This is a genomic window from Streptomyces sp. NPDC002787, from assembly GCF_053592095.1.
In genome coordinates, this window is record NZ_JBSFVC010000006.1 from 1 (window position 1) to 329,531 (window position 329,531).

Here is a 329,531-nt window from a genome sequence, read left to right on the forward strand (position 1 = left end):
GGCCGGGCCCGGCCCGTTTCCGCCCGCGGCGCACCCCGCCCGCGGGCGCCGTTCGGCCCAGCCGTCGCGGGGTGCTGTCGTACTGGCGGCAGTACCTGGCGATCTCGCCCTTCTACCTGATCTTCACCGCGTTCTCCTTCGTGCCCGTCTTCTATTCGCTGTACCTGTCCTTCCAGCGCTACGACGGTCTGGGCACCAAGCAGTTCGTGGGTCTGCAGCAGTACGAGTTCCTCTGGAACGACCCGGTCTTCTGGCTGTCGATCCGCAACACCCTGCTGATCTGGGTGCTGTCCACGGTTCCCACGCTGTTCGGCGCCCTGGTGCTGGCGACGCTGCTGCACTCGGTACGCCGCTTCAAGGGCTTCTACCGCATCGCCCTGTACGTACCGAACGTCACCTCGATCGTCGCCGTGGCGATCTTCTTCGGCGCGGTGTTCAGCAACAACTTCGGTCTGGTCAACGCGATCCTGGGCACGGTCGGCATCGAACCCGTCCCGTGGCTGAGCAATCCGTGGCTGATCAAGGTCGTGATCGCGGCCCTGATGACCTGGATGTGGACCGGCTACAACATGATCATCTACCTGGCCGGCCTCCAGGCCATCCCGCAGTCGATCTACGAAGCGGCCAAGGTGGACGGCGCCGGACCGGTCCGCACCTTCTTCCAGATCACCATTCCGGTCATGCGGCCGATCATCCTGTTCACCGTCGTCATCTCGACGATCAACGGTCTGCAGAGCTTCAGTGAGCCTCAGGTGCTCTTCGCCAGCAACGCCGCCAACGCCAACCTCGGCGGCCCCGGCCAGGCGGGTCTGACCACGCTGCTGTACTTCTACCAGTCCGCCTTCCTCGACAACGACTACGGCTACGGCGCGGCCATCGTGTGGGCCTTCTTCGTACTGATCATCGTGCTCGTCGTCATCAACTGGCGCATCGTGCAACGAGGGAGGAAGTCATGACGACAGCCGCCACCCCATCGCCGACCACGGCCCCGAGGCGGCGGCTGCGGCGCCCCAAGGGCCTGACCGCGCACATCCTCCTCGCCCTGGCCGTCCTGATCTCGGTCTTCCCGTTCCTGTGGACGATCGTGATGGCGACCAACACCACCAAGGACATCTACCAGAGCCCGCCGAAGCTGACCTTCGGCTCGCATCTGATGGAGAACATCCGGAACGTGCTCGACACCATCGACTTCTTCGGGTCGATGCTCAACACACTCGTCGTCGCGTGTGTGACCACGGTCCTGGTGCTGTTCATCGACTCCTTGGCGGCCTTCGCCTTCGCCAAGTTCGACTTCCCCGGGCGCAAGCTGCTCTTCGGCACGCTGCTGGTGTTCATGATGCTGCCGCTCCAGCTGGCCGTCCTGCCGCAGTTCATCCTGATGTCCGAGATCGGCTGGGTCGGCATGCTCAAGGCGCTGGTCTGGCCCGCCCTCGCCAACGCCTTCGGCATCTTCTGGCTGCGCCAGTACATCGAGAACGGTGTGCCCGACGAACTGCTCGACGCGGCGCGCATCGACGGCGCCGGGTTCTTCCGTCAGTACTGGAACGTCGCCCTGCCGATGATCAAGCCCGCGCTGTCCTTCCTCGCCATCTACGTCTTCGTCAACGCCTGGAACGACTACGTCTGGCCGCTCATCGTGCTCACCAACCCCGACCACGTCACGCTCCAGGTCGAGCTGGCCCAGCTCAACGTCGGCCACCAGACCGACTACAGCATGGTCATGGCCGGAGTGCTGATGGCCGCCGTCCCCCTGGTCATCGTCTTCAGCATCTTCGCGCGCGGGTTCATCGCGGGCGCCACCGAAGGCGCCGTGCAGGGCAGCTGAGTCCGTGTCGAGAGAGGGGTTCGCCGTGGTGGATGCCGTCGGCGCGGGACGGCCGGGGCGTGGCCGGGTGCTCGTGGTCGGTATGGACGGGGTGCGCTACGACCTGCTGACGCGCTCGCCCTTCACGGCACCCGTCCTGCACGGCCTGATGGCGGCGGGCGCCCACGGCAGCAGCCTGCTGCCGTACGGCGAGGTGGACGGTCAGGCCGAGGACGGGCCGTCCACCAGCATGGCCTACACCGACTCCGGCCCCGGCTGGTCGAGTGTGCTGACCGGGGTGTGGCCCGACCGTCACGGGGTGACCGGCAACGACTTCACCGGCGCCGACTACTCCCGCCACCCCGACTTCCTCAGCCGGGCCGTCACCGCGCGGCCCGGTCTGCGCGCGGCGGCCGCGGTGTCCTGGCCGGAACTGGTCGACCGCGGCACCCTCGGCCCCGCCATCGGCGACCGCGTGCGGTACGACGGCGAGACCGACGGCTACGAGAGCGCGGACCGTCTCGTCGCCGACACCGTGGTGCGGTGGCTCACCGAGGAGGATTTGGACGTCGTGTTCGCGTACTTCGGCGCCACCGACGAGGCAGGCCACGCCACGGGCCCCCGCAGCCCGGCCTACGACCGGGCCCTGCTCGCCCAGGACGCCCACCTCGGGCGGCTGCTGGACGCGATCGGGGCCCGGCGCTCCGGCCCCGCCCGAGCGGACGAGCACTGGACGGTGCTGGTCACCACGGACCACGGACATCTCGACGCCGGCGGCCACGGGGGCGACACGCGTGCCGAGCGAGAGGTCTTCGTCGTCCTCGCCGAGCCCGGAACACCGGGAGCCCCCGGAACCCTCGTTTCGCCCGGAGCGCCCGGAGCGCCCGGCGGCGGCCGGCTGGACACGCCCCGTCTCATCGACATCGCCCCCACCGTCCTGGACCGTCTCGGCATCCCCGTCGACCTCTCCTGGGGCCTGCGGGGCCGCATCCTGCCCCGGCCGACCACGTCCTCCCCGTCACCACCGACTTCGGAACGGTCATGACCGACGCACTCTTCGCCCTGCGCCCCTGGGAATCACCCGAAGTGACCTCCTGGAGGCGACTGCCCATGAACGCCGTCGACCGGCGCGACCGGGCGCTGTCGCTCGACGGCCGTTGGCGGTTCCAGCTGCTGCCGTCGCCCGACGGGGCGCCCGGCCCCGGCTGGTCCTGGGCACACCTCCCCGGCTCCTGGACCCTCCAGGTGGCGGAGGACCCACCGCGGTACACCAATGTCCGTATGCCGTGGGCTCAGTTCCCGCCGGGGTCCCCGGCCGAGAACCCGACCGGCGTGTACGAGCGGGAGATCGGCATACCCGCCGAGTGGGCCGGCCGCCGGATCGTCCTGCACGTCGGCGCCGCCGAGAGCGTGCTGCTCGTCCATGTGGACGGACAGCCGGCCGGCATCTCCAAGGACTCCCATCTGGCCGCCGAGTTCGACCTCTCCGGCCTGGTCCGCCCCGGCGAGAAGGCCACCGTGCGGCTCACGGTGGTGAAGTGGTCCGACGCCTCGCACATCGAGGACCAGGACCAGTGGTGGCTCGGCGGGATCACCCGCTCGGTGCTGCTGTACGCCACCGATCCGCTGTATCTCGCCGACGTGACCGTGCGGGCGCGCTGTGACGGGGAGCTGCGGGTGGACTGCCGGGTGCGCTCGGCGGCGGGGACGGGCGCACTGCCGGAGGGCTGGTACGTCAGCGGGGAGCTGGACGGCCTGGCCCTGGTCCAGGACACCGGGTTCGACCGGCTCAACGCCGAGGACGAGCGGGTCTCCGACTTCCTCGGCGAGGCCCGCATGGGGACGGTCGTCCCCGACGTACGGACCTGGAACGCCGAGACCCCCGAGCTGTACGACCTCACCGTGCGTCTCCACCGCGCCGACGGCACGGTCGCCGACACCTCCCACCACCGGGTCGGCTTCCGCGAGGTCGAGATCCGCGGCCGGGACCTGCTGGTCAACGGGGAGCGGGTCTACCTGCGGGGCGTGAACCGGCACGACTTCCATCCGCTGACGGGGCGGACGGTGTCGCGGGAGGACATGCGCGCGGACCTGCTGACGCTGAAGCGGTTCGGCTTCAACGCGATCCGTACCGCGCACTACCCGAACGATCCGGGCCTGTACGACCTCGCGGACGAACTCGGCTTCTACGTGGTCGACGAGGCGGACATCGAGTCGCACGACCACGCCCATGAGATCGCCGACGACCCGCGCTATCTCAACGCCTTCGTCGACCGCGTCTCCCGCATGGCCCTGCGGGACAAGAACCATCCCTCGGTCATCGTCTGGTCGCTGGGCAACGAGTCCGACTACGGCGCGGGCCACGACGCGGCGGCCGGCTGGCTGCGGCGCCACGACCCGACGCGGCCGGTGCAGTACGAGGGCGCCGCGAAGCTGGACTGGGCGGCCACCGACGACGCCTCCGACATCGCCTGCCCGATGTACGCGCCCATCGAGGACTGTGTGGCGCACGCGCTGTCGGGTGAACAGACGAGGCCGCTGATCCAGTGCGAGTACTCGCACGCCATGGGCAACAGCAACGGCACCCTGGCCGACATGTGGGCCGCCATCGAGGCAACCCCAGGTCTTCAGGGCGGGTTCATCTGGGAGTTCTGGGACCACGGCATCCTCCAGCGTGTGAACGACGGACGACCGGCCGGGCGTGGGGGCACCGGGCTGTACGAGAACGGTGTCGCGGGCCCCGGCCTGCGCTGGGCCTACGGCGGCGACTTCGGCGAGACGATCCACGACGGCGCCTTCATCGCCGACGGGGTCGTCTTCCCCGACCGCACGCCCAAGCCGGTGATGTTCGAGCACCGCGAGATCGCCGCCCCGGTGCGGCTGTCCGTGGAGGGCGAGGGCACCTGGCGGGTGCTGCGGGTGCACAACCGGCAGCACTTCCGCGATCTGTCGTGGCTGGCCGCCGAGTGGGAGTTCGCGGCGGCCGACGGCGGCACATGGACGGTTCCGGCCCAGCTGCCCGCCGTACCGCCCGGCGGCTCGGCCGTCATCGACCGGCCCGAGGTGCTCGAGGGGGCCGGCGAGATCTGGCTGACGCTGCGGGTGACGACGGCCGCCGACGAGCCCTGGGCACCACGCGGCACCGAGGTGTGCTGCCCGCAGGTGCAGTGGTACGAGGCGGACGAGGGCGAGCCGGTGGTGGGTGCCGAGGGCGACCTCGGACACATTCCTCCGCCGGAGACGGACGAGGACGGGCTGCTGCTGCATCCGCTGCTCGCCTCCCCGCCGGGCCTGAGCCTGTGGCGGGCGCCGACCGACAACGACGTCCTCGGCGGCATGGCCGAACGCTGGCGCGAGCTGGGCCTGGACCGCGCCGAGCGCGAGCCCGTCTCCGTGGAGCGCAAGGGTTCCACCGTGCGGGTCCGGTCGCGCTGGCTGACGGGGGCCGGGGCCGTCGAGCACGAGCAGACGTTCACGGCGCTGGTGGACGGCCGGGTGCTCGTCGAGGAGACCGCCGTCCTGCCCGAGGAGCTGACGGACGTGGCCCGCGTCGGCACGGTGTTCGAGACCGTCGACGGCTTGGACCGCCTCGCCTGGTACGGGCAGGGCCCGTGGGAGAGCTACCCGGACCGGGCGGCCTGGGCGCCCGTCGGCCACCACTCGGCCACCGTCGACGCGTTGTTCACCCCTTATCTGCGGCCGCAGGAGAGCGGGGGCCGGCACGGTGTACGGCACTTCACGCTCAGCAGCGACCGGCACGCCCTGGGCGTACGGCTGGACCGGCCCCGGCAGGTCTCGGTGACCCGCCATCGCGCCGCCGACCTGGCCGCCGCCGCGCACCACGACGAACTGGTGCCCCGGCCGGGGTGCGTGGTGCACATCGACGCGGCGCACCGAGGGCTCGGGACCGCGTCCTGCGGGCCCGACACCTCGCCCGCGTATCTCGTCCCGCCGGGTGTCCACCGCTGGTCGTGGACGCTGCGCGCGCTCTGAACCACCAACCCTTTCTACGGAGTCACTGTGTGCACCTCGCGCGAACCTGGGCAGGAGTCTGCCCAGGCCCACTCGGGCAGACGTAACTTCCTCCGTGCCACGGCCCTGCTGGGCGCGGCGGCGACGGTCACGCTGCCCACCGCCGCGCAGGCGGCGCCGAAGCGCTGGAAGCCCGATCCCACGAGCCGCCGGTTCACGCTCGCCGTCATGCCCGACACCCAGTATCTGTTCGACGGGCCGAGCATCGACAAGGCGCCCGTCGAGGCGTCGCTGCGCTATCTGCTGGAGCACGGCCGGGACGAGAACATCGTGTTCCTGTCCCATCTCGGGGACCTCACCCAGAACGGCACCGAGGAGGAGACCTCGGCGATCGGCGAGGCCTTCCGGCTGCTCGACCGCAAGGGCGTCGGCTACAGCGTCCTCGCGGGCAACCACGACGTGCGCTCCTCCACCGACGACCAGCGGGGCTCGACCCCGTACCTGGACGTCTTCGGACCCGCCCGTTTCAAGGGGGCGCCGGCCTTCGGGGGCGCCTCCCCGGACGGCTACAACTCCTTCCACCTCTTCGAGGCGGGAGGCCGGCAGTGGATGGTGCTCGCCCTGGACTGGCGGCTGTCCGCGAAGGGCTTCGCCTGGGCGAAGGACGTGCTGGCCCGGCACCCGAGGACGCCCGTGGTGCTCACCACGCACGAACTGGTCGACGGGGACGACTCCCTCTCGGCATACGGGCAGAAGCTGTGGGACCAGCTGATCAGGGACCACGACCAGATCTTCCTGACCCTCAACGGGCACTACTGGCCGGCGGCGCGCGCCACGCGGAAGAACAGCGCCGACAACGATGTCCACCTGCACCTCACGAACTACCAGAACCGGTACTTCGGCGGCGCGGCCATGATCCGTCTCTACCGCTTCGACCTCGACCGGAACACCATCGACGTGGAGACGATCTCCCCGTGGATCCTGGGACGGGCCGCCGAGGGGCTCAACGAGCTGGAGCGGCAGGAGAGCGAACTCTCCGGCGACGCCGACCGGTTCACGGTCGGGATCGACTTCGAGAAGCGGTTCGCCGGCTTCGCGCCGGTGCCCGCGCGTCCGGCCCGCCCCGTGTCGAAGATGCTGGTGCCCGGCACGGTCGCGTACTGGCGTTTCGACGGGCAGGAGGACGGATCGGCCGTCAGCGGTACGATCCGTGACCGCTCCGGGCGCGGCAACGACCTCACGCTGGTCACGGTCGGCGGGGGCACGCTCACCTGGTCCGCCGACCACCACCCGGACCAGCCCGGCCACGGCAGCCTGGAGTTCCACGGCGGCAAGCCCCCGCTGAAGGGCGCCTATCTGCGGACGGTCGACGGGGCGCCCCTCAACTCGGCGACGTTCGAGAGCGGTTACACCATCGAGGCGTTCTACCGGCTGCCCGCCGACTGGAACCCGTCGAACCACGCCTGGGCCGGCATCCTCGGCCGCACGGGCACGGGCGGCGCGGCGGGCAAGACCGCCGACGACCCGGACGAGCCGCTCGCCACGCTGTCGCTGTCGAACGACCGGGAGCCGCAGTGGGCGGTGCGCCCGCTCAACCAGCAGGGCATCGCGACCAACTGGGGCCAGGAGACCCCACTGGAGACGTGGTGGCACCTCGCGGTCGTCAACGACGGGAAGCACACCACGCTCTACGTCCAGGGCTGCCCGGTCGTCCGCAACCCGAAGGCCACGGCCGTCGGGCTCACCTCCGTCGGCCTGCCCTGGATCCTCGGCGGCTACGAGTACGCGGGGAAGATCGACCAGATCCTGCACGGACGCCTCGGCGACGCCCGCGTCGTCGAGCGGGCGCTGCCCGTCAAGTCGTTCATGAACCACTGAGACGCGAAGGAACCCCACAGATCATGTCCGACCTGTCCGGCACGCACGAGCGGCAGCAGCTGCCCGCCTGGGCCGATCCGTCCGTCTCCCCCGCCGCCCTCGACGCGCAGGGCGTGTCGCGCCGTGGACTCCTGCGTGGCGCGGGCCTGTTCGGCGCCGCCTTCGCGATGGGCGCCACAAGCGCTCTGACGGCACCGGCCTCCGCCGGTTCACGGCACTACGGTGGCGAGGACCCGCGTCTCGCCTACCTCGTCGGCGACCACCACATCCACACCGTCTACAGCCACGACGCCAAGTACACGTTCTCCCAACTGGCCGCCGCGGGCGCGAAGTACGGCCTGGACTGGATGGTGTTCACCGAGCACTCCAACTTCGGGCACGCCGACTTCGGGGCCGCGCTGGAGCACAAGGAGATCCTCAGGGCCCGGGCCGAGAACCCGCGCCAGCTGATCTTCCAGGGCCTGGAGTGGTACATCCCGGCCGCCGAGCACTGCACGGTCTTCGCCACCCCCGGCCCGCACGAGGTCGACCTCCTCACCCGCTTCGAGCGCGCCTACGACGGCAAGCTGCTCGGCTACACGGACGGCTCCGTGGGCGGGGCGGACACCGCCCGCAACGAGGCGCACGCCGTCAAGGCCATCAAGTGGCTCGCCCAGCAACGCCGTTCGGGCTACGTCGACGATGTACTGGTCCTCGCCAACCACCCGCTGCGCCTCGGCATCGACTCCCCGCACGAGATGCGTGGCTGGCGGGACGCGGCCCCAGAGATCATGATCGGCATGGAGGGCGCGCCCGGCGCCCAGGGCGCGGCGATCCCCGGCTGGCGGGGGGCGACCTCGATGCGCGGCGAGTACGAGAACAAGCCGTCGGCCCAGTCCTGGCCGGGGTATCCGGCGGAGGCGTACCTCACGTACGGCGGCTTCGACTGGTCGACGGCGACCGTGGGCGGCCTCTGGGACGCGATGCTGGCCGAGGGGAAGCTGTTCTCGATCACGACCAACTCGGACGCCCACCGGATCGTCTTCGACACCTGGAAGAACGGCGACTGGCCGGCCGGGCAGAACTTCGACAACACCGGCAAGCTGCCCGACCCGGTGAACACCGACACCCCGCAGCCCGGCAGCGACTTCTGGCCCGGCCAGTTCAGCCGCACCCATGTGGGCGTCACCCGGTACGGCTATCGCTCGGTGATGGCCGGCCTGCGGGCGGGCCGTGTCTGGGTGGACCACGGCCATCTGCTGGACGGCCTCGACGTCCGGGTGAAGCGCGATCGCGACCATGGGCGCGGGGTCACCCTGGGCGGCCGACTGCGGGTCCGCAAGGGCGAGAAGCTCACCCTGAACGTGACGGTGACGACCGCCTCCCGCGCCAACCCCCAGGGAATCCTGCCCGGGTTGGCCCATGTCGACGTGATCCGGGGCGCGGTGCGCGGCCCGGTGGCCGACCGGGACGCCTGGCAGGCCCCCGACACCAAGGTCGTCCACACCAAGGACGTGAGCGGCCGCGAGGGCACGTACACCCTGCGCATCCCGATCACCGCCGGGAACGAGTCCTTCTACCTCCGCCTGCGCGGCAGCGACGGCAAGCGCAACGGGGCGGGGTACCTGGGCGCGTCCATCGACCCGCACGGTCCGATCCCGCACGCGCCGGGTGACGGGGACCCGTGGGAGGACACCTGGTTCTACTCCAACCCGGTTTTCGTGGACGTGAGTTGATCAGCGGGGTCGCCCCTGGGGGCGCGTGAGCACCAGGATCGTCCAGGGGCGCGGGGTACCGCGCGACCGGCCACGACCGGTCCGCGGTCCCCCGCGCGCCTCCGCCTCTACGGCGAGGGGGACGGACTCCCACTGAACGCCCGGTCGCAGTGGGGCCAGTCGCCGAAGTCCCGGTCCTCGCTCCACAACCGCTTCGCCGCGCGGATGTTCCACTCCGGGTCGAGCGCCTCGCGCGGCGTGCCGCCCAGCTCCCTCAGCCGGGCGTCGGAGATCTGGAACAGGCCCCAGTTCCGGGTGCCGTTGGTGTTCGGGAGGATGTGCAGCGGGTCGAGGAAGGACTGGCAGTCGGCGATCGCCACCGCGCGGTCCGGTGCCTCGGTGAACACCTCGCGGATGCGCCGCCGCACCTCGTCCGGGGTCCAGGTGCGCATACGTGCCCCGGACTCGTACAGCGCCTTCTTGGTGGTGTCGCCGACCACCCCGTTGGGCGGTTCGATCCCCGCCATCACCTGGAAGGCGGTCACGCGGCGCAGCGTCTGCGGTCCGAAGTCGCCGTCCACCCCGATCACCGCACCCTTGGCGTGCAGCAGCCGCTGCACCTCGCGTACGCAGGTGTCGTGCTGGCCCATGGCCACCACCTCCCGGCAGGTGGAGGTGAAGAGCGGCCGGGTGTCCTTCTGCCGCGGTTCGCCGGTCTCCTTGCCCGTACCGCCCTCGCTTCCCTCGGCGGACCCGAGCGACGGCAGGGTCCAGGCCATCCCGCCGAGAAACAGCACGGCCAGACCGACGGCCACGGCGACGCGTTTCCGCCGTCGGCTCCACCCGGCGGTCCCGGAGTCGTGCGGGGGCTCCGAGAACTCGACGACCGGTTCCGGCGGGGCGTCCTCCCGCTCCGGCGGCGGCGTCGACTCCGTGGGTTGCGCGGGTTGCATGGGTTCCGGTTCTCGGGCGGCGTCCGCCACGGCCCACAGCCGGTGCAGCGTCCGTAGCTCCTCCGGTGTGGCGCCGCAGGCCACCGCGAGGCGGTGGACGGTGCCGTAGTCCTGCGGTACCGAACTGCCCAGGCAGTAGCGGTGCACACTGGACCCACTCGTTCCGGCCTTCGCGGCGAGCGCCGCGTAACTGAGTCCCGATCGCTCCTTGAGCGAGCGCAGACAGGCGGCGAACCGCTCGGACTCCGTGCACGCAGACACGGGCGTCCCCCCTTTTTTCACTTGCTGCCGTGCTGAACGGCGGCGCCGCACGTGGTCGGACGGCGGCGCTGTGTGTACGGAGATGAGAGGGCGCTCCCCCTGGATCCCCCGATCCCCGCGCCCGAGCACACTGTGCCAGAAACAGACGGCCGGAACCCCGCCAACTCCGGCCACTTGTATAACGGATCGCTGACGACCGTCTCCGTGACGCCCCCAACGCCGCCCCAAACACCGCCCCGGCGCCGCCCCAGCGCCGTCCCACCGGCGTCCCAACGGCAGGGAGATGCCGCAGGCCGGTCGTGACACGGCCGTCCCAGCGTCCCACCAGCACGGAATGCCTTGTACCGCCCAATCGCCGCTTGCCAACCTCGGGCCGTCCCAGAACGAACCACCCCCTGTGAGGAGACACGCCAGTGGCCCGTTTCGTGCCCCAGATCCTGCGCAACCGTCCGATGGCCGCCGCTGTGATGAGCGTCGCGGCGGTCGCGGCCTTCGCCCTGCCGACCTCCACCGCCCACGCGGCCCCCACCGCGGTCGACTGCGCGTCCGGGAACGTCTGCTTCTGGACCGGTGCCAACTTCACCGGCCAGAAGTGCAGCTGGAGCGACGCCGACCCGGACTGGCGGTCCGGCGACATCCGGTGTTCCTGGTCGGCCACGCACAACGTGAAGTCCGTCTGGAACGCGGGTACGTCCTCCAGCTTCACCGGCGTCGTCTACTACAAGGGCGCCAACCAGGACGAGGACGACCGCGCCGGCTGCACCCGCCAGCAGCACGGCGGCAACCTGGCCGGCACGTACAAGCTCCGCTCGCACAAGTGGACCACGGGCCGCTGCGGCTAGGCCGAACACCCGTAGGGCGGAGCACCTTTCGGGGTGCTCCGCCCTACGGCGTTCTCACGGTTCCACGGCGCTCAGGGGCTCTCAGACCCTCAGGGCGGCTCAGGCGCTCAAGGCCTCTCAGGCGTAGAACCGGGACAGGCTCTGCAGCACCGCCGCCGGCTTGGGCGCGCCCTCGATCTCGATCGTGCCGTCGACGGTGATCTGCACCCCGCCCGGTACGTCCTCCACCGAGGCCAGCCTGCCGACCAGGCGGATCTTGGAGCCGACCTTCACCGGGGACGGGAAACGCACCTTGTTCAGACCGTAGTTGACCTTCGTCGACACGCCCTCGACATCCAGCAGCTCCGTGAAGAGCGGGATGAACAGCGACAGGGTCAGGTACCCGTGGGCGATCGGCGCGCCGAAGGGGCCCTCCGCCGCCTTCTCCGGGTCGACGTGGATCCACTGGTGGTCCCCGGTCGCATCGGCGAACGTGTTGATGCGCTCCTGGGTGACCTCGATCCACTCGCTGGCGCCGAGGTCGCTGCCGGCGAGCTTCTTGAGCTCGTCGATGCCGTTCACGGTGATGCTCATATGACGTTCCTTAGCTAAGAGTTGGTGCCGTAGCGCTTGCGCACCCGGGCCTTGAGGAGCTTTCCGGAGGCGGTGCGGGGAAGCTCGTCCGCGATCACCACCGACTTCGGGATCTTGTACTTGGCGAGCCGCCCGGCCAGCGAGGCCAGCACCTCGTCGGCGTCCAGGGCACAGCCCTCCCGGGGCACGACGACCGCACGCGGCACCTCGCCCCACTTGTCGTCGGGGATGCCGATGACCGCGCACTCGACGATGTCGGGGTGGGCGAGGAGCTGGTCCTCGATCTCGGCGGGGTAGATGTTCTCGCCCCCGGAGATGATCATGTCCTTGATGCGGTCGACGATGAAGACATAGCCGTCCTCGTCGACGCGGGCCGCGTCCCCGCTGCGGAACCAGCCGTCGGCGAACACCGCGGCCGTCTCCTCGGGCAGCCCCCAGTACCCGGGCATGACGTGCGGTCCACGGACCACGACCTCGCCGGGCTCGTCGACGTCGACCGGTGTCATGTCTGGCCGTACGACCCGCACATCGCTGAAGAAGTGCGGTACGCCCGCCGATCCGGCCTTGCTCACCGCGTGCTCGGCGTCGAGGAAGAGCGTGCCGGGGGCCGCCTCCGTCATGCCGTAGCCCTGGAGGAAGGTGAGCCCGCGCTCCTGGAACCTGGCGATGAGCGGGGTCGGCACCGGGGAGCCGCCGCAGGACAGCATCCGCAGCGACGACAGGTCGGCGTCGGCCCAGCGCGGGTGCCGGGCGATCTGGTCGAACATGGTCGGCACGCCGAACATGAAGGTGATCCGGTGCCGTTCGATCAGGTCGAAGGTGGCCTCCGGGACGAACGCCTCGACCAGGACGCAGGTGCCGCCCTTGAGCAGCACGGGCAGGGTGAGCATGTTCAGCCCGGCCGTGTGGAACAACGGGGCGGAGACCAGGGCGCGTTCGTCGGTGATGATGTCCTGGTCGACGAGCACGTTGACGGCGTTCCAGATGATGTTGCCGTGTGTGAGCATCGCGCCCTTGGGGCGGCCGGTCGTCCCCGAGGTGTACATGATGATGCAGGTGTCGTCGGCGGTGACGGGCTGGTCGATCGGCTCCGCCTCGGCCCCCGCGAGCAGCGCCTCGTACTCCGGGCCGGCCTCCACGAACGTACGGACGTCGGTGTCGCCCGGCAGTCCGGCGACGAGCCCGGTGAACCCGGACGCGTACACCAGCGCCTTGGCCCCGGAGTCCGCCAGCTGGTAGGCGATCTCCGGGCCCGCGAGGCGGGTGTTGAGCGGGACGAAGACCGCGCCGAGGGTGCCGGCGGCGAACAGCGTCTCCAGGTACGAGGGGTGGTTGGGCCCCAGGTAGGCGATGCGGTCGCCTCGGCGTACGCCGGAGGCGCGCAGGGCGTGGGCGAGGCGCGTGGTGCGCTCGTACAGCTCCGCGTAGGTGATGCTCGTGTCACCGTGGATCAGGGCGGTACGCCCGGGGGTCTTGCGGGCCCGGCGGGCGGGCCACGACCCCAGTCCCTCATTGCGCATGTCTGTGCCCCTGTCCGTCATTGCACATGGGGTGTGTCCCTCACGGTTTCCTCATGGCGTCGTCATGGCTTCGTCAGTCCGAGCAGCCGGGCGGCGTTCTCCTTCAGGATCTTCGGCTTGACCTCGTCCTTGATCGACAGCTTCTCGAAGTCGGCGAGCCAGCGGTCGGGGGTGAGGACGGGGTAGTCGGAGCCGAAGAGCACCTTGTCCTTGAGGAGCGTGTTCGCGTACTGCACGAGCTGCGGCGGGAAGTACTTCGGCGACCAGCCGGACAGGTCGATGTGCACGCCCGGCTTGTGCGTGGCCACCGCCAGCGCCTCGTCCTGCCAGGGGAAGGAGGGGTGCGCCAGGATGATCTTGAGGTGCGGGAAGTCGGCGGCGACGTCGTCCACGTGCAGCGGGTTGGAGTACTTCAGGCGGATGCCGCCGCCGCCCGGGACGCCCGCGCCGATGCCCGTCTGCCCCGTGTGGAACAGGGCGATGGTGCCCGTCTCCTCGATGACCTCGTACAGGGCGTACGCCACCGCTCGGTCGTTGGGGAAGAAGCCCTGGACGCTGGGGTGGAACTTGAAGCCCCTCACCCCGTACTCCTCGACCAGGCGGCGGGCCTGCTTGACGCCGGTCTTGCCGCGGAAGGGGTCGATGGAGGCGAAGGGGATCAGCACGTCCGCGTTGGCGGCGGCCGCCTCGGCGACCTCCTCGTTGGGGACGGGCTCGGTGCCGGTCGCGGACTCGGCGTCCACCGTGAAGATCACGGCGGCCATCTTCCGCTCGCGGTAGTAGGCGGCCGTCTCCTCCAGGGTGGGCTTCCGCTTGCCCTCGACCTTGAAGTACGCGGAGGAGGCGTCGTGCAGTTCGTCGTCCAGCGACGAGGTGCCCTTCTTGGACGACACCTCCGCGTGGGTGTGGACGTCGATCGCGACGAGTTCCTCGACGTTCATGGAGGGGGTCATCACGCCTCCGGGATCTTCGGGGCGGGGACACCCACGGTCTCGGGCTCGGCGCCCAGCGAGGTCGGCCAGACGTCGGCGAGGGCCTCGGGGGTCCAGCCGCCGTTCGCGTACGCCGTCTTGATCTCCTGCGGATGTGACCAGAGTGCCACCTTGTCGCCGCCGATGCCGATGGCCTGGCCGGTGACACCGCGCGCCGCCTCGGAGGCGAGGAACGGGATCAGGGCCGCGCAGTCCTCGGGGGTGCCGAAGCCCTCGCCCTTGCGCAGGAAGTCCGGGAACGGCTTGCCCTCGCGCAGGGCCTGCACGTACGGGGCGAAGACCGGGATGGTCTCGGTCATGGCGGTGGCGGCGACCGGGATGATCGCGTTGACGGTGATGTTCACGCGGCCCAGCTCCATCGCCCAGGTGCGGGCGAAGGCGGCGATGCCGGCCTTGGCGGCGGCGTAGTTCGTCTGGCCGAAGTTCCCGCGCTGGCCGGCCGGGGAGCCGACGAGGATCAGGGAGCCGCCCTCCCCCTGCTCGCGCATGCGGATCGCGGCGGCGCGGGCGCAGGTGAAGGTGCCCTTGAGGTGGGTGGTGATCACCGCGTCGAAGTCGTCGTCGGACATCTTCCAGAGCACCTTGTCGCGGAGGATGCCCGCGTTGGTGACGAGGATGTCGAGCCGCCCGTACTCCTCCACCGCGCGGCCCACGAGCCGGTCGGCGGCCTCGGTCGTGCCGACCGCGGCGACCTCGGCCACGGCCTTGCCGCCCGCCTCGGTGATGGACTTCACGGCCGCCTCGGCCACGGCCTCGTCGATGTCGTTGACGACGACGGAGGCGCCGGCGGCGGCGAGGGCCTGTGCGTAGGCCAGGCCGAGGCCACGGCCACTGCCCGTGACGACGGCGACCTTGCCGGTGAGATCGATGCTGGGCACGAGTGGGTCCCTTCGAGAGACTGAGCGGCTACGAAATCGAAGTTAAGAGCAATAGTTGTTGACGTCAATAGTTGTTGTTCCCCGGGCGTTGCGTCATGCTGGGAGCAGTACGCACGCGCCGCCCCTCGAACCGGGGCCTCGACCAGGGAGCCCGCCATCGCCGGCCAGCAGACGCAGGACGCCGCCTCGATCGACGCGCACGAACCGTGGATGCGCGGGCTGCACGCGGACACGGGCTATCTGCTGTACCGCCTGGGGCTGCGGTCGGGACAGCTGTTCAACTCGTCCCTGCAGGAGTCGGGCCTGCGGCTGCGCCACTACGCGGTGCTGCGTTTCCTCGCCACGTCGCCGGGCGCGCTGCAGCGGGAGCTGAGCGCGTCGCTCGGTTACGACCCGAGCGCGATCGTCGGTCTGGTGGACGACCTGGAGAAGCTGGGTTTCGCGGAGCGACGCCCCTCCCCCGCCGACCGCCGCAGCCGGATCATCGTCCTGACCGAGGACGGACGGTCCTTCCTGCGGGACACCGACGAGGCCGGGCAGCGCGTCACGAACGAGTTGCTGGAGCCCCTCGACGCCACCGAGCGCGACACGCTCCATGCGCTGCTGCAGAAGGTCGCCGAGGCCGGACTGGGGTGACGCCATGCCGATGACCACCGACGCGCTGCCGTCGCCGGGGGCCGCACCCCGGCGGACCGCGCCCCCGGGAGCCGCACCCCGGGAGAGCGCGCCACCGGGCACCACCCGCTCCGCCCCCGACCGGCTCCTCGCCGTGCTGGCCGCCTTCGACCACGACCACCCGGCGCTCTCCCTGACGGAGATCAGCCGCCGCGCCGGGCTGACGCTCACCACGGCCCACCGGCTGGTCGGCGCGCTCACCGAGTGGGGCGCCCTGGAGCGGGACACGTCCGGGGTCTACCACGTCGGGCTCCGCCTCTGGGAGCTCGCGGCCCTCGCCCCGCGCGGACTCGCGCTGCGGCAGATCGCGATGCCGTACCTGGAGGACCTGTACGAGGCGACGCACGAGAACGTGCAGCTGGCGGTCCGCGACGGAGACGAGGTCGTCTACATCGAGTGGCTCTCCGGGCGCTCGGCCGTCGGCGTCCACATCCGGGTCGGCGGCCGCTGGCCGCTGCACGCCACGGGGGTGGGTCTGGCGCTCCTCGCGTACGGCGACGCTTCGTCCCAGGAGATCTACTGTCAGGGGCCGTTGGCCTCCTTCACCCCGTACACCATCACCGACGGGCCCCGGTTGCGCCGTGTGCTCGCCGAGGTGCGGCGCTCGGGGGTGGCGGTGAGCAGTCGTCAGGTCACCGAGGACGCGCTCTCGGTGGCGGCCCCGGTGCGTGGTGCGGGCGGGGCCGTGGTCGCCGCCGTGTCGGTCGTGGTGCCCCACGCGGGCGCCCAGGTACCGGTGTTGACCCCGGCGGTCCAGGTGGCGGCACGCGGGATCTCCCGCGCCCTGGGCTGGCAGCCGGACGAACACCGGCGCGGGTCGCTGATTCCTGGCCGGGGCACTTCTCCTTCTTGAACGACGACTGCGTCTGCTCGATCGCCGACGAGACGACTGCCCCTGCTCGCTCGCCGACGCCGGTGTCAGGTGATCGGCCGGCGTGAGCGTCCGCTTCTCGCCGGCGCTCGGCGCTACCTCGTCGCCAGCGTCTGTGCCGCGTACGTCACCGCCGTGCCCGCGTACGTGGCCGTGCCCCGCGCGGTGAGCCAGCCCTGCTCGGCGTCGACGGCGGGGGTGACCTCCCAGCGGGCCGAGAACCGTCCGCCGGAGCGGATGCGGTCCGTGGTGACCGCGTCGAGGTTGCGCACCTGCCAGCTGTTCGGCGCGGTGAGGGCGAGCCGCGCGGCCGTCCAGGGGCGGGCGGAGCCGTTGGCGAAGGTGGCGGTGACGAGGAACCTCCCGTTCCTCCGGGCCACTTGGAGGGTGACTCCGTAGGGCTTGCGCCGGTAGTCGTCCACCCACGAGGACCGCATCAGCCGGACCAGCGCGTCGGCCTGGGCGGGCCGCGCCGCCGCGAGGTCGTGCTGCTCGCCGGGGTCACGGGCGAGGTCGTACAGCTCGACCTCCCACCGGCTGTCGGGGGCCGACCGGTCCTGGCCGGGCGCGAACCGCACCGCCTTGAGGTCGCCGTGCCGCACCGCCTCCGCCAGACGCCGCGTACGGCCCCCGTCGACCCGGTCGGCGCGCGGGGTGACGCCGCTGTGGTTGCGGTAGAAGTACAGGTGGTCGTGGCGGGCGGCCTCGGCGTCACCGGCACGCAGCAGCGGTGCCAGGGAGAGCCCGTCGATGTCCGACGGGGCGGGCGCGCCGGCGAGTTCGGCGAGGGTCGGCAGCAGATCGATCAGCGGGGTCGGCCGGTCGGTGGTGCCGACGGGGACGCGCTGCGGGGACCAGGCGATGAGGGGGACGCGGATGCCGCCCTCGTACAGGTTGCGCTTGTAGCCGCGCAGCGGGCCGTTGCCGTCGAAGAAGTCGGGGTCGGTGCCGCCCTCCTCGTGCGGGCCGTTGTCGCTGGTGACGAGGACGACGGTGCGCCGGTCGATGCCGTGCGCCTTGAGCCGGTCCACGATGGTGCCGACCAGGGTGTCCAGGCCGGTGACCTGGGCCGCGTGGGCCTTGTCGGGGCGGGACCAGGGCTCGTCGGCGTACGCGCCGAGCTGCGGGGCGAGGCTCGGGGCGTGCGGCACGGTCGGGGCGAGGAAGAGCAGGAACGGCTCGTCCTTGTGGGCGTCGACGAAGCCGAGGGCGCGCTCCTCGATGAGGTCGGGGGCGTAGACCTCGCGGGCGCCGTCCCGGTTCTCGGGGATGTCCTGCTTCTCGCCGTTGTCCCAGAGGTACGTCGGGTAGTACTGGTGCGCGTGCTTGTGCGTCAGGTAGCCGTAGAACGTCTCGAAGCCACGGGAGTTGGGGTGGCTCGGCTGGTGGGGCTTCTCGGGGCCGAAGCCCCACTTGCCGATGAGGGCGGTGCGGTAGCCGAGGGCGCGCAGGGCCTCCGCGAAGGTGAAGTCCCGCTCGGTGAGCGCGCCCTGACCGCCGGGGCCCCAGGGGTTCTCGCGGACGGTGGCATGACCGCTGTGCAGCCCCGTGAGGAAGGAGCAGCGGGAGGGGGCGCAGACCGGGGCGGCGGAGTAGGCGTCGGTGAAGCGCAGTCCCTCGGCGGCCAGGGCGTCCAGGCGGGGGGTGTCGATGAGCTGCTGGCCGTAGGAGCCGAGTTCGCCGTAGCCGAGGTCGTCGGCGAGGACGACCACGAAGTTCAGCCGCTGCGAGGGGGTCCGGGCGGCGGGCACGACCGGCGCGGACGGCCGGCTCACCTCCGGGGCGCCGGTTTCCCGGACACCGGCCTTGCGCCCCTCGTGCGCGACACATCCGGCCGCCGCCCCGGTCACGCCGACGGCGGCGGTCCCGGCGAGAAAACGACGACGGCTGGGCATGCGGACTCCTGGATTGATGATCGGTGGGCGGGCCTGATCCGATGGTGGACGGGGCACTCGGAGCAAAACCATGCACAGGGCATGAACACCTTGTTGCGGCTGGTCATGGAGGCCGCGGGTGATCAACTGTGCGCCCCCCGACCCTAGAGAGGGGGAATGCGGGGTTCTGGTTCCACCGAGATCAAACGATCTTGCCAGAAGTCCGTGCCACGCCTCGCACCGGCCCCGGGATTCCCGGGGCCGGTGCGGTGGTGCCGCCGGTTCGGCAGCGGTGTCGATATCCAGTTGATATGCGGCCGTTACGGCTGTTACAGCCGTTGCGGTTGTTACCGCCGTTACGGCTGTGCCGTCGGGTTCAGGCCGACAGGCCCTCGTAGACGGCCGCGAGGACCATGAACGCCCGGTCGTCGCCGAGGCCGCCGTCGTCGATCATCTGGTTCATCACATACGCCACGGACATCCGGGCGTCGAGGTCGACCAGGACGATCGAGCCGCCCCAGCCGCCCCAGAAACAGGTGCGGGGGTTGGGCAGTTGGCCGCCGTTCAGGCCGTACCCCATGCCGTACCGCATCGGCACGCGCAGAACGCTGTCCGTGCCGTCGAACTGCTCCTCCAGGGCCCGTTCACACCCCTTCTCCGACAGCAGCCGCACCCCACGGGCCGCTCCGCCCGAGGCCAGCAGCGACTGCACGGCCGCGACCGAGCGGGCGTTGCCGTGGCCGTTCGCGGCCGGGATCTCGGCGCGCCGCCAGGCGGTCGTGTTGGCGATGCCGTCCGGCAGGTCCGGGTTGGGCGGCGGACCGCCACGGGGCGGGGAGGAGGGCGGCTCGAGGACCGGCGCGACGCGGTGGTCGTGCTCGGCGGCGAGCCCGACGTGGAAGTCGGCGCCCAGCGGGCCGGTGACCTCCTCGGCGAGGAAGGTGCCCAGGGTGCGGCCGGTGACCCGGCGGACGAGCTCCCCGAGCAGATACCCCTGGGTGACCGCGTGGTAGCCGGCCTCGGTGCCGGGCTCCCAGGCGGGGGTCTGCGCGGCGAGCCGGGAGGTGACCGTGGGCCAGTCGTACAGGTCCTCCAGCGTCGTCGGCGCGTCGAAGCGGGGCAGGCCGGCCGTGTGTGACAGCACATGACTGACGCGCACGTCCTCCTTGCCCGCCGCGGCGAACTCGGGCCAGTAAGCGGCCACCGGCGCGCTCAGGTCCAGCTCGCCCCGGTCGGCGAGCATCAGCACGCACAGGGCCGTCATCGTCTTGGTCGTGGACCAGACGTGGGTGATGGTGTCCCGCTCCCAGGGTGTGGTGCGCTCCGCGTCGGCGTACCCGCCCCACAGGTCGACCACCGGCTCGCCGTCCACGTACACGGCGACCGAGGCCCCCACGTCCTTGTCGTCCAGCGAAGCCGCCAGCGCCTCGCGCACCGGGGCGAAACGGTCCGTGCACGTGCCGTGAGTCTGCGCCATGGGGCGAAGCTAGCGGTTGCCCGGGAGCCGGGCCATCGAATAAACACCGGTCCCGTGACGGCAGTCGTTTCAACGCCGAGGACAGGCCGACTCCCTTCATGTGCGTCATCGTGGTGAGCGAGGCATGGACGCTGAGGACCGCGATGTCCCCGTCCGGTGGTGAGGCTGCCGAGCACTCCCAGGACGAGGTCGGCGTGCTCGGCGCTGCGGGCCCGCGTGGCGGCGATGGCCTCGGCGGAACGCGACAGCTTCCACGTCTCGTCGTGGTGCGAGGGCCGCGTATCGGTCTCCGGGATGGCCGGAAACGCGGCGTTCGCCGCGATGACCTGCTCGGCGGCGCGCCGGACGACATCGGTGACGGCCGGATTCCGTGAGAGGTCGCCAGGTCGGTGGCCTTCCGGAAGACCGGGCCGTGCTCATGGCCCGGATTGCGGCGTTCATCGAGATCCGAAACGGTGATGAACAGCTCGGGTGAGCGGACCGTCGACGCACCGGCGGGCCTCGACGGCCGGCACCGGTCCTGGGCGGGCCGGTGGGCCGGAAGCGTTCTCCAGGGCCCTTGGTCCGACGCCCCTTCCCGTATCCCCTAGGCTGATCCGCCGCAGCTGCCGGACGAATTCAGAGCGTGGTGGGAAATGCCGCTGAGGGACGACGATCCCACCGTCATAGGCGAGTACGTCCTGGAGGACCGGCTCGGCTCCGGTGGCATGGGAGTCGTCTATCTCGCCCGGTCGGCGTCGGGGCGGCTGGTCGCGCTCAAGCTGGTGCACTCCCAGTACCGCGACGACGAGGAGTTCCGCTCCCGGTTCCGGCAGGAGGTCGCGGCGGCGCGCCGGGTGAGCGGCGCGTTCACCACCCCCGTCGTGGATGCCGACCCCGAGGCCGTCCGGCCCTGGATGGCGACGCAGTACGTGCCGGGGCCGACGCTCGCCGATCTGGTGCGTGACGAGGGCCCGTTGGGCATGGCCCGGGTCCGGGGTCTCGCGCTCGGGCTCGTCGAGGCGCTGCGGGACATCCATCGGGTGGGTGTCGTGCACCGGGACCTGAAGCCGGGGAACGTCCTGATGGCCGAGGACGGTCCGCGCGTCATCGACTTCGGCATCTCGCGGGCCGTCGACAACCTGCCCCTCACCGTGACCGGGCGGGTGATCGGCACACCGCCGTTCATGTCGCCGGAGCAGTTGCGCTCGCCGAGGGACGTCACCGAGGCCTCGGACGTGTTCTCCCTGGGGTCGCTGCTGGTGTACGCGGCCAGCGGGCACAGCCCGTTCAAGGCCGAGAGCCCGTATCTGGCGGGCTACCAGGTCATGTTCGAGTCCCCGAAGCTGGACGCGGTGCCCGAGCCGTTGCGGAGCGTCGCCGAGCGCTGCCTGGACAAGGACCCGGCGGGCCGCCCGGACCTCGCCGAACTGCACCGCCTGTTCCTGGAGTTGCCCGCCTCGTCCGACACCGGCCACCTCGTCGCCGGCCCGGCACCCGGGCCGCTCGACCGGCCCACGGACCTCGGGCGCACAGACGCCGGACGGGCGGACGACAGGACCGCGAACGACCTACCGGCGGACAACAGGACCGCGAACGACCGACCGGCTGACGGTCGACCGGCTGACCGCCGCGGCGCGCGCCGCCGCGTCAAACGGCAGCTGCTCCTCGTCGGCCTCGGCGCCGCCGTCACCGTCTCCGCGCTGGGCGCCGCGCTGCTCGTGTACGCGCAGGCCGAGGACAGCACGACGTCGTCCGGCACCGACACCGCGGTCGACTACCGCTCCGTGTCGCTCCCCAAGGGCTGGCAGCCGTGGCGCACACCGCTGCGGGCCGACAGCGGCCTCCCCTCCGAGTACGTTCCGATCAACTACGGCGAAACGGGGTGCCGGACGGACGGGACGGACCTGTACTGCGGCGGTACGGGCTTCGTCGTCGCGAAGGTGGACGCCGCCACCGGGGAGCCGGGGTGGCGGTACGGCACCCTGCCGCAGACCGCCCGGCCCATCGGCGTGCGCGACGGCCTGGTCTTCGTCTACACGGAACCCGACACCACCCAGCGGCGCTTGGTGGCCCTGGACACCCGGACCGGGAAGGAGCGGTGGACCCGGTCCATCAGTGCGAGCGAGGCGGCCCCGCTCTACGACGGCGGCATCCTCACCCTCACGCCCGACCACCGGCAGGTGGTCGCCCACTCCACGGCGGGCGACGAGCTGTGGCGCTCGCCCGTGCCCGGAGCGGTCAACTGCGTTCCCTCGGCGCTCGGCGAGGCCCCGTACGCACTGTGCTGGAAGGGCGACGACTTCCTCGACACCCGCCCGTTCACGCTCGTACGGCTCGATCCGGACGACGGCGCGCGGCGGGAGCTCGCCGCGCTGCCCAAGAAGTCGCTCGCCCTGGGCGCCGTCGACGGACGGCCGCTGTTCCTCAAGGCGCAGACCACCGAAGAGGTGTACCAGGCGGGGTACGAGCGGCCGTACGACGCGTTCCTGCGGGTGGACCCGGACACCGGCGAGACCACCCGGATCCCGCTCGAGCGGGCGTTGCGCGGCGCGGCGACGCTCGTGGACGGGGTCGTGTACTTCGTGCGGACCAACGGGTCGGTCACCGCCGTGTCGGCGACGAGCGGCAAGGAGCTGTGGGAACGGACCACCGACATGGAGAACCTGTCCGCTCCGGTGGTGTCGGCGGCCCGCGACGAGATCTACTTCGCCAACCGGTTCGGCCGGCTGCTGGCCCTGGACAGCGGCACGGGCGCCGAGTTGTGGCGTACGGACGCGCTGGACGACCCGGGGGACATCGCGGCCGAGACGCCGCCCCGTGTCCTGCTCGTGGACGACGCGATCGTGGCGACGGCCGGGGACACGGCGTTCTCCGTACGCCCGGACGAGCCGAAGGCCCGGCCATCCGCGTCCGCCGCCGGGGACTGACCGTCACCGGCGGGGACCCGACCGGTCGTCGCCTCGCCGCCTCGGGGCACCGCCGGGATCGGCCGATCTTCACATCGTGAACTCGCCCCCGCCATACGGACTTTCTCCGCTTTAACTCTTGACGACCGCAGCGCCGGAGCGCACATTGACCGCACGCTCTTCTTCTGAGAGCGCTCTCAGGACGGGACTCCACGGAGCGCTCCCCCACCCGCGCACTTCACTCCGTACACCCGAAGAGGCCGCAATGAGTGAAACCTCCGGCACACCCCGCAGACGTCGCCCGCTCCGGCGCGTGTTCCTCGCCATGGCCGCCGCGGTGGCGCTGGCCACGGCCTGGACGACGACCGCCGAGGGCGCCGCCCCCACACCGCCCGCCGGCTGGACCCAGGTCTTCGTCGACGACTTCAACGGCACCGCCGGCACCGGCGTCAACACCTCCAACTGGCAGTACGCAACCGGCACTTCGTATCCGGGCGGCCCCGCCAACTGGGGCACCGGCGAGGTCGAGACGATGACGAACAGCACCAGCAACGTCTCGCTCGACGGCAACGGCAATCTGCGGATCACCCCGCTGCGTGACTCGGCGGGCAGGTGGACCTCGGGCCGTATCGAGACCAACCGCACCGACTTCCAGCCCCCGGCGGGCGGCAAGCTGCGGGTCGAGTCCCGGCTCCAGATGCCGAACGTCACGGGCACGGCCGCCGAGGGCTACTGGCCCGCGTTCTGGATGCTGGGCGCGCCCTACCGGGGCAACTACCAGAACTGGCCGAGCGTGGGCGAGCTGGACATCATGGAGAACGTCCAGGGCCGCAACCAGGTCTGGGCCACGATGCACTGCGGCACCAACCCGGGCGGCCCGTGCAACGAGACGACCGGCATCGGCAACTCCACCGCGTGCCCCAACACGACCTGCCAGTCGGGCTTCCACACCTACACCATGGAGTGGGACCGCTCGGTGACCCCGGAGACCATCCGGTTCTTCGTCGACGGCACCCGGTTCCACTCGGTCAACGCGAGCCAGGTGGACGCGACGACCTGGAACAACGCCACCAACCACGGCTTCTTCATCATCCTCAACGTGGCGATGGGCGGCGCCTTCCCCGACGCGTTCGGCGGTGGCCTGGACGGCGACACCCGATCCGGTGTCCCCATGGTCGTCGACTATGTGCAGGTACTGTCGGCAGCCGGGGGCACCACCACTCCGCCCCCGACGGGCACCCGTGACGCGTACAGCGCGATCCAGGCCGAGTCGTACAACAGCCAGAGCGGCACCCTCACCGAGAGCACGACCGACACCGGCGGCGGCCAGAACATCGGCTCGCTCGCCAACGGCGACTGGGCGCTGTTCCAGAACGTCGACTTCGGCTCCACGGCCGCCACCCAGTTCGTCGCCCGGGTGGCCTCCGGCGCGGGCGCCGGGGTGAGCGGCCTGGTCGAGGTCAGACTCGACAGCCGTACGAGCACACCGGTCGGGAGTTTCTCCCTCGCCAACACCGGGGGCTGGCAGTCCTGGCGGACGGTGCCCGCGAACATCAGCGGGGTCACCGGCACCCATGACGTCTATCTGACCTTCACGAGCGGCCAGCCGCAGGACTTCGTGAATGTGAACTGGTTCAACTTCGGCCGCTGAGCGGCACGTCGGCACTGTCGCCGAGGGGCTTCGCGCACGCGCGCGGAGCCCCTCGGCGCGTTCCCGCCCGGAGGGTCACCGCAGCTCCGCCCGGAACGCCGCCGGGGCCGTCCCGGTGTGCAGCTGGAAGAACTTGGAGAAGTTCGCGGCGTCGGGGAAACCGACGGCCACACCGACGCGGCCGATCGGCAGGTCCGTGTGGGCCAGCAGGCGTTTGGCCTCCAGGACGACCCGTTTGTCTATGAAGCCCTTGGGTGTCTCGCCGGTCGCGGCGCGGACCGCGCGGACGAGCGTGCGGCGGGAGCAGCCGAGGGCGTCGGCGTACGCGCTGACACTGTGGTTGGTGGGGAAGCCCTGTTCGACGGCGTCCCGGAAACGGGTGAAGGTGGTGTCGTCGGGCCGGCTCGCCGGCGCGGCCGACGCCGCCGCGAGATGGGCGAGCCGCAGCAGAAAGGCCGTCAGGGTGTGCCGCAGCACGGCGGTGTGCAGGCTGGGCGGCAGGGTGATGGTGTCGACGTACTCACGTTCCAGCTGGGCCAACGAGGCGCGCAGGCCCGCCAGTTGGGCCTTGTCGGGGTGGAGCAGGGGCGGCAGGTCGTAGCGGTAGAGGCCGGTCGCCTCGACGGTCGCGCGGGGCAGGAAGCCCGGTTGCATGGTGAGGACGGTCCCGCGGTACTCGGTGACGCGTGAGAAGCGATGCACCTGCCCCGGGCGGATCCACAGCAGTTCGCCCGCGCCCACCTCGTACTCGGTGAAGTCGATCATGTGGCGGACCGGGCCGCCGTCGAACAGCATCACCGCGTGGAAGTCGATGCGGTGGACCCCTTCCAGAGGAATGTCCGCACGCCAGGGTCCTCGGTCGTCCATCGGGCCGACCTGCACACCGACGCCGGAGAGGCTGCGGTCGACGGGGAACGGGAAGGTTCTGATCCGGTCGCCGTCTCGGGCGTCTGTGTCCGTCATGTTCTCGCTGCCACCTCGTCGGTGTCCCAGTTTCACCGAAGGCTGGCACACCACCACCTTCCCCGACAAAAGTCGGACTTTTACTTTTGAAGACCCCAGAGCATTTCCGCCGTCTCTCTCGAGGACTTCTTGAAGATGAACTGGACAGAACTCGACCGGCGCGCCGTCGACACCGCCCGACTGCTGGCCGCCGACGCCGTACAGAAGGCCGGCAACGGCCATCCGGGAACGGCGATGAGCCTCGCGCCCGCCGCGTACACGCTCTTTCAGAAAGTGATGCGTCACGATCCCGCCGATCCCGAGTGGACCGGCCGGGACCGCTTCGTCCTCTCCCCCGGTCACACCTCGCTGACCCTCTACACGCAGCTCTTCCTCGCCGGGTACGAACTGGGGCTGGACGACCTCAAGGCGTTCCGCACCCATGGCTCGAAGACGCCGGGCCACCCCGAGTACGGTCACACCGCCGGGGTCGAGACCACCACCGGCCCGCTGGGCCAGGGTGTCGCCAACGCCGTCGGCATGGCGATGGCCACCCGCTACGAGCGCGGTCTGTTCGACCCGGACGCTCCCGAGGGGACGTCCCCGTTCGACCACACCGTCTGGGCGATCGTCTCCGACGGCGACCTGGAGGAGGGCATCTCCGCCGAGGCCTCCTCGCTGGCGGGCCACCAGAAGCTCGGCAACCTCGTCTTCCTGTACGACGACAACCACATCTCCATCGAGGGCGACACGGCCACCGCGTTCTCCGAGGACGTGCTGAAGCGGTACGAGGCGTACGGCTGGCACGTGCAGCGGATCGAACCCGCGTTCAACGGCAACATCGATGTACACGCCCTGTACGACGCGCTGCTGACGGCGCGGGAGGAGACCTCGCGTCCCTCGATCATCGCGATGCGCACGATCATCGCCTGGCCGGCCCCGAACGCCCAGAACACCGAGGCCTCGCACGGCTCGGCGCTCGGTGAGGACGAGGTCGCGGCGACCAAGCGGGTCCTCGGCTTCGACGCGGACAGGACCTTCGAGGTCGCGGACGACGTCCTCGCCCACACGCGGCGGGCCCTGGACCGGGGCGCGGAGGCGCACGCCGCCTGGGACAAGCGGATCGCCGAGTGGCGGGCCGCCGCCCCCGAACGGGCCAGGCTCTTCGACCGGATGGTCGCGGGCCGGCTGCCCGAGGGCTGGGAGCAGGCGCTGCCCGTCTTCGAGGAGGGCACGTCCGTCGCGACCCGGGCCGCGTCCGGCAAGGTGCTCCAGGCGCTCGGCGCGGTCCTCCCCGAGCTGTGGGGCGGCTCCGCCGACCTCGCCGGCTCGAACAACACGACCATCGACAAGACATCGTCCTTCCTCCCGGCGGACAACCCGCTCCCGGAGGCCGACCCGTACGGCCGGACCATCCACTTCGGCATCCGTGAGCACGCCATGGCCGCCGAGATGAACGGCATCGCCCTGCACGGCAACACGCGTGTCTACGGCGGCACGTTCCTGGTCTTCTCCGACTACATGCGCAACGCCGTACGGCTCTCCGCGCTGATGCAGCTCCCGGTGACCTACGTCTGGACGCACGACTCCATCGGTCTCGGCGAGGACGGCCCCACCCATCAGCCGGTCGAACACCTGGCCTCCCTGCGGGCCATCCCCGGGCTGAACATCGTCCGCCCGGCCGACGCCAACGAGACCGCGATCGCCTGGGCCGAGATCCTCGAGCGGCACGCCACGAAGCCGGCCCCGCACGGGCTGGCGCTGACGCGCCAGGGCGTGCCGACCTACGAGCCCAACCCCCTGGCTGCCAAGGGCGGTTACGTCCTGCGGGAGGCCTCGGCCGGAACCCCGGACGTCATCCTGATCGCCACGGGCTCGGAGGTGCACCTGGCCGTCGCCGCGCGCGAGCGGCTGGAGGCCGAGGGGGTGGGGACGCGGGTGGTGTCGATGCCGTCGGTGGAGTGGTTCGAGGAACAGTCGCGCGACTACCGCGAGAGCGTGCTGCCGCCGTCCGTGAAGGCCCGCGTGGCGGTCGAGGCGGGGATCGGTCTGACCTGGTACCGGTACGTCGGTGACCACGGCCGCATCGTCTCGCTGGAGCACTTCGGCGCCTCCGCCGACGCGAAGACCCTGTTCGCCGAGTACGGCTTCACCCCCGAGAACGTCGTCACCGCCGCGAGGGAATCACTCCGCTCCGTCCGCGGTTGATGCGAGCGCCTGAAGGAAGATGATCATTGTGACCACCGAACCGACCGTGACGACCACCGTCACGGAACCCCTGAAGCGCCTCTCCGACGAGGGCGTCTCCGTCTGGCTGGACGACCTCTCCCGCGAGCGCATCACCTCCGGCAACCTCGCGCGGCTCGTCGAGGAGAGGCATGTCGTCGGCGTGACCACCAACCCGTCCATCTTCCAGGCCGCCATCGGCTCCGGACAGGGCTACGAGGACCAGCTCGCCGACCTCGCCCTGCGCGGCGTGACGGTCGACGAGGCCGTACGGATGATGACGACCGCCGACGTCCGCGCCGCCGCCGACGTCCTGCGCCCGGTGTACGACGCGACGGCGGGGCGGGACGGCCGGGTGTCCATCGAGGTCGACCCCCGGCTGGCCCACGACACGGCGGCGACGGTCGCCGAGGCCAAGCAGCTCGCCTGGCTCGTCGACCGCCCGAACGTGATGATCAAGATCCCGGCGACGAAGGCCGGTCTCCCGGCGATCACCGAGGTCATCGGGCTCGGCATCAGCGTCAACGTCACGCTGATCTTCTCGCTGGAGCGCCACCACGAGGTGATGCACGCCTATCTGGCGGGCCTGGAGAAGGCGCAGTCGGCGGGCCTGGACCTGTCCGCCATCCACTCCGTCGCCTCCTTCTTCGTCTCCCGCGTCGACAGCGAGGTCGACAAGCGGCTCACCCTGCTGGGCACCGACGAGGCCCTCGCCCTCCGAGGCCGCGCGGCCCTCGCCAACGCCCGGCTCGCCTACGAGGCGTACGAAGAGGTGTTCGGCCAGGCCGACAACTCGGCCCACCCCGGCAGCCGCTGGACCGCCCTCGCCGGGGCCCGGGCCAACAAGCAGCGTCCACTGTGGGCCTCGACCGGCGTGAAGGACCCGGCCTACAAGGACACGCTCTACGTGGACGAACTGGTCGCGCCGGGCACCGTCAACACGATGCCGCAGGCCACGCTCGACGCGACCGCGGATCACGGCGTCATCCAGGGGAACTCGGTGAGCGGCGGCTACGCACAGGCCCGCGCCGACCTCGCGGCCGTGGAGGCGCTCGGCGTCTCCTACGACGAGGTCGTGCGGCTGCTGGAGAACGAGGGCGTCGCCAAGTTCGAGGCGGCGTGGCAGGACCTGCTGGACGTGGTGGCGAAGTCCTTGAACAGCAAGGGAGTTGATGGGGAATGACCGCCGAGTGGCTCAACCCGCTCCGGGACGCGCGCGACCGCCGGCTCCCGAGGATCGCGGGCCCGTCCGGGCTCGTCATCTTCGGGGTGACCGGTGACCTGTCTCGCAAGAAGCTGATGCCGGCCGTGTACGACCTGGCCAACCGGGGTCTGCTGCCGCCGGGTTTCTCCCTCGTCGGTTTCGCCCGCCGGGACTGGGAGGACGAGGACTTCGCGCAGATCGTGCACGACGCGGTCCGTGAGCACGCCCGCACCGAGTTCCGCGAGGAGGTCTGGCAGCAGCTCGCCGAGGGGATGCGGTTCATCCCGGGCGACTTCGGCGACGACGAGGCGTTCAAGCGGCTCCGCGAGTCGGTCGAGGAGCTGGACGCCTCCCGGGGCACGGGCGGCAACTTCGCGTTCTATCTCTCCGTACCGCCGAAGTTCTTCCCGAAGGTCGTCAAGCAGCTCAAGAAGCACGGGCTGGCCAGTCCGCCCGAGGGCTCCTGGCGGCGGGCGGTCATCGAAAAGCCGTTCGGCCACGACCTGGCGAGCGCGTGCGAGCTGAACGCGGTCGTGCACGACGTGTTCGACCCGGAGCAGGTCTTCCGCATCGATCACTACCTGGGCAAGGAGACCGTCCAGAACATCCTGGCGCTGCGCTTCGCCAACCAGATGTACGAGCCCATCTGGAACCGGAGTTACGTCGACCACGTGCAGATCACGATGGCCGAGGACATCGGCATCGGCGGTCGCGCCGGGTACTACGACGGCATCGGCTCGGCCCGTGACGTCATCCAGAACCACCTGCTCCAACTGCTGGCCCTGACCGCCATGGAGGAACCGGCCGCGTTCGACGCCGAGTCCCTGCTGGCCGAGAAGCTCAAGGCGCTCAAGGCGGTGCGGCTGCCGGAGGACCTGGGCCGGCACACCGTGCGTGGCCAGTACGCGGCCGGCTGGCAGGGCGGCGAGCGGGTGCTCGGCTATCTGGAGGAGGAAGGCATCGACCGTTCCTCCACCACGGACACGTACGCGGCGATCAAGCTGGGCATCGACAACCGCCGTTGGGCGGGTGTCCCCTTCTACCTGCGCACGGGCAAGCGCCTCGGCCGCCGGGTCACCGAGATCGCGGTCGTCTTCCAGCGCGCCCCGCACTCCCCGTTCGACTCCACGGCCACCGAGGAGCTGGGGCAGAACGCGATCGTCATCCGGGTGCAGCCGGACGAGGGGATGACCGTGCGCTTCGGTTCGAAGGTGCCGGGTACCTCGATGGAGATCCGGGACGTCACCATGGACTTCGCGTACGGCGAGTCGTTCACGGAGTCCAGCCCGGAGGCGTACGAACGGCTGATCCTGGATGTGCTGCTCGGCGACGCCAACCTCTTCCCCCGCCACCAGGAGGTGGAGGAGTCCTGGAAGATCCTCGACCCGATCGAGGAGTACTGGGCCAAGCAGGGCAGGCCCGCGCAGTACGCCTCGGGCAGTTGGGGCCCCGAGGAAGCGGACGAGATGCTCGCACGAGACGGACGGAGCTGGCGCAGGCCATGAAATTCGACCTGACGGACACCACGGCAAGCAAGATCAACAAGGCCCTGGTGCAGGGCCGCCGGGCCATCGGCACGCCCGCCGTGGGCATGGTCCTCACGATGGTGATCGTGACGGACGAGGAGAACGCGTACGACTCGATCAAGGCGGCCGAGGAGGCCTCGCACGAGCACCCCTCGCGCACCCTGGTCGTCATCAAGCGGCACGCCCGCACCCCGAAGGACCGCACGAAGTCGCATCTGGACGCCGAGGTGCGGGTCGGCGCCGACGCGGGCACCGGCGAGACGGTCGTGCTGCGGACGTACGGCGAGGTGTCCGACCACGCCGACTCAGTGGTCCTGCCGCTGCTGCTGCCGGACGCGCCCGTCGTCGTCTGGTGGCCGGTGGACGCGCCGGAGCACCCGGCGAAGGACCCGCTGGGCGCGCTCGCCCAGCGCCGGATCACCGACATGTACGCCGTGGAGACCCCGCTCGCCGCGCTCGAACAGCGGGTCGCCTCCTACACCCCCGGGGACACCGACCTCGCCTGGACCCGGCTGACGCCCTGGCGTTCGATGCTGGCGGCCGCCCTCGACCAGGCCAAGGAGACCATCACCTCGGCCGCCGTGGAGAGCGAGGCCGACAACCCGAGCGCCGAACTGCTGGCGCGCTGGCTGGAGGCCCGCCTCGGCGTCTGCGTCGAGCGCGTCCTGACCGCCGGGCCCGTCGTGACGGGTGTGCGGCTCGGCACCGCGAAGGGCGAGATCGTCATCGACCGCCCCGAGGGCCCGCTCGCCACGCTCACCCTGCCGGGCCAGCCGTCCCGCACCCTCGCCCTGAAGGTGCGCGCCACCTCCGAGCTGATCGCGGAGGAGCTGCGGCGCCTGGACGCCGACGAGATGTACGCCGTCGCCCTGCGCGGCGGCGAGGGCGACGGGGAGGCGGCCGCGTGACTGACACGCCCCGGCTCGACCGGCGCCCCGAGTGGGCGGAGTTGGAGGACCATCGCGCGGGCCCGCTGCTCCAGCCGGACCTGCGCGAGCTGTTCGCGACGGACCCCGGTCGGGCGGAACGGTACGTCGTCCGGGTCGGCGATCTCCGCGTCGACTACTCCAAGCACCTCGTCACCGACGAGACCCTCGCCCTCCTCCAGGAACTGGCCGTCGCCACCGACGTGTTCGGGCTGCGGGACGCCATGTTCCGCGGCGAGCGCATCAATGTCACGGAGGACCGGGCCGTCCTCCACACCGCGCTGCGCGCCCCCCGTGACGCGGTCGTCGAGGTGGACGGCGAGAACGTGGTGCCGAAGGTGCACGCCGTCCTCGACCAGATGGCCGCCTTCGCCGACCGGGTCCGCTCCGGCGACTGGACCGGCCACACCGGACGCCGTATCCGCAACGTCGTCAACATCGGCATCGGCGGCTCCGACCTGGGCCCGGCGATGGCGTACGAGGCGCTGCGGGCGTACACGGACCGGGCGCTGACCGTGCGGTTCGTGTCGAACGTGGACGGGGCCGACCTGCACGAGGCGGTCCGGGACCTGGATCCGGCCGAGACGTTGTTCGTCGTGGCGTCCAAGACCTTCACCACGATCGAGACGATCACCAACGCCACCTCGGCGCGTTCCTGGCTGCTGGCCGGGCTCGGCGGGGAGGACAAGGCGGTGGCGAAGCACTTCGTGGCGCTGTCGACGAACGCCGGGAAGGTCGCCGAGTTCGGCATCGACCCGGACAACATGTTCGCGTTCTGGGACTGGGTCGGCGGACGCTACTCCTTCGACTCCGCGATCGGTCTGTCGCTGATGATCGCGATCGGCCCGGAGCGGTTCCAGGAGATGCTCGACGGCTTCCGGGTCGTCGACGAGCACTTCCGTACGGCACCCGCCGAGGCCAACGCACCACTGCTACTGGGCCTGTTGGGGGTCTGGTACAACGACTTCTTCCACGCCCAGGCACACGCCGTACTGCCGTACTCGCACTATCTCTCCCAGTTCACGGCCTATCTGCAGCAGTTGGACATGGAGTCGAACGGCAAGTCCGTGGACCGGTCCGGCCAACCGGTCAACTGGCAGACGGGTCCGGTCGTCTGGGGTACGCCGGGCACCAACGGGCAGCACGCGTACTACCAGTTGCTCCACCAGGGCACCAGGCTGATCCCGGCCGACCTCATCGGTTTCGCCCGCCCGGTCGCCGAGCTCGCTCCCGAACTCGCCGCACAGCACGACCTGTTGATGGCCAACCTCTTCGCGCAGGGCCAGGCACTGGCCTTCGGCAAGACGGCGGAGGAGGTACGGGCGGAGGGGGTGCCCGAGGAGCAGGTGCCGCACCGCACGTTCCGTGGCAACCGGCCGACGACGACGATCCTGGCGCCGGAGCTGACCCCGTCGGTACTGGGCCAGCTGATCGCGCTGTACGAGCACAAGGTGTTCGTCCAGGGCGCGATCTGGGACATCGACTCCTTCGACCAGTGGGGTGTCGAGCTGGGCAAGGTCCTCGCCAGGCGGGTGGAGCCCGCTCTGACCGAGGGCGCCGACGTGCCCGGGCTCGATCCCTCGACGGCCGCGCTGGTGGCCGCCTATCGCACCCTTCGAAACGTTCGTGACGCTCAGGGAGAAGTGAACTGACATGACCGCGATGCAGCTGGGCCTGATCGGTCTCGGCAAGATGGGCGGCAACATGCGCGAGCGGATCCGCCGCGCCGGCCACACCGTCGTCGGCTACGACCGCAACCCCGACGTCTCCGACGTGGGCAGCCTGGCCGAACTGGTCGAGCGCCTCGACGGACCGCGCACGATCTGGGTGATGGTCCCCGCCGGCGGCGCCACCCAGTCCGTCATCGACGAGCTGGCGGAACTGCTGTCGCCCGGTGACACCGTCGTCGACGGCGGCAACTCCCGCTGGACGGACGACGAGAAGCACGCCGCCGAGCTGGGCGAGAAGGGCATCGGCTTCGTCGACGCGGGCGTCTCCGGTGGTGTGTGGGGCCTGAAGAACGGCTACGCCCTGATGGTCGGCGGCGACAAGGAGCACGTGGAGCGGCTCCAGCCGATCTTCGAGGCGCTCAAGCCGGAGGGGCCGTACGGCTATGTGCACGCCGGCAAGGTCGGCGCCGGGCACTTCTCCAAGATGGTCCACAACGGCATCGAGTACGCCATGATGCAGGCCTACGCCGAGGGGTGGGAGCTGCTGGAGACCGTGGACTCCGTCACGGACGTCCGCGAGGTCTTCCGCTCCTGGCAGGACGGCACCGTCATCCGCTCGTGGCTGCTCGACCTCGCCGTCAACGCTCTCGACGAGGACGAGCACCTGAAGAAGCTGCGCGGCTACGCCGAGGACTCCGGCGAGGGGCGGTGGACGGTCGAGGCCGCCATCGACCACGCCGTGCCGCTGCCGGCGATCACGGCGTCACTGTTCTCCCGCTTCGCCTCGCGTCAGGACGACTCGCCGCAGATGAAGATGATCGCGGCGCTCCGGAACCAGTTCGGGGGGCACGCGGTGGAGTCCTCGAAGTAGGGGCCCGCCGCCCTTGCTCCTGCTCCGCCCTCACTCCTGCTCCTCCCCTCGTCTCCGGAACCCGCCTCAGCCCCTCGCCCCCGTCGTTCGCGTCCCTGGAGCGGCGGGGGCGAGACGTACCTCCGGTGCTAACGGTCGTGGTCGTGGTCCTGGCCGGCGTCGTGCCGGTCGTACATCGGCGTGTCGATCGTCGGTGACCAGCCCTACGGCCGGTGCGGGGACGACATCGCTCGGGTCGCGTTGGCCTCCGCCTCGCGTTCGAAGCGGTCGGACGGGTCCGAGACCTTGAGGCCGGAGCCGTTGTCGGTGCCGGCGACGGGGCCCTGACGCTGCTGGATCACATGGGTCAGTTCATGGGCGAGAGTGTGTTTGTCGCCCCCGCCGTCGCCGATGACGATGTGGCTGCCGGAGGTGTAGGCGCGGGCGCCGATCTCGGCGGCGGACATCCGGGCGGCGCTGTCGTCATGGACGCGGACGTCGGAGAAGTCGGCGCCGAGCCGGGACTCCATGTCGGCGCGGACGTCGTCGTCGAGGGGACGGCCCGGAGTGCTCAGGACACCGGGCACGGTGGAACGCTGCACGGCGGGCTGTTCGGCCTGCTGATGACCGCACCCCTGGCCGTGCTCGTGCTGTTCCTGGGCGAAGGGGTGGCCGGACCGGCGCAGCATCTGCACGACGGCCGCGTTGCCCACGGCACCCTGCAGGGCGAGTAGTCCCGGCAGCGCCCCCGGCTGCCGCCGCGCGGCCGCTGTCTGCCGCGGGACGGCCGGAGCGCGGCCCGGGCTCTTCTCGTCACCTGTTCTGCCGTGGCCTGGGGTGCGCACAGAGAGCCCTTCCCGTGATCGACGTCTTGCCTTCCCTGCATACAGGGGCACCGGTGTGCGGGGCGAGGTCCGCGCGTGCAGGGCTCGATGACCGATCGGGCAACCCGGCGCTCCGGGACGAGGCACCCTCAAGCGCCCGCCAGCGAGGCGGTGAACATGTCGCGGTGAGTGACGAGCCAGTTCTCGACGCGCTCCCAGCGGGCCCAGCCGCCGCGCTCCGCCAGGACGCGGCGGTAGACGGGGTCGCCCTCGGCCACACGCCTGGCGACGAAGGCGCGGCAGACCTCCGTGGCCTGTTCGACGACACCGGGCAGGGCGGCGCGGTCCCGCGCGGAGAGGCCGTAGCTGTCGGCGAGGACGCGCAGCCGTCGGGGCACGTCCAGTCCGCCGCCGGGATAGAGCGCGGCCGTGGATTCGGGGTCGAGCATCGGGATCCAGTAGCGGGCCGCCATGGCCACGTCCCAGAGCGGGCGGCCCGGCGCGGCCAGGTCGAAGTCGATCAGGGCGACGGCACGGCCGGCACGGAAGACGACGTTGTCCGGGCAGACGTCGTTGTGGCAGAGGATCGGTCCGCCCTCGGGGTCGGCCAGGTCCCGGGGCCAGTCGGCGCGGGTGTCGACCGGGAGGCCCGCGCTCACCGAGTGCAGGCGGCGCAGCAGGGTCCCCACGGACGCGAGGGCGGTCTCCGTCAGCGACCAGGGCGGGAACGGCGGCAGCGCCACGTCACCGGGCACGAAGGTCAGGTGCTCACGACCGTCCGGTGTGAGCCCGACGGGAACCGGCGCCCCGTCGAACCCGTGCCGCCGCAGCGCGCGGAGGTGGTCGTGCAGGGCGGGGGCCGTACGCGGCGCGGGCCGGTCGACGAGAGGACCCCGCCGGAAGACCGCGCCGGCGTTCACCGAGCCCCCGATCAGCGCTTCGCCACCGTCCGGAAGGTCCGGCGTCCCACTCCCAGCCGTCATGCCGGTCACGGTACTCCCGGGCCCCGAACGGGTCCCTGAGATGGCGGAATACGTGATTCATCCGCATTATTGTCAGATGTGTACATGGCGTGAACTGTCGCTGTGGCCAGAACCCCGCCGCCGGTAGCGTGCGGCCCCTGTCCCGTATGCACTTCGCATGCATTCCGTACGCATCCGTACGCGTCCGTACGAAGGAAACGCCGATGGCCGAGACCGGGCAGCACGATCAGCGGTACGAGCGATACGAGCGGTACGACGGCGGCAGCCCCGAGGCCGAGCGGCTCGTGTTCGAGCGGCTGGCACGGGAGCTGATGGAGGTCCAGGTCAGGAACCGGCGGGCCGGGGGTGGCGGGATCGCGCGGGCGTTCCACGCGAAGGCTCCGCTGGGGGTGGAGAACGCGCGGCTGCGGTTCCACGACGATCTGCCGGTCGCGCTGCGGGTCGGCTTCGCACAGCCCGGCGCGGACTATCCGGCGACGGTCCGGCTGTCCAACGCGAGCGGCATCAGGCAGGGCGACGGCTCGCCCGATCTGCGGGGCGCGGCGGTGCGGGTACAGGTGTCGGAGAGCGAGAGCCATGATCTGCTGGCAACCAGCTATCCGGTCTCGCACGCGAGCGACGCGCGGGAGTTCGTGGCGTTCGCCAAGGCCATGGCGGGTGCGCGCAGTCCGCTCCAGAAGGCCTTCGGGCTGTTCGTGAAGCTGCCGCTGGCGGTGGGGCTGAAAACGGCGACACGTATGCGGCGGAACGTACAGGACGCGACCCGACGGACCGTCAACTCGCTGGCCAATGAGACCTATTGGAGTCGTGGGGCGATTCTGTGGGGCGATGCGGGGCCCGTGCGGTATCTGTTGCGGCCCGCGCCGGGCACCCCGACGGCGGCCGAGCCCGACCGCCGGGACCCGGACTTCCTCAACCGTGAGCTGGCACGACGGCTCGGGCAGGCGGACGTGGCGTTCGACCTGTGTGTCCAGCGGTACGTGGACGAACGGCGCACACCGATCGAGGACGCGGCGGTGGAGTGGAAGGACGCGGTGGCGCCGGCGGTGCCGATCGCCCGGCTCACCATTCCCGCCCAGGAACTCGACGGCGCCGAGGCACGCGCGGCGGCACAGCGGATCGAGGAGCTGACGTTCAACCCCTGGTACACGACCGACGAGTTCCGGCCACTGGGGAACATCAACCGGGCGCGGAAGGCCGGATACCAGGCGGGCGGGGCACACCGTCTCGGGCTGCGCTTCGTCACCGCGGAACCCCTGCGCAACAGGGTGCTCGGCCGTCTCGTGGGTCCCGCCTTCGAGCTGCTGAACCGTGTCGTGCCGTGGCACCGGCTGCCGTTGTCGCTGAGCCTGCTGAACCTGGTGTTCCTGCGCAGGGTCCTGCGCAAGCTGAACCTGATCGACGCCGAGGTGCCCGAGGCGCCGCCCAGGGCCCAGCCGGTGCCGGAGCCGATCCCGGAGCGGCTGCGCACGGAGCGGTCGTACGACGGGACGTACAACGATCTGTCGGCGCCGAGGATGGGCGCGGTGGGCGCCGCCTTCGGGCGGAACCTGAAGCCGGACTACCGGCCCGATCTCTTCGACACCCCGAACCCGGTCACGGTCAGCAGGCAGCTGCTGTACCGGGAGAACTTCGTGCCGGCGACCTCGCTCAATGTGCTGGCGGCGGCGTGGATCCAGTTCCAGGTGCACGACTGGGTCAACCACCGGCGGTACAAGACCGGCGACCGCAGTGTGGAGGTACCGCTGCCGCCCGGCTACGACGGTGACTGGCGGAACGTACCCGGCGGGCCGACGGAGCGCGTGATGCGGTTCGCGGAGAACGAGGGCATCGAGGTGCCCGGCCGGCCGCCGATCCTCTTCGCCAACTCCGCCTCGCACTGGTGGGACGGCTCCGAGGTGTACGGCGAGAACGAGCGGACCGCGCGGTTCCTGCGCGAACCGGACGGGGGCGCGAAACTCCGTCTGGAGGACGGCCATCTGCCGGGCGGGTCCAACGGCATTCCGCTCACCGGATTCAACGAGAGCTGGTGGATGGGGCTCAGCGCGATGCACACGCTGTTCGCGCGGGAGCACAACGCGGTGTGTGACGCGCTGCGCGCCGAGTACCCGTCGATGAGCGAGGAGAAGGTCTACCACACGGCGCGGCTCGTGGTGTCCGCGCTGATCGCGAAGATCCACACGGTGGAGTGGACGCCGGCGATCCTCGCCACCGAGGCGATCGATCTCGCGCTGAACACCAACTGGTCGGGTCCGCCCAGGAACTGGCTGAACCAGCTGGGCCTGTGGCTGTTCGAGGCGCACTCGCTGACCGGCATCCCGAAGACGCTGCCGGACCACCACACGGCGCCGTACTCGCTGACCGAGGACTTCACGACCGTCTACCGCATGCATCCGCTGATCCCGGACGACTTCGAGCTGCGCGAGCACCAGTTCGGGCGGCGGCTGGAGACGGTGGGCTTCCTGGACATCCAGGGCGGGGCCGCCGAGTCGCAGATCCGCAAGACGGGGCTGGCGAACTCTCTGTACTCGTTCGGGATCTCCCACCCGGGCGCGATCACCCTCCACAACTTCCCGCGCTCGCTGCAGCGCTTCGAACGCGACGGGGAGATCGTCGATCTGTCGGTTGTCGACCTCGTCCGGACCCGCAGGCGGGGCGTGCCCCGCTACAACGACTTCCGGGCCGGGCTGCACAGGGGGCGCATCCGTTCCTTCGAGGAGCTGACCGAGAACCCTCGGACGCTGGCGCGGCTGAAGGACGTCTACCGGGACGTCGACGAGATCGACACCGTGGTCGGGCTGTTCGCGGAGAACCCGCCGGAGGGCTTCGGGTTCAGCGACACCGCGTTCCGCATCTTCGTCCTGATGGCCAGCCGGCGCCTGCAGAGCGACCGGTTCCTGACCGTCGACTACCGGCCGGAGGTCTACACACCGCTCGGTATCGACTGGGTCGAGAAGGGCGGCATGAACTCCGTCGTCCTGCGCCACTGCCCGGAGCTGGCACCGCTCCTGCCGCGCGACGCGAGCGCGTTCGCGCCGTGGCGGACGGTGCGCACGACGGGCAACGGCGGTACGAGCGACGGCGGTACGAGCAACAGCGGTACGAGCGACGGCGGTACCAGCAACAGCGGTACGAGCGACGGCGGTTCACCATGACGCCGTGACACACGACCCGGGGGTGTGGCACACCGCCGGGTCCGAACCACAACGGGGGAAAGCGAATGACGTTCACCGACAACCACTCCGAGCTGCCCGGAACCGGGGAGCTGTCCGCGACACCCGGCGCCGGCGAGCAACTCACGGTGCAGGAGCCGCCGCCCGGCACGGCCGGTGCCGCCACCCACCCGGGCCTCGCCGACCTCTTCGCGCGCCCGCTGCTCCAGACCGTGTGGCGGCGCCGTACGCACCGGGTGAGCCGTGGCGCCAAGGTGTCCGCCGGGACCATGACCTACACGTCCCGCAACGCGGTGCGGCCCCTCTCCGAGCTGGAGGAGGCGGTGCTGATCGCGATCACCGGCACGACGGGGCTGACGATGCCCGACCGGCCCTTCGAGGACCCGGACAACGGCACGCCCATCATGTCCAAGCCCAACCTGACGATGGCGGGCCGCACCGCGGGGAGCCCGGACAACGCGCAGGGCACCCACTTCTTCCTCGTCAACGACACGGGCACCTACTTCCTGCGCAGGCTCGAACCGGCCCCGCAGGAGCCGTTCGACGCCGAGACCCTGACGGCGCGGGCGGACCGGGCGAAGGTCAAGGTCCTGGACCACCGCCTCGACGTCCCGCCCGGCAAGCGGGACTTCCCGGCCTACCTCGACTCCAACCGCTTCCTGTCCAACCTCCCCGGAACGACGCTGCTGTTCCCGGTCGTCGACCTCTCCCATCAGTACGTCAACGCGCTGATGTATCTGCTCACGCAACCGGACGGGGCCCGGCCCACCCTCGTGGACGACCGCAACTTCTACCGTGCCGCCGGTGTGAGGAAGTGGGTCAGGAACGGCTTCCTCAACGGGGATCTGAAGCTGCCCCTCGGCGCCCTCGGCCCGATGCGCACCCAGATCGAGGCGGACCTGCTCCTGCAGAACCTGATGCTCACGGCCGAGGCGATGGGCCTGGGCGCCTGGATCCACGCCACCATCAACCCGCAGATCGCCCTGGGCGACCCGAAGTTCTCCCGGGCGTACGGCAGGATGCTCGGCTTCGACTTCGTCACCCCGCGCTGGCGCCCGGCCGACATCTGGCGCTGGCACATCCCCCTGCCGAAGTACGCCGAGGTGCGCTCGCACCCGGTCCGGCTCCCCTCCCCCGACGGCGGCGCCCCGCTGATCGCCGCGGCGTGCCCGCCCGTGTTCGGGAGCATGTCGGAGGCCGTGGGGACGATCGTGCAGGAGAAGTTCGGCAGCAACGGCGTCTACACCGACCGGGACGTCTTCGCGCGGATCTACCGGGAGGACTACGGGCAGCGCTATCTCACCGAGGCCAGTGAGTACGACGAGCGGGTGATCGAGTGCGCCCGTGACATCTGCGAGTACATCCACCGCACGCACGGCCGGTTCCCCGCCCACACCGACGCGATCCATGTCCCGGGTGTGTGGCTCCAGGTCCATCACGTGGAGAACGAGTACTACGAGCGGTTCTTCACCAACGGGCTCACGGACGCGCACCGGGCGCACGCCGAGGCCTGGGGTCACTAGCGGAGGCCGGGGTCAGCCGGGGTCCGGCCCGGCCGGGAACGGGGGGCCGGATCCCGGCGGTTGACAGGTACAAGCGTTCCGGGTGAGATTCCCGGTGATGGTGATCAACGATCTGACGGCGGCCGAGCGGCAGGTGTGGGACGCCTTTCCGCTGGGCGGGGCGGTGGACTTCAGGGCCGCCGCGGACGAGGACGCGGCGGACGGCGCCGGCTGGGGCCCCGAGCGGACCGTACGGGCCCGGGTGCTGCGGGCGTTACTGCTCACCGCTCCCCAGGAGGAGGGCGAGGTCGCCGCCCTCAAGATCGCGGGTGCCAGGATCACCGGCGGACTGGAACTGAAGTACGCGACGGTCGACAGCGTCGTACGGCTGAGCGACTGCCACTTCGACGAGGTTCCCGACTTCTCGGGCGCGCAGTTCACCTACCTCAACCTGACCAAGTCCGTGCTGCCCGGCCTGCGTTCGGCGCGGGTGCGGGTCGACGGCGGGCTGCGGCTGACGGAATGCCGGTTCCGGGGGCCGGTGAGGCTGACCGGGGCGCAGATCTCCGGGACCCTGTTCATGGAGCGGGCCGAGTTCACCGCGCCGGACGCCGAGCCCGCGCTGCGGCTCAACCAGGCGGACATCGGGGAGGAGTTGTGCGCCCCCGGGCTGCGCGCGCACGGCGAGGTCCGGCTCGGCGGGGCCCATGTCGCCGGCGCGGTCGACCTGAGGCGGGCGCGGCTGCACCGGCCCGGCGGCACCGCTCTCAGTGCGGAGACGCTGGCCACCGAGTCCGATGTGGTGCTGCGGCACGCGGACGTGCGCGGCCGGGCCGAGTTGCGTGGCGCCCGGGTGGGCGGCCGGCTGGAGCTGTCCTATGCACGGCTGTCGAACGCCGGTGGTACGGCGCTGCGAGTGAGCAGTTGCGTCATCAGCGAACTCTGGCTGCGCAAGGGCCCTCCGCTGGAGGGCGTGCTCAACATGCGCCGCGCCCAGATAGAGGTGCTGTTCGTGGAGCCGGACATGCTGCCGGATCAGGTCCTCCTGAACAGCCTCGCCTATACCTCCCTCATCCCGCACGAGCCCGCCCAGCGGCGACTGCCCATGCTGGAGCGGGACGGGGACGCGTATCTTCCGTACTCCTACGAGCAGTTGACCGCCGCGTACCGCAGGATCGGCGACGACGACGCGGCCCGGCGCGTCCAGCTCGCCAAGCAGCGCCGCCATCGTTCCACCCTCCGCTGGCACGGGCGGCTGTGGGGCTACGCGCAGGACGCCACCGTCGGCTACGGCTTCCGTCCGCTGCGCGCGGCGATCTGGCTGCTGTCGCTGATGGCGGTGGGTTCGGTGGCGTACGCGGTGCGGACGCCGAGCCCGCTCAAGGCGGACGAGGCACCGGACTTCAACCCGGTCGTCTACACCCTCGACCTGCTCCTCCCGATCATCGACTTCGGGCAGGAGCGGGCGTACGCGCCCGAGGGCTGGTCCCAGTGGCTGTCGTACGTCCTCGTCATCACCGGCTGGATCCTCGCGACGACGGTCGTCACGGGTGTGACCCGAACAGTCAGCCGCCAGTAGGCAGGTCGACTCCCCTCATCTGACCGGCCGCCCGACGTGCTGGGCGGCGAGCCGCACGGGGGCGTTCTGTGCGCCGTAGCCCTGGTAGTGGCCGTCCCGCTGGACGAGTTCGAAGAAGACGCGGCCGACGGTCTCGGTGTAGCAGTGGCGGAACTCGCCGTCCGCGTCACGGTCGTAGAGGACGCCGAGTTCGCGGTACGCCTCCAGCTCGCCGTCGGCGAACTCGAACCGGGCGGCCAAGTCGTCGTAGTAGTTCGCGGGGACGGCCAGCAGGCGGCCCCCGGCCGCGCGGAAGGCACGGGCGGCGGCGACCACGTCGTCCGTGGCGAGGGCGATGTGCTGGTCGCGGGCGATGTCGTCGGTCGGGGCGGGGCCGACGCTGAGGGCGATACGGACGCTGCCGTCCTCGTTGGTCACCGGCCGGCTGCGGAACAGGCCGTAGGGGTCGGCGACGTCGACGCTGTCGCTGGCGTGGAGGCTGAGCACCGTGCGGTGGAAGAGGGCCGCCTCGTCGAACTGGTGCCAGGGCTGGGTCAGGGCGAGGTGGTCGACGCGGTGGACGTGGCCCGCGGCCTCCGGGTGTGCCACGGGCCGGAAGTCCCCGGTCCAGCTGGGGAGTTCGGGGCGGTTTGTGGCGCAGAAGAAGAGCTCCGTGCCGTCGGGCGCGGCGACCGCGTCGAGCGGCGCGTCCTCGGCGGCGCGGCGGCGCGGCAGGACCGGGGCCAGCAGGGCCTCGGCCCGGCGGGCGGCGCCGGCCGGGTCCGGTGACTCCAGTCCGATCGCGGCGAGCTGGGTGCCGTCGCGTCGCGCGGCCGGCCCGGTGTTGACCAGCACCCGCGCCTCGCCCTGCTGCCACAGGTCCACCGGCTTGCTGCGGTGCCGGGCGGTCCGTGCGAAGCCGAGTGCGCCGAGCAGTGCGCCCACCGGTTCGGCGTCCGGCGTGACGAGTTCGGCGAAGGCGACGCCCGTGGGCACCACGCGCTCCGGCAGCGCGGCGATGCCCGCCGCCTCCTGGAGCATCAGCAGCGAGCGGTGGGCGTCCACGGCGGTGGGGCCGGCCTCGGCCTGCCGGAAGACGTCGTTGAACACCTCCAGCGACAGCGGCCCGTCGTATCCGGCCGCCATGACGTGCTTGACCAGTCCGGTGACATCGAAGCCGCCCTGGCCCGGGAAGCACCGGTAGTGGCGGCTCCACTGGAGCACGTCCATCGCCATCAGCGGCGCGTCGGCGAGCTGGAGGAAGAAGATCTTCTCGCCGGGGATGTTTTCGATGCCCTTGAGGTCGGAGCCCCGGGCCAGGATGTGGAAGCTGTCCAGGCAGGTGCCGAGCGCGGGATGGTCGGCCGCCTCCACGATGCGCCACGCGTGGTCGTACGTGCTGACGTGCCGCCCCCAGGCCAGCGCCTCGTACGCGACCCGAACGCCGAACTCCTGTGCGAGATCGGCCAGTTTGCGCAGGTGATACGCGGCGAGCGCGTCGTCGTCCTCGGCGAGGGGGTGGACGGTGGAGCAGACGAGAACGGTGTCGACGCCGAGCCGGCCCATCAGCTCGAACTTGTGCCGGGCACGCCACAGATTGCTGTCGAACACCTCCGCCGGCACGGCCTCGATGTCCCGCATCGGCTGGTAGAGATCGATGCTCAGCCCCAGGTCCGCACAGCGAGCCCGGATCTCCTCAGGAGGGAGAGGGCTGGCGAGCAGATCGTTCTCGAAGATCTCCACCCCGTCGAAGCCGGCCCGCGCGGCGGCCGTGAGCTTCTCGGTGAGGGACCCACTGAGGGAGACGGTGGCGATGGACGTACGCATGGGGAGCTCCTTCAAACCGACTCGCGCCCTGGTTCTTTCAGGGGCGCCGGGAACTGCGCGATCAGCCACAGACGACCCGCGGCCGACATACCTGACAGGCACTCGCGGCGCTTAGTTGCGAACACCGGCAACCCCAGCCAACTCGGCGATGTCGGCCAACATCCGCGAAGCGTCCGGCTCACGCCCGGTGAACAGGCGGAACGCGTCGACGGCCTGGAACACCGCCATCCCTCCCCCGTCCAGCGTGGCGCAGCCAACCGCCCTCGCGGCCCGCAGCAGCTCCGTTTCCAGCGGCCGGTACACCACCTCCGCCACCCACAGCCCGGGCCGCAGCGACTCCGCGGCGAAGGGCAGCCCGGGGTGCGCCGCCATCCCCGTCGGCGTCGCGTGGACGACCCCGTCTGCCGCGCCCAGCAGCGCCGGCAGCGCGTCCGGTGTCGCCGCGGCGGCCCGCCCCGGACCGAAGTGCCGGTTGAGGGAGGCGGCGAGGTCGGTGGCCCGGTCGGGCATCGCGTCGACGACGGTGACGTGCTCCGCGCCGAGCGTGAGCGTGGCGTGGGCGACGGCCGCGCCCGCGCCCCCGGCGCCCAGCTGCACCACCTTCTCCAGCGGGGCGTCGGGCAGCCCGCGCGCGAAGGACGCGGCGAAGCCGGTGACGTCCGTGTTGTGGCCGATGGCGCGGCCGTCCTCGAAGACGACGGTGTTGACCGCGCCGAGCGCGGCGGCCTGCGGGGCGAGCCCGTCGAGGTGGTCGATGACGAGCTGCTTGCACGGGTGGGTGATGTTCAGCCCGTCGAAGCCCAGGTCGCGCGCGGCGCGCACAAGATCGCCGACCGCCTCCGGCCCGACTCCGAGGTCGTCGATGTCGATCAGCCGGTACAGATAGCGCAGACCCTGCCGGTCGGCCTCCCGCTCGTGCAGGGCGGGGCTGAGCGAGGGCCCGATGCCTGAGCCGACGAGGCCGACGAGATACGAGTCCTTGGCCACGGCGGCCCTCCCGGAGGCTCTAATGTACGAACTAGTACGTTACTAATAGCAGCCGCCCCCTCCCAAGGGAAGACCGCCGCCGCAGCTCCTAGAATCACGGGCACCGGCCGCACTCGCCCGAAGGAACCCGATGACCAGCGTCGAAGAACCGGCACGACCGAACGGGCGCATCCGTGACGCCGCCCGCACCAAGGCCGAGATCCTCGACGTCGCGACCACCGAGTTCGCCCGCTCCGGGTTCGCCGGGGCCCGGGTCGACGAGATCGCCGCCCGGACCCGCACCACGAAGCGGATGATCTATTACTACTTCGGCGGCAAGGAGCAGCTCTTCACCGCCGTGCTGGAGCGGGCGTACTCCGTGATCCGGCAGACGGAGCAGGAGCTGGACGTCGAGCATCTGGACCCGGTCGCGGCCATCCGCCGGCTGGCCGAGGTGACGTTCGACCACCACGAGGCCCACCCCGACTTCATCCGCCTGGTCAGCATCGAGAACATCCACGAGGCCGAGCACATCGCCTCCTCCGAGATGCTCGGCAAGATCGGTTCGCCCGCGCTGGACGTGATCCGCCGGATCCTGGAGTCGGGGCAGAAGTCGGGACTCTTCACGGCGGACGTGGACGCCGTCGACCTGCACGCGATGATCAGCGCCTTCTGTTTCTTCCGGGTCTCCAACCGGCACACCTTCGGCGCCCTCTTCGGCCGCGACCTGGTCGACCCGGGCCGGCGGGAGCACTACCGCCAGATGCTCGGCGACATGGTGATCGCCTACCTGACGGCGGACCGCGCGACGGACTGAGACGCCGTCGGCGGGGCGTACCGTCGCGGCCGGGTCTCGGTCGGATCACGCCGGGGAGATCGTCCGGCAGCACCCCTTGACACCCGGGAAACGTGAGCGCAACATCCGTAGCCAACCGCTACTAACTATCCAGTGCGTTAATTAGCCGGGTAGCTCCCGGCACGGCCGCCCCATCACCCCCGGGGGTCCGGCTCCCCTCCCCCCGCTGCCCCCGTTTCCGCCTTGCCTTCCTCCGCTTCACTCCCCTCTCATGGGTGAGATCCCTCGAAGGAGCACGCCGTGTCCGTCCCCGCCGCACCGCCCGGCCAGCCCAAGAAGGCCGCCACGGCCGCCTGGATCGGCAGCGCCCTGGAGTACTACGACTTCTTCATCTACGGCAGCGCCGCCGCCCTGATCTTCCCGACGGTCTTCTTCGACGAGTCCGACCCGGCCACCGCGACCCTGCTGTCGCTGGCCACGTTCGGTGTCGCGTACGCGGCGCGGCCGATCGGCGCGCTGTTCCTCGGGCACTACGGCGACCGGCTGGGCCGCAAGAAGATCATGGTCTTCACGCTGATCCTGATGGGGCTGTCGACGTTCCTCATCGGCTGTCTGCCCACCCGCGACCAGGTCGGCACGCTCGCCCCGGTCCTCCTGGTGATCTGCCGTGTACTGCAGGGCATCTCGGCGGCCGGCGAGCAGGCCAGCGCGAACTCCATGACGCTGGAGCACGCGCCGTCGCACCGGCGCGGCTTCTTCACCAGTTTCACCCTCAGCGGCACACAGGGCGGGCAGCTGCTCGCCACCCTGGTCTTCATCCCGATCGCCGCGCTCCCCGAGGACCAGCTGCTGTCCTGGGGCTGGCGGGTCCCGTTCTGGATGAGCATCGCGGTCGCCGTCGTCGGTTACGTCATCCGCCGCACGCTGGACGAGACGCCGGCCTTCACCCAGCAGAGCGAGTCCGAGGGCGTCGCCAAGCTCCCGCTGGCCATCCTGCTGCGCGAGCACTGGGCGGACGTGCTCCGGGTGATCGCGGGCGCGCTGGTCGCCTCCGTCTCCACGATCTTCACCGTGTGGGCGCTGGCGTACGGCACGAGCGAGTCGGTCGGCCTGTCCCGTTCCTCGATGCTGTGGGTGGGCGCGCTCGCCAACCTGGTCGCACTCGCCGCGATCCCGCTGTGGGCCACGCTGTCCGACCGCATCGGCCGCCGCCCGGTGTTCCTGATCGGCGCGGCCGGCAGCGCGGTGATGATGTTCGTGTACCTGTGGGCGATCTCCACCGGCGCCTACCCGCTGGTCCTGATCCTCGGCATCGTCACCTTCGGTGTCGTCTACAGCGCGGCGAACGGCATCTGGCCCTCCTTCTACGGCGAGATGTTCTCCACCCGGGTGCGGCTGTCCGGTATGGCCATCGGCACGCAGATCGGCTTCGCCATCGCCGGTTTCGCCGTGACCTTCGCCGCGCAGATCGCCGGCCCGGACGGCGACGACTGGTTCGCCGTGGCCCTCTTCACCACGGCCCTCTGCCTCCCGCCCGTCCTCGCCGCCCTCACCGCCCGCGAGACCCACAAGATCCCCACCGAACTGCTCGGCGTGCGCACCCCGGGCGAGAAGAACGACCGGGAGCGTGTGGCGGCCTGAGCCACGACCGGCGATCCGACCGGGCCCCCGGACATCCCGTGCGATGTCCGGGGACTCGTGCGTGGCGCGCCCATGCCGCCCTGATGCGGATCCGGGTGGCGTTCACCATGGCACCGCACGTGTTCAACCGGGGAGCCGAGCGCTCGCTCCCCGGCCGGGCCGCCTCGGCGAACCCGTGAGAGGAAGCCGTGCGCACCGACTTCGATCCGGCCCTCGCCGCGGGAGCGCAGGGCATCGAACGGCTGCGCGCCCGCTCCCTCGCCCTCTCATGCGGCCACCTGCCCGGATGCGGCCGGCACCCCGCGCCCAGGCATCCGACCCCGCGGCGAAAGGGCTCGCGGGCCGGAGGCATGATGGCCGCACCATCGCGACAGGGCGGTGCTGCCGACAGGGGTCAGGGGGACGAATGAAGCGCGGTGAGGACCCGTACAGAGCCACCCGGCCCCCGTGGGAGGGGTGGCCCACGGCCGAGACCAGTCGGCGGCGCTGGCGGATCGCCCTCATCGTTCCGCTCGTCGGCGCGGCCGGGTGCGGGCTGCTCTTCCTGCTGAGCTTGGGAGCGATGGCCCTGCTGCTCATCGTGAGCCGGCTGTCGGTCCCGATTCCGGACGGCGAGCCCCTGGCCCTGAGCACCACCGAGGTCACTGGCACCTGGGTGGACGAGCAGGGCGGGCGTCTGGTGCTCAAGGAGGACGGGAAGTTCACCTCGGCCGGGATCTGCGGCGACTTCAGCGACGACGACTTCAATGCCACCGCCGCGCCGGACCCGGGCGCGGGCACCTGGGAACACGACGTCTGGGACGACATCGACACGGGCGAACCGGCGTCGGAGGTCCACATCACGTTCACGCCCAGCGAGCTGTCGACCGTGTACGAGGCCCGGGGCACGTCGAAGAATCCCGTCCTGTGGATGTACATCGGCGACCCCGACAGCGGGGATCTCTGCGTACTGGAGAAGGCCGCCGAGTAGCGCCGCGCGGCAGCATCAGGGCCCCTGCGCCCCCACGCACACACAACAGCCGAGGGCGATCGGACGGCCTGCTTCGTCTCCCCGAGTACAAGGTCCCCGAGTACAAGGGTAGACACTGTCTACCCACTCCTGGTAGACAGTGTCTATGGGCGAGCGCAACACGGGGCTACGGTCCCGGCTGGTGGACGTCGGGGTCGAGCTGGTGACGGCGGAGGGCGTGCAGGCGCTGTCACTGCGGGAGATCGCGCGGCGGGCGGGCGTGTCGCACGGGGCGCCGCGCCGCTACTTCCCGACCCACCTCGAGCTGCTGTCGGCCATCGCACGCCGGGGCTTCGAGGAACTGGCCGGCCGTGGTGTCGCGGCGGTCGGGGACGGCACGGCGAGCCCGCGTGAGCAGATCGCGACGCTGGGGCGCGTGTACCTCGACTTCGCGCTCACCAACCGGGGCATGCACGAACTGATGTTCCGTCACGATCTGCTGGAGAGCAACGGGTTGCGGCTTCGGGACGCCAGTCTGCCGATGTTCTCCCTCCTCGTGGAGCTCGTCGGGCGGGCCCGGCCCGACGCCGACGCGCGGCTCGTCGCGGGCGCGCTGCTGGCGAACCTCTACGGCATCGCCCAGCTGTGGACCTGGGGCAGTCTCCAACTCACCACGGGCGCCGTCGACTTCGCACCCCTGCTGCGCGCGGCACTGGACGCGCACCTCGGGAGTGAGGGGCGATGAGGGCCCTCACGAAGCCGACCGACGTCGGGCGGGGCGGGCCGATATCCGCGCCGCACCGCCGGCTCACCCTCGCCAACAGCGTGCTCGGTGCCGTGCTCGTCGCCCTCGACGGAACGGTGCTGACGATCGCTCAGCCAACCCTGCGACGCGACCTCGACGCATCCCTCACCGAGGTGCAGTGGACCAGCACCGGGTATCTGATCGCGGTGGCGGGGCTGTTGGTGTTCGCGGGGCGGCTCGGAGACCGGTTCGGCCATCAACGGGTGTTCGCCCTGGGGGTTTTGGGGTTCGGAGCCGCCTCCGCCGGTATCGGGTTCGCGCCCGATGTGGGCTGGGTGATCGGGTTGCGGATCGTCCAGGGCGTCTTCGGCGCGCTGCTGCAGCCCGCCACGCTCGGGATGCTGCGGGCCGCGTTCCCGCCCGACCGGCTGGGGATGCCCATCGCGCTGCGGACCAGCGCCATCGGGGTGGCGGTCGCGGTGGGGCCGCTGGTCGGCGGTGTGCTCGTCGCCCAGTTCGGCTGGCGAGCGGTGTTCTTCCTCAACGTCGTACCGGCGCTGGTCATGGGCCTGCTGACGCTGACCGTACGCGCCCCGGAGACGGCGGCGGAGGTGGAGACGGAGACGGCACCGGCACCGGCACCGGCACCGGGAGCGACGGCGGCCGGGCAGCCGGGGCACAAGGGCACGGTGGGGCACCCGTCCTCCACCCGCCTCGACCTGCCCGGCGCCGCGCTGCTCGCCGTCGCCCTCGCGGCCCTCGTGCACACGCTCGTCGGGGTGCCTGAGCCGGGCTGGACCGCGACCGGTGTGCTCGGCCTGCTCATCGCCGCCGGAGCGGCCTGTGTGCTCGTACGCCATGAACGGCGTACCCCGGACCCGCTGTTGCCGCCCGCCGTGCGGGGTTCGGCGACGGTGAGGGCCGCGCTGGGGGTGCTGGTGGTCGCGTCGGCGGCGATGTTCGGCGCGCTGTTCGTGTGCAGCTTCGTTCTCCAGGACGTACTGGGCCTGGATCCGCTGCGCACGAGCCTCGTCGCGCTGCCTGGCGGCGTGATGATGGTGCTCGGCGCACCGCTGTCCGCCGTACTGCTGCGCCGGTGGGGCGCCCGCCCGACGGCCGTGACGGGGACGGCGCTGCTGACCGCCGGTGTGCTGACGCTGTCCCGGATCGGACCGGGGTCCTCGTCGGTCACGATCGGGGGCGGGTTCCTGCTGCTGGGCGCCGGTTTCAGTGCGCTGATGGTCACGGCGACCGCCGTCGTCGTGCGGCATGCGCCGCCCGAGTCGGCGGGGGTGGTCGGCGGGCTCCAGCAGACGGCGATGAACGTCGGCCCGACGCTGGGTGTGGCCGCCGCGACCACGCTCGTGCCGCTCGGTACGGGCCCCGCGCTGCTGCTCCTGGCCGGCGTGGCCGCGCTCGGTGCGCCTCTTGCCCTACGAATGCCCCGACCCGCCCACCCCGCGAGGGATGGAACGCGATCAGTACGGAACGATGAAAACAAGGATGAACGCGAGCCGTAACCCGGGCCACCGGAGGAGAACCACCATGGAACGACTGCGCCAAGAGGTCGAGCCGCGCGAGGCCGGCCTCGACCCGAAGACCCTGGCCCGTCTGGACGACCACCTCGCCCTTCAGGTCGACGGCGGTCGACTGCCCGGCTATCTGCTGTCCCTCGCCCGCGGGGGTCGCGTCGCCCACCTCACGACGTACGGGCAGCGCGACCGCGAAGCTCAACTCCCCGTCGAGGCCGACACGTTGTGGCGCGTTTACTCGATGACGAAGCCGGTCACCTCGGTCGCCGCACTGATACTGATCGAGGAGGGCCGGCTGTCCCTCTCGGACCCGGTCTCCCGCCACCTCCCGGAGTTCGCCGAGCCGCGTGTGTACGAGTCCGGTGAGGGCGCCGACGTCCGGACCCGCCCGGCCGAGCAGCCGATCCTCGTCCGCCATCTGATGACCCACACCTCGGGCCTGACCTTCGGCTTCTACTACAGCCACCCCGTCGACGCGCTCTACCGCGACGCGGGCCTGGAGAACTCCGTGCGGCCGGGCGCCGACCTGGCCCAGACGTGCGCGGAGTACGCGAGGCTGCCGCTGCAGTTCGAGCCGGGCTCGCAGTGGAACTACTCGGTCTCCACCAACGTCCTCGGCCGGATCGTCGAGGTGGTGTCGGGGCAGGCCCTCGACGAGTTCTTCGCGGAGCGGATCCTCGGGCCGCTCGGCATGACGGACGCGGGCTTCCAGGTCACCCCCGAACAGGCGGGCAGACTGGCCGAGTTGTACGGCGAGCAGGAGGACGGTTCGATCGCACCCGTCCCCGGGCTCCCCCTCCGAGGACGCCCGCGCTTCCTGTCCGGCAGCGGCGGCATGGTCGCCGGCGCCCGGGACTACCACCGCTTCGCCGAGTTCCTGCGCCGCCGCGGCGAACTCGACGGCGTACGGCTCCTCTCCCCCGAGTCCGTCGACATGATGGCCACCAACCAGCTGCCGGGCGGCGTCGACATCCACACCCACGGCAGCGCGTTCCATCGGCAGCCGGGCAACGTGGGCGTCGGCTTCGGGCTCGGGGTCTCGGTGGTGATCGACCCCGAGGTGACCGAGTGCCCGTCCTCCCTCGGTACGTTCGGCTGGACCGGGGCCGCCACCACGATCTTCTGGGTGGACCCGCGCCGCGATCTGACGGTTCAGTTCATGACACAGGTACGGCGGCGGTCGTCTTTCTCCGTCTATCCGGAGCTGAAGCGGCTGGTGCACGAAGCCGTGGTGGACTGACGGGGATGACGCGGCCGCGGGTTGGTCGGGTCTGCGCGTCGAAGGCCCCGGTGGCTGTCACACGCCGCCGGATCGCTCTTCGCCCGCCCCCTGCTCGGCTGCGGAGGCCGCCCCCGCGACCGTCCACGTCGCCATGCCCCACAGGGAGAGCGCGGACATGAGGCCCACCACGAGGCGAACGGTGTCGTCCGGGCCGTTCATGAGCCGGACGGTCATGCCCGCCGCCCCGGAAGCTACCAACAGGGCCGCCGGTATGCGCAGTCGGGGCTGCTCGAACACCGCCGCCAACGGGAGGAAGTGGAGCCCGACGACGACCGCGATCAGCGGGGGAACGAGCACCGGCGCCCCGGCCTGACGGCAGACGGCGACGACGGCGATGATCAGCAGCCACTGAAGACCGTTGATCTGGTTGAACCGCCGGCGTCGGGCAGCGGGGAACGCCCCCTGCGCCGACGGGGGAAGGAACCGGCGCGCGGCGAGCATCAGCCCCACCGCGGCGACGCAGCCGACTATGACCAGGACCAGCCGTGTCACCCCGTCGAACGCGCTCGACCCGAGCAGCCACCAGCCGAGCCCGAACAACGCGAAGAACCCCACCCCTGACTTGAACATGATCGAAATCCTAGGCGGAAGAGCAGCCCGGCGGTCCGGCAATGCTCACCTTGCCCCAGGGCCCTCGTCGACTGACGTCCTCAGCCACCGCCGTTGCTCGCCCGGTCCTCGCCCTTGTCGTGCCGCAGCCCGAACTCCGTACCGTCGTCTGACAGTTCGGTGAGCCATGCCTCGGATCGCTCGGCCGTCTCCGCCGAGCGGAGGAGACCCGCCGGCAGGGAGCCGTCCAGGAGGTGTCCCACGCCGAGTGCGAGGGGGCGGGACACCAGGCGGGCCATGGCGCTCTCCTGCTCCGTGCCGACCGCGTCGAGGAGGTAGCGGCCGGACCACCGCTCACCCGGGCCGGCGTGTACGTCGAGGGAGACGGCCAGGACGACTCGGTCGCGGTCGGACTCGGTGGTCGGGTAGCGGGCCGCCAGCTCCCCGGCCAGGGCGGCGATGCGCTGGTCGTCGTCGCGTTCGAGTTCGGCGAAGACGGGGGCCCAGGCGGTGAGCCAGCCGTCGAGGCGGAGGGTGCCGCGGACGAACGTGCGGGGTTTCCAGGCCGGGGGAAGGCCGTACTGGGCGACGAAGGGGACGCTGTCGCGGTTGGGGTAGGCCTCGAAGGTCTCGCCGTCGATGACGTGGGGGCGGGTCGCCGTCCAGGGGCGGGCGGCCGTCGTCTCGGCGCCGTCCTCGATGTAACGGGCCGGTGCGCGCAGGGCGTTGAGCACGCCGGCCGGTGCCCAGCTGAAGCGGTACCTGAAGTCGTTGGGGACGGCGGGGACACCGCCGCAGTACGAGGTCAGGGTGTACGAGGCGGGCGTCCCGGCCCCGATCGCCTCCGTCGCGCGAGCGATCAGGCTGTGCGCGAAGAGGTGGTCGATGCCCGGGTCCAGGCCCGCCTCGGTGAGGACGGTGACACCCGCCGCCTCAGCCGCCGGCACCTGCTCCAGGACCGCGTCCGAGACATAGCTGGAGCAGGCGAAGTGGGCCCGCGCCCCGACGCACGCCCCGAGCAGCGGAGCGTGGTCCGGGGCCGGGAGCATCGACACGACCACGTCTCCCGGGGTGAGTTCCGCCGCGAGCGCGGACAGCGTGTACGCACGGGGCTCGGCGCGGCCCGTCAGGCCCAGTGCGGCCAGGGCCCGCTCGGCCCGCTCCTCGGTGCGGTGCCACAGCCGTACGCGGGCGGCGGCGTCGCACAGCGCCGCCAGACCGCTGCCCGTGGACAGGCCGGCGCCGACCCAGTGGACGGTGCCGCTCGCGGGGACCACCTCGGTCATCGGGCAACTACCTTTCCGTGAGGCCCAGTTGATCGCTCACTTGACGGAACATGTCCAGGCAGCGGCCCCAGGCCCCGCCGGTCTCGAAGTCCAGCAGCTGCGGCAGCAGTGCGGCGGAGAAGTCGGTGCTCGCCTCCCGGGGCAGCAGGGAGGGAAGGTTGTCGATGGCGATGAGATCGAGCGGGGGGTGTTCGCGCAGCCGCCGTACGGGGTGGTCCCACTCCGTGGCCGTGTCGTAGAAGGGCAGCACATTCATGGGTGAGCCGACGTCGACGGTGACGTCGGAGATCGTCGTGAGCCGGCGGTCCGGTGCGTCGAGGTCCTTGTCCGTCAGGAAGGGCGGGACCGGGCTGGTCGTAAGGACGGTGTTGACCATCAACTCGTGGCCCAGCAGGGCGGGTCGGTCCAGATCGCGGGTCTCGGCCAGGTCCCAGCAGGTGGGCTCGACACCCGCCTCGCCGAGCGCCACGCGCGCCCCCCGGCCGCTGCGGCCGAGGGCGCCGATCACCAACGCGGTCAAGTCGCCGCTGGACGTGCGGAGTTCGGCCTCCATGGCCTCCTTGGACGTGGGCTGGAGAGGGCTCCGCAGGGCGCCCCGGTGATGGAGCACAGCCAGGGCCGCGCCCAGATATCCCGCCCAGAAGCCGAAGGCGGCGAGCCTGCGACCCTGGTCGTCCACCAGGTACTCCAGGTCGAGCAGCGCCCCGCCCCCGGCGGCGAACCTGCGCAGCAGCGTCTCGGCGCCGGGCTGCCCCTTGTAGGCATGCCCGAAAAAGATGTGACGGTGCGCCAACTCAGCGGGTACGTCCGGAAGTTCCTTGAGGCCCACGATCACCGCCTGCGCAGACGCCGACACCCACGAGCCGGGGTCGGCGATCTGGCACCCCGCCTCCTCGTACGCCTCCACGGGGAAGATCCGCTGCGGGGAGTCCTCGACGGTGATCCGTACTCCGCTCTCGACGAGCCGCCGGGCGTCGGACGGCACGATCGGGGTGCGGCGTTCGGTGGTACGGGTCTCGTGGCGGAGCCACAAGTGGAGTTCGGTCATACGAGGTTGGCCTCCGGGCGCAGGGAGTCGGCCGTGAACCGGTCGACGCTCAGCGGGCTGATGTCGACGAAGGGTACGCGCCCGAGGTACAGGTCGCGGACCACCTCGCCGACCGCCGGGCCCTGGAGGAACCCGTGGCCGGAGAACCCGGTCGCGTACAGGAAGCGGGAGCACGAACCGGCCTCGCCGATCAGGGCGTTGTGGTCCGGTGTGATCTCGTACAGGCCCGCCCAGCCGCCCGTGCGGCGCAGGTCGAGCAGGGCGGGGGCGCGGCGCTCCATGGCCTCGTACAGGCGGGGGATCCAGCGGTCGTGGGTGTCGGTGGCGAAACCGGGCCGCTCGTCCGGGTCGGACATGCCGACGAGCAGGCCGGGGCCCTCGGTGTGGAAGTAGAGGCTGCTGGTGAAGTCGATCGTCATGGGGAGGTGGGGCGGGAGGCCGGGGACCGGTTCCGTGACGGCGATCTGGCGGCGCAGGGGTTCCACCGGGAGGTCCACGCCGATCATGGCGCCGATCGACCGGGACCAGGCGCCGGCCGCGCAGACGACGGTGTCGGTGACGATACGGCCCTTGCTGGTGACCACGGCGGTGATCGTGTCCCGCCAGGTCTCGATGCCCAGGACCTCGCAGTTGCGCAGCACGGTCGCCCCGTGGCGGCGGGCCCCGGCGGCGTAGCCGTGGACGACGGACTCGGGGGTGCAGTGCCCGTCGTCGGGTGAGAACGCGGCGGCGAGCAGGCCCTCGGTGGAGATCAGCGGGGAGAGCCGCTGGGCCTCGGCGGGGTCGAGCATACGGCTGGGCACACCCAGGTCGTTCTGGAGCTGCACGCCGGCCTCGAACTGGGCGACCTCGTCGGGGGTCGTCAGGAGGAAGAGGTAGCCGACCCGGTGGAGTCCGATGTCGTGGCCCAGCTCCTGTTTGAAGCGGCCGAACGCCTCCAGGCTGCGGGCGCCGAGCTGGATGTTGAGCTCGTCGGAGAACTGCGCGCGGACCCCGCCGGCGGCCCTCGCGGTCGATCCGGAGGCCAGTTCGTCGCGTTCGACGAGGACGACGTCGTCCACTCCGGCGGCCGCCAGATGGTAGGCGATGCTCGTCCCGATGACGCCACCGCCGATGACGACGACCCGTGCGCTGCGGATCACGAACGCTCCCTTCGTCCGACCGTGGTCGGATGGCCCGACGGAGTCAGATCTTCCACCCCAGGCGAACGTTCATGCGGAGCACCTCTGAGGACGAGCGCGCGGCGGGCGCGGCGGCCGGTGCAGAAAGCCGAAAGTCGCCTCCCGACGGCCGCCGCGCGAACCCCGGCGCGCTCAGGACGAGTGGACCACCGCGTCCAGGTGCGGCAGGTAATGATCGAGCCGCTCGCGCTTGGTGCGCAGGTAGGTGATGTTGTCCTCGCACGGCGTGATCAGCAGCGGCACCTGCTCGGAGACCTTGATGCCGTGTCGCAGCAGCGCCTCCCGCTTGCGCGGGTTGTTCGACATCAGCCGGACCGACCGTACACCCAGGTCGTGCAGCATCTCGGCCGCCACCCGGTAGTCGCGGGCGTCCACCGGCAGACCGAGGGCGAGGTTCGCCTCGACCGTGTCCAGGCCCTCTGCCTGGAGCTTCATCGCCTGCAGCTTGGCGAGCAGGCCGATGCCGCGTCCCTCGTGGCCGCGCAGATAGACGAGAATGCCGCGTCCCTCGGCGACTATGGCCCTGAGCGCGCTGTCGAGCTGTTCGCCGCATTCGCAGTGCTGGGAACCGAACGCGTCACCCGTCAGGCACTCCGAGTGCAGCCGGATGAGAATTCCCTCACCCCCGCTGATGTCGCCGTACACCAGCGCCACTTGTTCCTCGCCGCGGTCCTGGTCGAGATAACCTACGGCCTCGAAGTCGCCGTAGGTCGTGGGCAGGGGGGCGTTCACCACGCGTACGGCGCCGGAGGACTGGGCATTCGCGCCGAGTACGCCAACATTTTCTGTCATGATCTGGTTCCTATCTGGTGAGTCCTGACGTCATGCGAAAATGACGGAGCATCAGCAGAGACGAAAGGCCGTGAAAGATGAGCAGTTCGAGTCTTGTACCGACGGACACCACCGCGGACGTCCGCGCGCGGGGGGAGGAGGCCGGCCGGCAGGTCGCGGTGCTTCCGGTCGGCAGCTACGAGCAGCACGGCCCGTATCTGCCGCTGGCCACGGACACGCTTGTCGCCTGCGCCATAGCCCGGGAGATAGCCGCCGCGTATCCGGTGCACCTCCTGCCGCCCGTGACCATCGCCTGCTCGCACGAGCACGCGGCCTGGCCGGGTACCGTCAGCATCTCCGCGACGACCCTGCACGCGATGGTGCGGGACATCGCCGCTTCGCTGCGCCGGTCGGGGGTCGAGGCGCTGGTGGTGGTGAACGGACATGGTGGGAATTATGTTCTGGGCAATGTCGTCCAGGAATCCACCGCGGAGGGACATCGAATGGCGCTTTTCCCGGCGATGGAGGACTGGGACGCCGCGCGCGAACGGGCGGGCGTACAGACCTCGTTGCTCAGTGATATGCATGCGGGAGAAATAGAGACCTCCATACTTCTGCATTGCCATCCCGAATTGGTCCGGCCCGGTCACGAGACCACCGATTTCCTTGCCGACGACCGCCGTCATCTCCTCTCCCTCGGTATGTCGGCCTACACCGATTCCGGTGTCATCGGCCGTCCGTCGCTGGCGTCCGCCGCGAAGGGAAAGGAGTTGCTGGCGGGGTTCGTCCATTCCTTCGGGGCGTACTTCTCGTTGGTCACCTCGGACGCCTGGAACGAGGGAAGGGTTCCGGCGGAGCTGCCCCCGGCACCCGCCTCGTCGGTCGCACCCGCCTCGTCCGTCGACTGACGGCGCGCCCTCAGGCCGCCGTACCAGCGTCCGACGAGCACGAGGGCACCCGGCAGGGCGGCGGCGAAGCTGAGCACGCCGTAGACGACGGCGACGGTCAGCCCCTGGGAGGCGCCCAGGCCGGCGGCGCCGAAGGACCAGGCGGTGACGCCTTCCCGGGGGCCCCAGCCGCCGACGTTGAGCGGCAGGCTCATGGCGATCAGGGCCAGCAGCGCGAGGGGCAGCAGCTCCAGCGGGGTCGCGGCGGAACCGGCGACGCGTGCGGCGAGCAGGAACATCGCCACGTAGCCGGCGAGCACCGCCACGGACGAGATCAGTACGGCGGGTCCGCTGTCGCGGTTGAGCAGCGCGCCACGTGCCTCGGTGAGCACCGCCCGGACCCGGGTGCCCCGGTTCCGCCTCGTGCTCGGCCTGCGGCCCATCCGGACCGCCGCCCAGATCGCCAGCGCGCCCAGCGCGGCGAGCACCGTCACACCCGCCGCGTGGCGGGTCTGTTCCAACACCGGGGACGGCAGCACCAGCAGGACCGTTACGCCCACGACGGCCAGCACCAACTGGCCCGCGGTCCGCTCGATCACCACCGCCCGCACGCCTCGGCCCATGTCACCGGAGCTCTGTCCGTGCCGCACCGCCCGGTGCACGTCACCGAGGACACCGCCGGGCAGCGCCGCGTTGAGGAACAGCGCCCGGTAGTAGTCCGCGACGGCCGGCCCGAGGGGCAGCACGAGGCCGAGCGCCCGGGTCACCGCACACCAGCGCCACGCGCTGAACACCGTGGTCAGCACGCCGATCCCGACGGCCGCGGCCAACGTCCCGCCGTCGATCCGGCGCAGTCCGTCGACGAACACGCCGGTGCCCATCCGCCAGAAGACGACAGCGAGGATGACCGTTCCGGCAAGCGTCCCGAAGTGGGTGCGCAGGGCGCGGATGACCTTGGTGGTGTAGCGGGGGCGGGTCTCGGCGGGGGCCTCCGGCGAGGGGCCGGCCGACGCCGCTGAGGCGGTACGACGGTCCGGCGCCGCTCCGCAACCGGCGTCCGGGACCGCCCCGCGCGGGTCCGTGCTCGGCACCGCCGCGGCGGTCACCGGCTCGGCCGCCACCGGCTCACGCGAGCCCGCGCCCGGCGTGAGCGCGCGTACGCCCGCCCGGGCCACGGGCGCGCTCGCCTTCACGCGGGCCCGGACGCCTCGTGGGCGTACCCGTATGCGGTCCCCGGTCAGCGGTGGGTGTGCCTCGACCGCCTCCTCCACCGGCGCCGTCATGAGGCTCCGCCCGTGGGCCGGGGCAGAGCCAACAGGTCGCTGTGGTGGACGACGACGCGGAGCTCGCCGGCCGCGTTGGCCTGAAGGCGGTCGCGGAGGTAGGCCTCGGCGCGCTCGGTGAGTTCGGGGCGCTGCTGGCAGGCGGCGCCGACCCAGCCCCGTAGCCACTCCTCGGTGAGTGCGGTGTGCCGGGTGTCGAGCCGCCAGGGGCTCGGGTGGACGCGGACCGTGGCGCCCTGCTGGGCGAAGGCCTCGCAGGCCACGGTGATCGCGTCGGGGCCGAGCAGCTCGCTCGCGCGCTGGTGGGCGTTGAACGCCTCGGCGATCTCGGCGTCCATCGGGTGCGCGGGGACGAGGTCCACGCGGCCCACGACCGAGAGCGTCAGCAGCGCGGGGACCCCGGCGCCCGCGCAGGCCGCCGCGAGCGCCTCGATCTCCTCGCGGGTGAGGACGTCGAGCAGCGCGGACGCGGTGACCAGCGAGGCACCCGCCAGATCGTCCGCCGTCAGCCGCCCGATGTCGCCGCGCCGTGTGGCGACCGTGACGGGGCTGCCGTCGCCGGCCGCGCGGGGCGCCCGCGCGGTGGCCAGCCGCAGCAGGTTCGGGTCCTGGTCGTGCAGCACCCACCGCTGGGCACCGTCCAGCCGGGGCGCGAGCCAGCGGCCCATCGAACCCGTGCCACAGCCCAGGTCGTGGATGACCAGCCCGGTGGCCCGCCCCGGCAGGTTCGCGAGGCGGATGCGCAGCGGGTCGAGCAGATCCACCGCGCGGGCGTCGGCGTCGGCGCTCTCGCGCAACTCCAGCCACTGCGGGGCGTACTGGTGCCCCTCGGGCGCCGGCGTGTCTCCGCCGCGCCCCGCCATGCTCAGCACCGCGCCGGAAGCGGACGCGACCGCACCCCCCGCCGCCGCGGCGGCGGACGCCCCCGCCGTTGCAGCGGTCGCACCCGCAGGCAGGGGCCCACCAGCGGACAAGGGCCCACCAGCGGACAGGGATCCACCGGACAGAGACCCATCAGCAGACGTGGTCATATCGGCAGAAGTGGTCATGCGGCCCTCCGAGGTTCGTGCCGCAGCCGGCCCAGAACATGGGCGAGGCTACGGGCCGTGGTCGCCCACCCGTCCAGCGCGGCCCGGCGCCCGCGCGCCGCGGCCTTCAGCCGACGCCGTACGTCGGCCTCCCCGAACCAGCCGCGCAGCTCCGCCGCGATGGCCGCGGGGTTCTCCGGCGGTACGAGGATGCCGGGCACCCCGCCGTCGGGAGCGCGGCCGACGGCCTCGGGGAGACCGCCGACGTCCGTGGCCAGGACGGGGATTCCGCGCGCGAGGGCCTCGGTGACCGCCATGCCGTACGTCTCGGCGTAGGAGGTGAGGACCATGAGGTCGGCGGCGGCGTAGCTCGCGTCGAGTTCCGCGCCGGCCTGCGGTCCGGCGAGGTGGAACCGGTCCTCCAGGCCGAACTTCGCGATCAGCGTGCGGATGTGCTCGACGTACTCGGGTTCTTGGTCGAGGCCGCCCACCAGCACGCAGCTCCAGCGCAGTTCGGTGACGGTCGCGAGGGCCTCCACCAGCCGGTGCTGCCCCTTCCGGGGGGTGACGGCGGCCACGCACAGCAGCCGGGAGACGCCGTCGGTGCCGGAGGCGAGGGGCGCGATGTCGGCGCCGGGGGCGGCGACATGGACCAGCTCGGGGGCGAGGCCGTGGTGGGACACGAGTCTGCGGACGGCCCACTCGCTGGTCGCGATCACGGCGGACACGCCTCGCAGGGTGGTGCGTTCCTTGGCGTCGAGTTCGGCCGCGAGGTCGGGCTCCAGGCCCGTCTCGTCGCCGAGCGGCAGGTGGACCAGCACCGCCAGGCACAGCCGTTCGGCCTCGGGGAGGACGATCTCGGGGACCCCGCAGGCGACCAGACCATCGAGCAGGACGACCGTGCCGTCGGGGAGCTCGCGCAGCGTACGGGCGAGTTCGGCGCGTGCCGTCTCGTCCGGGCTCGGCCAGCTGCCGTCGATGGCGTGCTTGTGCACCTGCCAGCCGAAGCCGGGCAGATCGAGGCAGATCCGCCGGTCGTAGGCGTTGCCGCCGCTGGGCCGGGCCAGGTCGTCGACGCCGCCCGGCATCACGAAGTGCACGGAGCGCAGTGACATGGGGACGATCGCGGCGTGCTTCAGTGCCGCGTTCTGCACGGGCACATAGCCGAGCCTCACTTGCTCTCCCCCGTCGGGCTGGACGGCGATGCCGTTGGGCTGGACGGCGGTACCGGCTGCCTGGGCGGCGATACCGGCTGCCTGGGCGGTGGTGCCGACGGCCACCCGGTCGATGGTCACGTCGGTCACAGGGCACGCTCGTAACTCGCCCAGGCGATGTGCGACTCGTGCAGGGTGACCGTGATGCCCGCGATGCCCTTGGCGTTCTCGCCGAGGGCGCCCTTGTGGATCCGCTCCGCGAGACGGTCCGCGATCACCTTGGCCAGGAACTCGGTCGAGGTGTTCGTGTTGGCGAAGTCGGGCTCGTTGTCGAGGTTGCGGTAGTTCAACTCGCTCACCACGGCACCGAGCTCCTGCGTGGCCAGCCCGATGTCTACGACGATGTTGTCGTCGTCCAGTTCGGCGCGCCGGAAGGTGGCGTCCACGAGGAAAGTGGCGCCGTGGAGGCGCTGCGCGGGTCCGAAGACCTCCCCGCGGAAGCTGTGGGCGATCATGATGTGATCGCGGACGGTGATGCTGAACAACGGACGACCCTCCAGTGCGGTACGTCTGCCCCCGGGCCGGGGCATGCCGTGTAGTACGGCTGCTCCCTACCCGTTGTTCAGCCGAGTTTTCCGGTTTCTTCGGAGGTCAGCGTTCCGTTCGGGCAGTTCAGGGACGGGCGGGGCGAACCGGAACGCTCAACTCCCTGCCTCACGCGGCTTCGTAGCGCACCCGGTGGCACATCCCCGGCAGCTCTCCGCTCGCGAGCTTGGGCAGAACGTCCGGGAGCTCCTCGAAGGCGCACTCTCCGGTGACGAGCGCGTCGAAGCGGGCGTCGGCGAGGAGTTCGAGGGCGAGCGACAGCCGGTCCGCGTACGTACGTCCGACGCGTCCGGCCGGGGAGACGGTTCCCACCTGGCTGCTGCGGATGGTGAGCCGGCGCGAGTGGAAGGCCTCGCCGAGCGGCAGGGCGATCCGGCGGTCGCCGTACCAGCTCAGTTCGATGACCGTGCCCTCGGCGGCGAGCAGTTCGAGGGACCGGACGAGCCCCTGCTCGCTGGCGCTGGCGTGCACGACGAGGTCGCACTCCCCCAGCGCCTCCTCGGGCAGCGCGAAGTCGACGCCGAGCGCCCGGGCGATCTCAGCGCGCGCCGGGTCGGCGTCGACGAGCTGGACCCTGACTCCCGGGTAGCGGGCGAGCAGCGCGGCGACCGAGCAGCCGACCATGCCGCCGCCCACGACGGCGATCCGGTCACCGATGAGGGGCGCGGCGTCCCACAGGGCGTTGACGGCGGTCTCCACGGTCCCGGCCAGGACGGCACGCGCCGCCGGGACGGACTCCGGCACGACGGTGACGGCGCTCACAGGAACGACGTAGCGGCTCTGGTGTGGATACAGGCAGAAGACGGTCCTGCCGACCAGTGCGTCCGGCCCCTCTTCCACCCGACCCACGCTGAGATAGCCGTACTTCACGGGGGCGGGGAAGTCGCCCTCCTGGAAGGGCGCGCGCATCGTCGCGCGCTGGTTCTCGGGCACTCGGCCCTGGAACACGAGGGTCTCGGTGCCCCGGCTGACTCCTGAGTACAGCGCGCGGACGAGGACCTCGCCGTCGGCGGGTGTGGCGAGGATCTCCTCGCGGATCTCGCCCTGTCCGGGGGAGCGTAGCCAGAAGGCGTTGGCTGTCGGTTTCATGTGCGTCTCCGTGAACGGTCGAGCGGTTCGCCACGTACGCAGCGGTGGGAGTCGCGGACACGGTACGCGGCGATGATCCACTTGTCACACGTTCGGAAGGTATGCGGTGGCCCTGATCAACACATACGACGGCCGGCTGTTGCTCTCGGAGACGACGGTGGGCGCGGGCGCCCAGGTGCTGCTCCTCGCCTTCCTGGGCACGGCGATCGGACTGGGCCCGGCGGGCTGGCTGACCGGGCTGGCCTTCGGGCTCGCGACCTGGGCCGTCCTCAACCGCGCCCTGCTGCGCACCCGGACCCGCACCTTCGGCCCCGCCAACCGCGTCACCCTCGGCCGGGCGATACTCGTCGGCGCCGTCACGGCCCTGGTCGCCGACTCCTTCCAGAGCTCGCCGCCCGTCTCTCTCTTCGTCGGCCTGACCGCCGTGGCGCTGATCCTCGACGGCGTCGACGGCAAGGTGGCCCGCCGCACGGGCACGTCGACCGCGCTGGGCGCCCGCTTCGACATGGAGGTCGACGCCTTCCTGATCCTGGTGCTCAGCGTGTACGTCTCGATGTCGATGGGCCCGTGGGTGCTGCTGATCGGTCTCATGCGGTACGTCTTCGTCGCCGCCGCCAAGGCCCTGCCGTGGCTGAACAACTCCCTCCCGCACAGCATGGCCCGCAAGACGGTCGCCGCCGTTCAGGGCGTCTTCCTGCTGGTCGCCGCCTCCGACCTGCTGCCGTACGCGGCGAGCTTCGGCCTGGTCGCGCTGGCGCTGGGCTCGCTGCTCTGGTCGTTCGGGCGGGACATCGCCTGGCTGTTCCGCAACCGGGAGGGCCGGGTAGAGCGGACGGCCACGGCCGCTGCCACCGCCACGGTGACCGCCACCGCGCCGGTGACCGTCGACGAGACGATGACCGTGGCCGTCGAGGCCCCGGTCGAGCGTCGTGCCGCCGAACTCGTCACCAGCTGACGGGTGGGCCGGCCTGCTTCGGCCCATCGCGTGCGGGGCCCGGCTCAGGGGCCCCGCACGCGTATGAGGGCAGCCCCACGAGGGAGTCAGCGGTCCTACGAGAAAGTCAGCGGTCCTACGAGGGATTCAGCAGTCCTAGGAGGGAGCCAGCGCTACGAGGGATTCAGCGGACGGTGAGGACGATCTTCCCGGTCGTCCGGTCGGTCTCCCCGTGGGCGTGCGCCTCGGCCGCCTCGGCGAGGGGGAAGGTCGCGTCGACGAGAGCACGCAGCTGCCCCTTCTCCGCCAGCTCGGCGATGGCCCGCATCCCCGCGTGGTCCGCCTCGACGAGCATCGGCTCCAGCCGTACGCCCAGTTCGGCGGCCCGCCTCACGTCGTCCTCGTATCCGTGCGGGAGGATCGTGACGAGGACGCCGCCCGCGCGCAGGACCTCCAGGGAACGGCTGCGGACATCACCGGAGAGGGTGTCCAGGACCACGTCCACGTCGGAGACAACCGTCGCGAAGTCCGTGGTCCGGTAGTCGATCACCTCGTCGGCCCCCAGCTCGCGCAGCAGTTCGTGCTTGCCGGCGCTGGCGGTGCCGATGACGTACGCGCCGCGCGCCTTGGCGATCTGCACGGCGAGATGGCCCACTCCCCCGGCGGCGGCGTGGATCAGGACGCGCTGCCCCTGCCGTACGTAGGCGGTGTCGACGAGCGCCTGGTACGCGGTGAGCGCGGCCAGCGGCAGGGCGCCGGCCCGGACGTGGTCGATGTTCGACGGCTTGCGGGCGAAGGCCCGGGCCGGACCGGTGGCGTACTCGGCGTACGCGCCCGCGCCGTGCGGATAGGGCAGCATCCCGAACACCTCGTCGCCCGGCTTGAAGAGGGTGACCCCGAGGCCGACCTCCTCGACGACCCCGGACACGTCCCAGCCGAGCACGGGCAGCGGCTCGGGGCGCCACAGTCCGAAGGCGCGGTTCTTCCAGTCGGTCGGGTTGACGCCGGCCGCGTGCACCCGGACGAGGATCTCGCTCAACCCCGGTGCGGGACGCGGCATTTCGGCCTCCTTCAACACCTCCGGGCCGCCGAACGCGTCCTGGGTCATCGCCCGCATGGTCGTGCCGGCGCCAGTGCTGCTCTCGTTGGTCTCAGTCATGCCGACCAGCCTGCTGGGGACCCACGTCCACGACAATGGCACGATAGCCATCATTCGATGGGATCGTGCCACATCTCGTGGCACACTCACCCCATGACGTCAGCGCACCGCGTGGTGGTCCTCGCCCTCGACGGGGTCTACCCCTTCGAACTCGGCGTGCCGAGCCGTATCTTCGACGTGACCGACGGCCTGTACGAGGTGCTGACCTGCACCGCGGACGGGCGCCCGGTGCGTTCGGCGGCCGACTTCGCCATCGCCGTCGACCACGGCCCCGAGGTACTGTCCACGGCCGACACCGTGATCGTCGCCTCGTTCGGCCTCTCACCGGCGGCGGCGAAGCTGATGTCGGCCGAGCTGCCGGAGCCCGTGGCGGCGGCGCTCGCCCGGATCCGGCCCGGCACCCGGCTCGTGTCCATCTGCACCGGGGCTTTCGTCCTGGCCGCGGCCGGGCTGCTGGACGGCCGGCCCGCCACCACGCACTGGGCGCTGGCCGACGCGTTCCGGAGCCGCTTCCCGAAGGTGCACCTGGACCCGGACGTGCTGTTCGTCGACGACGGCGAAGTCCTCACCTCGGCCGGCGCCGCCTCCGGCATCGACCTCTGTCTGCACCTCGTGCGCGAGGACCACGGCAGCGAGGTCGCCAACCGGGTGGCCCGCCGCTGTGTGGTGCCGCCCTGGCGGGAGGGCGGCCAGGCCCAGTACATCGAGCAGCCCGTCCCCCCGGCCCCGGCGAACGGCACCGCCGCCACCCGGCAGTGGGCCCTCGAACGCCTCGACGCCCCGCTCGCCCTGGCCGACCTCGCACAGCACGCCCGGATGAGCCTGCGCACCTTCGCCCGCCGCTTCAACGACGAGGTCGGCATGAGCCCCGGCCGCTGGATCGTCCAGCAACGCGTGGCCCGCGCCCGTCACCTCCTGGAGTCCACCGACCTCCCGGTCGACGAGATCGCCGGCCATGTGGGCTTCGCCACGGGGACGTCGCTCCGCCAGCATCTGCACGCGGCGATCGGTGTGTCGCCGCTGACGTACCGGCGTACGTTCCGGACGGGAAGCTGACGGACGCGGCTCGGCTACCCGGGGGGCGCGGCGCCCGGCGGCATGTTGTACGGCGTCACCACCTGGATCGCCGACGGCAGGGACGGACCCTCGTCGGGAAGGGCGTGGTGGGCACGCATGATCGTCTGACAGGCGCGGCGCACGTCCTGGCGGAGGTCGTGGTGGAGCACGGCGGAGAGGCGGTGTTCGCGCAGCAGCCGGGTGTTGTCGTGGTCCAGGTCGTGGGCGACGAAGACGTGCGGCTGCCGGCCGAGTGCGGCGAAGGCGTCGAGGGTCGCGGTGTTGCCGCCGCCGATCGAGTAGACGGCACCGATACCCGGCTCCCGCTTCAGCGCGTCGAGGACGAGGTCCCGCTGGGTGGCGTCGAGCCCGTCGCTGTCGGTGACCTCGACAAGCGTCCGCGCCGGCGCGACGGTCCGCATCACACTCCGGAACCCCATCTCGCGCTCCTCCTCGTTGCGGTAGAAGCTGCGGCTGATCGTCACCAGCACGGCGCCCGGCCGGTCGCCGAGCCACTGCCGGAGCAGATACGCGGCGGTCGCCCCGGCGGCCCGGTTGTCTATCCCCACGTACGCGCTGCGCGGGCTGCCCGGCAGGTCCGTCACGAAGGTGACCACCGGAACCCCGGCCGCGACCAGCCGTTCGACGGCGGCGGTGACCTCCGGGACGTCGGGCGCCTTGAGGATCACGCCCTGCGAGCCGCGCCGTCCGATCCGGTCGAGGACCCGGACCATCTCCGAGGCGGAACCGGTCTCCCGGAAGTGGAAACGGGACCGTACGACGGCCGGGTGCAGGGACGGCAGCTCGGCCTCCAGCGCCTCCCGGACCGCCGTGGAGAACCGGTCCGGGGTCTGCATCACGATGTCGACCATGAACGTACGGCCGCCGATGCGCACCTGTGTCCGCTGCCGGTCCAGGTCCTTGACGGCCTGGTGCACCTCGAGGGCGGTGCTCTCGCGCACTCCGCCCCGGCCGTTGAGGACCCGGTCGACCGTGGCCTGGCTCAGCCCGGCCTGACGGGCGATCTCGCGGATCGTGTAGGGGTGTGCCATGGCGGTGCGTCCTGGGTCTCGACGGTGGTCCGGGCGGTCGGTCGGATGATGGGTTTTTGATGGTCTGCTGCGGGTTGTACGAGGGGCTTCGCGCCCCAAGACTGACAGAGGCGAGGGCGCGGCGGAAGCTCCCGCGACCGGGCCGTCGACGGATCGGCGGCACCTGCCGGAACCGCACCCGACCCCCGCACCCGCACCCGCCGGAGCCGCAGCCGCCGCGCTGACCGACTGAAAGGAACTCCCCCACATGGCACTACTGGAGGACAAGGTCGTCCTCGTCAACGGCGGCAGCCAGGGCGTCGGCGCGGGCATCGTCCGGGCGGCCCTGCGCGAGGGCGCGACCGTCGCGTTCACGGGCCGTCGCGCCGAGGTCGGCGAGAAGCTCGCGGCGGACACCGGCGCCACGTTCCTGCGGGCGGACCTGACGGATCCGGCGCAGGTGCGCGGCGTGGTGGAGCAGGTGATCACGGCCCACGGCCGGGTCGACAGCCTCGTCAACGCGGCGGGCCTGACCTCCCGCGGCTCGCTCCTCGACACCTCCCCCGACCTGTTCGACGCGCACATCGCGATCAACCTGCGCGCTCCCTTCTTCGCGATGCAGGCCGTGGTCGAGCACCTGGTGGCCCGTGAGGCGCCCGGCACGATCGTCAACATCGGCTCCAACTGCGCGCACGGCGGCCCGCCGCACCTGGCCCCGTACTCCGCCGCGAAGGCCGGCCTCGCGGGCCTGACCCGCAACGCGGCCCACGCCCACCGCTGGGACCGCGTCCGGATCAACGACCTCAACATCGGCTGGACGGAGACCGAGGGCGAGGACGCGATCCAGCGGGAGTTCCACGGCGCGGGAGACGACTGGCGCGAGCGCGCCGCCGAGCGCCTGCCGATGGGAAAGCTCGGCCAGGTCGACGAGATCGCCGACTTCGTGACCTTCCTGCTGTCCGACCGCAGCGGTGTGGTGACCGGCTCGGTGATCGACTGGGACCAGAACGTCCTGGGCACCTCGGACTGACAGCCCCTGAACCGCTCTTATCCTTCTCCTCCCGCACATCCGAAAGGGACACTCGATCATGCGCATTGGCATCCTGGGGCTGGGCCGCATCGGCGCCTTCCACGCCGGGACCCTGGCCGGGCTCGACGTCGTGGAACAGCTGGTGGTCTCGGACCCGGTGGCCGCGGCCGCCGCCTCCGCCGCCGAGAAGTTCGGCGCCACCGTGGCCGACTCGCCCGAGGCCGTGTTCGCCTCCGGGATCGACGGTGTCGTGATCACCGCCGCGACGGACGCGCACCCGGGGCTGATCCTCGCCGCCGTCGAGGCGGGCATCCCGGTGTTCTGCGAGAAGCCGGTGGCCAAGACGGTCGAGGAGAGCCTCGCCGTGCTGCACGCGGTGCGCGACAGCGGCATCGAGGCCCAGATCGGATACAACCGCCGCTTCGACGCGGGCTGTGTGACCGCCCGCGAGGCCGTCCTCAGCGGCGAGCTGGGCACGCTGCACACCGTACGGTCGACCACCCTCGACCCCGCCCCGCCGCCGGCGGCCTACGTCGCGGTGTCGGGCGGCATCTTCCGGGACTGCGCGGTGCACGACTTCGACGTGGTGCGCTGGGTGACGGGCCGCGAGGTCGTCGAGGTGTACGCGACGGGCGGCAACAAGGGAGCGGAGTACATCAAGGAGGCCGGTGACGTCGACACGGCGTCCGCGCTCCTCACCTTCGACGACGGCACCATCGGGGTCGTCTCCAACACCCGTCACAACGCCCGGGGTTACGACGTCCGTCTGGAGGTCCACGGCATGAAGGACAGCATCGCCGCCGGCCTCGACACCCAGCTCCCGCTGCGCTCCGCCGAGCCGGGCGTCACCTTCCCCTCCGGTGTCCCGCACACCTTCTTCATGGACCGCTTCGCCCCCGCCTACCGCGCCGAACTCACCGCCTTCACCGAGGTCGTCGCCGGCACCCGCACCTCCCCGTGCACGGTCGCGGATGCCCTGGAGGCCAGCTGGATCGCCGAGGCGGCCACGCTGTCGGTCGCCGAGCACCGGCCGGTGCGGCTGGAGGAGGTACGAAAGGAAGCCGCCTGAGTGCCCCCGGGGCGCCCGGCATCCCCGGCGCCCCGCCTCCCGACCGCCTCACGGCCTTCCCACCGCCCCGGCCGTCCCACCGCCTCGCGCCCCGGTGATCCCGAAGGCATCAGTCGGAGCGCCGGGACGCTGGGGCGGATCTACGCTGGGAAGCAGCCGCTGGAAACCAGCCCTGACGGGTACGGCTGTCCGGACGGAGGCGTGGCGCGTGGAAAAGGCCGACCAGCAGGATGCCCCCACTGCCGCTGTCGTCGTGGACCCGGACGGCCTGGTCAGCGGCTGGAGCGAGGGGGGCCGGCTGCTGCTGGGCTGGACGGCGAAGGACACCGTCGGCCGCCCCGTGATCGATCTGCTGGTCGATCCCCCGCCACCCGGCTTCCCCGAGGGCTACGGCGCCGGCCCCGACCCCACGGGGTTCATCCCCCTGCGCCACCGGGACGGTTCCACGGTGGACGCCGTGGTGACGGCTCACCCGCTGCTCGGTACCGATGGACAGACGCTGGGCCACGTGGTGACCGTTCAGCGCTGGGGACGCCGCCCGGTGATCGCCGACCGGGCCTTCGAGCAGTCTCCCTTCGCTCTGGGCGTCTACGACCCTGAGCTGCGGTTCCTGTGGATCAACGCCTCCTCGGGCCGGGTGATCGCGCACTCCGAGGAGCAAGTGCTCGGCAAGAAGTACCGCGAGGTGCTTCCCGAATTCGACCGCACGCTGTTTCCCGAAAGGGACGACAAGCCCTACACCGACGCGCTCGCCGAAGTGGCGAGGACGGGCGCGTCCACGCGTCTCATCACCGTCTTCCGCCCTCGCGGCAGTGACTACGCCAATGCCTGGGCCACCAGCATCTGGCCCGTCCGAGATGCCGAGGGCAGGGTCCGCGCGATCGCCAACTGGGGATTCGACATGAGCGCCGAGTACTGGGCTCGGCAACGCCTGCTCATCCTCAACAAGGCCAGCGGCGGCATCGGCCGGACCCTCGACGTGATCGGCACCGCCCAGGAACTGGCCAGGACCCCGGTGCCGGGATTCGTCGACCTCGTCAGCGTGGATCTCTTCGACGAGGTGCTGCGCGGAGAGGAACCGCCCTCCCTGTCCGCGTTCACCCCCGGCGAGACCATCGCGCTCAGCCGTGCCGCCCAGCACAGCGCGCAGGACGACACCGACCGGGCTCCCGGACCCACGGAACCGGTCAGCCACGCTGCCGGTTCCGTCGCCGCCCGCTGCATGGCCACCGGCACGTCCACCGTCGAGCTCGCCGCTGACCCCGGCCAGGGCGGCGAGTGGGCCTTCGGGCCCGGCCTCGCCGCCGACCCGGCCCACTGGCCACCGGGCAACCCCGTGATCGACACCTCCCTCGCCGTGCACGGGCTGACCGGCCGGATCACCGTGCCGCTCCGGGCCCGCGGCGCGCTGCTCGGCGTCGTCGCCTTCTCCCGCAGCGACCGGCCCGAGGCCTTCACCGCCGACGACCTGATCCTCGCCGAGGAGCTGACCGCCAAGGCGGCCGTGGCCATCGACAACGCCCGCCGGTACTCGCGCGAGCGCACGACCGCACTGACCCTGCAACGCAGTCTGCTGCCGCAGGGGCTGCCGAACCAGGAGGCGGTCGAGGTGGCATCCCGCTACCTGCCCGGCGGGACCGGCGCGGAAGTGGGCGGTGACTGGTTCGACGTCATTCCGCTGTCCGGCGCCCGGGTCGCCCTCGTCGTCGGCGATGTCGTCGGTCACGGCCTGCACGCCTCGGCCAGCATGGGCCGGCTGCGCACGGCGGTCCGCACCCTCGCCGACGTGGACCTGCCGCCGGACGAGCTGCTGACCCACCTGGACGACCTGGTCCTCCACCTCGGCAGCGACCTCCAGCCCGCCGGCCACTTCCAGCCGACCGGCGAGTCCGGGGCCACCTGCCTGTACACCGTCTACGACCCTGTCTCCCGACGCTTCACGCTGGCGAGCGCCGGCCATCCGCTGCCGCTGATCATCTCCCCGGACGGCACGAGGGCCCCGGTTCCGGCCACGCCGGGGCCGCCGCTCGGCATCGGCGGGCTGCCTTTCGAGACGACCGAGCTGGAGCTTGCCGAGGGCAGCCTGCTCGCCCTCTACACCGACGGACTGGTGCAGAGCCGCGAGCGCGACGTCGACCTGGGGTCCGCCGAACTGCTGCACGTACTGAACCGGTCGGCCACCTCGCTGGAGGCCCTCTGCGACACGGTGATGGACACCATGCTCCCCGATCGCCGCACCGACGACGCCGCCCTGCTGCTCGCTCGCACCCACGCGCTGGATCCCCGCCACGTGGCCGACTGGGAGGTCGAACCGGACCCCGCGCAGGTGCCGCGCATCAGGAAGTTCGCCGTCGACCAGGTGGACGCCTGGGGGCTGGAGGAAGCGTCGTTCGTCACCGAACTGGTCGTCAGTGAGCTGGTCACCAACGCCATCAGATACGGCGAGCCACCGATCAGGCTGCGGCTGATCCGTGACACGGCTCTGATCTGCGAGGTCTCCGACGCCAGCAACACGGCCCCGCATCTGCGCCGGGCCCGCGCCTTCGACGAGGGCGGCCGGGGCCTGTTGCTCGTCGCCCAGCTCACCCAGGGGTGGGGGACCCGGCACAGCGGAGACGGCAAGACGATCTGGTGCGCCCAGACCCTCCCAGAGCCCGAGCACGACCACGAGCCCGAGCACGAGCCGCGATGAGATCCAGCCGGACGGGCCGCCGGCCGGCACCGCGGTGTCAGGCGCTGGAGCGGGTGACCAGGCGGGTGGGCAGGATCAGCGGGGTGGGGTCCTGTCCATTGATGAGAGCGACGAGCATGCGCGCCATCTCGCGTCCCAAGGCCGTGATGGGCTGGTGGACGGTGGTGAGCGGCGGATCGGCGATCCGGGCCACGGCCAGGTCGTCGAAACCGACCACGGAGACATCGTCGGGGACCAGCCGGCCGGCCTCACGCAAGGTGCGCAGCGCCCCCGCCCCCATGTTGTCGTTGGCGGCGAACACGCCGTCCAGATCGGGGTGTTCCGCCAGCAGTGCGGCCATGGCGGCGGCTCCGCTGGGCTCGGTGAAGTCCCCTTCCGTCGGCGGGAACGGATCGAGGCCGGCCGCCAGCATGGCGTCCCGGTAGCCGCGGTACCGGGCGCGCCCCACCTCGGTGTCCAGACGCCCGCAGATCGCGGCCACACGAGTCCGGCCGTGTGAGACCAGGTACTCGGTCGCCTCCCGCGCTCCGCCGGCGTTGTCGACGTCCACGTACCAGCGGGGTGCCGACCCGACCGGCCGTCCCCCGAACACGACGGGCATCTGCGCCTCCTCGGCCATCCGGGCCAGCGGATCGTCCTGGCGCAGCGCCATCAGCATGACGCCGTCGGCGCCCTTGCAGCGGAGCAGTTCCTCCACCCGTTCGCGGCCCCGGTCGGTAGCGGCCAGGCACAGCATCAGATGCAGGTCGGCCTCTTCCAGAGCGGCCGACGCCCCCACGATCACCTGGGCGAAGAACGGATCCGCGAAGACCGACGGGTCTTCTCCCGAGACGACCAGGGCGGCCGCTCCCGTCTGACGGGTGGCCAGAGCGCGGGCGGTCGGATTGGGTACGTAGCCGAGCTGCCGGACGGCCCGTTCGACCGCTTCGCGTTTCAGACGGCTGACGTGCGGTGCGTTGTTGAGGGCACGGGAGGCCACGGAACGCGAGACGCCGGCGAGTGCGGCCACGGCGTCGAGCGTGGGCTGCCGACGCGGCAGGTCCTCCGCCATGACCACGAGCCTCCCCTTCTCCGGCCGAAAACCGGGAGCGCTTCCAATTGTAAAAACCGTATAGCCTCGACTTCGCCATGTACAGGGCGAGGTTCACGCCACGACTATTGACAGTTCTACCAGCGAGCCAGACGATACCGACCACACCCCGAAGGTTCCCCAGCGCTACTGGAAGCGCTTCCAGTGGGAGCGCTCCCACCAGCCTGGGGGAGCACGCCGTACCACCGCACTTCCTCAGCCCGTCGCCCGCTCGGGACGAGAGCGGGCGACGCATCCCTGCCAGGAAACCGAGGTACAGTCATGCGCCGCAGACTCCGCGCCCTGGTGGCAGCGCTCGTCGCTCTGCCGCTGGCGATCGCCGCCGCACCGTCCGCCCACGCGGCCGACCCGACCACCATGACCAGCGGGTTCTACGTGGACCCCGACTCCAGCCCGAAGAGGTGGGTCGCCGCCAACCCCGGCGACGGCCGGGCGTCCGCGATCAACGCCTCCATCGCCAACACCCCGATGGCCCGCTGGTTCGGCTCCTGGAGCGGCGCCATCGGCACCGCCACGGGCTCGTACACGGGTGCCGCGGACAGCCGGGACAAGCTGCCCCTCCTCGTCGCGTACAACATCTACAACCGCGACTACTGCGGCGGGCACTCCGCGGGCGGGGCCGCCTCGCCGTCCGCCTACGCGAACTGGATCTCCCAGTTCGCCGGCGGGATCGCCCACCGCCCGGCCGTCGTCATCCTCGAACCGGACTCCCTCGGGGACTACGGCTGCATGAACCAGGCTCAGATCGCCGAACGTCAGAGCATGCTCATGGGTGCTCTCTCCCAGTTCAGCCGCCAGGCCCCCAACACCTGGGTCTATCTCGACGCCGGCAACCCCGCCTGGGCGGACGCGGGGACCATGGCCCGGCGCCTCCACGAAGCAGGGCTCCGTCAGGCCCGCGGCTTCTCGCTGAACGTCTCCAACTACCTCACCACCGCCGAGAACACCGCCTACGGCAACGCCGTCAACAGCCAGCTCAGCGCCCGCTACGGCTACACGAAGCCGTTCGTGGTGGACACCAGCCGCAACGGCAACGGCTCCAACGGCCAGTGGTGCAACCCCTCGGGCCGGCGCATCGGGCCCGCCACCCAACTGGGCGGAGGCGCCGAGATGCTCTTGTGGATCAAGACCCCGGGCGAGTCCGACGGCAACTGCGGCGTCGGATCCGGCTCCTCGGCCGGACAGTTCCTCCCCGAGGTCGCCTACAAGATGATCTACGGCTACTGATCCGGAACTCCCGTGGCCCGGTACCTCCACGCCCCGTGACCGGGCCACGGGCGCCGTCCGGATCAGGGAGAGGTCTCCTCCAGCTTCTCGAAGAAGAACTCGTGCTTGAGGAAGGAGACGTCGTACTCGTGACCGGCCTGGGGCGGCAGCAGCGGGGAGGCCTGGAAGAGGCGCCACCCGTCGTGCAGCGCGGCGAGCCCGGTGGGGTAGGGCGGTTCGTCACTGTCACCGGCCGTCGGGCGGGTCCGGCCGGTCCCGTCATAGCGGGACCAGCCCACGACCGGGGAGTCGAGCGCCGACGTCGAGAGATAGAGCACCAGAACCTGCTGCCTCATGCGTGACTCCTCAGGGCCGGCCGGTTGCTGACGCGCGTGACCCAGTACTCGACGTCGAACGAGTCGTCACCGGTCAGGGCCCGCCACAGCAGGACCCGGTTGTAGATCTCCAGCCGGCCGGTGGCCTGCTCGTACCACGGGAAGTGGGTGTTGAGCTCCGCGGTGACGGCCGGCTCGTGCAGGTCGGCGGTGTCCCAGAGGCGCACCTGCGGCACGGTCGGGTTGAGGCGGAGTTTGTACATGTAGCGGCGGCGCGCGGTGTCGTTGCGACGGCCGCCGTGCCAGATGCCGTGGTGCACGAGGACGACGGTGCCCGCCGGGCAGGTCAGCCGTGTCTGCCCCCGGAGGTTCTGGACGCGGCCGATGTCCGTCTCGTTGATCCTGCGCAGATGGCTGCCGGGCACGCTGAGGGTGCCGCCCATCTCGGCGGTCACCTCGTGCGGGTAGTACATGAGCTGGATGTCGAAGGCGTCCGGCCGTACGTCGATGATCGCGTCCGCGTGGAGGTCCTGAGCGTGGCCCTCGTGGGGTTCGCGGACGTGCACGGCGTGGTGGTCCACGGTCGGTCCGGGTCCGACCAGACTCTCCACGGCACCGGCGACGACCGGCAGTTCGAGCAGCGCGTGGACGAAGGTGTCGGGCGCGAACGCCGCGCTCAGCGGGGTGCCGTACGGCACTCCCGGCAGGCCCTCGGCCAGCGCAGCGACGGCCCGTTCGTTGATGTTCCGTGGCACCACCCCGTCCAGGCGCAGGAATCCCTGCGCGACGAAGCGGGCCACCTGAACCGAGGTCAGGAGGTGCTTGCTGGTTGGCATACGACGAACCTACGGACCACACCCCGCCCTGTAGTGGGCTGAAATCTTCCTGTGGTGGTCCATTTCCGCGACCGGTGCGGCCGGTGCGCGCCCCCGAACGGGAGGCGCCCACCGCCGTGGACTACGCGGACTACGCGGTGAGGTCCGCCTGTCGGTGTCCCTGGTGGCCTCGTGTCCCACGGACCCCCCTCGTCGGCCACTGCCTCGTCGTAGTCGTTGCCCATACCGCCGCCCGTCATCCGCGGCCACCTCCGGTCTTCGTGCGCTGTGGCCCCATGCTCCGACGGCACCCAGCGTGAGGGGAAGGTGTGCGTACTGTCCACAGAATGTGCCCGTACGCTGACGCAGCGTACGGGCCGGGTGACGCTCGTACCGGTGGCCGCCCCCCGACGGTCACCGGCACGAGGCTGTCAGGTGATGGGAGGCACGTCCTTGCAGTCGGGTACGCCCGCCAGCCAGGCCGGGCCCTTGATGTAGATGTTGGTGACCCAGGCCCGGTAGTCCGGCAGGTAGGACCAGACGTCGTTCTCGTAGCCCTCCGCCCTGACCAACTCCGCGTGCTTCTGGCAGTACACGCGGATGGTGGTCGAGTACGGGAAGGCGTAGACGCGGTCGGCCCCGAGGCTGGGCAGGGCCTTGGTCCAGACGCCGGTGCCCCACGTCTGGTGGATGTGGCCGGTGGGTTCGCCGGTGTTGACGCGGACGGCGCCGAAGTAGGTGCTGCCCAGGCGGACGTCACTCACCATCAGCTTGGTGCCGGACTGCCTGGCCTCGACCATCTTGCCCGCGCCGAGGTAGATGGCGATGTGCTGCATGTCCTTGGAGTCCTTGCCGTAGGCGAGGAGATCGCCGGGCAGCAGCGGGGCGAGGCCCTGGGCGGCGGTGAAGCGGGCTGCGGCGCGGTGCGTGTAGAACTGCTGGCTGGCCACGCCGTTGAGGATGTCCCTGCCACCGGTGGCCTGGGCGTACGCGTACCGGACCAGGCCGGAGCAGTCGAACCCGCGCCGCTCGGGGTCGTGTTCGCTGGCGGGGTCGGTGGGATCGACCTGCCCGTAGGTGGCCCCGGGTGTGGCCCCGTGGCCGCCGCCCCAGGTGTACCAGGTGCCCGCGGCGACCTCGGCGCAGGCGGCGGCGATCGCCCGCTCGGCGGCGGCGGAGGCGCCGGACGCGAGGGGGCGGCAGTCGCCGGCGGCGGGGGCGGCGGGTGCCGCCGAGGCCGTGGACACCGGCGCCCAGAAGAGCAGCGCCATGAGGGCGATCAGTGTGCGGATGACATTGGTCCGGCTCACCATGCCGGAACCCCCGTTTCCTGTAGGTCTCTTCGGTCTCGTCGGTCTCGAACGAACTCGTGCGGTCGGGCAGCAGCCTGGCCGACCACCACCCCGCTCGTCGAGATCCGGGTGTAGCCCCGTCCCACCGGGCAACGGGAAACACTTGGGAAACCCGTTCCGAGCAGGGCGGTTGCCGAACGGTCCGCACAGCCCCCGCGTGTCGCTCAGCCACGCCCGCACGTCGGCGGGTCCGCCGGGACGGGAACCCCGGGCAGCAGTGCCGCGCGCTCCTCGGGGCCGATGTCGGCGCGCAACCGGCAGATGTCCGCCAGCCGGGCGCCGGGGTCGAGGTCCCACAGCCGTACGGTGCCGTCGGTGCTGCTGCTGGCCACGGTCCGCCCGTCGGGGGCGAAGTCCACGCCCCACACCGCGTTCGTATGACCGGTGAGCGTCGCCCACGGCCGCCGTCCGGCGACGTCCCACAGGCGTACCGTGCGGTCGTTGCCACTGCTGACGAGGGTGCGGCCGTCCGGGCTGAAGTCCACACCGCGCACCGCGCCCGAGTGGCCGGTCAGCGCGGTCTCGAAGCGGCGCTGCCGGACGTCCCACAGGCGTATGGTCCCGTCGTTGCCGCTGCTCGCGAGGGTACGGCCGTCCGGGCTGAAGGCCACGCCCCGCACGGCGCCCGAGTGGCCGGTCAGCGCGGCGAGTTCGCGATGCGAGACGACGTCCCACAGCCGTACGGTCAGGTCGTCGCCGGCACCGGCGAGGGTGCGGCCGTCGGGGCTGAACGCGACATCGTTGACGAAGTCCTTGTGGCCGCCGAGGACGGCGAGTCGTCGGCGCTCCGCCACGTCCCACAGGCGCACCGTGTGGTCGGCGCCCGCCGACGCGAGGGTCCGCCCGTCGGGCGAGAAGGAGACGGAGAAGACCTGTCCGCTGTGTCCGGTCAGCTTCTTCAGCGCCTTGCGCTCCGCGACGTCCCACAGCCGGACCGTGCCGTCGGATCCGGCCGACGCGAGGGTCCGCCCATCGGGCGAGAAGGCCACCGAGAACACGGTCTCGGTGTGCCCCTCCAGCGCTGCCACGAGGGCGTGCGTCCGCGCGTCCCACAGCCGTACGGTGTGGTCGGCGTCGGCGGTGGCCAGCAGTTTCCCGTCGGGGCTGTAGGCGGTCTGCCAGACCTCCGTGAACGGACGCGACGTCAGGACCGCCCCGCTCAGGTCCCACAGCACGGCGGACTGGTCGAACCCGGCCGTGGCCAGCAGGGCGCCGTCGGAGGTGACGGCCACCCCCAGGACGTAGTCGGTGTGTCCGGCGAGGACCAGGGTCTGCCGGCCGCTGCGCACGTCCCACAGCCGGGTCGTCCCATCGCCGACCGCGCCGATGACCGTCTCCCCGTCCGGGGTGAAGGTGACGTCGTTGATGTCGTCGCTGCTTCCCGTGAACGTGTCGGTCAGCCGTCTGTCGTCGACGTCCCACAGCCGTACGGTCCGGTCGACGCCTGCGGAGGCCACCGTGTTCCCGTCGGGCGAGAAGGCGACGCCCAGCACTTCGTCGGCGTGCCCGGCGAGGGCGTCGACGAACCGGGCCCGGTCGGTGTCCCACAGCCGTACGGCCCGGTCGCCGCCGGCAGAGGCGAGCGTCCGCCCGTCGGGGGCGTACGCCAGCGTGTTGATGTCGCCCTTGTGCCCGGGGAGGGTCGCGGTGAGCCGGGGGCTGGAACCGGTGTCCCACAGCTGGACGGTCCCGTCGGCGGCGGCGATCGCGAGTCCGCCGCCGCGCGGGTCGAAGGCGACCGCCCGCGCGCCCTTCGTGGCGTCGGAGAGCGCCGCCGTCCGCCGGTGTCCGGCGGTGCTCCACAGGGTCACGGGCCCGTCGGTGGACGTGATCGCGACCGTACGGCCGTCCGCGTCGAAGGCCACCGAGCGCACGCGTCCCGGCACCCGGAACCGGGCGAGGACGCGGTGGCCGTCGGCCGTGCTGCGCAGGACGACCGTGCCGTCGGAACTGCCCGTCGCGAGGCTTCGGTCGTCGGGCGCGAAGGCGACGGCGTTGACCGGGCCGCGGTGCCCGTCGATGCGGGCGGAGAAAGGCTGTGACTGGGTGCTCAGCAGGGCGCCGCGGGCCTCGGCGGTGGGGGCGGTCCGGTAGGCCTCCTCCGCGAGGAGCATCGACGCCTCCGGGCGGCCCCCGGCGAGGGACACGGAGCGCGCGGCGAGGGCCTGGGAACGGGCGACACGTTCCTGGTCGAGGGCACCCTCGCGCTGCTGGTAGGCGAGACCTCCGGCGGTGACGGCCAGGCCCAGCAGTACGGCGAGGGTGGCCAGCATGGACTGACGCAGCCGTACCTGTCGTCTGGCCTGTCTGCGGCGCCCGTCCTCCTCGGCCTGGCTGGCCCTCAGGAAGGCCTCCTCGTCGGGCCCGAGCCTGCTCCAGCCGTCCGACTCCTCGGCCCACGCCGTCACGGTGTCGAGGCGGTTGCCCCGGTACAGGGCGGACGGGTCGCGCCGCTCGCGCTCCCATTCACCGGCCGCGTGCGAGAGCTGCTGGTGCAGCAGGAGGCCCGCCCGGTCGGCATGGATCCAGCCGCGGAGCCGGGGCCAGGCGTGCAGCAGCGCCTCGTGGGTGATCTCGACGGTGTCGCTGTCCATGGTGATGAGCCGGGCCCGGACGAAGGCGTCGAGCGCGGCGGCGGCCCCGTCCGCGTCGCCGAGCCGCGCCATCAGGGCGTCCCGGCTCATCCGGCGGCGGGTCGCTCCGGCCCCGTCCATGACGAGCACCAGCCGGGACAGGATGCGTCGGAGCGTCTTCTGCTCGGCGGGATACAGCCGCGCGAACACGTTCTCCGCGGTGCGGGCGACCGCCCCCTGGATTCCGCCGGCCCGTTCGTACCCGTCGACGGTCAGCGCGGAGTCCCGCCGCCGCTGCCAGGTGGCGAGCAGTGCGTGGGAGACGAGGGGGAGCGCGCCGGAGGGTGTCTCGTCGGAGCCGACCGCGGCACGACCGGGGCCCGTGTCCGGGTCGTCGCGGAGTCCCGCGTCCCGTAACAGCAGCGGGACCAGACCGGGTTCGAGGGTGAGGCCCGCGAGCTCCGCCGGGCGGGTGATGGACTCCCGTAGTTCCGCCACGGTCATCGGGGAGAGGACGAACAGTCCGTCGGTGAGGACGGGGGCGAGCTCGGGCAGGCCCAGACAGCTGCCGGTGAAGTCGGCGCGGACACCGAGCACCACGACGGCGGGCGGGTGCGGACTCGCCGTCGGCCGGGAGGTGGCGAGGGCGCACAGCACGCGGGCGAAGGAGCGGCGTTCGCCCTCGTCCGCGCAGAGCGTGAACAGTTCCTCGAACTGGTCGACGATCAGGACCGGTCGGGCCGGTGGGGGCCGTCGCTCCCCGGGGGCCCGTGGCGAGGCGTCCGCCCCGGCCCGTACGGCGCCGAGCAGGGCGTACGGGTCGTCCCGTACCTCGTCGGCGGTGACCCCGAGGTCGCTGCCCAGCACCTTCGCGGTGCGTTCCAGCAGTTCGTCCAGGGGGCGCGCGGTGGGGGTGAGCTGGACCACCGGCCAGCGGTCGGCACCCGGCATGGGGAGGTCGCCGCGTCTGAGCGCGGGGACGAGACCGGCGTTGAGCAGGGACGACTTGCCCGCGCCGGACGGGGCGGCGAGCAACAGCGGTCCGCTGCCCACCCTTTCGAAGACCCGTTCCACCAGTGCGGCCGTGGCCTGCTCGCGGCCGAAGAACCACTCCCCGTCCTCAGGGGTGAACGCCGACAGGCCGCGGTAGGGGCAGGTCTCGGCGGGCTGGTGCGCGGCGGCGTCGGGCCCCGGGTCGCCGTCGTCGCGCGGCGGCGCCTGCCGCACCAGCCGCAGCAACTCCCCGTCAGCGCCCAGCACTTGGTCGCACAGCCGGGCGACATCGACGGTCGGCCGCTTGGCGCCGGTCTCGATCTTGCTGAGGTAGCCCTTGCTGTAGTGGGTCCGGCGGGCGAGATCGGTGAGCGACATTCCGCGTTCCTGCCGGAGCCGCCGAAGTTGTGCCGGGAAGGACAGCGTGGTCGGCGCGTCCCGGTCCCGTCCGTGGTGAGGGTCTGTCTGCTGTCCGTGCAGCGGGTCCCCCAAGGTGTCCCCCAAGGCAGTGCGGCCGTGAGACGGCGGAAACCCAGGTTACTGCCGGGTCGGCGGGGGCGGCCAAGCCTTTCACCCGGAGTGGCGAAAACGCCGACGTCCGGAACCGCGGGCAGCCGGTTCCGGACGTCGTCAGGCGGACGCTCTCCGTGGCACTACGGACGGAGGACGATCGAGTTGATGGGCGTGAGGTTGCGGTAGAACGCGTGCCCCGCCGGAATGGTCTCGATGCAGTCGCCACCGTTGTACTGCTTGCACAGGTCCGCGAGGGCGCCGTCGTACTGGTTGTTGTAGACCCAGTGGTACCCGACCTGGTTGCTCAGGTTGTGGGCCTTGTAGCTGTAGTACACGTTGGTCGGGTGCGGGTTGTCGCGCGGTTCGACGCCCTGGCCGTAGATGCAGACCGCGCCGTACGGGCAGCCGTCCCAGGTGTCGGCCGGCTTGGCCTCGGCCGAGCCGCTGAGCGCCACCACCGCGGCCACGGACGTCAGGAACGCGGCGGCGCCGCGGAACATGTTGCGCATGTTTCCCCCTTGCTGGTTCTCACTGTTGCCGGGTCTCACTGTCGCCGGGTCTCCCTGGCCGTTGACTCCGAAGCCAGGATCGCCATCTCGCGTACCGGGATCGACGGGTTTCCTGTTGCCCTCCGGGAGTGCGGGTGGGAAACACGATGTGACCAGGGGCGTTTCGGGACGGGAGGCAACCCCGAGGGGTGGTCCACCAGGGCGCGGGGAGAGGCACAGCAACGCCACAGGGACCCCCAAGCGGAATCACCCTTCGCAGAAACCCCTGCGTGATCCATTGACGTGCACATACCCCCCTCCTATCTTCTGACCGAAGATCCGCACGATGTACGACATGCCGAACAAAACAACATCCTCACGCCTCAGGGCAGTTCACGCAGAAATGGGACGAGCGTTGAACAGAACCCTCAGGGCGGTCCTCGCCCTCCTCACCTCGGTGGCCGCCCTCCTGGGGCTCACCACCGCCTTCGCCGGCCCGGCTGGAGCCGCCCATCCGCCGGCGGGACAGGCGACGCGGTACACCATGACGGCGTTCACCAACAGCAGCGAGTCGAACATGTACGTCTACGACTCGCCGGACGCCACCGGGTTCACCCTGCGGAAGGGCCCGGCGTACACCCCGCCCTCCGGCCTGATCCGCGACCCCAGCATCTTCAAGCACACGGACGGCTACTACTACCTGACGTACACCACCCGCACCTGGTCGGCGCTGTCCACCACCATCGGCTTCGCCCGCTCCACCGACCGCCTCAACTGGACCTTCCTGTACGACTACACGGTCCCGATCAGCGGGCTGCAGCGCGCCTGGGCGCCGGAGTGGTTCGTCGACACCAACGGCAGCGTCAACATCATCCTGTCGGCGTCCGTAGCGGCCGACGGTGAGTGGATCTTCAAGCCGTACAAGCTGACGGCGACGAACTCCTCCCTCACCGCCTGGTCCGCGCCGACCGTGCTGTCCGGGATCAGCCCGAACTACATCGACACCTTCATCGTCAAGGTCGGCTCCACGTACCACGCGTTCACCAAGAACGAGACGACGAAGTACATCGAGTACGCCACCGCCTCCAGCCTGACCGGTCCGTACACCTTCCAGAAGACGGGCAACTGGGCGGGCTTCGGGTCCGGCATGGAGGGCCCGGCGCTCGTCCAGCTCGACAACGGCGGCTGGCGGATCTACTACGACGCCTACGGCGCCGGGCAGTACTGGTACAGCGACAGCTACGACAACTTCGCCACCTGGTCGACCCCGACCCAGCTCCCGGGCCTCACCGGCTTCGTCCGCCACCTGACCGTCCTGAAGGAGACCGTGTCCGGCGGCGTCACCCTGCCGACCAACACCACCCGGTCCCTGCAGTCCGTCAACTACCCGGGCCGCTACGCCGTGGTCCGCTCCGACAGCCTCGGCTACGTCGACCCGGTGACGTCCTCCAGCACGACCGCCGTCAAGCAGAGCGCGACCTTCACGATCGTGCCCGGCCTCGCCGACGCCAACTGCTACTCCTTCCGCGACTCCTCGGGCCGCTATCTCCGCCACTGGGACTACCGGATCCGCTTCGCCTCGGACGACGGCACGACCGTCTTCGACAAGGACGCCACGTACTGCGCCCGTCCGGGCACGACCTCCGGCTCCGTCCGCCTGGAGTCGTACAACTACCCGGGCCGCTACATCCGCCACTACAACTACGAACTCCGCGTGGACGTGTACCAGGCCACGGACGCCTTCCGCGCCGACAGCTCCTTCACCGCGGTGAGCCCCTGGGCCTAGCCGCACCATGCGAAGCCCCCGCGCCCCTGTTCTTCAGGGGCGCGGGGAATCGCGCGAGAAGCCCCACCGGACCCGCACCCGAAAATGCTCCGAAGCGGGGGCGAGAACTCCCCCGGTCACCGACCGTTGGTCACCGCACCCGGCGCCGGGGCGTACCCCGCGGGCCGCGTGGTGAACGTCCCGCGCCCCTGCGTGCGGCTGCGCAGACGCGTCGCGTACCCGAACAACTCCGCCAGCGGCACGGTCGCGCTGATCACCACCGAGCCCGCCCGGGGCACGGAGTCCGAGACCCGGCCCCGGCGCGCCGCGAGGTCACCGAGCACCCCACCCACGGCGTCCGAGGGCACCGTGACGGTGACGTCGGCGACGGGCTCAAGGAGACCCATCACCCCGCTCCGCAGCGCTTCCCGCAGCGCGAGCCGCCCGGCCGTGCGGAACGCCATCTCCGAGGAGTCCTTGGAGTGGGTCGCCCCGTCGGTCAGCGTGACGCTCAGCCCGGTCACCGGGTGACCGCCGAGCGGCCCCTCGGCGAGGGCGTCACGACAGCCGGCCTCGACCGCGCGGACGTACTCCTGCGGCACCCGGCCACCGACGACGGTGGACCGGAAGACGAACCCGGTGGGAGCGGCACCGTCGCCGGTCGCCTCCAAGGGCGCCACGTCGAGGACGACATGGGCGAACTGCCCCGCCCCGCCGTCCTGTTTGACGTGCCGGAAGACCAGCCCGGACACCCCACGCACGACCGTCTCGCGATACGCCACCCGAGGCCTCCCGACGGCGACCTCCAGGCCCTGGGTCCGCCGGATCTTCTCCACCGCCACCTCCAGATGCAGTTCGCCCATGCCGGACAGCACGGTCTGGCCCGTCTCGGGGTCGGTCCGTACGACCAGCGACGGGTCCTCCTCGGCCAGCCGCGCCAGGGCCGTCGCCAGCCGGTCGGTGTCGGTGCTCCTGCGTGCCTCGACAGCCACCGACACCACGGGGTCGGCGACGGACGGGGGTTCGAGGAGCAGCGGCGCGGCAGGAGCGCACAGGGTGGTGCCCGCGCGGGCGGACTTCAGTCCGACCACCGCGACGATGTCCCCGGCCACCGCCCGGTCCAGTTCGGCATGCCGGTCGGCCTGGACCCGCAGGATCCGACCGATCCGCTCGGTGCGCCGCGTGCCCGCGTCCAGCACGGTGTCCCCCTTCCGGATCGTTCCCGAGTACAGCCGCAGGTAGGTCAGTCGTCCCGTGGCCGTGGCGCTCACCTTGAACGCCAGGGCCGCGACCGGCGCCCGGTCGTCGGCGGCCCGCTCCTGTTCCGTACCGTCGTGCGAGCCGCGTACGGCCGGTACGTCCAGCGGTGACGGCAGATACGCCACGACCGCGTCGAGCAACGGTTCGATGCCCCGGTTGCGGTAGGCGGAGCCACACAGGACGACCACGCCCTCACCGGTGCGGGTCAGGTCGCGCAGGGCGGAGGCGAGGGTCCGCGCGGAGAGCGTGGACTCGGCGCAGAACTCCTCCAGCGCCAGGGGATGCAGTTCCGCCACCGTCTCCTCCAGCCGCCGTCGGCGTCGCTCCGCCTCGTCCCGCAGGGCGTCCGGCACCGGTCCATCCTCGGCCGCGTCGCCGCCGTCCGCCCAGACCAGCGCCCGCATGCGCAGCAGATCGACGACTCCGGTGAACCCGTCCTCCGTGCCGATCGGCAACTGCACCACCAGCGGCGCCGGATGAAGCCGCTGCCGGATGGACTCGACGGCCGTGTCGAGGTCGGCGCCCGCGCGGTCGAGCTTGTTGACGAAGGCGATCCTCGGTACGCCGTGCCGGTCGGCCTGCCGCCACACCGACTCGCTCTGCGGCTCTACGCCCGCGACCGCGTCGAACACGGCGATCGCGCCGTCGAGCACCCTGAGCGAGCGCTCCACCTCGTCGGCGAAGTCGACGTGGCCCGGTGTGTCGATCAGGTTGATCCGGTGGCCGTCCCAGGCGCAGCTCACCGCCGCCGCGAAGATCGTGATCCCGCGATCGCGCTCCTGCGGGTCGAAGTCGGTGACGGTCGTGCCGTCGTGGACCTCACCCCGCTTGTGCGTGGTCCCGGTGGCGTACAGGAACCGCTCGGTGACGGTGGTCTTGCCGGCGTCGACGTGGGCGAGGATGCCCAGGTTGCGGACGGTGGTCAGCGGGTTGTGGACGGTGCTGCGCATGGCCCGTGGCCTTTCAGCTGAGCTGTTTCAGGGCAGCGCGATTCCCGTGCGGTGGCGAGGGCCGGGGGCGACGAGGGCATGGCGAGGACGGAGGTGTCCCTCCGTCACAGGCGCGTGGGACTCGGCGTCAGGCGTGCGTCGTCACGGGCATCCGGTACCGGCCGCGCAGCGGGCACCGGACGGACGAGGACACGAGGATCACCTCGTACAGGGAACGGGGAACGACGACAGCGGTGCGGTCACACACGGCCGGGCTCCCCTCTCTCGTCACTTGGTGGGGCGAGTCTAGGAAGAGCGGTGGGACGGGCGCACCGCATTTTCGGCACCACGTGCGCAGTGCGACCCAGTCGACAGCGTCGGCTGAGCCGTAGCGCTCGGCGTACGCCGGTCGGCGCGGTGCAACAGCAGCAGCGCGCTCGCCGCGGCGGCGAACTCGCCGGCGGAGAGGCCGAACCAGACGCCGTGCGTGCCCCAGACCAGGCCGAACACAACAACGAGGGGCGCCTTCAGCAGGATCAGGGAGCCGATGGTCAGGAGGTAGGCGGGCAGCGGGCGCCCCAGGGCCTGGAAATAGGCCGCGGTCAGCGGGGCGATACCGATGACGATCCCGCCGACAGCGATGACGCACAGCGCGAACCTGGCCTCCTCGGCGGCTCCGCCGCCGCTGACGAAGACACCGACGAGCGGTTCGGCGAGCACCGTCAGCAGGATCGCTGTGGCCGCGCCGTAGACGAGCGAGGCCCGCAGCGCGAGCGCCCGCGTGCGCGCCACTCGGGCGTCCAGGCCGCGCCCGGCGTTGTAGCTGACGATGGGCTGCAGCCCTTGTCCCATGCCTGTGTGCGGCATCACGGCGAAGGTCTGCAGGCGGGAGCAGACGACGTACGCGGTCAGCGCTACCGCTCCCCCGGTCACCGCGAGGGTGCCATTGACCAGCACGGCGAGCACGGTGAGGCCGATGTTGGCCAGGAAGGACGGCAGCCCGATGCCGACCAGTGTGCGCAGGGTCGCGGTGTGGGGGCGCAGGTCGGCGAGGCGGACGCGGTACGGCCGCTCGCGCCGCAGGAAGAAGAACCACCAGCTCATCACGGTGGATACGGCCTGTCCGCCGACGGTGCCCAGGGCGGCTCCGCTCACCCCGAGGTCGAGGACGAAGATCAGCAGCGGGTCGAGGATGATCTGCACCACGAGGGCGCCGATCCACATCCGGGTGGAGAACCCGATCCGGCCCTCGGCGCGCACCAGGCTGGAGAACCCGGTGAAGGACAGTGACCCGCACAGCAGGATCACCGCGTACTGCCGGGCGTACTCGTGCAGTGGGCCGCGCGCGCCGAGCACGTCGAGGAGCGGGTCGATGAAGACCAGCCCGGCCACGGTGGTGGCGGCGGCGGTGACCCAGAACAGCGTGAAGGCGTTGCCCGCCGCGCGGGCGGCCGCGCGTTCGTCGCCCGCGCCCAGCGCGCGGGAGACCAGCATCGCGCCGCCGGCGCCCACGGTGGTGGACACGGCTCCGAGCAGAAGCACCAGCGGGGCGACGAGGTTGACCGCGGCCATCGCCTGATCGCCGACCCCGTGGCTGACGAACCAGGCGTTCGTCAGGGCGTAGAAACCGAACATGCCGACGGACGCGACGGTCTGGACGCAGTTCTCCCACAGCAGCCTGCCCACCGGGCGGGTCGCCATACGGCCCGCGGCATCCTCGGCCGCGGCCGGCGCGGCCTCCAGCGTTTGCGAGCGCTTCGAGGGGCTCTTCACGCCCAGCAGGAAACCACGCGCCTGATCGGTTCAACCACCGTGCGGATCACCGCGGATCTTCCCTGACCACGTTGATTCCCCTCGCGGAAGACCCGGGTGCGGAACTCCGTCCTGGTGCTACCGTCCGATCATGCTTCGGGCGGAGGATTGATGGAGAGCATCACCAAGAACCGGCAGCCCGTTGAGGCGCTTCGCACCATGGTCGCCCGCGCCTACGGCCCGCAGGAGGTGTGCGACGCGGGTGAGGACTGGGTCAGCGAACTGAGCGACGGCTGGTTCAACGTGGCCTACCGGATCCGGCTGCGCTCCGGCGCGCGAGTCGTCCTCAAGGTCGCGCCGCCACCGGATGTCGAGGTCATGACCTACGAGCGGGGCGCCATGGCCACCGAACTGGCGGCGCTGCGGCTGATCCGGCAGCACACGAAGGTTCCCGTGCCGGAGGTCGACTTCGCCGATCAGAGCCATGAGGTGTGCGACGCCGACTACTTCTTCATGACGTACATAGATGCGGACAACCTCCACGTCATCAGGGACACCCTGACCGGAGCGGAGATCGACGCGTACGACGAGGCGCTCGGCGCGATCACCCGCGAGCTCAACACCATCCCCGGTGCCGCCTTCGGCCCGCTGGCCGGGCCGGGCGAGAGCACGTGGCGCGCGGCCTTCGTGCGGATGGTCGAGGAGGTGCTGGGCGACGGCGAGCGACGCGGCGTCGATCTGCCCCACGGCTACGACACGATCCGCGAAGTCGTGGCCGCCCACGCCGATTCGCTGGACGAGGTGACCGAGCCCCGGTTCGTCGAGTGGGACCTGTGGCCGGGCAACTGCATGGTGCGTGACGGCCGGATCGCGGCGATCGTCGACCACGAGCGCGCGTTCTACGGTGATCCGCTGATGGAATTCGGCTTCACCGGGAGTGAGTCGGGCGCGTTCGGGGACGCCACGGCCTTCATCCGCGGCTACGGCCACCGGCCGTTCACCACCGCCGAGCGGACCCGCCGACGGCTGTACAACCTTCACCTCGCGCTGATCCAGATCATCGAGACGGACTTCCGGGCACACGCCGGCACCGAGCAGTACGACTGGGCGTGCGAGCACCTGCGGGAGACGATGGTCCTGTTGGGCGAGTAACCCGATGATCCCGTTCACGACGAAAAACCGGCGAGTCAGAAGACTCAGCCGGTGATTCGTCAGCGCTTCGGGCGATCTCGCGAATGCCCCGCTATGTTGCAATGTGTCCGAGGGGGGACTTGAACCCCCACGCCCGATAAAGGGCACTAGCACCTCAAGCTAGCGCGTCTGCCATTCCGCCACCCGGACTAGGTGTCTGTCGCCTTGCCAGGGGTGTTCCCCGCGGCGACATGGACAACAATACCAAGGTTTCGGGGTGCCCTTCACCTGCATATCCGGGCCTCGGGCGGGGCCGTGCGGGCCTCGACGGGCAGGTCCGCACGGCCTCACCGGGGGTGATCGGAGGGTCACGATCCGGCCAGGTCAGGCCAGGGACGGCATGAGGTGGTACTCGGGGAAGTTCCCCGGCAGCCGCTCCCCCGCCGGGCCGCGGGTGACCGCCTTGACGAGCAGTTCCCCGCCGACGAAGGCGCCCCGCCAGGACGCGCCGAAGCCGCCGAAGAGCTCCTCGCGGTCGCCGCGTGAGCGGGGCTTCCCGTGGCCGACCTTGAACGCCCGGATCTGGGGTGCCAGCCGCTCGTACGTCGCCCGGTCGTCGGTGGACAGGGTGGCGACGAGCGCGCCGTTCGAGGCGTTCATGGCGGCGAGCAGTTCGGCTTCGGTGTCGACCAGGACGATCGTGTCGACCGGCCCGAAGGGTTCCGCGTGGTGGAGCGGGGAGGACGGTGGCGGGTTCAGGAGGGTGACGGGCTGGACGTACGCGCCGGTGTCCTGGCCCGGCAGGAAGCGCGCGTCGGAGAGCCTGCCCCGGTGCAGGGGGACGGCGCCCCGGTCGACGGCCTCGGCGACCTGGTCGGTCAGCTCCTTGGCCTTGGCGGCGTTGATGACGGGCCCGAAGTCCAGCCGCGGGTACGGATCGTCGGGGTGCTCCACGGCCAGCGGGTGGCCGACCCTGAGGGTGCGCACGGCCGGGAGGTACGCCGCCAGGAACTCGTCGAACAGCTCACGCTGGACGACGAAGCGCGGGTACGCCGTACAGCGCTGTTTGCCGTAGTCGAAGAGCTTGGGGATGACGGCGGTCAGGGCGTCCCAGTCGGTGTGGTGCCAGATGCCCCAGGTGTTGAGCCCCTCCTGTTCCAGTACGTGGCGTTTGCCGAGGTCGGCGACGGCCGTGGCGACCGCGGCACCGGTGTCTCGGCCGCCGACGAAGGAGACGCAGCCGATCTCGGGGGCTCGCACGAGCGCCTCCGACAGCTCCCCTCCGCTGCCGCTGACGAGGGTGACGGGGATGCCTTCGCGCGCGGCGAGCGCACTGGCCAGGGTGAGGCAGGCGACGCCGCCGTCGGTCGGGGCCTTGGCGATGACCGCGTTGCCCGCGAGCGCCTGGACCAGCATCGCGTGGACGAGCACGCTCATCGGGTAGTTCCAGCTGGCGATGTTGGAGACGGGGCCGTCGAGCGGGACGCGCCCCTCGATCATGGGCTCGATGCCGTCGACGTACCAGCGGACGCCGTCGATGGCCCGGTCCACGTCGGCCCGGGCGAGCCGCCAGGGCTTGCCGATCTCCCAGACCAGGAGCAGGGCGAGCAGTTCGCGGTGCTGGGTGAGGGCGTCGAGGGTGGCGGCGACCCGGGCGCGGCGTTCGTCGAGGGGGACGTGCCGCCAGGCGCGGTGCTGGTCGAGGGAGGCCCGTACCGCCTGGTGCGCGGTGGCGCCGTCCAGGCGGGGCGGGCCCGCGACGGGGCTGCCGTCGACGGGGCTGGTGGCGGGAAGGGCCCGGCCGTCGGCCTGCCAGGAGCGGTTCCAGAGGTTGAGGACGCGGTCGTCCCGGAAGGCCTCGGGGGCGACGGCGAGACAGCGCTGCCAGGCGTCGGTCCAGGCGGTGCCGGATTTGAGGGTGAGGGTGGATGCCATGTCACGCACTGCCTTCCAGGGCTGCCAGCACCAGCCGGGCCGTTTCGGTGGGGGTGCTCCCGACCCGGACTCCGACCGCTTCCAGCGCCTCCTTCTTGGCCTGCGCCGTACCGGAGGAGCCGGAGACGATGGCGCCCGCGTGTCCCATCGCCCTGCCCTCGGGCGCGGTGAACCCGGCGATGTAGCCGACGACGGGCTTGGTGACGTGGTCGCGGACGTACGCGGCTGCCCGTTCCTCGGCGTCGCCGCCGATCTCGCCGATGAGGACGATCAGTTCGGTGTCCGGGTCGTCCTGGAAGGCGGCCAGGCAGTCGATGTGGGTGGTGCCGACGACGGGGTCGCCGCCGATGCCGACACATGTGGAGAAGCCGATGTCCCGCAACTCGTACATGAGTTGGTAGGTGAGGGTGCCGGACTTGGAGACCAGGCCGATGCGGCCCGGCTTGGTGATGTCGGCGGGGATGATGCCCGCGTTGGACTGACCGGGGGTGATCAGCCCGGGGCAGTTGGGGCCGAGGATCCGGGTGCCCTTCGATTCTGCGTACGCGGTGAAGGCGACGGAGTCGTGGACGGGGATGCCCTCGGTGATGACGACGGCCAGACCGATACCGGCGTCGGCGGCCTCGACGACGGCCGCCTTGGCGAAGGCGGGCGGGACGAAGACGACGCTGACGTCGGCGCCGGTGACCTCGATGCCCTCGGCGACCGAGCCGAAGACGGGGACGACCCGCTCGTCGAAGTCGACCGTCCGGCCCGCCTTGCGGGGGTTGACGCCGCCGACGACGTTCGTGCCGGCCGCGAGCATGCGGCGGGTGTGCTTCATGCCCTCGCCGCCGGTCATGCCCTGGACGAGGACCTTGCTCTCCTTGGTGAGGTAGATGGCCATGTCCGGGCTCCTCAGATCGCGTGGGCGAGGTCGGCGGCGCGGCGCGCGGCGCCGTCCATGGTGGTGGCCTGGTGGACCAGGGGGTGGTCGCGGTCGTCGAGGATGGCCCGGCCGCGTGCGGCGTTGTTGCCGTCGAGGCGGACGACCAGCGGTTTGGTCAACTGGACGCTGTCCAGGGCCCGCACGATGCCGCTCGCGACCGCGTCGCAGGCGGTGATCCCGCCGAAGACGTTGACGAGGACGGATTTCACGGCCGGGTCGGAGAGGATGACGGAGAGGCCGTCGGCCATGATCTGGGCGGAGGCGCCGCCGCCGATGTCGAGGAAGTTGGCGGGGCGGGCGCCGCAGCCCGCGACCACGTCGAGGGTCGACATGACGAGTCCTGCGCCGTTGCCGATGACGCCGACCTCGCCGTCCAGTTTCACGTAGTTGAGGCCTTTGGCGGCGGCCGCCGACTCCAGCGGGTCGTCGTGCGCGAAGTCCTCGTCGCCCAGGCGCGTCTGCCGGAAGCCCGCGTTGTCGTCCAGGGTGACCTTGCCGTCGAGGGCCAGGATCCGGCCCTGTGCGGTACGGACGAGGGGGTTCACCTCGACGAGGAGGGCGTCCTCGCGGGTCAGCACCTCCCAGAGCCGCATGAGGACGTCGACGGTCTGCGGGGGCAGACCGGCCGCCTCGGCGATCTCGGACGCCTTCGCCGAGGTGACGCCCTCGGTGGGATCGATGGGGATGCGGGCCACGGCCTCGGGCCTGGTGGCCGCCACCTCCTCGATCTCCATGCCACCCTCGGCCGAGGCGATGGCGAGGAAGCGGCCGGCGGCGCGGTCGAGGACGTAGGAGACGTAGAACTCGCTCTCGATGGCTACCGGTTCGGCGATCATCACCTTGCCGACGCTGTGGCCCTTGATGTTCATGCCGAGGATCTGTCGTGCCGTCAGTTCGGTGGCGGCGGGGTCCGCGGCGAGCTTCACCCCACCCGCCTTGCCGCGTCCTCCGGTCTTCACCTGTGCCTTGACGACGACGCGTCCGCCCAGCCTGCGGGCGATCTCGCGGGCCGCCTTGGGCGAGTCCGTGACCTCGGCCCGTGGCACCGGGATGCCGTGTTCCTCGAAGAGTTCCCTTGCCTGGTGCTCGAAAAGGTCCATTCCGGCTCCTGACTCAAAAGTGCCGCACGCCCCCTGGACACCACCCACCGGATGCGGGATAACAAGCTTCATACAGTATTCGTCGACTGTATGCAATCAACCGCGAGAGCGTTCCAACCCCTACGAAGACGCCTACGAAGGGACAGGACTTCGCCATGCCCGACGGCAACAGCCAGGACCTCATTTCCGGTGGTCATCTCGTCGCGAAGGCACTCAAAGCGGAGGGTGTGGAGGTCATCTACACCCTGTGCGGCGGCCACATCATCGACATCTACGACGGCTGCGTCGACGAAGGCATCGAGGTCGTCGACGTACGCCACGAGCAGGTCGCCGCCCACGCCGCCGACGGCTACGCCCGGATCACCGGCAAGCCCGGCTGCGCGGTCGTCACCGCCGGCCCCGGTACGACCGACGCCGTGACCGGTGTCGCCAACGCCTTCCGCGCGGAGTCCCCGATGCTCCTGATCGGCGGCCAGGGCGCGCACACCCAGCACAAGATGGGGTCCCTCCAGGATCTGCCGCACGTCGACATGATGACGCCCATCACCAAGTTCGCGGCGACCGTCCCGGACACCGCCCGCGCCGCCGACATGGTGTCGATGGCGTTCCGCGAGTGCTACCACGGCGCCCCCGGCCCCTCCTTCCTGGAGATCCCGCGCGACGTCCTCGACGCCAAGGTCCCCGTGGAGAAGGCACGCGTACCGAAGGCGGGCGCCTACCGTGCCTCGACCCGCTCGGCCGGCGACCCGGAAGCCGTCGAGAAGCTCGCCGACCTGCTCGTGCACGCCGAGAAGCCCGCGATCCTGCTGGGCAGCCAGGTGTGGACCACACGCGGCACCGAGTCCGCCATCGAACTGGTGCGCACGCTCAACATCCCGGCCTACATGAACGGCGCCGGCCGCGGCACCCTGCCCCCCGGCGACCCGCACCACTTCCAGCTCTCCCGCCGGTACGCCTTCTCCAACGCCGACGTCATCGTCATCGTCGGTACGCCCTTCGACTTCCGCATGGGCTACGGCAAGCGGCTGTCGCAGGACGCGACCGTCGTGCAGATCGACCTCGACTACCGGACCGTCGGCAAGAACCGCGACATCGACCTCGGGATCGTCGGCGACGCCGGACTGATCCTGAAGTCGGTGACCGAGGCGGCCTCCGGGCGCCTCAACGGGGGCGCGTCGAAGCGCAAGGAGTGGCTCGACGAACTGCGCGCCGCCGAGCAGACCGCCATCGAGAAGCGGCTGCCCAGCCTGAAGTCCGACGCCTCGCCGATCCACCCGTACCGGCTGGTCAGTGAGATCAACGACTTCCTCACCGAGGACTCCCTCTACATCGGCGACGGCGGCGACATCGTCACCTTCTCCGGCCAGGTCGTGCAGCCCAAGTCACCCGGGCACTGGATGGACCCGGGCCCCCTCGGCACGCTCGGCGTCGGCGTCCCCTTCGTGCTGGCCGCCAAGCAGGCGCGACCCGACAAGGAAGTCGTGGCCCTCTTCGGCGACGGCGCGTTCTCCCTCACCGGCTGGGACTTCGAGACCCTCGTCCGCTACAACCTCCCCTTCGTCGGGATCATCGGCAACAACTCCTCCATGAACCAGATCCGCTACGGCCAGAAGGCCAAGTACGGCGAGGAACGCGAGCGGATCGGCAACACCCTCGGCGACGTCCACTACGACAAGTTCGCCCAGATGCTGGGCGGTTACGGCGAGGAGGTCCGCGACCCCGCCGACATCGGCCCCGCGCTGCGGCGCGCCCGTGAGTCGGGCAAGCCGTCGCTCATCAACGTCTGGGTCGACCCGGACGCGTACGCCCCCGGAACCATGAACCAGACGATGTACAAGTGAGGTGACCTCGGCATGACCAAGGCTCTCGAAGGCATCCGCGTCCTCGACATGACGCACGTCCAGTCCGGCCCGTCCGCCACCCAGCTGCTCGCCTGGCTCGGCGCGGACGTGGTGAAGCTGGAGGCGCCGAGCGGGGACATCACGCGCAAGCAGCTGCGCGACCTCCCGGACGTCGACTCCCTCTACTTCACGATGCTCAACTGCAACAAGCGGAGCATCACCCTCAACACCAAGACCGAGCGCGGCAAGGAGATCCTCACCGAGCTGATCCGGCGCTCCGACGTCATGGTCGAGAACTTCGGACCCGGCGCGGTCGACCGTATGGGCTTCACCTGGGACCGCGTCCAGGAGATCAATCCGCGTATCGTCTATGCCTCCATCAAGGGGTTCGGTGACGGTCCGTACACCAACTTCAAGGCGTACGAGGTCGTCGCGCAGGCCATGGGCGGGTCGATGGCGACCACCGGCTTCGAGGACGGGCCGCCGCTGGCGACGGGGGCCCAGATCGGGGACTCGGGCACGGGCATCCATGCCGTGGCGGGGATTCTCGCGGCGCTGTACCAGCGGGAGAACACCGGGCGCGGCCAGCGGGTCAACGTGGCCATGCAGCACGCCGTCCTCAACCTCTGTCGGGTGAAGCTGAGGGACCAGCAGCGGCTGGCACATGGCCCGCTCCGTGAATATCCCAACGACGACTTCGGCGACGAGGTCCCCAGGTCCGGAAACGCGTCGGGCGGCGGCCAGCCCGGCTGGGCCGTCAAGTGCGCGCCTGGCGGCCCGAACGACTACGTGTACGTCATCGTGCAGCCCGTCGGCTGGCAGCCCCTCAGCGAACTCATCGGCCGGCCGGAGCTCGCGGACGACCCCGAGTGGGCGACGCCGGAGGCCCGGCTCCCCAAGCTCAACAAGATGTTCCAGCTCATCGAGGAGTGGTCGTCCACGCTCCCCAAATGGGAGGTGCTGGAGCGGCTGAACGCCCACAACATCCCGTGCGGGCCGATCCTCTCCACCAAGGAGATCATCGAGGACGAGTCCCTGGTCTCCAACGAGATGGTCGTCACCGTGCCGCACCCCGAGCGCGGTGAGTTCGTGACCGTCGGCAGTCCGCTGAAGCTGTCCGACTCCCCTGTGGACGTGACCAGTTCACCCCTGCTCGGCGAGCACAACGAAGAGGTCTACGTCGGCGAGCTGGGGCTCGGCGACGAGGAGCTGCGCCTGCTCAAGTCGAACGGAGTGATCTGATTGATGGCCGAAGACCGGGGCTTGCGGGTGCGTGCGCTCCTCGACGCCGTACGGGCCGAGGGCCGGAGCGCGCTGACCGCCCCCGAGGGCAAGGTGATCGCCGACGCGTACGGGATCGCCGTACCGGGCGAGGAGTTGGCGCGGGACGTCGACGAGGCGGTGTCGTACGCGGCGCGCTTCGGCGGGCCGGTGGTGATGAAGATCGTCTCGCCGGACATCCTGCACAAGACCGACGCCGGCGGGGTGATCGTCGGGGTCGAGGGAGCGGCCGATGTGAGGGCCGCGTTCCATCAGATCGTCGACAACGCGCGCGCGTACGCGTCCGATGCGCGGATAGAGGGCGTCCAGGTGCAGGAGCTGCTGCCGAAGGGGCAGGAGGTCATCGTCGGCGCGGTGACGGACCCGACGTTCGGGAAGGTCGTCGCGTTCGGGCTCGGCGGGGTGCTGGTCGAGGTCCTCAAGGACGTGACCTTCCGGCTGGCGCCGGTCGACGCGGACGAGGCGCTCTCCATGCTGAACTCGATCCGCGCGGCGGAGATCCTGCACGGGGTGCGGGGGGCGGCCGCCGTGGACCGGTGGGCGATCGCCGAGCAGATCCGCCGGGTCTCCGAACTGGTCGCGGACTTCCCGGAGATCGCCGAGGTGGACCTCAACCCGGTGATCGCCACCCCGGAGGGCGCGGTCGCGGCGGACATCCGGGTGATCCTCGCGGAGTCGGTGCCCAAGCCCCGGCGCACCTACACGCGCGAGGAGATCCTCACGTCGATGCGCCGGCTGATGCAGCCCTCGTCCGTCGCCGTGATCGGGGCCTCCAACGAGCAGGGCAAGATCGGCAACTCGGTGATGCGCAACCTGATCGACGGCGGCTTCGCCGGGGAGATCCATCCGGTGAACCCCAGGGCCGATGACATTCTGGGCCGCAAGGCGTACAAGAGTGTCACGGACGTACCGGGTGAGGTGGATGTGGCGGTCTTCGCGATCCCCGCCAAGTTCGTGGCCTCGGCGCTGGAGGAGGTGGGTCGCAAGGGCATCCCCAACGCCGTGCTGATCCCGTCGGGCTTCGCGGAGACCGGCGAGCACGAACTCCAGGACGAGATCGTGGCGATCGCCGAGCGGCACGGCGTCCGGCTGCTGGGGCCGAACATCTACGGCTACTACTCGACCTGGCAGGACCTCTGCGCCACGTTCTGCACGCCGTACGACGTCAAGGGCGGGGTCGCGCTGACCTCGCAGTCCGGCGGTATCGGGATGGCCATCCTGGGCTTCGCGCGCACCACGAAGACGGGTGTGTCGGCGATCGTCGGGCTCGGCAACAAGTCGGACCTGGACGAGGACGACCTGCTGACGTGGTTCGGCGAGGACCCGCACACCGAGTGCATCGCGATGCACCTGGAGGACCTGAAGGACGGGCGCGCCTTCGTGGAGGCCGCGCGGGCGACCGTCCCGAAGAAGCCGGTCGTGGTTCTGAAGGCGGGCCGTACGGCGGCCGGGGCGAAGGCGGCGGGCTCGCACACGGGCGCGCTGGCGGGCGACGACGCCGTGTACGAGGACATCCTGAAGCAGGCCGGTGTCATCCGGGTGCCCGGACTGAACGAGATGCTGGAGTACGCGCGCGCGTTGCCGGTGCTTCCGGCTCCCCAGGGCGACAACGTCGTGATCATCACCGGCGCGGGCGGCAGCGGCGTACTGCTGTCCGATGCCGTCACCGACAACGGGCTGACGCTGATGGAGATCCCTCCGGATCTGGACGCGTCGTTCCGGAAGTTCATCCCGCCCTTCGGTGCCGCCGGCAACCCGGTCGACATCACCGGGGGCGAACCGCCGTCGACATACGAGGCGACGATCCGGCTGGGGCTCGAGGACCCGCGCATCCACGCCCTCGTCCTCGGCTACTGGCACACGATCGTCACCCCGCCCATGGTGTTCGCCGAGCTGACCGCGCGCGTGGTGGCCGAGTTCCGGGAGAGGGGCGTCGAGAAGCCGGTCGTCGCGTCGCTGGCGGGCGACGTCGAGGTGGAGGAGGCCTGCCAGTACCTCTTCGAGCATGGGGTCGTGGCCTACCCGTACACGACCGAGAAGCCGGTGGCGGTGCTGGGCGCCAAGTATCGCTGGGCGCGGGCGGCGGGGCTGTTGTGACGCGGGCGCACGCCGTGGAAGCGGCTGTTGGGGGGCGATCGATGAGCTGAGCGACGGCTCGAACCACGGGGCCTGCGGCGACCGCTCACCGCGGGCCCCGGCGCATAGAAGCACGGACAGGGGGCGCTGGCCAGACTTCTTCCACGCGGAGGGTTCGATCGACATGGCAACAACTGACATCTCCACATCCGTCCCCTACAGGGAGGTGACGGACGCCAACGGCCGGATGTACCGGATCGGCGAGTCCGACCTGGACATCATGGGACGCAAACGCAAGTGGATGGTCATCCTGCCGTGGGTGGGCATGATGGGCATCAGCTCGGCGGAGTACGCGTTCGCGTCCGCCGAGGAGACCCTGCACACCGCGCACAGCTGGAGCAACCAGCACATCTTCTGGATGCTCGGCGTGTGGGTGTTCTTCCAGGCCGCCGTGGCCTTCCCGGCCGGGAAGCTCCGCGAGAGCGGCAAACTGCCCGCCCGCTGGGCGATGATGCTGGGCGCCGTCGGCACCCTGCTCGGCTATGTGTCCCTCGCGTTCGCGCCGCATGTCGTCGTCGCGTACGTCGGGTTCGGCATGTTCAGCGGCATGGGCGCGGGCATGGTGTACGCGACCTGCGTGAACATGGTCGGCAAGTGGTATCCGGAGCGCAAGGGCGGCAAGACCGGCTTCGTCAACGGCGGCTTCGCCTACGGTTCGGTGCCCTTCGTGTTCATCTTCACCGGGTACATGGACCTGACGAACTTCCGCTGGGTGCTCGTGTCCGTCGGTGTGTTCCTCGCGGCGGTCGTCGCCGTGGCCGGTTACTTCTTCCAGGACCCGCCGAAGAACTGGTGGCCTGCCGAGGTCGACCCCCTGCGCAAGCCGGACGACCCGCGCGCGCGGCGCGCGCTGGAGAAGAACCCGCCGGCCGTGAAGCAGTACACGCCGAGCGAGGCTTGGCGGACGGGCCGCGTCGCGCTGATGTGGTTCTGTCTGCTGTGCACCTCGGGTGTGAACATCTTCGGCATCGCCTTCCAGGTGCCGTTCGGCAACGAGGCCGGCTTCGCGGGCGGGATCGTGGCCACGGCCATGTCCCTGAAGGCGATCGTCAACGGCACCGGACGCGGCGTCATCGGCTGGCTCTCCGACCGCTACGGCCGCAAGCAGTGTCTGATCTTCGTCTGCATCGTGCTGGGCCTGTCCCAGTACGGCATCCTCTGGTCCGGCAACATCGGCAACCTGCCGCTGTTCCTGGTGTTCTCCAGCATCTCCGGGTTCGGCGGCGGCGCCATCTTCCCGATGTTCGCGGCGATGACCGCGGACTACTTCGGCGAGAACAACAACGCCTCCAACTACGGTCTCGTCTACAGCTCCAAGCTGGTCTCCGGTCTGCTCGGGTCCGGCATGGGCGCCGTGGTCGTGGGCGCCTGGGACTACGCGGGCGCCTTCGTGCTCGCCGGCTCCATCTCGCTGTTCGCCGGGTTCGTGGCGATCTTCCTGCACCCGCCGGGGCGGCCCCGCGCCCGGCGCATCGCTCCCAACCCCCGTCCGCTCGGTGACGAAGTGGCCTGACGCCTCCGCTTACGGCAGCAGGCGGCCGCCCCTTGGTCTCGCACCACGGGGCGGCCGCCTGCTGCCGTTGTCCGGTGTCTGCGGTCAGCACTTCTCCCGCAGGGAGTGCAGGTGCTCGCTGGAGCGGCGGGCGAAGGTGAAGGACTCGGTGGGGTTGTCGTGTTCGGCCTGCCAGTGGTGGGCGAGGCGGTGGCCCTTGAGGCGGGTGACGGCCGAGATGAACTTCTGGTAGTCGATATCACCGTCGCCGACGTCCACCATGCGGTAGCCGAACGGGTTCGACGGGTCGCTCTCGCCGTCCTTCACGTGGAAGAGCGGGTAGCGGTCGGGGCGCTTGAGGACGTAGTCGAGGGGCTCGAACGGCGCGGATGTTCCATCGGGCCGCTTCGAGAAACGGAACTGGGCCACGTAAGCCCAGAAGATGTCCATCTCCAGGTAGACGAGGCGCGGGTCGGTCTCCTTGAGCAGCACGTCGTAGAGGCGGACCTTGGGGTTGTCGGTGGCGAAGGAGAACTCCTCGGAGTGGTTGTGCTGGTAGAACTTCATGCCGCGCGCCTTGGCCGCCGCACCGTAGGTGTTGAACTCCTCGGCGGCCCGCTTCATCGCGTCGACGGTCATGCCGTAGCGGAAGGGGCCGGCGGCGGTGCCGATGTGCTTGAGGCCGAGCGCCTGGGCGTCGTCGAGGACCTTGTTCAGGTTCTGGGCGAAGGTGTACGCGTTCGGGTCGTTGGCGTAGTAGCCGACGTGGCTGCCGATCGGGGTGAGGCCGTGGTTGCGGGCGAGGCGCTTGAGCTGGGCGAGCGTGATCGGCCCCGCCGAGCCCTGGGTGTAGCCGGCGAACTCGACCTCGTCGTAGCCGTGCTTCTCCAGCTCGGCGAAGACGGGGGCGAAGCCGAGGGTGGAGACCTTGTCGCGCAGGCTGTAGAGCTGGATGCCGAGCCGGCCGGGCGGGAGGACGGGGCGGCCCCTGCCCTTGCCCGCGGTGGTGGCCTCGGTGGCGGTGGCGGCCTGGGCCGGGGCGACCGCGCCCAACAGGGCGGCGACGGTGGCCCCGGCGGCCACGCCGAGCATGCCTCGTCTGCTGAGGCGGTGGGTGAGTTCGGGATCCGGCTGGTGCGTGCGGCTCATGTCTGGAACTCCTCTGGGTGGGAGGGCGTTGTCAGTGGTGAGTGCTTCACTTGTGACCAGTGAGGACTTCTGGCAGGTCAGGTGAGACCGGCCAGTCGAAGCAGCAGTGCTTTCACATCGGTGGCCGCCACGCGGTCGCCGACAGCGCGGGGGGTGGAGCAGATGATGAGCGGACCGTCGTCGTCGCTCGCGGGAAGGCGGCCGTGGCTGCCGCGAATAGGTGAGGGATCCAGCGGCACGACCGCCATGCGGTAGCGCAGGCCGAGTTTCTTGCGGGCCAGTGCCGTCGCCGCCTTGAGCTTCACATACGGGTCGAGCGGATCCATGAACAGCTCGACCGGGTCGTAGCCGGGTTTGCGGTGGATCTCGACGAGTCGTGCGAAGTCGGGCGCGCGGTCGTCGTCGAGCCAGTAGTAGTACGTGAACCAGGCGTCCGGCTCCGCGACGGCGACGAGCTCGCCGGAGCGCGGATGGTCGAGGTGATGGGCCTTCTTGCCCTCGTCGTCGAGGAGTTGGTCGATCCCGGACAGGTCCGCGAGGGCCTCCCTGGTCGCTTCCAGGTCCTCGGGGCGGCGCACATAGACATGGGCGATCTGGTGGTCGGCGACCGCGAAAGCCCTGGAGGCCATCGGGTCGAGGTACTCCATGCCGTCCTGTGTGTGCACATCGAGAAGGCCCGCACGGCGCAGGGCGCGGTTGATGTCGACGGGGCGCTCGGCGCGGGTGATGCCGTACTCGGAGAGCGCGACGACGGTACGGCCTTCCGCCCGGGCGTCGTCGAGCAGGGGCGCCACGGCCCGGTCGAGGTCGGCGGCCGCTTTCAGGGAGCGCGGGTCGTCGGGGCCGTGGCGCTGCAGGTCGTAGTCGAGGTGAGGGAGGTAGCACAGGGCCAGGTCCGGCCGGCGGGTGCGGATGATGTGGCGGGTCGCGTCGATGATCCAGCGGCTGGAGACGAGGTCCGCGCCGGGGCCCCAGAAGTGGAACAGGGGGAAGGTGCCGAGTTTCGCGGTGAGTTCGTCGTGCAGGGCCGGGGGCCGGGTGTAGCAGTCGGGTTCCTTGCGGCCGTCGGAGTAGTAGATCGGACGGGGGGTGACGGTGATGTCGGTGTCGGCGCCCATGGCGTACCACCAGCAGATGTTGGCGACCGTGTAGCCGGGGTGCGCGCGGCGGGCGGCGTCCCACAGTTTGTCCCCGGCGACGAGACCGTTGTGCTGGCGCCACAGCAGGACGTCGCCGAGTTCACGGAAGTACCAGCCGTTGCCGACGATGCCGTGCTCGGCGGGGAGCGTGCCGGTCAGGAAGGTGGACTGGGCTGCGCAGGTGACGGCGGGCAGGACGGTGCCGAGCGGGGCACGGGAGCCGGACTGGCCGAGGGCCTTGAGGTGGGGCATGTGGTCGAGGAGACGGGGGGTGAGGCCGACGACGTCCAGGACGAGAAGAGGGGTGGGCCCGATCTCGGGTCGGGGATGCGCGGCAGCTCTGTCCTGGCTCACGGCAGCTCCTTGAGTCCGAGGTCCGTCAACAGGTCGCGGGCGAGGGCGAGTTCGGCTGCGATGCCGTCGGCGAGCTGGGCCCGGGTGCTGGGGCGCAGCTCGGTCGGCAGGGCCTGCCAGGTGTAGGTCTCGACCTCGAGGTGGCGGGTGAGGGGGCGGGTGCCGCCGACCAGGCGGGTGAGGGCTGCTTTGAGTACCGGGAGCGTGGAGGTGAGGGGTGCGGCGGGGGCCGCGTGGAGGGGGACGTGGAAGTGGGCGCGCCAGGGTGAGGCGTCGGGGAGGGCGTCGCCCTTGAGGGCCTCGCCGAGGTCGTCGGTGCCGCGCAGGCCGGCGGCGGTGGAGGTGCGGGTCTGGTGCAGGAAGCGGGGTTCGTCGAAGGCGGCGAGGGCTTCGCGGACCTCGGGGAGGTGGGGGTGTTCGGCATGCAGGGCGGCCGAGAGCTGGGATTTCACGATGGGGACGCGGGCCTGTGTGAGCGCGTCCAGGGCGGTGTGCGGGTCTTCGAAGGAGGTGGCGAGGTGGCAGGTGTCGACGCAGACGCCGATGCGTTCGTGGCCGATGTCGGTCAGCGGGCCGATGGCGTCGGCGGTGGTCTCGACGGTGCAGCCGGGTTCGGGTTCCAGGCCGATGCGGATGGAGCGGCCGGTCAGCTCGGCCACGGCGTCGAGGCGTTCGGCGAGGGTGAGCAGAGCCGTGCGGGCCCGGGCGGCGCGGGTGTCGTCGTAGGCCGTGCGCCAGGCCAGGGGCAGGGTCGAGACGGTGCCCTCGGTGATGTCGTCGGGGAGGAGCCGGGCGAGGACGCGGGCGAGGGAGGTGGTGTGGTCGAGGCGTTCCGGGTCGGCCCAGTCGGGCTGGTAGACGCGGTACTTGACCTCCTCGGAGCCGAAGCCCTGATAGGGGAAGCCGTTGAGCGTGACCACTTCGAGGCCGCGCCGGTCGAGTTCGGTGCGCAGGCCGCGCAGGGCGGAGGGGTCGGTCACCAGGGCGTCGGCGGCGTCCTTGGCCAGCCAGAGGCCGATGCCGAGGCGGTCGCGGCCGAGACGGCGGCGTACGGGTTCGCAGTGGTCGCGCAGTTGGGCGAGGACGCCGTCGAGGGTCTCGGCCGGGTGGACGTTGGTGCAGTAGGCGAGGTGGACGGTGGAGCCGTCGGGGTGGCGGAAGCGCATGGGTCACTCACCGCCGCGCAGGATGCTGTTGCCCTCGTGGGTCGGGTCCGTCGCGGTGACGTCGAGGGCGAGACGGCCGCTGAGCCCGTAGAAGGCGACCGGGTTGCGCCACAGCACCAGGTCGACGTCGTCCTCGTCGAACCCTGCGGCGAGCAGGGCGTCGGCGACCCTGCGGGTCTTGAGGGGGTCGCTTCTGCCCCAGTCGGCGGCGGAGTTGACGAGCACCTTCTCCGTGCCGAACGCCTTGATGACGGCGACCATGCGCTCCTCGTCCATCTTGGTGTCCGGGTAGACGGAGAAGCCGAGCCAGGCGCCGCTGTCCTTGGCCTCCTTGACGGTGGTCTCGTTGAGGTGGTCGAGCAGCACCCGCTCGACGGGCAGCGCGGAGGTCCGTACGGCGTCGAGGGTGCGGCGCAGACCGGCGAGCTTGTCCCGGTGCGGGGTGTGCACCAGGGCGGGCAGTCCGTGGTCGGCGGCCAGTTGCAACTGGTGCTCCAAGGCACGGTCCTCGGCCGGGGTCATGGAGTCGTAGCCGATCTCGCCGACGGCCACGACGCGGTCCTTGAGCAGGTAGCGGGGGAGGTGGTCCAGGACGGGCGTGCACCGCGCGTCGTTCGCCTCCTTGGGGTTGAGGGCGAGGGCGCAGTGGTGGGCGATGCCGTACTGGGCGGCGCGGAAGGGTTCCCAGCCCAGCAGGGAGTCGAAGTAGTCGATGAACGAGGCGGGAGAGGTGCGGGGCTGCCCCAGCCAGAAGGCCGGCTCCACGACCGCGCGGACGCCCGCCTCGTGCATCGCCTCGTAGTCGTCGGTGGTGCGTGACGTCATGTGGATGTGGGGGTCGAAGATGCGCATCAGGACTCCTTGCCGTGGATGCCGTCTATGCCGCGGATGCCGTCGATGCCGTCGATGCCGTCGACGCGGGGATCGTCGGCCGGTGGGGGCGCGGTCAGGGCCAGGACGCGGTACAGGTCCTCGGGTACGGGACGGCCCGCGGCGGTGCGTTCCTCTGCGTAGTCGCCGAGCATGCGGGCGAGTTCGCCGTCGCCGTGGGCCCGGCGGGCGAGATCGGTGATCTCCTCGACGCGCACACCGGTGAACAGGCACTTGAGGACGGCGTGCCGCCACGGGTGCGGGGGCAGGTGGCGGGCGGCGTACGGGCCGAGGGCGGCGGTGACGAGGCGGGTGTCGTTGGTGCGCAGGGCGTCCTCGACGAGGTGCAGGGCGCCGGGGCCGGGCACGAGGTGGGGCAGGGCGTGCAGGACGGCCCGGCGCTCGTCGGCGCTGCCCTGGCGGTAGACCCGGGTGAGGGCGTCGGTGTCGGCGCGGGCCGCGTGCAGGATCAGGACGCGGGCGGCGTCGGCGTGTTCGGTACCGCAGCGCCGGCCCGCCTCGGCGAGCCGTAGCTCCCAGACGGAGATGGGCCCGTGGGTGCCCGGACTCTCGGCGGCCTCGTCGAGGGCCCGGCCCAGCCAGGCTCGGGCGGCGTCAGCGAGGTGGGCGTTGAGGTGGCCGCGCAGGTCGGCGGGGGCGGCGAGCGCCGGGTGGGCGGGGCGGGCCGTCGGGTCGGCCGGGGTGCCGTGGTGGATCACGAGATGCTCCCGGTGGCGGCCGTGCGGCCGGCCGTTCGGTGGAGGAAGGAGAGGGACTGTTCGGCGAAGTGGGGGCCGGTGTGGGAGTGGCGGGGCAGTTCGACGACGGTCAGGGCCCGGTAGCCGATGGCGGCGAGGGTTTCGAGGACGGGTGGGAAGTCGATCTCGCCGTCGCCCAGGGGCAGGTGTTCGTGGACGCCTCGCCGCATGTCCTCGATCTGGACATGCCGGAGCCAGGGCGCGGCGGCGCGGACGCAGTCGACGGGAGGGAGGGGTTCGAGGCACTGGCAGTGGCCGATGTCGAGGGTCAGACCGAGTGCGGTGGGGCTGTCGAGGGCCTCGCGGAGGCGGTGGAAGTCGGCGAGCGTGGCGAGGAGGTGACCGGGTTCGGGTTCGATCGCGAGGGGGACGCCGGCGGCGGTGGCGGCGTCGAGGACGGGGGTGAGCGCGTCGGGGAGGCGCTTCCAGGCGGTGTCGTCGTCCGTGGTGGACGGGGTGACTCCGCTGAAGCAGTGCACGGCGTGCGCGCCGAGGTCGGCGGCGACCCGCACCGCCCGGAGGAGCAGGTCGGCCCGGCGGGCGCGGTCGTCCGGGTCGGGGTCCAGGAGGGTCGGGCCGTGTTTGCGGCGCGGGTCCAGCACGTAGCGGGCTCCGGTCTCCACGGTGACGGTCAGGCCGAGGGCGTCCAGCCTCCGGGCGAGCCGCCGCGTGCGGGCCGCGAGGTCGGGGGCCAGCGGGTCGAGATGCATGTGGTCGAGGGTCAGACCGACGCCGTCGTAGCCGAGGTCGGCGAGGAGGGTGAGCGCGTCGTCGAGACGGAGGTCAGCGAGGCCGTTGGTGCCGTAGCCGAAGGAGAGCTTCGGGAGGGGTGGCTGGGGATTCATGCCGGGCTCGCCTTCGAGAGCCCTGCTTCCACCGGTCCTGCTTCCACCGGTCCCACTTCCACCGGTCCCACTTCCGAAGGCCCCGCCCCCGAAGGCCTCGCTTCCACCAGTCCCGCCTCCACCGGTCCCGCTTCCGAAGGCCCCGACTCCGGCCCGCCCCCGTCGACGCCATGTCTCAGCCGCTCCGCGAACCCCGCCAGCGCCGTGTACTGCTCCCCCAGGGACGACGGGGCCTCGCCCACCGGGTCCTTGAAGTAGAAGGCCAGTTCGGTCAGGGGGCCGGAGAGGCCTGCCTCGTGGGCGCGGGCCAGGAGGCGGGCGAGGTCCAGGACCAGCGGGGCGGCGAGGGCGGAGTCGCAGCCCTGCCACGTGGTCTGGAGGACCATCCGCGTGCCGAGGAAGCCGTCGAAGGCGATGTGGTCCCAGGCGGTCTTCCAGTCGCCGAGGGCGGGGACGTCGTCGATGTGGGTCTCGCCCTCGGGGATGGCCCCCAGGGTGTCGGTCAGGACCCGCTCCTTGCCGGCGTTCTTGGCAGCGGCGGCGGCCGGGTCGGCGAGGGCGGCACCGTCACCACCGCCGAGGAGATTGGTGCCGGACCAGGCCCGGACGGGCAGCGCCCGTTGGGCGAACATCGGCCCCAGGACGGACCGGAGCAGGGTCTGCCCGGTCTTGCCGTCACGGCCGGCGTACGGAAGGCCGGAAGTGGTGGCGAGGGGAGCGAGGCTCGGGTGGTGCAGGCCGGCCGAGGGGGTGAAGTTGACGTAGGAGCAGCCCGCGCGCAGGGCCGCCGCCGCGTAGAGGGAGCTGGGTGGCAGGGCGGCACCGGTCGGCACGGGTTCCGTGGAGGCGACGTTCACGACCACGGCCCGGGTCAGGTTCCGGCGTCGTACGAAGTCCTGGATGTCGGCGGCGAAGGAGGAGATCAGTTCGTCGGGGTTCCCGGTGTCGCCCGGGAACGGGCTGCCGGGCCTGATCTCCCTGTCCGCGGCGACCAGTTCGGAGGTGATCGCCGCGGGGAGGTCATGGGGCAGGACGCCGCCGGCCGCCAGGGCCTCGGCGCGTTTGGGCAGGGGGCAGTCGGTCGTGTCGTGGCCGCCGAAGACGAGGGAGGAGAGCGGAGGGAGAGCCGAGTCTGCGAAGAGGGAGGTTTCCGTGACCATGCCCGTGGGGGCGTGCAGGCCCGCCGTGATGGCCGCGCAGCCCGCGACGACGGTGGTGGCGACGGAACCGCGTGCTCCGATCAGCCAGACCCCGACGCTCGGAGGGGAAACGGACACGGACGCGGACTCGGACCCGGACACGGATGCGGACGCGGACATGGGCAGCCTCCTTGTCGAGCGGGTGATGCGGAAAAGGGACCCTCCGAGGGGAAGGTGAAGACGGCGGGCGGGAGTCCGGCGTCCCCCGCCCGCCGCCGCTCAGTCGCCCGGCGGCGAGTCCGCCCCACGGGCGGCTCGCGCGGGCAGTTCCTTGATCCGGATGTCCCGGAAGGACACCTGGTCGGCAGCGCCGTGGTTCTGGATGCCGAGGTGACCGTCGCGCAGGCTCCGTACCGGATCGGTGTTGGTGAAATCGTTGATCCGCACGCCGTTGAGCCAGACGCGGAGGCGCTCGCCCTCCACGCGGATCTCGTACGTGTTCCACTCCCCCGGCGGGTTCAGGGCGCGGTCGCGCTTCCTGATGTCGGCGGAGCGGAAGCCGTAGACGGACCCCGTGGTCCTCTCGGGTACGTCCGTGGCGTCGATCTGGATCTCGTAGCCGTTGTTCACGGCCGACCAGGGGTCGTCCGAGGGCGGGAAGCCTACGAACACACCGGAGTTGTCGTCGCCCGAGGCACTGGACATCTTCCAGTCGAGCTTCAGGGAGTACGACCCGAAGCTTCGGCCGGCGTACCAGAGCATCCCCATGCCGCCGGCCGACGTCAGCGTGCCGTCCTCGCCGAGTTCGAAGGAGCCCGGGCCCGCCTGCCGCCAGCCCTCCAACGAGGTTCCGTCGAAGAGCGGCCGGTAGCCGTTCTCCGGTCGGCAGTCGGCCTGGGCCTCGCCGATCGCCCACCGGATGCCGCCCAACAGGTGCTGCCGGAAGGCGGGTTCGGCGAAGGACTCCTTGGTGTGGCCGCCGCCGGTGTAGAAGGCGCGGCCGCCCTGGTAGTTCTGGCACCAGGCGATGGGATGGTCGCCGTTCATGGTGCCGCCGCTGTACGACGACTCGTCGAGCGAGGCGAGGACATGGGCCCGCTCACGGGGGTTGGAGCGGTAGTTGTACCACTCGTCCGTGCGGTTCCAGGTCTTGCCCAGACCGGCCGTTGCCGGGTGGGCGTGGTCCTCGACGTCGACCGTGGCGGGCTGGATCGCGGGGTGCGACTGGAAGTAGGCGCCCGCGAGTCCGCCGTAGAAGGCCCAGTCGTACTCGGTGTCGGCGGCCGCGTGGATACCCACATAGGCGCCTCCGCGCTTGATGTACCTCTCGAACGCGCCCTGTTGGGCGGGGTTCAGGACATCGCCCGTGGTCGATAGGAACACCACGGCGTCGTAGCGGCCGAGGTTGCGTGCGGTGAAGGCGCCGGCGTCCTCCGTGGCGTCGACGGCGAAGCCGTGGGCGGCGCCCAGTTCCCGTACGGCCGCGATGCCCTCGGGGATCGAGTCGTGGCGGAAGCCGGCGGTCTTGGAGAAGACCAGCACCCGGTGCCCGTCGGAGCCGCCCGCCTTGCCGGAGCCGCCCGCCTCATCCGAGACGGCCGGTCCCGACACGCAGCCGATCACCAGGGCGGCGCCTCCTACGGCCGCCCACGTGCGTCCCTTCGTTCGCATGGCGCCCCCTCACCTCGTCGTGAACGTGAAGTCGTCCACGTCGAACAGGCCACCGGAGCCGGTCCCCTTGAACACCAGATAGAGCGTGGTGGTGCCGCGCGGAGCACGGGAGAGGTTCGCGGTGACGTCCTGGAAGTTGTCCCAGCCGCCGGTCACCGGCACGGTCGTACTGCCGAGGAGACGGCCGGTCGGAGAGCCCGCGCGGACCTCCAGCTTGCCGCCGGCGCCCCCGGAGGAGATGCGCGCGGTGAGCTTCGTGGCGTTGGAGAGGACGTACGGCTCGAAGGAGATCCAGTCGCCGTTGGAGATGTCGCCGACGGTCTTGCCGCCGTGGGCGGTGTCCTTCGACTGCACCGCGATGCCGGAGGAGTCGCCGTAGTGCTCGGCCTGGCGGTGCTTGGGCTGGACCACGTTCTGGTCGTGGGTGGTCAGCGGGGCCTGGCCGCCGCCTCCGCCGTCGGTGTACTCGGCGTCGAACACCCCGAAGATGTTGGCGTTCTCGTCGTGGCCGCCGTCGGCGCTGGTCTGGATGGTGCCGGTGCAGCCGTTGGCGGAGGTGACCGGGTGGCCGTGGCTGTCGTGGCCGAGGACGAAGGTGACCTTGACCTTGGAGCAGTCGATCGGGCGGCCGTCCTCCGGGTCGCTGACCTTCACCTTGAACGGCACGGCGTCACCGAAGGCGAACAGCTGCCCGTCCTGCGGGAGTTCCAGCGTCACCTTGGGCGCGGTGTTGCCGACGACGATCCGCACGCTCGCGCTGCCGGTGCGGCCGGAGGGGTCCTTCGCGGTCACCGTCGCCGTGTAGGTGCCGTTCTTCTTGTAGGTGTGCGTCGGGTTCGCCGCCGTGGTCGTGCCGCCGTCGCCGAAGTCCCAGCTGTAGGTGAGGGCGTCGCCGTCCTGGTCGCTGCTGCCCTTGGAGGAGAAGCGGACCTTCAGTTTCGCCTGACCCGAGGTGCGGTCGGCGGCGGCAGCGGCGACCGGGGAGTGGCCGTCGGTGGCGTTCTCGATGCGGTACAGGGCGGAGTGTTCGTCGCCGCCGAACCAGGAGATGCCGTAGTCGAGGACGTACAGCGCGCCGTCCGGGCCGAAGGCCATGTCCATGATCTGGGTGCCGGTCCACGGGACGTTGTTGATCGACTGCACGGTGCCGTCGGCGTCGCTCGTGATCCGCTTGATCCAGCGGCGGCCGAACTCACCGGCGAAGAAGTCCCCGTCGTACGCCTCCGGGAACTTCACCGGGGAGTCGAGCGAGGCGTCGTAGTGGTAGACCGGGCCGCCCATCGGGGACTCGGAGCCGTCGCCGAACTCCGGGACGGAGGCCCCGTTGTAGGGGATCCAGGCGGGCTCGGCGGGCGGCAGCTCGGTGAGGCCGGTGTTGTTCGGCGAGGTGTTCTTCGGGGCCGCGCAGTCGAAGGCCGCGCCCGAGGTGCCGGTGGCGAAGTCGTAGTCGACGTAGGCGTCGTTGTTTCCGGTGCAGTAGGGCCAGCCGAAGTTGCCGGGCTTGGTCACACGGGCGAACTCGACCTGTCCGGCCGGGCCGCGCGAGGGATCGGCGGCGCCGGCGTCGGGGCCGTACTCGCCGACGTAGAGGATGCCGGTCTTCTTGTCGACGCTGAAGCGGAACGGGTTGCGCAAGCCCATCGCGTAGATCTCGGGGCGCGTCTTGTCCGTGCCCGGCGCGAAGAGGTTGCCTTCGGGGACGGTGTACGAGCCGTCGGCGTTGACCTTGATGCGCAGGATCTTGCCGCGCAGGTCGTGGGTGTTGCCCGAGGTGCGCTGGGCATCGAAGGCCGGGTTGCGGTTGGCCCGCTCGTCGATGGGGGTGAAGCCGTCCGACTGGAACGGGTTGCTGTCGTCGCCCGTCGACAGGTACAGGTTGCCCGCCGCGTCGAAGTCGATGTCGCCGCCGACGTGGCAGCAGATGCCCCGGGAGGCCGGGACGTCGAGGATCTTCGTCTCGCTGGCCTTGTCCAGGGTGCCGTCGGTCTTCAGGACGAAGCGGGAGAGCCGGTTGACGCCGTCGAAGGGCGCGAAGTCGGCGGCGGTGCCCGTCTCGGGAGCGTCACCGGCCGGGGTGTTCAGCGGGGGCGCGTAGTACAGGTAGATGAAACGGTTGTCGGCGAAGGCCGGGTCGACGCCGATGCCCTGGAGGCCCTCCTCGTCGTGGCTGTAGACGTCGAGCTTGCCGGCGAGCTTGGTGTTGCCGGCCGCGTCGGTCAGGCGGAGTTCGCCGTCGCGCGAGGTGTGCAGAACCGAGCGGTCCGGGAGGACGGCGAGCGACATGGGCTCGCCGACCTCCGGTTCGCCCTTGGCGAGGGTGACCTGCTGGAAGTCCTCGGCGGCAGCGGCAGCGCTCTTCGGCTCGGCGTCGGCCGCGCCCGCCGCGGGCGCGGTGAGCGAGAGCGAGGCGCCCGCGAGCAGCAGACCGGTCAGCAGGGCGATCGGCCCGCGCAGCCTGCGGCGTCTGAAGGGGCTGGTGCGGCTGGTGGGGTGTCTGTGGTCGTCGTACGGGTGCACGAAAGGCCTCCAGTAAGGGGCTGGTCGTACGGAGGTGTACGGGTGTGTGCGGTACGCCGGGGTGCGCCGTCACCCCGGAAGACACAAGGGGGCCGTAGGGCCCGAGGTCCTGTCCGGCGGATGAAGCCCTGGTCGTTGCTGCCGAACTAGTCGCTGCCGCCGAACTAGTCGTTGCCGCCGAACTAGTCGTTGCCGCCGAACGCCGCGTCGAACGAGGCCGACGGCGGTTCGAAGTCGAACGCCTTGAGGCGGGTGAGGGCCTCGGGGGCGCCCTGGAGCCGGTCCATGCCGGCGTCCTCCCACTCGACGGAGATCGGGCCCTGGTAGTCGATCGAGCGGAGCATGCGGAAGACGTCCTCCCAGGGCACGTCGCCGTGCCCGGCCGACACGAAGTCCCAGCCCCGGCGCGGGTCGCCCCAGGGCAGGTGCGAGCCGAGGCGGCCGTTGCGGCCGTCGAGCCGCTTGCGGGCCTCCTTGCAGTCGACGTGGTAGATCCGGTCGCGGAAGTCCCACAGGAAGCCGACCGGGTCGAGGTCCTGCCACACGAAGTGCGAGGGGTCGAAGTTCAGGCCGAAGGCCGGCCGACGGTCAACCGCCTCCAGGGCGCGCTGGGTCGTCCAGTAGTCGTAGGCGATCTCGCTCGGGTGGACCTCGTGGGCGAACCGCACGCCCTGTGCGTCGAAGACGTCGAGGATCGGGTTCCAGCGCATCGCGAAGTCGTCGTAGCCGCGCTCGATCATCGACTCGGGGGCGGGCGGGAACATGGCGACCAGATGCCAGATGGCGGAGCCGGTGAAGCCGATGACGGTGTCGACGCCGAAGGCGGAAGCGGCGCCTGCGGTGTCGGCCATCTCCTTGGCGGCGCGCTGCCGTACGCCCTCGGGCTCGCCGTCGCCCCAGATACGGGCGGGCAGGATGGCCCGGTGGCGTTCGTCGATGATGGCGTCGCACACGGCCTGGCCCACCAGGTGGTTGGAGATGGCCCAGCACTTCAGGCCGTACTTGTCCAGGAGTTGGTGGCGGGAGTCGATGTACGACGAGTCGGCGAGGGCCTTGTCGACCTCGAAGTGGTCGCCCCAGCAGGCGAGTTCGAGGCCGTCGTAGCCGAAGTCGCGGGCGAGGCGGCAGACCTCTTCGAGGGGCAGGTCGGCCCACTGGCCGGTGAAGAGCGTGAAGTTGCGCGGCATTGCCGTGGCCTCCTCGGACCGGAGTCAGACCGCTGTCGGGGTGTGGGTGGGGGTGTAGACGGAGTTCTTCTCGGCGCTCTCCTCGACCGCCGCGAGCACCCGCTGCACCTGGAGGCCGTCCGCGAAGGACGGCTCGGGTCGCCGGCCCGCCGCTACGGCGTGGACCAGGTCACGGGCCTGGTGGACGAAGGTGTGCTCGTAGCCGAGGCCGTGGCCCGGCGGCCACCAGGCGTCCAGGTAGGGGTGGTCGGGCTCGGTGACGAGGATGCGGCGGAAGCCGGCGTGGCTGCCGGGTTCGGTGTGGTCGTGGTAGGCGAGTTCGTTGAGCCGTTCCAGGTCGAAGGCCAAAGAGCCGCGCTCACCGTTGAGTTCGATGCGCAGGGCGTTCTTGCGGCCGGTGGCGAAACGGGTGGCTTCGAAGGAGGCGACGGCACCGGAGGCGAAGCGGCCGGTGAACAGCGCGGTGTCGTCGACGGTGACCGCGCCGCGCCCGGCCGTGCCGCCGGAGGACGCCAGACCGCCGGCCGCACCTGCGGGCAGGGGTCGTTCCCGTACGAAGGTCTCCATCAGCGCGGACACGCCGATCACCGGCTCCCCCGCCAGGTACTGCGCGAGGTCGACGATGTGGGCGCCCAGGTCGCCGAGCGCCCCGGAGCCGGCCAACTCCTTGCGCAGCCGCCAGGTGAGCGGGAACTCGGGGTCCACGAGCCAGTCCTGAAGGTACGTCACCCGGACGTGGCGCAGGGCTCCCAGTCGCCCTTCGGCGACCATGCGGCGGGCGAGCGTGGTGGCGGGCACCCGACGGTAGTTGAAGCCGACCATCGCCAACTTACCGTTCGCATACGCCTCTTCGGCCGCCGTTGTCATCGCCTCGGCCTCCGCGACCGTGTTGGCGAGGGGCTTCTCGCAGAGCACGTGCTTGCCGGCGGCCAGCGCGGCCAGCGCGATCTCGGCGTGGCTGTCGCCGGGGGTGCAGATGTCGACGAGGTCGATGTCGTCCCGGGCGATCAGCGCCCGCCAGTCGGTCTCGGTCGCCGCCCAGCCGTGCCGGTCCGCCATCGCGCGCACCGCGTCGCCGTCCCGTCCGCACACCGCGGCGAGGACCGGGCTGAGCGGCAGATCGAAGACACGGCCCGCGGTGCGCCAGCCCTGGGAGTGCGCGGCGCCCATGAAGGCATAGCCGATCATCCCGACCCGTAGCGGCGGCCTGCCGAGCCCGCCGGCGAGTCCCGCGGGCCAGGACACGGCACGAGGTCCGGCACCGGGCGGCGCCACCTCGACCCCGACCCCGGCCCGGCTTCCGGGCCCGGCCGTGATCCCGGCTCCCGCCGCGCCTCCGGTGGGCGGGGTTCCGGGACCGGCACCGGGGCCGGGCGCGTCGGCCGTCCGGACCGCGGCCGTCGTCGAGGCTCGGGCCTCGGTTCCGGCCGTCCCCCCGGCCTCGGCTCGGGTGCCGGCCTCGGCCCCGACCGCCGCGTCGGGCCCCGGCGCTCCTGACTCCTCCGCCTCGGCCTGGTCGGGCTGCTGCGGCTGTCCCATGCGTGTGTCCTCCTCGTGGTCGCGGCGCGGTGGGGGGTCGGACCTGACTCCGTTTCCGGGGGCTTCGCGCTCCGGTCCTCGGTCCCGGTGCCGGGTCCTCGATCCTCCGGCGCCAGATCCTCGGTCCGCGGTGCTCGATCCCCGCGCCCGGTACTCGTTCTCGGTCAGGCCCGTCCGGCGGGAGCCGTCACTTGAAGCCGGTGGGCATGTACTGGTCGACGTTGTCCTTGTCGACGACGGCCGAGTACAGCGTCAGCGAGGCCGGGATCTCGAACTCGGCGAGGCCGCCGACCCCCTTGCCCTGGCCGAGGGCGCGGGCGAGGTCGATCGCGGAGGCGGCCATGGTCGGCGGATAGAGGACGGTGGCCTTCAGTACGCCGTCGTCCTTCTTGATGGCCTGGAACGCGGAGAGCGCTCCCGCGCCGCCGACCATCAGGAAGTCGTCGCGCCCGGCCTGTTCGATCGCGCGCAGGGCGCCGACGCCCTGGTCGTCGTCGTGGTTCCACAGGGCGTCGAAGCTCGACTGCGCCTGGAGGAGCTGGGCCATCTTGGCCTGCCCGGACTCCACCGTGAACTCGGCGGCCTGCCGGGCCACCTTCTTGATGTTCGGGTAGTTCTTCAGCGCGTCGTCGAAGCCCTTGGTGCGCTGCTGGGTCAGCTCCAGGTTGTCGAGCCCGGCGAGCTCGATGACGCGGGCGTCGCCCTTGTCCTTGAGCTGCTCGCCGATGTAGTGCCCGGCGTTGAGGCCCATGCCGTAGTTGTCGCCACCGATCCAGCAGCGGTACGCCTGCGGGGAGTTGAAGATCCGGTCGAGGTTGACGACGGGGATGCCCGCGCGCATCGCCTTGAGGCCGACCTGGGTGAGCGCCTTGCCGTCGGCGGGCAGCACCACCAGCACGTCGACCTTCTTGTTGATGAGGGTCTCTATCTGGCCGATCTGCTGGGCGGTGTCGTTGGACCCCTCGGTGATCTCCAGGGTGACGTCCTCGTACCGCTCCGCGCGGCTCTTGGCGTTCTGGTTGATCGCGTTGAGCCAGCCGTGGTCGGCCTGCGGTCCGGCGAAGCCGATGGTGACCGCCTTGCCCGGCTTGTCGTCGGCGGCCGGCTGCTCGTTGGCGGCCGAGTCGTCCCCTGTTTCGCTGGGTTCGTTGCTGGTGCAACCGGCGAGGAGGGCGCCGGCCGAGACGGCGGCGGTCCCGAAGAGCAGTCCTCTACGGCTGGTGAACTGTGACATGGCGGTGGACCTTTCCGGTTGCGGCTCTTCCCGTCGGCTCTTCGGTGTGTCAGGTCGTGCTTGCCGTACGTCGCTGGACCAGGACCGCGGCGACGATGATCGCGCCCTTGGCGATCTGCTGGACATCGCTCTGCAGGTTGTTGAGCGCGAAGATGTTGGTGATCGTGGTGAAGATCAGGACCCCGAGGACGGAGCCGGTGATGGTGCCCCGGCCGCCGCTGAGCAGGGTGCCGCCGATGATCGCCGCCGCGATGGCGTCGAGTTCGTAGAGGTTGCCGTTGGTGTTCTGGCCCGAGCCGGACAGCACGATCAGCAGGAACGCGGCGATGCCGCAGCACAGTCCGGAGAGCAGATAGAGGTACAGCCGCTGCCGGCGGACGTCGATGCCCGCGAGCCGGGCGGCCTCCGCGTTGCCGCCGACGGCGACCGTGCGCCGGCCGAAGGTCGTGCGGTTCAGCACGAGCCAGCCGATGATCGTCACGAGTGCGAAGACCAGGACGAGGGGCGGGATGCCGAGGATGTAGGCGTCGCGCTCGCCGAGGTCCAGGATGGCGTCGACCGTGACGACCTGGGTGCTGCCGTCGGTGATCTGCAGGGCGAGTCCGCGGGCCGAGGCGAGCATGGCGAGGGTGGCGATGAAGGGGACCATGCCGCCGTACGCGATGAGCAGCCCGTTCACCAGGCCGCACCCGACCCCGACGATCACGGCGGTGAAGAGGATGCCGGCGAAGCCGTACTCCTGGGTGGCCACGGTCGTCGCCCAGACGGATGCCAGGGCGACGATCGCGCCCACGGACAGGTCGATGCCGCCGGAGGTGATCACGAAGGTCATGCCGACGGTGACGACGCCGATCACCGACGCCTGGGTGAGGACGAGTTGGAGATTGCGCGTGTCGAGGAACTCGTCGGGCTTGGTGATCCCGCCGATGACGATCAGCGCGGCGAGGACGCCGAGGAGCGAGAGGGTGCGGACGTCGGCGCGGAAGACGAGGGCGCGCCAGGCGGGCGGCTCGCTGACCGGTGTCACTTTGTCGGCGCTGCCCCGGGGCGGGGACACGGGCTGGGTCATGACGCCGGGCTCCCTTCAACAGTCACGGGGCTTCCTTCCATCACGAGGTCGAGGACACGGTGTTCGTCGAGTTCACGGGCGGGCGCGGTGTGGACGACCCGGCCCTCGCGCAGGACGAGCACCCGGTCGGCGAGGCCGAGGACTTCGGGCACCTCGCTGGAGACCAGCAGCACGGCGAGGCCTTCGTCGGCGAGCCGGCGGACCACGGCGTACAGCTCGGCGCGGGCGCCCACGTCGACCCCCCGGGTCGGCTCGTCGAGCAGCAGCACCCGGCAGCCGCGCAGCAGCCAGCGGGCGAGCACGGCCTTCTGCTGGTTGCCGCCGGAGAGGGTGCGGACCGGTACGGCCGGGTTGTCCGGGCGCAGCGACAGCTCGCGGGTCGCGGCCCGCGCGGCCCTGAACTCCGCGCCCCGGTCGATCCAGCCGACGCGCGCGAAACGGGACATCGTCGACACGGAAACGTTTCTGGTGACGGACTCCAGCATCAGCAGCGCCTGCGCCTTGCGCTCCTCCGGTGCGAGCCCGAGCCCGGCGCGTACGGCGGCCCGTACGCTGCCGAGCTTCAACTTCCGTCCTTCTACGGCCACTTGACCCGCCGTCGGTTTACGGGCGCCGTAGATCGTCTCCAGGATCTCCGACCGCCCCGAGCCGACGAGTCCGGCGAGGCCGACGATCTCACCGGGCCGGACGTCCAGGTCGAACGGTTCGAACTCGCCGGCGCGCGCCAGCCCCCGCACCTCCAGTACGGGTGCGGCGCCGGCCGGTGGCGCGGGCGGCCGGTCCGGGAAGACGTACTCGACGTTGCGCCCCGTCATCAGCGCCACGACCTCGCGCGTCGGCGTGGACTTCGCGGGCAGACCACCCGCCACGGCCCGCCCGTCCTTCAGTACGGTCACCCGGTCGCCGATCCGCCGGATCTCCTCCAGGCGGTGCGAGATGTAGACGACGGCCACCCCGGCGGCGGTCAGGTCCCCCACGATCCTGAACAGGTTGTCGACCTCGTCCGGGTCGAGCGCGGCCGACGGCTCGTCCATGACGATCAGCCGTACGTCGTGGGAGAGCGCCCGGGCCATGGAGACGATCTGCTGCTGCGCGGCCGACAACTCGCCGACGAGCCGGGCCGGATCGACCTCCGGATGGCCAAGCCGCTTGAGCAGGGCGGCGGTTGACGCCCGCGCCGCCTTTCCTCGTACGACGAAGCCGGCGGCCGTGGGTTCATGGCCGAGGTGGACGTTCTCGGCCACCGACAGGCCCTCCACCAGGTCGAGTTCCTGGTAGATGGTGGCGATGCCGAGGCGCATGGCGGCGATCGGGGACTTGAGGGTGACGGGTTCGCCCCGCCAGGTGATGGTGCCGTCGTCGGGCTGGTGGGCACCGGCCAGGACCTTGATCAGGGTGGACTTCCCGGCACCGTTCTGGCCGAGCAGACAGTGGACCTCGCCGGCCTGGACGTCGAGGTCGACGCCGTCGAGGGCCCGGACACCGGGGAACGACTTGGTGATGCCGGACATGGTGAGCAGCGGTGGTTCTGGTGCCATGAGTTCCCCTTGGCGGGCGTGCGGGCCGGTTTCAGGGCGAATCCGCCTGCTGGGCAGGCGCGTTCGGGCAGGGCGGGACAGAGCGCTGTGCTGGTGGGCCTTGTCGGTCGGGAGAAGGCTTACGCGGGTGAGAACAGGTGGTCGCTGATGAGGCGGGCCGCGCCGATGACTCCGGCGGTGGGCCCCAACTCCCCCAGCACGATGGGCAGATTGCCGGTCGCGAGGGGCAGTGACTGACGGTAGACCTGGGTGCGGATGGCTGCGAGCAGGGTATGGCCGAGGCCGGTCACCCCGCCGCCGATCACCACCAGACCGGGGTTGAAGAAGCTGACGAGTCCGGCGATGACCTGGCCGGTGCGGTTGCCGCCCTCGCGTATCAGGTCGAGTGCGGTGGCGTCACCGGCGGCGGCCGCGGCGGCCACGTCGACGGCGGTCAGGGTGCCGTTGGTCTCCAGACGGGAGGCCAGTTCCGCCGAAAGTCCTTGCTGGGCGGCGTCCTTGGCGTCGCGGGCGAGCGCGGCGCCGCTGAAGTGGGCCTCCAGGCAGCCCCGGTTGCCGCAGGCGCAGGGCCGGCCGTCCGGTACGGCGAGGATGTGCCCTATGTCGCCGGCGCTGCCCGTCGTACCGCGGTGGACCTCACCGCCGACGACGATGCCGCAGCCGATGCCGGTGCCGATCTTGACGCAGAGGAAGTCGCCCACGGAACGGGCCACGCCCGCGTGCTGCTCCCCCATCGCCATCAGGTTCACGTCGTTGTCGACCATGACGGGGCAGCCGAGTTCCTGGCTGAGCGCCTCCCGCACCGGGAACCCGTCCCAGCCGGGCATGATCGGCGGGGCCACCGGGACACCTTCGGGGAAGCGGACCGGACCGGGGACGCCGATGCCGGCGCCGTCGAACCCCTCCGCGAGTCCCGAGGCCTTCAACTTGGCGGCCATGGACAGCACTTGCTCGAAGACGGCGACCGGGCCGTCCCGTACGTCCATGGGCTGGTTGATGTGGCCGAGGATCTCCAACTCGGCGTTGGTGACGGCCACATCGATCGAGGTGGCGCCGATGTCAACGCCCAGGAAACGGAGTTGGGGGGCGAGCCTGATGTTGTGCGACCGGCGGCCGCCCCGTGAGGCGGCGAGCCCGTCGGCCACGACCAGTCCCGTCTCCAGCAGCCGGTCCACCTCCACGGCCAGCTTCGACCGCGAGAGATCCACCCGATCCCCGAGCTGTGCCCGGGAGTTGGGGCCGCCGTCCCGCAACAGACGCAGCAGACGGGCCTGATGCGCGTTGGCGGGTCGAGCCGTCATACGTCTCACAAGCCCCTCCCCGCCTCATCGGCACCGCCGCGTATGGCTTTCGAGGGGAACGTAGCAGCGGATGCCGGAGTCGGGAAGAAGTCGCGCAGCAATTGGCGCGGACTTTCTCCACTCAGAGGACAAAGACGAGTGGGAGGACAGCGAGTAGCGGGACAGCGGGGAGCGCCCCCGGCGCGGGGGCGGAACTCGGGGGCGACCTCGGCCGCGTGCTACTTCTCGCGCTCGTGGTACGTCTTGCGGGTGTGCTCGGTGTGGGCGCGCATGACTTCCGTGGCGCGCTGTTCGTCGCGGGCGGAGATCGCGGCGATGAGGTCGCGGTGTTCGATCCAGGACTGGTGTCCGCGTCGGCGGGCGACGGGGGTGTAGTACCAGCGGACCCGCCGGTCGACCTGGGCGGCGAGTTCCGCGAGGACCGTGTTGCCTGCCAGTTCCATGACCTTCGCGTGGAAGCGGGCGTTCATGGCGACCGCGGCGTCGACGTCATCGGCGTCGACGGCCCGCTCGCCTTCCGCGCAGAGCTCCTCCAGCGCGGTGATACCCGCCGTGCCGGCGTTCGCCGCGGCGAGACGGGCGGCCTCGGCCTCCAACAGGGTGCGGACCGTGAGGAGTTGGTCGGCCTCCGCCTCCGTCGGCTCGTGCACGAACGCACCCTGGGCGGGCCGCAGGTCGACCCACCCCTCGGTGTTGAGGCGTTGCAGGGCCTCACGGACCGGCTGCCGGGACACCCCGAGGTGTCCGGCGAGTTCACTCTCGACGAGGTGCTGGCCCGGGCGCAGCGCGCGTGTGGTGATGAGTTCGAGCAGGGCCTCGTAGACGCGGTCGCGCAGTGGACCGGGGCGTTCGAGCTTGGGCACGGCCCCTTGCGGAAGTCCTGTGGACAACATCGGGTCCCCCTCCAGAGCACCACGGCATGTACCGCACACGGAAAGTCGACGCCCGTACTGGAAAGTCCAAGTCAACAGCCAGTATGGATTGTCTTTCGTCTACAGTCTACGGCCCACCATTGCCAGCCCCGAGGGGGGTCGGGCTCGTCACATTCGCACGACGGTGCTGGTCAGGGGCAGCGGACGACCTGGCCCGCGTACGACAGGTTGCCACCGAAGCCGAACAGCAGTACGGGGTCGCCGCTGGAGATCTCGCCGCGTTCGACGAGCTTGGAGAAGGCGAGGGGAATGCTCGCGGCCGAGGTGTTGCCGGACTCGACGACGTCCCGCGCGACCACGGCGTTGACCGCTCCGATCTTCTCCGCGAGGGGCTCGATGATGCGCAGGTTGGCCTGGTGGAGGACGACCGCGGCGAGGTCGGCGGGGGTGAGGCCCGCCTTCTCGCAGGCGGCACGGGCGAGGGGCGGCAGCTTGGTGGTGGCCCAGCGGTAGACGCTCTGCCCCTCCTGTGCGAAGCGCGCGGGGGTGCCCTCGATCCGTACGGCGTTCCCCATCTCGGGCACCGACCCCCACAGCACCGACCCGATGCCGGGCTCCTCGGCGGCCTCGACGACGGCCGCGCCCGCCCCGTCCCCGACGAGGACACAGGTCGTGCGGTCGGTCCAGTCGGCGACCTCGGACATCTTGTCGGCGCCGATGACGAGCGCCCGGGTGGCGGCGCCCGCGCGTACGGCGTGGTCGGCGGTGGCGAGGGCGTGGGTGAAGCCGGCGCAGACGACGTTGACGTCCATGGCGGCCGGGTTCGGGATGGAGAGCCGGTTCGCGACCCGGGCCGCCATGTTCGGGGAGCGGTCGACGGCGGTGGAGGTGGCGACCACGACCAGGTCGATGGCCTCAGGGCCGAGGCCTGCCGAGGCGAGCGCCTTGGCGGCGGCGTGGCCGGCCAGTTCGTCGACGGGCTCGTCGGGGCCGGCGATGTGCCGGGTGCGGATGCCCACTCTGCTCGTGATCCACTCGTCACTGGTGTCGACCATGCCCGCCAGGTCCTCGTTGGTGAGTACCTTGGCGGGCTGGTAGTGGCCGACGGCGGCGATCCGCGAGCCGTTCATGGGTGGTTCCCCTCGTTGCCTGTGGTCAGCGGGATCCACCAGTCTGATCAGTGACTCACGGGTACGAGGACGAGTGAGGCGACAGTAAAGCGCGGCCCGAGTTGTGGGCTTCTGTCAGAGCGCGTTGGTGAGCTCGCCGGCCCGACGTGGCCGGGTCGGTACGGGCTCGGCGGAGGTCGCCCCCTCGGGCGATGAGTTTCGGCCCCGCCGCGAGTCTGTTCTGGTGACGTCGCAGGACGTCGTACGACAGTGCCCTGCACGAGACACCGCGGAGGAACCATGACGACCACACCGGACGCCCCGTCCACCGAGCTGCCCGGCCGCCCGCCCGTCGTCGACCTGGCCACCTGGCAGAGGGCCCGTGAGGAGCTCCTGGTCCGTGAGAAGGCCCACACGCGGGAGGGAGACGCTCTCGCCGCGGCCCGCCGGCGGCTGCCGATGGTGGAGTTCGACGGGACGGTCGAGGTCGTCGGAGCCGACGGCCCGGTCCCGTTCCTGGACCTGTTCGAGGGCCGCGACGAGCTCGTGGTCTACCAGCACATGTGGTACGACGGCGCACCGCACCAGGGGCAGTGCGAGGGCTGCACCACGACGGCCTGGCACCTGAAGGACGCCGTCTACCTCAACGCCCGCGGCGTCTCCTTCGCCGTCCTGACCACGGGCCCGTGGGACGAGGTGGCCCCCTACGTCGCGTTCATGGGCTACACCCAGCCCTGGTACTCGGTACGGGGCGTGGAGGCACCGGTCGGCGGCGAGATGGGTTACCTCACCTGCTTCCTGCGCGACGGCGACCGCGTGTTCCTCACCTACTCCACGACGGGCCGCGGCAACGAGCGGGTCAACGGTTCCCTGGGCCTGCTCGACATGACGCCCTACGGCCGTGGCGAGGCATGGGAGGACAACCCCGAGGGCTGGCCCGAGGGGGGCGACCCGTGCTGGTCCTGGCGCTCCGACGCGGACGGCAACCCCACCTGGGGCCCGACCGGCCGCCCCGTGCCCCAGTGGACCCGCCCCGGCGCGACTCCGGTGGAAACCCTCGGCCGACACGGCCACTGCCACTGACACGCCTTCGCCGACGACTCGGGAGAGAGAACGACTCCGGAAAGAGAACCCCGCCTACGCCTGGATCCACCGTCTCAGCGCCTCGACCGTGTCCTCCGGCGTCGTGTTGAAGCACAGCCGGATCCCGGGCGTCGCCTCGGTGAGGACGTTGACCAGCCGCTCGAACAGCAAGGTGTTCTCCGGCAGCATCCGTACGCCGCCGCCGATCATCGCCAAGCCGAACGCGTGCGCCTTGAGCTGCTCCCGGACGGTCGCCTCGGCATGGTCCGGAGAGGTGTCGATCAGGCACGGAACAGCATCGAACCCCGCTTCGCGCAGCGCCGCGTTGGCCGCTTCGATCCGGGCGGTGAGCGCCGCCTCGTCGACACCGGCGGGCATCCGGCTGTAGTCAAGGGCACTCGGACGCAGACCGATGGACAGCACCTTCGTATGGCCGGGCAGCGGAGACGAGGACATCGGGGTCGAGGGCGTCGGGGTCGAGGGCGTCGGTCGGCCCATGGGGGTGTCCTCTCTGCTCGGGTCACGGGTCAACTCCTCGGTTTATCACGTGGGTTGACGAAAAGGTCCGCCGTTCGCGAAGGCGTGGGCGGCGAAGCGTCTGCCCATCCGGCGGTATGCGGCGGCGGTGGGGTGCAGGCCGTCGGCCAGGTCGTCCGCCTCGTCCGGGCCGAGCAGCTCGCGGCCGTCGAGGTGGTGGAGGTGGGGGTCACGTGTCCGGCGAGCGGTCACGATCCGTTCCAGCTCGGCACGGACCACCGCCAGCGACAGCGCCCCACCAGCCACTTCCGCCGGGTCGCCCAGTGCTGTGATCTTCCCGTCCGGGCCCGTCGCGGTCGGGCCGGGAGTCTCCTCCAAGGCCGGACAGCTCACCGGGGACATCAGCAGGAGCGGGGTGTCCGGGTGCCCGTCCCGGACGGTGTCCAGGAAACCGTGCACCGCCGCGCCGAACGTCCGCAGCCGAAAGGCGGCCAGGCCCACGACGTTGATGCCCACCTTGAGACTGATCAGGTCGGCGGGCATGTCGCGGATCGTCCGGGCGACATAGGGGTCCAGCAGCGCGTTGCCCGCCTGGCTGAGGTTGATCACCTCCACTCCCCCGAGCGCGGCCGCCACGACCGGCCAGGTGCCGGTCGGGCCGTCAGCCTCGACGCATTGGCTGATGGAGCTGCCGTGGTGCACCCAGCGGCGCCGACCGTCCGGCAGCGGCGGCAGCACATCTCCGTCGGCGCGCAGTGCCACCAGCTCCGTGGGGGTCTGCTGGGGCAGCCACAGCTCGACCTGCTTCATGCCGGCCGGCAACCCGCCGAACCGTACGGTCCCGGGCTCGCCCGGGACCAGCCGCTGCTCGGCGCCGGGGCCCGCCATCCGCAGCACGTGGCCCACCGGCGCCCGGCGCCGCTCGGCCAGGGTGCCGTTCACCAGCAGGTCCAGCATGCCGGTCGGACGGGGTTCCGGATCGGTGTCGAGCTGCCCCGTAAAGGTGAGCACCTCGAACTCCAGCGCACACGCATCGGTGCGGAACACCAGCCGCACACCCGAAGGCATCACGGTCACCGCGTGGACCGACGGGTCCTGGTACTGCTCCTTGGTCCACGCGGGTAGCCGACGCGGCATCACCCCGGCCGGCGTGATCTCCAGGTCCAGCGCCCCTCGGAACTCCACCGGCCCGCCCACCAGCGGAACCGCCCTCATCGCCACCGTCACCGCTCCTGCCCAGTCCCAGCGATCATCGACCGCCGATGCCGATCAAGCAACCCGGCCGCCGCGAAAGTGTGTTGAGATGTCGACGGATGTCGGGGAGGGTCTGGGGCATGGAGTTCTTCTGCTACCACCGTGACCGGCCCGGATCCCTCGCGTTGCGGGAAGAACTGCTGGAAGAGCACTGGTCGTACATGGACGGGTACGCGAAGGAGCTGATCGCTCGCGGCCCGACCTTCGCCGACGACGGCGAAACGCCCACCGGCAGCGTGCACATCGTCGACCTTCCGGGTCCCGCCGCCGCCCGCGCGTTCGCCTTCGACGAGCCCAACCACCAGGCCGGCGCTTACCGCGATGTGCTGCTGCGCCGGTGGCGCAACCTGCTGGGACGCACCATGTGGGATTTCCCCGGTGGCTCGGCCGGCGGCAACCGGTACCTGGTACTCGGCCTGGGCTCGGGGCAGGCAGCCGACACCGACGTGCCGCCCGACCGGGACGATCTGATCGCGTACGGGCCGCTGCTGTCCGACGACGGCGCCACCTGGCTGGGGACGGCGGTGCTGCTCAGGGCTCCGGACCCGGACACGGCACGCACCGTCCTGACCGCGGACCGGTACGCCGACATAGAGATCCACCACTGGGAGTTCGGCGGACGACGCTGAAGACTCAGAGTCCGAACGACCCGCTCGGAGGGTGATGGTGGACGGGGCGCGCGTCGTCTTCCCGCGAGCCCCGGCCGGTCAGCGACTACCTGAGATGTTCCTGGCGGGCACCGGGCCGGTGCTGGGCCGGTGCCTGGTGTAGCGCGGTGAGCGGGCCGGCGCCGCGTAGGCGAGGTGTACGAGCCGGGAGTGTTCCTGGCGCATGTGCATGAGGGACTCGAGGATGTAGCCGACGAGCAGGACGAGCACCGCGATCGTCATGATCGCGGCGGCGAGGATCGCCGTGGGGATGCGCGGCACGGTGCCCGTGCGGATGAACTCGGCGATGACGGGGACGCCGAGGACGACCGAGACGAGGGCCAGCACTCCCGCGACCACCGTATGGACGAGCGAGGGCCGCTCGCGCCGCGCGAGGTCCAGGATGACCCGCAGGATGCGCCAGCCGTCCCGGAAGGTGCGCAGTTTGCTCTCGCTCCCGGCGGGTCTGACCCGGTAGTCCACCTCCACCTCCGCCGTGGGGAGCCGGAGGTGGAGCGCGTGGATGGTCATCTCGGTCTCGGTCTCGAACTGGTGGGCCAGCGCCGGGAAGGATTTGACGAAGCGCCGCGAGAAGACGCGGTAGCCGCTCAACATGTCGGTCACGTCGTTGCCGAACAGGGACCGCACCGCCCCCGTGAGCAGCTTGTTGCCGGTCGCGTGCCCCGCCCGGTAGGCGGCGCTGACCGTCTCGCGGCGGGCGCCGACCACCTGGTCGTACGGCCCCTCGAAGAGCAGGTTGACCAGGTCGCGCGCCCGGGACGCGTCGTAGGTGTCGTCACCGTCGATGAGGAGCAGGGCGTCGGCGTCGACATCGGCGAAGGCACGCCGGATGACGTTGCCCTTTCCCTTGCGCGGTTCCTCCCGGACGATCGCGCCCGCCGCGCGGGCGACCTCCACCGTGCGGTCGGTCGAGGCGTTGTCGTACACGTAGATGTCCGCCTCGGGGAGTGCAGCCCTCAGATCGCACACCACCTTGCCGACGGCGGCCTCCTCGTTGTGACACGGCACGACACACGCGATCGTCGGTTGCACGGCCGCTCCTTACCTGACCCGGCGTCGAATTACGATAGGAAATAATGCGTTATGGGCGCGTCCGGGCGGTCGGGGCGCGCCGTGTCGTTACGCTCGCCGTGTGCTGGTCCTCGTATCCGTGGCGCTGCGTGTGCGTGACGCAGTCAGGGGCGTCTGGCGCGAGGCCGCCAAGTTCGGGGTCGTCGGGGCGCTGGCCTTCGTCGTGGACAACGGCGGCTACAACCTGCTGGTTTTCGGTCTTCCCGGCGGCACGGAGGGCGGGGTGATGCGGGCCGCCCCCGTACAGGCCTCCGTCATCGCGACGGGCGCCGCGGCGCTCTTCAGCTGGGTGGGGAACCGTTACTGGACCTACCGCGCCCGGCATCGCGACAACCTGACGCAGGAACTGACCCTGTTCCTGTTCGTGAACGTGGTCGGCGTCGCCATCACGGCGGGCACGGTCTTCGCCTCACGGCATCTGCTCGGGCTGGAATCGGTGCTCAGCGACAACGCCGCGCGCGTCTTCGGCTGGGCCCTCGCCACCCTGTTCCGCTTCTTCGCCTACCGGCGCTACGTCTTCGTCGCGCCCTGATCCGTACGGTCCTCTCGACGCTGTTAGCATCCGCCGCATGGGACAGAACGGACGAATTCAGGGCGAAAAGCGCTGGGTCTGGTGGCTGGGCGCTGTTGCCGTGGCGTGCTGTCTGGCCACGGCCGTCGTCTTCGCCCCCGGGTTCATGAGTCCCGACAGCATCGACCAGCTCCGGCAGGCCATGGGCAGGACACCACTGACCGACTGGCACCCGCCCGTGCTGAGTCTGGTGTGGCGTGCGCTCATCGCCGTCACCGGTATGCCCTCGTCCATGGCCGTGCTGCAGTCCGTCGTCTTCTGGGGCGCGCTGTGGGTGGTCGCCTGGTGCGTCTGGGAACTGACCGCGAGCCGGGCCGGTTCGCTCGCCGTTCTCGGCCTCGGGCTGACTCCCCCCGTCCTGACGTTCGTCGGCGTGGTGTGGAAGGACGTCCACGTGGCCTGCGCCCTGCTCGCCGCCTGCGCGGTGGCGTTCGTCGGGCTGCGGCTGCGCGACCGCGGCCTTTCCGCCACGATGCGCTGGGCTCTGCTCTGGCTGGGCGTGCTCTTCCTCGCCTACGCCATGCTCGTGCGCAAGAACGCCTTCGTCGCCGCGATTCCGATGTTCGTCCTGCTCGTCCTCGCGCTGTGGCGCTCCCCCGGGCGCCGGATGTGGGCCAAGTGCACAGCGGCACTCGTGGCCGGCGTCGTCCTGCCCGCCGCCGCGATCTCTCTGATCGCACGGCCCGTACAGACCGATCAGGGCGCGCAGATCATGCTCGACGATCTCATCCACGTCCTGACCGTGGAGGAACTGCGGTCGGCGAACGTCCCGCCGGACCTTCGCGACCGCTTGGTGGCCGCCGCCCAGGAATGCGACCGCATCGGCGCCCTGTCGGACGCCTACTGGGCCTGCTACCAACGGCCGGCGGACGGATTGACCGGGGATGCGGACCAGATCACGTCCCTGTGGCTGCGCGAGATGCGCGGGCACGCTTCCGGCTATCTCCAGTACCGGCTGCGGCTCTTCACCGCCCTGCTCTTCGAGACCGGCTACCCGTACCACCCGGGAGTCTTCGGCAACGACCTCGGAATCGAAGTGGCCCGCCCCCGGCTGGAAGCCACCCTCGCCGCGTACATCAACGGTGCGGCCATGGATCTGCGGCCGCTCTTCCGGGGCTGGTTCTGGCTCGCTGTCGCGCTCGTCCTCGCCGTCCGTCCGGGCAGGGGGACGTTCTCCCTGCCGATCCGGGTGCTGGGCATCAGCTCGATGGCCTACGTGCTCGGCTACCTGCCGATCATGCCGGCGACGAACTACCGCTACCTCTACTGGTCGGCACTCGCCTGCACGCTCGGTCTCCTCCTGCTCTGGCTGGACCGTGGCACCACCGACCGGACCACGGCCGGCTCCGGCGTCTCGCGCACCAGCTCCGCCGTCACGCTCCCCAGCGCTGTGACGGCGCATCAGCCGACGGGCCCCGAAGACCAGTCCCCGGCAAAGTGAAACCGCCCCGCCTGGGTCACACCGGTGACGCCCACGACACCTCAGCCGTCCCCCACGCACCGGCGGCCCAGGACTCTCCCGAGGCTCCGCCCCCGCCGTGGACGGTTGGACAAGTGGTCGGCGCCGGTGATCGGCATCCTCACGGCCGGGCCGCTGCGCTTCAGCGCCCTGAACGCCTCGAAACCGACGCGCACAACCCGGCCTTGCGGCCCCACTGACGGTCGCCGGGGTGTGGTGGAGTGGGGATCATGACGACGAGTGACGCGATCGTGGTGCCGGAGCTGTACGTCGGCTACCCCAAGGTGGCCTTCGGCGGCTACGTCGCCGGCGTGTTGGCGGAGAGGTCGGGGGCGCGGACCGTACAGGTGGACTTCCGGGGGCCGGTGCCGGTCGGGGTGCCGGTGCGGATCGCCGAAACGGCGGGTGGGGGTGTGGAGTTGGGCGAGGCCGAGCGGCCCCTTGCCGCCGCGCGCCCGGCCGAGTTGCCGCTCGACGTGCCGGCCGCGCCCTCCTGGGACGAGGCGGCCGCCGCGTCCGAGAGGTTCCGGGCGGCGCCGCCGCCGGGTGTGGTCGACTGCTTCGGCTGCGGCCTGCGTACGGCTGATCGCGGCCTGCGTGTGCACTGCACACCGGTGCCGGATCTCGGCCTCGTGGCCTCCGCCTGGGTCCCGCCCCGAGTCTTCGCCGACCCGGACGGCCTGCTCCCGGCCCACTTGGTCTGGGGCGCCCTGGACTGCCCCGGTAACTGGGCGGGCCGCTTCCTGGGCACCCAGCGCCCGGGCGCGGTCACCGCGACCCTCACGGGCACGATTCTGCGGCCGGTCGCCGCGGGTGAGCCGTACATCGTGTACGCGTGGCTGCTGTCGGAGTCCGGCCGCAAGCACATGATGGGCGTGGCGCTCGCTACGGCCGAGGGTGAACTGTGCGCCCGCTCCGAGGCGTTGTGGATCGATCCCAGGCCTGCCCCATGAAACCGCCGCCGCGTCGGCCATGGGGCGCTGTTCGCACGGGGCCGACCCGGCCGACCTGCTGACGAGGCCCACGCTCCGCGACTGGCTGGTCGTCCGTGCCCGCGGCCGACGGCGGGACCTCGACGACGAGGAACAGGAAGCAGGTCTTGGTCGAAAGGTCGTGGAAGTCGTCGGGGAACAGCTCACGGGCTGCCGGGTCGGGCTGCGGTTCGCTGATGACGGCAACACGGAAGCCGGCGGTGGTGAAGGCATCGGACATCGCGTGCAACGGCCTGCGCCAGAACCTCAGCCGAACGGCAGAGGTCGCTCAAGTCCGCCACGTGCAGAGCACACGTCGTCACCGAGCCGCCGCCAACGCCGGCATCCCGGCGCCGGCGTCGATGCCGGTGACGACGGCACCGCGGTCGCGCAGTGCGGCGGACAGGGGCCCGAGCCGCAGCCGACGTCCTGTCACATGATCCGCCTGACGGAACGTCGCTGCGCCGCGCTCGTGGCTGCAGGAGCTTCCTGACACGGTTGACACAGTGGGCCTTCAGAGGGAAGCGGGATCGGCCGAATGCCGTCTGTTCACGGGTGGTGAACGCCAATAGCGTGTGCGACCTTCGCGCTCTGGGGGGTCTCGTGAACGGTCTCCGTGCGGTCATCGTCTGCCTTGTGATGGCGTGTGCCGGGGTGGTGTCGCCGACCGCCGCCGCGACACCGGCCACGGCTGCGACTCCGGCCGCGGCCGCGACACCGAGCTGGTCGGCGCTGCCGGTCCCGGCGGCGGCCCCGCCGGTGACCGTGTCCGATCTCGCCACCCGCGGGCGGGGCGAGGCATGGGCGACCGGGTACGAGCACGCCGCCGACGGCGTGCGGCCGATGCTGTACCGGTGGGACGGCACGGCGTGGAGCCGGGACACGACGTTCCCCGGCGCCGATGACCTGGGCTGGCTCGGCAAGGTGCGGTTCGTCGGCGAGGAGGCGTGGATCTTCCACAACCGCGCGGGGGTGGGAGAGATCCTGCGCCGGTCGGCGGGAGGGTGGAGTGCCGTCCCGCTGCCGCAGACCCTGCGGATCTACCAGGACTTCACGGCGGTAGCGGGGGCCGCGTGGGTGGTCGGTGAGGACGACACGGGGCTCAAGGTGCTGCACTACGACGGTTCCGGCTGGACCACCCAGTCCACCCCGGACGGTGTGCTGTACCTGATGGGGATCACCGCGCGTACCGCCACCGACGTGTGGGCCTGGGCGGACACCACCACCGGGACCACCGTCCTGCGCTGGGACGGCACGGCGTGGCGGGACGCGAAGGTGTCGCTGCCGCCGAACAGCAACGTGCACACGATCCTGCCCGAACCGTCCGGCCGGGTCACGATCGGCGGCAGTCAGTACACCGAGGGCGTGGCCCGCACCTACCTGATGACCTTCGACGGGCGTGCCTGGCGCACCACTTACCCACCGCTGGGCGACACGTACACGGAGGCCTTGGTGCGCGGCCCGGACGGCGCGCTGTGGCTGCCGGTGCGCAGTGACCGCGCGTTCCAGTCGAAGTACGCGCGGCTGGACGGCCGTCGCACGACCTACTCCTACGGTCCGGAGCGCACGAGCGCGATCGACGTCAAACCGCGTGTGCTGGCGCGCGCCGGGTCCTCACTGCTGTCCTTCGGCACCGTCGAGATCTACGGCTCCAAACCGAATCTGATGAGCGAGCGGCTGGGAGGCTGACCATGGCACGCCGACTTCTCGTCACGGCGCTCGCCGTCGCCATGACCATGGTGACCCTCATGACCTCGGCCGCGGCAGAAACCCTGTCCTGGCAGCACGTTCCGGTCCCGGCACAGGTCCGCCCCCAGGCCGGGCTGAACGAGGCCGTGGCGTTCGGGCCGGACCGGGCGTGGGCGGTGGGCGCCGACGCCGTCGGTCGCGAGGCGCCGGGCTTCCCGCTGATGCTGCGCTGGGACGGAACCGCGTGGCAGCGCCAGAGTCTGCCCGGGGTCGGCTGGCAGGGAGAGCTGCTGTCCGTCGCCGCGACCTCACCGAGCGCGGTCTGGGCGGTCGGCCGCGACTCGGCGGGCGGCGCCCACCTGCTCCGCTTCGACGGCACGGCCTGGTCCGAGAGCCGGCCGCCGCGCGGTGTCGTACTGACCAAGGTCGTCACCGGCGGCGGTGAGACCTGGCTGATCGGTTCGCGGGACGGCGCGCAGGCGTTGCTGCGCTGGGACGGGCGGGGCTGGCGGGACGTGCCGGTGCCGCCGGGAGCCGTGTACGGACTGCACATCCTGGCGGCCGACGACGTCTGGGCCGCGGGCGAAACCGCCTCCGGTGCGGCCGTGTCGCACTGGGACGGGCAGTCGTGGCGGCAGACGATCGTGGAGGGGTTCCCGCGGTCGGCCGTGGGCAGTGTGCTGGCGGTGTCGCCGACGGAGGTGTGGGCGGGTGGTACGGCCGGGTTCGTCGGTGGCCCGGTGGGCCGGCCGATTCCGCCCCTGCTGGTCCGCTTCGACGGGCAGGCGTGGAGCCGGGTGACCGTGCCCACCGACTTCGGCGGGATCACGTCACTGGCGCCCACGACGTCCGGCGGGCTGGGCTGGGTCGCGGTGGCCCGCTCGCAGAAGTGGGGCCCGCCGGGCAGCACTCCCCCGTGGGTCCCCGGGCCGGATTTCCTCGCCTGGAACGGACAGTCGTTCACCGAGCACAGCGAACCGGCGGTGGCCGGGGAGGGTGACTCCAGGACGCTGCAGCTGGCGCCGGTGCCGGGCTCGGAGACGGTGTGGTCGGTCGGCCGCGCCAACGGCCCCGAGAACACCTTCGCCCCGCGGATCCTGCGGTTCGGGTGACCCCGTCGCCGTGGGACCCACCGGGCTGTTCCGATGCCGGGTCCCGGCATCGGAACAGCCCGGTCGGAGCACTCACCCGGTGAACAACTGCGTGGCCTTCCGCACGAGTTCGTACAGTCCGTAAGTGAGCGGAACTCCCACCCACACCCAGGCGAAGATGATCAACGGCCGCCGGTCAGGCGGATTCGGGCTGCTGTCGCTGGACGACATCGGCGGCCTCCCTCGGGGCGGGGATGTGGAAGCGGGGGTGGACCGGCCGGACCAGTTCGTTGGCGGCGAAGCCGATCACCAGCAGCCCGATCATGATGAAGAAGGACATGCCGTAGAGGTCGGAGCCGGACTTGCCCGCCTCCTCCTGCCGGTCCGCGATCCAGTTGACGATCAGCGGTCCGAGGACACCGGCCGTGGACCACGCGGTGAGCAGCCGGCCGTGGATCGCGCCGACCTGGTAGGTGCCGAAGAGGTCCTTCAGATAGGCGGGGATCGTGGCGAACCCACCGCCGTAGAAGGACAGGATCACCAGGGCGCAGACGATGAACAGCGGCTTGGAGGCGTCGCCGAACTGCGCGATCAGCAGATACATCAGCGCGCCCACACCCAGGTAGACGCGGTAGATGTTCTTGCGCCCGATCAGGTCGGACGTCGACGACCAGACGATACGGCCGGTCATGTTGGCCGCGGAGAGCAGGGCGACGAAGCCGGCGGCCGCGGTCACGGAGACCGGGGTGGAGGAGTCGGCGAAGAAGTCCGTGATCATCGGGGCGGCCTTCTCCAGGATGCCGATGCCCGCGGACACGTTCATGCAGAGAATGACCCACAGGCACCAGAACTGCGGGGTGCGGATGGCGTTGCGGGCCGAGACCTGCGGGCCCTGGAGGACACTCGGTCCGCTGTCGACCGGCTTCTCGGTGCGCGGCACCCGGACCAGCAGCACACCGAGCAGCATGAACACGGCGTACGACAGTCCGTGCACCAGGAAGGCCAGGGCGATGCCGGAGGAGTCGGCGCCGAAGGACTCCAACATCTGGGCGGACCACGGCGAGGCGATGAGCGCGCCGCCGCCGAAGCCCATGATCGCGATGCCGGTGGCCATGCCGGGCCGGTCCGGGAACCACTTGATCAGGGTGGAGACGGGCGAGATGTAGCCGATGCCGAGGCCGATGCCGCCGACGAATCCGTAGCCGAAGACGATGAGCCAGTACTGCTCGGTGGCCGCGCCGAGCGAGGCGAGCAGGAAGCCGGAGGAGAAGCAGATCAGCGCGACGGTCATCGCCCAGCGCGGCCCGTTGCGCTCGACGAGTGTTCCGCCGAACGCGGCGGACAGGCCCAGCATGACGATGCCGAGTTGGAAGGGCAGCGCGCTCTGGGTGCCGCTGAGGCCGAGCGCGGATTCGAGCGGCGGCTTGAAGACGCTCCAGGCGTAGGCCTGTCCGATGGAGAGATGGACGGAGAGCGCGGCCGGGGGGACGAGCCAGCGGCTCCAACCCGGGGGTGCGACGGGGGGACTCATGATCCCGGACGGTAGGGAGTGACAGGGGAGTTGAGAAGGCGGCGCGTCGACCGTAGCGGTGAGCGGTATCCGCCGCGCGCCGAACGGTCGTTCCCCGGCCACTTCCGCCTTCGAGCCAGGCCAGGCCCTCTGGTCAGGCGGGCTATGCTCTGCCGCTATGACTACCGGGACGGCCTTGCGCCACACACGGATTGGTGACCCGGTGCTCTTCTGAGCGCCGTGTGGGCCGGTGCGGGCCCGCTGTTCGATCGAGGATCTCGCGCTGTCGCGCGGGCTCCGCCTCCGTCGTGTTGATCACGAGCTCGACACATCAACCACGACAGGAGAACGATATGCCCACCAAGATGCTGCGGATTCCCACAACGGACGGTCAGGCCGACGCTTTCGCCGCCTTCCCCGAGCGCGGCGAGCGGCACCCCGGGGTGCTGATGTACTCGGACGCCTTCGGTCTGCGGCCCGTACTGCGGGAGATGGCCCGCGAACTGGCCGAGCACGGGTACTACGTGCTCGTCCCCAACCTCTACTACCGGCACGGCCCGGCACCGGTGGTGGAACTTCCCGAGTACATCGGGGAGGAGATCCGGCCGGCGGTCGTCGCCCAACTGCTGCCCTTGCTCAAGGCACACACCGCCACCGAACGTGTCCTTCGTGATGCCGACGCCTACCTCCGGTTCCTCGCCGCCCAGCCCGAGGTCGGCGCCGGACCGGTGGCCGTGACCGGCTACTGCATCGGCACCCTGTTGGCGCTGCGCACCGCGGCGGCCCACCCCGGCCAGGTGGCCGCCGTCGCAGGGTTCCACCCCGGCTTCGTGGTCACCGACGCGCCCGACAGCCCGCACCGTCTCGTGCCCAAGCTCAGCGCGGAGGTCCATCTCGGCCTCGCCGAAGGCGACATGGCCCCCGAGGTCATCGCTGAGCTCCACCAGGCCCTGGATGCCGCGGGTCTCGGCCACACCTGCGAGATCTACCCCGGCACCGTCCACGGCTTCACCATGGCCGACACCGAGGCCTTCGATCCTTCCGCACTGCGGCGCCACTGGGACCGCCTGCTCCCCCTCCTCCACCGCACCCTGTCCCACGACTGAGGTCTCAAATGCCTTGGCGGGCCGGTGCGTGAACTCTTGCTGGGTCAACTTCCATACTGTAGACAATATTTCGTCGACAGAGTTCGGCAGTGTGCCATCTCCGCGGTATCCCTCGACCGAACGGAGCTCCCTCACCATGAAAGTCGCAGTTCTCGGCGCCGGTGCGATCGGCGCCTATGTCGGCGCGGCGCTCCACCGTGCCGGCGCGGACACCCATCTCGTCGCCCGTGGACCGCATCTCGCGGCCATGCGGCGGGACGGGGTGCGAGTGCTCAGCCCGCGCGGGGACTTCACCGCCCGCGCCCACGCCACCGACGACCCGGCCGAGATCGGGCCGGTCGACTTCGTCTTCCTGGGCCTCAAGGCCAACTCGTACGCGGCGTGCGGGCCGCTGATCGAGCCCTTGCTGCACGGCACCACGGCGGTGATCGCCGCCCAGAACGGCATTCCCTGGTGGTACTTCCACCGGCACGGCGGCCCGTACGACGGCCACCGGCTCGAGAGCGTGGACCCCGGCGGCGCGGTCAGTGCGGTGCTCGCGCCCGAACGGGCCGTCGGCTGTGTCGTGTATGCGGCGACCGAGCTCGAAGGGCCCGGTGTCGTACGGCACTTGGAAGGCACCCGGTTCTCCGTCGGCGAGCCCGACCGCGGTGTGTCCAAGCGCTGCCGGGACTTCAGCGAGGCGATGACGGCCGGTGGCCTGAAGTGTCCGGTGGAGCCCGACATCCGGAGCGACATCTGGATCAAGCTGCTCGGCAACATCTCGTTCAACCCGATCAGCGCCCTGGCTCGCGCGACCATGCGGCAGATGTGTCTGCACGGCGGCACCCGCAAGGTCATCGAGACGATGATGGCCGAGACGCTCGCGGTCGCCGAGGCCCTGGGCTGCGAGGTCGGTGTCTCCATCGAACGGCGGATGGCGGGCGCCGAACGCGTCGGTGACCACCGCACCTCCACGCTCCAGGACCTGGAGCGCGGCAAACCGCTGGAACTCGACGTCCTCCTCGCCGCCGTCGTCGAGTTGGCGGACATCACCGGCGTCGAGGTGCCCACCCTCCGCACCGTCCACGCCATCTCGGACCTGCTCGCGTTGAGGAGCGCCGCGTGAAGAATCGGCAGAATCGGCAGAATCGGCAACCGAAGACCTACACCCGGCTCACCCATCCCCTCGTCCGCGACTCCCGCGACGAGCCCTTCCGGCGGGCCAGTTGGGAGGAGGCGCTGGATCGGGCGGCCCGCGGCATCGAGCGCAACCGCGGCGCCTTCGGCATGTTCTCCTGCGCCCGCGCCACCAATGAAATGAACTACGTGGCGCAGAAGTTCGCCCGTGTGGTCATGGGCACCAACAACGTCGACTCCTGCAACCGCACCTGTCACGCGCCGAGCGTCGCCGGCCTCTCCGCCGCCTTCGGCTCCGGCGGCGGCACCTCCTCCTACGAGGAGATCGAGCACACCGACGTGATCGTCATGTGGGGCTCCAACGCCCGCTTCGCCCACCCGATCTTCTTCCAGCACGTGCTGAAGGGGATACGCAACGGCGCCCGGATGTACGCGGTCGACCCCCGCCGGACCTCCACCGCCGAGTGGGCGGAGAGCTGGATGGGGCTGAACGTCGGCACGGACATCCCGATGGCCCACGCGATCGGCCGGGAGATCATCCACGCGGGCCTCGCCAACATGGCGTTCGTCGAGCGGGCGACCACCGGCTTCGATGAGTACAGGGCGCTCGTGGAACCGTGGACGCTGTCGTTGGCGGAGAAGGTGACGGGTGTACCGGCCGCCGCCATCAGGCAGTTGGCGCACGCGTACGCCCGTGCCGAGCGCGCCCAGCTGTGCTGGACCCTCGGCATCACCGAGCACCACAACGGCACGGACAACGTGCGCGCGCTGATCAACCTCTCGCTGCTGACCGGCCATGTGGGGCGGTACGCCTCCGGATTGCAGCCCCTGCGCGGCCAGAACAACGTGCAGGGCGGCGGCGACATGGGCGCGATCCCCAACCGGCTGCCCGGCTTCCAGGACATCCTCGACCCGGAGTCCCGGCTGAAGTTCGAGTCGGCGTGGGACACCGTCATCCAGCCGCACTACGGGCTGAACCTGACGGAGATGTTCGAGGCCATGGAGGAGGGCTCGCTGAAGGCCGTGTACTGCATCGGGGAGAACCCGGCGCAGTCCGAGGCCGACAGCGAGCAGGCCGTACGGCGCCTGAAGGAGCTGGACTTCCTCGTCGTCCAGGACATCTTCCTGACGAGGACGGCCGAGCTGGCGGACGTCGTGCTGCCCGCGACCGCCGGATGGGCGGAGACGGACGGCACCACCACCAACAGTGAACGGCGGGTTCAGCGCGTACGCAAGGCGGTCACCCCGCCCGGTGAGGCCCGCGAGGACATCGACATCATCTGCGACCTGGCCGCCCGGCTCGGGCACGAGTGGAAGTACGCCGACGCCGAGGCCGTCTGGAACGAGCTGCGGTCGGTGTCGCCGGACCACTACGGGATGACGTACGAGCGCCTGGAGGAACACCAGGGCATCCAGTGGCCCTGCCCGGACACGGACAGGCTCGAACCGACCTATCTGCACGGCCGGTTGTGGGACCCCGACCCGGCCGATCGAGGCAGGCCCGCGCCCTTCGGGATCGTCCAGCACGATCCGCCGGTGGACCTGACGGACGAGCGGTTCCCGATCCGGCTCACCACCGGGCGACGGCTGGACTCGTACAACACCGGTGTGCAGAGCGGTGGTTACGCCTCGCCGCTCCGGCGCGGGGAGTACATCGAGCTGTGCCCGGAGGACGCGGAGCGCTACGGCGTCGTGGTCGGCGAGGAGGTCCAGGTGTCCTCGCGGCGCGGGTCGGTCGTGGCGCCGGTGTGGATCGACACCGGGCTGCGGCCCGGCCTCGCGTTCATGACCATGCACTTTCCCGACGAGGTGGACACCAACCAGCTGACGATCGAGGCGAACTGCCCGATCGCGGGGACGGCGGAGTTCAAGGCGTCGGCGATCCGGATCGAGAAGCTGCCCGTCGCGACCATCGTGAGGTGACGCAAGTGGACCTGCACTTCGGTGACAGCAAGCCCACGGACGAGGAGACGGCGGCCGTCGACGCGCTGCTCGGGCCGCCGGAATCCTCCTGGGAAGGCGCGGACCGTTGCGACGCCGATCTGCGGTGGGCGCGGGGCGGCCGGGAGGCCCGGGAACGCCGTGACCTGCTGTTGCCGGGGCTGCACGCGATCAACGACCGGGTCGGCTGGATCAGCGAGGGCGCGCTGGACTATCTCTGCCGACGGCTGACGGTGCCCCCGGCGGAGGCGTACGGCGTGGCCACGTTCTACGCGATGTTCTCGGTCGAGCCGCGCCCGGCGACCGTGCTGCACGTGTGCACCGACCTGGCGTGCGCGGCGGCCGGGGCGGCCGAGCTGTGCGCCGGGGTCGAGTCCCGTCTGGGCCTCGGCAGCGGGGTGAGCGTGGAGCGGAGCCCGTGTCTGGGGCTGTGCGAGCGGGCGCCGGCCGCGCTCGCGATCAAGGCCGGCGACCCGGTGCGTACGGCGGTGTCGGCGCCGGCGAGCGTCGAGTCGGCCGTGCTCGCGGCGAGCGCGCCGGACTCGGCGGACGAGGAGCCCCCGGCCGCCACGGCGGTGCCGCAGGCCGGACAGCCGGGGCTCACCCTTCTCGCCCGCGTAGGCGTCGTCGACCCGGCCTCCCTCGACGACTACCGCGCCCACGGCGGCTACATGGCCCTGCGGCGGGCCTTCGACCTCGGCCCCGCCGGGATCATCCGGGAGGTCACCGACTCGGGCCTGGTCGGGCGGGGCGGCGCCGCCTTCCCCACCGGCCGGAAGTGGCAGGCCACCGCCTCCCAGCCCGACCGTCCGCACTACCTCGTCTGCAACGCGGACGAATCCGAGCCGGGCACCTTCAAGGACCGCGTGATCATGGAGGGCGATCCGTTCGCCCTGGTCGAGGCGATGACGATCGCGGCCTACGCGACCGGGGCGCACCAGGGGTACCTGTATCTGCGGGGCGAGTATCCACGGGCCCTGCGGCGGCTGGAGCACGCCATCGCCCAGGCCCGCGCCCGGGGGCTGCTCGGCGACGACATCCTCGGCCAGGGGTACGCGTTCGACATCGAGATCCGCCGGGGCGCTGGCGCCTACATCTGCGGCGAGGAGACGGCCCTGTTCAACTCCATCGAGGGCTATCGGGGCGAGCCGCGTTCGAAGCCTCCGTTCCCGGTGGAGAAGGGCCTCTTCGGCAAGCCGACCGTGGAGAACAACGTCGAGACCCTGGTGAACGTCCTGCCGATCCTGACGAGGGGCGCCCCGGCGTACGCGGCGATCGGCACCGGGCGCTCCACCGGGCCGAAGCTGTTCTGCGTGTCGGGCAGCGTGGACCGGCCCGGCATCTACGAGCTGCCCTTCGGCGCGACACTCGGCGATCTGCTGACGCTCGCCGGGGTGCGGGACCGGCTGCGGGCCGTCCTCCTCGGCGGCGCGGCCGGCGGCTTCGTACGGCCCGACGAGCTGGACATCCCGCTCACCTTCGAGGGGACGCGGGAGGCGGGCACGACGCTCGGCTCGGGGGTCGTGATGGCCTTCGACGACACGGTCCCGCTGCCCCGGCTGCTGCTGCGGATCGCGGAGTTCTTCCGGGACGAGTCCTGCGGGCAGTGCGTGCCGTGCCGGGTCGGGACCGTGCGCCAGGAGGAGGCGCTGCACCGGATCGCCGAGCGGACCGGCGCGGCGGCTGCCGGGGACATCGCCCTGCTCAGGGAGGTCGGCCGCGCGATGCGCGACGCCTCGATCTGCGGTCTGGGGCAGACCGCGTGGAACGCCGTGGAATCCGCCATCGACCGCTTGGGGGCGTACGAATGACCGCGCATCGCCGTACCCGTCCTACCGGAGCCGCCGTATGACCGTGATACCGCTGGGAGTGCCGCGACGGCTGTTGGAGTTCACGATCGACGGGGAGCCGGTGCGGGCACCCGAGGGCTCGACGATCCTCGACGCCTGCCGTGCGGCCGGCAAGGACATCCCCACCCTCTGCCAGGGCGACACCCTCACACCCAAGAACGCCTGCCGGGTCTGTGTCGTCGAGGTCGAGGGGGCCCGGACCCTCGTCCCGGCCTGCTCCCGCGAGGCCGAGCCCGGTATGGAGGTGCGGACGGACACCGAGCGCGCCCGGCACAGCCGCAAGATCGTCCTCGAACTCCTCGCCTCCTCGGTCGACCTGTCCACGACCCCGCGGGTCGCCGAGTGGATCAAGGAGTACGAGGCGAAACCGGACCGCTTCGGCCCGGACGCGGCCCGGCTGAACGAGGAACCCAAGGTCGACAACGAGCTCTATGTGCGGGACTACGACAAGTGCATCCTGTGTTACAAGTGCGTGGACGCCTGTGGGGAGCAGTGGCAGAACACGTTCGCGATCTCCGTCGCGGGCCGGGGCTTCGACGCCCGGATCGCCGTGGAGCACGACGCCCCGCTCACCGACTCCGCCTGCGTGTACTGCGGCAACTGCATCGAGGTCTGCCCGACGGGCGCGCTGTCCTTCAAGTCGGAGTTCGACATGCGGGCGGCGGGCACCTGGGACGAGTCGGCGCAGACGGAGACGACCACGGTGTGCGCGTACTGCGGTGTGGGCTGCAACCTCACACTCCATGTGCAGGACAATGAGATCGTGAAGGTCACCTCGCCGCACGACAACCCGGTGACCCACGGCAACCTCTGCATCAAGGGCCGCTTCGGCTACCAGCACGTACAGAACCGGGACTGAGACACGACATGGGACGAGTCACGGAACGACGCAAGGTGATCCGCATCCGGGACGGCGCGGTCTCCACCCGCCCGGACACGCTCGTCGCCGAGGAACCGATGGAGATCCGACTGAACGGCAAGCCGCTCGCGATCACCATGCGCACCCCGGGCGACGACTTCGCGCTGGCGGCGGGGTTCCTGGTGAGCGAGGGCGTGCTCGCCGAGCGGTCGGACCTGCAGAACATCGTCTACTGCGCGGGCGCGACCGCGGACGGGTCGAACACGTACAACGTGGTGGACGTGAAGACCGCGCCCGGGGTCGTCGTCCCGGACATCACTCTCGAACGGAACGTCTACACGACCTCGTCCTGCGGACTGTGCGGCAAGGCGTCGCTGGACGCCGTCCGTACGACCGCCCGCTGGACCATCGACGACACGCACGGCGGTGACGCTCCCCCGGTCCGTCTCGACCCCGCACTCCTCGCGAGCCTCCCCGACCGGCTCCGTGCGGCCCAGCGGGTCTTCGACCGGACCGGGGGTCTGCACGCGGCGGCCCTGTTCAGCGAGGACGGCGAGCTGCTCGACGTACGGGAGGACGTGGGGCGGCACAACGCGGTGGACAAGCTGGTGGGACGGGCCCTGCAGAGCGGGTCGCTGCCGCTGTCCCGAGCCGTGCTGCTGGTGTCGGGGCGGGCCTCGTTCGAGCTGGCGCAGAAGGCGGTGATGGCGGGGATACCGGTGCTGGCGGCGGTGTCGGCGCCGTCGTCGCTGGCGGTCGACCTGGCGGCGGAGACCGGGCTGACGCTGGTGGGCTTCCTGCGGGGCGCCTCCATGAACGTGTACGCGGGCGAGCACCGTATCGCTCTGCGGGCCGCGGCCGCGAAGGGCTGAGCCGGCTCCCCGCGACACGGCGGCGGAGCCCCCACCGGCGGGGAGCGCCCCCTGCGCCGGGGGGCTCCGCCGGTTCAGCCGCCGGGTACGCGTCGTTGGTCCACTGGTGCGTTGCCGGGTGCGGGTCCGGTGGGGGCTGGTCGCGCAGTTCCCCGCGCCCCTTGAAAGACACGGCCCCTGCGGGCCGAAAAGCATGGGGCGCAGCCCCTGCTTTTCAGGGGCGCGGGGAACTGCGCGAGAAGCCCCACCGGACCGGCACCCGCCCACGAAACCCGCACCCCCGAGCTATCAGGCGCCCCACTGACCGATCGTCACCTAGTCGTACGACACGCCCAGTCACGACCGACGCACGGTTCTTGTGAGCCCACTGAGAGCCCAAGTACCGTCTGTGGCCGCACGTGGGACATAGGACGTCCTATGTCCCATCGCCTAGACGGATGAAGGGCTGGCCGCACCGTGCCGTCGAGTCTTCACGCACGTCTCAGATCCCCCCTCACCTCCCCCCTCCTCGCGGTGGTCACCGCCTCCGCACTCCTCGCCCTGTCCCACCCCGCCGGAGCCGAGGCCCAACAAGCGCCCGTCGCAGCCGAGTTCGAGCAGCAGGTCCTCTTCACGGCCTCCCAGGACCCCGGCTACGCCTGCTTCCGCATCCCGGCGATCGTCCGGACGACCGAGGGAACCCTGCTCGCCTTCGCCGAGGGCCGCGTGCTGAATTGTGGGGACGCTGCCGACATAGACCTCGTGGTCAAGCGGTCCACGGACGGCGGCCGCACCTGGGGCCCGCTGCGGGTGGTCAACGAGGGTGGCGGCGACACCCACGGGAACCCCGCGCCGGTCGTGGACACCAGGACCGGCCGGATCGTGCTGGCGGAGACGTACAACACGGGCCGCCCGGACAGCGCGAGCTGCGACGTCCCGTGCGACCGAGCTCCGCATCTGCAGTACAGCGACGACGACGGGCTGACCTGGTCCGAGCCGCGCAGCCTCAGCGACCAGATCCGCCCGGCCGCCTGGAACTCGTGGTACGCCACCGGCCCGGTGCACGGCATCCAGCTCACCCGGGGCCGGCACGCGGGACGGCTCGTCCTCGGGGTCAACGCCGAGACGTTCGCCGACGGCCGGATCACCGCCAACCACGCCGCGCTCGTGACCAGCGACGACGGCGGGGAGAACTGGAAGGTCGGCGCGACGGACTCGTGGCCGATCGCGGACGAAGGCACCTTCCGGCAGAAACCGTCGGAGCTGACGCTCGCCGAGCGCGCGGACGGCACGGTGCTCGTCAGCGGGCGCGAGCAGGACGGCACCGACCTCGGCCATCGCAGCCAGACCGTCAGCCGGGACGGCGGCACCACCTTCACCGAACCCTTCCGGGCGCTCCCGGACCTCTACATGCCGCAGGTGCAGGGTTCCGTGCTGCGTCTGGGCGACCGCATGCTGCTGGCCGGCCCGGCCGACCCCGACCGCCGCCGGACGATGGCGATCCGCTCCTCCTACGACGGCGGTCGCACCTGGGAGAGCGTGGACCGGGGCACCGTCGTCACCACGGACTGGTCCGGCTACTCGGACCTGGTCCGGATCGACGGCGGCACGGGCGGCAACGATGTCGTCGGGCTGCTGTACGAGGGCGGCGCGGTCGACGCCCGGGACGAGATCCGCTTCGCCCGGTTCACCGAGGACTGGCTGAAGCCGCGCCGACGCCCGGATCCGACGACGCCCGACAGGGCACCCGGCGGCAAGCGGGCGGCCGTGCTCGGCGGGGCCCGGCCGACGGACGGGGTGTTCGGCGGGGCGGTCGAGTTCGACGGTGCCGACGACGCCGTACGGCTGCCGTATCGCTCCCGACTCCCGCTCGGCACCAAGGACTTCACCGCCTCGCTCTGGTTCCGTTACACGGCCACCGGCGGGGAGCAGCCGATGCTGTGGATGGGCGGTGTCGGGACGACGCAGCCGCAGGTGTGGCTGCGCGGGGAGCCGGCGGCCGGCCGGCTGACGGGGCTGATGACCGTGCGGGACGGGGCCGCGCTGCCCAGGACGACGTCCGTGCGGTCCACGGGCGCGTACAACGACGGCGAGTGGCACCACCTCGTGCTGCGGCGGGGCGGAGGGCAGCTCACCCTCTTCGTCGACGGCACACCGTTCAGCACGGCCGACATCCCCGGATCGGTCAGCCGGAACTCGCCGTTCGGGGTGCACATCGGGCAACGGGTCGACGGCCGGGTCCACTTCACCGGCGCGATCGACGAAGTGCGAGTGCACGACCGGGCGTTGAGCGACGCGGAGGTGGCCGGGCTCGCCGCCCGGAGCGCCGAGACGCGGGGCGCGATCCTCTGGCTGCCCATGGACCGGGTGGACGGAGGCAACTAACGTCCCTTCCGTGTCCGACGACGCGGGAGCACGACAGCGGGCGGGGGCCGGACCGGTCCTGATCCTGGCACTGGTCCTGGCCCTCGCCGCCGTGCTGCTGACCGCCCTCCCGGACGACGACCGGGAGGGCGGCCGCGCCTGCACGGCCCGCACGGTCCGGGACTGGGACCCGGACACCTCGCTGACCGGCGAGTTCACCCGGTACGGCGACGACGCGACCCGTACGGACGACTGGACCGGCGGCGACGGCACCCACTCCGTGCGGCTCCCGGACGGCCGGGTGCTGTGGCTGTTCTCGGACACCTATCTGGGCCAGGTGCACCCACCGCCCAACCCGGCGGGCGAGTCCGTGGCGTGGCGGGACGTCTCGACGCCGCTGGTGCGCAACTCGGCCGTGGTGATGTCCTCCTCGGGCCGCCTCGAATCCACGCTCCCGGCACCGGTCTTCCCGGATCCGGCCCCGCAGCGGTGGCGCTGGCCGGTGGCCGCCCGGGTCGAGCCCCGCTCCCCCGGCTCGGACGAGAAGGTCCTGCGGGTGCTGCTGTGGACGCGGACGGCGGGCCGGTCGCCGTGGATCTACGGCGTGCCGACGGCGACCGAGGTGGCCACGCTGTCGCTGCCCGAGCTGCGGCTGGAGGGGATCACGACGGTGCTGGACCAGGGGTCGGTCGCCGATCCGGCCCGGCGGGTGCTGTTCGGTACGACGGCCGTGGACGCGGGCGACTGGACGTACGTCTTCGGCGGCACCGACGCCCAGGCGGCCTCCCGGCCGACCTCGCACGCGTATGTCGCCCGGGTGCCGCGCGGCCGGCTCGGGGAGCCGGGGGCGTGGGAGTACTGGGACGGCGAGCGGTGGGCGGTGCGGGGGCGGCCGGCGGCGGTGCTCGGGAACGGGGAGGACAAGGGGGTGGGCAGCGCATTCACCGTCGTCCGGGACGGCCGTACGTATGTGCTGTTCACCATGGCCGCCGGGACCGAGGGGCTGACGACCGTCACCGCCTATTGGGCCTGCTCCCCGACGGGGCCCTGGCACGGGCCCACCAAGGGATTCAGCCCCCCGCTGCCGAACAGCGGTGTGGCGGCGTACAACCCGCAGGCGCACAAGGCGGTCGGCGACGGGCGGCTGGTGCTCAGCTACGACGTCAACTGGCTGGACGCCGACGCGGCGGCGGCGCAGCTGAACATCACCCGGAACGTGTCCCTGTACCGACCGCGGTTCGTATCGCTTCGTCTCGCCGCTCCGTGACCTCCGGCTCCACCGGGTCGTGGGCCCGGCGTTTGGCGATGACCGCGCAGACCATGAGCTGCATCTGGTGGAACAGCATCAGCGGCAGTACGGCGAGGGACGCCTCGGCGCCGAACAGGACGCTCGCCATGGGTAGTCCGGAGGCGAGGGACTTCTTGGAGCCGGCGAACTGGATGGCGATCCGGTCCGCCCGGTCGAAGCGCAGGGCCTTGGCGCCGTACCAGGTGAGCAGCAGCATCACCGCGAGCAGCACGGCCTCGACGGCCAGCAGCCCGGCGAGCCGCAGCGGGCTGACCTGGCTCCAGATGCCGCGCACCATGCCCTCGCTGAACGCGACATAGACGACGAGGAGGATCGAGCCGCGGTCGACGAGACCGAGGATCCGCTTGTGCCGGGTGATGAAGCCGCCGATCCAGCGGCGGGCGACCTGCCCGGCGAGGAACGGCACCAGCAGCTGGAGAACGATCTTCAGCAGCGAGTCGGCGGAGAAGCCCCCGACGCTGCCGCCCAGGAGGCTCGCCGCGAGCAGCGGGGTGATGACTATGCCGGCGAGGGAGGAGAAGGAGCCCGCGCAGATCGCGGCGGGCACATTGCCCCGGGCCATCGAGGTGAAGGCGATCGACGACTGGATGGTCGACGGGACGAGGGTGAGGAAGAGCAGCCCGGTGTAGAGGGAATGGGTCAGGAACACCGGTTCGAGGCCGCGGGCGGCCAGGCCGAGCAGGGGGAAGACGACGAACGTGCACGCCAGGACGGTGAGGTGCAGGCGCCAGTGCTTGACGCCGTCGAGGGCCTCGCGTGTGGAGAGCCGGGCGCCGTAGAGGAAGAAGAGGAAGGCGATCGCTGCCGTGGACGCGCCGGACGCGACCTCGGCGACCGTACCCCGCGCCGGGAGGAGCGCCGCGAGGCCCACCGTCCCGAGCAACAGCAGGATGTACGGGTCGATCGGCATCCAACTCGGCCACTTCAGGCGTTTCACGGTGCTCCACGTACGTTCGATGAGGGTGCGTGCCGGGCCGGAGGGCCCCTCTCCATGGTCCTCTCCCGGCCCGTGATCGGGAATCCGTCATACCGCTCTGACTGTAATCGTTTCTCTCGATAACGGAGTAGGCTGGAGATTATGTACGACCCCTCCCAGCTGCGTACCTTCCTCGCCGTGGCCCAGACGCTGAGCTTCACGCAGGCCGCGCGGCGGCTGGGGCTGCGGCAGTCCACGGTCAGCCAGCACGTACGCCGTCTGGAGGACGCGACCGGGCGGCAGCTGTTCTCGCGGGACACGCACTCCGTGGAGCTGACGGAGGACGGTGAGGCGATGCTCGGCTTCGCCCGGCGGCTCCTCGACGTCCATGAACAGGCGACGGCGTTCTTCACCGGGACCCGGCTGCGCGGGCGGCTGCGGTTCGGCGCGTCCGAGGACTTCGTGCTCACCCGGCTCCCGGAGATCCTGGAGTCCTTCCGGCACGACCACCCCGAGGTGGACCTGGAGCTGACCGTCGAGCTGTCCGGCACGCTGCACGAGCAGCTCGCGGCGGGCAAGCTCGACCTGGTGCTGGCGAAGCGGCGCCCGGAGGACCCGCGCGGCGAACCCGTCTGGACGGACAGGCTCGTGTGGATCGGCGCGGAACGGCTCCGCCTCGACCCCGACCGCCCGGTGCCGCTGATCGTCTATCCGCCGCCGGGCATCACCCGCGCCCTGGCCCTGGAGGCGCTGGAGCGCGAGGGTCGCGCCTGGCGTATCGCCTGCACCAGCGGCAGCCTCAACGGCCTCATCGCCGCCGCCCGTGCGGGCCTCGGCGTGATGGCGCATTCCCGTCGCCTGGTGCCCCCTGGTCTGGTCCGGGTCCCGGACCGCGCGGAGCTCCCGGAACTCGGCGAGGTCGACTTCGTCCTCGTCCACGGTCGGCGGCCGGGAGCCGCCTCGGGCGCGGCGGACGCCCTCGCGGCGGCGATCCTCTCCGGCGGCGACCGGCTCCACGGCCGGGTGCGAGGGGTGTGACGGGAAGGGCCGCCGCAGCGCTGCAGGCGTGTCGGCCCCGCGGAGGATGTGAGCAGTGTTCGCGTCCCCCCGGACCGGATCGTGTTCACAGCGATGCGCTGCGTAACCGGAGCGTGTGGGTTCGGTGGAGATTACGGTGCCGAAGCTTACTCCGGGGTCAGTAACTGCGCCCGATCCTCCCCATCTGTGCGGGTTTTTCGGCACGTACCAGGGGCATGTGTCCCCATGCGCCCCTCCACAACCCCTCCCGCCTGTTCTCCCGGTGAGGTAGCTTTCACGCGCTGTGGGGAGCGCCACGAGGAGTGGGTTTGCGCGAGTTCACCAACCCTCCGTCGGCGTCGGCGCCGCCGGTGGGCGGCCTGGCCGACGTCGTCTACGAGTACGCCCAGGAGGACCCGACATACATCGCGCTCGGCCGCAAGGACGAGCTGGGCGAGTGGCGCGATGTGACCTCCGCCGAGTTCCGCGACGAGGTGCTCGCGCTGGCGAAGGGGCTGCTGGCGCAGGGCGTACGGTTCGGCGACCGGGTCGCCATCATGTCCCGTACCCGCTATGAGTGGACCCTCTTCGACTACGCCCTGTGGACCGTCGGCGCCCAGGTCGTCCCCCTCTACCCGACCTCCTCCGCCGAGCAGGTCTTCTGGATGCTGTACGACTCCCAGTGCACGGCGGCCATGGTCGAACACGAGGACCACGCGATGACCATCGCCACCGTCATCGACCGGCTGCCGCAGCTGCGCCGGCTCTGGCAGCTGGACGTGGGCGCGGTGCAGGAGCTGTACGAGTCGGGGGCGCATCTCGACGACGAGGTGGTGCACCGGCACCGGCGGGCGGTGACGCCCGAGTCGATCGCCACGATCATCTACACGTCCGGCACGACGGGCCGCCCCAAGGGCTGTGTCATCTCGCACGCCAACTTCATGGTCGAGGCGGACACGGTCATCGAGCGCTGGGCGCCGCTGTTCAAGTCCCGCAAGGGCGACGAGGCCGCGACGCTGCTGTTCCTGCCGCTCGCCCATGTCTTCGGGCGTATGGTGCAGGTCGCGGGCATCCGCGGGAAGGTGAAGTTCGGTCACCAGCCGCAGCTCAACGCGGCAGTCCTGCTGCCGGACCTCGCCGCCTTCAAGCCGACCTTCTTCCTCGCGGTGCCGTACATCTTCGAGAAGGTCTTCAACGCCAGCCGGCGCAAGGCCGAGCGGGAGGGCAGGTCCGGGCCGTTCGAGAAGGCCGTCGAGGTCGCCGTGAAGTACGCGGACGCGATGGAGGCGAAGGCCTGGGGCACCGGGCCGGGCCCGTCGGCGGCGCTGCGGGTGCAGCACCAGTTCTTCGACAAGGTCGTCTACGGGAAGATCCGGGAGGCGATGGGCGGCCGCATCAAGTACGCGATGTCCGGCGGCTCGGCGATGGACCGGCGGCTCGGACTGTTCTTCGCGGGCGCGGGCGTCCACATCTTCGAGGGGTACGGCCTCACCGAGTGCACGGCCGCCGCGACCGCCAACCCGCCGGAGCGCACCCGGTACGGCACGGTCGGCCAGGCCATCCCGGGCATGACCGTGCACATCGCGGACGACGGCGAGATCTGGCTGCGCGGCCCGAACGTCTTCCAGGGCTACCTCAACAACCCCAAGGCGACCGACGAGACCCTGCACGACGGCTGGCTCGCCACCGGTGACCTGGGCTCCCTCGACGAGGACGGCTATCTCACCATCACCGGGCGCAAGAAGGAGATCCTGGTGACCTCGGGCGGCAAGAGCGTCTCGCCCGCGATCCTGGAGGAGCGGGTGCGTGACCATCCGCTGGTGGCCCAGTGCATCGTCGTCGGCAACGACCGCCCGTACATCGCCGCCCTCGTCACCCTGGACGGGGAGGCGGTCGAGCACTGGCTGACGATGCACGGCAAGCCGAAACTGTCGCCGGCCGACCTGGTGCGCGATCCGGAGCTGGAGACCGAGGTGCGGCGGGCGGTGGTCACCGCCAACACCCTGGTCTCGCAGGCCGAGTCGATCCGTACGTTCCGCATTCTCGCGCACCAGTTCACCGAGGAGCACGGTCTGTTGACGCCGTCGCTGAAGCTGAAACGCAAGGCGATCGAGAAGGCGTACGCGGTCGAGGTGGAGGCGCTGTACCGGGCGTGAGCCGAATCGGCCGACCGGACTTCCCTGCCGGTCAGACGAGTTGGTAGCCGCGCATGTTCCGCAGCAGCAGGTGGCAGTTCTGCAGGGAGCCCGAGGTGTCGCCGAGGGAGCGGTAGATGCCCCACTTGGGGCGCAGCCGGTCGGCGAGGAAGGTGTCGACGCCGGTGCGGGAGACGTCGATGAGGGTGGTCGAGCCCTTCTTGAGGATCCAGCGCACCGAACCGGCCGAGCCGTTGCCGACCTTGACCTGGAAGTCGACGTCGACCCAGGAGTTGTGCAGGGGCGCGAGGTCGGTGCGGCCGACGAGGATGTCGTCGATGGGCAGCTTCAGTTCGATGGTCTGCGCGCCGTTCACCCTGCGCAGGGACTGCACGACGAGGGGTGAAGTGCCCGCGCCGGGCTGCTTCATCTGCATGATGTGCGTGAAGGTGGTGGTCGCCTTCAGCGACGTCGGTATGTACATCCCGTAGGTGACGCGCCAGGTCTGCCCCTCGGTCCACCGCAGGAAGCCGCTGCCGGTGCGCAGTCCGGTGACCTCGTGGCGCTGGCGGTCGGTCGAGGTGTCCCGGTCGACGGTGTGCATGTCGAAGCGCCAGGTGTCGCCGGTGGCGTGGATGTGCGGCGCGGCGGAGGTATGTGAGTCGGCGCGGTCGTCCTCCAGGGTCTCGAAGGCGCGCAGCCCGTCGGCGCTCGCCGACGGGGACCACTTCAACTGCCAGGAGGCGGCGTGCGCAACGGGGGCCGGCAGCCCGACGGCCGAGGCGGCGACGCCGCCGAGGGCGGCGCCGAGGACGTTCCTTCGCGTGGGGGTCATGGGCCATCCATTCACGTATGTGACCAGGATTCACCGATGTACGTTCAGTGGTGGACAGGTTCCACGCGTGACCGTGTCCGGTCAATGGTCCAGACCGTTACTCTTGAACCGCCGGATCCTTTCCGGCCAATCTGCGATCCGGGCCGCGAGCAGTCCGCTCAGGAATGCATCGCACGCCGTGATCGTTGACGATGGGAAGTACCACCCGACGACTTAAAGGATCGAGAGCTCGTGAGCAGCAAGGTCCCCCCGATCATCCTGAACAACGGCGTCGAGATGCCCCAGCTGGGCTTCGGCGTGTGGCAGGTGCCGGACGACGAGGCCGAGCAGGCGGTCACCACCGCGCTGGAGGCCGGCTACCGCAGCATCGACACGGCCGCGATCTACGGCAACGAAGAGGGCACCGGCAAGGCCATCGCCAAGGCGGGTGTCGACCGCAAGGACCTCTTCGTCACCACCAAGCTCTGGAACAGCGATCAGGGTTACGACTCCGCCCTGCGCGCGTTCGACGAGTCCCTGGACAAGCTCGGCCTGGAGTACGTGGACCTGTATCTGATCCACTGGCCGCTGCCGGCCCGGGGCACGTTCGTCGACACCTACAAGGCGTTCGAGAAGCTCCACGCGGACGGCCGCGCCAAGTCCATCGGCGTCTCCAACTTCCTTCCGGAGCACCTGCGGACGCTGATCGAGGCCACGAGCATCATCCCGGCCGTCAACCAGATCGAGCTCCACCCGCACCTCCAGCAGCACGCGGCCCGTGAGTACCACGCGGAGCAGGGCATCGCCACCGAGGCCTGGTCCCCGCTCGGCCAGGGCAAGGGGCTCCTGGAGGTCCCGGCGATCATCGCGATCGCGCAGAAGCACGGCCGCACCCCGGCCCAGGTGGTGCTGCGCTGGCACCTCCAGCTGGGCAACGTGGTCATCCCCAAGTCCGTGACCCCGTCCCGTATCAAGGAGAACATCGAGGTCTTCGACTTCTCCCTGGACACCGAGGACATCGCCGCGATCAGCGCGCTCAACGAGGACCGGCGCATCGGCCCGGACCCGGCGACGTTCGACGTGGCGTGAGCGACGTGCACTGAGACCGCCCGCCGGACGCATGGCGTTCGGCGGGCGGTCTCCTGTGCGGCGGCGGACCGTGGGCTCAGACGGGCTGCCCGATCGGCCGTACGACCACGGTGTTGATGTCGACCCCGGCCGGCTGGCGGATCGCCCAGACGACGGAGTCGGCGATCTGATCGGCGGTGAGGAGATGGCCCGGCGGGAGGCTGCCGTAGCTGTCCCAGAACGGGGTCTCCACGCGGCCGGGCGCGATCAGGGTCACGCCCACGCCCCACTCGGTGACCTGCCGCCGGGTGTTCTCCGCCAGCCCGGTGACGGCCCTCCCCCACTCTCGACTTCGCTCGAGCGGGCGGTACCCCCATGGTGGCCCCGTAGATGTTGCCGGGCCCGTGCACGAACCCGGCGACGCTGCCGACCAGCATGATGCGCCCCCGGGTCTCCTTGAGCGCGTCGATGGCGGCCCGGATGAGCAGGGCCGGACCCAGCACATTCGTCAGCACCATCTCCGACCACCCGGCCGGGTCCCCCTCGGCGACGGTGTCGTGCGTGGCGAACCCGGCGTTGGCGAGGACGGTGTCGATCCGCCCGAACTCCTTCAGCGTGGCGTCCACCGCCGCCTGTACGTCCGCGTACTCGGCCGCGTTGCCCGGCAGGGTCAACAGCCCCTCCGGCTCCCCGAGTCCGGCGGCGAACTCCCGCAGCCGCTCCGTCCTGCGCCCGGTGACGGCCACCCGCTGCCCGTCGTCGAGCAGCCGCCGGGCGACGGCGGCCCCGATGCCGGTACCACCACCGGTGATGAGTGTGACTGGCGCGTCGGTCATCGCTTTACCCCCATGTGACTCCGGCCGACCGTCTGGACGCCGGTCGGTGGAGGGGAGTCCACCACTTGAAGCGCTCTCGAAGTCAAGTGCGCGCGAGGCAGAGAGACTTCAGCAGGTGTCTCGCGGGTTCACCGCCGCGCCACGTGCACCGTGTGGGCCGCGAGGACGAAGAGGTCCGTACGGTGGTGCAGGCTCGACTCGTCGTCCGGGTCGAGGAGACGGTCGATGGTCGACAGGTCGGCGGCGTCGAGGAAGTCCGCGAGGGTGTCCCGGCCGCGCCGGAACTGGGCCACGGCGTGGGCGCGGGCCGCTTCCGGGACCGGAGCGGGAAGGTCGAGGAGGAAGGTGCGCGACGTGGCGTCGCGCAGGCCCGCGGAGGTGAGCAGCCCCGGCCAGTCGTCGCTCTCCGCGACACTGCCGGGCAGCGACGCGCGCATCTCGGCGAACCACAGCTCCTCCGCCGCGTCCATCCGGGACTGCAGCCCGGGACGGCCGATACCGAGGTCACGCGGCAGGAAACGGCTGGGCAGCCCGCCCTCGACGACGGCCAACGTGCCGCCGGGGGCGAGTCGTTCGGCGAAGGCGGCGACGGCCGCGCGCTGGTCGCCGAGGTGGTGCAGACTGCGGCTCGCCCACATCAGGTCGGCGGGGTACTCCAAGTCGGCCAGACCGTCCGGCAGTTCGGCCTCCAGTGTGCTGAACCGGTCGGCGAAACCGAGGCGTTCGGCACGGGCTCGGGCCCGCTCCAGCAGGGGCCCGGAGCCGTCGACCGCGACGACCCGGGCTCCGGGGAACCGGTCGGCGAGCAGACAGCTCACGACCCCCGGGCCGCTGCCCACGTCGACGACCAGCCCCGGCTCGGGCTGTCGTGCGGCCACCCAGGCCGCGGCCTGGCGGTTCCACGGTGCGAACAGCTCGGCCTGCTCCTCCAGGTGCTCGGCGAGCTCGGCCCAGTCGATGTCGGTGCGGTCGTGATGGCCGTGGCCGTGGCCCTGGCCGGGCCGGTGGTCGTGCTCGTGCCGGCCCTGGCCGTGATGGTGCTGTCCCATGGTGGTGAACCTCTCGTCCGAGTTCCGTCAGACTGCTCCGACGCACCGGAGAAGGGCCAGTTCTCTTGCCGTATCGGCAAATCGCTCGTGCCGATTCAGTCCTTCTCCGCCACCCGGTAGGTGCACACGTTCACGCCCGTGCCGCTGGTGGCCGTGGAGACCAGCTCCAGGGTGTGCTTGGCGCCGTCGCCGGGGAAGATCGTCTTTCCGCCGCCGAGAAGGACGGGCATGACGATCAGGACGAGTTCGTCGGCGAGGCCTTCGTGCAGGAGGGTGCGGGCGAGGGTGGGACTGCCCATGACCAGCAGGTCGCCGCCGGGGGTCTCGCGGAGCCGGCGGATCTCGGCGACGGCTTCCCCGCCCGGGATGCGGGTGGTGTTGTTCCAGGTCAGCTCGGAGTCGGTGAGCGTGGCCGACACGACGTACTTGCGGATGGAGTTCATCCGGTCGGCGAAGGGATCGCCCGCACGGTCGGGCCACGCTCCGGCCATCACCTTCCAGGTGCGGCGCCCGTACAGCAGCGCGTCGGCCTTCTCCAGCGCGGCGTCCCAGGCGCCGCCCACGATCTCCGGGTCGAAGAACGGGTGCGTCCAGCCACCGTGCGCGAACCCGCCCTCGGTGTCCTCGTCGGGACCGCTGGGCGCCTGCACGACACCGTCCAGGCTCATGAACTCGCAGATCACGATGCGCATGGGTATTTCTCCTCGTCCTCTCGCGGTCTGTACGGCGATGAGGACCACCGCGCCGCCCGGAACTCATCGCGTCCACCCGCCTCCGCCATCGTGACGTGGCTCACACGGACGCGCCACCCATCCGCCAGGGGTCGGGGAAGCGTGACTGACCCCTGGCGGACCGGTTCACCCGAGCCGACTCACAGCGCGGGGTAGGCGTTCTGCATCAGCTGCTGGAACTGGGCGGAGAACCAGTGTCCGGAGAGCGGCGCGTTCGGCAGGGCGCCGGACATGTTGTAGTTGTTCCGCGGGTTGCCCGTGTACGTCGGGTCGCACATGCGGTCGAAGCCCTTGCCCTCGTCGTTCGGGATGGCGGAGCTGGCCCCGTCGGACTCCCCCGGCGGCTTCATCCACACGTAGGCGTCGATCCCCGCAGCCGGGGCGGCCTTCGGACGCTCACCGAGACCGGCACCGGACTGGTTGCACCAGTTGCCGGTGTTGAAGCGGCGGTCGTAGCGCCCGCCGTCGACGTACGTGTCGACACTGGTCGTCGCGCCCGGTCCGGTGGGCCGTGCGGTGCCGCCCCAGCCGTTCCTGGAGGTGTCGATCAGCATGCCGATGTTGGAGTTGAAGCCCGCCGAGACCAACTGGTTGCGGAAGGCCTGGGCGAAGGACAGCTCGTCGACGTAGCGGTTCCAGTCGACCCACTTCGACTCACGGACCGACTTGCCGGCCACGGTGTCGTTGATGGTGAAGTTGTTCTCCTTCAGCGCGCTGTAGTTCGCCGTGTTGGTGATGAAGCCGTGGACGTCGTTGACCGTGGCGCCCTCGGCCGTCGCCGCCTCCTTCATGATGGCGGCGGAGGGGGCGAAGTTGTCGTCCCAGCCGAGCCAGCCGTGGTGGCCGGCGTCGACGTAGTTGTAGACGTTGGCGACGTCGCCCAGCTTGTTGAGCGCGTAGCCGACACCCTTGACGTAGTTGCCGTTGGCCTTCATCACATCGCACTGCGGCACGGCCGTCGGACGACTGCCGGTGTTGGTGACGAGGTTGGGCAGCGAGTCGATCTCGACCGTGGTGACGATCCGCAGCGAGGCGTACTTGGGGTCGCCGAGGATCGCCTTGATCGGGTCGATGTACTGCGTCTTGTACTTGTCGATCTCCGTCGGACCCAGCTCGCCGTTGGAGGCGAGGGCCGAGCAGTCACGGCCGGGCAGGTTGTAGATCACCAGCTGGACGACGAGCTCGCCCGAGCCCTTCTGCCGCAGCGCCTCGTCGAGGTGGGCCCGCAGGCCCATCTTTCCGCCGACGCCCGCGATGGCGGCGGTGCGGTCCAGCCACACCCCCGTGGGCTGGTTGGAGATCCGGCTGCCGCCCGGCTCGGCGGCGGCGTTCGCGGACCATTCCGGGTTCACGTACACCTTGGCGCCGGAGTAGGGGTTGTCCACCCTCGTGCCGGGCGTACCCGGGCCCGGGTCGGTACCGCCACCACCGCCGTCGTCCACGTTGCAGGTCACGCCGTCGAGCGTGAAGGTGGTCGGCAGGGCGTTGGTGCCGCTGTAGGTGGCGTTGAAGCCGAAGCTCACCGAACCGCCGGTCGCCAGCGTGCCGTTGTACGTCTCGTTGGCGGCCGTCACCGACGTGCCGCTCTGCGTGATCCGGGAGTTCCAGCCGTTGCCGACCTGCTGGTTGCCGGCGTACGACCACTTCACGGCCCACGACGACTTCGCCGCGCTGTTGTTGGTGATCGTGACGGCGGCGGTGAAGCCCGTGGACCACTGGTTCTGCACCTTGTAGTCGACCGTGCAGGGAATGGCCCTGGTGCCGACGTCGTCGGGCACGGCGGCCACCGCGGTTCCTGCGGCGCCGGCGACCAGCGCCAACGCCGCGAGGAGTGCTGTTCTGGTACGGCTCATGAGTGCGGGTTCCTCTTCCGTAGTGGGGTGTACGAGGAGGAGTCGTCGCGCTGTCGCCGAGGCGAGTAAAAGACCTGAACGCCGGGGGTGTTCTCTGAGCGTCCCTCGCAGCTCGGGCGCGCCGGGGGGCGAACGCGTCGACTGATGGAACCGCTCCCACTGGTGCTGGTGAAGGTAGCGCCAAGTGACGGTAAAAAACAGAGGTGTTGCGTTATTGCGCTCGACGAATCTTTTCTCTCTGATCGAATCTTTTCGACTCTTCAAACGCCTTGACCCCTTGCACCCCCCTCCTCAATATGGGAGCGCTCCCACTGGTTCAAGGCTTGTTGTTGCTGCTCCGCCCCCACCTTCGCAAGAGCCGCACGGAAGGAACCAGAGCATGCACCCCAGACGGAGACGCCATGCCTCGCGGCGCCTGTGGACCGCCGTGGTCGCGGCCCTCACCCTCCCCTTGACGATGCTCGGCTCGGGCTCGACTCCCGCCAGCGCGGCGGCAGTTGCCTGCAACGTCGACTACAAGACCAATGACTGGGGCTCGGGTTTCACCGCCGAGCTCACGATCAGCAACCGGGGCACCGAGGCCATCAGCGGCTGGACCCTGACGTACGACTACGCGGGCAACCAGACACTCACCAACGGCTGGAGCGGCACCTGGTCGCAGTCCGGCAAGACCGTGACGGCTCGCAACGCGTCCTGGAACGGCACGATCGCCGTCGGGGCCGCGGTGACCACGGGCGCCCAGTTCACCTACAGCGGCACGAACGCCGCGCCGACCAACTTCGCGATCAACGGCACCACGTGTGTGGGCGCGCACCAGCCGCCGATCACGGTGCTGACGAGCCCGGCGCCGGGCGCGGTGTACTCGCAGGGCACCGCGGTGCCGATGGCGGCCACCGCCGCCGCGGCGGACAACGCGACGGTCACGAAGGTCGAGTTCTACGACGACACGACGCTGCTGGGCACGGACACGACCTCGCCGTACACCTTCTCGGCCACGGGGTTGACCGTGGGCAGTCATTCGCTGGTGGCGAAGGCGTACGACAGTCTGGGCGCGTCGGCGAACTCCACGCCGGTCGGCATCACGGTCGCCTCGGGTCCCGCCGTGGTGGTCTCGCCGACCCAACTGGGTGTGCGGCAGGGCCAGTCGGGCACGTACGACGTGAAGCTCTCGACACAGCCGTCGGGGAACGTGACGGTGACGACCGCGCGGGCGTCCGGCAACACCGGGCTCTCGGTGACGGGCGGCGGGTCGCTGACCTTCACGCCGTCGAACTGGAACACCGCCCAGAAGGTGACCATCGGCGCGAACGCCTCCGGCACCGGTTCGGCGGTCTTCGACTCGACGGCCACCGGGCACGCCAAGGCCTCGGTGACCGTGACCCAGCTGGCCGCGTCCAGCGAGTACGACGAGCGGTTCCTGGAGCTCTACGGCAAGATCACCAACCCGGCGAACGGCTACTTCTCCCCCGAGGGCATCCCGTACCACTCGGTGGAGACCCTGATCGTCGAGGCGCCGGACCACGGCCATGAGACCACCTCGGAGGCGTACAGCTACCTCCTGTGGCTGCAGGCCATGTACGGGAAGGTGACGGGCGACTGGTCCAAGTTCAACGGCGCCTGGGAGATCATGGAGAAGTACATGATCCCCACGAAGGCGGACCAGCCGACCAACTCGTTCTACACGGCGAACAAGCCGGCGACGTACGCCCCCGAACACGACACCCCCAGCGAGTACCCGGCCCAGCTCAACACCGGTGTCTCGGTCGGTTCGGACCCCATCGCCGCCGAACTGAAGAGCGCCTACAACACGGACGACATCTACGGCATGCACTGGCTGCAGGACGTCGACAACGTCTACGGCTACGGCAACTCGCCCGGCAAGTGCGAGGCGGGGCCGAGCGACACCGGCCCGTCGTACATCAACACCTTCCAGCGCGGGCCGCAGGAGTCGGTGTGGGAGACGATCCCGCAGCCCACCTGCGACCAGTTCAAGTACGGCGGCAGGAACGGGTACCTGGACCTGTTCACCCGTGACGCCTCCTACGCCAAGCAGTGGAAGTTCACCAACGCCCCGGACGCCGACGCACGTGCCGTGCAGGCCGCGTACTGGGCGGACATCTGGGCCAAGGAGCAGGGCAAGGGCGGTGACGTCTCCGCGACCATCGGCAAGGCCGCGAAGATGGGCGACTATCTGCGCTACGCCATGTACGACAAGTACTTCAAGAAGATCGGGAACTGTGTGGGGCCGACCAGCTGCCCCGCGGGTACCGGCAAGGACTCCTCCCACTACCTGCTCAACTGGTACTACGCGTGGGGCGGCGCCACCGACACCAGCGCCGGCTGGGCCTGGCGCATCGGCTCCAGCCACACGCACGGCGGCTACCAGAACCCGCTGGCCGCCCACGCCCTCGCCAACTACGCCCCGCTGAAGCCCAAGTCGGCGACCGGGCAGGCGGACTGGGCCAAGTCCCTGGACCGGCAGATCGAGTTCTACCGCTGGCTGCAGTCCAACGAGGGCGGCATCGCGGGCGGCGCCACCAACAGCTGGGCGGGGCGCTACGCAACGCCTCCGGCCGGGACGCCGACCTTCTACGGCATGTTCTACGACGAGAAGCCCGTGTATCACGACCCGCCGTCCAACCAGTGGTTCGGCTTCCAGGCGTGGTCCATGGAGCGGGTCGCCGAGTACTACCAGCAGACGGGCAACGCGAACGCCAAGACGGTCCTCGACAAGTGGGTCGACTGGGCGCTGTCCAAGACGACGATCAATCCGGACGGTACCTACCGGATTCCGTCGACGCTTCAGTGGTCGGGTGCGCCCGACACCTGGAACGCGTCAAGTCCCGGTGCGAACGCGGGACTTCATGTCACCGTCGCCGACTACACCGACGACGTGGGCGTGGCGGCGGCGTACGCCAAGACGCTGACGTACTACGCCGACCGCTCCGGTGACGCCGACGCGGCCCGGGTGGCGAAGGCGCTGCTCGACGGCATGTGGGAGCACCATCAGGACGGGCTCGGGGTCGCCGTTCCCGAGACGCGGGCCGACTACAACCGGTTCGACGACCGGGTGTACGTGCCGAGTGGGTGGACCGGGACGATGCCGAACGGCGACGCGATCAACTCGTCGTCGACCTTCGATTCGATCCGGTCGTTCTACGAGGACGATCCGGCTTGGTCGAAGATCGAGGCGTATCTGGCCGGTGGGGCCGCGCCCTCGTTCACGTATCACCGGTTCTGGGCCCAGGCGGACATCGCCCTGGCCATGGGTTCGTACGCGGAGTTGTTGGAATAGCTCCGGGCCGTAGGTCGTAGGTCGGCTGCGGGTGATCCGTGGCTGGTCGCGCCCACGCGGCGGAGCCGCACAGGAGACACAGCCCCGCGCCCCTTCGGGGGCGCGGGGATCTTTCCCCCCACTGTCAGGAGAGGACCCCCACTGTGCGAAGAACCCGCATCCTCACCACCGTCCTGGCCCTCGCGGCCGGCCTTCTCGCCGGATCCCCACCCGCGATGGCCGCTGACAAGGCCGAGAAGTCGGTGTCCGTCGCCGCCGACACCTACACCTGGAAGAACGCCCGGATCGACGGGGGCGGTTTCGTCCCCGGCATCGTCTTCAACCGCAAGGAGAGGAACCTCGCGTACGCCCGGACCGACATCGGCGGGGCCTACCGCTGGGTGGAGTCGTCGAAGACCTGGACCCCGCTGCTCGATTCCGTCGGGTGGGACGACTGGGGGCACACCGGAGTCGTGAGTCTCGCCTCCGACCCGGTCGATCCGAACAAGGTGTACGTGGCGGCCGGGACGTACACGAACAGCTGGGACCCGGGGAACGGGGCGATCCTTCGGTCGTCCGACCGGGGTGCGAGCTGGCAGAAGACCGACCTGCCGTTCAAGCTGGGCGGGAACATGCCGGGGCGGGGCATGGGTGAGCGTCTGGTCGTCGATCCGAACAAGAACAGCGTGCTGTATCTGGGCGCGCCCAGCGGCAAGGGGCTGTGGCGGTCGACGGACTCGGGGGTCACCTGGTCACAGGTGACGAACTTCCCCAACGTCGGCAACTACGTGGCCGACCCCTCCGACACCAGCGGGTACTCCAGCGACAACCAGGGCATCGTCTGGGTCACCTTCGACGAGACCACCGGCACGTCCGGTAACGCGACCAGGACCCTCTACGTCGGGGTCGCCGACAAGGACAACGCCGTCTACCGCTCGACCGACGCGGGCGCGACCTGGTCCCGGGTGGCGGGGCAGCCGACCGGCTATCTGGCGCACAAAGGTGTCCTCGACGCGACGAACGGCCATCTGTACCTGTCGTACAGCGACAAGGGCGGGCCGTACGACGGCGGCAAGGGACAGCTGTGGCGGTACGCGACGGCCACCGGCGCCTGGACGAACATCAGCCCGGTGGCGGACGCCGACACGTACTACGGCTTCAGCGGGCTGACGGTCGACCGGCAGGACCCGGGCACGGTCATGGCGACGGCGTACAGCTCCTGGTGGCCGGACACGCAGATCTTCCGCTCGACGGACAGCGGCGCCACCTGGACCAAGGCCTGGGACTACACGTCGTACCCGAACCGCGCGAACCGCTACACCATGGATGTGTCGTCGTCTCCGTGGCTGACCTGGGGCGCGAACCCGTCGCCGCCCGAGCAGACGCCCAAACTCGGCTGGATGACCGAGGCGTTGGAGATCGACCCGTTCAACTCCAACCGGATGATGTACGGGACGGGTGCGACGATCTACGGCACCGAGAACCTGGGGAACTGGGACAGCGGCGGCCAGTTCGCCATCAAACCGATGGTGCGGGGGCTGGAGGAGACCGCGGTCCTCGACCTGGCCTCTCCCCCGTCCGGTGCCCCGCTGCTCAGCGCGCTCGGTGACATCGGCGGCTTCCGGCACACGGATCTGACGAAGGTCCCGTCGATGATGTTCACCTCGCCGAACTTCACGACGACGACCAGCCTGGACTACGCGGAGTCCAACCCGAACACGGTGGTCCGGGTCGGCAACCTGGACTCGGGCCCGCACATCGCCTTCTCCACGGACAACGGCGCCAACTGGTTCGCGGGCACCGACCCGTCGGGCGTGAGCGGCGGCGGTACGGTCGCGGCGGCCTCGGACGGCAGCCGGTTCGTGTGGAGCCCTGCGGGCACGGGCGTGCGGTACACGACGGGCTTCGGCACCTCGTGGTCGGCGTCGAGCGGCATCCCGGCCGACGCGATCGTGGAGTCGGACCGGGTGGACCCGAGGACCTTCTACGGCTTCAAGGCGGGGAAGTTCTACGTCAGTACGGACGGCGGAGCGACCTTCACCGCCTCTTCGGCCACCGGTCTGCCGAGCGGTGACAGTGTCCGCTTCAAGGCGCTGCCCGGTGTGAAGGGCGATGTGTGGCTGGCGGGCGGTGCGACGGACGGGGCGTACGGCCTGTGGCACTCGACCGACAGCGGCGCGACCTGGACCAAGCTGTCCGGCGTCGAGCAGGCCGACACCGTCGGCTTCGGCAAGGCGGCCTCGGGTGCCTCGTACCAGACCCTCTACACCAGCGCCAAGATCGGCGGCGTACGCGGCATCTTCCGCTCGACGGACAAGGGCGCGACCTGGACCCGGATCAACGACGACGCCCACCAGTGGGGTTGGACCGGAGCGGCGATCACGGGTGACCCGAGGGTGTACGGGCGGGTCTACGTGGCGACGAACGGGCGCGGCGTCATCTACGGCGACTCCTCCGACACGGGCGGCGGGGGCGGCGGTACGGACCCCGATCCGGATCCCCAGCCGACGGGGGCCTGTGCGGTGACGTACAAGGTCACCAACGAGTGGTCGGGGGGCTTCCAGGCGGACGTGCGGCTGGCCAACACGGGCACGAGCGCCTGGACCGGCTGGTCCCTCGGCTGGACCTTCCCGAACGGCCAGACCGTCTCCCAGCTCTGGAACGCCACCTACACCCAGTCGGGTTCGGCGGTGACGGCCGGGAACAACAGCTGGAACGGCAATGTGGCGGCGGGTTCGTCGGTGAGCTTCGGCTTCACCGGAAGCTGGTCGGGGACGAACGGCAGACCGACCGCGTTCAAGCTCGGTGACCAGTCCTGCACGGTGACCTGACACCCGGGCAGGACGGGTTGAGGGCGCGCGTCCGGGTCGGCGCGCGCCCTCTTCGAGCCCTGTACACCTCGTCATATCGACATGTTCATGGCGGACACAGAGGGGCATCTCAGAGTGTGTACGCACGGCTCGCCCGGAGACCTTCACAGAAGGAGCCCCTGTGCCGAACCACAGCCGAGTCACGCGCCGACTGAGCATGAAGACCGCCCTCGCCGCGGCGGTTCTGCTGCCGTTGTCCCACACCACCGGACTGTCCCGCGCCACCGGACTGTCCAGCGCACCCGCCGTCGCGGCAGCGCGGGAGGAGGCCGCCGCTCCCCCTCTCGACACCATGTCCTTCAATCTGCGCTACGCGAGCACCGTCCAGCCCAACAGCTGGGCCGTGCGCAGACCGGTGATGCGGGCACTGCTGCGGCAGGAGGCACCCCATGTCATCGGTACCCAGGAAGGCCTCCACCAGCAACTGCTCGACATCGAGGCCGACCTCGGACCGAACTACCGCTGGATCGGCACCGGACGCGCGGGCGGCAACCGCGACGAGTTCATGGCGGTCTTCTACGACACCCGCCGACTCGCGCCCGTCGAGCACCAGCACTTCTGGCTCTCCGACACCCCGGAGGTGCCCGGCTCGAACACCTGGGGCGGCGGCTCCATCCGTATGGTCACCTGGGTCCGGTTCCGTGATCTGCAGGACGGCGGCAGACAGTTCTACGTCCTCAACACCCACCTCGACAACGCCAGCCAGTACGCCCGGGAGCGTGCCGCGGCCCTGATCGTCCAGCGCATCGCCGGATTCGACCGGTCGCTCCCCCTCGTCGTCACCGGCGACTTCAATGTGGCGGCCCACAGGAACAAGGTCTACGACACGATGCTGGGCGCCGGACTCGTCGACACCTGGGACACGGCGGCGGAGCGCGGCGACCTGTACGCGACGTTCCACGGCTACCGCCCGCTGACCCCGGGCGGCGACCGCATCGACTGGATCCTGACCACTCCGGGCATCACGGCGCACCGGGCGGCCATCAACACCTACGCGTCGAACGGCCAGTTCCCCAGCGACCACCTTCCCGTACAGGCGTCGCTGACGCTGGGCTGAGGTCGACGGCGGAGTCGACGGCGCGGTCGGTGGGCGGGCCGGGTGCCGGGCCCGCCCACCGACCGGTCCCTAGGGGGTGTACACCGTCGGCCTGGGCGCCGTCGGCATGTTGTTCCCGATGAAGAAGCTGGTGTGCGGGGGCTGGTTGTAAGCCGTGTTCTGCCAGGCCAGGCCCGTGCGGTACATGGTGTCGTGGAGCAGGGTGGTGATCTTCGTGCTCGTCTCGACCGGGGTCGAGTAGATCCGCAGGGCCGTGTTGCCGCTGGTCCGCCAGACGACCTCCTCACGCCAGTCACCGAGGATGTCGCCGGAGAGGGCGGGGGTGGCCTTGGTGCCGTTGTTGGAGGAGACCCCGGCGCCGGTCAGCAGCCGGGTGTCGGAGGAGGTGCCGTACTTGTCGATCCGGGTGCCGTCGAGGAGTTCGCGGACCGGGTCGCCGTCCCACCAGGAGAGGAAGTTGACGGAGGAGGGCTCGCGGCCCTTCGTCGCGCCGGCCCCGTCGCGGATGGAGCCGTCGGAGGCCGACCACATCTCGGGTCCGTCGTTGCCCGCGTAGACGTCCCCGGCGACTCCCCGGCCGTTGTCGCAGCAGGCGGCCAGCTGCCAGCGGACCGCGCCGTTGGCGGGGTTGATGTACAGCTCGGCGGGCTGGGAGGTGGACTCGGAGACCTTGAAGTACTCCAGGCCGGAGGTCGAGGCGTCGAGGTCGCCCAGGTGCTGGGCGTCGCCGTGGCCCGTCCTGGTGGTCCACAGGGCGCTGCCGTTGTCGTCCACGGCCATCGAGCCGTACACGATCTCGTCCCTGCCGTCGTTGTCGACGTCACCGACGGAGAGGCTGTGCGAGCCCTGCCCGTCGTAGCCCCGGCCGGTGTTGCTGGAGGAGTTGGTGTCGAAGGTCCAGCGGCGGGTGAAGGAGCCGTTCCGCCAGTCCCAGGCGGCGATCACCGAGCGGGTGTAGTAGCCACGCGCCATGATCAGCGAGGGCCTGGCCCCGTCCAGGTACGCCGTCCCGGCGAGGAAGCGGTCCACGCGGTTGCCGTACGAGTCACCCCAGGACGAGACCGTGCCACGGGCCGGGACGTAGTCGACGGTCTGCATCGCCCTGCCGGTCCGGCCGTTGAACATGGTCAGGTACTCGGGCCCGGACAGGATGTAGCCGCTGGAGTTGCGGTGGTCGGCGGAGGAGCTGCCGATGACCGCGCCGGTGCCGTCGACCGTGCCGTCCGCCGTCTTGGCCGCGATCTCGGCCTTGCCGTCGCCGTCGTAGTCGTACACCTGGAACTGCGTGTAGTGCGCGCCCGAGCGGATGTTGCGGCCCAGGTCGATGCGCCACAGCCGGGTGCCGTCGAGTTTGATGCCGTCGATGATCGTGTTGCCGGTGTAGCCGGACTGGGAGTTGTCCTTGGCGTTCGTGGGCTGCCACTTGAGGACGAACTCCAGGGCCCCGTCGCCGTCGAGGTCGCCCACGGAGGCGTCGTTGGCCTCGTAGGTGTACGCGACGCCGTCCGGGGTGGTCCCGCCGGCGGGGGCGCTGATCGGCACGTCCTTGTAGCCGGTGCGGAGTTGGACCGCGTGCACCGAGTCGCCCTGCTCCACGCCGCCCACGATCGCGCGGACCGTGTAGTCGGCCTGGGCCGGCGCCCCGGAGTGGAAGTAGTTGGTGGAGCCGGTGATCGGGGCCGCGTTGACCTTCGTACCGGCCCGGTAGACGTTGAAGGAGACGTCGTCGGGGTCGGTGCCCAGCCAGCGCCAGCTGACCAGGTTGCCGCTGTCGACGTGCACACTGACCACGCCTCGGTCGAGGGCCTCGACCTGGCGGGCGGTGGCCGCGGCGGCGGGCGGGCCGGTGAACGTGGTGAGTCCGGCAACGACGAGGGCCGCTGTCACGGCCGAGAGCGGGGCTCGGCGTCTGTGGTGCCTGGGCGGGTGCTGCACGTGACGAACCTCCAGAAAGGACGGACGGGTTCCGCACTGTCAGTCGCCGCCGTTCCTGGCCGCGTTGCCGTATCTTTCGGCCAGTTCGGCCACGGTCCGGGCGATCACTCCGCGCAGCTCGGCCGGTTCCAGCACCTCGATGTCCGTGCCCAGACGCAGGAACTCGCCGTGCGCGCGCTCGACCGACTCGATGGGCACGCTGACCGTGGTCCATCCGTCGTCCCGCGTACCGCCGTCGTCCCCCGTACCGCCGTCGTCCTCCGTACCTTCGTCGACGTTCACCGCCCTGGCCAGGGTCACGCCCGGCGCCAGCCGGACCAGCGCCTCGCCCCGGTACAGCCGGTCGTGGAAGTCACGCTGGTAGGCCGTCCAGTACGCGGCCAGGTCGAAGTCGTCCGGGCGTGTGAACTCCTCGTCGGTGGTGTCGAGTTCGAGGATCTGGTCCACGCGGTAGGTGTGGGGCCCCGGGCCGGCGACGACGTACCAGCGGCCCGCCTTGAGGACGATTCCATACGGTTCGAGGCGGCGCCGTACGTCGGTCGGCTCGGCCCAACGGCGGTACAGCACGTGCACGACCCGGCTGTTCCAGACCGCCTCGGCGACGGCGGGCAGGAACGGGGTGTCGTCGGCCTCCGCGTACCAGCCGGGGGCGTCCAGATGGAAGCGGCCGGCGACCCGGTCGGCATGGGCCCGCAGCTCGGCGGGGAGGGCGGCGCGGACCTTCAGCTGGGCGGCGGCCAGAACCGCGCCGAGGCCCAGTTCGGCGGCGGGGCCGGGGGCGCCCGCGAGGAACAGGGCCTCGGCCTCGTCGGTCGTCAGGCCGGTGAGGCGGGTGCGGTAGCCGTCGAGGAGGCGGTAGCCGCCGGCGTGGCCCGCGTCGCCGTAGAGCGGGACCCCGGCCGCGCCCAGCGCCTCCACGTCCCGGTAGACCGTGCGGACGGAGACCTCCAGCTCCTCGGCGAGCTGGGCGGCCGTCATCCGGCCCCGGGTCTGGAGCAGCAGGAGGATCGAGACGAGTCGGCTGGACTTCACTGACACATGGTGTCAGTGAAGCGGCCCTAGCGTGCCGCCATGTCCTTCACCGAGAAGCTGCTGACCGTGCCGCCGCCCTTCGAGGTGGCCGGCCGGCGGATCAAGCGCTACCACGTCACCGCCGACCCGGCCGGCATCGCGCCCGACGTCGAGAAGGCGGCGTACGCGATCCTCCCGGAACTGCTGCCGGAGCCGGACGGGACGACCCCGCCCGCGACCTTCGTCGTCCTGCACCGGGGCGGCGACAACGGCGCCTACCTGAACGCCTACAGCTGGGTGTGGGACAACGTCCTGCACTTCGGCGGCGCGGCGGCGGGCCAGCCCGTGCTCGGCTGCCCGGACGACGACCCCACGCACTTCGTCGTCACCGACCGGCCCTGGATCGGCTGCGTCTGGGAACTGCCGCCGATCCAGCACGAACGGGACGCCTGGATACGGCACGTCCTCGCGCCCGAACCACCTGAACTACCCGACCTCGACGCCTACTTGGTTGATTCCCTGCCCGAGGGAACCACCGGCGGCAACGGCACTACGGGAGCCCGCCCATGAGCAGCCCGCACGACTTCGACTTCTTCCACGGCGACTGGGAGGTCCACCACCGCCGCCGTACCGACTTCCTCGACCCGGACAGCGGCTGGGAGGAGTTTCCCGCCACGAGCCGGTGCTGGTCCCTCTTCGACGGGGCCGCGAACATCGACGAGATCGACATGCCGCATCTCGGCTCGAAGGGGCTGACGCTGCGGCTGTTCGACACCGAGGCGCGGGTGTGGTCGCTGAACTGGTCCTCCAGCCGCAGCGGCAGGCTGTTCCCGCCGGTGCTCGGCCGCTTCGAGGCCGGACGGGGCGAGTTCCACGGGGACGACACGCACGACGGCAAGGACGTGCGGGTCCGCTTCGTGTGGTCGGACATGTCCGAGGCCTCGGCCCGCTGGGAGCAGGCGTTCTCGCTCGACGACGGGGTGACCTGGCTGACCAACTGGATCATGGAGTTCAGGCGACCGGCCAGGTCTTCCGGAACGCCCGCAGGGTGAACTCCGGGTCCGGGCGCGGCCGTTCCTGGTCGGGCAGCGCCGCGAGCCGTACCGCGAAGTCGTTGGCGAGAGGGTCGCCGGGCGGGAGCGTGACGAACCAGCCGCGGCGCAGGTCGGCGAGGGTACGGCGGGGGCTGCGGCCCTGGCCGCGGCCTGGAAAGCGGGCCTGCCCGGCGGGACGCAGACCGTGTTCGTCGGCGTACTTCTCGACGGCCCCGGCGGGGTCCATGACCGGGGTCCGGGGGCGCGGGGCGAGCACGGCGTCGATGTCGCTGCCCACGTTGTGGGAGGCGGCCTTGTCGACGGTGGTGACGTAGACACCGCCGGGGCGGAGCACGCGGGCGCACTCGCCGACCGCGGTGCGTACGTCCTCGGGGCCGCCCAGCAGATGCAGCAGCCACACGCTGGTCACGGCGTCGAACTGCCCGTCCCGGAAAGGGAGTCGGCGCCCGTCGCCGATCACGACGCAGCCGGGCAGCCGCGCGGCGGCCCGGCTCGCCATCGCGTACGTGAGGTCGACGCCCGTGACCCGCATCCCGTCCCGCGCGGCCGCGAACCGCCGGGTCACGATGCCGGTACCGCAGGCGAGGTCGAGCAGGTTCCGGGTGCCTTCGGGGACGAGGCCGAGTACGGCGCGGGCGGCGGCCTCGGCACGGGGCTCGCCGCCGCGCAGCGCGTCGTAGTCGCCGGCCTCCTTGTCGTAGTCCAGCACCCGGCTCAGCTCGCTCCGTGGCCGGGGGCGAGCGCCTCCACCCTGCGGGCCAGCTCGAAGTCCTTCTCGGTGACGGCGCCGCCCGCGCTGTGCGTGGAGATCGTCAGGGAAACCGTGTTGTAGCCGAGGGTGAGGTCGGAGTGGTGGCCCAGTTCCTCCTGGGTCTGGGCGATGTGCACGACCAGCGCGGTCGCCGCGAAGTGCGAGCCCAGCCGGTAGGAGCGGGCGATCCGGTCCCCGTCCAGCGACCAACCGGGCAGCTCCGCCAGCCGGTCCTCGATCTCCTTCTGCGACAAGGGTTCGACGGCCATGGCCCACTCCTTCCGAGACGTCCCCTCCGTGACGTGCGGTCCTCTCAGCCTGCCACAGCCGGGCCGCCGGGTCCCTGGTCAGGCGGTCGGCCGACCGGATCCGTCCGTACGCGGTCAGTGATCAGATCCGGACGCACTCCGCCGCGAAGTCGTCCGCCAGGACGGTGATCTCGGCGCGGCCCTCCGTGGCCGCCACCCACTCCTGGGGCAGGCCGTGGTCGCCGTAGTGGGCGCCGAGGATGTTGCCGCAGATGGAGCCGGTGGAGTCGCTGTCGCCGGAGTGGTTGACGGCCAGAAGCAACGCCTCGGTGACGCTGTGCGTGGCCAGGGCGCAGTACAGGCCCATGGCCAGGGCCTCCTCGGCGACCCAGCCGGCGCCGAGGGACTCGACCTTCTCGGCCGTGGGCGCGCCCTCGGCGGCCAGGTCGAGGGCGCGGGTCAGTGCCGTGGTGGTCTCCTCGTGGCCCGGATGGCGGGCGAGCAGCCGCAGGGCGCGGAGCACGGCGCCCTCCAGGGACTCGTCGGCCACCAGGTACGCGACGATCGCCGCGAGGGCGCCGGCGGCGTAGTAGCCGGTGGGGTGGCCGTGGGTCATCCGGGCGCCCAGCACGGCCCGCTCGAAGGCGGTCCCGGCCGGGACGCGGGCCAGTCCGAAGGGGGCCGAGCGCATGACGGTGCCGCAGCCCTTGGAGTCCGGGTTGATCGGGCCGGGGCGCCCCGGCGGGACGGCCCCTTCGGAGGGGTACGGCTGGGCGAGGCCGGACAGGCAGGCGTTGCCGGGGGCGCGGCGGGCGTACAGCCAGGGACGGGCGGCGAGGCCGGAGACGGCGCGCGGGTCGGGGCCGGACTGCCGCTGGGTGTCGAGCCAGCGGCCGTAGGCGCCCCGGACCAGATCCGCCCAGGCGCCGTCGACGCCCTTGAGCCGCTCGTACTCATGGGCCTGGTGGAGTCCCTCGACGGTGAAGAGGGTCATCTGGGTGTCGTCGCTGACCCGGCCCACGACGCCCTCGCCGTCCGGCACCAACCCGGTCACTCCGCGCTCGCCGTGCGTGGCCCGGATGTTCCCCAGCGAGGCGAACTCGATCGGATAGCCGAGCGCGTCTCCGACGGCCCCGCCCAGCAGGCACCCTCGTACCCGTGCCCGGTAGACGGCCGTCGCTTCCCAGGACGGGTTCCACGGGTTGTACACGCGCCACTCCTCGATCGCCTCGGTTACGTTCTTCGCATGACCATTGTCCCGACCGGAACCACGGGCCGTCCCGCCACCCCCGCCGACCAGGGCGTGGGCCCGCTGCTACGGGCCTGGCGGGAGCAACGACGGGTCAGTCAGCTGGAGTTGGCGCTGCGGGCCGGTTCCTCGGCACGGCACATCAGCTTCGTCGAGACGGGCCGCTCCCGCCCGAGCGAGGAGATGGTGCTGCGGCTCGCCGAGCACCTGGAGGTACCGGTACGGGAGCGCAACGCGCTGCTCCTCGCGGCCGGTTACGCCCCGCACTACCCGGAGACCCCGCTGGACGACCCTTCGATGGCCGCCCTGCGCGAGGGCATGGAGCGGCTCATCCAGGGCTACGAGCCGTACCCGGCGCTGGTGATGAACGCGACGTACGACGTCATGGCTGCCAACCGGGGCATCACCATGCTGCTCGACGGTGTCCCCGAGTCGCTGCTCGTGCCGCCGCTCAACGCGATGCGGCTGACCCTGCACCCGGAGGGCATGGCGCCGCGCATCCGGAATCTTCGCGCCTGGCGCGGGCATCTGCTGGAGCAGATGGAACGCCAGGTCGCGCTCCGCCGCTCGGAACCGCTGCGCGTGCTGTACGAGGAGGTGGCGGCGTACCCGCTGCCGCCGGGCACCCCCGACGACGAGCCGGACGAGGAACCCGGGGCGGAGGCGAGCGCCTACTTCGCGCTGCCGATGCGGATCGAGCACGAGGGCCGCGTGCTCTCCTTCATCTCGTCCGTCTCCACGTTCAACACACCCATGGACGTGACTGTGGCCGAGCTGGCCATCGAGACGTTCCTCCCGGCCGACCCGGCGACGGTCAAGTACCTTCACGGGCTGATGAACTGACTCCTACTCACCTCGACGATCAGCGGCCGGTCGGGTCGGTCGCCCGCAGGGCGACGTACTGGACGGCTGCGAAGCCGGCCACGGTCGCCGCCTGGAGCAGCGTCCACACCGCGCCCGCCGTGCTCGGCGTCAGCCACAGCACCAGGGCGACGACGCTGAGGGCGCTCCAGGCGAGGTTGGCCTCGATCACGGCCCGTACGGGCGGCCGCGGCGGGCGCTCGCGCGAGGCCAGCAGGCCGACACCTGCCGCGTAGACCGCAAGAAACGCGCCAAGTACGACGAGCAGCGCGGGGTCGACACCGAGGAAGCGGCCGAGGGGGCCGGAGGCGAGGAGGTAGGCGAGAGCGTTCGCCCCGGTCACCGCCGCGTCCGCGGTCAGGAAGCGGCGCAGCATGGTCCGGGGGTCGGTGGTCCGGGCGAGCACGGCGAGCTGGGTCGTGGACATGGCGAATCACTCTCCGTCGAGGTCGAAGTCGGGAAATTCGGGCGGAGACCGGGAGCATGGGCGGAAATCCGGCGGTGGAACGACGCCCGAGCCCGGGTTCCGGGCCGGAGTGCGCCGGCCCGGAACCCGGTGACCTCAGCGTGCCGCGCGGGGCGTACGGCGGTCGATTACCTCGGACGTCATGCACCCCGTACCCTGTGGGGTCGTCGTGGCGGGCGGCCGCCGGAATCGACGCGTCGAACCGTCCGGGGAAACGGAATCCCGGGGCATCGCGTTCCGGCCGCCCCTGTGAGATGTTCACCGGAACATGACAGACTGTAGGCATATCTCGGCGCGTGGGGAGGCGTGGCGTGAGTGAGCGGCGGGCCGCGCCCACCGTGGGTCAGGTGGTGCTCGGAAGACGGCTCCAGGAACTGCGGGAGGCCGCCGGGCTCAAGCGCGAGGAGGCGGCACGCGTCCTACGGGTCGCCCCGGCGACCGTACGGCGCATGGAGACCGCCGATGTCTCGCTCAAGATCCCGTATGTGCAGGTGCTGCTGACGACGTACGGTGTCGCGGAGCACGAGGTCGCCGCGTTCGTGAAGCTGGTGGAGGAGGCGAACAAGCCGGGGTGGTGGCAGCGGTTCCATGATGTGCTGCCCGACTGGTTCAGTCTCTACGTCAGTCTCGAAGGGGCGGCGCATCTGATCCGGCAGTACGAGCCGCACTTCGTGCCGGGGATGCTGCAGACCGAGGAGTACGCGCGGGCCGTGATGCGGGCCGGCACCCTCGGGCAGACCGGTGCCGAGACGATCGAACGGCATGTGTCGCTGCGGATGGCCCGGCAGAAGCTGCTCACCCGGGAGAACCCTCCGCATCTGTGGGTCATCATGGACGAGACGGCTCTGCTGCGGCCGGTGAGCATCCGCTCCCAGGTGATGCGCGACCAGATCGACCGGCTGCTGGAGATCACCGACAAGGACCACGTCATCCTTCAGGTCTCCGAGTTCGCCAGCGGACCCCACCCGGGCACCTACGCCCCCTTCTCCCTCTTCCGCTTCGCCGAACCCGAGCTCCCCGACATGGTCTACACCGAGTACCTCACCGGCGCCCTCTACCTCGACTCCCGCACCGAGGTCGCCCTCCACCTCGAGGTCCTCGACCACATGGCCGCGCACGCGGCGTCCGCCGAGCGGACAAGGGAGATCCTGGAACGCTACCGCGACAAGTACTGAGGCCTCGCCGACGCCCCCGCTCAGGGCCGGTCGGGCACTGCCGGTGGGTTACGCCGGTCCTCCCCGGGAGCCCTTCTCGTCGTCGACGATCTCCGCGTCGACCACGCCCTCCTCCTCCGTGGGGCCGGGGCGCGGCTCCTCGGCCGGAGCGCTGGAGGCCGCCGCGTACATGGCCTGGCCCATGCGTTGGCTGACGGTTGCCAGGTTCTCCGTGGCGGTGCGGAGGGCGGCGGTGTCCTCGGGGTTCTCCAGGCGTCGCTTCACCTCCGCCACCGCGGCCTCGACCTCGGCACGGCTGTCGGCCGGGACTCGCTCCGCGTTGTCGCGGAGGAACTTGTCGGTCTGGTAGGCGAGTTGCTCGGCGTGGTTGCGGGTCTCGGCGGCCTCACGGCGCCGGCGGTCGTCGTCGGCGTACTGCTCGGCCTCCCGCATCATGCGGTCGATGTCGTCCTTGGGGAGGGCGGAGCCGCCCGTCACCGTCATCTTCTGTTCGCGGCCGGTGGCGAGGTCCTTCGCCGACACGTGCATGATGCCGTTCGCGTCGATGTCGAAGGCCACCTCGATCTGCGGGACGCCACGCGGCGCGGGCGGCAGGCCGGTGAGGTCGAAGACGCCGAGCTTCTTGTTGTACGCGGCGATCTCCCGTTCGCCCTGGTAGACCTGGATGCCGACCGAGGGCTGATTGTCGACCGCCGTCGTGAAGATCTCCGAACGGCGCGTGGGAATCGTCGTGTTGCGTTCGATGAGCTTCGTCATGATGCCGCCCTTGGTCTCGATGCCCAGGGACAGCGGGGTGACGTCGAGCAGCAGGACGTCCTTCACATCGCCCCGGAGGACGCCCGCCTGGAGTGCGGCGCCCACGGCCACCACCTCGTCCGGGTTCACGCCCTTGTGCGGGTCCTTGCCGGTGAGTTCCTTCACCAGGTCGGTCACGGCGGGCATGCGGGTCGAACCGCCGACGAGGATGACGTGGTCGATCGCGGCGAGCTTCACCCCCGCGTCCTTGACGGCCTGGTGGAACGGCGTCCTGCAGCGGTCGAGCAAATCGGCCGTCAGCTCCTGGAACTGGGCGCGCGTCAGTTTCTCCTCCAGGTGCAGCGGACCCTCGGCGGAGGCGGTGACGTACGGCAGGTTGATGGACGTCTCGGAGGAGCTGGACAGCTCGATCTTGGCCTTCTCGGCACCCTCGCGCAGCCGTTGCAGCGCCATCTTGTCGTTGCCGAGGTTGATGCCGTACTGCCCCTGGAAGCGTTTGACGAGGTACTCCACGACCCGCTGGTCCCAGTCGTCGCCCCCGAGGCGCGTGTCGCCGTTGGTGGCCTTGACCTCGATGACCCCGTCGCCGATCTCCAGCAGGGAGACGTCGAAGGTGCCGCCACCGAGGTCGAAGACGAGGACGGTCTGCTCCTCTCCCCGGTCGAGCCCGTAGGCGAGGGCCGCGGCCGTGGGCTCGTTGATGATCCGCAGGACCTTCAGGCCCGCGATCTCCCCCGCCTCCTTGGTCGCCTGCCGCTGCGCGTCGTCGAAGTACGCGGGCACCGTGATGACGGCGTCGGTGACGTCCTCCCCGAGATACGACTCGGCGTCCCGCTTCAGCTTCTGCAGGACCCGCGCGGACAGTTCCTGGGCCCGGTAGCGGGTGCCGTCCACAAAGTCCTGCTCGGGGAACCGCCACCCTCCGTCGCCCATGTGGCGTTTGACGGAGCGCGCGGTGCGCTCCACGTTCGTCACTGCCTGCCGCTTGGCGACCTCGCCCACGAGGACCTCGCCGTTCTTGGCGAACGCCACCACGGACGGTGTCGTCCGCTGTCCTTCCGCGTTGGCGACGACGGTCGGCTCGCCGCCCTCCAGCACCGCCACCACCGAGTTCGTCGTACCGAGATCGATTCCGACCGCACGCCCCATCGCCGTCCCCTTCCAGCAAGGTTCCGCCTGCTGTTCCCATCTCCAGCACAAAACTTGAGTGGGCTCTTGTCAATGGGGCGGCGACGGGGCGCACGAAGCAGTCGGTCAGGCCAGCTCGGCCGTCAGCGTGATCGTCGTGCCGGTCAGGGCCTGGCTGACCGGGCAGTTCTTCTTCGCGCCCTCGGCCGCCTCCTGGAAGCCGGCCTCGTCCAGGCCGGGGACCTCGCCGCGGACGGTGAGGTGGATGCCGGTGATGCCCTCGCCGGGCTGGAAGGTCACGTCGGCCTTCGTCTCCAGGCGGGTGGGCGGGGTGCCCGCGCCGGTGAGGCCGTGCGAGAGCGCCATGGAGAAGCAGCTGGAGTGGGCGGCCGCGATCAGCTCCTCGGGGCTGGTCTTGCCGTTCGCCTGCTCCGCGCGCGACGGCCACGACACCGGCTGCGAACCGATGCCGGAGGAGTCGAAGGTGACGGTGCCGGTGCCCTTGAGCAGCTCGCCTTCCCAGACGGTGTGTGCGGTGCGCGTGGTGGCCACGATGAGTCCTTTCTGTGGGTCACGTTGTCGGGCCCCGGTGCCGGGGTTCGGCTGCCGGGGTTCCGTGCCCCCATCCGATCACACTCCGGCGGATGCGAGGCTCATCTCACCCTGAACACCGGCCCCCGCGCGGTGAACGGCAGGCGAGCGCCTTGTGGCATCAGATAGGCGTGCTCGCGCCGCACGCGCAGCACGTCGCACCAGCCGTCCGTGATCACGAGGACCGGCGCCCCCGGCGGGAAGTCGTCGGCCCGGTGCAGCAGGTCGATGCCCGGCTGCAGCTCCGTGCCGCCGCGCCCGTGGACCCGGACGCGCCCGGCGATCTCCGTGACCGGCACAAAACCCGCGTCGTGCGGGGCCGCGTCGCAGAAGACGACCCGGGCGGCCGGTACGTCACGGGCGGCGGCGTACGAGGCGATCGCGCCCAGCGCCTTGCCGAGCAGCGTCCGGTCCATGGAGCCGGAGGTGTCGAGGACGACGCCGAAGGTGCAGCGGGCGATCTCCTCGGGCGGGAAGTGCCGTCCGGCGCGCGGGATGTCGGGGGTGGCCCACTGGCGGCGCGAGGGGCGCGCGTAGGTCCGTACGGCCTGCGGGCTGGGCACGAACTCGTCGAACCACCGGGCCAGTCGGGCGTCCCACGGCAGCGGCGGGTGGCTGAGGGCGCGGATCTCCTCGACCAGACCGGCGGGCAGGAGACCGCGCTCCTGCCGCTCGTGCAGATCGAACCCCCGGGCGAGGCCCCGGCGGTAGAACTCGTCGAGGTCCACGTAGTCGCGGGGCGAGCCGAGCGGGCCGCCGAGGATGTCACCGGCGCCCCTGCCGCGCAAGGTGGCCAGCCGGCGCACACGGCGCAGGTCGCCGGCGATCCGGTCGTACACCTCCTCGGCCGACAGACCGGCCAGCTCGGGGTCGTACAGCAGACCGTCGGGCATGGTGCCGACCTGCATCTCGCGCAGCCAGCCGTTGATCACGTAGTCGGCGGCGATGTTGAACAGATACGGGTCGCGGGTGCCGCGGCGGTCGCCGTGGCGCAGGGCGGCGTGCAGCATCTCGTGGGCGAGGATGAACCGCCACTCCTCGTCCTCGAACTGCCGGAGCGGGTTGATGTAGATCTCGCCGGCCTCCGCGTCGACGGCCGCGATGGCGATGCCGTGGGCGTGGGCGAGCTCGACGTCGGCGACGATCCGCATGCCGGCCGCGATGCCGCCGAGCAGCGGGTAGGAGGAGATGAACCAGCTCAGCGCCACCTCCCAGGGCCGTCTGCGGACCGGCTCGTCGTCGAGGGACTCCCGGCGGCCGCCGGCCATGTCCATGGCGGCGGACATGGTGCTGGTGAGGGCGTGCGCGAAGGCCACCTGCCAGTCCGGGGGCTGCCCCTGCCACCTGGGCCAGGTCAGCAGGAGCTGGTCGGGCTCGCCGCCGGCCGTGCCGCAGCGCTCGTACGCCGCCGGGAGCCCGTCGCGGCGCCAGCGGGCGGCGAGACGCTCCTCGTCGCCGTCGGGGTAGCGGGCGGGCAGGTCCTCGGGGGTCAGCCCCACGGGGAAGGTGAGCAGGAACCGGTTGACGGCGACGCAGCGGGCGGCCAGGTCGAACCGGTCGGGCTGGACGCGCTCGCCCTGCGCCGCCGGGACATGCCCGAAGCCGAGGTGGATGGCGGCGTGGGCGATCGCCCAGGCCCAGGCGTCGGGGGCGGCGAGCCGGTCGGGATGGGCGTGCAGCACGCCGTCGGAGTCGACGCGGACGAGGCCGTCGCGGGGTGTGAGATCGCACCTCTCCTTGCGGCACGTGCCGAAACGGACCGCGCGCAGCGCGGGGTTGGCCCGCGCTGTCGACAGTCCCGCCTCGAACGCCTCGTCGGCGAGGTCCCGTTTCGTCTTCCGCTTGTTCCGGCCCTTGCCGCCGGCCGTACTCATCGGCGCGCCTCCACCAGCCGGGGCATGTCCCGGGCCGCCTCGACGAGGAACCAGGCGGGCAGGACGGGGTTGCCCTCGGTGTCGGAGGCGATGACGGTCTGGGCGACCTCGACGGAGATCTCGGCGAGCCGCACCAGCAGGGACTTGGCGCGGTACGCGGTCTGCCGCCCGTTGGCCGACATGTGCTGCTTGCTCGCGGGCAGCTCCTTGATCAGCCGGCCGCGGAAGGAGTCGGCGAGGTAGTAGAGCAGGTCGCGGTCCTCCAGGCGATGGGGCCAGCCGGCCTCGCCCTTGAGGATCGCCTCGATGCCGAACCGGCTGCGCACGATCTTGACGTAGCCGCAGAAGGCGACCGCGTGCGCGGGTGTCAGGGTGCCGTGCGCGAGGACCTTCAGGGTCCCCTCGTCGAGGTCGCGCCCGAAGGAGTGCAGGGCGTCGGAGAGCATGTGCCAGGAGCGGGGCGTGGAGAACGGCTCCTCGGTCTTCGGCGGCTTGGACCACAGGTGGTCCGGGCGGTCGGTGAGGTGGTCCAGGACCCAGGGGTGGATACCGCTGTCCGCCGCCCACGCCAGCCAGTCCTTGGGCGACGCCTCCAGGTGGACGTGGGTGAGCCGGTTGACCAGGGCGGAGGCGATGGGGCGGGCGAGGGCGTTGTCGGTGGCGCGGTTGCCGGCGCCGATGACGATCGAGCCCTTCGGCAGCTCGTAGTTTCCGATTCGGCGGTCCAGGATCAGCGAGTAGAACGCCTTCTGCACATCCGGGGTGGCCGCGTTCAGCTCGTCCAGGAACAGGCAGTACGGCTCGTCGCGGGCGATCGCCTCCGGCGGGCAGAACACCGAGCGCCCGTCGCGGATCTGCGGTACGCCCATCAGGTCCTCCGGCGCGAGCTGCGTACCGAGGAGGCTGACGCATTCCAGGCCCAGCGACTCGGCGAAGTCCCGCACGAGGGAGGACTTGCCGATGCCGGGGGCGCCCCAGAGGAAGACGGGGCGCACGGTGGCCAGGCCCAGGAGCAGTTCGGGGAGGCGGGAGGGCGTGACGGTGACGGCTGCCTGCAAGGCGGGGGCTCCAAGGGTTGGTCCTGCGGACGTTGCGGACAGTTTGGGTGACCGCTTCGCGGGAGCGCAGCCGAATTTTCTGTGGGCCGGGTGCCTATGCGTCTGCCGGGTTCTGTCGTCCGGCGGGTGCGGGTTCGTCCGTGGCCGGCCGCGCAGTTCCCCGCGCCCCTTCAGGGCGCCCCCGCTCGCCCAAGGGCACCTGGGGGCCGTTCGACTCGCGCAGCCATCGCCTCAGTACGCGGTGGATGTGTTCGGCGCCTACCAGGTCCTCGTCGTCCTCCACCGGCGCGGAGAGGGCCAGCGGGGACATGAGGAAGGGGCGGGCCTGGCAGCCGCCGAGGCCGCCGTGGGAGCCGATCTGTTCCTCGAAGGCGAGGACTTCGCCCTCGGCGGGGTCGTACCAGGAGTTGACCATGATGTCGGCGACGTGCGGGAAGCCGTGGGTGCGGCGGACGGCGTCGGCGGCGCCCGGGCCGAAGTCGGCGAGCGGGCCGGGGTGTTCGTCGCTCAGCTCCTCGACGGGGATCTCCGCGCCGTGAGCGCCGAGGACGACACCGCCGTGCTCCTCGCTGCGGACGAGGACGAAACCGATGCCCGGGTGGTTGGCGAGCGTGGAGAGCAGGGCCGGGTGGCGGGCGTCGATCTCCTCGCGGCTCATCCGGTGGGAGACGTCCGGGAAGGAGACCAGGCCGAGGTTGCCGGAGGCGAGGACGATCGGCTCGGAACGCCGCGTCGGCCGGTACTCCTCGACGCCCTCCTCGACGGGGATGCGCAGCGCGGCCCGGACCGCCGCCCGTGCCTCGGCGCCGCTGTGGGTGCGCTGGGCGCGGCGCGGTACGGGCAGTCCGCAGCCGGCGCGGACCAGGTCGCCGAGGGTGAGGCCGTAGCGGCCGAGGAAGGTCTCGCCGGGGCTCTGGCCGTGGTCGGAGAGGAGGACGATCCGGTAGGCGCGCGGGGCGTGTTCGGCGACCTGGGCGATCAAGGCGAGGGAACGGTCGAGGCGTTCGAGGACCTTCGCGGCGTCCCGGCTGTGCGGGCCCGAGTGGTGGGCGACCTCGTCGTACGCCACGAGGTCCGCGTAGATCGCGGCGCGGCCCGCGAACATGTCCCCGATCACCGCGGAGACGACGACATCGCGCTCGACGACGGTCGCGAAGGCGCGGATGAACGGGTAGAGCCCGCCGCGCTTCACGCGGGGCCGCTGCTTGGCGAACCGGGCGCGGGTGGACTGGCCGATCTCGCGGAGGACGTCGGCGACGAAGGACATGGCGGTGCGGACGGCGTTGGCGGGGTCGGAGAAGTAGGCGAAGTACCCGGCGCGGGACCGGTTCCGCCGGTCCCGGCGGGCCGCGATCGACAGGACGAGCGCGAGCTGCTCGGCGCCGCCGCTGAAGAGGTTGCCCCGGCTGGCGCCGTCGACGGTGAGCAGCCCGCCGTCGCCGGTGCGGTCGATGGCCCGGCGCTGGAGTTCGGCGGCGCTGGAGGGCCGGTTGCAGACCATCACCTCCCGGGTGTCCTTCTCGTACCAGCGGAAGGCCGGGATGTCGTGGTTGGTGCCGTGGAGGATGCCGAGCTGGCTGGCGCCGGTCTGGCTGGACCAGTCGGTGCGCCAGAGGGTGAGCCGGTGGGTGGGCCGGGGGCGCGTGGTCTCCGCCGACGGCCGGCCGAGCCAGGTGGCCACGGTCGGCATCAGCCCCTTCTCGGTCGCCGCCTCCAGCACGTCGTGGCCGACGCCGTCGAGCTGGAGGAAGACGGTGCCGGGTCCGGCGGGTCCCGGGCGGCCCTCCGCGTGCCTGCGGCGGCGGTCGGCCAGCCGGTACAGGCGGCGTCGGTAGGCGTCGTCGTCCCGTACGGCGAGGGCTCCACCGGTGGCGGAGGCGACGGCGGACATCACCGCGGCGACCACCACGGCCGTCTCGGGGGCGGCCTCACCCTGGCCGGAGGGGTTGATCCACAGTGCGAGGAGGAGCAGTGAGCCGTTGAGGAAGAAGACGAGCAGGCCGAGGACGAGGGCCGGGACGAGCAGCAACGCCCGTACCAGCAGCGGCCACACCAGTGAGGACAGCAGACCGAACATTCCGGCGCCCAGGGCGGCGGTCGTTCCGATCTGGGTGGCGCTCTCGCCGGTGCGGGACTGCAGCCGGAAGTCGGGCAGGGCGCCCGCGAGCACGAGCATCGTCAGCGTGGACACCGCCCATACGGCCAGCATCCGCCAGATACCGCTCAGTACCCTGCGCCAACGAGCACCGCCCACGTTCGGCCACCTTTGCCGTCCCGATCCTTGGCCCAGCCTGTCATAGGCGGTGGGGGCGCCGGGGTGGCACGTCGGGGTGGCACGGGGGGTGGGGAGGGGCGCGGTCCGGGGAGAACTCGGGACCACATGCGCGGTGCGGGCTGCGGGTCCTTCGTGGCTGGTCGCGCAGTTGCCCGCGCGCCCCTTCAGGGGCGGCCGGCGGCTGAGAGGTGCGGCCCCCTCCTGCTCAGCGGCCGTCGTAGCCCGCTGTCGGCATCGACAGGCGGCGGTGGACGTGGGCCTTCATCTGGGCGTCGTAGGCGGGTTCCGCGTGGCCGACGGTCTCGACGCGGATGCCTCGGCGGGCGCACTCGGCGGTGAAGTCGTCGACGGAGGCGAGGGCGCGTTCGAGGACGCGGTGGCTGGGGGCGACGAAGAGGTCGACGAGGCCGGCGTCGACATCGGCCCACAGGGCGCCGTGGTCGGGGCGCAGACCGCGTACGAGCAGCTCGCGCGTCACCACGTAGCCGCGCTCGGCGGCCCAGCGGGCGCACATGGCGTGCTGGCTGCGGGAGTCGACCAGGAAGGGGTCGGCCTCCAGCTCCTCCAGCGGCGTCAGGCTCGCTATGGCGGCGACCCGCACCACGGCGCCACGCCCCGCCGCCCCGCCCCGCGCACGAGCCGCCTCCGGGCACGTCACGCCGGTGGCGCCGCCCCTGTCTCCCTTGTCTCCCACGGTGTCCCCCTCACCTCCGGGTTTCGCCGCAGACCCTACTCCAGCCCGTAGGCTCGGGGGAGTAGCGCGAAGGAGGCGAACGGAGTGCCGGTGGAGATCACCTGGTGGGGTCATGCGACCTGCACCGTGGAGGACTCGGGCACGCGGGTGCTCACCGACCCCCTCTTCACACGCCGGCTCGCGCATCTGCGCAGGCGCCGTGGTGCGCCTCCCCCGCCGGAGGCGGCGGTCGCGGATGTGGCGCTGGTGTCCCATCTGCACGCCGACCATCTGCACGTTCCGTCGCTGGCCCGGCTCGCCCCGGGTACGCGGCTGGTGGTGCCGAGGGACGCGTCACGGCAGGTGCCCGGGCTGCGCAGGCTGGCGCATCTGCGGCTCTGCGAGGTGGCGCCCGGGGACGAGGTCAGGGTCGGTGACCTGGTCGTACGTGCCGTGCCCGCGCGGCACGACGGGCGGCGGCTGCCGGTCGGGCCGCACCGTTCGCCGGCGCTCGGCTTCGTCGTGGAGGGCGAGGCGCGGACCTACTTCGCCGGGGACACCGGGCTGTTCGAGTCGATGGCCAAGGAGGTCGGGCCGGTCGACGTGGCGCTGCTGCCCGTCGGCGGCTGGGGACCGTACCTCGGCGAGGGCCATCTGGACGCGGGGCGCGCGGCCCAGGCGCTTGCGCTGCTCGCGCCCCGGAGCGCGGTGCCGGTGCACTACGGCACGTACTGGCCGATCGGCATGGACGCCGTGCGCCCCCATGAATTCCACGCCCCCGGCGAGGAGTTCGTACGGCTCGCCGCCGCACGCGCGCCCGAGGTGGCCGTGCATCGGCTCGGGCACGGGGAATCCGTACGGCCGGGGGTGGCGCGATGAGACGCCGGACGGCAGAAGTCCCGGAGGATGCCCGGTGATCGTCCTGGCCGCCGTGAGCAGCCCCCTGCCGCACGAGTCCACGCAGCAGGCGATCGGCTATCCGACACTGTTCCTGCTGGTGCTCGTCGGGGCGCTGGTGCCGGTGGTGCCGACGGGGGCGCTGGTGAGTTCGGCGGCGGTGGTGGCGTTCCATCAGACCGCCCCGCTCGCGCTGTTGCTGGTGTTCGTGGTGGCCTCGGTCGCGGCGTTCCTGGGGGACATCGCGTTGTACTGGCTGGGGCGGCGCGGGATGGGCTCGAAGAACGGTTCGCGCTGGCTGGAGGCGCTCCGGCGCCGGGCGCCGGAGGACCGGCTGGCCCAGGCCCAGGCGAAGCTCGACGACCACGGGGTGGCCGTGCTCGTGCTGTCCCGGTTGATGCCGGCCGGGCGGATTCCGGTGATGCTGGCGTGTCTGCTGGCGAAGATGCCGTTGCGGCGGTTCGCGCGGGGGAATCTGCCGGCGTGCCTGGCCTGGGCCGTGACGTACCAGCTGATCGGCATCCTGGGTGGGTCGTTGTTCCCGGAGCCCTGGGAAGGGGTGTTGGCGGCGGTCGTGTTGACGTTGCTGATCAGTGTGGTGCCGAGTGTGTGGCGGCGCGTTGTCCGGTAGAGCCAGGGGAGCGCGGTGCGCCCCCGCCCGCTCAGTTCAGCACTCGGGAGCCGCCCACCGGCAGGTCCCACAGGTTCTCTCGCGGTAGGCCCGCCGCCTTCCAGGCCGCCCTCACCCGCGTCAGCGGTTCCAGTACCGGCTCCGCCGAGAGGATGAACGTGGCCCAGTGCATGGGGGCCATGCGGTGGGCGCCGAGGTCCTGGAAGGCCCGTACCGCCTCCTCCGGGTCGCAGTGGACGTCGCTGAGCCACCACCGGGGGTCGTAGGCGCCGATCGGCAGGAGGGCGAGGTCGATGCCGGGGTAGCGGCGGCCGATGAGGGAGAACCAGTGGCCGTAGCCGGTGTCGCCGGCGAAGTAGAGGCGCTTGCCGTCCGGGGCGGTGAGGACCCAGCCGCCCCAGAGCGAGCGGCAGGTGTCGCTGAGGGTGCGCTTGGACCAGTGGTGGGCCGGTACGAAGTCGAAGCGGACGCCGTCGAGTTCGGCCGCCTCCCACCAGTCCAGCTCGGTGACCCGGCTGAACCGGCGCCGCCGGAACCAGCGGCCGAGCCCGGCGGGTACGAACACCGGGGTGTCGCGCGGGAGTCCGGCCAGGGTGGGGGCGTCGAGGTGGTCGTAGTGGTTGTGGCTGATGACGACCGCGTCGACACCGGGCAGCGCGTCCCAGGCGATGCCGACGGGGGTGATCCGGGCGGGGGTGCCGAGGATCCGGCGGGACCAGACGGGGTCGGTGAGCACGGTGAGCCCGCCGATCCGCACCACCCAACTCGCGTGCCCCGCCCAGGAGACCGCGAGGGCGCGTGTGCCGACCCGGGGCAACGGGGCGGGCTCGTACGGCAGTCGGGGGATGTCGGCGAGCCCGTCGGCCCCGGGCCGGATTGAGCCCTCGCGGGCGAACCGGGCGAAGGCCTTCAGGCCGGGCAACGGTGTGGTGAGCCGGTCGGCGAAGGTCCGGGGCCAGCGGCGCCGCTCGCCGAGCGGGCGGGGCTCGGCGAGCGGCGGGGACGCGAGGGGACGGGCGAAGGGGGACTCTGGGGGTGGCGGGGACGCCGGGTCCTCGGTGTCCTCAGTGGTCGTCGTGGAGGTGGCCGATGAAGGTGTCGCCGGGGTGGTCGACTCGGACTGCTGCGTCATCGAGGAGGCTCCCGTCGCTGAGCGTCGTCACGAAGGATCGTCGTCGCTGAAGGCCGCTGAGGGTCGTCGTCGCTGAAGGCCGCTGGGGTCGTCGTCGGGGGAAGGTCTCTGGGGGCGGTCGTCGCAGGAGAGTCGGGAGGGTCGGGAGTCGGGGGTCGGGAGAGTCGGTGCGGATCGGTGTCGCAGGGGAGTCGCTGGGGATCGGCGTCGCAGGAAGGTCGTCGAGGGCCGGTCGACGTGCGTCGGCCCGGCGGGCCGTCGTCATCGAAGGTCCTCGAAAGCCGCCCCGAAAAGCGCCAACGCACGTTCCACGTGGGGCAGTTCCAAGGGATCCGGCGCGGTGAGGACCTGCGCCCGTTCCGCGTCGGTGGTGCCGAGGAACGGGCCGGTGGACAGCCGGACGCGCAGCTCCCCGAGGTCGTCCCCGAACCGGTGGCCGCCGGGCGCGGGCATCCCGAGCCGTTCGCTGAGGAAGTCCTCCGCCTCCTGGGCGTCGCCCACACCGTGCGCGGCGAGCGCCGCGCGCAGCGGGGCGAGGTCGGCGTACAGGTGCCGTCCGGCGCGTGGCGGCAGGGCGAGCGCCCCGGCGGCGACCACGGCCCGGTGCGCGGCGGCGGCGAGGCGCGCGTGCAGCCGTACGGCGGCGGCGAGCCGCTCGGTGACGGGAGCGGGCTCTTCGAGGGCGTACGCGGCGGCCGCGGCGACCGGGGTGGCGACCCGGGCGCCCAGCGCGGTGAGCACGTCGAGGACCCGGTCGTGCAGCCCCGTCCCGTCCCCGTCGGCCGGGAACCGCGCGACGGCGGCCGGCCAGCCGGGCGGCAGGAAGGGGCCGGCGAGGTCGGTGACGACGGTGACCCGGTCGGGCAGCATCTCGGCGGGGCTGAGCAGCACGGTGTCGTGCGGGTCGTGCAGGGTGTCGCGCCAGGTCTCGTCACTGACCAGGTGCAGCCCCTCCCCCAGGGCCGCCTCCATGGTCTCGTGCACCAGTTCGGGCGGGGCCACGGTGGCGGTCGGGTCGTCCGCCACGCACAGCACGAGCAGCCGGGGGTCACCGCCCTCGGCCCGGATCCTGCGCACGGTCTCCAGGAGCGCGTACGGGTCCGGCACGCCTCCGCATTCGACGGGCGTGGCCACATGGAACACGGATCGGCCCAACGCCCGCGCCTGGGGCTCCCACCAGGCGGCACACGGGCGTGGGAGCAGGACGTCGCCGCCGATCGCGGCGGTCAGCGCGAGGAGCAGGGCGGGGGCGCCGGGGGCGGCCACGGCCCTGGCCCGTTCGGTGGGCAGTCCGCGTCTGTCCCAGTAGCCGCAGGCGGCGTCCAGGAGCGCCGGAGAGCCACCGGGGGGTACGGCGTGGGGCCGGCCCGCGGCGGCGGAGAGCACGGCGGCCAGTTCGGGCAGGACAGGCAGTCCCTGGGCGGGAAGGGGCGGGCCGAAACGGACCGGACCGTGCCCTTCCGGATCCGTCCGCCGCATGTGTGCCTCCGCGCAGTCGTGGTGCGTTGTTCGGCGCTTCGCGCTCCGGGGTCGATGGTGCTCCGCCCTGCCGCGAGTGTGCGCCGTTGTGCCACGACGGCCCCGTGCGCACCCTCGGCCTGTCAGTACCCAGGCTCACGCGCCCCATGGCCACCCGTACGGGTTGCGCCGGTCACATCGGCGGCAGGTCCGGGCCGGGCGGGCCCGGGCGGGGCGACCGGGTCGGTGGGCCCGGTCGGTCATGGCGTGGACCGGTCCCGGCGGAGCAGTCGGTGCACGACGGCGGCGAGCGCGCCGGCGATGAGGATGCCGCCGGTGACGAGGGCGGGGACGGAGTCGGTGAAGGCGCCGCCGCCGCCCGCGTGGACGCCTCGCTGGACCGGAGCGGGACGGTGGGTGGCCGGGTCGGTGCCGTGATGGCTCGGCTGCTGGGTCGGCTGGTGTGTGGGCTGGAGTGTGGGATAGCCGGTCGAGTGGTCCGTGGGGCCGTGCTGGCTGCCGCCGAGGGAGACGTCGAAACTGGCGTTCCACTGTTTGCCCTCGCCGCCGGGGGCCGTCGGGCAGGTGCCGTCGACGCCCCACTCGCTGGAGGCGCTCGCCGCGTCGGCGCCGACCTCGAAGTCCGCGGCGGGCGCGATCTTGGCGGTGCCCTGGTAGGAGGGGCCGCCCGCCGAGTCGTCGTTGCCGGGGAGGCGCTGCAGCTTGACGGTGCCCTGTTCGAAGGACTGTGAGCTGGCGTCGATGGTTTCGGGGGCTGAGCCGCCGGTGGGGTCGCAGGTGACGGAGATGGTGAGGGTGGCGCCCGGTTCGACGGTGTGCGGGCTCACCTCCGCCCCCGATTCCGCGTACGCGGCCGGGGCAGCACCCAGGACGGCACCGATCAGGGCGGTTGCGGACAGGACACGGGCTCTGCGGCGCATGGGCGGGGCTCCTTCGGCCGACTCCGGCGGGCGGGGCACGACCGCCGTGCCCCGTGGTCCATCAGAGCGCCGAGCCCGGCGGGGCGCGCGTCGCCGGGCCCCATTCGCGGGACACGGGGCGGCCGAGCGGGTGACGGAGCGCTCCGTCGGGTTACGCCGGTGAGCACCGTTGAAGGGTGGGCTGCAGACACCCGGTACGACTCAGCCGGAAAGCGAGGCCAGTTCCCGTTCCAGCCCTCTGCCCCTCTTCTCCACCACCGCTGACGCGACGTCCGAGAGTTTGCGGTTGGTGCCCTGGGAGATGCGGCGCAGGACGGTGAACGCGGCGTCGGCGTCGCAGCCGAGGACGTGCATGACCATGCCGCAGGCCTGGTCGACGACGGGTCGGGTGCGCAGGGCGGCGCCTAGCTGGTCGAGTTCGGTGAGGGCGGCTCTATAGGAACGGTCCCGGACGATGCAGGTCGCGGCGAGGTCGCCGAGGGCGCGGGCGGGGCCGTGCGAGGCGTCCTCCAGGGCGTGGGGGCGGAAGCTGTAGAGGCTGAGGGTCACGGTGAGGCCCGAGCGCCGGAAGGGAAGCGTGACGCTGGAACGTACGCCCGCTTCGAGGGCCACGGCCCGGTACTCCGGCCAGCGTTCGTCACGCAGCAGGTCGGTGGAGTCCACGGGCTCGCCGCTTTCCAGCGCGGCCGGGATCGGCCCGTCGCCCGAGCGCAGTTGGACGGAGACCAGCCCGGAGAGGTCGGGGTGGGTGACCGCGGCGGGGCGTTCGGTGCCGCAGTCGGAGACCAGGCTGCTGGCGCCACAGCAGTCGTTGGTGCAACGGGCTGCCTGTTCGACGAGTTCGGAGAGCCTCCTGCCCGGATCCGCCGATTCCGGCGATTCCCTGCCCACAAGGCCGAGTTGTTCGCTTTCCGGCATGGCGCACGCCTCCTCTTCCGGTCGCCTTCCCGCCCGCCTGCGCGGAAAACGAATCTCCCGCTTTCGATCCGGCCGGCCCCCTCAACGCCCTCCAGGCGTTACGTTCGTCGCATGACGCAGACGGACGAATTCGGTGAGGAACTCGCGGATTTCGTGCGCCGTGTCGCGGAGCTCAAAGCGGCCCGCTCGGTGCCGACCGGCGATCTACCGACGGTCCTGGACGCCGCCATCTTCGAACTGGACCATGTCGCCGACCAGTTGTGGCCCTGGTACGAGCGGCTGACCACCTCGGGCCCGGTCGGCGGCCCCTCATCGGCCGCCCGGGAACACCAGTTGCTGAAGGCCGTCTTCCAATGCCTGCCCCTGCCGGTGGTGTTGGTGGACCGCGAGACGGTGGTGCGCCGGCTCAACCCGGCCGCGACCGCCTTCACGGGCGTACGGTCCGGCTATGCCACGGGCCGTCCGCTCAGCGGATTCCTCACCCATGCCGACCGGGGTGCGTTCCGCTCCCAGGCGGCGGCCGTGGCCCGCGGCGAGGGCGAGCGGAGCCTCGTCGTGCACCTCCAGCAGCGCCCCTCGATCCCGGTACGCGCCACGCTCACCGCGCTGCGCTCCAACAGCGAGCCGCGCACCACCGTCCTCGTCGCGCTGCAGCCCGCGGGCGACCGGATGCCCACCGTCGAGCCGCTGCGCCCGCTACCCAACCTCACCGAGACCACCCGTCACGCGGCCCTCATGGATCTCGTCGACGCCATGACGACGGCCCTGCTCACCGCCCCCGCCGGTGCGGCGCTCGACCGGGCGGCCCACGTCCTGCACCGCCGCTTCGCGGACTGGGTGGTCGCCGACACGGTGGGCCCCGCCCTCACCCGTACGACGGTCCTGGCACCCTCCGAGGGAGAGACGAAGCTTCTGGTCGCCCAGGACCCCGCCACCTGCCCTCTCGTCGTGGACGCCGCCCGGGGCGGTTCCCCCGCCCTCCAGATCCGCCCGGCCGACCCCGACGCCTTCGGCCACGACAGCTCGGGCGCCCCGGTCCTCGTACGAGCGAACGTGACGTCCCTGCTCACCGTCCCCCTGGCGGCCCCGAACGGCTCCACCAGAGGCGTCCTCACCCTCTTCCGCTCGGGCCCCCGCCTGGCCTTCTCCATGGCCGAGGCCCAGGCGATGGACACGATGTCCCGCCACATCGCCCTGGCCATGGGACACACCCCCCACGGCAGCGCCCCCTGAGGGGCGCGGGGAACTGCGCGACAAGCCACGACGAAACCCGCGGCTGGAAGCCGTCCCGCACCCCAACGGCGCCCCTCAGCTCAGCCGGCGGAGCTACACCGCGTCCTGCATCACCTGGTCACGCAACCGGTCGCAGCACCGGCTGATCAACCGCGAGACATGCATCTGGGAGATCCCCAGCTGCTCCGCGATCCGGCTCTGCGTCATGTCCCCGAAGAACCGCATGTACAGGATCGCCCGCTCCCGCTCGGGCAGCGCGGCCAGCCGAGGCTTCACGGCCTCCCTGTCCACCACCGTGTCGAGGGCGGGATCAGGCGCCCCCAGCGCGTCGCTCAGCGAGTACCCGTCCTCACTCCCGGGCAGCTCCGCGTCCAGCGACAGGGCGGTGAAGCTCTCCAGCGCCTCGAGTCCGACCTGGACGTCCTCCTCGCTCATGTTCGCGTGTCGGGCGATCTCCGCGACGGTGGGCCGTCGGCCGGAGATCGTCTGGGACAGGTCCTGACTGGCGAACCGGACGCGGTTGCGCAGGTCCTGGACCCGGCGCGGCACATGCAGGGTCCACATGTGGTCCCTGAAGTGCCGCTTGATCTCACCGGTGACGGTGGGTACCGCATAGCTCTCGAAGGCGTTGCCGCGCTCGGGGTCGTAGCGGTCGACGGCCTTGACCAGGCCGAGCGAGGCGACCTGGCGCAGGTCCTCGTAGCTCTCACCGCGGCTGCGGAAGCGGCCCGCGAGCCGTTCCGCCATGGGCAGCCACGCCTCGATGATCTGCTCACGGAGAGTGTCCCGTTGCTGGCCGGGGGGAAGACTGGCCAGCCTGCGGAAGGCCTCCGCGGTGTCGGGGGCGTCGTCGTGAGGGTGGTGCTTCGCGTTCACCTGATTACGCATGGTGCGTCGCAACTCCCTGGATGGTGCTCTGGGATGGACGGTCACCGTGGGGGCGCGGGCGTGCACAGGGGACAGCACACCCGTGATGGAAACATCGCCTCTTCCACGGACGTGCCTCCTGTCCGAAGCACTGTTATGCGCCTGCCCCGGATCATGCACGGCAAACACATGCAGGTTTCTCCTTTGCCCGGGGGGTGACTCGCTCGGGAGATCACACCCCGGGAGGTTCCAGTATGAGCACCACGGTCGCGGATCACATCTTGCGGCGGCTGAGCGAGTGGGGAGTCGAACATGTATTCGGCTACCCGGGCGACGGCATCAACGGTCTGCTCGCCGCCTGGGGGCGGGCCGAGGACCGTCCACGGTTCATCCAGTCACGGCACGAGGAGATGTCCGCGTTCCAGGCGGTCGGATACGCCAAGTTCTCCGGCCGGCTCGGCGTGTGCGCGGCGACCTCGGGCCCCGGCGCGATCCATCTGCTCAACGGCCTGTACGACGCCAAGCTGGACCATGTGCCGGTGGTCGCGATCGTCGGCCAGACGCACCGCAGCGCGATGGGCGGCTCGTACCAGCAGGAGGTGGACCTGCACACCCTGTTCAAGGACGTGGCCTCGGACTTCGTCGAGACGGTGACCGTGCCCGAGCAGCTGCCGAACGTCCTCGACCGGGCGATCCGCACCGCGTACGCCCGCCGGGCGCCGACGGCCGTCATCATCCCCGGTGACGTGCAGGAACTGGACTACTCGGCACCGACGCACGACTTCAAGATGGTCCCCTCCAGCCTGGGCGGCAGCGCCTGGACGGCCGTGCCCTCGGCGGAGTCCGTCGAGCGGGCCGCCGAGATCCTCAACGCCGGGGACAAGGTCGCGATCCTCATCGGGCAGGGCGCGGCGGGGGCCCGCGCCGAGGTGGCACGGATCGCCGAGCTGCTCGGCGCGGGTGTCGCCAAGGCGCTGCTCGGCAAGGACGCGCTGAGCGACGAGCTGCCGTACGTCACCGGCTCGATCGGGCTGCTGGGCACGCGCCCGTCGTACGAGCTGATGCGTGACTGCGACACGCTGCTGACGATCGGCTCATCCTTCCCGTACTCGCAGTTCCTGCCGGACTTCGGCAAGGCGCGGGCCGTGCAGATCGACATCGACCCGCACATGGTCGGGATGCGCTACCCGTACGAGGTGAACCTGGTCGGGGACGCGAAGGCGACGCTGGAGCGGCTGATCCCGCTGATCGATCCGGAGCGGGGCCGGGAGTGGTACGACGAGGTGTGCGCGGGCGTGTCGCGCTGGCGTGAGGTGACGGCGCGGCGGGCGGAGCTGTCGGCCGACCCGATCAACCCGGAGCTGGTGGCCCACGCCCTCGATCCGCTGCTGCCCGCCGACGCGATGATCTCCTCGGACTCCGGTTCGGCGGCCAACTGGTACGCCCGCCACATCACCATGCGCGACGGCATGCGGGGCTCCCTGTCGGGCACGCTGGCGACGATGGGCTGCGGGGTGCCGTACGCGATCGGCGCGAAGTTCGCCCACCCGGACCGGCCGGCGATCGCGCTCGTCGGGGACGGGGCCATGCAGATGAACGGCATGGCGGAGCTGATCACGGCGGCCAAGTACAAGGACCGCTGGGAGGATCCCCGGCTGGTGGTGGCCGTCTGGAACAACCACGACCTGAACCAGGTGACCTGGGAGCTGCGGGCGATGGGCGGCGAACCGTCCTTCCTGCCGTCGCAGGAGCTGCCGGACGTGCAGTACGCGGCCTTCGCGCGCTCCCTGGGCCTGACCGGCATCCGGGTCGAGAAGCCGGAGGACGTCGAGGCGGGCTGGCGGGCGGCGCTGGAGGCCGACGGCCCGGCGGTCGTCGAGTTCCTCACCGATCCGGCGGTGCCGCCGATCCCGCCGCACGCCACCTGGGAGCAGATGGAGGCCACGGCCGCCTCGATCCTCAAGGGCGACGCCGACCGGGCGTCGATGGTCAAGCAGGGCTTCAAGGCGAAGATGCAGGAGTTCCTGCCGGGCACCAAGGGGAAGGGGAAGGGCGGCGGTCGTTGAAGCCATGACGTCGGCGGCGCGTACGTGCCGGCCACCAGGGCGCGCAGGAGCGGCTTGGTCATACTCCCGCCACCGCAAGGTGCGCGAGGGAGCCTCCTGGACAACCGCCCCCTTCACACGTGAGTCGGTCCGAGAAAGGCACAGCTCCATGACGAGCGCGGACGACGCCGTACTCGACGACCCGGTGGGCGCGTCGTTGCGCGGACACCACGCAGGCCTCGCCCGTCGACTCGGCCGGGCCGCCACGTACGTGCCGGATGTCGCCACCTTCTCGGCGGTGTCCCCCACTGCGGACTCGGCTGGCTGGGCCGATCTCGCCCGGCTGCTCGGTCCGGGCGGGTTCGCCGACCTGTTCAGCTCCCCGGCGACGCCGCCGCCGGACTGGGAGCCGGTCTTCGTCCTCGAAGGCCGGCAGATGATCTGGCCCAGTGACCGGCCCGCTCCGGCCGGTACCGGCGGCGTGGTCGAACTGGGTCCGGCCGATGTGCCCGAGATGCTCGACCTGGCCGCACGGACCCAGCCGGGACGCGTTCTGGCCGCGCACCCACGAACTCGGCACCTACCTCGGCATCCGCGCCGACGGCCGCCTGGTGGCCATGGCGGGCGAACGGCTCCGGCCTCCGGGGTGGACCGAGATCAGCTCCGTCTGCACGGCCCCCGAGGCACGCGGGCAGGGCCACGCCGTCCGCCTGGTGAACGCGCTCGCCGCGCGCGTCCTGTCCCGGGACGAACGCCCGCTCCTGCACGTGGCCGAGACGAACACCGCCGCGATCGCCCTGTACGAGCGACTCGGGTTCGAGAGCCGCAGGCACGTGACCTTCCGCGGGTTCCGTACGCCGTGAGAGGTGGCCCCGCGTCACGATGCCCCGCAGGGTGGACGACGCCTGGGCTTCAGGCTTCAGGAACAGTCGCACAGTCGCACAGTCGCGAGGACATCGACGCCTGGCCGGCTGCCGGTACCGGTCAGCCGGAAGCGGTGGCGGCCACGAGTCCGAGCCCGATCAGCGCGACGCCCGTGGTCCTCCCGAGCGCACGATGGATGCGCGGTTCCTGAAGGACCGGGCCGGCTTGGGACAGCAGGAGCACGTAGCCGCCCAGCCAGGCGAGGGTGAGGGTGGTGTGGAGGAGGACGAGGAGCGTCAGCGCCCAGGCGGCGGGGAGCCCGGGCGGTGCGAGCGTGGGCAGCAGCCCGGTGTAGAAGACGGCGATCTTCGGGTTGAGGGCGTTGCTGACGAGGCCCGTCCGCCACGGGCTTCCGGCAGGGTCGGTCTCCGTCGTGACGGTGGGTGCGGCGGAGCGGTGGTGCCACAGCGCCTGCGCGCCCAGGAACAGCAGGTAGGCGGCGCCGAGGAGCTTGACGGTCAGGTAGGCCGCGGGCGAGGCGGCGAGCATGGCCGCGAGGCCGGCCACGGTCAGTGCGCCCCAGAGCAGTAGCCCGGTCGCGATCCCGCCCACGGTGCGCAGCCCGTCCCCGGGACCGGCCACGAGCGCACGTCGGGTGACCACCGCCATGTCCGGGCCGGGCAGGACGGTCAGCAGCCCGAGGACACCGATCGCGGCGACGAGGTGGGTCAGCACGCCGCCGACCGGTGATCGGCGCCGGCGTGCGGGTTGGCGGCCGTGCCCTCGGTGCTCAGCAGTACGACGACCGAGGTCGGCCCCAGCCCCAGAGCCGTACGGCGTTCCTCGGCTCCCGCGCCGGTGAGCGTCGCGCGCAGACCGGCGAGCGCCGCGGCGCCGCAGGGACCCGAGGAGACACCGGCGGCGGCGAGGTCACCGGCCGCGCGGGCGCTGTCGGCATCCGTGACGGCGACCGCGGCGTCCAGGCCGTCGCGCAGGCGGGGCCAGGCGATGCTGGACGGAGTGCCGCAGTTCAGCCCGGCCATGGTGGTCTCCCCCGTGCTGACGCTGACGAGCGCGCCGAGGGTGAGGCTTCGCAGGACGCAGGGCGCGGCCTCCGGCTCCACCGACAGCAGCGCGGGGGCGTGTCCCGAGGGGCGGCTGCGGTAGTGGGTGACCACGGCCTGGGCCAGTGACCCCACACCGACCGGTACGGCGACGAGACCGGGGCCTTCGACGACCCCGCCGGCCGACAACTGCTCGTCGATCTCGGTGCAGAGGGTGGAGTACCCCTCGACGATCCACCCCGGGATCCGCTCATAGCCCGGCCAGGCGGTGTCCTGGACCAGCACCGCGTCCGGCGCGGCAGCCGCCTCGGCCGCCAGGCGCACGGCCTCGTCGTACGGCCCTGCCACCTCGGTGACCTTCGCCTGTTCCGCGACGATGGCCGCCACGGCCCGCGGATGCACGCCCTGAGGAACGAAGACGTGGGCGTCCTGGCCGAGGAGCCGCGCCGTGCGGGCCACGGCGCGGCCGTGGTTGCCGTCGGTGGCCGTCACCAGGGTGACCGGGTCTTGTTCTTCACCGTTCGCCGCCCGCTCGGCAAGGGTGCGGTGCACCGCCCAGGACGCGCCCAGCGCCTTGAACGCGGGCAGCCCGAGCCGGCGTGACTCGTCCTTGACGAAGACCCGGCCGACTCCCAGTTCATCGGCCAGTGACGGGAGTTCGGTCAGCGGGGTGGGCGCGTAGTCGGGCAGCGAAGCGTGGAAGACCCGTACCTCGGCCGGCGCGGGTTCACACCGCCAGGTGCGGGCATCGGGTCGCGCGAACCACGGCGGTTCGCGGAAGGAGGAGGCGTTGTCGGACACACGTTCAGGGTCCGATGCAACCGTACGATCGGTCCAGCGAATGTTTCCTACCTATACTCATCGAAAAGTCCGACCGTTCCGCACGGGTCCGCGACGGTGAGGAGAGCGGGCCGCCCATGTTCGATCTGCACCGGCTGCGGCTGCTGCGCGAACTCAAGCACCGCGGCACCCTGGCGGCCGTCGCCACCGCCCTGTCCTACGCCCCCTCCTCCGTCTCGCAGCAGCTCTCCCAGCTGGAGGCCGAGGTCGGCGTCCCGCTGCTGGAACCGGTCGGACGGCGGGTGAGGCTGACGGCACAGGCCGAGATCCTCGTCGCCCACACCGAAGCGGTCCTCGAACGCCTGGAGCGCGCGGAGGCGGACATCGCCGCCTCCCTGACCGACCTGACCGGCACCCTGCGCATCGCCTCGTTCCAGACGGCCGCTCTGGCCCTCGTCCCGAGCGCGCTCGGCCTGCTGCGCGACCAGCACCCGCGGTTGCGCGTCCACGTCACACACATGGAACCGGAGAAGGCCCTTCCCGGCCTGCAAGCACGCGACTTCGACCTCGTCCTCGCCGAGGAATACCCCGGCAACCCCAACCCCCGGCCCGCCGGCCTCGACCAGGAAGACCTGCTCGACGACCCTCTGCACCTCGCCCTGCCGAAGCCGGCCGACGGCCCGGACACCGACAGCCCGCTGACGGCGCTGCGCTCCCTCGCCGACCACCCCTGGGTGATGGAACCCGAAGGCACGGCCGCCCGGCACTGGGCCATGACCCTGTGCCGCGACGCCGGCTTCGAACCCGACGTACGGTTCGAGACCACCGACCTGCTGCTCCACCAGCGGCTCGTCGAGCAGGAACTCGCCGCGGCCTTCCTGCCCGGTCTCGTCTGGAGCGGACGGCCCCCGACCGTCACGCTGCGACAGCTCCCCCGCGGCCGGCGCACACGCCGCATCTTCACCGTCGTACGCCAGGGCCGCAGCCGACACCCCGCCGTCCTCGCCTGCCGCGACGCCCTCCACCGCGCGGTCGCCCTCCGCGCCGGCCAGGAGTAGGGCTGGAGATACCTGCGGGGTGCCTGCGCCCGGGAATCCGCGTATCGCGGCCGATCGCCCGGCCGGCGAACTGCCCGACCGGGTCACCGACAAGACCCTCGCCCGCCTCACCGGAGCACCGCCCTGGCGGACCCGCGCGATCCGGCCGTCACGACGGCGGCCTGACCAACCCGTCGGCGACCTCTGCCGGCGCGGCCCGCTCCGCCTCGGATCAGCGGATCGGTACGGCCCCTTCCGGCCGGTCGGTCTCCTCGACGGGTGGGAGTACCAACTCCTCGTAGCGGCCGAGCGCCAGAACGACGCCGAGCATCAGTAGCGGAATGATCACAGCGACAGCCGCCATGAGTCCGGTCCTTCCCCAGGAAGTGTGCGGTGGGGGGTGTCTCGCCGGGTCTCCCCCGGGCGGACGGGCAAACCCGGGCGCGGAAGCGGAACCCGTTCGGACGCTCGGCACCGGCCCGCCGTCATCCGTCGCCCGGCGTCCGTGTCGACACCGGGTCTTCGGGTACGCGGGGGGCCACGAACGATCTGGAGGGGAGTCATGCAGCGAGGCAGCGACCGGCTGAGCGCCCACCGCGACGACGAGATGAAGCACGAACTGCAGGGGTTGCTCCGTTCGGGGCATCCCACGCGGACGGAGGAATGGCACGACCCGGAGCCGTACGCCGAGGACGACCCCGAGGTGGCGTACGGGCCGGTGACGCCGAGCCGCGCGCCCGCCCGGGTGGAGGCGCTGCGGCTGGAGCTGGCCCGGGTCCTGGGCCGTACGTCCTTCCCGGCGGGGTCGGCCGAGCTGATCCGCGTACTGCGCGGCCGGCACGCCCCGGACAGGCTCGTGGAGCTCCTGGAACGGCTGCCCCGCAAGGTGCGCTACGACTCTGCGCACCGGCTCGCGGAGGCGGTCGTCCAAGCCCAGGACGAAGCGGAGGGCGGTGCCGCGCGGCCCCCGGCGGACGGCACGGAATCCGCACCCGACGCGGACACATAGGCACCCTGCTCGCGGGTACTGCGGGCAAGGTCACGCCGACGTGAGCGTGCCCCCCGCAGTCGGGGCGGAGCGACGAAAGGCCCAGGGACCCATGGCCGAGTTCGTGAGGGAAGTCATGACGCCAGGTGTGGTGGCGGTCCGTCCGGACGCCTCCCTCGTCGAGGCGGCGCAACTGATGCGGGCCCAGGACGTCGGCGACGTCCTCGTCGCGACGGACGAGCACGTCATCGGGGTGCTGACCGACCGCGACATCACGCTGCGCGCCGTCGCCGACGGCGCCGATCCGCTGACGGTGAGCGCGCAGGCCGTCTGCACCCCGAACCCGGTCGTGATCGGTCCGGACGACGCGGTGTCCGCCGCCGTGGAGCTGATGCGCGGCCACGCGATACGCCGGCTTCCCGTCGTGGAGGACGGGCACCCGGTGGGCATGGTCAGCCTCGGTGACCTGGCCGTCTCCCAGGACCCGGGGTCGGCGCTCGCCGACATCAGCCGGGCCGAGCCGGACACCTGGCCGGGGACGGCCCCGACCTGAGGGACGGGTTCGGGTACCGCCCCGGCCCGACGCAGCGGACAGCGATGACACGGAGACCATGGACGACGACAGTGTGACCACGGACCAGCAGCCCGACCACTCCCGTACCCCCGTCCTGGAAGCCCTGGAGCGCTACCGGCGCTCCGGCCGCCGCCCGTTCTCGCCGCCCGGCCACAAGGGCGGTACGGGCGTGGACGCGCGGGTCGCCCTGACACTCGGCCCCGATGTGTTCGCGTCCGACGTGCTCGCCCTCAACGGCCTGGACGACCGGCGCATGTCGGGCCGCGTCCTGGAGCGGGCCGAGGAGCTGATGGCGGACGCGGTGGACGCGGACCGGGCCTACTTCTCGACCTGCGGCAGTTCCCTGTCGGTGAAGGCCTCCATGCTGGCGGTCGCCGGGCCGGGCGAGAAACTGCTGGTCGCGCGCAACGCCCACAAGTCGGTGATCGCGGGCGTGATCCTGGCCGGCATCGAACCGGTGTGGGTGCGCCCGCGCTGGGACGCCGAGCACCGTCTGTCGCATCCGCCGGGCCCGGAGGAGGTCGCCGAGGCCTTCGAGCGGGCGCCCGACGCGAAGGGCATGCTGCTCGTCACGCCCACGGCGTACGGCACCTGCGCGGACATCGCCCGGGTCGCCGAGGTGTGTCACGCGCGCGGCCGGCCGCTGATCGTGGACGAGGCGTGGGGCGCCCATCTGCCGTTCCACGAGGCCTTGCCGAGTTGGGCGATGGACGCGGGCGCCGATCTGTGTGTGACGTCGGTGCACAAGATGGGCGCGGGCCTGGAGCAGGGTTCGGTGTTCCATCTGCGCGGCGATCTGGTCGATCCGGCCGTGCTGCGGCTCCGCGGCGATCTGCTCAACACCACCAGCCCGTCGGTGCTGATGTGGGCGGCGCTGGACGGCTGGCGCCGGCAGATGGTGGAGCGGGGCCATGAACTCCTCGACCACGCACTGAGGTTGGCGGGCCGGGTGCGCGAGGAGGTCGCCGCCCTTCCCGGCCTCGACGCGCTGGGCGACTCCGAACTCGTCGGCACCGGGCTGGCGTTCGCGTACGACCCGCTGATAATCGTCGTCGACGTCTCCGGGCTCGGTACGAGCGGTTACGCGGCCGTCGAGTGGCTGCGTGAGCACCACCAGGTCAACCTCGGGCTCGGCGACCACCGTCGGGTCGTCGCCCAACTCACCCACGCGGACACGGAGGAGAGCTGTGCGGCACTGCTCGACGCCCTCACGGAACTGGTGAAACGGCGCGAGTCGCTGCCGCCGGCGCCGCCCATCCGGCTGCCGGAACCGGACGAGCTGGAGCTGGAGGGCGTGATGCTCCCCCGGGACGCCTTCTTCGGGCCGGTGGAGCAGGTGCCGCTGGAGGAGGCGGCGGGCCGGGTGGCCGCGGAGCCCGCGAGCCCCTATCCGCCCGGCGTCCCGGTGATCTGCCCGGGCGAGCTGATCAACGAGGCGGTGGTGGAGTACCTCAAGTCCGGTGTGGAGCACGGCATGTACGTGCCGGACCCCTCGGACCCGGAGCTGCGCACCCTGCGAGTGGTGGCCCGATGAGCTACGGAACAAGGCAAGGAAGCGACGGAACAAGGCAACGAAAGGAGACTGAGCAGCCATGCGTATCGCATTCCTGACCGCACCCGAGGGTGTCGAGCAGATCGAGCTGACCGAACCCTGGCAGGCGGCGGCGAACACCGGTCACGAGCCCGTGCTGGTGTCGACGAAGCCGGGTCGGATCCAGGCCTTCGACCATCTCGACAAGGCGGACACGTTCGCCGTGGACGCCGTCGTCGGCGAGGCCGCGGCCGAGTCGTTCGACGCGCTGGTCCTGCCGGGCGGGGTGGCCAATCCGGACTTCCTGCGCATGGACGAGCGGGCGGTGTCGTTCGTCCGGGAGTTCTTCGAGCGGGGCCGCCCGGTCGCCGCGATCTGTCACGCCCCGTGGACGCTGGTCGAGGCGGACGTGGTCCGCGGCCGGGTCCTGACCTCCTGGCCGAGCCTGCGCACGGACATCCGCAACGCGGGCGGCGAGTGGGTGGACGAGCAGGTGAAGATCTGCGACCACGCCCCGAGCAAGCTGGTCACCAGCCGTAAGCCCGACGACCTGAAGGCGTTCTGCGAAGCCTTCCTCGACGTGTTCCAGGAGACCGCCTGATGAGCTCCCCCGCCGACCGCAAGCAGCGGCAGCGCGAGGCCGCCCACCCGGACGACCCGGCGTCGGGCCCCCTCACCACCGATCAGGGCGTGGCCGTCGACCACACCGACGACTCCCTGACCGCCGGCGAGCGCGGGCCGACCCTGATGGAGGACTTCCACTTCCGGGAGAAGCTCACCCACTTCGACCACGAGCGCATCCCCGAGCGGGTCGTCCACGCGCGGGGCGCGGGAGCCTACGGCTACTTCGAACCGTACGAGTCCTGCGCGGAGTTCACCCGCGCCGCGTTCCTCCAGGACCCCTCCGTACGCACTCCCGTCTTCGTACGGTTCTCCACCGTGCAGGGGCCGCGCGGTTCGGCGGACACCGTGCGGGACGTACGCGGTTTCGCGACCAAGTTCTATACTTCGGAGGGCAATTACGACCTCGTCGGGAACAACTTCCCCGTCTTCTTCATCCAGGACGGCATCAAGTTCCCCGACTTCGTGCACGCGGTGAAGCCGGAGCCGCACAACGACATCCCCACGGGCGCGTCGGCGCACGACACCCTGTGGGACTTCGTGTCGCTCCAGCCGGAGACGCTGCACGCGATCATGTGGCTGATGTCCGACCGGGCGATCCCGCGCAGCTACCGCATGATGCAGGGCTTCGGCGTGCACACCTTCCGCTTCGTGAACGCGGAGGGCCGGGGCACGTTCGTGAAGTTCCACTGGAAGCCGAAGCTGGGCACGCACTCGCTGGTGTGGGACGAGGCGCAGGAGTGCCAGGGCCGGGACCCGGACTTCAACCGCCGGGACCTGTGGGACGCCATCGAGGCCGGCGAGTACCCGGAGTGGGAGCTGGGTGTCCAACTCGTGCCGGAGGAGGACGAGTTCGCCTTCGACTTCGATTTGCTCGACCCCACGAAGATCATTCCGGAGGAGCAGGTGCCGGTGCGGCCGATCGGCCGTATGGTGCTGGACCGCAACCCCGAGAACTTCTTCGCGGAGACGGAGCAGGTCGCCTTCCACACCGCGAACGTCGTCCCGGGCATCGACTTCACCAACGACCCGCTGCTCCAGGCCCGCAACTTCTCCTACCTGGACACCCAGTTGATCCGCCTCGGCGGCCCCAACTTCCATCAACTGCCGGTGAACCGGCCGGTCGCCCCCGTGCGCACCAACCATCGCGACGGCTACCACCAGTCCGCGATCCACCGCGGCACGAACTACTTCCCGAACTCCCTCGGCGCCGGCTGCCCCGCCCACGCGGGCGTCGACCCCCACGCCTACACCCACTACGCCGAGCGCGTCGACGGTGCCAAGATCCGCCGCCGCAGCGAGAGTTTCAAGGACCACCACAGCCAGCCCGCCCTGTTCTGGAACAGCATGGCCCCGTGGGAGAAGCAGCACATCGTGGCCGCCTTCCGCTTCGAACTCGGCAAGGTGGGCGCCCTCAGCGTCCGCGCCCGTACGGTCGAGCAACTGGCCAAGGTGGACCCGGAGTTGGCGGCCGAGGTGGCGAAGGGCGTCGGCGTGCCCGTCCCGACGGACGCCGAGCCGGTGGCGTACAAGCTCACCTCGCCCGCCCTCAGCCTGGAGTCCCAGCGCGGTCCCGGCTCGATCCGCACCCGCCAGATCGCCGTCCTGGTCGCCGACGGGGTGGACGCCGAGCAGGTGACCAGCGTGCGGGACGCCCTGGCCGCGGAGGGTGCGATCGTCGAGGCCATCGCGGCCCAGGACGGCACCGTACGCGGCTCGGACGGCGCGGAGTACACCGTGGACCGGGCCCTGCCGACGGTAGCGTCCGTCCTGTACGACGCGGTGTTCCTCCCCGGCGGCCCCGTCGGCACCCCGTCCCCGTCGACCGACCCCGACGCCATGCGCTTCGTCCGCGACGCCTACCGCCACGGCAAACCGATCGGCGCCCTCGGCTCCGGCGTCGGCATCGTCGCCGCCCTGCAACCGGAGGGCGTCCGCCTCTCCTCCGAGTTCCACCACGTGGTGGCGGATCGGGGCGTGGTCACGGACACGGCCCAGGGCACGGCCGGCGACGACTTCACCCGGGCGTTCATCGAGGCGATCAAGGCCCACCGCCACTGGGACCGCCAACCGACCCGCTGCTGAAAGAAGGCGGGGCTCCCCTTCCCAAGGGGAGCCCCGCCCTTTTTTGGGGACGCGGGGAACTGCGCGATCAACCCCCACGCACCCGCGGCCCGCGACGCACGACGAGCCCCGAGCTCTCCCCGAATCTGGACCTACGGCCGCCGCCCCAGCAGACACAACAACCTGGTCTGCGCGTCCGCGCCCGCCGGCGGCTCCACCGGCGCCCCGAACAACCCGCTCTTCTCCAGATCACCCGCATACGGAGTGATCTCCTCCACGGCGAACGACACCAGCTCCCCGGGAAGCCGTTCCTCGAACCCGATCGCCCGCGACAGATCCCACGCGTGGACCACGAGATCGGCGACCATCTGCGCGCAGTACGCGGTCGCCGGGGTGTCGCCGTAGGACAGATGAACCGTGCGTTCGAGCGCGCCGGGCGCGGCGAACGCCTCTCGCGCGGACCGCGCCGCCGTGTCCCAGGAGGCGGCGGGGTCCGGCCCCAGCAGGTCCCCCTCGAACGTGTCGCCGACCTCCTCGATCATGCAGCCGTCCCGCACCAGCGACGGCACCCACAGCTGCTCGGACACCAGGTGGTTGACGAGGTCACGGACCGTCCACTCGGCGCAGGGCGTGCCCACGCCCCACTGGTCGTCGCGCACCGCGTGGACACGGGCGCCGAAGAGGTCCTGTGCCTCGGCATGCCGGGTGAGCAGCGCGCTCGCCCGTGTACTCGATGTCATGCCGGCCCTCGCTCCCGCGCGCCGTCACGTGTGCGGCCGGAGACGACCGGCCGGCGCGGATGGCGGCGCAGATACTCGCCCTCCAGTTGCGCCATCCGTTCGTTGTGGGTGCGCAGCGCCTCGCTCGATCCGTGCAGCAGCGTGTCGTGACGTGTGCGGTGGATCGACTCCAGCTCCTTCATCAACTGCTGGTCGTCCAGATGGTCCGGATGCACTCCGGTCATGGTGGTACCCCGATCTTCGTGTTCCTCCATGAGGTCCGGGTACCCGCCCGGCAAGCGTTACCCCGAGCGGCATCCGGGAGGGAGCCATGGATCTCGCGTTTCTCCATCCACTGTACGAACATCCCGGGCCCTGGGCCTCTGTGTACGTCGGTTCGTCCGCACCATCGGAGTCCATGGCCCACGAACGATCACTGACGGCGGCCGCCGTCAGTCGTGAGCTGGCGGAGCAGGGAGCGGACGAGGCGACCTGCCGGGCCGTGCACCGGGCGGTGGAGGAGTCGCGCCACGACGCCGAACCGCACGGCCGGGCGTTGTTCGCACGCGGCGGCCAGGTGGTCCTGGACCCGCCGCTCACCTCGCCGCCCCCGGCGAACCAGGCGTTCTGGGCCCCACTGCCCCGTACGGCCCCGCTGCTGGAGCTGGCCGGGGAGGACCCGTTGTGCCTGGTGGCGTACGTCGACCGGCGGGGCGCGCGGTTCGAGCTGCGGGGCGCCCTGGGCGGCGAGGACGCCGGGTCGGTGGCCGGGCGGCAGTGGCCCGTGCACCGCACGAGCACGGCCGACTGGTCGGAGCGGCACTTCCAGCTGAAGGTGGAGAACACCTGGGAGCACAACGCGGCGGAGGTCGCCGAGGCGCTCGCCGTGTGTCAGGAGGAGACCCGCGCCGACCTGCTGGTTCTCGTCGGTGAGGACCGCGAGCGGCACGCCGTGCGGGACCGGCTGCCGCAGCGGCTGCTCGACCGGGTGGTCGAGGCCCCGCACGGGGCAGGCAGCAGGCTGCTGGACGAGGACGTGGAGCGGGTCCGCGCCGAGCATGTGCGCCGACGGGCCGCAGCCGAGGTCGAGCGGTTCGTGGCGGCGCGCAGCCCGGACGCCGAGGGGCGCCTGGGGGCCGTGGAGGACGTGGCCGACCTGGTCGAGGCGGCGCGCGAGCACCGTATCGACGAGCTGCTCGTCCGTCCCGAGGGCCCCGACACGCACCGCGCGCTGTGGGTCGGCGAGGATCCCGACCAGCTGGCCGTACGCCGTACGGAGCTGCGCACGCTCGGGCTCGCCGAGGACCACGCCCACGCGGCCCGCGCGGACGACGCGCTCCTGCGGTCCGCGGTGACGACCGGCGCCCCCGCGATCTGCGTGACGGCGGCGCCCGAGGCCACGGAGGGCGAGGTCCCGGTCGGCGGACTGGGCGCACTGCTCCGCTGGAAGTGACCCGCGCCGGGAGCCGGTGTGGCTAGCGGGCCCGCTCCACGCGGCGCTCGTCCCACACCGGCTCCGGTGTCTCCCGTACGCGGCCGTCGGAGCCGAAGACGAGGTAGCGGTCGAACGAGCGGGCGAACCAGCGGTCGTGGGTGACGGCGAGGACGGTCCCGTCGAAGGCCTCAAGCCCCTCCTGCAACGCCTCCGCCGACTCCAGGTCGAGGTTGTCGGTGGGCTCGTCGAGGAGCAGCGCGGTGACGCCCTGCAACTCCAGCAGCAGGATCTGGAAGCGCGCCTGCTGGCCGCCGGAGAGACGGTCGAAGGGCTGCTCGGCCTGCTTGGTCAGCTCGTAGCGGCGCAGCCGGGACATGGCGGCGCCCCGGTCCTGCGCGTGCTCCTTCCACAGGATGTCGAGCAGCGTCCGCCCCTCCAGCTCGGGATGGGCGTGGGTCTGCGCGAAGTGCCCCGGCACGACCCTGGCACCGAGCTTCCACTCCCCCGTGTGGGCCACGTCGTCACCGGCGAGCAGGCGCAGGAAGTGGGACTTGCCGGAGCCGTTGGAGCCGAGGACGGCGACGCGTTCGCCGTAGAAGACCTCCAGGTCGAAGGGTTTCATCAGCCCGGTGAGCTCAAGTCCCTCGCAGGTGACGGCCCGCACGCCCGTACGGCCGCCCTTGAGCCGCATCGTGATGTCCTGCTCGCGCGGCGGCTCCGGCGGCGGACCGGCCTCCTCGAACTTGCGCAGCCGGGTCTGGGCGGCGGCGTACCGCGAGGCCATCTCATGGCTGACGGCGGCGGCTTGACGGAGCGTCAGCACCAGCTTCTTCAGCTGGGCGTGCTTCTCGTCCCAGCGCCTGCGCAGTTCCTCGAAGCGCTCGAACCGCTGTCGGCGGGCCTCGTGGTACGTGTCGAACCCACCGCCGTGCACCCAGGCGTCGGCACCCGCCGGGCCCGGTTCCACGCTCACGATCTTCTCGGCCGCGCGGGAGAGCAGTTCCCGGTCGTGGGAGACGAACAGCACGGTCTTGCGGGTCTCCTTGAGCCGCTCCTCCAGCCAGCGCTTGCCGGGGACGTCGAGGTAGTTGTCGGGCTCGTCGAGGAGGAGCACCTGGTCGGTGCCGCGCAGCAGCGCCTCCAGCACGAGCCGCTTCTGCTCACCGCCGGACAGCGTCCGCACCTGCCGCCACTGCGCCTTCTCGTACGGCACCCCGAGGGCGGCCGTGGTGCAGATGTCCCAGAGCGTCTCCGCCTCGTAGCCCCGCACCTCGGCCCAGTCGGAGAGGGCCTGCGCGTACGCGAGCTGGGCCGCCTCGTCGTCGACGGTCATGAGCGCGTGCTCGGCAGCGTCGACCGCCTCGGCCGCCTCCCTGATCCTGGGCTGCGCCACGGACACCAGCAGGTCCCGCACGGTGGTCTCGTCGCGTACGGACCCCACGAACTGCCGCATGACGCCGAGCCCGCCGGTGACGGTCACCGAGCCACCGTGCGGCTTCAGCTCCCCGGAGATCAGCCGCAGCAGGGTCGTCTTCCCGGCCCCGTTCGGCCCGACGAGCGCGACGACCGACCCCTCCCCCACCCGAAAGGACACGTCCCCGAGCAGTGCCCTCCCGTCCGGCAGGTAGTACTCCAGATGAGCGGCTTCGAGATGTCCCATGGACCGCATTGTCCGAGGCCCACGAACAACTGAGCAAATCCATTTCCGCGGAGCCGGCCCCACCTGCGGGCGGCGTGCCGCAGCCGCGGCCGTCCCCCGCCGCCCCGACTGCGGACAAGCCGCCACCACGGCACGGCTGGGCACTGCACGGCACGGCACGGCACGGCACGGCACGGCGAGATCGACAAGCCCACCCCGCCCGACACGGTTCCGCCCCCATGGGGTACCCGTGGACTCATGACCCCAGACGTCGACCTCACCGTCCGCCCCCCGGGCCACCACATCCTCCGGGACCGTTTCCTCGCCGCGGACAGCCGCCTCTTCAACGCCGTGGCGACCCGCGACTGGCCGGGCGCCCACCCCCTGCTGCCGAAGCTGAGCCGTGCCGCCAACCACGGCGTGCTCTGGTTCGCCACGGCGGCGGCGATCGCGGCGACCCGCAGCCCGCGGGCCCGCAGGGCGGCCGTCCGGGGGGTCGCCTCACTCGCACTCGCCTCGGCGACGATCAACACCCTCGGCAAGCGCTCGATCCGCCGCCCCCGCCCGGTCCTGGACAACGTCCCGATGATGCGCCAGCTCAAGCGCCAGCCGATCACCACGTCCTTCCCCTCGGGCCATTCCGCCTCCGCCGCCGCGTTCGCGACCGGCGTCGCCCTGGAGTCCCGCGGCTGGGGCGCGGCGGTCGCGCCGCTGGCGACCGCCGTGGCGCTGTCCCGTGTGTACACGGGCGTGCACTTCCCGAGCGACGTCCTGGTGGGCGCCGCCCTGGGCGTGGGCGCCGCCTACGCCGTACGGGGCATGGTGCCCACCCGTGACCAGCTCCCGCCACCCGGCCGCCCGTACGTGGACGCGCCCGCACTGCCGGACGGGCACGGTCTCGTCGTGGTCGCCAACCGGGCGTCGGGCACGTCGGACCGCGTCCGCGCGCTGCGGGACACGCTGCCCGGCGCCGAGACCGTGGAGTGCGAACCCGAGGACGTGGAGGCCGAGTTGGAGAAGGCAGCCGCCCGCGCCCAGGTGCTCGGCGTGTGCGGCGGCGACGGCACGGTGAACTGCGCGGCCGAGGTGGCCCTGCGCCACGGCCTCCCCCTCGCCGTACTGCCCGGCGGCACCCTCAACCACTTCGCGCACGACCTCGGGGTGGAGGACGTGCGCGACCTGGGCCGCGCCGTGCGGCAGGGCGAGGCCGTCCGGGTGGACCTGGGGCACTTCTCGACCGGTGACACCGAGGGCCATTTCCTCAACACCTTCAGCCTGGGCGTCTACCCGGAGCTGGTGCGGGAGCGCGAGCGCTGGGAGCGGATGATCGGCGGCTGGCCGGCCGGGGTGATCGCGGCGCTGCGGGTCCTGCGCTCCGACCGGCATCCGCTCCAGGCCACCTTCGAGGGCCGCCCGCGCCCGATCTGGCTGCTCTTCGCCGGCAACGGCACGTACCACCGGCTGGGGCGCGCCCCGGCCCGCCGGTTCGACCTGGCGGACGGGCTGCTGGACGTCCGTGTCGTGCACGGCGGGCGCCGCCCGGCCCTGCGGCTGCTGGCCGCGGCCGTCGCCGGGCCGCTGACCCGCACCCCGGCCCACGCGGCGGTCCGGGTACGCCGGCTCCGGGTGGACGGCATCGCGCCGGGCACCCTCCTCGCGTACGACGGCGAAGTCACCGAGGTGCAGGGGGATCTGACGCTCCAGAAGCTCCCGGAGGCGCTGACGGTCTACCGGCCCGTGCCGATGCACTGACACGGCCGTACATTCCACATTTCAAGACGGCGGTCTCACAGTTCGACATGGTCGCGTACGGTTCGAGCACGAACTCGCGGATGTCGCGGACCTCGTGGAAGGGGAACGGCCATGTCGAAGGCACGGGAGACCGCCGTCTACACGCACGGACACCATGAGTCGGTGCTGCGCTCGCACACCTGGCGAACGGCCGCCAACTCGGCGGCCTATCTCCTCGGTTCACTGAAACCGCACATGAAGATCCTGGACATCGGGTGCGGCCCGGGCACCATCACCGCGGACCTGGCCGCCCTGGTCCCGGACGGGCACGTCACCGGTGTCGACCACGCCCCCGGCATCCTGGATCAGGCCCGGGCCACGGCCGCCGAACGCGGCCTGGGGAACGTGGACTTCGCGGTCGCGGACGTCCACGCGCTGGACTACCCGGACGACACCTTCTGCGTGGTCCACGCGCACCAGGTGCTGCAGCACGTCGGCGACCCGGTGCAGGCGCTGCGCGAGATGCGCCGGGTCACCAGGCCGGGCGGTCTCATCGCCGTCCGTGACTCCGACTACGCGGCGATGACCTGGTTCCCCGAGTCGCCCGGCCTGGACGACTGGCTCGACCTGTACCGCCGGGTGGCCCGCGCGAACGGCGGTGAGCCCGACGCGGGGCGCCGGCTGAAGGCCTGGGCCCTGCGCGCCGGGCTCACCGACATCACGGCCACCTCCGCCACCTGGACCTACGCCACGGCGGAAGAGCGGGCCTGGTGGAGCGGGCTGTGGGCGGACCGGACGGTCGCCTCCTCCTACGCCGAACGGGCGACCGAGGGCGGTCACGCGACGGTCGAGGGACTCGAGGCGATCGCGGCGGCCTGGCGGGAATGGGGGCGGCGGGAGGACGGTTGGTTCGCCGTACTCCACGGAGAAATTCTCTGCCGTAAGGCGGTCTGAAAGAGCGTATTCTGGAAACCCGAACCATCAGGAGGTTCGCATAATGGTTCCCATCCTGCTGGTACTGCTTCTGGTGCTGATTCTCTTCGGTGCCGGATTCGCGGTGAAGGTTCTCTGGTATATCGCACTGGCCGTTCTGGTGCTGTGGCTCCTCGGATTCCTGGTACGCGGCACGTCCGCCTCCGGAGGAAGGGGTCGCTGGTACAGGTGGTGAATTCACCGGCACCAGTGGTGAATTCACCCCCGCATTCACTCCCGCGGTAGCAACGGTCCAAGCGGCCCGAGGTCCAGATTGAGGTCCTCGGGCCGCAGGCCGTAGCGCTCGCGCAACTCGGTCATACGGTCGTCCAGGAGCATGAGGGTGAGCCCGATGCGCTCCTCCTGGTCCTCCGAGAGCTCCCCGGTGTCGAAGCGGCGCAGCGCCTGCCGCTCCATCAGTTGACGGAGCAGTTCCACGACGGTCAGGACCAGTTTGACCAGGTCCCTTTCCACCGTGTCGGGCTCCAGTTCGAGACGGTTGCGGTCGGTCACTCGATCCCTCCCCAGGGTGACGGGACCTGCGCGTTCACAGAGCTGATCAGCGCGTTCAGGTCGATGCGGACGAGGTCGACGTCCGCGATGCGCAAAGTGAGGTCACCGGTGATGACCACCCCGCCGGCGAGGAGCCGGTCGAGGAGGTCGACGAGGGCCACCTCACGACGTTCGACGACGGTCACGGGCCGTCCTCCCCGCTGAAGGAATAGACCGCCCACGGTCCGGTGAGTTCCACGCGCAATCCCGGCTCCTCACCCTTCGTACGGTCCACGAGTTCCACGAACTCCTCGGAATGGGTACGCGGCACCAAATAGGCCGCGTTCAGCACATTGCGGCCCGGAACGCCGGAGAGCGCCGAATTCTGGGGGGCGTGCAGCCTGGTGTCCTCCGCGAATTCCGACAGGGTGTGGTGCAGCCGGCGGGCGAACCGCTCGGCGTTCTCCCACATCTCCTCGTGGGCCCGGTGGCTCCGGCGCCGCTGCCGTAGGTAGTCCCGCCCGCTGGAGACCTTCGCGGGCTCCTGGGACGGCTCCCGCTCCTCGGATTCGGCGTACACCTTGACGCCCCACTCCACCCGGCCCGCCAGTCGGTCCAGGGCCCGCAGGAAGTCCTCCTCGCGGGCCTCCAGCATGACCCGTACGCCGCTGTCGTCGCGGAACACGGTGCCGAGCCGCAGCGGCAGGGGCGTGGTGACGACGGTGAGCGCGTCGATCACGCTCTGGTGGGCACGGGCGGTCTCGGTCAGCCAGTCCAGGTCCTCCAGATGGGCGCGGAGCGGCTGCTCCGCGAAGTCGCTCTCCGGCACCTCGCTGACCACGGCGATCAGGTCGTGGTGGCGCAGCTGCCGGGGCGGCGCGCCCGCGACCCCGGTGAGCTGGGACTGGAGTGCCGCGTCGAAGGGGCGGCAGACGGCGTACACGTAACGCAGTCCGGTCATGAGGGCTCCTCTCTGGCGCGGCCGCGCTCGATGGGCTCCGGCTCGCGCCGGTGCCCGTCGTCCAGCTCGGCGAGCCGGGCACGCAACTCGGCGTTCTCACGGGAGAGTTCGTCGCGGCGGGCGTGGGACGACAGCGCCGGGTCGGTCTCCCACCAGTCGATCCCCATCTCCTTGGCCTTGTCGACCGAGGCGACGATGAGGCGCAGCTTGATGGTGAGCAGCTCGATGTCGAGCAGGTTGATGCGGATGTCGCCCGCGATCACCAGGCCCTTGTCGAGTACACGCTCCAGGATGTCGGCGAGGTTGGCGCTCCCGTTCTGGCCGTACGGTTCGGGGACTCGGCTCGGGAATGTCATCGTCGGCTCCCGCCCACGGCGGCCCGCTCCTCGTCCTCATCCTCGTACGGTTCCTCGTCGATGTCCTCCCCGGCGTCGTCCCCGGCGTCGTCCTCAGCGTCATCCTCAGCGTCGGGAGCCTCCTCCTCGTACTCGCCCTCCGGGACCTCCTCGTACTCGCCCTCCGGGACCTCCTCGTCGCCTTCGTCGTGCTCGTCGGCGTACTCGTCGGTCTTGTCGGTCTCGTCGGTCTCGTCGGTCTCGTCCGTCGCGTCGGAGTCGCGGGGCTCCTCGTCGGGTTCCTCCGCGTACTCGGCCTCGGCCTCGGGCTCGGCCTCGTCGTCCTCCGGAGCCTCCTCCGGCTCCTCCTCCGCGAGGGCGTCCTCGTGGCTGACCACGACCTCGCCGTCGCGGATCTCGCCGCGCCAGCCGTCCTCGGCCTCGCCACGGAGCGTGATGAACCGGGCGAAGTTCTTGAGGTCGAGCCGGGCCCGGCGGCCCTGGGCGCGCCAGATGTTGCCGGTCTTCTCGAAGAGGCCCTTCGGGTAGTACTCCAGCACCAGCAGGACCCGGGTGAGGTTGTCCGCGAGGGAATGGAAGGAGACGGCGCCCTTCGTGGTGCCCTTGGCGCCCTCCGACGTCCAGGCGATCCGTTCGTCGGGCACCTGTTCGGTCGTGTGCGCCTTCCAGCTGCGGTTGGACCAGAAGACCTTCAGCTGCCAGTCGGAGTGGGTGTCGTCGGCCCGGCCCGCGCTCTTCACGCCCTTGGCGAAGGTGCTGAAGCTCTGGAACTGGGTCCACTGGTCGTACGCGGTGCGCACCGGCACCCCGACGTCGATGGACTCGACGATCACCGTGGGCTTGTTGCCCGAGCCACCCTTCTGTTTGCCCTTGCCGCCGCCGAGGTTCTTGAGCGCGCCGAGCACATTGTCCTTGGCACGGCCCGCGCCCACCTCCAGCGCGGAGCGCAGGGGCCCCTTGCCCTCGGCGAGCTTGCGTCCGCCGTCCCGGGCGAGCTTGGCGAAGCCGGGGCTGTTGCCCTCGGCGATGTCGTTGAGCTTGCCGGTCGTCTCGCCCAGCTTGCGGCCGGCGCCGACGAGGAGCCGCTGGGCCTGTGCGGCCAGATACTCCCGGGCCTCGGCCTTGAGATGGTCGACGGCCGCGCTGTGGGCCACGTCGGTGAGCGGGTTGCTCTTCGTGGTGTCCTTGGCGCGGTCCGTCACCTGTCCGGTCGCGCGGCCGGTCGCCGCGCCGAGGGAGTCAGTCATCACCACCGCCTCCCCTCGTGGTCCGCGCCCGGGTGGCCTTGCGGGCGGCCTTCTTGGCAGGAGCCTTTCCGGGGGCGGTCTTCTTGGCGGCCGTCTTCTTCGCCGCTGTCGTCTTCGCCGCCGTCTTCTTGGCCGCCGCCTTCCGCGTCGAGGCGCCGGTCTTCTTGGCGGGAGCCTTCTTCGCGGCCGACTTCTTCGCGGCCGGCTTCCCTTCCGCCTTGGGCGCGGTCCGCTTCGCCGGCCGCCTCCGCGAGGGCTTCTCGTCGTCGCCCTCACGGCTCTCGCCGTCGTCGTACTCGCGGCCGTCGTCGTACTCGTCGCCGTCCGCGTATTCCTCCTCGTCCACGAACTCGTCGTCGTCCGTGTACGCGTCGTCGTGGTCCCGGTCGCCGCGCCCCGGCAGGTCCGGTGCCACTCCGGCGAGCTGGTCGCGCACCTGCGAGGTGCGCCCGTGCAGCCGGTCGGCGAGCCCTTCGATCTGCCGCTCGACCAGCGCTCCGGTGGCCGCCTTGCCGACACCGCGCAGGTCCTCGCGGAGCTGGTCCCCGATCTCCTTGAACTGCGGGTTGTTCTGCAGCTGCTGTGACACCAGGTCCGCGAGCGCCCGCGGGCTGAGGTGCATCCGCTTGCCGGCCACCATGGTGCCGACCGCGAACGCGAGTTTCATCTTCTTGGTACGTCCGAGGACGTACCCGGCCCCTACGGCGAGGCCCAGTCCCATGCGATTCATTGTGCCGTCCCGTTGCCGGTTCCTGTGCTCCTGCGCGTGCTGATCTCCAGCCGGTCGAGGAGCTCGTCCTCCAGGCGGTCGAACTCCTCCTCATCGATCTCGCCCGCTTCGAGCCGCTGCTCGAGACGGGCGAGATCGGCGCGGACGGCCGCCGGGTCGTAGTACTGGCGCTCGGCCTCGGTGAGCACTTGTCTCACCGTCCAGAGGCTGCCGCGCACCGGAGCGAACGGCAGCAGCAGCACCTCGGTGATCAGTCCCATGTACTCGCCTCCTCGGCCTCAGAACGCCGTGCAGGCGCGCCGTGCGGGCACGGCGCGCCGAACGCGCGGTCAGTGGGTGGTCTCCGCGGGCTCCGTGGGGCCCGGTTCGACGAAGCTGTACGGCGGCAGCGGCCCGTTCACGCGCACCTCGATGTGCGGATGGCTCTTGCGGAGCTGCTCCACGGCCTCGAGGAACACCGCGGCCGACTCCCGGTCCACCAGGAACGACAGATTGGCCAGCCAGCCGGTGGATTCGGGGCCCGCGCTGACAGCGGCGGCGGCCGGCTCCAGCGCCCGCTGCAGCTCCGCCGCGTCCTCGGCCTCCCGGGCCTGCACGGCGGCGACCACCATCTCGCCGAGCCGCAGCCGGTCCTCGTAAGTGCCGCCGCCCGCCTGCCGGTTGGCCTCGGTGAGGGAGCGCAGCTCGGGGTTCTCGCCCATCACCCGGTGCAGTACGGCTTCTTCGTCGTGGCTGGCCTTGACGTTGTACTCGACCTTGCCGTCGAGGGAGCCGAGCCGCTCCAGGTAGTGCTCCGCGCGTTCGGCGAGCACCCCGGTGACGGCGGCGTCGTCCGGTGCGACGCTGCCGAACCGCATGGGCAGCAGGGGCCCGCCCGCACCCGCCTCGCTCAGGACGTTCTGGTGGGCGAGCAGATCCTTGCGCTTGGGGCGCAGCCCCTCGGGTGCCTCGCTGACGATCGCCGCCAGCTCACCCTCCTTGAGGACGCGCACCGGGCGCGGGGGGTCGCCCACCCCGCCCATGCCCTCGGGCAGGGCGGGGTGCGAGCTCGCGGCGATGCCGTAGACGTACGTGCTCACTCCTGTTCCTCCCTCTTGCGCGAGCTCGTGGTCTTACGGGCCCGAGGCCGCGACTCGGACTGGCTCTCCTCACGGGACTGCTTGAACGCGTCGGAGATCGTCTCGGCGGCGCCGGAGAGCGCCCCCTTGGACTTGCCGCGCGAGCCGGACTCGGTGATCTCACCGACGAGGTCCGGCAGGCCGGGGTTCTTGCGCGGGCCGGCCTCCAGGTCGAGCCGGTTGCACGCCTCGGCGAAGCGCAGATAGGTGTCGACGCTGGCGACGACGACCCGGACGTCGATCTTCAGGATCTCGATGCCGACCAGGGAGACCCGCACGAACGCGTCAATGACGAGCCCCCTGTCGAGAATGAGTTCCAGGACGTCGTACAGGCCGCTGCTGCCGCCTCCGCCGCCGGACTGCTGTGCCGGGACTACGGTCATGCCGGCTGATCCTCCTTGTCTGTGGATACTGATGCGGGACGGCGGCCTACCGGCCGCCGGGGCGATGTGGGTCGGCCCTCCCCCGCTCGTAACGGCGGACGCGCCGGTAGCCGGTGAGCTCGCCCTCGGGGTCGAGCTCCACCCGGTAACTCGCGAGCAGGCTCATCGTGTCGGGGACCCGGGCGATCTCCAGGACCTCGACCTCCAACGTCCAGCCGTCCTCGGTCTGTTCGAAGGACGACACGGACTCGGGCGCCATGCCGGTCAGCTCCGCGAGCTGGGTCCGCGCGTGGCGCAGCACCTCCATGGGTTTCGGCCGCTCGTCCGGCGCGTCGTGCCGCGTATTGCCGGAAGACCCGCGCTCTTCGTTCGATTCCTGCGCTTCTTCCGGTTCTTCCGGTTTCTGGGATTTGCGTGAACTCTGTGTTCTTGATGTGTTGGATGTGTTCGACATGGCCACCTCGAACACCGAGTGGCCCCACGTCCGTTGGCCAAACCTTCCGGGTGGGGTGCGAATCCGCCGCCGGTCTCAGCCGCGCCGCGCCGCGAGCCTCCGCCGTGCCGGGCCCAGCGCCCGGCCCCTGCTCATCGCCCCCGCCCAGGGGTTGGTGCGGGCCTGTTCGACGGCGTCCGCCAGTGTCCAGCGGCGGGCGTCGACGGCCGGATCGTCCAACTGCTCCCAGGTGAGGGGCGTGGCCACGGGCGCGCCGGGGCGGGCCCGCACGGTGAAGGGGGCGACGGCGGTCTGGGCGTAGGCGTTGCGTTGCACGTCGAGGTAGAGCCGGTCGCCGCGGTCCTTCTTGCGGGCCTCGGTGGTGAGCCGCTGGGGGCGGGCGCGGACGAGTTCCTCGGCGACCTCCTTGGCGAAGTCGCGCACCGCGTCGAAGTCGTCGTGCCCGTTGAGCGGTACGACGATGTGGACACCCTTGGAGCCGGTGGTCATCGGCGCGGAAGGCAGCCTCAGCTCGTCCAGCAACGCCCGTACGTCCCTCGCCGCCTCGCGGACCTGCTCGAAGTCGTCCACCGCCGGGTCGAGGTCGAAGACCAGCCGGTCGGGCCGGTCGACGGCGCCCACCCTGGAGAGCCAGCGGTGCAGGGTGAGGCAGGCCTGGTCGGCGAGGTAGACGAGGGTCGCGGCGTCCTCGCACACCGGGTGGACGACCGTACCGCCCTCCTTGGGCACCTCGACGCGTTCGATCCAGTCCGGGTAGTGGTCCGGGGTGTTCTTCTGCATGAACATGGGTCCGCCGACGCCGTCGGGGTGCCGCTCCAGCATCAGCGGGCGTCCCCGCAGATGGGGCAACATGAAGGGGGCGACAGCACGGTAGTAGGCGACGAGGTCGCCCTTGGTGTACTCCTTGCCGCCGCCGTCACCGTCGGCGGGGAACAGCACCTTGTCCGGTCGGTGGATGTCGACGCGGCGCCGACCGACCCGCAGCGTGTGCGTGTCCCCCATCTCCGACTCCCTTCTGGATGCGGCCCGTTCGCAGGCCGCTGTTGGCCGTTCACACGGCGCCCTTGGCTGTTCAGGGCGTGATCGCGTGCTCCACCAGCAGCCGGCCGGCCGCCGCGATCGCCTCCGCGTCGATGCCCGCCTCGCGCAACTGCTCCTCGGGGGAGGCGGAACCCGGCATCGTACGGACGGCGAGGCGCACCAGGCGGGGCACCGGCCGGCCGTCGAGGAAGGCGTCGAGGACCGCGTCGCCGAGGCCGCCCTCCTCGCGGTGGTCCTCGACGGTGAGGATGCAGCCGGTGCGTTCGGCGGCCTCGCGCAGGGTGCGGCGATCGACGGGCTTGACCGAGTAGAGGTCGATCACCCGGACCTGGATGCCCTCGCCGTCCAGTGCCTCGGCGGCCTTCAGGGCCTCGTGGACGGTGACGCCGGCCGCGACGACGGTCAGCCGGTCGGTCTCCGAGGCGCGCAGCACCTTGCTGCCGCCGACCGGGAACTCCTCGGTCGGGCTGTAGAGGACGGGGCTCTCACCCCTGGAGGTGCGCAGATAGCGGATGCCTTCGAGGCCGGCCATCGTGCCGACGAGCTTGGCGGTCTGGTTGGCGTCGCACGGGTACAGCACGGTCGAGCCGTGCACCGAGCGCATCATCGCCAGGTCCTCCAGGCCCATCTGGGAGGGCCCGTCCTGGCCGATGGAGACGCCCGCGTGCGAGCCGACGAGGTTGAGGCCGGCGCCGCTGACCGACGCCATGCGGATGAAGTCGTGGGCGCGGGTGAGGAACGCCGCGAACGTGGAGACGTACGGCACCCAGTCGCGCGCCGCGAGCCCCACCGCGGCGGCCACGAGCTGCTGTTCGGCGATGTAGCACTCGAAGAACCGGTCGGGGTGCTCCTTGGCGAAGAACTCGGCGCGCGTGGAGTCGCTGACCTCGCCGTCCAGGGCGACGATGTCGCCGCGGGCGGTGCCGAGCGCGGCGAGCGCCTGGCCGTAGGCGTTCCGGGTGGCGACCTCGTCGCCGATGTCGTAGCGCGGCAGCTCCAGGTGCCCGGTGCGTACGGCGTGCAGCATCCGGGCGGCGGGCGGCTGGCGGACCTCGACGCGCAGGTCGCGTACGCCGCCGAGCTCCGCGATGGCCTCGTCGGCGTCCTTGAGCGGCTTGCCGTGCAGGCCCTCGCGGTCCTGGACGGCCTCGACGCCCTTGCCCTTGAGGGTGCGGGCGAGGATCACGGTGGGCTGGCCCTTGGTGGACTCGGCCTCGCCGTAGGCGCGGTCGACGGCGTCCACGTCGTGTCCGTCGATCTCGATCGTGTGCCAGCCGAAGGCGGCGAAGCGGCGGGCGTAGGCGTCGAGATCGTGTCCGTGCCGGGTGGGACCGCGCTGGCCGAGCCGGTTGACGTCCACGATCGCCGTCAGATTGTCCAGATGCTCGTAGGCCGCGTGCTCGGCGGCCTCCCACACCGAGCCCTCGGCGAGTTCGCTGTCGCCGCACAGCACCCACACCCGGTAGCCGGTGCGGTCCAGCCGCTTCCCGGCCAGCGCGATGCCGACACCCACGGGCAGGCCCTGGCCGAGCGAGCCGGTGGCCGTCTCCACCCAGGGCAGCCGCTGGGGCGTCGGATGCCCTTCGAGCCGGCTGCCCAGCTTCCGGAACGTCATCAGCTCGGTCTCGCTGATGGCGCCGGCCGCCTTGTAGGCGGAGTACAGCAGGGGCGAGGCGTGGCCCTTGGACAGCACGAAGCGGTCGTTGCCGGGGTGCCGGGGGCGGTCGAAGTCGTACCGCAGATGCTTGGCGAGCAACACCGCCATCAGCTCGGCGGCCGACATGGACGACGTCGGGTGCCCGGACCCCGCGGCCCCCGAGGCACGCACGCTGTCGACCCGCAACTGCTGGGCCAGTTCAGTGAGTTGACGGCTGTTCATGAGTCTCCTTCCGAACCCTTGGAGGGCTTTGGCGGGTCTTCGGATGCCGCGCTCCGCGCCGGCGTCGATCGCTGCTCCTCGCGGGCTCCCGGCACCGCGGCCGGGCCGGGCTTCGCGGGGGCCTCCTGCTCGCGTGCGGCTCCCGGTCCGCCTGACGCGCCGGTCTTCCCCGCCTCCGCCTTCTCCGGTCGCCCCGGCACCTTGGCCAGTTCCGGTGACGCCGTGTCCAGCGGTACCGACCAGGACCGTACGAGGCCCAACTGGACGCCCTGGCGGGGCAGTACGGCGTCGAGGAGCCAGTCGGCGGCGACCCGGACGCGGTTGCCGGGCATGGCGGCGAGGTGGTAGCCGCGGGTGACGGCTCCGGCGAGGGGGCCGGACAGCGGGACACCGAGGGGGTTCGCGGCGGCCTTGACGCCACCGAGGTCGACGACGAAGCCGAGGTCGCTGTGGCGGTAGGGCTTGGGCTCGCCCCTGCCGAGGGACGCGGCGACGTTGTATCCGGCCACCTTGCCCTGTCGCCAGGCGTGCTGGGCGGTCATCGGCGTGTACTGGCCGGGCTTGGTCAGATCGGGCACGGCGGCCGCGTCCCCGCAGGCGAACACCTCGGGCCGGCCGGGCACGTGCAGCGTGGGCTCGACGAGCAGCCGGCCGCGTTCCATCGGCAGCCCCAGCGACTCGGCGAGCGGATCGGGCCGTACGCCCACGCACCACACCAGCGTGCGCGTGTCGACGAACTCGCCGTCGCTCAGCAGTACTCCGGTGGACGTGGCCTCCTTCACGGAGGTCCCCATCCGCACGTCGACGCCCCGCTGCCGCAGTACCCGGTCGGCGGTCCGCGACAGCCTCTCGTCCATCTCGGGCATCACACGCTCGGCGATGTCCAGCAGCATCCAGCGGGGCCGCATGCCCTCCCGCAAGGGCTGCTTACGCACCAGCGCGTCGGTGAGCAACTGGCCTTGGGCGGCGACCTCGGTCCCGGTGTAGCCGGCGCCGACCACCACGAAGGTGCAGCGCGCGCCACAGCTCTTGGGATCCTCGCTGCCGGCGGCCAGTTCCACCTGCCGGGTCACATGGTCCCGGAGGTACAGCGCCTCGGGCAGCCCGCGGAAGCCGTGGGCGTGCTCGGCGACGCCCGGGATGGGCAGCAGCTTGTTGACGCTGCCGGCGGCGAGCACCAGTCGGTCGTAGGTGAGCGTGCCGACGCCGCCCTCGGGGTCGGAGTAGCGCACGGTACGCGCGTCGAGGTCGATGTCGTCGGCCTCCCCGAGCACCAGCCGTACGTGGCGCAGGGTGCCGGAGAGGGAGACGGTGACGCGGCGTGGTTCCAGGATGCCGGCGGCGACCTGGGGCAGCAGGGGGAGATACAGGAAGTAGTCGGTCGGGTTGAGCAGGGTGATGTCGGCCTTGTTCCGGGTCAGCCGCGAAAGGGTGCGGGCCGTCCGGTAGCCGGCGAAGCCGGCACCGACGATCACGATGCGGGGTCGACTCACGGTTCGCCTCCGGCGGGATCGCGTACGAGCCTTCCGCGTCCCCCTGGTCAGAGCGCCCAAACCGTCCGGGCGTCCGAACGTCCGTGGGTTTCCCCTGTGACCTTCGGGTACCCGGACCGCGACCCGATCCCCCACCCGACCCGCACCCGCGGCGGAGGTACCCCCCATGCCCGAATACGGATACTTCCTGGCGACCGAGGAGTTCGGTCCTGCGGAGCTGATCGAGCAGGCGAGGATGGCCGAGCAGGCCGGATTCGACTGTCTGTGGATCTCGGACCACTACCACCCGTGGAACAACGCCCAGGGCCAGAGTCCGTTCGTGTGGTCGGTCATCGGCGCGCTCTCCGAGGCGGTCTCGCTCCCCATCGAGACGGCGGTGACCTGCCCGACCGTCCGTATCCACCCGGCGGTCGTGGCGCAGGCCGCGGCGACCAGCGCGGTGATGACCGGCGGCCGGTTCCGCCTCGGCATCGGCTCGGGCGAGGCGCTCAACGAGCACGTCCTCGGCACCCGCTGGCCGCCGGCGGACGTCCGTCTGGAGATGCTGGAGGAGGCGGTGCAGGTGATGCGGCGCCTGTTCACCGGCGAGGAGGTCACCCATCGCGGCCCCCACTACACGGTGGAGAACGCCCGCCTCTACACGGTCCCCGACGAGCCGGTCCCCATCGACATCTCCGCTTTCGGTCCCAAGGCCGCCGGGCTGGCCGCCCGCGTCGGCGACGGCTTCATCACCATGGGTCCCGACGAGGAGTTGGTGACCCAGTACCGCAAGGGCGGTGGAGGCGGCCATCTCGTCAGCGGCGGTACGAAGGTGTGCTGGGGCCCGGACCGCGACGAGGCCGTCCGCCTGGTCCACAGCCTCTGGCCGAACGAGTCCCTGCCCGGTGAGATGGCCCAGATCCTGCCCACCCCCAGCCACTTCGAGCAGGTGGCGCCGCTGGTCACCGAGCAGATGGTCGGCGAGAACACGGTCTGCGGCGACGACGTCGACGAACACGTCGCCGAACTGAACGCCTTCGCCGAAGCGGGCTTCGACCGTGTCTACGTCGGCCAGATCGGCCCCGACCAGCGCGGATTCTTCGACTTCTACCGCACGAAGGTCCTCCCCCGACTCCGACGCTGACCGCCAGCACCCGGAGTTCTCGGCCCAGATGGTGCTCCCTCTCCCCATCATCTGGGCCGAGTGCATGCCCGGAGGGCGCCGAGGTGCGCGGTGGCCCCCGGCAGTGGAATCTGGGGATTGTGCGGCGCAAAGGTACGCGGGGCGGTGAGGGGCACGACGTGGAGAGGGCTCTGGACGAGCTCTACGCCACGCCGCCGCCCGGTTTCGTCTCCCGCCGTGAGGAGCTGGCGCTTCAGGCCAGATCGGACGGACGTGTCGCGGACGGACGCCGGATCCATGCTGCCCGCCGTCCCTCGCTCGCGGCCTGGACCGCGAACCTGCTGCTGCGGTCCCGCCCGGAGGAGAGCCGACGGTTCATGGAGCTGGGTCGCGCGCTGCGCGAGGCCTATCAGAACCTGGACGCCGGCGGGGTCAGGGAACTGTCCGAGCAGCGGCGGAGCCTCGTCGCCGCGCTGTCCCGGCAGGCCGGCGAACTCGCCCGTGAGGCGGGGCACCCCCTGTCCGACACGGTGCGCAGGGACGTCGAGTCCACCCTGCTCGCCGTGCTCGCCGACCAGGACGCGGCCGATCAGTGGGCCACCGGCCGCCTGGAGAGCGTCCTCGTCCCGCCGACGGCCTTCCCCTCCCGTACGACCGCGACGGACGGCACGCCGCGCGAGCCGGCCTCACCGCCCCGGGCGGGGGAACCGCCCCGGGCGAAGGCCCCCCGGGCGAAGGAACCGCGGGCGAAGGACGAGGTCGCCGAGAGGCGCCGCCGAAAGCAGGAGCTGCTCGGCCAGGCCCGCGAGGCGGCCAAGGCCGCCGACCAGCGGCTACGTGATCTCAGCGCCACCCGAGCGGAAGCCGACGCCGAGCTGGAACAGGCGCACGCCCGGCACGACCGGGCCGCACAGGAGGTCTCCGAGGCCGAGCAACACCTACGGCGGGCACGCGAAGACCTCCAGCGGGCCGCAGACCAACGCGAGCAGGCCGAGCGGCGGCTACGCTCCGCCACCGAAGCCGCAGCCGAGGCGGAGCGGGCGGCACGGCAGGCGGCCAAGGAGGTGGAACGTCACTCCAGGTCCGTCACCTAGACGGCGACCGGCCCAGGCGGCGCAGGCCGGCGGTCAGCGCGGCGCTCAGCCCGGCCGCCGCCAGACCCGCCCCCACCCGGTTCCGGTTGCGCGAGGCCCAGTTCTGCGCGCTCTCCGCCTGCGCCTCGGAGTCGAAGCGGCCATGCGCCCCGAAGTCCCGCCCGTGCGGGCCGTCGGCGGGACTCCACAGGTTTCCGTCACCGCCGAGACCGCCCGGCTTCTCCGGCGCCCCCTTGTCTCGCCGATCTCGCGGCCCCTGCTGGGAGTCGAACCCCGTGCGCGCGAGGTACCGCTCGAGCAGCGCGGGCGCGACCGCGTTGGCGATCAGGGTCGCCACCGTGGAGCCGCCGACCCAGTACTCCCGCCGCCGCCCGTGCCCCGCCGCGTGCACGATCGCGCGTGCGGCGACCTCCGGCTGGTAGATGGGGGCGACGGGACGCGCCCGCCCGGGCAGACGGCTCAACACCCAGTCGAACTGGGGGGTGTTGACGGCCGGCAGCTGCACCATGGACGTGCGCACGCGTGTCCCCGCGTGCAGCAGCTCGCACCGCAGGGACTCGTTGAAGCCCTGGATCGCGTGCTTGGCCCCGCAGTACGCGGACTGCAGCGGGATACCCCGGTAGGCGAGCGCGGAGCCGACCTGGACGACGGTGCCGTGGTCGCGGGGCAGCATGTGCCGGAGTGCGGCGCGGGTCCCGAACACATAGCCCAGATAGGTCACTTCGGTGACGCGGCGGAACTCGTCCGGCGTGATGTCGGTGAAGGGCGCGAAGACGCCGGAGAAGGCGTTGTTGACCCACACGTCGATATGGCCGAACGCGTCGACGACCTGCTGCGCCGCGTCGTCCACGGCCTTCGCGTCGGCCATGTCCACGGGCACGACCAGTGCCTCACCCCCGGCCCTTTCCACCTCCTCGGCCGCCGCCGCGAGCCCTTCACGGCCCCGGGCCAGCAGCGCGACGCGCTGTCCCCGCGCGGCGAAGGCGAGGGCCGTGGCCCGGCCGACGCCCCCGCTGGCCCCGGTGACCACGACGGCCCCGGCCTGGCGGCGCGCCGACGATGACGATACGGCGCCCGCCATCGTCACCCCCTGTGGTGCGGCGTCTCGGGGTCGATGCCCGGCGGGGGCGGCGCACCGGCCGCCGTACCCGGCATCGGTCCGCCCGCGGCCCCGGTCGCACCGCCCGGCGCGACGGGCGGCACCGGCGGATAACCGGCCGGTCCCGTGCCACCCGGTGGCATCCCCGGCGCCGTACCACCGACGGCCCGGTCACGGCCCGCCGCGAGTTCGCCCTCGCGCTCGCCGGTCGGCCGGGACGCCGAGGGCCGCGCCGCGCCCCTCAGCACATAGGCCACCGCGCCGAGCACGACGGCCGTGATCAGCGCGGCGGCCCAGTCCGGCAGGCCGAGCGAGAGCACCAGACCGAGCGCCAGCGCCAGGGCGGCGCCCGCGTACAGGGCGACGGCGCCGGACGCGGCGTACAGCGCGGCCGTACGGCGCTGCTTACGGGTCTGCTGGCGCAGTTCGTCCCGTACGGTCTCGCGCGCCACCTGCGCCAACTCGTCGACCAGATGCTTGTCCAGATGTTCCAGATGTTCCAGATGATCCAAGCGGTCCATTGCGCCCGAGTACCCGAGCCCGCGTCCCCGTAACTCCGCGCACCCGTGCCCCCACGCCTCACGCCCATGCCCGCGTGCCGGGGCGGAATGGTGATCGGTTCGTGCGGATCGGCGATCCGATGCGCACGAACCGGTCGGAACGATCTCCCTTGCCGCCCGGCCCCAACTAGGCTTTTGCGCATGGAGATTCTCGGAACCACGCTCCGCATCTGCGTCGACGACCTGGAAGCCGCGGTCCCGTTCTACGAGAGACTCTCGGGCGGACCGGCGATGCGCTTCGAACGCGGCGGTGTCCAGGTCGCCGCCGTCGGCTGTTTCCTGCTGATGAGCGGCCCGGAGTCCGAGCTGGAGGTCCTGCGGAAGGTCACCGCCACGATCGCGGTCGAGGACGTCGACGAGGCCAACCAGATCCTCACCGCCTCCGGTGCCCAGGTCCTGGCCGGCCCGATCCCCACGCCCGTCGGCCGCAACCTCATCGCGGTCCATCCCGACGGCTCGGTCTACGAGTACGCGGACCGCCGATCGACCGGCCAGGGCGCTTCATCTCCACCGTCAGCGCCCACCGCTGGTGGTCCCGCCACGCCCCGTCGATGAACAGGAAGTCCGGCGAGAACCCCTCCAGGCGGAAGCCGCAGCGCCGGGCGAGAGCGATGGACGCCGCGTTCCGGGGCTGCACGTTGATCTCCAGCCGGTGCAGCCCCATCGCCCCGAACGCGTACTCGACGACCAGTCCCAGTGCCTCCCGCATCAGCCCCCGCCCGGCGGCGTGCGCGAAGGCCCCGTAACCCAGGGCGCCGCATCGGAAGCCGCCCTCCACGATGTTGTTGATGTTGATGAATCCGGCGATCCCCCCGCCGTCCTTCTCGCACACCAGGAAACCGGTCTTCGTCGGATCGTCGATGAGCCGCGCCGCGTACGAGGCGTACGCGGCGGGCGTGGCCGGCGGGAACAGCCACGGATGGTGCAGATCCCTGCTCTCCCGCACCCGCGCGATGAACTCGGACCCGTCGCCGGGCGCGAAGTGCCGTATCCCCACACGGGGGCCTTCAGCGAGGTAACGAACATTCTCGGACACCTCGCCACGGTACGGCGGCGGAGGCGTCACCCGCGCCGCCGCATGAAGAACACCCCGCACAACGCCCCGATCGCTCCCGTCCCCAGCAGCGCCAGCCACAGCGGCATGGTGACCTCGGAGACCAGCAGCTGGATCTCGGTGTGCTGCGTGTTCTGGAAGACGAAGACGAGCGCGAGCACCGCGAGCACACCCACGATGACCCGGCCGGGCGTCAGCAGATCACCCCACCGCTTCCGCCCGTGCGTCCGCACACGATCCGATGTCTTCGGGCTCATACCTCCAGGATGACGCGAACCGCCGGGGCGCGCCCGCCGTCAGATCAACGCCGGCTCGTCGAGCGTCAGCGTGCCCGCCTCCGTGTCCAGCTCCGCCGTCACCCCGAGCGGGATGGTCAGCGCCCCGTCGCCGTGGCCGAAGCCGAACTCCTCGATCATCGGTACGCCGAAGCCGCCGAGGCGGTCCATGAGCAGCGCCCGCACCCTCTCGTACGGCTCGCACTGCGCCCAGGAGCCGAGGAGGACGCCGCCGACGCCGTCGAACCAGCCGGCACGCAGGAGTTGGGTGAGGTAGCGGTCGAGGCGGTAGGTCTCCTCGCCGACGTCCTCCAGGCAGAGCAGGGCGCCGCGGGCGGAGGGGCGGGCGTGGGGGTTGCCGAGTTCGGCGGCGAGGAGGCAGAGGCAGCCGCCGAGGAGGACGCCCCGGGCGCGGCCGGGTACGAGGGTGGCGCTTCCCTCGGCGGCCCGGATCGTCCGTACCGTCTCCGGGGCGAAGAGGGTCGCCCGCAGATGTTCCTGGGCTCTCGTGTTCTTGAGGAAGTCGACGCCCGCGGCCATGGGGCCGTGCAGGGTGACGAGTCCGGCGCGGGTGGCGAAGGCCTCGTGCAGGGCGGTGATGTCGCTGAAGCCGACGAATGGCTTGGGGCCCGCCGCCCGTATCGCGTCCCAGTCGAGCAGGTCGGCCATCCGCTGCACGCCGTAGCCGCCGCGGGCGCAGAGGACGGCGGACACGGTCGGGTCGCACCAGGCGGCCTGGAAGTCGGCGGCCCGGTCGGCGTCCGTGCCCGCGAGGTAGTCGAAGCCGGGGTGCCGGTCGAGCGTGTGGGGTGCGACGACGGGGTCGAGGTCCCAGCCGCGCAGGATGTCCAGCCCGGCGCTGAGCCGCTCCTCGGGCACCGGCCCGCTGGGGGCGACGACGGCCACGCGGGCGCCCGGGGCGAGACGGGCGGGCCGGGTCAGCGGGGTGGCGGCAGGGACCGCAGTGGCGGCGGGGGCCGGGGTGGTCGGGGCGGGTGTCGTCACTTGGCGAGCTCCAGAGTAGGGATTCCCGGAGGATTCAACCCGAAGACCTGCGCGTACAGCGACAGCTCCGCCTCCAGGACCCGCACCATCGTCTCCGCCCGCCGGAAACCGTGCCCCTCCCCCTCGAACGCGATGTACGCGTGCGGCACCCGCCGCCCCTCCAACCGCGCCAGGAACCGCTCGCACTGCGCGGGCGGACAGATCACGTCGTCGAGGCCCTGCAGCAGCAGGAAGGGCGCGGTGATCCGGTCGGCGTGCTCGGTGGGCGACCGCTCCTCGTACCGCATCGGTTCCTCGGCCGGCGGTCCGACCAGGCTCTCCAGATACCGTGACTCGAAGTCGTGGGTCTCCCCCGAGCCCCAGTTCGTGAGGTCGAGGATCGGATAGAGGATGGTTCCGCAGGCGTAGACGTCGGTCGTGGTGAGGGAGACGGCCGCGGTCCAGCCGCCCGCGCTGCCGCCGCGGATCGCGAGTCTGGTGCGGTCGGCGGTGCCCTCGTCGGCGAGGGCGAGCGCGACCGCCGCGCAGTCCTCGACGTCGACGAAGCCCCACTGTTCGCGCAGCCGGTTGCGGTACTCCCGCCCGTAACCGGTGGACCCTCCGTAGTTGACCTCGGCGACGCCGATGCCGCGCGAGGTGAAGTAGGCGATCGCCAGGTCGAGGACCAGGGGCGCGTGGCTGGTGGGTCCGCCGTGCGCCCAGATCACGTACGGCGGCAGTTCGGTGCTGAAGGCGACGCAGCCGGGGTGGTGGGGCGGGTAGATGTGGGCGTGGATCTCACGTCCGGCGGGGCCGAGGAAGCTGCGGATCTGGGGCTCGGGGTAGTAGGAGGGGTCGACCGGGTCGTCGTGCGCGGCCCCGATCACCCGGGCGTCGCCGGTGGCGGCGTCCACTTCGATCACCTCGTACGCGCTGCGGGGGCTGGCCCCGATGCCGACGACCCGGCTGCCGTGCACGGCGAGGGAGGGGGCGAACTCGGTCCATGGTCCGGCCGCGTCGACGACCTGGCCGGTCTCGATGTCGAGGATGCCGAGCGCGGTGGTGCCCCGCCCGTGCACCACGGCGGCGAGCCCGCCCTCCAGCAGGGCGAACCAGCGCCAGCCGACCTTCCACAGCGGCCCGCCGAACTCCTCCTCACGGGCGCACAGCGCCGTACGCTCGTCGCCGTCGAGGCGGTAGAGGTTCCAGTAGCCGGTGGTGTCGCTGGAGTACACGAGGGTTCCGTCGGCGGCCCATTCGACCTGGGCGACGGACTCGTCCGGGCCGCCGCCGACGGTCCGGACCTCGCCCAGCAGGCCTTCCTCGGTCACGTCGGCGACGAGCAGCGAGGTACCGTCCCAGGGCATGCGCGGATGGTCCCAGGCGAGCCACGCGGCGCGGCGGCCGTCGGGCGAGAGACGGGGGCCGGTGACGAAGCGGTGGCCGTCGTCGGTGAGTTCCCGTACGGCGTCCCGGTCCTCGGCCGCCGAGCCGTCCAGCGGCACCGCGGCGACGACCCGCCGTACGTCGGTGGGCCCCTCCCCGGTGAACTCCTCCAGGACGCACCACACCTCGTCCCGCCCGGGGTGCGGCTGCGGGTCCACCCAGCGCAGTCCACCGCCCACCGACGACACCGGGGTGAGCGGGCGGGGTTCGCCGCCCGGCTCGTACCGGTACAGGCGCTGGTCGGCGTGGTTCACGAAGACGACGGACGGGCCGTCGTCACGCGGCACACCGGCCCACGGCCGGCCGCCGTACTCCATGACCCGGCTGCGTACGTTCCACGGCGCCGGCAGTACCGACTCCTCCGTGCCGTCGGCCGTGCGCCGCACGAGGGTGCGCCGGCCGCCCTCGGTGGGCCGTGGCTCGGTCCACCACACCTCGTCGCCGACGAACCCCACGAACTCGGGGTGGCCGTCGTGCGCGGCGGCGAGCGACGCGTCGATCGGCGAGGGCCACGAACCGTACGCGAGGGTCTGCACCTTGTTCCCCATCTCCCTTGGTCCCCCGTGCCGCATCGCTCAGGCCGTCCGCAGGAAGCGGTCGAGTACGCGGACGCCGAAGTGGAGCGCCTCGACGGGGACGCGCTCGTCGACCCCGTGGAACATCGCCGCGTAGTCGAAGCCCTCGGGCAGCCTCAGCGGCGAGAAGCCGTAGCCGGTGATGCCGAGGCGCGAGAACTGCTTGGCGTCCGTGCCGCCCGGCATGCAGTACGGCACGACATGCCCCTCGGGCGCGAACTCCTCGACGGCGGCCCGCATCCGCGTGTACGTCACCGAGTCCACCGGCGCCTGCAGGGCCACCTCGCGGTGCTCGTACTCCCACTCCACGTCGGGTCCGGTGAGCCGGTCGAGGGTCTCCCGGAACTCGTCCTCGCCGCCGGGCAGATACCGCCCGTCGACGCGGGCGACGGCCTCGCCCGGGATCACATTGATCTTGTAGCCGGCTTCCAGCATGGTCGGGTTGGCGCTGTTGCGCACGGTCGCCTCGACCAGGGCGGCGGCCGGGCCGAGCTTGTCGAGCAGCCGGTCGACGCCGTCGCGGTCGTCGAGGTCGGCCTCGACGCCGTACAGCGCGGCGAGTTCGGTGAGAGCCGCGCGGACGGTCGGGGTGAGGCGGAGGGGCCACTCGTGCGTACCGATCCGGGCGACGGCCGCCACCAGCCGGGTCACCGCGTTGGCCCGGTTCACCTTGGAGCCGTGGCCGGCCCGGCCGCGCGCGGTGAGCTTCAGCCAGCCGGTGCCGCGCTCCCCCGCCGCGATCGGATAGATCTGCCGGCCCGCGCCGTCGTGGAAGGTGAACGCCCCCGACTCGCTGATGCCCTCGGTGCAGCCCTCGAAGAGACCGGGGTGTTCGTCGGCGAGGAACCCGGAGCCGTCCTCGGCGCTCGCCTCCTCGTCGGCGGTGAACGCGATCACGATGTCCCGGCGGGGGCGTACGCCCGCGCGCGCCCACTGCCGTACGACGGCGAGGATCATCGCGTCCATGTTCTTCATGTCGACCGCGCCCCGGCCCCAGACGACACCGTCGCGGATCTCCCCGGAGAACGGGTGGACGCTCCACTCCTCCGCCTGGGCGGGCACCACGTCCAGATGACCGTGGACGAGCAGCGCGTCCGCCGACGGGTCGGTGCCCTCGATCCGCGCGACGACGTTCGTACGGCCCGGCGTGCGCTCCAGCAGCGTGGGCTCCAGGCCCGTCTCGGCGAGCAGCGCGGCGGCGTACTCGGCGGCGGGCCGCTCCCTGCAGTCCCCGCCCCCGCGGTTGGTGGTGTCGACGCGGATGAGTTCGGAGGTGAACCGGACGACCTCGTCCAGCGCCTGCCGCGCCATGGGTTCCGCGGGGCTCACGGGACGTGCGTGCTCAGCCATAGGTCTCCTCCACTGCGGCCGAGACGATCGTGGTGACCGCCTTGAAGGTGCGGATTCCCTCGTACATGGTCGGGCTGGTGTACGCGACCTTGCGTTCACCGATACGGCTCACCCCCGGCACGACGGTCGCGGCCATCGCCAGGTGCTCGGCGTCGAACTCGAGCGCCACGGTGAACGGCCCGCCTCTGACCGGTTCGTGACGCACCGCGAGCGACGCGGCCTCCTTCGCCGCCGCGCGGATGTCGGCGGCCGTCCTCGTCGGCGTACGGCACACCGCCGCGTACCGCGACACATGGTCCTTGACCGCCACTTTGAGCGCCCCGGGCGCGTATCCCAGGGCGTCCTCGCAAGCCACGTCGTCGCCGGTCACCAGCACCACCGGTACCCCGTACTCGGCCACCACATGCGAGTTGAGCAGTCCCTCGCTGGCCCGCTCGTCGTTCACCCACACCCCGGTGATGGAGTTCGCGAGGTAGGTGTGGGCCAGGACCCCCTCCATCCCGGCGCCCGCGTGATAGCCGACGAACGCGATGCCGTCCACGTCCCCGTGCTGCACGCCCTCCACCATGGACAGCGCCTTGTGCCGCCCCGTCAGCATCTGCGCGCGCTCGTCCAGCCGCTCCAGCAGCAGATTGCGCATCGTCCAGTGCGCCTCGTTGATCAGCACCTCGTCGGCTCCGCCGTCGAAGAACCCGAGCACGGCGGCGTTCACGTCCGAGGTGAACATCGAACGGCACCGCTCCCACTGCGGCGTCCCCGGCAGCACATCGGCCGGCCAGGTGACTCCGGTGGCGCCCTCCATGTCGGCGCTGATGAGGATCTTCATGTCGCTTCACGTTACGCGTCGACTCGGGAACTTCCTACGAGGGAACAGCCGGTCCGGTCTGCGCGGTTGCATCGACCGAGGCACCGGCACCGCGTCGGCGGGGAACTCGGAGACCACAAGGCCGTCCGGCCCACCAGGATCCGGGCCCCGGGATCGCGGTACGCCTGCCGCGCACTCGGACCACGACGTATTTCCGCAGGAGGACTGTTTCATGACTGACCGGCCCTTGACTCTCATGGCCGTACACGCCCACCCCGACGACGAGGCCACCGGAACGGGAGGGGTCCTCGCGCGGTACGCGGCGGAAGGCATCCGCACGGTTCTCGTGACGTGTACCGACGGCGGTTGCGGTGACGGGCCGGGAGGTGTCAAGCCCGGCGACCCCGGGCACGATGCGGCGGCGGTCGCCTTGATGCGCCGTCAAGAACTCCAGGCGAGCTGTGACGTCCTGAAGGTCAGCGACCTGGAGACGCTGGACTATGCCGACTCCGGGATGATCGGCTGGCCGAGCAACGACGCACCCGGATCCTTCTGGCGGACCCCCGTGGAGGAAGGCGCGGCCCGACTCGCGGAACTGATGCGGCACTACCGGCCTGATGTGGTCGTCACCTACGACGAGAACGGCTTCTACGGCCACCCCGACCACATCCAGGCCCACCGCATCACGATGGCGGCGCTGGAGATGACCGCGCTGACGCCGAAGGTGTACTGGACCACGATGCCCCGCTCGATGATGCAGCGGTTCGGCGAGATCATGCGCGAGTTTCATGAGGACATGCCGGAGCCGGACCCTGCCGAGGCCGCCGCGCTGGCCGAGATCGGCCTCCCCGACGATGAGATCACCACGTGGGTGGACACCACGGCGTTCAGCGGCCAGAAGTTCGACGCGCTGGCCGCGCACGCCAGTCAGGGCGAGAACATCTTCTTCCTCAAGATGGGCAAGGAGCGGTTCGGCGAGTTGATGGGCATGGAGACCTTCGTACGCGTCCAGGACGCCACCGGCGCGGCCACACCGGAGAACGATCTCTTCGCCGGGCTGCGCTGATCCGCCCGCCCGCCCGACCGACCGGCCGGGGAAGCGCATCGACCGGCGCGGCGCGATCGGGCGGGCCACACACACGGAGGCCTGTCCACGCGCCGCTCCGGCAGCCCGCGTCCAGGCCCTCGTCGTGGGAGACCTGCGGGCCACTGACTCGGGGGACGGCGACAGGCTCATGCTGAAGCAGATGCGCCGGACGCCCTTCAGCGCGGCGGTCACGTCGGCGATGGTGAGCAGGTCACCGACGGCCGGGTGGTGAGGGAGCTCCCCGGAAAGGTGGCGCGTCAGCGAACGGCTGCCGCGTCGAGCAGGGTGGTCACCGTGGGTGCGACGAGCCCCGTGAGCTTGTCCGCTCCGATGCCGGCGCGGGCGCTGGCGCCGTCGAAGACCAGGCTGAGCTGCCGGGCCAACAGGTCCGGATCGCCGGCCCCTCCCCGCTCGGCCTCGGCACGGAAGAAGGCGGTCAGGTTCGCCTTGACCTGATGGGCGACTTGGCTCGCGGGGTGGCTCTGGTCCTTGAGTTCGATCTGCACGGCCAGGTACCGGCAGCCGCGGAACTCGGGCGCCCCTGCCTGCGACTCCACCTGCTCGAAGACGTGCAGGATCCGCTCTCGGGGCGACAGGCCGTCGTCCGCCGGGGGCAGGAGCGTCGCCACGTAGGCGGAGGCGCGCTCCTTCAGGCTTACCGCCAGGAGTTCGTCCTTGCTCTCGAACAGCTGGTACATGGAGCGCTTCGACACTCCCGCCGCCTTGCACAGCGCCTCGACGCCGATGCCGACGCCGTCTCGGTAGGTGAGCGTGGCCGCGGCCTCCAGCAGTCGCTCCCTGGGGCTCAGTTTCGCTTCGGTGGTCATACCGCGAGGTTAACTCGAAGCGGACGAAATAAAAACCGATCGGTTTCCCGGCAGTCCACCCTCACCCCGGACACCGCGCTGACGCGCCCCACGGACACGGCCGGAAAAGCCGACCCCGAGCGCGATTCGTCCGCGCGAGCCGGCTGAAGCCACCTTGGGCTTGCGCTCGGAAACCGGTCGGTTTACCTTAGTGGAAACCGATCGGTTTCCCCATCTGCGGAGGCAGCCATGACCGTATTCAAGGACGACGCGCCCCACAACGAGTCACAGCCCACGATCCACATCTCGGGCACCACCAGTCACACCATCGCCCCGCACTCAGGGCGTCAGGGCCATGAGGGAACGCTGCGTTACCTCAAGGCGGGCACCGGCGCCCCCCTGGTCCTGCTGCACACCGTGCGCACCCAGGCCGAGCACTTCCGCCACCTCATCCCGCTGATCGCGGACCACTACACCGTGTACGCCCTCGACCTGCCGGGGATGGGCTACTCCGAGATCGTGCCCGGCGCCTCGTACGACGAGCCGGCCATGCGCGCGGGCGTCGAGCGGCTCCTCACCGAACTCGACCTCCACGACGTGACGATGGTCGGGGAGTCCATGGGGGCCGTGCTCGCCCTGACCACGGCGGCCGATCTCCCGGAGCGGGTACGGCGCGTCGTCGCGGTGAACACCTACGACTTCCCCGGCGGGATCGCCCGGTCCAGTCTTCTCGCCCGTGTGGTGGTCGGCGGTGTCCTCGCGCCGGGAGTGGGGCCGGTGATCGCCGGGGTGGAGCCCAAGCCCGTCGTCCGTAGGATCCTGCAGGGCGGGCTGGTCGACAAGACCGCGCTGCAGGAGGACTACCTCGACGAACTCCTCCAGGTGGGCAGCCGCCCCGGCTACTCGACCGTCGCCAGGGCCGTGTACCGGAGCCTGCCCAGTCTCATCGCCGCCCGCTCGCGCTACCCCGAGGTCAAGGCGCCCGTCCACCTCGTCTACGGGGAGAAGGACTGGTCCCGGCACTCGGACCGGCTGGCCGACAAGGACCTGCTGCCCGCCGCCGATTTCACGCAGGTGCCGGGAGCGGGCCACTTCATCGCCTTGGAACGGCCCGACCTGCTGGCCGACCTGCTGACCGCGGTGGTGTGACCGCCCCGAGAGTGCCGTGGCCACCCCCGTTCGGGGGTGGTGCGGGACGGGGACCAGGTTCGACCATGTGCCTGACAACGTCGTGGGCATGCAAAGGAGCAGCGCGTGGCAGAGATTCAGATCGAGTTCGATGTTCCGGCCGAGATGCGTGACGGCACCGTGCTGCGGGCCGATGTCTACCGGCCTGGGGGTACGGGGCCGTGGCCGGTGCTACTGAGCCGACTGCCGTACGGCAAGCAGATGGCCCTGGCAATCGCCCTCCTCGATCCTCTGGCGGCGGCTCGGCGTGGCTTCATGGTGGTCATCCAGGACACCCGCGGCCGGTTCGCCTCCGAGGGTGAGTGGGACCCGTGGACCCATGAGGAGAGCGACGGCTACGACACCGTACGGTGGGCTGCCGCCCTTCCTGGCGCGAACGGCTCCGTCGGCATGATCGGCGCCAGCTACTTCGGCAACACGCAGTGGATGGCGGCGCTGTCCAAGCCGCCGGAGCTGAAGGCGATCGCGCCGATGGTCACGTGGTCCGATCCGGACGACGGACTGTGGACGCGCGGCGGTGCGATCGAGCTCGGCATCACCGCGCCCTGGTCCCTCATGATGGGCGCCGACGCGCTGACGCGCCGGCACAGCACCGACCCCGCCGCGCTCGGTGGCGGCATCGGCAGGCTCGTGCAGGACCTCGACGGCCTGGCCGACGGCGGCTACGGCGAACTGCCCTCCGGGCGGTTCCCCGCGTTCGCCCGGCACGACCTTCCCGAGCTGGGCTACGAGCGGTCCCGGCGGGAGCCCGAGTGGGCGCGGGCCTGCCGAGTCGCGGGCCGGCACGACGAGGTGGACCTGCCCACCTTCCAGGTCGGCGGCTGGTACGACATCTTCACCCAGGGCACGCTCGACAACTTCACCGCCATGCGCCGCGCCGGCCGGTCCGCCACGCTGATCATGGGCCCGTGGAGCCACGCCAACCAGCAGCACGTGATCGGCGACGTCAACTTCGGGTTCGGCGCGAACTCCGCCTTCATGGGCATGCGCGGGCCCCTGCACGGCCTCCAGCTCGACTGGTTCCAGCGCACGATCGGCGACGGCGAGGCTCTGGAGCCGGACACGGGCAACGTGCTGCTGTTCGTCATGGGCGTCAACCAGTGGCGCGAGGAGACGGAGTGGCCTTTGTCGCGGGCGGCGGACACGGACTTCCACCTGCGCGCGGACGGGCGGCTCACGCTGGAGCCGCCCACCACCGCCGAGCAGCCCGAGGAGTTCACCTACGACCCCATGAACCCGGTGCCCACCACCGGCGGCGCGCTGCTGATGACCGACGAGTTCCGTCCCGGTCCCCTCGACCAGACGGCCGTCGAGGCGCGCGAGGACGTCCTGGTCTTCACCACCGAACCGCTCCCCGAGGACACCGAGGTGACCGGCCGCGTCAAGGCCGTGCTCTTCGCGGCCACGGACGGGCCCTCGACCGACTGGGTGGCACGGCTGTGCGACGTCGACGAGCACGGTGTCTCCCGCAATGTCACCGACGGCATCGTGCGGGTGCGCGCGGCGACACCGGGCGAGGCGGCCGAGCACGTCGTGGACCTGTGGTCGACCAGCATCGCCTTCCGGGCAGGCCACCGCATACGGCTCCAGGTCACTTCCAGCAACTTCCCCCGCTGGGACCGCAACCTCAACACGGATGAACCCGAGGAGAGCGCGACCACGGCCCGAGTGGCCCGCCAGCAGGTCTTCCACGACCCGGACCGGCCCTCCCGCATCGTCCTCCCCGTGGTGGTTCCGGCCTGACAGGAAGCAGCGTCCCTCCCCGAGGGTGCCTGGCCGTCGGCGCTCTCGGCGGCCCTGCCTTCCTCGGGCCAGCGGACGACCTGGAGATGACCGTCGTCGACCGGCCGCGTGGGCGGTCGTGGCGCTTCGAGCTGCGCCAACCCGAGGCAGGGCCGTCAGCTCGACGAGGAGCGCCGATCCAGCACGAAAAGATCCCGATGCGCCACACCGGCAGGCCCGAGGACATCGCCGAAGCCGCGGCCTTCCTCGCCGGCTACATCACCGGCATCGTCCTCGACGTGGACGGCGGCATCTCCATCGGATCCTCCATCCGGTAACGCTGGTCCGACGGTCACGCGATGGCTGTGGGCTCGCCGTCGGGAACGGTCACGGCCCAGGCGGCCATGGTGTCGAGGACGGCACGCAGTCCTTCGCCGAGAGGGGTGAGCCGGTACTCGACCCGTGGGGGGATCTCGAGTTGAGCCTGCCCGAAGGTGAGTGAACTCGCTCGCTCAGGGGCGAGTCCACTCAGCTACTGAGCCCAGCGGGGGGCAACGACCACAAGCTCGCCGGCTGGATCCCCACGGTTCGCGCCGTCAGATGCGGACGGTGTCCGAGAGGATCTCGATCTTCACGCCGACTGAACGCCGGTGCTGATCTGTTGGGTGAGCTTGAGCATTTCTTCGACATGGTAGATCTCGGTGATCTTGCCGTCGACAACACGCATGATGTCCTGGCCGTTGATATCGACCGGGTTGCCGCTGGCGGCGAACCCGAAGGCGTCTCCGGTGTGGGTCGCGGTCATCCGCCAGTGGAGGACCACCCAGCCGCCGGGAAGCTCCTCCTGGAACAGGATCCTGTGCTGCCTGTCCGTGAATCCGTCGCGGGTCGCGGCGATCAGCGCTCGCATCCCGTCGATGCCCGAGGCGGCGTCGGCGGCAGGCTTGTGGTCGATCAGATCCGGGGCGAACACCTCGTCCGCCCGGCGACGTCCCCGGTGTCGTAGAGCTCCAACTCGCGCGCGGCGACCCGCAATGCGGTGGTCGTGGCCGAGCGGACCATCTCGCTTGCGGTATTGGCCGTACTGATCGCGGGCATGAGATCCTCCATGGTGTGCGGTGCGGGCTGATCCGTGTTGGACGGGCCGTGGGCGGCTGATCTCGTCCGGCTACAACTTGCCCGTCCTGAAATCCGCGCTGCTTTTGAGGACCGCTGATTCCACGCTCCAGTTCTCCGGCTGGACCCTCTCCCAGAGACTTCCCTTGCCGAGTTCCCTTCCCAACCGGTCTTCACGACGGAACCACTCCTCAGCGCTTCTGATCCTGTTGGGGTGAATTTCGTCGAGCAGGGCGTAGTCCCTGGTGATGATTCCGTGCTTCCACACGTTCCGGAAGCCCGTGAAATTGTCACGGAAGCTCATCGTGCTCTTGTCGTTGGGGTCGGCGTTGTATCCGGCAGGGTGATCAGCAATCCCACTCAGGTCGGGATGGCTCCAATAGGTGTCCAGTTCAGTGTCGATGTACTGCGCCGCGTGCCCGGTGACCTTCTCGAATGCCGCGGCCATGTCGGCGTAGGTCATGTGCTCGATGGCGACTTCGAGGTCCATACCATTGGCCCGTTCCGGGTGATCGAAGAGCCAGCGGACGTAGAATCCGCAGTCTTCGAGAGCCACGTGCGCAACGGCTCCCTCGCCGAGGGGGACTCGCCACGTGACGACACCGTCCTCGATGCTGGGCGTCATGGGCGTGAGCGGCGAGATCACCATCTCGATGTAGGGACCTGAGGTGAAGACCGCCGCTCCCATCCGGTCCCTGTTCTTTTCGTTCTGGAACAGCACCCATTCGGCCATGCGCCCCTTGCCGTCATAGTGGCCGGTGCGGAACCTGGAGTCGTAGCCGGACTTCTTCAGGGCGTAGTCGAGGTTTCCGTAGACGAAGAACTTGATTCCTTCTTCGATCGCTATCTCATATGTGCGGATGGCCCAGTAGGTCTCGGTCTTCTCACCGGAGTTGAACCCGTCGATGTTGACAAACGCCCCGTCACAGCCGCGAAATCCTTCACGCAGCACGTCCTCGTCGGCGAACGACCCTTCGAGGATGGAGACGTTGCCGAGCGCGAGGAGAGCCTGAGCCCGGGGGGAGGTGGCATCCCGCGTGAGGACCCGGACGGAGTACTTCTTGTCTTCGACAAGAGCGCGGACGACGGGCATCCCTTGAGCCCCTGTACCGCCGATGACGAAGATGGTGGAGGTGGCATGAGAGGACATGGTTTTTGACTCCAGAGGTTGAGTACGCACGCGATCACCACGAGCCAATGCGGCGCATTCGGGAACGATCTCTGCATCGGCCGGCGATCAACGGCACCGGCGGACGGACGCTGCGCCGATACCCGTGGGCCACGACAATTGGAAACCGATCGGTTTCCCATACGGTACACCGATCGGTTTCAAGGAGGCAAGCGCCCGGGGGTTCCGGTTCTTCACAGCTGAGCGGTGCGGAGGTGCCTGCGGGCGTTCACCGTTGTGGACGACTGAATCCTGGTTGAACTGAGCGGTGGCTCACCGACAGCCGGAGAACAGCCAGACGGGCGGCCGGCCGCTGCCGCAGGAAGCCCTGACGGAGTTTTCCTAGGGCAGCAGACCCTGTCGACGTGCGGCGACCACAGCCTCGAAGCGGCTGCCGGCTCCCAGCTTGCGCATCGCGCTGCGCAGATACGACTTGACTGTTTCGGGCAGCAGCGACAGCCTGCGACCGGTCTCGGCGTTGCTGCAGCCCAGCGCCACCTGCGCCAGGACGTCGAGTTCCCGGGGCGCCAGTGACGGGCCCGGCGCCGAGTGGGCGGCGGCCGGCCGGGCCAGCCGCTCAGCCGCGTCGAGCAGCCGACCGCGCAGGTCACCATCGGGCACCTGCTGGGCTATGCACCGCAACTCGGCGTGGACCTGGCGTAGTTCTTCCGGCGCCACGCCTCGGTGTCCGTCGACGGCGCCGCTCCGCGCGGCGTCCAGCAGGCGCAGGCGGTGGTCGACCTCGTCACGGATGACCAGCTCCGCGGCCAGTCGGCGCGAGGCGTCGGCGATCGCGTCGACCGCCCGGTCCCCCAGCGGGGCCGGGCCACGACTGGCCCCATAGAGCACCGCGCGCACCGCCCCGGACACCACGACGGGCACGGCGACGACGGAGCGGATCCCCTCCGCCAGCACGGGGCGGTCGTAGTCGTGCGTGATCGAGCGGGCCGACCTGTAGTCGGTCACCCGGGCCGACCGCCCGGTGGTGAGGACCCGGCCGCCCAGCCCGGCCTCGGCGCGCACCGTGAGACCGCGCAGAGCCGCCGTCCGCACACCGATGTGCTGCGACAGGTTCAGCAGTGTGTTCTCCACCTGTCCGCCGAACAGCACGGGGATGCCGGAGCGGCTGTGAACCTGGCGAAGCACCTGCCGGAGCGCGTCGCCGTCATCGGGCCGCAGGAGGGCGTCGGGGCTGGAGCGCATCACCCGTACCCCTTCCCGGGGGTAGTCCGCCGTCGTCGTGATCCGGAGCATAAACCGCCGTAACACCCCTGCCATAGAGCAGCGGCGGAATCGGAGAGATCCCGAAGCGGATCAGAGGTCGAGGACCAGGCGGTTGCCCTTGGCTCGGGAGACGCAGATCATCATGGTGTCGCCCGCGGCGCGCTCCTGGTCGTTCAGGACCGAGTCACGGTGGTCGATCTCCCCGGACAACACCTTCGTCTCGCATCTTGTGTGGGAATCGGTCGGCCACGTGCTGCTCGGCGTCGGAACCCGGGACGACGTAGACGGTCTCTTCCTTGTCCATCAGTGGGCGCACGACCTGGGTCAGATGTGCCTTGCGATCGTCCAGCCAGGGGCCGATGACGTCCTCGCCGGCCGGGCAGACCGACATGCAGTAGGCCGCTTTGTAGCTGGCGCCGAAGGACAGGCTCTGCCACATCGAGGCGCTCTCGCTGTCGCTCACTCGCGAACGGTAGTCGTGGGCGTTACGGCTTTCGGCGACCTGTTCGGCCCAGTCGCCGAAGCCACCCATGAACTCGCGGTAGTTGTGCGTGTAGCAGGCGGAGAAGTTGAAGTGACCGTCGGAGGCGATCGCCCCGGTCGGGAGGCCGTCACGCACAGCTTGCATTCCAGGCAGGGGTTGTACTCGATGGGGCGTGTGTATTCGCTGACCTCGGCGTCGACGAGGATCGTGCCCAGCAGGACGAAGTTGCCGAATTTCGGGTGGATGACATTGCGATGGATTCCCATCTTGCCGAGCCCGGCCGCCACGGCGACCGGCTTGTGCGAGACGACCCACGCCTTCCTGGGGAACTTGTCCATCTCCATCGGAAAACCCATCGCGGGGTTGATGGCGCGCACGCCCGCCGCTTCCAACTTGCCGACCACTTGCCGGCCGATCTCGTTGGTGTGGTCGCCGGTGTGATGGAACTCCAGGTTGGCGACCGAGCGTGCGGGAGTGCGGATGTTCTCGGTTCATTCGGGACACGATGCTGATCAGCGTCCGGACACCCGGCAGGGCGGCGCTCAGGTCCTCTCGCTGGTCGGCGATGTCCGGCCGGTCGATCTCGACGAAGCCGACGTCGTCCGCCCCCGCGTCGAGACACAACTGGCGCAGCCACGCCGCATCCAGCGGCTCGGCGGGCCGGACGGCGGTGCGATCACGTCGGCGGGCTTGGACGACGGTGGGATGGTCTTCGAGCTTGTTCCTGGCCATCGAGCGTCACCTCACGCGGTGGAGTACATATGAGTTTCATGAAGCAACTCGAACCCTAGCTTCGCGAGTTTCGTGAAGCAACTTTCGGCCGAGTCGTACCCCGGCGAGAGGTCGACGATGTGTACGGCGTCGGCGTGCACTCCGACCGAGGGCCGGTCTTCAGGCGTACCCAGAAAGCGGGGACCCCTCAGCCGCCGTGCAGATCACGCGCAGGAGAGGAGCATCGTTGAGCATCCGGTCGACAGGCTCAAGGCCAGTCGACGTACGCGCGCACGCCTGAGGGCGGCCCATCGCAGTGATGTGCCGCCGTCTCCCAGCTGGTGGCCGCGCGTCCGTCGAGAAACGTTTCGGATGTCACGCCGGCGCGTCGGTGAGCGCTGGGCCGGGAAGCAGCTGAACGGCATCCGGACCCGCCACTTGCCCGCATTGGGTGCACACGAGCTGTTCCCGAACGTTGCCTCCGCAGCCCGCATGGTTCGCGATCCGCGGAGGGCCGGCCGGGTCCTCGGCATGCTCATCGCCCCAGTGCATCAAGGCGAGCAACGCGGTGAGCAAGTCCTTGGCCTTGCTCGTGGGCCGGTACTCATAGCGAGCGGGCCGCTCCTGGTAACAGACCCGATCCAGCAGCCCGTCGTCGACCAGCTTGGAGAGGCGGTTGGTGAGCACGTTGCGGGCGATACCGAGACTGTCCTGAAATTCCTCGAACCGGCGCAGGCCCAGCAGCGCGTCGCGAATGATCAGCAAGGTCCAGCGCTCGCCCACAACCTCCAGAGTCCGGGCGATGGAGCACAGTTGACTGTCGTACGTTCGGCCCAACATGCTGCGAATCTAGCACGTTGCGTGAAGCAACCGACAGTTTCGAGGAGTGAGGTCACTCGTGCCGGTGCCGGTTTCTCCCCGGATCCGGTGCGTCACGCAGCCGAGCCGGAACATCGCCGACCTGAGCGGCATCACGGCCACCTACCGGTCCGTCGCCACCACGACGCCGTCCCGCGGCACCGTGGAGTCGATCTTCATCCCGCACGCCCCCCGAACGGCACGACCCCGAACGGAACGGGGGTGGCCACGGCACGGTGGAGGGGGTCACGCCACCGCGTTCAACAGGTCGGCCACCACCTCCGGGCTCTCGAGTGCGATGAAGTGGTGTGCTCCCGGCACCTGTGTGAACTCGGCGGCGGGCAGCAGCCTCTTGTTGGCCTCGCGGTCCGAGGGCCGGGACCAGTCGTTCTCGCCGTGGACCAGGTGGACGGGGGCCTTGACCTCGGGGTACCGGGAGCGGGCCGCGATGAGACTGGGCATGTTCCGGTACAGAGCGCGGGCAACGGTCGGGAAGCCGGGACGCCTGCCTGACTGGAGGAGCTCGTCGAGGTAGTCCTCCCGGAAGGCGGCCTTGTCGCCCACGCCGCCCTGAAGGATTCCGCGCAGGACGGGCTTGGGCTCCTGCTCGGCGATCAACTTGCCCACCCCCGGAGCGATGATCGCGCCGATCACCACACGAGCGAGGAGGCTGGAGCGGGCGATGCCGTCGCGGTAGTCGTACGCGTTCACCGCTACGACGCGCCGTACCCGCTCCGGGAGATCGGCCGCGGTGGTCAGGGCGAGCACCGCGCCCAACGACTCTCCGACCAGCGTCACGTCGTGGAGGTCGAGTTCGGTGAGGAGCCGCTCGACGCCCGCGCGCAGCGCCGGCTCGTCGTACGGCGCGCCGGGAACGATCTCGGAATGGCCCATCCCCGGCAGATCGAGGGCGTACACGGTGTACTGATGCGACAGCATCGGAATGAGGGAGCGGAAGTGCTCGGCCTGCGTCCGCAGAGTGTGCAGCAGGACCAGGGGAGCGCCGGTGCCGGCTTTGAGGTAGCGCAGCGTGCCTTCGCGGCTGTGGCGTCCCGCGCGCGGGACGATGATGTGGCTGGTGGTTCCCTGGATGTGGATCGTGGGACGCGAATCGAGACTGGGCATCTCGTCGTCTCCTTGACGTGTGAACTGCGGATGGGCGATGCGGATGCGGTCGGGCGCGGGTGGATGGTCGGGCAGCGGGGGTGAGTGACGTCGGTGATGTGCGGTCGGGGCTCCCGCCGGGGTGCGGGGTCTACTTGGCGAGCTGGGGGTACAGTCCCGCAAGGTCTCCGGCCAGACCGGCCTTGACCTGCCGCGTGATGTCGTCGGCGAGCACCTCGTACGCGCCCGTCTCGACGCCGTCGAGGGCGAGCGCGGCGACGGCACGGGGGTCGGCCTTGGGTGCGTCGACGCCGGCCGCCAGGTCGGTGTCCACGTATCCCACGTGCAGTCCTGTGACGGCGATGCCGCGCGGCTGGAGCTCCAGGCGCAGGGAGTTGGTCTGTGACCACAGGGCGGCCTTGGAAGCGCTGTAGGAGCCGCCCAGGGCGATCCAGGAGAGCACGGAGTGCACGTTGAGGAGGTGGCCGCCGCCGTTGCGCTCGATGACCGGCACGAAGGCCCGGGCGACCAGGAGCGGGCCGTAGAAGTTGGTCTCGAACTCCCGGCGCACGTCGTCGACCGGGGAGTCGAGGAAGGACGCGCCGACCGAGGCACCCGCGTTGTTGATCAGTACGGTCACGTCTCCCGCCCGCGCGGCGGCCGCCGCCACGGAGGCCGGGTCGGTGACCTCCAGCGCCACCGGTACGGCGTCGGGGTGCGTCACGGCGCGCGGGTCGCGGGCCGTGGCGTAGACCTTGCCGGCACCGCGCGCGTACAGCTCCTCCACCAGCGCCTTGCCTATGCCACGGCTGCCACCGGTGACGAAGACGTTCGCGCCCTTCAGAACGGTCATGACTGCCTCCACAGAATGAAAAACCGATCGGTTTACAACACTGTAAACCGATCGGTTTCCGAGCGCAAGGCCAGACAGGAATTGCCTCCCGCGGCCGGACATCGGTGAAATCATGTCAATCCCGCACATTTCGCCCTCAAGGTTCCAGCGAGGCCGGGAGGAGGGCGGTCATGGAGGCACGAGCGAGCGGCACCGCCGTCCGCGCAGTGACCGCCGGGTCCCCTACGCCGTGCGCCCCGCCACGCCCGCCACGTACCACCTCGACGGCAGCTCGACCCGGGTGCCCGCGGCCGTGCGTTCGGTGGTGAAAAGTGGCAGGTCCCCGCCGGCGAGGACGGTGAGGCCGGCGGCGCGCAGGTGCTCCGGGACGGCCGCGTCGGTGACCTCGCCGGGGGCGATGCCGTGGCGGAAGATCGGGGCGAGCTTGGCGGGAGGGCCGGCGGGGCTCTGCGCGAGGCCCATGAGGACGGGCTTGGCGGCCTCGGTGAGTTCGACGAGGCAGGCCCGGCCGCGCTCCCCCACCAGCGTGGCGATGGTGTCGACGAGGCGTTGGCGGTCGTCGGGCTCGCACTGGTGGAGGACTCCGCGTACGTAGACGTTGGCGTCGCCGAGGTCGGTGTGCAGGGTCTCGGCGTCCGTCTTGTCGGCCGCGTCGAGCATGCGGTACGTGGCCCGGCCTTCGGGGTCGGCGCGTCGGGCCTGGTCGAGGGCGGCGGTGGAGAGGTCGGCGCCGATGACCCGGGGGAAGCGGCCGGCCAGGAAGCGGGTCTGGGTGCCGTTGCCGCAGCCGAGGTCGACGAGGGGCAGGTCGGGGGCCGTCACGTACGGCTCGAACAGGGCGAGATGGACGGCCGCGGTCCGTTCGGGCTCGGCGTCCCAGAAGACCGCTCCCGGTTCGTCGGGGGCCTCCCGCCAGAACCCCTCCCAGGCCGCCCTGTACCGACTGCTCACGCTCATTCCCCACTCCCCCACAGCGACGCCGGCCCGCCGCTCCGGCGGCCCCGATCGGTGTACCGCGCCCGGAACCCACAGACAAGCACCGCGCGCGTCCTCGTCCAGCGGCGGCGACCGCCCTCAGCCGGCTCGACGCCGTCGCGGCAGCGTCAGTTCGCACCACACCGTCTTGCCCGCGCCCGTCCTGCTGGTCCCCCACTCGCGGGCCAGGGTGGTGAGGACACGCAGCCCTCGGCCGAACTCGTCGGTCGGGGAGGTGCTGAGGAGCGTGGGGAGGGTGGGATCGTCGTCGTAGACCTCGCACTGCAGGGTGTCACCGCGGACGAGGCGGAGTTCGATACGGCGTCCGCGCGCGTGTCGTACGGCGTTGGTGACCAGTTCGCCGACGAGGAGGGTCGTGGTGTCCGTGAGGGTGTCGAGGCCCCAGACGTGGAGTTGCTCACGGACGACGGCTCGGGCGCGGGCGACCTCGACCGGGTCGGGGGCGAGGCGCCACTCGGCGACGTCCTCGGGTTCGATGCCGTTGAGCCGGGCCATCAGCAGGGCCACGTCGTCCTTGCGGCCACCGCGGGTGTTGAGAGCGCGGATGATCGTGTCGCAGGCCTCGTCCATGGAGGCGGCCGGGTGCGCGGCGGACTCGCACAGGGTCGCGAGGCCCACGCCGATGTCCTCGCCGCGCATCTCCACCAGCCCGTCCGTACACATCACCAGCCGGTCGCCGGGCTCCACGCCCACACGCACCGCCTCGAACGGCACCCCGCCGACGCCGATGGGCGCGCCCGTGGGAAGGTCGAGGAGTTCGCTGCGGCCGTCCACCGCGCGGACCAGTACGGGCGGGATGTGGCCGGCGTTGGCGAGGTGCAGTTCGCCGGCGATGGGGTCGTAGACGGCGTAGAGGCAGGTCGCGAGGTAGTGCTCGCCGAGGCGCTGGGCGAGGTCGTCGAGGTTGCGCAGGAGTTGCGCGGGCGGCAGGTCGAGGGCGGCCATGGTCTGGACGGCGGTGCGTAACTGGCCCATCATCGCGGCGGAGTTGAGGCCGTGTCCCATGACGTCGCCGACGACCAGGGCAGTGCGGGCGCCGGGCAGTTTCACCGAGTCGAACCAGTCGCCGCCGACGCGCCCGAGCAGGGTGCCCGGCAGGTAGCGGGTGGCGATGTCGCAGCCCGCCCTGTGGGTCGCGATGTCGGGCAGCATGCTGTCCTGGAGCGTCTCGGCGACGTTCTCCTGGTACGTGTACATGCGCGCGTTGTCGAGGACGAGTCCCGCGCGGGCGGCGAGTTCGGCGCCGGTGACGCGGTCCATGTCGTCGAAGACCTCGCGCTCGGGGTGGCGCAGCAGGATCATGAAGCCGAGGACCACGTTGCGGGCCTTGAGCGGCACGACCAGCATGGAGCGGCCGGTGATCAGCGGCCGGATGTCGCGCTTCTCGAACTGCGCGGCGATCGCGTGCCCCATCTGCTCGCTGATGCGCGGTACGAGGACGGGTTCGCCGGTGGTCATGCACTGGAAGAACGGGGTGTGCGCCGGGAACGGCATGGCCTCGCCGACCGGTACGACGTCGTCCCAGCGGCCCGGCTCGTCCGTGTGCTCCACGGCGACCCGGTGCCACATGGTGGTCGTGTCGGGCACCCCTTCGGGGAAGCCCTCACCGGCGACGACCTGTTCGCGCAGATAGGTGCCGGCGACATCGGTGAAGCGGGGCACGACCGCCTTGCTGACCTCGACGATGGTCCGGGACAGGTCCAGGGAGGTGCCGATACGTCCGCTGACCTCGTTGAGGAACTCCAGGCGCTCGCGTACGGCGGCGTACTCGAGGTCCTCGCCCTCGTCCCGTACGTCCTCCGGGACCGGCAGCCCCTCGGCGACGGCGCGCGCGGCCCGGTCGCGGCGCGCCTGCCGCTCCGCGCGCCGGGGTACGCCCCAGTCGGGGGTGACGGGCACCCGGTCGTTCTGGCTGAACTCCAGCACCGGATAGCCCAGTTCGAGAACCTGGGCGACGATGCGGGCGCTCTCGCCGACGCTCATGCTGGGCAGGATCTCGGGGAGTCTGCGGGCCAGTTCCTCGGCTCCGGGGAAGTCGGTGTGCAGGGCGAAGCCGGGCGCGATGCGGGCGACGGCGACGGCCGTGTCGTCCTCCGGCCGGCGCAGGGCCTCGGCGTCGGCGGCCAGCACCAGGAGGCGCTCCCGGCCGGGGCCGACCAGCGGGTAGGCCCACCACAGGACGTCGATCCGGTCACGCTCGGGCACGGTGAGCCGGGCGCGGCCGGCCGCCGGGTAGGAGAGTTGTCCGTCGAGGGAGGTCTCCAGGTCGTGGCCGTGTGCGTCGTACGCGCCGTACGCGCCGCGCGGCAGGGTGTCGTCCTCGTCCGGGAGGGCGCCGGCGACGGGCAGCAGGTCGAGGGCGGGGCGGCCCACGGCGTCGTCCTTGGTGGTGCCGAAGAGCCGGCGTGCGCCGGTGCTCCAGTGCGAGACGAGGCCGGCGCGGTCGACGACGACCACGGCGAGGGGGATGCGGCCGGCCGCGGCGTGCTCCGCCGTGCCGTCACCGGCTCCGTGGCCGGTAGTCGCGCCCGTGTCGGTGCCACGGTCCATGGCCAAGGCCCTTTCTCCCCACGGCTCGCAAGATCTGCGCCGCCCTCACTACCGTACGGCTGCGTAGCGTTGCGATGTGTGGCAATACGCGAATTGCCCCCTGGGAGCCTCCGGCGCACGCCCAGGCCTCGCAGGCGGCGCACGATCATTCGCACGCCCCCGCGTGCACGGCCAAAAAGGGGGGCGTGGGCCGACGACCGCCGGCCCACGCGCTCCCGCCCAATGGCTCAGTCCACGTACCCCAGTTGCAGGTCCCGTTCCGTCCTCCCGCCGGCGGCGACCTGGAGCACCGTCGCGACGGGGGGATATCCGGTGGCGACGACCGTGTACTCGCCGGAGGCAAGGTCGACGAACCGGAACGTCCCGTCGATGCCGGTGGTGTTCGTGTCGACGACGTTGCCGCCGGCGTCGAGGAGGGTGACGCGCGCGTCCTCCACCGGGCGCCCGCCCCCGGCGCGGACCGTGCCCCGCAGGACGGCGCCCCCGGCGAGTTCGACGTCCTGGCGGGTCTCGCGGGCGGCCCGGACGGTGACGGGCAGCGCGGCCGGCCGGTAGGAGTGGGCGCTCGCGGCGAGGGTGTACTCCCCGGCGACCAGCTCGGTGATGAGGTACTCCCCCTCCTCCCCGCTGCGGGTGGTCACGACGACCTCGCCGTGCGCGTCGGTGAGCGTGACGGTCGCGTCGGTGACCGCCCGGCCGTCCGCCGTCCGCACGGTCCCGGCCAGGCGCCCCGCCCCGCCGAGCACGATGTCCACCTCGACGGGGCGCTCCCCGACGGTGACGCTCACGGCCTGCGGCTGGTGGCCCCCGGCGGCGGCGATCAGTACGTACGCCCCCGGCCCGGGCGTGGACAGCGCGTACCGCCCGTCCTCGCCGCTGCCGCCGCGCCCGGTCTGCCGGCCGGTGGCATCGATGAGGGTGAGTGCGGCCCGGGGCACGACGGTGCCGTCGGAATGCTGGACCGTGCCGCAGACGGGAACCCCGGGGACGTACACCGAACGCGCCTGTGGGATATGGACGGCGGGCGTGGACGCGGGCTCGGCGGGGACCTCGTCGCAGGGCACCGGTGTTTTCTCCTTGAGGAAGCAGGCGATCAGGAGCCCGAGGACGAGCACCGGTGTGAGGTACAGGAAGACCCGCGGCATGGCCTCGGCGTAGGCCGACACATAGGCGTCGCGCAGCGGGGCGGGCAGGGCGTGGACGAGGTCCGGGGTGAGGGAGTCGGGGTCGGGGAGGATGCCACGCGCGCGCGTGGGCATACGGTCGGCGAGCCGGCCCAGGAGGAGCGCGCCGAAGACGGCCACGCCCACGCTGCCGCCGATCTGCCGGAGGTAGTTGTTGACGGTGGTGGCGGCTCCGATGTCGGCGGGGCGCACGGAGTTCTGCACGGCGAGGATGAGGACCGGCATCACCATGCCGATGCCGGCGCCGAGGACGGCCGTCCAGATGCAGAAGTGCAGCCGGGGCGTGTCGGTCTCCAGGCGGGACAGCAGCCCCATCCCGAGGACGGTCAGGGCGCTGCCGAGAACCGGGTACGTCCGGTAGTGCCCGGTGCGGCTGATGAGTTGGCCGGTGACGACGGACGCGCCGACGATGCCGGCCGTCATCGGCAGCATGAGCAGCCCGGACTCGGTCGCGGAGATTCCGCCGACCATCCGCAGCTGGGTGGGCAGGTAAGTGGCGGCGCCGTAGAGGGCGATGCCGATGGCCGCCCCCACGAGCCCGGTCACCACGAAGACCGGGTCCCTGAACAGCCGCAGGGGGATGAGGGGTTGGGCGGCGAACCGCTCGGCGACGAGGAAGAGGACCGTCGCGGCGAGCGCGCCGGCGGCGAGCCCGAGGACGATGCGTGAGTTCCACGCGTACTCGGTGCCGGCCCAACCGGCCAGCAGGACCAGGCAGGTCGACGCGCCGGCGAGCAGCAGCGCCCCCAGCAGATCGAGGCGCCCCTTGACCGTCGGCTTCGGCAGTTTCAGCGCGAAGGTGACGACGGCCAGGGCGAGGAGGCCGAAGGGCACGTTGACGTAGAAGCACCACCGCCAGGAGAGGTGGTCCGTGAACCAGCCGCCGAGGAGCGGGCCCGCGACGGAGGCGAGGCCGAACACGGCGCCGACCAGGCCCAGATGGCGGCCACGGTTCCGGGACGGCAGGATGTCGGCGGTGATCGTTTGCACACCGATCATGAGGCCGCCCGCGCCGACGCCCTGGAGTGCGCGGAAGGCGATGAGCTGGTCCATGGTCCGCGCGAAGCCGGCGAGCGCGGACCCGGCCACGAAGACGACCAGCGCGAACTGGAAGGTGCCCTTGCGGCCGCGGAGGTCGCCGAGTCCGCCGTAGAGGGGCAACGTGACGGTGGCGGCGAGCAGATACGCCGTGATGGCCCAGGACATCCGGTCCACGCCGTGCAGTTCGCCGACGATCTCGGGGAGGGCGGTGGCGACGACCATCTGCTCCAGAGCGGCGAGGAGCAGGACGAGCAGCAGGGCGGAGAAGACCCACCGGACGCGGCGCGGGCCCGGTCGGGGAGGTCCGTCCGCCGGTGGCGGTGGGGCGGGTGTGGTGGCCGGTTCGTCCTTCACCAGTGTGATCGCACCCATGCGTACCGCTCCCCTCGTCGCACTTACCGACAATTCCCGCGTTAAGCGGCAACTGTCGGCAAGTGCGGCGAGTTACGGCATTCCGGGGAGCGTCACGGAGATCCACTCGAACCGGTGAGGGCGACAACGCGCCCCGGATGATCGCCCGTTGAACGGGGCACCCTTCTCGCTCCCGCCATTACTTCTCGACCTCGGAGGCGAGGTTGGCCAGCAGGGCGTCGTAGATCCGGGCGAGGCCCTTGGGGGCGAAGGTCTTCTCGAAGAAGCCGCCGATGCCGCCGGCGCCCTGCCAGGTGGTGGTGACGACGACGCGGGAGCCGCCCTCGCCGGCCGGGGTGACCCGCCAAACGGTGACCATGGAGGAGTTGCGGTCCTTCTCGACGAGTTCACCGTCGGAGGGCTCGGTGACCTCCAGGAGACAGTCGCGGACGCGCTTGCTGGTGGCCTGGAGCTTCCAGTGGACGAGGGTGCCCTCGCCGTCGCCGCCCTCGCGCACCTCGTACTCGCTGAAGTGCTGCGGCATCAGCTTCTCGCGCGCGCCGCTGTAGTCGGCCAGGGTGTCGAACACCGTCTCCGCGTCCGCCGCGACGACTCGTTCAGTCGTGGCCTCGACCTGCGCCATTGCACTTCCTCCAGCACTTGGTAACTCGGGGATGTGCGGAAAGCCAACCACCACCGGGCCGGAGGGCCCAAATCGGGGTGCTCCAAGGGCCGGGAGCGGACGGCCCGGAGGACCCCCGACGACACCTCCACACGATGTTCGAAAACCAGTTCGCACGATCAAGGGAACATGTGTTCTATTCTGGGGCCAGAGCAACCGAGGAGGCGTCCATGCGCTGGGACCATCTGGCCGAGAACCCCGCCACGGCCCGGAACGCCGCGCTGTTCGGCGCGGACATGGTGACGAGCCGGACCTTCGACACTCCCGAGTTCCGCGGCATGACCTTCCACGAGGTCCGGGCGAAAACGATCGTGAACCGGGTGCCGGGAGCCTCCCGGATGCCGTTCGAATGGACGGTGAACCCGTATCGGGGCTGCACGCACGCGTGCGTCTACTGCTTCGCCCGCAAGACGCACAGCTATCTGGACCTCGACACGGGCATCGACTTCGACTCGCAGATCGTGGTGAAGATCAACGCGCCGGAGCTGCTGCGCCGCCGCCTCGCCTCGCCGCAGTGGCACGGCGAGCACATCGCCATGGGCACCAACGTGGACTGCTACCAGCGCGCGGAGGGCCGCTACCGCCTGATGCCGGGCATCATCGCCGCCCTGCGCGACCACGCGAACCCCTTCTCGATCCTGACCAAGGGCACGCTGATCCTGCGCGACCTCGACCTGATCCGGCAGGCGGCGGAGGTCACCGAGGTCGGCATCTCGGTCTCCGTCGGCTTCACCGACCACGAGCTGTGGCGCACGGTCGAGCCGGGCACACCCGCTCCGGAGCGCCGGCTGGACGTGGTGCGCGCCTTCACCGACGCCGGCATCGGCTGCGGGGTGCTGATGGCCCCCGTGCTCCCCTTCCTCAGCGACCATCCCGACCGGCTGCGCGCCACCGTACGGGCCGTCGCGGCCTCCGGCGCCACCTCCGTGACCCCGCTGGTGCTGCATCTGCGGCCCGGCGCGCGCGAGTGGTACATGGCCTGGCTGGAGCGGCACCACCCCCATCTGGTTCGGCGTTACGAGCGGCTGTACGCGGAGGGCGCCTACGCCCCGAAGTGGTACCAGCGGCAGATCACCCGTCAGGTGCACGAACTGGCCGAGGAGTACGGGATGGGACCGAGGCGCGCGGAACTGCCGAGGCGGATACCGCCGCGTGAACCGGCCGCGCCTGAGACGGTCCCGACCACGGAACCGACCCAACTGACCCTTCTCTGACGCCTCCGAGGGCATCCGGGCGCTTCTTCCGCCCCGATCGGGTCAAGTCCTGGCGGAACGAGTTCATCCCAGGGCGCACCCCGGGACGATGCGACGAAGGCCGTGGCGTGCACGGCCCGAAATCCTCCGTCCTGGGAGGCCTGACGATGAAGAAACGCGCAGCTGCTCTGTGCGGTGCCGCCGCCGTGTTGGCCGGGATGGTCACCGCGGTCCCGGCCGACGCGAGCGGCGGCTCCGCGGCCGCACCGACGGCGAAACCCGCCTGGAAGAAGTGCGCCACCGCCGACTACCCCACGCTCCAGTGCGCGTCCGTGAAGGTGCCGCTGGACCACCGCGAGCCCCGCGGCAAGAAGATCACGCTCGCCCTCTCGCGTGTCCCGCACACCGCGAGGACGTACCAGGGTCCCCTGCTGGTCAACCCGGGCGGGCCCGGCGGCAGCGGGCTCACCCTGGCCGGATTCGTCGCCTCCTCGCTGCCGAAGAAGGTGGCGGCACAGTACGACGTCATCGGCTTCGACCCCCGCGGTGTGGGCGCCAGCAAGCCCGCCCTGAACTGCGGGCCGAACCACTTCTCTCCGGTACGCCCCGACTCCCTGCCGACCACCTCGAGGATCGAGCAGGCGAACCTCAAGCGCGTCCGGTCCTTCGCCGAGGCCTGCGCCAAGAAGTACGCGGGCGTGCTGCCGTACATCGACACGATCAGCGCGGCCAAGGACGTGGACGCCATCCGCGCGGCCCTCGGGGCCAAGAAGATCAACTACTTCGGCTACTCGTACGGCACCTATCTGGGCGCCGTGTACGCCAAGCTCTTCCCCCACCGTGTACGCCGTGCGGTGCTGGACTCGGTCGTCGACCCCACGGGCGTCTGGCACGACGACAACCTCCAGCAGGACCTCGCCTTCAACGACCGCCACCGGGCGCTGATGGCCTGGATCGCCAAGCACGACAAGACCTACAAGCTCGGCACCGATCCCGAGAGGATCGAGGCCAAGTGGTACGCGATGCGGTCGGCGCTGGCCAAGAAGCCCGCGGACGGCAAGGTCGGCGCCTCCGAGCTGGAGGACACCTTCATGACCGGCGGCTACTACAACGGCTACTGGCCCTACCTCGCCGAGGCCTTCGCCGCCTTCGTGAACAAGAGGAACGACGATCCGCTGGTCGAGGCGTACGAGAACTTCGGCGCCGTGGACGCGGCCGGTGACAACGGCTACAGCGTCTACGCCTCGGTGCAGTGCCGTGACGCGTCCTGGCCGCGCGACTGGAAGGAGTGGCGCGACGACAACTGGGCGGTGTACGAGAAGGCACCCTTCATGACCTGGAACAACGCCTGGTACAACGCGCCCTGCGCCTTCTGGCCCACGAAGGCGCTGCACCCCGTGGACGTCTCCAACACCGCGCTGCCGCCGGTCCTGCTCTTCCAGGCGACGGACGACGCGGCCACCCCGTACGAGGGCGGAGTCGTCACCCACCATCTGCTGCGCGGCTCCAGCCTGGTCGTCGAGCAGGGTGGCGGGAACCACGGCATCACCCTGAGCGGCAACTCCTGCCTGGACAAGCACCTGGCGGCGTATCTGACCGACGGTACGGTGCCGCGCGGCCAGGGCGAGGCCGACGCCACCTGCAAGAAGGTCCCCGACCCGAAGCCCCTGAGCAGCAAGGCCGCGTCCACCTCGTCCCGAGGCTCGACACTGCACGGCCTGCTCGGCTTCCGCGGCTGAGCCCCGCCGTGGGAGCCCCCCGGTAATTCGGGGGCCTCCCACGGCCCTGCCGCCTAGGGTGCGGCCATGGACGACGACCTGCGCATACGCGCGATGACCATGGCCGACTGCCACCCCGTCTCCGAGATCCGCGTCGGCGGCTGGCGGACCGCCTACGCCGGGCTCGTACCGCGGGCCTACCTCGACGCGATGGACGTGGACGAGGACGCCGGGAAGCGCCGCGCGATGCTCTCGAACCAGGAAAATCCGGTGCGGAACCTGATCGCGGAGCGGGCCGGGCAGATCGTCGGCTGGGTGGCGTACGGCCCGTATCGCGACGGCGAAGTCCGCACCGGGGACGCGGAGTTGTACGCGCTCTACGTACGACCGGGCCACTTCGGCACCGGCGTGGGCACCGCACTGCTGCGGGCGACCACCGAGCGCTGCGCGACCGCCGGACACGACCGCATGCTCCTGTGGGTCCTGAAGGAGAACGCCCCAGCGCGCCGCTTCTACGAACACCACGGCTTCCTACCGGACGGCGCGGAGGAACCCTTCGAGGCGAACGGAGTCGAGGTTCCCGAGGTGCGATACGTACGCGCCCCCTAAGCGGCGCGGGGACCAGCCCCCACAGAGCCGCGGTGTCCCCACAGCCCCATCGGAACCTCACCGCTGCCTGGGGATACGAGCCAACGCGTGCACCGCCGCCTCCGCGAGGCTCGGATGGGCAAGGGCCTCGTTCAGCACGGGCTCGGCCCGGGCGTCCCCCAACACCCCCAGCCCCTCCACACAGGCGAGCGCCACCCGGCGGTAGGGGTCGCGCGGCCCGAGCCGCCGCCGGAGCGTGGTGATCAGGGCGGGCACGGCCTCGGGCGCCCGGAGTTCGACGAGCAGCCGTACGGGGTGCAAGGCATAGGCGACGCGCAGCTCGTTGGTGGCGAGGGCGGCGGCCGCACGCGCGGTGCGGGGGTCGCCGAGCCGGGCCAGGGCGTACGCGGCGGAGGCACAACGCGGCGGATCCCGGTGGTTCAGCAACAGGACGAGCGACTCGAAGGCCCGACGGTCCCCCGCGACACCCAACCGGAACGCCGCCAGCTCCCGCGCCCACAACGGCTGTCCCGGCTCGGTCAGGACGGCCGCCAGCTCGTCCGTGGACTCGGTCGTGACGAGGCGCTCGTATCCTCCCGCGCCCCCCGACTCGCTCCGCACACGCTCCGTGAGTGATCGCAACTCCTCGTCCATGCCACCGAGCGTACGGCCGTGCACCGCACTTGGGGGACGCACATCACAAACACGAGGGCTGGCGCGCTCGTTACCCACCGGTTAAGCTCAGACGAGCGAGATACCCACTCGTGTTCGCTCGCGACGGTTTGGTGACGCAGCCGTTGTGAGCACAGTCGGTTCGGTACCTGGAGTACCAGTACGGCTCGGCCTCGGGACAGGGCCGGTCGGTTCAGCCGTTCCCCCTGGGCGTGTGCACGCCCGCGGCGACACGGCACCGGGCGTGTGCGTTCATCAGCCCGGAACCACCAACACCCGCACTCCACGCGCTGTTTGCGCGCTCTTCGCGTACCCGCAGCGCTTCCCTCAGTCGTCACCCTCGTCTGGAGTCCCGCGATGGCCACTCCCCTTTCCGACTCGTCGCTGTCCCCCCAGTCTCCGCAACCCCCGTTCCAGACGATCGCCGTGGTCGGCCTCGGCACCATGGGCACCGGTATCGCCGAGGTGCTGGCCCGGGCCGGCCGCGAGGTCGTCGGCATCGACATCAGCGAGGCGGCCACCGCCCGTGCCGTCGCCGCACTGGAGGCCTTCACCGAGCGTGCCGTGGCGCGGGGCCGGATCACCGAGCAGGAGCGCGGCGACGCGCTCGCCCGTTTCCGCACCTTCACCGATCTGCGGGCCGCGGCCGACGCCGATCTGGTGATCGAGGTGGTCCCGGAGTCGTACGAGATCAAGCAGCAGGTCTTCCGTGAACTGGACGCGATCGTGCGTCCGGAGGCCGTCCTCGCCACCGGCACCAACGCCCTGTCGGTGACGCGGCTCGCCGCCGAGTCGGCGCGTCCGGAGCGGGTCCTCGGGCTGCACTTCTTCAACCCGGCACCCGCGATGAAGCTGGTCGAGGTCGTCTCCTCGGTCCTCACCGCACCCCAGGCCGTCGCCTCGGTCACGGATCTCGCCCTCGACCTGGGCAAGGAGCCCGTCGCGGTCGGCGACCGCCCCGGATTCGTCGCCGACGGGCTGCTGTTCGGCTACCTCAACCAGGCCGCCGCGATGTACGAGGCCAAGTACGCCTCCCGCGAGGACATCGACGCGGCGATGCGGCTCGGCTGCGGGCTGCCGATGGGCCCGCTGGCGCTGCTGGACCTGATCGGCATCGACACCGCACGGACGGTCCTGGAGGCCATGTACGCGGCCTCGCGCGACCGGCTGCACGCTCCGGCGCCCATCCTCAGGCAGCTCAGCGAGGCGGGCCTGACCGGTCGCAAGTCGGGGCGAGGCTTCTACTCGTACGAGGCCCCCGGCTCCGCGACCGTCGTGCGGGACGCGCTGACGCCGCTGGACGGGGCCGCCGAGGTCGTCGGCCGTACCGTCCGCTCGGTGGGCGTCGCCGGGTCCGGGACCATGGCGTCCGGGATCGCCGAGGTGTTCGCGAAGGCCGGGTACGAGGTCGTGCTGGCCGCCCGCAGCGAGGAGAAGGCGCAGGCCGCGAAGGCCCGCATCGGCAAGTCGCTCGCGCGGTCCGTCGACAAGGGGCGGATGACGGTCGAGGCCGCCGCCGAGACGCTGGACCGGATCAACCCGGCGGGCTCGTACGACGCGTTCGCGGACGTCGACCTGGCGCTGGAGGCCGTGGCCGAGGACCTGGAGGTCAAGCGGCAGTTGTTCGCGACCTTCGACAAGGTCTGCAAGCCGGGTGCGATCCTGGCCACCACCACCTCCTCGCTGCCCGTCGTCGCCTGCGCCCGCGCCACCTCGCGCCCGCAGGACGTGATCGGGATGCACTTCTTCAACCCGGCGCCGGCGATGAAGCTGGTCGAGGTGGTCCGCACGGTCCTGACGGCGGACGACGTCCACGCCACGGTCCGTGAGCTGTGCGCGAAGGTCCGCAAGCACCCGGTGGACTGCGGCGACCGGGCCGGTTTCATCGTGAACGCGCTGCTGTTCCCGTACCTGAACAACGCGATCAAGATGGTCCAGGAGCACTACGCGACGCTGGACGACATCGACGCGGCCATGAAGCTGGGCGGCGGCTACCCGATGGGTCCGTTCGAACTGCTGGACGTGGTCGGGCTGGACGTCTCGCTGGCCATCGAGAAGGTCCTGCACCGCGAGTTCCGCGACCCGGGGCTCGCCCCGGCGCCGCTGCTGGAGCACCTGGTGGCCGCGGGCTGCCTCGGCCGCAAGACGGGCCGTGGCTTCCGCGAATATGCCAAGCGCTGAGCGGGCGGGCGACGGGCTCACTGCGGCCAAGGCCGGGGGCCCGGCGTCGGAGCCGGGCCCTACGGACACGACCCGGGCGGGCCGGTCGACGGCGGGCACGGACTGGGGCGGGCTGCTCGACCCGGGCAGCCGGCCGCCACCCGCCCGCTCCGCCGCTCCACCGCCCGCCCACCTGGCCACTCCCCCGTCCCGGCGGGGCGGGGGGATGGCCGGACACGCGCATTCTCCTGCACGGATGCAGTACGTTCGGGGCATGTCCCAGCCCGCCAAGTCCTCACGTACACCAGCTGCGCCCGACGCTCCGGAGAGCGCCGCGGGAAGCCGTGCCGCCGCCCAACGCCTCAAGATGCGCCGGGAACTGGCGGCCGCGGCCATGGAGCTGTTCTCGACCAAGGGGTACGAGGCGACCACCGTCGACGAGATCGCGGCGGCGGCCGGGGTCGCCCGCCGCACCTTCTTCCGTCACTTCCGCTCCAAGGAAGAGGCGATCTTCCCGGACCACGACGACACCCTGATCCGCGCCGAGGCGGTGCTGAACGCGGCGCCCCAGCACGAGCACCCGCTCGACACGGTGTGCCGCGGTATCAAGGAGGTCATGAAGATGTACGCGGCCCGGCCGGAGATCTCGGTCGCCCGCTACAAGCTGACCCGTGAGGTCCCCACCCTCCGGGAGGCGGAGATCGCCTCCGTCGCCCGCTATGAGCGCCTCTTCACCCGCTATCTGCTGGGCCACTTCGACGAGCACGCCCATCACGACGACGGCAACGACGACCCGCTGCTCGCCGAGGTGGCCGCGTCGGCGGTCGTCACCGCGCACAACCACGTGCTGCGGCGGTGGCTCAGATCCGGCGGGCAGGGCGACGTCGAGACCCAGCTCGACCACGCTTTCGCCATCGTCCGCAAGACCTTCGGCACCGGCATCGGCGCGGGCCGCACCCTGGCCCCGGAGCCGGCCACCGCGACGGCCTCCGCCCACGGCGAGGTCCTGGTGACCGTGGCCCGCACGGACGCCCCCCTCGACGAGGTCATGCGGACCATCGAAGAGGCGCTACGGGACCGCTGAGCACCGCCCCGAAACCACGATTTACTCATCGGTAACTGTGAGAACGGCCACCCATCCGGGTGGCCGTTTTGGCATGTCAGACCCCTTTTTCACTCCGATCTGATCGATCATCGCTCAGGTGTTACGTAAAGATTTCAGCTGAGCGAACTTTCTGGCACTCGGTGCCTTGCGGGGTGACACGGCGTGCCATACGTTGAAGGAGTCCGGGCGGCCGGCGTGCAGCGAACTCTCGTACGCCGGCTGTCCCCGCAAGCCACGTGCCTGCGCGCCCGGACGCCTGCGTCACAGGCACCCTTCCGCGCCACAAAGCGCCGCCAGCACCACCTCCGCCGAACCGACGGCATCACCACACAGTTCAGCACCCGACGTAACCCTCAACAGCGTCTTCCCTCAGGACGCTAGTCGCCGGAGGCACCACCGTGAAGGAAATCCTGGACGCGATCCAGTCGCCGGAGTCCACGTCCGCCGACTTCGCCGCTCTGCCGCTCCCCGAGTCGTACCGCGCGATCACCGTGCACAAGGACGAGACGGAGATGTTCGCGGGCATGCAGACCCGCGAGAAGGACCCGCGCAAGTCGCTGCACCTGGACGAGGTGCCGCTGCCCGAGCTGGGCCCGGGCGAGGCCCTGGTGGCCGTCATGGCCTCCTCGGTCAACTACAACTCCGTGTGGACCTCGATCTTCGAGCCGCTGTCGACCTTCGGCTTCCTGGAGCGCTACGGCAAGGTCTCGGAGCTCGCCAAGCGCCACGACCTGCCGTACCACATCATCGGCTCCGACCTCGCGGGCGTCGTCCTGCGCACCGGCCCGGGCGTCAACGCCTGGCAGCCCGGTGACGAGGTCGTCGCGCACTGCCTCTCCGTCGAGCTGGAGTCGTCCGACGGCCACAACGACACGATGCTCGACCCCGAGCAGCGGATCTGGGGCTTCGAGACCAACTTCGGCGGCCTGGCGGAGATCGCGCTGGTCAAGTCCAACCAGCTGATGCCGAAGCCCGACCACCTCAGCTGGGAGGAGGCCGCCGCTCCGGGTCTGGTCAACTCCACCGCCTACCGGCAGCTGGTCTCCCGCAACGGCGCCGGCATGAAGCAGGGCGACAACGTGCTGATCTGGGGCGCCAGCGGTGGGCTCGGCTCGTACGCCACGCAGTTCGCCCTCGCCGGCGGCGCCAACCCGATCTGTGTCGTCTCCAGTGAGCAGAAGGCCGACATCTGCCGGGCCATGGGTGCGGAGGCGATCATCGACCGCACCGCCGAGGGCTACAGGTTCTGGAAGGACGAGCAGACGCAGGATCCGAAGGAGTGGAAGCGCTTCGGCAAGCGCATCCGCGAACTCACCGGCGGCGAGGACATCGACATCGTCTTCGAGCACCCCGGCCGCGAGACCTTCGGCGCGAGCGTCTTCGTCACCCGCAAGGGCGGCACCATCACCACCTGCGCCTCTACCTCGGGCTACATGCACGAGTACGACAACCGCTACCTGTGGATGTCGCTGAAGCGGATCATCGGCTCCCACTTCGCGAACTACCGCGAGGCCTGGGAGGCCAACCGCCTCATCGCCAAGGGCAAGATCCACCCGACGCTGTCGAAGGTCTACTCCCTGGAGGAGACCGGGCAGGCCGCGTACGACGTGCACCGCAACCTCCACCAGGGCAAGGTCGGCGTGCTCGCGCTGGCCCCCGAGGAGGGGCTCGGCGTGCGCGACCACGACAAGCGCGCCCAGCACATCGACGCCATCAACCGCTTCCGGAACATCTGAGGTCCAAGATGAGTGAGCGTCAGCCCGCCGAAGGCAGGCAAGCCAAGGACCGGCCGTGGCTCATGCGGACCTACGCCGGTCACTCCACGGCCGAGGCGTCCAACGAGCTGTACCGGCGCAACCTCGCCAAGGGGCAGACCGGTCTGTCGGTGGCGTTCGATCTGCCGACGCAGACCGGCTACGACTCCGACCACATCCTCGCCCGCGGCGAGGTCGGCCGGGTCGGCGTCCCGGTGGCCCATCTCGGTGACATGCGCAGGCTGTTCCAGGACATCCCCCTGGAGCAGATGAACACCTCGATGACCATCAACGCCACCGCCATGTGGCTGCTGGCGCTCTACCAGGTCGTCGCGGAGGAGCAGGGCGCGGACATCACCCGGCTCCAGGGGACGACCCAGAACGACATCGTCAAGGAGTACCTGTCGCGGGGCACCCATGTGTTCCCGCCGGGACCCTCGCTCCGGCTGACGACGGACATGATCGCGTACACGGTCTCCCACATCCCGAAGTGGAACCCGATCAACATCTGCAGCTACCACCTGCAGGAGGCCGGGGCCACGCCGGTGCAGGAGATCGCGTACGCGATGTCCACGGCGATCGCGGTGCTCGACGCCGTGCGCGACTCCGGCCAGGTGCCGCAGGAGCGCATGGGCGATGTCGTCGCCCGGATCTCCTTCTTCGTGAACGCGGGCGTCCGCTTCGTCGAGGAGATGTGCAAGATGCGGGCGTTCAGCCGCATCTGGGACCGCATCACCCGCGAGCGGTACGGCATCGAGAACCCCAAGCAGCGCCGCTTCCGGTACGGCGTCCAGGTCAACTCCCTGGGCCTGACCGAGGCGCAGCCGGAGAACAACGTCCAGCGGATCGTGCTGGAGATGCTGGCCGTGACCCTCTCCAAGGACGCGCGGGCCAGGGCGGTCCAGCTGCCGGCCTGGAACGAGGCGCTCGGCCTGCCCCGGCCGTGGGACCAGCAGTGGTCGCTGCGGATCCAGCAGGTGCTGGCGCACGAGAGCGATCTGCTGGAGTACGAGGACATCTTCGAGGGCTCGCACGTCATAGAGGCGAAGGTGGCGGGGCTGGTCGAGGAGTCCTTCGCCGAGATCGAGCGGATCCAGGAGATGGGCGGCGCGATGGCCGCCGTCGAGTCCGGCTACCTCAAGTCGCAGCTGGTCTCCTCGCACGCCGAGCGCCGGGCCCGGATCGAGTCCGGCGAGGAGAAGATCGTCGGCGTCAACATCTACGAGTCGACGGAGCCGAACCCGCTGACCGCCGATCTGGACGCGGCGATACAGACGGTCGACCCGGCGGTCGAGGCCCGTGTGATCAAGTCCCTCCAGAACTGGCGCGACACCCGCTACCAGCCGCCCTTCAACCACCCGCGCCCGTGCAAGGCGCTGGAGCGGCTGAAGGAGGCCGCGAAGGGCACCGACAACCTCATGGAGGCCACCCTGGAGTGCGCCCGCGCCGGCGTCACGACCGGCGAGTGGGCCGGGGCCCTGCGTGAGGTGTTCGGGGAGTTCCGGGCGCCGACCGGTGTGTCGTCGGCGCCGGTGGCGGTCTCCGCCGAGGAGGGCTCGGCCATGGCGGAGGTCCGCCGCAAGGTGGACCTGACGGCGCGGGACCTGGGCGTCGGCAGGCTGCGCTTCCTGGTCGGCAAGCCGGGGCTGGACGGGCACTCCAACGGGGCCGAGCAGATCGCCGTACGCGCGCGTGACGCGGGCTTCGAGGTGGTCTACCAGGGCATCCGGCTCACCCCGGAGCAGATCGTGGACGCGGCCCTCGCCGAGGACGTCCACGCGGTCGGGCTCTCCATCCTCTCCGGCTCGCACGCCCAGCTCGTCCCGGACGTGCTGGAGCGGCTGCGCGAGGCGGGTGCCGGCGACGTCCCGGTGATCGCCGGCGGGATCATCCCGAACGCGGACGCGGCCCAGCTCAGGGCCGCCGGAGTGGCCGCCGTGTTCACCCCGAAGGACTTCGACATCACCGGGATCATCGGCCGTATCGTCGACGAGATCCGCAAGGCCAACAAGCTCGACCCCCTGGAGGTCCCCGCATGACCGTCAACCGTCTGCGTCCCCGCCGCTCGTGTCTCGCGGTGCCGGGAAGCAACCCCCGCTTCCTGGAGAAGGCGCAGGGCCTCCCGGCGGACCAGGTCTTCCTCGACCTGGAGGACGCGTGCGCTCCCCTCGCCAAGCCCGAGGCTCGGCACACCATCGTGAAGTTCCTCAACGAGGGCGACTGGACCGGCAAGACGCGGGTCGTGCGCGTCAACGACTGGACGACGGAGTGGACGTACCGCGATGTCGTGACCGTCGTCGAGGGCGCGGGCCAGAACCTCGACTGCATCATGCTGCCGAAGGTGCAGACCGCCCAGCAGGTCGTCGCCCTCGACCTGCTGCTGACCCAGATCGAGAAGACCATGGGCTTCGAGGTCGGCAAGATCGGCATCGAGGCGCAGATCGAGAACGCGCAGGGCCTGAACAACGTCAACGAGATCGCGACGGCCTCCCAGCGCGTGGAGACGATCATCTTCGGCCCGGCCGACTTCATGGCGTCGATCAACATGAAGTCGCTGGTCGTGGGCGAGCAGCCGCCCGGCTACCCGGCGGACGCCTACCACTACATCCTGATGAAGATCCTGATGGCCGCCCGTGCCAACAACCTCCAGGCGATCGACGGCCCCTACCTGCAGATCCGCAACATCGACGGCTACCGCGAGGTCGCCCAGCGCGCCGCCGCGCTCGGCTTCGACGGCAAGTGGGTGCTGCACCCGGGCCAGGTCGAGGCGTCCAACGAGATCTTCTCGCCCTCGCAGGAGGACTACGACCACGCCGAGCTGATCCTGGACGCGTACGACTACTACACCTCCGAGGCGGGCGGCAAGAAGGGCTCGGCGATGCTCGGCGACGAGATGATCGACGAGGCCAGCCGCAAGATGGCCCTGGTCATCTCGGGCAAGGGGCGGGCGGCGGGGATGACCCGTACGTCGAAGTTCGAGATCCCGGAGGGCTGAGCGCCATGCAGTTCGGACGCATCTACGAGGAGTTCGAGGTCGGGGCGGTCTACAAGCACTGGCCCGGGAAGACGGTCACGGAGTACGACGACCACCTCTTCTGTCTCCTCACCATGAACCACCACCCGCTCCACATGGACGGCAACTACGCCGAGAAGACGACGGACTTCGGCAAGAACGTCGTGGTCGGCAACTACATCTACTCGCTGCTGCTCGGCATGTCCGTGCCGGACGTCTCCGGCAAGGCGATCGCCAACCTGGAGATCGAGTCGCTGAAGCACGTGGCGCCGACCTTCCACGGCGACACGATCTACGGCGAGACGACCGTGCTCGACAAGTGGCCGTCGAAGTCGAAGAACGACCGCGGCATCGTCCACGTCGAGACCAAGGGCTACAAGCAGGACGGCACGCTGGTCTGCGTGTTCCGCCGCAAGGTCATGGTGCCCACCGAGACCTACATCAAGGAGCGCGGCGGCGAGCAGCCGGGCCGCCCCGAGCTCAAGGAGCAGGAGAAGTAGCCATGGCACGTCTCGCCCAGACCCACGGCCTCACGGACGTCCAGCAGGAGATCCTGTCCACCGTCCGTGATTTCGTGGACAAGGAGATCATCCCGGTCGCGACCGAGCTGGAGCACCGCGACGAGTACCCGCAAGCGATCGTCGACGGGCTCAAGGAGCTCGGCCTCTTCGGCCTGATGATCCCCGAGGAGTACGGCGGTCTGGGCGAGTCCCTCCTCACGTACGCGCTGTGCGTGGAGGAGATCGCCCGGGGCTGGATGTCCGTCTCCGGGATCATCAACACGCACTTCATCGTGGCGTACATGCTCAAGCAGCACGGCACCCAGGAGCAGAAGGACCACTTCCTGCCGAGGATGGCGGCCGGTGACATCCGGGGCGCCTTCTCGATGTCGGAGCCGGGACTCGGCTCGGATGTGTCGGCGATCACATCGAAGGCGGTCAAGGACGGCGACGAGTACGTCCTGAACGGTCAGAAGATGTGGCTGACGAACGGCGGGACGTCAACGCTCGTCGCCGTTCTCGTCCGAAGTGACGAAGGACACCCCGAGGGCACGGCGCCCCACAAGTCGATGACGACCTTCCTGGTCGAGAAGGAGCCCGGCTTCGGAGAGGTCCGCCCCGGCCTCACCATTCCCGGGAAGATCGACAAGATGGGCTACAAGGGCGTCGACACGACCGAACTCATCATGGACGGACTGCGCATTCCGGCCAATCGTGTACTCGGCGGCGTCACCGGCCGAGGGTTTTACCAAATGATGGACGGTGTCGAGGTCGGCCGGGTGAATGTGGCCGCGCGTGGCTGTGGTGTCGCTCAGCGTGCGTTCGAACTGGGTGTCCGGTACGCCCAGCAGCGCCACACTTTCGGCAAGCAGATCGCCCAGCACCAGGCGATCCAGTTCAAGCTGGCCGAGATGGCTACCAAGGTCGAGGCCGCGCATGCCATGATGGTGAACGCAGCACGCAAAAAGGACTCGGGCGAACGAAACGACCTCGAAGCAGGGATGGCGAAGTACCTCGCCTCCGAATACTGCAAAGAAGTCGTCGAGGACGCTTTCCGGATCCACGGCGGTTACGGCTTCTCCAAGGAGTACGAGATCGAGCGCCTCTACCGCGAGGCGCCGATGCTGCTGATCGGTGAAGGTACCGCCGAAATCCAGAAAATGATCATCGGTCGTCGACTGCTCGAAGAGTATCGATTCCAGGGCTAGTCGGAGTCGGTTGTCTGATTCGGGGTGTTTTCTTCGAGAAGAAGATCACACCCCGTCAGCACTGTTCGGCCGTCGACTCGGCTTCCTGGCTTGCCCAGTTGCGGTCCGCGACCGGTACGATCCACGAAAGCCGCCGTCCCCAGTCACCGCGCGGCATCGTCCGCTACGAAGGTCATCCATGCCCCACAGCCAAACCTCTGCACCTCGCGACAGCCTCGCTGGCGTACGGCTCGCGCGCGGAGCATCGCCGTGGCTTCTCCCGACCGTCGCCACCGCAGCACTCAGCCTCGCCCGCTCGCGCCGCTCCGGCGCCGCGCGGGCCGTGGCCGTACCCGCCACCGCGCTGGCGGCGGGCATGCTGTGGTTCTTCCGCGACCCCGAGCGTGAGATCGCCCAGGGCCGGGTCATCTCGCCCGCCGACGGAGTGGTGCAGAGCATCATGCCGTGGAAGGACGGCCGCACCCGCGTCGCGATCTTCATGAGCCCGCTCAACGTCCACGTCAACCGCGCGCCGCTCTCCGGCAGCGTGACGTCGGTCGAGCACATCCCGGGCGGGTTCGTACCGGCGTTCAACAAGGAGAGCGAGAACAACGAGCGCGTCGTCTGGCACTTCGACACCGAACTCGGTGACATCGAGATGATCCAGATCGCCGGCGCCGTGGCTCGCCGCATCGTCCCGTACATCCCCGAGGGCACCAAGGTCGAGCAGGGAGACCGGATCGGGCTGATCCGCTTCGGTTCCCGCGTCGACATCTACCTGCCCGAGGGTGTGGAGATCGACGTCGAGGTGGGGCAGAAGACTGTGGCTGGGGTGACTCGCATTGACCGTGATTGATCCGGAGACCCAACCCGGCCAGACCGGCGCGGGCTGGGTGCCCGACGTGGACGAGGTGGAGGACGACGCGGAGGAGATGCCGCTGTCGCTCCGCCTGTCGATAGCGGACACCCTCACCCTGGGCAACGCCACGTGCGGCTTCATGGCGGTGTACTTCACCACCACGGGCATCCTGATCCCGCACCTCACCGGCAGCCAGGAGTCGGGCATGGCCCGCCACAGCGCGGCCACCGCGGTGATCCTGATGCTGTGCGCGGCGATCTTCGACCTGTTCGACGGACTGGTGGCGCGCAAGCTCCGCTCCTCGCCGATGGGCGCGGAGCTGGACAACCTCTCCGACCTGATCAGCTTCGGCCTGGCGCCGGCGTACTTCGTCCTCGTCTACGGCATGGTCGCGGACGACGCGCACCAGCGGGTGGCGGCGGTGGGTGCGATCGTCGTGCTGCTGGCGGTGGTGCTGAGGCTCGCGAGATTCTCCTGCGTGACGGTGAAGGACGGCACCTTCCAGGGCATGCCGTCGCCGTTCGGGGCGCTGACCGTCGTCTCGATCGTGCTCCTGGAGCTGCCCTTCGTGGCGACGCTCCTGGCGATCGTCGGCGTCGCGTGGCTGATGGTGAGCCGCGTCGAGTACCCGAAGCCGCGGGGTCCGCTCGCGGTGGCGGTGCTCTCCTGGATCGTCCTCGCGATGGGCCTCCTGGCGGCCTGGGCCTTCGACGCCCCCGGCGGACAGCTCCTCCTCCAGACCGGCTGCGCCCTGCAGCTCGTCATGGGCGCGGTGATCCCCCTCTTCGCCACGGCACGCCGGGTGAACAACTTCCGCGACAACCGGCGCGAGGCGCGGGCGGCGCAGCTGCCGTAACGCTCCGCTCGGTGGGCCCCGGATCTGCGGATTCGGGGCCCTTCGCCATGTCGGGTGGGGGCCCGGTGGGGGCTGGTCGCGCAGTTCCCCGCGCCCCTGAAAAGCAGGGGCTGCGCCCCGTGCTTTTCGCCCCTGAAAGGGCCGCAGGCTCCTTTCACGGGCGCGGGGAACTGCGCGATCAGGTCAGGAAGTCCTGGGCGATTCGTTCGGCGACGGTCTCCAGGATCGGCCCCGGATCGGCGATGCAGCGCTCGACGTCCGGCTCGACGTCCGTCAGGGGGTACGCCCGGCGGATGCCGGCCCGGCCCAGGGCCTCCGGCGGCAGGGCCAGGCGGCCGCAGACAGCCACGACCTCCTTGTCGGCGGCGCGGGCGGCCGCCGCGACCCCCGCCGGGGCCTTGCCGTGGAGGGTCTGCTCGTCCAGTGAGCCCTCGCCGGTGATCACCAGGGTCGCCTTCTCCAGCGCCGCCGCGAAGCCCAGGACGTCGAGCATGACCTCGATGCCGGGGCGGAAGCGGGCGCCGAGGACGAGGGCGCCGTAGCCGATGCCGCCGGCGGCGCCCGCGCCCGGGGCGAGGGCGTACTCCGCGGCCTCGGTCCCCACCGCTTCCTCCAGCACGCGCGCGTAGTGCGCGAGCGCCGCGTCCAGCGTCGCCACGTCCTCCCCAGTGGCCCCCTTCTGCGGCCCGTACACGGCCGGGGCGCCCTTCGGGCCGGTCAGCGGGTTGTCCACATCGCTGGCCAGCACGAAGTCGACCGACGCGAACCTGGCGTCGAGGCCCGACAGGTCCGCCGTCACCAGGTCGCGCAGGCCTCCGCCACCGGGGCTGACGGGCTCCCCCGCGGCGTCCAGGAAGCGCGCGCCGAGCGCGGCGAGCATGCCCGCGCCGCCGTCCGTCGTGGCGCTGCCGCCGACGCCGAACACGAGGGTGTGGGCACCCGCGTCGAGCGCGGCCCGCAGCAGTTCCCCGGAGCCGTACGTGGAGGCCGTGAGCGGCGCGAAGACCCCGGTGGGGAGCCGCTGCAACCCGCTGGCCTCGGCCATCTCCACGACGGCCGTGTCGCCGCGCAGCGCGTACGCGGCGGTGACGGGCTCGCCGAGGGGCCCGCTGACCCGTACCTCACGTCGTTCGAATCCGGCGGCGATCGCGGCGGCGACCGTCCCGTCTCCCCCGTCGGCCACCGGCAGCGCCTCGACCTCCAGGCCGGGCAGGACCCGGCGCAGGCCCGCCGTGACGCGCTCGGAGACCTGGACGGCCGTCAGCGTGCCCTTGAACTTGTCCGCGGCGATCAGCACGCGCGGAGTTGCCGTGTCAGTGTCAGTCCCGTCCACAGCGGCGTTCGCCACCTCGCGTTCCCCTCGCTCATCGGGCCTTGCGCATGTCAAGGCAGTCGCGCCGCTGCGACCCTAACCGGCCCGGGCCCCGTCCGCCATGCCGTCCCGCGCACCGAACACGGCACGACACGGGCCGACGCCGTACGCCGAGCGACCACGCCCGTAATCGGGTAGACCTCCACTCATGAGGCCCGTGACCCCCATGACCGCAGTGCCCCCCGTGGGCACCGAGCTCACCGACCGCGTACTCGGGGGCTGGCTGGGCCGTATCGCGGGGAACATGCTCGGGAAGCCCGTCGAGCAGGGTGATGTGTGGACGCGGGAGCGGATCGACGGGTATCTCCGGCGGGCCGGGGCCCTGCCGCTCACCGACTACCTCCCGCAGCCGGCCACCGAGAGCGACGGGCTGGCGCTGCGGCCGGAGTGGCGGGAGTGCGTGCGCGGGCGGGTCCACGGCAGTTGCCGGGACGACGACGTGGATTACGCCATCCTGGGGCTGCACCTCCTGGAGACGCACGGCTTCGGGTTCAGCACCGAGCAGGTCGGCGATCTGTGGCTGCTGCGGCTGCCGTTCCTGCAGACGTTCACGGCGGAGCGAGCCGCCTACCGCAACCTCGCCAACGGGCTGAGGCCACCGCTGACCGCCACGTACGACAACCCGTACCAGGAATGGATCGGCGCCCTCATCCGTGCCGATGTGCACGGCTGGACCTGCCCGGGCCTGCCCCGGCGCGCTGCCTCGCTGGCACGGCGCGACGCGGTGCTGTCGCACACCGGGAACGGGGTGTACGGGGCGATGTGGGCGGCGGCGCTGGTCGCGGCGGCGTTCACGGCGCCCGGGGTGCGGGCGGCCGTGGACGAGGCGCTGGCGGTGATCCCGGCGAGCAGCCGCCTCGCCCGGACCGTGCGGCGGGTCGCGTCGCTGCACGACACCGGGCTGAGCTGGGAGGACACGCTCACGACGGTGGGCGAGGAGACGGCCGGGCTCGGCTGGATCCACGTCGTGCCGAACGCGGCGGTGCTGACCGCCGGACTGCTGTACGGCGAGGGCGACTTCACCCGCACGATCACGCTGACCGTCCGGGGCGGGCTGGACACCGACTCGAACGGGGCCACCGCCGGTTCGGTGGCGGGCGTGCTGTGCGGGGCGGCGGCGATCCCGGACCGGTGGAAGGATCCGTTGGAGGACACCGTGCGCAGCGCCGTGTTCGGCTTCGACGGGGTGCGCATCAGCGAACTCGCCGAGCGGACGGTGCGGTTGGCGGAGGCCGCGGGCGCCTGAGCGCCGGGGGTTCCGCTCCCCGAGCGCCGGCCCTTCCGCCTCCGAGCGCCGATTTCCCGCCCCTTGGGCGCGGTCTACCCTTCGTGGATGACCACTCCAGACTTTGCCGCGTACATCGCGAGCCTGCCCCGTGTCCTCGCCGGCGCCGCCGCGGTCTTCCGGGACGCCGAGGGGCGGGTGCTGCTCGTCGAGCCCAACTACCGTGAGGGATGGGCGCTTCCGGGCGGCACGATCGAGTCGGACGACGGGGAGACACCGAGGCAGGGCGCGCGGCGCGAGACGGCCGAGGAGATCGGGCTGGACGTCGAGCTCGGGCGGCTGCTCGCCGTGGACTGGGTGCACGGCGTGGGACGGCCGCCGCTGGTGGCGTACGTGTACGACGGCGGGGTGCTCGGCGAGGAGGATCTGAAGCGGATCCGGCTGCAGGAGGAGGAGCTGCTGTCGTGGCGGCTCGTCCCGCGTCCGGAACTGATCGGGTACCTCTCGGAGACACTCGGCCGCCGGGTGCTCGCGGCCCTCGACGCGCTGGCCGAGGGCACGGGTCCGGTCGAGCTGGAGAACGGGAAACGGGTGGCCTGAACCACCGAGAAAGGAGCGGCGAGGAACCGATGAAGATCGGCCACGTGGGCTCCTCAGTCGGCGTCGACCGGTGACAGGAGTCAGCTGACACCCTGTCAACTTCCCTTGTACGGAACGTGAGAAGGATGAACCCTTCACTTAATAGAAGTTTAAAGCTCTGGCTGAAAACGCTGCCCGTTCATCACTCCAGCATCTAGGCTGACGCCAACCCCGTCCGAGCGATCGCGCCCCATGGCCCCGCTCAGGAACCGGGGCAGCACTCGGGACACCCGTGACCGGCGGCCCGGGCGCGGGCCGTGGCACCGGGAGATCCGGAGCCCTGGGGGAACGGTCACCGGGAGCCGCCCGGAGCAGTCGGTCTCCCCCACCTGCGGGCCGTTTCCCGCCCGTCACCACCGAACAGGCAGCTGAGGTCATGGAACCACTGGGCTCAGACGATCCCGAGGAGCTAGGTCCCTACCGTCTCGTGGCACGGCTCGGCGCAGGAGGAATGGGACGGGTCTATCTCGCACGGTCATCGCAGGGGCGAACCGTCGCGGTCAAGGCCATCCGTCCCGAGCTGATGGGGGACAAGAACTTCCGCATCCGCTTCCGCCGAGAGGTGGAGGCGGCCGGAGCGGTCGGCGGCAGATACACCGCGCCCGTGGTGGACGCCGACCCGGAGGGCCCCATTCCGTGGCTGGCCACGGATTACATAGCCGGCCCCACCCTGGCGGAGGCGGTCGCCGCGCACGGCCCGCTCCCGGTGGACTCGGTGCTCGTGCTGGGCGCGGGCATCGCCGAGGCGCTGATCTCGGTGCAGGCGGCCGGGCTGGTGCACCGTGACCTCAAGCCGTCCAACGTACTGCTCGCCGCCGACGGTCCCCGCGTCATCGACTTCGGCATCGTCCGGGCGAGCGACGGCTACGACCTCACCCGCTCCGGCGCCCTCTTCGGCTCCTTCGAGTACATGTGTCCCGAGCAGGCCACGGGCGAGCCGCTGGGCCCCGAGGGGGACATCTTCTCGCTGGGCTCGGTGCTGACGTTCGCCGCGGCCGGACACGCGCCGTTCAGCGGCACCGCCGCGGCCACCCTCCTCTACCAGGTCGTGCACAGCGCCCCCGACCTGACGGGTGTGCCCGAGCCGCTGGACAAGATCATCAATCTCTGCCTGACCAAGGACCCGCGTCTGCGGATCACCCCGGACAAGCTGGCCGCGGCGTGCGCGCCCGGCGGCGTGGAGCAGTTGACGGGCGAGGGCTGGCTGCCCCCGTCCGTGGCCTCCTCGGTCGCCCTCCGCGCGGCGGCGGTGGAGACCCTCGACATCACGCCGATCGGCCGGGTCTCGTTCCCCTCGCCCGGGACCGGCCCCGAGCCGGACGGGTACGGCCAGGACCGGGCTCCCCACAGCCGCGACGAGGACCGGACGGCCTACTCCCCCGAAGAGGAGCGGGCCGCCTACGGCTACCGGCGGGACCGGGCCGCGTACGACTTCGCGGAGGACCGGGCGGCCGGCGCGACAGCGACCCCGTCGACCTGCGACTCCGCCCCCCACGACGAGCGCCCGGGCGGCCACCGGGCCGAGGCACCGACCGGTGGGACCGGCGGCCGGCCGCCGGGACAGCCCTACTCCCGCACGGAGCCGTTCTCGCCTCCCGAGGAGCCACAGCCGTACCGCGGCACGTCCGCCGGCCATCGCCGCGCCGCGTCACGGCCCGGTCCGTCCCGGCGTACGGTCCTCGCCGTGTCGGCGGGCGCCGCCGCCACCGTCGGCGGCGGCGCCCTGGTGCTCCGCCGGCGGAAGAACTCGGCCGTACAGTCCACGGAGCCCGCGGGCCCGGCCCCCGAACCGCTGTGGACCTACCGCGGCGGCCCGCTGCTCCAGGCACCGGCCGTCTTCAGCGACGGAACGGCCCTGGTGAAGACCCGCCCGGGTGACCTGGTCTGCCTCGACCTCAAGGACGGCACCCGGCCCAGATGGGTCTACGAGGGCATCAGCCAGTCGCCCACCCCGGCCGTGCTGGCCTTCGACGCCGCGATCGCGCTCGGCGAGGGGGCGACGGTGATCGGGGTCGACCCGGTCGACGGAACGGAACGTTTCACCGTCGACTTCGGGCCGGACTTCCGGTTCGACACGCTGCTCGGCGGCGTGGACGACCGGGCCATCTCCGTCATCGGCGTCCGGCTCCGGCGCGAGTCCGACCAGCAGGGCATAGCGACCTCCACGGACACGGTGTTCGGCGTCGACCTCGCCTCCCGCCGGGCCGAGGTCATCCCCATCAGCCCGGAGGACGTCGGGATCAAGCTGGCGCCGGTCATCCTCTCCGGCTATTTCGTCTACGCCGACGGACTGCGCAACGTCACGGTCCGGGACACCGACAGCTCCGGCGTGCTGTGGCGGCACCCCGTCGGCTACGACCTTCGGCCCGGGCTCGCCGTCGTCAACCGCACGGTGTTCGCCATCGGGCAGGAGCTCAAGGCCTTGAACCTCACCGACGGCAAGATCCGCTGGCGGGTGAAGCCCGAGCGCGGCATGTTCGCCTCGCTCGGCGGCTACGGCAACACGGTCTACGTCACCGGGACCGACCCCTTCGGCGTGTACGCCTTCAACGCCGGGACCGGCGCCCGCCGTTGGTTCTGCCCCACCCCGCGCCTGAACATCGACCGACCGGTCACCGCCGGCCCCGACGCCGTCTACGTCCCCGCCTACCAGAACAAGAACGGCTTCTACGCGATCGGCGCCGCCAAGGGCCGGCTCCTGTGGAACTTCACCGACGGCCTGGAGACCGGGGTCAACGACTGGCAGCTCGCCTGCGACCACTCCGGCGTCCTGGTCGCCCAGCACTACGACCGCACGTACGGCCTGCCGACCCCCTGACACCGCCGGAGCGGACCCCGCCCCGATATCCGCTCGCCCCGGCCGAACGGGCGACCTACCCTCGCCCCATGAACAAGCCCCTGGTCGCCATCCTCAGCGGCGCCGGTATCTCCACCGACTCCGGCATCCCCGACTACCGAGGCCCAGGCGGTCTGTGGCGGCGGGACCCGGAAGCCGAGAAGCTGGTGACGTACGAGTACTACATGGCCGATCCGGAGATCCGGCGGCGCTCGTGGCAGATGCGGCGGCAGAACCGGACGCTGCGGGCGGAGCCGAACACGGCGCACCGGGCGGTGACAGAGCTGGAGCGGTCCGGGGTGCCCGTGCGGGTGATCACGCAGAACGTGGACGGGCTGCACCAGCTCGCCGGGATGCCGGCCCGCAAGGTCCTCGAACTGCACGGCACCGCACGGTCCGTGGTGTGCGTGCGGTGCCATGCCCGTACGCCGATGGAGGACGCCCTCGCCCGGGTCGAGGCCGGCGAGGACGACCCGCCGTGCCGGGAGTGCGGGGGCGTGCTCAAGTCGGCGACGGTGATGTTCGGCGAGCGCCTCGACCCGGTGGTGCTCGGCGAGGCCGTCGCGATCACCAAGGCCTGCCAGATCTTCATCGCCGTCGGCACCAGCCTCCAGGTCCAGCCGGCCGCCGCACTCGCCGGTGTCGCCGCCGACCACGGCGCACGGCTGATCATCGTCAACGCCGAGCCGACCCCGTACGACGACCGGGCGGACGAGGTCGTACGGGAGCCGATCGGGACGGCGCTGCCGGAGGTGCTGCGGGGGATCGGCGCCGCGAGCGCCTGACGGGCCGGGGGCGCGTATCTCAGAAGAGAGCCGTCCCCTGTTCGCCCCGTTCGAAGTCCAGCAGGCGCTGCTTGCGCTCCACTCCGCCGCCGTAGCCGGTGAGGCTGCCGTCGGAGCCGACCACGCGGTGGCAGGGCACGATGATGCCCACGGGATTCCTGCCGTTGGCCAGGCCGACCGCGCGGGACGCCTTGGGGTTGCCGAGGGCGTCCGCGAGTTCGCCGTACGAGCGGGTCTCGCCGTAGGGGATCCGCGTGAGCTGTTCCCAGACGGTGCGCTGGAACGGGGTGCCCTGCAGCCGGAGTTCGAGCGTGAACTCCTTCAGCTCGCCCGCGAAATAGGCCTTCAGCTGCTCCTCCGGCTCACCGAACAGTGTGTCGTCGCGTGCGCCGAAGCTCTCCTGCGGCGGGCGGTGGCGCTGGGCGGTCATGTAGAGGCCGCACAGCACACCGTCGTCGGCGACGAGGGTGAGAGGGCCGTAGGGGCTGTCGACGACGGTGTGCCGCTTCCGCTGCTTCATGGGTTTCCTCAGGAGGTCGGCAGGCCGGGGAACCGGCTCATACGGGAAGGAAGTTGATGGGGTGGCTGTCCGTCGCCCACAGGTACTGGACCGCGTACGCCCGCCACGGCCGCCAGGCCGCCGCGCGGGCCGTGAGCGCGGCCGGGGTGGACGGCAGGCCCAACTCCTGTGCCGCGCGCCGGATTCCGAGGTCGCCGGGAAGGAAGGCGTCCGGGTCGCCGAGGGCGCGCATGGCGATGACGTCGACCGTCCAGGGGCCGAAGCCGGGGAGGGCCAGCAGCTGTGCCCGGGTCTCGGCCCAGTCGCTGTCGACGCCCAAGTGCAGTTCTCCGTCGGCCAGTTGACGCACCAGCGTGGTGAGAGTGGTTCGACGGGTGCGCGGCATCGCGAGGGTCTCGGGGTCCACGGCCGCCAGCGCCTCGGGGGACGGGAAGAGGTGGGTGAGGCCGCCCTCGGGGTCGTCGACGGGTTCGCCGTGCGCGAGGACCAGCCGGGCCGCATGGGTGCGGGCGGCGGCCGTGGACACCTGCTGGCCGAGCACCGCCCGTACGGCGAACTCGGCCTCGTCGACGGTACGCGGCACCCGGCGCCCGGGCGCCTTGTCCACCAGCGGCGCGAGGACCGGGTCGGCGCGCAACTGCTCGTCGACGGCGACCGGGTCGGCGTCCAGGTCGAGCATGCGGCGGCAGCGGCTGATGGCGACGGGCAGATCCCGCAGGTCGCTGAGGGTGAGCCGACAGGCGATGTGGTCGGGTTCCGGGGTGAGGCCCACGATGCCGTGACCGTACGGCAGGCGGAGCGTGCGCCGGTACGCGCCGTCGCGCCACTCCTCCACCCCGGGGACGGCGGTGGCGGCGAGGTGGCCGAAGAGATTGTCGGGGTTGAGCGGGGCCCGGAAGGGCAGCCGGAGGCTCAACACCCCTGAGGTGCCGGGGGAGTCGGAGCGCTGCCGGGCGGACCGCGTCGCCCGCTCGCGCAGTTCGCTCGGCGACAGCGCGAAGACCTCCCGCACGGTGTCGTTGAACGCCCGGATCGAGGCGAACCCGGCGGCGAACGCGATCTCCGCCATCGGCAGCGCGGTCGTCTCGATCAGCAGCCGCGCCGTCTGCGCCCGCTGGGCCCGGGCGAGGGCCAGCGGACCCGCCCCCAACTCGGCCAGCAGCTGCCGCTCGACCTGCCGGGTGCTGTAGCCGAGCCGCCGCGCCAGCCCCGGCACGCCCTCCCGGTCCACCACCCCGTCCCGCACGAGCCGCATCGCCCGCGCCACCACGTCCGCCCGCTGGTCCCACTCCGGCGACCCCGGGCTCGTGTCCGGCCGGCACCGCTTGCACGCCCGGAACCCGGCCTGCTGACACGCCGCCGCACTCGGATAGAACGTCATGTTCTCCGGCTTCGGCGGCACCACCGGACAACTGGGCCGACAGTAGATCCGGGTGGTCAGCACCGCCGTGAAGACCCACCCGTCGAACCGCGCGTCCTTGGACCGCACGGCCCGCACACACCGCTCGACATCCGTGTACATCCCGTTCCGCATGACTCAAGCATCGGGGAGGAGGAGAGGAGAGGGCTGGCGGAAATCCGACATCAGCATGGGATGACCTGGACCGCCGGACGCCCCGGTCGCCTCAGGGGTGCGTGGAACTGCGCGACCAGCCACAACGCACCCGCAGCCGCCTCACCACCGTCGCCCCCTCTCCCTCAGGCGCGCGCGGCCCGAAGCCACGCGGACTCCCGCAGCAACCGCAGCCCGTTGAGCCCCACCAACACCGTGGACCCCTCATGCCCGGCCACCCCGAGCGGCAACGGCAGATGCCCCACCAGATCCCAGACCACCAGCACGGCGATGCACACCCCGGCGATCACCAGGTTCTGCACCACCAGGCGCCGAGCCGCCCGCGACAACCGCACCACCGCCGGAATCGCGACGAGTTCGTCGCGCACCACCACCGCGTCCGCCGTCTCCAACGCGAGATCGGACCCGGCCCGTCCCATGGCCACGCCGGAGTGCGCGGCGGCGAGCGCGGGCGCGTCATTCACCCCGTCCCCGACGAAGAGCACCTTCCGGCCCGTGTCCTGCAGCTCCCGTACGGCCTCCACCTTGCCCTCCGGCAACAGCCCCGCCCGCACATCGGTGATCCCCGTGTCCGCGGCCACCCGCGCGGCGGCAGTCGCGTTGTCCCCGGTCAGCAGCACCGGAGACGCGCCGGTCACCGCGGTGAGCGCGGCCACCGCCCCGGGCGCGTCGTGACGCAAGCGGTCGGCCAGCGTGAGCGTGCCGACGGCGACCCCGTCCCGTGCGACGAGAACGGTCGTCCCGCCGGGGACACCACCGCCCAAGACCTCACCGTCAGAGGCCCCGGCGCCGGCAACCTCCCCGTCGAATCCCTCCCCGTACTCCTCCGGCCGCCCCACGGTCACCACACGCCCCTCCACGGTCGCCCGCACTCCCCGCCCGGGCATGGCCACGAAGTCCTCGGCGGCGGCCACGCCCAGCCCCCGCGCCCCGGCGGCTGCCACGACGGCCCGGGCCAGCGGGTGCTCGCTCGGGTGCTCGGCGGCCGCGGCGAGCGCCAGCAAGCCGTCCTCGTCGAGCCCGGAGCCCGGCAGCGGTCGTACGGCCGTGACCTCGGGCGTGCCCTCCGTGAGCGTGCCGGTCTTGTCGAGGGCGGCGACATCGATCTCGCCCAGCCGTTCCATCGCGACGGCCGACTTGACGAGGACACCGTGGCGGCCGGCATTGGCGATGGCGGAGAGCAGCGGCGGCATGGTGGCGAGGACGACCGCGCAGGGCGAGGCGACGATCATGAAGGTCATGGCCCGGAGCAGGGCCTCCGTGAGGTCCTCGCCGAAGGCGAGCGGAATACCGAAGACGGCGAGGGTGGCGACGACGACCCCGACGGAGTACCGCTGTTCGACCTTCTCGATGAACAGCTGGGTCGGCGCCTTGGTCCGGGACGCCTCCTCGACGAGGCTCACGATGCGGGCGATCACGGAGTCGGCCGGGTCCCGTTCGACGCGGACGCGCAGCGCGCCCGTGCCGTTGAGGGTGCCCGCGAAGACCTCGTCGCCCGGGGCCTTGGCGACGGGCAGCGGTTCACCGGTGATGGTGGCCTGGTCGGCCTCGCTCTCCCCCTCCAGGACCTGCCCGTCGGCGCCGATGCGCTCACCGGGGCGGACCAGCACCACGTCGCCGACGGCCAGCTGGTCCGTCGGTACGGTCTCCTCGGTGGCGCCGTCCGCCGACAGCCGGGTGGCCGTGGTGGGCGCGAGGTCGAGCAGTCCCCGTACGGAGTCCGCGGTCCGGGCCGTGGCCAGGGCCTCCAGGGCGCCGGAGGTGGCGAAGATGACGATCAGCAGACCGCCGTCGAGGACCTGGCCGATGGCGGCGGCGCCGAGCGCCGCGACGATCATCAGCAGGTCGACGTCCAGGCTCTTCTCGCGCAGCGCCCGCAGCCCTTCGAGGGCGGGCTCCCAGCCGCCGGCCGCGTACGCGATCACGTACAGCGGGCCGTACAGCCAGGCGGAGGCGCCGGCCAGGTCCAGCGGGAACGCCAGCAGGAAGGCGACGGTCGAGGCCAGCGCCCAGCGGGCCTCGGGCAGGGCGAGGACGCGGGTACGGCGGCGGGGGGCCGCCGGCTCGGAAGTACGACGGACAGGTGAGGGCATGAGGGTGGCAGACACCCGACCCACCATACAGGAACACATGAAGACTCATTCATGCCTTCATGAGCGATGAGTAAGATACTCGCCATGGGTCATGGAGCCGTCACCGCAGCGCAGGACGCCACGCAGGAGGCCGCCGCTCGCGTGCGCCTGGACGCGGCCAACGTGGCCAAGGTGGCCACCACCCTCCAGGCCCTGTCCACCCCGTCCCGCCTGCTGATCCTGGCCCGGCTGCGCGAAGGCCCGCTCCCGGCGACCGAGTTGGCGGCCGAGGTCGGGATGGAACAGTCCGCCTGCTCCCACCAGCTGCGCCTGCTGCGCAATCTCGGTCTGGTCGTGGGCGAGCGGCGGGGCCGTTCGGTGGTGTACGCGCTGCACGATCACCATGTCGCCGAGCTGCTGGACCAGGCCGTGTACCACGTGGAGCACTTGAGGCTGGGACTCAGCGACGCGCCGGACGGCGACTGAGGCCCAGGGCGTCGGCTGAGATCCGGAGGGCGATCAAGTCACCGGGGCAGGCCGAAGCCCCCGGCCGTAACCGGGGGCCGGGGCGGAGGTCACGCCGCGGGAAGCGCGGGCACCGGACCGCCGACCAGGCCGGGCACCGGCTGCAGGAGGCCGGTGACGACTCCGAGGACCGGGGCGAGCAGGCCGGTGACCGCGCCCAGTACGGCGCCCAGGTCGAGGGAGGTCAGCGCCTTGACCAGGGCGTCGACCGCGGACTGCAGCGCGGCCGACAGGTCGGTGACCGGGTCGGCCGCGGCGGCGGGGCGGTCGGAGGTGGCCGGGGCCGCCGCCTCCAGCTTCCGCAGCCGTTCCTTGACGGTGGTGTTGGCCGTCTTGAGGGCCTCGACGTGCCGGGCGGCCTCGGCCGCGTCGAGCTGATCGGCCTCCAGCTTGGCGATGGCGGTCAACTCGTCCAGCAGCGGGGCGAGTACGTCTTCCTGATCCATCCGGTCGAGCAGGGCCAGCTGGGAGAGCAGCACGTCCGCGTCGGTCGCGGCGGTGTCCGTGTCCGTGGCGGTGTCCGTGTCCGTGGCGGTGTCCGTGGCGGTGTCCGTGTCCGTGTCCGTGTCCGCCAGCAGGGCGTCGAGGTCGAGGTCGAGCTTCGCGAGGAGTGCGTCGGCTTCGGCTTCCTCCTTCGCGACGAGCGCGTCGGTGTCGGCCTCGTACTCCGCCTCCAGCGCGTCGAGGTCCGCCTCCAGCGCGTCGAGATCCGCCTCCAGCGCGTCGAAGAAGGCGTCGAGATCGGGGTCGGGGGCCGCGGCGAGCCGCGTGGCGGTGTGGTCCGAGGCGGTTCGGCCCGCGTCGACAGCCGCGGTGGCGGTGCCGACCGGCCCGAAGACCAGGGCCCCGCAGAGCAGGGGTGGCAGGAGGAGACCACGGGAGACGAGGGCGCGCATGCACGTTCCTTTCGAAGCAGCTGTCCTTGCGCTCACCGTGGGAGGCGCCACGGCCCACCGCAACCGATCACAGGCCCGGCGCCGGACCCGCCGGCCCTCCACGCCGACAACGCTGACCAGGCTGTTCCACCCGACGGCCCGCCCCGTACAAGGCCGTTCGAGCAAGCCTCGGCCACTCGTCCGTCGGAGTGCGCTCGGGTGACACGCCGGGCCTTTTATCGTTCCCCGTGAGGACGTGCCGATCTCAACCGACCTGGGCGGCGAACGCCTCGTAGGCCCGCTCGTCGAAGAGGACGAACCTGACCTCCTCGACCGACGTCTCGGTGGCGCGGACGGTTTCCACGGCGATCCTCGCGGCGTCGTCCATCGGCCAGCCGTAGATGCCGGCGGAGACGGCGGGGAAGGCGACCGTGCGGGCGCCCAGCTCGTCGGCCACGCGCAGGGATTCGCGGTAGCAGGAGGCGAGGAGGGCGGAACGGTCCAGGCTCTGGCTGTGGACCGGGCCGACCGTGTGGATCACCCAGCGCGCGTCCAGGTCGCCGGCGGTCGTGGCGACGGCCTGTCCCGTGGGCAGTCCCTTGCCGTAGTGGGAGGCGCGGAGGTTGCGGCAATCGGCCAGGATCGCGGGGCCGCCGCGCCGGTGGATCGCGCCGTCCACTCCTCCCCCGCCGAGGAGGGAGGAGTTCGCGGCGTTGACGATGGCGTCGACGGACTGCTGGGTGATGTCCCCCTGGACGAGGGTGATGGTTGTCATGCCCGCCTCTATACCAGTCGGCGGGCGTGACAGACCCCGGATCATCAGGCCTCGGACCTCGTTGTGAGGCGATGGCGGCTGCGACCGCGGACAGGGCCGGCAGCCTCGACCCCCAGCTGTCGGCCCCCTCCCCGTCTGGGAAGCCGCCTCGCCCTACCAGCCGTCCGGCAGCGTCCGTACCCCGTGGACCGTGCTCAGGGTGATGGCCAAGCTCTCCGGTGGGACGGTGAGACGCAGATCCGGAAGCCGGTCAGGAGGGCGGGCAGACCGATCTGGAGCTCGGGACGGGCCAGGGACTGGCCGATGCACTGGTGCGGCCCGTGGCCGAAGGTCAGATGCCCGGTGGTGTCGCGGCGGACGGCCAGCGCGTCGGGGTCGGCGAAGACGGACGGGACGCGGTTGGCGGCCTGCATGGCCACGACGCCCCCCTCACCCGCGCGGATAAAAACGCCGGAGACCTCCGCGTCCTCGGTGGCGATCCGCCGCAGCCCGGTGTGCGCCACGGTGAGATGACGCAGCAACTCCTCGATCGCCCCGGGCCACAGAGCCGGGTCCGCGCGCAGGGCCGCGAGCTGATCGGGGTGGCGCAGCAGGTCCACGACGGCAAGTAGTCGTAGAAGCTCTCGGGCGAGGTGCGGGGCTGGCCCAGCCAGAAGGCCGGCTCGACGACGGCGCGCACCCCGGCCGCGTACGTCGCCTCGTAGTCGTCGGTCGTGCGGGAGGTCATGTGGATGTGCGGATCGAAGATGCGCACGGGCAGGCTCTTCCTCGGATCAGGCCGCCAGGGTGGTTGATGCGGTCGCCGCGCGGAGGAAGTCCAGTGAGCGGCGGGCGACTTCGGGGGCGTCGAGGCAGCCGCCCTGGATCTCCACGGAGACCAGCCCGCGGTGGTCGAGGTCCCGGAGGGCGGCGAGCACGGGCGGGAAGTCGATCTCCCCGGCACCGAATTCGAGGTGCTGGTGGACGCCCCGCCGCATGTCCTCGATCTGCACGTTGAGCAGTCGTGGAGCGGCGAGGCGGACACACTCCAGCACGGTCCGGTCCTCCACGCAGTGCGCGTGCCCGATGTCGAGGGTGATCCCGAACAGTTCGTGCCCGCCGACCAGTTCGGCCAGCTCCAGACACCGCTCCACGGTGTCGACGAACATGTACGGCTCCGGCTCGAAGGCCAGCGAGACGCCGCACTACCCCGCCGTCTCCAGCACGCTCTCCACGCCCGCCGCGAGCCGCTTCCACGCGTCCCGCTCCGGCAGGCCGCCGTCCGGGGCGGGGCCGCTGCAGAGATGGACGGTGGGCGAGCCGAGGTCGGCGGCGACGCGTACGGCCCGCCGCAGCAGGTCGATTCTTCGTTCGGCCCCGTCCGACATGAGGGTCGGGTGGTGCTTGCCCCAGGGGTCGAGGAGGAAGGGCGCGCCGGTCTCGACCGTCACGTCGAGCCCGTGCCGGGCCAGGTCCCGGGCGACCGCGGCCACCTGCCGGGGCAGGTCGGCCGCGTACGGGTCGAGGTGCCCGTGGTCGAGGGTGAGCGCGACGCCGTCGTAGCCGAGGTCGGCGAGGACCGCGAGGACGTCGCCGAGCCGGTGGTTGGTGAAGCCGTTGGTGCCGTAGCCGAATCTGAGGGGGGTGGCGGGGGGTGGGGTCATTCCGGCTTTCCTCCTGCGGAGGTCCGAGCTGGTTCAGGTGGGGGATATGCGCCGGGCGAGCCGCCGCGCGAGGGGGTGTACGACGCCCAGGGCCGCCGCCGCGGCCGTGGCCCCGCTCCGTGCGGTCAGCGCCGCCTGCAGCGGCATCAGCCCGAGGATCCCGGCCCCGACGGCCCGCCGTACGTTCTCGCCCGAGGGTTCCCGCACGGCACGGGCCTGGGCCGCGCCGTAGCTGCCGAGGTAGGCGAGGGCCCCGGCGGTGACCACGGCGGCCCGGGTCACGGTCGCTCGCGCGACGGGGGCGGCCACGGCGGTCGCGGCCGAGCGCAGGGGCACGCCGGCCCTGGCCGTCCCGGCCGAGCGCAGGGGCACGGCGACCCTGGCGGTCCCGGGCGAACGAAGGATCGCGGCGGCCGTGCGGACGGCCGGGAGGGCCGTGGCGAGGGCGGTGGCCGTGGACGCGGCGAGGGTCACGGCCGGCAGCCGGGCGGGGGCGCCCGAGATCTCGTGGCGGCTGAGGGCGGTCAGGGTGTAGGTGTGGGCGCCGACCAGCGCGGCGGGGACGGCGCCGCGCCGCAGGGCGGTGCCCGTGCCGGTCGTACGGTCCGGCCCGCGCCCGGCGGCCAGGGCGCCCGCGAGAACGTCGAGGGAGCGCGCGGCGGCCATGGCGGCCGGGCCGGCCGGTGTGGCCTTGAGCTTCAGGTCGTACGCCCAGACCGCGCCGGCCAACGGGAGCGCTCCCAGAAGGCTGCGGCGGCCTCCGGAGGCGGCGGCGAGGGCGAGGCCTCCGGCGGTCAGGGCGCCCGCGACGGCGAGGGCGGTGCGACGTGGGACCCGCCCCGACGGCACCGGACGCTCGGGGCGCTCGACCGCGTCGATCGTGGCGTCGGCGTAGTCGTTGAGGGCCATGCCGGCCCAGTAGAGGCAGACCGACGAGCCCATCACACCGACCGTCCGCACGCCCAGCGGGTGTCCGGCTGCGGCGGCGCCCGCGAGGACGTCACCCGGAACGCTCAAGGCGGCCGGTGCGCGGACGAGTTGCGCCAGGTCGGCGAGGCCCACGGCAGGCCGCGGCCCGGAGCGCCGTACCGCTCTCCGATCTTCCATGGCGGCAACTTACCCACGCGACTTGAACATTCACACGGAGAAAGCGTGAAGACCTTTGTCGATCTGTGACTTTGTTCGCATGCCGATGACCCCTCAGAGTTCCTGCCGGAGCCTCCGCCACACCGCCTTGGCCGCGTTGTGTCCCGACATGCCGTGCACGCCGGGGCCCGGCGGGGTCGCCGACGAGCAGATGAAGACGGCCGGATGCGGCGTGCGGTACGGGAAGAGCGAGAGCTTGGGGCGGAGCAGCAGTTGCAGACCGGAGGCGGCGCCGCAGGCGATGTCGCCGCCCACGTAGTTCGCGTTGTGCGCGGCGAGTTCAGGCGGGCCGGCGGTGGCACGGGCGAGGACACGGTCACGGAATCCCGGGGCGAAACGCTCCAGTTGACGCTCGACGGCGTCCGTCAGGTCTCCCGTCCAGCCGTTCGGGACATGGCCGTACGCCCAGAAGACGTGCTTGCCCTCGGGGGCGCGGCCGGGGTCGACGACACTGGGCTGCACGGTGATCAGGAACGGCGCGTCGGGCGCCCGCCCGTGCCGGGAGGCGGCGTCGAGCGCCGCGCCGATCTCCGCCTTGCTCGCCCCCACCTGGACGGTGCCGGCCCTGCGCGCCTCCTCGGCGGTCCACGGCACGGGGCCGTCCAGCGCGTAGTCGAGCTTGAAGACGCTCGCGCCGTAGCGGTACGAGTCGTAGTGGCTGCCGAAGCCCGCGATGCGGGCCAGCGCGGTGGGCGAGGTGTCGAAGACGTACGCGCGGGCGGGCGGCAGGTCGTCGAGTCGCTTGACCTCGTAGTCGGTGTGGACGGTGCCGCCGAGGTCCTTGAGATAGGCGGTGAGCGCGTCGGAGATGGCCTGCGAGCCGCCCCGGGCGACAGGCCAGCCGGCGGCGTGCGCGGCCAGCGCGAAGACCAGGCCGACGGCGCCGGTGGCGATGCCGCCGAGCGGGGCGATGACATGGGCGACGAGCCCGGCGAACAACGCCTTGGCCCGCTCGTCCTTGAAGCGGCGCATCAGCCAGGTCGAGGGCGGCAGCCCCACGAGACCGAAACGGGCGAGGGTGACCGGGTCGCGGGGCAGCGATGACAGCGGCAGCGACATGAAGTCCCGTGCGAGCGTTTCCCACTTGGGCAGGAACGGCTCGACCAGCCTGCGGTACGCCCCCGCGTCACGCGGCCCGAACGAGGCGGCCGTCTCCCCCACCGAGCGGGACAGCACGGCCGCCGAGCCGTCGAGGAAGGGGTGTGCCATGGGCAGCTCGGCGTGCAGCCACTCCAGGCCGTGCCGGTGGAGCGGCATCGCCCTGAACGCGGGCGAGTTGATCCCGAGCGGGTGCGCAGCCGAGCACGGGTCGTGGTGGAAACCGGGCAGGGTCAGCTCCGCCGTGCGGGCGCCCCCTCCCACGGTGTCCTTCGCCTCGAACACGGCCACGGAGAACCCGCGCCGGGCCAGCTCCACGGCAGCCGTCAGGCCGTTCGGCCCCGCCCCCACCACCACCGCGTCGAGCATCGACGGCACGTCCGGACCCCTTCGTCAGCCGATGGCCACCAAGCTCCGCCGCCGGATCCCCGCCCGACGCCAGACCTGCGCTCAGGATATGCCTGGGCCACTGACAGGCCCGGGCAAGGGTACGCTCCCCCGAATGAAACGCCGTTTCCGATTCACCGATCCAGACGAGGACACCTGGTACTGGTTCGAGGTCGGGCGCGACGGGCGAGCGCTGCGGCAGGTGGTCTTCGAGGGCGCACGGGAGATACCGCCGGTGCCGGAGGTGCTTGGACAGCGCGCCCCCGACACCTTCGAGGGAATGCCCGGCGGGGCGGCGGTCGCCGCCGAACAAGACCAACTGGCCCTCATCCGTGAGCGGTTCGGGCTGATCGGCGCTCAGCTCCACGAGGCCGTGTACGGCGTCCTCGACGAAGACCCGGTCGGGGAACCGCCCGACGCGGTGCCCGTCACGGAGGCGCAGTTCGAGCGGGCGTGGCGCGTCGCCGTACGGGACCGGCATTTCACGCGCTACGACACCGGCCCGCTCCCCGAGGGCACGCGGCTCACCGGAACGGTGTCCGCGCTGCCGTGGGGGCCGGGGCTGACCGGTCTGCTCGTGGACATCGGGCTGCCGCCCCTGGTCGCGTTCGTGGACGTGCTGCACCTGCCCCGACAGACGGAGGACTGGCCGCCGGTCGGCACCGTGACCGAGTTCGAGGTGACCTCGATACGGTTCCACACCGGCCTCCAGGTCAGACTCCGCCCGACAGCAACTCCACCACCCGGCGAGCCGTGGCCGCGTCCCGGGCCGCGGTGAACGGCAGCGTGTTGCCACCGGTTATGCGGAAGGGCTCGCCGGTGAGGGTCAGATGGGCGCCGCCCGCTTCCTCGACGAGGAGGAGACCTGCCGCGTGGTCCCAGGCGGCCTCCCAGGAGAAGGCCGTGGCATCCAACCGGCCCGCGGCGACGGCGAGATACTCCAGGCCGGCCGAACCGCAGGCACGCGGGGCGACGCCGTCCGCCCAGAGGCCCAGCAGGGCCTCCTTCTGCTCCTCCGTCGTGTAGTCCGGGTGGGAGGTGGCGATGTCGAGGTCACGGCCGGGGTCGGGCGCACCGGCGCGCAGGGGCTCGCCGTCGAGCGTGGCTCCCTGCCCTCGGATCGCCACGGCGAGCCGGTCGAAGGCGGGCGCGTACGTCCACGAGGCGCGCAGGACTCCGCCCTGGGCGAGGGCGACGAGGGTGCAGAAGCCCGGCTCGCCGTGCACGAACTGCCGGGTGCCGTCCACCGGGTCGACGATCCAGACCGGCGCCTCGCCCTGGATCGCCTCGTACGACGCCGGGTTGGCGTGCACCGCCTCCTCGCCGACCACGACCGATCCGGGCAGCAGCGCGGAGAGCGCGTCCGTGAGATACAGCTCGGCCTTGCGGTCGGCGTCGGTCACCAGGTCGTGGGGGCCGCTCTTCTGGTCGACCTCGTGCGCGGCGAGCTGCCGGAAGCGCGGCATGATCTCCGCGGCGGCGGCCTTGCGGATCGCCTCCTCGACGTCCGTGGCGTGCCGGGCGAGAAACTCGTCGATGGTTTCGTTGTCTCCGATCATGCCTCCATGACAGCACGCGGCACTGACAATCCCCACCGGCCCGGTGGATTCGGTATGGAATCGCCATGAATACCCGGGGCGGGGCGGACCGGAGTGTGGTGCGGCGCGGCGACCGCCCGCCGCGCTCAGCGCCCGACCGCGTACCCCTGCATGCCCCGTGGATTGGCCGCCGCGGACAGCACCCCGGTCTCCGGGTCCCGGGCGACCGCGCACAGCCTGCCCTCGGACCACGCGTCGCCGACGGTGACGTCGTGGCCGCGCCGGCGCAGTGCCTCGACGACCTCCGGGGACATACGGGACTCGACGGTGACGCTGCCGGGGCGCATGCCGCGTGGGTAGAAGGAGCCGGGGAAGCTGTCGTTGTGCCAGTTGGGGGCGTCGATCGCGCCCTGGAGGTCGAGGCCGCCGCGGACCGGCCGGCGGAGGGCGACCGCGAGGAAGAAGTGCAGCTGCCACTGGTCCTGCTGGTCGCCGCCGGGTGTGCCGAACGCCATGACCGGCACGCCGTCGCGCAGCGCCAGTGACGGGGTGAGCGTGGTGCGCGGCCTGCGCCCGGGGGTGAGGGAGTTGGGTAGTCCCTCGTCCAGCCAGGCCATCTGCAGCCGGGTGCCGAGCGGGAAGCCCAGTTCGGGCACGAGCGGGTTGGACTGCAGCCAGCCCCCGCTGGGTGTGGCCGCGACCATGTTGCCCCAGCGGTCGACGATGTCGAGGTGGCAGGTGTCGCCCCGGGTGTTCCCGTCCGCGGCGACCTCGGGCTCGCCCGGCACGGGCGACCGGGGGCTCTTCGCGACGGTCGGCTCACCGACTCCGCCGAGTCCCTTCGCCACGGTGGGCTCGCCGGCCCCCAGGGGGTTGAAGCCCGGCTCGTCGGTGGCCACCACGCGCGCGTGCGCACTCAGTCGCGGGGTACGACCGCCCGGGCTGCCCGGCCGCAGCTCGTGCGACGCCGTCCCGTCGACGAGGGCCCGCCGCGCGGTGTTGTACTCGTCGGACAGCAGTTCGGCGAGCGGCACCGGCGCCGCGTCCCCGTACCAGGCCTCCCGGTCCGCCATGGCGAGCTTGCAGCCCTCGACGAGGAGGTGGACGTACTCGGCGGACCCGTACTCGGGCAGTTCCGGCGGCAGCAGGGCGAGTTGCTGGAGGAGGGCCGGGCCCTGGCTCCAGGGGCCGGCCTTGCACAGGGTCCAGCCGTTCCAGTCGTACGTCGCCGGGGTCTCGTAGGTCGCGGACCAGGCGGCGAGGTCGGCCAGGGTGAGCGTCCCTGTGTGGCGTGCGCCGCTGGTGTCCAGGGTGGGCCGTCCTGCCTGCCGGACGAGGGCCTCGGCGACGAAGCCGGAGCGCCACACCTCGCGGGCCGCCTCGATCCGGGCCTCCCGGTCCCCCGCCCCCTCGACCTCGGCGAGCAGCCGCCGCCAGGTCGCGGCCAAGGGGGGATTGCGGAACAGTTCACCGGATCGGGGCGCCCGCCCGCCCGGCAGGTACACCTCCGCCGAGGAGACCCATTCCCTCTCGAAGAGCTCGCGCACGGACTCGACGGTAGCCCCCACGTTCTCCACGGGCGCGTGGCCGTGCTCCGCGTACCCGATGGCGTACTCCAGGACATCGGCCAGGTCCTTGGTGCCGTGGTCGCGCAGGAGGAGCATCCAGGCGTCGAACGCGCCCGGCACGGCCGCCGCCAGCGGCCCCGTACCGGGGACGAGGTCCAGACCGAGCCCCCGGTAGTGCGCGACCGACGCGCCGGCGGGCGCGACGCCCTGCCCGCACAGCACCCGCACCTCGCCGTCCGCCGGGGCGAGGATGATCGGCACCTCGCCTGCGGGGCCGTTGAGGTGCGGTTCGACGACGTGCAGGACGAAGCCCGCCGCCACGGCCGCGTCGAACGCGTTGCCGCCGTCCTCCAGGACGGCCATCGCCGACTGCGAGGCCAGCCAGTGAGTGGAGGACACCATTCCGAAGGTCCCCTGGAGCGTCGGTCGAGTGGTGAACACGGGTGGACTCCTCACTGCGCGACGGGCGTTCGATGATCGTACGCAGCGCGCGGACAGCCCCTGTCAGCGGCGACCGCTCACCGAAGGCCCCCTCAAGGCCGTCGGCCCACCGTCAGCACATGCCCGCTCGCCCCCAGCAGCGAAGGCTCCGACTCGATCCGCCGGGTCGCCGCGAGCACGGCCTCCCGGCGCTCCGGTTCGTCCAGCCACTCCTCGATGCCGCCCATCAGCCAGGCGACGCCCTCGACCCCGTACTGCCCCTCGTGCGCGAGCCCCGCCTCGGTGAACTCGTCCGGAACCTCGGCCGGGTCGGCGAAGTACGCGGTGGTGAAGTGGGGGTCCGCCGACGAGTAGCTGTGCCGGCCGTCGGCCGAGACCTCATCGGTGCGCCTGCGGCGCTCCGGGATGAAGTAGTTCCCTTGCATGAGGGTGTCGTTGAGCCCGGCGAACCGGTTGATCGTGGCCGCGACCACCACCCCGCCCGGGCGGACGACCCGACGGGCCTCGGCCAAGGCCCGCACCCGGTCCCGGCGTTCGGGCAGGTGGTAGAGCGGGCCGAGGAACAGCACGACGTCGTACGCGGCGTCCTCGGCGGGCAGCGCACGGGCGTCCCCGAGCCGGGCGGTGACCCCCGGCAGCCGGCCGGACCGCTCCACATGCGTCGGCACCGGGTCGACGACCTCGACCTCGTACCCGTCCCCCGCCAGCCACTCGGCGTGGATCCCCGTGCCCCCGCCCACGTCGAGCACCCGCGCCGGGGCCTTGGGCAGGAGCCGCCGCAGGATGTCCTGGGTGCGCCAGAACTCCAGCCGGCCGGCGCCCTGTCTGAGCCGGACTTCCTCCCCTCCGCGCTCGTAGTAGGCGAGGATCTCCTCGGCCAGGGAGGGGAGTTGGGACTCGGTGGGGTACGGGGGTCGCTCCATTCGCCCAGGGTGCTGATCGTCCCGCGGGCTCCGCAACCGGTTAAGACCCGTCGGCGACCTGTGCCCACGACGTCGTACCGAGGCGTCCCGTGTTGCCCAGGTCGAGGCCGCCCTCGGGGGTGAGGACTTCGGCGGGCCGGCCCGCCAGCGGGGCGATGCGCAGGCGAGGGGCGTTGACGGCGGGGACGTCCACCTCGGTGACCGTGTTGCGCCAGACCAGCGAGGTCCTGGCGGACTCGCCGGGCCTGAGGGTGACGGGATGCGCGCCGAAGTCGGGCACCCCGGTGGTGATCTCCTGGGGACCCTTGAGTACGCGTACGTCGTCGTAGGGCTCGCCGTCCTCGTCGAGCACCTGGATAGAGGGGTAGCCGTTGACGGTGTACGGCTTCTCACCGCAGTTCGTGAGGGTCACGCTCATGGCCCGCAGCCCCATCGCCGCCTCGACCAGGCCGGGCAGCATCCGCACCCCGGAGGGCGGGCAGGCGGTCGTCGAGGTGCCCCCGGTCGGCACGGACCTCGAAGGCGACTCCGCGGCCTCTGGCGCATCCGGGATCCGCAGCCCCTCGGGGGCGTCCGCGCCCGCCGACGAGGCCGGCGCCGAGGGCACCGCGCGGTCGGGGTCGCGCTCGCGGTCGAGTTCCTCGGCGAGGCCGCAGCCGCCGACGGCCAGGGCCAGTGCCGTGACGAGGAGCGCGCGAGGAGCCGTTCGGCCGCGTATCGGGATCACGAGCCGATCCTGACACGGACTCGGCGCGGAAGCCGGGACTCCGCCGCCGACACGGAGGCGGCGTCCGCGCCTTGAGCCGAAAGCGCCTGTCACCACGTGTACACAGAGCGAGTTCGCACTTTCGTCCCACAGATAGTCGTGTGACACTGGCGTACCCCACCGCCCGGCGGTACCGCCGCCTCGACCCCGAGAAGTGCGCTGTGCGTGATCTCCCTCTGCCGCTCGCCCTCACCGCGCGTCTGCTGCCGGTCGCCGTACTCGCCACTGCGGGCTGGGCGTTGTCGTCCGGTCCGCTGTCCGCGAGCCCGGCCGGGGAGGACTCCGCGCAGGACACCGCGTCGAAGCCGGTCTCGACCTCCGAGTCCGCGCCGTCGACCTCGGCCGCGACCAAGACGTACACGGAGGCACCCTCGCCCTGCTCCGGCGTCACGACCAAAACGGTCAAATCCCTTGTTCCGGGCGCCAAGACGGCCGGCAAGGAGATCGCGTCGACCAACGAGTCCGTACGCCGCACCTGCTCCTGGAACGCGCTCAAGGGCTTCGACTACCGCTGGCTCGACATCTCGTACGAGATCCAGCAATCGGACGACAAGGCCGAAAGCGCCTATACGGAACGGACCACGGAGAAGAGTGGCGGCGGCGCCGTCCCCGGTCTCGGTGACGCGGCCTACTCCGTGGTGAACCTCACCACCGAGGACAAGCAGCAGACCCGCGAGGGCGTGGTGTACGTCCGGATGTCCAACGCCCTGGTGGTCGTCACGTACAACGGCAGCGACTTCGAGTCGAAGAAGGCGCCCGGCACGGACGAGATCAACAAGGGCGCCATCAAGGCCGCGAAGGAGGCGGTGGCCGTGCTGGAGGACGCCCGGTAAGGGGTACGTCACTCCGGCACGGCCACCGACACCGCACTCACTCCTCGCCCGTCAGACGGTGGCCCTCTCCTTTTCCCGCTCGCCCGCCATCAGCGCCACGTACAGCAGCATCGACGCGGCGAGGCCCACGGCCCAGCCGTAGTCGGCGAGGGGCTTGAGGAACGGGATGAGTCCGTCGTGCGGGAACGGTCCGGAGGACACGCCGTCCGCCGAGACGGTCGAGTACGACCCGCCGACCGCGAGGACACCGCCGACCACGAAGGCCACGATGGCCCGCCAGTTCCAGCCGGACGCGTACCAGTAGCGCCCGCCGGGCGTGTACAGGTCCGCGAGGTGCAGGACGGTACGGCGGATGATCCAGTAGTCGGCGATGAGGATGCCCGCGACCGTGCCGAGCAGACCGCCGACCACGCCGAGCCAGGTGAAGATGTAGAACTCGGGCGTGGAGATCAGCTTCCACGGGAAGATCAGGATGCCGACGACACCCGTGATGAGCGCTCCCGTACGGAAGTTGATGAGCTTCGGGGCGAGGTTCGCCAGGTCGTACGCCGGTGAGACCACGTTGGCCGCGATGTTCACGGAGATGGTGGCGACCAGCACGGTGATCAGGGCGAAGAGGAGCCCGAAGACGTTGTCGGCCTTGGCGGCCAGCGTGACCGGGTCCCAGATGGCCTCGCCGTAGACGACCTCGGAGCCGGAGGTGACCAGCACGGCGAGGACCGCGAAGAGGGTCATCGTGGTGGGCAGGCCGAGGGACTGGCCCCAGGTCTGCGCCTTCTGACTGGCGCCGAAGCGGGTGAAGTCAGGGATGTTCAGGGACAAAGTGGCCCAGAAGCCGATCATTCCCATCAACGACGGGAAGAAGACCGGCCAGAAGTCGGCGCCCCAGCCGAGCTTGGACGGCTGGTCGAGCAACGCGCCGAAGCCGTCGGCCTTGACCGCGATCCAGATCAGCAGCACCAGCGCGCCGACGATCACGAAGGGCGCGGCCCAGTTCTCGAAGTGCCGCAGGAAGTCCATGCCCCGGTAGATGATCGCGATCTGCAGCGCCCAGAAGAGGAGGAAACAGAGCCACAGCGGCCAAGGGTTGCCAGCGATCTTCCCCGCGTTCTCCCACTGGCCCCCGGTGAGCTTGGAGCCCAGCGCGAAGATGCCGCTGCCGCCGATCCAGGTCTGGATGCCGAACCAGCCGCAGGCCACGGCCGCGCGGATCAACGCCGGTATGTTGGCGCCGCGCAGCCCGAAGGAGGCACGGGCGAGCACCGGGAACGGGATGCCGTACTTGGGTCCGGCGTGCCCGGTGGCCAGCATCGGCAGCAGCACGATGACGTTGGCCAGGGCGATGGTGAAGACCGCCTGCTTCCAGTCCATGCCGAGGGCGACCAGGCCGGAGGCCAGGGTCCAGCTGGGGATGCAGTGGGCCATGGAGATCCACAGCGCCGCGAAGTTGTACGTCGTCCACTTGCGCTCGGAGACCGGTACGGGACGCAGGTCCTCGTTGGCGAAGGGGCTGTGGGCGGGGAAGGCCTCGGGCGCCAGCTCGATCCGGCCGGACGCGTCGGCGGACTGTGCTGTCGGCGACCCCGTGGGGACTGTTTCGGTCATGGGCAGGCCAATCAGGGGAGACGGGACGGGAGAGAAAGGCCGTGCGGAGGCCTTGGGCCCCTTCCCTCCGGGACGGCGGAGGGAAGGGAGACAAGGTGTGGGGGGTCGGATGGTGGAGCGGTTGGTTCCGGTTTACTGGGGTGGCCGGATTCTCGCAGTCGTCGACCTGTTCCCGGAACCCGGGTCAGCCGTTGACCGCCGGGATGACCGTCGAGCCGTACGCGTCGATCACGGCCTCCTGCGCGTCGTGCATGTCGTACACGGCGAACTGGTCGACGCCCAGCTCACGCAGTGCGTTCAGCTTCTCGATGTGCGTCTCGGGGGTGCCGATGACACAGAACCGGTCGACGATCTCGTCCGGCACGAACTGGGTGTCGGGGTTGTCCGCGCGGCCGTGGTGGGAGTAGTCGTACCCCTCGCGTGCCTTGATGTAGTCCGTCAGCTCCTCCGGTACGGCCGAGGAGTGCTCCCCGTACTTCGACACCAGGTCGGCGACATGGTTGCCGACCATCCCGCCGAACCAGCGGCACTGCTCGCGCGCGTGGGCCAGCGCCTCGGGCGAGTCGTCCTCGGTGATGTACGCGGGCGCGGCCACGCAGATCTTCACCTCGGACGGGTCCCGCCCGGCGGCGACGGCCGCGTCCTTGACCGCCTTCACCATGTACTCGGTGAGGTAGAGGTCGGACAGCTGGAGGATGAAGCCGTCCGCCTCCTCGCCGGTCATCTTCAGGGCCTTGGGGCCGTACGCGGCCATCCAGACCGGGAGTTCGGCGCCCTCCTTGATCCAGGGGAAGCTGATGACCGTGCCGCCGAGGTCGGCCTCTCCCCCGCTGCCCAGCGACCGGATGACCTTCATCGCCTCGCTGATGCGGGCCAGGGTGTTGGGCTTGCGGCCCGCGACCCGCATCGCCGAGTCACCGCGGCCGATGCCGCAGACCGTGCGGTTGCCGAACATGTCGTTGAGGGTGGCGAAGGTCGAGGCGGTGACCTCCCAGGTGCGGGTGCCCGGGTTGGTGACCATCGGGCCGACCGTCAGTTTCGTCGTACTGGAGAGGATCTGGCTGTAGATCACGAACGGCTCCTGCCACAGCACGGCGGAGTCGAAGGTCCAGCCGTACGTGAAGCCGTTGTCCTCGGCGCGCTTCATCAGCTCGATGACACGCGAGGCCGGCGGGTCGGTCTGCAGGACGAGTCCGAAGTCCATCTGCTCCACTCCTAGTTGAGGTACTGACAGGTGGAGCGGGGGGTGTAGACACCGTGCCCGGCGTGTCCGGTGTACTCCCGCTCGGTGATGACGAGTCCGCCGCGCGAGAGGACCGTCTCGACCCGGCCGGTGGTGCGCTTGCCCTCGTACGCCGAGTAGTCGACGTTCATGTGGTGCGTCTCGGCGGACATGACCTGCTCGGCGTGCGGGTCGTAGATCACGATGTCGGCGTCCGCGCCCGGCGCGATCGTGCCCTTCTTCGGGTACATGCCGAACATCCGGGCCGGTGTCGCGCAGGCGATCTCGATCCAGCGGCGGCGCGAGATGTGCCCGTCGACGACCGCCTGGTGCAGCAGGTCCATCCGGTTCTCGACGCCCGGCAGACCGTTGGGGATCTTGGAGAAGTCGCCCCGGCCCAGCTCCTTCTGGCCGACGAAGCAGAAGGGGCAGTGGTCGGTGGAGACCACCTGGAGGTCGTTGGTGCGCAGGCCCTGCCACAGCTTGGCCTGGTGTTCGCGGGGCCTCAGAGGCGTGCTGCACACGTACTTGGAGCCCTCGAAGTCGGGCTCGGCGAGGTTGTCCGTGGACAGGAACAGATACTGCGGGCAGGTCTCGCCGAAGACGTTGAGCCCCTCGTCGCGTGCCCTGGCCAGCTCGGCGACTGCCTCCATCGCCGAGACGTGCACGACGTACAGGGGGGCGCCGGCGACCTGGGCCAGCTTGATGGCGCGGTGGGTGGCCTCGGCCTCCAGGAGCGCCTTGCGGACCTCGCCGTGGTAGCGGGGATCGGTCTCGCCGCGTGCCAGGGCCTGTTCGACCAGGACGTCGATCGCGATGCCGTTCTCCGCGTGCATCATGATCAGGCCGCCGTTCTCGGCGGAGCGCTGCATGGCGCGCAGGATCTGGCCGTCGTCGCTGTAGAAGACGCCGGGGTAGGCCATGAACTGCTTGAAGGAGGTGACGCCCTCCTGCACCAGCAGGTCCATCTCCTTGAGGGTGTCCTGGTTCACGTCGGACACGATCATGTGGAAGCCGTAGTCGATCGCGCAGTTGCCCTCCGCCTTGGCGTGCCAGGCGTCCAGGCCCTCGCGGAGGGTGTGGCCGACGCTCTGCACGGCGAAGTCGACGATCGTCGTCGTGCCGCCCCAGGCGGCGGCCCGGGTGCCGGTCTCGAAGGTGTCGGAGGCGAAGGTGCCGCCGAAGGGGAGTTCCATGTGGGTGTGGGCGTCGACACCGCCCGGGATGACGTACTTGCCGGTGGCGTCGATCGTGCGGTCGGCGGTCCAGGCCTCCGCGGTGGCCGTACCGCTTGCCGCCAGAGCGGCGACTCGGCCGTCCTCGATCAGGACGTCGGCGTGCAGTTCGTCTGACGCGGTGATGACGAGACCGCCGCGGATGACTGTACGGCCGCTCATTCGGTCACGCTCCGTTCGGTTGTCGGGAAAGTGCCGGTCGTTCGTGGCTGGTCGCGCCCACGCGGCGGCAGCCGCATGATGTGACCGCCCCGCGCCCGTTCGGGGCGCGGGGGTGCTGGACCTCGCTGCTTACGGCGCCGTAAGCGGCCCGTACGCGTCCGGACGGCGGTCGCGGAAGAACTGCCAGCGGTCGCGGACCTCGCGGAGCTTGGCCAGGTCCAGGTCGCGGACGACGAGTTCGGTCTCCTTGTCGCTCGCCACCTCGCCCACGAACTGGGCCTCGGGGTCCACGAAGTAGGAGGTGCCGTAGAAGTCGTTGTCCCCCAGCTCCTCCACGCCGACCCGGTTGATCGCGCCGATGAAGTACTCGTTGGCGACGGCCGACGCGGGCTGCTCCAGCTGCCACAGGTAGCGGGAGAGGCCGCGCGAGGTGGCCGACGGGTTGAACACGATCTCGGCACCACCAAGGCCCAGAGCCCGCCAGCCCTCCGGGAAGTGCCGGTCGTAGCAGATGTAGACGCCGATCCGGCCGACGGAGGTCTCGAAGACAGGCCAGCCGGCGTTGCCGGGGCGGAAGTAGAACTTCTCCCAGAAGCCGGGCACTTGGGGGATGTGGTGCTTGCGGTACTTGCCGAGGTACTTGCCGTCCGAGTCGATCACGGCGGCGGTGTTGTAGAGGACGCCCGGCTGCTCCTCCTCGTACATCGGCAGCACGAGGACGAGTCCGAGTTCCTTGGCGAGCGCCTGGAAGCGCTTGACGATCGGGCCGTCCGGGATCTGCTCGGCGTACTCGTAGAACGCCTTGTCCTGGACCTGGCAGAAGTAGGGCCCGTAGAACAGCTCCTGGAAGCACAGCACTTGAGCACCCTGGGCGGCCGCGTCGCGGGCCGCCTGCTCGTGGACCTGGATCATCGACTCCTTGTCGCCGGTCCAGGCCGTCTGGAAGATCGCTGCACGGATGACTCTGCTCATCGGGACCTCCGGTCACTCGGTGTGCAGCGAGAGTAGGAAGTCCGGGAAGCCGGTTTGAGTTGCACGGTGTCACGTCTGCGGGCCTTCTCCGTTCCACCGTGTCACCTCTTCTCGGGCGCATGTTTCACCGCTGTTCTCGCAGGTCCCGGCATGTTTCAGCCCTGTTGCGCGTCGTGCGCGAGGAGGGCGATGTGCACGGACGCGGCCTGCTCGAAGTCGTCGAGGTCCACGCCGAGCCGGGCCTCTATGGCCTCCAGACGGCGGTACAGCGCGGGACGGCTCACATGGTGCAGCTGAGCCGTGTGCGACTTGTTGCGGCCGGTGGCCAGATAGGTCCGCAGCACGGGCAGCAGGTCCTGCTCGGCGTGCCGGTCACCGCAGAGCAGTCCGTCCAACTCCCGCTCGGCGAAAGCCTGTACATGGGGGTCGTCGCGCAACAGCCGGACGAGGCCGCGCAGATGGACGTCCCGCAGCCGTACGACGACCGGCAGGTCCAGCCCGGCCGCCGCGGACTGGGCGACGGCGTCCGCCACGTGCTGCGCCTCCCGCAGTCCGCCCGGCACGTCCTCCCAGGTGGTCCGTGCCTCCGCCGCCGCCACGACCGTCCGGCGCACTCCCGACTCCGAGCGGAGCCGGGAGGCGAAGTGCGCGGTGAGCGCCTGCGCGTCCTGGTCCCGGGCGAGGCTGAGGAGTACGGCGGTGGCGCCCTCCGCCAGTTCGGCGACGAGACCGGCCATCCCCAACATCCGCAGGACGCGGTCGAGTTGGTCCGGGGCGATGTCGCGGACAACGAGCGGGACGAACGTACGGCGGTTGACCGGGAGCCCGGCCGCCCGTGCCCTCGGCAGCAGTTGGCGGGCCGGTACGACCCCGGAGACGAGGTCCGTCAGAAGGCTCTGCGCGGACTGCTCCTCCCAGGAGTGCGCCGACCCTCCGAGCATGCGGTGCAGGACGAGGGCTTCGGCGGCGCGGTCGGCGAGCAGCCGCCCGGTGGCGGTGTCGCCCCGGTACCCGCAGAGCACGATCCGGCCCCAGCGCTCCCCACGTCCGCCCAGCTCGGCGCGGACCCAGCCGTCGCCCTCGCTGCCGCCGGCCTGCCGGGAGATGCGCTCCCAGTCGCGCAGCACGTCGTCGACGGCCGACCGCTCCCCCGCCGTGGCGAGGACGCGGTGGGCGAGGTTGGTGACGACGAGCGGACAGCCCGCGTGCTTGGCGATCTCGTCGAGCAGCCGTTGCAGCGGGGCGCCGGCCGTGATGAGCCCGGTGAGTGCCGTCCGTACGGACTCGGAGAGGCTGACGGCGGCGAACTTCCGTCGTACCAGCCGGGATTGGACCTCTTCGGTCAGTTCGGCGAAGGGGAACGGCCGGTGCAGCACCACCATGGGGAGCCCGCACCGCTCGGCCGCCCGGCGCATCACGTCGGGCGGCGTGGGGAAGGCGCGCCCGAGGCCGAGGACGACCGCCGCGGCCTCGGCCCGGTGCAGGGAGCGGATGTACTCGGCCTGGGCCTCCTCGTCCCCGGCGAGCAGGACGCCGGTGGTGAGGACCATCTCGCCGCCGGTGAGCATCACGCCCACGTCGGGGGCCTCGGCCACGTGCACCCAGCGCACGGGCCGGTCGAGCTGACCGGCCCCGGCCACCACCTCGGGCTCTCCGGCGAGGACCCGGTCCAGGTTGAGGACCTGGCGTACCGACAGGGCGGGTTCCAGGGCGGGTTCCAGGGCGGTGGCCGAGGTGGTCATGGCGGTGTTCCTTACATCTGGCGTTACCGAATGCTCCTCAGAGCACGTTCGAGGGCGTCGGCGCCCTCCTCGGCCTCGGCGACGGTCAGCGACAGCGGGGGCGCGATCCGCAGCGCGCTGGTGTTGTGCCCGCCGCCCTTGCCGATCAGCAGGCCCTCCCGGCGGGCGGCTTCGAGGACGGCGGCCGCGGCCTCGGGGTTCGCCTCCTCGGTGCCGGGCCTGACCAGCTCGATGCCGATCATGAGGCCCCGGCCGCGCACCTCCTTCACCGCCGGGATCTGGGCGGTGATCGCCCGCAGCCGCTCGATGAGCAGTCCGCCGACGCGCCGGGCGTTGCCCTGGAGGTCGTGCTCGACCAGGTAGTTCAGGTTGGCGAGGCCGGCGGCCATGGTGATCTGGGTCCCGCCGAAGGTGGAGATCGAGTTGCTGTCCAGGCAGTTCATGACCTCGGCGCGGGCGACGACACCGCCGATGGACATGCCGTTGCCGATGCCCTTGGCGAAGGTCACGATGTCCGGCGGCCCGTTCTGACCGTGCGCCTGCCAGCCCCAGAAGTTGTCGCCGGTACGGCCCCAGCCGGTCTGCACCTCGTCCGCGATCCACAGCACGCCGTGCCGTTGCAGCACCTCGCGGAAGGCCGCGTACAGGCCGTCCGGCGGCGAGGTGAAGCCGCCGACGCCCTGGATCGGCTCGGCGATCAGCGCGGCGGGCGGACGGCCGTGGCCGAGCAGGTCCTCCAGGTCGGCGACGCAGGCCGTGATGAAGTCGGCGTCGCTCAGGTCGGCGTACGGGCCGCGGGTCCGGACGCCGCCGTGCACGTACAGCGTCTGGAGCGGGGACAGCGAGGTCGGGGACCAGCCCTTGTTGCCGGTGATGCCGACCGCGCTGAAGGAGCGGCCGTGGTAGCTGTTGCGCATCGCCAGGACCTGGTTGCTCTGCCGGAACGTCGTCGCCAGCATCAGCGCGGTGTCGTTGGCCTCGGTGCCGGAGGTGGTGAAGAAGACGCGGGCCTTTGGGATGCCGGACATCTGCGCGATCCGCTCGGCGAGTTCGACCATCGGCCGGTTGAGGTAGAGCGTCGAGGAGTGGATGATCCGCCCGGCCTGCTCGCTCACCGCCTTGGAGACCTCGGGCAGCGCGTGCGCCGTCATCGTGGTGAGGATGCCGCCGAAGAAGTCGAGGTACTTGTTGCCCTCGGCGTCCCAGACATGGCGGCCCTCGCCGTGGGTGATCTCCATCGGGTCCGCGTAGTAGAGCGCGAGCCAGTCGGGCAGTACGGCCTTGTGGCGTCCGAGCAGTTCGTCGGTCACGGCTGCACCACTCCTTTCACTGCTGTACGGGTGCTGCGAGTGTCACGGCTGTACGTGCCCACGTCAGGGCTGCACGAGTCCTTCGTAGGCGTCGGGCCGGCGGTCCCGGTAGAACGCCCACTGTGTGCGCACCGCCTCGATCAGGTCGAAGTCGAGATCCCGTACGAGGAGTTCCTCACCCTGGTCGCTGGCGACGTCGCCCACGAACTTGCCCCGCGGGTCCACGAAGTACGACGTGCCGTAGAAGTCGTTGTCCCCGTACTCCTCGACGCCGACCCGGTTGATCGCGGCGACGAAGTACTCGTTGGCGACGGCCGCCGCGGGCTGCTCCAGCTGCCACAGGTGAGAGGAGAGGCCGCGGTGGGTGGCGGACGGGTTGTAGACGAGCTGGGCGCCGTTCAGGCCGAGCTGCCGCCAGCCCTCCGGGAAGTGGCGGTCGTAGCAGATGTAGACGCCGACCTTGCCGACGGCCGTGTCGAAGACGGGCCAGCCGAGGTTCCCGGGCTTGAAGTAGTACTTCTCCCAGAAACCCTTGACCTGGGGGATGTGGTGCTTGCGGTACTTGCCGAGGTAGGTGCCGTCGGCGTCGATCACCGCCGCGGTGTTGTAGTAGAAGCCGGACTGTTCGACCTCGAAGACCGGGACGACGATCACCATGCCCGTCTCGCGGGCCAGCTCCCGCATACGGGTCACGGTCGGGCCGTCGGGCACGGGCTCCGCCCAGGCGTAGTGCTCCGGTTCCTGGACCTGGCAGAAGTAGGGCGCGTTGAAGACTTCCTGGAAGCCGATCACCTTCGCGCCCTGCCGGGCCGCCTCGCGGGCGTGCTCGATGTGCTTGGCGACCATGGATTCCGTGTCGCCGGTCCAGGTCGCCTGGACGAGGGCGGCGCGTACGACGTGGGCCATGTCAGCTGCTCCTTCGACAGGGACGTCAGAGAGCCTCTACGCCCGTAGACGCAGGCCGTAGAGGCTTGAAACTAAGCCTCGTCGACGGGCTGGGCAAGACCATCGTCGTGAAGCGGCCGAGTCGATCACGTTTCGCACTCCAGTGGGTGATTACCCCTGTGTTTCCTGTGCCGAACCGCCCCGCGCCCCCATCGACCGCCGTCTGCGGCCGGAGGGTCGGGTGTGCCGGAGGGTTCAGGTGAGCCCCCGCACGCGCAGCGCGTGCGCCACCTCTCGGTAGCGCTCCTCGGAGACCCCGCGCGCCGCCGCCAGCACGAGGGGCCCGAGCCGTTGCGGATCGGCCTCCGCGGTGCGCGCCGCCTCCTCCGGCGTACGGACGCGCACATACGCGTCGAGCAGCGCACGCGCCTCCCGCTCACGCCCCTCCACGGTGAAGGCGAGCACCGCCTCGCCGATCTCCTGGGCGGGCCGTGAGACGCCCTGCCGCAGCATCTGCTCCCCGTCCGTGGCACGGCCCACCGCGTTCAGGGCGTCCGCGACGGCGACCAGCCGGTCGGCGGGCAGCGAGCCGGCCTCCCACAGCAGGGTCGCCCAGTCGGCGCCCAGTCCAGCCCGCTGCATGTCGGCCGCGAGCAGCGGGAACCGGGCGGCGGGCCAGTACGCGACTTCCACGAGGAGAGCGTGCGCCTCGCCGCTGCGCCCCTCCCGGCGCAGCCCCAACAGCCGTTCCACGGTCGTGGCGACCTCGCGGCGCGCCTCGTCGTCCAGCGGCTGCCGCGCCTGGGGCTGCCGCTTCGGCGCCACTGTCTCGGCCTGCTCCGCGACACCGGCGTATCGGGCGCCCCGGGGAGCACGCCCCTTGCGACCGGTGGCCGGCACGGCCTCGGGGACGACGGCGGGCCCGGCCTCCTCGGTCTCCGTGAACCCGGCGTAGCGGGCGCCCCCACGGGGGCGGCGCTTGGAGCGCTGCTTGACGGGCGCCGGGGTGGCGGGCTCCGGTTCGGGGGCCCGGGGTTCTGGTTCGGGAGTGGCCCGGGCGGGCTCGTCCGGGGCGGGGAAGGCGGCCGCGTAGGTGTCGTAACGGGCGTCGTGCGTGGCGGCTTTGTCGGCGGTAGGGCCGTCGAAGGTACGACTGTCGGGGGTACGGCTGTCGGGCGTACGTCCCCCGGGGGCGTGCCCGCCGTCGTGCTGGTCCGTATGTACGTCGTGCTGGTCCGTATGCATACGTCCGTCGTCACGCCCGGACGTATCGGCCGCGCGCCCTGCCGCGTCCGGCACCCGGAAGACCTCGCCGGCGGTGTTCCCCGGAACGCGCGCCGCGCCTCGCACGGGGCTGTGCGGGGCGCGGCGGTCGAGGTCCTCGATACGGGTGCGCAACTCCGCGCAGCGCGCTGTGGCGCGTTCGTGGTCGTCGTGGGCCCAGGCCAGGTCGAGGCGGAGGGAGTCGGCCTCCTCCTGGGTGCCGGCGGCCTGGAGCAGGCGGGTCAGTTCGGCGGTGCGGTCGGCGGCGTAGCGCTGCTCGCGGAGCATCACGTCGAGCCGATCGCCGAGGGCTTCCCGTCCGCCGGGCCGGGAGTCGTACGCGGCGAGCGAGGCGCGGTGCAGGGCGCGGGCACGCTCGGTCTCCTGGGCCGCGGCGGCGGGGCCGTACGCGGTGTCGAGGTCGTGCATGAGCGCCTGTACGACGTCCCAGGGCGGCACCTCCAGACCGTCCAGGCAGGCCCGCATGCCGTCGGGGTCACGCCGCCAGAAGACGGCGCACCAGCCACCGCCCTGGTCGAGCTTCGTCATCAGCTTGTTCAGGTAACCCGCGAACTCCCGCACCTGACCCGGGAGTTGATCCACAGCCATCGCATGCTCCCCGGCAGACTGGAGTGCTCCGGTCCGCTAGAAAACACCAGTTGTGTTACAGCGGGGCTACGTGAAGTTTTCAGAGCGGACGCAGTGTGCTGTGCGCGGCCGGGTGAGGGCTGTGCGTGAGGGGTTCAAGCCATCACGGCGACCGACTCAGGCCACCGCGGCCGTCGGCGCAGCCGCTTCGGCCGGTGCGCACCGTACGACGAGTTCGTCCATCGACAGGCCGAGCGTGCGGGCGAGGGCCGCGATCGTGAAGAAGGCAGGGGTCGGAGCACGGCCGGTCTCGATCTTCCGGAGGGTCTCCGCGGAGAGGCCCGCGCCGGCGGCGATCTCCGCCATGCTGCGACCACCGCGGGCCTCACGCAGCAACCGGCCGAGCCGCTCGCCGCGTTCACGCTCTTCGGGGGTCAAGGGGGTGCGCACCATGGCCCCATTCTAATACCGATCCCCGCGAGCGGACCGGTATATTAATTGGACGTTGAGCGGTATAGTAATTGGCATGGTGGAACTGAAGACGGATGCGTCGATGGACGCGATGTACGAGGCCGGGCAGGTCGTGGGGCGCGCGCTGACGGCGGCACGGGAGGCCGCCGACGTGGGCGTGTCGCTGCTGGAACTGGACGAGGTGGCGCACGAGGTACTGCGGAGGGCGGGCGCGTCGTCGCCGTTCCTGGGCTATCGGCCCTCCTTCGCGCCCACGGCCTTCCCGGCCGTGCTCTGCGCCTCCGTGAACGACGCGATCGTGCACGGCATCCCGACCACCTACCGGCTGCGCGACGGCGACCTCGTGTCCCTCGACTTCGGCGCCGAACTGGGCGGCTGGGTCGGGGACTCGGCGATCAGCTTCGTCGTGGGCGAGGCGCGCGCGGCGGATCTGCGGCTCATCGAGACGGCCGAGCGCGCCCTCGCGGCGGGCATCGAGGCGGCCGTCGTCGGCAACCGCATCGGCGACATCGCGCACGCGATCGGCACCGTGTGCCGCGCCGCCGGGTACGGCATTCCGGACGGGTTCGGCGGACACGGGATCGGCCGCCACATGCACGAGGACCCGGGGGTGCCGAACGAGGGGCGGCCCGGGCGGGGGATGCGACTGCGGCACGGGATGGTGCTGGCCATCGAGCCGATGCTGATCGGCGGCGGTACGGACGGGTTCCATGCGGCGCCGGACGGGTGGACGTTGTGCACGGACGACGGGTCCCGGGCGGCACATGTCGAACATACGGTGGCCATTACGGAGGCGGGGCCGCGCGTACTCACAGCGCGGTGACGGTTGCGTCGAAGCGCCGTTGCATCGCCGGCGGTCGTGCGGCTGCGGGTGGGTGGGCGCTGGGCTTTAGGGGCGCGGGGAACTGCGCGACCAGCCCCCACGCACCCGCGGTCACAAACGAACCGCGACCCTCACGACGCCCCCGGTGTAGCCCCGCGACACACGGGAACCCGGTGGCAAATGAACAGCGGATTCCCGGGGCCCGAGGGCTACGGTCCGGACCCCTTCAGTGAGTTCTTCGCCCGTTTCTTCGGCGGTCCGCGCCCGCAGCGGATCGAGATCGGCCGGCTGATGAGCGGCCAGGCCCGCCAGTTGGTGGCCGACGCGGCGGCGTACGCGGCGCGGCACGGCAGCAGTGACCTGGACACCCAGCATCTGCTGCGCGCGGCGCTCTCCGCCGAGCCGACCCGAAGTCTGGTGGCCCGCGCGGGCGCCGACCCCGACACGCTGGCCGGTCAGATCGACGAACGGTCGGGCCCGGAACGACACAAACCGGGCCAGGGGCCGGCCCCCGCGTCGCTGGCCCTGACGCCCGCGGTCAAGCGTGCCCTGCTGGACGCGCATGAACTGGCCCGGGTCACCGGCTCCGGATACATCGGCCCCGAACACGTCCTGAGCGCCCTCGCCGGAAACCCGGACTCGGCCGCCGGGCACATCCTCAACGCCGCGCATCTCTCGGCCTCCGCGCTGCCGCCCGAGGCGTCGGAGCCCTCGGCCACGGGCACGCCCACCGGGCTCCAGTCGCGCTCGGACCTGCCGCGCCGCGCGCCCACGCCGACCCTCGACAAGTACGGGCGCGATCTGACGGATCTCGCGCGGCAGGGGCGTATCGACCCGGTCATCGGACGGGAGGAGGAGATCGAGCAGACCGTCGAAGTGCTCTCCCGGCGCGGCAAGAACAACCCCGTGCTCATCGGTGAGGCGGGCGTCGGCAAGACCGCGATCGTGGAGGGGCTGGCCCAGCGCATCGCCGAGGGGGACGTGCCCGACGTGCTGGCCGGGCGCCGGGTGGTCGCCCTGGACCTGTCCGGTGTGGTCGCCGGGACCCGCTACCGGGGCGACTTCGAGGAGCGGCTGACGAGCATCGTCGACGAGATCCGCGCGCACTCCGAGGAACTGGTCGTCTTCATCGACGAGTTGCACACCGTCGTGGGCGCCGGGGCCGGCGAGGGCAGCGTGATGGACGCGGGCAACATCCTCAAGCCGGCCCTGGCACGCGGCGAGCTGAACATCGTCGGGGCGACGACGCTGGAGGAGTACCGGCGGATCGAGAAGGACGCGGCGCTGGCCCGCCGGTTCCAGCCGGTGCTGGTCTCCGAGCCGAGCGGCGAAGACGCCCTGGAGATCCTGCGCGGCCTGCGCGACCGTTACGAGGCCCACCACCAGGTCCGCTACACCGACGAGGCGCTGGTGGCCGCCGTCGACCTGTCCGACCGGTATCTCACCGACCGCCGGCTGCCCGACAAGGCCATCGATCTGATGGACCAGGCCGGGGCCCGGGTCCGGCTGCGCGCCCGGACGAAGGGGACGGACGTGCGGGCCCTGGAGCGGGACATCGAGCAGTTGACCAGGGACAAGGACCAGGCGGTCGCGGGTGAGCAGTACGAGCAGGCCACGCGGTTGCGGGACCGGATCGGCGAGCTGAAGGAGCAAATCGCCGAGGGGCGCGGCGAGAAGCGAGCCGACGACGGGCAGAGCCTGGAGATCGGTGCCGAGGACATCGCCGAGGTGGTCTCCCGGCAGACCGGCATCCCCGTCAGCAGCCTCACCCAGGAGGAGAAGAAACGGCTGCTGGGGCTGGAGGAGCGGCTGCACCGGCGGGTCGTCGGACAGGACGAGGCGGTGAGCGTGGTGGCGGAGGCCGTGCTGCGCTCGCGCGCCGGGCTCGCCAGTCCCGAGCGGCCGATCGGCAGCTTCCTCTTCCTGGGCCCGACCGGCGTCGGCAAGACGGAGCTGGCCCGCGCGCTGGCGGATGCCCTGTTCGGCAGCGAGGACCGCATGGTGCGGCTCGACATGAGCGAGTACCAGGAGCGGCACACGACCAGCCGCCTGGTGGGCGCCCCGCCCGGCTACGTGGGCCACGAGGAGGCCGGCCAGCTGACGGAGACCGTGCGACGGCATCCGTACTCACTGCTGTTGCTGGACGAGGTGGAGAAGGCGCACCCGGACGTCTTCAACGTCCTGCTCCAGGTCCTCGACGACGGCCGGCTCACCGACGCCCAGGGCCGCACGGTCGACTTCACCAACACCGTGATCGTCATGACCAGCAACCTGGGCTCGGAGGCCATCGGCCGGGGCGGTTCGGGGCTGGGCTTCTCGGTGGGCGGCGCCGAGGCGGCCGAGGAGGACCGGCGCGAGCGCGTCCTGAGGCCACTGCGGGAGCACTTCCGGCCCGAGTTCCTCAACCGCATCGACGAGATCGTCGTCTTCCGTCAGCTCACCGACGACCAACTCCGTCGGATCACCGACCTGTTGCTGGAGCAGACGCGGCACCGGCTGCACGCGCAGGGCGTCACCATCGAGTTCACCGAGCAGGCCGTCGACCTTCTCGCCCGCGACGGCCACCAGCCCGAGTACGGTGCCCGGCCGCTGCGCCGCACGATCCAGCGGGAGGTCGACAACCCCCTGTCCCGGCTGCTGCTCGACGGCCGGCTGCCGTCAGGCAGCCGGGTGGTGGCCGAAGTGGAGGACGGGCGGCTCGCGTTCCGTACGACGCCGCCCGCCCCCGACCTCGCTACTTGACCGGGTGCACGACCATCGCCGCGCCGCCCCCGCGCCGTACCGTCTCCGCGGCGGCCAGCCACTTGCCGTTCGACAGGCGTTGGACGGCGGTGGCCGCGCCGATCTCCGGGTTCTGCCGGAAACCGTGCCCGATGGCCTCGAGTTCGGTCCTCAACGGGCTGTTCCACAAGCCCGGTTCGAGTTCCGTGGTGGTCTGGTTGCGCTGACTGGCGCGCGGCGCGGCGATCGCGTCGACCAGCGGCAGGCCCCGGTCGAGGAAGCCGGTGAGGGTCTGCAGCACGGTGGTGATGATGGTCGCGCCGCCGGGTGAGCCGAGCGCCACCACGGGCTTGTAGTGCTTGTCCAGCACGATGGTCGGCGACATCGACGAACGGGGCCGCTTGCCCGGCCCCGGCAGGTTCGGGTCGTGAACGGCCGGGTTGGCCGGGGTGAAGGAGAAGTCCGTCAGCTCGTTGTTGAGCAGGAAGCCCCGGCCCGGCACGGTGATGCCGCTGCCGCCGGTCTGCTCGATGGTGAGGGTGTAGGAGACGACGTTGCCCCACTTGTCGGCGACCGTGAGGTGGGTCGTGCTGTCGCCCTCGTACGTCGTCGGCGCGGCCGTACCGCCCGTCGCGCAGGGGGCCGGGTCGCGCGGGTCGCCCGGTGCGACGGGGCTGGTGAGGACCGCGTCGTCCTTGATCAGGCACTCGCGGGAGTCGGCGAACCGCTGCGAGAGCAGTTCCTTCGTCGGTACGTCCTCGAAGGCGGGGTCGCCGACCCACCGCCCGCGGTCGGCGAACGCGATACGGCTGGCCTCGATGTAGCGGTGCAGGTACTGGACGTCGCTCGCCTTCGAGAGGTCGGTCCGCTCCAGGATGTTGAGCGCCTCGGCGACGGTCGTGCCGCCGGAGGACGAGGGAGCCATCCCGTAGACGTCGAGACCTCGGTACGACGCCTTCGTGGGCGCCTGGCGCTTGGTGCGGTAGAGGGCGAGGTCGGCGGTGGTCAGGTCGCCGGGGCGGGCGTTGTAGCCCGAATTCGGGTCCACCGGGGGCTTGTTGACCGTGTCGACGATGTCCTGGGCGAGGTCGCCCCGGTAGAGGGCGCCGATGCCCTCGCGGCCCAACTCCGCGTAGGTGCGCGCCAGATCGGGGTTCTTGAGGGTCGAGCCGACCACCGGAAGCTCGCCGCCGGGCAGATACAGGTCGACCGTGTCCGGGAAGTTCCGGAAGCGGGCCTCGTTGGAGGCGGTCTGGGCGCGGAAGGTCTCGTCGACCACGAACCCGTCACGGGCGAGCTTCTCGGCCGGCTTCAGCAGCTTGCCGAGCGGCTTGCTGCCCCAGCTCTTCAGCGCCGTCTGCCAGGTGGCGGGCGTGCCGGGCGTGCCGACGCTCAGCCCGCTGGTGACGGCCTCCGCGAACGGGATCGGCTGCCCGTTCTCCAGGAACAGGTTTTCACCGGCGCTCCGGGGCGCGGTCTCGCGGCCGTCGACGGTGTGCACCTTGCGGGACTTGGCGTCGTAGTAGACGAAGTAGCCGCCTCCGCCGATACCCGCGGAGTAGGGCTCGGTGACGCCGAGCGCGGCGGCGGTGGCGACGGCCGCGTCCACCGCGTTGCCGCCCTTACGGAGCACCTCGATGCCGGCTGCGGAGGCGTCCGGATCGACACTGGAGACGGCACCGCCGTAGCCGACGGCCACCGGGGTCTTCGGGGCGGTGTCCGTCGCGGCGGAGGTCGGCGGGGCCGCCCCCACCGACACCACGGCGGACGTTGCCGCCAGTACAGCCAGTTTCCGCGCGACAGGGCGACGCAGACGCATCCGTACCTCCAGTCAAGGACCGTGCGCGCAGACTAACGCGGTTGCCATGGTCCCGTCAGGAGGCACCCCGAGGCCGTAAATCGGACAGGGATTCGGACGGTGTTCGGCGGCGCCCGCTACCATGCGCGGCCATGAATGACGACGTGCGCAATATCGTCCTCGGCGTGATCGCGGCGGGGATCAGTGCCTCGCTGGGCTGGTTCGTCCGGACGTACCTGTGGAAGCGGAAGCTCCGCCGCAAGCAGACGTTCTTCGGGCTGCCCGAGAACTCCGAGTCCCTGCTGGTGGTCAACCGCGACCCGTCCAGCGCGGACCTGGCGGTCCACCGCTTCGACGTGTTCGCGCTGCTGGAGCTCTCCGCGCTGATCAAGGACTGCGGGGCGCACGCGCAGATGATCACCCAGGACGCGGCGCAGCAGGGCTTCGGCGAGCGGACCGAGTTCTGCGTGGGCGGGCCCGTCTCGAATCGCCGTATGGCCGCGCACATCGGTGCCATGCTGCCCGGCATACGCTTCCACACCGACCCCGAGCCCGGCCCCGACCGGGGCGCGTTCCACATCGGCAGCGATCGCTACCGCCTGGAGCCCGGTATCACCGAGCACGTCATCCTGGCCCGGCTCACCACCGGCCAGCCGGACCAGGCGCGGCCCGTCTTCCTCTTCTGCGGCCAGCGGGCGATCACCAACCAGGCCGCCACCCGCTACCTCGCCCGCCACCACGAGCGCCTGCACCGCAAGTACGGCACCGGCACCTTCGTCCTCCTCCTGAAGGTCGTCAACTCCCAGGCGTACGGCCCCGATGTGGTCGAACTCGTCGCGGACGTCACCCGCGCGGCCCAGGCCCCGGCACCCACGGTCCCCGCACAGATCTCACACCGCGCCTCCTGATTCGAGGAAACGTTACCGTCACGTAACTTACTGGGGAGTTACCTCTGGTAAGGCAGGCCGGTTACCGTCGGGTCACTTTGCACTTACACGAGTGAGGAGCGACCCGTGAGACACCCGAACGGCACCACATCGCGCACGGCCAGGGCTCTGCGGACGAGCGCCGCGGGCGCCGTCTCGGCCACCCTGGTCGCCGGCGCGGCCCTCGGCCTCGCCCCCGCCGCACAGGCCGCGTCCGGCTCCGCCGCCGCCCCCACCACCCGCTTCGTCGACATCAAGGGCGACGACGGCACCGTCCTCAAGGCCAACGTCGTCGCCCCGGCCGACGCCTCCCGCGCGTACCCGCTCCTCGTGCTCCCCACGAGCTGGGGCCTCCCCCAGGTCGAGTACCTGGCCCAGGCCCAGCAGCTCGCCGACGCCGGTTACGTCGTCGTCAGTTACAACGTCCGCGGCTTCTGGGAGTCCGGCGGATACATAGAGGTGGCGGGACCACCCGACATAGCCGACGCCTCCAAGGTCATCGACTGGGCCCTCGCCAACACCCCGGCCGACGCCGGGCGCATCGGCATGGCGGGACTGTCGTACGGCGCGGGCATCAGCCTGCTGACCGCCGCACACGACAAGCGCGTCAAGGCGGTCGCCGCGCTGAGCGGCTGGGCGGACCTGATCGACTCGATCTACGGCGGGCGCACCCAGCACCTCCAGGCCGCCGCCCTGCTGGACGGGGCCGGACGGATCACCGGCCGCCAGGGCCCCGAACTCCAGCAGATCTTCAAGGACTTCTACGCGTCCAAACTCGACAAGGAGGGGGACATGATCGCCTGGGGGGAGAAACGTTCCCCCGAGACCTATCTGGGCCGGCTCAACACCCACGGCACGGCCGTCATGCTCGCCAACGCCTGGGGCGACTCGATCTTCCCGCCCAACCAGTACGCCGACTTCTACGAGAAGCTCACCGGCCCCAAGCGGCTTCAGCTCCGGCCCGGCGACCACGCCACCACCGAGGTGACCGGCCTGTTCGGGCTGCCCAACGACGTGTGGACGGACACCCGGCGCTGGTTCGACCGCTACCTCAGGGGCACGGCCAACGGCATCGACCGCGAGCAGCCCGTCCAGCTCAAGTCCCGTACGGGCGGCGCCTTCGAGGGCTATCCGGACTGGAAGTCGGTCACCGCGACGCGCGAGAAGATCGCCCTCACGAGCGGCACCACGATCCGCGCCAACGTCGACTCCGGCGCGAACGGCGGCGTGGTCTTCCTCTCCAGCATCCTGGACCAGGTCGCCCAACTCCCGCCCATGGCCTCGATACCGCTGCTGCCGCGCCGCTGGGCGGCCGTGTGGCAGTCGGAGAAGTACCCGACGGCACGGTCCGTGCGCGGCACCGCGAAGCTGCACACCACGGTGACGGCCACCAAGGAGAGCGGCACCCTCGTCGCGTACCTGTACGACGTGGGCCCGCTCGGCCTCGGCAAGCTGGTCAGCCACGCGCCGTACACCTTCCACGGCCAGACACCCGGCAAGCCGTTCGGCGTGGACCTGGAGTTGCTCTCCACGGCCTACGACGTCCCGGCGGGCCACCGTCTCGCCCTGGTCGTCGACACGGTCGACCCGCTCTACATCGAGCACAACCCGACCGGCGCGCAGCTGACCTTCTCCTCGCCGCCGAACGACCCGTCGTACGTGTCGATCCCGCTGCGCGAGCAGTGATCTCCGGCTGCCGCCGGACGGGCCTGGCCCTCGGGCTACTGCGCGCCTGGCAGCAGCGTCCCTGTTGTGGCCGGGGTGGCGTCCACGGCCTCGGTCACCCCCAAGTGGGTGAACCGCTCATCGTAGTCGAGGCCCGCGCCCGGTCCAGCGGGGGTGGTCAGTGCTTGAGGATCTTGGAGAGGAAGTCCTTGGCACGGTCGCTCTCCGGGTTGGTGAAGAACGCGTCCGGAGCGCGGTCCTCGACGATACGGCCGTCCGCCATGAAGACGACGCGGTTGGCGGCGGAGCGGGCGAAGCCCATCTCGTGGGTGACGACGACCATGGTCATGCCCTCGCGCGCCAACTGCTGCATGACTTCGAGGACTTCGTTGATCATCTCCGGGTCGAGGGCCGAGGTCGGCTCGTCGAAAAGGATCACCTTGGGGTCCATGGCGAGGGCGCGGGCGATGGCCACCCGCTGCTGCTGACCCCCGGAGAGCTGCGCCGGGTACTTCGGCGCCTGGTCGGCGAGGCCGACACGGTCGAGGAGTTCGCGGGAGCGTTTTTCCGCGTCCTCCTTCCTCCGTTTGCGGACCTTGATCTGACCGAGTGAGACGTTCTGCAGGACGGTCTTGTGCGCGAAGAGGTTGAAGGACTGGAAGACCATGCCGACGTCCGCGCGGAGCGCCGCGAGCGCCTTGCCCTCCTTCGGCAGCGGCTGTCCGTCGATCTGGATCGTGCCGGAGTGAATGGGCTCCAGCCGGTTGATGGCCCTGCACAGCGTCGACTTCCCCGACCCCGACGGACCGATGACGACGACCACCTCCCCCTTGGCGACGGTGAGGTCGATGTCCTGGAGGACATGCAGCTCGCCGAAGTACTTGTTCACGTCGTGCATCTCGATCAGCGGATCGACCGCCATGCCCTGCCCGCCCTACTCGCTCTCGACCGTCTCATGTCGTGTCGTGTCGCAGGAGCCGCAAACTATCCGGACGGCAGGTGCCTCAATACGCGACACGCACTCTCGGGGATTAGCCGTATTGTCAGGAAGCCGCCGTGCCGGAGCCGCGTCGAAGGGCGATCACCCCTCCGCCACCTCGGCGTACAGCTGGGAGAGTTCCGGGGCACCGCTGGCGGCCCACTCCTGGCCGGCCTCGACCACGTCGATCTCACGGCCGGAGGCCAGTCGCACCACGGGCTGCCCGTTGGGCCAGATCTCCCAGCGGGCTCCGGGGACCGTCCGTACGACGACCGTGCCCAGGTACAGCCCGGCGTCGTTCCCGAGCCAGGCCACCGTCTCCTCGTCGTCGCGCCAGCGCGGGACGAGTTGGTCGAGCGCCTCCAACGAGGCTGCGGAGTCGTCGAGTTCGACACCGGCCCGCGTCGCCTGCGTGCGCAGCAGTTCGCATTCGGAGAGGAGTTCGGCGAGTCCCTCGTGACCGTCGTCGTCACCGTCGCCGGTGAACACCGCGACCCCGAACGCGGGATCACGCCTCTTGCGCCAGTTTCCCAGGAAAGAGATGTTCATGCGGTCAGCGTGTCATTCGCACCGTCCTTCGCACCACAGGCGCGCGGGGACCGCTTGTTCGCCGGGAGTTCGCCCGCAGTTCGCGTGGGCCTCATTGACGGGCCCCTGACGCCTCTTTAGCGTCGTGGCGCAACTGTCGTCTCATCGTTGTACCGATGCCGCACCGGTCATCGTCATCGGCATCATCGTCTTCAGCGAGCGGGAGGGGTCACGCGTGCGCCGACGCGTCTGGGGAACGGCCGTCGTACTGGCACTGACGGCGGCGGTCGCACCCGTCGCCTCCGCCCGCGCCGCCGACGGCGGAGCGACCCAACCGGTGCCGCTGGAACGCCTCTTCGACAACCGGGCGGTCAGCGACGACGCACAGCCCGCCGGGGCCGACTTCGACGGCTCCGGGGGTTCCCTCTCGGCGACCGACCTCAAGGCCGCGGGGTGGACACCCGGACGTACCCTGACCGTTCAGGGCGCCCGTCTGACCTGGCCGCGCCGCACGGCCGGCGAGCCCGACAACGTACGTGCCGCCGGACAGTCCGTACGCGTCCGGGGCAGGGGCGACGCGCTCGCCTTCCTCGTCGCCGCCACGGGCGGCACCGAGGCGACCGGCACCGGCACGGTCCGCTATGCGGGCGGCGCCCGTTCCGCGTACCGCCTGGCCGCCCCCGACTGGCGCACCGGACCGCTCGCCACCAAGGCCGTCGCGCTCCCCCACGTCAACACCCCCGGCGGTCAACTCACCGAGAAGGCACGGCTGTACGTCGTCACCGTGCCGGTCGCGCGGGGCCGCGAGGTCGCCTCGGTGACCCTGCCGCGCAACCGGGACCTGCATGTCTTCGCCCTCTCGGTGCGCCCCGAGTCGCGTGGCTGGACCGGCAGTTGGGCCGCCTCCACCTCCGGCTACACGGCCGTCGGCCCCTGGACCGACCGGACGCTGCGGCTCGTCGTCCACACCTCGGCGGGCGGGCCCCGGGTGCGGATCCGGCTCGACAACACCTTCGCGTCGGCGCCGGTTCGGATCGGAAGCGCGACCGTGGCCTTGCAGGCCGCGGGGGCGACCGCCCGGAGCACGCCGGTGCCGCTGTCGTTCCGGGGTGCGGCGGACGCCGAAATCCCAGCGGGCGCACAGACGTTCAGCGATCCGCTGGGCTTCGAGGTGCCCCCGGACACCAACCTGCTGGTGAGCTTCCACCTGCCGGGGACCGTGACGGCCGCGCCCGTGCACCGGCTCGCCCAGCAGACGTCGTACGTCAGCGGGCCGGGCGACCACGCGGGCGACGGCTCGGCGACGGCGTACACCTCGACGATCACGACCTGGCCGCTGCTGACCGGCGTGGACGTGGGCGGCGGGCCGGGCTCCGTCGTCCTGCTCGGGGACTCGATCACCGACGGGGACAAGTCCGGGGTCGACGCGAACCGGCGGTGGCCGAACGTGCTGGCCGGACGGCTGCTGAACCAGGACGAGGTCCCGCGCTACGGCGTCCTCAACCAGGGGATCTCGGCGAACCGTGTGGTCACCGACCGCTACCCCGGCGACGGCGTCTCCACCGACACGGGTGGCGTCAGCGCCCTGCACCGCCTCGACCGCGACGTCCTCGCCCAGACCTCCGCCCGCAGCGTCGTCGTCTTCCAGGGCGTCAACGACATCCGCTGGGGCACGACGGCGGCCGAGGTCATCACCGGGCTGCGGGAGATCGCCGCCCGTGGCCATGAACGCGGCCTGCGCGTGCTCGTGGCCACGATCGCGCCCTGCGAGGGCGAGGCCCGCTGCACGGCCGCCGTCGACGCCCAGCGGATCGCGGTGAACGAGTGGATCCGGGGCAACGAGGAGTTCGACGGGGTCCTCGACTTCGACGAGGTGCTGCGGGACCCGGAGAGGCCGAGTCGGATGCTTCCCGCGTACGACAGCGGGGACCATCTGCACCCCGGAGACGCGGGGTTGGCCGCGCTGGCCGAGTCGGTGGACCTCGGTCTGCTGTGACGGCCTACACCTCCAGGTCCACCACCACCGGCGCGTGATCCGACGCGCCCTTGCCCTTGCGCTCCTCGCGGTCCACGTACGAATCGGTCACCGCCTTGGAGAACGCCTCGTTGCCGTAGACGAGGTCGATGCGCATGCCCCGGTTCTTCGGGAAGCAGAGCTGGCGGTAGTCCCAGTAGGTGAAGGGGTGTTCGTACTTCAGGGGGCGGGGGACCACGTCGGAGAGGCCGGCCTCGCGGAGGGAGGCGAGGGCGGCGCGCTCGGCGGGGGTGACGTGGGTGAGGCCCTCGAAGGCGGCCACGTCGTACACGTCGTCGTCCGTCGGCGCCACGTTGTAGTCGCCCATGACGGCGAAGGGGCGGCTGCCGGCCGCGTCACCGGCGACGGCGGCCTTGAGGGCCTCGAACCACTGGAGCTTGTACGCGTAGTGCGGGTGGTCGACCTCGCGGCCGTTCGGCACGTACACCGACCAGACGCGGACCGGGCCGCAGGTGGCGGAGATCGCGCGGGGCTCCACGGAGCCGTCGTAGCCGGGGTCGCCGGGCAGGCCCTTGACGACGTCCTCGACGCCGACGCGGGAGAGCACCGCCACGCCGTTCCACCGCCCCGTCGCGTGCACCGCCGCCTCGTAGCCCGCCTCACGGAGGGCGTCGAACGGGAAGCCGTCCTCGGCGATCTTGGCCTCCTGGAGGCAGAGCACGTCCGTGCCGCTGCTCTCCAGCCAGGCCAGGAGCCTCGGGAGGCGGGCGGTGATCGAGTTCACGTTCCAGGTCGCGATGCGCATGCCTCACAACCTACCGGGCGGGTCCGACAACGCCGGTGCCGCCCGGTCGCCGCCGTCGGACCTGCGCGTTTCTCAGATGTCCGCGGAGGCGCCGGGCGCCAGGCGCAGGTGCTCCGCGCCGCCCAGGCCGCCGATCTGTCGGTCGTAGATGGGGCGGGCGAGATCGGTGAGGAGCGCGTCGTGGATGTCGTACGCGCGCTGCGGCTGGACCTCGCGGACGTAGTCGATGACCTCGGAGATCTTGCTCCAGGGGGCCATGACGGGGAGCATCAGCGTCTCGACGGCGTGGTCGGGGACGGTGAGGGCGTCGCCGGGGTGGAAGACGCGGCCGCCGTCGACGAGGTAGCCGACGTTGGTGATGCGCGGGATGTCCGGGTGGATCACGGCGTGGAGCTCGCCGTGGACCTGGACGTCGAACCCGGCGGCGGTGAACGTGTCCCCGTGGCCGACGGTGTGCACCCGGCCCGGGAAGGCGGAGGAGATCTTCTCGGCGACGGACCGCAGGGTCCAGATCTCGGCGGCCGGGTTGCCCTCCAGGGCCGTCCGCAGCCGTCCTTCGTCGAAGTGGTCGGGGTGCTCGTGCGTGACCAGGACGGCGTCCGCGCCGGCCGCGGCGTCCTCCTCGCTGAACCCGCCCGGGTCGATGACCAGCGTGCGTCCGTCCTTCTCCAGACGGACGCAGGCGTGCGACTTCTTCGTGAGCGTGAGCTTCGTGGGTCCCATGGGTCCATCCTGCCCGACCACCGCTGCCGGGCTCCCCGGCGTGGTCACTCCTCGGGGGTGGTCTCCTCGCGGATGACCTGCTGGGCCACCTTGAAGGCGCTGTTCGCGGCCGGTACGCCGCAGTACACGGCGGCCTGGAGAAGGACTTCCTTGATCTCGTTCGGGGTGAGGCCGTTGCGCAGGGCGGCGCGGGTGTGGAAGGCGAGTTCGTCCAGGTGTCCGCCGGCGACGAGGGCGGTCAGGGTGACGCAGCTGCGGGAGCGGCGGTCGAGACCGGGCCGGTCCCAGATCTCGCCCCAGGCGTAGCGGGTGATGAACTCCTGGAAGTCGCCGGAGAACGCGTCCGCCGAGGCCAGCGCCCGGTCCACGTGCGCGTCGCCGAGCACCTCGCGGCGGACCTTGAGCCCGGTGTCGTACGGATCCGGTCTGCCCAGCGCCTCGGGCTGGAAGGCGGCCGGGGCGATCTCGGCGACCGGCCCGGTCTGCGGCGGGACGGCGGCGAGGGCCGGCTTGACCGGGGCCGCCGGGATGGCGACCTGGCCGGTGGTGGAGTCGTAGGCGGACTGCCAGGCCGTGGAGAAGTGGCGGACGAGGAGGTCGGTGACCGCGGCGGGCTGCTCGACGGGGACGAGGTGCGAGGCGCCGGGGACGACGGCGAGCCGTGCGTCCGGGATGCCGGCGACCAGCGTACGGGCCTCGGCGGGGCCGGTGACCTGGTCGTCGGAGCCGACGAGGACGAGGGTGGGGACGCCGATCCGGCCGAGCTCGGCCCGCACGTCGAACGAGGCGAGGGCCTCGCAGGCGGCGATGTAGCAGCCGGGGTCGGTGGTGCGGACCATCTGCACGGCCCACTCGGTGATCGCGGGCTGCGCCGCCGCGAACCCGGCGGTGAACCAGCGGTCCGGAGAGGTACGGGCGATCGGGTCGAGGCCGTTCGTCCGTACGATCACCCCGCGCTGGCGGAACTCGTCGGCGGTGCCGAAGCGGGGCGAGGCGGCGATCAGCGCGAGCGAGGCGAGGCGTTCCGGGTGGCGCAGCGCCAGTTCGGCCCCGATGGCACCGCCGAACGCGCAGCCGGCGTATCCGAAACGCTGCACGCCGACGGCGTCGAGGGTGGCCAGCAGCCGGGCGGCCAGCTCGGTGACCGAGCCGCCCGGGTAGGCGGGCGCGCCGCCGTGGCCCGGCAGGTCGAAGCGGAAGATCCGCCACTGTTTGGCCAGTTCGGGGATCTGGCGATCCCACATGTGCCATGTGGTACCCAGGGAGGGACCCAGGATCAGGACGGGAGCCTCTTCTGGCCCGTCAAAGCGGTATTGCAGGGTGTTCGACGGTGTCTCAATCACGCCCCAGACCCTCTCACGTATCACGAAATCTCACACGGACCGGGGAGCCCGGCGGCTCTTGACCCTCTCGGCGCGGCACGTCCGGCACTGCCGGAGCCCTCGGGGATCGAGATACGAGTTCTCCGGCGTGTACGCGTGGCCGTGGGGACAGTGCGTCCTCCTGGCTCGCGCGCTCTCCCAGTCCCTACGCCACGGAGCTTCCTTCTTTGGCGCGGCTTCCAGGTGGTCCGGGTTGCAGCAAAGCGTAAAGTGCCGTCCCCGAGGACCGGCATGACGCACCTGGGAAGGCCGGCGACCTTCAGCGGATGCTCGCCGAGCGCGGGCTCACCATGAGCGCGGGCAAGCTCTCCGGGTTGTGGTCGGGCCGGCCGAACCCAGCATCAAGCTCGACGAACTCGAAGTCTTCTGCGCTGTGCTGGACTGCGGTCAACAAGGCCCGTCGACCCCGTCGTCGGCTAGCTCGTCGACGCTTGGAAGCTCGTCCGGCCGCCCCACCCTCACCGCCGCCTACAAGAAAGCCGACTACTTCGCCCGCAATGTCGGCACGATCCAGGTCCTCATCGACCGCGAGTCCATCCTCACCGAAGCCGCCGCCGGCGGCGAACAGCCGTGGAAGTACGACGACCTTGGTGGGTTACTCCAGCTACGACTTCTTCGCCAAGTGCCCGCACCGGCTGGCCTGCGCACGCCGCCTGCCCTTGAGGGAGACCGCGGGGCGGTCACCGCCCTCGCCGAACGCCTCGCGGACACACCCACCCCGGCAGACCCAACCCCCAGGGAGCCGGGCACCACCGACCACTCCGTGCCCCTGACCCAGCTCAAGAACACGATCACTCCGCGCGGAGACAACGGCGGCCGACAGCCGCGCTCATCCCTGGTGCGGATCAAGGAGAAACCAGTGGTTCACCGTGGGGCCCTGCGCAGCAAGCCCACCTCCGAGGGATTCGTAGAGGGACCGAGCTGCCCCGTTCGCCTCCCCGGTGGTCAGGAACATCTTCGTGGCCCCGGCCTTCGCCCCAGCCTCCATGAAGACGCGAAGAAGATCCCGTCCGACGCCCCGACGGCGATGGGCTTCCGCCACCTCGAGTTGGTGGACATAAAGCTCGATGACGAGTCCGGACGAGGCAGGTGGTGTCCCCAGCACCACCCGGACGGCGTGGTCGGCCGCAGAGAACTGCCAGGCGACCGCGGCGGCAAAGGAGACCTCTATGACGAAATCCAGGCCGAAGCCGATCGGGGAGTTCGGGGTCAGGTGCGGCGGGCGGCCCAGACGGTGCGCTCGGTGCGTACCGTCAGGTCGTCGCGGCGCAGGAGGCTGTGCGGGCTGCTGGTGTCGAGGAGCTGGTCGAGCGCGGCGAGATCCTCGGGGGAGAGTCTTTCGGTGATGACGCTGCGGATGCGCTGCAGGACGCCGAGGGCGTAGCGGCCGATCGCTTCGCTGCGCGAGCCTTCGATGTTCACGGCGATGGTGCGTTCGCCCTCGACTGTGAAGCCGGCGGCGGTCAGCATCGGGCCCCAGTCGGCGCCGCGGTAGGGCATGTGTTCGGCTTGGCGGCGGTCGGCTGCGGCGTGGACGCGCTCTTCCATGCCGGGCCGTTCCGCGGGGGCATCCGCGGGCAGGAAGCGGGGATGGCCGGCCAGTTCGACGACGGCGAACAGGCCGCCGGGGGCGAGCGCGTCGTGGACGGTGCGCAGTGCGCGGTCGGGGTGGTCCATGTGGTGCATCGAGGCCGACGCCCATACCAGGTCCGGTGAGCCGAGGTCGGGCCAGGCGGCTTCATCGAGGTCGGCCTGCACCGTGCGCACGTGCTCCTGGACGCCGCGGGTGCACGCCTTGGTGCGCAGGCGCTGAAGGTGTTCGGCGGACGCGTCGACGGCGGTGACGTGCGCGTCGGGGAAGCGGTCGAGGAGGGCGAAGGTGCCCGCGCCCGTGCCACAGCCCAGATCCACGATGTGGTGTGGGCCGGTATGCAGCGGCAACCAAGCGGTGATGGAGGCGGTGTGCTCGGCGAGGACCTCGGCGTCCAGGTCGAGGATCTCCACCTGGCCGTCGGTTCCGTGTCCATGGTGGTGACCGTGCAAAGCGCCGTGGTGGGGGGTGTGCGGGTGTGCTTGGTTCATGCTCTCGACACTAAGACTGCTATGCGCGTGCGGCACGAATTCTTCCGGTTTACGCAAGACGATGGCCGGGGGTGCTGCCCGATGCGCAAGAGGTCACCACTACGCAGGCCGTCGCGCAGCCCGCGCCGTCATCCGGGAGCACCCTGAGCGTTGTCGTCGCCGTCGCGCTGGTGGCCGCGGCGGGCGTCGCGGTCGAAGATGCCGAGGATCTCGCAGGGCCCGCCTTCGGCGCCGATGGCGTGCGGCATCATCGTGGGGAACTCGGCCGCCTGGTTGGTCTCAAGGCGGAAGCGGCGGTGGCCGAGCATGAGGATCGCCGTGCCGGACAGGACGACGAGCCATTCGTGCCCTGGGTGGGCGCGCATGCGCGCCGGGTTCTCGGGGGGTGGTTCGGTCAGGCGCTGGCGCACCACGCTCATTCCGGGGTCGGCCTTGATGGTCCAGCGCATCTGGCTGTGGGTGCTGTCGATCGTCGGGCTGGCGACTACGTCGTCGGTGGCGGTTTCCACGAGTTGATCCAGCGTGGTGTCCAGGGCGCGGGCGAGAGTGACCAGCTGATCCAGTGCGAGGCGGCGCCGGCCGTTCTCGATGCGGCTCAGCGAGGACTGGCTGAGGTGGGCGCGGGTGGCCAACTCCTCCAGGGACCAGCCCTGCGCTACCCGCAAGGCTCGGATGCGTTTGCGTACGAGGCTGTCCAGATCTCCATCTTCTTGCGTCATACGCAACATCATATGCCTCCAGAGCAAGTCCGGCTTAGCTTCGTGTGTGGACGGTCCGAGGCGATGGGGCCGCGCACGAGGAAAGGCAGGAGGCCACGGCTGTGACGACTTCTCCGTATGTGAGCGACGCACTGCCCAGTGGAACCGTCGACGCGGTGGTGATCGGCGGCGGTGCCGCGGGGCTGAACGGTGCGCTGATGCTCGCTCGCTCCCGCCGCTCGGTCGTCGTGATCGACAGCGGCACCCCGCGCAACGCGCCGGCCGAAGCCATGCACGGTTTCATCGTCCTGGACGGCACCCCGCCCCCCGAGATCCTTCGGCGAGGCCGGGAGCAGGTGCGCCAGTACGGAGGGCGCGTCGTCTTCGGTGAGGTGGCCTCGGCCGAGCCCGTCGCCCCGTCGGCTGACGGGGACCTGCGTTTCACCATCACCCTGGCCGACGGCCGGAGCGTGACCGCGCGCCGGGTCCTGGTGGCCACCGGCCTGCAGGACGTACTGCCCGAGATCCCCGGCCTCGCCGAGCACTGGGGACACAGTGTGGTGCACTGCCCGTACTGCCACGGCTGGGAAGTGCGCGACGAGCCCATCGGCGTCCTCGCCACCGGCCCGGCCTCCATCGGCCACGCACTCCTGTTCCGCCAGCTGACCGAGGACCTGACCTACTTCACCCACGGCACTTCTCTGGATGAGGACACCCGCGCACGCTTCGCCGCCCGCAGCATCCCCATCGTCGACACCCCGGTGCAGGAGATCGTCACCAACGAGGACGGCACCCTCGCCGGGGTGCGCCTGACCGACGGCCAGGTCGTGGCCCGCCGCGTCCTCGCGGTCGCCACCCGGATGGAGGCCCGCACCGAGGGCCTGGACGGTCTGAAGCTGCCGATGCAGGACCTGCCCGACAACATGGGCCGCGGCTTCGCCTCCGGAATGGCCGGCACCACCGAGGCGCCGGGCGTGTGGGTGGCCGGCAACGCCACCGACCTCTCCGCCCAGGTCGGCGCCTCCGCCGCAGCCGGCGCCCTGGCCGGTGCCCACATCAACGGCCTGCTGGTCACCGCGGATACCGACGCGGCCCTCGCCGCAGCCCAGGGCGAGCCCCTCGCCCCCTGACATCCCGGCACGGCATCGGCCCACCGCTCGACCGCACCCGGCGACGCGCGCGGCGGGCCCAAGCCCCGGCTCCCCCTTCACTCGGCGACCGGCCCTGCTCCGGCGCTGACTCGGCATGCCCATTTTGAGAGGAATCCATGAGTACGAACCAGCCCATACAGGCCGCGCAGGCCAGCGGCGGGGGTGTTCCCGACGCGCGTCAGCTGCGTACGATCCTGATCACCGTCTCCATCGCCCTGATGGCGGTCATCGCCTCGGTGACCGGACTGAACGTCGCGCAGACCCACATGGCCGTGGAATTCGGCGCCTCCCAGAGCACAGTCCTGTGGATCATCAACATCTACACCCTCGCCCTGGCCGCGTTGCTGCTGCCGCTCGGCGCCCTGGGCGACCGCCTGGGCCGCAAGCCCATGCTCATCGCCGGACTGGGCGTCTTCGGCATCGCCACCGTCGTCGCGGGCCTGGCCCCGACGGCGGAGGTGATGCTCGCCGCCCGCGTGGCCAGCGGTATCGGCGCCGCGATGATCATGCCGATCACACTTGCCGTCATCACCTCCACCTTCCCCGAAGAGCAGCGCGGCAAGGCGATCGGCGTGTGGACTGGTGTCGCCGGAGGCGGCGGCATCCTGGGCATGTTCCTCTCAGCCCTCCTCGTCGACGTCGCCGACTGGCGCCGGCTGTTCGTCCTGCCGGCGGTCCTCGTCCTCGTGGCCGTGGCGATGACGCTGAAGTCGGTTCCCAACTCCCGCGAAACCTCGGCCCACCGATTCGACACCATCGGCGCCCTGGTCTCCGCGATCGCCGTGACCGGCCTCATCTTCGTCCTGCAGGAAGGCCCCGAACACGGATGGACCGCCCCCCAGACGCTGATCAGCCTCACAGTCGGCCTCATCGCCGCCATCGGCTTCGTGGCCTGGGAACTGCACCGCCGCGACGCCTCCCTGCTGGACGTGCGGCTGTTCCGCCAGCGCAGCCTGGCCGGCGGCTCGATCACGCTTCTGGTGGTCTTCGGCGTCCAGGCGGGCATCGGCGTGGTCCTCTTCCCGTTCTTCCAGGCCGTTCTCGGCTGGTCGGGCCTGCTGTCCACGGTGGCGATGATGCCCATGGCCGTCATGATGATGACGGCCTCCGGCCTGGCCCCCAAGCTCGCCGCAGGTATCGGCGCTCGCTCGACCATGGTGGTGGGCATTGCGCTGGCCGGCGTCGGCATGGCTCTCATGGCCTTGTTCGTCTCCGTCGGCGGAGGCTACCTGTCCGTCCTGCCCGGCCTGCTCGCCATGGGCATCGGCATGGGCCTGTCGATGACCCCGTCCACGGAGGCCATCACCGCCTCCCTGCCGCGTGAGAAGCAGGGCGTCGCCTCCGCCCTCAACGACGTCACCCGCGAGTTCGGCACCGCACTCGGCGTCGCCCTGCTCGGCGCGCTCGTGTCCGCCGGCTACCGCAGCGCCATAGACGCCAGGCTGCACGGCATCCCCCAGGGCGCCGCGGACACCGCCCGGGAAGGCGTCGCCAACGCCGTTGAGGTGGCGGGCAGCACCGGCCCGCACGCACAGGATTTGCTCCACGCAGCCCAGCAGTCCTTCGTCGACGGCTGGCAGCAAGCCATGTGGGCAGGCGCCGCCATCATGGGCGTCCTGTTCGTCTACATCGCCTTCCGTGGCCCCAAGAACACGCCCTCCGCGGTCGCGGACGAGTCTGAACCCACTGAGGCCGTCGCCGCCGGCTGACCGCACAAGAGCCGGGCGCACAGCAAGCAGACCGCTCCGCGGACACCGCGTTCGCCAGCCGCTCGCCGGGGAACAGGAAGCCGCTGAACGCATCGAGCTGCCCCTGCCCGAGGCCCTGACCTTGCGGTGGGAGGCGCTGCGTTCCTCTTTTCAGGCCGGCAGTTGCGTCGGGCGAGCTGCCCGTCGCGTTTGGCGTAGCGTCTCCAGCACCTCTCGACCCTCGCCGGATCATGCAGGGTCGGTCAGCCGCCGGGGAGCCTTCGCACAAGGGCGGGCAGCAGCGGCGGACTTGCCGACGGGTCTTGAGGGGGCGGCTCAGCGTACCCGGTGTTCTTCGAGTGGTGCTGCGCGCAGCCGGGCGGCGGGTTCGCCGGGAAGATGGGGGGTGTGGGTGACCAGCCGTGCTGAGTTGCCGACGACCGCGATGCTGCTGGTGTTGTGCAGCAGGGCCGCCGCGACCGGGTTCATGGAGCCCCCGGCGCTGGCGAGCAGGCCGACGAGGTTGACGCCGATGGCCAGGCCGTAGTTCTGGCGCACGACGCGGAGGGTGTGCCGGCTGAGTTCGACCACGGCGGCGACCTGTCGCAGGTCGTTGCCGGCGAGGGCGATGTCGGCGGTCTCCAGCGCCACGTGCGAGGAGTGCTCGCCCATGGCGATGCCGACGTCCGCCAGTGCCAGGGCGGGGGCGTCGTTGGTTCCGTCGCCGACCATCGCGACGGTGTGCCCTTCGTCCTGGAGGTCGCGGATGAGCTGGAGCTTGCCCTCCGGCAGGGCGTGCGCGTGCACCTCGGTGATCCCGAGGGCGTCGGCGACGGTCTGCGCCGTCTCCGGCGCGTCACCGGTGAGCAGGATGATCCGTGAGACACCGAGATCCTGCAGCTGCCGTACGACGGTGTGGGCTCCGGTGCGTACGGCGTCGGACACGCCCAGCATGCCGATCAGGTCCTCGTCGTGGGCGAGGCAGATGACCGTCTCGCCGCGCCGCCGTAGCTGCTCGGTCCATTCCTGGGCCACTGCGCCGAGTTCCAGGCCGTGCTGGCGCAGCAGTGCCGGGCTGCCCACGAGCAGCCGGGTGCCGTCGAGTTCGGCGCGCATGCCCATACCGAGGACGACCTCGCATGCCTGGTGGATGGGGATGTGCAGGTGCTGCTCCTCGGTGCGCGCCACGATGGCCTGGGCGAGCGGATGCCGGGCGTGCAGTTCCCCGGATGCGGCAAGGCTGAGCACCTCGTCGGCGGTGAAGTTCTCCTGCAGGGCGACGACGCTGGTGACCAGCGGGCGGCCGAAGGTGAGGGTGCCTGTCTTGTCGAAGACGACGGCGCTGACCCGGCCCACGCCTTCCAAGTGGGTGCCGCCCTTGATGAGGGTGCCGCGGCGGGCGCCGTTGCCGATGGCGGCGCTGATCGCGGTGGGTGTGGCCAGGCCCGCGGCGCAGGGGCAGGCGATGAGCAGCATGGTCATCGCGCGCCGGGCGTCCCGGGTGAGGAGATACGTGGCTCCCGCGAGGGCGAACGAGACGGGTACGAAGCGGCGGGTGAAGCGGGTGGCGACCGTCTGGATCGGCGCCCGGTCGGCCTGAGCCTCCTCCACCCGGCTGACGATCCGGCCGACTGTGGTGTCGCTGCCGACAGAGGTGGCGCGTACGTTCAGCGAGCCGGACGTGACGATGGTGCCCGCGTAGACCTCCGAGCCCTGGCGGGTGTAGACGGGAAGGGCCTCGCCGGTGATCGCCGCCTGGTCCACCAGCGCCTCGCCGGTGACCACGACGCCGTCGACCGGGATCTTGTGGTGCTCATACACCGCGACTTCGTCGCCGACCTCGACTTCCTCGAGCGCCACCTCGACCTCGACGCCGTCGCGCACCAGCCAGAGCCGCTCCTCGCCGATGCTCAACAGTTCCTCGATGGCACGCCGGGTACGGCGCAGCGTGATGGTCTGCAGGAACTCGCCGATGTTGAGCAGCCACAGCACGGTCAGGGCCACCACGTTCTCCCGCAGCAACAGGGAGATGACAGTGGCGGCCGTGACGAGGGTGTCCGTGCCCGCGTGCCTGCGGCCGATGAGCGTGAGGAGTGCGCCGCGGAAGAACGGCAGGCCGCTGAAGACCGTGACGGCACCCAGGAAGCCCGACGGAGCGCGGGCGGACCACGGTGGACGACGCAGCAGCAAGCGGTGCACGGCGACGAGGGCGAGGACGGCGCCACCGACGACCAACCGGGCCACTTCGCCGGTGGAGGAATCGGGTGTCGACCGGCTGGGCTTGGCGGGCGCCGAAGGCGGCGGGGCCTCTTCCAGAGCCGCCACCAGCCGGTCCACGTCGAGGCGGCCGGGCTTGACCCAGACCACGACACTGCCGGTCCGGGGGAAGATCCGCAGCGCCCGGAACCCCTGGACCCCGGCGAGCCGCTCATCGACCAGCCCGGCACAACCGGGCCGCGCCCGCAGCCAGGGCACGATCAGCCGGACCCGGCCTGCGGCGACGGAACGCACAAGGACATCGGCCATGATCAGTCAGTGCTCGTGGTCGTGCGCGTGGCCCTCGACGTCGACCGCGGAAGGCGGCGGCGCCTCTTCCCCCAGGGAGGAACGGGCCTCGGCCAGCATGTCGCCCGCCTTGAGCCGGGCTTCCTCAGCAGCGGAACCGAGCCACCGGCCTGCCACGATCCCGCTTGCGAGGCCGCCGACCAGCGCCCTGCGAGCAGCGGGTTTCACTCGTGGTGCGGCTCTGACCGCTCCCCGTAGAACAGCTGCGCCGACGACGCCCGAGACGGCGTAGTGCACAAATCGGCCGGCCGCGGCACCGACGAACCCAGCAGGATGCATGGAGAACTCCCTCATCCGCGCCATGCCTGGTACACAGCTATCTCAATTGTCCATCTTTGAGACGGTATGTCGAGACTGGCCCAGATAGGGGACAGCCAGCCACCGGCCTGGAGAGTTACCCCAGCACCTGACGCCGACCGGGACTGCTCTGCCGCGCCGCCCTGGCCAACCCGCCACCTCCTGTCACACCTCCAACGGCGGCCGGCGACAAGGCACCTGACGGACGAGCAGCCATACGCCGCCACCCCGCAGTTCCCAGGAGGTCGGGCGCATCTCCCTCAGGAGGAGAGCGAGGTCGCACATCATCACCCGCTCACGGAGTCACCTGACCTCCCGTCACAGAGGATCGAAGCGGCGGCCGACAGCAGAGCCCCCCCACAGATGAATGCAGGAATCGCTATATGTTAATGTCGCCATGCGTTGCCCCACCCCAGAGCCATGGGCAACGGCAGACACAGCAAGGAGCCCCCATGCCCACCGCCACCGATCACCGCACGCACGAGAACCACACACACGCCCACGGCGAGGGCTGTGGCCACGTCGCCCTCCCCCATGGCGACCACACCGACTACGCCCACGACGGGCACCTCCACCGGGTTCACGACGGTCACGTCGACGAGTGCACCGCCGGCGGCCACGCCATCCACGAGGGCCACGACCACCAGCACGGCGAGGACTGCGGGCATGTCGCCGTGCCGCACGACGGCCACACCGATTACCTGCACGACGGCCACCGCCACGCCGCTCATGAGGGACACTGGGACGATCACTGATCTCCCACCCAGGCGTGAGGGCGCATCGAGCGCCCACGCCAACCGAATCGGAAATCATTGCCACATGCTAATGTCTGCATATGACGATGCCTTCCCCTCCCTCCCCGGACGAGCCGGCGCAGACCCTGCAGGCCGCCAGTGAGCTGCTGCGCGCCCTGGCGTCACCGGTGCGCCTGGGCATCGTGCGCGAGCTGTCCGGCGGCGGGAAGTACGTCCACGAGCTCGTGGCCGCGCTGGGCGTGAGCCAGCCGCTGGTCTCCCAGCATCTGAGGGTGCTGCGCACCTCCCGGATCGTCACGGCCCGACGCCAGGCACGCGAGACCCGGTACAGCCTGACCGACGATCACGTGGCGCACATCGTGCTGGACGCCATCCGGCACGCACAGGAGTAGCGCCAGCGGTCGTGGCACGCGTCCACCTCGACGGCCGCCCGGCCCAGCCGGGCGGCCGTCGTCGCTCGCACACTCACGCCTCTCGGCAGCCGCTCGGGCCGGGCCGGCAGGCCCACGAAGGCGGTATTGAAAACGAATTCCAGTGACGGCTGGTGTCAGGGTGCGCCGATGTCCACGATCCGGCGGAAGGGCGGCTTGATGGAGATCGATCACGTGGTGCTGGCGGCCCGGACCAAGGCCGACGCCGAGCAGGTACTCAGCCAGGCCGGCCTGGGCATCGCACGCGGCCGAACGATCCCCGGCCTCGGGCTGTCCAACCTCATCACCCCGCTGGGACAGTCGCTCCTGGAGATCCACTACCCGAACGGCGAACCTCCCGCACCGGGCGCCCCGCCGCTGATCGAGATCGACGGCAAAGCCCTCGCCGCACACCCTTCCGACTCCTTGGTCCCGGTGGCCTGGATCGTGCTCGTGGAGGACGAGCGACGCCTGCGCGCACTCGCCGTCGAGAACGACGCGCCCGTGACCGAGGTCCCCTCGGAAGGCCCCGGCTTCCCGCCGGACACGCCGACAGGCTTCCGGGCGACCATCGGCCGGCCCTGATTGCCCTCCCTCGTTCACTGGCCGCAAGGCCCCCTGCGCTGAGCGCCCCACACCGACGCCGGCCCACCGGCATCACCCGCCTCGACGTGGCCGGTCCGGCCGACGACATTCAGCGCTGGTGCGGCGGCCAGCCCCGCGTTCTGCACACCGCGCCCGGCACGGCCGGCCCGCTGCGGGTCGAGGTCGGCTTCGCCGACGGAACGCCCCTCACGCTGGGTGTCACCAGCCAGGTTTCCGCCCCTCAACGACGTTGCGCTTCCCGCTGCCCGTCGAACCTGAACGTCGCCCGCCGCGCCATGCCCAGCCAAGGAGGGAAGCCCGCGGCTCAGAAAGCGCCGACAGGGTCCCGATTCAGACGTAAGCCGGGCTGTCCACCGACCGCCATACCCCGCTCCCGACGGGAGATCCACGTCGCCGGCGTCTCGCCCACAGGCGGCGCACTGATACCGCCCCAGCCGTCAGCCGGCTCGCTCCGCAGCGGCCTGCTTCCAGGCCGCCCCCAAAGACGACGTCGGAGTCCTCGCAGCGACACCGGGCTGTCCGTAAGCGCGTTTTCGGGCTCCACCGCACCCAGCCGGACACCTCCCGCCCAGGCATCCCGCGACGGCATGGCGATGCTCGGCCGGCACACCATCGAGTACGGCGATACATGACCGGAGATTCATATGGACATGGATTTCATTTTCATCTAGTTTCAAGGGCATGCCGCTTCGGACGAGCGCCGGTAGGGGGTGATCTGCCGTGACCAGCCGGACCACCCGGCAGCGGGCCGCCGTTGCCGAACGGCTGACGTCCTGCCAGGACTTCGTGTCCGCACAGGAGTTGCACACCCTGCTGACGGCGAACGGAATCCGGATCGGTCTGACCACGGTGTACCGGGCGCTCCGCGACCTGGAGGCCGCCGGCGGTGTCGACGTCATACGCGACGACTCCGGTGAGCGGCTGTACCGGCAGCGTCTTGCCGACGGGCACCAGCACTATCTGATCTGCCGGGCCTGCGGCCACAGCCGCCCGGTGGACTCCGAGGTCGTCGAGGAGTGGGCCGATCGCGTCACCGCCGACACCGGATTCGCCGCAGTCGAGCACACCGTCGAACTCAGCGGCATCTGCGCCGACTGCCAACCCCGCCCGGCTGAAAGCCCGGCCGAAAGAGGACTGCCGCCATGCCACTGGGAATCCGCCCGACCGGACAGCCGGGACCGAACCCGAAACTGCGCGAGCTGAAGGAAACCGTCCGCGCACTACTGGACCTCGACGAGGACACCGCCGTCATGGTCCGCGAGCTCACCTGCACCGAGCCGGGCTGCCCACCGCTGGAGACGGTCGTTGCCGTGCTGCCCATGGACGGCGAACCACGCCGCTGGACCCTGCACCGACCCGCAGAGCAGATCACCGGGGACGACCTACGGGCCGCCCTGCTCAACCCCGAACAGAGCTACTGGGAGCCAGAATTGACCACCGCAGAGCCCCGTGACGAACGCGTCCCCGTCACCGTACTGACCGGCTTCCTCGGCTCGGGCAAGACGACGCTGCTCAACCGCATCCTCACCGAGAACCACGGGATGCGCATCGCCGTCATCGAGAACGAGTTCGGCGAAGTCGGCATCGACGACGCACTCGTCCTCGACGCCGAAGAAGAGATCTTCGAGATGAACAACGGCTGCATCTGCTGCACCGTACGAGGAGACCTCATCCGCATCCTCGGCGCGCTGATGCGCCGACGCGAGAAGTTCGACCACATCCTCATCGAGACCACCGGCCTGGCCGACCCCGCGCCGGTCGCACAGACCTTCTTCATGGACGACGAGATCGCCTCGCAGCTGCGCCTGGACGCCATCATCACGCTCGTCGACGCCGCGCACGTGCTGCAGCACCTGGACGAGGTCAAACCCGAGGGCGTGGAGAACGAGGCAGTCGAGCAGATCGCTTTCGCCGACCGGATCGTGCTCAACAAGACCGACCTGGCCGACGAGCAGACCATGACCCAGGTCGAGGACCGCATCCGGTCGATCAACGCGCCGGTGCAGATCCTGCGCGCCCAGCACGCCGGGGTCGATCTGCGTCAGGTCCTGGACGTGAGGGCGTTCGACCTGGACCGGGTACTGGCCGACGACCCGTCGTTCCTGACCGAGACCGAGCACCAGCACGACACCACCGTCACCTCAGTCGGCATCAGGCTGGACGGCGAGCTCGACGAGGACCGGCTCAACCGCTGGCTCGGCACCCTGCTGCGCACCAAGGGCGTCGACATCTTCCGCTCCAAGGGCATCCTCACCCTCGCCGGGGAACCCAAGCAGTACGTCTTCCAAGGCGTGCACATGCTGCTCGACGGCGCCCTCGGGCGGGAGTGGCGCGAGGGCGAACAACGGGGCAACAAGCTCGTGTTCATCGGACGCAACCTCGACCGCGAGGAACTGGAGCGGGGCTTCGCCGGCTGCCTGGCCACCGCGGGAGCCGCCGCGTGAGCATCACCGCACCCGACCAGGCACTGACCGTCGCCTGGGACATCACTGTCGACGACGCCCCTGTCTCGCTGAGCGCGCGCGGCGATCTGGTGGCCGTCGGCGGCGCGGAAGGCACCGTTCGCGTGCTGGATGCCGCGATGGGCGCCGAAATGGGCTCCCTCGAACTGCCGGGCGGCGCGCTCCGCGTCGAACTCTCCCCCGACGCAGGCCACTCGGTGGTCACCGGGCCGCTGGGGTATGCGTTGTGGCGGCGCGCGGACGGGCACACCACCGTCCGGGAGTCCGGCGCCTGGTCGGCCGCCGCCGCATGGGCGGACAACGAGCGCGTCGCGGTCGCCGCAGGCCGCCGCGCGCTCGTACTCGACGCCGCCGGCGCTGAGTTGTGGCGCACCGAGCCCGCCGCGTCCACCGTCACGGACCTCGCCTGGATGCGCCAGGGGCGCCGCCTCGCGGTGGCCGCGTACGGCGCGGTGCGCGGCCACGAGCGGCACACCGAGAAGCCGGTGGTGGCCTATCCCTACATCGGCTCGCACCTCGCGCTCGCCGTCGCCCCTACCGGCAAGTGGATCTGCAGCGGCAACCAGGACGCCTCCATCCACATCTGGCGCACCCGCGACGGAAGTGAATTGACCATGTCCGGCTACCCGGAGAAGGTCTCCCGCCTCGCCTTCGACGACACCGGCTTGTGGCTGGCCGCCGACGGTGCGCCCGACGTCACCGTATGGGACTTCTCCGGCAAGGGACCGGCCGGCACCGCGCCCCGTTCCCTGCGCTGCCACGAGACGGTCACCGCGCTCGCCTGGCGTCCCGGTGCCGCCGGACACCTGACCAGCGGCGGGCACGACGGGACGGTCGCCCTGTGGTACGCCACGGCCGGGAGGCCGCAGGCGCGACTACGGCCGGTGCGGGAGCTGGACGGGGACGGGGACGGTTCGGCGGTCGCCGCGCTGGCCTGGGCCGGACCGCATCTGCTGATCGCCGCCTGGCGCGACGGCCGCATCCGGGCGTACGGCGTACCCTCCCGGACCGCCCTATGAACCGCTCCGTGATCCGGACCGCGAACCGGCCCTGCACCCTCGTCGTGTGCCGGGGCTGCTGCTGCGGCAACCCGCGCAAACACCCCGGCACCGACCATGCCTGGCAACTCGACCGCTTGCAGGCCGGTGCGGCGGACTCCGGCGGTCGCTTCGCCGTCCGTACGACCGACTGCCTCGGCCCTTGTGACCAGGCCAACGTCATCGTCGTCCAGCCCTCCACCGCCGGACGTCGGGCCGGCGGCCAGGCCACCTGGATCGGCTTCGCCATGGACGACGACTGCACCGACGACCTCCTGCGCTGGGCAGAGGCCGGCGGTCCCGGAGTCGCCGGCCCTCCCCCCACACTGAGGCTCCAGTTCATCCGCCCGCCGCGCGAGGCCCGGGCCCGTGCACGCCGGTGAGACCGACAGCGGCGGCCGCAGCGTCCTCGCGGCCGCCCGCCTCGACGAAGCCACCGCGGCCTCCGTCGCCGCCACCCTCCAGGCCCTGGCCACACCCTCCCGGCTGCTGATCCTCACCACCCTGCGGCAGGCGCCGCACCCGGTCGGCGCACTCGCCGCCGCCGTCGGCATGGAACAGTCCGCCGTCTCCCACCAACTGAGGCTGCTACGCGCCCTGGGCCTGGTCACCGGCGAGCGCGACGGCCGCCGCATCGTCTACCGCCTCTACGATGACCACGTCGCCCAGCTCCTCGACCAGGCCGTCCACCACATCGAGCACCTGCGCCTCGGAGTACGCGACCTCGACTGAACCAGGATCCCGTCGACATCGCCCCAGAGCAGTCGAACCGGCGTCTTCATGGACACGCCCACGACCGACACCCTTATAGGTACGCCACGGGCGCCGAGACGGCCGGCCGCCGCTTCCGGTCCCCCGAGAAGACCCCCGACTTGCCCGGTATGGTGAAAACGTGGGCGACGAGGAGCGCTCCAGATGCGGGTGCGGGCGGTACCGCTGCCCCGCCTCGTCGTCTCCCGGAACGGGTGGCTCCCGTCGAGTCAAATCTTGGCAACGATTGTCATAACCGATTGATCAGGCGTGGTCTTGAAATTCATTTCTGCCTGGCGTGGGGCTTACCGGGCCTTGCCACGAGTCCTGTTCATACGTGTTGTGGAGGATCCATGCCCCCGTCCTCGTCCCGGCGTCTGGCGCTGACAACCGGCATCTCCCTGGCCCTTCTGGCAGGGTGTGGCAATTCGTCGGACTCCGGAAGCGACGGGAGCGCCTCGCAGGATCCGGCCTCCTCGTCCGCCATTCCGGTGGTCGCCTCGACAAACGTGTACGGCGACATCGTCGAGCAGATAGGCGGTGAGAAGGTCGATGTCACCTCGATCATGAGCAAGCCCGACCAGGATCCGCACTCCTACGAGGCCAGCACCCAGAACCAGCTGGCGCTGTCCAAGGCGAAGGTCGTCATCGAGAACGGCGGCGGCTACGACGACTTCATCGACCGGATGCTGAAGAGCGGTGACTCCTCCGCCGAGGTGATCAACGCGGTCGAGGTCTCCGGCAAGAAGGCCCCGGCGGGCGGTGAGCTCAACGAGCACGTCTGGTACGACTTCCCCACGGTCGGCAAGCTCGCCGACTCGATAGCCACCGCCCTGGGCGAGGCCGACCCCGACGACGCCGCCACCTTCACGAAGAACGCCACGGCCTTCAAGGCGAAACTCAAGCCTCTGGAGACGAAGGAAGCACAGATCAGGACCGAGCACGACGGCGACGCCGTGGCCATCACCGAGCCCGTGCCGCTGTACCTGACCGAGGCGAGTGGTCTGGTCAACAAGACTCCCGAGGAATTCAGCGAGGCGATCGAGGAAGGGGACGACGTCTCCCCCAAGACCCTGCAGGACACCCTCGCGCTGTTCACCGGCAAGCAGGTCAAGGCACTCGTCTACAACGATCAGACCTCCGGCCCCCAGACGGAAAAGGTCGAGCAGGCGGCCAAGGCGGCCGGCGTCCCCGTCGTACCCGTCACCGAGACCCTGCCGAACGGCAAGGACTACCTCAGTTGGATGACCGCCAACGTCGACGCGCTCGCGAGCGCGCTGGCCAAGTGAGGCAGTCGGGCATGACCCGTGTACCCCAGGCCCGCGAGGGCAGGACCGAGACCAGCGGCACCGACACCGCCGCGGTGATCAGCCTGCACGGCGCCGCCCTGACCTACGGCGAGCGCGCGCTGTGGCGCGACCTCGACCTCGACGTACGGCCCGGGGAGTTCCTGGCCGTGCTCGGACCGAACGGATCGGGCAAGACCAGCCTCGTACGGGCCCTGCTGGGCCGGCAGCCGCTGTCTTCCGGCACCCTGACCATCCTCGGCCGGCCTCCCCGCAACGGCAGCCGGCACATCGGTTACGTCCCCCAGCAGGCTGCACTGTCCGCGCAGACGATGCTGCGCGCCCGCGACCTCGTGCGCTTCGGAATCGACGGCCACCGCTTCGGACCGAGGCTGCGCACGGCCGCCGCCCGCCGCCGGGTGGACGAGATCCTCGCCTCGGTCGGGGCCTCCGCATACGCCGACGTCCCCCTCGGCCTGCTGTCCGGCGGCGAACGACAGCGCGTGCGCATCGGACAGGCCCTGGCGACCGACCCGCGGATCCTGCTCTGCGACGAGCCGCTGCTCAACCTCGATCTCCATCACCAGCGGGCCGTCACCGAACTGGTCGACGCCCGACGCCGCTCCCACGACACGGCCGTGGTCTTCGTGACCCACGAGATCAACCCGGTGCTCCACCTGGTGGACCGGGTGCTGTACCTGGCGGGAGGCGGCCGCGGTCACCGGATCGGGACACCGGAGGAGGTCCTCACCTCCGCGTCGCTGTCCCAGCTGTACGGCACCCACGTCGACGTCGTACGCGTCCACGGCCGGATCGTGGTCGTCGGAGCACCCGACGAGCCGGCGGCACCCCCTCACCACCCGCACGAGACGGACGGAGTGCGCCCATGACGCTCGCCGACGGGGTCTGGCAGCAGATCTTCGTCTTCGACAACTACGGGGAACTGCTCGCGCTGGTCCGCAACTCCCTCATCGCCGGCGCCGCAATCGGCCTCATCGGCGGCCTGGCCGGGGTCTTCGTCATCATGCGCGACCTGCCCTTCGCGGTCCACGGCATCAGCGAGCTGTCCTTCGCAGGCGCGTCGGCGGCACTGCTACTGGGCGTGAACATCGTGGCCGGCTCGATCGTCGGCTCCCTCATCGCAGCCGCCACGATCGGCGTCCTGGGCGCGCGCGCCCGCGACCGCAACTCGGTGATCGGCATCATCATGCCGTTCGGCCTGGGACTCGGCGTGCTCTTCCTCGCCCTCTACGAAGGCCGGGCGGCCAACAAGTTCGGCCTCCTCACCGGCCAGATCGTCGCCGTCGACACGCCCCAGATGACCTGGCTGCTCGGCACCTCCGCCCTCGTCCTCATTGCCCTGGCCGTCATGTGGCGCCCGCTGACCTTCGCCAGCGCAGATCCGGACGTCGCGGAGGCCCGCGGCGTGCCGGTGCACACGCTGTCCGTCGCCTTCATGATCGTGCTCGGCCTCGCGGTCGCCCTGTCGGTACAGATCGTCGGCGCGCTGCTGGTCCTCAGCCTCCTCGTCACCCCCGCCGCGGCCGCCGCCCGCATCACCGCTTCACCGGTACTGCTGCCCGTGCTCAGCGTGGTCTTCGCCGTTGCCTCCATCGAGGGCGGCATCCTGCTCGCCCTGGGCAGCAGCATCCCCATCAGCCCCTACGTCACGACGATCTCGTTCACCATCTACGCCGCCTGCAGGCTCGCCGGCACCTACCGCACCCGACGCTGGGGGGCCAGAAGGACCGCCCCGCAACCCGTCTGACCGTTGCCGGCTTGGGAAACAGCACTGCCGGGTGAGAGACGGAAGAGGCGCACGAGCCGATGGGCGTGAGCATGGCGACAGCCAAGCTGTGGGCGGAACGCCGGGAGCTCCAGCAGGAGCACTACGCCACCGACCTCGAAGAGCGGTTCACCGTGATCGCCGACGCCGTCGAGCACGTGACTGCCGACCGCGCGCATCCGCTGATACTCGACCTGGGCTGCGGCCCGGCCCCCTGGCCGCCAGGCTCGCCGCCCGGCTACCACAGGCAGAGATCGTCGCCGTCGGATCCCCTGCTCCTGGAACTCGGCCGCACCCACCATGCGGACGCGGAGCTATGTGGACACCGTCATCGGCGACGACGGATGGACCGACGCCCTCAGTTCGACGTGGTGTCGAGCCCCGCCGCAATGAGTAGCTGGGTCACGGCCACCAACTCCTCGTGGTCCAGTGTCCCGTCGTGAGACGCCGTCGAATCACACGGCCGAGCAGATCCTCACCCGGTTCCCTCTCCTTCGCCGTGATGAGGCGGTCCAGGTAGGCGGACATCGACGCGTAGGCGGCGCCGATCTCCTCCGGGCTGTCGACGGTGGAGGTGATGATCGCGCAGTTGCCTCCGAAGAAGTCGAGGTCCTCTTCGGGCACGCCGAGGATGCCGCCGACAACGAGCGCGGGCAGCGGGACCGCCACAGCCTCGATGAAGTGGAGGGGGCGTGCGCCGGGCCAGTTCGTCGAAGAGCCGCTCGGCCGTACCGCGGATGCCGGGACGCAGCTTCTGGATCCTGTGATGAGCAGGAACGACACCTGACTGGGCCCGGGCGGCAACGGTGGCACCCGGGGCAGACCGGGGTTGCCGGAGTCGGCGCTGAGGCCGGGGTGCGCCAGGGCCGCCCGTACATCGGCGTGGCAAGTGAGGGGCCACGGCTCGGATCCGTAGGGGAGCCGGACGCAGGGGAGTTGGCCATGGATGCCCCTTGAGGAAGTTGCATCGCCAAGAGCGACGCGTTCGGGGTTGAACTCTGCAATACTCCAGATGAAAATGACAATCGTATTGACATACAGCCCGGAGGGTTGACCGTGCTGGATCCGTACGAACGCTCCGCCGAGTACCTGGACCTCTTGATGGCCGGAGCCTGGCACTCCCTTGCTCCGGCGCTGACAGGACTGCTCCACCAGGTGAAGGCCGAGGCCGGACCGGTGGTGGACCTCGGGGCCGGTACCGGCCGCGGGGTCGCAGCCATCTGCGCCGCACTGCCGGGCGGCGATCCCGTCCTCGCGGTCGAACCCTCCGCCCCCATGCGCGCGGTACTCCTCGCCCGCGTCCACGACGCCCCTGAACTCCGGGACCGAGTCACGGTGCTGACGGACGACGCCGCACACGTCTCTCTCCCGGACGGTCTGCGAGCGATCGTCGCGCTGAACATGCTGGGCCACCTGCCGCCGGCCGAGCGGCGGGCCCTGTGGGCGAGCGCCGCACAGCGGCTCGCCCCCGGCGGCGCCCTCATCGTCAATGTCAGCCCGCCCGTCCGGCCGGAGCGCGTTCCACGCACCCGGATGGCTACGGCGACCGTGGGCGCACTGGACTACGAGGGGTGGGCGAGCGCGGAGCCCTCGGGCGACGACGAGGTCACCTGGCGGATGGACTACCGCGTCCTGCGGGACGGTCTTCCGTTGTCGGAGGTCACGGTCGACTACCGCTGGTGGGTGGCGAGCGAGAGCGAGCTGGCCGAGGAGACCTCCGAAGCCGGACTCGTCATGCGACCCGCCGGTGATCCCGATCTCGGGCTCCACCTCCTCACGCGCCAAGGCGAGTAGCGCCCGGCACCCGGCACCTGACGCCTGAACCCTTCCCCACGCCCCCACGCCATCCCCAGGGCGGCCGGACTTCCCGTGATGCGGCTCGACCTGATCCTCTGCACGGTGGTGACCGCCACGATCGCGATGCCCCTGGAGGCGGTCGGCAACATCCTCGCCTTGTCCCTCCTGATCACCCCGGCCGCAGCCGCCCGCATGCCCGCGCTGTTCGCCCTGACGTGGTGCTTGGCACCTCGGCACGGGCTGGTGGCGCGGGCCCGGCGCCGCCGGGGCGACTCCGAGACATGGCGATCGGCCCAGGAAGAGGCAGTCTCGACTGACCGCAACCTATTAACAACGGGATCCATTTTCATATAGCGTTGAAGGGTCTGAGGACGGGGCGGGGAGTCGGCCATGACACAGCACGCGGTACGCCTGGGCACGATCCAGGAGACGCTTCTGATCCCGCTGTACGGGCGGGCGGTCGAGAACCGCAGGAAGGACGCGGCGCTGCGCGACGCACGGGCCGAGGAGATCGTCGCCTCGATCGACTACGACTTCTCCCGATTCGACAACCTGCCCAGCCTGGTCGGCGCGGTCCTGCGCACCAACCTGTTCGACCGGTGGGTGACGGACTTTCTCGCCGCCCACCCCGCCGGCACTGTCGTGGAGATCGGCACAGGGCTCAACACCCGCTGTGACAGGGTCGACAACGGCCGCACCCGCTGGTTCGACCTCGACCTGCCCGACGTCATCGAGCTGCGCAGGCAGTTTTTCACCGACACCGAGCGCCGGACGATGCTCACCGCGTCGGTCACGGACGAGACGTGGGTCGCGGCGGTGGCCGCCCGGTCCGACGGGCCGTACTTCTTCGCCGCCGAAGCGGTCTTGCCCTACCTGGAAGAAGGGGACGTACAGCACGTCATCGACCTGCTCGCCGACCGCTTCCCCGGCTCCCTGCTGGCCCTGGACACCGCCGGCCCCGGCGTCATCGACACCCAGGACCAGCACGACGCACTGGGCAAGGTCGAGGCCCGCATGCGGTGGACCTGCGCGGACCCGGCCCGACTCGCCGACTGGCGACCGGGAGCACACCTCCTCGCCTCCCACACGCTCACCAGTCTGCCGCCCCAGATGCACGACGAGCTCCCGGCCGCGTACCGGGAGATGCTCTCCGGCCTCGCCGCCCAACGCCTGCCCCAGGTCGAGGACTACCGGCTCAACCTCATCCGGCTGCCATAGCCCGGACGGACGCCGCTGAACGCCGCGGGGCCGCCCTAGATGTACTCGGCCGTCACGTTGGTGACACGTAGCCGTCGGTAGTTGATCATGGAGGGACCTCCGGGCGTAGTGGAGATAGCCGTCTTCACTCACCTC

279 protein-coding genes, 1 tRNA gene and 10 pseudogenes are annotated in these 329,531 nt (G+C 71.1%); 129 read left to right on the forward strand and 161 right to left on the reverse strand.

The genetic code is table 11. From position 1 onward, the window contains the following. Positions 1 to 71: 71 nt before the first annotated feature. The 6 genes from ACWD26_RS09815 to ACWD26_RS09840 are packed head-to-tail and all read left to right on the forward strand — an operon-like array spanning position 72 to position 9,369. Positions 72 to 956, forward strand: coding sequence for a carbohydrate ABC transporter permease (locus ACWD26_RS09815; RefSeq protein ID WP_451268551.1), 885 nt, complete (start codon positions 72 to 74; stop codon positions 954 to 956). After that, positions 953 to 1,825, forward strand: a complete 873-nt coding sequence (locus ACWD26_RS09820) for a carbohydrate ABC transporter permease (protein ID WP_451268051.1) — start codon at positions 953 to 955, stop codon at positions 1,823 to 1,825. The genes ACWD26_RS09815 and ACWD26_RS09820 overlap by 4 nt, the downstream gene beginning before the upstream one ends. A gap of 25 nt (positions 1,826 to 1,850) precedes the next feature. Continuing rightward, positions 1,851 to 2,849, forward strand: a complete 999-nt coding sequence (locus tag ACWD26_RS09825; protein ID WP_451268053.1) for an alkaline phosphatase family protein — start codon at positions 1,851 to 1,853, stop codon at positions 2,847 to 2,849. After that, the gene (locus tag ACWD26_RS09830; RefSeq protein ID WP_451268054.1) at positions 2,846 to 5,797 is read left to right on the forward strand and encodes a glycoside hydrolase family 2 TIM barrel-domain containing protein; all 2,952 of its coding nucleotides are present in this window, start codon (positions 2,846 to 2,848) and stop codon (positions 5,795 to 5,797) included. Before ACWD26_RS09825 ends, ACWD26_RS09830 begins: the two co-directional genes overlap by 4 nt. 27 nt (positions 5,798 to 5,824) lie before the next feature. Then, complete coding sequence (locus ACWD26_RS09835; protein WP_451268056.1) at positions 5,825 to 7,654, forward strand: LamG-like jellyroll fold domain-containing protein; 1,830 nt, start codon at positions 5,825 to 5,827, stop codon at positions 7,652 to 7,654. A 23-nt stretch (positions 7,655 to 7,677) separates the two neighbouring features. After that, positions 7,678 to 9,369 (forward strand): PHP domain-containing protein, encoded by a 1,692-nt coding sequence (locus ACWD26_RS09840; protein WP_451268058.1) that lies wholly within the window; start codon positions 7,678 to 7,680, stop codon positions 9,367 to 9,369. Positions 9,370 to 9,476: 107 nt separating this feature from the next. Here ACWD26_RS09840 and ACWD26_RS09845 read toward each other — a convergent pair whose 3' ends face one another. Continuing rightward, the gene (locus ACWD26_RS09845) at positions 9,477 to 10,562 is read right to left on the reverse strand and encodes a helix-turn-helix domain-containing protein (protein ID WP_451268060.1); all 1,086 of its coding nucleotides are present in this window, start codon (positions 10,560 to 10,562) and stop codon (positions 9,477 to 9,479) included. Positions 10,563 to 10,975: 413 nt separating this feature from the next. Here ACWD26_RS09845 and ACWD26_RS09850 point away from each other — a divergent pair, with 413 nt between their 5' ends. Next, a complete protein-coding gene (locus ACWD26_RS09850) occupies positions 10,976 to 11,404 on the forward strand; it encodes a peptidase inhibitor family I36 protein (protein WP_451268062.1) in 429 nt (142 codons plus the stop codon). Positions 11,405 to 11,521: 117 nt separating this feature from the next. Here ACWD26_RS09850 and ACWD26_RS09855 read toward each other — a convergent pair whose 3' ends face one another. From ACWD26_RS09855 to ACWD26_RS09870, 4 genes are all read right to left on the reverse strand, one after another. Then, a complete protein-coding gene (locus tag ACWD26_RS09855; RefSeq protein WP_055515009.1) occupies positions 11,522 to 11,977 on the reverse strand; it encodes a MaoC family dehydratase in 456 nt (151 codons plus the stop codon). A 14-nt stretch (positions 11,978 to 11,991) separates the two neighbouring features. Continuing rightward, positions 11,992 to 13,497: an o-succinylbenzoate--CoA ligase gene (gene menE / locus ACWD26_RS09860; protein WP_451268064.1), complete on the reverse strand. Its 1,506-nt coding sequence runs from the start codon at positions 13,495 to 13,497 to the stop codon at positions 11,992 to 11,994. A 62-nt stretch (positions 13,498 to 13,559) separates the two neighbouring features. After that, complete coding sequence (locus ACWD26_RS09865; protein WP_451268553.1) at positions 13,560 to 14,438, reverse strand: amidohydrolase family protein; 879 nt, start codon at positions 14,436 to 14,438, stop codon at positions 13,560 to 13,562. An 11-nt stretch (positions 14,439 to 14,449) separates the two neighbouring features. Then, on the reverse strand, positions 14,450 to 15,367 hold the full coding sequence (locus ACWD26_RS09870; protein WP_451268066.1) for an SDR family NAD(P)-dependent oxidoreductase: 918 nt from the start codon (positions 15,365 to 15,367) through the stop codon (positions 14,450 to 14,452). 210 nt (positions 15,368 to 15,577) lie between these two features. On the opposite strand from ACWD26_RS09870, the gene ACWD26_RS09875 reads away from it, so the two are divergent. Next, on the forward strand, positions 15,578 to 16,003 hold the full coding sequence (locus tag ACWD26_RS09875; RefSeq protein ID WP_451268068.1) for a MarR family winged helix-turn-helix transcriptional regulator: 426 nt from the start codon (positions 15,578 to 15,580) through the stop codon (positions 16,001 to 16,003). Positions 16,004 to 16,007: 4 nt separating this feature from the next. Beyond that, the gene (locus tag ACWD26_RS09880; RefSeq protein ID WP_451268070.1) at positions 16,008 to 16,895 is read left to right on the forward strand and encodes an IclR family transcriptional regulator; all 888 of its coding nucleotides are present in this window, start codon (positions 16,008 to 16,010) and stop codon (positions 16,893 to 16,895) included. 113 nt (positions 16,896 to 17,008) lie between these two features. Here ACWD26_RS09880 and ACWD26_RS09885 read toward each other — a convergent pair whose 3' ends face one another. Next, complete coding sequence (locus tag ACWD26_RS09885) at positions 17,009 to 18,808, reverse strand: sulfatase-like hydrolase/transferase (protein ID WP_451268072.1); 1,800 nt, start codon at positions 18,806 to 18,808, stop codon at positions 17,009 to 17,011. A gap of 355 nt (positions 18,809 to 19,163) precedes the next feature. Beyond that, on the reverse strand, positions 19,164 to 20,264 hold the full coding sequence (locus ACWD26_RS09890; RefSeq protein WP_451268074.1) for a serine hydrolase domain-containing protein: 1,101 nt from the start codon (positions 20,262 to 20,264) through the stop codon (positions 19,164 to 19,166). Between the two features lie 98 nt (positions 20,265 to 20,362). Here ACWD26_RS09890 and ACWD26_RS09895 point away from each other — a divergent pair, with 98 nt between their 5' ends. The 3 genes from ACWD26_RS09895 (at position 20,363) to ACWD26_RS09905 (ending at position 24,803) form a co-directional block, all read left to right on the forward strand. Continuing rightward, a complete protein-coding gene (locus ACWD26_RS09895) occupies positions 20,363 to 20,638 on the forward strand; it encodes a hypothetical protein (protein WP_451268076.1) in 276 nt (91 codons plus the stop codon). A gap of 261 nt (positions 20,639 to 20,899) precedes the next feature. Beyond that, a complete protein-coding gene (locus tag ACWD26_RS09900) occupies positions 20,900 to 23,173 on the forward strand; it encodes a serine/threonine-protein kinase (protein ID WP_451268078.1) in 2,274 nt (757 codons plus the stop codon). A 244-nt stretch (positions 23,174 to 23,417) separates the two neighbouring features. After that, positions 23,418 to 24,803, forward strand: coding sequence for a glycoside hydrolase family 16 protein (locus ACWD26_RS09905; protein ID WP_451268080.1), 1,386 nt, complete (start codon positions 23,418 to 23,420; stop codon positions 24,801 to 24,803). Between the two features lie 75 nt (positions 24,804 to 24,878). On the opposite strand, the gene ACWD26_RS09910 is transcribed toward ACWD26_RS09905, so the two are convergent. Beyond that, positions 24,879 to 25,766, reverse strand: coding sequence for a helix-turn-helix domain-containing protein (locus ACWD26_RS09910; protein WP_451268082.1), 888 nt, complete (start codon positions 25,764 to 25,766; stop codon positions 24,879 to 24,881). A 135-nt stretch (positions 25,767 to 25,901) separates the two neighbouring features. Here ACWD26_RS09910 and tkt point away from each other — a divergent pair, with 135 nt between their 5' ends. Genes tkt through gnd form a run of 6 tightly spaced genes read left to right on the forward strand, consistent with a single transcriptional unit; the run spans position 25,902 to position 34,168 of the window. Continuing rightward, positions 25,902 to 27,953 carry a transketolase gene (gene tkt / locus ACWD26_RS09915; RefSeq protein ID WP_451268084.1) on the forward strand — a complete coding sequence of 684 codons (2,052 nt, stop codon included), beginning with the start codon at positions 25,902 to 25,904 and terminating at the stop codon, positions 27,951 to 27,953. Between the two features lie 19 nt (positions 27,954 to 27,972). Beyond that, positions 27,973 to 29,154 (forward strand): transaldolase, encoded by a 1,182-nt coding sequence (tal, locus tag ACWD26_RS09920; protein ID WP_451268086.1) that lies wholly within the window; start codon positions 27,973 to 27,975, stop codon positions 29,152 to 29,154. Then, the gene (gene zwf / locus ACWD26_RS09925) at positions 29,151 to 30,680 is read left to right on the forward strand and encodes a glucose-6-phosphate dehydrogenase (protein ID WP_451268088.1); all 1,530 of its coding nucleotides are present in this window, start codon (positions 29,151 to 29,153) and stop codon (positions 30,678 to 30,680) included. Before tal ends, zwf begins: the two co-directional genes overlap by 4 nt. Next, on the forward strand, positions 30,677 to 31,609 hold the full coding sequence (gene opcA / locus ACWD26_RS09930) for a glucose-6-phosphate dehydrogenase assembly protein OpcA (protein WP_451268090.1): 933 nt from the start codon (positions 30,677 to 30,679) through the stop codon (positions 31,607 to 31,609). Before zwf ends, opcA begins: the two co-directional genes overlap by 4 nt. Continuing rightward, on the forward strand, positions 31,606 to 33,279 hold the full coding sequence (gene pgi, locus ACWD26_RS09935; RefSeq protein ID WP_451268092.1) for a glucose-6-phosphate isomerase: 1,674 nt from the start codon (positions 31,606 to 31,608) through the stop codon (positions 33,277 to 33,279). The genes opcA and pgi overlap by 4 nt, the downstream gene beginning before the upstream one ends. Before the next feature lie 10 nt (positions 33,280 to 33,289). Next, complete coding sequence (gene gnd / locus ACWD26_RS09940; protein ID WP_451268554.1) at positions 33,290 to 34,168, forward strand: phosphogluconate dehydrogenase (NAD(+)-dependent, decarboxylating); 879 nt, start codon at positions 33,290 to 33,292, stop codon at positions 34,166 to 34,168. Between the two features lie 218 nt (positions 34,169 to 34,386). On the opposite strand, the pseudogene ACWD26_RS09945 reads toward gnd, so the two are convergent. Together ACWD26_RS09945 and ACWD26_RS09950 are read right to left on the reverse strand one after the other, a co-directional pair. Continuing rightward, a pseudogene (locus ACWD26_RS09945) lies at positions 34,387 to 34,992 on the reverse strand (eCIS core domain-containing protein); the annotation flags it as partial. A 128-nt stretch (positions 34,993 to 35,120) separates the two neighbouring features. Beyond that, positions 35,121 to 35,954 (reverse strand): phosphotransferase, encoded by an 834-nt coding sequence (locus ACWD26_RS09950; protein ID WP_451268094.1) that lies wholly within the window; start codon positions 35,952 to 35,954, stop codon positions 35,121 to 35,123. Positions 35,955 to 36,157: 203 nt separating this feature from the next. On the opposite strand from ACWD26_RS09950, the gene ACWD26_RS09955 reads away from it, so the two are divergent. The 3 genes from ACWD26_RS09955 to ACWD26_RS09965 all read left to right on the forward strand — a co-directional run bounded on the left by ACWD26_RS09955 (position 36,158) and on the right by ACWD26_RS09965 (position 42,208). Then, on the forward strand, positions 36,158 to 39,109 hold the full coding sequence (locus ACWD26_RS09955) for a peroxidase family protein (protein ID WP_451268096.1): 2,952 nt from the start codon (positions 36,158 to 36,160) through the stop codon (positions 39,107 to 39,109). Between the two features lie 65 nt (positions 39,110 to 39,174). After that, positions 39,175 to 40,650 carry a hypothetical protein gene (locus ACWD26_RS09960; protein WP_451268097.1) on the forward strand — a complete coding sequence of 492 codons (1,476 nt, stop codon included), beginning with the start codon at positions 39,175 to 39,177 and terminating at the stop codon, positions 40,648 to 40,650. Positions 40,651 to 40,747: 97 nt separating this feature from the next. Further along, positions 40,748 to 42,208, forward strand: a complete 1,461-nt coding sequence (locus ACWD26_RS09965; protein WP_451268099.1) for a pentapeptide repeat-containing protein — start codon at positions 40,748 to 40,750, stop codon at positions 42,206 to 42,208. Positions 42,209 to 42,223: 15 nt separating this feature from the next. Here the strand turns inward: ACWD26_RS09965 and ACWD26_RS09970 are convergent, their stop codons facing one another. Both ACWD26_RS09970 and ACWD26_RS09975 read right to left on the reverse strand, forming a co-directional pair. Beyond that, positions 42,224 to 44,014, reverse strand: a complete 1,791-nt coding sequence (locus ACWD26_RS09970; RefSeq protein WP_451268101.1) for a TIM barrel protein — start codon at positions 44,012 to 44,014, stop codon at positions 42,224 to 42,226. Between the two features lie 111 nt (positions 44,015 to 44,125). After that, positions 44,126 to 45,001 carry a shikimate dehydrogenase gene (locus tag ACWD26_RS09975; protein ID WP_451268103.1) on the reverse strand — a complete coding sequence of 292 codons (876 nt, stop codon included), beginning with the start codon at positions 44,999 to 45,001 and terminating at the stop codon, positions 44,126 to 44,128. Between the two features lie 130 nt (positions 45,002 to 45,131). Here ACWD26_RS09975 and ACWD26_RS09980 point away from each other — a divergent pair, with 130 nt between their 5' ends. The 6 genes from ACWD26_RS09980 (at position 45,132) to ACWD26_RS10005 (ending at position 51,883) form a co-directional block, all read left to right on the forward strand. Beyond that, positions 45,132 to 45,797: a TetR/AcrR family transcriptional regulator gene (locus tag ACWD26_RS09980; protein WP_451268105.1), complete on the forward strand. Its 666-nt coding sequence runs from the start codon at positions 45,132 to 45,134 to the stop codon at positions 45,795 to 45,797. A 279-nt stretch (positions 45,798 to 46,076) separates the two neighbouring features. Next, a complete protein-coding gene (locus ACWD26_RS09985; RefSeq protein WP_451268107.1) occupies positions 46,077 to 47,417 on the forward strand; it encodes an MFS transporter in 1,341 nt (446 codons plus the stop codon). A 406-nt stretch (positions 47,418 to 47,823) separates the two neighbouring features. Then, positions 47,824 to 48,387 (forward strand): hypothetical protein, encoded by a 564-nt coding sequence (locus ACWD26_RS09990; RefSeq protein WP_451268109.1) that lies wholly within the window; start codon positions 47,824 to 47,826, stop codon positions 48,385 to 48,387. Between the two features lie 145 nt (positions 48,388 to 48,532). Next, on the forward strand, positions 48,533 to 49,111 hold the full coding sequence (locus tag ACWD26_RS09995; protein ID WP_451268111.1) for a TetR/AcrR family transcriptional regulator: 579 nt from the start codon (positions 48,533 to 48,535) through the stop codon (positions 49,109 to 49,111). After that, positions 49,108 to 50,631, forward strand: coding sequence for an MFS transporter (locus ACWD26_RS10000; RefSeq protein ID WP_451268113.1), 1,524 nt, complete (start codon positions 49,108 to 49,110; stop codon positions 50,629 to 50,631). Before ACWD26_RS09995 ends, ACWD26_RS10000 begins: the two co-directional genes overlap by 4 nt. Positions 50,632 to 50,656: 25 nt before the next feature. Further along, positions 50,657 to 51,883, forward strand: coding sequence for a serine hydrolase domain-containing protein (locus tag ACWD26_RS10005; protein WP_451268115.1), 1,227 nt, complete (start codon positions 50,657 to 50,659; stop codon positions 51,881 to 51,883). A gap of 57 nt (positions 51,884 to 51,940) precedes the next feature. Here ACWD26_RS10005 and ACWD26_RS10010 read toward each other — a convergent pair whose 3' ends face one another. From ACWD26_RS10010 to ribA, 5 genes are all read right to left on the reverse strand, one after another. Further along, the gene (locus ACWD26_RS10010) at positions 51,941 to 52,495 is read right to left on the reverse strand and encodes a hypothetical protein (RefSeq protein ID WP_451268117.1); all 555 of its coding nucleotides are present in this window, start codon (positions 52,493 to 52,495) and stop codon (positions 51,941 to 51,943) included. Between the two features lie 80 nt (positions 52,496 to 52,575). Continuing rightward, positions 52,576 to 53,760, reverse strand: coding sequence for a saccharopine dehydrogenase family protein (locus tag ACWD26_RS10015; RefSeq protein WP_451268118.1), 1,185 nt, complete (start codon positions 53,758 to 53,760; stop codon positions 52,576 to 52,578). Between the two features lie 7 nt (positions 53,761 to 53,767). Then, a complete protein-coding gene (locus ACWD26_RS10020) occupies positions 53,768 to 54,808 on the reverse strand; it encodes a saccharopine dehydrogenase (protein ID WP_451268120.1) in 1,041 nt (346 codons plus the stop codon). After that, entirely contained in the window at positions 54,805 to 55,950 is a 1,146-nt protein-coding gene (locus tag ACWD26_RS10025) for an NAD(P)/FAD-dependent oxidoreductase (protein ID WP_451268122.1), read from the reverse strand. The genes ACWD26_RS10020 and ACWD26_RS10025 overlap by 4 nt, the downstream gene beginning before the upstream one ends. Positions 55,951 to 56,121: 171 nt before the next feature. After that, positions 56,122 to 56,781 carry a GTP cyclohydrolase II gene (gene ribA / locus ACWD26_RS10030; RefSeq protein ID WP_189783077.1) on the reverse strand — a complete coding sequence of 220 codons (660 nt, stop codon included), beginning with the start codon at positions 56,779 to 56,781 and terminating at the stop codon, positions 56,122 to 56,124. Positions 56,782 to 56,858: 77 nt separating this feature from the next. Here ribA and ACWD26_RS10035 point away from each other — a divergent pair, with 77 nt between their 5' ends. Next, positions 56,859 to 57,668 carry a creatininase family protein gene (locus ACWD26_RS10035; RefSeq protein WP_451268124.1) on the forward strand — a complete coding sequence of 270 codons (810 nt, stop codon included), beginning with the start codon at positions 56,859 to 56,861 and terminating at the stop codon, positions 57,666 to 57,668. Positions 57,669 to 57,781: 113 nt separating this feature from the next. Here the strand turns inward: ACWD26_RS10035 and ACWD26_RS10040 are convergent. The 5 genes and pseudogenes from ACWD26_RS10040 to ACWD26_RS10060 all read right to left on the reverse strand — a co-directional run. Beyond that, positions 57,782 to 58,930, reverse strand: a pseudogene (locus ACWD26_RS10040) (lysylphosphatidylglycerol synthase domain-containing protein); the annotation flags it as partial. Next, complete coding sequence (locus tag ACWD26_RS10045; RefSeq protein WP_451268126.1) at positions 58,927 to 59,979, reverse strand: methyltransferase domain-containing protein; 1,053 nt, start codon at positions 59,977 to 59,979, stop codon at positions 58,927 to 58,929. The pseudogene ACWD26_RS10040 and the gene ACWD26_RS10045, both read right to left, overlap by 4 nt. Continuing rightward, positions 59,976 to 61,262, reverse strand: a complete 1,287-nt coding sequence (locus ACWD26_RS10050; RefSeq protein ID WP_451268128.1) for a glycosyltransferase family 4 protein — start codon at positions 61,260 to 61,262, stop codon at positions 59,976 to 59,978. The genes ACWD26_RS10045 and ACWD26_RS10050 overlap by 4 nt, the downstream gene beginning before the upstream one ends. After that, positions 61,259 to 61,657, reverse strand: a complete 399-nt coding sequence (locus ACWD26_RS10055) for a 6-pyruvoyl trahydropterin synthase family protein (RefSeq protein ID WP_009320081.1) — start codon at positions 61,655 to 61,657, stop codon at positions 61,259 to 61,261. Before ACWD26_RS10055 ends, ACWD26_RS10050 begins: the two co-directional genes overlap by 4 nt. Before the next feature lie 169 nt (positions 61,658 to 61,826). After that, positions 61,827 to 62,807, reverse strand: coding sequence for a zinc-dependent alcohol dehydrogenase (locus ACWD26_RS10060; RefSeq protein WP_451268131.1), 981 nt, complete (start codon positions 62,805 to 62,807; stop codon positions 61,827 to 61,829). Between the two features lie 106 nt (positions 62,808 to 62,913). Here ACWD26_RS10060 and ACWD26_RS10065 point away from each other — a divergent pair, with 106 nt between their 5' ends. Then, complete coding sequence (locus ACWD26_RS10065; protein WP_451268132.1) at positions 62,914 to 63,762, forward strand: CDP-alcohol phosphatidyltransferase family protein; 849 nt, start codon at positions 62,914 to 62,916, stop codon at positions 63,760 to 63,762. A 163-nt stretch (positions 63,763 to 63,925) separates the two neighbouring features. Here ACWD26_RS10065 and ACWD26_RS10070 read toward each other — a convergent pair whose 3' ends face one another. Next, positions 63,926 to 64,900: an NADP-dependent oxidoreductase gene (locus ACWD26_RS10070; RefSeq protein ID WP_451268134.1), complete on the reverse strand. Its 975-nt coding sequence runs from the start codon at positions 64,898 to 64,900 to the stop codon at positions 63,926 to 63,928. Between the two features lie 93 nt (positions 64,901 to 64,993). On the opposite strand from ACWD26_RS10070, the gene ACWD26_RS10075 reads away from it, so the two are divergent. Next, a complete protein-coding gene (locus ACWD26_RS10075) occupies positions 64,994 to 65,956 on the forward strand; it encodes a GlxA family transcriptional regulator (protein ID WP_451268136.1) in 963 nt (320 codons plus the stop codon). Between the two features lie 14 nt (positions 65,957 to 65,970). Here the strand turns inward: ACWD26_RS10075 and ACWD26_RS10080 are convergent, their stop codons facing one another. After that, positions 65,971 to 67,008 carry a LacI family DNA-binding transcriptional regulator gene (locus ACWD26_RS10080; protein WP_451268138.1) on the reverse strand — a complete coding sequence of 346 codons (1,038 nt, stop codon included), beginning with the start codon at positions 67,006 to 67,008 and terminating at the stop codon, positions 65,971 to 65,973. Positions 67,009 to 67,255: 247 nt separating this feature from the next. On the opposite strand from ACWD26_RS10080, the gene ACWD26_RS10085 reads away from it, so the two are divergent. The 3 genes from ACWD26_RS10085 (at position 67,256) to ACWD26_RS10095 (ending at position 71,778) form a co-directional block, all read left to right on the forward strand. Continuing rightward, positions 67,256 to 68,017 (forward strand): SDR family oxidoreductase, encoded by a 762-nt coding sequence (locus tag ACWD26_RS10085; RefSeq protein WP_451268140.1) that lies wholly within the window; start codon positions 67,256 to 67,258, stop codon positions 68,015 to 68,017. A gap of 58 nt (positions 68,018 to 68,075) precedes the next feature. Beyond that, positions 68,076 to 69,086 carry a Gfo/Idh/MocA family protein gene (locus ACWD26_RS10090; RefSeq protein WP_451268142.1) on the forward strand — a complete coding sequence of 337 codons (1,011 nt, stop codon included), beginning with the start codon at positions 68,076 to 68,078 and terminating at the stop codon, positions 69,084 to 69,086. Positions 69,087 to 69,294: 208 nt separating this feature from the next. Further along, on the forward strand, positions 69,295 to 71,778 hold the full coding sequence (locus tag ACWD26_RS10095) for a SpoIIE family protein phosphatase (RefSeq protein ID WP_451268144.1): 2,484 nt from the start codon (positions 69,295 to 69,297) through the stop codon (positions 71,776 to 71,778). 37 nt (positions 71,779 to 71,815) lie between these two features. On the opposite strand, the gene ACWD26_RS10100 is transcribed toward ACWD26_RS10095, so the two are convergent. Then, positions 71,816 to 72,829 carry a LacI family DNA-binding transcriptional regulator gene (locus ACWD26_RS10100; RefSeq protein ID WP_451268146.1) on the reverse strand — a complete coding sequence of 338 codons (1,014 nt, stop codon included), beginning with the start codon at positions 72,827 to 72,829 and terminating at the stop codon, positions 71,816 to 71,818. A gap of 300 nt (positions 72,830 to 73,129) precedes the next feature. Between ACWD26_RS10100 and ACWD26_RS10105 the strand changes: the two genes are divergently transcribed. After that, positions 73,130 to 74,095, forward strand: coding sequence for a glycoside hydrolase family 6 protein (locus tag ACWD26_RS10105; protein ID WP_451268148.1), 966 nt, complete (start codon positions 73,130 to 73,132; stop codon positions 74,093 to 74,095). 62 nt (positions 74,096 to 74,157) lie between these two features. Here the strand turns inward: ACWD26_RS10105 and ACWD26_RS10110 are convergent, their stop codons facing one another. The 5 genes from ACWD26_RS10110 to ACWD26_RS10130 all read right to left on the reverse strand — a co-directional run bounded on the left by ACWD26_RS10110 (position 74,158) and on the right by ACWD26_RS10130 (position 81,164). Then, the gene (locus ACWD26_RS10110) at positions 74,158 to 74,430 is read right to left on the reverse strand and encodes a hypothetical protein (RefSeq protein ID WP_451268150.1); all 273 of its coding nucleotides are present in this window, start codon (positions 74,428 to 74,430) and stop codon (positions 74,158 to 74,160) included. Beyond that, a complete protein-coding gene (locus tag ACWD26_RS10115) occupies positions 74,427 to 75,245 on the reverse strand; it encodes a phytanoyl-CoA dioxygenase family protein (protein WP_451268152.1) in 819 nt (272 codons plus the stop codon). The genes ACWD26_RS10110 and ACWD26_RS10115 overlap by 4 nt, the downstream gene beginning before the upstream one ends. 410 nt (positions 75,246 to 75,655) lie before the next feature. Continuing rightward, a complete protein-coding gene (locus tag ACWD26_RS10120; protein WP_451268154.1) occupies positions 75,656 to 76,537 on the reverse strand; it encodes a C40 family peptidase in 882 nt (293 codons plus the stop codon). A 203-nt stretch (positions 76,538 to 76,740) separates the two neighbouring features. Then, positions 76,741 to 80,520 carry an nSTAND1 domain-containing NTPase gene (locus ACWD26_RS10125; protein WP_451268156.1) on the reverse strand — a complete coding sequence of 1,260 codons (3,780 nt, stop codon included), beginning with the start codon at positions 80,518 to 80,520 and terminating at the stop codon, positions 76,741 to 76,743. Positions 80,521 to 80,795: 275 nt separating this feature from the next. Continuing rightward, positions 80,796 to 81,164, reverse strand: coding sequence for a hypothetical protein (locus ACWD26_RS10130; RefSeq protein ID WP_451268158.1), 369 nt, complete (start codon positions 81,162 to 81,164; stop codon positions 80,796 to 80,798). Between the two features lie 394 nt (positions 81,165 to 81,558). Between ACWD26_RS10130 and ACWD26_RS10135 the strand changes: the two genes are divergently transcribed. Further along, entirely contained in the window at positions 81,559 to 82,929 is a 1,371-nt protein-coding gene (locus ACWD26_RS10135; RefSeq protein WP_451268160.1) for a glycoside hydrolase family 43 protein, read from the forward strand. A gap of 116 nt (positions 82,930 to 83,045) precedes the next feature. Here ACWD26_RS10135 and fusA read toward each other — a convergent pair whose 3' ends face one another. Continuing rightward, positions 83,046 to 85,118 (reverse strand): elongation factor G, encoded by a 2,073-nt coding sequence (gene fusA, locus ACWD26_RS10140; RefSeq protein WP_451268162.1) that lies wholly within the window; start codon positions 85,116 to 85,118, stop codon positions 83,046 to 83,048. Positions 85,119 to 85,403: 285 nt separating this feature from the next. Further along, the gene (locus tag ACWD26_RS10145; RefSeq protein ID WP_451268164.1) at positions 85,404 to 86,870 is read right to left on the reverse strand and encodes an MATE family efflux transporter; all 1,467 of its coding nucleotides are present in this window, start codon (positions 86,868 to 86,870) and stop codon (positions 85,404 to 85,406) included. A 150-nt stretch (positions 86,871 to 87,020) separates the two neighbouring features. Between ACWD26_RS10145 and ACWD26_RS10150 the strand changes: the two genes are divergently transcribed. Further along, positions 87,021 to 88,001 (forward strand): phosphotransferase family protein, encoded by a 981-nt coding sequence (locus ACWD26_RS10150; protein ID WP_451268166.1) that lies wholly within the window; start codon positions 87,021 to 87,023, stop codon positions 87,999 to 88,001. A 104-nt stretch (positions 88,002 to 88,105) separates the two neighbouring features. Here the strand turns inward: ACWD26_RS10150 and ACWD26_RS10155 are convergent. The 4 genes from ACWD26_RS10155 to sucC all read right to left on the reverse strand — a co-directional run bounded on the left by ACWD26_RS10155 (position 88,106) and on the right by sucC (position 91,943). Further along, positions 88,106 to 88,190, reverse strand: a tRNA-Leu gene (locus ACWD26_RS10155). A 174-nt stretch (positions 88,191 to 88,364) separates the two neighbouring features. Continuing rightward, positions 88,365 to 89,915, reverse strand: coding sequence for an aldehyde dehydrogenase family protein (locus tag ACWD26_RS10160; protein ID WP_451268168.1), 1,551 nt, complete (start codon positions 89,913 to 89,915; stop codon positions 88,365 to 88,367). 1 nt (position 89,916) lies between these two features. Further along, a complete protein-coding gene (sucD, locus tag ACWD26_RS10165; protein WP_451268170.1) occupies positions 89,917 to 90,801 on the reverse strand; it encodes a succinate--CoA ligase subunit alpha in 885 nt (294 codons plus the stop codon). A gap of 11 nt (positions 90,802 to 90,812) precedes the next feature. After that, the gene (gene sucC / locus ACWD26_RS10170; protein WP_451268172.1) at positions 90,813 to 91,943 is read right to left on the reverse strand and encodes an ADP-forming succinate--CoA ligase subunit beta; all 1,131 of its coding nucleotides are present in this window, start codon (positions 91,941 to 91,943) and stop codon (positions 90,813 to 90,815) included. 155 nt (positions 91,944 to 92,098) lie between these two features. Between sucC and ACWD26_RS10175 the strand changes: the two genes are divergently transcribed. The 4 genes from ACWD26_RS10175 to ACWD26_RS10190 all read left to right on the forward strand — a co-directional run bounded on the left by ACWD26_RS10175 (position 92,099) and on the right by ACWD26_RS10190 (position 98,714). Beyond that, the gene (locus tag ACWD26_RS10175; protein WP_451268174.1) at positions 92,099 to 93,784 is read left to right on the forward strand and encodes a thiamine pyrophosphate-binding protein; all 1,686 of its coding nucleotides are present in this window, start codon (positions 92,099 to 92,101) and stop codon (positions 93,782 to 93,784) included. Positions 93,785 to 93,796: 12 nt separating this feature from the next. Further along, a complete protein-coding gene (frc, locus tag ACWD26_RS10180; RefSeq protein WP_451268176.1) occupies positions 93,797 to 95,026 on the forward strand; it encodes a formyl-CoA transferase in 1,230 nt (409 codons plus the stop codon). A gap of 3 nt (positions 95,027 to 95,029) precedes the next feature. Then, on the forward strand, positions 95,030 to 97,162 hold the full coding sequence (locus ACWD26_RS10185) for an acetate--CoA ligase family protein (protein WP_451268178.1): 2,133 nt from the start codon (positions 95,030 to 95,032) through the stop codon (positions 97,160 to 97,162). Between the two features lie 163 nt (positions 97,163 to 97,325). Beyond that, positions 97,326 to 98,714, forward strand: coding sequence for an OFA family MFS transporter (locus tag ACWD26_RS10190; RefSeq protein ID WP_451268180.1), 1,389 nt, complete (start codon positions 97,326 to 97,328; stop codon positions 98,712 to 98,714). 84 nt (positions 98,715 to 98,798) lie between these two features. Here the strand turns inward: ACWD26_RS10190 and ACWD26_RS10195 are convergent, their stop codons facing one another. The 17 genes from ACWD26_RS10195 to ACWD26_RS10275 form a co-directional block, all read right to left on the reverse strand. Continuing rightward, on the reverse strand, positions 98,799 to 99,842 hold the full coding sequence (locus tag ACWD26_RS10195) for a sugar phosphate isomerase/epimerase family protein (RefSeq protein WP_451268182.1): 1,044 nt from the start codon (positions 99,840 to 99,842) through the stop codon (positions 98,799 to 98,801). Between the two features lie 77 nt (positions 99,843 to 99,919). Next, positions 99,920 to 101,335 (reverse strand): alkaline phosphatase family protein, encoded by a 1,416-nt coding sequence (locus ACWD26_RS10200; RefSeq protein ID WP_451268184.1) that lies wholly within the window; start codon positions 101,333 to 101,335, stop codon positions 99,920 to 99,922. Continuing rightward, complete coding sequence (gene eboE / locus ACWD26_RS10205) at positions 101,332 to 102,501, reverse strand: metabolite traffic protein EboE (protein ID WP_451268186.1); 1,170 nt, start codon at positions 102,499 to 102,501, stop codon at positions 101,332 to 101,334. Before eboE ends, ACWD26_RS10200 begins: the two co-directional genes overlap by 4 nt. A gap of 3 nt (positions 102,502 to 102,504) precedes the next feature. Next, complete coding sequence (locus tag ACWD26_RS10210) at positions 102,505 to 103,353, reverse strand: TatD family hydrolase (RefSeq protein WP_451268188.1); 849 nt, start codon at positions 103,351 to 103,353, stop codon at positions 102,505 to 102,507. Then, positions 103,353 to 104,090: an EboA domain-containing protein gene (locus ACWD26_RS10215; RefSeq protein ID WP_451268189.1), complete on the reverse strand. Its 738-nt coding sequence runs from the start codon at positions 104,088 to 104,090 to the stop codon at positions 103,353 to 103,355. The genes ACWD26_RS10210 and ACWD26_RS10215 overlap by 1 nt, the downstream gene beginning before the upstream one ends. Continuing rightward, positions 104,087 to 104,974 (reverse strand): sugar phosphate isomerase/epimerase family protein, encoded by an 888-nt coding sequence (locus ACWD26_RS10220; RefSeq protein ID WP_451268191.1) that lies wholly within the window; start codon positions 104,972 to 104,974, stop codon positions 104,087 to 104,089. Before ACWD26_RS10220 ends, ACWD26_RS10215 begins: the two co-directional genes overlap by 4 nt. Continuing rightward, positions 104,971 to 106,293 (reverse strand): inositol-3-phosphate synthase, encoded by a 1,323-nt coding sequence (locus ACWD26_RS10225; protein WP_451268193.1) that lies wholly within the window; start codon positions 106,291 to 106,293, stop codon positions 104,971 to 104,973. The genes ACWD26_RS10220 and ACWD26_RS10225 overlap by 4 nt, the downstream gene beginning before the upstream one ends. Positions 106,294 to 106,392: 99 nt before the next feature. Beyond that, on the reverse strand, positions 106,393 to 107,784 hold the full coding sequence (locus tag ACWD26_RS10230) for a ThuA domain-containing protein (protein ID WP_451268194.1): 1,392 nt from the start codon (positions 107,782 to 107,784) through the stop codon (positions 106,393 to 106,395). Between the two features lie 9 nt (positions 107,785 to 107,793). Then, positions 107,794 to 110,301, reverse strand: coding sequence for a PQQ-dependent sugar dehydrogenase (locus ACWD26_RS10235; RefSeq protein ID WP_451268196.1), 2,508 nt, complete (start codon positions 110,299 to 110,301; stop codon positions 107,794 to 107,796). Between the two features lie 182 nt (positions 110,302 to 110,483). Beyond that, on the reverse strand, positions 110,484 to 111,488 hold the full coding sequence (locus tag ACWD26_RS10240; RefSeq protein WP_451268198.1) for a sugar phosphate isomerase/epimerase family protein: 1,005 nt from the start codon (positions 111,486 to 111,488) through the stop codon (positions 110,484 to 110,486). 24 nt (positions 111,489 to 111,512) lie between these two features. Beyond that, entirely contained in the window at positions 111,513 to 112,676 is a 1,164-nt protein-coding gene (locus ACWD26_RS10245; protein WP_451268556.1) for a Gfo/Idh/MocA family protein, read from the reverse strand. 538 nt (positions 112,677 to 113,214) lie between these two features. Beyond that, the gene (locus ACWD26_RS10250) at positions 113,215 to 114,261 is read right to left on the reverse strand and encodes a substrate-binding domain-containing protein (protein ID WP_451268200.1); all 1,047 of its coding nucleotides are present in this window, start codon (positions 114,259 to 114,261) and stop codon (positions 113,215 to 113,217) included. Between the two features lie 49 nt (positions 114,262 to 114,310). After that, positions 114,311 to 115,330: an ABC transporter permease gene (locus ACWD26_RS10255; RefSeq protein WP_451268202.1), complete on the reverse strand. Its 1,020-nt coding sequence runs from the start codon at positions 115,328 to 115,330 to the stop codon at positions 114,311 to 114,313. Then, positions 115,327 to 116,868 (reverse strand): sugar ABC transporter ATP-binding protein, encoded by a 1,542-nt coding sequence (locus ACWD26_RS10260; RefSeq protein WP_451268204.1) that lies wholly within the window; start codon positions 116,866 to 116,868, stop codon positions 115,327 to 115,329. Before ACWD26_RS10260 ends, ACWD26_RS10255 begins: the two co-directional genes overlap by 4 nt. A 119-nt stretch (positions 116,869 to 116,987) precedes the next feature. Next, complete coding sequence (locus ACWD26_RS10265) at positions 116,988 to 118,169, reverse strand: ROK family protein (RefSeq protein ID WP_451268206.1); 1,182 nt, start codon at positions 118,167 to 118,169, stop codon at positions 116,988 to 116,990. Between the two features lie 218 nt (positions 118,170 to 118,387). Continuing rightward, complete coding sequence (locus tag ACWD26_RS10270; protein WP_451268208.1) at positions 118,388 to 119,062, reverse strand: GntR family transcriptional regulator; 675 nt, start codon at positions 119,060 to 119,062, stop codon at positions 118,388 to 118,390. 170 nt (positions 119,063 to 119,232) lie between these two features. Next, positions 119,233 to 120,171 carry a beta-ketoacyl-ACP synthase III gene (locus ACWD26_RS10275; RefSeq protein WP_451268210.1) on the reverse strand — a complete coding sequence of 313 codons (939 nt, stop codon included), beginning with the start codon at positions 120,169 to 120,171 and terminating at the stop codon, positions 119,233 to 119,235. Between the two features lie 279 nt (positions 120,172 to 120,450). On the opposite strand from ACWD26_RS10275, the gene ACWD26_RS10280 reads away from it, so the two are divergent. Next, complete coding sequence (locus tag ACWD26_RS10280) at positions 120,451 to 121,233, forward strand: DUF899 domain-containing protein (RefSeq protein ID WP_451268212.1); 783 nt, start codon at positions 120,451 to 120,453, stop codon at positions 121,231 to 121,233. A 54-nt stretch (positions 121,234 to 121,287) separates the two neighbouring features. Here ACWD26_RS10280 and ACWD26_RS10285 read toward each other — a convergent pair whose 3' ends face one another. Continuing rightward, entirely contained in the window at positions 121,288 to 121,731 is a 444-nt protein-coding gene (locus ACWD26_RS10285) for a hypothetical protein (RefSeq protein WP_451268214.1), read from the reverse strand. 45 nt (positions 121,732 to 121,776) lie between these two features. Further along, positions 121,777 to 122,925, reverse strand: a complete 1,149-nt coding sequence (locus ACWD26_RS10290; protein WP_451268216.1) for a GDSL-type esterase/lipase family protein — start codon at positions 122,923 to 122,925, stop codon at positions 121,777 to 121,779. 119 nt (positions 122,926 to 123,044) lie between these two features. Here ACWD26_RS10290 and ACWD26_RS10295 point away from each other — a divergent pair, with 119 nt between their 5' ends. After that, on the forward strand, positions 123,045 to 123,593 hold the full coding sequence (locus tag ACWD26_RS10295) for a YciI family protein (RefSeq protein WP_451268558.1): 549 nt from the start codon (positions 123,045 to 123,047) through the stop codon (positions 123,591 to 123,593). Positions 123,594 to 123,671: 78 nt separating this feature from the next. Here ACWD26_RS10295 and ACWD26_RS10300 read toward each other — a convergent pair whose 3' ends face one another. Further along, entirely contained in the window at positions 123,672 to 124,664 is a 993-nt protein-coding gene (locus ACWD26_RS10300; RefSeq protein ID WP_451268218.1) for a glycosyltransferase family 2 protein, read from the reverse strand. A gap of 100 nt (positions 124,665 to 124,764) precedes the next feature. Between ACWD26_RS10300 and ACWD26_RS10305 the strand changes: the two genes are divergently transcribed. The 5 genes from ACWD26_RS10305 to ACWD26_RS10325 all read left to right on the forward strand — a co-directional run bounded on the left by ACWD26_RS10305 (position 124,765) and on the right by ACWD26_RS10325 (position 130,505). Then, positions 124,765 to 125,235 carry a GtrA family protein gene (locus ACWD26_RS10305; RefSeq protein ID WP_451268220.1) on the forward strand — a complete coding sequence of 157 codons (471 nt, stop codon included), beginning with the start codon at positions 124,765 to 124,767 and terminating at the stop codon, positions 125,233 to 125,235. A 37-nt stretch (positions 125,236 to 125,272) separates the two neighbouring features. Beyond that, positions 125,273 to 126,715: a hypothetical protein gene (locus tag ACWD26_RS10310; protein WP_451268222.1), complete on the forward strand. Its 1,443-nt coding sequence runs from the start codon at positions 125,273 to 125,275 to the stop codon at positions 126,713 to 126,715. Between the two features lie 248 nt (positions 126,716 to 126,963). Beyond that, the gene (locus ACWD26_RS10315) at positions 126,964 to 127,686 is read left to right on the forward strand and encodes a hypothetical protein (protein WP_451268224.1); all 723 of its coding nucleotides are present in this window, start codon (positions 126,964 to 126,966) and stop codon (positions 127,684 to 127,686) included. Positions 127,687 to 128,307: 621 nt separating this feature from the next. Beyond that, positions 128,308 to 129,393, forward strand: a complete 1,086-nt coding sequence (locus ACWD26_RS10320) for a hypothetical protein (protein ID WP_451268226.1) — start codon at positions 128,308 to 128,310, stop codon at positions 129,391 to 129,393. A gap of 2 nt (positions 129,394 to 129,395) precedes the next feature. After that, the gene (locus ACWD26_RS10325) at positions 129,396 to 130,505 is read left to right on the forward strand and encodes a hypothetical protein (protein ID WP_451268228.1); all 1,110 of its coding nucleotides are present in this window, start codon (positions 129,396 to 129,398) and stop codon (positions 130,503 to 130,505) included. 72 nt (positions 130,506 to 130,577) lie between these two features. Here ACWD26_RS10325 and ACWD26_RS10330 read toward each other — a convergent pair whose 3' ends face one another. Further along, a complete protein-coding gene (locus tag ACWD26_RS10330) occupies positions 130,578 to 130,715 on the reverse strand; it encodes an MFS transporter small subunit (protein WP_419595538.1) in 138 nt (45 codons plus the stop codon). Beyond that, positions 130,681 to 132,015 (reverse strand): OFA family MFS transporter, encoded by a 1,335-nt coding sequence (locus ACWD26_RS10335; protein ID WP_451268230.1) that lies wholly within the window; start codon positions 132,013 to 132,015, stop codon positions 130,681 to 130,683. The genes ACWD26_RS10330 and ACWD26_RS10335 overlap by 35 nt, the downstream gene beginning before the upstream one ends. 332 nt (positions 132,016 to 132,347) lie before the next feature. Between ACWD26_RS10335 and ACWD26_RS10340 the strand changes: the two genes are divergently transcribed. The 8 genes from ACWD26_RS10340 (at position 132,348) to ACWD26_RS10375 (ending at position 143,351) form a co-directional block, all read left to right on the forward strand. Beyond that, the gene (locus tag ACWD26_RS10340) at positions 132,348 to 133,100 is read left to right on the forward strand and encodes a dienelactone hydrolase family protein (protein WP_451268232.1); all 753 of its coding nucleotides are present in this window, start codon (positions 132,348 to 132,350) and stop codon (positions 133,098 to 133,100) included. A gap of 136 nt (positions 133,101 to 133,236) precedes the next feature. After that, positions 133,237 to 134,208 carry a 2-dehydropantoate 2-reductase gene (locus tag ACWD26_RS10345; protein WP_451268234.1) on the forward strand — a complete coding sequence of 324 codons (972 nt, stop codon included), beginning with the start codon at positions 133,237 to 133,239 and terminating at the stop codon, positions 134,206 to 134,208. Beyond that, a complete protein-coding gene (locus ACWD26_RS10350; protein ID WP_451268236.1) occupies positions 134,205 to 136,142 on the forward strand; it encodes a molybdopterin oxidoreductase family protein in 1,938 nt (645 codons plus the stop codon). The genes ACWD26_RS10345 and ACWD26_RS10350 overlap by 4 nt, the downstream gene beginning before the upstream one ends. 5 nt (positions 136,143 to 136,147) lie before the next feature. Further along, positions 136,148 to 137,971 (forward strand): NAD(P)H-dependent oxidoreductase subunit E, encoded by a 1,824-nt coding sequence (locus ACWD26_RS10355; RefSeq protein WP_451268560.1) that lies wholly within the window; start codon positions 136,148 to 136,150, stop codon positions 137,969 to 137,971. Between the two features lie 37 nt (positions 137,972 to 138,008). Further along, positions 138,009 to 138,869 carry a 2Fe-2S iron-sulfur cluster-binding protein gene (locus ACWD26_RS10360; RefSeq protein ID WP_451268238.1) on the forward strand — a complete coding sequence of 287 codons (861 nt, stop codon included), beginning with the start codon at positions 138,009 to 138,011 and terminating at the stop codon, positions 138,867 to 138,869. A gap of 8 nt (positions 138,870 to 138,877) precedes the next feature. Further along, on the forward strand, positions 138,878 to 139,741 hold the full coding sequence (gene fdhD / locus ACWD26_RS10365; RefSeq protein ID WP_451268240.1) for a formate dehydrogenase accessory sulfurtransferase FdhD: 864 nt from the start codon (positions 138,878 to 138,880) through the stop codon (positions 139,739 to 139,741). A gap of 456 nt (positions 139,742 to 140,197) precedes the next feature. Next, positions 140,198 to 142,105, forward strand: coding sequence for an exo-alpha-sialidase (locus ACWD26_RS10370; protein WP_451268242.1), 1,908 nt, complete (start codon positions 140,198 to 140,200; stop codon positions 142,103 to 142,105). A 10-nt stretch (positions 142,106 to 142,115) separates the two neighbouring features. Then, positions 142,116 to 143,351 carry a hypothetical protein gene (locus ACWD26_RS10375; RefSeq protein WP_451268244.1) on the forward strand — a complete coding sequence of 412 codons (1,236 nt, stop codon included), beginning with the start codon at positions 142,116 to 142,118 and terminating at the stop codon, positions 143,349 to 143,351. Here ACWD26_RS10375 and ACWD26_RS10380 read toward each other — a convergent pair. Next, on the reverse strand, positions 143,290 to 144,330 hold the full coding sequence (locus ACWD26_RS10380; protein WP_451268246.1) for a bile acid:sodium symporter family protein: 1,041 nt from the start codon (positions 144,328 to 144,330) through the stop codon (positions 143,290 to 143,292). The two genes, ACWD26_RS10375 and ACWD26_RS10380, sit on opposite strands and share 62 nt — an antisense overlap. Before the next feature lie 141 nt (positions 144,331 to 144,471). Here ACWD26_RS10380 and ACWD26_RS10385 point away from each other — a divergent pair, with 141 nt between their 5' ends. Together ACWD26_RS10385 and ACWD26_RS10390 are read left to right on the forward strand one after the other, a co-directional pair. After that, a complete protein-coding gene (locus ACWD26_RS10385; protein ID WP_451268248.1) occupies positions 144,472 to 145,347 on the forward strand; it encodes a LysR substrate-binding domain-containing protein in 876 nt (291 codons plus the stop codon). A gap of 308 nt (positions 145,348 to 145,655) precedes the next feature. Continuing rightward, complete coding sequence (locus tag ACWD26_RS10390; RefSeq protein WP_451268250.1) at positions 145,656 to 147,482, forward strand: AMP-dependent synthetase/ligase; 1,827 nt, start codon at positions 145,656 to 145,658, stop codon at positions 147,480 to 147,482. Positions 147,483 to 147,513: 31 nt separating this feature from the next. On the opposite strand, the gene ACWD26_RS10395 is transcribed toward ACWD26_RS10390, so the two are convergent. Next, positions 147,514 to 148,296 carry a Tat pathway signal sequence domain protein gene (locus tag ACWD26_RS10395; RefSeq protein WP_451268252.1) on the reverse strand — a complete coding sequence of 261 codons (783 nt, stop codon included), beginning with the start codon at positions 148,294 to 148,296 and terminating at the stop codon, positions 147,514 to 147,516. Positions 148,297 to 148,527: 231 nt separating this feature from the next. On the opposite strand from ACWD26_RS10395, the gene ACWD26_RS10400 reads away from it, so the two are divergent. After that, on the forward strand, positions 148,528 to 149,364 hold the full coding sequence (locus ACWD26_RS10400) for an aldo/keto reductase (RefSeq protein WP_451268254.1): 837 nt from the start codon (positions 148,528 to 148,530) through the stop codon (positions 149,362 to 149,364). 76 nt (positions 149,365 to 149,440) lie between these two features. Here ACWD26_RS10400 and ACWD26_RS10405 read toward each other — a convergent pair. The 4 genes and pseudogenes from ACWD26_RS10405 to ACWD26_RS10420 form a co-directional block, all read right to left on the reverse strand. Further along, positions 149,441 to 150,179 (reverse strand): annotated as a pseudogene (locus tag ACWD26_RS10405) (SDR family oxidoreductase). A gap of 128 nt (positions 150,180 to 150,307) precedes the next feature. Continuing rightward, entirely contained in the window at positions 150,308 to 151,228 is a 921-nt protein-coding gene (locus ACWD26_RS10410; RefSeq protein ID WP_451268256.1) for a class I SAM-dependent methyltransferase, read from the reverse strand. 95 nt (positions 151,229 to 151,323) lie between these two features. Continuing rightward, complete coding sequence (locus ACWD26_RS10415) at positions 151,324 to 151,920, reverse strand: dihydrofolate reductase family protein (protein WP_451268258.1); 597 nt, start codon at positions 151,918 to 151,920, stop codon at positions 151,324 to 151,326. 179 nt (positions 151,921 to 152,099) lie between these two features. Continuing rightward, complete coding sequence (locus ACWD26_RS10420; RefSeq protein ID WP_451268260.1) at positions 152,100 to 153,812, reverse strand: glycoside hydrolase family 6 protein; 1,713 nt, start codon at positions 153,810 to 153,812, stop codon at positions 152,100 to 152,102. 379 nt (positions 153,813 to 154,191) lie between these two features. Between ACWD26_RS10420 and ACWD26_RS10425 the strand changes: the two genes are divergently transcribed. From ACWD26_RS10425 to ACWD26_RS10435, 3 genes are all read left to right on the forward strand, one after another. Further along, positions 154,192 to 157,107 carry a glycoside hydrolase family 48 protein gene (locus ACWD26_RS10425; RefSeq protein ID WP_451268262.1) on the forward strand — a complete coding sequence of 972 codons (2,916 nt, stop codon included), beginning with the start codon at positions 154,192 to 154,194 and terminating at the stop codon, positions 157,105 to 157,107. Between the two features lie 143 nt (positions 157,108 to 157,250). After that, the gene (locus ACWD26_RS10430; protein WP_451268264.1) at positions 157,251 to 159,917 is read left to right on the forward strand and encodes a cellulose binding domain-containing protein; all 2,667 of its coding nucleotides are present in this window, start codon (positions 157,251 to 157,253) and stop codon (positions 159,915 to 159,917) included. Positions 159,918 to 160,077: 160 nt separating this feature from the next. Then, positions 160,078 to 161,013, forward strand: coding sequence for an endonuclease/exonuclease/phosphatase family protein (locus ACWD26_RS10435; protein ID WP_451268266.1), 936 nt, complete (start codon positions 160,078 to 160,080; stop codon positions 161,011 to 161,013). 69 nt (positions 161,014 to 161,082) lie between these two features. On the opposite strand, the gene ACWD26_RS10440 is transcribed toward ACWD26_RS10435, so the two are convergent. Both ACWD26_RS10440 and ACWD26_RS10445 read right to left on the reverse strand, forming a co-directional pair. After that, positions 161,083 to 162,948, reverse strand: coding sequence for a rhamnogalacturonan lyase (locus tag ACWD26_RS10440; protein WP_451268268.1), 1,866 nt, complete (start codon positions 162,946 to 162,948; stop codon positions 161,083 to 161,085). Between the two features lie 39 nt (positions 162,949 to 162,987). Continuing rightward, entirely contained in the window at positions 162,988 to 163,980 is a 993-nt protein-coding gene (locus ACWD26_RS10445) for a helix-turn-helix transcriptional regulator (RefSeq protein ID WP_451268270.1), read from the reverse strand. Positions 163,981 to 164,019: 39 nt separating this feature from the next. Here ACWD26_RS10445 and ACWD26_RS10450 point away from each other — a divergent pair, with 39 nt between their 5' ends. Together ACWD26_RS10450 and ACWD26_RS10455 are read left to right on the forward strand one after the other, a co-directional pair. Next, on the forward strand, positions 164,020 to 164,529 hold the full coding sequence (locus tag ACWD26_RS10450; RefSeq protein ID WP_451268272.1) for a hypothetical protein: 510 nt from the start codon (positions 164,020 to 164,022) through the stop codon (positions 164,527 to 164,529). Continuing rightward, positions 164,526 to 165,011: a hypothetical protein gene (locus ACWD26_RS10455; protein WP_451268274.1), complete on the forward strand. Its 486-nt coding sequence runs from the start codon at positions 164,526 to 164,528 to the stop codon at positions 165,009 to 165,011. The genes ACWD26_RS10450 and ACWD26_RS10455 overlap by 4 nt, the downstream gene beginning before the upstream one ends. Here the strand turns inward: ACWD26_RS10455 and ACWD26_RS10460 are convergent. The 3 genes from ACWD26_RS10460 to ACWD26_RS10470 form a co-directional block, all read right to left on the reverse strand. After that, complete coding sequence (locus tag ACWD26_RS10460; protein WP_451268276.1) at positions 164,971 to 165,723, reverse strand: class I SAM-dependent methyltransferase; 753 nt, start codon at positions 165,721 to 165,723, stop codon at positions 164,971 to 164,973. The two genes, ACWD26_RS10455 and ACWD26_RS10460, sit on opposite strands and share 41 nt — an antisense overlap. A 5-nt stretch (positions 165,724 to 165,728) precedes the next feature. After that, positions 165,729 to 166,034 carry a 4a-hydroxytetrahydrobiopterin dehydratase gene (locus tag ACWD26_RS10465; RefSeq protein WP_451268278.1) on the reverse strand — a complete coding sequence of 102 codons (306 nt, stop codon included), beginning with the start codon at positions 166,032 to 166,034 and terminating at the stop codon, positions 165,729 to 165,731. Positions 166,035 to 166,155: 121 nt separating this feature from the next. Then, on the reverse strand, positions 166,156 to 167,223 hold the full coding sequence (locus ACWD26_RS10470) for an ADP-ribosylglycohydrolase family protein (protein ID WP_451268280.1): 1,068 nt from the start codon (positions 167,221 to 167,223) through the stop codon (positions 166,156 to 166,158). 36 nt (positions 167,224 to 167,259) lie between these two features. Here ACWD26_RS10470 and ACWD26_RS10475 point away from each other — a divergent pair, with 36 nt between their 5' ends. Continuing rightward, positions 167,260 to 168,105, forward strand: coding sequence for a helix-turn-helix domain-containing protein (locus ACWD26_RS10475; protein ID WP_451268282.1), 846 nt, complete (start codon positions 167,260 to 167,262; stop codon positions 168,103 to 168,105). Between the two features lie 19 nt (positions 168,106 to 168,124). On the opposite strand, the gene ACWD26_RS10480 is transcribed toward ACWD26_RS10475, so the two are convergent. Beyond that, positions 168,125 to 168,550, reverse strand: coding sequence for a hypothetical protein (locus tag ACWD26_RS10480; RefSeq protein WP_451268284.1), 426 nt, complete (start codon positions 168,548 to 168,550; stop codon positions 168,125 to 168,127). 350 nt (positions 168,551 to 168,900) lie between these two features. On the opposite strand from ACWD26_RS10480, the gene ACWD26_RS10485 reads away from it, so the two are divergent. Next, entirely contained in the window at positions 168,901 to 169,764 is an 864-nt protein-coding gene (locus ACWD26_RS10485; RefSeq protein ID WP_451268286.1) for a helix-turn-helix domain-containing protein, read from the forward strand. 48 nt (positions 169,765 to 169,812) lie between these two features. Here ACWD26_RS10485 and dnaK read toward each other — a convergent pair whose 3' ends face one another. The 6 genes from dnaK to ACWD26_RS10515 all read right to left on the reverse strand — a co-directional run bounded on the left by dnaK (position 169,813) and on the right by ACWD26_RS10515 (position 178,104). Further along, on the reverse strand, positions 169,813 to 171,669 hold the full coding sequence (gene dnaK / locus ACWD26_RS10490; RefSeq protein ID WP_451268288.1) for a molecular chaperone DnaK: 1,857 nt from the start codon (positions 171,667 to 171,669) through the stop codon (positions 169,813 to 169,815). 105 nt (positions 171,670 to 171,774) lie between these two features. Continuing rightward, the gene (locus ACWD26_RS10495) at positions 171,775 to 172,200 is read right to left on the reverse strand and encodes an OsmC family protein (RefSeq protein WP_334571532.1); all 426 of its coding nucleotides are present in this window, start codon (positions 172,198 to 172,200) and stop codon (positions 171,775 to 171,777) included. Between the two features lie 101 nt (positions 172,201 to 172,301). Further along, complete coding sequence (locus ACWD26_RS10500; protein ID WP_451268291.1) at positions 172,302 to 174,113, reverse strand: vWA domain-containing protein; 1,812 nt, start codon at positions 174,111 to 174,113, stop codon at positions 172,302 to 172,304. Beyond that, a complete protein-coding gene (locus tag ACWD26_RS10505) occupies positions 174,110 to 175,171 on the reverse strand; it encodes an ATP-binding protein (protein ID WP_451268293.1) in 1,062 nt (353 codons plus the stop codon). The genes ACWD26_RS10500 and ACWD26_RS10505 overlap by 4 nt, the downstream gene beginning before the upstream one ends. A 94-nt stretch (positions 175,172 to 175,265) precedes the next feature. Continuing rightward, positions 175,266 to 177,380: a phage holin family protein gene (locus tag ACWD26_RS10510; protein ID WP_451268562.1), complete on the reverse strand. Its 2,115-nt coding sequence runs from the start codon at positions 177,378 to 177,380 to the stop codon at positions 175,266 to 175,268. A gap of 271 nt (positions 177,381 to 177,651) precedes the next feature. Continuing rightward, a complete protein-coding gene (locus ACWD26_RS10515) occupies positions 177,652 to 178,104 on the reverse strand; it encodes a hypothetical protein (protein ID WP_451268564.1) in 453 nt (150 codons plus the stop codon). Between the two features lie 120 nt (positions 178,105 to 178,224). Between ACWD26_RS10515 and ACWD26_RS10520 the strand changes: the two genes are divergently transcribed. Together ACWD26_RS10520 and ACWD26_RS10525 are read left to right on the forward strand one after the other, a co-directional pair. After that, entirely contained in the window at positions 178,225 to 178,998 is a 774-nt protein-coding gene (locus tag ACWD26_RS10520) for an MBL fold metallo-hydrolase (RefSeq protein ID WP_451268295.1), read from the forward strand. A 34-nt stretch (positions 178,999 to 179,032) separates the two neighbouring features. Then, the gene (locus ACWD26_RS10525; protein WP_451268297.1) at positions 179,033 to 179,647 is read left to right on the forward strand and encodes a DedA family protein; all 615 of its coding nucleotides are present in this window, start codon (positions 179,033 to 179,035) and stop codon (positions 179,645 to 179,647) included. A gap of 31 nt (positions 179,648 to 179,678) precedes the next feature. Here the strand turns inward: ACWD26_RS10525 and ACWD26_RS10530 are convergent, their stop codons facing one another. From ACWD26_RS10530 to ACWD26_RS10545, 4 genes are all read right to left on the reverse strand, one after another. After that, positions 179,679 to 180,779: an MBL fold metallo-hydrolase gene (locus ACWD26_RS10530; protein WP_451268298.1), complete on the reverse strand. Its 1,101-nt coding sequence runs from the start codon at positions 180,777 to 180,779 to the stop codon at positions 179,679 to 179,681. A 261-nt stretch (positions 180,780 to 181,040) separates the two neighbouring features. Next, positions 181,041 to 182,258: an aminotransferase class I/II-fold pyridoxal phosphate-dependent enzyme gene (locus ACWD26_RS10535; protein WP_451268299.1), complete on the reverse strand. Its 1,218-nt coding sequence runs from the start codon at positions 182,256 to 182,258 to the stop codon at positions 181,041 to 181,043. Between the two features lie 239 nt (positions 182,259 to 182,497). Beyond that, a complete protein-coding gene (locus tag ACWD26_RS10540; RefSeq protein ID WP_451268301.1) occupies positions 182,498 to 183,178 on the reverse strand; it encodes a hypothetical protein in 681 nt (226 codons plus the stop codon). 201 nt (positions 183,179 to 183,379) lie between these two features. Continuing rightward, positions 183,380 to 184,096, reverse strand: coding sequence for an ANTAR domain-containing response regulator (locus tag ACWD26_RS10545; RefSeq protein ID WP_451268303.1), 717 nt, complete (start codon positions 184,094 to 184,096; stop codon positions 183,380 to 183,382). A 111-nt stretch (positions 184,097 to 184,207) separates the two neighbouring features. Here ACWD26_RS10545 and ACWD26_RS10550 point away from each other — a divergent pair, with 111 nt between their 5' ends. Continuing rightward, on the forward strand, positions 184,208 to 185,329 hold the full coding sequence (locus ACWD26_RS10550; protein ID WP_451268305.1) for a PAS domain-containing protein: 1,122 nt from the start codon (positions 184,208 to 184,210) through the stop codon (positions 185,327 to 185,329). 93 nt (positions 185,330 to 185,422) lie between these two features. Here the strand turns inward: ACWD26_RS10550 and ACWD26_RS10555 are convergent, their stop codons facing one another. Further along, positions 185,423 to 186,217 carry an RNA polymerase sigma factor SigF gene (locus ACWD26_RS10555; RefSeq protein ID WP_451268307.1) on the reverse strand — a complete coding sequence of 265 codons (795 nt, stop codon included), beginning with the start codon at positions 186,215 to 186,217 and terminating at the stop codon, positions 185,423 to 185,425. 233 nt (positions 186,218 to 186,450) lie between these two features. Here ACWD26_RS10555 and ACWD26_RS10560 point away from each other — a divergent pair, with 233 nt between their 5' ends. Together ACWD26_RS10560 and ACWD26_RS10565 are read left to right on the forward strand one after the other, a co-directional pair. Further along, positions 186,451 to 188,262 (forward strand): thiamine pyrophosphate-requiring protein, encoded by a 1,812-nt coding sequence (locus ACWD26_RS10560; RefSeq protein ID WP_451268309.1) that lies wholly within the window; start codon positions 186,451 to 186,453, stop codon positions 188,260 to 188,262. A gap of 148 nt (positions 188,263 to 188,410) precedes the next feature. Further along, a pseudogene (locus tag ACWD26_RS10565) lies at positions 188,411 to 189,104 on the forward strand (GNAT family N-acetyltransferase). A 121-nt stretch (positions 189,105 to 189,225) separates the two neighbouring features. On the opposite strand, the gene ACWD26_RS10570 reads toward ACWD26_RS10565, so the two are convergent. Next, entirely contained in the window at positions 189,226 to 189,840 is a 615-nt protein-coding gene (locus tag ACWD26_RS10570; protein ID WP_451268311.1) for a LysE family translocator, read from the reverse strand. Further along, positions 189,834 to 190,970 carry a diaminopropionate ammonia-lyase gene (locus ACWD26_RS10575; protein ID WP_451268313.1) on the reverse strand — a complete coding sequence of 379 codons (1,137 nt, stop codon included), beginning with the start codon at positions 190,968 to 190,970 and terminating at the stop codon, positions 189,834 to 189,836. Before ACWD26_RS10575 ends, ACWD26_RS10570 begins: the two co-directional genes overlap by 7 nt. Before the next feature lie 116 nt (positions 190,971 to 191,086). Here ACWD26_RS10575 and ACWD26_RS10580 point away from each other — a divergent pair, with 116 nt between their 5' ends. Continuing rightward, a complete protein-coding gene (locus ACWD26_RS10580; protein WP_451268315.1) occupies positions 191,087 to 192,007 on the forward strand; it encodes a LysR family transcriptional regulator in 921 nt (306 codons plus the stop codon). A 211-nt stretch (positions 192,008 to 192,218) separates the two neighbouring features. Here ACWD26_RS10580 and ACWD26_RS10585 read toward each other — a convergent pair whose 3' ends face one another. Then, positions 192,219 to 192,350 carry a hypothetical protein gene (locus ACWD26_RS10585; RefSeq protein ID WP_451268317.1) on the reverse strand — a complete coding sequence of 44 codons (132 nt, stop codon included), beginning with the start codon at positions 192,348 to 192,350 and terminating at the stop codon, positions 192,219 to 192,221. Between the two features lie 198 nt (positions 192,351 to 192,548). Between ACWD26_RS10585 and ACWD26_RS10590 the strand changes: the two genes are divergently transcribed. The 5 genes from ACWD26_RS10590 to ACWD26_RS10610 all read left to right on the forward strand — a co-directional run bounded on the left by ACWD26_RS10590 (position 192,549) and on the right by ACWD26_RS10610 (position 197,785). Further along, the gene (locus ACWD26_RS10590; RefSeq protein ID WP_451268319.1) at positions 192,549 to 192,995 is read left to right on the forward strand and encodes a DUF2795 domain-containing protein; all 447 of its coding nucleotides are present in this window, start codon (positions 192,549 to 192,551) and stop codon (positions 192,993 to 192,995) included. 91 nt (positions 192,996 to 193,086) lie between these two features. Next, positions 193,087 to 193,527: a CBS domain-containing protein gene (locus ACWD26_RS10595; protein WP_451268321.1), complete on the forward strand. Its 441-nt coding sequence runs from the start codon at positions 193,087 to 193,089 to the stop codon at positions 193,525 to 193,527. Positions 193,528 to 193,585: 58 nt separating this feature from the next. Further along, positions 193,586 to 195,082 (forward strand): aminotransferase class I/II-fold pyridoxal phosphate-dependent enzyme, encoded by a 1,497-nt coding sequence (locus tag ACWD26_RS10600; RefSeq protein WP_451268323.1) that lies wholly within the window; start codon positions 193,586 to 193,588, stop codon positions 195,080 to 195,082. 58 nt (positions 195,083 to 195,140) lie between these two features. After that, the gene (locus ACWD26_RS10605) at positions 195,141 to 195,680 is read left to right on the forward strand and encodes a type 1 glutamine amidotransferase domain-containing protein (protein WP_451268325.1); all 540 of its coding nucleotides are present in this window, start codon (positions 195,141 to 195,143) and stop codon (positions 195,678 to 195,680) included. Beyond that, the gene (locus tag ACWD26_RS10610; protein WP_451268327.1) at positions 195,680 to 197,785 is read left to right on the forward strand and encodes a catalase; all 2,106 of its coding nucleotides are present in this window, start codon (positions 195,680 to 195,682) and stop codon (positions 197,783 to 197,785) included. The genes ACWD26_RS10605 and ACWD26_RS10610 overlap by 1 nt, the downstream gene beginning before the upstream one ends. 131 nt (positions 197,786 to 197,916) lie before the next feature. Here ACWD26_RS10610 and ACWD26_RS10615 read toward each other — a convergent pair whose 3' ends face one another. Beyond that, entirely contained in the window at positions 197,917 to 198,504 is a 588-nt protein-coding gene (locus tag ACWD26_RS10615; protein WP_451268329.1) for a TIGR03086 family metal-binding protein, read from the reverse strand. Then, complete coding sequence (locus tag ACWD26_RS10620; protein ID WP_451268331.1) at positions 198,501 to 198,728, reverse strand: DUF6158 family protein; 228 nt, start codon at positions 198,726 to 198,728, stop codon at positions 198,501 to 198,503. The genes ACWD26_RS10615 and ACWD26_RS10620 overlap by 4 nt, the downstream gene beginning before the upstream one ends. 86 nt (positions 198,729 to 198,814) lie before the next feature. Between ACWD26_RS10620 and ACWD26_RS10625 the strand changes: the two genes are divergently transcribed. Next, the gene (locus tag ACWD26_RS10625) at positions 198,815 to 199,936 is read left to right on the forward strand and encodes a baeRF2 domain-containing protein (RefSeq protein WP_451268333.1); all 1,122 of its coding nucleotides are present in this window, start codon (positions 198,815 to 198,817) and stop codon (positions 199,934 to 199,936) included. Between the two features lie 22 nt (positions 199,937 to 199,958). Here ACWD26_RS10625 and ACWD26_RS10630 read toward each other — a convergent pair whose 3' ends face one another. Beyond that, on the reverse strand, positions 199,959 to 201,578 hold the full coding sequence (locus ACWD26_RS10630; protein ID WP_451268335.1) for an ABC-F family ATP-binding cassette domain-containing protein: 1,620 nt from the start codon (positions 201,576 to 201,578) through the stop codon (positions 199,959 to 199,961). Between the two features lie 237 nt (positions 201,579 to 201,815). Here ACWD26_RS10630 and ACWD26_RS10635 point away from each other — a divergent pair, with 237 nt between their 5' ends. The 3 genes from ACWD26_RS10635 to ACWD26_RS10645 all read left to right on the forward strand — a co-directional run bounded on the left by ACWD26_RS10635 (position 201,816) and on the right by ACWD26_RS10645 (position 204,456). Continuing rightward, positions 201,816 to 203,309: a phosphatase PAP2 family protein gene (locus tag ACWD26_RS10635; protein WP_451268337.1), complete on the forward strand. Its 1,494-nt coding sequence runs from the start codon at positions 201,816 to 201,818 to the stop codon at positions 203,307 to 203,309. Positions 203,310 to 203,420: 111 nt separating this feature from the next. Beyond that, the gene (locus tag ACWD26_RS10640) at positions 203,421 to 204,242 is read left to right on the forward strand and encodes a class I SAM-dependent methyltransferase (protein ID WP_451268339.1); all 822 of its coding nucleotides are present in this window, start codon (positions 203,421 to 203,423) and stop codon (positions 204,240 to 204,242) included. Positions 204,243 to 204,285: 43 nt separating this feature from the next. Then, a complete protein-coding gene (locus tag ACWD26_RS10645) occupies positions 204,286 to 204,456 on the forward strand; it encodes a hydrophobic protein (RefSeq protein ID WP_152172599.1) in 171 nt (56 codons plus the stop codon). 35 nt (positions 204,457 to 204,491) lie between these two features. On the opposite strand, the gene ACWD26_RS10650 is transcribed toward ACWD26_RS10645, so the two are convergent. The 13 genes from ACWD26_RS10650 to ACWD26_RS10710 all read right to left on the reverse strand — a co-directional run bounded on the left by ACWD26_RS10650 (position 204,492) and on the right by ACWD26_RS10710 (position 214,414). Further along, positions 204,492 to 204,773: a gas vesicle protein K gene (locus tag ACWD26_RS10650; RefSeq protein WP_451268341.1), complete on the reverse strand. Its 282-nt coding sequence runs from the start codon at positions 204,771 to 204,773 to the stop codon at positions 204,492 to 204,494. Beyond that, complete coding sequence (locus ACWD26_RS10655; RefSeq protein ID WP_257537891.1) at positions 204,770 to 204,958, reverse strand: gas vesicle protein; 189 nt, start codon at positions 204,956 to 204,958, stop codon at positions 204,770 to 204,772. The genes ACWD26_RS10650 and ACWD26_RS10655 overlap by 4 nt, the downstream gene beginning before the upstream one ends. Next, on the reverse strand, positions 204,955 to 205,713 hold the full coding sequence (locus tag ACWD26_RS10660) for a GvpL/GvpF family gas vesicle protein (RefSeq protein WP_451268344.1): 759 nt from the start codon (positions 205,711 to 205,713) through the stop codon (positions 204,955 to 204,957). Before ACWD26_RS10660 ends, ACWD26_RS10655 begins: the two co-directional genes overlap by 4 nt. Beyond that, on the reverse strand, positions 205,710 to 206,069 hold the full coding sequence (locus ACWD26_RS10665; RefSeq protein WP_451268346.1) for a gas vesicle protein: 360 nt from the start codon (positions 206,067 to 206,069) through the stop codon (positions 205,710 to 205,712). Before ACWD26_RS10665 ends, ACWD26_RS10660 begins: the two co-directional genes overlap by 4 nt. Further along, complete coding sequence (locus tag ACWD26_RS10670) at positions 206,066 to 207,316, reverse strand: SRPBCC family protein (protein ID WP_451268348.1); 1,251 nt, start codon at positions 207,314 to 207,316, stop codon at positions 206,066 to 206,068. The genes ACWD26_RS10665 and ACWD26_RS10670 overlap by 4 nt, the downstream gene beginning before the upstream one ends. Continuing rightward, positions 207,309 to 208,046, reverse strand: a complete 738-nt coding sequence (locus tag ACWD26_RS10675; RefSeq protein ID WP_451268350.1) for a DNA primase — start codon at positions 208,044 to 208,046, stop codon at positions 207,309 to 207,311. Before ACWD26_RS10675 ends, ACWD26_RS10670 begins: the two co-directional genes overlap by 8 nt. Next, entirely contained in the window at positions 208,043 to 208,306 is a 264-nt protein-coding gene (locus ACWD26_RS10680; protein WP_451268352.1) for a gas vesicle protein GvpG, read from the reverse strand. The genes ACWD26_RS10675 and ACWD26_RS10680 overlap by 4 nt, the downstream gene beginning before the upstream one ends. Positions 208,307 to 208,375: 69 nt before the next feature. Next, complete coding sequence (locus tag ACWD26_RS10685; RefSeq protein ID WP_451268354.1) at positions 208,376 to 209,125, reverse strand: GvpL/GvpF family gas vesicle protein; 750 nt, start codon at positions 209,123 to 209,125, stop codon at positions 208,376 to 208,378. Next, positions 209,122 to 209,547, reverse strand: coding sequence for a gas vesicle structural protein GvpA (locus ACWD26_RS10690; RefSeq protein WP_451268356.1), 426 nt, complete (start codon positions 209,545 to 209,547; stop codon positions 209,122 to 209,124). The genes ACWD26_RS10685 and ACWD26_RS10690 overlap by 4 nt, the downstream gene beginning before the upstream one ends. Before the next feature lie 46 nt (positions 209,548 to 209,593). Beyond that, entirely contained in the window at positions 209,594 to 210,001 is a 408-nt protein-coding gene (locus ACWD26_RS10695) for a gas vesicle protein GvpO (RefSeq protein WP_451268566.1), read from the reverse strand. A gap of 75 nt (positions 210,002 to 210,076) precedes the next feature. After that, positions 210,077 to 211,003 (reverse strand): non-homologous end-joining DNA ligase, encoded by a 927-nt coding sequence (gene ligD / locus ACWD26_RS10700; protein WP_451268358.1) that lies wholly within the window; start codon positions 211,001 to 211,003, stop codon positions 210,077 to 210,079. Positions 211,004 to 211,073: 70 nt separating this feature from the next. After that, positions 211,074 to 212,921 (reverse strand): transketolase, encoded by a 1,848-nt coding sequence (locus ACWD26_RS10705; RefSeq protein ID WP_451268360.1) that lies wholly within the window; start codon positions 212,919 to 212,921, stop codon positions 211,074 to 211,076. Then, on the reverse strand, positions 212,918 to 214,414 hold the full coding sequence (locus ACWD26_RS10710; RefSeq protein WP_451268362.1) for an NAD(P)/FAD-dependent oxidoreductase: 1,497 nt from the start codon (positions 214,412 to 214,414) through the stop codon (positions 212,918 to 212,920). The genes ACWD26_RS10705 and ACWD26_RS10710 overlap by 4 nt, the downstream gene beginning before the upstream one ends. Before the next feature lie 166 nt (positions 214,415 to 214,580). Here ACWD26_RS10710 and ACWD26_RS10715 point away from each other — a divergent pair, with 166 nt between their 5' ends. Both ACWD26_RS10715 and ACWD26_RS10720 read left to right on the forward strand, forming a co-directional pair. Beyond that, positions 214,581 to 215,537: an LLM class F420-dependent oxidoreductase gene (locus ACWD26_RS10715; protein ID WP_451268364.1), complete on the forward strand. Its 957-nt coding sequence runs from the start codon at positions 214,581 to 214,583 to the stop codon at positions 215,535 to 215,537. Positions 215,538 to 215,695: 158 nt separating this feature from the next. After that, the gene (locus tag ACWD26_RS10720; protein WP_451268366.1) at positions 215,696 to 216,610 is read left to right on the forward strand and encodes a hypothetical protein; all 915 of its coding nucleotides are present in this window, start codon (positions 215,696 to 215,698) and stop codon (positions 216,608 to 216,610) included. Here ACWD26_RS10720 and ACWD26_RS10725 read toward each other — a convergent pair. Continuing rightward, positions 216,603 to 217,691, reverse strand: coding sequence for an SDR family oxidoreductase (locus ACWD26_RS10725; protein ID WP_451268368.1), 1,089 nt, complete (start codon positions 217,689 to 217,691; stop codon positions 216,603 to 216,605). The genes ACWD26_RS10720 and ACWD26_RS10725 overlap by 8 nt on opposite strands. Positions 217,692 to 217,693: 2 nt before the next feature. Beyond that, complete coding sequence (locus tag ACWD26_RS10730; protein ID WP_451268568.1) at positions 217,694 to 218,221, reverse strand: phage holin family protein; 528 nt, start codon at positions 218,219 to 218,221, stop codon at positions 217,694 to 217,696. 189 nt (positions 218,222 to 218,410) lie between these two features. Between ACWD26_RS10730 and ACWD26_RS10735 the strand changes: the two are divergent. Beyond that, positions 218,411 to 218,758 (forward strand): annotated as a pseudogene (locus ACWD26_RS10735) (VOC family protein); the annotation flags it as partial. Here ACWD26_RS10735 and ACWD26_RS10740 read toward each other — a convergent pair. The 6 genes from ACWD26_RS10740 to ACWD26_RS10765 are packed head-to-tail and all read right to left on the reverse strand — an operon-like array spanning position 218,703 to position 224,779. Beyond that, a complete protein-coding gene (locus ACWD26_RS10740) occupies positions 218,703 to 219,305 on the reverse strand; it encodes a GNAT family N-acetyltransferase (protein WP_451268370.1) in 603 nt (200 codons plus the stop codon). The pseudogene ACWD26_RS10735 and the gene ACWD26_RS10740 sit on opposite strands and share 56 nt — an antisense overlap. Positions 219,306 to 219,331: 26 nt before the next feature. Further along, the gene (locus tag ACWD26_RS10745; protein ID WP_451268372.1) at positions 219,332 to 219,580 is read right to left on the reverse strand and encodes a lipopolysaccharide assembly protein LapA domain-containing protein; all 249 of its coding nucleotides are present in this window, start codon (positions 219,578 to 219,580) and stop codon (positions 219,332 to 219,334) included. 39 nt (positions 219,581 to 219,619) lie between these two features. Further along, positions 219,620 to 220,540, reverse strand: coding sequence for a S66 peptidase family protein (locus ACWD26_RS10750; RefSeq protein WP_451268570.1), 921 nt, complete (start codon positions 220,538 to 220,540; stop codon positions 219,620 to 219,622). A 59-nt stretch (positions 220,541 to 220,599) separates the two neighbouring features. Then, complete coding sequence (locus ACWD26_RS10755) at positions 220,600 to 222,576, reverse strand: dipeptidyl-peptidase 5 (RefSeq protein WP_451268374.1); 1,977 nt, start codon at positions 222,574 to 222,576, stop codon at positions 220,600 to 220,602. A 27-nt stretch (positions 222,577 to 222,603) separates the two neighbouring features. Then, complete coding sequence (locus tag ACWD26_RS10760; RefSeq protein ID WP_451268376.1) at positions 222,604 to 223,953, reverse strand: M20/M25/M40 family metallo-hydrolase; 1,350 nt, start codon at positions 223,951 to 223,953, stop codon at positions 222,604 to 222,606. Next, positions 223,946 to 224,779 (reverse strand): M55 family metallopeptidase, encoded by an 834-nt coding sequence (locus ACWD26_RS10765; RefSeq protein ID WP_451268378.1) that lies wholly within the window; start codon positions 224,777 to 224,779, stop codon positions 223,946 to 223,948. The genes ACWD26_RS10760 and ACWD26_RS10765 overlap by 8 nt, the downstream gene beginning before the upstream one ends. A gap of 211 nt (positions 224,780 to 224,990) precedes the next feature. Between ACWD26_RS10765 and ACWD26_RS10770 the strand changes: the two genes are divergently transcribed. After that, entirely contained in the window at positions 224,991 to 225,824 is an 834-nt protein-coding gene (locus ACWD26_RS10770; RefSeq protein WP_451268380.1) for a PIG-L family deacetylase, read from the forward strand. A gap of 278 nt (positions 225,825 to 226,102) precedes the next feature. Here the strand turns inward: ACWD26_RS10770 and ACWD26_RS10775 are convergent, their stop codons facing one another. Further along, positions 226,103 to 226,672, reverse strand: a complete 570-nt coding sequence (locus ACWD26_RS10775; protein ID WP_451268382.1) for a TetR/AcrR family transcriptional regulator — start codon at positions 226,670 to 226,672, stop codon at positions 226,103 to 226,105. A gap of 228 nt (positions 226,673 to 226,900) precedes the next feature. Between ACWD26_RS10775 and ACWD26_RS10780 the strand changes: the two genes are divergently transcribed. The 3 genes from ACWD26_RS10780 to ACWD26_RS10790 all read left to right on the forward strand — a co-directional run bounded on the left by ACWD26_RS10780 (position 226,901) and on the right by ACWD26_RS10790 (position 229,899). Beyond that, positions 226,901 to 227,800 carry an alpha/beta fold hydrolase gene (locus ACWD26_RS10780; protein ID WP_451268384.1) on the forward strand — a complete coding sequence of 300 codons (900 nt, stop codon included), beginning with the start codon at positions 226,901 to 226,903 and terminating at the stop codon, positions 227,798 to 227,800. Positions 227,801 to 227,905: 105 nt separating this feature from the next. Beyond that, complete coding sequence (locus tag ACWD26_RS10785) at positions 227,906 to 229,582, forward strand: CocE/NonD family hydrolase (RefSeq protein WP_451268386.1); 1,677 nt, start codon at positions 227,906 to 227,908, stop codon at positions 229,580 to 229,582. A gap of 86 nt (positions 229,583 to 229,668) precedes the next feature. Beyond that, complete coding sequence (locus ACWD26_RS10790) at positions 229,669 to 229,899, forward strand: SDR family oxidoreductase (protein ID WP_451268388.1); 231 nt, start codon at positions 229,669 to 229,671, stop codon at positions 229,897 to 229,899. 14 nt (positions 229,900 to 229,913) lie between these two features. Here the strand turns inward: ACWD26_RS10790 and ACWD26_RS10795 are convergent, their stop codons facing one another. The 7 genes and pseudogenes from ACWD26_RS10795 to ACWD26_RS10825 all read right to left on the reverse strand — a co-directional run bounded on the left by ACWD26_RS10795 (position 229,914) and on the right by ACWD26_RS10825 (position 233,688). After that, complete coding sequence (locus ACWD26_RS10795; protein ID WP_451268572.1) at positions 229,914 to 230,093, reverse strand: winged helix-turn-helix transcriptional regulator; 180 nt, start codon at positions 230,091 to 230,093, stop codon at positions 229,914 to 229,916. Positions 230,094 to 230,192: 99 nt separating this feature from the next. Continuing rightward, the gene (locus ACWD26_RS10800; RefSeq protein ID WP_451268390.1) at positions 230,193 to 230,534 is read right to left on the reverse strand and encodes an ester cyclase; all 342 of its coding nucleotides are present in this window, start codon (positions 230,532 to 230,534) and stop codon (positions 230,193 to 230,195) included. After that, the gene (locus ACWD26_RS10805; RefSeq protein ID WP_451268392.1) at positions 230,516 to 230,659 is read right to left on the reverse strand and encodes a hypothetical protein; all 144 of its coding nucleotides are present in this window, start codon (positions 230,657 to 230,659) and stop codon (positions 230,516 to 230,518) included. The genes ACWD26_RS10800 and ACWD26_RS10805 overlap by 19 nt, the downstream gene beginning before the upstream one ends. 70 nt (positions 230,660 to 230,729) lie before the next feature. Next, on the reverse strand, positions 230,730 to 231,827 hold the full coding sequence (locus tag ACWD26_RS10810) for an NmrA family NAD(P)-binding protein (protein WP_451268394.1): 1,098 nt from the start codon (positions 231,825 to 231,827) through the stop codon (positions 230,730 to 230,732). A gap of 360 nt (positions 231,828 to 232,187) precedes the next feature. After that, a complete protein-coding gene (locus ACWD26_RS10815; RefSeq protein WP_451268395.1) occupies positions 232,188 to 233,048 on the reverse strand; it encodes a LuxR C-terminal-related transcriptional regulator in 861 nt (286 codons plus the stop codon). Positions 233,049 to 233,159: 111 nt separating this feature from the next. Continuing rightward, positions 233,160 to 233,294: pseudogene (locus tag ACWD26_RS10820) on the reverse strand (2Fe-2S iron-sulfur cluster-binding protein); the annotation flags it as partial. Then, on the reverse strand, positions 233,254 to 233,688 hold the full coding sequence (locus ACWD26_RS10825) for a hypothetical protein (RefSeq protein ID WP_451268397.1): 435 nt from the start codon (positions 233,686 to 233,688) through the stop codon (positions 233,254 to 233,256). The gene ACWD26_RS10825 and the pseudogene ACWD26_RS10820, both read right to left, overlap by 41 nt. Positions 233,689 to 234,033: 345 nt before the next feature. Between ACWD26_RS10825 and ACWD26_RS10830 the strand changes: the two genes are divergently transcribed. Then, entirely contained in the window at positions 234,034 to 234,318 is a 285-nt protein-coding gene (locus ACWD26_RS10830; protein WP_451268399.1) for a hypothetical protein, read from the forward strand. 321 nt (positions 234,319 to 234,639) lie between these two features. On the opposite strand, the gene ACWD26_RS10835 is transcribed toward ACWD26_RS10830, so the two are convergent. The 7 genes from ACWD26_RS10835 to ACWD26_RS10865 all read right to left on the reverse strand — a co-directional run bounded on the left by ACWD26_RS10835 (position 234,640) and on the right by ACWD26_RS10865 (position 243,844). Further along, positions 234,640 to 235,104: a winged helix-turn-helix transcriptional regulator gene (locus tag ACWD26_RS10835; RefSeq protein WP_451268401.1), complete on the reverse strand. Its 465-nt coding sequence runs from the start codon at positions 235,102 to 235,104 to the stop codon at positions 234,640 to 234,642. Positions 235,105 to 235,368: 264 nt separating this feature from the next. Further along, positions 235,369 to 236,247 carry an alpha/beta fold hydrolase gene (locus ACWD26_RS10840; RefSeq protein WP_451268403.1) on the reverse strand — a complete coding sequence of 293 codons (879 nt, stop codon included), beginning with the start codon at positions 236,245 to 236,247 and terminating at the stop codon, positions 235,369 to 235,371. Between the two features lie 130 nt (positions 236,248 to 236,377). Continuing rightward, positions 236,378 to 237,079 (reverse strand): SDR family oxidoreductase, encoded by a 702-nt coding sequence (locus tag ACWD26_RS10845; protein WP_451268405.1) that lies wholly within the window; start codon positions 237,077 to 237,079, stop codon positions 236,378 to 236,380. Between the two features lie 222 nt (positions 237,080 to 237,301). Continuing rightward, positions 237,302 to 238,036: a class I SAM-dependent methyltransferase gene (locus tag ACWD26_RS10850; protein ID WP_451268407.1), complete on the reverse strand. Its 735-nt coding sequence runs from the start codon at positions 238,034 to 238,036 to the stop codon at positions 237,302 to 237,304. A 117-nt stretch (positions 238,037 to 238,153) separates the two neighbouring features. Further along, positions 238,154 to 240,625 carry a SpoIIE family protein phosphatase gene (locus tag ACWD26_RS10855; protein WP_451268409.1) on the reverse strand — a complete coding sequence of 824 codons (2,472 nt, stop codon included), beginning with the start codon at positions 240,623 to 240,625 and terminating at the stop codon, positions 238,154 to 238,156. A gap of 227 nt (positions 240,626 to 240,852) precedes the next feature. Next, positions 240,853 to 243,222: an MFS transporter gene (locus ACWD26_RS10860; RefSeq protein ID WP_451268411.1), complete on the reverse strand. Its 2,370-nt coding sequence runs from the start codon at positions 243,220 to 243,222 to the stop codon at positions 240,853 to 240,855. Positions 243,223 to 243,400: 178 nt separating this feature from the next. Continuing rightward, on the reverse strand, positions 243,401 to 243,844 hold the full coding sequence (locus tag ACWD26_RS10865) for an SRPBCC family protein (RefSeq protein ID WP_451268413.1): 444 nt from the start codon (positions 243,842 to 243,844) through the stop codon (positions 243,401 to 243,403). Between the two features lie 209 nt (positions 243,845 to 244,053). On the opposite strand from ACWD26_RS10865, the gene ACWD26_RS10870 reads away from it, so the two are divergent. The 3 genes from ACWD26_RS10870 (at position 244,054) to ACWD26_RS10880 (ending at position 247,403) form a co-directional block, all read left to right on the forward strand. Continuing rightward, positions 244,054 to 245,097 carry an Rv2578c family radical SAM protein gene (locus ACWD26_RS10870; protein ID WP_451268415.1) on the forward strand — a complete coding sequence of 348 codons (1,044 nt, stop codon included), beginning with the start codon at positions 244,054 to 244,056 and terminating at the stop codon, positions 245,095 to 245,097. 146 nt (positions 245,098 to 245,243) lie between these two features. Continuing rightward, positions 245,244 to 246,815 (forward strand): alpha/beta hydrolase, encoded by a 1,572-nt coding sequence (locus tag ACWD26_RS10875; RefSeq protein ID WP_451268417.1) that lies wholly within the window; start codon positions 245,244 to 245,246, stop codon positions 246,813 to 246,815. Positions 246,816 to 246,881: 66 nt separating this feature from the next. Then, on the forward strand, positions 246,882 to 247,403 hold the full coding sequence (locus ACWD26_RS10880) for an N-acetyltransferase family protein (RefSeq protein ID WP_451268419.1): 522 nt from the start codon (positions 246,882 to 246,884) through the stop codon (positions 247,401 to 247,403). 57 nt (positions 247,404 to 247,460) lie between these two features. Here ACWD26_RS10880 and ACWD26_RS10885 read toward each other — a convergent pair whose 3' ends face one another. Further along, positions 247,461 to 248,036 (reverse strand): adenylosuccinate lyase, encoded by a 576-nt coding sequence (locus ACWD26_RS10885; RefSeq protein ID WP_451268421.1) that lies wholly within the window; start codon positions 248,034 to 248,036, stop codon positions 247,461 to 247,463. A 375-nt stretch (positions 248,037 to 248,411) separates the two neighbouring features. On the opposite strand from ACWD26_RS10885, the gene ACWD26_RS10890 reads away from it, so the two are divergent. The 9 genes from ACWD26_RS10890 (at position 248,412) to pssA (ending at position 259,488) form a co-directional block, all read left to right on the forward strand. Then, positions 248,412 to 250,235: a 3-hydroxyacyl-CoA dehydrogenase family protein gene (locus ACWD26_RS10890; RefSeq protein WP_451268423.1), complete on the forward strand. Its 1,824-nt coding sequence runs from the start codon at positions 248,412 to 248,414 to the stop codon at positions 250,233 to 250,235. Positions 250,236 to 250,488: 253 nt separating this feature from the next. Beyond that, positions 250,489 to 251,298 carry a TetR family transcriptional regulator gene (locus ACWD26_RS10895; RefSeq protein WP_451268425.1) on the forward strand — a complete coding sequence of 270 codons (810 nt, stop codon included), beginning with the start codon at positions 250,489 to 250,491 and terminating at the stop codon, positions 251,296 to 251,298. A 419-nt stretch (positions 251,299 to 251,717) separates the two neighbouring features. Next, on the forward strand, positions 251,718 to 253,055 hold the full coding sequence (gene ccrA, locus ACWD26_RS10900) for a crotonyl-CoA carboxylase/reductase (RefSeq protein WP_451268427.1): 1,338 nt from the start codon (positions 251,718 to 251,720) through the stop codon (positions 253,053 to 253,055). A gap of 8 nt (positions 253,056 to 253,063) precedes the next feature. Further along, entirely contained in the window at positions 253,064 to 255,112 is a 2,049-nt protein-coding gene (locus ACWD26_RS10905; protein ID WP_451268429.1) for a protein meaA, read from the forward strand. Then, entirely contained in the window at positions 255,109 to 256,068 is a 960-nt protein-coding gene (locus ACWD26_RS10910; RefSeq protein ID WP_451268431.1) for an HpcH/HpaI aldolase/citrate lyase family protein, read from the forward strand. Before ACWD26_RS10905 ends, ACWD26_RS10910 begins: the two co-directional genes overlap by 4 nt. 5 nt (positions 256,069 to 256,073) lie before the next feature. Further along, the gene (locus ACWD26_RS10915; protein ID WP_451268433.1) at positions 256,074 to 256,586 is read left to right on the forward strand and encodes a MaoC family dehydratase; all 513 of its coding nucleotides are present in this window, start codon (positions 256,074 to 256,076) and stop codon (positions 256,584 to 256,586) included. Between the two features lie 2 nt (positions 256,587 to 256,588). After that, positions 256,589 to 257,794, forward strand: coding sequence for an acyl-CoA dehydrogenase family protein (locus tag ACWD26_RS10920; protein WP_451268434.1), 1,206 nt, complete (start codon positions 256,589 to 256,591; stop codon positions 257,792 to 257,794). Positions 257,795 to 257,972: 178 nt separating this feature from the next. Next, entirely contained in the window at positions 257,973 to 258,629 is a 657-nt protein-coding gene (locus ACWD26_RS10925) for a phosphatidylserine decarboxylase (RefSeq protein WP_451268436.1), read from the forward strand. Between the two features lie 37 nt (positions 258,630 to 258,666). Then, complete coding sequence (gene pssA / locus ACWD26_RS10930) at positions 258,667 to 259,488, forward strand: CDP-diacylglycerol--serine O-phosphatidyltransferase (RefSeq protein WP_451268574.1); 822 nt, start codon at positions 258,667 to 258,669, stop codon at positions 259,486 to 259,488. Positions 259,489 to 259,666: 178 nt separating this feature from the next. Here the strand turns inward: pssA and ACWD26_RS10935 are convergent, their stop codons facing one another. Then, positions 259,667 to 260,785 (reverse strand): glycerate kinase, encoded by a 1,119-nt coding sequence (locus ACWD26_RS10935; protein WP_451268438.1) that lies wholly within the window; start codon positions 260,783 to 260,785, stop codon positions 259,667 to 259,669. Positions 260,786 to 261,026: 241 nt separating this feature from the next. Between ACWD26_RS10935 and ACWD26_RS10940 the strand changes: the two genes are divergently transcribed. The 4 genes from ACWD26_RS10940 (at position 261,027) to ACWD26_RS10955 (ending at position 266,345) form a co-directional block, all read left to right on the forward strand. Further along, entirely contained in the window at positions 261,027 to 262,106 is a 1,080-nt protein-coding gene (locus ACWD26_RS10940) for an ADP-ribosylglycohydrolase family protein (protein WP_451268440.1), read from the forward strand. 87 nt (positions 262,107 to 262,193) lie between these two features. Continuing rightward, positions 262,194 to 262,685, forward strand: a complete 492-nt coding sequence (locus ACWD26_RS10945) for an NUDIX domain-containing protein (RefSeq protein WP_451268442.1) — start codon at positions 262,194 to 262,196, stop codon at positions 262,683 to 262,685. A 415-nt stretch (positions 262,686 to 263,100) separates the two neighbouring features. After that, positions 263,101 to 265,542, forward strand: coding sequence for a protein kinase domain-containing protein (locus tag ACWD26_RS10950; protein ID WP_451268444.1), 2,442 nt, complete (start codon positions 263,101 to 263,103; stop codon positions 265,540 to 265,542). A gap of 68 nt (positions 265,543 to 265,610) precedes the next feature. Beyond that, on the forward strand, positions 265,611 to 266,345 hold the full coding sequence (locus ACWD26_RS10955; protein WP_451268446.1) for an SIR2 family NAD-dependent protein deacylase: 735 nt from the start codon (positions 265,611 to 265,613) through the stop codon (positions 266,343 to 266,345). 19 nt (positions 266,346 to 266,364) lie between these two features. On the opposite strand, the gene ACWD26_RS10960 is transcribed toward ACWD26_RS10955, so the two are convergent. From ACWD26_RS10960 to ACWD26_RS10970, 3 genes are all read right to left on the reverse strand, one after another. Further along, complete coding sequence (locus ACWD26_RS10960) at positions 266,365 to 266,865, reverse strand: methylated-DNA--[protein]-cysteine S-methyltransferase (protein WP_451268448.1); 501 nt, start codon at positions 266,863 to 266,865, stop codon at positions 266,365 to 266,367. Between the two features lie 37 nt (positions 266,866 to 266,902). Further along, entirely contained in the window at positions 266,903 to 268,387 is a 1,485-nt protein-coding gene (locus tag ACWD26_RS10965) for an AlkA N-terminal domain-containing protein (RefSeq protein ID WP_451268576.1), read from the reverse strand. Between the two features lie 176 nt (positions 268,388 to 268,563). Beyond that, positions 268,564 to 270,558 (reverse strand): heavy metal translocating P-type ATPase, encoded by a 1,995-nt coding sequence (locus ACWD26_RS10970; protein WP_451268450.1) that lies wholly within the window; start codon positions 270,556 to 270,558, stop codon positions 268,564 to 268,566. A gap of 57 nt (positions 270,559 to 270,615) precedes the next feature. Between ACWD26_RS10970 and ACWD26_RS10975 the strand changes: the two genes are divergently transcribed. Then, a complete protein-coding gene (locus ACWD26_RS10975; RefSeq protein ID WP_451268578.1) occupies positions 270,616 to 270,996 on the forward strand; it encodes an ArsR/SmtB family transcription factor in 381 nt (126 codons plus the stop codon). An 89-nt stretch (positions 270,997 to 271,085) separates the two neighbouring features. On the opposite strand, the gene ACWD26_RS10980 is transcribed toward ACWD26_RS10975, so the two are convergent. The 7 genes and pseudogenes from ACWD26_RS10980 to ACWD26_RS11010 form a co-directional block, all read right to left on the reverse strand. Continuing rightward, positions 271,086 to 271,931: a hypothetical protein gene (locus tag ACWD26_RS10980; protein ID WP_451268452.1), complete on the reverse strand. Its 846-nt coding sequence runs from the start codon at positions 271,929 to 271,931 to the stop codon at positions 271,086 to 271,088. Positions 271,932 to 272,175: 244 nt separating this feature from the next. Then, positions 272,176 to 272,685 (reverse strand): O-acetyl-ADP-ribose deacetylase, encoded by a 510-nt coding sequence (locus ACWD26_RS10985; RefSeq protein WP_451268454.1) that lies wholly within the window; start codon positions 272,683 to 272,685, stop codon positions 272,176 to 272,178. A 194-nt stretch (positions 272,686 to 272,879) separates the two neighbouring features. Next, entirely contained in the window at positions 272,880 to 273,284 is a 405-nt protein-coding gene (locus ACWD26_RS10990) for a cytochrome P450 (protein WP_451268457.1), read from the reverse strand. A gap of 8 nt (positions 273,285 to 273,292) precedes the next feature. Then, a pseudogene (locus ACWD26_RS10995) lies at positions 273,293 to 273,439 on the reverse strand (TatD family hydrolase); the annotation flags it as partial. Positions 273,440 to 273,458: 19 nt separating this feature from the next. Then, positions 273,459 to 274,328 (reverse strand): annotated as a pseudogene (locus ACWD26_RS11000) (sugar phosphate isomerase/epimerase family protein). A gap of 33 nt (positions 274,329 to 274,361) precedes the next feature. Next, positions 274,362 to 275,435: an SCO3242 family prenyltransferase gene (locus ACWD26_RS11005; RefSeq protein WP_451268459.1), complete on the reverse strand. Its 1,074-nt coding sequence runs from the start codon at positions 275,433 to 275,435 to the stop codon at positions 274,362 to 274,364. 93 nt (positions 275,436 to 275,528) lie between these two features. Further along, positions 275,529 to 276,941 (reverse strand): phytoene desaturase family protein, encoded by a 1,413-nt coding sequence (locus ACWD26_RS11010; protein ID WP_451268580.1) that lies wholly within the window; start codon positions 276,939 to 276,941, stop codon positions 275,529 to 275,531. Positions 276,942 to 277,074: 133 nt separating this feature from the next. Between ACWD26_RS11010 and ACWD26_RS11015 the strand changes: the two genes are divergently transcribed. Next, positions 277,075 to 277,737 (forward strand): hypothetical protein, encoded by a 663-nt coding sequence (locus ACWD26_RS11015; RefSeq protein ID WP_451268461.1) that lies wholly within the window; start codon positions 277,075 to 277,077, stop codon positions 277,735 to 277,737. On the opposite strand, the gene ACWD26_RS11020 is transcribed toward ACWD26_RS11015, so the two are convergent. The 4 genes from ACWD26_RS11020 to ACWD26_RS11035 form a co-directional block, all read right to left on the reverse strand. After that, a complete protein-coding gene (locus ACWD26_RS11020) occupies positions 277,673 to 278,518 on the reverse strand; it encodes an inositol monophosphatase family protein (RefSeq protein WP_451268463.1) in 846 nt (281 codons plus the stop codon). The genes ACWD26_RS11015 and ACWD26_RS11020 overlap by 65 nt on opposite strands. Before the next feature lie 125 nt (positions 278,519 to 278,643). Then, positions 278,644 to 280,506: a gamma-glutamyltransferase family protein gene (locus ACWD26_RS11025; RefSeq protein WP_451268465.1), complete on the reverse strand. Its 1,863-nt coding sequence runs from the start codon at positions 280,504 to 280,506 to the stop codon at positions 278,644 to 278,646. Between the two features lie 92 nt (positions 280,507 to 280,598). Further along, positions 280,599 to 281,429 (reverse strand): class I SAM-dependent methyltransferase, encoded by an 831-nt coding sequence (locus ACWD26_RS11030; RefSeq protein ID WP_451268467.1) that lies wholly within the window; start codon positions 281,427 to 281,429, stop codon positions 280,599 to 280,601. 40 nt (positions 281,430 to 281,469) lie between these two features. Beyond that, complete coding sequence (locus ACWD26_RS11035) at positions 281,470 to 282,156, reverse strand: DUF4232 domain-containing protein (protein ID WP_451268469.1); 687 nt, start codon at positions 282,154 to 282,156, stop codon at positions 281,470 to 281,472. Positions 282,157 to 282,356: 200 nt separating this feature from the next. Here ACWD26_RS11035 and ACWD26_RS11040 point away from each other — a divergent pair, with 200 nt between their 5' ends. Continuing rightward, entirely contained in the window at positions 282,357 to 283,028 is a 672-nt protein-coding gene (locus tag ACWD26_RS11040; protein ID WP_451268582.1) for a hypothetical protein, read from the forward strand. Between the two features lie 51 nt (positions 283,029 to 283,079). Here the strand turns inward: ACWD26_RS11040 and ACWD26_RS11045 are convergent, their stop codons facing one another. The 9 genes from ACWD26_RS11045 to ACWD26_RS11085 all read right to left on the reverse strand — a co-directional run bounded on the left by ACWD26_RS11045 (position 283,080) and on the right by ACWD26_RS11085 (position 294,465). Beyond that, positions 283,080 to 284,633, reverse strand: coding sequence for an NCS1 family nucleobase:cation symporter-1 (locus ACWD26_RS11045; protein WP_451268471.1), 1,554 nt, complete (start codon positions 284,631 to 284,633; stop codon positions 283,080 to 283,082). Positions 284,634 to 284,817: 184 nt separating this feature from the next. After that, positions 284,818 to 285,837: a TIGR03842 family LLM class F420-dependent oxidoreductase gene (locus ACWD26_RS11050; RefSeq protein WP_451268473.1), complete on the reverse strand. Its 1,020-nt coding sequence runs from the start codon at positions 285,835 to 285,837 to the stop codon at positions 284,818 to 284,820. A gap of 11 nt (positions 285,838 to 285,848) precedes the next feature. Then, positions 285,849 to 287,252 carry a dihydropyrimidinase gene (hydA, locus tag ACWD26_RS11055; RefSeq protein WP_451268475.1) on the reverse strand — a complete coding sequence of 468 codons (1,404 nt, stop codon included), beginning with the start codon at positions 287,250 to 287,252 and terminating at the stop codon, positions 285,849 to 285,851. A gap of 129 nt (positions 287,253 to 287,381) precedes the next feature. Beyond that, the gene (locus ACWD26_RS11060) at positions 287,382 to 288,224 is read right to left on the reverse strand and encodes a nitrilase-related carbon-nitrogen hydrolase (protein WP_451268477.1); all 843 of its coding nucleotides are present in this window, start codon (positions 288,222 to 288,224) and stop codon (positions 287,382 to 287,384) included. A gap of 155 nt (positions 288,225 to 288,379) precedes the next feature. Beyond that, positions 288,380 to 289,966 carry a PucR family transcriptional regulator gene (locus tag ACWD26_RS11065; RefSeq protein WP_451268479.1) on the reverse strand — a complete coding sequence of 529 codons (1,587 nt, stop codon included), beginning with the start codon at positions 289,964 to 289,966 and terminating at the stop codon, positions 288,380 to 288,382. Positions 289,967 to 289,989: 23 nt separating this feature from the next. Continuing rightward, on the reverse strand, positions 289,990 to 291,276 hold the full coding sequence (locus ACWD26_RS11070) for an aspartate aminotransferase family protein (protein ID WP_451268481.1): 1,287 nt from the start codon (positions 291,274 to 291,276) through the stop codon (positions 289,990 to 289,992). Between the two features lie 63 nt (positions 291,277 to 291,339). Next, positions 291,340 to 292,182 (reverse strand): nitrilase-related carbon-nitrogen hydrolase, encoded by an 843-nt coding sequence (locus ACWD26_RS11075; protein WP_451268483.1) that lies wholly within the window; start codon positions 292,180 to 292,182, stop codon positions 291,340 to 291,342. A 234-nt stretch (positions 292,183 to 292,416) separates the two neighbouring features. After that, a complete protein-coding gene (locus tag ACWD26_RS11080) occupies positions 292,417 to 294,033 on the reverse strand; it encodes a hypothetical protein (RefSeq protein ID WP_451268485.1) in 1,617 nt (538 codons plus the stop codon). Between the two features lie 156 nt (positions 294,034 to 294,189). Then, positions 294,190 to 294,465: a helix-turn-helix domain-containing protein gene (locus tag ACWD26_RS11085; protein ID WP_451268487.1), complete on the reverse strand. Its 276-nt coding sequence runs from the start codon at positions 294,463 to 294,465 to the stop codon at positions 294,190 to 294,192. Positions 294,466 to 294,538: 73 nt separating this feature from the next. Here ACWD26_RS11085 and map point away from each other — a divergent pair, with 73 nt between their 5' ends. Together map and ACWD26_RS11095 are read left to right on the forward strand one after the other, a co-directional pair. Beyond that, positions 294,539 to 295,306: a type I methionyl aminopeptidase gene (gene map, locus ACWD26_RS11090; protein ID WP_451268489.1), complete on the forward strand. Its 768-nt coding sequence runs from the start codon at positions 294,539 to 294,541 to the stop codon at positions 295,304 to 295,306. 180 nt (positions 295,307 to 295,486) lie between these two features. Next, positions 295,487 to 298,048: an ATP-dependent Clp protease ATP-binding subunit gene (locus tag ACWD26_RS11095; RefSeq protein ID WP_451268491.1), complete on the forward strand. Its 2,562-nt coding sequence runs from the start codon at positions 295,487 to 295,489 to the stop codon at positions 298,046 to 298,048. Here the strand turns inward: ACWD26_RS11095 and ggt are convergent. Beyond that, a complete protein-coding gene (ggt, locus tag ACWD26_RS11100; RefSeq protein WP_451268493.1) occupies positions 298,041 to 299,846 on the reverse strand; it encodes a gamma-glutamyltransferase in 1,806 nt (601 codons plus the stop codon). The genes ACWD26_RS11095 and ggt overlap by 8 nt on opposite strands. Before the next feature lie 131 nt (positions 299,847 to 299,977). Between ggt and ACWD26_RS11105 the strand changes: the two genes are divergently transcribed. Together ACWD26_RS11105 and ACWD26_RS11110 are read left to right on the forward strand one after the other, a co-directional pair. Further along, complete coding sequence (locus tag ACWD26_RS11105) at positions 299,978 to 300,733, forward strand: hypothetical protein (protein WP_451268495.1); 756 nt, start codon at positions 299,978 to 299,980, stop codon at positions 300,731 to 300,733. A gap of 105 nt (positions 300,734 to 300,838) precedes the next feature. Beyond that, positions 300,839 to 302,437 (forward strand): CocE/NonD family hydrolase, encoded by a 1,599-nt coding sequence (locus ACWD26_RS11110; RefSeq protein ID WP_451268497.1) that lies wholly within the window; start codon positions 300,839 to 300,841, stop codon positions 302,435 to 302,437. Between the two features lie 157 nt (positions 302,438 to 302,594). On the opposite strand, the gene ACWD26_RS11115 is transcribed toward ACWD26_RS11110, so the two are convergent. Next, positions 302,595 to 303,338, reverse strand: coding sequence for an amino acid ABC transporter ATP-binding protein (locus ACWD26_RS11115; RefSeq protein WP_451268499.1), 744 nt, complete (start codon positions 303,336 to 303,338; stop codon positions 302,595 to 302,597). A gap of 159 nt (positions 303,339 to 303,497) precedes the next feature. Further along, positions 303,498 to 303,944 (reverse strand): DUF6278 family protein, encoded by a 447-nt coding sequence (locus tag ACWD26_RS11120; RefSeq protein WP_451268501.1) that lies wholly within the window; start codon positions 303,942 to 303,944, stop codon positions 303,498 to 303,500. A 214-nt stretch (positions 303,945 to 304,158) separates the two neighbouring features. Here ACWD26_RS11120 and ACWD26_RS11125 point away from each other — a divergent pair, with 214 nt between their 5' ends. Beyond that, positions 304,159 to 305,919 (forward strand): SGNH/GDSL hydrolase family protein, encoded by a 1,761-nt coding sequence (locus ACWD26_RS11125; protein ID WP_451268503.1) that lies wholly within the window; start codon positions 304,159 to 304,161, stop codon positions 305,917 to 305,919. Between the two features lie 4 nt (positions 305,920 to 305,923). On the opposite strand, the gene ACWD26_RS11130 is transcribed toward ACWD26_RS11125, so the two are convergent. The 7 genes and pseudogenes from ACWD26_RS11130 to ACWD26_RS11160 form a co-directional block, all read right to left on the reverse strand. Next, positions 305,924 to 306,703 carry an exodeoxyribonuclease III gene (locus ACWD26_RS11130; protein WP_451268505.1) on the reverse strand — a complete coding sequence of 260 codons (780 nt, stop codon included), beginning with the start codon at positions 306,701 to 306,703 and terminating at the stop codon, positions 305,924 to 305,926. Positions 306,704 to 306,775: 72 nt separating this feature from the next. Beyond that, positions 306,776 to 307,426, reverse strand: coding sequence for an MBL fold metallo-hydrolase (locus tag ACWD26_RS11135; RefSeq protein ID WP_451268507.1), 651 nt, complete (start codon positions 307,424 to 307,426; stop codon positions 306,776 to 306,778). Between the two features lie 44 nt (positions 307,427 to 307,470). Further along, the gene (gene pcaDC / locus ACWD26_RS11140; protein WP_451268509.1) at positions 307,471 to 308,769 is read right to left on the reverse strand and encodes a bifunctional 3-oxoadipate enol-lactonase/4-carboxymuconolactone decarboxylase PcaDC; all 1,299 of its coding nucleotides are present in this window, start codon (positions 308,767 to 308,769) and stop codon (positions 307,471 to 307,473) included. Between the two features lie 868 nt (positions 308,770 to 309,637). Then, positions 309,638 to 309,916: a GNAT family N-acetyltransferase gene (locus ACWD26_RS11145; protein ID WP_451268584.1), complete on the reverse strand. Its 279-nt coding sequence runs from the start codon at positions 309,914 to 309,916 to the stop codon at positions 309,638 to 309,640. After that, positions 309,917 to 310,003, reverse strand: a pseudogene (locus tag ACWD26_RS11150) (cation transporter); the annotation flags it as partial. 14 nt (positions 310,004 to 310,017) lie between these two features. Beyond that, positions 310,018 to 310,890 carry a class I SAM-dependent methyltransferase gene (locus tag ACWD26_RS11155; RefSeq protein ID WP_451268511.1) on the reverse strand — a complete coding sequence of 291 codons (873 nt, stop codon included), beginning with the start codon at positions 310,888 to 310,890 and terminating at the stop codon, positions 310,018 to 310,020. Positions 310,891 to 311,018: 128 nt separating this feature from the next. Then, complete coding sequence (locus ACWD26_RS11160) at positions 311,019 to 311,618, reverse strand: helix-turn-helix domain-containing protein (RefSeq protein ID WP_451268513.1); 600 nt, start codon at positions 311,616 to 311,618, stop codon at positions 311,019 to 311,021. 92 nt (positions 311,619 to 311,710) lie between these two features. On the opposite strand from ACWD26_RS11160, the gene ACWD26_RS11165 reads away from it, so the two are divergent. Continuing rightward, complete coding sequence (locus ACWD26_RS11165; protein ID WP_451268515.1) at positions 311,711 to 312,718, forward strand: NAD(P)/FAD-dependent oxidoreductase; 1,008 nt, start codon at positions 311,711 to 311,713, stop codon at positions 312,716 to 312,718. A gap of 137 nt (positions 312,719 to 312,855) precedes the next feature. Beyond that, entirely contained in the window at positions 312,856 to 314,448 is a 1,593-nt protein-coding gene (locus ACWD26_RS11170; RefSeq protein ID WP_451268517.1) for an MFS transporter, read from the forward strand. A 315-nt stretch (positions 314,449 to 314,763) separates the two neighbouring features. Here the strand turns inward: ACWD26_RS11170 and ACWD26_RS11175 are convergent, their stop codons facing one another. Together ACWD26_RS11175 and ACWD26_RS11180 are read right to left on the reverse strand one after the other, a co-directional pair. Then, positions 314,764 to 316,953 carry a heavy metal translocating P-type ATPase gene (locus tag ACWD26_RS11175; protein WP_451268519.1) on the reverse strand — a complete coding sequence of 730 codons (2,190 nt, stop codon included), beginning with the start codon at positions 316,951 to 316,953 and terminating at the stop codon, positions 314,764 to 314,766. Positions 316,954 to 316,959: 6 nt separating this feature from the next. Next, positions 316,960 to 317,271 carry a DUF1490 family protein gene (locus ACWD26_RS11180; protein ID WP_451268521.1) on the reverse strand — a complete coding sequence of 104 codons (312 nt, stop codon included), beginning with the start codon at positions 317,269 to 317,271 and terminating at the stop codon, positions 316,960 to 316,962. Positions 317,272 to 317,741: 470 nt separating this feature from the next. On the opposite strand from ACWD26_RS11180, the gene ACWD26_RS11185 reads away from it, so the two are divergent. From ACWD26_RS11185 to ACWD26_RS11240, 12 genes and pseudogenes are all read left to right on the forward strand, one after another. Then, complete coding sequence (locus ACWD26_RS11185; protein WP_451268523.1) at positions 317,742 to 318,044, forward strand: hypothetical protein; 303 nt, start codon at positions 317,742 to 317,744, stop codon at positions 318,042 to 318,044. Between the two features lie 80 nt (positions 318,045 to 318,124). Continuing rightward, on the forward strand, positions 318,125 to 318,436 hold the full coding sequence (locus ACWD26_RS11190; RefSeq protein WP_451268525.1) for an ArsR/SmtB family transcription factor: 312 nt from the start codon (positions 318,125 to 318,127) through the stop codon (positions 318,434 to 318,436). Positions 318,437 to 318,604: 168 nt separating this feature from the next. Further along, positions 318,605 to 319,039 (forward strand): VOC family protein, encoded by a 435-nt coding sequence (locus ACWD26_RS11195; RefSeq protein WP_451268527.1) that lies wholly within the window; start codon positions 318,605 to 318,607, stop codon positions 319,037 to 319,039. A gap of 741 nt (positions 319,040 to 319,780) precedes the next feature. After that, positions 319,781 to 320,263: a Fur family transcriptional regulator gene (locus tag ACWD26_RS11200; protein ID WP_451268529.1), complete on the forward strand. Its 483-nt coding sequence runs from the start codon at positions 319,781 to 319,783 to the stop codon at positions 320,261 to 320,263. Next, complete coding sequence (locus tag ACWD26_RS11205) at positions 320,203 to 321,504, forward strand: CobW family GTP-binding protein (RefSeq protein WP_451268531.1); 1,302 nt, start codon at positions 320,203 to 320,205, stop codon at positions 321,502 to 321,504. The genes ACWD26_RS11200 and ACWD26_RS11205 overlap by 61 nt, the downstream gene beginning before the upstream one ends. Further along, a complete protein-coding gene (locus tag ACWD26_RS11210; protein ID WP_451268533.1) occupies positions 321,501 to 322,541 on the forward strand; it encodes a WD40 repeat domain-containing protein in 1,041 nt (346 codons plus the stop codon). The genes ACWD26_RS11205 and ACWD26_RS11210 overlap by 4 nt, the downstream gene beginning before the upstream one ends. Further along, on the forward strand, positions 322,538 to 322,942 hold the full coding sequence (locus ACWD26_RS11215; protein WP_451268535.1) for a (2Fe-2S) ferredoxin domain-containing protein: 405 nt from the start codon (positions 322,538 to 322,540) through the stop codon (positions 322,940 to 322,942). The genes ACWD26_RS11210 and ACWD26_RS11215 overlap by 4 nt, the downstream gene beginning before the upstream one ends. Next, positions 322,929 to 323,291, forward strand: coding sequence for an ArsR/SmtB family transcription factor (locus ACWD26_RS11220; protein ID WP_451268537.1), 363 nt, complete (start codon positions 322,929 to 322,931; stop codon positions 323,289 to 323,291). Before ACWD26_RS11215 ends, ACWD26_RS11220 begins: the two co-directional genes overlap by 14 nt. A gap of 371 nt (positions 323,292 to 323,662) precedes the next feature. After that, entirely contained in the window at positions 323,663 to 324,598 is a 936-nt protein-coding gene (locus tag ACWD26_RS11225; protein ID WP_451268539.1) for a metal ABC transporter solute-binding protein, Zn/Mn family, read from the forward strand. 11 nt (positions 324,599 to 324,609) lie between these two features. After that, positions 324,610 to 325,485, forward strand: coding sequence for a metal ABC transporter ATP-binding protein (locus ACWD26_RS11230; RefSeq protein WP_451268541.1), 876 nt, complete (start codon positions 324,610 to 324,612; stop codon positions 325,483 to 325,485). Continuing rightward, a complete protein-coding gene (locus ACWD26_RS11235) occupies positions 325,482 to 326,363 on the forward strand; it encodes a metal ABC transporter permease (RefSeq protein ID WP_451268543.1) in 882 nt (293 codons plus the stop codon). Before ACWD26_RS11230 ends, ACWD26_RS11235 begins: the two co-directional genes overlap by 4 nt. Positions 326,364 to 326,422: 59 nt before the next feature. Then, a pseudogene (locus ACWD26_RS11240) lies at positions 326,423 to 326,741 on the forward strand (methyltransferase); the annotation flags it as partial. Positions 326,742 to 326,783: 42 nt separating this feature from the next. Here ACWD26_RS11240 and ACWD26_RS11245 read toward each other — a convergent pair. Continuing rightward, positions 326,784 to 327,050, reverse strand: coding sequence for a hypothetical protein (locus ACWD26_RS11245; RefSeq protein WP_451268545.1), 267 nt, complete (start codon positions 327,048 to 327,050; stop codon positions 326,784 to 326,786). 387 nt (positions 327,051 to 327,437) lie between these two features. Between ACWD26_RS11245 and ACWD26_RS11250 the strand changes: the two genes are divergently transcribed. Genes ACWD26_RS11250 through ACWD26_RS11260 form a run of 3 tightly spaced genes read left to right on the forward strand, consistent with a single transcriptional unit; the run spans position 327,438 to position 329,396 of the window. Then, positions 327,438 to 328,175, forward strand: coding sequence for a class I SAM-dependent methyltransferase (locus ACWD26_RS11250; RefSeq protein WP_451268547.1), 738 nt, complete (start codon positions 327,438 to 327,440; stop codon positions 328,173 to 328,175). Positions 328,176 to 328,226: 51 nt separating this feature from the next. Next, complete coding sequence (locus ACWD26_RS11255) at positions 328,227 to 328,532, forward strand: metal ABC transporter permease (protein WP_451268586.1); 306 nt, start codon at positions 328,227 to 328,229, stop codon at positions 328,530 to 328,532. Positions 328,533 to 328,568: 36 nt separating this feature from the next. Beyond that, on the forward strand, positions 328,569 to 329,396 hold the full coding sequence (locus ACWD26_RS11260) for a class I SAM-dependent methyltransferase (protein WP_451268549.1): 828 nt from the start codon (positions 328,569 to 328,571) through the stop codon (positions 329,394 to 329,396). Positions 329,397 to 329,531: the final 135 nt, after the last annotated feature.

Excerpts from the sequence above, each read along its gene's own strand:
- ACWD26_RS10415 (WP_451268258.1), bottom strand. The coding sequence starts at position 151,920 with ATGCGCATCGTGATCTGCGAGTTCATGAGCCTGGACGGTGTCGTGCAG.
- ACWD26_RS10345 (WP_451268234.1), top strand. The coding sequence starts at position 133,237 with ATGAAAGTCGCAGTTCTCGGCGCCGGTGCGATCGGCGCCTATGTCGGC.
- ACWD26_RS10465 (WP_451268278.1), bottom strand. The coding sequence starts at position 166,034 with ATGGCCGTCGAACCCTTGTCGCAGAAGGAGATCGAGGACCGGCTGGCG.
- ACWD26_RS09820 (WP_451268051.1), top strand. The coding sequence starts at position 953 with ATGACGACAGCCGCCACCCCATCGCCGACCACGGCCCCGAGGCGGCGG.
- ACWD26_RS09995 (WP_451268111.1), top strand. The coding sequence starts at position 48,533 with ATGGGCGAGCGCAACACGGGGCTACGGTCCCGGCTGGTGGACGTCGGG.
- ACWD26_RS10080 (WP_451268138.1), bottom strand. The coding sequence starts at position 67,008 with ATGGCACACCCCTACACGATCCGCGAGATCGCCCGTCAGGCCGGGCTG.
- ACWD26_RS10955 (WP_451268446.1), top strand. The coding sequence starts at position 265,611 with ATGAACAAGCCCCTGGTCGCCATCCTCAGCGGCGCCGGTATCTCCACC.
- ACWD26_RS10110 (WP_451268150.1), bottom strand. The coding sequence starts at position 74,430 with ATGAGGCAGCAGGTTCTGGTGCTCTATCTCTCGACGTCGGCGCTCGAC.
- ACWD26_RS09965 (WP_451268099.1), top strand. The coding sequence starts at position 40,748 with ATGGTGATCAACGATCTGACGGCGGCCGAGCGGCAGGTGTGGGACGCC.
- ligD (WP_451268358.1), bottom strand. The coding sequence starts at position 211,003 with ATGGGGGACACGCACACGCTGCGGGTCGGTCGGCGCCGCGTCGACATC.
- ACWD26_RS10640 (WP_451268339.1), top strand. The coding sequence starts at position 203,421 with ATGTCGAAGGCACGGGAGACCGCCGTCTACACGCACGGACACCATGAG.
- ACWD26_RS10715 (WP_451268364.1), top strand. The coding sequence starts at position 214,581 with ATGCCCGAATACGGATACTTCCTGGCGACCGAGGAGTTCGGTCCTGCG.
- ACWD26_RS11175 (WP_451268519.1), bottom strand. The coding sequence starts at position 316,953 with ATGGCCGATGTCCTTGTGCGTTCCGTCGCCGCAGGCCGGGTCCGGCTG.
- ACWD26_RS10450 (WP_451268272.1), top strand. The coding sequence starts at position 164,020 with ATGTCCTTCACCGAGAAGCTGCTGACCGTGCCGCCGCCCTTCGAGGTG.
- ACWD26_RS10890 (WP_451268423.1), top strand. The coding sequence starts at position 248,412 with ATGGCCACTCCCCTTTCCGACTCGTCGCTGTCCCCCCAGTCTCCGCAA.
- ACWD26_RS10865 (WP_451268413.1), bottom strand. The coding sequence starts at position 243,844 with ATGGCGCAGGTCGAGGCCACGACTGAACGAGTCGTCGCGGCGGACGCG.
- ACWD26_RS10840 (WP_451268403.1), bottom strand. The coding sequence starts at position 236,247 with ATGCCCAGTCTCGATTCGCGTCCCACGATCCACATCCAGGGAACCACC.
- ACWD26_RS11050 (WP_451268473.1), bottom strand. The coding sequence starts at position 285,837 with ATGGACTTCGGACTCGTCCTGCAGACCGACCCGCCGGCCTCGCGTGTC.
- dnaK (WP_451268288.1), bottom strand. The coding sequence starts at position 171,669 with ATGGGGCGTGCGGTCGGAATCGATCTCGGTACGACGAACTCGGTGGTG.
- ACWD26_RS09990 (WP_451268109.1), top strand. The coding sequence starts at position 47,824 with ATGAAGCGCGGTGAGGACCCGTACAGAGCCACCCGGCCCCCGTGGGAG.
- ACWD26_RS10595 (WP_451268321.1), top strand. The coding sequence starts at position 193,087 with ATGGCCGAGTTCGTGAGGGAAGTCATGACGCCAGGTGTGGTGGCGGTC.
- ACWD26_RS10125 (WP_451268156.1), bottom strand. The coding sequence starts at position 80,520 with ATGTCGCTCACCGATCTCGCCCGCCGGACCCACTACAGCAAGGGCTAC.
- ACWD26_RS10725 (WP_451268368.1), bottom strand. The coding sequence starts at position 217,691 with ATGGCGGGCGCCGTATCGTCATCGTCGGCGCGCCGCCAGGCCGGGGCC.
- ACWD26_RS10555 (WP_451268307.1), bottom strand. The coding sequence starts at position 186,217 with ATGCGTAATCAGGTGAACGCGAAGCACCACCCTCACGACGACGCCCCC.
- ACWD26_RS11045 (WP_451268471.1), bottom strand. The coding sequence starts at position 284,633 with ATGACCGAAACAGTCCCCACGGGGTCGCCGACAGCACAGTCCGCCGAC.
- ACWD26_RS10480 (WP_451268284.1), bottom strand. The coding sequence starts at position 168,550 with ATGTCCACGACCCAGCTCGCCGTGCTCGCCCGGACCACCGACCCCCGG.
- ACWD26_RS10545 (WP_451268303.1), bottom strand. The coding sequence starts at position 184,096 with ATGCCGGAAAGCGAACAACTCGGCCTTGTGGGCAGGGAATCGCCGGAA.
- ACWD26_RS11130 (WP_451268505.1), bottom strand. The coding sequence starts at position 306,703 with ATGCGCATCGCGACCTGGAACGTGAACTCGATCACCGCCCGCCTCCCG.
- ACWD26_RS10600 (WP_451268323.1), top strand. The coding sequence starts at position 193,586 with ATGGACGACGACAGTGTGACCACGGACCAGCAGCCCGACCACTCCCGT.
- ACWD26_RS10160 (WP_451268168.1), bottom strand. The coding sequence starts at position 89,915 with ATGGCATCCACCCTCACCCTCAAATCCGGCACCGCCTGGACCGACGCC.
- ACWD26_RS10425 (WP_451268262.1), top strand. The coding sequence starts at position 154,192 with ATGCACCCCAGACGGAGACGCCATGCCTCGCGGCGCCTGTGGACCGCC.
- ACWD26_RS10910 (WP_451268431.1), top strand. The coding sequence starts at position 255,109 with ATGACCGTCAACCGTCTGCGTCCCCGCCGCTCGTGTCTCGCGGTGCCG.
- ACWD26_RS09970 (WP_451268101.1), bottom strand. The coding sequence starts at position 44,014 with ATGCGTACGTCCATCGCCACCGTCTCCCTCAGTGGGTCCCTCACCGAG.
- ACWD26_RS10965 (WP_451268576.1), bottom strand. The coding sequence starts at position 268,387 with ATGTACACGGATGTCGAGCGGTGTGTGCGGGCCGTGCGGTCCAAGGAC.
- sucD (WP_451268170.1), bottom strand. The coding sequence starts at position 90,801 with ATGGCCATCTACCTCACCAAGGAGAGCAAGGTCCTCGTCCAGGGCATG.
- ACWD26_RS10695 (WP_451268566.1), bottom strand. The coding sequence starts at position 210,001 with ATGTCGAACACATCCAACACATCAAGAACACAGAGTTCACGCAAATCC.
- ACWD26_RS11160 (WP_451268513.1), bottom strand. The coding sequence starts at position 311,618 with ATGTTGCGTATGACGCAAGAAGATGGAGATCTGGACAGCCTCGTACGC.
- ACWD26_RS11235 (WP_451268543.1), top strand. The coding sequence starts at position 325,482 with ATGACGCTCGCCGACGGGGTCTGGCAGCAGATCTTCGTCTTCGACAAC.
- ACWD26_RS10500 (WP_451268291.1), bottom strand. The coding sequence starts at position 174,113 with ATGAGTACGGCCGGCGGCAAGGGCCGGAACAAGCGGAAGACGAAACGG.
- ACWD26_RS09830 (WP_451268054.1), top strand. The coding sequence starts at position 2,846 with ATGACCGACGCACTCTTCGCCCTGCGCCCCTGGGAATCACCCGAAGTG.
- ACWD26_RS10770 (WP_451268380.1), top strand. The coding sequence starts at position 224,991 with ATGACTGACCGGCCCTTGACTCTCATGGCCGTACACGCCCACCCCGAC.
- ACWD26_RS10015 (WP_451268118.1), bottom strand. The coding sequence starts at position 53,760 with ATGACCGAGGTGGTCCCCGCGAGCGGCACCGTCCACTGGGTCGGCGCC.
- ACWD26_RS09950 (WP_451268094.1), bottom strand. The coding sequence starts at position 35,954 with ATGACGGCTGGGAGTGGGACGCCGGACCTTCCGGACGGTGGCGAAGCG.
- ACWD26_RS10760 (WP_451268376.1), bottom strand. The coding sequence starts at position 223,953 with ATGGCTGAGCACGCACGTCCCGTGAGCCCCGCGGAACCCATGGCGCGG.
- ACWD26_RS10775 (WP_451268382.1), bottom strand. The coding sequence starts at position 226,672 with ATGACCACCGAAGCGAAACTGAGCCCCAGGGAGCGACTGCTGGAGGCC.
- ACWD26_RS10855 (WP_451268409.1), bottom strand. The coding sequence starts at position 240,625 with ATGGACCGTGGCACCGACACGGGCGCGACTACCGGCCACGGAGCCGGT.
- ACWD26_RS10705 (WP_451268360.1), bottom strand. The coding sequence starts at position 212,921 with ATGAACAGCCGTCAACTCACTGAACTGGCCCAGCAGTTGCGGGTCGAC.
- ACWD26_RS11020 (WP_451268463.1), bottom strand. The coding sequence starts at position 278,518 with ATGATCGGAGACAACGAAACCATCGACGAGTTTCTCGCCCGGCACGCC.
- ACWD26_RS10340 (WP_451268232.1), top strand. The coding sequence starts at position 132,348 with ATGCCCACCAAGATGCTGCGGATTCCCACAACGGACGGTCAGGCCGAC.
- ACWD26_RS11005 (WP_451268459.1), bottom strand. The coding sequence starts at position 275,435 with ATGGAAGATCGGAGAGCGGTACGGCGCTCCGGGCCGCGGCCTGCCGTG.
- hydA (WP_451268475.1), bottom strand. The coding sequence starts at position 287,252 with ATGAGCGGCCGTACAGTCATCCGCGGCGGTCTCGTCATCACCGCGTCA.
- fusA (WP_451268162.1), bottom strand. The coding sequence starts at position 85,118 with ATGCGCAGCACCGTCCACAACCCGCTGACCACCGTCCGCAACCTGGGC.
- ACWD26_RS10790 (WP_451268388.1), top strand. The coding sequence starts at position 229,669 with ATGACCGTCGTCGACCGGCCGCGTGGGCGGTCGTGGCGCTTCGAGCTG.
- ACWD26_RS10580 (WP_451268315.1), top strand. The coding sequence starts at position 191,087 with ATGTTCGATCTGCACCGGCTGCGGCTGCTGCGCGAACTCAAGCACCGC.
- ACWD26_RS10225 (WP_451268193.1), bottom strand. The coding sequence starts at position 106,293 with ATGTCCGCGTCCGCATCCGTGTCCGGGTCCGAGTCCGCGTCCGTGTCC.
- ACWD26_RS10665 (WP_451268346.1), bottom strand. The coding sequence starts at position 206,069 with ATGACATTCCCGAGCCGAGTCCCCGAACCGTACGGCCAGAACGGGAGC.
- ACWD26_RS10220 (WP_451268191.1), bottom strand. The coding sequence starts at position 104,974 with ATGAATCCCCAGCCACCCCTCCCGAAGCTCTCCTTCGGCTACGGCACC.
- ACWD26_RS10620 (WP_451268331.1), bottom strand. The coding sequence starts at position 198,728 with ATGACCGGAGTGCATCCGGACCATCTGGACGACCAGCAGTTGATGAAG.
- ACWD26_RS10845 (WP_451268405.1), bottom strand. The coding sequence starts at position 237,079 with ATGACCGTTCTGAAGGGCGCGAACGTCTTCGTCACCGGTGGCAGCCGT.
- ACWD26_RS09980 (WP_451268105.1), top strand. The coding sequence starts at position 45,132 with ATGACCAGCGTCGAAGAACCGGCACGACCGAACGGGCGCATCCGTGAC.
- ACWD26_RS10540 (WP_451268301.1), bottom strand. The coding sequence starts at position 183,178 with ATGCGCCGCAGAGCCCGTGTCCTGTCCGCAACCGCCCTGATCGGTGCC.
- frc (WP_451268176.1), top strand. The coding sequence starts at position 93,797 with ATGACCAAGGCTCTCGAAGGCATCCGCGTCCTCGACATGACGCACGTC.
- opcA (WP_451268090.1), top strand. The coding sequence starts at position 30,677 with ATGAAATTCGACCTGACGGACACCACGGCAAGCAAGATCAACAAGGCC.
- ACWD26_RS11170 (WP_451268517.1), top strand. The coding sequence starts at position 312,856 with ATGAGTACGAACCAGCCCATACAGGCCGCGCAGGCCAGCGGCGGGGGT.
- ACWD26_RS10645 (WP_152172599.1), top strand. The coding sequence starts at position 204,286 with ATGGTTCCCATCCTGCTGGTACTGCTTCTGGTGCTGATTCTCTTCGGT.
- ACWD26_RS10925 (WP_451268436.1), top strand. The coding sequence starts at position 257,973 with ATGCCCCACAGCCAAACCTCTGCACCTCGCGACAGCCTCGCTGGCGTA.
- ACWD26_RS10915 (WP_451268433.1), top strand. The coding sequence starts at position 256,074 with ATGCAGTTCGGACGCATCTACGAGGAGTTCGAGGTCGGGGCGGTCTAC.
- ACWD26_RS10185 (WP_451268178.1), top strand. The coding sequence starts at position 95,030 with ATGGCCGAAGACCGGGGCTTGCGGGTGCGTGCGCTCCTCGACGCCGTA.
- ACWD26_RS10805 (WP_451268392.1), bottom strand. The coding sequence starts at position 230,659 with ATGCCCGCGATCAGTACGGCCAATACCGCAAGCGAGATGGTCCGCTCG.
- ACWD26_RS10980 (WP_451268452.1), bottom strand. The coding sequence starts at position 271,931 with ATGCGCGCCCTCGTCTCCCGTGGTCTCCTCCTGCCACCCCTGCTCTGC.
- ACWD26_RS10120 (WP_451268154.1), bottom strand. The coding sequence starts at position 76,537 with ATGGTGAGCCGGACCAATGTCATCCGCACACTGATCGCCCTCATGGCG.
- ACWD26_RS11215 (WP_451268535.1), top strand. The coding sequence starts at position 322,538 with ATGAACCGCTCCGTGATCCGGACCGCGAACCGGCCCTGCACCCTCGTC.
- ACWD26_RS10250 (WP_451268200.1), bottom strand. The coding sequence starts at position 114,261 with ATGTCACAGTTCACCAGCCGTAGAGGACTGCTCTTCGGGACCGCCGCC.
- ACWD26_RS10000 (WP_451268113.1), top strand. The coding sequence starts at position 49,108 with ATGAGGGCCCTCACGAAGCCGACCGACGTCGGGCGGGGCGGGCCGATA.
- ACWD26_RS11085 (WP_451268487.1), bottom strand. The coding sequence starts at position 294,465 with ATGGTGCGCACCCCCTTGACCCCCGAAGAGCGTGAACGCGGCGAGCGG.
- ACWD26_RS10210 (WP_451268188.1), bottom strand. The coding sequence starts at position 103,353 with ATGCGCATCTTCGACCCCCACATCCACATGACGTCACGCACCACCGAC.
- ACWD26_RS11185 (WP_451268523.1), top strand. The coding sequence starts at position 317,742 with ATGCCCACCGCCACCGATCACCGCACGCACGAGAACCACACACACGCC.
- ACWD26_RS11080 (WP_451268485.1), bottom strand. The coding sequence starts at position 294,033 with ATGGCTGTGGATCAACTCCCGGGTCAGGTGCGGGAGTTCGCGGGTTAC.
- ACWD26_RS10945 (WP_451268442.1), top strand. The coding sequence starts at position 262,194 with ATGACCACTCCAGACTTTGCCGCGTACATCGCGAGCCTGCCCCGTGTC.
- ACWD26_RS10530 (WP_451268298.1), bottom strand. The coding sequence starts at position 180,779 with ATGACGCAGCAGTCCGAGTCGACCACCCCGGCGACACCTTCATCGGCC.
- ACWD26_RS10035 (WP_451268124.1), top strand. The coding sequence starts at position 56,859 with ATGAGCAGTTCGAGTCTTGTACCGACGGACACCACCGCGGACGTCCGC.
- ACWD26_RS10560 (WP_451268309.1), top strand. The coding sequence starts at position 186,451 with ATGAGCACCACGGTCGCGGATCACATCTTGCGGCGGCTGAGCGAGTGG.
- ACWD26_RS09865 (WP_451268553.1), bottom strand. The coding sequence starts at position 14,438 with ATGAACGTCGAGGAACTCGTCGCGATCGACGTCCACACCCACGCGGAG.
- menE (WP_451268064.1), bottom strand. The coding sequence starts at position 13,497 with ATGCGCAATGAGGGACTGGGGTCGTGGCCCGCCCGCCGGGCCCGCAAG.
- ACWD26_RS11180 (WP_451268521.1), bottom strand. The coding sequence starts at position 317,271 with ATGCATCCTGCTGGGTTCGTCGGTGCCGCGGCCGGCCGATTTGTGCAC.
- ACWD26_RS11115 (WP_451268499.1), bottom strand. The coding sequence starts at position 303,338 with ATGGCGGTCGATCCGCTGATCGAGATGCACGACGTGAACAAGTACTTC.
- eboE (WP_451268186.1), bottom strand. The coding sequence starts at position 102,501 with ATGCGCTTCCGCCACCCCGACGGCTCCACCGTCCACCTCGCCTACTGC.
- ACWD26_RS10255 (WP_451268202.1), bottom strand. The coding sequence starts at position 115,330 with ATGACCCAGCCCGTGTCCCCGCCCCGGGGCAGCGCCGACAAAGTGACA.
- ACWD26_RS10330 (WP_419595538.1), bottom strand. The coding sequence starts at position 130,715 with ATGTCGTCCAGCGACAGCAGCCCGAATCCGCCTGACCGGCGGCCGTTG.
- ACWD26_RS10860 (WP_451268411.1), bottom strand. The coding sequence starts at position 243,222 with ATGGGTGCGATCACACTGGTGAAGGACGAACCGGCCACCACACCCGCC.
- ACWD26_RS10765 (WP_451268378.1), bottom strand. The coding sequence starts at position 224,779 with ATGAAGATCCTCATCAGCGCCGACATGGAGGGCGCCACCGGAGTCACC.
- zwf (WP_451268088.1), top strand. The coding sequence starts at position 29,151 with ATGACCGCCGAGTGGCTCAACCCGCTCCGGGACGCGCGCGACCGCCGG.
- ACWD26_RS10625 (WP_451268333.1), top strand. The coding sequence starts at position 198,815 with ATGGATCTCGCGTTTCTCCATCCACTGTACGAACATCCCGGGCCCTGG.
- ACWD26_RS11095 (WP_451268491.1), top strand. The coding sequence starts at position 295,487 with ATGAACAGCGGATTCCCGGGGCCCGAGGGCTACGGTCCGGACCCCTTC.
- ACWD26_RS10010 (WP_451268117.1), bottom strand. The coding sequence starts at position 52,495 with ATGTTCAAGTCAGGGGTGGGGTTCTTCGCGTTGTTCGGGCTCGGCTGG.
- ACWD26_RS10105 (WP_451268148.1), top strand. The coding sequence starts at position 73,130 with ATGCGCCGCAGACTCCGCGCCCTGGTGGCAGCGCTCGTCGCTCTGCCG.
- ACWD26_RS11260 (WP_451268549.1), top strand. The coding sequence starts at position 328,569 with ATGACACAGCACGCGGTACGCCTGGGCACGATCCAGGAGACGCTTCTG.
- ACWD26_RS09880 (WP_451268070.1), top strand. The coding sequence starts at position 16,008 with ATGCCGATGACCACCGACGCGCTGCCGTCGCCGGGGGCCGCACCCCGG.
- ACWD26_RS10190 (WP_451268180.1), top strand. The coding sequence starts at position 97,326 with ATGGCAACAACTGACATCTCCACATCCGTCCCCTACAGGGAGGTGACG.
- ACWD26_RS10240 (WP_451268198.1), bottom strand. The coding sequence starts at position 111,488 with ATGCCGCGCAACTTCACGCTCTTCACCGGCCAGTGGGCCGACCTGCCC.
- ACWD26_RS10880 (WP_451268419.1), top strand. The coding sequence starts at position 246,882 with ATGGACGACGACCTGCGCATACGCGCGATGACCATGGCCGACTGCCAC.
- ACWD26_RS10985 (WP_451268454.1), bottom strand. The coding sequence starts at position 272,685 with ATGACAACCATCACCCTCGTCCAGGGGGACATCACCCAGCAGTCCGTC.
- ACWD26_RS10230 (WP_451268194.1), bottom strand. The coding sequence starts at position 107,784 with ATGCGAACGAAGGGACGCACGTGGGCGGCCGTAGGAGGCGCCGCCCTG.
- ACWD26_RS10670 (WP_451268348.1), bottom strand. The coding sequence starts at position 207,316 with ATGACTGACTCCCTCGGCGCGGCGACCGGCCGCGCGACCGGACAGGTG.
- ACWD26_RS10745 (WP_451268372.1), bottom strand. The coding sequence starts at position 219,580 with ATGAGCCCGAAGACATCGGATCGTGTGCGGACGCACGGGCGGAAGCGG.
- tal (WP_451268086.1), top strand. The coding sequence starts at position 27,973 with ATGATCATTGTGACCACCGAACCGACCGTGACGACCACCGTCACGGAA.
- ACWD26_RS10605 (WP_451268325.1), top strand. The coding sequence starts at position 195,141 with ATGCGTATCGCATTCCTGACCGCACCCGAGGGTGTCGAGCAGATCGAG.
- ACWD26_RS10635 (WP_451268337.1), top strand. The coding sequence starts at position 201,816 with ATGACCCCAGACGTCGACCTCACCGTCCGCCCCCCGGGCCACCACATC.
- ACWD26_RS11030 (WP_451268467.1), bottom strand. The coding sequence starts at position 281,429 with ATGGAGCGACCCCCGTACCCCACCGAGTCCCAACTCCCCTCCCTGGCC.
- ACWD26_RS09840 (WP_451268058.1), top strand. The coding sequence starts at position 7,678 with ATGTCCGACCTGTCCGGCACGCACGAGCGGCAGCAGCTGCCCGCCTGG.
- ACWD26_RS09905 (WP_451268080.1), top strand. The coding sequence starts at position 23,418 with ATGAGTGAAACCTCCGGCACACCCCGCAGACGTCGCCCGCTCCGGCGC.
- ACWD26_RS10830 (WP_451268399.1), top strand. The coding sequence starts at position 234,034 with ATGTTCTCGGTTCATTCGGGACACGATGCTGATCAGCGTCCGGACACC.
- ACWD26_RS10755 (WP_451268374.1), bottom strand. The coding sequence starts at position 222,576 with ATGGGGAACAAGGTGCAGACCCTCGCGTACGGTTCGTGGCCCTCGCCG.
- ACWD26_RS10395 (WP_451268252.1), bottom strand. The coding sequence starts at position 148,296 with ATGACCCCCACGCGAAGGAACGTCCTCGGCGCCGCCCTCGGCGGCGTC.
- fdhD (WP_451268240.1), top strand. The coding sequence starts at position 138,878 with ATGGGACGAGTCACGGAACGACGCAAGGTGATCCGCATCCGGGACGGC.
- ACWD26_RS10270 (WP_451268208.1), bottom strand. The coding sequence starts at position 119,062 with ATGTTGTCCACAGGACTTCCGCAAGGGGCCGTGCCCAAGCTCGAACGC.
- ACWD26_RS10280 (WP_451268212.1), top strand. The coding sequence starts at position 120,451 with ATGACGACCACACCGGACGCCCCGTCCACCGAGCTGCCCGGCCGCCCG.
- ggt (WP_451268493.1), bottom strand. The coding sequence starts at position 299,846 with ATGCGTCTGCGTCGCCCTGTCGCGCGGAAACTGGCTGTACTGGCGGCA.
- ACWD26_RS10420 (WP_451268260.1), bottom strand. The coding sequence starts at position 153,812 with ATGAGCCGTACCAGAACAGCACTCCTCGCGGCGTTGGCGCTGGTCGCC.
- ACWD26_RS10940 (WP_451268440.1), top strand. The coding sequence starts at position 261,027 with ATGACCGCAGTGCCCCCCGTGGGCACCGAGCTCACCGACCGCGTACTC.
- ACWD26_RS10920 (WP_451268434.1), top strand. The coding sequence starts at position 256,589 with ATGGCACGTCTCGCCCAGACCCACGGCCTCACGGACGTCCAGCAGGAG.
- ACWD26_RS10005 (WP_451268115.1), top strand. The coding sequence starts at position 50,657 with ATGGAACGACTGCGCCAAGAGGTCGAGCCGCGCGAGGCCGGCCTCGAC.
- ACWD26_RS10130 (WP_451268158.1), bottom strand. The coding sequence starts at position 81,164 with ATGCGCAACATGTTCCGCGGCGCCGCCGCGTTCCTGACGTCCGTGGCC.
- ACWD26_RS11195 (WP_451268527.1), top strand. The coding sequence starts at position 318,605 with ATGTCCACGATCCGGCGGAAGGGCGGCTTGATGGAGATCGATCACGTG.
- ACWD26_RS10660 (WP_451268344.1), bottom strand. The coding sequence starts at position 205,713 with ATGACCGGACTGCGTTACGTGTACGCCGTCTGCCGCCCCTTCGACGCG.
- ACWD26_RS10455 (WP_451268274.1), top strand. The coding sequence starts at position 164,526 with ATGAGCAGCCCGCACGACTTCGACTTCTTCCACGGCGACTGGGAGGTC.
- ACWD26_RS10060 (WP_451268131.1), bottom strand. The coding sequence starts at position 62,807 with ATGAAACCGACAGCCAACGCCTTCTGGCTACGCTCCCCCGGACAGGGC.
- ACWD26_RS11010 (WP_451268580.1), bottom strand. The coding sequence starts at position 276,941 with ATGCTCGACGCGGTGGTGGTGGGGGCGGGGCCGAACGGCCTGACGGCT.
- ACWD26_RS10295 (WP_451268558.1), top strand. The coding sequence starts at position 123,045 with ATGGAGTTCTTCTGCTACCACCGTGACCGGCCCGGATCCCTCGCGTTG.
- tkt (WP_451268084.1), top strand. The coding sequence starts at position 25,902 with ATGAACTGGACAGAACTCGACCGGCGCGCCGTCGACACCGCCCGACTG.
- ACWD26_RS10585 (WP_451268317.1), bottom strand. The coding sequence starts at position 192,350 with ATGGCGGCTGTCGCTGTGATCATTCCGCTACTGATGCTCGGCGTCGTT.
- ACWD26_RS10875 (WP_451268417.1), top strand. The coding sequence starts at position 245,244 with ATGAAGAAACGCGCAGCTGCTCTGTGCGGTGCCGCCGCCGTGTTGGCC.
- ACWD26_RS10325 (WP_451268228.1), top strand. The coding sequence starts at position 129,396 with ATGGCACGCCGACTTCTCGTCACGGCGCTCGCCGTCGCCATGACCATG.
- ACWD26_RS10315 (WP_451268224.1), top strand. The coding sequence starts at position 126,964 with ATGACGACGAGTGACGCGATCGTGGTGCCGGAGCTGTACGTCGGCTAC.
- ACWD26_RS11060 (WP_451268477.1), bottom strand. The coding sequence starts at position 288,224 with ATGAGCAGAGTCATCCGTGCAGCGATCTTCCAGACGGCCTGGACCGGC.
- ACWD26_RS11120 (WP_451268501.1), bottom strand. The coding sequence starts at position 303,944 with ATGAACATCTCTTTCCTGGGAAACTGGCGCAAGAGGCGTGATCCCGCG.
- ACWD26_RS10950 (WP_451268444.1), top strand. The coding sequence starts at position 263,101 with ATGGAACCACTGGGCTCAGACGATCCCGAGGAGCTAGGTCCCTACCGT.
- ACWD26_RS10195 (WP_451268182.1), bottom strand. The coding sequence starts at position 99,842 with ATGAGCCGCACGCACCAGCCGGATCCCGAACTCACCCACCGCCTCAGC.
- ACWD26_RS10310 (WP_451268222.1), top strand. The coding sequence starts at position 125,273 with ATGGGACAGAACGGACGAATTCAGGGCGAAAAGCGCTGGGTCTGGTGG.
- ACWD26_RS10175 (WP_451268174.1), top strand. The coding sequence starts at position 92,099 with ATGCCCGACGGCAACAGCCAGGACCTCATTTCCGGTGGTCATCTCGTC.
- ACWD26_RS10680 (WP_451268352.1), bottom strand. The coding sequence starts at position 208,306 with ATGGGACTGATCACCGAGGTGCTGCTGCTGCCGTTCGCTCCGGTGCGC.
- ACWD26_RS10335 (WP_451268230.1), bottom strand. The coding sequence starts at position 132,015 with ATGAGTCCCCCCGTCGCACCCCCGGGTTGGAGCCGCTGGCTCGTCCCC.
- ACWD26_RS10885 (WP_451268421.1), bottom strand. The coding sequence starts at position 248,036 with ATGGACGAGGAGTTGCGATCACTCACGGAGCGTGTGCGGAGCGAGTCG.
- ACWD26_RS10615 (WP_451268329.1), bottom strand. The coding sequence starts at position 198,504 with ATGACATCGAGTACACGGGCGAGCGCGCTGCTCACCCGGCATGCCGAG.
- ACWD26_RS09885 (WP_451268072.1), bottom strand. The coding sequence starts at position 18,808 with ATGCCCAGCCGTCGTCGTTTTCTCGCCGGGACCGCCGCCGTCGGCGTG.
- ACWD26_RS10285 (WP_451268214.1), bottom strand. The coding sequence starts at position 121,731 with ATGGGCCGACCGACGCCCTCGACCCCGACGCCCTCGACCCCGATGTCC.
- ACWD26_RS11075 (WP_451268483.1), bottom strand. The coding sequence starts at position 292,182 with ATGGCCCACGTCGTACGCGCCGCCCTCGTCCAGGCGACCTGGACCGGC.
- ACWD26_RS10610 (WP_451268327.1), top strand. The coding sequence starts at position 195,680 with ATGAGCTCCCCCGCCGACCGCAAGCAGCGGCAGCGCGAGGCCGCCCAC.
- ACWD26_RS09890 (WP_451268074.1), bottom strand. The coding sequence starts at position 20,264 with ATGGCGCAGACTCACGGCACGTGCACGGACCGTTTCGCCCCGGTGCGC.
- ACWD26_RS10850 (WP_451268407.1), bottom strand. The coding sequence starts at position 238,036 with ATGAGCGTGAGCAGTCGGTACAGGGCGGCCTGGGAGGGGTTCTGGCGG.
- ACWD26_RS10690 (WP_451268356.1), bottom strand. The coding sequence starts at position 209,547 with ATGACCGTAGTCCCGGCACAGCAGTCCGGCGGCGGAGGCGGCAGCAGC.
- ACWD26_RS10290 (WP_451268216.1), bottom strand. The coding sequence starts at position 122,925 with ATGAGGGCGGTTCCGCTGGTGGGCGGGCCGGTGGAGTTCCGAGGGGCG.
- ACWD26_RS11190 (WP_451268525.1), top strand. The coding sequence starts at position 318,125 with ATGACGATGCCTTCCCCTCCCTCCCCGGACGAGCCGGCGCAGACCCTG.
- ACWD26_RS09910 (WP_451268082.1), bottom strand. The coding sequence starts at position 25,766 with ATGACGGACACAGACGCCCGAGACGGCGACCGGATCAGAACCTTCCCG.
- ACWD26_RS10590 (WP_451268319.1), top strand. The coding sequence starts at position 192,549 with ATGCAGCGAGGCAGCGACCGGCTGAGCGCCCACCGCGACGACGAGATG.
- ACWD26_RS10245 (WP_451268556.1), bottom strand. The coding sequence starts at position 112,676 with ATGATCGGCTATGCCTTCATGGGCGCCGCGCACTCCCAGGGCTGGCGC.
- ACWD26_RS09955 (WP_451268096.1), top strand. The coding sequence starts at position 36,158 with ATGGCCGAGACCGGGCAGCACGATCAGCGGTACGAGCGATACGAGCGG.
- ACWD26_RS09900 (WP_451268078.1), top strand. The coding sequence starts at position 20,900 with ATGCCGCTGAGGGACGACGATCCCACCGTCATAGGCGAGTACGTCCTG.
- ACWD26_RS10970 (WP_451268450.1), bottom strand. The coding sequence starts at position 270,558 with ATGGTGGGTCGGGTGTCTGCCACCCTCATGCCCTCACCTGTCCGTCGT.
- ACWD26_RS11230 (WP_451268541.1), top strand. The coding sequence starts at position 324,610 with ATGACCCGTGTACCCCAGGCCCGCGAGGGCAGGACCGAGACCAGCGGC.
- ACWD26_RS10895 (WP_451268425.1), top strand. The coding sequence starts at position 250,489 with ATGTCCCAGCCCGCCAAGTCCTCACGTACACCAGCTGCGCCCGACGCT.
- ACWD26_RS10815 (WP_451268395.1), bottom strand. The coding sequence starts at position 233,048 with ATGCGCTCCAGCCCCGACGCCCTCCTGCGGCCCGATGACGGCGACGCG.
- ACWD26_RS09960 (WP_451268097.1), top strand. The coding sequence starts at position 39,175 with ATGACGTTCACCGACAACCACTCCGAGCTGCCCGGAACCGGGGAGCTG.
- ACWD26_RS10260 (WP_451268204.1), bottom strand. The coding sequence starts at position 116,868 with ATGGCACCAGAACCACCGCTGCTCACCATGTCCGGCATCACCAAGTCG.
- ACWD26_RS11015 (WP_451268461.1), top strand. The coding sequence starts at position 277,075 with ATGAAACGCCGTTTCCGATTCACCGATCCAGACGAGGACACCTGGTAC.
- ACWD26_RS11135 (WP_451268507.1), bottom strand. The coding sequence starts at position 307,426 with ATGGGACCCACGAAGCTCACGCTCACGAAGAAGTCGCACGCCTGCGTC.
- ACWD26_RS10475 (WP_451268282.1), top strand. The coding sequence starts at position 167,260 with ATGACCATTGTCCCGACCGGAACCACGGGCCGTCCCGCCACCCCCGCC.
- ACWD26_RS10275 (WP_451268210.1), bottom strand. The coding sequence starts at position 120,171 with ATGAACGGCTCGCGGATCGCCGCCGTCGGCCACTACCAGCCCGCCAAG.
- ACWD26_RS10675 (WP_451268350.1), bottom strand. The coding sequence starts at position 208,046 with ATGAATCGCATGGGACTGGGCCTCGCCGTAGGGGCCGGGTACGTCCTC.
- map (WP_451268489.1), top strand. The coding sequence starts at position 294,539 with ATGGTGGAACTGAAGACGGATGCGTCGATGGACGCGATGTACGAGGCC.
- ACWD26_RS10975 (WP_451268578.1), top strand. The coding sequence starts at position 270,616 with ATGGGTCATGGAGCCGTCACCGCAGCGCAGGACGCCACGCAGGAGGCC.
- ACWD26_RS10810 (WP_451268394.1), bottom strand. The coding sequence starts at position 231,827 with ATGTCCTCTCATGCCACCTCCACCATCTTCGTCATCGGCGGTACAGGG.
- ACWD26_RS10045 (WP_451268126.1), bottom strand. The coding sequence starts at position 59,979 with ATGACCACTTCTGCCGATATGACCACGTCTGCTGATGGGTCTCTGTCC.
- ACWD26_RS10510 (WP_451268562.1), bottom strand. The coding sequence starts at position 177,380 with ATGCTGGCCGTATGGGCGGTGTCCACGCTGACGATGCTCGTGCTCGCG.
- ACWD26_RS10100 (WP_451268146.1), bottom strand. The coding sequence starts at position 72,829 with ATGGCGGAGGACCTGCCGCGTCGGCAGCCCACGCTCGACGCCGTGGCC.
- ACWD26_RS10550 (WP_451268305.1), top strand. The coding sequence starts at position 184,208 with ATGACGCAGACGGACGAATTCGGTGAGGAACTCGCGGATTTCGTGCGC.
- ACWD26_RS10090 (WP_451268142.1), top strand. The coding sequence starts at position 68,076 with ATGCGCATTGGCATCCTGGGGCTGGGCCGCATCGGCGCCTTCCACGCC.
- ACWD26_RS10075 (WP_451268136.1), top strand. The coding sequence starts at position 64,994 with ATGACGTCAGCGCACCGCGTGGTGGTCCTCGCCCTCGACGGGGTCTAC.
- ACWD26_RS10385 (WP_451268248.1), top strand. The coding sequence starts at position 144,472 with ATGTACGACCCCTCCCAGCTGCGTACCTTCCTCGCCGTGGCCCAGACG.
- ACWD26_RS10410 (WP_451268256.1), bottom strand. The coding sequence starts at position 151,228 with ATGGGACAGCACCATCACGGCCAGGGCCGGCACGAGCACGACCACCGG.
- ACWD26_RS09875 (WP_451268068.1), top strand. The coding sequence starts at position 15,578 with ATGCGCGGGCTGCACGCGGACACGGGCTATCTGCTGTACCGCCTGGGG.
- ACWD26_RS09895 (WP_451268076.1), top strand. The coding sequence starts at position 20,363 with ATGTGCGTCATCGTGGTGAGCGAGGCATGGACGCTGAGGACCGCGATG.
- ACWD26_RS09855 (WP_055515009.1), bottom strand. The coding sequence starts at position 11,977 with ATGAGCATCACCGTGAACGGCATCGACGAGCTCAAGAAGCTCGCCGGC.
- ACWD26_RS10020 (WP_451268120.1), bottom strand. The coding sequence starts at position 54,808 with ATGACCGAACTCCACTTGTGGCTCCGCCACGAGACCCGTACCACCGAA.
- ACWD26_RS10150 (WP_451268166.1), top strand. The coding sequence starts at position 87,021 with ATGGAGAGCATCACCAAGAACCGGCAGCCCGTTGAGGCGCTTCGCACC.
- ACWD26_RS10835 (WP_451268401.1), bottom strand. The coding sequence starts at position 235,104 with ATGTTGGGCCGAACGTACGACAGTCAACTGTGCTCCATCGCCCGGACT.
- ribA (WP_189783077.1), bottom strand. The coding sequence starts at position 56,781 with ATGACAGAAAATGTTGGCGTACTCGGCGCGAATGCCCAGTCCTCCGGC.
- ACWD26_RS10960 (WP_451268448.1), bottom strand. The coding sequence starts at position 266,865 with ATGAAGCAGCGGAAGCGGCACACCGTCGTCGACAGCCCCTACGGCCCT.
- ACWD26_RS11065 (WP_451268479.1), bottom strand. The coding sequence starts at position 289,966 with ATGACCACCTCGGCCACCGCCCTGGAACCCGCCCTGGAACCCGCCCTG.
- ACWD26_RS10360 (WP_451268238.1), top strand. The coding sequence starts at position 138,009 with ATGACCGTGATACCGCTGGGAGTGCCGCGACGGCTGTTGGAGTTCACG.
- ACWD26_RS10085 (WP_451268140.1), top strand. The coding sequence starts at position 67,256 with ATGGCACTACTGGAGGACAAGGTCGTCCTCGTCAACGGCGGCAGCCAG.
- ACWD26_RS11225 (WP_451268539.1), top strand. The coding sequence starts at position 323,663 with ATGCCCCCGTCCTCGTCCCGGCGTCTGGCGCTGACAACCGGCATCTCC.
- ACWD26_RS11105 (WP_451268495.1), top strand. The coding sequence starts at position 299,978 with ATGAATGACGACGTGCGCAATATCGTCCTCGGCGTGATCGCGGCGGGG.
- ACWD26_RS11205 (WP_451268531.1), top strand. The coding sequence starts at position 320,203 with ATGCCACTGGGAATCCGCCCGACCGGACAGCCGGGACCGAACCCGAAA.
- gnd (WP_451268554.1), top strand. The coding sequence starts at position 33,290 with ATGCAGCTGGGCCTGATCGGTCTCGGCAAGATGGGCGGCAACATGCGC.
- ACWD26_RS10535 (WP_451268299.1), bottom strand. The coding sequence starts at position 182,258 with ATGCGGCGGACGGATCCGGAAGGGCACGGTCCGGTCCGTTTCGGCCCG.
- ACWD26_RS10870 (WP_451268415.1), top strand. The coding sequence starts at position 244,054 with ATGCGCTGGGACCATCTGGCCGAGAACCCCGCCACGGCCCGGAACGCC.
- ACWD26_RS10630 (WP_451268335.1), bottom strand. The coding sequence starts at position 201,578 with ATGGGACATCTCGAAGCCGCTCATCTGGAGTACTACCTGCCGGACGGG.
- ACWD26_RS10070 (WP_451268134.1), bottom strand. The coding sequence starts at position 64,900 with ATGACTGAGACCAACGAGAGCAGCACTGGCGCCGGCACGACCATGCGG.
- sucC (WP_451268172.1), bottom strand. The coding sequence starts at position 91,943 with ATGGACCTTTTCGAGCACCAGGCAAGGGAACTCTTCGAGGAACACGGC.
- ACWD26_RS11155 (WP_451268511.1), bottom strand. The coding sequence starts at position 310,890 with ATGAACCAAGCACACCCGCACACCCCCCACCACGGCGCTTTGCACGGT.
- ACWD26_RS10265 (WP_451268206.1), bottom strand. The coding sequence starts at position 118,169 with ATGACGGCTCGACCCGCCAACGCGCATCAGGCCCGTCTGCTGCGTCTG.
- ACWD26_RS10780 (WP_451268384.1), top strand. The coding sequence starts at position 226,901 with ATGACCGTATTCAAGGACGACGCGCCCCACAACGAGTCACAGCCCACG.
- ACWD26_RS10115 (WP_451268152.1), bottom strand. The coding sequence starts at position 75,245 with ATGCCAACCAGCAAGCACCTCCTGACCTCGGTTCAGGTGGCCCGCTTC.
- ACWD26_RS10905 (WP_451268429.1), top strand. The coding sequence starts at position 253,064 with ATGAGTGAGCGTCAGCCCGCCGAAGGCAGGCAAGCCAAGGACCGGCCG.